Below are 364,430 nucleotides of genomic sequence, written 5' to 3'. Positions count from 1 at the left end.
ACAAGTGGATACGGCGGAGAATGAGAAGTTACGTGTGGAAGCAATGGGGCCGAAGGGGGTATCGTGAGCTGAGAAAGCGGGGTGTCTCGGTCAAACTGGCCTGGAACACCGCCAAATCAGCCCACGGCCCGTGGCGGCTGAGTCATTCGCCGGCCCTGCGGGAAGCCTTACCGGCCCGGTTGTTTCGGAGCTATGGACTGCCGGAATTGGCAGTACGGTAACGGGTTGAATCAAGTCACTGAATCGCCGTGGTACGTGATCCGTATGCCCGGTGATGTGGGAGGAGGGGCATCGTGAGGTGCCCCCCTATCCCGATTAGGCAGTTGGTTTCTTGGCACTGGTTGCGGTACTTGGAATTGAGAAAGAGATGAAAATAATATTTTTAATACTGGTCTATTTTGTTGGCGTGTATTCGCCTGTTATATATTCTGCGACTCAGGAGGATAGCGAAGTGACACCGACTCCTAGAGTGGTCACTGTGGAAGACGGAAGAAAGGTTTTAGTAAGAAGTCATCTATACGACGAGCTAATCGAAGTAGTTAACTCCATAAATGAACCCAATGCAATAAACTTTACTTTCCAAGATTACACTAAATTTGAAGATTTTATAGGTTATGTTAGCAAGTTCTTCAGAGTGAAAATTAAGTGGAAATCCGGAAATATATTTGAAATCGCTGGACGTGAGGTAGAAGTTCCACTAACAGGAACTTATTACGACTATCAAATTCTTACATCTTCAGTGTACGTTCTCCTAGATGACGTTGATGATATCTACATTAACTCAGACGGCGCATGGCTTTTAAGAATTGAAAAGGAAGACATGCTAGAAATTAAGAAACGCTATGGCTCGATATTGAATCACAAGCTAGACGATGATTCTTACTCACTTATTGACAAATTTGTTCCAGGTGAGTGTAACTTCTTTGATGGCGTACAGTATCCTTACGTTGGCTCCAATGTTACCGTGAAAGACTTCATGAAAGTTTATAATGACGACTCTGGGCCGATTTCTAAAGAGTGGCGTAAAGACCGTTTTGATTAAATGTCTAATCCAGCGCGCCTAACCATTCATTCCAGCCGACGCCTTCGGCGCGGCTGAATTCGGCGTTGAGGCTGTAGAAAAACCCCGAAATCCCCCTGTGTTTTGATAGGATCAGGCAAACGGACAAGGAGTGGTCAGATGCCCCGCTTCAAGCACTACAACTACGACCAGGACACCATGGTCGTCATCAACTACCAGGAACAGCTCCAGCCCGGCACCTTTGAACACGCGGTGCACTACCTGATCGAGCACAAGCTGGACCTGGCGGTGTTTCATCCCAAGTACCGCAACGAAGACACTGGCCGGCTGGCCTACGATCCGGCCATCCTGCTGAAGATCATCCTGTTTGCCTACTCCAAGGGCATCACCTCCAGTCGCGAAATGCAGTGGTGTTGCGAGACCAACATCATCTTCAAAGCCCTCTCCTGCGATACCGTTCCGCATTTCACGACCCTGGCCAAGTTTGTCAGCAGCCACGCCGATGAGATCGAAGCGCTGTTCGAACAAGTTCTGCTGGTGTGCCACGAAGAAGGTCTATTGGGTAACGAGCTGTTTGCCATCGACGGCTGCAAAATGTCCTCCAACGCGGCCAAGGAATGGTCCGGCACCTTTAAAGAGCTGGGCGAGAAGCGGGAGAAACTGCGACGACTGATCCGTCATCACCTCAGGGCGCATTACGAGCGGGACGAGGCAGACACCGAGGCCGAACTGGACCGCGACATCCGCCGAGCGAAGACCATTCTGTCGTTGGATGAGGCCGCTAAAAAGATTGATCGTTTCCTAAAGACGAGCCGCCCACGGATGGGCCGGGGGAAACGGAGCAAGGAAGTGAAGAGCAACGTCACCGATAACGAAAGCGCCAAGATGACCACCAGCAAAGGCACGATCCAGGGCTACAATGGGGTCGCCACGGTGGATAAGAAACACCAAATCATCATCGACGCCCAGGCCTTTGGCGAAGGCCAGGAACATCACACCCTGCAACCGGTACTGGAAACCGTCGAAGCCCGTTTCAAGAAACTGGGTATCGCTGACAACATCTACCAGTCTGGCGCTATTGTCACTGCCGACACCGGCTTCGCCAACGAGGCCAACATGCAGTACCTGCATGACCGTCAGATCAACGGCTATGTGCCAGACAACCAGTTCCGCAGCCGGGACCCGAAGTTCACAAACCAGAAAGACAAGTACGGCAAGCGGCATCAAAACCTGCCGGACAAAGGTTGGAAAGACATCATTCCGGCCAGTGAATTCCAGTTCGATCCCGTGAGCCTGATCTGCGTCTGCCCAACTGGCGAAGAGCTTACCTATCGGGGTCAAAGGGAAGCGGAGAATGGCAAGGTCCGAGTGCACTTCGAAGGTCGATTGCTGCAATGTCGCCACTGCCCCAAGAAGCACCAATGCATGCAGAACCCTGCATCCGCCAACCACCGAAATGGGTCTGGCCGACAGGTGTCGTTCACCATTGAGAACAAGCGTCTGCCGAACTACACGGACTGGATGAAGCACCGGGTCGACAGCCAACAGGGCAAAGAGATATACAGCCACCGAATGTCGGTGGTGGAGCCGGTGTTCGGCAACATCGGCACGAACAAACGGCTGAATCGCTTCAGCTTGCGAGGCAAGAAGAAGGTGCAAGGCCAATGGCAGCTATACTGCCTCGTACACAATATTGAGAAGTTGGCGAATTACGGGCGGTTAGCAGCGTGATGCCGGGATCAGACGGTTACAAATGTGTCTGCTGGATGCCAGCTATACCGGCACCGACACCGACACCGTCAAAAGGACCGAAACTCATGACTGAACATCGGAACGATGATAATCGGCTAACTGATGGCCGCTACAAAAATTTTAGGAACCAGGCGCTGGGAACGACTCGAAATCGGGTTTTTCTACAGCCTCGTTAGATTTAATGAGGTAACTTTTGGCATCTCGCTATATAAAACCTTCAGATTTAGCTCTTTTGTGGGGTCGAGCAGGCGGCTCTTGTTCAATCTGTAAGGTTGACCTATTGAGAGAATTTCCTGAATCAGGAAATGTTAATCTCGGAGAAAGAGCCCACATTATTCCGCACAGCAAAGATGGGCCAAGAGGTGACGGTACGTCTAAAGGGGGGAATACATATGACAATCTCATTCTTCTTTGTCGCCATCATCACGCAGAGGTAGACGGTGCGTGGAAAGACTATCCTAGAGATAAGCTGCTAGAAATAAAAATAAAACATGAGAAATATGTTCGAAATTCTATAGATCAGTATCAACGGGACGCCACGCTCTCAAAAGTTTTGGCTCTACTACAGTTGGAAGGTGAACCGAGATTGGTTCCGGTGTTATTGGTAGAAGGCGGAGGCTATCAATATTTCCCCCGCGTGATTCCGAGGTTCGTTCAAAAGATATTCGGAGGTTCATTTGGCCACCATAGGATTGGCCTTGACATAAAAAATATTGGTTCTAAAAAGGCAAGTCGGGTGGTTCTCAAGCTATGGCCAAAACGGGAAACAATGCCGGAAAACTTTACTTTTTCAACTGATATACCTATGACTAGAGCTCTTACGCCATGGAGCTATGAAAAAGAAATTGTGTTTGGGCCGTTTAACGTAGGTGAAGTGAAAAGCGAGCCCTGCATTTTCTATTTAAATTATAGGGAAAAAAATACTGGCGATACGCCTAGAAGTAAGATTTCAGCCATCGAGTTTGAATACTACCTGACTTGTGATGATGCCACGCCAACAACAGGTACGCTAAAGATAGTAAACCCATAAATAGAGAAAACCTAACAAGGTGGTCAACGGGACGCCAACTACGCTGCGCTCCGTCGGCGCCCATTACCACTGGCGTTATACGTAATCAGAGCAAGGATTCATGAATGGACGGCTACATACAAACCGCTCTAGGGATAATCGTGTCCCTTGTGCTCTTTGTAATTGGTTATAGGCAAACCATTGGAGCGAAGAAAGAGCGTTCAAAAAATGCCAACAGCTCAATAATGAGAACAATAATGAGGCGAATGGTCCTAGAGGATTATTCGCCAATTTACAAGGATATTGCTCGGCTGGTCGAGGGCAAAGCGAGAGAGTTTCAAGTATCGCCAAATGATCTCTTATCTGAAGAGCAAATTCTAAACAGTCTCTATACGGAAGTTTTTGATAGCGATTTGATATCTCCTTCTCAAAGGATAGAAATTGAGAGTAGGATCAATGCTGTTTTTGAAGTGATTGAAAGGGAGCCTATCAAGCCTAGTTTTTCCGAATTTCAGCAGCTGAGGCAGGAAAAGGAACGAAGAAAAGAAAGTCTCACTGCCATGGTTCTCTCAGCCTCGCTGCTGGGGGCACTTTCGTCCACAATGTACTCGTTTTATGAATCTAAGTCATTTCAGTTGGATTTTCTACTTCCCGCTCTAGGCGTATTAGTGGGGAGCATTGCAGTGCTAACTGCCTTAACGATGTATAGAAGAAGCAAGGAAGTTGAAAGTTTACCTTCAAGAGTTACATCCAGAATTCTGGCGTCTGAGTTTGAATCAGATATCGCCAAGATACTCGTTAAAAATCGCTTTAAGTTCGTAATCGAGCCTAATTTAGACGGTGTCCGCCCAGATTTTCTAGTCAGCACAAACGGTAAACAAATAGCGATAGAAGCGAAGTCGTGGCAAGGCCCAGTTCCGCTTCACCATCTAAGAAGGACCATTGATTACCTTCACCGCTTGGTTTCTAACAGCGAGGTGGATAGAGCTATTTTGGTAACAAGAAAAAAGGATGGCATTCCAACCGGAAGTATCGAAGATGAGAACGTCTCCGTCGTTTCAATAAATGAGCTAGTGAGCAAATTAAAAGAGGCGGCCTAGATGTATAACAAGCGCAGGCTGTCGGAACGCCTTTCCGCTCCTTCGTCGCTACAAGTCGTCCGCAGCTGCGGGCGTTAGCGTGCGGCCTATTGCAGATTATCAATTATAAGGGTGGACCTTGACCGATAGGAACGGCGGTAAAAAATCTCAACTTATCGGCGAGCGTGCTGAGACGAAAGTTCGGGACGTCCTGCTTGATGCTGAATTGTTCTGTTCTAAGTATGAGCATGACCGTGGCGAGGATTTGCTAGTCGAGCTTGAGGGCTACATTGAGCCATCAGATGTTGGTAGCGGCCCGAGAATTGGCTTACTTCAGATCAAAGGCCATGAGGCTGAAGCTGCGCCTACTTTTGGAGAAAGCGTTGCGAAGAGGCGGCTTGCACTGAATCACTTGCGCAGATGGGCGGCTATACCACTCCCGGTCTTTGTTGTCGCGGTTGAGCTTGTCGGAAACATTCCAGTTTTCTTTGCAAGCTCAGTTGACAAGTTAGTTGGGGAGATTGCACCAGAAGGGCTTGCCGCGCTTGAACAGCAAAAGATAACAATATTGCTTCCACGAATAGATGATTTACCCGCTTTTCTTAGGGGCGAAATCGCCGAATTCTATTCGCATCATGCCTTTCAGCTTTCAGGCATTTCTGAGGATGTAATTGCAAGAAATCATTATGAAATCATTTCCACAAAAATCCCTTATGTCTCTCCTCAGGCAAAAGTGTGGCAAAAGCACCTTCGAGTGTTATGGAAAGGTCCTTGGCGCCCGGCCCATTTTTGGGCAACGCTGAACCATATTGCAGATCAGCTTCAAGAAAAAGAGGGAGGGCGGAGAACCCCTCTGCTAGCCACCGTGCATGTATATCGGAGCTTGAAGGATGATCGAGATAACAACGCTATTGCTCATGCATCTTGGCTTGAAGACAAGCGTCCAGATGCTGAGCAGCTTAGAGAACGCATCAATTGGCCCAAGGCGGCCCACTGGGCTCGCTTCCAGTTTCATGGCAAGTCGGCACTTGAAGAACTGCCTGAGTCAATGAGCATTGAGGAAGACGACGAAGTGTTTATTGCCAAAGCGGAGAGAATTTGGGAAAAGCTCGATTCCATCTGTTTAGATATAATGAATTCATTGACGACCGACTTAAGGCTGCCTGACAAAAAGCTAAAACGACTCGAAACGTCGCTTCACAAGCTTGATGATACTGTTATTGAAAAGCTTGGTAGTCCATCGCCCCAGTTTACCGTGCTCGACAGGATGATTGATCAATACAGTTTTGTCTTATCTGGGGTTTTTACTTGGCTGAAAGGAAAAGAAGACGTACCTGAGGTGAGGCGAAAGCGGTGGTTGAGACAGGACTTGGAGATGGCGCAGGGCTACTATCGGGCCTACTATCCGTTGGCGAAATTGCTTCTGGACCGATAGGTGGAGCTGAATGGTTGCGCTAACCAGTGGCAGCACGGTGACCGGCTTTCCGCCGCGCTGTGGCTCCAAGCCGGCACGTGTGCCAAGCGTTAGCAGCACCTTGACGGTGGGTGATTGGAGAGTTTAGTAAATCCTATTTGCCTTGAATTGCATAAACGGAGAAAGCTGTGTCGCGTAAACACATTACACAAACCACGCAAGCTGATGTTGTAATTAAGAGCAAACGGAGATGTGCCCTGTGTGTCGGCTTGAATGATGATTTATCGGAAAAGCCGGGTCAGATTGCCCATCTCAACGGTGATAATTCGGATAGCCGGTTTGAGAACTTGGTTTGGCTGTGTCTAGAGCACCACGATAAATTTGATTCAAAAACTAGCCAAACCAAGAATTATACTTCTCTAGAGATAAGGTCATATCGAGATAAGTTGTATCAGCAGTACTCGAACTCAAATTATACGGTCGATGATGTTCGCCAAGTCAGAGAGTATTTAACTAAGTACGCTCCGGTTTTCGAATATGTTTTTCATGAATATGAGGAACTAGCATTTAAAATTTACGACAACATGTTTGAGGAACTCACGGCTATAAGAGATTTTTGGCATACGAACACATTGCGCTCATTTAACCCGGCCGTCCGTGAGATTCAAGACCGCATTGCCAACAGCGTCGTTGGCATATGCGCTCTTTACGAAATTGATAAGTATGATGGTGTCGGCAACTGGATTAGATTTGCGGGAGATCGTTTTCCGCAACAGATTTTGGTCGAAAAAAGGAGGGAGGCTAGGATGTATGTTGATGAAATCGCTAATTACTGGAAGCAACTCCAGCAGATTGCGGAAGGGAACGGGTGAGCTTGTTTACGCCGTCTACTGCTAACCATCGGCTGCACAGCGACCGATTTTCCGCTGCTTCGCAGCTCCAAACCGACGCGTGAGCCGGGCGTTATGCATAGCCATGAGGAGTCTCTATAGATATGCCCCATCTACATGACATGGAAGAGTTGGTAAACAGCATAGAAGATGTTCAGGCGAAGGATTACATGAAGGAAGCGATGTCATGTTACATGGCAAACGCTTATAGAGCCTGTATCGTATTGACATATATAGCGCTATTCGATGATATCGTCAAAAAGCTTGGTGAGCTCGGCAAGGTAAATAAAAAAGCAAAAAATATATATACTGAAGCACAGAAGAGAATTAACTCGCAAGACGTATATGAAAGCTACGTGATCGATCAGTTAAAGTCTAACTCACTACTGCCGGCACTAGATACGTCCTTTCTGGATACGCTTCGAGTCCTAAGGAACAAGTCAGCTCATCCGTCTGGTCATCACGCTTCCGCAGAAGAAGCGAGGTTTATTTTCTATGAGGCGATAAATAGATTTCTTTCTAAGCCTATACTAACTACTACGCAGTTAGTGGACGAAATACTAGCTCGTTTAGATGAGAAGCACTTTTTTCCATCAACCGACATAAGCAAAATCTCCATTGTTGTCAAAAAAGAGGTGGAAAACATCCATCATGAAGCTCTACCTTATTTAATTAGTAAGTTTTTGGAAAAAACTCTAAGCACAAGTTCAGATGTTTCTAGAAATGCGGGGTTTTTCTTAACTGGTCTCGCATATTTAAAAGAACCTGAAACATCGGAATATATTAAGAAATACGTGATAAACCCAAAGTGTTCGGACTCAAAGTATTCAAATATAATATTGAGAATAATATCCGCGGATGGTTCACTGGTTCTTGACTTAGATCCTGTTACCTATGACAGGTTGGCACCTGTTATCTCGGAACGGATAGGTAGTGTGGAACGATCTTTAGAGCATACAAGATTCTCACACCCATCCTCGGTTTTAAAATCGATACTGGAAGGAGCTGGCGAAGATCTGTTAATAGATAAATTTGAAGTCCAGTTAGTTGAATTTTTTAAGGGAAATATATTTAGTAGCAGCTTTTTATCCAGTATTGGTGGTTGTCCAAAGGTAATAGATTTGTATATTGAAGAGGCGCAGAATAAGGCTGGGTCTTCCGATTTTGATACAGCAAATCATTTTTCTAGAAATGTAAAGGACGTTGATATCTATTTAGCTCAATGCCTGTCCGGAGAGAAAGCATTTCTACTCATAGCAAACATATTAAAAGCAGCGGAATGGGGAGCATGGGGAGCCCAAGCGCTGCGGAACTCGAAGTTTTCTTCGATTCCCAGAATAAAAGAACTAGTAGTTGAGTATATTAACTCTAATGATGTAGAAGCTAAGGAAGTATACAAAGAAGTGACAGGCGACGCTGAAGAGTATGATGATGTAGTGACCGAGTATGTTTTAAGTTAAGTTGCATAACACATATGAGCCTTCTCGGAATCAATAGGCAATAGTCATTTTTTTGGCCGCGCCAGCGGCCAACCTAAATCCATGATCGAGAACGCCTGCTTCGTTAGTCTCGCGGAGCTGTCAGGCACTTACAGCAAACACATATAGGGGCTCTCTTACGTGGCTTTAGGCCACTGCCTGACCGGTCGTTCCATCAGTGGGTCAGGGGCACCAGACATTCATCGGTTAACCGGTCACTGGCACTATTCAAACGACGGGCTGCATGGCTCCAGTTAGTGTCAGGCTCAGGACCGGTGTAAGCGCACTGGCTCATGGTATTAAGGCACGCCCACGGACTGGCTAATCAAGTCGCTCTGGCTTCAACATCGGTGACTGAAAACCGCTTGGGTATCGGTGTACCAGTCAGCAGACTTGCAGTCTTCGGTGTCATCCTTTCTGATCCAGTTAGACGTCTTGCTCAGCCCGTGGCGTGACTAACCTTTCAGGAACCGTTGTTCATCGAACACCCTTTTGTCTTTGAGCATGAAGTACACCGCACGCCCCAGTTTGTGGGCCAAAGCCGACAGAGCTTTGGGTTTGTTCATCCGCTTTTGAAGCTTTTCAACGTAGCGCTTGGCCTTGTCGTTGTTACGAATAAACAGCACGGCGGCTTCTGAGAACGCCCACTTCAGATGGGCATTGCCGATCTTGTTGCCCTGGGTGCCGTAAACCTTGCCGGCGGATTCGGCTTTGCATTTCACCAGGCGAGCGTAGGACGCGAACTTCTGAACGGATTCGAAACGCTGGATATCGCCGACTTCGTAGAGAATGGTTAGGGCCAGAATGCGACCAACTCCAGGAATGGTCTTCAGTACGTTGAGTGATGCCGGGTCGTGTTGCTTGGCTTGCTGCTCCAGGTGCCACTCAAGCTTTTTGAGTTCGTGCTGATAGCAGTCGACGATGGCCAGGTCCAGATCGATATTGCGCTGAACGTCTGGATCGCTAAAAGCGGCGGTCAGTTGTGATCGGCCACCAGGGTTGTTGAGGTTGGCTTTGCTGGGCGGCAGATTGTACTGGCCCAGAGTGTTCACTGCGTGGGCCTTGAGCATGGCACCATGCCGGACAATGCGAGTACGGCGGCGCAACAGATCCCGGGTGGCCCGCATCTCCTTGGGATAGACGTAAGCCAGTGGAAAGTTACCACCGCGCATTAGCATCGCAATCTTGAAGGAATCGATGCGGTCGTTCTTGGTTTTGCCCCCATGAATGGCCTTCATATAAAGCGCGTGGCCCAGGATAAAGTGGATACCGTGCTCTTCACACAGATCGGATATCCAGTACCAGCAGTGCATGCATTCGACACCGACGACTAGATCATCGCGAAAGGGTTCGAGCCTGGCCAGTAGCAGTTCCGGCTGGGCTTTGATTTCCTTGTGCAGGAGGACTTCACCCTGCTGGTCGAGGATGCAGACATACAGGGTGCGGGCGTGCAGATCGATTCCACAATAATGGCGGTGGGTGCTATGGTAAAAGTTCATGAGTCTTCTCCCTTGTAGTGCTTGGTCGCCTTCCAGCTTAGCGGGCAACCGCTGGGCTGGGGAGAAGGCTCAATCAGTATCAAGTCGCAGCAGTACGCGGCCGATGGCCGCCGGACGCCCTTTCCATGGCTCCTTCGTCGCCATTCCAAGGTCGCCGCTGTGCTCAGCGTTAGCTGAGAAGTGCGTTGTTCCTTTTAGGTGGCTCGGTGCCAGTGGCCTTGGCCGCAAGCGGGTGGCAAAATCGGAAAGGTAGGTGGTTCGCCAAGGCCGTCAAAGTCCGTCGTCAGGTTGGGTAGCTCAAACGGTCAGCGGAGTTGGTAATAAGTTGGGTGTTCACCGTGCGGGGCAGTCCGCCGAAACCTGGTTCCTTGCTTACCTGCTACTCTGAATTTCAGGTTCATTCACCGCATATTTGGCGGTGGTTTTAATCACCGTGCATCAGCGGTTGCTGGTGCCAGGGGGCATCGGTGCAGGCTGTCATGTTTGGTTGCCAAAGATCGGGTTTCATTCCGGTTCGGTTGTTCGCAGCTAACAAGGCGCATCAATTCGCGGCCGGTGGCCGCCGGACGCCCTTTGCATTGCGGCTTCGCCTCCATTCCAAGGGCGCCGTTGTGCGCTGGCGTTACGAGGAAAACCAAAGGTTCAATTATGGGACTGCGACGGTTAATTAAAGTCAAAATGGGATTCAAGTCGGGCAGGTTAAGCATTGTCAGAATCGTGCAGGCCACTGATAGCGAGCTGATTCTATCCAACGGAATGTCCATCAAAATTTTGGGTGAATGGCGAAAGAACCTGAACTTTTGGACCAACGATGAAACCGGAGAAATATACTACGACAAGCAGAAGTTCTGCGGGACTGAGGCCTATACGATATTAAATCAGGGTAGGTTTACCGGGATAATCGTTCGCGTCGATCCTGACAGGGACATGTATGCCAACCATGTGCTCGGTGTTAATCCTCCAATTGGGTGGTCTGGAGGGAATTACGTTGATTACTGCCAAGAAATTATGGCCGGTGAATTTGGGGTTTGGTCGGAGATAGCCATGGCTTTGTAGGTAGGCCGCAGCACCCCGTAACAAGTTATTCCAGTTCGTTCCGGCCCTCGCGGGCCTCCACCGGACGACCTTTTCTCCGCTTCGCTACGCAAAGGCCGCCGCTGAATATTGGCGTTAGGTCTATCGGTGTCGAATCGTGAGCTGTCTATCCGACTACAATATGATGTTCATGCTTTTATCGGTAGGAGGTAGGTAAATGGCACACGTAATTAACTCGATAAACACTACGGCTAGTGGCTTGTGCCACCATTTGGATAGCGCGATTGACGATGCGCACCATCAGTATGCAACCGACCTGACATTATCAGCTGACGCATTGCTCTTCGGTCGAAACACGTTTGACTTGTTTATGCAGTTCTGGCCCGATGCCGCAAATGGAGATGATTTACCTGCGGCAACGCAGGCACTGGCAAGAGCATTTGACAAGACTCCAAAACTCGTCGCGTCAAACCGGCCGGTTGAGTTGACTTGGGACAACACACGTCACGTACAAGGACCTGGCCTGAATAAGGTTGTGCGGGAGCTCGAAGAGTTGAAAGGGGCTGTAGTCATTTTTGGGAGTCCTAGCTTCACCTCTAGCTTATTGAACGAAGGGCTTATTGATGAAATTCACGTCCTTGCTCAACCATATATTGGTGTAGAGGGACCTCGAGTTTTCAGTGGTTTGAACAAGCGAGTAAATCTAAGCCTGCTTGGTTCCAGCTCGCTAAATTCAGGTTCGGTGCTTCTGCGCTACAACGTGACCTAACCAGGCCAAGCACAGCGACAGCTTTTCCGTTGCGGCTTCGCCTCCACTACGAAGCTGCGCGTGTTGGCGGCGTTATACGTCCAATGAACCTGATTACTGAGTACGTTGACTATTCACTTTATCCAAACCGGATCTGGCTCAAGCCTGATTGGGCTTCTGTGGTTTTCGAGGATGACTGGGGAGACGGAAAGTGTCCCCGGCATCTGGAACGGGGGAAGCTGGAGGCATTGATCGGCATTGTGAGTAAGTTGGGTGAGACTCATGTTACCTATAGCGACCCCAACCGTCTGGAGTTTGACGAGAATCTGGAGTTGAGCAGGTTAGATCAGGTTCAAATTACGTCATCTGCATTTCTCGTTGCTGGGCAGCGGGGATGGGCAATTTGTGGCACAGGTGATGGGTGGTGTTCAGTCGCGGGTGATAGCAGGATCATGAAGCCTTTTATCGAAAGTTGCGGTGGTTTTTCTCAAATACAGCTTGCTTATCCAACGCCAGACACCATGCTGGGGAATCACAAGGAGTTTTTGTGCAACAATTTCAAAAACGTATAACCAAGTGTTGCAGTTCGTTCCGGGCCTGAAGGCCCTCCACCGGACAGCCTTGTCGCCGCTTCGCTCTGCCAAGGCTGCCGCTGAACAACGGCGTTATAGCGGTGGGTTGATTGCATAGGGTTTTCTTGCCTTTTCTCGGAAGGTTACCCGAATATACTGTATATATAAACAGTCTTTTTCTGGTTTTGAAACCCGGTGCAAGAAAACAAATAGAGCGGATCGCCGTTGAACGCTCTCCCTGCTACCCTCAAGAGCCAAGCCAGACGGATAAGTCGCGCTTGATCCGTCTGGCTTGGCTCTTGAGGGAAGGCGGATCAATCGGCAATCGTGGTCGCCTTTGTTCCGTGCCTTCGCATCTTCGGTGCCCCCGCTGACTACTGGCCTGATAACTTCCCAGGGATGTCTGCAGGGTGTGGAGTGGTCTGTGAGTAGGGTGGAGCATGAGAGTCTTTCAGGACGGTCCGTATAACCACCCGTTAAGTCGGACCCTGGCTGGCGCCAGTGCCGCTTAACATCCGTCGTTAGGCCAGTAGAGACATGATCGAAGTCATACCAAAACTAAGTATTAGTACCTCTGATATAAAAATACTGAGGAGAATTTCGTCTCTTGGAATTTCGGAAATCAAAGAAGCTTCGGCAGAAGGTAGAGCCATTCGACGATTCGAGATATTTGGTAGTGAGTGGGAAACAGAAAGAATGAAGCTTGTTGAGGTTTATAACTTGTATGCTTCTAATAGTGACACACCGTTCTATATTTTGGATACTGAATCAGACAAACCGAAGAAAATATCTCCGGCTGAACTGAGCAACAAAATTAAGTTCTGGAGAGAGATTGAACTCGAAACACAAATGAATAGTGATTTGGAGAATGGCTATATCAATAACCCAAGTGAATTTGAACCACACGACGAAGACTGGGCCTAACAAGTTTGTCCAGCCGACGCTGGACTTCCCCCAGTTCAGTGGACACGCATCGATAACTCCGCAGGAGGAGCAAACCGATGCCGAAAATGATCACGGGGAAGAAAACCCAGCAGTACACCACTGAGTTCAAGGTCAAAGCGGTGGAGTGGAGTCACCAGGCCCACCGCAGCGTCAAAAGCGTTGCCGAAGCGCTGGATATTCACCCCTTCATGCTGTCACGCTGGCGCAAAGAATACCGTGAAGGAAAGTTCGCCATGAAACGGGTCAAGAAAGCGCCAGTAGACGCCAAAAACAAAATACAGGAACAGGATGAGATTGCCCGCCTGAAACGCCGAGTATCGGAGCTTCAGGAGGAAAACGACATCCTAAAAAAGTTTCAACGTTTTCAGGCCGAGGAACGACGGAAGCGTTCCGGTTCGTCTGGAAACACCGACGAGAATACAGCGTAAAAGCGCTGTGTCGGCACTTGAATGTATCAAGGTCCGGTTACTATGCCTGGGCAAACCGGAAGCCTGGCATGAGAGCCACTGAGAACGCCGAACTGCTGTTTAAGATCCGCCGTGTATACGATGGCAGCAAAGGGCGCTATGGCAGTCCCAGGGTCTATCAGGCCCTGCGCCGGGAAGGCGAACAGGTTGGCGAGAATCGTGTGGCGCGCCTGATGCAGGAATGGGGCATGAAAGCGCGAGTGATGCGAGTGTATCGCCGAATGAGCAAGCGCCGTGACGAACTCAAAGCTCTTCCTAATCACCGCCTGAGCGTCGAGAAGCCCGTGGCGGTGAATCAGCAATGGAGCAGTGACGTTACCTACATCAAGCTAGGTCGAAAATACGTGTTCCTGGCGGTGGTTCTGGATCTGTTCTCGCGCAGGATTATCAGCTGGCGATTGGATGAAAGCCTGAATGCGGCACTGGCCAAAGGTGCCCTGAGAGAGGCGTTTGCAGCGAGGCGACCGGAAGCAGGTCTGTTGTTCCACACCGATCGAGGCACGGAATACCGGGCTCAGAAAACACAGGCGTTTCTGAACCAGAACAGCGTGCGCCACAGCATGAATCGACCGGGACAATGCACAGACAACGCTGAGGTCGAATCCTTCTTCAAAACCTTGAAGGGAGAATTGCTGCATGCGACCAGCTTCGTGACGATGCGGCAGTTACGGAAACATATAAAAGACTATATTGAGGGCTTTTATAACAGCCACCGGCTGCACAGTGGCCTTGGCTACCGAACTCCGATAGAGTTCGAGGGAATTAACTGATGGGGCGTGTCCATTTTATTGGGGGAAGTCCACGCTTTGGTCTTCGCTCCTTTTTGTGCATGGCCTGCGGCCATTTTTGCACAAAATTCCGCTACGACCAAAGCGCGGCTGACAAAGGCGTTAACCCTTCCACCCGCCATCTTGCAAAACTCCGTCAATGACGTATATTAATCGTCATGTTTACCATCATCGAAACCCCTACATTCGAAGCAGATGCCAGAAAGATCTGGACTGAGGAGGAACGGAATTCGTTCTTTGCCTGGCTGGCAGCCAATCCTGAAATTGGCGATCCCATTCCAGGTAGCGGTGGGTGTAGAAAGGTTCGGTGATCGGTAGCGGGTTCAGGGAAGCGTGGTGGAGTGCGAGTCATCTACTTCACCAGATTGGCAAATGGTGAGATCTGGCTGTTGGTGATCTACAAAAAGGCCGTCAAGGAGAACATACCCGCGCATATCCTGAAGTCGATTCGTGAGGTGTTGGAAAATGAGTGATGAGACTCTGAGTGCCGAGGAGCTTGGCAACAAGCTGCTCCAATCTGTTAAAGAAATGAAAGCGGGCAAAGCCGCACGAGTCAGCCGCGTGGAGCCAAATGAGGTCGCGGAGGCGCGCGGCAAGACTGGCCTTACACAGCGAGAGTTTGCCGAGGTACTCCATATTTCTCCGCGTACGTTGCAGGAATGGGAGCAGGGGCGGCGTAAACCTTCCGGCCCGGCAAAGGCGCTCATCGAGATTGCTTTCCGCCATCCGGAGGTTATTCGGGAAGACCTCGAGCTCAGGGGTTGACAAGGCCAATCACGGCGACGCCTACTGCATTGCGGCTTCGCCTTCATTTCGTAGCCGCGCATTAGCTGTGATTGCCTCACCTGAAAAGTGATACTATAGTGTCACTATTAGTCTGATTTAGGGTGAGCCCATGAAAGTTGAGCTTGTTACGAACCTCAAGCGCCAAGCCACAAAGATTCTGGCAGATCTGCACTTGTCTAAGGAGCCGATACTGATCACGGAGCATGGTCAGCCATCGGCATATCTTGTCGATGTGCAGGATTACGAGTTTATGCAGCGCCGACTTGAGCTGCTTGAGGGGCTCTCACGGGGAGAGCGTGCTGTACTTGAGGGAAGAACGTACAGCCAAAGTGAGGCCAGGGAGAAAATGAGTAAATGGCTGAAGTAATCTGGACGGAGCCTGCCCTTCAAGAACTGGATGCCATAGCTGAGTACATTGCTCTGGATAATCCTGTTGCCGCAAGTCATCTGGTCCAGGAAGTTTTCGATAAGACCGAGCGTTTGGAAGATTTTCCCCAATCCGGACGGATTCCTCCAGAACTCCCTAATTCAGTATACAGGGAGGTAGTGGTTCCACCGTGTCGCATTTTTTATCGTGAGGATGATAAGCGAGTTCTCATTCTCTATGTCATGCGAGAGGAGCGACAGCTTCGGGCGTACATGCTTGGGAACAGCTAACCAGGCGCGTGACTCGGATGCCTTTGTCTCCGCTTCGCTACGTCAAAGTCACCGGTGCGCTTCGGCGTTAAGCTTGGTTGTTGCGTGGTGCGCAACATGCTAGCATTTCCTCATGATTAAATCATTCCGTCACAAAGGACTGAAGCGGTTCTACTCGACCGGCAGCACGTCTGGCATACAGCCAGATCATGCCAAGAAACTGCGCATGCAGCTGGCAGCTCTGGATACCGCCACTTCGGTGGATGATATGGATATCCCTGGTTTTCGGCTTCACCCATTGAAGGGGCGAGACAAAGGGCGGTGGTCGATTTGGGTAAGCGGAAACTGGCGCATGACGTTCGAATTTCGGGACGGCAACGCCTACATACTTGATTATGAGGATTATCACTAATGACCATGCATAATCCGCCACATCCCGGTGAATTCATTCGGGAGGTGTACCTGGCGCCTTTCGGTATCAGTTCCCGTCAGCTTGCTTCCAGTCTGGGCGTATCACCTTCCACTTTGTCTCGGTTGCTCAAAGGAAATAGTGGTATTAGCCCGGAAATGTCATTGCGGCTATCCAAGGTTCTCGGGCGTACTCCTGAGAGCTGGTTGGCAATGCAGGACATGTACGATCTTTGGGTGGCCCGCAATACGGTCAATCTGGATGGCATTCATCCCCTGGACTTCGAAGCAGCTTAACCAGTGGCTGTTGTCGGACGCGCCTACGCTGGCGCTCCGGCACGCCGCTTCGCTCAGCGTTAGCACCTCAGGTCCGACGGCTGTCGTTCACGTCGTCCGCAAGCCAAGCCTTGATCAGTGATTGATAGGGCATGTCCCGCTTGTTGGCTTCGATTTTGATCCGATCAAGCAAGGTTTCCGGCAACCGGAGTGAGATAGTCTTGGTTGAGGGTTTCAGCTTCGGGAGCGATGCCGGCTTGGCCTGACTCCAATGCAGGCACTGCGACACCCCTTACATTTCGCCTTCGGCTCCATTCCATAGGCGCCCATGCTGCAGGCGTTATGTTTCTCTCAGGGCCGGCTCAAGTCCAAGATGATCAACAAAGGGGATAAAGTCGCGATCCAGGAACAACAGGGGTAGCTCCTTTTCTATGCAAAATGTCGCGATGATTACATCGGCAGTCTTTCTGATCGTGATGCCCTTTTTACGAAGCGCTCGATAATTGTCGGCACACTTGGCTGCCATATCTTTGCCAAACATTTCATGTTGATCCAGCGCCATCAGGCTTTGTTTGGTCTGACGATATTGTTTGTCGTTGCGGATGCCTTGCAGGATTTCCAGAAATATGAGGTCCCCGATAGCGACATATCCTTGGACTATCGAGGCATCCAACAGATCGGTATGTGGGTTAGTGACTCCGTTGAAATAGTCGATCCAGACGCTGGTATCCACCAGTATCATCCGGCGCTCCGCATTTCATTCAGGTCGCCTTCCCACTTGACCTTGCCGCGCAGTTTTCGAATTTCCTGCTGCTTGCTCAACTGGACCAGAAGTTTCAGGCCTTGCTCAACGGCTTCTTTTTTGGTTTTGTAGCCGGAGGCTTTGAGGGCTTCGGCCATCAACTCGTCGTCAATGACAATGTTCGTTCTCATGGTGCACCTATGTGTATGGTTTACAGTTTCTATACACAATCTAGCACTTCGGGGAAAACATAACAATCGGCTGCACAGCCACCCATTTTACGCCGCTTCGCGGCTCCAAACCGGCGCGCGAGCCGGGCGTTATGCAGGGCGTTCGTCTTGTCGTACGTACCTAAAGGCGTACACTTGGTGAAAATTTGAACACACAAGAGGTGCGTCATGACCGGAATCACAGCAACTGAGGCGCGCAGTAACCTATATCGGTTGATCGACGAGACTGCCGAGTCCCACCAGCCAATCGTCATTATGGGTAAGCGGAACAAGGCCGTTTTGGTATCCGAGGAAGACTGGTCAGCCATTCAGGAAACACTTTATCTCCTTTCTGTACCTGGTATGTGGGAGTCTATTCGTGAGGGAATGGATTCCCCTGTGGATGAATGTGATGAGGAGCTGGGCTGGTGACCTCGCGGGAGCGTATTCGCGCCGCTACAATATTCAGCATCGTCTGGTTTACCAAGAGCTGGAAGACGAGCGGGTGGTGAGAGTTCTCAGGCTCTGGAGCCACTACGAGTAATGCATAACCAGCCGCTGTTGCCGGGCAATTTTTCACAGCGATGCGGCTCTAAGATTGCCCCTGCCAGGATGCAATCACCAATATGTTAGCCAACTGGGAAAATAATAATGATGTTACGGCTGCGGGCGATTTTCGCTGTCATGTTTTTTTCTTGTCTGATTTCGCTGCCGGGCAAAGCTGCTGCGGCAGAGGTTGGTGCCGGGGACTGGCATGGCCTGGAGCTCGGGGTGGCCTTGAATAATTGGCGAAACAGTGGAGACAACCATGCCGGCTACCAGGTTTTGTTGGCTTTTCGGCCATCGCAGCAGCATCGCTTTCAAGCCCGTTATACCGATGTTTCCAATGATGCTTCAAATGGCTGGTCGGCTTTTAAAGACGTCATCACGCTGTGTGATCTCCGGTCCGATTGCGATTCCAGTGACAGCGAGGGCCGAACTATTCGCGAGCATGCCTTACTCTATCAATACCGTGCGTGGGGCCGGAGCAGTAGCCAGGGGGCTGCTGAGGTATGGATTGGTGGTGGCCCGGGGTGGATCAAGGAAACCCTGAGACAACAGGTTGGGGAGGCAAGGCAGGTACGCCGGGACACCGGGGTTGCCTGGTCTACTCAGTTGGTTGGACGAGGTAGCCGGTTTTATACGGCGCTTACGCTTGAGGGCAACACTGAAATCAATGGTACCCTCGTGGGCCTTGGTTTCGGATTCGGGTTTTGAACGGTAGTTTCAGTTGATATTCAAATGACACTTCGGGAGCTGTTTACAACTCTTTGGCAAAGCGCTCAACAGCGTCCACAACCTGTTTGGCGCCTTCCTTGATTTCCAGAATCACTTCACCCGCCTGATTGGCCAGTTCCAGCCCTTGCTCTGCATTCTCCCGGGTGCGGAACATCTGGTGCATGACTTCATCCGAGAGCACCTGGTTTTTCTCGACGACGCTAACAATCTCATCCGTGGCTTGACTGGTACGGGCTGCCAATTGCCGCACTTCGTCAGCAACCACGGCAAATCCGCGCCCATGTTCGCCCGCTCTGGCGGCTTCAATCGCTGCGTTTAGCGCCAACAGGTTGGTTTGCGCGGCGATACCACCAATGGTTTGCACGATCGAGTTGATTTGCAGTGATTGTTTGCTCAGGGCCTCGATACTTTCAGTCGCGGCCTGCATTTGAGCTGCTATATTCTGCATCGTTTCGACGGTCTCCTGGACCACGGTCGTGCCCTTTTGGGCGCTTATATCCGTTTGCTGTGAGACGTCGTAGGCCACGCTTGCGCCCTCCCGTACTTCGGCTTCCCGTGCGACCTGATCAGTGACCACGCTGGCAAACTTTACCACCTTGGAGAGGTTACCCTCGGCATCGTAGACCGGGTTATAGGTGGCCTCCAGCCATACCTCGTGGCCACGGCTGTCGATCCGTTTGAAGCGGTCTGCCACGTACTCTCCGTTATTAAGTTTTTTCCAGAAGGCGTCATATTCAGGGGAGTTGGCTTCCTCTGGCGTGCAGAATTTGCGGTGATGCTGGCCAACGAGTTCGTTGAGCTGATAGCCCATGGCCCGCTGAAACTGATTGTTTGCGGTGATAACCGTGCCGTCTAGGTTGAATTGAATAACCGCGGTGGAACGGATCAGTGCATCAATGAAGGCCTCGCTTTCTTTTCCACCTTCCACGGTTTCGGTGACGTCGCGGGCATAGCCTTGAACGTAAGCGAGCTTGCCATCCGCCCCGCGCACGGGAAACCAGTGTATGTTCAGCCACATCAGTGAGCCACTGGCGCTCAAGTAGCGGTAGTTGTCGCTAACCGGCGCGAATTCTGCCATTGCCTTGTTGAAGTTATGGAAGCAGGGCAGCTTTGAGACATAGGGCGGAACAAGATCCGACAGCGGTCGGCCAAGAAGCTGGTCTGACTGGTAGCCCAGAGTGTCGGCGAAGTCCTGGTTTACCGCGCAGACGCAGAAGTTGGAATCGAGCCTTATAGACAGCATGCCTCGGTCCATCTGGTGCGTTAGCTGGCGCAGCATGGCCAATTCTGCACGTTGGTCTTCGAGTTCTTTTTTGAGCTGGCTATTAAACATCGGGAAACCCCAACAAGAGAGAGTTCCTTGTTAACGGCCGGGGCGGCTGACTCTTGAGGTCAGTCTGGAAGGAAATTAAACGGCATCGGTTAGTTCTGCTCAGTGCAAGGACACTCCGTTACCAGAGAGGCTCAACGAACCCGGATTCGATCTCCATCATTTAGCCCTCGCCCCGGATGCCGCACAACGCGGTCGCCTTCATTGAGCCCCGACAGGATGACGGTGCTTAGTCCGTTACCGTGGCCTGCCTCCACTGGCTGGATATTGGCGCGGTCTCCGGTCACCTTGAAAACCGCATACCCGTTGTTGTGGCGGAACAGGGCGGAGGCTGGCACTTGCAGGGCGTCTTCGGCTTGCCAAAGAATAAACTCGGCATCCACTCGGTAGCCATCGCCCAGAAGCTGCCAGTGTTCGTGGGGGCTGAGCATATCGGCAATAACTTTTACCCGTTGTTCTTCAACACCAAGTGCTGAGACATCCTGGAAGCCAACGGGCTCCACTCGCCGGATAACCGCATTGAGGGTGGGGCCGCCCCATCCTGTCAGGCGGGTGGCCAGGCCAGGCTCCAGTTTCACGGCATCGAAACTCAGTACGTCTACCACCACTTCCAGGGTGCCCGGGTCTCCCAATTCCAGTAATGGCTCTCCGGCCTGGACAATGCCTTCGCTTTTCCTGACCAGCCCGAGCACAGCACCATGAATGGGGGAACGAACCGCTACGCGCTCTGCCGGTTTGCCTCCGTTGGCGGTGGCGCTGGACACCTGCAGCCGGGTTTGCGCAGCAGCGAGTTCATGGCTGGCGACTTCTTCATCAAACCTGGCAGAGCGCAAGATAGCCTGGGCACGGGCGGCGGTGGTTCTGGCCTGTTGCAACTGGTCGTCCGAGACAAAGCTGGACGGTTTGAGTGCCAGTAATCGCTGGTATTCCTGTTGGCTGAAGTCTGCGTCGGCCTCCGCCGCGGCGGCCTTCTGGCGGATGGACTGGAGCGCAGAGCGGGCGGCAGCGACTCGGGCTTCTGCTTCAGCGCGGCTGCGGGCATCAAGAATGCTGGCGGGCATGGGGTCGATCAGGGTGAGTAACTCCCCGGGGATAACCGTGTCTCCCACGTCCAGCTCAAGCCGGTGTACAAAGCCGGTTACCGGTGATGACACCAGATAGCGGTCTTTTACCCGGGTTTTACCTTCTTCCACTACGGTGACTTCCAGCGGCCCCCGTTGCGCAGTAGACAGATCTACCCATACCGGCTCCGGCCTCAGGATAAAGGCGAAAATGACGACAATCACTACCGCGATCAATGACCAGAAAAGCCGTTTGCCGGTGATGTGTTTACGCTCGGCCATGGGGTGTTCCCTGCAAGTTGAGTTTATTCACGGGTTTTCAGTACGGCCACCAGGTCCAGTTTACGGAGCCTGCGCCAGGTGATGAAGCCGGAGATCAGGGCAGAGGCGATCACTACGTTGGCTGCCAGTGCCAGGGTTTTACCGGTGATGATCAGTGGCACCCGGTATAATTCGGTTTGCATGGCTGTTACCACGAGCTGGCCAAGCCCAGTGCCGATGGCCCAGCCCAGTGGTATGCCCAATATCAACAATACCGCAAGCTCCCCCAATAGTATGTGGGACACTTCGTTATGGCTGTATCCCAGCACACGCAGGCTGGCCAGATCTCGCGCTCGCTCTGCCAGTGAGATTCGGGCGGTGTTGTAGATCACGCCAAACGCGATGGTGCCGCCTAGCAAGCTGATAATGAAGGTGTAGGTCAGGAAGGTTTTGGCCAGGGTTTCAAAGAAGCTGTCGAGCATGGCCTGGCGTAGATTCAGGGCCATTACTTTGGGCGTGTCGCGTAGTTCCTGGTAGACCGTTTCGGTGAGGTCTGGGTCCAGGTTCATCAGTATCTGGTTGATGGCGGGGCCTTCTCTCAACGCCCGGTTCATGGCGCCCAGGTTCATATAGGCACCCACGCCCAGAAATTCGCTGGTGACGCCGGAAACGGGCAGGTTCAGGGTAGGGCGCTGGCCTTCCAGTACACGCACGGTCACCGTGTCGCCGGGCCGCAAGCCTAATGAGTCTGCCAGGAAATCAGTCAGCAGTATGCCGGCCTGGGGGATGTTGACGTTCTGAAGCTGGTGGTCGACCACAAATTGCAGTTTGGCGTCGTCAGGGATGCCGGTCAGCGCGGTTCGCCAGCGCCGGTGGCCGTTAATCAGCTCTACCGCCGTTACCCGCCGGCCTTCGGTGTACCAGATGCCGGGAAGCCGGGCTAAGCCGTACATAGCTGACTGGCTTACCGGGTCTGTCAGGCTGACGGTGAGGTCCTGTTTCTGAACCTTGGCAAATTGGGTGTGCACCATCAGCGAGACCGAACTGAACTGAAAATTGCCCACCACCACAATCGCGGTGGCCATGGCAATCCCGGTGATCGAGAGCAGGGTTCGGCCGGGTCGCCGTGACAGGTGCCGTACGATCATGCGAGAAGGCTGGGTAAACCGGACCCAGCCCAGCAGGCGTTCCGGTGTACTGATTTGAAAGCGGGCCGGGCCTTCCGGTTGCATGGCCTGGGCCGGAGGCAGCGTGGCTGCGGCGCGGATGGAGCGCCACCCGCCAAGCCACGCGACGCCCAAACTGGTGGCGGCGAGCAGCAACACCCATATTGGGTTGATTCGGAACAGCAGCTCGGGAAAGCGGTAAAAGTCCATATAGAGTTCACCCAGCGCCCGCCCGAGCCAAAGCCCGGCTAATGTGCCAATGGCCAGTCCAATCAGGGCAATAACGAGTACCAGTTGGCTGTAATGCCAGCCAATCTGTTGATTGCTGTACCCAAAGGCCTTGAGCACCGCGATGATTTCTCGCTGAGTGCTGATCAACCGGCTGACCACCACGTTCAGCAGGAACATGGCAACGCCCAGGAAAATAGCAGGGAAGATGGTGGCCATGGCTTTGAGCTGCTCAAGCTCATCACTCAAAAAACGATGAGAGAATTGGTCTTCACGGCTGAAGGCGCCGGCACTGCCGTAGCGGTCAAGTAACCGATCCAGGCGGTCGATCACATCCTCAACCGGGTGATCAGGGGCTGTTTGCAGTACCAGGCTGTTAAAGGCCCCTCGCATGTCCATGGCGGAGGCCAGTGCCTCCTCGGGCATCCAGATGACGCCGTATCGCTCGTAGTCCGGCAACATCCCACCGGGTGGAATGACATAGATGAATTCCGGTGATTCCGCGATGCCCACGATGGTCAGCCGTTGTTGTCGGCCGTTGATAATGCCGGTTATCCGATCATCCAGTTGCAGGTTGTGGGCATCGGCAAAGCTTCCGATAATCGCCACTTCGTCGGTGCGGTTGGCATCTGGTAACCGCCCTTGTCGCAGATAGAGTTGATTGACGGCAGGTTGTCCGGTGGCAGTCACTGAAACCAGCCGTGCGGATACAGGGTCTTGAAAACCGGCCACGTCGAGTTTGGCAACGCCTTCTACCCGGGCGCTCAGGCGCGTGACACCGGGGACTTCAGAAACTTGCGTCAGTACCTGTGTAGGGGCTCGTTTGAGGTTTACGAACACGTCGGCAAACTGGTGTTCCTGGTAGTACTGGTCACGCGTTGCGGTGAGCGACGCGTAATTCACCAGCGACAACAGGCAAACCGCGATGCCGCCGGCAATCACAAAGGCAATGGCCAGCATCTGGCCGCGCATCTGCCAGATTTCGCGGCGCAGCTTGGTGTGGAGGATGCTGGTACCAAAGAGAGCCATGGCGCTACCAGCTCAGGGTTTTCGGGTCTTGCCGGTGGGCATTGTGCTGCTCACCGCTGATCAGACCATCTGATAGGGTGATCACCCGGTCTGCCATCAGGGCAATAGAGGCGTTGTGGGTGATGATCACCGTGGTGGTGCCAGTTTCCCGATTGGCTTTCTCCAGAGCCTCGAGTACCAGAACACCTGTAGCGGAATCGAGGGCGCCTGTGGGCTCATCACACAGCAACACGTTAGGCTGTTTGGCTATGGCCCGGGCAATGGCAACCCGTTGCTGTTCGCCGCCAGACAACTGGGCCGGGAAATGATCGGCCCGGTTGGCAAGCCCGACCAGTTCCAGTGCCTGGTCCGGCGCCATGGGGTTGCGGGCGATTTCGGTAACAGCGACGACGTTCTCCCGGGCGGTCAGGCTTGGGATGAGGTTGTAGAACTGGAAAACAAAGCCCACGTAATCCCGGCGGTAGCGGGTGAGTTCCTTGTCGGTGGCCCGGGCAAGATCCGTTTCCAGGTACCGGACTTCACCGCTGGTCGGTATATCCAGGCCGCCGAGAATATTCAGCAGTGTCGATTTGCCAGAGCCGGAGGCACCCAGCATGACCACCAGTTCACCGGCGTAAAGGTCGAGATCCACTCCGCGCAGGGCGTGCACCTGTACTTCACCCTGCTGGTAGGTTTTGGTTAGGCCGCGGGTGTGGAATACCGGAGCGCCTGATAGCGCGGATGCAGCCATAATACGACTCCCTTCGTAAACAACAGATCACGACCAGTATAGCCTGTTGGGAACTCCCGGATTTGATCCGGCGCATTCTCAATGCGAACACAGGTGCTAACGGCAGGGGCAATCAGGTAAAGTCGGTCAATAGCTTACTCACCGTCAATCGGAGACCAAACATGAGTGATTCAACCTATACGCCTCCAAAGGTCTGGAAATGGGACAGCAGTAACGGTGGCAGGTTTGCCAACATTAATCGTCCCGTTGCCGGGCCTACCCACGACAAAGCGTTGCCGGTGGGGGAGCATCCATTCCAGCTGTATTCCCTGGCCACGCCCAATGGCGTGAAAGCGACGGTGATGTTTGAGGAGTTGCTGGAGAAGGGTATCAAAGAGGCAGAGTACGATGCCTGGCTGATCAACATCATGGAAGGAGATCAGTTCAGCAGCGGGTTTGTTGAGGTAAACCCGAATTCCAAGATTCCGGCGTTGCTGGACCGCAGCGAGAACCCGGCCGTGCGGGTGTTTGAATCCGGATCTATTCTTTTCTATCTGGCGGAAAAGTTCGGTGCCTTTTTACCAACAGACCGGGCCCGGCGCACAGAGACGATGAACTGGCTGTTCTGGCAGATGGCCAGCGCACCGATTTTGGGTGGTGGTTTCGGGCATTTTTATGCCTATGCCCCGGAAAAATACGAGTACCCGATCAACCGTTACACCATGGAGGTGAAGCGGCAACTGGATGTGCTGGATCGCCAGTTGGCGGACAACCAGTACATCGCCGGTGATGAATACACCATTGCCGACATGGCAATCTGGCCCTGGTATGGCTCGCTGGTGAAGAACACGGTGTACGAGGCGGCGGAGTTCCTGGAGGCCCACACCTACACGAACATTTTGCGTTGGACAGATAAGCTGGCCAAGCGCCCCGCGGTGCAACGTGGCCGCATGGTAAACCGGGCCTGGGGTGAGCTGTCTTCCCAGCTGCACGAGCGGCATGATGCCAGTGACTTTGATTTGCGTACCCAGGACAAGCTGGACGGCGAAAAATAAGGGGAAACAATGGCGATTCCTGCGGCGTTAACCGAAGACCAGATTTACCACCGTTGTCCGTTGGACAAGTTGAACTTTGAGACAACGGCAACGCTGGAGGAACTGGAACTTCCTTTTGGGCAGGAACGCCTGCTGCGCGCGATGGAGTTTGGCGCCAGCATGGAGGCCAATGGCTTTAACCTGTTTGTGCTGGGCCCGTCCGGGGCCGGCAAGCATGAACTGGTCAGGCAGTTCCTCGATAAACACGCCTCAGGACAGCCGGTGCCTTCTGATTGGTGCCATGTTTTCAACTTCCAGCAATCCGACAAGCCGAACGCCATTGAGTTGCCGCCGGGTGAAGGCCGGATGTTCAAGCGCGATATGAGTGACCTGGCAGCGGAGCTGAAAACCGCCATCCCGGCTACCTTTGAAAGTGAGGAGTATCAGGCTCGCATTCAGGAGCTTCAGGAAGAGGTGACGCGTCGTCAGCAGAAGGGCCTGTTCGCCATTCAGGAAGAAGCCAACGCCAACAACATTGCCATGATCACAACTCCGGCCGGCTTTACCTTTGCGCCCATGCGTAACGGCGAAGTGATTGAGCCGGAGGAATACAAGACCTTCTCTGATGATGAGAAGGCGCTGGTGGAGGCCAAGGTTGAAGACCTGCAGAAGAAACTGCAGCAGGCTATCCAGCAAGTGCCGCGGCTGCGCAAGGAAGTGCGGGAGCGTATCCATTCTCTGAACGAAGAGATGGTTCAGCTGACCCTGGGCGGCCCCATTGGCGAATTGCGCGAGAAGTGGTCGCACCTGCCGGAGGTGGTTGCCTACCTGGATGCGGTTCGGGAAGACGTGGTAGAACACGCCGAAGCCTTCCAGGATAGTGAGAACGGCGCCCCCGCCGGGTTGCTCAATCGTTACCGGGTGAACCTGTTGGTGGATAATTCGGAAACGCAGGGCGCCCCGGTGGTGTATGAGGACCTGCCCAATCACCAGCACCTGACCGGTCAGATTGAGCATCGTGCTCACCAGGGTAACCTGTACACGGACTTCACATTGATCCGGGCCGGTTCGCTGCATCGGGCCAACGGCGGTTTTCTGATCCTGGATGCCCGCCGCATTCTGACCCAGCCCATGGCCTGGGAAAGCCTGAAGCGTATTCTGTTTTCCAATGAAATTCGTATTGAATCCCTGGAGCGCCTTTATGGCCTTGCCACTACCGTCAGTCAGCAGCCTGAACCGATCCCGCTGAAAGTGAAAGTGGTGCTGGTGGGCGACCGGACCCTGTATTACCTGTTGGCACACTACGACCCGGACTTCCTCGACCTGTTCAAGGTTGAGGCAGATTTCGAGGATGATCTGGACCGGGACGGAGAGAGCTATCAGCTCTACGCCAGAATGCTTGCCACCATGGCCAAATCTGTAAAGGCCCGGCCAATGGACAAGCCCGCCGTGGGGCGTTTGATTGAGCATGCCAGTCGCCTGGCTGGTGACCAGAAAAAACTGACCGCCCATGACCGGGTATTGAAAGACCTGCTCAGCGAGGCAAATCACTGGGCTGCCCGTGCTGACAGCAAGCACATTGGCATCGGGCATATTCAACAGGCGATTGATGAGCGGGAGTTCCGCGCCAGCCGCATTCGGGAACGTAGCCTGGAGCAGATCTACCGGGGTGTGGTGATGATTGCCACAGACGGTGAGCAGGCGGGGCAGGTGAACGGCTTGTCTGTGTTGCAGATAGGTGCCACCCGTTTTGGTCAGCCTACCCGCATCACGGCCACCGCCCGGCCCGGCAAAGGCCAGGTGGTGGATATTGAGCGTGAGGCGAAACTTGGCGGGCCCATTCACAGTAAGGCGGTGATGATCTTGTCCCGCTTTCTGGCAGGCCGCTATGCGCCCATGGGTGATTTATCCCTGTCTGCGAGCCTCGCCTTCGAGCAATCCTACGGTGGCGTGGAAGGGGATTCAGCCTCGGTAGCGGAAACCTGTGTGCTGTTGTCTGCCATTACCGGCGTGCCGCTGAAACAGTCGTTGGCGGTGACCGGCTCCATGAACCAGCACGGTGAGGTTCAGGCAGTGGGAGGGGTGAATGAGAAAATCGAGGGCTTCTTCAATGTCTGCAAGAAAAACGGTGGGGTAAATGGCCACGGCGTGTTGCTACCCGCCAGTAACGTTGAGCACCTGATGTTGAACGAAGAGGTGCGCACGGCGGTTCGGGAGGGCGTGTTTGCCATTTACCCGATGACCCACATTGACCAGGCCATTGAGCTGATGACTGGCATGGCGCCAGGCTCGCCTGACGATGAGGGCGGTTATCCGGAAGGGAGCTTCAACCGTCGCGTGGCTGATCGTTTGGCTGAGTATGCAAAGGTAGGGCAAAAGAAGGAAGACGCCCAGGATAACGACAGCGGAGGCAAGAACGGTGACCGCTGAGCAACAGCTACCGGTGGAGCCAGTGGGCCGGGTGCTGATTCTGTTGGATGGTTCAAGGTTAAGTTTGGCGGCTCTGGAAGCCGCGGCGGACATTGCCCATGCGCGCAAAGCCGAGGTGCTGGGGGTGTTCGTGGAAGAGGTGAACCTGTTGCGCAGCGCGGGCTACGGGTTCACTAGGGAAGTGGGCAGAAATTCCGGAGTCGCCCGGCCAATGGACCTTGCGGCTATTGAGGCCCGGATGCGCTCGCTGGCGGAGCAGGCGAGAAGATCGCTGGAGCGTGCCATGGCGCAACGGGGGCTTGCCCAGGCGCTCACCTTGTGTCGTGGCCGTGTGGCAGATGAAGTACTGAATCTGGCGCGGCCGGGGGATTTGCTGGTGTTAGGCCGCGTGGGCTGGTCTGGCAGTCCGGGCTCTCGCCTTGGGTCCACGGCCAGGGTTCTGGTGAGCCAGGCGCTCGGGGATGTGTTGTTGTGGGCCGATCCGCCCATGCGGTCCCGAAATCGCATTGTGGTGTTGCTGAATCACGATCAAGGGGCGAACCATCGGGCTGTCAGGGTTGGCGCTGAGCTGGCAAGGCGTAACCGGCAGCCGTTGACGATCCTGGTGCGAACCGAAACCGGCCGTGATGAGCGTATCGCCGAGGATTTGCTGGCCTATATGGAAAGTGAGGGTATTACCGCCCGGGTCAGTTTCTTGCCCATGGCCAGTGCCGGAGCTGTTGCACGGGTGATCAGGGAGGAAGGCGCCTCGCAACTGGTGCTTAGCCGGCAGTGCAGCCTGTTCCGTGAGCAGGGTGCAGATACCCTGCTGATTGAAATGAACCTGCCGGTGACGGTAACACCCTGAAGCCAGTGGAGAATCATGCGATTTTCCGGTCGCCGGCTTTGCTCAACACCTCGGTGATTTCCTCCGTTGACAGGGTTTCGTGTTTCATCACCGCCTTGGCCAAGGCGTCCAACTCCTTGCGGTGTTCCTTGAGGAAGTTGACGGTGTAGGATTCCAGGTCCATGAGTTGCGACTGGATTTCCGAATCAATCAGGTCGGCCAGCTTTTCACTGTACTCCCGGGGGGCACCCATCTCCCGTCCCAGGAATACATGCTCCTCACCGATACCCAGTCCCAGTGGGCCCACTTTCTCACTCATGCCCCACTGGCCGATCATTCGGCGCAGCAATTTTGTGGCTTCTTTAAGATCGTTCTGGGCACCGGTGCTGACTTCGCCATAGATGATTTTCTCGGCGGAGCGGCCGCCCAGCATGACTTTGATGCGATCCCGCAGGTAGCTTTCGGTGTAGTTGTATTTGTCTTCCCGAGGAGTTTGTTCGGTTACGCCCATGGCCATGCCATGGGGGATAATGGTGATCTTGGTGAGTGGGTCGGCCTTGGGCATGTAATAGGCCATGATGGCGTGTCCGCACTCGTGGTAGGCCACCACTTCCCGTTCTTCCGGCGTTAGCTGGGCATCCCGCTCCTCGCCCAGAATCAGTCGGTCCCGGGCCTGCTCAAAGCAGTGGGCGTTAACCTCGTCCAGATTTTCCCTGGCGGCGGTCAGGGCCGCTTCGTTGACCAGGTTTTTCAGGTCTGCGCCGGAGAAACCGGTGGTGCGGGCCGATAACTGCGCAAGGTCCACATCGGCGGCCAGCGGCACTTTGCGCACGTGCACTTTGAGGATGGCTTCCCGGGCCTCTTTGTGCGGGCGATCCAGGGTGATCTTGCGGTCGAACCGGCCGGGGCGGAGCAGGGCGCTGTCCAGTACGTCCGGGCGGTTGGTGGCTGCCAGCACCAAAACATTCTCGTGGGCTTCGAAGCCATCCATCTCGGTCAGGATCTGGTTCAGGGTCTGTTCCCGTTCATCGTGTCCGCCGCCCAGGCCTGCGCCCCGGGAGCGGCCAATGGCATCCAGCTCGTCGATGAAGATCAGTGCGGGTGCCTCCTTGCGGGCATTCTGGAACATGTCCCGAACCCGTGCGGCACCCACTCCGACAAACATCTCGATAAATTCCGAGGCGCTGATGCTGAAGAAGGGTACTTCCGCCTCGCCAGCAATGGCCCTCGCCAACAGGGTTTTACCGGTTCCAGGCGGCCCCACCAGCAGCACGCCTTTGGGCATGACCGCCCCGAGGCGCCGGTATTTCTCGGGCGATTTCAGGAAGTCGATGATCTCCGCAATGTCGCGCTTGGCGGATTCTATGCCTGCCACGTCATCCAGGGTGGTAGTTGAGGTTTCCTTGCGAGCCCGGCGGGCCCGGGACTTGGCATAGTCGAATGGTCCGCCACCTTGGGTCATTCGTTTTTGTGCCGCCCCCCAGAACCAGAACATCAGCGCCAGCAACAGTATCCAGGGCAGGAAGCCAAGAATCAGGTCCTGCCACCAGGGCCGGCCCGATGGCGCACCACGAATGACAACCTCTTGCCGCTCCAGCAATGACAGCAGATCCGGATCGTCAACCGGTGGCCGTAACGTCAGGAAATTCTCTGTGCTGCGCCCGGTATCGGAACTGAACCGGGCGGCACCGGCCTCGGTAAACCGGCCACGGATTTCTTCGTTGCGCAGGGTGACTTCCTGCACCTGCCCGTTCAGTACCGCTTCTTTAAACTCGGAATAGGCCAGTTCCTGCTGCTGCGGGCGACCGGTGTCCTGTAGCCACAAAAACATCAGGAAAAAGGCAGCGCTCAGCCACAGGAATGAATACTGGTTCGGTATGGCTGGTTGAGGCTTGTCGTTGTTATCGGGTTTGCCTGGTTCGTTCGGGTTGGTCATCTCGGCCTCCGGTCGCCCTCCATGATCTTGGCCACGAACACCGATTTTCCGTAGGTTTCGAAAGACCACTTCATGGTATCGGACAGCACGTTCATTACTTCATCATAGTCGCCGAAAATTTCGGTGCTCATACGCCCAGGATAGACTTCCAGGCCGGTTTGTTTCAGGCGATCAATCAGATCCCAGATCGGTTGCTTGTAATCGTCTTTAAGCGGATAACAGCTCAGCTGTACAGAAAGATACATGATTTGCCTCCCAAACAGTCTGAGGCGGGTCAATTCCCGCCCGGTTAAAAGCCCATCGCCGATGACGTGCTCCGGCGTGGATCGGCACCGCCGTAGAGGGTGCCATCTTGTCCAATCATAATACTCTGGATAGCGCCCATGGCCGTGCTGGTGGTGACCTTATGGCCTTTGGCCTCCAGCAGACGGACGGTGTCCGGGCTGATGCCCTGTTCCATGCGGATTTCATCAGGCAGCCACTGGTGGTGGATGCGGGGCGCAGCCACGGCAGTCTGGATGTTCATGTTGTGGTCAATCACATTCATCAGAACTTGCAGGGTAGTGGTGATAATGCGGGAGCCGCCCGGGCTGCCGGTTACCAGGAAGTTGCGGTTGTTTTTGCGCACCACGGTCGGAGACATGGAGCTGAGCATGCGTTTGCCCGGTTCGATCTTGTTGGCCTCGCCGCCGATCAGGCCGTAGGCATTGGGCTCACCCGGCTTGGCGCTGAAATCATCCATTTCGTTATTGAGCAGGAAACCAGCGCCCGCAACGGTAATGCCGGAACCATAGCTGAAGTTGATGGTGTAGGTGTTGGATACCGCATTGCCCCAGCGGTCCACCACGGAAAAATGAGTAGTCTCGGGGCTTTCATGGGCAGCCGGCTGGCCGGGTTTGATATCGCTGGCGGGCCGTGCTTTGTCCGGGTTGATGCCTTTTCGCAGCTTTGCCGCATAGGCCCTGCTGGTCAGCCCGCGCAGCGGAACCTCCACGAAATCGGTATCGCCCAGGTATTCAGCCCGGTCGGCATAGGCCAGTTTCATGGCCTCGGCCATGTGATGAATGGTCGCGGCGGAATTGTGGCCCATCTCGGTAATGGGGAAGCCCTCAAGGATGTTGAGGATCTGGATGATATGGGTGCCGCCGGAGGAGGGTGGCGACATGGAGTAGATGTCGTAACCACGATATTGGCCATGTACCGGTTGCCGGACGGCGGGCCGATAGGCTTTGAGGTCATCCAGGGTGATCAGGCCGTCGTGGCGTTGCATCTCATCAACAATCAACTGGGCGGTCTTCCCCTGGTAAAAACCCGCTGGGCCATGCTCTGCAATGCGTTTAAGGGTGTCAGCCAGGTCGGGTTGTCTGAATAGTTCACCTGGTTGCGGTGCCGAACCGTCCTCCTTATAAAAGGTCGCCTTGGTAGCGGGCCAGCGTTGCAGGCGTTCTCTGGCTTGTTCCAGGCCTTCGGTGAAACGATGGGGAACCACGAAGCCCTCTTGCGCAAGCTGGATGGCCGGGGCCAAGGCTTCCTTTAATGAGAGAGTGCCGTGTCGTTCCAATGCCAGGGCCAGGCCGGCGACCGTGCCGGGAACGCCAGCGGCCTGGTGACTGAACCGGCTGCGCTGGCTGATGACGTTGCCCCCGCTATCCTGAAACATGGTTTCCGTGGCGCCGGCCGGGGCGGTTTCCCGGTAGTCGATGGCCTCAGGTGCGCCGCCGTCACCAGGTGCATACAACAGAAAACCTCCCCCACCGATGTTACCGGAGCGGGGCTGGGTCACCGCCAAAGCAAAACCGGCGGCGACCGCGGCATCCATGGCGTTGCCGCCGTCTTTGAGAACCTGCAGGGCCACCTCGCTGGCCAGGGTGTGGCTGGTGGCTACCATGCCCTGAGTGGTCTGAACGGGGTGGAATCGCTCGCCCTCAAGGATGGCTTGGTTGCTGGCGTAAGCGGTGTTCAGTGCCAGTAACATTAACAATGCGGCTGTCAGGCCCCACAGGCGCCTCAGTGGAATTCTTGGCCGGGGGCTGTGGATCACTCTGTGTGTCATTGGATTCCTCGTTTCTGGCTGCCAGATAGGCTATCATAGCCGGTCATTTTTACCGGTGCGCTCAGGCACGCCACCGCAGGCGGATGTCTGTGGTTTTCCGGCGCACCCGCTTTCCCGGATTCAAGTTAAGGAAAGGCTTAATGGAGCATACCTATCGTCTTGTTATTTCCTGCCCGGACCGGGTAGGGATTGTTGCCAAGGTGAGTAATTTTCTGTCCACCTACAACGGCTGGATTACCGAGGCGAGCCACCATTCAGACACTCAGTCTGGCTGGTTCTTCATGCGCCACGAGATCAAAGCTGAGTCGATTCCCTTCGGGCTGGATCAGTTCCGGGCCGCGTTCGAACCGATTGCCCGCGAATTCAATATGCGCTGGCACATTGCCGATTCCGCCCGGCCCAAACGTGTCATCTTGATGTGCAGCAAGGAATCACACTGTCTGGCGGACCTCCTGCACCGCTGGCACAGCAAGGAACTGAACGCCGAAATGGTGGCGGTTATTTCCAACCACGATGACCTGCGCCGGATGGTGGAGTGGCACGATATTCCCTATCACCATATACCGGTTAGCAAGGAAAACAAGGCAGAGGCTTTTGCTCATATTGAAGAGCTGTTCCAGAAGTACGATGCCGACGTGGTGGTGCTGGCCCGTTACATGCAGATTCTGCCGGCTGAGCTGTGCGAAAAGTACGCTGGCAAGGTGATCAACATTCACCACAGCTTCCTGCCGTCGTTTGCCGGGGCCCGCCCATATCACCAGGCCTACAGCCGGGGTGTGAAGCTGATCGGGGCCACCTGCCACTACGTGACCCAGGACCTGGACGAAGGCCCGATCATCGAGCAAGACGTGATTCGCATCAGCCACAGCGATTCCATTGAAGATATGGTTCGCCTGGGCAAAGACGTTGAAAAGAACGTGCTGGCCCGCGGTCTTCGGTCTCATATCGAAGACCGCGTGATTACCTACGAAAACAAGACCGTAGTGTTCGATTAAGGCTGTGCCACAGTCGCCCCTCGGGGCAGTGGACTGTGGTATGCTTGGCGGCTTGTTGAAGAATAAAGACGGGGCCCGGAAACGGCCCCGGTACGACTTCCAGATAACGCAAAGGAACCTTTCTCGATGGGTGAGTTAGCCAAAGAGATCCTGCCGGTCAATATTGAAGACGAATTGAAGCAGTCCTACCTCGATTACGCCATGAGCGTTATCGTCGGCCGGGCTCTGCCAGACGTGCGTGACGGCCTCAAGCCGGTGCACCGTCGGGTGCTGTTCGCCATGTCCGAGTTGGGTAACGACTGGAACAAGGCATACAAGAAATCCGCCCGTGTGGTGGGTGACGTTATCGGTAAATATCACCCCCATGGTGATTCAGCCGTTTACGACACCATTGTTCGTATGGCTCAGCCGTTCTCCTTACGATACCCGCTGGTGGATGGTCAGGGTAACTTCGGGTCCATCGACGGCGACAACGCCGCCGCCATGCGTTACACCGAAATCCGCATGGAGAAAATTGCCCATTCGCTGCTGGCGGACCTGGACAAGGAAACCGTGGATTTCGTCGACAACTACGACGGCACCGAGCGTATTCCGGAAGTCCTGCCTACCCGTGTACCGAACCTGCTGGTCAATGGTTCTTCCGGTATTGCCGTAGGTATGGCGACCAACATTCCGCCCCACAACCTGACCGAAGTGGTCAATGGTTGTCTGGCGCTGATTGATAACCCGGACCTGTCCATCGACGAGCTGATGGAGTTCATTCCGGGCCCGGATTTCCCGACCCAGGGCATCATCAACGGCCGTGCCGGTATCGTTGAAGCCTACCGCACTGGTCGTGGCCGCATTTACATCCGCGCCCGCCACGAGATTGAGCACGACAAGAAAACCAATCGTGACGCCATCATCATCACCGAACTGCCGTACCAGCTGAACAAGGCCCGGTTGATCGAAAAGATTGCTGAACTGGTCAAGGAAAAGCGCCTGGAGGGCATCACGGAGCTGCGTGATGAATCCAACAAGGAAGGCATCCGGGTGGTGATCGAGCTTCGTCGTGGTGAAAACCCCGAAGTGATCGTGAACAATCTGTTTGCTCACACTCAGCTGCAAACCGTGTTCGGTATCAACATGGTAGCGCTGATCAACGGCGAGCCGAAGATTCTGAACCTGAAGGAAATGCTCGATGCGTTCGTTCGCCATCGCCGTGAAGTGGTGACGCGCCGAACCATCTATGAGCTGCGCAAGGCCCGCGAGCGCGGCCATATCCTGGAAGGTCTGACGGTTGCCCTCGCCAACATCGATGAAATGATCGAGCTGATCAAGGCATCACCGAGCTCTGTGGAAGCCAAAGAAAAGCTGATGTCCAAGGGCTGGGTGCCGGGTGATGTTCTGGCCATGCTGGAGCGTGCCGGTGAAGACGCCTGCCGCCCGGACGATCTGCCGGAGATCTACGGCCTGCGCGATGGCCTTTATTACCTGTCTCCGGAGCAGACCCAGGCCATTCTGGATATGCGTCTGCACCGCCTGACCGGCCTGGAAACCGAAAAACTCCAGAATGAGTACAAGGATATCCTCGAGAAGATCGCCGGCCTGCTGGAAATTCTGGCAGACCCGGACCGCCTGATGCAGGTCATCCGTGAAGAGCTGGAAGCCGTGGTAGCGGAGTTCGGTGACGAGCGCCGTACCGAGATCACCAGTTCGCAGCGCGACCTGACGATTGCTGACCTGATCGATGAAGAAGACCTGGTGGTCACCATTTCCCACAGCGGTTACGCCAAGACCCAGGCGGTTGAAGATTACCAGGCCCAGCGCCGTGGAGGCCGGGGCAAGGCAGCAACCTCGATGAAAGACGAAGACTTCATCGAAAAGCTGCTGGTGGCCAACTCCCACGACACCATTCTGTGTTTCTCCAACCGGGGCAAGGTGTACTGGTTGCGGGTGTTTGAGATTCCCCGTGGCAGCCGTGGTTCCCGTGGTCGGCCGATGGTCAATATCCTGCCGCTGGAAGAGGGTGAGCGGATTACTACTTTCCTGCCGGTGCGGGACTACCCGGAAGAGCAGTTTGTATTGATGGCCACCTCCGCCGGTGTCGTCAAAAAAACGCCGCTGCCGAACTTCTCCCGTCCGCGCAGCAGTGGTCTGATTGCTTTGAACCTGGACGAAGGCGATACCCTGATTGGCGCAGCCATTACGGATGGTTCCGCCGAAGTGATGCTGTTCTCCACCGCCGGTAAAGCCGTGCGGTTCCAGGAGGAGCAGGTACGCCCGATGAGCCGGACAGCCCGTGGTGTACGTGGTATCAAGATGCCGGAAGGCCACCATGTGGTGTCCCTGATCATCCCGCAGGAAGGCGGTGTGATTCTTACTGCCAGTGAGCATGGCTATGGCAAGCGTACCGCCATTGACGAGTTCCCGGCATACAGCCGTGGTAGCCAGGGCGTTATCGCCATGCAGTGTTCAGAGCGTAACGGCAACCTGGTGACGGCACTTCAGCTGTTTGAAGGCGACGAGATGATGCTGATCTCTGACAAGGGCACCCTGGTGCGTACCCGCACTGACGAGGTTTCGGTGCTCAGCCGGAACACCCAGGGTGTGCGCCTCATTCGCCTGTCTCAGGAAGATGAGCGCCTGGTGGGTGTGGAGCGTATCGCAGAATCTGATGACGACGACGTCGAAGTAGAAGGCGAGGAAACCGAAGAATGAGCAGGGCGTTTAATTTCTGTGCCGGTCCGGCCACCTTGCCGGAAGCCGTGCTGAAGCAGGCTCGTGACGAGATGCTGGATTGGCGTGGCACCGGTATGTCGGTTATGGAAATGAGCCATCGTAGTGACGAGTTTGTGGCCATTGCCGATGCGGCTGAGAAGGACCTTCGGGAACTTGCAGGCATTTCAGATGATTACGCCGTACTCTTCATGCAGGGTGGAGCTTCCAGTCAGTTCTCCACCATTCCGCTGAACCTGCTGGGTGACAAGTCCTCGGCCGATTACGTGAACACCGGTATCTGGTCCAAAAAGGCCATTGCTGAGGCCAAGCGCTATGGTAACGTGAATGTGGTGGCCAGCTCCGAGGATGGCGGGTTTACCACCATTCCAGATCAGTCTAGCTGGAATGCCAGTGCCGACGCCGCCTACCTGCACTACACCCCCAATGAAACCATCGGTGGCCTGGAATACGACTTCATTCCAGACAGCGGCAGTGTACCGCTGGTGGCGGATATGTCGTCCACCATGCTGTCTCGCCCGGTGGATATCAACAAGTTCGGGCTGATTTACGCTGGCGCCCAGAAGAACATCGGGCCGTCGGGCCTGGTGGTGGTCATTATCCGCAAAGACTTGCTGGGTAAGGCTCGTAAGGAAACGCCGACCATGATGAACTATCAGGTCATCGCGGATAACGGCTCCATGTACAACACCCCGGCCACCTATTCCTGGTACCTGTCTGGCCTGGTGTTCAAATGGCTGAAAGAGCAGGGTGGCGTCAAGGCCATGGGCGAAATCAACGCCCGTAAAGCCCGGAAGTTGTATGACTTCATCGACACCAATGATTTCTACGCCAACCCCATTGAGCCGCGCTTCCGTTCCTGGATGAACATACCGTTTACCCTGGCGGACGATACTCTCAATGGTGAGTTCCTGAAAGGTGCAGAAGCGCGCCGGTTGCTCAACTTGCAGGGGCACCGCTCTGTGGGTGGTATGCGCGCCAGTATCTACAACGCCATGCCGGAAGAGGGCGTGGATGCGTTGATTGACTATATGGCGGAATTTGCGAAGGAGCGGGGCTGATCATGACGGATGAGAAGACCCGCCTGGGTGAACTGCGGGACGAAATAGACAGCCTTGATCAACAGATCATGCAGTTGATCAGCGCTCGCGCCAAGTGTGCCCAGGAAGTGGCCAATGTGAAGATGGCTGCCAATCCTGGTCAGGACGTGTTCTTCTACCGTCCGGAACGGGAAGCCCAGGTGCTGCGCCGTATCAAGGAACAGAACCCCGGGCCGCTGGCGGCCGAAGAGATGGCCCGGTTGTTCCGGGAGATCATGTCTGCCTGCCTGGCATTGGAAAAGCCGATGCACATCGCGTTCCTGGGGCCCCTGGGCACCTTTACCCAGGCGGCGGCGCTCAAACACTTTGGCCATTCCGTCATCAGCGTTCCGCTGCCAGCCATTGACGCGGTGTTCCGTGAAGTGGAATCCGGTGCGGCCCAATACGGCGTGGTGCCGGTGGAAAACTCCACTGAAGGCATGGTCAACCACACGCTGGATATGTTCATTTCCTCGCCGCTGAAAATCTGTGGCGAGGTGCAGTTGCGCATTCACCATCATTTGCTGGTCTCGCCCAAGCACAAAGACCAGGACATTACCCGCATCTATTCTCATCAGCAGTCGTTTGCCCAGTGCCGGCAGTGGTTGGATACACACCGTTATGGCATTGAGCGCATCACCGTTTCCAGCAATGCGGAAGCGGCCCGCCGTGCGGCGGAAGAGCCCGGCTCCGCCGCGATTGCCGGCGATATGGCCGCCGAGCTGTACGGCCTCGAAAAGCTGTCCAGCAGCATTGAGGACCGCCCGGACAACACCACCCGCTTCCTTATTATCGGGCGCGAAGAGGTGCCGGCCAGCGGCCAGGACAAGTCATCCGTACTGGTTTCCATGCGCAACAAACCTGGCGCCCTGTATGCGGTGCTGGAGCCTTTCCATCGCCATGGCATCAGCTTGACTCGCATCGAAACCCGGCCGTCGCCCAGTGGTACCTGGGCCTATGTGTTCTACATAGATTTCGAGGGGCACGTGGAAGATGAGCAGGTAAAGAAAGTGTTGTCAGAAATCGACCAGGAAGCCGTGGAGCTGAAGCGCCTGGGCTCCTATCCCATCGGCGTGCTTTGATTCCTGAACAGACCTCAACGGGAGGAAAGTTGAATGGCAGTGGATTACCAGAGTCTTGCGGTAAAAGGTGTTCAGGCTCTGTCTCCGTATCAGCCCGGTAAGCCCATTGAGGAGCTTGCCCGGGAACTGGGGTTGAATCCCGCGGAGATCATCAAGCTGGCCAGCAACGAGAACCCTCTGGGGCCCAGCGAGAAGGCCCTGGCGGCCGCTCGTAAAGCGCTGGAAGAACTTTGCCTGTACCCTGATGGCAACGGCTTTGAGCTGAAACAGGCACTGGCCAACCGGTTCGGCGTGGGTATGGATCAGATTACCTTGGGTAACGGCTCTAATGATGTGCTCGAGGTGATTGCCCGCTGTTTTGCCGACACCGAGAGTGAAGTGGTGTTTTCCCAATATGCCTTTGCGGTTTATCCCATCGTTACCCAGGCCATTGGTGCCAAAGGGGTGCCGGTTCCCGCCAAAGAGTGGGGGCACGATCTGGATGCCATGGCGGCGGCGGTGACCGAACGCACCAAGCTGGTGTTCGTGGCCAACCCCAACAATCCTACCGGAACCGTGCATACCGCCAGAGCCATTGAGTCGTTTCTGGATAAAATCCCGGAGCGGGTGCTGGTGGTTTTGGATGAAGCCTACTGCGAGTACCTGACCGGCGAGGAATACCCGGATGGCATCAAGCTACTTGAACGTTATCCGAACCTGATCGTCTGTCGCACCTTCTCCAAAGCCTGGGGCCTGGCCGCGTTACGGGTTGGCTATGCCATAAGCTCGCCCGCCATTGCTGATATCCTGAACCGGGTGCGGCAGCCGTTTAATGTTGACTCGGTCGCCCTTGCGGCGGCCACGGCGGTTTTGCAGGATGAAGCCTATCTGAATCGTTCCCGGGAAGTGAATGCGGCTGGCCTGCGTCAGCTATCGGAAGCCTTTGAATTAATAGGCCTGCCTTATATCCCATCTGCGGGTAATTTTATTGCCGTTGAAGTGGGTGATCAGGCCCAGGGAATCTATCAGTCGCTACTGTCTCATGGTGTGATTGTTCGCCCGATTGCCGGCTATGGCATGCCGCTTCACCTGCGGGTGTCGGTGGGGCTCCCAGAGGAAAACGAGCGATTCCTGGATGCCTTGTCCCAGTCCCTGGCGGCTGCCGGGCAGGGGGGCTGAGGTGGCTGATAACCAGCCTCTTTTTCAGCGTGTTGCTGTCATTGGCCTTGGGCTGATAGGTGGTTCCCTCGCCAGCGCCATTCGCAGCCACAACCTGGCGCGGGTTGTCGTGGGCTTTGATCAAAAACCGGAAGACGCGGCACTGGGCGTGGACCTCGGTGTTATTGACCAGGCAGCGACCACCCTGGAACAGGCGGTGCGAGGCAGTGATCTGGTGGTCCTGGCCGTGCCGGTGCGGGCAACGCGGGTGGTGCTTGAACAGATAAGACCCTGGCTGGCGAGTGACGCAGTGTTGACCGATGTCGGCAGCACCAAGTCCAGTTTCGTCGCAGATGTTAAGGCCGTATTCGGCAGCCTGTCGCCAAGAGTGATCCCCGGGCATCCGATTGCCGGCTCGGAGAAAAGCGGTATCCGGGCGGCCAACCCGGACCTGTTCGCCAATCACAAAGTCATTCTGACCCCAGCCGACGATGCCGATGCGGCGGCGCTTTCAGGGCTAACAGCTCTGTGGGAGGGCACCGGTGCAACGGTCCTGACCATGTCGGTGGCGTATCACGATGAAGTGTTGGCGGCCACCAGTCATTTGCCCCATCTCATTGCTTTTTCCCTGGTGGACACCCTGGCGGGCGAAGACGAGAATATGGACATTTTCCGGTACGCCGCCGGTGGCTTCCGGGACTTCACCCGCATTGCCGCCAGTGATCCGGTAATGTGGCATGACATTTTTCTGTCAAACCGCGATGCCGTGTTGCGCGTGATTGATCATTTTACCCAAGACCTGGATCAGCTCAGGGCGGCCATTGCCAATGGCGATGGTGCAACCCTGCTGCGGGTTTTCAGTCGCGCCAAAGCGGCGCGGGAACATTTTTCGAAGATGCTTTCAGGACAGGCTTACGTGACTAACAATACCGACAAGCAGGTTATTTTTACTATGCAGCCCGGCGGTTCCGTTCGGGGTGACATTCGGGTTCCGGGTGACAAATCCATGTCGCACCGGTCGATCATGCTGGGCGCCCTGGCCGAAGGTGTTACCGAGGTGAAGGGCTTTCTGGAAGGCGAAGACAGCCTGGCCACCTTGCAGGCATTCAGGGATATGGGCGTAACCATAGAGGGCCCGGAAGACGGCTTCGTGCGCATTCATGGCGTGGGTATGCACGGGCTCCAGGCACCGCGCGGCCCTCTATACCTGGGTAACTCCGGTACGGCTATGCGCCTGTTCTCTGGCCTGCTGGCGGCACAGCCTTTTGACTCCGAGTTAACCGGCGATGCCAGCTTGTCCAAGCGCCCCATGGGCCGGGTTGCCGACCCGCTGCGTGCGATGGGTGCGGTGATTGATACCGCCGAGGGTGGTCGCCCACCGCTCAGGATCCGCGGCGGTAACCCGTTGACCGGTATCCACTATGAAATGCCGGTTGCCAGTGCCCAGGTCAAGTCCTGCCTGCTACTGGCGGGCCTGTACGCCGAAGGCGTGACGTCGGTAACTGAACCCGCACCGACCCGTGACCATACCGAACGAATGCTGGAGGGCTTCGGTTACCACGTTCACCGTGATGGAGCCACAGCCAGCGTCACCGGTGGTGGCAAGCTGACTGCCTGCGCCATTGACGTGCCGGCGGATATTTCCTCGGCGGCATTCTTCCTGGTGGCGGCGAGTATCGCACCGGATTCCGACCTGACCCTGCGCCATGTTGGCATGAACCCGACACGGGTAGGGGTGATCAATATCCTTCGCCAGATGGGTGCCAACATTGAGGTACTCGAAGAGCGGGTGATTGGCGGCGAGCCCGTGGCTGACCTGCGCGTTCGGTCCGCAGAGCTGCGCGGTATTGATATTCCGGAAGACCAGGTGCCGCTGGCGATCGACGAATTCCCGGTGCTGTTTATTGCTGCAACCTGCGCCAAGGGCCGCACCGTGTTGCGTGGGGCAGAAGAGCTTCGGGTAAAAGAAAGTGACCGGATTCAGGTCATGGCGGACGGGCTTGCGGCTCTGGGCGTTGAAACCACGGTTACTCCGGATGGTATTGTCATCGAGGGCGGCCAGACCATTGGTGGCGGCACGGTTGAAAGCCATGAAGATCACCGGATCTCCATGTCGTTCGCCGTTGCCTCTCTGCGAGCCACTGGCCCTATCCGCATCAACGATTGTGCAAATGTGGCTACGTCGTTCCCGGGCTTTGTTGACCTGGCCAAACAGACTGGCATTCAAATCAGTACAGAAGGCGAGTTTTAATGACCCAAAGCAAGGCACCGGTAATCGCCGTTGATGGTCCCGGAGGTTCCGGTAAAGGTACCATCACTCAGATGCTGGCCAGAAAGCTTGGCTGGCATCTGCTCGACAGCGGGGCGCTTTATCGGTTGACGGCATTGGCGGCTATGCGACAGGGCGTGGCATTGAATGACGAAGCCGGTCTGGTAAAGGTGGCGGCCACCCTGGATGTGGCTTTCGAGCCCACCGGCGAAGGCCACCCGGTAAAGGTGGTGCTGGCAGGTGAGGACGTAACCTCGGAAATCCGCACTGAAACCTGTGGCGACAATGCCTCAAAGGTGGCGGTGATACAGCCGGTGCGGGATGCGCTGTTGCAACGCCAGCGGGATTTTCGGCAGCTGCCCGGGCTGGTGGCAGATGGTCGGGATATGGGAACGGTGGTTTTCCCCGATGCGCCGGTAAAGATATTCCTGACCGCCAGTGCCGAGGAGCGGGCGCGGCGCCGTTATAATCAGTTGAAGCAAGCAGGGGTCGATGTTAACATTGACGCCCTTTTGGAAGAGATACGGGTGCGTGACGATCGGGATATGAACCGGTCAGCGGCCCCTCTCAAGCCTGCAGATGATGCGCAAGTCATTGATTCTACGGGTTTGAGTATAGAAGAGGTGTTAGACAGGTGTATGGCCGCAGCAGGTCAGGCCTGACTACACCTTTTTGTTGTTGGAATGCCGGAAACAGCGCTAAATTGCCAGCCGCTGGCTGATTCCGGAAATCGTTAACAGACCGTGTTGCTGGCGGCACGGAGCACACTTGCGTTGATCATATAGGGCACATAATGAGCGAGAGCTTTGCGGATCTTTTCGAAGAAAGTTTGAAAGAAATCGATATGCAACCAGGTTCCATTGTTCAGGGAACCGTTGTAGACGTCGATAACGACTGGGTCACCGTTAACGCCGGACTGAAGTCCGAAGGCGTTATCCCCGCCTCCCAGTTCCTGAACGAAAAAGGCGAGTTGGAAGTAGCTATCGGCGACGTTGTCGATGTGGCTCTCGATGCAGTTGAAGACGGTTTCGGTGAAACCCGTCTGTCCCGTGAGAAGGCCAAGCGCGCTGAAGCCTGGAAGGTACTTGAGAAGTCCTTCGAAGCGGAAGAAGTGGTCAAGGGTATTATCAATGGCAAGGTCAAGGGTGGTTTCACTGTTGATCTGGCTGGCATCCGTGCCTTCCTGCCGGGTTCCCTGGTAGACGTTCGTCCGGTTCGCGACACTGCGCACCTGGAGAACAAAGAACTCGAATTCAAGGTTATCAAGCTGGACCAGAAGCGTAACAACGTGGTTGTTTCCCGCCGCGCCGTTCTGGAAGCTGAAAACAGCGAGCAGCGCGAAGCTCTGCTGGAAACCCTGACCGAAGGTCTGGAAATCAAGGGTATCGTCAAGAACCTGACCGACTACGGCGCGTTCGTAGATCTGGGCGGTGTTGACGGCCTGCTGCACATCACCGATATGGCCTGGAAGCGCATCAAGCATCCGAGCGAAATCGTGAATGTGGGCGACGAAATCAATGTTAAGGTCCTGAAGTTTGATCGCGAGCGTAACCGCGTATCTCTGGGTCTGAAGCAGCTGGGTGAAGATCCGTGGGTAGAAATCAAGGCCCGTTACCCTGAAGGTGCCAAGGTTACTGCACGCGTCACCAACCTGACTGACTATGGCTGCTTTGCCGAGCTGGAAGAGGGTGTTGAAGGTCTGGTTCACGTATCCGAAATGGATTGGACCAACAAGAACATCCATCCGTCCAAGGTTGTTCAGGTAGGCGACGAAGTTGAAGTGATGATCCTGGATATCGACGAAGAGCGTCGTCGTATTTCCCTGGGCATCAAGCAGTGCGTTGCCAACCCGTGGGAAGACTTCTCCGGCAAGTTCAACAAGGGCGACCGTATCTCCGGTAAGATCAAGTCAATCACTGACTTCGGTATCTTCATCGGCCTGGACGGTGGCATCGACGGTCTGGTTCACCTGTCTGACATCAGCTGGAACGAGACTGGCGAAGAAGCCGTTCGCGAGTACAAGAAAGGCGACGAAGTTGAAACCGTTATCCTGTCTGTTGATCCAGAGCGCGAGCGCATCTCCCTGGGTATCAAGCAACTGGAAAGCGATCCGTTCGCCGAGTTCGTTCAGCTGAACGACAAGGGCTCCATCGTTAAGGGTACTGTTTCTGCAGTAGACGCCAAAGGCGCTACCATTGCCCTGAACGAGGAAGTTGAGGCGGTACTGAAGGCTTCTGAGATCAGCCGTGACCGCGTTGAAGACGCGCGTAACGTTCTGAAAGAAGGCGAAGAAGTTGAAGCGAAGATCATCAGCATCGATCGCAAGAACCGCGTAATCAACCTGTCTGTCAAGTCCAAAGACGTTGAAGACGACAAGCAGGCTCTGGAAAACGTACGTAGCAAAACTGCAGAATCCTCTGGTGCGACCACCATCGGTGATCTGATCAAAGAGCAGATGCAGCAGCAAAACGCCAATAAGGATTAATTTTCCGGTTGGCATCAAAAAAACGGGCTCTAAGAGCCCGTTTTTTTTGTGTTTTTTTCTGGTTTGGCTAAACTAGAGGCACTGGGACCCGGTAATTGACTGCGGAATAATAATGACAGAGGGAAACGCCTCATGACGAAGTCCGAACTGGTTGAACTGATTGCCTCAAAGCAAACGCAGCTCTCCGTCAAGGATGTGGAGTTAGCGGTTAAGACCATCATCGAGCATATGTCTCAGGCCCTTGCCGATGGTCAGCGTATTGAAATCAGGGGATTTGGCAGCTTTTCCCTGCACCACCGGGCAGCCCGAACCGGGCGTAATCCGAAAACTGGTGAAGCGGTGCAACTGCCTGCCAAGTATGTTCCGCACTTCAAGCCCGGCAAAGAATTGCGTGAGCAGGTGAATGACAGCTTGAAGAAGGGTTTTTAAACCCGGTTCCAGGCAATGCTGATGGAACACCGCACTATCGGGCCTGGCGCCCGTCTGGAGAGATATTGACATGGCAGGACTGCAGAAGATCCTAATCACCGTTCTGGTTCTGGTTCTGATACTCCTGGCGCTGGTGTTTTCTCTGAACAATCAGATGGCCGTTTCGCTCAACTTCCTGTTGTTTGAAACGCAGCCCCATGGTGTTGCCGTCTGGATTATCATGTCGTTTGTGATTGGCGCCCTTGTGGGGGTGTTGATTACCTTACTTGCTACATTCCGTACGTCGGTGTCCCGGCGGACTCTCAAGAAAAGACTCGAGCGTGCTGAGCACGCATTAGAGAAATCCAGGGCACAGAACGACCGGGCAATTTGATGGAAATAGTTCTACAGTGGCTGCTTCTGACGGTAGCGGTCGCTGCCGGCTGGGTGGTCGGCAGGTTTGGTAGCCAGGGCAAGCGCCGCTCCCGGGCCATTTCCGATGAAGATTCCGTTCGCGACCGTCTGCAATTCCTGTTTACCAACTACTCTGACCAGGCTGTGGACAACTTTGTGCAGTCCCTGGCCGTCAATAAAGATACCGTTAGCCTGCATCTGTCTATCGGGAGCCATTTCCGCAATAAGGGCGAAACCGATCGCGCCATTCTGATCCACCAAAACCTGCTGGCCCGGCCCGAGCTGCCGGCGCGCTATACGCCCCAGGTTACCCTGGAACTGGCGATGGATTATCTCAATGCCGGCCTGCACGATCGGGCGGAAGCCCTGCTGCATCAGTTGATGGGGGACCGGGAGTACGGCCGCCGCGCTGCTACGGCCTTGATCGAGCTGTATCAGCAGGAGCGGGAGTGGGAAAAGGCTGCCCAGGTGGCACAGACCCTTACCCGTAGCGACGCAGATCCTGCGATGGTCAAAACGCTGGCGTACATTACCTGCGAGTTGTCCGATGCGGCCCTGGCCAAAGACGATCGCTGGACTGCCCAGAAACTGGCCAAGGAAGCCCTCGACTACGACCGCTCCTGTGTTCGCGCAACCTTGTTGCTGATGAAACAGCAGATCCGCCAGGGCAACTTCCGCGAAGCGGGCAATCAAAGCCTGAAGGTGTTTGACCAGAACCCGGAGTTTGGTCCGGAGGCCATCGACCGCCTGATGAAGCTCGAGCGGGAACACGGTGATGTAGGCAGGCTGGTCAAAAAGCTCCGCAAACTCTATGAACAGTACCCGAGTACCAGTTTGTTGCTGGCGTTGGTGGAATCGGTGGAGCGTTCCTTTGGTCGCCCTGCCGCTATTGATCTGCTCCGGCAGGAGCTGGAAATTCGGCCATCCGTTCGCGGCCTGCTCCGGCTGGTGGAAATGGCCGGCTATGAAAAAGGCATGACCACAGACGAAGGCCGCCTTGTCAGCCGTATTGGCCACCTGATTCTCGCCAACCGGCCGGTTTACCGTTGCGTCAGTTGCGGTTTCTCAGGCCAGCAGCTTCACTGGCTTTGCCCCAGCTGTAAGCAGTGGGAAACGGTGCGTCCCATCCAGGGCGTTGAAGCCGAATAATGTTTTAACCTTTTGAACCGGAACCTGACCGTGCAAAACCTTAATGACCCGAAAATCATCGTCGCCCTGGACTTCCCCTCCCAGAACCCGGCCCTGGCGCTGGCTGATCAGCTGGACCCGGCCAAATGCCGGTTGAAAGTAGGCAAAGAGTTGTTCACCCGTTCCGGCCCGGAATTGGTCAAATCACTGCAGGGCAGGGGCTTTGACGTGTTCCTGGATCTGAAATTCCACGACATCCCGAACACTACCTCGGCGGCGGTTGCTGCGGCGGCGGACCTGGGTGTGTGGATGGTGAATGTGCATGCCTCGGGTGGTGAGAAAATGATGGTTGCCTGCCGCGAGCGCCTGGAGTCGTTCGGGGCGGATAGGCCGCTGCTGATCGCCGTCACGGTGCTCACCAGCATGTCCGATTCAGATCTGGCAGGCATCGGTATCACCGGTTCTGCAGAAGCTCACGTTTCCCGCCTGGCCACCCTGACCAAAAACTGCGGCCTGGACGGCGTCGTCTGCTCCGCCCAGGAAGCTCCCAGACTGAAAGCAGAGCAGGGCGCCGACTTCCAGCTAATCACCCCGGGAATCCGCCCGTTGACCGCCGATAAAGGTGACCAACAGCGCATCATGACCCCAACCGACGCCCTCAAAGCCGGCTCTGACTACCTTGTCATTGGTCGTCCCATCACCCAGGCGCCCGACCCTCTGGCCGCCTTGGAGGCGATTCACGCTGAGGTGGTTTCGGTCTGACTTTCGGGCTCTGTCCCAGGTCCTGGCCCTAGCCTTCCGAGGTGGCGGACCGGGCACGGATGGGTGTCCCTCCCGAAAAACGCTACGAGCACATCCATGTGCGCTTCGCTCCGGCCATCCATGGCCTCCGAGATTTTCGGGAGGGACACCCATCCGCGCCCTTCAGGCAAATGGAGGTGTAGTCAAAGTACGTTGAAGGAGCTTTCTGGATTCTTTTCAGTGGTAATAGCTTTTTTCTGTTCCCAGGTTCCCGATTCTTGATCGCCTATACTTGCGTTCGCTGAGTGTCAGGGTGGGATAGCCTTTCCAAAAATCTCGTAGGCCATGGATGGCCGGAGCGAAGCGCACATGGATGTGCTCGTAGCGTTTTTTGGAAAGGCTATCCCACCCTGACACGCCACCAAAACAAGCAGGCTAGGGCCGGAGCCAGACAGAGCCACCAAAAGTCGAAGGCGATAGACCGATAACGAGGTATAACGAAAAAGCCCGCTAATTCAAAGAACTAGCGGGCTTTCGGAATAGTGGCTCCCCGACCTGGGCTCGAACCAGGGACAAACGGATTAACAGTCCGTTGCTCTACCAACTGAGCTATCGGGGAACGTCGTCATGTGACGAGGCGCGTATATTAAGTTGGCTATACCGCCTCGTCAACCCTCTGACTAAAAATTTTTAGCCAAGCGCCTTCTGCAAACGCTCAATGGCTTTCTGCAGATTTTCCATGCTGGTCGCAAAGCTCAGGCGCATGTGGCCAGGCGTGCCGAAAGCAGAACCCGGCACCAGGGCAACGCCCGCTTCGGTCAGCAGCTTCTCGGCAAACTCAACGTCTGTGCTCACGCCGTCAGTGGCATCGATTGCGCCCTGGAAGCTCGGGAACACATAGAAAGTGCCGTCGCCGTTCAGGCACTCAACGCCAGGCAGCTTGTTCAGGGCGGCTACCAGCCAGTCGTGGCGTTCCTTGAACGCCTTGACCATCTCGCCTACGCACTCCTGCGGGCCGTCCAGGGCTGCCTGGGCGGCGGCCTGGGAGATGGAGGCCGGGTTGGAGGTGCTCTGAGACTGGATTTTCTTCATCGCGCCGATGATCTTCGCCGGGCCTGCGGCGTAGCCGATGCGCCAGCCCGTCATGGAGTAGGCCTTGGACACACCGTTCAGTACGAAGGTACGGTCATACAGCTCCGGGCAGGCGTTCAGGATGTTGCAGAACGGTTTGCCAGTCCACAGGATCGGCTCGTACATGTCGTCGGTGGCAATCATGATATTCGGGTGCTTTTTCAGCACCTCGCCAATCGCCTGCAGCTCTTCCAGGGTGTAAGCCATGCCGCTGGGGTTAGACGGGCTGTTGATCACAAACAGGCGGGTGCGCTCGGTAATAGCGTTTTCCAACTGCTCGGGTGTGATCTTGAAGCGGGTCTCGGCAGAGGTTTCGATAATCACCGGCTTGCCTTCAGCCACCAGCACCATGTCCGGGTAGGAAACCCAGTAAGGCGCAGGGATAATGGCTTCGTCGCCCGGGTTCAATGTGGCCAGGGCAAGGTTGAAAAAGCTCTGTTTGCCACCACTGCTTACCAGGATCTGGTTGGCTTCATATTCCAGGCCGTTGTCCCGTTTGAACTTCGCAATAATCGCTTTCTTCAGGGCCGGCGTACCATCAACGGCGGTGTACTTGGTCTGGCCGTTGTTAATGGCTTCAATGGCTGCCTGTTTGATGTGCTCGGGGGTGTCGAAGTCCGGCTCGCCAGCACCCAGGCCAATGATATCCTGGCCGGCCGCGCGGAGTTCTGCGGCTTTGTTGGTGACTGCGAGGGTGGGGGAAGGCTTGATCGCCTGTACTCGGCTGGAAAGTTGAAGGTCCAAACTTGAGCTCCTTAAAGCTGCGTCTTATGGGCTGCGATCGGCCGGGCAACTATGGAGCCAAAGGTGCTGGCTGTTTTTCTCCCAGCCGTCGATCGCACAGATGGTATCATGAAGCAGCCAGAACACTAAATTTCTTGTAGGGGTTGTGCCGTATTGCGGCCGGCGCCGAACCCGGAGGTTAATCGCCAGTTATGGCCAGTAAAGCATCCAGCGCTTCCCGTGAAGGTGTGTTCCGAGTTGATTCCCCATATCAGCCGGCCGGTGACCAGCCCAAGGCCATCGCCGGCTTGGTGGACGGCATTCATTCCGGGCTGGCGCACCAGACGTTGCTGGGGGTGACCGGCTCAGGCAAGACGTTCACCATTGCCAATGTGATCCAGGACGTGCAGCGGCCGACCATCATCATGGCCCACAACAAGACCCTGGCGGCGCAGCTGTACGGCGAGTTCAAGGAGTTCTTTCCGGATAACGCGGTGGAGTATTTCGTGTCTTACTACGATTACTACCAGCCGGAAGCCTATGTGCCGTCGTCTGATACCTTCATCGAGAAAGATGCCTCCATCAACGAACACATTGAACAAATGCGTTTGTCTGCCACCAAGGCGTTGCTGGAACGGCCGGATGCGATCATCGTGGCGACGGTGTCGTCCATCTACGGTTTGGGTGACCCGGAATCCTACCTGAAGATGATGCTGCACCTGGACCGGGGTGATCAGATAGACCAGCGCTCGATTCTGCGCCGACTGGCAGAGCTCCAGTACACCCGTAACGACATAGAGTTCCACCGCGCCAACTACCGGGTTCGGGGCGATGTGATTGATGTGTTCCCGGCGGAATCGGAGCGGGAAGCCATTCGTATCGAGTTGTTTGACGATGAAGTGGAGAACCTCAGCTACTTCGATCCGCTGACCGGCGAGGTACTGCGCCGTGTGCCACGGGTAACCATCTATCCGAAGTCTCACTATGTGACGCCCCGGCAGAAGGTGCTGGATGCGGTCGAGAATATCCGGGCGGAGCTGGACGTGCGTTTGCAGCAGTTGCGGGATAACCACCGGCTGGTGGAGGCCCAGCGCCTTGAGGAGCGCACCCGCTACGACATGGAAATGATGATGGAGCTGGGTTACTGCAACGGCATCGAGAACTACTCCCGCTATCTGTCCGGCCGGGCGCCCGGTGAGCCGCCACCCACCCTGTTTGACTATCTGCCGCCCAATGCCTTGCTGGTGGTGGACGAATCCCACGTAACCATTCCGCAAATCGGCGCCATGTACAAGGGCGACCGTTCCCGGAAGGAAACGCTGGTGGAGTATGGTTTTCGCCTGCCGTCGGCACTGGATAACCGACCCATGCGGTTTGAGGAGTGGGAGCGAATTGCCCCCCAGATGATCTTCGTGTCGGCCACGCCAGGTAACTATGAGGCGGAGCACGCTGGCCAGGTGGTAGAACAGGTGGTTCGGCCGACCGGCCTGCTGGACCCGGTGATCGAGGTGCGGCCAGCGTCGACCCAGGTGGACGACCTGCTCTCGGAAATCCACGCACGGGTGGCGGTGGAGGAGCGGGTGCTGGTCACTACCCTGACCAAGCGCATGGCCGAAGACCTTACCGATTTCCTTATGGAACACGACATTCGCGTTCGGTATCTGCACTCAGACATCGACACCGTAGAGCGTGTTGAGATTATCCGGGATTTACGCCGGGGCGAGTTTGATGTGCTGGTGGGCATCAACCTGTTGCGGGAAGGCCTGGATATGCCGGAAGTATCTCTGGTGGCGATTCTGGACGCAGACAAGGAAGGCTTCCTGCGCAGCGAACGCTCGTTGATCCAGACCATTGGCCGTGCCGCCCGTAACCTCAACGGTAAAGCCATTTTGTACGGGGACCGCATTACCGGTTCCATGCAGCGGGCCATTGACGAAACCGAACGCCGGCGAGCGAAGCAGACGGCCCATAACGAAGAGCACGGTATTACCCCGAAAGGCCTGAACAAGAAGATCGCCGATGTCATGGAGGGAGCCACCGGCGGTGGGCGCGGTCGCCGTAAGGCGGAACGTCCGGGCCAGAAGGCCGCGGAAGAGGCGGAAGGCTATATGGTCAAGGCAGGCAAGCGCTCTCCGGAAGAGTTGCTCAAGGAAGTGACGCGCCTGGAGGATGACATGTACAAGGCCGCCGCCGACCTGGATTTCGAAACTGCAGCGCGATTGCGGGACCAGATCTCCGAACTCAAGGAAGCGGCGATTCGTACCGGCTGATCAGGGCCGTTTCGGCCCGACGATCACGGCCGCCTGCAAGGGTTGGTTGCGGCCGTAGCTGGACATCTTGCCAAATACCCGTTTGTCGACAGGCAAATATTGTTTGTCGGCGACGGTCTCGCCCACGTCAGTATCGATCTCCGGGTCGTGCAGGTACACAAACTCTTCATCCATGGCGCACACGGTCACCCAGTGGGGTACACGACTGCGGTTGAGCTGCCAGGTACTGATCAGGATGACCGGGATGCGGCCCTCGTGCAGGGCGGCTTCCATGGCTTCCAGGGTCAGTGGGTCATGGTGCAGCTGGATGCCGGTCTGGCCAATATCGTGCAGGAAGCCTTCGTGCACCAGTTCCAATACCCGCTTTTTATCGTCGTTGCGCACGGTATCCTTAAACAGGGCGCCTTCCTGACTGATCCAGGCGCTGGCCTCAAAGCCTCGGTGCCAGGCTGACAAGGCCAGGCCATGGGGCCCGCAGCCACCGTGACCGGCGAGCATGAAAATGGTAGTGGCCTCCCGCCAGATCTTCAATTCTTCCAGGGTGTTCAACTGCTGGTCTTCGTCCAGGGCAGCCATGGCCATGATCAGGGCAGAGGGACCGCAGGTAAACTCTGTGGTTTGGGGGTAATAGGGTACCGGGAGATACTCCCGGGAAGGCTCGTAATAAAGAATACGCCGTTCGAAGCGCAGGGCATCGCCATGGTCTTCGTAATAGTCCCGGTAGGTACCGAATTGGCGATAGCCCAATCGTTTGTATAGATTGATGGCACCGGCGTTATCTTCCCGAACCTCCAGGCGCATGATGATGCGGTCTGCCTCTACGGCTTCCTTCTCCGCTTCCCGCACCAATTGCTCGCCTACGCCTCTGCCACGAACGGTTGGCGATACAGCGATTGAATAAATCCGCGCCAAACGGGTGGCGGCATTCATCAATACCAGGCAATAGCCCACCAGCTCGGAGCCTTGCTCAGCTACTATCAGGCGGTCCCTTGGCATCTCAAGAAACCGTCGAAAACTGCGTCGGGAAATACGGTCTTCGGTAAAACACCGATTTTCCAACTGCACCAGGGCAGTCAGATCGTCGGCGACTGCTTGTCGAAGCAAAACATCATGCATGGTTAACAAATCCCGGTCGCGAAAATCGCAGAAGCTGGCGAGCACTTCCACCGCAGCTATTATGGTAGAGACAGGTTGGTTTCGATAGCGCGCGATCATGCGTAAAAGCACGCATCCAGCCTGGATTGTACCAGACGTTCTGGCAGCGTATTGTTGCGCCCATTACCCGGCTTAACCTTTCAGGGAGGAATGCCCTTAATGTCCCGTTTGTTAATCGTTGTGGACCGTGCCAAAGACTGGTCACCCTATTACCCCAGCGAGGATGTACTGACGTTTGACCAGTATCTGAATTTTTCCGCCCCCGCCAACAGCCGGGTACGCGTGATTAACCTTTGCCAGAGCGCGAAATACCTGAGCCGGGGTTATTACTGTTCTTTGCTCGCAGAGGCCCGGGGCCACCATGTGGTGCCCTCGGTGATGACCTTGAACGATTTGAGCCGCAAAGGCCTGTTCTCGCTGGAACTGGAGGAGCTGGATCACAGCGTCATTCAGTGGCTGGAGCAGGAAGCCCGGGAAATTGACCCGGCCACCGATGAGCGGGACGCCACCCATGAAGTGCGCATTCGAACCTATTTTGGCCAGGCTGAGCATGTGGATCTCAAGCCGGTAGCCCGGGCCTTGTTTGAGCGTTTTCCCTGCCCGATTCTGGAAGTGGTTTTCCGCCACCGCAAGCAGTGGCAGATCGAATCCATGAAGCCGGCAGCCCCGGCGGATCTGGATGAGCGCGAGCAGGATGTGTTTGCGGCAGCGCTGGATCGTTTCAGCAGCATGATCTGGCGTAAGCCGAGAACGCGCCGGCGCTATCGTTTTGACCTGGCCATGCTGGTGAACCCGGAAGAGGAAATGCCCCCGAGTGACGAAGCTGCCCTGAAGCGGTTCGAGCGGGCAGGGCGCAAGCTGGGCATTAACGTGGAGCGGATTACCCGCCGGGATTACATGCGGTTGCCGGAATACGATGGCCTGTTCATTCGGGAAACCACCGCGATTGATCACCACACCTACCGGTTTGCCCGCAAGGCAGAGGCGGAAGGCATGGTGGTCATCGATGACCCGGTCTCGATACTACGGTGTACCAACAAGGTGTTCCTGGCGGACCTGCTGAAGAACAACAAGGTGCCAACCCCAAAAACACTGATCCTGTCCAAAGATCAGAAAGATGCGGTTGATCAGGTGGTCAGCGAACTGGGTTTTCCGGTTGTTATCAAGATTCCGGACGGGGCCTTCTCAAGGGGCGTGGCCAAAGCCAAGGATGAGAAAGAGCTGCGGGCTGGCCTTAAGGAGTTATTCAAACAATCGGCGCTGGTGTTGGCCCAGGAGTATTTCTACACCGAGTACGACTGGCGCATTGGTGTATTGGGCGGGCGGGCAATTTATGCGTGCAAATACATGATGGTGAAAGGGCACTGGCAGATCTACCAACACGGTGGCGCCGCGGTGGAAAGCGGCGGTTTTGAGACCATGCCGACCTATGAAGTGCCCCGGAATGTGATTCAGGCTGCCCTTAATTCCACCCGATTGATTGGCAACGGTCTCTATGGTGTCGACATCAAACAGGCGGGGAACCGGGTAGCCGTGATTGAAGTAAACGACAACCCCAGCATCGATTCCGGTGTGGAAGATAAGTTCCTGGGTGGCGAGCTTTATACCCTGGTGATGCAGGAGTTACTGTCCCGTATGGAAGAAAACCGGCGCCGGTAATGCCGGCGCCTGATCAGCTTGCAGACACCCAAACCCGGACTGAACCAAACCAGGGATAGGGTGACAGCACCTCCCGGACGCTTTCGGTGGTCAACGCGGGTGCGGGATGCTGTTCGTCCAGGAAGACTTCGATATGAACCCGGTTTTTGAGGTAATGCAGTCTCAGCCGGCTGTGTGGTGGCAGCTCACCGAGCTGCTGCGACAGCAGGTGACGGATATCCTCGCGGCTGGGTAAATGTGGGTCGGTCTGATGCAGTGTGTGTTCGTCGTTCTCGGCATCGATATGAAAGTTGATGTCCCGGATATTATCGATGGCGTCCCGCATGCCGGAAACCACCTTCATGCCGATCTGATGTCCCTCAGATACGCTTATCTCAGGCCGGACAACCAGGTGGACATCCAATAAAATGTCGTGCCCCATACGTCGACTGCGCAGCTCGTGAACATTGCGCACGCCGTCCGTGTCCATTGCAATGGCGCGCAATACCCGGGTATCTTCCGCAGACAGTCCGGTATCGACGAGCTCCTTAACGCTATCCCAAGTGAACTTCCAGCCGATGTGGATAATGATGCCGGAGATGATCACGGCTGCGACTGTATCCAGCCAAACGTATCCGGTCATTGCACCGGCAGTGGCAACCAGAACCACCACCGAGGAAAACGCGTCGGTGCGGCTGTGCCAGGCGTTGGCGATCAGCAGGTCAGATCGAATTTTCATGCCCACATGGCGGGTATAACGGTAGATCCACTCTTTGGAGGCGACCGATACACCCGCAGCAACCAGAACCGGCCAGCCCGGTACCGCGAGATCCTCGCCGGAGATCAGGCGCAGAATGTTCTCCCAGGCCAGGGCAGCGCCCACGGCGATCAGTATGCTCCCGAGCAGGAGTGTGCCTAGCGTCTCGATGCGCTGATGTCCATAGGGGTGGTCATCATCCGGGCCTTTACGTGACAGCCGCATCACGGCAAGCACAACCCAGTCTGAGACAACGTCGGTAAATGAGTGGATGCCATCCACCACCAGAGCGTGGGAATGAAAAAGAGTGCCGCCGATAATCTTTATCACACCAAGGACTGCATCCAGGATCATGCCAATGATGGTGACACGGGAGGCGGCATGTTTTTCCTGTTGCAAGTCCTTGTCAGTCCGTAGTTGGGCCTTTGGGGGCTGATCCATGGCTCAGGCTCCGATCATTCTGTTGGTAGCCAGTATAGCGGCAGGAATGGGAAATTTGGGGAGAATTAATCGGGAAACGCAGGTCGATTTATGCACATGATGACAAAGTCGTTACCCGCTACCACTTTGTAACTAAAGTCGTCAAATGGTTATTTTGTCTTTTTAAGTTATTGATTTTTAGTTAAAATTTAACTGGTTAAAAAATGATCAATTTGTAGGCTGGCGCAGTTATCAAGGGGTCGAGACGCTTGCCCCGGCATTTTCAACAGAGTTATCCACAGATTCCGTGGAAAAGCCTCGCCAACCGCTGAGGCATGGGCTTTTACGTTGTATTGAAGGTTCGGGAGGATGGTGTGGAAAACTTCCGGTATACTCCGGCCACCCCTCGGCAAGGAGCTCAAAGATGTACAGCATTCTACGTAATTTACTTTTCCGGCTGCCCCCGGAACAGGCCCATAATGTCGCCCTCAGTGGCCTGGACCTGGCCTACAAAACCGGTATTCTCAATGTTGTTTCGAGGCGCCCGGAGCCGTGCCCGATTAATATCATGGGGCTGGAGTTCCCCAATCCGGTAGGCCTGGCCGCGGGCCTGGACAAAAATGCTGACCACCTGGATGCCTTGGGAGCTCTGGGTTTTGGGTTCATTGAAGTGGGCACCGTCACACCCCTGGCACAGCCGGGCAACCCCAAGCCGCGGATGTTCCGCCTGCCCGAACACCAGGCCATCATCAACCGCATGGGCTTCAATAATGAAGGCCTTGGTCATCTGGTGCGCAATGTTGAGAAGCGTCGTTATCGCGGTATCCTGGGCATTAACGTGGGTAAGAACAAAGATACCCCGAACGAGCAGTCCGAACAGGACTACCGTAAGGGTATCGCCGCAGTTTACCCCCATGCCGACTACATCACGGTAAACGTGTCGTCGCCAAATACCCCGGGGCTGCGTGATCTGCAGTTCGGCGACTCGTTGAAACAGCTATTGCACGCGATCAAAGACGAACAGGCGATCTGCGAGAAAATTATTGGTCGTTATGTACCGGTGGCTGTGAAGATTGCCCCGGATATGGATGATGCAGGCATTCGCTTTGTCGCCGGGGCATTACTCGAGGCGGGCCTGGATGGTGTGATTGCCACAAACACCACTATCAGCCGGGAAGCGGTTCAAGGACACAAGCACGAGCAGGAAGCTGGCGGTTTGAGCGGTGCACCGGTGCGCGAGGCGTCTTTACGGGTTATTCAGGGGTTGTACGCCGAGTTGGGGGACAGAATCCCGATTATTGGCGTTGGCGGTATCACTGATGGCGAGAGTGCGGCCGAGAAAATCCGGGCAGGGGCGAAACTGGTGCAAATCTACACCGGCTTTATTTACAAAGGCCCAGCTTTGATTAACGAAGCAGTAGAAGCGATCAGGAAAGAACAGCATAAGTAGTGAGGCCAGAAAGAAGGTGGGCCCGCTGAGCGGGCCCTTGCGGGGAACGAACCCCGTAGCGCTTCTTCGCATGGTACGGGGCGGGAGGCCCCGTTTTGGTTGCTCTGGTTACTGCGTCAGATTGTGGTGTAGCTACAACTAAAAGAGATCAGGTTAAACGGGGTATGCCAACACTGCGGTCATGTTGCGGTTACGTTGGCAAGCTTGTGGATGCCGGAGACGCCGGTCATGCCCTCCCAGTTATCTGTGCGGCCTTCTCGCCACCCGTTCAGCCATTCCTGGCGTACCTCTGCTTGGTCTAACGGGCAGCTGTCTTTGGATTTGCCGGACACGCCAGCGAGATAACCCCGCTTGAATGCACGAGCGTACATGTCTCTCTTCTGTCTTTTCATGCCGTTCCTCACTGATGGATTAACAGAACAAGCGTGTACACATCTGCCGTGGCCATGGTAAAGAAGGCACCCGTCCGGGATAACCCACTATTGCCAGTTCCGGCCAGAGCAGTCAGGATCCTGTTAACGGAAGCACGGTTATGTTGGCTTCCAGAACGACGCGTCAACTACAAGGTAAGACGAACCTTGCGCGGATGTACACTATTTATTTCATCTATATGAAGCTTTTCTTATAGGTTTGTGAAATAACGATGACGGCCCGGATTCGGGTTTTGCTGCTATTCCGGCGGCTTACCGGCTCTATCCAGAAAACCAGGAGTTGATTTTGTCCAAGCATGTCTTTTTCGTAACCTGCCCCAAGGGTGTTGAGTATCTCCTGGCCGATGAGCTGGAAAGCTTTGGCCTGGCTCAAGTGCGCAACGCGCCGGCGGGCGTCTGGGTAGAAGGGGAGCTGGAAGCCGGATATCGCGCCTGTTTGTGGTCCCGGCTGGCCAACCGGGTCATCCTGCACATTGCCGAGATGGATGCCCGTAGTGCTGACGAACTTTATGAGGGCGTGGTGTCTCTGGACTGGCAATCGCACATTCCCGTCAACGGCAGCTTTCGAGTGACTTTCCTGGGGCAGAACGAAGAAATTCGGAACACACAGTTCGGTGCCCAGAAAGTCAAAGACGGTATCGTAGACAGCATTCGGGGCGCAGGCCTGCCGCGGCCCTCGGTCGCACCAAAAGATCCGGATGTCACCATCTCTGCCCGTTTGAACCGAGGGCGGCTGTCGGTTGGGCTGGACCTTAGCGGGCATAGCCTGCACATGCGGGGATACCGCACTGAACAGGGCCTTGCGCCGTTGAAGGAAAACCTCGCGGCCGCGTTGCTGCTGCGGGCCGGTTGGCCGGAAATTGCAGACGCCGGCGGCGACTTTGTTGATCCCATGTGTGGTTCCGGAACTCTGGTGATTGAAGCAGCATTGATGGCGCTGGACATTGCGCCGGGCCGGAAGATTGAGCGTTTTGGTTTTGAAAAATGGCCAGGCCATCAGCCGGAACTTTGGCTGGCATTGCGCCAGGAAGTCGAGCGCCGCGCACATGAAGGCAAAAACAAGCGCATACCGGCGTTTGCCGGTTTCGATCAGGACGACCGGGTGATCGACACGGCCCGCAACAACCTGCGCCGGGCTGGTCTGGACAACATCGTAAGCGTAGAGCCCCGGCCGGTATCGGCGTTTGAGCGGCAGCCGGACTGGGCGGATAAGGGCCTGGTGCTGACCAATCCTCCCTATGGTGAACGCCTGAGCGAGCGCAAAGAGCTGGCCGCGCTTTATCAAACCCTCGGTGAAACCGTCTTGCGTGAACTGCCGGGCTGGCGCCTGGCCGTGTTCACCGGTGCACCGGAATTCGGTAAATCCATTGGCCTGCGAAGCTTCAAGCAATACAAATTGTTTAATGGCAAGTTGCCAGCGCAGCTGTTGTTGTTCGAGGTGCAGCCTGAAAACGCCCGAACACCGCGAGACCCGGCTGCGCCCGGGCAGGTTATGCCACGCATCGCCAACCCCGAGCGGGCAGACATGCTACGCAATCGCCTGAAGAAGAACCTGAAAACCATCGGCCAGTGGGCGCGGAAGCAGAATGTCAGCTGCTACCGGCTTTACGATGCCGATATGCCTGAATACGCGTTGGCCATCGACCTATACGATGGCAGGGTGCACGTGCAGGAGTACCTGGCCCCGAAGTCTATCGATGAAAAAGCCGCCCGGGAACGTCTGGCCGAGGCTCTGGCGGTCATACCGGAAGTGCTGGACGTTTCCCCCGAGAATCTGGTGTGTAAACAACGCCAGCGTCAAACCGGCACCAAACAGTATGAGAAACAGGCCGCAACCGGCGAATACTTCAACGTGCACGAACACGGCTGCACCCTGAAGGTAAACCTGAAAGACTACCTCGACACCGGCCTGTTCCTGGATCACCGCCCGGTGCGCCGCTGGATTCAGCAGCACGCCCGTGGCAAACGCTTCCTGAACCTGTTCTGTTACACCGGTGCAGCCACGGTACACGCAGCCGTTGGCGGCGCCAGCCGGTCCCTGAGCCTGGATATGTCGAAAACCTACGTGAGCTGGGCCCAGGACAACCTCGCCCTGAACGGCGCCGACCCGCGCAAGCACGTGGTAGAGCAGGCGGATTGCCTGTCCTGGCTGGCGGACCGCAAAACCGCCAACCAGACCTTCGACCTGATCTTCATGGACCCGCCCACGTTCTCCAACTCAGCGAGAATGGCTGGTGTTCTCGATATCCAGCGGGATCACGGCACCATGGTTCGTCAGTGTATGGAGCGGTTATCCAGTGACGGCCTGTTGATATTCTCCAACAACTTTCGGAAGTTTAAACTGGACGAAGACCTGGCGGCAGAATTCGAAGTGAAGGAAGTGACCGCCAGTACGCTGGATAAAGACTTCCAGAGAAATCAGAAGATTCACCGCTGCTGGCATATTCAGCACCGCGTCTGATATCGGGGGAAGAGGCAGGTGGGGCCTTCTTTCCTGGAATCTCGGAGGCCATGGATGGCCGGAGCTAAGCGCACATGGGTGAGGCAAGTGTTTATGAAGCGAAGCTTCATGCGCAGCCGAACGACAGCAATCTATGATTGCTGGCTGGACCCGCTTGCGGGGGCTCGTAGCGTTTCCAGGAAAGGATATCCGGCCCTCTTAACCAGCACCGAAGAAAGCAGCACACTCAAAACTCGTAACGCAGCCCCGTAGAAAACTGGAACGTATTGGCACTACTGCCAGTGTCTTTGAACAACCGCCCACCCTCAAACACCAGAAAGGTGTTGCTCAACACCTCGAAGTCCACCCCGGCCAGCCAGCTGATGCTGAAACTGCTGTCCGGGTAATCGCCCTCGATATCCCGGAACTGCGCGTTGTAGCTTTCCTCACGGTTGGGCAGGGTTGCCTCGCCTTTTACGTGGGTAAAACCGGCCTGCGCATACACGTTGGCATAATCGGTAATCGGGTAGTGCAGGCCCATGTACCAGCTGGCGAAGTAATCGACAGCCAGGGTCAGGTCGCCACCGGATACATCGGCATCGTTGAAGCCGCCACCCAGACGGATCTCGGCGTGAATCAGGTCGTTCAGGTGACCACCGATCACCAGCGTACCGGCTTGGCCCCAGGCATCCTCCTTGGTGCGCTGGCCGATAGAGCGGTGCTCCAGAGCGGTCACCAGTAGGCCAACGTAGTGCTTGTCAGAACGAGGAGTGTCTTGTGCCTGTGCCGCCAATGGGGCGAGGCTGATAGCCATCAGGCTGGAGCTGAGGAAACGTAGTGCGACCTTATTCATTATTATCCGGCTTCCTGTCAGTAACGTTGCTGACGCCAGATTCTGCCTTGTGTAACGCTTTGTTACGCAGACGCCGGTCACACTTCCCCGTGTCAGCCGGCCCGCTTACAGGTCAGCCAGAAGGCCTTCCTCCTGCGCGAGCATCAATAGGGCGTAAACGCCATTCTCCGGGAGTTGTGGTTCCAGGCCTTCGTCAAACATCAGCTGGCGACGGCGGTCTTCAAGGGCGTCGCTGTCGATGCCGGTAATCAGTTCGGAAATTGGGGCAATCTCGAAAGGGGCGTCCTGGCTGACGGCACTGAAAATCAGGTCGATCAGGATTTCATCCGGGTCCATGCCATCCACGTAGACGGTCTGGTCTGGCAGGTCCTGATGGAGTTCTTGAACCAGTTCGAGCAGTGGCACGCCCTGTTCTTCTAGGTACAGCAGGTCAAAGTCCCCCAGGTCGCCGTCATCTGGCAGCCAGGCTTCCTCCGGGGCAATAACCACGGTTTTCATCTGGCCGTCGGCCAGCGACCAGGCCATGGCGACGGGGAACAGGGCGTCGTCAGTCTGACAGTATTCGATGTCCAGGAATCGGGGTATCGACACAGTGGGCTCCGGCGTTGATCATTGGGTGCGTATAGGGACTAACCGGCAGCCTGGTAGGAGCGGGGCCGGCTTCGTGCCATACTGTAGCCGCCATTATCATGCAATCAGGAAGATCATGGAACACACTGAATTTAATAATGACTTGATTGAATTTCTGAATGCCTCTCCAACACCGTGGCATGCAGTAAGCACCATGAAATCCCGGCTTGATGACGCCGGTTTTCAGCAGCTGGATGAGCGGGAAGAGTGGGCGCTGGAGCAGGGCCGGGGCTTTTACGCCATTCGCAATGGCTCCTCCATCATTGCCCTCCGCACCGGTAAAAATGACGTAGTGACTTCCGGCATCCGGATGGTGGGTGCCCATACCGACAGCCCCTGCCTGAAGGTAAAGCCAAACCCCGAAATCCGCCGCAAGGGCTTTTTCCAGTTGGGTGTGGAAGTGTACGGCGGCGTGTTGCTGAACCCGTGGTTTGACCGGGATCTGTCGTTGGCCGGCCGGGTTACGGTTCTGGACGAGGACGGTAAGGTCCGGGACACCCTGGTGGACTTCCGTAAGCCGGTGGCAATTATTCCCAGCCTGGCCATTCACCTGGACCGCGAAGCCAACAGCAATCGTTCAGTGAATGCCCAGACAGACCTGCCTCCGGTGGTTATGCAACTGCCGGAAACCGATACAACGTCATTTGCTGACTTGCTGCGTGAGCAGTTGATCAGTGAATCCGGCCTGAAGATTCGTAAAGTGTTGGGCTATGAACTGAGTTTCTACGATGCCCAGGGCGCGTCTTTCGTTGGTTTGCGTCAGGAGTTTCTGGCGTCGGCCCGTCTCGATAACCTGCTCAGTTGTTACATTGGCCTGCAGTCCCTGTTGAACACTTCTGGTGATGAAGCCGCGCTTCTGGTGTGCAATGACCACGAAGAAGTGGGTAGCATGTCGGCGGAAGGTGCCCAGGGGCCGTTCCTGGGAGCCGTTCTGGAGCGCTGGTGTGGCGCAGGCAAGGGCAGGGCGATTGCCCGCTCCATGATGATTTCCGCGGATAACGCCCACGGTGTGCATCCCAATTTCATGGACAAACACGATGAAAACCACGGCCCGATCCTGAACCAGGGGCCGGTCATCAAGGTGAACCACAACCAACGCTATGCTACCAACAGCCGTTCAGCAGCTTTGTATCGACACATCAGTGACGAGCTTGGCCTGCCGCACCAGACCTTTGTGGTACGCAGCGACATGGGCTGTGGCAGCACCATCGGGCCGCTGACCGCCGGTAATCTGGGTGTGACCACTCTGGATATCGGTGTGCCGCAGTTCGCCATGCATTCCATCCGTGAAATGATCGGTAGTCAGGATGGCTATACCCTGTATCAGGTTCTGAAGGAATTTATGCAGCGGGAAGAGGTTTTCTGAGGTAGAAATGAAAAAGCCGCTGATGTTGAATCAGCGGCTTTTTCGGAATAAGTGGCTCCCCGACCTGGGCTCGAACCAGGGACAAACGGATTAACAGTCCGTTGCTCTACCAACTGAGCTATCGGGGAACAGCATCAAGTGGCGGGCATATTAAGTTCTTTAATAGAGTTCGTCAACCCCCTGAAAAGAAAGGTCAAAATTTGCACAAGTGCAGTCATTCGGGCTACCGCCCACCGGTCTGGTTACGTAACGGGCACATCCAGTCTGTGTGGCCAACGCTGTTTCGAAACGTGGCCATGCCACAGCCGGAAACCGCCGTTCTGGCCACGCCGGATAACGACGAACTGCACCTGGACTGGTACCGTCAGGGCAGTGACCGCCTGGCCATTGTGTCCCATGGTCTGGAAGGCCACAGCCGGCGCCCCTATGTGCTCGGGCTGGCGCGGGCGTTAATGGCGGATGGCTGGGATGTGCTGGCCTGGAACTTCCGATCCTGCGGCGGGGTGATGAATCGCCAGCCACGGTTCTATCACAGCGGAGCCACGGAAGACCTGCATACGGTGGTGTCCCACGCGCTGGAAGGCCACTACAGCAACCTGTTCCTGTCTGGCTTCAGCATGGGCGGCAACCTCACCCTGCTATACCTCGGCGAGCAGGGCGAGCGTGTTGACAGTCGCATCAGCGGTGCCGTTGCCTATTCAGTGCCCGCAGACCTGGCTGGTAGCGCGGATATGCTGGCCCTGCCCAGTCGCAGGATCTACATGCAGCGCTTTCTGAGGGATCTGCACGGCAAAATGCAGGAAAAGGCCCGTCGGTTTCCGGACCTGATTGACGTGACCGGGTTTGAGACCATCCGCAACTTCCACCAATTTGATAACCGCTACACCGCACCCTTGCATGGCTTCCGGGATGCCCAGGACTACTGGGCCAGCTGCTCGGCGCTGTTTTGGTTGAAGGACATACGGGTACCGGCGTTGATGGTCAATGCGGCGGACGATCCCTTCCTGTCAGCCAGGTGTTTCCCGGAAGGTCGTAAGGTCCTCGGCGCCTACGTTACCGTCGAGGCGCCAAAGTGGGGCGGGCATGTGGGATTTGTCGAGCTGGCCCGTGACGGTTACTACTGGTCTGAGCGCAGGGCGCTGGGGTTCCTGTCCAGGATCAACGGCTCCAGTTGAGGCCATAGATTGTCCAGCAGTACCGGCTGGGCAGCCTCGGTGGGGTGAATGCCGTCCTCCTGCATTAGCCCATCCTCGTTGTAGATGCCCTCAAGAAAAAAGGGAACCAGAGGCGTGTCGTAGCGGTCAGACAGGTTCGGGAAGATGTCCGCAAACAGGCGGGTATAACGCTGGCCATAGTTCGGTGGAATTTGCATGCCCACCAGCACCGGAATGGCACCGACATCCCGCACTTGCTCGATCATGTCGGCGAGGTTGGATTCAATCACATTCGGTGGAAAGCCGCGCAGGCCGTCGTTCCCGCCAAGCTCGATGATCACGACGTCTGGCTGGTTTTTCTGAAGCAGTTCCGGCAGCCGCCGCAGGCCGCCATCGGTGGTTTCGCCGCTGATGCTGGCGTTCACAACATTCCAGTTCAGGCCCTGTTCATCAAGCCTGTCCCTTAGCAGTTGTACCCAGGCTGTTTCGGACGGCACACCATAGGCAGCGCTGAGGCTGTCGCCGACCACCAGCAGTGTGTTCTGGCTGGCCAGGGCGGAGAGTGACAGTAACATCAGTGCCGCGAGTGTAAATGATCTGACCAACGCCGATACCGTATGCATAGTAAATTCGTATACCCTTTACAGATTCAATAAAACACAGCACCAGACAACGGAGCCACCGTGAACCAGATGACGGACCCCAAGCTAGCCGCCACAAACCCCATGTTACGGGTGACCGACCTTACCCACCGGGTGAGCCTGGAAACTGATACGTTGACGATCTTGCAGGGGGTCAGTCTGGAAATCAATCGGGGAGAGTCCGTAGCCATTGTTGGCCGCTCCGGTTCCGGAAAAACCACCTTGCTGGGATTGCTCGCCGGGCTGGACACACCGACCGAAGGGAAAGTAGAGCTGGACGGTGCTGAAATCAGCAGCCTGACGGAAGACCAGCGAGCACAGCTCCGGGCGAGCCGGGTTGGCTTCGTGTTCCAGTCATTCCAGCTGTTGCCGGCGCTGAGCGCGCTGGAGAACGTAATGCTGCCCCTTGAACTGGCTGGAATGGAATCGCCGGAAGCGCGGGCCAAAGAGTTGCTTGAGCGGGTAGGGCTGGGCGAGCGCCTGAGCCATACCCCACGGCAGTTGTCTGGTGGTGAGCAGCAGCGGGTAGCCATCGCCCGGGCTTTCGCTTCCGACCCGGTTATCCTGTTTGCCGATGAGCCTACCGGCAACCTGGATAACCGTACCGGGCAGGCAGTGTCGGATCTGTTGATGGACCTGAACCGGGAACAAGGCACCACCTTGGTCATGGTCACCCACGATGAACACCTGGCAGCCCGATGTGGCCGGCAATTGCAGATTGAAGCCGGTGTACTGACAGAGCCGGAAGCGGCCCGGGAGTTGGCTGACTGATGGCGGCTGCAAAAAAACTGATGTCGGTGCGCCGGGACTGGCGCGAGCGTGACGTGCGGGTTGTACTGGTCGCCCTGGTGATTGCCGTGGCCACGGTGGCCACCATTGCCCTGTTCGCCAACCAGTTGCAGCGAACCCTGGTGTCTTCGGCCAGCTCTTTTCTGGCGGCGGATCGCCAGCTTGAAGCGGAAAATGGGCGGCCAGTGCCGGCTGAATGGATTGACGAAGCCCGTGAGCGAGGCCTGGAAACCGGCCAGCTGATTGAATTCTCCACCATGGTATTTGGTGAAGGTGGGTTCCAGCTCGTTTCGGTCAAGGCCGTGAGCGACGAATACCCCTTGCGTGGCGAGATCGAAATCCAGCCAGGCTCTGATGCGCCGCGCCAAACCGTAGGGGCCGGCCCCGGGCGGGGCGAAATCTGGGTTAACCCCCGGTTGCTTCGATTGTTGGAGCTGGAAATCGGTGAAACGCTCGAGGTGGGCAATCTTGAACTGGAGATCACCAGCCTGCTGATACGGGAGCCAGATGGCGGTTTCCGGCTATCTTCCCTGGCACCCCGCGTGATGATTCATGTGGACGACGTGCCCGGCACCGGCGTGATACAGGAAGGCAGCCGCGCTGAATATGTGTATCTGTTTGCCGGGCCTGACAACCTGCTTGACGACTACTATCAATGGCTGGAGCCGCGCCTGGAACCGAGCCATGAGTGGGAAAGTGTGCGCGATGGCGAGACCTTCTCCCGATCCCTGGAGCGTGCTGAACGTTTCCTGTTGCTCGGTGGCAGCCTGGCGGTTCTGCTGGCGGCTGTGGCTGTGGCGGTTGCCAGCCGTCAGTACGCCTTGTCTCAGAGAGATACCGTGGCACTTCTTAAAACCCTGGGGCTGTCGAGCCGGGGAATTGGCGGCCTTTACCTGCGCCGGTTGGCGCTGTGGGGTATCGCCGGTGTGATTGGTGGCCTGCTGGTGGCGCTGCCGCTGTTCTGGATTCTGGTTCGCCTGTTGAGTGACGTGCTGGAGCAGCCGGTCGACTTCCATCTGGCGCCTTCGGCCCTGCTGCCGGCTTTGCTCACGGCCCTGGTTTCCCTGTTTGCGTTTGCCTATCCGCCCATTCGCCGGCTGCGTAATGTGGCTGCCATGCGGGTTCTAAGGGCTCAGCCCGGGGAAAGTGGGCGAGACGCGATCCCCGATATTGCGATTGCGATTCTGGCCGTGTTCGGTCTGGTCTGGTTATACGCTGGCGAGGTTGCACTGGTATTCGCCTTGTTGGGCGGCCTGGCACTCCTGTTGGCGGTGTTGGCGCTGGTCGGGGGCCTGATGGTGGCGGTTCTGCGCCGTGTACGGGGCGGCGGCAACGCCTGGCGCCTGGCCCTGGTGGGCCTGTACCGGCATCGACAGGCCAGCATGGCGCAAATGGCGGTGTTTGCCATGACATTGATGCTGGCGGCCACGCTGATCCTGGTGCGCACTTCTTTGCTCGACGACTGGCAGGCCCAGTTACCGGATAATGCCCCCAATCACTTCCTGATTAACATCGCACCGGATGCGGTGGACGAAGTGGAAGCCTTCTGGGCAGAGCGTGACGCCCCATTGGATACGGTCTATCCCATGGTGCGCGGGCGCTTGACGGAACTGAATGATCAGCCGGTTCTGGAGGCCGTGAGCAAGGATGAACGCATTGGTGCCCTGAACCGTGAACTGAACCTGACCTGGATGGCAGAACTGCCTGAAGATAATGAGATTGTTGCCGGCGAGTGGTTTGCCCCCGGCGACACCATTGGCGTGTCGGTTGAGGCAGAGCTGGCGGAACGCATGGGGCTGGTCATGGGGGATCGCCTGACCTTCACCATTGGTTCGGAAACGGTGACAGAACCGGTCACCAGTATTCGTACTGTGCAATGGGACAGCATGAAGCCCAACTTCTACATGGCCTTCCCGCCCGGCGGTGGCCTGACGGATATGCCCGGTACCTGGATTACCAGTTTCCATCTGGATGAGGGTAACAAAGTGGCGCTCAATGAGTTTTCACGCCGGTTCCCGACCGTCTCGGTTCTGGAGATCGATCATATCATCGAGCGTATCCAGCAGATTGTGCGCCAGGTTACCCAGGCCATTGAAGCCATTCTTGCGCTGATCCTGGCGGCGGCCCTGGTGGTCATGGCAGCGGTGGTTAGTGCCACGCTTAGGGATCGTCAACGGGAGGGCGCTTTACTGCGTACTCTGGGTGGCCAGCAGTCGCTGCTTGCTCGCAGCACCATGCTCGAATTCGCCTTGCTGGGGTTCGTCGCGGGTATTATGGGGGTGTTGGCGGCAGAGGCAGCGGTTTATGCGCTTCAGGTCAGAATGTTTGAGGGTACTTTCCGTTGGCACTGGCAGGTGATGCTGCCCATTCCTTTCATCAGTGCGGCGCTGCTGGCGTTGTTCGGGCGCTGGCAATTGCGCCCGGTTCTCAGTGTTTCGCCCATGCTGCTGTTGAGACGGCTGGAATAAGCTGTCAGCGATAGTTCGCGAGAATGGCCTGTAGCTCGCCGTTCTCGCGAATCCTCTGCAGTTCCTCGTTGAAGGCCTGCACAAACTCCGTCCACTCCGGGCGCACCATAATCCGGAAACCGTACTGGCTGATGGCAGCCTCTGAGCTGCTGAAATGTTCCGCCATGCCTTCGGTTTTCAGAATCCATTGGCCGACAAGGCGGTCAGCCAGGGCCGTATCAAACCGCTCGCCGTGCAGCAGAAATCGGAACATATCTCGATCACGGGAGACGTCAAAACGTCGAATCTGTTCACTTTCGAAGTAGGAATCAAGAGCAGGGTACATGTAGCCCAGGTGAGTAACCACGGTTTTTCCGAACAGGTCGCTCGGGTGGTTGTACTCAAATTCGGCACCGTTTGCGAAGAAGAACACTTCTTCTACATGGACAACCGGGTTGGTGAACAGAAACTGCTCGGGCTTTTCCGTCCATTCGATGGCACGGGGGGTGCCGTCCAGGAAACCGTCGGCCAGCATCTGGTCGACCCGCTTTCTTGGAATTTTCATGAACTCCAGATCGTAACCGAGGCGCGGCACTATCAGCGCGACCACGTCCCACATGATGCCGGAGGGCTTTTCTCCATCCACAATCAGGTATGGGGGGTAGCCGTTGGGGGAAATGTTGAAACGGAAGGTCCCGGATTGGTCTTCGCCACTGTGTGCCGCCATGGACAGGCACAGGCTCGCCGTCAGAATGCCAAGGCTACGTCGTGAAAAAAGCGATGCTCTGGACAATAGATCTTTCATTTAAAGAAACTCAGGTTGTTGCAGGCCACTGCGGTACATAGATCAAACTTAACCGGCCAACTCCCTGCCAGAACGTTGCTAAATAGTAACGACTTCCTCCTATAAATCAATCATTGTGAATCTGACTTTAGGCTAACCCATCAAACGATGGGTCAGCCCAGCCAATTCTGAGATCAGGCCCAGGCGCGCCGCAGCACAGAAAGGGCGTCTTCCTTGGTGACCTCCCGCGGGTTGAACATGATAGAGCCGTCGTCCAGCGCCATCTCGGCGATGGCCTCCAACTGACTCTCGAGCACCTTGCCGGTTTCTTTCAGGGTACGGGGCAGCTCACAGCGCTTGTGCAGTGCGTCCCTGAGCTTGCGGATGGCGGAAATGCTCGCCTCGGCACGGCGGGCTGCAGGGGTTGCCGAGTAAACTTCCGGGCCTTCCAGATAGAGAAGCAGTTCGCCCAGGGGTTCACGGATGCTTTCAATATTGAATTCGAGTACATACGGCAGGTACAGGCTCATGCACAGGCCATGGGGCAGGTGGCAGATCGCGCCGGTTGCGTGGCCCAGGGAGTGTACAAGCCCAACCATGGAGTTGGAGAAGGCAATGCCGGCCATGGTAGAGGCCTGGGCCAGTTCAAGCCGCCCGTTCTCGTCTTTGGGGTTGTCCATCACCGACAGAAGTGACTGGCTCACCTTTTTGATGGCAGCCGTGGCGTAGGCATCGCTCAGCGGATTCTTGGCCATGCAGGTAAACGCTTCGACCGCGTGAGTCATGGCATCCATGGCGGTTGCGGCGGTGATATGGGGAGGCAGGGTCAGCGTCATCCGTGGGTCGATGATCGCCGCATTCGGCAACAGGAACGATGAGGTGAACGGCAGCTTCACGCCTTTTTTCTCATCGGTAATCACGGCAACGGATGTGACTTCAGAGCCCGTTCCGGCTGTGGTTGGTACCACGAAGAACGGCTTCAGGGGATGCTTCAGAATACCTGCGCCACTGTACTTGGCGATGTCGTCGCCACCTTCGGAGACCAGAATGTTCACGGCTTTGCCGGTATCAATGGCGGAACCGCCGCCCACGGCAATAATGGAATCACACTTTTCCTTGCGGTAAACCGTGGCGATATCGCGAACAACCGTTGTAGAAGAATCCGGGGGGACGTCGTCATAAATAGAGACGATTTCCAGTCCGCTTTCTTCGCAAGCGGCAATCACAGGGTCAAGCAGGCCTGCCGCCCGAACACCCTTATCGGTAACAATCATCGGGCGCTTGGCGGCCAGGCCGGTCAATTCAAACGGAATGTGTTCCAGGGCAGCTTTGCCGGCAATCACTTTTACCGGGCAGAAGAACTCGTAGTATTTGTTGGTCATTATGCTCTCACTGTCTCGACAAAGTTGGTGGCGACTTTCAGGTAGATGCGGGCACCGCTGATCAGTTTTTCAGGCAGATGCAGGTTGGCCGGGTATTCCTTGACCGCTCGCTGCGCGACCAGCTTCGGTAGGATGAACGACTCCAGGCGGTTGAGCACACGGGTCATACGCACGGCGTAACTGACATCTCCATCTACCAGCATGCGGTCGTTGGCAAAGGCCACCGAGGTCTTTTCCTGGAAGGACAGTACCAGGAACGCATGGGCCATATGCTTGAACTGAATGGAAAGGTCCACCGGCCGGGGAGCACTGTCGCCGTGGAAATGCAGTTTGCCATCTCCGGTGTGCTCAACGATCAGCTTGGGGCCATTGGGCATCACCTGCATCTCGAACAGAAATCCTTCGGGCAGGGCTCGAGTTTCGTTTCGGGTTTGTTCGTCTACTTCGCTGATTGCCTGCAGGGCCCGGCCCATTACCTGGAACATCAGTTCCACATAGGACCGCCTTGCGTGGGAAATCATCGGTTGAAGTCGCTTTACGAGCATGATCGCCATCCGATTGTTGTTTGTTTGACTGATTTTTAGAGTTATTGCTCTAAATGTCAATGCAATCTGTGACGGCTTTTTTGCGTCAACGTGGCAAATGCTTTAGCCATAAAAAAACCGGGAGCGTTAAGCCCCCGGTTTTTATCCCCGCCACGTGTTTGCTATTGGGACAGATCGGCTAGTTTTCTTTTGGCTTCCTCGCCCACATCGCCGCCGGCTTCGGCGGCTTTCGAGTAATGGCCAATGGCGTCATTCCGACGGTTCTGACGGCTGGCAATATCGCCAAGCCGCAGATAGGCAATGGAGGTAGGCACCACCTGATTGGCCCGCTCAAGGTGCCCACGGGCTTTGTCCAGATTATTCATGGCCAGTGAGTTCAGGCCGTTGTATAGCTGGTACTGGAACATCTCCGGGTACAGCGACACCGCCTTGTCGAAATCCGCCTGGGCTTTCTCTGTTTGCTTCTGTTCTTTGTAGATCCGCCCCCTGAGGGCGAAGAACATGGCCTCGCGCGGTTCCTGCTCGATTGCCTTGTTGATGGAATCAAGGGCGGCTTTCATATCGCCTTTGGATGCCAGTTCCATGGCTTTGTCGTGGGCGTCATAGGCGGGTTGGAGTTCTTTCAGCAGGGCAACGCGCCGTTGGTAAATGTCGCGGCCCCGGAAGCCACCGGTTCCCAGCTCTGAGGCCAGGGCCTGGTTCTCCCGAACCCGCCTGGCTGAAGGCGGGTGGGTGGCGAACATGCCGTCCAGCCAACTGGTCTGCCGGCCCTGGGATAATTCCAGAAACAGCTCTTGCAGCTCAACTGCTGCCTGAGGGTCGTAACCGGCGGCTTTCATGTAACGAATGCCGTAGTGGTCGGATTCCAGCTCATCACCCTGGCTGTACTGTGCCAGAGCCAGCTGGGCGCCCACGGCCGCGCCGCCCACAATCAGCCCGGCCCACTCGTTATCAGACAACGCAAAACCAAGGCCGGCGACGCCAGCGCTGATCAGCATGCCCTGTTGCATGCGTTGCACGCTGTGCCGCGCCGCAGCGTGGACAATCTCATGCCCCATCACAGCGGCTAACTGGGCTTCATCCTCAAACTTGACCAGCAGGCCCCGGTTGATGGCGATCTTGCCCCCAGGCAAAGCCCAGGCATTGGGCACGCTGCTATTGAGTACCACAAACTCGTACGGCAAATCGGGGCGATCGCTAACCCGAGCCAGCTTCATGCCGACCTCGCGAACATAGACTGTCAATTCCGGGTCCAGATAAAACTGCCCACCCTGGGTTTGCTGGGTTGGGGTGTAGTGCTCGGCCCCGAGCGCCAATTCCTGGCTTTCAGGGATCAAAGACAGCTGCTTTTTGCCGGTGACCGGGTTTACGGCGCAGCCCGCAATGGCAAGAAACATCACCGAGAGTAACGTCAGTCTCAGAATTTGTCCGGGGTTCACATCCGACTCCTTTGGGCGACCGGTTCCGTGGACGCGCAATTGTTGATTTGAGTGATTCATTATATAGCACAGTACGACCGGTGTTTTAGTGTCAGACCACCCGGGTTGTGGCCGGTTCATGCACCTTCGCGTATCATTGTCACGCAACCTCTCTGCCATATACGTTACAACGGATCGACAACCACGCATGGGCTATTACCTGGAACTCATTGCTTTGTTCTGGTTTCTGGTGTGCTGGGTAGGCTACACCTGGTATTCCCGAAATCGGGCAAGTACTCGCGCCTGCCTCTCAAACACGCTGGATATGTACCGTGAAGACTGGATGCGGGTAATGCTCAAGCGGGAGAACCGGATATCGGACGCTTCCGTGGTCGGTAATCTTGAGCGCAACGGCGCCTTCTTCGCATCCAGCTGCCTGCTGATTCTGGCTGGTATCATCACTGCACTCGGCTACACCCGTGAGGCCATGGAAGTGTTCGCCACCATGCCTTTCAGCGCCGTACCGACCCGGGAAATCTGGGAGCTGCGGTTGGTAGTGTTGCTGGTGGTGTTCGTGTATGCCTTCTTCAAGTTCACTTGGTCTATGCGCATGTACAACTTTGTGGCGGTGATGATAGGCAGCGCGCCCCTACCGGACGACACCAAAACCAGCCCCGCCGCCCGGGAGGCCTTTGCCCGCAGTGCCGGCAACATCTGCAACCTGGCAGGGGACGCGTTTAACCTCGGGTTGCGGTCCTACTATTACGCCCTGGCCGTGGTGGCCTGGTTTATCCATCCCCTGGTGTTTATATCGGCTTCTACCCTGGTGGTTGTCGTACTTTACCGTCGGGAATTCCAGTCTGATGCGTTGGTTGCCCTGCGTGCCGGGAAAGTGTTCGAAGAACCCGTACCCGGTAAACAGGCTGCAGAAACCACTCCGAAAAGCTGAATTGCAGGACATTCCTGAATGAATGATGAAACCCGAATCAACCGGGTAAACCGGTTTGTGAACACCCTCAACCAGGCCCGTGAACTGGGCCTGAGTGCGAAGGAAGCGGGCGAGGGCTATCTGGTCATGGAACTGCCCTACAGCGACAAGATCATTGGTAACCCGGACACCGGTGTTATCCACGGTGGTGCCATTACCACTCTTATGGACACCGCCTCCGGGTCAGTCATGATCTGTGCCCTTGAAGACTTCGAGCTTTGCCCGACCCTGGATTTGCGGGTGGACTACATGCGCCCGGCCGAACCCCACAAACCTGTCTACGCCCGGGCCGAGACCTACAAGATCACCAAGAACATCATCTTTACCCGCTGCGAGGCCTATCAGGAAGGCGGTGAAACCATCGCCAACTGTGTTGGCACGTTCATGAGAATCGGCAAAGAAGCTACCCCGAAAACCTATCGAGACCTGATCACCGGAGGCGAGGAATGACCGACCCGGAAATCCTCAAATACACCCAGCAAACCGGCGACTTCTCCCGCATGCTGGAGAGCATTCCCTACGCCACCTGGATTGGCTTGCAATGCGACCGCTTTGGAGACGACCTGATTTTCCGGTTGCCAAAGAAAGAAGAGAACCTGGGCAATCCGATTTTGCCGGCGATTCACGGTGGGGTGATTGGTGGCTTCATGGAAATGTCGGCAGCGATCTACCTGATCATGTCTCAAGATACCTTGCGGATGCCGAGAATTGTCGACTTTTCCCTGGACTACCTGCGCGCGGGCCTTAACCGGGAAACCTACGCCGAATGCCGCCTGACCCGCCAGGGCAACCGGGTTGCCAATGTGATGATCTCGGCCTGGCAAAAGTCCCGTTCCCAACCCATCGCCACGGCCCGCGCGCACTTCCTCCTCGAAGACTGAATTGGTTTTGACTGGGGTTGAAATGCCCCGGCTGACCCCCCATCTCTGGTTCAAGAAATTTCAGCATTGGTGCAGGCAAGCGGGTGGGGATGGCTTTCCGAAACACGCCTCGAGACGTCCCTGTGCGGCTCGGGCTCCGCCCCGCAGGGCTTATTGCTCCTGCGGCGCACTGCGGGTCCTGGGCTGGCCGTCCTTGGCCAGCCCGTGAAGAGCTTTCGCTCTTCACCCATGGCTCCGCACGGTTCCGGAAAGCCATCCCCACCCGCTCGCCCAGACATCGTGCTTTCACTGGCCTAACTCAAAAGTCGGGTGGGCTGGGCCGGTAGGTTCTTCCAAAACCTTGCGGAGCCATGGATGGCGGAGCAGAGCGTACATGGACGTATTCACAGCGTGTTTTGGAAGAACCTACCGGCCCAGGCCGCTCCACAAAAGTTAAAACCCGAGCAGGAGAAAAACACAGCCATGACGGTAGAAACAAACAAAGAGACCCTGGGATTCCAGACCGAAGTGAAGCAACTGCTTCACCTGATGATCCACTCCCTGTACTCGAACAAGGAAATCTTCCTTCGTGAGCTTATCTCAAACGCCTCAGACGCCGAAGACAAACTGCGCTTCGCTGCCCTGAAAGACGACAAACTCTACGAAGGCGACTCCGACCTCAAAATCCGCCTGGATTACGACAAAGACGCCGGCACCATTACCCTCGCCGACAACGGCATCGGCATGACCCGTGACGACGTTATCTCCAACCTCGGCACCATCGCCCGTTCTGGCACCGCCGAATTCCTCAAGCAACTGTCTGGTGACGAGAAGAAAGACAGCAAGCTGATCGGCCAGTTCGGCGTGGGCTTTTACTCCGCCTTTATTGTTGCCGACAAAGTTGACGTATTCACACGCCGTGCCGGCGCACCGGCAGAAGAAGGTGTGCACTGGGAATCCAAGGGCGATGGCGAGTTCACCATCGAGCCGGTGACCCGTGAGCAGCGTGGAACCGAGATTGTTCTGCACCTGAAATCCGACGCCAAGGAATTCGCCGATGGCTGGAAGCTGCGCAGCCTGGTCAAGAAGTACTCCGACCACATCTCCTTCCCAGTCGTAATGAAGGCCGAGTCAGAGGAAGAAGACAAGAAGGGCGAAGAGGAAACCGTCAACGACGCCACCGCCCTGTGGACCTTGCCCCGTAACGAGATCAAGGACGAAGAGTACAAAGAATTCTACAAGCACATCGGCCACGACTTCGAAGACCCGCTGACCTGGTCCCACAACAAAGTGGAAGGCAAGCTGGACTACACCAGCCTGCTGTATATCCCCAAGCGCGCGCCGTTTGATCTGTACAACCGGGAGGCACCCCGTGGCCTGAAGCTGTACGTTCAGCGCGTGTTCATCATGGACGATGCCGAGCAGTTCCTGCCGTTGTACCTGCGCTTCACCAAGGGTGTGATTGATTCCAACGATCTGTCCCTGAACGTGTCCCGGGAGATTCTGCAGAACGACAGTACCGTAGAAAGCATCCGCACCGCCTTGACCAAGCGGGTACTGGATATGCTGTCCAAGCTGGCCAAGAAAGACAGCGGCGAATACCAGGGCTTCTGGGACGAGTTTGGCACCGTTCTGAAAGAGGGGCCGGCAGAAGACTTCAGCAACCGCGAGAAAATTGCCGGCCTGTTGCGTTTTTCCTCCACCCATACCGGCGAGTCTACCCAGAACGTTTCCCTGGATGACTACATCGCCCGGATGAAGGAAGGCCAGAGCAAGATCTATTACATCACCGCTGACAACTTCATGGCGGCCAAGAGCAGCCCGCACCTGGAAGTGTTCCGCAAGAAAGGTATTGAGGTTCTGATCCTGTCTGACCGTATTGACGAGTGGATGATGGGTTACCTCAACGAGTACGACAGCAAGCAGTTCCAGGATGTGGCCCGTGGTGATCTGGATCTCGGTGAAGTGGAAACCGAGGAAGACAAGAAGCACCAGGAAGAAGCCGCCAAGGAGCACAAGGATCTGATCGAGCGCATCCAGAAAGCGCTGGAAGACCGCGTGCAGGAGGTTCGGGTAACCAATCGCCTGACGGATTCACCCGCCTGTCTGGTCACTGGCCAGTTCGATATGGGAGCCCAGATGAAGAAGATCATGGAAGCGGCTGGCCAGAAAGTGCCAGACAGCAAACCGATCTTTGAAATCAATGTGGACCATCCGCTGGTACAACGCCTGGAGCAGGAAGCCAAAGATGAGCGCTTTGGCGAGTTGTCTGCGGTGTTGTTCGACCAGGCCACCCTGGCCAGTGGCGAGCAACTGAAAGACCCCGGCGCCTATGTCAGCCGCCTGAACCGTCTGCTGCTGGAGCTGGCTAACTGAGCCGGCACTGACCATGCAGCAGATTATTGTGGACATCAGCATCAGCCCTGATGAGTGGATCAAACTCTATCAGGGCGTTGCCACCGATGTTCGCACCACGGCCCGGGACGGACGCTCTGTTCGTTTCCCGGCCCGTATCCTTTCCCGTTTTTTCCTCAAAGATGGCATTCAGGGCAGTTTCCGCATCCTGTTTGACGATCAGGGCAAGTTTGCCGCTATCGAGCGCCTGTAACACTCGTCTTCATCATTGCTCTTCCTGTGCTTTTAACGATAAAGAAAAACTTTCAAAATCTTATTTTTAATTAATTGTCTGTTGATTGCTCCCCCGCGATAAGGTGAAGGTGTTCTCGCAATCAAGGAGTTGCGCCATGTCAGTGTCAATCGAATTTGCACCGGTAGCATGGAAGGACTTGCTCGGGATTCTGGTGGACTACTATCAGGATTACGCAATCGCCCAGTGATCGTTCTGTCGCTTTGCCCGGGCTGCGGGAAGTCCATAGGGATTCACTATACAGGCGGTAGTAAACATTCAAGCAGCGGCCTGTGAATGATCTATATTTAGTGATGCCCTTGATCGTGAAATGTTTTTTTGCCAATGACGCAGAAACAGGAGAATACGATGTCTGAGAATAATAGTGGTGGTAAGTGCCCGGTCATGCACGGGTCCAATACGCAGGAGCAGGGCAATGTGGCGGCCTGGTGGCCGGAGAACCTGAATCTGGACATCCTGCACCAGCACGACAGCAAGACTAACCCGATGGGCGAAGACTTCGACTACCGCGAAGAAGTCAGAAAACTCGATTACGAAGCGCTCGAAAAGGACATGCACGAGCTGATGACCAACAGCCAGGATTGGTGGCCGGCAGATTGGGGTCACTATGGCGGTCTGATGATTCGTATGGCGTGGCACGCGGCAGGCACCTACCGGCTGGCCGACGGCCGTGGTGGCGGTGGCACCGGCAACCAGCGTTTTGCTCCTCTGAATTCCTGGCCCGATAACGGCAACCTCGATAAGGCCCGCCGCCTGCTGTGGCCGATCAAGAAGAAGTATGGCAACAAGGTAAGCTGGGCCGACCTGTTTATCCTTGCCGGTAACATTGCCTATGAGTCCATGGGCTTCAAAACCTTTGGCTTCTCATACGGCCGTCAGGACATTTGGCACCCTGAGAAAGACATCTACTGGGGCGCTGAAAAAGAGTGGCTGGCGCCGTCCGATAGCCGCTACGAAGACGTAGACAAGCCAAGCACGATGGAAAACCCTCTCGCCGCGGTACAGATGGGGCTGATCTACGTGAACCCGGAGGGTGTGAATGGCAAGTCTGACCCGCTCAAGACCGGTGAACAGGTGCGTGAAACCTTTGCCCGTATGGCGATGAACGATGAAGAGACGGCCGCGCTGACCGCCGGTGGCCATACCGTAGGTAAGGCCCACGGTAATGGCAACGCCGACGCGCTTGGGCCAGAGCCCGAGGGGGCAGATGTTGAAAACCAGGGCTTTGGCTGGATCAACCCAAACATGCAGGGCAAGGCGACTAACGCCATTACTTCCGGCATAGAGGGTGCCTGGACCACCAATCCGACCAAGTTCGACATGGGTTATTTTGACCTATTGTTTGGTTACGACTGGCAGCTGACCAAGAGCCCGGCTGGCGCAAACCAGTGGGAGCCGGTCGACATCAAAGAAGAGCATATGCCGGTTGACCCGACGGACATGACCACACGCGTCAAGCCGATGATGACCGACGCCGACATGGCCATGAAAATGGACCCGAAGTACCGCGCCATCTGTGAGAAGTTTATGGCAGATCCGGAGTACTTCAAAGACTGCTTCGCCCGTGCCTGGTTCAAGCTGACACACCGGGATATGGGGCCGAAGTCCCGTTACATCGGCCCGGACGTTCCCGCTGAAGACCTGATCTGGCAGGACCCGGTTCCCCAGGGTGAGACCAACTACATTGAGGAAGTGGTCAAAGAGAAAATCGCTGACGCTGGCCTGAGCCTGAACGAGCTGATCACCACCGCCTGGGACAGCGCACGCACCTTCCGTGGCTCAGACATGCGCGGCGGTGCCAACGGTGCCCGCATCCGCCTGGCCCCTCAGAAAGACTGGGAAGGCAACGAGCCGCAGCGCCTGGCCAAGGTATTGAAGGTTTATGAGAAAATCTCAGCCGACACCGGCGCGAGCATCGCTGATGTCATCGTGCTGGGGGGTAACCTGGGTATCGAGATGGCGGCCAAGGCCGCTGGCCATGACGTGCACGTGCCGTTCCTGAAAGGCCGTGGCGATGCCACCGACGCAATGACCGATGCGGCATCGTTCGAGCCGCTGGAGCCGCTGTCTGATGGCTTCCGTAACTGGCAGAAGAAAGACTACGTGGTCAAACCGGAAGAGATGCTTCTGGACCGTGCCCAGCTGATGGGCCTGACTGCGCCGGAGATGACGGTTCTGCTGGGCGGTATGCGGGTGCTGGGTACCAACTACGGTGGCACCAAGCACGGCGTGTTCACAGATCGCGTTGGCCAACTGACCAACGACTTCTTCGTGAACCTGACCGACATGGCTAACCGTTGGGAGCCGACAGGCAAGAACTCCTACAACATCGTGGATCGCAAGAGCGGCAATACCAAGTTTACGGCGACCCGTGTTGACCTGGTGTTCGGTTCCAACTCGATCCTGCGTGCCTACGCAGAGCTGTACGCCCAGGACGACAACGAAGCCAAGTTCGTGGAAGACTTCGTAGCCGCCTGGACCAAGGTAATGAACGCAGACCGCTTCGACGTGAAGAAGTAAGCTGCAGTAACCAGCCGGGCATCCTGTTTCGGGATGCCCGGCTACCTATTTGCCCCCGAATTCCTTACAATCCGCTCCGCCTGATTTTTGATCAGCCGTCATTGATCTTTTTCTCAGTATCTGGAGCTTTCATGCGAATCATCCTTGCCCCGATGGAAGGGCTGGTCGACGCACCCATCCGTGAAACCCTGACCAAAGTGGGCGGGATTGACCGGTGCGTGACGGAATTTATTCGCGTGACCCACGGCATGCTGCCGCCCCGGATTTTCTACAAGTACGCCCCGGAACTTCACAATAACGCGCTGACCGAAGTGGGCACGCCCGTCGCCGTGCAGTTGCTGGGTTCAAACGCCGAAATGATGGGCCGCCACGGAGCCAAGGCCGCTGAACTGGGAGCAGGGCAGGTGGATATCAATTTTGGCTGCCCCGCCAAAACCGTGAACAAGCACAAAGGTGGTTGCGTGCTGATGCGGGAGCCAGAGTTGATGTATGACATCACCGCGGCCGTGCGCAAAGCAGTGCCTGCCAATATTCCTGTAACCGCCAAGATGCGCCTGGGCTACGACGACCGCTCCATGGGTGTGGCCTGTGGCCAGGCACTGGAAGCCGCCGGGGCATCGGAGATCGTGATCCACGCCCGCAGTAAAGTGGATGGCTACAAACCGCCCGCCTACTGGGAAGAGATTGCCAAAGTGCGCGAAGCGGTCCAAAGCCACGTCATCGCCAACGGCGAAATCTGGACAGTGGAAGACTACTGGCGCTGCCGCAAAGTCTCTGGCTGCGATGACGTGATGATTGGCCGTGGCCTGATTGCCCGGCCAGACCTGGCGGCGCAGATCAAAGCCTCGCAGCAGGGTGACTCCATAGAACCCATGACCTGGCCGGAAGCAGTTGCCCTGGTGCGTGAATATGCGGCAGCCCTGCAAACCCGCCTGGAAGACAAATACGTGACCGGTCGCATCAAACAGTGGCTTAACTACCTGCGCCAGGGCTTTGCCGAAGCCGAGGCCCTATGGCCCCAGGCCCGCAAAATTCGGGACGTTGCCCCCATGCTGGCTTGCCTGGGCAAGCCGGATGATTTACCGACCCATAGCACCAACGCTGCCTGACTCCCCCCTTGTGCCTTCGCTCTCGACTACACTGGTACGAACCGGTGTAGTTGTCGTAAATCTTTTCGGTTCCGATAAACGAGAGGGATGGCACGATGAAAACCAAGAAACGCCATTGGCCCCTTGGCCTGGTAGTGGCGGCGGGGTTGGCTTTGACCGCTTCAGCCCAGGCCGACGACGCTGTGGTCAAAGTTACCCCACTGGGCAGCCACGATGGTGAATTCTGCAGCCGCGATCGCGCACTGATCTTTGAAGACCCGAACGGCACCCGCATTCTGTACGATGCCGGCCGCACTGTCGCCGGCCCGGACGACCCACGCCTGGGTAATATCGACGTTATCCTGGTGTCCCACATGCACGGGGACCACGTGGGCGACCAGCGAATTGACAAAACCAATCAGGGGAGCTGTGGCAATCCGGAGACCTCGGTTTCCAGCTTGCCCCAGTCCAATACCGTTGATATCGCCTTGAAAAAGAATTCAACCATCGTCACTGGCAGCGAGATGCCCGCGTTCTTCGCCGCTAAGCTGAAGGAAGGCGGCGGTGATCCCGGTAAGTCACTTCTGGTTCGTTTTGGCGGGAGTCGGGACGTTGGTGGCGTCTCCATTACCACCGTTCCGGCCGTACACAGCAACGGTGTTTCGCCGTCGTTTCTGACCGGCCCGCTGGCGGATTACCTGGCCGCTGCCGCTGTCAGTGCCAGTGTTGGGCCACCAACTGGCTATGTGCTGACATTCTCTAACGGGCTCGTCGTATATTTATCTGGCGACACGGGCATTACTGCAGAGCAGAAGCTGGTAGTGAAGGAGCACTACGGCGCGCAGCTGGTGGTTATTAACATTGGTGATACCTTTACCACCGGGCCCACGGAAGCGGCCTATGTGATCAACGACCTGATCAGCCCGGCTGCGGTGATCGCCTCGCACGCCAATGAAGCCGCTACCGAGAACGGCAAGGTGGTAGCCGGCTCACGCACGGCCCGGTTCACCGAACTGGTGTCTGCGGCCGTACATGTGCCCCTCAGTGGACGCACCATGGCATTCAATGGAGCGGCCGGTTGCATCAGCGGCTGTAACTGAAGCGCTTTAGTCAGAGCTCTCCAGCTCTGGAGAGTAACTGCCGGAACGGGCCAGGCCATTAAGCCTGGCCCGTTTTTTCAGGGCCGCCTGGGCTTTGTCGGCATTGTCCAGCATACCGGCCCAGGCTTTCTGCGCTGGCTCCTGCAGGGCACGGCCGTAGGAAAAACTGAGTTCCCAGGGGTGGTAACCCATGCTGTTCAGGGCGTTCAGGTTTTCGGTGGATTCCTCCGGGGTTTGGCCACCGGACAGGAAGAATATGCCCGGTACAGCCGCCGGCACCACCCGCCGGAACACGCTCAGGGTGGCTTCGGCAACCTGTTCCGGGCTGGCTTTGCCCGTTTCTTTGCCCGGTGTCACCATACTGGGTTTCAGCACCATGGTTTCCAGGTCCACCCGGTGGCGGTGCAGTGCCTTGAACACTTCCAGCAGCACATCTTCACTGACTTCTGCCGCGCGTTCGATGCTGTGGTTGCCATCTATCAGAACCTCGGGTTCCACAATCGGCACTATGCCCATGGACTGGCATACGGCGGCGTAACGGGCCAGCACCTCGGCATTGGATTTGATCGCCTGGAACGAGGGCAGGGTGTCGGAGATATGGAACACATCCCGCCACTTGGCAAAGCGCGCGCCCATGGATTTGTAGTGCTCCAGGCGCGTGCCAAGGCCATCCAGCCCGTAGGTGATTTCATCGCCCGGGGCGTTTACCAGCGGGCCTTTGCCCTGGTCCACCTTTATGCCAGGAACAATGCCCCGGCTGGCCAGCAGCTTGGGGATGGCAACATCGTCCAGGCTCAGTTGCTCCAGCGTTTCCTCGTACAGAATAACGCCGCTTACGTGCGCTCCAAGCTTTGGCGTGGAAAAGATGATGCTGCGGTATTCGCGCCGGGTGGCTTCCGTGGATTCAACGCCCACCGCCTTGAACCGCTTGGCAATGGTTGGGGCGCTCTCATCTGCCGCGAGAATACCTTTGCCCGGCTGGACCAGGTCGGCAATGGTGGCTAATAGCTCCTGTTTAACGCTCATGGCTCCTCCTTGGTTGCTGATTCTGCAGTGGTCGAGATGTATTCAGTGTAGTCTCAAAAAGCCCGGCTGTTATTTGATCTGGGCTAAGGCGGGAACGCATCGCAGGTTCTAGACTTAAGGTATAACAAGATCATACTGGAGCCCGCCATGAAAACCGTCGTCAGCGTCAGCCAGGGATCGTCTGAGTACGACTATGAGCTGGAAACCGAATTTCTGGGCCATACGTTTCGTGTGGTGCGAGTGGGCACCGATGGCAATCTCGATCGGGCCGAGGCTGTTCTCGATTCGATTCGCGCGCAGGCTGATGCCATCGGCCTGAGCATGATGCACGACCACTACCACTACCAGGTGGGCCGTGAGCAGCTTGAACACCCGGATACCGCCAGGCTGGAAGCCTGTGTACCAGACAAACCGATCACCACCGGGGTGGGCTTGCGGGGCATCCTCCAGGAGTGGGCGGTTCGCCATACCCAGACGGAGCTGGGCCACTTTTTCGATAACGCCCGGGTGTTGTTCCTCAATGGCCAGGCCGGATTCCGCATTGCCAGGGCCTTGTCTGAGCATACCGACAACCTGTTCTTCGCCGATCCATACCTGGACTTTGGCGTTCCCCGGCTACTCAATTCGCTGAACCAGCTCGAAGCCTATACCAAGCTCACGGCCCCGGTGATGTTCAGCCCCAACGCCGTCAGGGTTATAGAACGATTGCACCGAAGCCCCCTCTACCGCATGGGGGAGAAGCTGATCAGCGGCTCATTGCATGAGGCGGTAAAAGACTGCCATGTGATCGTCGGTGCTATGGGTGATCTTGAAGTGTTTTCCGAGAAGGAACTGGATGGCAAAACTGTGATTACCTCCAGGGTCACCACATCCGCCCTGGACTGGTTCCGCTCCCGGCGCGTGGCCATGGTGGTGGATTACAGCCCCTGGCTGGAAGGCCGCCCGGTGGGGGTCAACGTGATGGAGGCGATGATCAGTGCGGCTCTGTCTCGCACACCGGAGCAACTGGGTGCGGACGATTTCCTGGACGTGATTGAACAGTTGGGGGTAGAGCCCCGCATCCTGTACCCGAACGGCTACCGTCGGATCAACCGCTTTGCCTTTGTGATTCACCCGTTGTCTCAGCAATACCTGACCAAAACCCCGCCCCTGGATTGGGTAGCGAGCGTGTCGCCACCGGCGGTGATGAACCTTGTGGAGAAGGCCATTGCCTACACGCCTCCGTTTGTTTACTCCAAGGTTTCGGGCATCCAGTCGCCCACCGGCGATGAGGTGGAAGGCTGGCTGATCACCGTAGGTGGCACACCCAGGGAAATCATGGCCCACGACCCGGAATTCACCTACAGCCGATTGCTGGCGGCGGCGAATCTGGCGAAAAAGCTGGGCGCCCAGATCATGGGGCTGGGGGCGTTCACCAAGGTAGTGGGTGATGCGGGGATCACCGTGGCCAAGCGGGCACCGCTGCCCATCACCACTGGCAACAGCTACAGCGCCTCGGGCGCACTTTGGGCGGCCCACGATGCGGCTAAGAGGATTGGCCGTGTCAGCATTGGCAAGAGCGGGAAGATGGCCGGCAAGGCCATGGTTGTCGGCGCCACTGGCGCTATCGGCTCGGTCTGCGCCCGGTTGTTGGCCAAGGCCGTGGATGAAATCTACCTGGTGGCACCGGAGGCCGCCAAGTTGTTATCCCTTAAAGAAAGCATCGAACAGGAAACCCCGGGCGCCATCGTGCATGTGGCCGCCACCACCAACCGTGACCTGGGTGATATGGACATGGTGGTCACTGCCACCTCCGGCGCCGGTAAACGTATTCTGGACATCATGCAGGTGAAACCCGGTTGCGTGATCACAGACGTGGCCAGGCCCCTGGATATCCCGGCGGAAGACGTGGCCAAGCGGCCCGATGTGCTGGTGATTGAATCTGGAGAGATCAAACTGCCTGGCATCGTGAAAATGAAAGATATCGGCCTGCCCAAGGGCATTGCCTATGCCTGCCTGGCAGAAACCATCGTGCTGGCGCTCGAGGCAAGGTTCGAGAATTTCACCCTGGGCCGGAACATTGAATGGGAAAAGGTGCGGGAAATATACAAACTGGGCCTGAAACACGGCATGGAGCTGGCGGCTGTATCCGGCGTTAACGGGGTGTTTACCGAGGAAGATTTCGAGAGAGTGCGCACCTTGGCCGCCCACGCCACCGAACCGGCCTGAACCAGGCAAAGGCCTGAAGTGTGCGGGTAACGGAGGATTTTGGCCCACAAACACCTGCCGCCCACTCCCGGAGCAGCGTAGCCTGTTGACTACGCAATAAACAAATGGCTTCGGGAGAGTTCTGCCATGAACGCGCCAGTGTCACAGATCAAGAAAACCAGCAATGCAGCTTACCGGACCGCAACGCCCCCTGGATTTCTACCGGAAGTGCGCAGCCCGGATTTCGAGTTTCCGGAAGACCTGCCAAGGTACTGGTGGGACAACGACCCGGCAAAAACCCTTTTGCTGGCGGCGTTGTCTGCCAGCTTCCCGCCGGGAGAGAGATTCTTCATTGATACCGTTCGCCACTACCAGAACCAGATTACCGACCCTGAACTGAAAAAAGCGATTCGCGCGTTCATCGGCCAGGAAGCTCACCACTCGAAAGAGCATAAAATGATGAACGGCTTCCTCGAAGAGCGGGGGGTTAACCTCAGCCGGTTGGAGCGGGAAGTCCAGTGGTTTATGAACTGGATGCGTAAGCGCTTCACACCGGAGAGACAGCTGGCCCACACAGTGGCAGTAGAGCATTTTACCGCCCTGATGGCCGAAGAATTCCTGCTGAAATACGATGCCCTTGAAGAGATGGACCCCCGCATCGCACCGGTCTGGGCCTGGCACGCCATTGAGGAATCCGAACATAAAGCCGTGGCATTTGATGTCTATAAAAGCGTGGGCGGCAGTGAGTTCATTCGCGTAACGGAAATGATGTTTGTCAGCGTGATGTTTCCGTTGTTCAGCAGCATTCACCTGATCCAACTGATGAAAGCCGATGGCCAGCTGGGCAACCTGAAATCCTGGGCCAAAGGCCTGAACTACATGTGGGGCAAACCGGGGGTCTTCCGCAAACTGATTCCGTCCTACCTGAAGTATTACAGCCCGAACTTCCACCCCTGGGACAACGATGCCCGGGATCTGGTGGAGAAGGCCAAGAAGCGTTGGTTGCCGGCCTCACTTCAAGGCTGAACAGCACCATTTGCATTCGTTGAGGGGGCAGCCGCAATGGCTGCCCGTCTGATCATGCCGTTAGGTCCTTGCGCATGTTGTAGCGCAGGAACTGAGCCCCGCGAACCGTCACCCGCTGTTCATCCACCACCTCAAAACCGTGGCGTTCAAAGAAGGGCTTGGCCACTACGCTGGCTTCGGTTTTCAACTCTTTTGCGCCTTTGGCAATCAGTTGCTGTTCCGCCTCATGATACAGCGTGGAGGCAATGCCACGACGGGCATAGTTAGGGGCAGTAAACACCAGATCAATGGTGCCGTCGTCATCGTAGGAGATAAACCCGGCCAGGTCCTGGCCTTCTTCCGCCACCAGGGTTTCCAGTGACTCCAGCCTTTGCCGCCAGGTATCCAGGTGCGGCGTACGGGAGGCCCAGGCAAACCGCTGGGTTTCGTCATAGGCGCCGGCCGTGAGTTCATGCACGGAATCGGTAAACAGGCGAACTACCGGGCTCAAATCCTGAATACGGTACTTGCGAATAGTGATCGACGTGATTGTGCTCATGATGACTCAGTGTGTACCTGTGTGGAGCACGGGTTAATAATCCATAAACCCGCTACTCCAGTCAGCATACCGACAACCGCAGGAAAATCCAGCCCTTGCTAATAGGCCTGTTCCAAAGCTCCTGCCTTTATCTGTTCGCTCTGTCGTGCCCCAATCTTAAAACGATCAACAAGGCGTTGCAGATCCCCACCCAACTTTGCCAATTCGTTGCTCGAAGCCGAGATCTGATTAGTCGCGGTAGCCGATTGATCAGTTACCTCACGAATGGTGACCATTCCTTCGCTGATGCCCTCTGCAACAGACGTTTGTTCCTCAACAGCAGTTGCGATCTGTTGGTTCATTTCCTGGATGTTCGATACCGCATCATTAATCGTTTTGAGGGCTTCACCTGCGACCCTTGCTGCAGTTACCGTGGCTTCCGCGCTTTCGCTATTTCTCGTCATGCTGGTGACAGCGTTTTCAGCGCCGTTCTGCAGCGAATTCACAAGCGTCTCTATTTCAACCGTTGAATCTTGAGTTCGTTGTGCAAGGCTTCTAACCTCATCTGCTACAACAGCAAAGCCTCGGCCTTGCTCACCTGCACGGGCAGCCTCTATGGCAGCGTTAAGAGCAAGTAAGTTGGTCTGCTCCGCGATGCTCTTTATGACATCAAGTACAGTTCCAATGTTGGCGCTCTCTGCTCTCAATTTGTTGATGTCTCGTGCACTTTCCTCGACTTCATCCGAAAGAGCTTCGATTTTGCGGACAGTATCCCGAACTACCTCAAATCCTTCTCTGGCATGCCGATCCGCCATTCCCGCGGAATCTGCAGCTGATTCCGCGTTTCTCGCAACATCCTGGACGGTTGCTGTCATTTCCTGCATTGCCGTCGCGGCTTGATCTGTCTCATCACGTTGTTGCGCTGCACCAGCACTGGTTTGTTCGGTAACGGCTGAAAGCTCCTCAGAGGCGCTCGCAATCTGCGCAATCCCGTCTGCCAATTCTTGCACAATGCGTCGGAGATTGACGGTCATGGCTTGCATAGCCTTCATTACTTTACCGATCTCGTCGCGTCGGTGAGTTGTGAGGTCAGTGGTTAGATCACCTTCTGCAACCCGATTTGCTGCGCTTACGACCTGATCCAGGGGCTTCACGATAACCCGAGTGATAACCAACATCGAAACGATGCCCAAAATGAAGGCGACTATGGTGGCTACAATTAGCTGATTCACAACCTGTTTTTCCCTGTCAACCATCGCTTGCTGCTGTTCCACATATACGTTCATTGCGGCATCGGTTGTGCGGCGGGCGTTGAGAGTCATTTGTGCCTCACTTGAGTTCATACGTTCAGTGTTCCGTACCAACCGCTGTAACTGCTCTCGGTAGTTAACCAGCACTGTCTCGACGCTTGTGATCTGATCACTGGCCGCTCCTAGAACTTCGCCAGAGAGTGCCCCCAATTCGTCTTCCACAGCATCGATTCTCGAGATGACGGTATTCACGTAATCGTTGTTCTGCGTTAATAGGTAGTTTTTCTCATCGTTCCGAGCTTCAAGTATTTCAAACGCGAGCGCGCTTGCACGTTCGGCCGCCTGAGAAGCATTGATGAGATCTCTGTCTCCGGACAAATCGATCTGACGATTCGCAGCGCGGCGCAGTTGCGTCTCAAGGTTGCGCAGTTCCGAGACTGCCAGTCGCGCTGACTGCTCCATCTGCTGTTGAACGGTCTCCCGCTCCTGAATTTGCTCGACCGTCCCGTCTAGATCCCTTTCATAGTTTTGAATACTTGTGATCACCTCTTCTAGCTGTGATCGTCGGCTCGCTGATTGCGATGTTTCATAATTGTTACGTGCGGATTCGAGGCCTTTGTTTATCGCTAATTTAGCGTCATCGATGTACTTTTGATCGGCTCGTATCAGAAAATTTTTCTCATTGAAGCGCGCTTGAGATAGGTAGTCGTCAATTGCTGAGACGGATTCAACTTTCTCGTTTTCCTTTATTAGATATTCGAGTGAATAGATGCTCACTCCGGATAGAGCTGAAATCAACGCAAGAAGTAACCCAAATCCTACAGTTAGCTTCCACCTTATTGATAGATTGATAAAAAAATCTTTCACTTAATTTCTCTCCGCTGCAGCTAAATAAATGTAATTACGAAAATCAAGCATAGGCAAATATTCAACTTGATTGTTGAAAGAATTGTAATTTTATTTATCTTTTAAAATTTCTGAATTTGTTTAAATAAAATACTAATAATTATTATTAAAATTATGATGGTTTTTGTTCAATTAGCTTAATTCGGATAAGTAATGGATGTCGCAACGTGAGCGCTTGTCGCTCGGAGCGCTGTGGTTTGAGTTAGATCAAGTCAGGGAAACTCCGTCCTGTATTCTTTTCAGTAGAGCATCTGCTTTCAACTCGACAGGGGGCATTTATGACTACGCAAGCCGGCATTTGGATGGATTACAGAAAAGCCATCACCGTGATACTGAACAATGATCACGTAGACCTGACAATCATCGAATGTGAAGAGGAACATCCTTCAAAAACTTCGGGAGGGCATCGGCAGGTGTCACCATTCTCGCATCAAGACGTTGTAGCGGAGGATCACCGCAAACGGCGATTTGAGGGGGGAATGGAGAAGTATTTTGACCGGATTATAAGGAGGATCAAATCGAGTTCCGATGTTGTACTGGTGGGGCCCGGGCAAGCCAAGAAAGAGTTCCAGAACTACCTTCGGGAGCACCACCCTGGACTAAGGGTGCGGGAATGCAAATCGGTGCAGGCCATGAGTAACGCGGAATTCACACGATATGTCTGCAAGTTTTATAACCACGCATACAGCTAATGGCTGTAGCTATGAAAAATCGTGATCAGGAAAACATGACAAACAATTTTGAAATTTGATCTGTATCAGAAAAAGTATGCTCAATATTGGTTAATTTTTGATCGGAAGGGGTCGGGGAGGATGCCGTCATGATGGTCAGGGACATAATGCATAAAGGCGTCAAAAGCTGCGCCTCTAACAGTACGCTCGACGATATAGCGACCCAAATGTGGAATGAAGACATTGGCGCCATGCCAGTGGTGGATCAGAATCGCAAGCTCGCCGGAATGATTACCGACCGCGACATAGCCATGGCAGCAGCCTTGAAACACAAACCCTTGTGGGAAATCTCAGTGCAGGATGTGATCGCCGGGAAATCCTGCCACTACTGCCGTCCTGATGATGAGGTGCACCAAGCTCTTGAGCTTATGGGCGAATCCAGAATTCGACGCATACCGGTTGTGGATGAGGGAATGCATGTGACTGGCATGATCGGCCTGAAGGATGTGGTAGAGCACACATACGGCCAGAGCGGCCAGCGCAAGAAGTCCACCATTTCTGCAGACGATCTGCTAACAACGTATCAGAAAATTTGTAAGCCGAATCTACTGCAGGCCACAGCATGAACCAACAGGCAAGTTATTGGATCGGAGCGCTGAATACGCCCCGATCCTGCTTAAATTGCCAGCTCGGCCATTTGTGTTTGCCCGGCCAAAGTACGTTCGAGCAACTTGCGCGAATCGAGGTCGCTGCTCGTCAGCAAATTACCTATAACTCGAAAGCCACTATTTTCAGTCAGTGGTCGCCGTTTACCTCCTTTTTCATTGTGAAGAGTGGTTCGGTGAAGACTGTTCACGTAAATCGCAGGGGTGATGAAAAGGTTTTGGGTTTCTATCTGCCGAGCGAAATGTTCGGGCTCGAAGGCGTTGTGAATGGCACCTATGGCTGCACGGCAACCGCCATGGAAAGGTCCACGATCTGCCGGCTGAACTTTGAGAAACTTCAGGAACTTAGTTGCCGATTACCCTCGATGCAGCAGTGGTTATTAAAAAGCTTCTCGCGAGAACTCAATAACGTCGAAAGGATGACCCGATGGCTGAGCTACAGCACCGCAGAGGAGCGAGTAGTGGGATTCCTGCTAGACATCTCCAACAGACATCGCAAGCGGCATTTGATAGAGAATCAATTCAGGCTTGGTATGGCAAGAACGGATATTGCGAACTATCTTGGGCTTGCTTTGGAAACCGTTAGCAGGATTCTGACCCGACTCCAGAAAGAGAATGCGATTCGTATCTGTGGTCGGCACGTGGAACTGCTGGATATCGAACTTTTACGTAATCGAGTAAGTGGAGAAAACCTCCAACAGATGGCTGCCGGAACATTTGATTCCGCAAGCGGTCAACCTCACCAAAGTTTTGTGCAGATCGGATGAGCACAATGACATGCTTTAAACCACGAATAAAAGTTTCAGCTTGTACCTTGTTTGCAGGCTTCCTCCACCACAATCCCGTGCCGTCTTGCGAGGTTGGCCCGGTTGTCATCATAGCCACCACCAATCACCGTAGCCACGGGAATACCCCGGCGCTTGAGTTCCCCCAGCACAAGCCGGTCCCGCTGACGAATACCTTGCTCCGATATGTTGAGCTTGCCAAGGGGATCGCCCTCGTACACATCCACACCGGCGTCGTAGAGCACGATGTCTGGCTTGGACAGCGCCAACGCCTGTTTTAGGGTTTCGTGAACAACCGTCAGATAGTCTTCATCACCCATGCCATCGGGCAGCGCCACGTCCAGATCACTCATTTGTTTTTCAAAGGGGAAATTACGTTCGCAGTGGATGGAACAGGTGAATGCCCCTGGTGTGTTGGCGAGCAGGGCTGCGGTGCCATCCCCCTGGTGCACATCCAAATCGAAGACCAGCACCCTGTTGATGCCTTCTTGCCCAAGCAGCACGTTGGCAGCAATCGCCAGGTCATTGAGGATGCAGAACCCGGAGGCGTAATCGAAATGGGCGTGATGGGTGCCGCCAGCAAGATGGCAGGCAATGCCGTGCTGTAAGGCAAGCTGCGCGGCAAGCACTGTACCGGAGGGCGCCAGAAATGTACGCCGCACCAGGCCGGTGCTCCACGGCAGGTTCACTTGCCGTTGCTCCCGCGCCGTCAGCCGGCCTTGCGCAAAACGGGCAAGGTAATCCGGGCAATGGGTTTGGGTCAGCCAGCCCTGGCGGCAAGGGGCAGGGCGGAAGCTGTTGCTGCGTGTGAGCAGCCCCGTGGAACGCATATATTCCGCCAGAAGCCCGAACTTTTCCATGGGGAAGCGGTGCTTCTGCGGGAAAGGAAAGCTGTAATCCGGGTGATGGACAATGGGTATGGTCATTCGCTAGGGCAGTGCCGGAATAATGTGGTCTTCAATTAATTGAAACTGTTGGCGCAGGTAACGGGAACCCGGCGAAGGTGGGGTAGGGTCTGAGGTCATTACCACCGTCAGTTCCAGGGTCGGCACTACATAGAGCACCTGGCCGCCAAAACCGCGCCCGTAATACCCCATCTCACCCGCCATGGGTCGCAGGAACCAGCCGTAGCCATAGGGATCATCAGTGTAAGCGGATTCGCCGCGACCGTTCCAGGATTCATTTACCCAGTTCTCCGGGAGCAATTGTTGGTCTCCCACACGCCCGTTATTGCGATACAGCTCGCCGACTTTTACCAAATCACGAGGTGAGAGCAGCATGTTGTTACCGCCAAAATAAACCCCTTGCGGGTCTTGGTCCCACGGCGGGATATCTATGTCCAGAGGTTTCCCCAGCCACTCCCGAGCCAGGGAAAGGGTACTGCGGCCAGCACTTTCTGTTAAAGCTGCAGAGAGCAGGTGGCTGCTGCCTGAGGAATACAGCATGCGCCCGCCTGGCTCATCCACGAACGGCCGGGTGAGCACATGGCTTACCCAGTTGTTACTGGCCACCCAGGGCCCATAGTTAGCCCCAGAGGTACGCTGTAAACCTGCCTGTAAAGACAGCAGGTGCCCGAGGGTAATGCGCTCAATACCCTCGGTAGCCGATGCAGGTACCCGGTTGCCCAGAGTTTCTACCACAGGCTGATTGGTTCCCTCGAGTACATCGTTTTTGATGCCCATACCCACCAGCGCAGCCAACACCGTTTTAGACAAAGACTTGATGTTGACGGGTGTATCCAGGCCCTGGCCCCGTAAATCCAGTGCCAGAATTTCTTCACCCTTGTGGGCAACAATCAGGGTGTGCAGGCGGTCAAGTTGTGCGGCTTCTTGCTCGACCTCGGCTTGCCAATCTGTGGGCTGTGCTTGGGACAGCATAGGTACGAAAAGGAGTAAAAGTGCGAAATTCCAGCTGAAAAACCGATGCATAGAGTTCCCGATATTGATGGTCGTGTCAGAATAAACTTCTCCAACTCATAACCACCATACGCCAGGAAGCTCGAACGAGCTCACATTCACACACTGCTGATCCGACGGTGAACTCGGAGGATTCGTCATCCTCCGCCTGCTCTTGCTGTTTGGAACCTAATTCTGGCTGGCTAAAGCCAAATGTCCCAAGCCCGCCATACGAAGTTTGCGACCAGCGAAGACAAGCAATAAGCCCGGAACTGCGCCAATTACGAGAACCTTCAGCAGGATGATCACACCCTCCTGATCTAGCCCTCCTTGCACCAACAGAAACGCAGAACTCAAAACGCCAAACATCCCGCGTAGTAAAAGCAAACTGCCGACAATAATAAACAGCAACCCAACAAAGCGAAGGATGGCAGACGGTTTGGCGGTTGGCTGTTCAGTATGAGAGCGGGTGTTGGAAACCCATCTGAAGCTACCATAACCCACGACCATCATGATGAGCCCGGCGGCGAACTCCGGAAGGGTGTCTGGAAGCCCGACAAACGTTGAAACCGAGAGGATTCCGCCGATTACACATGTGGCTAAAGAAAGACCACGTAGAATTTGAGTTTTCATAGTATCTATCCCTGATGTATACGAAACCGGCAATTGCAGGTTGCTAAACGGAGCGAATGGAAAAGAGCGATAATATTGTGAACAGTACAAACCTCTACATCATTGAAAATTCCCTTTCCAACTTGTGTGGCGAACTTTACCAAAGGCATGCCACCTAATTTATCGAAGTATTCGCCTCGACCAATCTCACCGCAACATCACTGAACTGCGTGCCGTGCCCACCTTCACGGTTTGAGCCGAAGAGATTGATCCACTGGTCGGCGCTTAGCAACACTTCTCCGCTACCGGTGCTGCTCCGATTTCCTGCCGCATAACGGCCGGCAAAGTTGAAGGCGAAAGCGCCAGGGGATTCCGGCAGTGGCGTTAACTTGAAGCCAATCGTCAGTTCCGGTGAAGACGCGTACCCCCGGCCTTCATCGGCAAGACCTACCCGCAAGAGGTGAGAACGTTCCAGAAATTCCGTGCGCAGTTCCGAAGGGCTGCCATCGGGCTCTGTCGCCTGGCATTCGCAATAGCGAATCTCCAAAATCATCGAACTGCTATCTAGGAAGTGTTCGGGAGCTGGGCCGCCGGCATGTGTAAATCCGGGAACCAGTCCCAGTGCGGTAAGGCCAAGTAGAGTGAAGACGGATGACGCGATCCTTTGCATGATTGAACTCCATATGGTGATTACCCAGAAACACCCAAGTTATTCTGTTTTGAATCCCAACTCAAGGTCGCCTGGTCTCTTAGCTATACCTCACACCTTCCCGGGCGTAATGCGCGCAATGGCACGGAACTCCCTCGTCATGTGAGCTTGATCACTAAAGCCGAACTGATGGGCAACCTCTGCCAGGTTTGCCCGGCTGTGCTCGCGGATGTAGTCGATGGCTCGTTTCACCCGCAGGATGCGCTGGTACTGCTTGGGTGTCATTTCCATCCAGTGTTTGAAAAGCCGCTCCACATGCCGCTGGCTGACGCTGATTTGTTCGTTAAGCACCCCCGGTGTTGCGTTTTCGTTGAAGCTTTCCAGGGCCTGCTTCAGCGGCCTGGGGATGCTCTTTGTGAGACGGAAATGCCTGCTCAGCCATCGTTGCAGCAACTTCACGACCGGCTCGTTTTCCTGTTCGGATACTGACGCGGACCAAATCCCTTGCACAACCGCCGACAACTGTCCTGACGGGCAGGACAGCTGAAAATCGAACGCTGGTCTGGAACGGCTATCGTGGTTTATAGCTGCCTACCTCTGGCTTGAACGTTTTGGCAATCCGGTTCCAACTGTTGATGGCGTTAACCGCGATGGTCAAATCCACCAGAGCCTGCTCACCCAAAGCTTTCACTACATCCTGATATTTCTGGTTGTCTACCGGCCTGCCAAAGGTAAGATGCTCCGCCCAATCAAGCGCAGCTCGCTCTGTGGGAGAATAGAAAGGCATGTCATGCCAGGCGCTCAAGCCCAACATTCGCTCCGGGGTTTCACCCTGCGCCTTGGCATCTTTGCTATGCATGTCGATGCAGAAGGCGCACTGATTGATTTGCGACACCCTTAGCTTTACCAGCTCCCAAACAGCCGTGCTGAGGGTGTCTGACGCCCGGAACTGCTCCCTCAAATACGCTTCCTGATTCATCAGAATCTGCATGGCTTTCGGCGCAAGGCCGATGTAGTTCGCGCGTGCCGTCATGATCCATGTCCTCCAATTGTTGTGGAGTTACACGGTAATAAATGGCCCGGGATCGGTATTGAAGATTTTCGACACTAGCGATGATCTCAGGTAATGCTACCCGTTTTAATGAAGGCTTATGGCACCTCTTTTTCAGCTCCGTACACCGCATGGGGCTTCGGGAAGTTTGCCGGCCAATGTTACTTGCCAAGCTAAAGCTTCATCCCGGGATTCGAATGCCCGTTGAATACTTCCCGTTGAAATTGGCGCCCTTATTGTTGCCCTCGCAAACTCACGACTGCCAACCATAATGCGGAGAATGGTTCCGACATTGGCGTCCGTGTATGACTCAAAACTTCGGGATCCAACCGCTGTCAATTTGATGTCAACCGGCCAACCGAGAGCTGTCTGTTCACCAACTGCAGAGGTTTCCACGAACGACGAACACAAGTAAAAGTGCTGTTCAGTCTCGGCCAATCCAATGGCAGGTAGAGCCCCCAGGATAAAAACGATCAATGTCATTATGGCCATTACCTGACACCGGTATCCTGTTTGCCGCACAACCTCACAAGTCATATTCATCGTGTCGGCGATTCCACACATACGGCTTTGTCTGTGGCCAACCTTCCGGCGAATCCTCCCAGGTTTCCTGGCGACCATACGGAGTCAAATCCAGATACGTCCAGAGGCTACCCAGGTACTCGACGCCACGGGCACCCGTAAAGTAGGTGCGGTAGACATCACTCCCGTCACGAAGGAATACGCTTGCGCCGTGCCTTTCTCCGTCAGCTGTCGTTACGCCAAAATCATAGTTGAAGCTACTTTCGAAAGACGAGTACCAGGGCATCGACCAGCCCATACGCTTTTTGTACTGCGCAAGCTTCTCGTAAGGTGCGCGTGACACCATCACAAGCGACGTATCGCGGGCATGCAGATGGGCAGGGTGAGTCATGGCGTCGGCGAGCCAGGAGCATCCGTCGCAACCGGCCTTCCAGTCGGGGGCGAACATAAAATGATAAACAATGAGCTGGCGGCGCCCGCCGAACAGGTCAAGAAAAGACACACTGCCTTCTTCGCCCTGGAACAGGTAATCATTCTTTACCTTAACCATGGGCAGTCTTCGGCGTTCAGCGCTCAAGGCATCCCTTGCTCTGGTGGCCTCTTTTTCTTTAACCAGTAACTGGCGGAGGGCGGTTTCCCATTCCTCATTCGAGACAATTGGTGGCAATGCTGGTTTGGTGTCTTGCATGTGTAAGGTCCCTCTTTTTTGATGTTCAGTACTTGGCTTCACGTTCAGCAATCAGCGTTGGGTAACAGGAAATCTCTGTTTGGCGTCACACTCACTGCGACCATACGTAAAAGATAGCAATTGCTGCAAACACCAATGGAGCAAAGACTTCGAGGCCCACATAAATACGCCGTATCCTCTGTATTCTTACTAGCAGCCGTAGTACAGCCTCCGCCCTTTTGTGTTGGGAGCTATTCGTTGCTTCATCGAAGATGACAGATAGATTCTCGTCCTGCAGCCTGTTTCGTAAGTCGAACCAGCTGCCAAGGCATTCATCGAATGCCTTGTTTACGCGCTCAAACGAACTATCTGACAACACCCGATACTGATCGCCATGTCCTGCAGCTTCTCGTGCTTTCAAGATTTTCTCAGCCTTTTCCTCAAATTTGGCTACGTCCTTGGCTAACTCATCTGAAAGCTCTGCAAGGCATTTCTCGTTCGCTTCAATCGTGGCTGTTAGTTCCGGAATTTTACGGAGTTCTTTTAGATCAACAGTGAACAAATTGGTGGATGTTGGAACGACATCAGGTGTCTGGTCCAGGGTTTTCGACATGGCATCATGAAAAGGCTCATATGCGCGCCCGATGGTATTTGAGATTTCCTCCCAGAAATAATACTGAACGTTTTTCCTCAGCGACGAGATGTTTAGAACATCCCGTATCTCTGCTATTGCTCTAAAATTTTTATTACGGCTGAAATCTGCACGCTGATAGTCCACGTAAGCTTTTGTGAGGAAAATAACAGCCACTGCCGCTATGAAAACTGTGTAGACGAATAACAACCTTCGATCTACGAAAAGTAGAGTTTCGCCAAAGGTGATCTGGCCGATTCCGAAAAGGCCAATTGAAACAAAGATGAGAGACACGTAAAGCAAAATGGACTGATAACGTGTCGTTTCTGGCCTAAGGAAGGGCTCGGACACAGTAGCAGCGTATTCGGTGAGCGAGTCGAACCTCTTCAGAAAAGCGTCATCGTCTGCTGGTTCTCTGTTGCCGAACAAGATCGGTAAGTTACGCCGTATAGACTGCTCGATTGTCGCTAGGGTGGTCACATTGCTTCTCCCGTTATGTTTGTGAAGCACCTGCTATTTCGCCCACCGAGACTGCAGAGCGTTTATTACACTTGCCCCAAGACACAATCAATCTCTGTCTCCACAAGCCAGTCGGGGTTGATGAACCGACTTACTTCAACAAAGGTGCAGGCGGGCTTGATCACAGATAATAGCTCACCATGTGCTTTTGCAGCTTCTTCCCAGCGAGCTATATCCGTAAGCATAATGCGAGTTCTTATTATATCGGCGGGACTCCCACCAGCTTCCTCAATAGCCTGAATAGACAGTTCCAGGCAATACTTGGTCTGGCCATAAACGTCCCCGATACAGGTCGTTTCACCATTTTCTATTGGTGCTGTACCTGATACAGAAATCATGTTCCCAATTCTGCAGGCTCTGGAAAAACCAATGGGTTCTTCCAAGGGGGAGCCCGAACTTACCCGTTTTTTCATCAGTTCCTCACCACGCTCCGTTATTCCGAGCCAATAAACTGAACAATAGCCACCTTTCGATCGTGGTTCTTCAGCCAATCTCTGATCTCGACGGCCTTTGCGGTATCGCTTTCCCCAACCAGCCTTTTCAAGCGGTCGACTTTTTTGCTCTCCATTTTTTCATCCCGCACTTTCCGCTGCCATTGGTCGGTAAAGACCTTGGGAAGTTTGTGTGCCAGTTCGAGGGATTTGAGCAATGTCCATTCACTGCCATCCAGCCAGGCCTCATCACAGAAACCGCAAAGATCAATACGGTTCTTGTGCTCGCTGGATACCGAGTACTTGGTCATCAGCTTGCTGCACTTGGGGCAGGATAGGGCGGTTTTAGCATCGTTCTCGACGGTTACATCCGCATCAAAGCTATCGCTCTGATCGACGGGCTCATTTCTTTCCGCCCAGTCGCGGTAGTAGAGCAGTGACAGAGAGGCGCCGTCACAGCCTGGACAGCCCATAACAGGGAGGCCATCCTCAATTTTGGTGGGTTTCAGGTCAGTGGTTCTGCATTTGGGGCATTTCATGGTCATTCCTTTTTTTGATGAAAGCCAATCTGAGAGGCTACCAATGTCAATCCTGTATCACCCATGGCGGGGGACTATCACTCGATAAACAGCGCGCCATACTACCGAGTCCAGCGGAGCATATCGCAGGGCCTGGGCAATTGCGCCCCAGGCGATGGCCGTTTTCCCCGCCGACGCAAAATAACGGGCTTTGCGGCAATAGAAGCGGGCCAGGCCCCAGTGGATCTCCCGGGGTTGAAGCGCGTTCCCGTGTTCCTCAATAAAATCCCGAATAATCGACTCGTTCGCTGCAAAGCGTCGTTGTTTGTCGCTGGAAATCTGATCTGCCATCACCCGGTAATAGCCCCAATACTCGGGCACATAGAGGAACGTAAACCGGGCCGAAAAACGCAGCCAGATGTCGTAATCGTCGGCAACGCCGTAACGGCCGGAAAACCCGCCCATGGTATCGAAACATTCCCGCCGCGCCATGACCGTGTTGATGCTCACGCTGTTGTCCACCAGCATCTGCCGGGCAATCCGCCCGGAGTACCGGCGCATATTCTTGCGGGACAACTCGCGGCCCTGTTCATCGATCATGATTTCATCACTGTGAAGCACGTCCACCTCCGGGTGAGCCTCCATCAGCGCCACTTGCCGTTCCAGCTTATCGGGCACCCACAGGTCATCAGAATCGAGAAAACATATTAGCTCTCCCTGGGCGTACTGAAGCGCCAGATTCCGGGCAAGGCTCTGGCCCTGATTCTCCTGAAAATGGTACTGAATACGACGATCATCCAGGTAGCTGACCAGCTTTTCACGGGTGCTATCCCGGGAGCCATCATCGATGATGATCAGCTCCCAATGGGGATAAGACTGGGCCAACACAGACTCGACAGCCTGTGTGATGGTTAGCTCCCGGTTGAAGGTGGGGGTGATGATGCTGACTAAGGGCGCTGACACGGGCAGGATGTTCCCTTTTGGTATCCGTCTGCGGTCTTCCGCGACTCAGGCATGAATGCCCATGAAAGACAGTTAGTTAGACCGCCGCCCACTATGAGCGCCCGCTACCACGCGCATTGGCCAGCGCTTTTTCTACATTAGGCACCAGATGGCTCTCGTACCATGTTGCAAGGTTCTCGATTACCGATTCCAGGGATTGTTCTCTTTCTGGTGAGTATGGGTCGATACCCTTTATTGGTATTTGCAGCTGCTGCGAACCAACGAGTTCAGCTGCCAGCAATCCCGTTTGTTGGAGAACGCGGCTGACCGGTTGAACAAATGGGGCGGAGTCGCCTAACTGCCCTCGGCCCCGAATAACCATATACCGAACGTTTTCTGGGAAGATATGCGCGCTCTGTAAAGCGTCCCATACCGTGCCGGCGGTCTGTCCGTTGGCAGCTCGAACAGCGGTGCTTCGTTCATCATCCGTAATTTCTAGGTGATCCAAAGCTTCGCAGGCATCAAGCGCAGAATTTTAGAGCCTACGAACCAATTTCCAATCTGTTGCCATGAATTCCTTTTCCTGTTGCGGGTTCGCGGATGACTCTTTGGCATTATTCCAATGTCACGAAAATTCTATCAAGCCCGCTTACTTAGCTCCATAGATGAACCCTCAGCGGCGGCTGGGGGCAAACGGCACCGTCAACACGATTGCTTTACCTATCTCAGCAATTGCCGCATTCCGCTCTTCGAAGGAAGCCTCCGTCTGAGTCAGATACAGCGCCACAATGATAGGTTGGCGCTCAGGTGGCCAGATGACGGCCGTAATAGACCTCGACCCGAAACCTCCCGCCCCGGTTCGATCTGCGACAGTCCAGCCCTCTGGTACAGCAGCCCGAAAAAGCCCGTCCGCAACCTGGTTGCCCTTGAGCCAATCACGCAGTTGCTCTCTGGACGGTTCGGATAAGGCGTCACCCAACAGCAAGGTTTGAAGATTCCTGACCATCGCATTTGGCGTTGTGGTATCTCGGTTATCGCCTGGTAACGCTTCATTCAGTTCCGTTTCCCACCGGTCGAGACGCGTTACATCGTCTCCCAAATGCCTCGCAAACGAGGTTACTGCTTCTGGCCCGCCCAATTCTCGTAAAACCAGATTTGCGGCCGTATTATCGCTCGTTGTCAGTGTAGCTTCGCAAAGATCTGAAAGGGTCATTGCCTCACCACCAGCGTGCTTCTCTGTGATGGGAGAGTAGGTCACAAGGTCGGATTCTGAAACATTCACTTTTTTGGCGAGGTTCTCCTGTCCCGCATCGACCCGATGGAGCAGGGCGGCACAAGCCAGGGTTTTAAACGTGCTGGACATCGCAAACCGCTGATCAGCGTGATATTCCCACCTCTGGCCCGACTCCAGGTCGCAAGCAGCAAAGCCAACACGGGCCTCCAGGTCGTCAGCGACTTTCTCGACAGTCTTAATCAGGGAGTTATGTTGGTCAGCAGCGGCAACTGAGGTGAACAAGGTAAGTAAAGTAGCCGCGATAAGCGTATGAAATTTCATCAACGGTTCAACCTTCATCATAGGCTATGCGCGCCCAGTTTATTGGGTGTATAAGTCTGGATTTGGATGGGGTTCTTGATCAGGCACAGTGATCCCTGTTGCCGTCCAATATACTACCTCGCTATCTAACGGTTTATCATTCCTTATTTGGTTTTCGTTCTGGCTATAATGAAAACCATTACCGCAAAACGCTGTGAAGGAATTTCCATTGACTAGGTACATATCTGCGCTGACAACCGTATCACACCTGCCCGTATCCAAGACCTTTTTAGCTAGAGTAGCTCTCAAGGAAAAATATTCATCATACCAATCTTTATAGTATTTCCTGGCCTTAGATCCTGGCTCGTCTTTCAGTATTACACGAGATGCAATTCTTTGATTGTAATCATTTCTGGATAAGCTGGCCTCGGGTATCAACTTAGAATTGGCTACGACTTTTTTTCTGCCGAAGCCGTTTCGAAAATTTAGTTGTATGACATTGCTCGAAGATCCGTTGTCCGATATTTTATATACCACTCCAAGATTATGAAGACTGCCAGCTAAGCCTTCACCAGTATAAATGTACTTTTCATTTAGGTTTAATTTGTATTTCTCCACTAGATTATCAATTCTTCCTAGCCGAGCCATCTTATTCTCTGTGGACTCGGTTTCTTTTATAGCCATAATTATTGGCATAGCTTTGATGTTTTCTTCAGCTGATACAGCTAAACCAAAACCTTGCAGGAAGGTAAAGGTCATACCGATTATTAAACTGATCCTTGTCATGCAGTCCTCTCCGTTAAATTGGCTGACGAAACTCCGATAAGTAAAATCAACGCAGTTCCATTTTCGCCTGTCAATACGCGCCACTACTGGCGGTGAAGCCTTACTAGCAATGACTTCACGTTGACAACATTGTTACACATTAACCGAGTACTTAAGGTCACGCACCTCGTCTCCAGTCATGCCCCGAAAGCCCCAACAGTGGGGCGGTTGTTCCTTGATCGTGATCTCAACATCCACGGGTGAGATGCCAATCACGGACTCAATCTTGCTGAAGAGCTCCTTGATCAGAGCTTTCTGGGTCTCGGGCGTTCGGCCCTGCATCATATTAATCTCGATGGCCGTGTAGGCGGGCGTCCGGCCCCTGGGGTAATAAAAGTCCTCGGGTTCCATGGGGATTAAACGATGAGCCCGCTTGTCTTCCGGCATACCGAGTACGGACTGCATACATCCGTGAATAACCTCGGAGAGCTGAGCCTTGATCGGATTAAGATGTTCTTTGGTTCCATAGATGACTATCACGATGCCTCCTGCAATGTTTACGGATGTCCTTATCTCCCAAAACCAGTGGTAATGGGCGCACTACAACAATTTGTTGTGCAATGCCCAATCTTCGCATGTCATTCGATACACCCGCACCAGTCGGTTATGAAACTCTTGAAGCGCGTAGTCTCCGAACCCAACCTTCTCCGTTACCCTAACGGAGGCTGTATGCTCCGGCTCGATAATAACAATGACCGACTCACAGTGTTTTTGCTGGAAAGCATACCGGAGAACACCTTTGACAGCCTCTGTCGCATACCCATGATGCCAGAACCTGCGCGCCAGGCGATAACCCAGATTGAGTTCTTCAACCTCGCCAACCAATTCCGGCCCAACGCCACAGAAGCCGATAAATTCGCCAGATTCTTTCTCATACAGAGCCCATGGCCCGATTCCATGAGAGGCGTAACACTCAAGGCACCGATCAACGAACTTTCGGGTAGCTTCTTCGTCGCAAACTCCACGAACGGAAAACTTCATGACTTCCGGATCACTGAGCATTGTGGTGAGCACCGGAATGTCTTGATGGGAGAGCTTTGAGACCCAATTTATGCCGGAATGGGCGCAATCGAGCTTTTCATGGTATTGCCGTTACTTGCGAGCCAGATGCCGGATTCAGAAGGACATTTCTATTACGCTGATCCCTCTGGAGATGGAAATGAGCGACGGCGCAAACTAGCCGAGGAGTTCTACCAATTGGGAGTATGGTAATGATTATATTGATGCTGCGCAAAGCTCTGTATCCGGCGGCGTTACTGCTGATTACGACCGTGCAAGCGTGGATCTTTTATATCTTCAGCCGGTTCATTGTTGCTGGGGAGGGTGTCGGGGTTTACGCAGTATTTTTGTACCTGATTGTTTTGGTTGTCAGTGCATTGTTATGGGCTGCGTCATATTGCTATCAGCGGGGGAGGGCAAAGGCTGTGGTGTTTTGGGGCATCGCTTTGGCCCTGATGCCTATAATATTGGTTCAGCCAGTATGGTGGTCTGCGCCGATGATTGGGAATTAGAGGGGCTTTCAGCTGGACAACTAGGCTGATAGAGAGGGCCATTATTAGAGTGATGCCTTCCGTTCCGCTTTACTCAGTATATGAGGGTCGACGATAGGGGTTACGCCATCCTCAGCAAAGAATGGAGATGGCTTGGATTTTTTGAGCAATTTACCTTTAAGCATGAACGGCATTACGGTTACAAACGCTCGCAAGTTGAATTTTTCGGGTGTGCCAGCGGGCGGTGTTCCTTTTGCGTAGCGACCCATGATGCGACTGCGAACTGGCCCCAGCGTTTGATCGACTCCGGCAGTGTACACGCAGCGCAGAAAACCCGCCCACGGCTCTTTGGGATGGGTATTGACAATGGGCGTATTGCAGCACGAAGTGGAAAAGCGAAATATTCCGTTAGGCGACAACCGCGTGCATTTTAAGTGCTCCAATCCGCTGAGAATTTTAACGTCAGCGGGATATGCGGGAATTACCTCTGTGCCACCATTGGCGTCAAGTAGATCATCACGTTTGAGGTGATGCAGATAAGACTGGCAATCATCGCAATAACAAACCAAGCGCCCCGGTGTGTTGTTGGGGAAGGCTCTGAGTTTGGCCCGGAATTTTCCACATTTACATTGTATTTCCATGTTTCCAATTTTCCTCGGGTTGCAGGCTGTTGGCGGGTTCTGAATGTCTTTGCCTAACGAGGCTGTAGAAAAAAAACTCGCCCCTTTTTACGAGGGTGCAGCGGGGAAGTCCACGGTCCCGGTAATGCATTTTTAAAAATTGTTTAGTCTGGACTTCCTGTCTCACGAGTTGTAAAAAGATTCTTCAGATCATCCAACTCTTGCCGAAAGCTCATCCCTCCTATTGAAATAGTGAGCACTCTCGACGGCCCTGGGTAATTTTCAACACTTTCCTCACCGGTAACCATAAAGTTGGCAGCTTGCCTAATATTGTCAAACTTTTTGGAAGGGCACTTGCCCTCTAGAACCCATATAAGAAACAAAGACAAAGGCAACCCTGAGGATGACACCATTTCTCTTTGCACTTTATAGTCGTTTTTAGTTTTTTCACATTGGCCAACAATTGGTTCGCTCCGTAAAACAGCGGGAGGAAGACGCTCTCCCGTATCAGCCACATCGTAAAAACAACAATAAGCCCCGTCAGTCCCAGCAAACTTTAGTTGTGCATCTGCCTGAGCAATCGGCAGGTATGATAAATTATCTTTCAGCTTCTTGGCTTGAATTGCCACTCCCATTACTGATTCTTCTTGATCGGGAAAATTTGTGTGTAATATAACTCCAAAATCACTGCCAGTTACTTTTTCTCTGTTGTTTTTCGACAAATCGTGATAGGAAACCTCTATAGGTAGCTCATTTTTGAAAACTTCTTTTGAGTAATCAGAAATGGATTCTGAACAGAAGCGAACTGAGGAGAAAATCTTACTTAAAATATGCCCTGTAAGCCTTTCCTCGTGGGAGTTTTGAGGCAAGTCGCGCTCCCAAAACTCAAGTTCTCCAAATGCCAATGCCGATAAAACTTTTTTTAGGACAAGGTTGTTAGTAGCTTTATTTCCCCAAAAAAAATCTTCCGCTGAATTACTATCAGAACTAAACCTTAACACTATAGGCTTCGAAACTATAGAATCTATCTTTTTTATCAGATCATCATCTAAGTCGAGGCTCAACTCTCTTTCCAGTAAATCAACTACTTTATAAGTTTCGTTGGGCCTGCGATAAAGTGCCATATCATGGTTGGAAGGCACCAACTTGCCGAATGAAAGGGTATTCGTTACCAACCTATGAATTCCACGGTCAACTATTTTCGGAAAACTTGCCATATTTAACCCATGTAGTTTTAACGCCGCTCAACACGCGCGGCTTTGTGGTGGAGGCGAAGCCGCAACGAAAAAGCCGTCGCCGTACCAGGCCTGGTAAAAACCTTGAAGGAGCTGACGATTGTTCGAGACATTCGTTATCCACAACTTTTATTCAGAAATACGCCCGTAGTCGTGGCAGCATACGGCGAGTCTGGATCAACGGTTTTTGAGTCTATAGAGACAATAGTTTCCACTAATTTATTTTTTCCTTCAGATAGCGTTATTTTTTTCTTAATATTCCTGCTCTTAACGTCATAATCAAATATATATTCTTTACTTGATAATTTTTTGAATGTATTGACATCATGAGTCATTGAATGTCCAGCGAAGCTAATAGTGTACTGGCCATTTTGGAAGCAATATAACCCAACAAATCTTTCGTCTTCAGTGGCCCAAACTTTCCATTCACCTGTAAGCTCTTGCAAATCTGGACGACTTGCACACGATGAAATTAATAATACAAATCCAACTATAAATAAATTCTTAATGTTCATGCTTTAATCTAATTTTCACTTTAAAAAATTCGCGCCTTTTGAGAAGCAAAATGACGGGGCGGCGTAAAACACTATGTTAAACATTTACACCGCCATGAAAGTAATCTTTCGACGCATTTCCCATACCAAACCAGCATGCCCACAAGAGTTCAAGCAGAACTAGTGCTGCAACTACCATTGCGGTATGCAGAGTTATATCGCTCGAAAAATATCCTGTTACAAAAGCCGTAATGAGGGCATTAAGTGAGATAGTGGCAGCCCCAAAGATCCTTACCCACCCCTTTCTTAATAAAACTCCAAAGAAGCAAACGGCGAAAATTACTGGAATGCTGGAACCAGCAACAAACTCGCCGATGCCCAGAGGCAACAATTTCACTGCAGACACTACCCCCAATATTGCGAGAAGGCCGAATAGTAACATCGAAAAAATCACAACTGGTGGAGGTTTCACTATTATTGCTCCATTTAACGTTCGGAACATGGGCGCTCCTTGCAATGGAGCCGAAGGCGCAATGGAAAGGGCGTCTCTGTGTGGTTATGCCGAATAGATCCGACAAAGCTGTTTGAGTGCCTGTCCAGCAGGCGTATTGATAATAGGTTTAAATGATTCGAGGGCCTGCTCTGCACGATCAAACAGTTCTTTTGGAACAAAGATCTCACTCGGTAAACCGGTCAAACGGTAGAATTCTTTCTCGCAAGCGGCCTTAATATTGTCAATCCCGTCGTCAAGAATACCTGGTACGGTAGGATAACCTTTGGAAGCTCTCAGCCGTTCGACAACTAGGTCTTTAGTTAACGAATTTACCGCGTCAACCCTGGCTCTTGCTTTTTCTTGTGCTTGATACCGAAAGAGGTCTAAAGCCCAGGCTCGGCAGTCTTCAGCTTGAATAGCAGCCTCAAATGACTGATCGATCGTATCGAAATGCTCCGAAGATAACGCTCCAACAAATAGGTGTTTGTTTTTTGTCCATGATTCATATGGAAGAATTGGAGGTGCTGTTTCATTGATCAATGAAAAGCTGTTTGGCCCATACTGCTGAATCTTCTCGACATTCTTCGCCCTTATTTTTTCTATGGCGTTTTCAGCTGACTTGATCTCTTTGTAAATGGTTGAGGCAAGTCTCGCCTTCTCATCCTCCTGCTTTGCATCAAGCCAGAGTCGCTGAGTTGCTTGTTGAGATGCGTAAATCATCAGAGCAACGACAGCCGTTAATATTGTTGCAAGGCTGGGGGCAAGTACCTGAAAGACAGTTAAAAACTGGGAGCTTGGCTGTGCAGTATAGGCAAAATAGGAAAGCGCCGAAATAACGACTAAAAGTACTGCAGCAGTGCCTGATAAAAACCACCTCATTTCCGATTCTCCGTAGCCTAAGTTCCGGCTTTGTTATAACGAGGCTGTAGAAAAAACCGATTTCGAGCCGTTCCCAACACCTGATTCCTGTAATTTTTATCGCGGCCATCAACTGGCCGATTCCCGTGATTTCGATGTTCAGCTATTCGCTTCGGCTTTTTGGGGCTCTTGGCGCTGGCATTGCTGGTTTCCAACAGGTGCTCGTCCGGGATTTCCGATCTCAGCACTACGCCACCATCCGCCCGTAATTCGCCAACTTCTCAATGTTGTGTACGAGGCAGTATAGCTGCCACTGGCCTTGCACCTTCTTCTTGCCTCGCAAGCTGAAGCGATTCAGCCGTTTGTTCGTGCCGATGTTGCCGAACACCGGCTCCACCACCGACATTCGGTGGCTGTATATCTCTTTGCCCTGTTGGCTGTCGACCCGGTGCTTCATCCAGTCCGTGTAGTTCGGCAGGCGCTTGTTCTCCGTGGTGAACGACACTGGTCGGTCGGCGGTGACAATGTCGCCAGACTGGTAGATGTTGTCAGCGATACCCAGCCGCAACGAAAAAGGCGTCGCCGTGCCTAGCCTGGTTATATTATTTTTGATCCCAGCCAATGACCTCGCCATTCTCCAGGGTAACTCTCAGTGAATATCGGCCTTTTCCTGTTTTGTTGTACTTCCATACTTCTTTAGTTTTGGTTTTTAGCACCTTCTGGTCAATATCTACTGGCTTTCCCAGCGAATCCATGAGCTGCTCTTCGGACTGACCTTGCCAAAACATTTTCTTCATCAGCCGATCAACAAGCTCAGCATCGCCATACTTCTCCATAAGGCGCTCTCTTCTCATTTTTTCTTGGTAGTAACCCAACACGAAAAACCCAACCACCACCAATAATACCCACCAATACCATGCCATTCGTACGATCTCCCTTTAGATGTAACAGCGTATTAGACCGCAGCCTTAATTATTGCGATTATTGAACTGCTTCATTATCACGCATCGATAAAACAACCTTACGGGCCATCGATGCCAAAAAAACCTAAAAGATCATGTAACTACAAACCCAAATAACAAACAAGCCAGATCCCACTTAGTAATATCAACGCAGCCGCATTCTCACGACTAACGACGCACCACAAACATTGCCACCAACAAAAAGGCCCGGCAGCTTCCGCAACCAGGCCTTTTCGTCACTCAGTGGTCAATCACCTCAACCGCACTTGCTGTCGCCGCAAGACAGGCAGGTAGCGCACCCGTCCATCACAATCACCGCTTTGGTGTTGCACTTGCCGCACATGGTGGCGTTGGCGGGGTAGTCGCTGCCACTGTCGTCGTTGGTGGCTTTGTTTTGGCTGGCTTCAAACTCGGCGCGTTTCTCGGCGAGGATGCGCTTGGTGGTTTCACTCAGCTCGTCGCTTTCCAGCAGGCCAATGGCCTTCAGGTGCTTCTCGATCACGGCGCCGATTTCGGCAACCAGTGAGGGCATGAACACACCGCCTTTCTTGAAGTAGCCGCCGTTGGGGTCGTACACGCTGCGCAGCTCTTCCACCAGGAAGGTTACGTCGCCGCCTTTGCGGAATACCGCAGAGATTACGCGGGTGAGGGCGATAACCCACTGGAAGTGTTCCATGGATTTGGAGTTGATGAACACTTCGTACGGCTGCCGGCTTTCGTGGTCGGTGTCTTCGTTCAGCAGGATGTCATTGATGGTAATGTACATCGCATGCTCGGCCACCGGCGGTTTGATCTTGTAGGTGGTGCCCAGCAAGAAATCCGGCCGTTCGATGTTTTCGTTCATCTCTACCGGCTTGGTTTCAGCTATCACCGGTGCCTGGTGCTCGTTCGGGGTTTCGGTGTCGGCTTTCTTGACTCGGTAGCCGACAATCTTGTTGCTGATTTTCACTGTCATGTTCGTTGTCCTGTCTGTCGGTTTCCGGGATCAATATTTACCGTAAGTGCCTTCTTTAAGCGCATCAAACAGGTTGGCGGCGGTGTGGGTTTCGCCGTCGTACTCTACCTGTTCGTTGCCCTTGAGGGTCACTTTGCTGCCATCATCCAGGGTGAACTCGTACAGCGTGTTTTCGAGGTCTTTCTCTTTAACCAGTACGCCCTGGAAGGCTTCCGGGTTGAAGCGGAAGGTGGTGCACCCTTTCAGGCCCTTGTCGTAGGCGTACAGGTAAATGCCTTTGAAGTCCTGGTACGCGAAGTCTGTGGGCACGTTGGCTGTTTTGGAAATGGAGGAATCTACCCATTTCTGTGCCGCTGCCTGAATATCCACGTGCTGCGTGGGGGTTACATCATCGGAGGTGGTGAAGTAACTGGGCAGCTTTTTGTCTTCGTCTTCGGAGAAGGGCATAGCGCCGGGATTGACCAGATGGCGGTAGGCCAGCAGCTCGAAGCTGAATACGTCCACTTTCTCTTTGGTTTTACGGCCTTCACGGATGATGTTCCGGGCGTAATGGTGCGAGAAGCTTGGCTCAATGCCGTTACTGGCGTTGTTGGCCAGCGACAGGCTGATGGTGCCAGTAGGCGCGATGGATGTGTGGTGGGTAAAACGGCCACCTTTCTCGGCCAGCTTTTTCACCAGTTCCGGCTCAACGTGGCCAATCTGCTGCATGTAGCGGCTGTACTTGGCGTGCAGCAGCTTGCCTTTGAGGATGTCGCCCACTTTGTAGCCGTCTTTGGCCAGGTCCGGGCACTTGCTCATCATCTTGGGGGTGATTTCAAACTCGTCCTCCATGATGGGCGCCGGGCCTTTCTCCTCAGCCAGGGCCAGAGACTGGCGCCAGCCTTCCACGGCCATTTCCCGTACCACGTCTTCGGTGAACTGCACGGAATCGTCAGAGCCGTAGGGCATGCGCAGCATGGCGAGGGTAGAACCCAGGCCCAGGATGCCCATGCCGTGGCGGCGCTTGTAGGTGATTTCATGGCGCTGCTCGGCCAGCGGCAGGCCGTTGATTTCCACCACGTTATCCAGCATGCGGGTGAAGATGCCCACTACCTTGCGGTATTTCTCGTAGTTGAAGCTGGCTTTGTCGGTGAACGGGTAGTCCACAAACTTGGTCAGGTTCACGGAGCCCAGCAGGCAGCTGCCGTATGGGGGCAGGGGCTGTTCACCACAGGGGTTGGTGGCGCGGATGTCTTCGCAGAACCAGTTGTTGTTCATCTGGTTAACTTTGTCGATCAGGATGAAGCCTGGCTCGGCGTAGTCGTAGGTGCTGGTCATGATGGTGTCCCAGATGAACTGGGCTTTCACCGTCTTGTAGATGCGGCAGGCAACCTTGCCTTCTTCGTTTACCACGTAGCCGTCCTGAACCGGGAAATCGCGGTACAGGAACTGCTCGGCGTTGTTCAGGTCCAGGCCTTCGTCTTCCACTTCCTTCTTGGTGACGGGGAAGGAGAGGTGCCAGTCGTCGCCGTTGCGTACGGCTTCGATGAAGTCTTCGGTGATCAGCAGAGACAAATTGAACTGGCGCAGGCGGCCGTCTTCACGCTTGGCCTGGATGAATTCGATGACGTCGGGGTGGTGTACATCGAAGGTGGCCATCTGGGCACCGCGGCGGCCACCGGCAGAAGACACGGTGAAGCACATGCGGTCGAAGATATCCATGAACGACAGCGGGCCGGAAGTGGTGGCGCCGGCGCCGGCGACGTAGGCACCGCGGGGGCGCAGGGTTGAGAACTCATAACCGATACCACAACCGGCCTTGAGGGTAAGGCCCGCTTCGTGGTTTTTCTCCAGGATGTCGTTCATGGAATCCTGAATACTGCCGGATACCGTGCAGTTGATGGTGGAGGTGGCAGGCTTGTGGGCTTCCGCACCGGCGTTGGAGGTGATCCGGCCAGCCGGAATGGCACCGTTCTGCAGGGCCCAGAGAAACTCCTTCATGTACTTGTTGCGTACATTCTTGTTCTCCACTTCCGACAAGGCCTTGGCAACGCGCTCGTAGGTTGCGTTGATGTCTTTGTCGACCGCTTCGCCTGTCTTGGTCTTCAGCTGGTACTTGCTGTGCCAGATATCAAGCGACGCTTCCTGCATGGGAATCGTTGTGATCACTGCCTGTGCCTTAGCGTTCATTGCCACCCTCGGTTTCCAGTATGTCTCGTTTTGATGGTGCCGTCCCCGGCGCCATGCCCCTTTTTTAATGGTGTTGCGTTCTTACTGCCGGCCTGTTTTTTGGTCAAAAACACTAGATGTGGTATTTGCCTGGCGGAAGGTGCCGCCTGTTCAGAGCCGGTGGATTGCCTTTATCTTGCTGTCGGAGTTGCTTTTGCCGGCTTTCCCGGCGCCCGCGTGGCGGGCTGTGTGGTTGTTATTTGCCCTATATATGGGCTTCTTGTTCCTGAAGTATAACAGGATATAGTGGTCTGTGAATAAGAGAGCAACTATTGAATGAGCTTTGAGTGCAAAGAAAATCAATGGAAGAATACTTGCAACGCGCAAAATCCCTGCTGTGTGGGCGTTCAGCGCGGTTTCGGGGGAATCACTAGATGTTGTGGTTAAAAAGCGTTCAGTGAAAATTGTTGTGATGTGCAAGTTTTTGTGATGTCTGCACGTATCGAGATGCGACGTGTCGGTAGAGTATGAGGGTGGCGTCGTAACACCGCAGTGGCCCACAGGAAGTGATAACTACTATAAAAGGAAAAGAACAATGAAAGGCCTGAAACCTACCATGCTTGCGCTGTGTGTTGCGGGGGCAGCCCCTGCCGCCATGGCGTTCCAGCCGTTGGATGAAATCTCGATGGGTAACATCACCGGTCAGGCGGGTGTCACTATTGAGCTGGAAACCCGGCTGAATATTGATCGGTTTATCTACACGGATGAGGGATCGTTGGTGATTAACGATATCTCTGTGGGTGGTACCAACCGTATTGACCTGTTCCCGGAACTGGGCTTTAACCTGACCGGAGCCGCGCCCAGCGACAAGCTGGACAACGTTCGGATCAATATCGACATTGCCAATGACGGCGATGCCATTATCAACATTCTCCCGATGACCTTCGGGGCTGTGGATATGCGCATCACCACCGGGGCCTGGGACCTGACCGGCACCGATGGCAGCACCACCATTATGGATAACTTCCAGATGGACATGCTGATTGGCTCTGGCACCATCCGGGTGGATACCGCCACGGATACCCTGAGGCTGTTAACGGATTTCGCCATTGATGACATGGACTTTGATATTCCGTTCCTGGCCATGGGCATCCGGGATCTCCGGCTCACCGGAGCGGATTATGACCTGCAGGCCCCTCAGCCCTTGCGGCTGTTCGCTAATGTCGATCTGGATATTTTCAAGGGTGCCAATGCCGCTGGCACGGAGGTTCTGGCCATTGAGATGGACAGCTTCCGGGCTGACCTGAGCATTGGTGGTGTGTTGATTGGTGGCACGTCGATTGGGTCGGTCATGCTGGACGACCTGGCGATTACCAATACCTCGATGCGCATTTACGGCCACTAACGGCTTTAACTGTGTAATAGAAAAACGGGGCCTTCGTGGCCCCGTTTTCTATTGCGGAAATGGCTTAGCCCAGTAACAGGCTGTCGTCGTCCACTTCCAGCCCGCGCTGTTTCTCGAACAGGCCGAGCAGGTCTTTCACTTCCAGTCCTTCCCGGTCTTTACCGGCAATGTCGAACACCACCTGGCCCTGGTGCAGCATGACTGTGCGGCTGCCCACTTCCAGCGCTTGCTTCATGCTGTGTGTGACCATCAGGGCGGTCAGTTTCTGTTCTTCAATGATCTTTTGCGTGAGCTCCAGAACAAAGTTGGCGGTTTTCGGGTCCAGGGCAGCGGTGTGCTCGTCCAGCAACAGGATGCTGGAAGGCGTCAGGCTGGCCATCAGCAGGCTGACAGCCTGGCGCTGACCACCGGAGAGCAGGCCCATCTTGTCGCCAAGGCGGTTTTCCAGGCCCAGTTTCAGGGTGGCCAGGCTGTCCCGGAACTGCGGCAGGTATTTGCTTTTTACCGCTGTGGTAAGGCCACGGCGCTGGCCGCGCTTGATGGCCAGTGCCAGGTTTTCCTCGATGGAGAGGTTCTCACAGGTGCCGGCCAGGGGGTCCTGGAATACCCGTGCCACGCGCGAAGCCCGTTTGTGGGTGGGCAGGCGGGTAACGTCCTGGTTGTCGACAATAATCTGGCCGCTGTCCACCATCACCTCGCCCGAGAGGGCGTTCAGGAAGGTGGATTTGCCGGCCCCGTTACTGCCGATAACGGTCACAAACTCACCCTGGTTAACGGTCAGGCTCATACCCCGCAGTGCCGGGTTTTCCAGTGGCGTACCCTTGCCGAAGGTAAGCCGTAGATCGGTTGCGCTGATCATAGTGCCTCCTCAGGCTTTTTTGCGGCTGAAGCGGTTAGTGAGATTGGTGCGAACGCCGGGCAGAACAATCGCCAGGGTAACCAGTACCGCAGTAATCAGGTTCAGATCCTGGGCCTGCAGGCCAAGTACGTCTGCATTCAGTGCGAAGGCAATGGCCAGGCGGTAGATGATGGCGCCGATCACGCAGGCCAGCAGGGCACGCATAACGGTAGACGGAGTGAGTACCGCCTCGCCGCCAATGAGGGAGGCCAGGCCGATAACAATCACGCCCACACCCATGGTGACGTCGGCCGCCCCCTGGCTCTGGGCGAACAGGGCGCCGGCCAAGCCAACCAGGCCGTTAGACAGGGCTACACCGAGGATAATCATACCGCCGGTGGCAATGCCCTGTGCCCGCGCCATGCGGGCGTTGGAGCCGGTGGCTCGCATGGCCAGGCCAGTTTCCGATTTCATGAAGCGCCACAACAGCACCAGGGATACCGCCACGACGATCAGGAACAGAATCACCGGTACCTGGTGGAACTCCAGGCCGAGGGAATACCAGGGCGTCAGCACCGTTTCTTCTGACAACAACGCGATATTCGGCCGGCCCATGATGCGCAGGTTTACCGAGTACAGCGCAATCATGGTCAGGATTGAGGCTAGCAGGTTCAGGATGTTGAGTTTGACGTTCAGGATGGCTGTTACAGCACCTGCCGCCATGCCTGCCAGCGCGGCGAAGCCGGTGGCGACCCACGGGTTCCAGCCTTCCAGGATCAGAACGGCGGCTACGGCGGCACCCAGGGGGAAGCTGCCGTCCACTGTCAGGTCGGGGAAGTCGAGAACACGGAAAGAGAGGTAAATACCAAAGGCAACCAGGCCGTAGATCAGGCCGGTTTCAAGAGCACCGTAGAATGCGATTTCACTGAGCATGGGTAGTTAATCACCGTGAAAGAAAACGGGCGGGCCCTTGTGGGGTCCGCCCGTGTTGGTCAGGCGTTACTTGTCGCTTTTGACGACTTCTTTTGCGTCCTGGATGAGGTCTTCGGACAGGGTAATACCCATGCGCTCACCGGCGGCCGGGTTTACGTAAAGGTCCAGCTCTTCCATGGTTTCAACGGGCATGTCGGCGGTGCCGGCACCTTCCAGAATGCGCACAACCATGGCGCCGGTCTGGCGGCCGTGGTTGTAGTAGTTGAACCCAAGAGCGGCAACCGCGCCACGCTCGACAGTGGCGGTGTCTGCCGCGAATACCGGAATCTTGGACCGCTCGCCAACGGAAATCACCGCTTCGGCAGCACTGATCACGGTATTGTCGGTGGTCAGGTAGATGGCATCTACCTTGCCAACCAGTGACCGGGCCGCACCCAGTACTTCAGAGGTCTTGGTGGCAGCACCTTTAACCAGCTGCATGTCGCGGGCCGCCAGGCGCTCGTCGAGCAGATCGATCAGGGCGGCGGCATTCGCTTCACCGGGGTTGTAAACGGTGCCGATGCGCTTGGCATCCGGCATGATGCGCTGGAGCATGTCCAAATGCTTCTCAATAGGCAGCATGTCGCTTACGCCAGTGATATTGGCGCCCGGAGCCTCAAGGCTCTGGACCAGTTTGGCCGCTACTGGGTCTGTCACTGCGGAGAACACAACCGGAATGTTGCGGGCTGCGGCTGCTACTGTCTGGGCAGACGGGGTAGCGATGGCAACAATCACGTCCGGGCTTTCACCCACAAACTTGCGGGCAATCTGGGAGGCAATCGCTGAGTTGCCCTGGGCGCTTTCGTGCATCAGGCGTAGGTTTTCACCCACGCGGTAGCCGCGTTCGGCCAGTTCATCTTTGATGCCTTCATGAGCGGCATCCAGTGCCGGGTGCTCAACAATCTGCGTGATGGCAACTACACGGGTTTCTTCAGCCTGAACCAGGCTTGCTGCTGCCAGCAGCGAAGCGCCGATCAGGGTGCGCAAGGTCTTCTTGGCCATATGCCCATCTCCGAGTCAGTGACTGATGTCCCCGTTTGCCGGGGCGGAAAAATGAAAGTGCGCAAGTTTACCACAGGGATATAGGTTTCGGGGTAGGGATGGGCGATACTTTATCAGTTGCTATTGCGCATTTGTCTGAAATGCAGATATTTTGGTTTGGTCACGTTTTGACGTGCAGGGGTGTGTTGAAATAGGCTACGAAAGTCTAATAATACGATACCCCCCAACTATAAAGACAAACTAGGAAGGTCCATGGACACAACAAACAAACTTCCCCTCGATATGCTGTACCACTGGGAAGCCACGAAAGCTGATTCCCCTTACATGACTCAGCCAATTGGCAACGGCAAGGTGGTTGAATACACCTGGGGCCGGGCAATTGATGAAGCCCGCAGGATGGCGTCTTACCTGAAGTCCCTTAACCTGCCGGAAAAGAGCCGCATTGGCCTAATTTCTAAAAACTGCGCGCAATGGATCATGACCGACTGGGCGATCTGGTTGGCTGGCCATATTTCCGTACCCCTGTACCCGACCCTGAATGCGGATACCGTCAACTACATCCTGAACCACGCCGAATGCGAGGTTCTGTTTGTGGGCAAGCTGGACGACTGGGACAGCATGAAGCCGGGCGTTCCGGATTCCGTGCGTTGCATTTCCTACCCTCTTAGCCCGCCCAACGATTTCGAGACCTGGGACGACATCGTGGCCAAGTATCCGCCGCTGGAAGGTCAGGTGCACCGTGAGCCGGAAGAGCTGGCAACCATCGTGTACACCTCTGGCAGTACCGGCCGCCCGAAAGGCGTGATGCTCAGCTTCCAGAACATGGCCTTCGCTGCTGCAGGCGGTATCCAGACTCTGGGCGTTGGCCCTGAGGAGCGGATGCTGTCTTACCTGCCTCTGGCCCACGTATTTGAGCGCACCTTTGTAGAGCTGGGTTCCTTGTATGCCGGTTTCCATCTGTACTTTGCCGAGTCTTTGGATACCTTTGTCCAGGATTTGCAGCGGGCGCAGCCGACGCTGTTCCTGTCTGTGCCGCGCCTGTGGGTGAAGTTCCAGCACGGTGTGCTGCAGAAGGTGCCCAAGCAGAAGCTCGAGCGGTTGCTGAAGATTCCGCTGGTCAACAAGCTGATCAAGAAGAAAGTCCTCAAAGGCCTTGGCCTGGACAAGGTCAAGCTGGCTGGCTCCGGCTCCGCGCCGCTGTCCAACGATGTGCTGGACTGGTACCGCAACCTGGGCCTGGAGCTGCTGGAAGGCTACGGCATGTCTGAGAACTTTGCCTATTCGCACATGAACAAGCCGGGCCGTACCCGTACCGGTTACGTGGGCGAGGCGCTGCCGGGTGTTGAGGTGAAAATCAGCGAGCAGGGCGAAGTGTTGGTGAAGAGCCCGGCCACCATGATGGGTTACTACAAGGACGAAGAGAAAACCAAGGAAACCTTTACCGAGGATGGCTTCCTGAAGACCGGCGACAAGGGCGAGATCGATGAGATGGGCCGCCTGAAGCTGACGGGCCGCATCAAGGAGATCTTCAAGACCAGCAAGGGCAAGTACATTGCCCCTGCGCCGATTGAGAATCGTCTGATGTCCCATGACGCCATTGAAATGGTGTGTGTGTCTGGTGCCAACCAGACCCAGCCCCATGCCCTGGTGCTGCTGGGTGAGGAGATTCGCCCGAAGATGGCCGATGAAAGCTTCCGCAAGGAAATTGAAGAGAGCTTCACTCAGCTGATCAAAGACGTGAACAAAACCGTTGATCCCCACGAGCAACTGGCGTTCATTACTGTGGTCAGCGATGAGTGGTCCATCGAGAACAGCTTCCTGACCCCGACGCTGAAGCTCAAGCGTAACGTGGTTGAAGACGCCTACCAGGAGAAAGTGGATAGCTGGTACGCGAAGAAGCAGCCGGTCATCTGGCAGTAATCGCAGTAGGCACAACGCAGAAAACAGAAAGGCCCGGCAATTTGCCGGGCCTTTCTGTTTATGGGCCAGGTTCTGAGTCAGCGGAAATCAGGTCATGGTTCTGGAGTTGGAAATTGACCGGCTCATCAGAATGATCGGAATGATGCCCGCCAGCACGATGATCAGGGAGGGCAGTGCACTGTGGTACAGCTGCTCATCGGAAGCAAACTGGTACACGTAGGTGGCCAGGGTTTCGTAGTTGAATGGACGCAGTATCAGGGTGGCGGGCAGTTCCTTCATGCAGTCTACAAACACCACCAGGGCCGCTGTCACCAGGGTGCCCCTGAGCATGGGCAGGTGCACCTTCACCAGGGTTTTACCGGGTGTGTGGCCCAGTGAGCGCGAGGCCATGTCCATGCTGGGTGTGATTTTTTGCAGGGCGCTTTCCACACTGCCAGCGGAAACCGCCAAAAAGCGAACCGTGTAGGCAAACACCAGGGCAAACGCAGTGCCGCTCAGCAGCAGGCCGGTGCTGAAGCCAAAGTAATCCCGCATCAGGCCATCGAACCAGTTGTCGAAACCGGCCAAAGGAATAATGACCCCAACCGCAAGCACCGCGCCGGGCATGGCGTAACCCAGGCTGGAAAGGCGCATCAGCACCTGCATGCCCCGGGTATTGTGCAGCCGGCGGCTGTAGGCGAGGGTAACACCAATCAGCAGGGTGGTCAGCGCTGCGGTACCAGACAGGAACAGGCTGTTAAAGGTGTTGCGAATGAAGTTCGGGTTCCAGCTTTCATCAAAGTATTCCCAGGCGTAGTAGCCAAGGGTGGCGCCCGGAATGATGAACCCGAATACCAGTGGGACGGCGCATACGGCCAGGCAAATCATCTGCCGCGGAAAAGACATGGTAAAGCGGTGGATGGGGTCGCGGTTATCGCGGGCGGCAAATTGTTGCTGGCGCCGGCGAGAGTAGCGTTCCAGTGTCACCAGGATCACCACGAACATAAGCATGGTGGTGGCGATCTGGGCCGCTCCGCCCAGGTTGCCCAGGTTCATCCAGGTATCGAACAGGCCCAGGGTGAGGGTTTGTACGGCAAAGAAGTCGACGGTGCCGAAGTCGTTCAGGGTTTCCATCAGTACCAGTGACAAGCCTACCGCGATGGCGGGCCGGGCGATGGGCAATACCACCCGGAAAAACGTACTGATGGCCGAATGGCCAAGGCTGCGGCTGACCGCAAACAGCGACGGCGATTGCTCCATGAAGGCAGCGCGGCCCAATAGGTAAACGTAAGGGTACAGCACCAGGCCGATCATCAGGACCGCCCCTTCCAGGCTGCGAATTTCCGGGAACCAGTAGTCTGCGGCGCTTTGCCAGCCAAACCATTCCCGTAGGGCTTTCTGGACCGGCCCCGCGTAGTCGAGCAGGCTGGTATAAACGTAGGCAATCACGTAGGCCGGCACCGCAAAGGGCAGCAGCAGGGCCCACTCGAAGAATTTTCGCCCCGGGAACTCGCACATGGTGACCGCCCAGGCGGTGGAAAGCCCGATGATCAATGTGAGAATGCCCACGCCAATCATCAGTTTGATGGTGGTTGTGAGGTAGCGGGGCAGGGTGGTTTCCATCAGGTGTGGCCAGATGTTCTCATCAGGGAACAAGGCCAGGTAAAGCACAGAGAAGACCGGTAAAGCGACAATGGCCGTGGTGATCAGGGCACTGATCATCCATCGTTTCGAGGTGCGTTTGGCCAGAAGTGGTTGCGAAAGCCCCGGATTGGCACTGGAAACGACCTCGGTCATGCTTGTCCCGTTATGGAAGTGGTGATGAGAAGAATTGCGATTTTAGATACTGAGGGGGCTCACTGCAATGACGGGGGTCATTTCTGTCTCTTAAACAGACACTAAAAAGGGTACCAACGTGCTGTTGGTACCCTTTCTGATAGGCGCCTGATGTCGGCGCCAATTGGTTAGCCGTCGTAGTCGACGCGATCAATCAGGCGAACGGCTGAGTTGCGGTTGTTGGCGATTTCCTGCAGCGACAGGGTGTCCGGGTTCATTTCGCCCCACTCAGCAACCATGCCGGTTGGCTTGACTTCCGGGTTTGCCGGGTACTCAGAGTTGGCCTCGGCGTAGATGCGCTGTGCGCTCGGTGAGGACAGGAACTCGATCAGCTTGATGGCGTTGTCCTTGTTGGGCGCGCTCTGGGTCAGAGAAATACCACTGATGTTCACGTGAGTGCCACGATCGTTAGCGTTCGGGAACACCAGGTTGACCTGCTCGGCGGTCGGGCGCTGGTTTTCGTCCATCAGCATGTTGCCGTAGTAATAGCTGTTACCCAGGGCAAGGTCGCACACGCCTTCGGCAATAGCTCTGATCTGGTCACGATCACCGCCCTGGGGCTTGCGTGCCAGGTTGTCTTTAACGCCCTGGAGCCACTCCTGAGCCTTTTCTTCGCCATGATGGGCGATCATGGAAGACACCAGCGCTACGTTGTACGGGTGCTTGCCGCTACGGGTGCAGATACGACCTTTCCATTTTGCATCGGTCAGGTCTTCGTAGGTGCTGATCTCGCCTTCTTCAACCCGGTCTTTGGAGGTGAAGATCAGGCGGCCACGGGTGGTCAGGGCAAACCACTTGCCGTCCGGGTGACGCAGGTTTTCCGGAATGTTTTTGTTAACGGTGTCGCTGTCTACTTCCGCGACCAGGTTTTTTTCAACCAGCTCGTTGATGCGGGAGATATCGACCGTCATAACCACGTCGGCCGGGCTGTTACGGCCTTCACGTTCCAGACGTTCTGCCAGACCCTGCTTGGCGAAGACAACGTTGGTCTTGATGCCGGTTTCATCGGTAAAGGCATTCAACAGCGGCTCCAGCAGATAAGCCTGGCGGTAGGAATAGATGTTTACTTCGCCATCGGCGGTGGCAGCCATCGGTGTGGCGGTCAGGGCGATGGCAACAGCGGCTGCTAGTTTCATTCGCATAGTGTTTTCCTTCCTTTTGTCTGGCTCACCTGATAGATAAACTCACAGGCAGTTAAAAACGACAACTATTCTCATTGCTATCACGGTTTGAGTCAATAACGCCGGAGGGATATTTGTGTAAAAATGGTGTTATGCTTGATAACACTATAAAAAACAGGCCAAAAACAGGGTCCCGGGGTATGGTAGACAATGATCGCAGAGTGCACAGCCGCACCGCTTTGAGTGCGAAAGTTAAGGTGGTACACGAACAGTTTGGTGAATTCGTGTTTTCAACCCGGGATATCTCGGACGGAGGCGTATTCATCGTACTCAACGACGAGCCTTTTGCGCCGCAGTTAGGCGATAAGGTAACCGTGCAGGTGCAGGGTTTGCCGGTGCCGGCACCTACACTCGATATGGTGGTGGTGCGGCAGACCAACGACGGTTTTGGCCTGCAGTTTGACCAGAATGATGAATAGTCCGTGGAATGTCCCCGCCCAATCCCGATAATGGAAGCCTTCGAGTCTGAGTTTTGAAAGGACGGCTTTACTGATGACTTTCGCTTTTTCAGGGCGTTCCGGGTTAGTGGCGGTGTTGTGTTCATTGCTTGTGTTGAACGGCTGCGCCAGTTACTACACACACTATGCGATGTTCCCGGCCGAGACCTCCGCAGGCGAAACCCGCCAGGTGAGGGTGTCCTGGCAAAGTGCCGAATACCCCGGCTGGTGGCTGGCCAACAACAAGGCGACGCCTATCCGGCTGGAAACCCAGTGCAGCGAAAGGGTGTGGCGTATCACTGACCAGAACCACAGTGACAGCGGCGCCTGTGGCGAGGGTATCAGGGCCTGTGGTGAGCCTGGGAAAGACCGAATCGCAGCCACTGGCCAGCCGGCTACGGGCAAGGACGTATGTGTCGCGGTTGAGCAGGGAACAAACCTGCAGGGAGTCGCTGATGTCGGATCGAGTTTCGGCCTGTTGGTAAGCTGCCGGCCGGAATCGGTAGTGGTTAAGCGGGGTGATGATGAGGTAAACATGGATTATCTGCGTCCGTCGCCGGTTACTTATATCGTTCACGCCAGAAAAGTTCCCAGGGGCACGCTCAGCGCCCGCCTGCCATCGTTCAACGAAAGTGAGTGCACAGAAGACTGACGAGTGTGGCATTCAGCCTGTGATGCCGTTCACGATGCTACATTTCGTTGCGGTTTGATAACTTGCGTTACTCCTTGTTTCCTTTCTGTGGTGTTTGGATACCAAACTGTAATGGTGTCTTTTAACCAGAGTGGCAAACTGGTTGATATCCAATAATCCAGTTTTCTGAGGTGTGCGGTGGGAGTCCAGCAGAAGAAAATCGCGGTTCATGATCTGGAGGTCGGCATGTTCGTGTCTGACCTGGATCGGCCGTGGCATCAGACCCCATTCCCCATTCAGGGCTTCTATATCCGCTCCCAGAACGACATTCGGGCGCTGGTTTCCCACTGTAAGTGGGTGATGGTCGATGTGGCTGAGAGCCGGGATTCTGCCGCCCTGAGTAAAGAGACCGGAAAATCCTTCCGTAAGGCGTCCACCAGCCGTACCAACGGCCGGGAGGAGCTGCAACTGGCTCCGTTGAGTATTCGTGAGCCAGTCATCTACCAGACCGCCACCACGCTCAAGAGAGAAGTAAAGGTTTCCCGCCGCTTGCTGGCGGATGCTGAGAAAGCGCTTAAGGAGACATTCGCGACAGCCCAATCTGGCCAGATGCCGGATCTTCGGCCGGCTGCTGAGGTGGCCCGTAAAATGGTGGCAAGTGTTGCCCGCCAGCCGGATGCGTTGTTGTGGCTGAGCCGCACCCGTCAGTATGACGATTACATCTATCGCCATGCGATCAATACCGCCGTTTGGGCATTGGTCTGTGGTCGTCAGCTTGGTCTGAATGAGGGCCTGCTGAACCATCTTGGCACCGGTTGTTTGCTGTCTCAGGTGGGCAAGACCGAGCTGCCGAAAGACCTGCTGATGCGCGAGCATCAACTCGGGCCGGAAGAATACGCGGAGTATCGTAGCTACGTTACCCGGGGCGTGAAACTGCTTGAACACGCCGGCTTGTCACGTGCGGTGATGAGTGTGGTGCAGGGGCATCGGGAACGTCACAACGGTTCCGGTTTCCCGCAGGGGATCCGTGGCGACCGTATTCCGCTGCTGGCCAAGGTGGCTGGCATCGCTGAGTTTTTTGAATCGATGACGGCACCCCGTGATGATCAGCAGCCCTTGACCCCCGCTAAAGCGGTTTCCCTGCTGTACGACATGCGCAATATCGAATTCCAGGAGGACCTGGTTGAGGCCTTTATTCAGGCCATTGGTATCTACCCGACCGGTTCACTGGTGGAGCTGTCCGACGGCCAGCGGGGTGTTGTGGTTTCCCACTCGCCAGAGCGTCGTCTATGGCCCCGGGTGATGGTGATGCAAGGCCCGGATTGCCAGCCCCTGAAAACCGCCAGGATTATTGATCTGGCGAAATTCAACCAATCTCGTCCGGCCTCTGAAGCGGTGACTGTAAGGGACTGCCTGCCCCACGGAACAGAGGGATTGGACCCAGCCCTTTACGATGTTACCGGTGGCGAATTCCGGTGGTCGCTGAACAGTCTGATCAATCGATAACAACCCGCAATTGTTTGCGTACCCAGCGGTAGGTGTTGCCTGGTCTGAAGTTGATAAGCAGTTCCGATTCTCCGCCGCTGGGCCCGGCCACAAAGTAGTCTACGTCTGCGTCTTGCCAGCTCCAGGAGTGGACAACGACATCCTGCTCCCGTTTGCTGATTGCCTCCAACTGAGCTAGTTCTGGCTCCCCACCGATCTTGCGGATGGCAACCGTCTTGATTTCGGTGTCGCTGGCGGCATGGTTGGCTTTATGGTCTGCCAGGTAATAGCGGCGCCCGATATCCCGGGTGATGGCATTCAGCTCCCGGCGTAGATAGGTTCTGGCCCGTTCGTTGTCTGCATCTTCCAGGGTCCGTACGGCCTGGAGAATCCGGTTGCGCAGGTTTTCCAGGTCTTCCCGGTAGTCGGTATCCGGATCAATGTCGTCGTCGTTTTCCGGCCGTGGCGGTGCGTTGTTGATGTCGTCGTCTGTGGGTGGGGCGGAGCAAAGCTCGTCGTCCTCCGGGTAGAAGCAGATCTGCGCCAGTAGTTGATTGGCGGGTGAGTCTTCTGCGGTGAACTCCGCCTGGTTGACGTTAAAATTCAGGGCGTTGGGCAGGTCCGGGTTGTCCAGGGCGGCGTTTAACTGGTCGATGACTCTTGTGCGTATATCAATGCCTGAGCCTTCAGGTACATTCTCTGTCCAGTTCAGGGCCATCAGAAACCGCGTCATGTTCAGCAGGGTGATGTTGTTGAGCTGCTGTTGTTCGCTGATGGTGTGATCCCGAAGTTCCTCGTCATTTACGCCGGGGGTGTTGAGGGCGTCCCGGGTCTCTGGCAGAAATTCGAGAAAGGTTACGTATTCCCGTGCCGGAACGTCAGAGACAATGGGCAGATTGCCAACGTTGAACGACAGGGTTTCGCCGGGATAGTAACGGAACCGGCCCTGATCATCGGTTGTGCCGGTCTGGCTGGCGGTTTGGTAATCGAGACCACTAACCCCCAGAAAGTGCACACGCCCGGTACTGGTGTCGTCTGAGCCGGAACTGCCACCGCTGTCCAGGCAACCTGCCAGAACAAACGCAGCGGAAAAATGTAAGAGCAGGCGGGTGAGGTGAACGAATCTCATAGTGTGTCGTACAATCCCTTCGCGTTGGCCTGGCGCATCCGGTGCCGGGTGTCAGGCTTTTTGTAAGTTGTTGTAACAGCATTATAGGGAGGGCGGCAGAGGTATATCGGGAAACCTGTCGCAGTTTCTGCGTTTGCCGGTGGTCTGCCTGGTTGTGCTCACCCCCCTTGATTTTCGTCAGATCGCCACAATCACCTAGCTCTCTACCTATTTGCCGGTTTCGGCACACGTTCCTCCCAGATAACGGTTTGGTTATGACCTACGCATTGGAAATTGAAGGGCTGGTCAAAAGCTACAGCAGTGGCTTTCAGGCGCTTAAGGGGATTGATCTTCAGGTACAGGAAGGCGATTTTTTCGCACTTCTGGGCCCGAATGGTGCTGGAAAATCCACCACCCTGGGCATTGTGTCTTCGTTGGTGAACAAATCCGGTGGGCGGGTGAAGGTGTTCGGCCATGACATCGATACCGAACTGTCCGCCGCGAAGCTGAACCTTGGAGTGGTGCCACAGGAGTTCAATTTCAACCAGTTTGAAAAGGTCTTCGACATAGTCACAACTCAGGCCGGTTACTACGGCATTCCACTCAAGCAGGCCAGGATCTCGGCGGAGAAGTACCTCCGGAAACTGGGCTTGTGGGACAAGCGCGACACCCCGTCGCGGATGCTGTCTGGCGGTATGAAGCGGCGGCTGATGATTGCCCGTGCGCTGGTGCATGAACCACGCCTGCTGATTCTCGATGAGCCCACCGCCGGCGTTGATATCGAGCTGCGCCGTTCTATGTGGCAGTTCCTGGAAGAGATGAACCGCCAGGGCACCACGATCATTCTGACCACTCATTATCTTGAAGAAGCCGAGGCGCTTTGCCGCAATATTGCGATCATTGACCACGGGGAGATTATCCGGCACACCAGCAAGCGCGAGCTGCTTAAACAGCTGAGTGTGGAAACATTCGTGCTGGATCTCGAGCAGCCCGTTGATGCCGCCCCGGAGCTCGAAGGCTTTCATTGCGAACTCAACGACGACGGGGCACTGGAGGCCGAGGTGGCCAAAGGGCAGGGCCTGAACGCCCTCTTTGTTGAGCTGGAAAAGCAGGGCATCAAGGTAATCAGCATGCGCACCAAAGCCAACCGGCTGGAAGAGCTGTTCGTGCGCATGGTGGAAGATAACGCCCGTGAGACCAACCGGCAGGCGGAGGTGACGGCGTGACCTTGCATGCTTTGTGGACCGCATTCTGTACCATTGTACTTCGAGAGATTCGCCGGTTTACCCGGATATGGCCCCAGACTCTGTTGCCGCCTGCGGTCACCATGACGCTGTATTTTATTATCTTCGGCAACCTGATCGGCTCGCGCATTGGTGAAATGGGTGGGTTTGACTATATGCAGTTCATTGTGCCGGGGCTGATCATGATGGCGGTGATCACCAACTCCTACGCCAACGTGGTGTCATCGTTTTTTTCCATGAAGTTTCAGCGCAGCATTGAGGAGCTTCTGGTGTCGCCGGTTCCCAACTGGACTATCCTGGCCGGTTACGTGGCGGGCGGTATGGCCCGGGGGCTGAGTATTGGCCTGGTGGTTACCTTGCTGTCTCTTGCTTTTACCCGGTTATCGATTCACAGCCTGCCCATGGTGGTAATGACGGTATTCCTGACATCGGCGTTGTTTTCCCTGGGGGGCTTCATTAATGCCATGCTGGCCACCAAGTTTGATGATATTTCCATTGTGCCCACGTTTGTGCTGACACCACTGACATACCTTGGTGGGGTGTTCTACAGCATCGATATGTTGCCGGGGTTCTGGCAGGGCGTGTCGATGGCCAACCCTATACTCTATATGGTGAATGGTTTCCGCTTCGGCATACTGGGTGTTTCAGACGTTAATCCGTTTGTCTCCCTTGGTATGATTCTGGTTTTCATTGTCCTTTTGGCGACCATTGCACTGCGTATGCTTGCCCGGGGCAAGGGTATCCGCCACTGACAGGTTTCAGGAAAAACTATGGCTTTGCACAATGCGCCGCTGGGTAAGTCCAGCGACTATCCGGATCAGTACGATCCGTCCCTGTTGTTCCCGGTTGCCCGTGAGGAAAACCGCCGCCGTATCGGGCTGGAGGATGGCCGCTGGCCATGGTTTGGTGAGGACCTCTGGCAGGCGTGGGAGATATCCTGGTTGCGCCCGGGCGGCGTGCCAGCAGTTGCCTGGGGGGAGATCCGTTTTCCGGCGGCGTCGCCGTCGATTATCGAAAGTAAATCCCTGAAGCTCTACCTGAATTCCCTGAACCAGGCGGTGTTCTCATCGGCGGATCAGGTTGCTGAGACCATTACCGCAGACCTGTCCAGTGCCTGTGGTGCCGCCGTGACTGTGCGGCTGTTCAGTGTCGACGAATCCGCGCCTGCGGAAGGTCGGCCGCAGGGCTATGAGCTGATTGATGACGAGCCGGTAGACGATGTGGTTTACGAATACTCGGCGGATTCACTCAGCGCTGGTGAGGAAGTGGTCAGCGAGCAGCTGTGTTCCCACCTGCTGAAAAGCAATTGCCCGGTCACTGGTCAGCCTGACTGGGCCAGCGTGTTCGTTCGATATACCGGCCCGAAGATAGACCGTGCGGGTTTGCTGCGTTACGTGGTCAGTTTCCGCCAGAAGCAGGATTTCCATGAGCACTGTGTGGAAACCGTGTTTACGGATTTGATGGCCCGGTGCCAGCCAACGGAATTGATGGTTTGCGCCCGGTACACGCGGCGTGGAGGGCTGGATATCAACCCGTGGCGCAGTACCCGTGCAGAGGGTGATGCCGGACCGAGGTTGGTCCGGCAGTAGTTAGTCGGCGTCGTCTTCCTGACGCAGCCGGTCGGCTGCGTCTTCCAGGGCGGCGAGTACGTCTCTGCGTTCCCTTTCGGTGATCTTGTCGGAGTCCAGGTACATGGCAAAGCCGCTGTGTTCATGCTCCAGGAAGCTGCGGTTCGGACCCATGTCCCGGCGGAAGTCCACCACCTCGTAAATGGGCACCGGCTTGCCGAAGCCCTTCACGGTGATCTCGCCTTTGTCCCGGCACATAATGCGATCTTTGATCAGAGAGAAGGTCTCGTAGGACACCAGAATCTCGCCAGGTTCTGCGAGGCTTTCCAGCCGGCTGGCCAGGTTCACCTCCTTGCCGATAATGGTGTAGTCCATCCGGTTTTCGGCGCCAAAGTTACCCACCGTGGTGTACCCGGTGCTGATACCCATACGGATCTCAAGCGGGGTTTTGATGCCCTGGCTCCGCCATTTCTGGCGCATGATCTTCATATGCTTGCGCATATCGATAGCCATCGACACACAGGCGAAAGCATCTTCTCGCTGGCCGCGGCTGGTCGGGTCGCCAAAGAAGATCATGATGGAATCGCCAACGAATTTATCGATGGTGCCGCCGTATCGGAGAGCGACTTCTGACATTTCATTGAAGTAGTGATTGAGCAGTTCGGTCAGGGCTTCGGGTTCCATTTCTTCAGACAGTTCGGTGAAGCCCTTGATGTCGGAGAAGAACACGGCCAGTTTTTTGCGCTGGGTTTCCAGGCGAACGTCACGCTCGCCGGTAAAAATGGATTGCCAGACCTGCGGGGACAGGTATTTGGATAGCTTGTGGGAGAGTGCGATGGACTGTTCGCGCTGGTTCTGGATCTGGGTTTTTGCCAGCAGTAGCGTGCGGGCCTGCTGGTGGGAGTAGTAGGCGGTTACGCAGATATAGACGCCGGTAGAGGCCAGGGCCAGGATGCTGGTCAGCAGTGGCGATTGCAGGCTGTCGGCAACGCCAAAGGTAGCTGCAGACGCCGCAAGTGAGGCGAGCATGAGTACGGTGCCGAACAGCCACTGGCGGATACCGCCCACAATCAGGCAACTGAACATCAGCATTAACAATATGGACACCGAGGGAATGGCAATCAGGCCGATAAGTCCGATGAAGGTGCCACCAATAACGCAGTCGAGAAACAGCATCTTCTGCCGGATTCGTGGTGAGCGGCGAAGAAACGTACGCCTGGTCAGCAAATGGGCGATGTGCGGCCAAGTAAGTGCGCCGGCCACAAACCACAGCAACCATTGCTGAAACACGCCCTGGAGGATTCCGGCGACAATAATCGCGGCCGTTGCGGTGTAGGCGATGATTCGGCCGTTATAATCCGGCATGGGCGGAATGGCCACGGTGTGGTCGTGGATGTCCGCGGAAGCGAGTTTACCCGCGCTGCTGGCGACATTGCGCAAATCGGCCTGTGCGCTCATCATGTCAGAACCGAGTCTTCCCGGTGGCAGGAATACAGGGCCCTGCAGTTGCGAAAAGCTTGTTGGTCACTCATTGTATGCCGCCGAACACGTTATCGTTGTTGGTGGTTATTTTTCTATGTGTAGTTACTACTAAAGGTTAACAGTATTACGTATAACCCACAATTCGCTGAGGCATCTTTGCCCTTAGGGCAACAGATACAGCCATCTTGACTGTGAGCCAGTATGACGTCTGTAACCCGATTTTTACTCGAAAGAGCATCCGAACCACGATTAGAAGACCCGGCACCGCCGCGGAGTATAGTTGATGTGGCCCTTCAGTGTGCCGCCAGGGCACCGGACCATGCCTTACTGAGGCCATGGCGCTATCTTGTGGTGGAAGGGGATGCCCGGCAGGCCCTGGGAGACCTGTTCGCCAAGGCATGTCCTGATAGCGCCAGTGAGCAGGAAATCGAGAAAGCCCGGCGGGCGCCGCTGCGGGCACCGATGGTGATCGTAGGAATCGCAACGCCCAAATCCCACCCGAAAGTGCCGGAGGTCGAACAGCTTATGTCTGCCGCATCGGGCATGAGCTTTCTCGGCCTTGCCCTGCAGGATGCTGGTTTTGGCGTGATGTGGCGTACCGGGGGGGTGGCCTACCATCCCGATGTGCTTGAAGGGTTGGGTTTAGAGCCCGGGGAAACGGTCGTCGGCTTCCTGTATACCGGTACGGTGTCGGTTGAGAAACCTTCAGTGCCACGCCCGGCTACCGGGGATTTTGTAAAGGTCTGGCGTGGGCCCGGGCGCCAGGAAAGTTGGTGAGCTTCCCGCTGATGTTTTGATAGCGGCAATCCGTTTAACCGCCAAGGGAAATGGTTTGCCGCCTTTGCTCTGAACCCTTCTCCGTTGCCGCTCAAAATCTGATCGCATCCCTCCAGAAGCCCTGGCGCCCAAGCACTCTCGAAAACTGGCACCACCTTTGCTTTGACTCTTCCAGAACGCAAATCCGGCAAGCCGCCGTTCAAGCGGTGCCGGTGCAGAATTCCGGAGGCAGTCATGGCAATTACATTTGATAAGGCATTGGGTATTCACGAGCACGCACTTCAGGCCCGGGTGCAGCGTGCGGAAGTACTCGCCAACAACCTGGCCAATGCCGATACCCCGGGCTACAAGGCACGGGATATCGATTTCAGGGCGATGATGCAGAAAGCCCAGGAGTCGGTCAGTGGTCTGCAAATGGCGACCACTCACCAAGGCCACATGGACACCTCCAGCCCCGGCAGTGACGGCGAGTTGCTTTACCGCAATCCGCACCAGCCGTCTGTCGATGGTAATACCGTGGATGCCCAGGAAGAGCAGAGCCGCTTCATGCGCAATGCCATGGACTATCAGGCCAGCTTCCAGTTTCTGAGCAGCAAGTTTTCCGGATTGACCAAAGCCCTGAAGGGTGAGTAAGCCGCAGTCATTTACGATTTGAGGAGATTGCCATGTCACTGGGCAACATTTTTGACATCGCCGGTTCCGGCATGACCGCACAATCCCTGCGGCTGAATACCACGGCTTCCAACATTGCGAACGCCGAGACTGCCAGTTCCAGCACCGAGAATGCTTACAGGGCACGCAAACCAGTCTTCGCCGCCATTCAGCAGGCCATGCTGAACCCGGATCAACAGCAGGGCTTCGGCACCAGCCTGGACGACGGCCCCGGTGCCGGTGTACGGGTTGAGGGAATCCTGGAGAGCGATGCAGAGTTGCAGATGCGCTACGAGCCCAACCATCCCGCTGCCAATGAAGACGGTTACGTGTTCTACCCGAATGTGAATGTGGTTGAGGAAATGGCAGACATGATGTCTTCCTCCCGCAGCTTCCAGATGAATGTGGACGTCATGAACACTGCCAAGTCCATGATGCAACGAATCCTGACGCTGGGTCAGCAGTAAATAGTGAGGAGTGAGTCATGAGTGCAGTGAATTCCGCATCGGCCTCAGACGTACTGAGCCAGTATCAGATCAAGCAGGACGACAAAGCCCGTGGCGGCAGCGAACTTGGCAAAGATGCTTTCATGGAGCTGATGCTTGCCCAGTTGAAGAACCAGAACCCGCTTGACCCTCAGGACAACGGTGATTTCATCGCTCAGCTGGCGCAGTTCAGCTCTCTGGAAGAAATGCAGAACCTGTCGAGTACCGTTGAGGATGTGGCCGGACAGTTCCGTTCCAGCCAGGCGCTGCAGGCGTCTGCAATGGTTGGCAAGACCGTTCTTGCTCCTTCCAATGTGGGAATTTTGGGTAATGATGGCGAGATTACCGGAACCATCGAAGTGCCAGCATCTACCGGTGGGCTGCGCTTGTCGGTAATGAACCAGAGTGGTGAGCTGGTTCGCCAGATTGATATGGGCAGTAGCCAGGCCGGTGTGGTGTCGTTCCGTTGGGATGGCGAGGACGGCAACGGCAATCCTTTGCCGCCTGGACCGTACCAGATTGTCGCGCAGGGCTCTTATCCGTCCGGTCCTGAACAGCTCGGCACCATGGTTAGCGCCAATGTGGACAGTGTGTCCCTGGGTAAGGGCGGTTCCATTACCCTCAATCTTGCCGGTATGGGTTCCATTGCCCTGTCCGACGTCAAACAAATTAACTGATCCGGTGTCAGACCAGGAGGTATAAGTCATGGCATTTAACACAGGTTTGAGCGGCCTTCGGGCAGCTTCGGTCGATCTGGATGTCACCGGCAACAACATTGCCAACGCCAGCACGGTGGGCTTCAAAGGCAGCAAGGTACAGTTCGGTGATTTGTACGCCAGCGGCTTTCTGAGTGGCGGCACTAACCCGATCGGTGATGGTGTGCGCGTTCAGGACGTCAAGCAGTCCTTTGGCCAGGGCAACATCAGCTTTACCGATAATGGCCTGGACATGGCTATCAGTGGTGATGGTTTCTTTATCCTGAATAACAATGGCGAGATTCGCTACTCTCGGGCTGGCCAGTTTGGAATCGATAAAGACGGTTTTGTGACCAATAACCAGAACATGCGGGTTCAGGGTTTTACCGCGGATGACGACGGCAACCTGTCTGGTATTCGGGGTGATCTGCAGATTGAAACTGACAACCTGGCTCCGCGCCGTACCACCAATCTGCGATCCGATCTGAACCTGGACTCCCGGCAATCTGTGCTGGAAAGCCGGGTGGTGGACTTCCAAACGGTCTCCATGGGTGATCTGACTGTAGACGATGTGTTCCGTGTCGCCTACTCGGACGGCACCAACTCGCCGGACATCACCATTCCTGCTGGTTCCACCGCGAGAGACGCCGCGGGCATCATCAATCAGCAGCGCGGGTTGTCGGCCTCTGCCACCACGGCGGTCACCCTTGGTCAGGAATTCTCGATTACTGATCTGGAAGATGCATTAGCGGCCGGCGATACTGAATTCCGGATAGAGCTGGATGGCCAGAATGTGCCTATCTCACTCAGCGGGGTCAGTTCATTGCAGGGGCTGGTAGACGCCATCAACGCCTCTAGCGCCACAAGCCTGTCTGCCTCCCTGGTTGATGGTGGAAGCGATATCCGGATTATTGATAACCGTGGTTCTAATGTGGGTATCAGTTTCGCCAGCACCGATGCCGGGGTAAACCAGGCGCTTGAGGTATTCCAGGGCGATGTGAATATTCAGTCTGATCGCACGGTTCAGGATATTCTTCCAGCTGGCGCGAGCAGCGAGATTGCCGATGCCTTTGCCGGTGGCGACCTGCGGATTACCAATTCCTTCAATCCCCTGGATCAGAGAACCTACAACCACGCCACCTCAACCACCATCTTTGACAGTCTGGGTAATTCCCACGAATTGACCCAGTTCTTCGTCAAGAATCCTTCGCCTGGTAACGGCGTGGGTGTCAGTGAGTGGTCGGTTTATTTGCAGATTGATGGTGAGCTGGTGGCCGGTACAGACACCTCTCCGTACACGGCACGCTTCAACGAAGATGGCACGTTGCAGTCCATCAACGGTGACCCGAACGGTGAAATTGTGGTTACCGACTGGATTCCGAAAGACCCGAACGGCGAGCCGAATGGTGCCGATGGCCCACCATTGCCGGGTGAAGAGGTTGTTACGCCTATTCCCGAGCCGCCAACAACCTCTGCCTTCGTGGTGGACCTCGGGAACACCACCCAGTACGGCGCCAATTTCGGTGTCAACGACCAGCGCCAGAACGGCTACAGCACCGGCCGTTTGTCTGGCCTGGACGTGTCTGACCAGGGTGTGATCTTTGCCCGATATACCAACGGGCAATCCAAATCATTGGGGCAGGTGGCGTTGGCATCGTTCAACAACACCAATGGGCTGTCACCGGTGGGTGAGACCACCTGGGTGGAAACCTTTGAGTCTGGCCAGCCGATTATCGGCGCACCGGATACCGGTACCCTGGGTTCCATTAAGGCAAGCTCGGTGGAAGAGTCCAATGTGGACCTCTCCGCAGAGCTGGTCAACCTGATCATTGCCCAGCGCAATTACCAGGCTAACGCCAAGACCATTGAAACCTCCGATGCGGTCACCCAGACCATCATCAACCTCCGGTAACGCCCTTCCATAAACATGGCATGACTCCTGCAGGATGACTGGAAACAGTCAAAATTCCGGCAGGAGTTTGCCCATGGACAAAGCCCTTTATATTGGAATGTCTGGCGCCAAGCAGAACATGCTGGCCCAGCGTGCCCATGCCAATAACCTGGCAAACGTGAACACCACCGGTTTCAAAAAGGATTTTGCCCAGGCCCGCAGTATGCCTGTCTTTGGTGAACACCACCCCACCCGCGCCTACGCCATGACCGAGCGCCCCGGCACCGATCTCTCTGCCGGCGCCCTGATGGACACCGGTCGCAAGCTGGACGTTGCCGTAGAGGGCGATGGCTGGCTGGCAGTGCAGAACGATCTGGGTGAAGAGGTGTTTACCCGCAGCGGCAGCCTCCAGGTGGATGTAAACGGCCTGGTTCGCCTCGCCAGCGGTGAGCTGGTGCTGGGCAATGGTGGTCCCGTGGCCCTGCCGCCCTTTGACAACCTGCAGGTAGGGGCAGACGGCACCATCTCTATTGTGCCCGTGGGTGGCCCGCCGGATCAGCTGGTTGAAGTGGACCGCCTGAAACTGGTGAACCCGCCCGGCAATGCCCTCGAGAAGGGGCTGGATGGATTCATCCGCCGTAAGCCGGACCAGGCCCTCGATGGCCCGGAGCCGCCGGATGCCGCTATGCGCGTCGCCACTGGTTTTTTGGAAAGTTCGAACGTTAATGCTGTGGAAGAAATGATTGCCAATCTGCAGTTATCCCGTCAGTACGAGATGCAGGTGAAGGTCATGTCGACTGCCAACGAGAATTCCGAGGCTGCGGCACGACTGTTGCAGAACCTTTGATAACACTGAGATCAGATCATCCACTGGCCACAAGCGGCAAAGAATCGCCGCTGCAGCCGGCGGGTAAGGAGTAGAGCAATGCATCCAGCACTTTGGGTCAGCAAAACCGGGTTGAGCGCACAGGACACCAACATGTCCACCATCTCAAACAACCTGGCAAACGTGAACACCACCGGCTTCAAGCGTGACCGGGCGGTATTCCAGGATCTCCTGTACCAGATCAACCGGCAGCCGGGTGGTCTGAGCACTGAGAACACCGAGCTTCCATCTGGCCTGCAACTGGGTACCGGGGTGAGGGTGGTTGGCACTGCCAAGCAGTTCAGCCAGGGCAACCTGCAGATTACCGATCAGCCGCTGGACCTGGCCGTGAATGGCCGGGGCTTCTTCCAGATTGAGCTGCCGGATGGCCAGATTGCCTATACCCGGGATGGTCAGTTCCAGTTGAATGCCGACGGTGATGTGGTAACGCCGGATGGCTACCCGCTGGAACCCAACATCAACGTGCCGGAAGACGCGACCAACATCACGATTGGTAAGGATGGCACCGTCACTGTGGTGACCGATGACCAGGCTGCGCCAATCAACCTTGGCCAGATCACCCTGGTGGACTTCATCAACCCCCAGGGCTTGCAGGCCATCGGCAACAACCTGTTCAAGGAAACCAACGCCAGTGGCGATCCGGCAGAGGGTGAGCCTGGCCTGGCCGGTCTGGGAAATATCGAGCAGGGCACCATTGAGTCATCCAACGTCGAAGTGGTGGAAGAACTGGTCAATATGATCACCACCCAACGGGCCTATGAGATGAACTCCAAGGTGGTCTCGACCACCGATCAGATGCTCCAGTTCATTACCAATAACATCGGGTAAGTTATGAACATCATTCATCACACCTTCAAGAAAGAACGGTTCGCCACCCTGGCACTGGTGGGTGTGCTGATTGTTCTGCAGGGCTGCACCGCCATGAGTCGCCCACGGGCACTGCCAGACGACCCGGCATACGCACCGGTGCGCGCCCAGGCCATGATGCAGCGTGACCCGGACTCCGGCGCCATTTTCCAGCCGGCCCGTAACTACAACCTGTACGGCGATACCAAGGCCCTGAACATCGGTGATGTGTTGACTGTGACCCTGCAGGAATCAACCCGTGCCAGCAAGAGCGCCGAAACCAGTATCACCAAAGACCAGGAGCTGAACATTCCGGAGCCGAGCATCTTTGGTAAGGCCAACATTGGCCTGAATGCCAGGGCGAACTTTGAGCGGGACTTCAACGGTTCTGCAGAGGCGGACCAGAGCAACAGCCTGGCCGGCAGCATCACCGTTACCGTCACGGAAGTTCTGCCCAACGGTGTCCTGCGCGTTCGTGGTGAAAAGTGGCTGTCGCTGACCAACGGCGACGAGTACATACGCCTGACCGGTATGGTGCGGCCGCAGGATATCAAGCCGGATAACACCGTGGCCTCCAACCGGGTAGCGGATGCCCGCTTTGCCTATGGCGGCACCGGTGATTTCGACCAGGCTAACCAGATGGGCTGGCTGGCGCGGTTCTTCAACAGTGAGTGGTGGCCGCTATGATGCGCAGAATGATTGCCGTGTTCGCGTTGCTGGCGGTGTGTGCCTCGCCGGTGATGGCTGACCGCCTGAAGGATCTGGCCAAGGTAAAAGGTGTTCGTAACAACCAGCTGATCGGTTACGGCCTGGTGGTGGGCCTGGATGGTACCGGTGATAAAGCGCCGTTCACCAACCAGACCTTCCGCAACATGATGAATCAGTTCGGCATCACTCTGCCGGATGGCGTTAACCCGAACCTGCAAAACGTCGCCGCGGTCACCGTGAGTGCCACACTGCCTCCATTCGCCAAGTCCGGCCAGGAGCTGGATATTACGGTATCTTCCATTGGTAACGCAGACAGCCTGCGAGGCGGCACACTTCTGATGACACCGCTCAAAGGCGCTGATGGCCAAGTCTATGCCATGGCCCAGGGCAGTCTTGTGGTAGGCGGTTTCGGCGCCCAGGGGCAGGACGGTTCCCGGATTACCGTGAACGTGCCCAGTGTTGGCCGGATTCCCAACGGTGCCACCATCGAGCGGGAAGTCGAGTCTCCGTTTACCCGGGGTGACACCATCACCTTCAACCTGATGCGGGCCGACTTCACCACCGCTCGGCGGGTAGTGGAAGCCATTAACGATACGCTGGGGCCGGATATGGCCTATGCCCACGATGCGACAGCCATTTCCGTGCGGGCTCCCCGCGACCCATCCCAGCGGGTCAGCTTCCTGTCGATTCTTGAGAACATCGAAGTGGAGCCGGCTGAAGAAGCCGCCAGGGTGGTGATCAACAGCCGCACCGGCACCATAGTGGTTGGCCAGAACGTGCGGGTCAGCCCGGCGGCGGTCACCCACGGCAACCTGACGGTGACCATTCAGGAAAACCCGGAGGTGGTGCAGCCCAATCCGTTTGCCCAGGGTGACACTGCGTTGCAGCAAAACACCCAGATAGCAGTGACTGAAGACCCGGCGAGAATGTTCCAGTTTGGCCCGGCGACCACCCTTAACGAGATCGTTCAGGCCGTTAACCAGGTGGGAGCAGCACCCGGGGATGTCATGGCGGTGCTTGAAGCTCTGAAAACGGCCGGCGCTCTGCGTGCCGAGCTGATCGTGATCTAGGTGTAGCCATGCAGGACTATCGCGTAAAACAGGCCGAGATCTATACCGACTTCAGTGGGCTGAATGCCCTGAAGGCCCAGGCGAGATCGGATAAACAGGCAGCCCTTGAGCAGGTGGCGCGCCAGTTTGAAAGTCTGTTTCTGGCGGAGATGCTGAAATCCATGCGTAAGGCCGGGGAGGCCTTTGCCGAGGGTAATTACCTCAACAGCAACGAGTCAGAGTTCTACCGGGACATGTTCGACAGCCAGGTCAGTTTGAGCATGTCTGGCGGCAGTGGAACAGGTCTTGCGGAGGCGCTGGTCAGGCAGCTGAGCCGCGATGTACCCGGCATGGCCAGTAATGGCGAGCGGCTGGCGGGGCACAAGGCCACCCTGGCGGACTATGACCGCAGTGTGCCGGCGATATCCCGCAACTTGCCGGAGCAGCTGAAGGCCATCGATGAAATGACTCAGGCGGCCGAACAGAAGCAGCCCGAGCAAACCGCGACGGCGGCAGAGTTACCATTGACCTTTGAATCACCGGAGCACTTCGTGGCCGAGTTGATGCCATTTGCCGAGCGCATCGGTAAAGAAAGCGGCATCGACCCCAGGTTGATGGTGGCACAGGCGGCACTGGAAACCGGCTGGGGGCGCCACATGATCAAAGGGGATGGCGACCAGCCCAGTTTCAACCTGTTCGGTATCAAGGCCGATACCCGCTGGGGTGGTGACGCCGTGACCATTACCACCACCGAGTTTCGTGGGGGAGTACCCATGAAGGAGCGCGCCGATTTCCGGGCCTACCCGGATTACGAGGCGAGCTTCAGGGATTACGTGGATTTCCTTAACAGCAACCCCCGGTACCGGGATGTGCTGTCGTCAGCCGATCAGCCTGAAGTCTTTGCAGACAAACTTCAGGAAGCCGGCTATGCAACTGATCCGGAGTATGGTTCCAAGATTCGCCGGATTATGAACAGGGATTCTCTGATGACGCTGTCCATGAACAGCGACGTGCCGAGGGAGTAAAGCATCATGGCAGGGTTGATCGGAATCGGTTTGACCGGGGTGCTCAGTCATCAGACAGCGCTGAACACCACCGCCAATAACATCACCAATGCAAACACTCCGGGTTACAGCCGGCAGGAAGTGCAATTCGATACCCAGGAAGGGCGGCGTACGGGTGCCGGTACCATTGGCAGCGGGGTGTCCATTTCAAACATTCGCCGGCTGGCGGATGAGTACCTGACCCAGCAGTTGCGGGAAGACAGCACGCTGTTCGGGGAGCAGAACGCCCTGAACGCTGAGCTGACCCGGCTGGATAACCTGCTGGGGGGCGAAAGCACAGGGTTGAACAACGCCCTGAACAATTTCTTCGCGGCCCTGCAGAATGCAGCGGAAGACCCGGCTTCACTGCCTCAACGCCAGCTGGTGCTTAGTGAGGCCCAGCAGGTGGTGAATCGCTTCCAGGCGCTCAACCAGGAATTTATCCAGCAACGGGAATCGGTTAAAACCCAGATGCAGCAGGGCGTGAAAGACGCCAATTCCCTGCTCAAGAGCATCGCCGATCTGAACCTGGCTATTTCTGAGTCTCCGGGCCTGGCCCAGGGCAAGATGCCCCTGGAGCTGATGGACAAGCGGGATCAGAAGCTCAAGGAGTTGTCGGAACTGGTGGGCATTCGGGTTACCCAGACAGAGGGTAGCCAGGTGAATGTGTCACTGGCTAATGGCTTGTCGCTGGTAACCGGCGCCAATGCCTCCGAGTTTGCCACCCGGACCAGTGCAGAAGACCCCACCCGCCTGGAGTTCACCCTGACCACCAGTGGCCGCACCCTGCAGGTGGATGAGCAGATCAATGGCGGCAAACTCGGCGGCCTGCGCCGGTTTGACCAGGAGGCCCTGAAACCCGCGTTTGATGAGTTGGGTCGGTTGGCCGTTGCGATTTCAGCGTCCATCAACCATCAGCATGAAATCGGGATGGATCTTGAGGGTGATCTGGGCGGTAACTTCTTTACGGATGTTAACGACATCGGGCTTCAGCGCAGTAGAGTTGTGCCCAACGCTAACAATGCAGATCCCAAAAATGGCCAGCTGGCGGTTGAGATTACCGATAGCAGCCTTTTACCAGCGGGCACCTGGACATTGCAGTTCAGTGGCGACGGCCGCAACTTCGAGCTGATCGATTCCGCCACTGGCAAAACCGTCAACCAGGGCCGACTGCCAGACCCGGTACAGTCCGAGATTTCCATGCCCGGTTTTAATATCCGGGTGGAAGGCGGGCAGTTCAATGCGGGCGACAAGTACCTGATCCAGCCGAGTCGAAATGCCGCTGAGAATATTAAGCTGAACGTTCTGCGGGAAGAAGATCTGGCGTTCGCCAGCCCGATCCGGGCTAGCGCGGATGACGCCAACCTCGGGACAGCCAAGATCAATCAGGGCAACATGCTGAACGTTCGCAACCCGAACACCAATGCCCTGTTGCCGGGGTTTGAAACCCGGGGCGAGCTGGCGAACGGGCCATTGGAGATACGATTCAGCAATGATGGCACCGACGTTACCTACACCATATTTGATGGTAATGGTGACCCGTTGAATCCTGCGAACCTGGCCTATGATCCGCAGCGGATCAACACCATTTTCAGTAACGATCCGACCGCCGGCGACCTCTATCAGGGCTACCAGTTCGAAATGACCGGCGAGCCGGCAGACGGTGATGTGTTCACCATTGGCTATAACAGCAATGGCATCTCCGACAACCGAAATGCTGAGCTGCTGGCTGCCTTGGGTACCGCCAATACGTTGAACGGTGGCCGGCAAAGCTTCACCGAGGGCTATGCGGGCCTGGTCGAGGATATCGGCGTCAAAACACGCCAGAGCCAGCTTGATAAAGAGGCTGGCAAAACGTTACTGGAGCAATCCAATAACCAACGTGAATCGATCTCCGGCGTGAACCTGGATGAGGAAGCCGGCAAGCTGATTCAGTATCAGGCGGCCTATAACGCGTCGGCACAGGTTATGTCTGTAGCGCAGGATCTGTTCAACACCTTGTTGCAGAGCTTCCGGTAAGGCGAGGTAAACGAAAATGATCCGGATTTCATCTCAGCAGATTTTCTCTGGCGGCATCAGCCGGATGCAGGACGTGAACAGCAACCTGGTGAAAACCCAGGAGCAGATTTCCACTGGCAAAAAGGTCAACCGGCCGTCCGATGATCCAGTGGCTGCGGCGCGCATTCTGAAGCTCAATCAGGAGGTCAAGCGCATTGAGACCTACGAGCGCAACGCCAACCTCGCCGACAACCGCATCAAGCAGGAGGAGAGCACCCTGTCCAGCGCGGTGGATATCATCCAGCGGGTTCGGGAACTGACCGTTCAGGCGGGTAGCGGCTCGTTATCTGCCAACGATCGCCAATCCATTTCAGCAGAGCTGAAAGAGCGGCTGGGCCAGCTGGCGAACATTGCCAACACCCGGGATGCCTCCGGTGAATACATTTTCAGCGGCTTTCAGGGCAGTACCCCGGCATTCGCCAAGGACGACTTTGGCGCCTGGAAATATCAGGGTGATGAGGGCCAGCGGGTACTCGAAATAGATGACGGCGTGACAGTTCCGATCAGCGACCATGGCAAGGGTATTTTTGTGAACGTGCCAGCGGCGGTTTCTGTTACTGGTTCGGATGACGGCACGGGCACCGGTGTTGCTGCCCAGGGTTATGTGTCCGGGTTGGAGCTGATTGCACCGAAAGACCTGAAAGACGCGTTCAGCCCGGCGGTTCCCGATGACCTGACGGTGAGGGTGATTGATGTTGGTGGCGGCAATCTGAATATCGAAGTGGAGGATCCGCGTACAGGCACGATTTTGACGACACAACCCTCGCCGGCGGTGCCTGGTGAGGAGTTTGTGGTCGCTGGTCTGCGTATGACCGTTAACGATGCCGCCGATGGTGACGAATTTACACTGGGTATCAGCGACAAGCAGTCCATCTTCGGCACCATCGAGAAACTGATCGCTGGTCTGGACAGCATCGACAAGGCGACACCAAAATCCAGCGCCGAGTACGATGCGCTCATTGCGGAATCGTTGACTAACCTGGACAACGGCCAGGAGTCCATCATTCTCAAGCAAACTGAACTGGGTGGCCGGTTGAATGCCATCGAATCCACTTCGTCATTTCTGGAGGATTCGAGGCTGTACACCAAGGAAATACGTTCACAGTTGCAAGACGTGGATTATGCCGAGGCCATCAGTAACCTGAGCTTCCAGAGCTTTGTGTTACAGGCCGCCCAGCAGTCGTTTGCGCAGATCTCCAGGCTCTCTTTGTTTGATCGTCTGTAATTGGCTGAGGCGGTAGGAGATTTTTACTCCCCGCCCGGTTGCTTTCAGATTCAGGCTCAGTATAATCCTCCCACTCTCCGATGGCGGCGTGGTGAAATTGGTAGACACGACGGATTCAAAATCCGTTGGGGTAAAACCCGTGGCGGTTCGAGTCCGCCCGCCGCTACCACTTATTGGCCGCAACCTGCGGCATCGTGAATAGCCGGCCCATGAACGTCTCCGATTTTCATTTTGACCTGCCGGACGAGCTCATCGCCCGTTACCCGCTCAAGCAACGCAGTGCGTCCCGACTGCTGGCACTTGAAGGCCTTACCGGCCAGACCCAACACCTGAACTTCACCGATCTCCCGGGCCTGTTGCAGCCTGGCGATCTTCTGGTATTCAACAACACCCGTGTTATTCCGGCCCGCTTGTTTGGCCAGAAGGAATCCGGTGGCCGTGTTGAAATTCTGGTGGAGCGCCTGTTGGGTGAGTTTGAATTGCTGGCCCACGCCCGTGCCTCAAAGGCTGTTAAAGAAGGCCAGAAGGTCCTCCTGGAAGATGGCACTGCTCTGCGCATGGTGGGCCGGGAAGACGCACTTTTCCGATTTGTATACGAGGGCCTTGAGCCGGTCCTTGATGTGCTGGAACGTATCGGGCACATGCCGTTGCCGCCGTACATGGAGCGGGATGATGACCAGTCTGACCGGGAGCGATATCAAACCGTCTATGCCAAAGAAGCAGGCGCTGTGGCGGCGCCAACGGCAGGGCTGCATTTCGACGACGAGATACTTGAGGTCCTCAAGAGCAACGGCATTGAGTTTGCGTATGTAACCCTTCATGTAGGTGCGGGAACCTTCCAGCCGGTGCGGGTCGACAAAATTGAAGACCACCTGATGCACAGCGAAGTGGCCCATGTGCCCCAGGAAGCCGTGGATGCGGTTGAGCGCACCCGGGCCCGGGGTGGCCGGGTGGTTGCGGTTGGAACCACTTCCGTACGTTCGCTCGAATCCGCCAGTCGGGCAGGGCAGCTGAATACGTTCCGGGGGGAAACCGATATCTTTATCTACCCGGGCTATCGTTTCCAGACCGTTGACGCCATGATCACCAATTTCCATCTGCCGGAGTCCACACTGATCATGCTGGTCAGTGCCTTTGCCGGCTACCGTAATATCATGTCTGCCTATCAGGAAGCCGTTGAACAGCGGTACCGTTTTTTCAGTTACGGTGACGCCATGTTCCTGACCGCCCAGGAGCCAAGCCGGGGCATGCTGGCCGGGGCAAACCAGACCGAATCCCGTGGAGAATCCTTGTGAGCAATTCCTGTTTTATGTCGTTCGAGAAGCTGGGCGAAGACGGCAGGGCCCGCCGGGGCCGGCTGACCTTCCCCCGTGGAACGGTTGAAACGCCTGCGTTTATGCCGGTCGGTACTTACGGCACGGTTAAAGGGATGTTGCCAAGAGATATCGAGGCAATCGGCGCGGAAATTATCCTGGGCAACACCTTCCACTTGATGCTGCGCCCGGGCACGGAAGTGGTCAAGGCCCACGGCGACTTGCACGATTTCACCCAGTGGCAGGGGCCAATACTGACCGATTCCGGCGGCTTTCAGGTGTTCAGCCTGGGCGAGATGCGCAAGATTACCGAGCAGGGCGTGACCTTCCGCTCCCCAGTAGACGGCTCAAAGGTGGAGTTGTCGCCGGAAATTGCCATTCAGGTGCAACGTGACCTCGGTTCCGACATTGTCATGATATTTGATGAATGCACGCCGTATCCTGCTACCGAGAAACAGGCAAAAGAATCCATGGAGCTGTCCCTTCGTTGGGCGGAACGCAGCAAAAAGGCCCATGAGGGCAATCCGGCGGCGTTGTTTGGCATTGTCCAGGGTGGCATGTACGAGCCCTTGCGGGACCGATCCCTGCAGGGGCTGACCGATATCGGGTTTGATGGCTACGCCATTGGCGGTCTGTCGGTGGGCGAGCCGAAAGAAGACATGATTCGCATTCTGGACCATTTGCCATCGAAAATGCCGGAAGACAAACCTCGTTACCTGATGGGGGTTGGACGTCCGGAAGACATTGTTGAGGCAGTTCGCCGGGGGGTAGACATGTTTGACTGTGTTATGCCCACCCGTAACGCCCGGAATGGCTACCTGTTCACCTCGACCGGCATCGTCAAGATTCGTAATGCGAAGAATCGTCACGATACCGGCCCGCTGGATGAACGTTGTGACTGTTATACCTGTCAGAATTTCTCAAAGAGCTATCTGCATCATCTGGATAAGTGTGGTGAAATGCTGGGCGCGCAGCTCAATACCATCCACAATCTGCGCTTCTATCAGAACCTGATGAGTGGATTGCGTGGGGCCATTGAAGCAGGTACATTGTCCGACTTTATAAGCGAATTCTATGCCTTACGTGGCGAATCTGTGCCGCCGCTGGGTGAATCCTGAGCAATTTTTACCTCAATATCAGTCAATAAACGGAGAACCTGAATGAAATCAATCAAACTGCTCATCGTTGGTCTGCTGTCTCTGATGCCTGCACTTGCCATGGCGCAGGATGCCGGTGCCCAGGGCATGAGCGTGATGGGTCAGATCATCTTCTTCGCCGGCTTTATCCTGATTTTCTACTTCCTGATCTGGCGCCCGCAGTCCAAGCGTGCCAAGGAGCATAAAGCGCTGATGTCCGGCCTGAACAAGGGCGACGAAGTGGTGACTTCCGGTGGCGTTGCCGGCCGCATCACCAAGGTGTCTGACGACTTCATCGTGCTGGAAGTGTCTGATAACGTCGAGATCAAGATTCAGAAAGTGGCGGTGGCCGCGGCGCTGCCCAAGGGCACACTGAAAGATATCTGAGCCAGTTGTGCGCAGGGCGGCCTATGGTCGCCCGTTTTGTGTTGACTTGCTGAAACACCAAGGCCGGCGCCATAGCTGGCTCGAAGGATTCTCATGCTGAACAAGTATCCTCTCTGGAAGAACCTGATCATAGTGTTCGCACTGGTCATCGGGTTCATTTACGCGTTACCGAATTTCTTTCCCGATGATTTTGCCATACAGGTTACCGGCGCCCGGGGCAGCACCGAGGTAGACCAGCGTGTGCTGGACCGTGCCCTCGGCGCCCTTGAAAGCCGCGGGATCGAAGTCAAGGAAAGTTCTCTTGAAGACCGCAATGCCCTGATTCGCCTGAACAGTTCCGACGCGCAGTTGCGGGCTCGCCCGGCAGTGCAGGCCGCCCTTGGTAACGATTACCTGGTGGCTCTGAACATGGCTCCCTCAACTCCTGGTTGGCTGCGTAGCCTCGGTGCAGGCCCGATGAAGCTCGGCCTTGACCTGCGAGGTGGTGTTCACTTCCTGCTGGAAGTAGACATGGACACGGCTGTCAGCCAGCGTCTGGAGGCGTTTTCCGGGCAGATCAAAAGAGAACTTCGGGATGAGCGTATTCGCTATCGGGGTGGAGATGTTGAAGGCAACCGGGAGATTGTTCTTAGCTTCCGGGATTCTGAGTCTCGCAGTGCAGCCTTTGATCTGATTCGTCGGCAGTACAATGAGTTTCTGCTCAATGAAAGCACCCGGGAAGGCGAATTCCTGTTGGCACTGACCCTCTCTGAAGCTGAAGTGAGGAATATCCAGGAATATGCCCTGGAACAGAACCTGACCACCATCCGTAATCGTGTCAACGAACTCGGCGTGGCGGAGCCTCTGGTTCAGCGCCAGGGCGCAGATCGTATTATCGTTGAGCTGCCAGGTGTGCAGGATACCGCCCAGGCCAAGCGGGTTCTCGGCGCAACAGCCAATCTGGAATTCCGGATGGAAGCCCGCCAGGATACCCCGGGAGCAGAAACCGAGCAGTTCGGTTTCCGTGACAACCCCCAGCGAACAGCTCGCCTCGAGCGGGACGTGATTGCCACCGGTAATAATGTGGCTAATGCCCAGCAGGCCTTCGATGAGAATGGTCAGCCGCAGGTTAACATCACCATGGATTCGGTTGGCGGCGACCTGATGAACCGCGCTACCCGCAATAATGTGGGGCGCCGCATGGCGGTGCTGTTTATCGAGTTCCGCACCGAGACTGAAGCGCAGGAAGTAGACGGTGAGATTCGGGAAGTCGAAAAGCGGATTGTGGAAAAGGGGCTGATCAGCCTGGCAACCGTCCAGTCAGCGCTGGGTAGCAGTTTCCGCATTACTGGTCTGGATTCGATACCGGAAGCTGCAGAGCTGGCGCTGCTGTTGCGGGCAGGTGCACTGGCGGCACCCATGTACTTTGTTCAGGAGCGGACCATTGGGCCAAGCCTCGGACAGAAGAACATCGACGCTGGTGTAACCTCTGTTGCCTTTGGTTTCGCCTTGGTACTCATCTACATGTTGGTGTTCTATCGTGGCTTCGGGGTAGTGGCGAATATCACGCTGACCCTGAACCTGATGTTGCTGCTGGCCTGTATGTCCATTCTGTCTGCCACGCTTACCTTGCCAGGTATTGCCGGTATCGTTCTGACAGTGGGTATGGCGGTTGACGCCAACGTTCTAATCTTTGAGCGAATAAAGGAAGAGCTGAAATCCGGGGCGCCCCCTCAAAGTGCGATTAACGCGGGGTATGGTCGAGCCTTTGTGTCTATCTTTGATGCCAACATAACCACTCTGTTGGTCGCTGTGATCCTGTTTGCCATGGGTTCCGGCCCGGTCAAAGGGTTCGCGGTAACACTGAGCATCGGCATCCTGACCTCGATGTTCTGTGCCCTGGTGGTCAGTCGCGCCATTGTGAACGTTGTCTACGGCGGCCGCAGGGTCGAGAAATTGTCGATCGGGGGGAAGCTGGCTAATGGCTGATACACAGAAACAACCATTTGATTTCATGGGGTTGCGGAAGATTGCTTCCGTGCTTTCGATCACACTGGTGGTGATTTCCCTGGCTTTGTTGGGTGTTCGCGGCCTGAACTTTGGCATGGACTTCACCGGCGGTACCTCAGTAGAGCTGGAGTACGCCGAGGCGCCGAGCCTTGACGCTATCCGGGACCAACTGGCAGAAGCCGGCTATGAGCAGTTCGTCGTTCAGAACTTCGGCGCGGATACCACCATCCTGATCCGCATGGCGGAAGCTGAGAACGATCAGTTAGCCCGTGAGGTGGCTGGCATGCTGGCTGCCTCCGGCGCCGAGCTCGAGTTGGTGGGGTCCGAGTTCGTCGGTTCTCAGGTTGGCGATGAGCTCAAAGAAGACAGTGGTCTCGGGCTGTTGATTGCCTTGGCGGTGGTGCTGATCTACGTGGGCATGCGCTTCCAGTTCAAGTTCGGTATCGCGTCTGTGATACCGCTGGCTCACGACGTCATTATTGTGCTGGGCGTGTTTGCGCTGTTCCAGTGGACGTTTGACCTGACCGTGCTGGCAGCGTTGCTGGCGGTAATCGGTTACTCGCTGAACGATACCATCGTTGTGGCGGACCGTATCCGGGAGAACTTCCGGAAAATGCGGGTAGGTGAGCCCTGGGATATCATCAACGAGTCCATTCACCAGACCATCACCCGTACCATCAATACTTCTGGTACAACCTTGGTGGTGTTGCTGGCGTTGTATTTCTTCGGTGGTGAGGCCATCAACAACTTCGCCCTTGCGCTCATTATTGGCGTGGTTGTGGGTACCTACTCCTCCATCTATGTCTCTGCCAATATGCTGATGGTGATGGGTGTTACCCGCGAAGACCTGATGGTACCGGCGAAGGAAGGCACCGGTGAAGAAGCCGAAGAAGAGCAGCCGCCCGAGTGGCTTAACCGGATGTGATCCGGTGGGGAGGCCCGGGCCTCCCGCTTTCCGAGGCATGAAAAAACCGCCAGTCCCGTGAGGGAGTGGCGGTTTTTTTGTACCGGGAAGTCTACCTGGGCAGACGGCCGCGGAACGGGTGCAATACCTTGAGCACTTCGCGGAACAGCTTTGGATTGGCCACAACCAGCTGTTTGGCATTGCCAGCAGACGGGTTGCCGGAGAAATCGCCAGTCAGTGCGCCGGATTCCATGGCCAGGGTGACACCCAGGTCCAGGTCTGAGGCTTCCGGCCGGAAGATTACAGCGGCGTCCAGAAGGCCTGCAGAAACGCGGGCAATATCCAGAACAACGCAGCCGGAGGTGCGGAACATGGCGCTCTCACGCGCCAGCACTGCGGCCATTTCGCCCCAGATCATCGGGTCGTCGCCTTTGCGAGCCTGATCCAGCAGGTTGGTGGCAAATGCCGCCTTGCCGGGTAATTTGATTTCAGACGTGCGCACACGGCGGCTGTTGAGGGCTGCCCCATGGCCGCGGCTGGCAGAATATTCTTCACCTGTGATCGGATTGACCAGCAACAGGTTTTCTGTCCGGTTGTTCTTTTTCTGGCTCAGTGCCAGGGCAAATTCCGGAATACCACGAATGAAGTTTTCGCGGCCAAGCACGGGGAAGATGTGCCAGCTGCGCTCGCTGCCAGCGGCGTCGGCCTCGCCCATCGGTGCGATGGTGTGATCCCGATATGCCTTTTCCAGTTGCTCGGTGAAGTTGTCATAAATGGATTTCTCAACCCGTTCGAGCTGGCGGTAGCGCTCGGCCTCGTCCTTGCCGTTGGGTTCCTGTCGCTCGAAATGTGCTTTCAGGTAATCTGATCCCTGGCGGGCAACGCGCAGGGCCATTTTAATTGCTGGTTGCATCTGAGTGTTCATTATCCGGGTGTGTGAAGGCCCGGTATGATAGCAAAAACAACCCGTGCTTGTACGTTTTTTGGCTCAGCAAATGCACGGATACCATGGGTTTCGGCAACTCCGGAGAGCAGGGCGGCCCGGGTTTCTGCTATCATTCCCTTCCAATATTTAACGTCTGTTAATTCATAGGCCCGAAAACCATGCACAAGCCCGCATTGCCACAGGAAGGTTCTGACACGTTCAATGATCAGGTCAGGATCGTCCTGGTTGAAACTTCGCATTCCGGCAATATTGGTGCGGTCGCAAGGGCGATGAAAAACATGGGGCTGGGCAACTTATGGCTGGTTAACCCGGCTTCGTTCCCGGATGAAGCCTCCTACGCGCGTTCTGCCGGTGCCTCAGATGTTCTGGACAGGGCCCAGGTGGTTGCCACGCTTGACGAAGCTCTGGCGGATTGTGTTCTGGTGATGGGTACCAGTGCCCGCGGCCGGAAGGTGCCCTGGCCGGTGATTGCTCCACCCCAGGCGGCGGCGACGGCGGGTGAATATAGCCGGCAGGGTCGGGTTGCGCTGGTGTTCGGGCGTGAAAACCACGGTTTGTCCAATGATGAGCTTCAGCGTTGCCACTACCACATTCATATTCCGTCGAATCCGGACTACAGTTCATTGAATCTGGCCATGGCGGTGCAGGTGGTTTGCTACGAATTGCGCATGCATTACCTGCGCAGCCTTGAAGAAGGTGAGGCGAGTCCCAATCTTGAGGCCATGGTTGGACCGGGCGACCGTGGCTGGGATGTGCCGCCGGCAGAAGTGCAGGAGGTGGAAGGCTTCTTCGGGCATCTGGAACAGGTGTTGGTGGATGTGGATTTCCATCGTCGTAACAACCCCAGGCAACTGATGACCCGCCTGCGACGCCTGTTTCAGCGCGCACGTCTTGACCAGATGGAAATCAATATCCTTAGGGGCATTCTGACATCCGTACAAAAGGCTGCCGGAACCCTGCCGGGGAGCGACAAGCAGAAAAATACTGCGGATGAGGGGCAGGAAAAAGGCCATGTTTGAGCGTTTAAGGGAAGATGTCAAAAGCGTATTTCACCGGGATCCGGCGGCGCGGAACACCTTCGAGGTGCTTACCAATTATCCGGGCCTCCATGCATTGCTGTTTCACCGGTTTTCCCATTGGCTCTGGAATCTTGGGCTGAAGTGGCTGGCGCGGACCATCTCCACGTTGGCGCGCTGGTTCACTGGCATTGAGATTCATCCGGGCGCGACCATCGGTCGGCGGTTTTTTATCGACCACGGCATGGGCGTGGTGATCGGGGAAACCACGGTTATCGGCGATGACGTCACCCTCTATCAGGGCGTTACCCTGGGCGGAACGAGCTGGAACAAAGGCAAACGCCACCCAACCATCGGTGATGGCGTGGTTGTCGGTGCAGGCGCAAAGATTCTTGGGCCGTTCGAAGTGGGCCCTGGTGCGAAGATTGGTTCCAATTCCGTGGTGACCAAGGCCGTCCCCGCCGGCGCTACAGTGGTGGGTATTCCGGGCCGGGTGATTGTGAAGCGCCACTCCGACGATGACGTGCGGCGCAAGGAGATGGAAGAGCGCATGGGCTTTGACGCCTATGGTGTGACGGAAGAGATGCCAGACCCGGTTGCCCGGGCCATGCGTTCGCTCCTCGACCACATGCATGCGGTGGATGATCGAATTGAAACCATGTGCAAAGCACTCCGTAAGGTGAACAGTGAATATCAGAACGGAGAGCTGCCGCCGTTGCATGAAGAAGACTTTGACTGTGTGCGCGACGAGGCGGACAACGAGGGCAGGGGTTGAATACTTGACTGTTTTGGTGGGTCAATTCATACTCAGCCCTGCGAATCGAGATTCAATCCCATCACTGGGGCTGAGAATATGAAGCTGACCACCAAAGGCCGCTACGCTGTGACGGCGATGCTTGATCTGGCTCTGCACGGAAGCCAGGGGCCGGTAAGTCTTGCGGATATTTCAGCCCGGCAAGAAATTTCCCTCTCTTATCTGGAACAGTTGTTCTCGCGTTTGCGTCGCCAGCATCTGGTGGAGAGTGTGCGTGGTCCGGGCGGTGGCTACCGCCTGAGTCGGCCTGCCGACGACGTGTTTGTTGCTGAAGTGGTGGATGCGGTCAGTGAATCGCTCGACACCACCCGTTGCGGCAACAAGGGCGATTGCCAGAATGGCGAGAAGTGCCTTACCCACCATTTATGGTCTGATTTGAGTGATCAGATCCACCAGTTCCTGAGTGAAATCAGTCTGGGGGATTTGATGCGGAAGCGCGAGATCCGTCAGGTGGCGGATCGCCAGAACCGGAAGCACTCGGATGATGACTCTGACGCGATTAATACCCAACGCCTGACCGACCAGGCCACTGCCTGATAAACAGCATCCTGTGATTATGAAAAAGCCCGTATACCTGGACTACGCGGCCACGACGCCCGTTGATCCGTCTGTTGCCTCAGACATGATGAACTACCTGACCCTTGACGGAGTGTTTGGTAATCCTGCTTCTCGTTCCCATGGATACGGGTGGCAAGCGGAAGCGGCCGTTGAAAACGCTCGACGCCAGGTCGCTGACCTGATTCACGCCGACCCAAGGGAGATTGTCTGGACCTCCGGCGCTACCGAGTCCGACAACCTGGCCATCAAGGGTGCGGTTGCCGGCCACGAATCGCCTCACATTGTAACCTCGGTGATCGAGCACAAGGCGGTTGTGGATACCTGCAAATGGCTCGAGCAAAACGGTGTTGACGTTACTTGGCTGCGCCCCGAGTCTGACGGCCGGATTGACCCCCAGGCGGTGGTAGCCGCCCTGCGTGATAACACCGTGCTGGTCAGCCTGATGATGGTGAATAATGAGCTGGGGTGTGTGACCAATATTGCCGCCATCGGCGAGCAGCTTCGCCAGCGAGGCATCCTGCTGCATGTTGATGCCGCTCAGGCTGCGGGTAAAATCCCGGTGGTGGTGGGCGAGCTGAACGTTGATCTTCTGTCTTTGTCAGCGCACAAGGTCTATGGCCCGAAGGGCGTGGGAGCGCTTTATGTGCGCCGTTCTCCCGATGTGCGTATTCAGGCCCAGATGCATGGCGGTGGCCATGAGCGGGGGATGCGTTCTGGTACCCTGCCAACCCATCAGATTGTTGGCATGGGGCGGGCGTTTGAGCTGGCCGGCGCGGGGCTTGATGATGAACTGTCCCGGCTTGAATCGCTGCGCGAACGATTTCTCACAGGGCTGGAAGGGCTCGAAGGGGTGCACTTTAACGGCAGTCGGGAACATCGGGTGCCTGGTATTGTCAATCTGTCATTCGAGGGTGTGGAGGCTGAGTCTTTAATGCTCGGGCTGCGAAATCTCGCGGTATCGTCCGGTTCCGCCTGCGCCTCAGCGACTGTAGAGCCCTCGTTTGTGTTGCGGGGCATAGGCTTGAGCGATGAGTTGGCGCACCGTGCCCTTCGGTTTTCGTTTGGCCGGTTCAGCACCGAGCAGGAAATGGATTTTGCCTGTTCGCAAATTATTGATGTTGTTACCCGACTTCGTGCCGTGCGGTAGGCAGTTGCACCCGGACTGCGTATAATCGCACCTCTGAATTTTCATGAACCTGACTGGAGAAATACCATGGCAAACGAGCGCACGCTCTCTATTATCAAGCCCGACGCGGTCGCCAAGAACGTTATCGGCGAAATTTACAGCCGTTTCGAGAAAGCTGACCTGAAAATCGTCGCTGCCAAGATGATGCACCTGACCCAGGAGCAGGCAGAAGGTTTCTACGCCGAGCACAAAGAGCGCCCGTTCTTCAACGATCTGGTTGCTTTCATGACGTCTGGCCCGGTGGTTGTACAGGTGCTGGAAGGCGAAGGCGCCATCCTCAAGAACCGCGATCTGATGGGTGCTACCAACCCGAAAGAAGCGGCGGCCGGCACTATCCGTGCCGACTTTGCATCATCCATTGATGCCAATGCCGTTCACGGTTCAGACTCAGCAGCTTCCGCTGAGCGTGAAGTGGCGTATTTTTTCAATGACAACGAGATCTGCCCGCGCGGTTGATGTTGTTGGTTCAGGGGTGGTGAAAACCACCCCTGAATTGGTTATCTGATCGAGGTTATTGCATGACTGGCACTGCCGAAAAAATCAATCTCCTGGGGATGCCCAAAGCCAAGCTTGAGGCGTTCTTTGAGACCCTGGGCGAAAAGCGCTTCCGGGCGCAGCAGGTGCTGCAGTGGATCCATCAGCGAGGCGTTGATGACTTCGATCAAATGACCAATATGAGCCGCGTACTGCGTGAACGGCTCAAGGAAATCGCCGAAGTTCGTGGTCCGGAGGTGGTTTATGACGAAACCTCCAAAGATGGCACCCGAAAGTGGGTGATGCGCATGGATAACGGCAACAGTGTTGAAACCGTACTGATTCCGGACGGCGAGAGGGGCACCCTGTGCGTGTCTTCGCAGATTGGCTGCAGCCTTGACTGCACGTTCTGTTCCACCGGCAAGCGTGGCTTCAACCGCAACCTCACGGCTGCCGAGATTATCGGTCAGGTCTGGGTTGCCCGAAGAGCCTTCATGCCCTTTGATCCCACTGATCGCCCGATCACCAACGTGGTGATGATGGGCATGGGTGAGCCACTGCTCAACTTTGACAATGTCGTCGATGCCATGAACCTGATGATGGAAGATCTGGCCTATGGAATCTCCAAACGGCGGGTGACCCTGAGTACGTCTGGCGTGGTGCCTGCCCTGGACCGGTTGGGTGAGGTTACCGATGTTTCACTGGCCATCTCGCTCCACGCACCCAATGATGAGCTGCGCAACACGCTGGTTCCATTGAATAAAAAGTATCCCATAGCGGAACTTCTGGCGGCGACACGGCGGTATCTGGCTCGGTTGCCGGATAAACGTAAGGCCACCATTGAATATACGGTTATTGAAGGCGTTAATGATAAACCGGAACATGCGCGGGAGCTGGTGGCCCTGTTGAAAGGCCTGCCTTGCAAGATTAACCTGATCCCGTTCAACCCGTTCCCGGAAAGCGATTTCAAACGGCCCAGCATGAACGCAACGCGGCGATTCCAGACGGTACTCAACGAGGGCGGATACGTAACCACCATTCGTACCACCCGTGGTGATGATATAGACGCTGCCTGTGGGCAATTGGTCGGGCGGGTGGAGGACCGAACTCGCAGGAGCCAGAGATACATTGCAGTACAGCAGGTAAATCCCTGATTTAACAACGCGGAAGCGACTAAGGTAAGGTGTTTCGTGAAAGGAAAAGCACAAGGCTCGCATCTGTTTACAACGGCTGTTCTATTGTTCGGTCTTGTTCTCTCCGGTTGTGTGACCACAACCGACAGTCGCTTTTCCCGGGAAGCGGACCGCGACAAAGCGGTCAGTAACTACGTACAGCTGGCCACGGCCTATATCGGTCAGGGCAATCTTGATCGTGCTCGCCACCACCTTGAACGTGCCCTGGAACTCTCTCCGAATAGTTCTGAAGCCCTTGCTGCCATGGGTTTGGTCTATAACGCTGAGGGCGAGCCGGAACTGGCCGAGCGTAACTTCAAACGCGCCATCAGTCAGGATTCCAGTTACTCCCGGGCGCGGGTTTACTACGGTGCTTTTCTATATAGTAACGGACGGTTTTCCGAAGCCCGGGATCAGTTCAGTGTTGCTTCACGAGACACCGGTTACCGGGAACGCGGAGCGGTATTCTATAATCTGGGCATGACCGAGGAGCGGCTTGGCAACCTGGACGCCGCTGAGGGAGCCTATCGTCGAGCCGTGGAGTTGACCCGTGGTGAAGCAAGAACCTTGCTTTCCCTGTCCAGGGTGTTGGTTGAGAAAGGAGATTTTACCGAGGCCTCGCGTTATTACAGCCGTCTCCAAACCATGATTCAGCGCAATACCCGCTTGTCACACTCGGCTGAGAGCCTGTATACGGGTATTCGGATAGCGCGGCATTTTAATGATCGTGATCAGGAAGTGAGCCTGGCGATGTTGCTCCGAAATGATTACTCAGATTCTCTGGAATACCAACAATACAGGGTGTTGATTGCCAATGACCGGTGACGTGGAGCCAGATCAGGTGACGGCGGAGCCTGTCGGGAAGCAGCTTCGGCAAGGGCGGGAGCGTCTCGGATTGAGCGTCTCAGCCATTGCTGATGAACAGCATCTCCGGCCGTCTGTGATTCAGGCTATAGAAAACGGCGATTACAGCAAAATAGACAGTGAGCTTTTCCTAAAAGGGTATGTGCGTGCCTATGCCCGCCAGGTGGGGCTGGACGCAGACGCGGTTATTGCCGACCTGAATCGGGAGCTGGAGCCGGCTCGCCAGCAAAGGGAACAGGAACACCAGGCAAGCCCCCTGGTTTCCATTGAACGCAAGAAACGCCGCAAGCGTCAGGTTGCAAAAGTGCTCTTGGCGCTGTTGGTCGTCGCGTTGGTGGCCTACCTGATCGCAGGATATCTTGCGGAGCAGGGAGAGGACGGCGAGGCAGCTCCAGAGGCGGAAACCCCGGCCGAGACAGTGACGCCGGAACAGGGCCCGGCGGCCGATGGTCAGGACGTGCAGCCGGTGACCGAGCCGAATGACGAGTTCGGCGCTGCGGAACAGCCGTTACCTGAAGAAGGCTCGACGGTTCTGGAAAGTGAACGTGTACCCCCGGCAGAGCCGCTGGAGCCTGAACCCATCGGTGCGGAGCTGGATGAGCTTCCGGCTGATCGGGTGCCCGCTGTCACCCAGTCGACAGAGCCTGCCTTGCAGGAGGAGCAGCTGCTTGCTCCCGCGGCGACAACCGAGGCCAGGCTGCAGATTGCCTTTTCAGGAGATTGCTGGGTACAGGTGACAGACGCCGGCGGTAGCCGGTTGGTCAGCGGCTTGCGACGTAGCGGAGAGCAACTGGATGTGACCGGAGATGCACCGTTGACTGTGGTTATTGGTGCTGTGAGCGCCGTTGAGTCCATTCGATTCCAGGGTGAAGCCCTGAATATTGGTGATTTTCGCGTAGTGAACAACCGGTCGGAGTTCACGCTCGAACTTTGATCCGAACGCCCGAATAACTGTTGGTTCCAGCAAATGAAACACGAATCCCCGATCAAAAGACGTAAATCCCGCCAGATCATGGTGGGCAATGTGCCGGTTGGCGGCGATGCACCGATTGCGGTTCAGAGCATGACCAACACAAACACCTGTGATGTAGAGGCGACTGTTGGCCAGATTGCAGCGTTGCAGGAGGCCGGCGCCGATATCGTCCGTGTTTCAGTACCCTCCATGGAGGCCGCTGAAGCGTTCGGACAGATTCGCAAGCGTGTATCTCTGCCGCTCGTTGCCGATATTCACTTCGATTACAAAATTGCCCTGCGAGTGGCCGAGCTTGGTGTTGACTGTTTGCGCATCAACCCCGGTAACATTGGTCGGGACGATCGCGTCAACGCCGTCATCAGCGCGGCTCGGGACGGCAATATCCCGATCCGTATTGGCGTGAATGCCGGGTCTCTTGAAAAGAGCCTGCAGCGTAAATACGGTGAGCCTACCGCAGAGGCCCTGGTAGAGTCTGCCATGCGGCACATCGATATTCTGGATAAACACGATTTCCAGGATTTCAAAGTTAGCCTGAAGGCGTCAGAGGTATTTATGACCGTTGATGCCTACCGGAAGATTGCCTCCCAGATTGTACAGCCTTTGCACCTGGGTATTACCGAGGCCGGTGGCTTTCGTTCGGGCACAGTGAAATCCTCTATCGGCCTTGGCATGTTGCTGATGGACGGTATTGGCGACACCATTCGGGTATCACTGGCCGCAGACCCCGTGCAGGAAATCAAGGTTGGCTTCGATATTCTCAAGAGCCTGCGTTTGCGCAGCCGTGGTATCAACTTCATCGCTTGCCCCAGCTGTTCCAGGCAGAACTTTGATGTGATCCAGACCATGAATGATCTGGAGGCTCGCCTGGAAGACGTCAATACCTCCCTGGACGTTGCCATTATTGGCTGCATAGTGAACGGTCCTGGAGAAGCCAAGGTGGCGGACCTCGGGTTGACGGGCGGTACGCCAAAAAACCTTCTGTATCTGGACGGAAAGCCAAATCAGAAGTTGGACAATGCGACGTTGACGGACGACCTGGAGCGAATCATCCGGGAAAAAGTTGCAGAGCGGCAGCAGCAGGAAGAATCCGTGATTGCCCGGTCTGCGGACTGAGCCGTCCAATTCGACATCATTCATTAAAGTATCAGGGTTTTAACTTGGCTAAGATTCAGGCAATCCGCGGAATGAACGATATTCTGCCGGAGCAGACCCCCGTCTGGCAGTATGTAGAGTCAACGGTACGTCAGGTACTTGGGCAATACGGATACCAGGAAATCCGCATGCCGGTGGTTGAACAGACCGAACTGTTCAAGCGCTCAATTGGTGAAGTCACTGACATCGTCGAAAAAGAAATGTACACCTTTGACGACAGGAATGGCGACAGCCTGACCCTTCGCCCGGAAGGCACAGCCGGTTGCGTCAGGGCAGCCGAAGAGCATGGCCTGCTGTTCAACCAGACCCGCCGGCTTTGGTATACCGGCCCGATGTTCCGCCACGAACGCCCCCAGAAAGGCCGCTACCGCCAGTTCCACCAGATTGGCGTGGAGTGTTTTGGCATGGATGGTCCGGATATAGACGCCGAGTTGCTGATACTCACGGCGCGGCTGTGGCAGGTCCTTGGTCTTGCCGGGCATACGCGCCTTGAGATTAACTCCATTGGCACCAGTGAAGCCCGGAAAGTCTACCGCCAGGCTCTGGTTGATTATCTGGACCAGTACCGGGATCAGCTGGATGACGACAGTAAGCGCCGGTTGACCACGAATCCGTTACGGATTCTGGACAGCAAGGATGCCGGAACCCGGAAAATCCTGGATGGGGCGCCAAGCCTGGACGATTACCTGGATGACGAATCCCGGGCCCACTTTGAGCAATTGAAGGGGCTGTTGGACGCCGCCGGCGTGAAATACAGCGTAAACCCGGCCCTCGTTCGGGGTCTGGATTATTATGGCAAAACCGTTTTCGAGTGGATTACCGACAGTCTCGGTGCACAAGGCACCGTGTGTGCTGGTGGCCGTTACGATGGCCTGGTAGAGCAGTTGGGTGGCAAACCAACGAAGGCGGTGGGCTTTGCTATGGGGCTGGAGCGACTGATCCTGTTGCTCGAAACCCTGGAATTGGTGCCTGATTACGTTAACAACCATGCCGACGTATACGTAACCGCCGTGGGCGACAAGGTTATTGCCCCGGCAATGGCGATTGCGGAAGAACTTCGCAGCGCGTTGCCCGGTCGTGTGGTTGTCACTCACTGTGGCGGCGGCAGCTTCAAGAGCCAGATGAAGAAGGCGGACCGCAGCGGCGCCCGCTACGCGGTCATCCTGGGGGAGAATGAGCTGGCCAGTGGCAATGTTGGCCTGAAGCCCTTGCGCGACGATGAGCCGCAGCAGGACATTGCCCGCAGTGAACTGGCCCAGGCGCTCGCCAGCCGGCTTGCACAATGAATTTCACAAGAACAGCAACATTATTGATGAACAGGAGTTTACATGGCTGAGTTGCGCACCGAAGAGGAACAGATCCAGGCGATCAAGGACTGGTGGAAGAAGAACGGCAGTTCTCTGCTGATTGGTATCGGTGCTGCGCTGGCCATCGTATTCGGCTGGCAGGCCTGGCAGAACCACCAGGCTCAGCAGCGTGCGGAAGCGGCTAACCAGTTTGCCACTCTGCTCAATGCCTTTGCCGATGAATCCGACGAGAATGCCAGCGAAACCGTCGCATTTGTTGCCGAGACCCTTCGAAACGACTATGGCAAGAGCGCCTACGCCATCTATGGCAACCTGGTACTGGCTCGCCAACAGATGATGGTGGACGGTAACGCTGAGGCCGCCATTGACTCATTGAACTGGGCCCTGGACAAGGCAGCGGATTACCCGGCCCTGAGCCTGGTTGTGCGTAACCGACTGGCCCGGGCACAGTTTGCTGCTGAGCGGTACGATGACGCCCTGGCAACCCTGGATGGTGCGGCCAATGCCGACGCCTTTGCTGGTGTGTTCTCAGAATTGCGTGGGGACATCCTGCTCGCACAAGGTGACACCGACGGCGCCCGCGATGCCTACATCACGGCACGGGAGCAAAACCAACAGGGCCGCAGCGGTATTCTGGAACTTAAGCTCTCTGACCTTGGTGTTGGGGAGGGGGCCTGATGCGGGTAACTCGCAACAGGTTCGTTCGTTTTTCTCTGGCATCCTTGGTGGTGCTGCTCGTGGGCTGCAGCACCAAGGATACCTTTGAACAGCCGGTGCCGGTTCCTGAAATTGATGCCAGTGTTGAGTTCAAGCGTATCTGGACCATGTCAGTCGGTAAGGGGCATGATGACCAGTTTTTGCACCTGGCACCGTTGTACGCCGGCGACGTGATCTATGCAGCCTCTGCCGATGGCCTGCTGGTGGCGGTGGAGCCCGGGAATGGCAAGGCGCTCTGGCAGCGGCGGTCGAAAGACCGGATATTTGCCGGCTTCGGTGGCGACGGTAACCAGTTGTATTACATCACCCGCGATGCCGAACTGGTTGCCTTGTCACGGGAAACCAGCGAGGAGTTATGGCGGGCCTCATTACCGACCGAAGGTCTTGCTGCGCCCCAGTCCAATGGCTCTCTGGTGGTTGCGCAAACCACCGATGGCCGCGTTATCGGTTTCGATGCTGCTAATGGCGAACGCCTCTGGCAATACGACGGCCAGGTACCGGTGCTGTCCATGCGGACGGCGGCGGCTCCTTTGGTGGGCGGCGATATTGTGATTGCTTCTTTCGCCAACGGCCGTGTTATAGCGCTCACCGCGGATGCTGGCCAGCCGGTCTGGCAATACGAGGTCGGGCAACCACAGGGCCGTACAGAACTGGAGCGGCTGGTGGATATCGGTGGCCAGCCGTTGGTCCTGGAATCGGCCATTATGGTGGCCGGGTACCAGGGCAAACTGGCGCTGGTTGATATTCGCTCCGGGCAGGAAATCTGGAGCCGCCGTGCTTCAAGTTTCTACTCGCCAAGTATCGGTGGTGGCAGCATCTTCCTGGCGGCGGCGAACGGCGACATTATTGCCTATCGGGGCAGCGACCGCCGTGAACTCTGGGTTCAGGACCGATTGTCCTGGCGCCAGGTCACCCGGCCGGTGGCCAGTGGTGACTACGTGGTCACCGGGGATTACGAGGGCTACCTGCACGCACTGTCCCGGGAGGATGGCGCTTTGCAGGGCCAGCTGAAGTTCGACAGTGACGGTATCCGCGTACCGGTTCAGGTGATTGAAGATGGTAACCTGCTGGTTTACGGCAACGGTGGGCGAATGGCGGTCTATAGCCTGAAACCAAAAAAGTAACACCGTTCACATGATCAGCCCGGCATGAGTCGGGCTTTTGACCTTTTTATATAGCAGAACATTATGACCCCAGTTATTGCCCTGGTAGGACGCCCGAACGTGGGTAAGTCCACTCTTTTCAATCAGATGACCCGTTCCCGCGACGCGCTGGTGGCGGATTTTCCGGGTTTGACCCGTGACCGGAAATACGGAGAGGGTCAGTACGAGGGGCAGAAGTTCATTGTCATCGATACCGGTGGTTTGACCGGTGACGAGGTGGGGCTGGACGCAGAGATGGCCCGGCAGTCCATGCAGGCCGTTGAGGAAGCCGATATCGTCCTGTTTCTGGTCGACGGCAGGGCAGGGCTGACAGCCGGTGATGAGATGATTGCAGATCACCTGCGCCGCTCTGGCAAGCAGGCGCATCTGGTGGTGAACAAGACCGATGGCCAGGACCCGGATGTTGCCTCCGCCGATTTTTACTCCCTGGGTTTTGAGTCCACCTTCCCGATTGCGGCTGCCCATAACCGGGGGATCCGCTCGCTACTGGAAGTTCTGCTGCCTGAGCCGGTGGACGTTGAAGAGCAGGACCGGGCTGATCGGTACCCGGGTATTCGAATTGGAGTGGTCGGTCGCCCGAACGTAGGCAAATCGACTCTGGTCAACCGGATGCTGGGTGAGGAACGAGTCGTTGTCTACGATATGCCCGGCACCACACGGGACAGCGTGTATATCCCCTACGAGCGGCACGGCCACCAGTACACGCTCATTGATACCGCAGGTGTGCGGCGCCGGAAGAACGTGAAAGAAGTGGTGGAGAAGTTCTCTATCATCAAAACCCTTCAGGCCATAGACGACGCCCATGTGGTTATTCTGGTGATTGATGCCCGGGAAGGGCTCGTTGACCAGGATATGCACCTGATCGGCTTTGTTCTGGATGCGGGCCGCTCCCTGGTGATTGCCATTAACAAATGGGATGGCATGGATCCGGAAGACCGCGAAAAGGTGAAAGAGCAGGTGGGGCGCCGCCTGGACTTCCTGGACTACGCCGACAAGTATTATATCTCGGCTTTGCACGGTACCGGTGTTGGCACCATGTACGAGTCTGTGCAGGCCTGTTATGAGTCCGCAATGGCCAAATGGCCAACCAATCGCTTGACCGCCATCCTGCAGGATGCCGTGGCCCAGCATCAGCCCCCCATGGTTCATGGTCGTCGTATCAAGCTGCGCTATGCCCACCAGGGTGGTTCTAACCCGCCGGTGGTGGTGGTGCATGGCAATCAGGTGGATTCGTTGCCCGGTGCTTATAAACGGTACCTGGAAAATACCTTCCGCAAGGTGCTGAAGGTGGTGGGCTCGCCCATCCGGTTTGAGTTCCGGTCTGGTGAAAACCCCTTCGCCACCAAGGTGGACCGCCTGACGCCGCGCCAGAAAGTGAAGAAAGACAACGACATCAAGAAGGGGCGCCGTGTGCGCAAAACCCGACAGAAGAGCGTCAAGCGCTGATCTGCCGGGCCGCGCCCATTCTGTAACGGGTTGGCGTTACGCCAACCCGGCACTCTCTACCTGGCGGGCCTGAACCGCCGTCAGGGCAATTGTGAAAACAATATCCTCCACCAGCGCCCCACGCGACAGATCGTTTACGGGTTTTCTCAGGCCTTGCAACATCGGGCCAACACTGACCACATTGGCACTTCTCTGAACCGCCTTGTAGGTGGTATTGCCGGTGTTGAGATCCGGGAACACAAATACCGTTGCCTTGCCGGCCACCTTGCTGTCGGGTGCCTTGGCCTTGCCGACACTTTCGATGGCTGCGGCGTCGTACTGCAGTGGGCCGTCTATCAACAGATCAGGGCGGCGTTCCCTGGCAATGCGAGTGGCTTCCCTGACTTTATCCACATCTGCGCCGGTGCCGGATTCCCCGGTGCTGTAGCTGATCATGGCAACCACGGGCTCGATGCCGAAGGCTTCGGCGGACTGGGCGCTCTGGATGGCAATATCTGCCAATTCCTCAGCGTTCGGGTCCGGGTTGATGGCGCAGTCACCGTAAACCAGGACCTGTTGGGGTAGGAGCATGAAGAATACCGATGAAACCACTTTGGCGTGATCGTGGGTTTTGATCAGCTGCAGAGCCGGTCGAACGGTATTGGCGGTGGTGTGAATGGCCCCTGACACCAGACCGTCGGCTTCATCCATGGCAACCATCATGGTGCCCAGTACCACGTTGTCCTCGAGCATGGCTTCCGCCATGTCTTCAGTTAGCCCTTTGTGTTTTCGCAGTTCCACCATGGGCGCGATATAGCGATTACGGACTGACTGGGGGTCAAGTATCTCAAGGTCTTCGGGCAGTTCAACGCCCTGGGAGCTGGCAACCGATTGTATTTCTCGTGGATCACCGATCAGAACACAGCGGGCAAGTTTACGCTGGTGGCAAATGATGGCGGCCTGAACGGTTCTGGGTTCCGCACCTTCAGGCAGCACGATGCGTTTGTTGGCGGCCCGGGAGCGCTCAGACAACTGATATCGAAAAGCCGGAGGCGACAGGCGCCCCTGGCGCTGCACCTTCAGGTGTTCCTGCAACCAGTCGGTATCGATTCGTGTTGCGACAGACTCCATGGCCTGTTCAATCCGGTCGGGGTCATCGATGGGAATGGTGGCCGACAGGTTGGCAAGCATGTGGGCGGTTTCATAGGTATTGGTTGAAGAACTGAGCACCGGCAGCCCTGTTTCGAGTGCCCGCCGACACAGGTCAATTACCCTGTCATCGGGCATCAGGCCACCGGTGAGCATCAATCCGGCGAGCGGCACACCGTTGAGTGCTGCGACGGCTGTGGTCACGATGATGTCTTCCCGGTCGCCGGGGGTGACCAGCAAGGTGCCTGGCTTGAGGATGTCGGTCATGTTCCGGATGGTACGGGCGCACACAGAAACGCGCTGTACCCGCCGGGAGTGCATCTGGCCGCCATGGAGCACCGGTACCGCGAGCTCGCGGGCCACGTCGGAAACACGGGGTGCCAGCAAGTGCGGTTGCCAGGGGATTTCACCCAACAGGCGAAAGCGCCCGGTGTTGAATACCGAGCAGGCGGTCTGATAATCGATGTCCTCATGCTGGTGATCGGGGTGCTGGTCCAGGGCAATGCCAGTTTTTTCCGGGGCACCAACCTTGTTCAGGATAACGCCGATCACGTCAGGGTCCGACGGGGCGGTAAAAATCCGGGCGGAGAAATCCAGTTCGTCGTCCAGTTCGGAAGCCGTGCAGGTTCTCGGGGTGCTGACGAGGATAACTTCGGAATTCAGGTTTCGAGCCACTTCCACATTCAGCCGGGCAATGTAGGCCTCGCTTCGGTCTGGCACTAGTCCCTCGATAATGACAACATCGAAGTCTTTGGCGACCTTCTGGTACTCCCCGACAATGGTTTCCAGCAGCAAGTCCGCCTTGCCGTGGTTCAGTAACTGTTGGGCTTGCTTGAGGGGCAGAGGGTCGGGTGTCTGCACGTGACTGCGGGAGCGGACGAACTCTACCGAGGAGTCCTTGCCTTCGTTGTGCCGGGCCTCACCGTGATGCACCGATTGACTGAAAGGCTTGTAAAAACCGACGCTTACTCCTTCCCGTTCCAGGGCCCTCAGCAGGCCCAGGCATACGGAAGTGAGGCCCGAATCAAGGGAAGTCGGGGCAATAAACAGACTCTTAGCCATAATGGTTCCTGGTTACGTCCTTGAATGTCAGTTTAGGTTAGCGAGCCGGCTGGCTTCTCTGGCAATCACCAGTTCCTCATTGGTTGGGATGACCAGTACCGGAAAACGGGAGTCCGCGTCACCAATATGGCCTTCACTGTACTGGCCGTGATGGTTGTTCAGGTCCGGATCGAGAGCAATGCCCAGTAATTTCAGGTGTTCGATCGTCTGGGCTCTGACTCTCGCACTGTTCTCTCCAATGCCACCGGTGAACACCAGGGCATCCAGATGGCTCAGGGACACCATCATGGCCCCGAAGTACTTCGCCAGGCGGAAGCAGAATACATCGATGGCCAGTTGTGAAGGTTCGTGGCCATGGTCAGCCAGCTCGCACAGCGAGCGCATATCATTGGTCTGTCCAGACAGCCCGAGTAATCCACTGTCCTGGTTCAAAACCCTATGGGCTTCACTGGCACTGATACCGCGCCCGGCCAGGTAGTCAAACAGCCCCGGGTCGACGTCGCCACTTCGGGTGCCCATCACCAGCCCCTCCAGTGGTGTCAGCCCCATGCTGGTATCTTTGCTGATGCCGTTATCGATGGCAGTAATGCTGCAGCCGTTGCCAAGATGCGCTGAAATGATGGACGTCGTCGCCGGTGTCTTACCCAGGCGGCGCGATGCCTCATGGGCCATAAATTGATGGCTGGTGCCGTGAAACCCATAGCGCCGGATACCCCATTCCCGGTAATAGTGTTCAGGCAGGGCATACAGGAAGGCCCGCTTTGGCAGGCTCTGATGGAAAGCGGTGTCGAAAACCGCCACTTGCGGTACATCCGGAAACAGGCGCTGCATGGCGTTGATGCCGATCAGGTTGACCGGATTGTGAAGTGGCGCCAGTGAGGCACAATCCTCAATGGCCGTTATGGTCTTTTTGTCGATCAGTGCTGCCTCCCGAAAGGCCTCGCCACCATGAACCACCCGATGACCGATGGAGGCAGGCTCTCGGCTCATCAGGTTGCGATCGTAGAAAGCGTTCACCAGGGCCTGCAGGGCGTGGTCGTGGGAAGCGTTTGCGGGTAAGGCCACCGGTACGCTATCGCCGGAAATCTTTGCGATCGAGTCGGGGTTGTTCAACCGTTCAGCCAGTGCAGAGGTTTGTTTCTCGTGGTTGCTGTCGAACAGCGCGAGTTTGATAGAGGAACTGCCGCAGTTCACGACAAGTATTGTTTCGTCCATGCTTGGTGCCGTTTTGATGATTCAGAGATTGGCCCGATGATTGGTTTCCAGCCAGTGGATGAAATCCTGCTCGGGCATCGGGCGACTGTAGAAGTAGCCTTGGGAATAGTCGCAGTTTTCATTCTTGAGGAAGTGGGTTTGCCCCTCTTCTTCGACGCCCTCGGCGATGACTTTCAGTCCTAGACTGTGGGCCATGTTGATGATAGCGCGCACGAGTGAGGCGTCTCCACTTTCGTTCAACACATCCTGAATAAACGACTTGTCGATCTTGAGTGTGTCGAACGGGTACGACTTCAGATAGCTGAGGGCCGAATAGCCGGTTCCGAAGTCGTCAACTGACAGCCGGATGCCGGTCCTGTCCAGTTGCCGAAGGATGTCGGCGGTTTCAATGGTGTTATCAAGAATGAGTCTTTCGGTAATCTCCAGCTCAAGGCATTCCGGTGGCAGCCCGCTGGCGTTGAGGGAGCGCATGACTGCATCGGTAAAGCCGGGGTCCCGGAACTGACGGGGCGACACGTTGACAGCAATCGAAAGGGATTCGAGGCCGGTCATGGCTCGCCAGGCGACAGCGGCTTTGCAGGCCTCCTCGATAACCCATTCACCGATCGGGATGATCAGGCCGGTTTCTTCAGCCAGCGGAATGAAGCGGTCGGGCATGACCATGCCCATGGCCGGATTGTTCCAGCGCAGCAGCGCCTCGGCGCCGATCAATGAGCCGGAAGCGGTGTCCACTATCGGCTGGTAATACAGCTCGAATTCTCCCAGCTCCAGCGCCTTGCGCATGTGCGACTCCATCTGAAGCCGCTCATGGGACACTTCGGTCATTTCCGGCGTGAACTGGGCGTAGGAGCTCTTTCCTTTATGCTTGGCTTGATACATGGCGGCATCTGCATGCTGGAGCAATGTGCCACTGTTATCGGAATCGGTAGGGAAGATGGCGATCCCGATACTGGTTGTCACAAAGACTTCCTGGCCATTGAGCATAAAGGCGGGGGCAAAGGTTTTCAGAATCCTCTCCGCGACCTGGCATGAGGCCTCAGTTCCCGTGAGGCCCGGCAGAATAACCAGAAACTCATCCCCACCCAGGCGGGCAACGGTACTGGTGCCCCTGAGGCAGCTGGAGATACGACGGGCGGCCTCCACCAGCAGGGTATCGCCGGCGTCGTGGCCCAGGGTGTCGTTAATGTGTTTGAAATTGTCGAGGTCCAGGAACATGACCCCCACCTGGGAATTGTCTCGGCGGGCCTGGGCCAGTGCCAGCTTAAGGCGATCCAGGGCCAACATCCGGTTGGGTAGGCCGGTCAGTATGTCGTAATTGGCCTGGCGCAACAGTTGCTGTTCATAGCGCTTACGGATGCTGATGTCTTCACCGAGGATGAGGTAGCCGGTGGTGTCACCGTTATTATCGCGGATAGGGGTGACCACCAGCTGCTCCCAGTAACGCTCACCATTGCGCCGGACGCTGTTGACTTCGCCTTGCCAAACACCAACCCGTTGTACCTGCAGCCGGATGGACTGCCAAAGATGGCGGGCGTCCTGAATGTCCATACTGTTTTCGATCAGGTGCGACGGATGTTTGCCAATGATGTCGTCTATAGTATGGCCGGTAAGTTGACTGAACTTTCGGTTGGCGTACTCGATTCGCCATTGCCGATCACAGATCAGAACCGAAGAGGGGCTTTGATCAATGGCCTTGGAAAACTTCAGAATGTCGGCTGCGTCTCGCTCGCGCCGGGCGACATCCTCATTCAGCCTTTCCCGCATCTGATTGATGGCGTCCGTCACCATGCCCAGTTCGTCCTTGCCATTGGCTGTACTGTCAGGACGGTCCAGCACCAGGGGCCTGGACAGGTTTTTCAGGGATAGATCCTTGGTGTAGTCGGCCATAGCGGTGAGGTGGCGGGTCACAAGGTGCTGGAATATCCACAGTATAAGCACGGAAACAAAAAAGACGATCAGGAACTGTGTGGCCAGAATTACACCGACTTTTCGCTGGAGTTCGCCATACACCCGTTCCAGGTTGGCGGTAATCTCAAGTTCCCCAAGCAGGAATTCATTTCCATCGCGCTGAATGAGTTCGAAACGATGGACAAGGGTATCGGCCTGCCTGGGAATTTCTCCCATGACGAGTTCGGAGTCAGGCTCGATTCGAAGCCGAAGGTGGGTAATATCCGGCAGGCTCAGGATGCCTTCCATCTGGGTTTGCAGCAATTTCTGATCGAGGGCCCAGAGGCTCCGGGCCAGGCTTGAGGCGTAGCCGGATTCAATCACTTCCATCCGTTCTTCGATCAGCGACAGGTCTTTACGGTAATCAGAATAGATCTGCACGCCCGCCGCCAGAAGCGTGAAGGCAGTACTGAACAATAGGATCCATGCCAGGAGCCTGAAAGAAAGCGGAGAGGCTGTGCGAATACGCCTCAATCGGGGCATGAATTCTGGCATGTTGTGAACTTCGCTATCACATTGGATATCAGGCATAAGATGCGCAGAGTAGGTGCTTATCCTGTTATCGACTATAGCAGTAGTTTATGTCGAATGCGCTGCAAATACAGGAAATAACGGAATAATTCGGGCGGTGTTTCGCAGTTTGTGAAATGAAAGAGGTGATAGTTGCCTTTGACACAGATCAATACGGGGTTGGTCGCCCGGGCGTAACCTGAGCTTAATCAAGTTTCAGATAGAGCAGGAGTTAACGCTATGTATATGGATGCAGTGGTTATCGCGGGTATTGCAACCGTGTTGCTGATGGTTGGCTTTTTTGTGGGGGTTGGGATTTTCGTAGTGAAAGACCAGAAAGCCCATGGAGGAAAAGGTCACAAAGGACACCATCGAGGGCAGGGTGGCTAACCGGCAAGAAATCGCCTAACCGATTGAAAAAATTGGCGTCCCCTAGGGGGTTCGAACCCCTGTTGCCGCCGTGAAAGGGCGGAGTCCTAGGCCACTAGACGAAGGGGACGCAACGTTTTCAACAACTTGCCTCGTCGAGGTGGCGCGTATATTAAGTAAGGCCTTTTGCCCTGTCAACGATTTTTTTGAAAAAATTACCCCGCCACGCTGTCCGCCAATGCTGGTTCCAATTCGGCGTATTTGAACCGGAAGCCGTCATGCTGCAATTTCGCCGGAACTGCTTTCTGCCCGGTGAGTAACAGCCCTGCCATCTCACCCAGTGCCAGTTTGAGCACCGGCGCGGGGGCCGGGAATACCGTGGGCCGATGAACAACCTTGCCAAGGGTTTTGGTGAACTCCCGGTTAGTGGCCGGATTGGGGCTTACCATGTTGTAGGCTCCCTTCGCGTAGGGGTTCTCAAGCATCCAGATAAGCCCTGAAACCACATCATCCCTGTGCACCCAAGGCATGTACTGTTGCCCGTTGCCGAGGCGACCGCCAAGGCCAAGCCGGAAAGGCAGGATCATTCTCTGCAGGAAGCCGCCACCTCTGCCAGTCACAATGCCGGTGCGACACAGGCAAACCCTGGTGCCCAGTTCTTCCATAGACAGTGCTGCCTGTTCCCAGTCACGGCACAATTCATGGGTGAACTCCGGATGTGGGTGGGTCTCCTCTGTTACCAGATGATTCCCCTGATTTCCGTAGTAGCCCACAGCAGAACCAGATACCAAAACTTCAGGCGGGCTTTGCCAGCTTCTGCATACATCAACCAAAGTCCGGGTTAGGCCAATACGACTGTCCCGCAGAGCCTGTTTTCGGGACGCCGTCCAACGCTTGTCGGCGATCCCTTCGCCGGCCAGATTGATGACGGCATGGTACCCTTGATGCCCTTCAAGAAGCTTCAGGTCTGATGTCGCTTCTACCCGACCACACAGTGCCCGAACCGTATCTGCCGGTTGTCGACTGAGAACGGTCAGCCCGTACCCTTTGTTGATCAACTCGCGGCAGAGTATGGTGCCGATAAAACCGGTACCACCGGTAATCAGGATTTTTTTCTCCATGGTGATCTCCTCCTGTCGGCTGATGGTTTCAGGAACCGCTATTCTCCAGCTCCTGGAGCACAACATCCCGGATGGCATCGCCCAGCTGAGGGTTCTGGCCGATGGGCGGCGCCAGTTTGATCTGGACACCATGCTGGCTTTCCAGGTCTGCGATCATTGCCGGTACATCTTTGCGCAGGTGCCGGCCTGCTGCCAGGAACAGGGGAACCACGGTAAAGTGCTCGGTACCATCGGCTTTGCCCTGGCTCACGATGGTTTCCAGCGAGGGTTCGGCCAGCTCCATATAGGCGATGGCGGCGTTCTCAACCGACTTGAGTGTTGGTGCTGCCAGTTGTTCAAAGGTTTCACACCAGCGTTGGTCACTGCTGCCGTGGGCCAGCAGAATGATTCGGTGAGGCTGGGTCATGGTTGCTCCTGGGTGGTCAAATGGAATGCTTCGGTCGTAATCAAATAAGATCCTGTACACCCGCTGATTTAAATGTAACAGGGAGTCGGTAAATGTTCGATTGGAAAGAGCTTCTGGATTTCTGGTTTGGAAAATTGGATGAGCATGGGCTGCCGGACGCTGATCACCGAAACCGTTGGTTTCGGTCCGATCGGAAGTTTGACCAGGAAATTCGAAGGCGCTTTCTTTCGCTGGTGCTGTTCGCCTCTGAGCAGGGTTTGGAGCATTGGCGAAATGAAGCGGGAGGCGCATTGGCTGAAATACTGCTGCTCGATCAGTTTACCCGTAACATCTTCCGTGGCGGTGCCCTGGCGTTCGAAAGTGATCGGCTGGCCCGCAATTTGAGCAGGCAGGCAATCGATAGCGGGCAGGATCTTGAGTTGCCGCTCATTCAACGGGCGTTTCTTTATATGCCCATGCAGCATTCTGAGCTCAAGAAGGACCAGGATTTGTCAGTGGCATGTTATGAGCAGTTGGTTGCCAGTGCCGACGGCTTACTCGCCGAATTTTTGGGTAGCTTCCTGCAGTCGGCCGTAGATCACCGGGATATCGTGCTGCAATTCGGCCGCTTCCCCCATCGAAACAAGGCGCTGGGGCGAACATCCACGGAGGCAGAGCAGGACTATCTGGCGGGCGGTCGCCGATTTGGTCAGTAAAACGGAGCGGTTGAGGGTAATCACAAATTTTTAACAAAAATTGTTGACGGCCGAACGCTGATCAGTAGAATACGCAGCCGTTGAGAGGCAACGCCCTCTGACAGCAAGCGGGAATAGCTCAGTTGGTAGAGCACAACCTTGCCAAGGTTGGGGTCGCGAGTTCGAATCTCGTTTCCCGCTCCAGATTCAGGAAAAACCCGGCCCACAAGGCCGGGTTTTTTGTTTCCTGTTCCGCATTTCTCCCCCATGGACAAGGTTTCGTCGGTTATACTCGCTCACTTCCATCCCAAACCTGTTACTTGCAAGGGTGGTCATCATGCGCGTTCAATCCCTCTTTATATACCCGGTCAAGTCCCTGGCTGGCATCGAAGTGTCGTCATTCGAACTGGATGAATTCGGACCCGCCGGGGACCGGCGTTGGATGCTGGTGGGCGATCAGGGGCAGTTTATAACCCAGCGACAGCTACCTTTGTTGGCAAACGTTTCGACCCATATAGGGCCTCAGGGTGTTGAGATCGGTGTTCCGGGGCAGGGGGACTTTGTCCTGAGGCCCGGCAATGGCAGGATGGCGGTCAAGGTCTGGCGCGATACCGTGGACGCCTTGACCGGCCCTGAGCCGGCCGATGGGGCGATCAGTCGTTACCTTGGCCAGTCCCTTCGTTTTGTGTACATGCCCGATGAGAGTTTTCGTCGTGTAGACCCGTTGCGGGTGCCGGAAAATCGCCGGGTTGGATTTGCCGATGGGTTCCCCTTGCTGATAACCAATCAGGCTTCCCTCGACGAGCTCAATAGCCGGCTGGCCAATGCCGTGGATATGCGCCGTTTCCGGCCGAACGTTGTCATTTCAGGGGCTGAGGCCTGGTCTGAAGATGGCTGGCAAAGTATTACCGTCGGTGAAACCCGGTTTGCGGTCGCAAAACCCTGTTCCCGGTGCGTCATGACCACGGTAGACCCGGATACTGGCCTGAAAGATCCGGATACCGAGCCCCTCAGAACGCTCTCCCGTTATCGCAAAACCGGGGATGGTGTGATTTTCGGCCAGAACATCGTTCACCAGGGTAGCGGGCGCCTTTCGGTCGGCGATGCCGTAGACATTTCCCAACAGGAGTCTTGATCAAGGTGCCTTTGTTAACACTGGAAAAAATATCCCTGGCCTTCGGCATGCATCCATTGCTGGATGAGGCAACCCTGATGATTGATCCCGGGGAGCGAGTGTGCCTTCTCGGGCGTAACGGCGAGGGCAAGTCAACGCTACTGAAAATCGTCAGTGGTGACGTCACTCCGGATGCGGGTGTTGTCCGGCTTGAGGAGGGCTCGGTGCTTGCGGTATTGCCTCAGAGCCTGCCGGCAGACGATGCTCGGACGGCTTACGATGTTGTGGCCTCGGCGTTTCCGGAAACCGGCGAACTCTTGGCGGAGTTTCATCGGCTCTCCCAAAGTGCTGACGAGGCCTCCATGGACAGTTTGATGAAGGTCCAGGAGCGCCTGGAGTCATTGGATGGCTGGCGCCTTGATCAAAAGGTGAACACCATTCTGGGGCAATATGGCATAGACCCGGACCGCCGCCTCAACACCCTCTCAGGTGGGTGGCAACGCCGGGTTTTGCTGGCAAAGGCATTGGTGGCAGAGCCGGATATCCTGTTGCTGGACGAGCCAACAAACCACCTAGATGTGCCCGCTATTGCCTGGCTGGAGGAGGCCTTGACCCAGTTTCGTGGGGCGATGCTGTTTGTCAGCCATGATCGGGCGTTTATACGGCGCATGGCCACGCGGGTGGTCGAACTTGACCGTGGTCAGCTGATCAGTTTCGCTGCCAGTTATGACCGGTATCTCGAGCTGAAGGAGAAGGCGCTGGAAGATGAAGAGCGCCAGAACGCATTGTTCGATAAGCGCCTGAAACAGGAAGAGGCCTGGATTCGCCAGGGTATCAAGGCCCGCCGCACCAGGAACATGGGCCGTGTGAGGGCTTTGAAGGCCATGCGCGAGGAGCATCGACAGCGCAGGGTGCGAGGAGGCACGGCAAACTTCTCAGTGGAAGAGGCGGCGAAATCCGGCAAGCTGGTGGCAGAGTCACGACAGGCTGGCTTCTCATACCCGGGCGGTCACCAGATTGTGCGTGATATGGACCTGACGGTGATCCGGGGCGACAAGATTGGTCTGGTGGGAGAGAATGGTACCGGTAAAACCACCCTGGTCAGGTTGCTGCTGGGTGAGCTTGAGCCTACCGAGGGTAGTATCCGCCTGGGGACCAACCTGCAGGTGGCGTACTTTGATCAGCTCCGGGGCGAGCTGGACCTTTCCCGTAACGCCCTTGATAACCTGGCTGAAGGTCGCGAGTTCATTGATATCAACGGCCAGAGCAAGCATGTTCTGGGCTATCTCCAAGAATTCCTGTTTACGCCTGAGCGTGCCCGTTCTCCGGTCCGGGTGTTCTCCGGTGGCGAGCGAGCGCGCTTGTTGCTGGCCAAGCTTTTCAGTAAGCCGGCCAATATACTGGTGTTGGATGAACCTACCAATGACCTGGATGTCGAAACCCTTGAATTGCTGGAAGAGCAATTAGGGAACTTTAACGGCACAGTCATCGTCATTAGTCACGATCGGGAATTTCTCGATAACGTGGTGACGGATACCATCTTTCTGGATGGCTCCGGTTCGGTACGGGAGTACGTTGGAGGGTACACAGACTGGCGTCGACAGGGCGGCAGGTTTCCTTCGGAGACCTCCGGAAGTCGCCTCGACAAGCAGGACAAGCGTGATAAATCCGACAGTTCGGACAAAAACACGCAGCCGGTGTCAGAGACTGTGTCGCAGTCGGCAAAACCGAAGGCCGCAAAGCTGAGTTACAAGCTTAAACTGGAACTGGAACAGTTGCCGGGCAAGATTGAGGCACTGGAGCGTGAGGTGGCAGAACTTCAGGAATCCATTTCTGCCCCGGACTTTTATTCAGGCCCACCGGACGAAGTCTCAGCCACTCTTGAAAAGTTGTCGGAAACGGAAACCCGACTGGAGTCGGTCATCGAGCGGTGGATGGAGCTGGAAGAACAGGCGAGTCAATGAATATCAATTATAATTTTAAATTTCATGATGGACGAAACATCGAATTCAAGGTTACCGGTGAGCCGGCGGTGCCACCGGTCTCGGGATTCCCTTCCTGGGTCAGGCTTGAGCACTGCAAGTGCTCAAATTGCCCCCTGAAAGCGGGGGAGGTGGAATACTGCCCGGCGGCGGTTGAAATCCTGCCGGTGGTTGAGGCGTTTCAGGCCGAAGATGCCTACCAGAAAGTAAACGTGGAGGTTACCGACGAACGGCGCACGTACGCCAAACAGACAACCCTTGAGGAAGCGCTGCGTTCGTTACTTGGGCTGAAGATGGCGACCAGTGGCTGCCCGGTGCTGTCAGAACTCAAACCGATGGCGCTGCATCATCTGCCATTCGCCAACAGCGACGAATTCGTTATGCGGAGCGTCGGTTACTATCTGCTGCAGCAATTGTTTGCCCAGCGGAACCAGGAGCAGGCTGATTGGGAGCTAAAAGGGCTGGTAGAGAGGAATCAGAGGCTTCAATTGGTCAATCAGGCGCTTTGGCAACGGATTCATGCGGTGTGCAAAGGCGACAGTAACCTCAAGGCATTGCTGAATTTCTTCTCCATGGCATCGAGTGTCAGCGTGTCACTGGAGAGTCAACTCAGAAAACTGCAGGCGAGAATGAAAGGGGAGGCGTGAGCCTCCCTTTTCATGGTGCCTCAATCGGCGTTTGGGCGGGGTGGCTTAGTGAATCCGGATGGCCAGAACATCGCACTGGGTGCCGTGCAGTACGCCGTTGGCAGTTGAGCCCAGGAGCAACTGAAACCCCTTGCGGCCATGGCTGCCAACGATCACCAAATCAACGCCCTGATCCTTTACCAGACGATGGATTTCGGATTCGGGACGGCCAACCGTGACGATCTGGTGACTTTTCGGTACGCCGTATTGGTCACCGTACTTCGCCAGCTGCTCGCGGGCGGCTTTGTCCAACTGGTCCTGAAGTTCGGTGAGGTCCATCGGGATATCACCACCGTAAGCGTAACCCACCGGCTCAACAACATGGACGAGAAAAAGCTCGGCACCATAGGCGTCGCAGATCGCTTTTGCTTTGTTCAGAACCTGCGGGGCTTCTTCTGTCAGGTCAATGGCAACCAGCATCTTGTTGTAGGTCGACATTCAGTCACTCCTTTGCGAATTGGGGTAATAGTCAGTATCAACAGTTTATACGAGAAAGTGTAGCGGGATTCTGACGGGCATCAACAGGAAGGGAAACTTCGGGCGGATCGTTAGTCCGCCCGAAGACACATCAGGCGTTACTTTCGAGGATTTCGATGGTGGTGGTCAGGCTGCGAATGATCCCTTTGGAATAGCGGTCAATGACGAAGCTGACGTTGTTTTCGTTGTAGTTGATGTAGGAGCTGCGGATGAACTGCCATTTGGAGCTGACATCATCAATGGCGGCCTTGAGCTCGGCACTGGCGGAGCCGGATTGTACCCGGGCCAGCAAGCTGTCAAACATCAGGGCCTGCTGGTCCAGCGATGCTTCATCTGATGCGCCCTGGAATGTCTGGGCCACGGAGGAGTGGGTGCGTGCGGAGTACCTTGCCATCATTTGCGCCATCACCACGGCCGCGGAGCGAGCTGACTCAATACGCGCGTCAGCCTGGGTGCCGCTGTTCTCCTGGGCAACACCATAAAGCTCTGTAGCACGCTCGTTCATGCTTGACGCCTTGTTTGCGAGATCGGCCATCAGGCGGAGGTCAGGGTAGCCGCGATCCCGGACTTCGTTGATGTTCCCGCGCATGAGATCCTTGAACTGGTCAAAGTCCTGGTTGAGCCCTTCCACTTGCTGTGGCGACAGAACGCCACTGGTGCTGGCGATCACGGCGTTCATCGCATTATTGGAGGCATTGATACTGCCCACGATACGATTGAGGGCTTCCGTGTCGCCGTTGGCGCTGAATGCGTAGAACGAGTCCAGGGCAAGATAATTGTTGATGCGGAAATCGTGCAGATCTGACAGGAAGTCTGCGCCGGTGTCCTGTGCCTGGGCACCAAACGCGGTCAGGGATAGTAGTAGCAGTGCGGCAAGCAGTGACTGAATGCGCAGGCGAGCGTCTTTCATCGGATGAGTCTCCGTAATACTGTTTTATTATTGTGGACTAAAGTCGCATCTCGAAGTTAAAGTAACTCTGCCGGCTAATCAAGTAGTTTCCGGCTCTTACAGGCTGTACTCCCTTTTTTCTTCAGGTTTCATCAAGAAACAAATTGACAAACGCGTCTTTTTTTTTCATCGTGTGTTCTCACGATTCAAACGACTGTATGAATTTTTTGGATCGAATGATCGGGCAGTGACCGAAATCTCGCTGCACAGGCAGTCGGCTCGGCGTTTCGCCAACCGGTTGTCAGCAGTTCCAAACACAGACTGGAGATCAGTTGATGATTTACGAAGGTAAAGCCATCACGGTTAAAGAGATCGAAGGCGGGATCGCTCAGTTGGACTTTGACTTGCAGGGCGAGTCAGTTAACAAGTTCAACCGTCTCACCATCGAAGAGCTGGGCGCCGCAGCTGAAGCACTCAAATCCCAGAAGAACCTCAAGGGCCTGGTAGTCACCAGCTCCAAGGACAGCTTTATTGTCGGTGCGGATATCACCGAGTTCACCGAGCTGTTTGCAGGTTCCGAGGAAGACCTCGTTGCTAACAACCTGAAGGCGAACGAAGTTTTCAACGCCATCGAAGATCTGCCGTTCCCGACGGTTACCGCTATCAACGGTATCGCTCTGGGCGGTGGTTTTGAGATGTGTCTGGCCACCGACTACCGTGTTATGGCTCCCAAGGCCAAGGTTGGTCTGCCGGAAGTGAAGCTGGGTATCTTCCCGGGCTTTGGCGGTACTGTACGTCTGTCCCGTCTGGTGGGTGTGGACAACGCCGTTGAGTGGATTGCCGGTGGTACTGAAAACCGTGCCGATGCCGCTCTGAAGGTTGGTGCTGTTGATGCCGTGGTTGAAGCCGACAAGCTGGTAGCCGCTGCCGTTGCCATTATCAACCAGTGCAACGAAGGCAAGCTGGATAATCTGGCCCGTCGTGAAGAGAAGAAAGGCAAGATCAAGCTGAACGCCATGGAAAGCATGATGGCGTTCGAGATTTCCAAGGCGTTCGTGGCCGGCAAGGCTGGCAAGAACTACCCGGCGCCGGTGGAAGCCATCAAGACCATGCAGAAGCATGCCGGCATGACTCGTGACAAGGCGATCGAAGTGGAAGCCAAAGGCTTCGCCAAGATGGCCAAGACCAACGTTGCCGCGTGTCTGGTTGGTCTGTTCCTGAACGATCAGGCCCTGAAGAAGAAAGCCAGCGCCTGGGAAAAAGAAGCTTCCGACGTGAAACTGGCTGCGGTATTGGGCGCTGGTATTATGGGTGGCGGTGTAGCGTTCCAGTCTGCACTGAAAGGCACCCCGATTGTCATGAAGGACATCAATCAGGACGGCATCAAGCTGGGCCTGAATGAAGCCAAGAAGCTGCTGTCCAAGCGTGTTGCCAAGGGCAAGATGGACGCCGGCCAGATGGGCGACGTTCTGAACAACATCACGCCGACCCTGAACTACGGTGATTTCAAGAGCGTAGATCTGGTTGTTGAAGCGGTTGTTGAGAACCCGAAGGTTAAAGATGCGGTTCTGCGTGAAACTGAAGACGCGGTTCGCGAGGACACCATCCTGACGTCCAACACCTCTACCATCTCCATCAACCTTCTGGCCAAGAACCTGAAGCGTCCGGAGAACTTCTGTGGCATGCACTTCTTCAACCCGGTGCACATGATGCCGCTGGTTGAGGTTATCCGTGGCGAGAAGACCAGTGACCGCGCCATCGCGACCACTGTTGCTTACGCCAAGGCCATGGGCAAGACCCCGATCGTGGTCAACGATTGCCCGGGCTTCCTGGTTAACCGTGTTCTGTTCCCGTATTTCGGTGGATTCGCCGCGCTGCTGCGTGACGGTGCTGATTTCCAGAAGATCGACAAGGTGATGGAAAAGTTCGGCTGGCCCATGGGCCCGGCTTACTTGCTCGACGTTGTGGGTATGGACACTGCCAAGCACGCCAACGAGGTGATGGCAGAGGGCTTCCCGGATCGCATGAAGGCCGACTTCAAGTCTGGCATTGACGTGATGTTCGAGAACAACCGTTACGGTCAGAAGAACGACAAGGGCTTCTACAAGTACGAAGAAGACAAGAAGGGCAAGCCGAAGAAAGTTGTCGACGAAGAAACCTACAAGCTTATCGAGCCTGTGGTTAACGGCAGCAAGGACTTCGACGAAGAAGAAATCATCGCCCGCATGATGATTCCTCTGTGCCTGGAAACCGTTCGCTGCCTGGAAGACAACATTGTTGAAGACCCGGCCGATGCAGACATGGGCCTGATCTACGGTATCGGTTTCCCTCCGTTCCGTGGTGGTGCTCTGCGCTACATCGACGACATGGGCGTCGACAAGTTCGTCGAACTGGCAGACAAGTACGCAGATCTTGGCCCGCTGTACGCGCCGACCGAGAAGCTGCGTGAAATGGCCAAGACCGGCAAGAAGTTCTTTGGCTAACCCTAACGAGATTTCCGAACGGAGAAAGATCTATGAGCCTTAATCCGAGAGACGTTGTCGTCGTCGATTGCGTGCGGACTCCGATGGGTCGTGCCAAAAACGGCTGTTTCCGCAACGTTCGCGCCGAGACTCTGTCCGCTGCGCTGATTGAAGCACTGTTTGAGCGCAACCCGAAGCTCGACCCGAAAGAAGTAGAAGATGTGATCTGGGGCTGTGTAAACCAGACCAAGGAACAGGGCTTTAACGTGGCACGGCAGATTTCGTTGCTGACCCGTATCCCTCACGAGTCCGCTGCCCAGACCGTTAACCGTCTGTGTGGTTCCGCCATGAGCGCCATCCACACAGCTGCCCAGGCTATCCAGACTGGCAACGGTGATGTGTTCATGGTGGGTGGTGTCGAGCACATGGGCCACGTACCCATGACCGCTGGCTTTGACCACAACCCGGCTGCGTCCAAGTACACTGCCAAGGCCTCCAACATGATGGGCCTGACTGCAGAAATGCTGGCGAAAATGCACGGCATTACCCGTGAGCAGCAGGATGAGTTCGGTGCCCGTTCCCATCGCCTGGCTCACGAAGCTACCGTTGAGGGCCGCTTCAAGAACGAAATCGTTCCGGTTGAAGGTCATGACGAAAATGGCTTTGTGAAGCTGATCGAAGAAGATGAGACCATTCGTCCGGAAACCACGGCTGAGTCCCTCGGCCAGCTGCGTCCGGCGTTTGATCCGAAGAACGGCACGGTCACTGCCGGTACTTCCTCCCAGCTGACCGACGGTGCCGCTGCGATGGTGCTGATGTCAGCCGAGCGGGCAGAAGCCCTGGGCCTGAAGCCGATCGCCAAGATTCGCAGCATGGCAGTTGCCGGCTGTGATCCCGCGATCATGGGCTACGGTCCGGTTCCGGCTACCAAGAAGGCGCTGAAGCGTGCAGGCCTGAAAGTCGAAGACATCGACTTCTGGGAACTGAACGAAGCCTTCGCTGGCCAATCCCTGCCGGTTCTGAAAGATCTGAAACTGCTGGGCGTCATGGAAGAGAAGGTCAACCTGAACGGCGGCGCGATTGCCCTGGGCCATCCGCTGGGCTGCTCTGGTGCCCGTATCTCCACCACACTGCTGAATGTTATGCAGGCCAAAGGCGGTAAGCTTGGTGTTTCCACCATGTGTATCGGTCTTGGTCAGGGCATTGCCACTGTGTGGGAGCGCCTCTGATCGGTTGATCCGAATCAGTAACGCTCATCAGGAGGCCCGGCTTTTGCCGGGCCTTCCTGTTTCAGGGCCTGGTGTCTGCTGCTGATATTTGAAAAAAAGGCTGACTGAAATCAAAGAATGGGTTGTCTTGCAATTGTTGACCCTGTAAAACAGTGAGCCTATACACAATGGCAGCTCTGTGTTTTCCAGTTGCCTGATTTTTATGCGAGTTTGCGGTTTGTTCAGCTATTAACCGAATTATCGCCAAGGATACAGATCTCCGATATGGGTAAAAGTCTCGTTATTGTCGAGTCACCAGCGAAAGCGAAGACCATCAACAAGTACCTGGGCTCGGATTTTATCGTTAAGTCCAGTGTTGGCCACATTCGTGACCTGCCTGTCAGTGGTAGTGGCAGCCAGTCAGACCCGAAAGAACGGGCAAAGCAGGCCGCCGCCACCCGCAAGATGAGCCCGGAAGAAAAAGCCGAGCACAAGAAGCGTAAGTCACGGGAGCAGCTGGTTGCCCGCATGGGCGTAAACCCTGATGACGACTGGAGCGCCCGCTACGAGATACTGCCCGGCAAGGAAAAAGTTGTCAGCGAGCTCAAGCGATTGGCCAAATCCGCCGACCACATCTACCTCGCAACGGATTTGGATAGAGAAGGGGAGGCCATTGCCTGGCACCTTCAGGAGACCATTGGTGGCGAACCGGAAAAGTATCGCCGGGTGGTGTTCAATGAAATTACCAAGCGAGCCATTCAGGAAGCGTTCAAAGACCCTGGAAACCTCGATAACAACCGTGTAAATGCCCAGCAGGCGCGCCGGTTTCTGGATCGTGTCGTGGGTTATATGGTGTCTCCGCTGTTGTGGGCAAAGATTGCCCGGGGGCTGTCTGCCGGCCGGGTGCAGTCTGTTGCCGTTCGGTTGATTGTTGAGCGGGAGCGGGAAATCCGGAAATTCGTACCGGAAGAGTTCTGGCAGCTGCATGCGGATCTGACCGCAGATGGTTCCGCAGACCCAGTGCGGTTCGAGGTTACGCGTTACAATGATAAACCCTATCGCCCGGTAAACGAGGCTCAGAGCAAAGAGCACGTCGATCGCCTGAAATCCGGCGGCTTCAGGGTTTCAAAGCGGGAAGACAAGCCGACACGCTCACGCCCGTCGGCGCCGTTTATTACATCCACGCTCCAGCAGGCGGCGAGCAATCGCATGGGGTTCAGTGTCAAGAAAACCATGATGCTGGCCCAGCGCCTTTATGAAGCCGGTTTTATCACCTATATGCGTACTGACTCCACCAACCTGAGTCAGGATGCGGTAACGGGCTGCCGTGAATTTATCCAGAAGCAGTTCGGAGATCGCTATTTGCCGGACAGCCCCCGTTTGTATGGCAGCAAGGAAGGCGCTCAGGAGGCCCACGAAGCGATTCGTCCTACTGACGTATCCCGCAGGCCTACGGATATAAGCGGCCTGGAAAAAGACGCTGAGAAGCTTTATGACCTGATCTGGCGTCAGTTTATTGCTTGCCAGATGGCGGATGCCGAGTTCCTGAGTACGTCCATTGTGGTCGCCAATGGCGATTATGAGCTCCGAACCCGAGGTCGTATCGTCAAGTTTGACGGCTTCCTGAAAGCTGCGCCCCAGTCTGCCAAGAAAGATGAAGATGTGGCTCTGCCCGATATTAAGGTGGACCAGTCGCTGGATCTGAAAAAGCTGGACCCAACCCAGCACTTCACCAAGCCCTCACCAAGGTATACCGAAGCCAGCCTGGTTAAAGAGCTGGAGAAGCAGGGTATTGGCCGGCCTTCCACCTATGCTTCTATCATCTCTACCATCCAGGACCGTGGCTACGTTCGGCTTCAGAATCGCCGTTTCTATGCCGAGAAAATGGGTGAAATTGTTACCGAACGGCTGGCAGAGTCCTTCCCGAACCTGATGGATTACGATTTTACGGCTCGTCTTGAAGGTGAGCTGGACGAAATTGCAGAGGGTGATGTTCAGTGGAAGAAAGTGCTGAACGATTTCTACGCCAAGTTCCGCAATCAGCTCGAAAGCGCTGAGAAGTCTGATGGCGGCATGCGTGCCAACACCCCGACAGAGACAGACATATCCTGCCCGAGCTGCGGCCGTAATATGCAGATTCGCGTGGCCAGCACCGGTGTGTTCCTTGGCTGTTCCGGTTACTCATTGCCGCCCAAGGAGCGTTGCAAGACGACCATCAATCTGGTCTCTGGCGACGAAGTGGTCAGTGCTGATGAGGATGTGGAAGGCGAGGGCGAAACCCGCTTGCTGCGCAAGAAGCGCCGGTGCCCGAAGTGTGGTACTGCCATGGACAGCTACCTGATTGATGAGAAACGCAAGCTGCACGTTTGCGGTAATAATCCGGATTGTTCTGGCTATGAAGTCGAAGAGGGCAGTTTCCGCATCAAGGGTTATGACGGGCCGACACTCGAGTGCGATAAGTGTGGCTCGGAAATGCAGCTGAAAACCGGTCGATTTGGCAAGTATTTCGGTTGCACCAATACCGAGTGCAAGAACACTCGCAAATTACTCAAGAACGGCGAGCCGGCCCCGCCCAAAATGGACCCGGTACCCATGCCGGAGCTTCAGTGCCAGAAAGTGGATGACACTTATGTGCTCCGTGATGGTGCTTCCGGCCTGTTCCTGGCTGCCAGCAAGTTTCCAAAAAACCGGGAAACCCGCCCACCGCTGGTGATGGAAATCAAGCCACACCGGAAGGAAATCGATCCGAAATACGATTACCTGATGGACGCCCCGGAGAAGGATCCCGAGGGTAACCCGACGGTGATCCGTTATAGCCGGAAGTCCAAAGAGCAGTACGTGATGTCGGAACAGGATGGCAAAGCCACCGGTTGGTCCGCCTGGTACGAAAACGGCCGCTGGGTGCCCAGGGACAAGAAGAAGTGATTTTTTGCCACGGACGTGTGTGTCCGTGGCAAATCATTATTTCTTACGAAGCCTCTGAATCAGCGAAGACGTATCCCAGCGGTTTCCGCCCATCTCCTGCACATCTCCGTAGAACTGGTCCACCAGCGCCGTTACCGGCAGTCTGGAGCCGTTTTTGCGGGCTTCTTCCAGGCAGATAGCCAGGTCCTTGCGCATCCAGTCCACCGCAAAACCGTGCTCAAATTCGCCGTCAATCATGGTGCCGGAGCGGTTTTCCATCTGCCATGACTGCGCGGCACCCTTGGAAATCACGTCAACCACTTTGCGTACATCGAGCTCTGCCTGTTCGGCAAAGTGCAGGGCTTCTGACAGGCCCTGAACCAGACCGGCAATGGCAATCTGATTGACCATCTTCGTTTTCTGGCCGCTACCCACCGGGCCCATCAGGTTGAGTGCCCGGGCATAGCATTGGAGTATCGGTTGAACCTTCCGGAAATCTTCATCATTTCCGCCGCACATAATGGTTAAAAGCCCGTTGTCAGCCCCTTGCTGGCCGCCGGATACCGGGGCATCAATGAAACCCTGACCCTTGGCCTGCGCGGCTTCAGCCAATGTCTCGGCAATGCCGGCAGAGGCCGTAGTGTGGTCTACCAGAATAGCGGTGCTCGGCGTATTGCTGATGATCCCCTCAGGGGCCGTGTAGACCTCTTCAAGGTCTTTGTCGGCGCCAACGCAGGTCAGTACCACATCGGCATTCTTGACCGCTTCTGCAATACTGTTGCAGGCTTTTCCTGGGTACTGTTTCGCCCATTGCTGAGCCTTTGCGCCACTGCGGTTCCACACGGATACGTCATGGCCGGCTCGGGCCAGGTGACCGGCCATCGGAAAGCCCATTACGCCAAGCCCGATAAAAGCGATGGTTGCCATGGTCTGCTCCTTGTCATCGTTGGATTGGGAGAGTTTTGTATTGCCATGATACGAAAAAAGCCGCTGGGTCAGCGGCTTTTTTCATTTCCGGACAATCCGAACGGATTACTTCTTCGGGTAGTCGCGCTTTGGCGAGCCGGTATACAGCTGGCGCGGGCGGCCGATGCGGTAGTTGCCGCTGACCATCTCGTTCCAGTGTGAGAACCAGCCAATGGTGCGGGACATCGCGAAGATAACGGTAAACATGGACGTTGGAATACCGATGGCCTTCAGGATGATGCCGGAGTAGAAGTCGACGTTCGGGTAAAGCTGGCGCTTTACAAAGTACTCATCTTCCAGGGCGATCTTTTCAAGGCGCTGGGCGATCTTCAGCAGTGGGTCGTTCTCCAGACCCAGTTCGCTCAGCACTTCGTGAGCGGTTTGTGCCATAACCTTGGCGCGCGGGTCGAAGTTCTTGTACACGCGGTGGCCAAAGCCCATCAGGCGGAAAGGATCATCTTTATCCTTGGCCTTGGCGATGAACGTCTCAATGTTGGACTCGTCACCGATTTCAGCCAGCATGTCCAGAACCGCCTCGTTTGCGCCACCGTGTGCGGGCCCCCAGAGTGCTGCGATACCGGAAGCGATACAGGCATAGGGGTTAGCACCGGTAGAGCCGGCCAGGCGGACGGTGGAGGTAGAGGCATTCTGCTCGTGATCGGCGTGCAGAATGAAGATCTTGTCCATTGCGTTGGCAAGAACCGGGTTCGGCTTGTACTCTTCACACGGTGTGCCAAACATCATGTGCAGGAAATTTTCAGCGTAAGAGAGATCGTTACGCGGATACATGAATGGCTGACCAACGGAATACTTGTAGCACCAGGCCGCGATGGTTGGCATCTTGGCAATCAGGCGATGAGCTGTTACTTCACGCTGTTTGGGGTCGGTTACGTCCATCTGGTCGTGGTAGAACGCAGACAGGGCGCCAACAACGCCACACATGATAGCCATCGGATGCGCGTCACGGCGGAAGCCGTTGAAGAAGTTGCGCATCTGGTCGTGCAGCATGGTGTGGTTTTTGATGGTGTCGTGGAAGCGCTTGTTTTCGTCTTCGCTGGGCAGCTCGCCGTTCAGGAGCAGGTAGCACACTTCAAGGAAGTCAGATTGCTCGGCCAGCTGGTCAATCGGGTAACCGCGGTGCAGCAATACACCTTTGGCGCCATCAATGTAGGTGATGGCGGATTCGCAGGCTGCAGTGGATACAAAACCCGGATCGTAGGTAAAAACGCCTTCCTGGACTAGGCCGCGTACGTCGATAACGTCAGGGCCGACGGTGCCGGAATAAACCGGTAGCTCAATGGACTTATCTCCCACCGAGAGCGTGGCTTTCCTGTCGGTCATGGTGCTCTCCTGTTTGATTAGCTGTAACAGCTTTTCTGCATATGTAGATGCGCCAGAAAGCGCGTATTATCGCAAAACTGGCGGCAAAATATAGGGCGTCAGCCTTTTTTGTCAATGCACAAGTCTCGAAAAGCGGCAATTTAAATTTCCCGTGTAAATGAGGGATATCCGGAATAACGGTGCCAAACGGGTGAAATTGAATTTGTCAATAATGCTTATAGAGGGTGTGGGGCGCCTGTGGCCAAGGCTTTGGGCGTTGTTGCAAGTTTGTAATTACCGGGGTGTCTCCTTATAATCCGTAGCCCGGAATCGGGGATGAACCTCAATGTACGCTTCAGCATAGCAAGCTACCGGGTTACCATCCGCCCTCCTGAACCAATCGGTTATCGGTCTCGTATCGATCCTCCGATCCCAACATACCAACCATCCGCAGCCGGTTTTCGGCCCTGCGGAACCAAGAGAGAGTGTGAGAGCGCTGTGAATAGCAAACGACCAGTAAATCTCGATCTCGGCAAGTTCCATTTCCCGCTGCCTGCCATCACGTCGATCCTGCATCGCATCAGCGGCATCATCATTTTCGTTGGTGTTGCCTTCCTGTTGTACGGCCTGGATCTCTCCCTGTCCGGAGAAGATGGTTTCGCCCGGGTGAGCGAACTGCTGGACAGCTTCCTGGCGAAGCTGATTATCTGGGGCATCCTGTCTGCTCTGTTGTACCACCTGGTTGCGGGCATTAAACACCTGCTGATGGATATGGGTATTGCAGAAGAGCTTGAGAGCGGTCGCCTCGCCGCGAAGATCACTGTTGTGGTTTCCATTGTTCTCATCATTCTGGCAGGAGTCTGGGTATGGTAAGCAGCGTAACTAACCTCGGCCGCAGTGGCGTTTTTGATTGGCTGATCCAGCGTGTCACTGCCTACGTACTGGCTATTTACACAGTGTTTCTTCTGGGCTTCATGGTGATGACAGACATCAACTATGAAACCTGGAGCGCGCTGTTCGACCAGACCTGGTTCCGTATTTTTACCCTGTTGGCACTGCTTTCCCTGGGTGCCCATGCATGGGTTGGTCTCTGGACTGTGACGACTGATTATCTCAAATCCATGGCGCCCCGTTTCCTTGTGCAGGCGCTGTGCGGTCTGACCATGTTTGTGTACCTGATCTGGGGCATTCAGATTCTTTGGGGGCTTTAATCGATGGCTAACATCAAGACCATGTCTTACGACGCGATTGTTATCGGTGGCGGCGGTGCCGGTATGCGAGCCGCCCTGCAGTTGACCGAGACCGGCGTCAAAACTGCGTGTATTACGAAAGTATTCCCGACTCGCTCGCACACTGTATCCGCCCAGGGTGGGATTACCTGTGCGATCGCAAGTGCCGATCCCAACGATGACTGGCGCTGGCACATGTACGATACCGTCAAGGGTTCCGACTATATCGGTGACCAGGACGCCATCGAATACATGTGTTCTGTGGGCCCCCAGGCAGTATTCGAGCTGGAGCACATGGGCCTTCCGTTCTCCCGTACCGAGCAGGGCCGTATCTACCAGCGTCCGTTCGGTGGACAGTCCAAGGGTCCGGATAACCCCACCCAGGCCGCTCGTACCTGTGCTGCTGCGGACCGTACCGGTCACGCCTTGCTGCACACTCTTTATCAGGCCAACCTGAAGGGCGGTACCACCTTCCTTAATGAGTGGTATGCGGTTGATCTGGTCAAGAACAGCAAGGATGAAGTGGTTGGTGTCGTAGCCATCGAGATCGAAACCGGTGAAGTGGCGTACATCAAATCCAAGGCTACTGTCCTTGCCACTGGCGGTGCTGGTCGCATTTATGCCTCCACCACCAATGCGATGATCAATACCGGTGACGGCATTGGCATGGCGCTGCGAGCCGGCTTCCCAGTGCAGGATATGGAAATGTGGCAGTTCCACCCAACCGGTATCCACGGTGCTGGCACCCTGGTTACTGAAGGTTGTCGGGGTGAGGGCGGTTACCTGATCAATTCTGAGGGTGAGCGTTTCATGGAGCGTTATGCTCCGAACGCAAAGGATCTTGCTGGCCGTGACGTGGTCGCGCGTTCCATGGTTCTGGAAATCCTGGAAGGCCGTGGTTGTGGTCCCGAGAAGGATCACGTATTGCTGAAGCTGGATCACCTGGGCGAAGAAACCCTGAACCTGCGCCTGCCGGGCATTTGCGAACTGTCCCGTACCTTTGCGCACGTTGATCCGGTGAAAGAGCCGATCCCGGTCGTTCCGACCTGTCACTACATGATGGGTGGTGTTCCCACCAACGTGGGTGGTCAGGCACTGACTCAGGACGAAAACGGCAACGATAAACCGATTCCCGGCCTGTTTGCCTGCGGTGAGGCTGCCTGTGTATCGGTACACGGCGCCAACCGTCTGGGTGGTAACTCCCTGCTGGATCTGGTGGTCTTCGGTCGTGCGGCTGGCCTGCACATTGAAGAGCAGCTGCGCGGCGGTTTCGAGGTTGATGGTGCCAGCGAAGAAGACATCAAACGCGCCATGGCCCGTCTGGAGCGTCTGGATAGTGCTTCTGAAGGCGAAGATGTGGCTAAGGTCCGTAAGGATCTGCAGAACTGCATGCAGCTCTACTTCGGCGTGTTCCGCGATGGCGACAGCATGGAGAAGGGTATCAAGCTGTTGGAAGAAATCGGCGAGCGTGTACGCAAAACCAAGTTGGCCGATACCAGCAAGGCATTCAACACCGCGCGTATTGAAGCGCTCGAGCTGGATAACCTGTACGAAGTTGCATACGCCACCGCCAAGTCTGCGATCGAGCGTAAGGAAAGTCGCGGTGCCCACGCCCGTAACGACTTCACTGAGCGTGACGACGAGAACTGGCTCAAGCACTCCATGTACTTCCCGCTGGACAAGCGTGTTGGCAAGCGTGACGTGAACTTTGCACCGAAAACGGTTCCGACTTTCCAGCCGAAAGTCCGGACCTACTAAGGGGGTATCCTGAAAATGTTGGTAAGCCTGTATCGCTACAATCCGGAAACCGATAATGCCCCTTACATGCAGGATGTAGAGGTTGAGATTCCGGAAGGTAAAGACCTGATGGTCCTTGATGTTCTGAACCTGGTGAAGGAGAGGGATCCTTCCATGAGCTATCGCCGTTCCTGTCGGGAAGGTGTCTGTGGCTCTGATGGTATGAACATGAATGGCAAGAACGGCCTGGCTTGTATCACTCCGGTGTCGGATGTGGTCAAGAATAACAAGCTGGTTCTGCGCCCGCTGCCTGGTTTGCCGGTGATCCGGGACCTGGTGGTCGACATGAGCCTGTTCTACAAGCAATATGAAAAGGTGATGCCGTACCTGGTGAATGACACCCCGGCACCCGCCATTGAACGCCTGCAGTCTCCGGAAGATCGTGAGAAGCTGGACGGCCTGTACGAGTGTATTCTCTGTGCCTGCTGTTCCACGTCCTGCCCATCGTTCTGGTGGAATCCGGACAAGTTCATCGGCCCGGCAGGCCTGCTTCAGGCCTACCGCTTCCTCGCGGATAGTCGTGATACCGCACAGGCGGAGCGTTTGGCCAATCTGGATGACCCGTTCAGCGTCTTCCGCTGTCGGGGTATCATGAACTGTGTCAGTGTTTGTCCGAAAGGCCTGAACCCCACGAAGGCAATTGGCCACATTCGGAACCTGTTGCTGCAGCGCGCTACCTGAGCGCAAATTCTGTAGCACCAGCTATACTGGTGTTTCGGCACCAGTTTAGTACCCCGAAGGCCTCGCATTACGCGGGGCCTTCAACCAAAGGCTTATAGTCAAAGGTCTTAATGGAGTGCAAACTTAGGCCCGCTGCTTCGGTTGACTTATCCAGGATGCCGGGCAGCGTTGCCGAGTATAAAAAATCACTGGGGACGGAAAACATCCTTGCTGGGTGTGGTGGCCAAAGTCATGCCGTAATAACCCGTATTGACTGTGAATTACCCCTGGCCGACCATACCGGCTCCCCCGCACCAGCCCAAGGTGAGCTATTCAAAATGCACGAAAGCATCATGGAGCAGTTATGGCAGACTTCCCACCTGCAAGGTGGCAATCTGGCCTATGTTGAACAGCTTTTTGAAGCCTACCTGACAGACCCCAACGCCGTTCCTGAAGAGTGGCGAAGCTACTTCGACAAGCTTCCCAGTGTTGATGGCTATCATGGCCGCGACATTGTCCACTCAACCATCCGCGAACAGTTTGAGCATATCTCCCGCAATCAGCGTTTCCTGGCCAGCAGTGGCGTACCCGCCAGTGCCACCTCAGATGCCGATAAAAAGCAGATTCGTGTTCTTCAGCTGATCAATGCGTTCCGTTTCCGCGGACACCAGGAATCCAAGCTTGACCCTCTGGGTGTCTGGCAGCGTGAGTCTGTTGAAGATCTTGAGCCGTCTTTCCACGAGTTGGGCGAGTCGGATCTTGATCTGGAATTCCAGACCGGTTCACTGAACTTCGGTTCCGAAACGATGAAGCTCGGCGACATCGTGCAGGGCCTGCGCCAGACGTATTGCGAGAGCATCGGTGCTGAGTACATGCACGTGGTAGATACTCGCATCAAGCGTTGGTTTCAGCAGCGTATGGAGCCGGTGCGCTCGCGCCCTGAGTACGAAGCTCAGACCCGCAAGCATATCCTGGAGCGTCTGACAGCTGCCGAGGGCCTGGAAAAGTACCTTGGCTCCCGCTATCCGGGCGTAAAACGCTTTGGTCTGGAAGGTGGCGAAAGCCTGATTCCATGCCTGGATGAACTGATCCAGCGTGCAGGCTCATACGGCGCCAAGGAAATTGTTCTGGGGATGGCCCACCGTGGCCGCCTCAACGTGCTGGTTAATACTCTCGGCAAAAACCCGAAAGAACTGTTTGATGAATTTGAGGGCAAGAAGCTCGCGGATTCAGGCTCCGGTGACGTGAAATATCACCAGGGTTTCTCTTCCAACGTGATGACACCCGGTGGCGAAGTGCATCTGGCCATGGCGTTTAACCCGTCGCACCTGGAAATTGTATCTCCGGTAGTGGTGGGCTCTGTACGCGCCCGTCAGGATCGCCGTGGCGATACCGACGGCAGCAAGGTTGTGCCGATTGTCATGCACGGTGACGCAGCGTTTGCGGGTCAGGGTGTTGTGATGGAAACCTTCCAGATGTCCCAGACCAGGGGCTTCGGCGTGGGTGGTACCATTCACATTGTGATCAACAACCAGGTGGGTTTTACCACTAGCCGGCAGGAAGATGCGCGCTCGACTGAATACTGCACAGACGTCGCCAAAATGGTTCAGGCGCCGATTCTGCACGTAAACGCAGACGATCCTGAAGCGGTGATGTTTGTTACCCAGATGGCCATGGACTACCGCAACGAATTCAAGCGGGATGTGGTCATTGATCTGGTGTGCTACCGCCGCCGCGGTCACAACGAAGCCGATGAGCCGGCTGCTACCCAGCCGCTCATGTATGAAAAGATCCGTAAGCTCAAGACCACCCGCAATCTGTACGCAGACCATCTGGTTGAAGCTGGCGTGATTACTGAAGAAGAAGCCAAGCAGATGGAAACCGACTACCGCGATGCGCTCGATAAGGGCGATCACGTGGTCAAATCGCTGGTGAAAGAGCCCAACAAAGAGCTGTACGTGGATTGGGCTCCGTACCTTGGTCATGAGTGGACCGCCAAGTGCAAGACCAGTGTGGCTCTGAAGACCATCCAGAAACTGGGCAAGAAGATTACCGAGGTGCCTGAAGGCTTCAGCATTCAGCGTCAGGTTTCCAAGATCGTCAATGATCGCGAGAAGATGACGGCCGGCGCACTCTCACTGAACTGGGGCTACGGTGAGATGATGGCTTATGCCACCTTGCTGAATGAAGGTCACCCGATCCGCCTGACCGGTCAGGACGTGGGGCGGGGCACTTTCTCCCACCGCCACGCTGTTCTGCATAACCAGAAAGACGGGTCTACCCATATTTCCCTGCAGAACCTGAAAGACGAACAGCCCAAGTTCGATATCTATGACTCGCTGCTTTCCGAAGAAGCGGTTATGGCATTCGAATATGGCTATTCCACTACCACGCCGGACGCACTGATTGTCTGGGAAGCCCAGTTCGGTGATTTTGCCAACGGCGCCCAGGTGGTTATTGATCAGTTCCTGACCAGTGGGGAGCACAAGTGGGGCCGTTTGTGTGGTCTGACGCTGCTGCTGCCCCATGGTTATGAAGGCCAGGGACCGGAGCACAGTTCGGCGCGTCTGGAGCGCTTCCTGCAGCTGTGTGCGGAGCACAACATCCAGGTGTGCGTGCCCACTACGCCATCCCAGGTATTCCACATGCTTCGTCGGCAGGTCAAGCGCCCGCTGCGTAAGCCGCTTGTGGCTATCACCCCCAAGAGCCTGTTGCGTCATAAAGAAGCCATTTCCGGCCTCGATGATCTGACCTCCGGTACCTTCCAGACCGTTCTGCCCGAGAAGGAGCCTTCTGATCCCAAGAAGGTGTCCCGACTGATTATGTGCAGCGGCAAGGTCTATTATGACCTTCTGGAGAAGAAAAAGGCGGATGAACGAGACGACGTCGCCATTGTCCGGATTGAGCAGCTGTACCCGTTCCCCGGAGATGATCTGGACGAGCTCCTGGCCCAGCACCCCAAGCTCAAGCATGTGGTGTGGTGTCAGGAAGAGCCGATGAACCAGGGTGCCTGGTACTGCAGTCAGCATCATATGCGTAACGCGCTGCAGCGCCTGAACCCCAAGTTATACCTTCAGTATGCCGGTCGTGAGGCTTCTGCTGCTCCTGCCTGTGGACACATGTCTGTTCACATCGAAGAGCAAAAGAAACTGGTTAACGACGCGTTTGAAATCTGACGAGCTACCGAACTAAGGATCCGTAATGTCAACAGAGATTAAAGCCCCCGTTTTCCCTGAGTCGGTCGCCGAAGGCACCGTCGCGACCTGGCACAAGCAGCCCGGTGAGGCATGCTCCCGTGACGAGCTGATTGTCGATATCGAGACCGACAAGGTTGTGCTCGAAGTGGTTGCGCCTGCTGATGGTGTGATCGAAGAAATTCTCAAGGGCGAAGGCGACACCTGCGAAAGCGGTGAGGTGATCGGCAAATTCAAGGAAGGCGCTGCGGGTGAATCCAAGCCGGCAGAGAGCAAGCCTGAAGCCAAGGCTGAGGCGCCGAAAGAAGAAGCCCCGGCTGCAACTTCCGGCGACGCCATCCTGAGCCCGGCTGCCCGTAAGCTGGCCGAAGAAAATAACGTTGACCCGGCCTCCGTCAAGGGCACTGGCAAAGACGGCCGTGTGACGAAAGAAGACGTGCAGAACTTTGTGGACAGCAGCAAGTCCTCCGGTGGTGCCGCTGCCAAGCCGGCAGCCATGCCTGAGGTAAATGTTGCCCAGGGTGAGCGTCCGGAGAAGCGTGTTCCGATGACTCGCCTGCGCGCCAGTATTGCCAAGCGTCTGGTGGATGCCCAGCAGACAGCGGCCATGCTGACCACGTTCAACGAAGTGAACATGGCGCCCATCATGGAGCTGCGCAAGCAGTACCAGGACAGCTTTGTGAAGCGCCACGGCATCAAGCTGGGCTTCATGTCGTTCTTCACCAAGGCGGCCACCGAAGCCCTCAAGCGCTTCCCGGCGGTCAATGCCTCGATCGACGGCAACGACATGGTGTACCACGGTTATCAGGATATTGGTGTTGCCGTATCCACGGATCGCGGCCTGGTGGTTCCGGTACTTCGTGATTCCGACGCCATGGGCCTGGCTGATATCGAGAAGAAGATTGTCGAGTACGGTACCAAGGCGAAGGAAGGCAAGCTGGCCATCGAAGACATGACTGGCGGCACCTTCACCATCACCAACGGTGGTATCTTCGGTTCACTGATCTCCACGCCGATCCTGAATCCGCCGCAGACCGCTATTCTGGGCATGCACAAGATCCAGGAGCGCCCGATGGCGGTGAATGGCAAGGTCGAGATCCTGCCGATGATGTACCTGGCGCTGTCATACGATCATCGTATGATCGACGGTAAGGAAGCGGTGCAGTTCCTGGTTGCGATCAAGGAAATGCTGGAAGACCCGGCCCGTATCCTGCTGGACGTGTAAGCTGACACTCAACGAATTCGATAACAGGAAAGATTATGTCCGATAAGTTCGATGTTATTGTCATTGGTGCCGGCCCCGGCGGTTACGTTGCAGCTATCAAGGCGGCCCAGCTTGGCCTGAAAACGGCCTGTGTGGAGTCCTGGACAAGCAAAGACGGTAAAAGCCAGGTTCTGGGCGGCACCTGCCTGAACGTGGGCTGTATTCCGTCCAAAGCACTGCTTGAGGTGACTCACAAATTTGAGGAAGCCAGCCACGATTATGAGTCCATGGGTATCATGACCAAGGGTGTTGATATCGATGTGGCGAAGATGATGGAGCGCAAGTCCGGCATCGTGCAGCAACTGACTGGCGGTATTGCCGGCCTGTTCAAGGCTAACGGCGTGACTTCCATTCACGGTCACGGCAAGCTACTGGCTGGTCGCAAGGTGGAAGTTACCGACAAAGACGGCAAGACCAAGACCTACGAAGCCGACAACGTTATTCTGGCGACGGGTTCCAAGCCGATCGAGATTCCGCCTGCACCGTTTGACGGCGAGTATATCGTCGATTCCGAGGGCGCGCTGGAGTTCACTGAAGTACCCAAGCGCCTTGGCGTTATTGGTGCCGGTGTGATTGGTCTTGAGCTTGGCAGCGTTTGGGCCCGCCTGGGTTCAGAAGTGACTGTCCTTGAAGCTCAGGACAGCTTCCTCCCGGCGGTGGACCAGCAGGTCGCCAAGGATGCGCTCAAGCAGTTCAAGAAGCAGGGGCTGAACATCATCACCGGTGCCCGCATGACCGGTGCTGAGGTCAAGCGCAAGCTGGTGAACGTCAGCTACGAAGATTCCAAGGGCAAGCAGGAAGCGAAGTTCGACAAGCTGATCGTTGCCGTTGGCCGTCGCCCGTACACCGACGGCGCCCTGGCCGAGGATTCCGGCGTGACCATGGACGAGCGCGGCTTCATTTTTGTGGACGACAACTGCAAAACCGAAGCGCCGGGTGTCTGGGCGGTAGGTGACATCGTTCGTGGCCCGATGCTGGCACACAAAGCGTCTGAAGAGGGCGTGATGGTTGCCGAACGCATTGCCGGTCATAAGCCGCAGGTGAACTACGATTGCATCCCTAACGTGATCTACACCTTCCCGGAAGTGGCTTGGGTCGGCAAGACCGAAGAGCAACTGAAGGCCGAAGGTGAAGAATACAACGTAGGCAGCTTCCCGTTTGCCGCCAACGGCCGAGCCATGGCGGCGAATGCGGCCGCCGGTATGGTCAAGATCATCGCAGACGCGAAGACGGATCGTATCCTGGGCTTTCACGTTGTTGGTCCTCAGGCGTCTGAAATCGTTGCCCAGGGCGTCATTGCCATGGAATTCGGTTCCAGTGCAGAAGATCTGGCCCTGACCTGCTTTGCGCATCCGACTCTGTCAGAGTCAGTGCACGAGGCGGCCCTGGCTGTTGCTGGCGGTGCGATTCACGTCGCCAACCGTCGCAAGAAGAAGTAACGCAACACCGGAATCGGGGCGCCAATGTCGGCGCCCCGCTGCCATCATAAAGGCAGCTTTCTGTGTGCGTAACCGGCGGGTTCAGGCGATCCCTTGCCCGCCAGAACGAATTCGCGATTGGTATGCCAAGGGCGGTGTGCCAGCGGGTTCATTTCCGTACGTGGTTATCCTCCATCAATAGACGGGACATTAACTATGAATTTGCATGAATATCAGGGCAAGCAGCTTTTCGCTGAGTATGGCCTGCCAGTATCTCAGGGCATTGCCTGCGATACGCCTCAAGAAGCTGTCGACGCTGCCACTGAAATCGGCGGTGACGCATGGGTTGTTAAGGCTCAGGTTCACGCCGGTGGCCGCGGTAAGGCCGGCGGTGTAAAGCTGGTCAAGAACAAGGAAGACATCCGTGAGTTTGCCCAGAAGTGGTTGGGCCAGAACCTGGTAACCTACCAGACTGACGAGAATGGCCAGCCGGTAAGCAAGATTCTGGTTGAATCCCTGACTGACATCGATCAGGAACTGTATCTGGGTGCGGTCGTTGACCGTGGCACCCGCCGTATCGTTTTCATGGCCTCCACCGAGGGTGGCGTTGAAATCGAGAAGGTTGCTGAAGAGACTCCCGAGAAGATCCTGAAAGCCGAAATCGATCCTCTGGTAGGCGCTCAGCCGTACCAGGGTCGGGAACTGGCTTTCAAACTGGGTCTGGAAGGCAAGCAGATTGGTCAGTTCACCAAGATCTTCCTGGGCCTCGCCAAGCTGTTTGAAGAGCGCGATCTGGCACTGGTAGAGATCAACCCGCTGGTGATCACACCGGCCGGCGACCTGCACTGTCTGGACGCCAAGATCGGCATCGACGGCAACGCGCTTTACCGTCAGAAGAAAATCCACGAAATGCGTGATCCCTCCCAGGAAGACGCTCGCGAGGCGGAAGCGGCCAAGTGGGAGCTGAACTACGTAGCGCTGGAAGGCAACATTGGTTGTATGGTTAACGGTGCGGGCCTGGCCATGGGCACCATGGACATCATCAAGCTGTCCGGCGGCCAGCCCGCTAACTTCCTGGACGTGGGCGGCGGCGCTACCAAAGAGCGCGTTTCCGAAGCGTTCAAGATCATCCTGTCTGACGACGCTGTGCAGGCCGTTCTGGTCAACATCTTCGGTGGCATTGTGCGTTGCGACATGATTGCTGAAGGCATCATCGGTGCGGTCAAGGAAGTGGGCGTTAAAGTGCCGGTTGTGGTTCGTCTCGAAGGCAACAATGCCGAACTGGGCACCAAGGTGCTCAAGGACAGCGGTCTGAACATCATCGCCGCTACCAGTCTGGCGGACGCCGCAGAGCAAGTCGTTAAAGCCGCAGGGGGTAAATAATGAGCATCCTGATCAACAAAGACACCAAGGTTATCTGCCAGGGCTTTACCGGCGCACAGGGTACCTTCCACTCTGAGCAGGCCATTGCCTACGGTACCAAGATGGTCGGTGGTGTCAGCCCCGGTAAGGGCGGCACTGAGCATCTGGGTCTGCCGGTGTTCAACACTGTACGTGAAGCGGTAGAGAAGACAGGTGCAGAAGCGACCGTCATCTATGTTCCGGCTCCGTTCTGTAAAGACGCCATCATCGAAGCGGCCGATGCCGGCATTCAGCTGATCGTTTGTATCACTGAAGGTATCCCGACCATCGACATGCTCTACGCCAAAGAATACGTTGACCGTAAAGGCGTTCGCATGATCGGACCAAACTGCCCGGGTGTGATCACTCCGGACGAGTGCAAGATCGGCATTATGCCTGGCCATATCCACAAGAAGGGTAAGGTTGGTATCGTATCCCGTTCCGGCACCCTGACCTACGAAGCGGTCAAGCAGACCACTGACTTCGGCTACGGTCAGTCCACCTGTATCGGTATTGGCGGTGACCCGATTCCTGGCTCCAACTTCATCGACATTCTGAAGCTGCTGCAGGAAGATCCGGAAACCGAAGCCATCGTGATGATCGGCGAAATCGGTGGTACCGCCGAGGAAGAAGCGGCTGCGTTCATCAAAGAGAACGTCACCAAGCCTGTGGTTTCCTACATTGCCGGTGTCACTGCACCTCCCGGCAAGCGTATGGGCCATGCTGGCGCCATCATTTCTGGTGGTAAGGGTACCGCAGACGAGAAGTTTGCCGCCCTGGAAGATGCCGGTGTCAAAACCGTGCGCAGCCTGGCCGAAATCGGCAAGGCCCTGAAGGAAGTGACTGGCTGGTAAGCCCGCCATAACCTTCACCAAAACCCCCGGGTTCGCGAGAATTCCGGGGGTTTTGCGTTATGGCGCCGGTGTTTTATATCGCTTTGCTTAACGCAGCGAGGTGTAAAGACTATAATGCCCGGTCAGCCTGATTTTCCGAGCCACCTCCGGTGGTGAAACCAGGCGCCTAATAAACAGAAATAAGGAGTTCGTGCTTTGAGTTCTGTAGATTCCCAGCAAAGGGTTTTGTCCGGTATGCGACCGACCGGCAAGCTTCACCTCGGCCACTATCACGGTGTGCTGAAAAACTGGGTGAAACTCCAGCACGAGTATGAGTGCTTCTTCTTCGTGGCAGACTGGCATGCCCTGACCACACAATACGACGACACCTCCGGTATTCAGCAAAGCGTGTGGGACATGGTTATCGACTGGTTGGCCGCGGGTGTTAACCCGGGGTCGTCGACTATGTTCATTCAGTCTCAGGTGCCAGAACATGCGGAACTGCACCTGTTGCTCTCGATGATTACGCCGCTGGGCTGGCTGGAGCGTATTCCCACCTACAAGGATCAGCAGGAAAAGCTGCGGGAGAAAGACCTGGCAACTTACGGGTTTCTCGGCTATCCGTTGCTTCAGAGCGCGGATATCCTGATGTATCGGGCCGGCAAGGTGCCGGTGGGTGCCGATCAGGTGTCCCATGTGGAAATTACCCGGGAAATCGCCCGCCGTTTCAATCACATCTATGGTCGCGAGCCGGGCTTTGAAGAGCAGGCCGAGGCGGCCATTGTCAAAATGGGCAAGAAAAACGCCAAACTCTACCGCAACCTGAAGAAGCGCTATCAGGAAGAGGGCAACATGGAGGCCCTGGAAACCGCACGGGCGCTGTTGAAAGAACAGCAGAACATTTCCCTGGGCGACCGGGAGCGGTTGTACGGCTATATCGAAGGTGGCGGCAAGGTAATCCTGCCAGAGCCCCAGCCGTTGTTGACGCCGGAATCGAAAATGCCGGGGCTGGATGGCCAGAAGATGTCCAAGTCCTACAACAACTACATCGGCCTGCGGGAAGAGCCAGACAGCGTTTCCCAGAAAATCCGCACCATGCAGACAGACCCGCAGCGGGTGCGCCGGACCGACCCGGGTGACCCGGAGAAATGTCCGGTCTGGAGTATGCACAAAGTGTACTCAGATGCCGAGACCTGCGAATGGGTGCAACAAGGCTGTCGCAGCGCAGGCATTGGTTGCCTGGATTGCAAAAAGCCGTTGATCGATGCAGTGATTGAAGAGCAGCGGCCGCTTCACGAGCGGGCCCGGGATTATGAGAAAAACCCGGATGTGGTTCGGTCCATTCTGGAAGAAGGCCGCGAACACGCGCGGGATGCGGCTCGCGATACCCTGGAAGAAGTACGCACTGCAATGGGCCTCAGCTACCGCTGAGTTTACCCTGTCGCCAATGCCAACGGCTGGAGAGGCCATGACCGACGAGACTGACGAGTTGACACACGCCCCGGCTGAGGCCGGCGCGCAGGTGCCTCTGGCTCTGGTTTCCGGCAAGCCGTTGGTGGATATCCCCAAGGATCTCTACATTCCTCCCGATGCCCTGGCGGTGTTTCTGGAGGCTTTTGAGGGTCCCCTTGATTTGCTGTTGTATCTGATACGCCGGCAAAACATGAACATCCTTGATATTGACGTGAGTGAAATTACCCGCCAGTACATGGACTACATCGGCGCAGTTGAAGCCATGCGCTTTGAACTGGCGGCCGAATACCTGGTGATGGCGGCCACGCTGGCAGAGATAAAATCCCGAATGCTGCTTCCCCGCCATGAAACCGACGATGACGAGGAACTGGACCCCAGGGCGGAGCTGATTCGCCGGTTGCAGCAGTACGAGCGGTTCAAGAAGGCTGCCGAAGATATCGATGAAATGCCGCGTATGGAGCGTGACATTTTTGCAGCGTCAGCCGCCTTGCCGAAGCTGCCTTCGTCTCAGCCCCACCCGGAAGTGGATATGCGGGAGCTTTTGTTGGCTTTGCATGGCGTTCTGAAACGGGCAGATCTATTCACCAGTCACCATGTTGAGAAAGAGCGGCTGTCGACCCGCGAGCGAATGTCCCACATTCTCTCAGTGCTTCAGGGCGACCGGTTTGTCACGTTTGAAAGCCTGTTTACCATTGAGGAAGGGCGGCTGGGTGTGGTGGTGACGTTCCTCGCAACGCTCGAACTGGTGAAAGAGCAGCTGATTGAAATTGTACAGGCAGAGGTGCTGGGCCCGATTCACGTGCGTGCCCGGGCTGCCAGCTAGGTGAAGGCCAGATTATGAACGAAGACCATCTTGCGCGTGTTCAGGCGATTGCCGAAGCCGCCCTGCTGGCGGCTGGAAAGCCCCTGTCGCTGGAACAGCTCAGAGAATTGTTTGTGGAAGACGAGCGGCCATCCCGCCAGGTGATGGAGCACGTGCTGGTGCAGCTGGACAAAGCTTGCGAGGGACGAGGCTTCGAGCTGAAAAAGGTGGCCAGCGGTTATCGACTGCAGGTGAGGGAAGAGCTGGCACCCTGGGTTGGTCGCTTGTTCGAGGAAAAACCCCAGCGGTATTCCCGGGCACTGCTCGAAACCCTGGCCCTGATTGCCTATCGGCAGCCAATCACCCGGGGTGAAATTGAAGATATTCGCGGTGTTACGGTAAGCAGCAATATCATTCGTACCCTGCTTGAGCGAGAGTGGGTAAGGGTTGTTGGCCATCGTGACGTGCCGGGTCGCCCTGCAATGTACGCCACCACCCGACAGTTTCTGGATTATTTTAACCTGACAGGGCTGGATGAGTTGCCGCCGCTGTCTGAGGTTCGTGATCTCGAGGAAATTGGCCGGGAGATCGAACGAAACATACAGGGGGAGATTCAGTTTGAATCATCCCAAAATGGCAGCAGTGACGACCCCGGACAACCCGGAGGCAACCAGGCTGCTGAATCGGAACAGACACTTCACTGATGTCAAAAGACATCGGTTAATCGGTAAGGACGTATTACATGGCGGCATCTAGCCCCGGAAAACAAGGCCCTGGAAAACCAGGTTCCAGAACCCGAGCATCTCAGGGCGATAAGGCTCTGACGGCGGGCCCTGAACGCATTCAGAAACTGCTCGCAAGAGCGGGTGTTGGGTCTCGCCGGGAGATTGAAGGGTGGATGGAATCCGGGCGGTTACAGGTTAACGGCCAGCCGGCGGAGCCAGGCCAGAAAGCCACTACGGACGACCGTTTTGAGCTGGATGGAAAGCAGCTGGATGTGTCAGCCGCCGCCCAGGTGGTTCGCAGGGTGCTGATCTACAACAAGCCCGAGGGCGAAGTCACCACCCGGAAAGATCCGGAAGGCAGGCCAACGGTATTTGACCGCTTGCCACGCCTGAAAGACCAGCGCTGGATCGCCATCGGGCGGCTGGATATCAATACCACCGGGCTGGTGTTGTTCACAACCGACGGTGAGCTTGCCAACCGGTTGATGCACCCGTCGAGCCAGATTGACCGGGAATATGCCGTGCGGGTATTTGGTGAGGTAGACGACGCCATGCAGCAGCGTTTGCTGGAAGGTGTGTTACTGGATGACGGCATGGCCAAGTTCTCTGATCTGGCACCCGCAGGCGGCAGCGGCATTAACCAGTGGTTTCACGTTACCTTGATGGAAGGGCGAAACCGGGAAGTCAGGCGACTGTGGGAGTCTCAGGGCGTTCGGGTCAGCAGGCTTAAGCGGGTGCGCTATGGGCCAATTTTCTTGCCAAGCCGTCTTACCCTGGGCAAATGGGAAGAGCTGGATCAAAAAGGTGTGGATGCCCTGAGCAAGGCCGTCGGGCTGTCTGCGGTGGATATTCCGCAAAAGACCCCCGGTGAGCAGGCGGCTCACGATCGCAGGCGACGAAAAAGTCCCGGAAAGTCTCTGCAGCGTGCCCGCAAGGGAACCTGGCAGGTCAGCGACTCTGCGCCCGCCAAGCCAAAGCGCGATGACCGCAAAGCAAGGTCAGGCGCAAAGAAGCCGGCTCGTAACAATCGGGGCGAATAAGCCCCCCAACTGTCGCTCAGGAAATACTGGCGAAAACGCGGGTGCAGTTGCGGCCCTGTGCTTTCGCCCGATATAACGCTTCGTCTGCCCGGGCCAGCCACTGCTCCGGCGCCTCGTCTGCAAGGTGGGTTGCCACACCGCAGCTGCCGGTAACCGTCAGTGGCGTCTCACCACCATCCACCCGAATACTTTCGATCGCCAGGCGAATGCGCTCGGCAACTTCCCGTGCCTCCTGCTCACTGGTGTGAGGCAGTAATACGGCAAATTCTTCCCCGCCAAATCGATACACGGTGTCTGAATTTCGAATGGCTTGTTCCAGCTTCTCTGCGGTTCTGGTCAGGATATGATCCCCAACCACGTGCCCGTGGTTGTCATTGATCAATTTGAAGTGATCCAGGTCGCACAGGATGAGGCTCCAGGGCGCGCCATGCCGGTCGGCCAGAGCGCTTGCCCGCAGCAGAGCTTCGTCAAGGGCACGTTTGTTACCAATGCCGGTCAGGGCGTCGGTCAACGCGGCTTGCTCAATGGCGATGTACTGGCAGGCGTTGCGCAGTGGGCAGATGGCTGCCGAGAGCATCATCTCCAGGCCAGTAAGTTCTTCGTCTGTAAACTTTTGCCGGCGCTGAAACGCGAGCGTGCCATAGTAACTTCCTTCCAGCGTGAGGCGGTATTCGCAGCGATGGGGCCCGCCCATACCGGTTGAGAACACAAAATCCTGCCGGGCAATCCGATGCCGGTAATTGAGGGCATCAAACGGGATGGTTTGTGCAATCTCGTCTGCGATGATACCGAGTTGGGTTTCCAGTGACAGGGTGGTAGACAGCCGTTTGGCGAGCTTGGTGAGAACATCAGGGGACTGGTTCCAGTCATGAAACGACTGCTTCAGGGCGGCCAGCCTGGCCGGCTGCGTCTTTGACGGCTGAATCGAAGTCAGGTTTTTCACAATGGCTCGCTCTGCTTCTGGAAACGGGTGTAGTTACAGTCTCATCAGCATGAACTGTGCCATTGAAAATAAAGGTATTATAAACAATGGAATATGATGCTTTCTTTATTTTATTTTGAGGTTTTGACAGGGTAATTGTCCGAAAGCGCCATTTTTCCGGCAGGGCATTGCCGCTGGTGCAAAACCTGCAATCAAAATGTCAGACAAGGGGTGGGGCTGGCCGGAGGCTGTGATAAACTTCTGCGCTTGACCATGTCCTGTCATAACAAGAGAGCATCAGGTTTATGAGATTTCAGGCACCGGAGAGCCTTTCAGAGCAAATCGCGCAGCATATCGGCCAACGGATCATCATTCGTGATCTCAAGCCGGGGGAGCGGATTCAGGAACTGAAGGTGGCCGGTGAGCTGAATGTCAGCCGTGGCTCGGTGCGCGAAGCGCTGCTGATACTTGAGCGCCGCCACCTGGTGGAGATCTTTCCGCGCCGGGGGGCGGTGGTGTCTGACCTGACCCCGGGTTCGGTCAACGCCCTGTACGATATCTACATCGATCTGCTATGCATGCTCGGGCGCAAAGTGCTGGAGCGGTGGTCCGGTTCCGAGCTTGGTGGCGTGATGAGCCAGGTCAAGGAGCTTCAGGCGGTCATTGATGCACTCAATTCCAATGCCACTGATGCCGCGGAACAGGTCATAGACGCCGGCTTCGGCGTCATGCGTTACGCCTACCGATTGGTCGAAAACCCGTTTCTTGAAGAAACCCTTGAGAATTTCCGGCCCGCCATCAGCCGCACCTATTACGTAGCCCTTGAGCATTTCCGAAGTGAGATCGCCGAAACCGGCACTTTCTTCCGTCATCTGGCAGATGCGGCGGTTAAGGGCGATTCAGCTCTCCTGGAGCGGGTTATCCAGGATTTCGGCGAACACCAGAGAGCACAGGTTTTGAGCATTCTCACGGAGGAGAACGCCTGATATGAGGCTCAAGTCCATCAAGCTGGCTGGCTTCAAGTCGTTTGTTGATCCCACTACGGTGCCATTCCCGTCCAACATGACGGCGGTGGTGGGGCCAAACGGTTGTGGCAAGTCCAACATCATTGACGCCGTGCGCTGGGTGATGGGTGAAAGCTCCGCCAAGTATCTGCGCGGCGAGTCCATGACGGACGTCATCTTTAACGGCTCCAGTGCCCGCAAGCCAGTCGGCCAGGCGTCTATCGAACTGGTGTTCGATAACGGTGATGGCACCGCGCCTGGTGAATTCGTCAAGTTCAACGAAATTTCGGTCAAGCGCCGTGTGTCCCGTGAAGGGCAATCGGAATACTTCCTGAATGGCGCCAAATGTCGCCGCCGGGACATCACCGATCTGTTCCTGGGCACCGGCCTTGGCCCTCGTAGCTACGCAATCATCGAGCAGGGCATGATTTCCCGGTTGATTGAGGCGAAGCCTGAAGAGCTGCGCGTATACATCGAGGAAGCCGCGGGAATCTCCAAGTACAAGGAACGAAGGCGCGAGACCGAGAACCGGATCAAGCGCACCCAGGAGAACCTGGAACGGCTTACCGACCTCCGCGAGGAGCTAGGGCGCCAGTTGCAGCATCTGGAGCGGCAGGCGGCCGCGGCCGAGAAGTATAAGGCCTACAAGCAGGAAGAACGGCAGAAAAAGGCCGAGCTTACGGTGCTGCGCTGGCAGGCGCTGGATAATGACTTACAGTCCTGGCGTGGAAAGATTCGGGATACCGAGCTCGAGCTGGAAAAACTGCTGACCGAACGGGTTAATCTGGAAACCTCCCTGGAGTCGCTTCGGGAAGACCACCACGAACGCACCGAACATTTCAATCGGGCCCAGGCACGCTACTACGAAGCCGGCGCCGATATTGCCCGGATTGAACAAAGTCTGGAACACCAGCGGGAGCGTAGTCGTCAGACCGCCGCAGAGCTGGATCAGGCCATGGCCAACCAGCGTGAGCTCGGGCGCGAGCTTGAACAGGATGAACAAAAGCTGGCGGGCATTCAGGAAGAGCTCGATATGATCGAGCCGGAGCAGGAAGCCCTGGCCCTGCGTTCGGAAGAATCCGGAGAGAAGCTCCAGCTGGCCGAAGACGCCATGAGTGACTGGCAGCACCGGTGGGAGGAGTTCAGCACCCGGTCATCCGACGCTCGGCGCCAGGCGGAACTCGCCCAATCCCGAATCCGCTCCCTGGAAGACGCTATTGCCCAGCTGCACAATCGTCATGGCAAATTAACGGACGAGCAGGCGTTGCTGGAAGAGCAGCTGGACCGGGCCGAACTTGATGAGCTGCTCGAACAGCAGGAAACCCTCGAGCTACAGCGTGAAGAGGCAGCGGAGCGTATCCAGGCGCTGCAGGATGACGTATACCAGAGCCGGCAGAAGCTGCGGGAAGCCGAGCAGGGTGTTGCCGAACGCCGGCAACGGGTGCAGAGCCTGAAGGCTGCCCTGGATTCCCAGATGGCCTTGCTGGATGAACAGATGGGCGGCCATGACGACACCTTGCAGGGCTGGTTGCGGGATAACGGTTTGTCGGATGCGCCCAGGGTCGCCGCCGCATTGCGTATTGAAGATGGCTGGGAATTTGCGGTAGAGCAGGTGATTGGCCGGTTCAGCCAGGGGCTTGCATTGCCGGGCTTTGACCACCTTGTTGACGCCCTGGACAGCGCGCCAAAAGGCCTTGCGCTGGTGTCTTCGGGCACTGAACCAAGGCCTGCTGGAGGGTTGGCGGCGAAGGTGGATGGCGTGGGTGCCATCAGTCATCTGCTTGCCGGTATTGATACAGCAGACTCCACCAGTGACGCACTGGCGCGCCGGTCCCAACTTTCCGCCGGTGACAGCTTGATTACCCCTGAAGGCGTCTGGGTTGCTCGCGATTGGGTCTTGATGCCCGACTCCGAAGCCGGGCAAATCGGTGTCATTGAGCGCCAGAAGAAAGTGAGCGAGCTTGAGGCACGTCTGCAAGAGGCGGAAGAGCTGCTTGAGCAGGCGGTCGAGGCACTGGAGTTGCTCCAGGAACAGGGCGAGCGTGCTGAGTCGGCCAGGGAAGAAGCCCAGGCCCGTTTGAGTGACGCTGAGCGGGAACTCGGTGCGTTGTCCTCAAAAGTTAGTGGTCTGAAAGCCCGGGCTGAACAGATTGATGCCCGCCTTGCCCGTATCCGGGATGATATAGAAGATGTGGCCGGAAACCTGGAACAGCAGAAGGAAGATCTCGAATCCGCGAGGGAAGAATGGAACCTGGCGCTGGCTTCCACCGAGGACAGTGACGAAGAGAAAGAACGGCTGCTGGAGCAGCGTGATACCTTGCGGGAGAATCTCGACAGGCTCCGCCAGGAAGCCCGCCACGACCGGGACCATGCCCACCAGTTGCAGTTGCAACTGCAGTCATTGCAAAGCCAGCGCGATGGTTTGAAGCAGACCATCGAACGCATGCAAATGCAGAAAGAACGGCTGGAAGAGCGTCTTGATATGCTCCGGGAAAGCCGAGAGAGCGCTGAAGAGCCACTGGAAGACCTGCAACTTCAACTCGAGGGGCTTTTGGAGCGCCGGTTGGCGGAGGAGGAGAAGCTTTCGGCCGCCAGGGACGCCCTGGAAGACATTGACCGCGAGGTACGGGAGCGGGAGCAGGGCAGAAGCCGCACTGAGCATGTGGTGGGTGAGGTACGTGCGCGGCTCGAAAAGCTCAATTTGGAATCCCAGGCGCTCGAAATCCGGTCTGGTAACCACATCGAGCAGCTCAAGGAGCTGGATGTAAAGCTCCAGGAAGTGCTGGGCCAGTTGCCGGAAGATGCCGATGAGAAAATCTGGGCCGAAGAACTGGAGAAGATTGGTAACCGTATCCAGCGGTTGGGGGCTATTAATCTGGCAGCCATCGAGGAATATCAGGTACAGAGTGAGCGAAAGACCTACCTGGATGAGCAGCACAACGACCTGATGGAAGCCCTGGAAACCCTGGATACCGCCATTCGCAAAATAGACCGGGAAACCCGCCAGCGCTTCAAGGAAACCTTCGATCAGGTTAACGGTGGCCTGCAGGCGTTGTTCCCGAAGGTGTTTGGTGGCGGCAATGCCTATCTGGAGCTGACCGGCGAAGACCTTCTGGAGACCGGCGTGGCGATCATGGCGCGGCCACCGGGCAAGAAGAACAGTACCATCCACCTGCTGTCCGGTGGCGAGAAAGCCTTGACTGCGATTGCCCTGGTATTCTCTATCTTCCAGCTCAATCCGGCGCCTTTCTGTATGCTGGATGAGGTAGATGCCCCGCTGGACGATGCCAACGTTGGCCGTTACGCCAATATGGTGAAAGAGATGTCCAAACAGGTACAGTTCATCTACATTACCCACAACAAGATCGCCATGGAAATGGCGGACCAGTTGATGGGCGTCACCATGCACGAACCGGGTTGCTCCCGGCTGGTTTCGGTGGATGTCGACGAGGCGGCAGCCTTGGCGGAGGCTTGAGGGTTGGCGAAAAAGCCGTCAACCATGACAATAACGCCATCTCGGCCCGGAGTGCGTTGTATTCATTACGGGCTTTTCTTAGAGTAGCAACGTTCCGAACTGCAAACAGGACAGCAGCACTATGTCACTTAGGGAATGGTTAATTGCCATAGGTACCCTGGTTATTCTTGGAATCGTCATTGATGGTGTTCGGCGGATGCGCCGGGCCCGTAAGGAATCCATGGCGATTTCCTCCGGAATGGGCGCGGATGATCTGAAGGATTCCCCGCTCGATGATGATTACAATCCAGAACTTCCCAATGGTGGAGCCCGAACCGTATCCAGGGGAACCCTCGAAGAGCGGGGCTACCTCAAGCGAGACACGTCAGAGGATTTCGGCAGTTCGGACGATGACGACGTTATGCTGGAATCGGGGTGGGGCGCGACCGACGACAACATCGACGATGGTGTCCTGGGTGAGCCAAGAGTCGTGAATAGCCGTTCCGAGCGTTCAGTAGAACCACCGGCGGGTGAGGCTGAGGAGGTCTACGACGACGAAGTCTCCGCCCGGCCGGTATCAGAGCCCGAACTGCCGCCAGAACCGGAGCCGGCACCGGAGTCAGCACCAGAACCAGAACCGAAATCTCGTCCCGCAGCAAAAACCCGAGCGAAAGAACCTCCTGTGTTGACCACAGAGGTTGAGGAAGATACCGCTCGCCGGGAAGCGGCACCGGGCCCACGCAAAAATCAGCCGTTGGCGGGAGCCAATCGCCCGGAAGCCAGGGAAGTGCTGGTGATTAACGTATTGGCGCGTAACGGTGAGGAGTTCCAGGGAACGATACTGAAAAAGCTGTTTGAGGCCTGCGGTCTTGAACATGGCGACATGGACATCTATCACCGGCATGAAGGTGCTGACACCACCACGCCAGTGCAGTTCAGCGTTGCCAACGCGGTGGAGCCGGGAACCTTCCGGCCCCAGGATATGCCAACGTTGAACACTCCCGGAATCAGTTTCTTCATGAGCCTGCCCGGGCCATCCAATGCCATGCAGGCCTTCGAATTCATGCTCGAAACCGCTCAGTGCGTTGTGCGCAATATGGGCGGTGAACTGAAAGACGAGCGCCGCAGCGTAATGACTCCGCAGACGATCGAGCACTGCCGGCAGCGCATCCGTGAATTCGAACGTAAACAGCGTTCCCATCGGGTATAACACTTAATCAGGACATTCGATCCGATGAGCCAGGTTTCTGCCGATATCCAGCAGCGCGTGGAACAGTTGCGCGCTGCCCTGGACGATCACAATTACTACTATTACGTTCTGGATGACCCCAGGATACCCGATGCTGAATACGATCGGCTGTTCCGTGAACTCCAGACACTGGAAGCGGACTACCCGGAACTTGCCACAGATAACTCGCCTACCCGGCGGGTCGGCAGTGCCGCGGAAACCAGCTTTGAAGAAATCACCCATCGATTGCCCATGCTGTCATTGGACAATGCGTTCAGTGACGACGAGCTCCGTGATTTCGACCGCCGAGTGCGTGATCGCCTGGCAACCGAGGATCCGGTGGAATATGTCTGTGAGCCCAAGCTGGATGGCCTTGCGGTCAGCCTGCACTATGAGCAGGGTGTATTAACTCGGGCCGCCACCCGAGGCGACGGTTATACCGGTGAGGATATCACGGCCAATATACGCACCATTCCGTCAGTCCCCTTGACCTTGCGGGGCGACGACTATCCGGATCTGGTGGAAGTTCGGGGTGAAGTCTATATGCCCAAGGCGGGGTTTGAGCAATTGAACCGGCGCCTCGCTGAGCAAGGCGAAAAGCCCTTTGTAAACCCCAGAAATGCCGCTGCCGGTAGCCTGCGCCAGAAGAAATCAACAGTCACCGCCAAGCGCCCCCTGGAGCTGTGTGCCTACAGCATGGCGGTCACCGACGAAAGCCTGCTGCCTGAAACCCACTGGGAAAGCTTGCAGCGGGTTCGGGGCTGGGGGTTTCGTATTAACCCGGAAATGCGCAAAGCCAAGGGGGTTGAAGCGTGCCTCGAGGCGTACCAGGAGCTGATGGCCAAGCGCGACACGCTGCCATACGAAATAGACGGTATCGTGTTCAAGGTGAATCGCCTGGATTTGCAGCAGCAGCTGGGCTTTGTGTCCAGGGCGCCCCGGTGGGCCATTGCCCACAAATTCCCCGCCCAGGAAGAACTGACCGTTATTGAAGATGTGGAGTTCCAGGTGGGCAGGACCGGGGCTGTCACGCCCGTTGCCCGGCTCAAACCGGTGTTTGTGGGTGGCGTGACCGTTTCCAACGCAACACTCCACAACATGGACGAGATTCGCCGGCTGGATGTGCACATCGGTGATACGGTGTTCATACGCCGCGCTGGAGATGTCATTCCGCAAGTGGTGAAGGTGGTTCCGGAGAAACGCCCGAAGGGCGCAGCGGAAGTGGTCCTGCCGAGCCAATGCCCGGTCTGTGACTCGGACATCGTCCAGATAGAAGGGGAGGCTGTCGCCCGTTGTTCCGGGGGGCTGTACTGCCCCGCCCAGCGCAAGGAAGCCATTCGCCATTACGCCTCCCGCAAGGCCATGGATATCGAAGGTCTGGGTGACCGGCTGATTGAAGTGCTGGTGGATGAAGGCATGGTGAACACCGTCGCGGACCTGTACCGACTAACCAAATTCCAGTTGTCCAGCCTTGACCGTATGGGGGATAAATCAGCAGGCAACCTTGTGGCGGCCATTGACCGGGCCCGTAAGCCGGTGCTGTGGCGGTTCCTCTACGCCCTGGGTATTCGTGAGGTGGGTGAGGCGACCGCGAAGTCCCTGGCATCGCATTTCGGTACCCTTGAGGCAATTTCAGCCGCCGATGACGAGGCGCTGCAGGCGGTACCGGACGTTGGTCCCATCGTGGCCGGCCATATTCGCAGTTTCTTCGACCAGCCCCACAACCAGGAAACCCTGCAGGCTTTGAAAGACACCGGGGTAAGCTGGCAGGAAGAACAGGTTGTCCCTGCCGAGGCCAAACCCCTGGCCGGCGAAACCTGGGTGCTGACCGGCACCCTGTCACAGATGACCCGGGACCAGGCGAAGGAAAAACTGGAGAAGCTGGGAGCCAAGGTCGCGGGCAGCGTTTCGAAGAAAACCGCCTGCGTGGTGGCGGGTGAGGCTGCTGGCTCCAAGCTGACCAAGGCAGAACAGCTGGGAGTGCCTGTCCTGGATGAAGAGGGGCTTCTCGCCCTCTTAGAGGAGCATGGCGTAGCAGGCTGATGCGGGCCCGGCCGGTGAATCTGAGAACTCGCGCAGATCCGGCAGGGCGCAAATTGGCTAACATGGCGTTGATCTGTAACGGTGTGTAAACCGGGAGCGTTATGCCCCGCTGGCACCGCCATAACAACAACGTCATGAAACGGATTTTTGCATGCGCGCCGATCTGCTCCCCCGCACCTCCTCCTCTGGCCGTCTTCTTGGCCTGGCCCTGATCGCACTGATGTCTGCCGGCTGTAAAACCGAAAAAGACCCCGACCAGCCCACGCTGCTTGGCGCGCCGCCGACCACGGCCTACCTGGGGGTTGAGTATTACTACAACTGGGGAGCCTATGGCGGCGAGAGCATTCTGGATTACTCGCTGACGAACGCCCCCTCCTGGCTCGCGCTGGAAGACACCAGCAATAAAGCCCGCCAGGGCATCATCATGCGCGGCGTTCCTGGACTGTCCGGGGGCGCGAGAGGTGAGGCGGACCTGGGCAGAAACGACAACATCGACATTGTCACCACCGATGGCCGCATGGCCGGGTTCCAGCCTTTTGATATTGAAGTCAAACGGAATGTAGTGACGCTGGAGGCGCCGTCGTTCACCGAGGGTGAGAGCCCGGACATTCCTGACAGCTCCCGAACCCGTTGTGAACTGCCTGCACTGGATGTGGTCGGCGAGCATGACTATGAGATTGACCTGTACAACGAGGATGGCTCGTTTAAGGAGTCCAAGGCAGTTACTTCGCCAACCAATCGCGTGTTTGCAAAGGTTCTTTTGGACCAACCCTCCGTGACAAGGGTTTCCATCGCGTTCGAGCTGCGCTCGGAATTCGATGAGAATAAGTGTGACGACGAGGAAAGCCCACCGCACCAGCGGTGCGAATACAGCAGTGACAACCTCGGCCGTGCCATTATCGGTAACGACATTGTCGCGCAGGGCAGCAACACCGCGTTCCCGGTGGATGAACAGGGCGAGGAGCTGACCTACATCGAGTACTACGAGAACGACGCTGGCATCAAGGATCGGGGGCTGATTACCCTCGAGCCAGGTATCACCGAGTGCTACATTCCATTGGAAGTCATTGACGACACCATCCCCGAACCGTCCGAACTGGCGCAGCTTCATTTAACAGAGGTACGCACGGGCATTGCCTCCCTGGGCGCATCGGACACCGGTGTGCGAACCAACCTGACCGTTCGTGACAATGAACCGACGGTTGCCATCGAAACCCTGAAGGGCGGCCCGCGAGATACGTTGAACACCGGTACAACCGGGCAATATCGGGCCACGCTGTCCGGTGATAGGGAGGACGTCATCAAAGTCCGTTTGACGCACGCCCAAGGCTCCACGGCACGGCTGGGAACCGAGTTTGTCATTGAGCAGGAAGGCGTGGAGAACGATACCTTAAGCTTTCCCGTTGGCCAGAATGAATTGCTTTTCGAGGTCCGTGTCAGTGAGAGCTATTCAACGCCGGAGGACCTGCACGACCGATTTGCGAACCTGGCGGTAGACAGCCGGTTCCAGGCGGGCCGGGAAGGTTTTGCCAGAGGTGCCAGCGATAACCTGTTGAGGCTCAGCTTCAATCGTCTGAAAGAGTCTATTGTCTGGAATGACGGATTTGTTGCGACGGACTTTACCGTTGGTCATGGCGGTCGCTACTTTGTCGCCGGGAGCAACAACGGCCAGGTTCAGGTGCGCATTCATGATCAGACTGGCGCCCTGCTGGGCGACCCCGTAGTCGTTGCCGATCTCGCAGATGCCTCAGCCCGCCCCGATGTGTTCGTGGATGTGGCGGAGCGGCGGGTCACCGAAGACACGGTCCGGGTCACCCGATATGAAATGGCCGTGGCATTCACTACTGACGAGCCGGTTGGCTCAGGCGATGCCGGGGCCGGAGATAATGTAATTGTAGGCGTTTATCGACTAAGTGAAGGAGAGTATCAGCTGCGTTGGGATGACCTGTTCCGGATGGGCACCTCCGGGCATGACCGTGTTCGATGGATAGGGCTCAACCCTGGCAGTGGCTATGTTGCGATCGCGGGTGAAACCGACGGCGTATGGGGTGGAGAGTCGTCGGCCGGCGGTATCGACGCATTCCTGACCCGAATCGATACCATACCCGATGGCGATGCACTGGTGCCAACGGTCGCCTGGACGCGCCAGGTGGGTTCTGAGGGTGATGACCATGTGGTGGGCGGCAGTGTGGCCGCTCTCAGCCCCCTGCTGTTTGGTTTTGCGCCATCATCGATCGACGGCACGGCGGTTACCGGCCCCTTTTTCTTCGGTGGCAGTGCCTCGGGGACAGTGTCGGTTTACCAGGTTGGAGAAGAATCCGCCGAGGTTCTGCGGCACGGGTTTTATGGCGATGGTAGCGCGTGGCTGATTGGTGACGGCCCCTTTGAGTATCGAGTGGAAGTTAACGAAGATGACGCTGACGAACTTATTCGCACACGTATGAACAGCCGGGCCGGGTTTGCTCTGGGTTACAGTACCTTGGGTGCCATTGGCAGTGCATTGTCGGCCAATGATCAGAATGACACTGCCATTGTAGAGCTGAGCCAGGGCCTGCTGTTTAACGGCGATATGGTCATTGCCGGTTCCACCGATGGGGTCTTCGCTGAAGGCGCTGGAAATCCCTCCACCCGCCATGCAATCCTGGCAAGGCTGAATCGTGGTGATGACGAAGCGGCTTATCGGAGCTGGCGCATTCAGCCTGATGTTGAGGGGTTGAATGTGTTAAGGCTGAAAAACTATCGGGATGATGAAATTACTGCGTTGGTAGACCTGGGTGGTGAGCTGGCAATTAGACTGTTCGGCCCGGAGGGCGATGCACTGACCTCCGAGAACCCTTAATGGCTTTAAAGGGGGGCGAGGCCTTAGACGGTCCCCTCCTGCCGGCTGGCGCTGGCATACAGCTTCAGGTAGTCGGTACTGGTCACAATGCCTGATGGCTGGCCTTTTGCGTCAACGATCAGTGCCGCGTTCAATTGGTGTGCAAGCATAAGCCGTGCGAGTTGATGTGCGTCGGTTTCCGGAGAGGCGGTCAGGAAAGCTGGCAGTTCAACCTGAGACAGGCTCTGATTTACGGCTTGTGACGGGTTTTCGTGGAGCCAGGCGAGTAGCCAGCGCAGGTCAATCAGGCCTGCAACGTTGTGGTCGGCCAGGATGACCAGATGGTGCACATTGTTGTCTTCCATGCTGGACATGGCCTCACCCATGGAAGCCGTAGCGGGTACAGAGTACAGCGCCGGTGAGCAAATGGCGGAAACAGGCAGGTACACACGCTCCTCGCGCCGTTCGCCGGCGGCTGCGGCGCCATACTCCTGGAGTGCACGGTGGCGGCCGCTGTTAGCGGCCTGCTGAAACTCCGCGTCGGTTGCCTCGCTGTGGCCCGGTGAAATCGCGCCGGATTCCGTCAGCTCGGTGACGTCGCCAACGCGACGGCTTCGCAAGGCTTCCGGCAATCGGGTGCCGATTGGTCGCCCCGGCTCACTTACGTGAATAGACATTCCACTAACTCTCCCATGTGACTGCTGCAACATCCCAATGCAGAGCAGCTCCTCTAATGGTAACGGCTGAATGTCACAAAACTGTAGGCCGGCTTCATTACGCCTGGGTAAGTGTCAGGTTCGGTATAGCCGCCCCGTTTCGAGTCGCTTTGAGAGCGGCGCAGGCAAGCAGTGGGGCTGGCCGCTGATAACATCTGCCAGATATTCTGCCAGCAAGGGTGCCCAGACCAACCCTTTGCTGCCCAGGCCGGTCAGCAGATACAGGTCGTTAAGGTGGTTCCCTTCGGTGTCCCGCATGTGGCCGGCCACAGGCTGGTAATCGTGCGTGGTACAGCGAAAGGCCACTCGCCCTTGCAGCTGATCGGGATCTGGCACCGATTCTTTGGTTACAGACGGCAGAATCCGTTTTAGCTCGTCAAGGTTTTCCTGGTGGCCTGCGGGGGTTGGGTAGGGGGTCTCGTCCTTAAGGTCAAATGTCGCCCCGGTGACTGCACTGCCGCCTTGAACAGGGTTGAGATACTTTGTCCCGCAGATCACCGTTTGGGGTAGGTTGAAGTCTGCCTCCGGTAGTTCAGTAACCTGACCGCGGATCGCTTTCAAACGGAGCTGCCCGGCTACGGGCACCAAGGCGGGGCTTTCGTGGCCTCCGGCAATGATCACCGCGTCTGCGCGGCAGTCTTCGCCAGAGTGATTGCGGATACACCATTGATTGTTACATGGCAGAAGGTTGACGACCTGGTAACTGAATCGTGTTTCGATCAGCGGGTGCTCAGCCAGCTGCTGACAGGCCTTTGCAGGCTCAAGCCAGCCAGAACCGGGAAACCAGAGACCGCCAGTATCGACGGGAATCCCTGCCAGTTCGCTCGCCCTGATTGCATCCACGGGTTCCAGCAGATTATCCGGGTATTCATTGCGCTCGCAGAACCGCCGTTGGCGGTCAGCTTCCTGATCATCGGTCGCCAATTGCAGCAGCCCCGTTGGGTGCCAGAAGCGGTTTTGCCAGGGCCGATAGAAACGTTGGCTGAAACTGAGGGCAGTTGCGGCAAGCTCAGTCTGTGCGTTGTACTCCACACCAAGTTTTACATAGAGCGCGCCCTGGGGATTGCCAGATGCCGCAGAACCGGCGTGGGGCGCCTTGTCCAGCAGCAGCACCCGAACACCCCGTTCCGCCAGATTGCGGGCGAGCAGGGTGCCGGCAATTCCTGCACCGATAACGGCAACCGTGCCAGTTCTCGCCTCTTGATTAGTGGTATTCCCTGGCGTGTATATACCTGCAAGCATTTCCCGCTTGCGGCCAAAGCCGGGGGCTTTTGCGATCTCGAAGCCGGCCTCTGCAAGGCTGCGCCGCACACGGCCAACGGCGGTAAACGTGGCCAGGGTCGTTCCGGGCTTGCTATGGCTGGTGATCAGACCAATGGCATCGTCCAGCCACATGTCCGGGTTTAACGACGGGGCGAAGCCGTCAAGGAACCAGGCGTCGGCGGTAAAAGTGAGATCGTTCCAGGCATCCAGGACATCGCCAAAATACAGGGTCAGCCGAACCCGACCTCCGGCCAGCACAAGCCGGTGAGTGCCCTTGATCAGTGGAGGGTAATGTTCGATAAGCTCCGTTGCCAGGGGGCTTAGCTCGGGCCAGTACGACAGCGCCTTTTCGAGGTCTTGAAGGCGCAGGGGAAATCGTTCTACCGACACAAAGTGCAGAATGGCGTTGTCATCGGCGGGGCGCTGCTTTAACCATTCCGCCCAGGCGGCGAGAAAATTCAGGCCCGTGCCAAAACCGGTTTCAGCGATCACAAAGTGGCCGGTGTCTGGCACCTGCTGGAACCGCTCCGGCAACTGGTTATACCCGATAAAAACATACCGGGTTTCTGCCAGGCCGTTGTCCCTGCTGAAATATACGTCTCCAAACCGGGTGGATTCGGGTACGCCGTCGCGCCAGATAAGATCTGCCGGCTCCATGGCCGGTGGCAGGCAGGGGGAGTGCATAGGGCTCAGTCTTCAATATTAACCAGAGTCACTTTCTCGATCACGACGGCCTGAACCGGAACATCCGCCATGCCCTGGCGATGTCCGGTTTGTACGCCGGCAATCTTGTCGATCACGCCCATGCCCTCGGTGACTTTGCCAAAGACCGCGTAGCCCGCACCACGCACACCAGCATTCAGGAAATCGTTTTTGGCGACGTTAACAAAGAACTGAGAGGTTGCTGAGTTTGGGGAGCTGGTTCGGGCCATTGCCACGGTGCCCCGAAGATTAGGCAGGGTTGCTGAGGCTTCGTTAACGATGGGGTTTTTGGTCTGTTTGCGGGCCATGGTTTCGGTTAATCCGCCGCCCTGAATCATAAAGCCGGGAATCACCCGGTGAAAGATCGTACCGTCGTAGAATCCGTCTTCGACATAGGAGAGGAAATTCTCCACGGTTTTGGGGGCTACGTCAGGGCGCAACTCAAGCTCAAAGGCCCCTTCAGAGGTAACAAAGCGAACCTTCGGCAGTTCTTCGGCCTGAATAGGAGTGGCCAGCATCAGGGCAGCGATGGCGGCAAACAGGACGGACATCACAGTTAATACGGGTTTTACGGTATTTGTCATTTCAGAGGCTCTCACAGTTTCAGTTGTTATCAGGAATCCTGAGACAATCCGGATAGAACAAAATTAGCGAAGATCTTAACAGATCCTTACCTGAATAAGTGCAAATCAGAACAGCGTAGGCCAGGGGATTGGGCTACGCTTTAATCATTATCAATACCGGGCCTGGTTGTACGGTGATCACTCTGAATGCGGGAGGAGCCTAGTGAGAATCCGTAAGGGGTTTGAAGAAAAGTCCCGGCTTGGCCGGTTGTTGATCAATCGTGGCTATTTGTCGGAAGGTCAGCTGGACGAGGCGTTGTTGTTGCAGCGGGAAACCGGGCAGCGCCTGGGCGAAGTGTTGATCGCCGCTGGCTGGGTGACTGACAAGGAACTGCATCGCGTTCTCAAACACCAGGCCCGTTATCGTAATGCGGCAGCGCTGGTTACCATGGTGACGTTGCCGTTTCAGCCGTTGGTGTCGCTGGCGGCCGGCAATACCAGCGCGGCATCCATGCCTGCGCAGGCCGGTCAGTTATATGAAAAGGGGGGCTTTGCGCCTTTGTCTGACAGCGATATGGCCGGCGTAACGGCTCAAAGCAGTGTGGGCTTGCTGGAGCGTATTGAAACGGTTGCCGCAATGCCGGGAAATGCTGGCGGCGCGGTTGATGACCCGGAACTCGCCGGACTCGATTCAGTAGAGGGAATCAAGCTGGCCGCCAACATTTTTGTGCCAGTGCTCAGTTTCCTCGATTCCGACCTGACCATCTCTGGTGTTCACTACAGGGAGGGTGAGTCCCGCTATTCCATTCGAGAGGATGGCGCCTTGAGGCTGGCGTTTCCCGAACGGATTGAGGAGATCCGGATGGACAATATCCGCGTGAGTGGCAATCAGAGTCCATCCATGGGGAACGTCAGCATTCACAACATACGGTTTCATCCGGATTCCCAGATGACGATCTACACCCGTTAATGAACGGGTAAGGTGAATCTAACGAAAAACGCCCGGATAGCTCATCCGGGCGTTTTTTGTTTGCCGGGTCGGTCAGGCGCTGGCCAGAATGTTGCCGCTGGATACACTGGTTTGTTCGCCCTTGGCGCCATAAAGCTTCTGTTGGGCAGAGGCGCCACGGAAGATGTCCGTGAGCCTCGTCAGGCGTTTTTGAAGGTGTCCGACAACACGACCGTTGTTCTGGTTCAGTTCCTGGCAGGCACGAAGGCGCCCATCGGCGGTTTTCCAGAGTTGGTAAAGGTCTTCCATACCACCGGCACGGATAAACCTCGAGGGCTCGCCGGCATCCGGTCGGTACCCCATGTTCACCAGCAGGCGGATCTTTTGTTTCGCACGCTCACGGATATCCGTCAGGATGTTGTTTTTCTGAGTGGTGATTTCCTGGAGCGGAGCGATGTCGGAGGACGCCAGGAGTTGTTTTTCCTGGTTGAGAAGATCCGCCAGGGTTTCAAGCTGGCGGATGTCTTCTGAGAGAAGGGTCTTCAATTCAATGATTGCAGCCATGTTTTACTCACCCGAAAATGCTTTTATCCATCTCAAGCATTTTCTGGGCCAGTTTCTCTGCATCAATTTTGTAGGTGCCATCTTCCAGTGCTGCGCGAATCTGCGCAATGCGGTCGTCGTCCATTTCCGGGTAATCGCCCAGTTTCTGTTCCAGCTGCTTCAGGTTTTTGGCCTGATTGCTGAGACTGACGTTGTCGCCGCGGGCAGCCGTGCTTTGAGCCTTTGCCTGCTCTCCAGCCGTGGAGGGCGTACTCTGGCTGCCTGTTGCTTTGTCGGCCGTGGTTCTGGTGGTGTTGACCTGGCCGGGGCCAATTCCATTTAAGTCAACTGACATAAGGATACCTGCTTGCCTGTGGCCACCTTCAAAGGCGGCGGAATCGAGTTTATATCTGCTTATCGGCAGCGTTTAGCCGACCTTTAGAAAAAAACGGAAAAAATTTGCCGCTGGGCACGGATTTTCCGTTACATGGCAATTTCCACCCGGCCAGGAGCCGTGACCGTTGCCCGAACCGTGCGTGCTGATTGCAGATTCTCAACCATCACTTGCTCGCCGACACTGGCACTGGCCAGCGCCTTGCCTCGGGAACTGACCGAGAACACCGCGGATTTGGCAGTGATGATAACATGATCGCCCCGCTCAACGGCATTGGGAGCTTCGAGCAGATCTGGCGTCAGCACCGACCCTGCATTAACTGGTCGCCTCACCAGCATGCCGGATACCTGTTCAATATCTGTGAGAATGCCCCGGCGGCTGGCGTTGATCTGCACCTGTTTTTCCTGCAAAAGTTCACCGCTGATGCGCTCACCGCGGGCCAGAGGCCGAGCCGCCACAAGGGCAGGGCCGTGTACTTCGACACTGGCTGTGACGAACATCCGCCATGGCCGCTCCCCGGCACAGGACACCATCACCGATGGCGATGTGGTCCGTAGGGGATCGTTGGTAAACGCGGTTTCGAGTGCCTGTTCGCAAGCAGCCAGGCTAAGCCGGCTGTCGATGCCGCCGACGGTGAAGTTCACCTCGTACTGTTGCTGGCGCTGCTCGTCGGCCCAGGTTTCGATAAATTGACCGGCGGCATCGCGTATCTCGCTTGCAGTGGTGGCCGCAGCCGCGGCATTCAGGCCCAGGGTCGATAGGCAAAAGGTCGCTAAAAAGATGGTTCGCATCTGCACTGCTTTGTCCTATGCTGTCAGTTAGGCATATTTACGCGAGTTCCGTTAAGGAAAATGGCGCTGGGGCCGTTAACCCTGATTGGACACCCGGCGTCAATGTTTTGGTCCGGGTTCGCGTAAGCAAGTTGTTTAATAATAACTGAGCAAATTCTGTGCCGATCGTTGGCATGCCGGGAGTAGAAAGTTATGGCAGGGGTGTTGGACAGCGTTAACCAGCGTACGCAGCTGGTTGGTCAGAACCGGCTTGAGCTGTTGTTGTTCCGTTTGCGGGGGCGGCAGCTATACGGGATCAACGTTTTTAAGGTGAAGGAGGTCCTTCAATGCCCGAAATTGTCATCGATTCCTAACAGCCGCCAGGTGGTTCGGGGCGTGTCCCATATCCGTGGCGAGACCATCCCCATCATCGACCTGAGCATGGCCATTGGCATGGCAGGCATTCCACAGGAAGAGCTGGCAACAAGCTTTGTCATCATTACCGAGTACAACCGTAAAACTCAGGGCTTTCTGGTGACGGGTGTCGACCGGATCATGAATATGAACTGGGAAGATATCCTCCCGCCACCCAAGGGGGCTGGCAAGGATGTGTACTTGACGGCGGTCACCAAAATTGATGACAAACTTGTAGAAATCATAGATGTAGAAAAGATTCTTGCAGAAGTTTCTCCGCTCAGGGAAGATGTCACCGAAGAGCTGAAAACTCGCAGCGCCGAGCGTGTGCCCGGGCATTTGCCGGTACTGGTTGTTGATGATTCGTCTGTAGCGAGGCGCCAGATCGAGCGCTGCCTGACCGCGATCGGAATGGAAGTGGTCACCAAGAATGACGGTAAACAGGCGTTGAACTACCTCAAGGAGATTACGGGGGATGGTTCCACTGCCCGAGACCACTTATCGTTGATCATTTCCGATGTGGAAATGCCGGAGATGGACGGTTACACCCTCGTTACCAGAATCAAAGAGAATCCGGCGCTCAGCGGCATGTATGTGATGCTCCATACATCCCTGAGTGGCGTCTTTAACCGGGCGATGGTTCAGAAGGTCGGTGCCGATGATTTTATGGCGAAATTCAGCCCGGATGAGCTTGCCGAGCGCGTGATGGAAATTATTGACCAGAATTGATGCCTCGGCTCATGGACTTACCCACGATAGAGATCCAATGAAAGCGGAAATTACGCCTCAGGAATACGAAGCCTTCAAGACATTCCTGCAGGACGCTTGTGGCATTCTGTTGGGTGACAACAAGCAGTACCTGGTGAAGAGCCGTCTACGCAGGATTCTTGAGGAGAACAACCTGAATTCACTGGGTGAGCTTCTCGATCGCTTGAAGCGGGTGGGGCGCAGCGGCCTGCGTGAGCTGGTTATCGATGCCATGACCACCAACGAGACCCTCTGGTTTCGGGACAACCACCCATTCCGTATTCTTCAGGACAAGCTGTTGCCGGAGTTCGCCGAGCGCAATTCGCTCCAACCGCTTCGCATCTGGTCTGCCGCCTGCTCAACCGGGCAGGAGCCCTACTCGGTAGGCATGGTGGTGGACGAATTCCGGCGCATTCGCCCCGGCAAGCTGCGTGACGTAAAGATCACCGCGACCGATATTTCCAAAAGCGTGCTGGAAGTGGCCCGGCGGGGTGAATATGAGATGATTGCGATAGGTCGCGGGCTTTCCCCGGAGCGGCAGAAGCAGTTTTTTACGCCATCACCTAACGGCGGGTGGCAGATCAAACCGCAGATCAAGGCCATGGTGGAGTTCAAAGAACTCAACTTGCTTGAGCGGTATATGCTCGGCAAATTCGATATCATCATGTGCCGGAACGTGCTGATCTATTTTTCCGCAGACCTCAAAAAGGACATTCTTACCCGCATGCACGGGGCGCTGAATCCGGGCGGCTACCTGATTCTGGGCGCCTCTGAATCCCTGAACGGCCTGCCTGATCTGTACGAAATGGTTCAATGCCATCCCGGCATTATCTACAGGAAGAAATAATCCATGCCGTTGAATGTCTGGGTGCTGGTGGCGGCCCAGGCGCTGGCCATGTGCACCGCGCCTTTTATCGTATTTATTGGCTCTATTCAGGGACGACTGCTGGCGCCTGCGCCAGAGTTGGCAACCTTGCCGGTCGGGCTGGTGGTGGTCGGCACGGTTCTGGCCATAAAGCCGGCGACATGGTTGATGGAGCGGATAGGGCGCAAACAGGTGATGCTTTTCGGCGCACTTGCAGGCATTCTCGCCGGTTTGCTGGGTGCGTACGCTTCCTGGCAATCGCACTTTACCCTGATGTGCCTTGCTGCCGTTCTGGGCGGTTCGGGCCTGGCCGTGGTGCACCAGTATCGCTTTGCGGCGATGGAGTCGGTAGCGCCGGACATGGCCGGCTCGGCAGCTGCAAGAGTGCTGCTGGGAGGCCTGGTTGCGGCCTGGTTGGGGCCTGAAGTAGCTAGCCTGGGCAGTGGGAAATCTGAATCCTTCCCGTTCCTTTACAGTTGGGTCGGGTTGGCCGTTGTTCAGGCCCTGGCGTTTATCATTCTTGCGTTCGGGTATCGCGCCAAGGCAGAGCGGGTCCCGGAAACCGTGGTTGGCGGGGGTCGCCCGCTCAGGGAGATACTGGCAAATCCGCTGGTGTGGACGGCTATCAGCGGCGCCGCCATCGGCTATGCGGTGATGAGCTTTATCATGACTGCAACCCCCTTGAGCATGACCGAAATGGCCGGGCATGATCTGGATGATGCCAAGCGGGTTATTCAGTTACACATTATGGCCATGTATCTTCCGTCTCTTATTTCTGGTTGGCTGACCCGTGTTGTCGGCATCCCCTTGATGATGGCGGCGGGATTATTGGCCTACCTGGCGTGCATTCTGCTGGCGGCCAGCGGTATCAGCTTTCATCATTATTTGTGGGCGTTACTGCTGCTGGGCGTGGGTTGGAATTTCCTGTTCGTTGGCGGGACAACCCTGTTGCCCCAGGGTTACCAGCAGTCTGAGCGTTTCCGTGTGCAGGGCCTGAATGACATGATGGTGTTCACGGCTCAGGCGACAGCGGCCTTGAGTGCTGGCGCTGTACTGGCTTCGGTTGGCTGGGCAAGCCTGCTACTGGTGGCGGTACCATTATTGGTGCTGCACAGTGTGTTGATGTCGGTTTGGTTGCTGCGGTCACGAAGAGCCACCACAAACTAGGTTTACGCCATGGATCAGCTCAATCTCAGGCACCTCTATTATTTCTGGGTCATCAGCCGTGAGGGCTCGATTGCCAAAGCCAGCGAGGTGCTCGATCTTGCGCCGCAAACCCTGAGTGGCCAGCTTGCCACTTTCGAGGAATCGGTTGGAGGGCAGTTGTTCAGCCGGGAAAGGCGGCGTCTGGTCCTGACCGAACTGGGGCAGTTGGTTCAGTCCTACGCCAACGACATTTTTGCACTGACTGGGGAGCTGTCTGAAACCTTGCGTCTGGCCCCCGCTGATCGCCCGCTGAGATTAGCGGCCGGCGTTTCGGCGTCAATTCATAAGCTGATTGCTTTTCAGTTGTTGCAGCCGGCTCTGAAGCTGAACAGGCGAGTCAACCTGGATTGCCGGACAGGTCGCGCGGAAGATTTGCTGCTCAGTCTCAAACGCAAAGAACTCGACGTCGTGCTGACAGACCGTATGCCTCAGACCGAGGCGGTCACAGATCGCTTCGCGGTTCATCCCCTGACATCGTCTACCATCAGTTTGTTTGCCGCCCCGGAGATGGCTGGGCGGCTTCGGGACGACTTTCCGGCCTCTCTCAATCATCAGCCCTTGCTGGCTAACGCCACGGATGCGCCGTATTTTCAGAAGTTGATGAACTGGCTGACCATCAGCAATGTCAGGATGGACCTGGTGGCCAGGGTAGACGACAGCGCGTTAATCAAGGTATTCGGACGGGAAGGGTTGGGCGTATTTGCGGCGCCAACGGCGATAAAGGAGGAAGTGTGCCGCCAATATCAGGTGGAGGAGATTGCTCCTGTCAAAGCGGTAACCGATCAACTCTACGCCATCACCCGAAGCCGGAAGGTTGCCCATGAAGGTGTACGGGCAATCTGTAGCGGCTTTGATTTACCTCGATAATATCGATGATTCTTGCTCAATAAATCTTATTTTCTCGAAGTCTTCGGCGGTGCATGATGGAACTGTGTCTGGCAACCTCTGAAGGAGTATCGCCATGAAAACCATTCACAAGTTCCGTCTTGAGCCTGGAAAAGAGCCGACCACGTTGACCCTGCGAGAGGGATGCAAGGTGGTTCGGTGCGAGTATCTGGTCGCCCAGAAGGCTGTTTTTCTCTGGGTGCAGCAGCCTCTGAGTGTTACGGTCCCGATGGTGGAGCGGCAGTTCAGGGTTGCCATGTCCGGCGAGCCGGTGCCAGATGCCTATGAGTACCTGGATACCGCCCTCGATCCCTTCGGACCAGAGGCGTACCACGTATTCGAAGTGCCGGCCGGTGAAGGAATGGCTATTGGTAATGGCCACGAACGATTCGGCAGTGATGAGTTTGGCCAACCCGGTTGGCGCACCAATCTCGCCTCTTAGCCAGGTGGTGTCTGATGATGTTGTAGTCGGGATAGCGCTCTATTTCGGCCCCTCTTGAGGGGCCGTTTTTGGTTAAATCAAACCAGAGGGAGGTGACCGGTCTTCACCCAGATGACCGTTTCCTGGTCAACAAACGGGTGATGCTGGCTCAGGTGTGGGCTACGTAACCAGGTTCCCTCGGGATAACGGCCATGCTCATCGCAGAACTCTCCGCTAAGTACAAAGATTTCCTCGCCACCAAAATGCCGATGGGGTTGAAATACTTCATTGGCTGGCCATTTAACCAGTGCCACATGCTCATGCTCGAACTCATGCAGCGGCATTACCTGAAGTCCGCCAATGCCAGGCAACCATTCTGCGGTGTTGGTATCGACACGAACCGTGGCCGTATCCCGTTGATCAAACTGGTGTAGCTTCACCAATAACGTACAGCCTTGTTTACTGAAGGGTGCATGCCCGCTACCAGGCGGATTACGCAGGTAAGTGCCTGCCGGGTAGTGGCCGGTTTCGTCAGAGAATACACCATCCAAAACCAGTATCTCTTCGCCCAACGGGTGTTCATGACGGGCAAAGGCCGAGCCCGGAAGATAACGAACCACGCTGGTGGCGTGTCCCCGTTCGGCTTCCTCCCGGGCCAGGGGTTTACGTTCAACCCCGGCGGCGGGGCTGGCAACCCAGGGTTGCTCGGCGGTACGAATCACCACCCGTTGGGCGAAATCCATATTCAGCATGAACACCTCATTGTTTCGGTTATTTGATCAGCGCCTGAATATCCCGGAAACGGGGGTGCTTGCAATGTACCATCCACTCGAAGGCCACCATCTCGGTGGTGACAATCCGGGCGCCACTCTGGTGCAGGCGGTCAAGTGCGACATCCCGGTCGAAGTCGTTACGGGAGCCGGTGGCATCCGCTACCACCCATACTTTATAGCCGGCATCCAGCAAACTCAGCGCCGTTTGCAGCATACATACGTGGGTTTCACAGCCGCCGATGACAATTTGCTGGCGCCCCTCCGGTAGCTGATCAATCAAACCGTCCGGGCAGGCATCAAAGTGATGTTTGCCCACCGTGACGTCACACAGTTCCCGCACCGACTCAACATTCGGCCCCAACTTCTCGGGTAGCTGCTCCGTGCCCACCACCGGTACCTCCAGCAGACCTGCAATGGTGGCCAGCAAGGTACAACGATCAGCCACTTCAGCGCCCTGGCTTATGGCGGGCATCAGGCGTTCCTGAACATCAACAAGTAGCAACGTGGATTGTTCTGCCTTCATCAGCATGATTTTTCACTCCGGGTTAAAGGATCTGGCTACAAGAATGAGCAATTATCCCTGATCAAACAAATTTTTCAGGAATCTCGCTGGAGACAGTTGCCAAACGCCCCCAAAACCATTAAAGTTTGCGCCCTCAAATGAGCGACGACATCGCTGATTTGAAACAGTTTATTGGAGAGGTGGCCGAGTGGCTGAAGGCGCACGCCTGGAAAGTGTGTATACGTTAATAGCGTATCGAGGGTTCGAATCCCTCCCTCTCCGCCAATATGAAACCCCAGCAGGAATGCTGGGGTTTTTTTATTGGCTGTGAGGGCGGGTGAGAATCCTCGCGGGTTCGACCGTAGGCTGCGCAGCAGCCGTAGGAACGTCGGAGCATAGCGACGACGACCCCGAAGGGGAGAGGCCCGAAGGGCCGAATAATCCCTCCCTCTCCGCCAATATGAAACCCCAGCAGGAATGCTGGGGTTTTTTGTTTCTATATCCCCCCTCATCGGCTTTCCCGAGTCTCCTTAAACTGACCTCCGTCAAACCACTTTTTGTCTCTATCACTTATCCTGCTCTGTTAAACTCTATGGCATAACGTTATTCCAAAACGGAGATAAGAGATGAAGAAAGCCAAACTTGCGATCTGTGTTGCCCTGGCAGGCATGGCGTCTGCCCCCGCATTTGCCCAAAAGGTCGAGATGCCTGACCTGGACGTGCGTGTGTATGGCTTTATCAACATGGCCATCATGCATTCCGACACCGGCAATGGTTCCGAGCAGTACATCGTGGACAACGATTATGCTTCCAGCCGTGTGGGCGGTGTGATCAGCACGGATCTCCCGGATACCGGCCTGAAGGTGGGCGCTCATCTGGAGTGGGAATACCAGCATAACCCGTCGAATCTGGTGACACCGGAAAACCGCTCCATCAAGGGCGACTTTGATGAGCGCATTATCAGCCTGTTCGTTGAGGGTGCATACGGAAAGTTGACCTTAGGGCAGGGGCCTGGTGCGGCTGATGGCGCGACCGAAGCCGACCTGTCTGGCACCAAGGTCGTCACGTTCCCGGATCTCGCATTGGTAGGCGGTGCTCTACCGTTTGTGGAGAATAGTGGCGGCGCTAGCCCGACGGTTTTTCAGTCTATTCGAAGTCAGGATTTCGAGTCCCGCTACGACCGTTTGCGTTATGACAGCCCGAAGTTTGGGCCTGTAAGCCTGGCTGTCAGCCAGGGCTATAAAGGCGAGCAGGACATCACGGAACTTGCCGCTTCCTATAACGAAAGCATTGATGGCCTTGGCCGCTTGTCTGCCTCTGTTGGTTACTCCACCAAGGATGTAGGGGGCGCCGCAGGTGATCTGGAGACCATCGGAGGCTCGGTTTCCTGGTTGCACGATACCGGTATCAACCTGGGTGTGGTGTACTCGAACACCGAAAACGATGCAGGTCGTGACTCTGACTTCAGCATGTTCAAGGTTGGATACAAGACTGGAAAGCATGCCTTTACAGTGCATCGTGCCCAGGGCAAGGACTTTAATCCGGTTGTTGTAACGCCCGGAGCAAACGAAGGTGACCCTGATGTTCGTACGACCATTGCGGGCTCCGATGTAGAGGTCTTCGGTGTCGCTTACGTCTATCAGCCCATCAAGCGTCTCGAGATCTACGCCGTCTATAACAATTTCGCACTGGATGCAGATGCCGGTGACTACGATGATGTACGTGTTGCGATGGTTGGTAGCCGTTTTCACTTCTGACGTTAAAGCGTTGCTTGGGGTTTAGTTCCATTCGGCTCGCAGCGATCCTGGGCTGAACCCCTGATTTACGATTGCCTTGCCAACTTTACGGGGTGATCTTGCATAAGCCGGTCGTAGTCAGCTGGTGCATATTCCCGGAAATTGGTTTACTGTTGGTTACACAGGTTTGATATACAGTAACGTTTCAGCATTCATGAACAGGGACAAACATGGCGACCATCAATCCATCTCAGGAAGAGCTCCGCAAAGTTTTGCAGGAAACCCCCAAAGATCAGCCCGTTGTGATGCTGAATCTTTTACGGTTTCGCGACCGGGCTGCTTACCAGGATGACGCTCACGATTGTTCAGGCCGTGATGCCTACAAGCGATATATGGAAGAAGCTGCGGAATGTGTTCGCACCGTTGGTGCTGAAGTGATCTGGTCGGGCCGCTCTGTAGGTTCGCTGATTGCTCCGCCCGATGAGTCCTGGGATCAGGTCTTGCTGGTGCGCTACCCGTCGATCAATGCCTTTCTGGCCATGATTGAGAGTCCGGAATATAAAGGTGTGGTCAAGCACCGCACGGCGGCGCTGGAAGATTCCAGGCTGGTTGCCAATGTTGAAGGTACGCCCTGATCTGGTATCCCGTCTGGTTAAGGAACTAGCCAGACGGGACACTACGTAAGCCAGCCTGCTTGCTGAATGGTCATGTATGCGGCAGTACCCGCGGCTATGGAGAGAAGCGCGTTACGCCGCCACAAGTGAATGATGACCACCAACAACCCTGGAACTAAGGCGTCCAACCCTGGCGCGCTGGCGCTCCAGTTTGCCGACCTCTGAAGAAAAATCACCGCAAGCAACGCCATTACAGCTGCCGGTAGAAAGCGCCCGATATGCTTTACCAGGGGGTGCTCGGTGTGGCGCTCGAAAAACAGGAACGGCACCACACGGGTTGCAAAGGTTGCACCGGCAGACACCGCAATGAAGGCCGCCAGATAATACTGCTCAGCCATGGCTTACCTCACCGCCGTTTGTGCGCTTGTGTAGCTTCCAGTAGTGGAGCAGCAGGGTGGTTGTGACCAGGGTAATCGCTGCAATCAACTGATGGGCTGGCGGTACCAGCAACATGGCCAGGCCCGCCGCCAGTGCGCCCGCCCAGAGCGGAAAAGTGTTGCCCAAGGCCTTGTATTGCTCAATGGTCAGAACGATGAACAGCGCTACCAGTGCAAACTCAATACCGGTGCTGTCGAAAGCGACCAGCTCACCAAGCAGGGCACCAATGGCGCAGCCCGTTATCCAGTAAAGCTGGTTGAACAGCGTAATTCGGAAATCAATGGCTTGCTCGTGTTGGCGATCAGGTGTCCTCGGCCTGCTGGTAAGCAGCGAGTAGGTTTCATCGGTGAGACCGAATATCAGATAGCCCTTGCGCCAACCGGCACCGCGGAACTGCCCCAAAAGGGAAAGCCCATAAAACAGGTGCCTGGCGTTAAGCACGAACATGGCCACAGCCACTTCCAGCAGTCCGGCACTTGCGGCCAGCAGGCTAACAGCGAGTATCTGGCCAGACCCTGCATAAATAACCAGACCCATCAGGGGCGCGACCCACCAGGCATAGTCCAGCTGCGTGGTGAACAGCACGCCGAAGGCCATGCCCAATGGCAGATAACCAAACAGGATCGGCAGTGTCAGCCGGAAGGCGTTCTGGTTCATTAGCATCCAAACGTTATGAAAGCGGCGATGATAGTGAATTGGAACAGGGTTTTGAAGTGCGCAAAAAGGCGCAATCAAGTATTTGACGCGAAATCCGAAATAAAAGTGTCATAAAACAGGCATACCCTCCACGGGTACCTTCCCGTCTGGAGTTGTCATGCTGTCCACCGTTCGAGCCCGCATCCTGTTCTTTGCTGTCCTTTCTCTTATTGCCGTCACAGGCCTGGCGGTTCTTTCCTGGATGATTATTCTCAAGGCCGAGGATGCCTCCGAGAATCTCATGCGCAACAATCTTCAGGACACCTGGGTGCTGATGGATCTTGAGCAGGATCATCGCCGGCTTCAGGACCTGGCTTTCAAGATAAAGGCGCAGTTACTGTTATGGGATGAGATCGAGACGGAGTTTGACTATCTGGACACCGCTTTGCGTGACCATTGGAAGCGCGTGCAAGGGGCTGAGCGTTTGCGCAACTGGGCTGTCGATCATCAAGGCGAGTTTGATCGGGTGTTGGCTCTGATGGGCGACATGGACAAGGGTATTGAAGAGAAAAGTTACTACCGGGTAGGCCAGGTGGTCGATTTTCAGCTGTTTCCTGCGCTGGAGCCAATGCTGGAGGCCATAAACCAGCAACAGGCTGCCAGTCGGGACGATGTGGCAGCTGGCGCGGACGATTTGCTGGCGTTCCTCTCGGGGCAGAGAGTTGTTCTTCTTGGGGGCTCCCTGGCGTTCCTTGTGGTGGTCGTGGCCATGACCCTGTGGCTCAGACATTCGGTCATTTTGCGGCTGCAATACATGGAGCGGGAATTGATGGCAATGGAGGCCGAGTCTGACTTGTCACGAACGCCGGAGGTGGGCGGCCGCGACGAAGTGGCGGGCGTTGCCGGTGCGCTGGAAAGCCTCGTGCGACGATTTGAGGGTTTCATTGGCGATATCCGTCGTGCAGCGGCCGGCCTGGATGAGCGTTCTGCGGCGCTTGATGAGGGGGCTGAAGCCTTGCAGCGTGCCTCAGAGGAAACGGGACAACAAATCAGTGATGTCAGTGCGTCGATGACTTCAATTGCTGATCAGGCATCGCAGATTGAGCAAGCCACAGAGCTGTCGGCAGTCACTGTCCGGCAGGCCGTGGTTGCCAATGTGGAAGTGCAGAGCGGTTTGCGGAACAGCGAGCAGGCGGCAGAGCATACGGTTGAGGTGATAGCGCGGGTTTCCGAGTCCATTCACGCCCTCAATGACTCGACGGGCAAGATCGAACAGGTAATCGGTGTGATTGCCGATATTGCGGAACAAACCAATTTGCTGGCGCTGAACGCCGCCATAGAAGCTGCCCGGGCCGGTGAGCATGGTCGGGGATTTGCAGTGGTGGCAGACGAGGTGCGCACACTGTCCCGAAGGACGGCGGAGTCCACCAGCAACATCCGCCAGTGGGTGCAGGACCTTGTAACAGGCGTTGGTAGTGTCGATGGGCTTCTGGCGGAAATGCGAGAAGCGGGGGAGTTGAACCAGAGCAACCTCTTGGCGCTTAAAACTCACCTGGAGCGACTGAAATACCAGTTCGATGAGCTGGAGCAGCACAGCGATCATATCCGCAGTTCCATTGGCCTTCAGCACGAGGAAATCGGCAGGGTAGGCCGCCGGGCTGTCTCATTGTCTGCCAGCGCTGACACCCTGACGGAGAACGTGGACAATGCGCGTCGGGTGAGTGAGTCGCTCAGGCAGGAGTCTGTATCTATGCGGCAGCTGGCCTCCGGCTTTCGAACCCGGTATGCGGATCAATAGCATGTGTCTCCAACAACGGGGGTTCTGATCGTCGCCATAAAACCGTAACATACAGCGACTGATTGGAGGTTTTATGAGTGACGAAGCAGCGCAGCAGCCGGAAGCGGACCCCCGGGAAGAGAAATTTGTGGTGGACGCCGGGTTGCTGACCGAAGACCAGCTGCAAGGGCTGGCTGAGGAGTACTGCACGCGTTACCACGGGTTGAACGACACCGAGAATCCACTGGCAGAGCGGGAGCGGGTGCTGTCTGCCGTGCGCCGGGGCGATCTGGTGGTCTGGTTTGATCCGGTCGAGAACACGGCTGGCCTTGGCAGCCCTTCCGCCGAACTCTGAAAGCTTTTATTGGTTTGTCTGCAGGCTTTTGCCTGCGGTGCCTACCCGTAGGCTTTTCTAAACGTTACAATCAGTCTGTGTTTTTCATACCTGATGGCGAGGTGACATTTGATCAGGGTACTGGTTGTTGATGATCACGAGCTGGTGCGCTCCGGTATAACCCGCATGTTGGCTGACAATCCCGATATTGAAGCGATTGGCCAGGCCTCATCCGGTGAGGATGCGATTGAGTTTGTGCGCAAGGACCGCCCGGATATTGTCCTGATGGACATTCGGATGCCTGGCATTGGTGGCCTCGAAGCAACCCGGCGAATACTGCGTATTGATGATTCCATTCGGGTGATTGTTGTAACGGCCTGTGCCGACGACCCATACCCCGCCCGTGTCATGCAGAGTGGTGCCACCGCTTATATCACCAAGGGTGCTGATATTCAGGAGATGGTGCGAGCTATTCGCAAGGCCCACTCCGGCCAGCGGTACATCAGCCCGGAGATCGCCCAGAAAATGGCACTCAAAACGCTGGGTGGTGACCGTGAGGAAGACGGGGAGCTGTCCCGGTTCGAGCGGTTGTCTGAGCGGGAGATGCAGATCGCCATGATGGTGGTGGATTGCCAGAAAGTGCAGGACATTTCCGACAAGCTCTGCCTGAGCCCGAAAACCGTCAACAGTTACCGCTATCGTATTTTCGAGAAGCTCGAGATCTCCAGCGATGTCGAGTTGGCACTGATGGCGGTACGGCTTGGATTGCTGGATGCCGACAAGGTCTGAACCCGAAGATACCGTCGGGATGTTTGACAGCAAAGACTTCCTGAAGCAACTGACCGAGCGCCCCGGCGTTTATCGTATGTACGATGACACCGGCGGCGTGCTCTACGTGGGCAAAGCCCGCAACCTCAAGAAACGCGTCAGCAGTTATTTCCGCAAAACCGGCCTGGCCCCGAAAACCGAGGCCCTGGTGGGCAAGATTGCCTCCATCGAAGTCACTATTACCGGCAGCGAAACCGAAGCACTGTTGCTTGAACAAAACCTGATCAAATCCCTGAGGCCGCCCTACAACATCCTGCTTCGGGATGATAAGTCCTACCCCTATATCTATCTGTCGTCCCACAGTGACTACCCGTCGCTGACGTTCCGGCGGGGGCGTACCAAGAAGGGTGGTGGCACCTGGTTTGGCCCGTTTCCTAGCTCCGGGGCGGTCAAGGAAAGTCTTAATGTTCTACAGAAGGTTTTTCGTATAAGATCCTGTAGTGAAAGCTATTTCAGAAACAGGAATCGTCCCTGCCTGCAATACCAGATCAACCGCTGTACCGCACCTTGCGTGGAGTACATCAGCCCCGAGGACTACCAGCAGGATATTCGCCACGCCACCATGTTTCTGGAGGGTAAGAACCCGGCCATCATCCATGACCTGATGAATGCCATGGAAGCGGCATCGAAGAACCTGGAATTCGAGAAAGCTGCCGCTTACCGGGATCAGATCAACCATCTGCGCCATGTACAGGAGCAGCAGTCGGTCGACGGTGAGGGTGGTGATGCCGATGTTATTGCGATTGCCCAGGATGCCGGTGTGGTGTGTGTGGTGGTGATCATCGTGCGCGGTGGCCGGGTTCTGGGTACCAAGGACTATTTTCCCCGCTTTTCACTGGAGCAGTCCGAAGGTGAGTTGCTGGCGGCGTTTCTGGGCCAATACTATTTTGGCGGCGATACCCGCCGGGAGATTCCAAGAGATATTCTGGTGCCCGTGGAGGTTGAAGGTGAGGCGCTGCTGGCGGAAGCCCTGAGTGAGGCCGCCAATCGGGAAACCCGTATCCGTGGCAATGTACGTGGTGAGCGCCGCCGCTGGCTGGAACTGGCCATGACGAATGCCCGCCAGACTCTGCTGACCCACCTGGCCAGCAAGGAAACCGTGTACCGGCGATTGCTCGCCCTGAGGGACCTGCTGGAACTGGCAGAGACCCCGGCACGCATGGAGTGTTTCGACGTCAGCCACAGCCACGGGGAAAATACCGTCGCATCTTGTGTGGTTTTCGACGAGAATGGGCCGCTGAAGAGCGATTACCGGCTATACAACATTGAAGGCGTGACCGCTGGCGACGACTATGCCGCAATGCGGCAGGTACTGACACGCCGGTATCGCCGGCTGGTTAGCGGTGAGGGCAAACGCCCGAGCCTGGTGTTTATCGACGGTGGTAAAGGGCAGTTGAACATTGCCCGGGAAGTGTTTGAAGAACTTGGGATCTCTGACATTCCGCTGATTGGCGTCGCCAAAGGTGTGACCCGCCGGGCGGGAATGGAGCAGCTGATTGATGCCATGACCGGCGACGTCTTTCGGGTACCGGCAGATTCACCGGCCCTGCATCTGATTCAGCATATTCGCGATGAATCCCACCGGTTTGCCATTACTGGCCATCGCGCTCGCCGGGACAAAAAGCGTCGGCAGTCCACCCTTGAAGGTATCGAAGGGGTTGGGCCCAAGCGCCGCAGGGAACTTATCCGTTACTTTGGCGGCATACAGGAAATTCGCAAAGCCAGTGTGGATGAAATGACGAAAGTGCAAGGCATCAGCAAGTCACTGGCTGAATCCATTTACGCGGCATTGCATGATGAATAGGAAGTCCATGAATTTACCCAACGTACTGACCATGTCCCGGATCGTGATGATTCCGGTGTTTGTGGTTGTTTTCTATCTGCCCATGCAATGGAGCTACATGGCCAGTGCCGTTATCTTCGCCCTGGCGGGTATCACCGACTGGCTCGATGGCTACCTTGCCCGCAAGCTCGACCAGAGCACGCCATTTGGCGCGTTTCTGGACCCGGTAGCAGACAAACTGATGGTGGCGGTGGCGCTGGCGGTATTGATTGAAGAACACGCAGCGGTGCTGATGACTATTCCGGCGACTATCATCATCGGCCGGGAGATTGTTATCTCAGCCTTGCGGGAATGGATGGCGGAAATGGGTAGCCGGGCCAGTGTTGCGGTTTCCTATATCGGCAAGATTAAAACCACCGCCCAGATGGTGGCGATTGTTGGCCTGCTGGCGTTTCCACCGGGGCAGCTACTGGCGTATGTTTCGATCGGGCTGTTGTATCTCGCGGCTGTGCTGACGCTCTGGTCGATGTTTCTTTACCTGCGGGCGGCCTGGAGCGATTTATTTCCGGAGCCGGAAAGCCGTCAGGGATAATTCGAGCCCCGGCGGGTTCCGGTTGAATGAATCCTTAGCGAAGATGGCCGATCCCAGAATCGCCACATCTGCGTTATTGGATAGCTTTACAAAGGGATTGATCCGGTCAACGTCCATGTTCGCCACCCGCCGATGTATGGTGTTCTGAAGCCTGTGACTGACCGAAGGTTGCGGCGCACTCAAATCCAGAATCCAGGCGCGGGCGATGGTGTTGTACTGGCGTGTATGTTCCAGTTCGAGACCGCTTAGCAGGGTTTTGCCATCAGGTGAAAGCTGAAGGCCCAAATTGAAACGGTGGCTCGCAGTGAAGGCATTGTTGAAGGAATATTGAAACACCGCAGGATTATCAGGCGTTTTTATCAGGTCATGGCGCTGAAGTGTAAACTGGCCAGTTGCTGACCACTCACGGGTTTCGATGTTACGTTTCCAGATCTGAACCCCTGCCTTGGCGACCTTCGCCGTAACCGTTTTTCCCATTGCCTTGTAGCGGGTTGAGTCATCTTGCAGGTCGCGATAGCTTCCGGTCACCAAGGTTTTGCCATCGTTACTTACCGCCACCGACGGCGCGGTAATGGAGCCATCGTCGGGCCATACCTTGTCAAACCGTGTGGCCAGAACGAGTTGATCGTTGGTAACGGTATACTCAAGAACGGTGGCGGCATAGTCCATCCCGTAATTACGATATCGGGATAGCGCAACGAAAATAGTCTCTCCATTTGGTGTGATTGCAAGGTCAGAGGCGCGCATATCCTGTAAGTCGTTTGGATAAGCCAGTTCCGCGATGGGCTTATTTGGCTCTGAGGTGGCAAATATCCGAAGTCGGTCAGAATCAGCAATCACGGCGAGTTCGTCGTCGGCATCAATGGCGAAGTGCCAGGGCGGAATCGTCTGACGGAAGCCGGTTCCATCGTTTGCCTGGACATCGAGGACTTTAAACAATCGTTCCTCGCCATTTTGATCCGTTCTGGCCAGATGGTAGCAATTCATCTGAAACCCGCATTTGCGAGTGTAGAGTGCCTGGCTTGCCGGATGCACCAGCCATTCGTCTACCCGGTGGTTCGGCCCAATCGAGTAGCGCTGATGGCCTTCACTGTAGTCGTCGGACAATGGATCCAGTGTAATCATCGAGGCTACTTCGCCGCGATGGTAGTCCCAGGCAATGTTGGGAGGGGAGTAACCGAGGATCGGCAACTGCCGGTAATTGTCAAAAGCCCCTACAGAGTAATGGGGAACAATGGGCGGTGGACCTTCTGGTGGTTGGGAAGCAGGCCTTGAAAAGGCATTCGTTGGCACAGGTAATTCATGGAAATTCGAATGCACAGTGATTGCCGACGCAGGGTCACCAATCTCGCGCCAGGCATTCTGCATTCTCAGGGCTTCGAGTTCTTCCTGTCTGTCTTTGGCCTCCTGGCGTGCCTGATCGCGGGCCTCAATCTCCGCGAGCCATTCGGCCCGAAGCTTTTTTTCATTATGCAGGTGGGCAAAATAGCCAACCACCAGCAATACGAAGAAACCAACGCTCACAATCTGGGCGAGAGGCGAGGAGCCTGAGCGTGTTGTTGTCAGTCGCGGGGGGCGAGTGGTTGGCTGAGCGACCCGTGGCGGGTGCTGTGGAGCTCGTCGCCTGGTTGTTGCTGGAGGTTTCCTGGGACTTGGTCGTTTAACCTTCACTTCCACTAAAGCTTGTTGGCAGACCACACAGCCGTCACCCCAGAAGCCATGATCGGTATTGTTGGCGCAGCGTTTAAGACTGCTTACAGCGCGGTCTAGTTTGCTGACCCAATCTTTCGCAGTGGGTCGTTGGACGTTAGGGCGAAACGCATTTCTGAAGGCAGACGCGAGCGGGGCCGGGAAGTCGTTGTGAAGACTCCAGGGTGAGGGCTGAATCTTCGGGTTTGCCGGGGTGCTGTAGGCAAAAAGGTTGCTACCGATACGACTCTGGGTATCTGTGGGGATGGCTTGTTTACCCCGCGGTACCCCCTGATAGGGGTGAAGCCCTTCGTTCAAGAGTTGGAAAATAATGACCGCAAGCGCGAAGAGATCCTGGGCTTCTCCAAGCGCTTCCGGCTTCTCCTGCTGTTGCCAGGCTTCTGGTGCAATATAGCCGGTGGTGTATTGATGCCCCGGAATAAAGCTGTCCTGCCCCTGGATGGCAAAGCCGTCGCAATCCACAACGACAATATCGGCCGTCCTCCGGTTAACCAGCATGTTGGCTGGTTTGAGGTCGATAATAAAATGGCCTTGATCGTGTAGCTGGGCGACACGCTTGGTGAGATTCCCTGCAGCTCTGATTCGAAATTCGCGAGATTGGGGGAGTTTGCCCAGTTCTCGGCCTTTTCGGGTCAGCAGGAGGTCCAGGTTGGCGTACTCTGATAATGGGAGTAAGGGCATCGCGTAGCCGGCGAACTCACCCCTGTCCTCCACCTTTGCGATGGGCCAGGCAAAATGGACCATACCTTCGTCATCGGGTGGCGCCAATAACATCTGCTGAATCTTCAGCGGGCGTTCCGGATCTTTGGATGGCTCGTGATAGAGCTTCAAGGCCAGTTTTCCGCCGGGAGCAGCAAAAATTACGCCGTCAGCCCCCTGATTCAGTGGTTTGCTACGAAGACGGACTGACTTAGTGGTTCCGTTGGGATAACGAAGGGTGAGGTCAGTTCTGGTATTGCGCATTTACCCATACCAGTGTTTTGTCGTCGGCAGTAATTCGGTCGGCCTGGGGAGACTGTAGCGTACTGAGGATTGCCTGATTACGGGCTTCAATGTCTTGCAAGTTGGCCAGGTAATTGTGAACAGGCACCAGGAAATTGGGGGTAGGACGCCAAGGTAAAGTCTTGGCGGCAAAACTGGCAGTACCATCAGACATGAGGAACCAGGTTCTATATTTCCGGGGAGCGCAGAAAACTCTCAGCGAATTCCGCCACTCCGGCAGCGTAAAAAAGTAGGTCGTCTCTGCAAATTCGCCGTTCTCCGGTTCGCTGACGACGAAGTCTGACCAGTCGTCCGGATTAACGCCCATCACAACGCCGTCGCCAAGGTGAAAGACCAGGCATTGGTCTTTGGACAGGGCAATGCCGCAGAGTGTCGAATGGAAGTCAAACAGCGGACCTTTTCGTTGTAGCTGGAGGCGGGTATCTTCGATTGCGTCCTGCAAGGCGAGGAAAGCGGACGCCTGGTGCAGTCGGCCGATCTCTGCCCTCAACGCCATTGAAACGTTGAGGGCAAGGCTTGCAGCGCCTTCCGCTGATCGGGCTGCAGAACCGGCTCCATCGCAGACGCAGGCAACGATTCCGCCATCTTCCTCTACAATGTGGTAGGCATCTTCGCAGGCTTTACCCTGGTCAAGGTGGCTCCTGCCTATGGCAGAAGCTGCTCCAAACTGGAACGCCACCTTAAACCTCTATTTCGGCCCAGGTGTCTGTGGCCGGTAAGCTTACCCTTTCACCGGGGACACTGGCAGAGACTGTCGACATGCTTCGGCTCAACCACACGAAAAGCTCCCGGAACTGAAGGCCTTTCAGTTTCTTTGGCGTTTTGGTAGAAAACCTGCCGAGCGCTTCAAAGTCAGCGCCCTTGGTGCCGATCGGAAATACAATTACCCGTTTGTTCTCTTCTTCCAGTCGAGCCTGATCAGCGTAGGATTCCCAGCCATAATCGTTGGGGCAGCCGTCAGAAAGCATGATTACCCAAGGCCGTGTGCTGGAGATGCCATTGGCGTCGTATACCGCCTTCTGGTTAGCAATCTCCTCCAGAGCACGGTGCATCCCCTGGCCCAGCGGAGTAAGCCCGTTGGCGCTCAGATAGGGAGCGGAGAAGTCGGCTGCATCGGTCCATGGCTGCACCACGCGAACATCTTCTGGCCCGCCCACGGTAATCACCATGACCTGCACGCGAAGTGAGGCTACGGGATCTTTTTGCAGCTCTTCGGCAAAAGTTCTCAGGCCTTCGTTCAATTGGCGAATGGGTTCGCCAGCCATGGAAGCGGATATATCGAGGAGCAAAACGCAAGGAGTGCGTTGGTTGGTATTGTCTGCAAATTCAACGCCGGGAATGGCTGTCATAACACGCTCCATGTGTGAAAAAAATCAGCGAAAGTCGACCCATACCTTGAGTCGCGTTGGATTCTAATGGCGAACGAGAGCGATGGCAATCAGTTCTGGGCAGCTTTGTGGGACTGCTCCACGCATTCGGCCATCCAGCCGGTCAGGTCATTTCCCAGACGATTTGCGGCTTTGCTGAACCCCTGCACGATACTCTCTTGTTGGCTGTCGGCTACCGGCTCCATAATGTTCCAGTTGCGAACGCAGATACTCTCGCGCTGATTATTTTGCACCAGCTCCGTGTGTAACCGTATGATAACGTGAAGTTTACTGTTCTGATGCATAACGTGGAATGCGGTAAGTTCACTCACCAAGGTGAGTTCTGCGTTGGCGGGGCTGGTGTCGACAATCGCGTTACGAAATGCCTGACTGGTGCGGACGTGGCTTATGACGTGATCCCGAATCATTATGGGTGCAGTGTCTCTCCAGCGGGCTTCCCGAATGGCCTGAAACTCATAAGGTGTCGGTTTGATTAGAATTCGGGAACCATCGAACGGGGCCGATGCCAAGGGCGTTTCAACCCGGAGACTGGCATTGTGAGTTTGTGGTAACACGGTGGGGGCGACGTCAGTACCCAGATCCATGATTCTAGGTGGCTCCGGGAGTGGAAAAACCGTGCAGCCTGAGATTGTAAATGCAGACAACAGCAGGACACAGTTCAAGAGTTGTCTGATCATTGCTCAAACTCCTTAAGCTTGGGGCCACCCCGTAATGTTCCGAGTGGGTCTTCATCCAGTTTTCGGGTAAACGAATTCAGAGATCTCAGAGTACTGCGCATTTCACGGAGCACAGGTGTTATCTCGCCCAAGCCCTGAATCCCTGCATCCAGCACCTGTTCATTGTCTTCGGTCAGTCGGTCCAACCGGCTCAGGGTAGGCTGCAAGGTAGACAGGGCCAGGGTCATGGATTCCAGCACCGGCGCGATTTCCCGCTCCAGGGTTTGGCGCGCCCGGTCCGATGTATCAGAAACCTTGATCGCGGCTTCCTCGGCGCGGATAGCGGCGGTGTCGAACTGAGCCATCAGGGCAAGCAACTCTTCCCGATTGGCGAGCAATGATTCCGTTGCCAGGCGTGTGTTGTCCAGAATGGCCGATACGTTCTCCAGATTCTCCGACGCAAGCAAGCGGTTCATGCTGGTTAACAGTTGTTCTGCACTTGAGATCATGGCCTCACCGTTATTCAGCAGGTTGGAAAACGCCGATGGCTGTGCGTTGATGAGCGGTGGGTTATCACGGTTACCCTGAAGTACCGGGCTGTCGGTTGTGCCGCCGGTGAACTGGACACTCATGCTGCCGGTAATATTGGCAAGAACCAGCTCCGCCCGGGTGTTCTCCCGTACCGGGATGTCGCGATCCACACGCACCAGCACCCGAACATGGGCGGGATTGTCTGGTGCCAGGGACAGCTCGAGAACATCGCCAACCGGAACGCCGCTGTATAACACTGGATTGCCTTTTGACAGCCCGCCCACCGGGTGATCAAAGCCTATCTGGTAGTAAGCCCACTCGCGGTCTGCAGTCGATTTGCCCAGCCATAGTGCAAACAGCAGGGCAGCTGTTACTGCAACCAGCGTGAACAGTCCGATAATAACGTGATGGGCCTTTGGCTCCATTAAACGGGCTCCTGTCTGGTCAGCCGGTTATGTGCATCAATCGCGGCCCGCCCCCTGGGGCCATGAAAGTATTCCTGTATCCATTCGTCGTCGGTCTTGGCGACGTTTTCAAGTGTGTCTGCCACCAGCACTTTTTTACGGGACAATACGGCTACCCGGTCACAGGTTGTGTACAGCGTATCCAGATCGTGGGTAACAAGAAATACTGTCAGCCCAAGGGCGTTCCTCAGGGTCACGATCAGTTCGTCGAACGCTGCCGCGCCGATCGGGTCCAGCCCCGCTGTGGGTTCGTCCAGAAACAGCACCTCCGGGTCCAGCGCCAGGGCGCGGGCCAGGGCGGCTCGCTTCACCATACCACCGGAAAGCTCGGCCGGGTATTTCAGGGCGGCATCTGCTGGCAGCCCGGTCAGTGCCAGCTTCATCCGGGCAAGTTCCTCGGCCTCCGTTCGGGTAAGACCCGCGTGCTCGACCAGTGGCAGTGAAACGTTTTGCATCAGATTCAGCGAGGTAAACAGGGCGCCACCCTGAAAAAGCACGCCGAATCGCTGCTCATACAGAGACCGCTCTGTGCCAGAAAGTTCTGTGAGATCAACATCAAAAAGCTGAATGTGACCGTCTGAAGGTGTGTTGAGGCCCACGATGCTGCGCAGCAAAACCGATTTGCCCGTGCCGGAACCGCCAACAACCCCAAGGATCTCTCCGGGAAAGAGGTCCAGCTCCAGGTTTTCATGGACCACGTGATCACCGAAACGGTTACACAGTCCCCGCACCTGGATCACCGGTGTTGAAGGGCTGTGGCCTTTCTGTGGTTTCATCTCCGGCATGACTTACCAGCCCATTTCCATAAAAAACAACGCCGCTATGGAGTCCAACAGGATCACCATAAAGATCGACTGAACCACACTGGAGGTGGTGTGTTCGCCCACCGACTGGGCACTGCCAGCCACCTTGAAGCCTTCGAGACACCCAATGACCGCAATCAGGAAGGCAAACACTGGGGCTTTTCCGATACCTACCAGAAAGTGTTTCAGGGCAATATCCCGCTCCACGATGGCCATGAACTGACTTGGTGGAATATCCAGCACCAGTGCGCAGACGGCGGCACCGCCCACCATTCCGGAGATCATGCCAATGAAGGTGAGCACCGGCAGGCTGACCATCATGGCCAGAACTCGTGGGACTACAAGTAGTTCCACCGGATTCAAACCCAGGGTACGAATGGCGTCGAGCTCCTCATTGACCTTCATGGCGCCGATGTGGGCGGTGAAGGAGCTGGCGGTGCGTCCGGCGAGCAAAATGGCCGCCAGCAGAACACCAAACTCCCGCAGGAAAGAGAATGCCACAAGATTGACGGTATAGATCGTCGCGCCGAAGTCTTCCAGCACAGTCGCTCCCAGAAAGGCGACAACGGCGCCCACCAGGAAAGTTAGTAAGGCAACAATGGGCAGGGCATTCAGCCCGGTATCATGTACTGCCGCGACAAACGGAGTGATGCGCCAGCGGCGTGGCCGGGGAAGGATATAAAACAGGGTGGCAAGGGTTTGACCGATAAATCCCGTAAGCATCCATATCAAGCGGGCAATGGCGGTCACCTTCTCTCCGACGTCGGCCAGAAAGTCCAGCAGTGCGTTCTTCCGTGCGGGCTGCCAGGTGGCTCCTGCCATCGCTTCGGCAACGGTGATGAGAAGTTGCCGCTGTTCATCAGGGAGGTAGGCCATTTCCAGAAAACTCAGAAGTTGTTCCGGGCCTGTCAACCGGGCGATCAGCGCGGCCCCTGCCGTATCAACCCGGCTTAGCTTCTGGAACTCAATGTTGGTGATCGTGTTTCCGCTGGCCTGAACCTCGGCTATTCGCTGGTTGAGTACCGAATAATGGGAGAGGGTCCAACTGCCGGATAGGGTCAGGGTGTCACCGTTGCAGGCAAGGTTACCGGGGGTGTCGCGGTGTGCTGTCGTCGAATAGCCGGAATCAGTCGCCACAGGTGCCGTTAATCCTTGTCCGGTAGGCAGAAAAGATATTCTCAAGCTTAAAGATTCCGGAACTGGTCTGCCAGTATCTTTGGTTTTTCGTAACCTTGCCGGAGATCGCGTCGGTGACTTTTCGGTCTTTTTATGCAGCGGAAATGGAGGCTCGCGTGTCCACCATTTGTATGGGAACGGTTAAAAATTGTACGGAATGAACGGCGTCTCAAAATTCTCTGTTAGAATAAGGCATCTTTTCAAGCAGGTAGCTTATCTTCCTGAATCCTGAGGTAACGTGCATGCCCAAGCATCACAATCGACGCGTTTTTTCATTGTTTTCCGGCTTGGCGGTTTCTTTAGCCATTTCCATACCGGCCCAGGCCCAGTCATTGGATGACCAGTTGCTTGCCCGTCTCGCCAGTGTTGCACCCAAGCTGAACCCGGAAGTGCTTGAGGCAGCCTTCAAAGCCACACACTGCGCCATCGCCAACGGCGTTGCCATGCCCGAACGGCTTGCAGTGATTGATTTTTCACTCCATTCCAGCCAGGAGCGGATGTGGATTTTTGATCTGGAGCAGGGCGATTTACTGTTGCGAGATCTGGTTGCTCACGGCAGAAACTCCGGCAACGAGGAAGCCACCACCTTCTCAAATATTGAGGGCAGCTACCAGTCGAGCCTGGGGTTGTTCAAGGCCAGTGAATCCTATCGTGGCATGCACGGCTATTCCTTGCGACTGGACGGCCTTGAGCCAGGCATTAACGATCTCGCAAGGCAGCGGGCCATCGTGATTCATGGTGCAGATTATGTAAACAGCAACTGGGTGGACCAATACGGGCGCATCGGCCGCAGTCATGGCTGCCCGGCGGTAGACCAGAAAGTGGTGCAAACCGTGGTGGACAACCTCAAAGGTGGCCAGTTGGTCTTCAAATACTACCCGGACCAGGATTGGCTGCAGACCTCCAGTTTCCTGAATTGTGACAGTGCTACCCAGGTTGCCGGAAATCGCGCAGCCCGTGGTGGCAATAGCTGAGGTAGCTCAGGAATCGCCGGTCGGGAAGCGCAGGTTATGCTTCTCGACCAATTCTTTCGGCGGCGCGCTCGTTGAATAGTCACGATAGGGTGATGTTTCCATCATCCGTTTTAACCCTTCCAGTGTTCGAATTGGTGCATCGGTGGCCACAATATTGGCCACCCAGGCGGGCACCAGACCTCCCGGATCCATATGGGTAGTGAATGTTACCCGTATCCAGCCTTCCTCAAGTGGTTCCACCAGAAAGCTGTTATCCAGCATGGGGATGCGCACGTAACCGGATTGCTGCGGGGCATCATCCGGGCGGCCCGTGGATTGCACGGTGACAGCGCCACCCGGTTCGTCCTGAAGGAATACGGACTTCATCACCACATCCCGGTCTGAGGCTGGCCAAACGCCATCAAATTTCATCCACAGTAGCCGCTCACCGTCATCTGTAACGTGGTAGTTGGCTTCCTGGCAGTTGTAGATCCACTGTTGGCACAGGGAGATGTCATCAATCACCGATAGCGCAGCCACCATAGAGTGCTGGATTTCAACCACACCGCGGAACTGTTTGATTGGTGTATCCGAAACGGTCCTGACATAGGTGTTGATGTCAGACCGTTCCTTGCCTTGCTGCTTGGGCGTCCATCCTTCGCCAGATGCGTGGCTGGCCACCATGGTTGACAGGGTAAAGAGGGTAGCGATGACGGTTGCGGGAACGCGCATGGTATTGGTCTGCCTGATAATGTGATTGGGTGTCATGGATTCTGAAAGATGTGGGGGCGATAAACCATTGCGCAGATAACGGTTCTGATGGGTTGGCCGGAAATGACAAAAACCGGTGGTTTTGGCTAAAGTTTGTTCACAATTGCCGTAAAAACAAAAACTTGAAAAAAAGGTGTTGACGCCCCCGGCGGAATCCGTAGAATACGCAGCCGTTGACGAGGCAAAGCCTCTAGACGAAGAGCGGGAATAGCTCAGTTGGTAGAGCACAACCTTGCCAAGGTTGGGGTCGCGAGTTCGAATCTCGTTTCCCGCTCCAATTTCCAAGTCTCTCACGCCTCCTGAGAGCATAAGCCAGAATCCAGGCTTACCCGGCGCGGTGGCAGAGTGGTTATGCAGCGGACTGCAACTCCGTGTACGCCGGTTCGATTCCGACCCGCGCCTCCATTTTATTTTTACCTCACTAACCCACAGCAGCCTTTCCAGAGACTGTTGGCCTTTCGATCTCGTCCCCAAAAAGCAATGCGCAGAATCAGGGCGTGTGAGATTTACCCGCACACCCCGGGAATTGCCTGTGGCGATTATCTGGCTGCCTAGAAATCAACCAGCTCGAAAACGTTCTGGTATTGTCAGCTCATAAGTGATGCCTAGCCCTGGAATCCCGGGGCCTGCTGCATTGCCTCTTTGAGAACTGAAATAGAGGAACCGACCATTACCGGTAAACGCCGGGCCAGTCAGTTCACTGCCGCCACCGGGTATCTGCAACAGGATTTTTGACGGACCATTGGGGTTCATTACCATCAGTCGCATAGCGTCGCCGTCTTCGGCGACAATGACATCACCCATGGGTGATATGGTGATGTTATCAACATCATCGAACGGGGTGTCGGGGGCGATCAGTTGTTCGTTGTCGAATACAACCTCTATCAAGTCGTTATCGATGTCCAGGGCGTACACTCGGTTGTCACCTTTGCAGGCAAAATAGACCACCGCACGAAGCGGGTTGTTCGCGCCGCTCACCTGCGGTCGCTGGCCCTCCGGCAGTTCCTGAAGCCAGATCCCTTCACCGCCTTTGAAAACAGTGCCTGGGGCCCCGGCGCCAGTAGCAATCTCGATTTCCGAACGGACGTGGCTCTGAGGTCGGTCCGGGGACTGAACGGGTACCCAGCGAACCCGCCTCACCGTTCGGGCTTCGGCCAGGTCTTGCTGATATGCGCCGGCTTCGAAGCCCTCAATTTCCAGGACCTCCAGGATTCCGTTATCCATATCCAGCCCCGGCTTTCCATTGATGGATACGGCCATACCGCTGGACCTGAACCGGTACAACCGGCCGCTTCCCGCGTCTTCTGTAAGGTAGAGTGTTTTCGTTGTGAGATCGACTGCAACCGCTTCGTGGTTAAAAATGCCCAGCGCCGGGAGTGCTCTTGCGGTATCCGGTGTGCCCAAAGGATCACATTCGTAAACCCTGCCGTCGGGAACTTCTTCACAAGATAGCCAGGTTTGCCAGGGCGTGGGGCCACCAGCACAGTTTTGGCGGGTGTTTCGAAGGATGGGGTAGCTGTCTGTGATCTCGCCATCACGATTGAATCTCAGTACGCCGACGCCGCCCGCCGGAGTGATTTCGCTGTTGCTGACGTAAATCCATCCTCCGTCATCAAGATCAAATACCGCGCCGCCATCCGGAAAGATGTGCCATGGGTAATTGATCAGCCCCAGTGAAGGCAGAGGGATTGCCGTGGAGCTTGTAAGCCCGGAGACGGCAACTCGACGGATCTCAAACTCTGGGGGAATCAGAATGCCGTCAACCCCACTGTTTTCGAGAGGGCCAATGCTCATGAGAGGCCCGGGAGAAAGCGGAAGTTCCATGGCCAGGATGTCCGCGGGTGTGTCGCCCAGGTCGGGTACCGGGTTTAGATTCGGTGCAGGCGGATTGTTAAGTGGGTTGCCACCGCCGGATCCTCCCACACAAGCGCTCACTGCCACGGTTGAGCCACCCACCAGCAGTATCTGCAGAAACCGTCGTCTCTGATAATTCATGTGAATTCCTTTCATATCGTATAACCATAATTAAACCGACTAGCAGGCAGCCTAATACTCCTTTGTGGCAATTTCGTTACGATGGTGTGACGACGGAAAGCATCGATGAATCAGTTGAACTTTTTTTAGAATGCATCGCATAATACAATGCATGCCGATCTAAAAGGGTTTGGGATGGCATTCTAATAACAAGAGAGGAATTCCTGATGCGCCACTACATCCGTTGCACTAATAGCCTGCGCTTTGCTTGTGCAGCTGCCATGACGGTGAGTCTTTCAGGCTGCCTTGATAGCGGCTCCAGCGATGCACAACAGCCTGCTTCCAATCCACAGGTAACGGAAAGGCCGGCAAACAACGGTTGTGAAAATGCCGGCCAGGCGTGCGATGTTCCCGCGATTGTGCCAATTTCGTGTTCTGCAAACACACCCACCGAAGGTGGCCGCAGCTATCCGGTTGCCATTACGTCGAGCTCCGGAGAAACCATTTCCTTTCAGGTGCTGGAGCCCATCGGAGGCATTGACTGTCGGCGGGGGCATCCTCTGGTCTTGCATGGCCATGGTTTTGGCGGATCACGCTCCACGACCGGTTTCGATAACTACCGGGAGTCGGGCTTTGTCGTGATATCCATTGATCAGCGTGGCTTTGGCGAGAGTACGGGTACCGTGAGAGTTATGGACCCGGAGTTCGAAGGCCGCGATCTGATTCAGATACTGGATTGGGCAGAGGATAACCTCGAGTACCTTCTGTATCGGCGCGAGCCGTCCTTGCCACCGGAGCTGAACCCGAATCCGGTAGTCGGCGCTATAGGTGGCAGTTACGGTGGTGGATTTCAGTTATTGCTGCACGGGCAAGACCCGAAGCAGCGACTGGACGCGCTGGTTCCTGATATCACCTGGTATGACCTGCGGTCGAGCCTCAACCCCGGGAACGTGATCAAGACCGGGTGGGATCTGGTGCTTGTAGCTGGCGGTGAAGCCGGATCAACCGGTAACGGAAACGGCGGGCTGGACCCGATTATCCGTGAAATTCTCGCGCAGGGGCTCCTCTTGAACCGTTTTCCCGAATCCGGGTTGGATTTCTTCTTCTACCATAGCCCCGCTTATCGCTGTACCGGTGAACCACTGTCGGTACCCGAATCTCCGGATTTGCTGAGTTTTCAAATTGCTCCGCCAGCCTATGACGTGCCGCCAACTCCGTTCCGGCCCGTTAATGTTTTGCTTACCCAGGGAATGAAAGACACGCTGTTCAATTTCAACGAAGCCTGGCGAAATTTCGATTGTCTGCGTGCCCGGGGAGGCGATGTCAGATTGCTCACACACCAGACCGGTCATATTCTCCCCGTTGAAGCGCCAGACGAGCTGCAGCCGGCCGAGTACGTTGATCCAACCGCACGCTTGTTGGAGATTCCGGGGTTTCAGTCTGCCGGCGGGGCTTTTGCCTGCGGCGATGTCTCCATATCGGATGCCACTCTAAATTGGCTCCAGCACCATCTACAGGGCAAGCCGCTGGCGGACTATTTTGACGGGACTGATCAGAACGTCTGCCTTTCTCTGGAAGATGGGGCTGCAGTTCAGGTGCCGGTCGATTCCTTCCCGGCACCTGGCGCACCGGGCACGTTACTAAGCGGTGATGCCGTAGTGGAGCGCATGGTGAGTGCCGACATGCCTGTTCCGAACGGCGCCACCGCGGCGGCGACGCCGACCTTGCCACCTGAGGCTTTGTTGCTGGGCAAAGCCGGCGCCGATGGTGTAACAATCGGAGGTATTCCCACAGCTCTTGTAACTGTGTCCGATATACTCGGTCGAACAGAATGCGCGGCTGGCCTTAGTCAGTATGAGCCGGGCTGCGACGCGATTCTGTTTGTCGGGTTAGGTAAACGCAGTGAGGGCAGCAGCCGGTGGCAGCTGATCGATGATCAGATCCAACCGGTCAGGGGCCTGAAAAAGGCAGAGGTTGTTGAACTGGTCGGAGTCGCAGAAGCGCTGAACCCGGGCGACGAGCTGGCACTGTTGGTCTACGGATTCCACCCTCAATACCCGCTGAGTGGGTCGAGAGACCTGCTATTGCAGGCCGTTAACTTTGAGGCGACCGTTCAGGTACCCGTACTGCAAGGAACACTTGTCAACGAGGGGTAAGGGCTGGCGCCGGTGGGAGTGGGGGGCTTACCATAGCTTCCGCTCCCACCAATAATCCTCGGCTTTCAGCGCCCCCTTTACCGCCGCTACACCCAGTTGCTTGAATGGCTGCACAGGCCAGCGCACTGGTGTTCGATTTACAAACCATGCCTCGGTACGCTTGCTTTCCAGGCCGAGGGCCAGCTCAGCCAGGGTTTTCCCGCTGTATTGCGTCAGGGATACACCATGGCCAGTGCATCCGCATAGGTACAGCGTGCGATCATCTTTGTAGAATCCAAGGTTGGGAACCATGTCGAGTGTGACCGACACCGGGCCACCCCACTGATAATCGATGTCAATCTCCGCCAGTGGCGGGAACAGGGTTTTCAGGTGTTTTTCCAGTGTCCGCCATGTTGGTTTGTGGTGGTCGAGGCTCATGTTCTGGCCTGCGGTGGTCACCACGTTGGCGCCGCCAAAGGTAATGCGCCCGTCTGCCGTTGGCCTCAGGTAGTGAACCAGGTGCCGGTTGGTCTCTATACCGTAGCGTCCGGCCCAGCCGATGGCTTGCCACTGCTCTGGAGTGAGGGGCTGGGTGACGATCTGATGTGTCCAGATGGGGGTCTGATTACGACGAAACGCTCCCATCTCCGGCAGTAGATGGCTGTATGCGTTGGTAGCCAGTACCACCTTGCTGGCGCTAACGGTGCCGCCGGACGTCTGCACGCTAACCCCGCCCTGGGGATAGGTGATGGCCTGGCATTGGGTGTTTTCATAGATATGGACGCCCAGCTTCTTGCAAATGGATTTCCAGTGCCGAACATGCTTCGCCGGGTTCAGGATGCCGCATCGTTGCTCAAACAGGCCGGCTTTAGCCAGCGGGCTGTGAAGCCGTTGCGAGAGCTGGTCTTCGCCCCACCAATCAAAGGAGCTTGAGAACCCCAGTTCATGGTACAGATCCTGCTGTTTTTGCAGGCGTTCACGATGTTTGTTGGTCAGTGCAATCCGTAGAAAGCCATTGTGTTCGTAATCGCTGTCGAAGTCGTATCGGGTAACACAATCACGCACGTAGTCGACGGCATCTTCCATGTACTGGTGGGCGGCCCGGGCCTTTTCCCTGCCGTGAAGCAGGCAGGTGATCTCGGGCTCAAAGCCGAACAGGGTCATTGAAAACCCGCCGTTGCGCCCTGAGGCCCCAAAACCAACGGCACTGCCTTCCAGAACGGTAACTTCGACTGATGGGTCCAGTTCCTTCAGGTGCGCTGCACAGGACAAGCCGGTGAATCCACCGCCAATAATCACAATATCGGCCCGGTGGTCTTCAATTAGCGGCAGGTTAGGTGAGTAGGGGCCAAATTGATTAAGCCAAAACGATCGGGTCTCTGGTGAGCCAAGTTTGCTGTAGTCTATGCCCATGGCGTTTATCACGTTGTTATACTTGAAGCCTTTCGGCGCGGCAGTGCGCCAACGTGTATCAAGGTGGCGTTATAAAAACAAGACAAGAAACCGGGGTGTATTCATGAGTGTGAGCGGCAAGACCATTGTTCTGACGGGCTCGTCCAGCGGTATTGGTGAACAGGCAGCCTATCAATTGGCCCGAAAAGGGGCGCGTCTTTGCCTTGTGGCTCGTCGGGAGGATGAATTGAAAAGAGTGCAGCAGGCGATTATCGCCGAGGGCGGTAAAGCCTGGGTCTACCCGGCGGACTTGACGGATGAAGCCGGCTTGCAGTCGGTTGCAGACCGGATACTGGCCGAGCACGATAGGGTAGATGTGTTGGTCAATAATGCCGCCCGTTCCATCCGCCGCCCCATCTCTCAGGCTCTGGACCGGCTGCACGACTACCAGCGCACGATGAATATCAACTACGTTGCTGCCGTCGGCTTAACGCTGAGGCTGCTTCCAAGGATGTTGGCACAGGGCCGGGGGCAGGTGGTGAACATCTCCACCTTGTCCTCCCAGGTTCCGATTCCCTTGTTCTCCGCTTACCTGGCCAGCAAGACTGCGTTGGAGTCTTTCTCACGCTCTTTGTTGGCGGAAATGGGTGATCAGGGGATAGACGTTACCGTGGTGTACTACCCGATGGTGCGCACGCCCATGTCGTCGCAAACCAGCATTTACAAGCACATGCCGATGATGACTCCGGATAAGGCCGCGGGGTGGATCGTCAAAGCGGTGGATGAAGGGCCAGCCAGGGTTGGTAGCCTGATGGGGACTGCCGGCAGCATTGCGCTTGCGGCGTTACCTGGTCCGGTTACACGTTACACCCAGCCGTTGTTCAGACTGATGGATAAAAAGCTTGGGGAGAAGATTCGCCCATAACGGTTACTGAAGGGCCGTTTTAGTGCCCCATACTCACCAGATACGCTGCCATTGAGTCGGCCGGCATGGGCCTGGCATAAAGATATCCCTGAGCCAGATCACAGCTCAGGGTCTTGACGAGATTGTCTTGTTCAGTGGTTTCCACGCCTTCCACGACTACGCTCAAGCCGAGACTGTGCCCAACGGTGATGATGGCTTGCATGATCGCCATATCACTGCTGTTTTCCATGGCATGGTGTAGAAAGCTCCGATCAATCTTCAGGCTGCAAACGGGCAGTTTACGCAAATAGAGCAACGACGAATAACCAGTGCCGAAATCGTCAATGGAAATGTGCACCCCGGCGTTTTTCAGTCTTTCCAGTTGACCAATCTGTACTTCATCACCTTCGATCACTTCGTTTTCCGTTAGCTCTACGCCTAACTGGGAAGGACGCAGGTCATGATGGTACAACTTCTGCAGGATATCGCTGGCCAAATGTTGGTTTGTCAGTTGTTTGCCCGACAAATTGATGTCAATTCGCAGGTCTCCAAGCGCCGTGTTCTTCCAGGCCGTAAGCTGTTTGCAGGCTGCATCAATAACCCAGTCTCCAATGCGGTTAATCAGTCCTGATTTTTCTGCCACCGGTATAAAGATATCTGGGGGTACCGGCCGTGAGTTTTCATCAAAGCATCGCAGCAGGGCCTCACATGACCGCATGCGCCCGTTTTTCAGATCAATTTGGGGCTGGAAATACAGTTGCAGGGAGCCAGCAACGAGAGCGTTACGGAGGAGTGCCGTTGTTTTTTGATAACGAAGCAGGCGATCATTGATGTCGGAGGTGTAAAAACAGATGCTGTTTTTGCCGCTTTCCTTTGCCTGATACATCGCGGCATCGGCGTTTCCCATCAATTCTGGGACCGTCGTGCCATCATTGGGGTAAAGACTGACGCCGAAACTCGCGGTGACTTGATAACAAGCGCCATTCAGAATGAAGCCACGCTCGAGCATACTGCTCAAGCGGCGAAATACTTCATGAATGCTTTCGGGACCGTCAAAATCGAACATCAAGAGTACGAACTCATCGCCACCGAAGCGACTAAGCTGGTCGCAGCAACGAATTTCCCCTTTTAGGCCATTCGCAACAGCGAGCAGCAGCTCGTCTCCATAGTGATGCCCCAAGGTGTCATTGATCAGTTTGAAATTGTCCAGGTCAATAAACACGACGGCGATCTCTCCGCTTTGGCGCCGTTCTGCCTCCATCAGGCGAGCCGACAGTTCAACTTCCATCATCCGTCTGTTGGGCAGTTGAGTAAGGTCGTCAAAATTAGCCATCCACTGGAGCTTGTCGTTGGCTTTCTTCTGTTCCTGCAAGCTGACATCGATGCAAAACATTTCGCAGTCGCCAGTGTCCTGTTTGATCATGACGTGACTGGAGTAAACCGGCACGAGGTGTCCATCCTTGTGCTTTAACTCAATCTCTTCTGGTGGAATGCTGATGTTGCTCTCCAGCCAATTCTGGTGGGCGTCTATTACGCCCTCGCGCAAATGGTCCGGAATGATCAGATCTTCCAGCAGCTGGCCCTCGGCTTCCTCCCGGGTATAGCCGTAGAGGTGTCGGCTGGCATCGTTCCAATAGATTACCCGGCGTTTCCTGTCATAGCCTTGAACTGCGACCATTGGGAGGCTTTCGATCAGCTCATAGAAATCTTGCTCGCTCTGCTTAGTGGAAGCCCGCAAACGCCCGTTGTCGTCAGCGGATGAACGGTGTCCTTTCGGTCCATTACGAGCCGACATTCTATGCCTCCCATACGCGCGTCCGCAGAAATCAAAAATACCCGCCATATCTTTCAGCTGCTTAGGGCAGTATAGGTGCTATGTTTCGGATCGCCCAATGCTTGTACGGGGCACGTGGCAGAGTTAATCGACGGAGGGAGAGAGATTTCTTCGAACCGCGAGAAGCCTAGCGGTAAAGCCAGACCATGGGGGAATGCTACAGGTGATGATCGGGGAGGGAGGATGTTGTTTGCGGTGTTGCAAACTTTTCACGCCTAAAATAAAAAAAAGGCAGCCGAAGCTGCCTTTTCTATCGTATCAGGGCCGTAAAATTACAGACCTACTACGTTATCCGCCTGAGGACCTTTCTGGCCCTGAGAAACGGTAAATTCAACCTGCTGGCCTTCTGCCAGAGTTTTGAAGCCGCCGCCCTGAATGGAGCTGTAGTGAACGAAAACGTCCGGGCCGCCTTCACGAGTGATAAAGCCAAAACCTTTTGATTCGTTGAAAAACTTAACAGTACCGGTAACAGTAGACATAGTTATAAATCCTGAATTCAATCATTTTAATTGCCGCCAGGCATCATTGTGAGGCTTGGTCAGCGGAGTGCGGGAAACAAAAAACTGGCGTGATCAAAAACAGGACGAAAGCTACTTGTTACAACTTACAACAGAGATGCGTCTTATTGATGAGTGCTGTGCTAAATCTTTCCAACGAGAGTCACTGTACTCCTGCCCGGTCCGAATAGAAAGCTATTTCTTATAGGCATTTACCCAAGGGCGGCAAATTGTCCTGTTGAAACGGTCCTCCATGGCGCGTCAAGCTGCAATGCCCGGTTACTAAAATCAATAACTCTCGCGACAGCCTTGATCTACACTTCTTGTTGTAAGGGCAGTGGATAGAAGGATTGGTCGAAGGCCCTTCTAACAACTCAAATGCCGAAATGGCTTGGTCTCTTGTTTCCTTACGCGGAGCGAAACCTGTATGCCCCTGGACCCTATGGAGAAAAGGCGCCTCACTGCGCTTGAGAAGTTAGGGATTCTGGATACGCCACCAGAGGAGCGGTTTGACAGGCTGGTTCGAATCGCCCGCCAGTTTTATGGAGTCAAAACGGCCTTGTTCACCGTTCTGGATGATAAGCGCCAGTGGTTTAAATCCAAGGACGGCATTGATGCTCGTGAAACACCGCGCTCGGTGGCATTCTGCGATCACGCTATCCGCCAGGACAAAGCGTTTATTGTTGAAGATGCCACCCAGGACCCCCGCTTCAAATCGAATCCACTGGTCACCGGTGATCCACACATCCGTTTTTACGCTGGCATTCCTGTCCGGGAGCCCAGTGGTTTCAAGCTTGGTTCGTTGTGCATTATTGATGACAAGCCCCGTCAGATTCAGGAAGTGGACCTGGATGTACTTCGTACTTTGGCGAGTCTCATCGAAGACGAGCTGGAATGTGCCTATCTCACTGGAGGAGACGCGGGTGACGTCGCGGTGTCGCATCTCAGCCGGGCCATCCAGCGGGCCCAGAATGTCTTTCTGACCAATGACAACGAGCGGGCGGCATTCGAGTTGATGCTGGCCGATTTGCTGGCCCTTACGGGTAGCCAGTTCGGATTTATTGGTGAGGTGTTGTATCACAACGATGGCACGCCGTACCTCAAGGTAGGCGCCATCACCAACATCGCCTGGAGCCCTGAAACCCAGGCCCTGTTCCAGCAGGTAGAACGCAGGGGAATGCTCTTTGAGAGGCTGGATAACCTCCTGGGGGCAGGGTTGGTATCCGGCGCTGTGGTGCTTACCAACAACTATGCAAACGATGTGCGCCGCGGTGGCCTGCCACCTGGCCATCCTCCGATCTCCAGTTATATCGGGTTGCCGGTATACAGTGGCGGGAATCTGATCGGATTGGTTGGCCTGGCCAACCGGGTGGGCGGCTATAAAGAAAGCCTTGCCGACGACCTTGCTCCGCTGCTGCAGACCGTTGGCACCCTGATTGAACGGAAGCGTCTTTACCAGGAAAAACGTGAGCATCAACTCAGCCTGGAACAGGCCGCTAATTTTGATGCCCTGACCGGGCTGCCCAACCGGCGACGGTTAACGGAATTGTTTGAACAGGAGCTGTTTGAAGCCAAGCAGCGCAACGGCACCGTGGCGGTTTGTTTTATTGACCTCGATGGTTTCAAGGAGATCAATGATGAGCATGGCCACTCCGTTGGCGATGCAGTTCTCAGGTCGATCGCGGAGCGGCTGAAGAACACCGTGCGGGGCCACGATGTGATCGCCCGCCTTGGCGGTGATGAATTTGTGGCGATACTTCGGGATGTAGACGATGAGCGTGTGTATTCCCGCATTCTGGAAGCCATCCGCCAGCCCATCAGTTACCGGCACTTTGTTTTACACCTGTCTGGCAGCATGGGCGTGACAGTGTATCCGGATGACGACGCAGATACCGATTTACTGCTTCGCCACGCGGACCAGGCGATGTATGCAGCCAAGGAATCCGGCAAGAACGCCTATAAAATCTTTGACCTGCAGTCCCATTTTACCCGGAAAGAGCGAGTAAGGGTTCTGGAGCAGATTGGCCAGGCCATCAGTCGTGACGAATTGGAGCTGTATTACCAGCCCAAGATTGATTATAAGCGCCAGACCATCGAAGGCTTTGAGGCGCTCATTCGCTGGAATCATCCCGACGATGGCTTGCTGGGCCCGGGGCACTTTCTGGAACATCTTGAATACACCGAATACGCTCGCACCGTTGGCAACCTGGTGATCAACGAAGCCATCGACAAACTGTTGCTGTTCAATAGTCAGGGTTTGGCCTATTCCCTGAGCGTGAATCTCAGCCCATCCCACTTTCTGGGCAAAACCTTCCCGGCAGATCTGGCCCAGGCAGTGGAGCGTTTGCCCCGCGGGCTCCGCCACCGGCTGATTCTGGAGCTGCTTGAAACCACCGCCATGGATGATGCCAGCCTGGTAATTGACATGCTTCGGCGGTGTCGGGACTTGGGGGTGGAGGTGTCGCTGGACGATTTTGGTACCGGCTATTCCTCTCTGGACTACTTCCGTAAGCTTCCTGCCCACGAGATCAAGATTGATCGTTCTTTTGTCAATGACATGCTGGACGATCCGGAGAGTGAAATGGTGGTCACCGCAATACTGGGCCTGGCCCGCAGCTTTGGTCGTCGGGTGGTGGCTGAGGGCATTGAAAATGCTGAGACTCACGCTCGTCTGATTGAACTTGGGTGCGACCTTGGGCAGGGGTTCTATTATGCGAAGCCGATGCCTTACCAACAGGCTTATGAATGGGCCGCGAATTTCCACTGGCAAACGGTTGCGGTTACCGCAGTTGATAGCTGAACTGGAGCTATGTAAAGGTTTGGCAAAACCCTGAGCAAACTCTTTTTTTTCTCGCTGGCGTTCTCTATGGTTGCCGCTGATCAGAGCGTATGGAGAACTTCTGAATGGCACTTGCTCCCCGCAACCGCCGGCGTTGGCCAACCTGGGTTGGTGTTTTCACAGGTCTGGTGATTCTTGCAGCCGGAGGCTGGTGGTATTTCCAGAACGGCGGAAACAAACAGCCGCCACTGAATACCATCGAAGTCACCCGCGGCGACATCCAGCAGCTGGTCAGCGCTACCGGCGTGCTGGAGCCCAGCAACTACGTGGACGTTGGTGCCCAGGTATCAGGCCAGCTCGAAACCATCCATGTAAGGGTTGGGCAAACGGTTTCCCAGGGTGACTTGCTGGCGGAGATTGATCCGACCGTATACGTAGCCAAGGTCGACGCCACCCGAGCCCAGCTCAAGAATCAACGGGCGCAACTGGATGACCGAAAGGCCCAGTTGCGGCTGGCGGAAATCCAGTTCCAGCGCCAGACCAACCTGTTCCAAGAAGAAGCTACTACGCGGGAATCGCTGCAGACTGCCGAGGCGTCACTGGCATCCGCCAAAGCGCAACTGGCGATGCTGGAAGCCCAGATCGAACAAACCTCATCCACCTTGCGCGCGGAAGAAGCCAACCTCGGGTATGCACGAATCTATGCACCCATGGAGGGCACTGTCGTGTCCATTGAAGCCCGCCAGGGCCAGACCCTGAATGCAACCCAGCAAGCCCCGGTTCTGATGCGTATTGCTGATCTGGCCACCATGCGGGTGCGGGCACAGGTATCGGAAGCTGATGTGGGCAAACTCGAGCCTGGGATGCGCGTTTACTTCACCACGCTGGGTGATGCGGAACGGAAGGTGTACGGCGAGTTGCTGTACATAGAGCCGACACCGGAAGTGACCAACAATGTTGTATTGTACAACGCCCTGTTCGATGCCAATAACGATGACGGCAAACTGCTACCGAACATGACGGCCCAGGTGTTCTTTATTCAGAGCGAAGCCCTGGATGTGCTGCGGGTGCCAGTGTCCTCGGTTCAACGGGGCCGGGTGCAGGCGCTGACCCAGGCAGGCCAGGTTGAATGGCGGGACATTGTGGCCGGCGTCAGTAACCGGGTACATACGGAAGTGGTCTCCGGCGTAAAGGAAGGCGAAAAGGTCGTGCTGGTTTCCCGTGATCCGCGTTCTGGTTCCAGTAACACCAACAACTTCCGGGGTATGCTGCGATGACCGCAAGCCGGCCTCTGATCGAGTTGCGGGGTATTACCCGGTCCTTTGGTGAAGGGGAGTTGGCCGTACCGGTACTCAAGGGCATTGACCTGAAAATTTATCCGGGTGAGTTCGTTGCCATTATGGGCCCCTCCGGGTCCGGTAAATCCACCTTGATGAATATCCTCGGTTGCCTGGACCAGCCAACCTCGGGGGAATACTGGTATGACGGCCGTGACGTTTCCGCGCTCAGTCGGGATGACCTGGCGTTATTGCGCCGGGAGGCTTTCGGCTTTGTCTTCCAGAGCTACAACCTGCTGCCGGGGATGACCGCTCGGGAGAATGTTGAGATTCCGGCCATCTATGCAGGCAGGGCGCCTGTCCAGCGCCGGGAGCGGGCGGAGAAGCTGTTAACCGAACTGGGGCTGGGAGAGCGGCTTACCCATCGCCCCGGCCAGTTGTCTGGTGGTCAGCAGCAGCGCGTCTCAATTGCCCGGGCATTAATGAATGGCGGCCAGGTGATCTTCGCCGATGAGCCTACCGGCGCCCTTGATAGCAAAAGCAGCAAAGAGGTTATCCGGCTGCTGACTGAGCTGTCTGGCAAGGGGCATACCGTTATTCTGATCACCCATGATCAGGATGTGGCCGATGTTGCCCGCCGGCAAATTCATATCGCCGATGGCGAAGTGGTTCGAGATACCGGCCGGGATGACAGCGCTACAGACTCATCATCGGCAATAGAGGCCAGTCGCCATGGCGTGGTGCTGAGTGACTGGCAGGAGGCCCTGAAAAGTGCTGTGCGTTCGTTGCGCAGCAATCTGTTCAGAACCGCACTGACGTTGCTGGGCATCGTGATTGGCGTGGCGTCTGTGATTACCATGCTGGCTATCGGGGAGGGGGCCAGGAAAGACGTGGTTGATCGAATCAGTACCATGGGCAGTGACTTGTTGCTGATTCGCCCCGGCGGCCCGGATCAGCGAGGAGGCCGCTGGTCGGTGACCACGTTAACTCCCGAAGATTATCGCGCAATCAATGAAGTAGAAGGGGTTCTTGCAGCGATACCTGAACTCACCGGTTCGCAAACGCTTCGGTACTTTAACCTTGACCACCGTGCAGAAATTAACGCCACCTCATACCAGTTTCCGGTGGCCAGGCAGTGGCCGGTGATTGAAGGCACCTTCTTTTCGGAACAGGATGAGCTCAACTATGCGGCAGTAGCCGTGTTGGGCAAAACGACGGCCGACACACTGTTCCCCGGCGAAAGCCCGCTCGGCAAACATCTGATGGTGAACAATGTGCTGTTCCAGGTAATTGGCGTGATGGGGGAGAAGGGCGCATCGCCCATGGGCCAGGATCAGGATGATGTTGTGTTAGTACCTTACACAACGGGTAGTTTGCGTATTTTTGGCCAAACCCACCTGCGCAATATCACCGTGGCGGTGGCTGATCTGGACCGGATGAGCGAAATAGAGGCGATTATTCACGAAACTCTGCTGGCCAGGCATGGTGGCATTGAGGATTTCACCATCCGCAATATGGCGTCGCTGATCGACACCATCTCTGAAACCCAGAATACCCTGACCTGGCTGCTTGGCTCCATTGCGGCCATTTCGCTGCTGGTCGGCGGCATCGGGGTAATGAACATCATGCTGGTGAGCGTGACCGAACGCACGCGGGAAATCGGCATTCGCATGGCCACCGGAGCGCGGGCCTGGAACATTCTGCAACAGTTTCTTACCGAGGCCTGGCTGGTCTCGGCCATTGGTGGGCTGATCGGTGTCGCGCTGGGTATCACCGCCACCCAATTGATCGGCTCGTTTGGCACGCCGGTCCACATGACCGCGTTGCCGATGGTGTTAGCGTTCTCCTGTGCCTTTGCCACCGGGCTGATCTTCGGTTTTCTGCCAGCCCGCAAAGCCGCTCACCTGGACCCGGTCCATGCCCTGGCGTCGGAATAAGACTATGACTATGACCGCTCGAATATTGGTTTTACTGCCGGCTCTCCTGGTTGGCGGGTGCGCCACGTTCACGCCGGAGCCGGTGCCTTTGCCAGTTACTCCACCGGAGCAATGGTCCGCTCAAATCGATGAGGGGCAGGACATCGATGCCAGCTGGTGGCAGGCTTTCAATGATGACTATTTGAACCGGCTGATTGACAAGGCCCTGGCGGCCAACCCCGACTTGGCGGCCACTGCCCAGTCCGTCATTCAGGCCGATTTGCAGCTGCAGTCCGCCGGTGCTGGCCTCTTGCCCTCGGTGGGGGCAATGGCCAGTACCGGGCGGCAGGCTTCCCGGGCCTCCGGTGGTGATACCAACAGCGGGGGTTCAACCAGTGCCGGCTTATCCGTGGACTATGAGCTGGATCTTTGGGGGCGGTTGTCTGCCGTCGAAGGCGCAGCTCTGGCATCTTTCCAGGCCACCCGGTTTGACTACGACGCAGCTCGTATCACCCTGATTGCATCGGTCGCCAGCACCTGGTTTGAATGGCTGGAGTTACAGCAGAGAGTAGAGGTGGCACGGAATAACCTGGCGATTGGCGAGCGTACTCTGGCATTGGTGGAGGTCCGCTTCCGCAATGGTGCTGCCAGTCGGGCTGAGCTGGCGCGCCAACAAACTTCGGTATTGAGCCTGCGTAACGCGGTGCCGCCACTGGAATACCAGGCCCGGCAACGGCTGGCAGCATTACGGGTGCTGACTGGAGAATTACCGTTTGAGGGCGACACGCCAGATGCCGATATCTCAGAGGTAAGCATACCGGTGATTAGTCCGTTGGCGCCGGCCAGTCTGGTCACACGTCGACCCGACCTGGCCGCCCAAGAGGCAAGATTGGTGGCTGCCAGCGCCGATATTGAACAGGCCAGGGCAGCCCTGTTGCCGTCGGTTTCCCTGAGTGCAGCGGTTCGGTTATCCACCGACAGTTTTCTCAGCCTTGCTGATCCGACTCGAAGCATGAGTGGTCTGTTGGGTTTGAGTCAGTCGTTGTTTGATGGCGGCCAGAGGCGAAACGCCCTGGCGATTTCGGAATCCCGGCGGGTGGCCCTGCTCGAAGGCTATCGGGGCAGTCTGTTGACGGCATTCCAGGAAGTGGGCGATGCCCTGGACCGGGATTCTCTGTTTGAGCTTCAGGAGCAGCGCCTGCAAGAGATCCTGGTACGTGCTGAAGAAACGCTCAGACTTACGGAAGTCCGTTATCGGGAGGGCGCAGATGACCTGCTGACCCTGCTGGAGAGCCAGCGCAATGTGTTCGACGCTCGCCAGCAACTCAGCCAGATGCGCCTGAACCGACTGATAGCCGCCGTCGACCTCTACAAAGCTCTGGGCGGAGGTTGGCAGCGCGATGACGGGGTGGTGGCTACAGGGCCGGTTGAGGAATAACACCCTCTACCAGAAAGGCTTCCCGGCCAAAGTTGTGAACCTGCTTACGGCCATCAGCCAGCGTCAGACTCATGGATACTTGCTGGTCTGAGGTGGCGACGATGAGTTTGTGGTACGACTTCGGCGCCGTGTCCCGGAGTGCCCGGGGGCTGAACAGCGCCACGTTGAGTCCGTCCATTCCGCGCTCAGGTTGCCAGGGTAGCTGGTACAAGCCGGCTTGAAGAGCCCTGGCAGAGAGAAACTGAAACGCTTCCGCGCCGCATTGGCGCAGGTCGCTACCCAGCGCCTGGGATTCCCGGTAGCTGACCGGGTCGGTCAGGGTTTCTTGAAGGTCCTGCCACTCAGGGGCCTGAAGCCGCACTCCGTGGCTTGAACGAAAACGGGCGGTGAAGACCGTGTGCAGCGTGGTCAGCGGCCGTTTGAAGGGTTTTGACACGTGGCTGGTGAACACAAACCGATAGAAAGCGGTCTCTGCCAGGGCTGTCGGAATGCTCATGGCGCCGTAGAAAAGGCTGGGTTCGAAGCTACGGCCGAACCGAGAGCCGTATTTGAGTGGCGGGTATCGAAAGGGCGTCGCAAGCAGGTAGTGCAGTTTACTGGCCTGCTCGGGGATCGTCGGTTTGCTGGCATCCAGCAGTTGCTCCAGGCGCGCCTGTTCCTGCATGTTGTCAACGATTCGGGTGGTGGCGATGTCTTCCTGACTCTCAACCACCCGAAAGACCTGCCCCTGTAGGTTCGTCAGGGTGTTTTTAATACGCTCCTTGTAGTTCAAATCCTTCCCCGCATGGCATCCAGATAATGAATCACCCGGACCAGCCCTTCCGTTGACTGAATCATATCCCTGGGGGTGTCCTGAAAGTAATTATTTGGCGTATTGAGCCAGTGGGCCATGGCCTGGTTGTCGCCACCGGTCAGGGCGTAAACGCTCCGATACAGGCGAACGAACAGCAGCGCCAGTTCTCCCGCCTTGCTGTCTGGATCGATGCCATCGCGGGTCAAACCGCTGCGATTGCGGCCAACAATGGCGGCGGCTTCGGCCTGGGAAATACCAAACGCCTTGGCGGAGTTCAGCAAGGCCTTGGCCAGCAGGGCTTTGTCGCTGGTCTGAGGGGCCAGGGTAGCCGGCTCGTTCATGGCTAGGGCTCCTTTGTGTATTTTTCACCATTATATACCTAAATGGCGAAAATGCATCATTCTGTGCTCGTCAATCATTACTCGGGGTAGCCGGTGATACTCCTGATTTTCCGATACAACGGTTGTAACCTTGGGTACATGTCCAGATACACCTCGGAATAGAGGCGCTGGTAGAGTTCAGTCGCTTGCTCAGACGGGGCGAATACCTGGCCGACACGAGTCATTTCCCGCACTGCGGTGTCAAAATCCGGGTGCAGCCCCAATCCCACGGCGGCGTCTATCGCCGCGCCCAGGCCGGAGGTTTCATAGGTGTGCGGTCGCTCGGCAGGCAGTCCGAAAATATCGGCGGTCAACTGCATGGCAGCATCGCTTTGTGAGCCGCCACCGGCCACCCTGAGCCGGCGAATTTTCTGACCGCTGCGTTTCTCGATCCGCTCCTTGCCTTCGCGGAGTGCGTAGGCAAGGCCTTCCAGAATGGCGCGATACAGGTGTGCCCGAGTGTGGACGTCGCCGAACCCGATGATCGACCCCTTGGCTTCGGGGCCCGGCTGGCGCACACCCGGGCTCCAGTAGGGTTGCAGCATCAGGCCCATGGAGCCAGGCGGTACCGAATTGACCAGTTCATCGAACAGGACCTCCGGTTCAATCCCCCGTTGTTCGGCCAGCTTTTGCTCCCGCAAACCAAACTCTTTCTTGAACCAGCTGACCATCCAGAAGCCCCGGTAGATCATCACTTCCGTCGAGTAGTGACCGGGCAGGGCGGACGGATAAGGTGGCATGAACCGGGTGGGCTCAACGTACCGATGATTAGTGGTGTTGATCGTCGCGGTGGTGCCGTAGCTCATGCAGCCGATGTCCGGGCTGAGCCCGCCGGAGCCGAGTATTTCGCAGGCCTTGTCTGACGCCGCCGCAATAACTGGCAGGCCTGCTGGCAGGCCAAGGTGACTGGCTGCTTCCGGAACCAACTGGCCGATGACTTCACCCGGTCGTACCAGGTCCGGCAGCATGTCACGGGTGATTGGCATGGCCTGCCATTTGAAATCCCGGTTACCGGCCCACTGCTGTTTTTTGTAGTCAAAAGGCAGGTAGCCCACCTGGCTGCCGGTGGAGTCTTTGTACTCGCCAGTCAGGCGGTAATTCAGGTAGCCGGAGAGCAACAAAAACTTGTGGGTTTGTGCCCAGAGTTCCGGTTGGTTCTGGGCAATCCAGTTGGCCTGGGTTTTCTCCCGGAACCGCTCAATGGTGTCTTCCAGCCTCGCCAGTTTAAATAAAAGGCCCCAAGGGCCCTTTAACGGGCCGTCCACCCGGGCATGGCGTTGGTCCAGCCAGATAATGGCCGGGCGCAACGGTTGCCCGTGTTTGTCCAGGTTGATTACCGTGCCCCTCTGGGTCGTCACGGTTACGCCGGCGACCTGGTCCGGTGTCGCATCGGTACTTTGCCAGAGCGCCTGGCAGGCCAACCCGAGATTGCGCCAGAAGTAGTCAGGATGCTGCTCGGCCCAGCCCGGGTGTTCTGAGAAGTAGGGTTCGATTTCCTGCTTGCCCTTGCCGTGCAAATTGCCCTGTTGGTCAAACAGCAGCGCCCGGACGCTCTGAGTGCCATTGTCGATCGCCAGAATCAGCGGTGTGTTGGCCATACTGTTTACCTGCCCTCGGATGGCAGGGCATAAGCCTGCTGATACAGCGACAGATAGCGCTCCACTTCCCGTTGCCAGTGGTCGTTAGTCCAGCCCAGCCGGCGTTGGCATCGTTCCTGGATGTCTGGCAGCAGGGCTCTGGCGCCGGCGGGGAAGACAAGCCCCAGGCGGGTTCGGCGAAGTAAAAGGTCATCCAGGTGGTGTACCTGCTCAGATTGGCAGGCCCACTCCAGTTCAGCCCAGAGCACGTTGGAATCGGCGATTTCAGTGAAATCCGCATCGCGACACAGTTCGCCCAGGGCCGGTCCGTAGTAGCCCTTGAGACGGTGCCAGGTCAGGTGGCGAACCTGAGTGGGTCGCGGAAGGTCGGCCGGTGGAGTGAACACTGGCTGGTCATCGGCCCGGAGCCTGTGTATGCCATCCGGCCCGAGCGCGGCTTCCAGAGCCTCCCGGGCAATCTGGCGGAAGGTCGTGAGTTTGCCACCGGCGACGCTGATCAGGCCCTTGTCCCGGCGCAGGGCGTGCTCACGGTTCTCACGGGAGGGGGCTTTGCCCTGACCATCCGTCACCACGGGCCTGACACCAGCCCAGGTGGAGATCACATCCTGGGCGGTCAGGCTGGCGCCGGGGAACAGGTGTTCAGCCACCTTCAACAGGTAGCGAACCTCCCGTTCGTTAATAACCGGCTCCTGGTCCAGGCTTCCCGGATGGTCCAGGTCGGTGGTGCCCAGTACCGTTGTGCCGGCCCACGGAAAGGCAAATACCGGGCGTTTGTCCTCCGGATGGAACAAAGACACAGCGCAGGTTACCGGTAGCCGTTGCCAGGGCACGACAAGGTGGCTGCCCCTGAGCGGGCGAATACTCAGCGGTTGTTCTGAAGGGCCCTGCTGTTGCAGTTTGTCTGCCCAGGCACCGGTGGCATTGATAACCGTGTTGGCTGATACGGAAATGCCAGCTTGCAGTGGCTCTCCCTCCGGAACCAGAACAACACCATTAACCCTACCGGCCTCATCCCGGGTGATCCGGTTGGCGGATACATAGTTGAGGCAGAGGGCGCCGTCCCGGCTCGCCTCTGCGATCAGCCTTTGCACAAGCCGGGCGTCGTCGGTGAGGGCGTCGGTAAACAGGCTGGCACCCAGAAGGCCGGCCTGACTCAGACCGGGCGCCCACTGCTGGCTTTGTGAGGGGGTCAGGCGTTGCCGGCTGCTCACACCGGCAAGCCGATCGTATACCGATAACAAAGCCTGGAACAGTCGGGGGCCGGGGAACTGGCCCCGGAAATGGGGCATGACAAACCGGAGTGGGTCAACCAGCCCCGGGGCCTCCTCCATCATGCGCTGGCGCTCCCTGACGGCATCCCGGGCCAGGCCAATATGGCCACTGCCCAAGTAGCGTAATCCGCCATGAACCATCTTTGACGATCGGCTGGATGTGCCCCAGGCAAAGTCTTTCTGTTCCACCAGAAGGGTTCTCAGGCCGCTCCCGGCGGCTTCTCTGGCAGCACCTGCGCCGGTGATGCCGCCACCGACAATCACCACATCGAATCGGGCATCACCGCTTTTCAGTTCTGCGAGAATCTGCTGTCGTGTCATACCGACCTCAGTCCAGAAGGGTTTTGGGATTGAGGCGGGCGTCTGGGTCAAAGCTATCGGTCAGCGCACGGATGGCACGCATGCCCAGTTCACCTTTTTCCACCGGCAGGAAGGGGGCATGGTCCTTGCCAACCCCGTGCTGGTGGCTGATGGTTCCCCGGTTGCGGACGATCAGTTCCGAGGTGGTGTTTTTCAGGTGCTGCCATCGGGCAACGGTTTCCGGATAGGTATCGGCTACGCGGAACACATAGGTTGTGTAGATGGAACAACCCTGTCCGTAAAAATGGGACAGGTGGGTGAACACGTGGGTTCTTTCTCCGTCCTTACTGAGACCCTCCCGCAGGTTGCTCTCAATGCGATTGAGCAGGTTATCGACGTTATCCCAGTCTGTCGCCGTTTCCAGGGTGTCTACCGCATAGCCCATTTGCCAGAGCGCCTCCCGGAAGTAGGGCATGGTGAAGCGCTTTTCAGCCCACTTGGTGCCAAGTTTGGTGCCTGTATAAACACCACCATGGGCACTGCACACTTTCCTGGCTTGAGCCAGGGTAGAACGACACTGGGCTTTGCTGCCGGTAATGCCGAAGGTCATCATGCACTTACCTTCGCGTACCCCACGGAACGACAGGAATTTCTCAAGCATGCCGATCAGTTGGGGGTGGCCGGCCAAAGCCAGTTGGGTTTCGGTTTCTATGGCGTTGCTTAACCGCAACATGGACAGGGGAATCCGGTTCTGAACCAGTTTTCGGCAAGCCGTTTTTGCCTGTTCCCAGCCTGGGAAGAAAACCACGTAAAAGGCTTCCTGGTCCGCCAGGTGGCTGACACGGGCTTTAACCTCAGTGATCAGCCCCAGACGACCTTCGGAGCCCAGAATCATCTCCCGGATATCCGGCCCGGCGCTGGAAGCGGGCAGGGTGGGCAGGTCCAGCGTGCCCTGCAGGGTTTCGATTCGGCCTCCGGCAAACAACTGCTCAATTCGGCCGTAGCGAAGGGACTGTTGTCCGCTGGAGCGGGAGGCCACCCAGCCGCCAATGGTGGAGAGCTCGAAGGACTGGGGAAAGTGGCCCAGGGTATAGCCGTGAGCACGTAACTGCGCCTCGACCAGGGGGCCCGGCGTGCCGGCGCCAAACGTGGCCAGCTGACTTTCCCGGTCCAGGTCCAGAAGGCGGTTCATTTTGGCCAGGCTGACGGTCAGAACCGGTTTGCCCTGGTCGATGGGGTTGATGTGCCCCGCCACGCTGGTGCCGCCACCGTAGGGAATCAGATGCAGGTCGTGGTCGTTGGCGTAGCGCAGCAAGGCCCGAACATCCGAATTGGAGTCTGGAAATGCAACCCCGTCGGGAAAGGTCCCGATCTCACCACTGCGAAGGGCGAGCCAGTCCATCAGGCTTTGGCCCCGGGCGTGGCGCACTCGTACCTCCGCGCTGGTATCGATCAAATCATCAACCTTGGCGTCGGCAGGCAGGCGTGTGGCCGGTACCTTCAGGCAGACCTTTTCCAGGGTGGCATCCTGTAACGGATTGGCAGAACCAACTCGCTGTTCAAGAAATGCCTGGCCCTGCGTAGGCAGCTCCAGGTTGAACTGATCATCACCCCATCCATTCCAGCGTCGCATCGACCACAACTCCCGATTTCATGAAAAGTGTCGGCATTCTATAGCGTTGGCGCCAAAACCCAGTGGCAGAGTGCGACATTGGCTTTGTCATTTGGCGCCAGGTGCAACATCAATGTCGTAGAGACTCGGTCAACCGTCTGTTCAGGTCCTGCCAGTGCTCAAGCCTCTGAGCATCGCCAATCCTCGACCGCTCCCCGGTGGAACGGTTGAGCCAGAGGCCTTCACCGTTAAAGCTATAAACGGGCTCTAGATCAGTTCTTTGAGAGGCAGGTTTAATGTCGTTTATCAGGTTGTCGAGGATCAACGGATCGGCGTCCGGGGTCTTGTACCAGGCCAGAACCATGTGGGCCTGGTTCAGCTCCAGGGCTTTGACATAGACAATACGCAGCTCTTCGTCGGGAACGCCCATGGCTCGGAGTGTCAGGTACTTGGCAATGGAGAAGTCTTCGCAATCTCCACCATTTGTGGTCAGTAATTCTACGGGCGTGGCCCAGTAGTCTTCTTCACCCCAATGCTGGATGTCACTGACGAAAGGGATCCGATTGAAGAACGAATTGACCAGGCGAAGCTGTCGGTCTATCGGGGCATTACGGGCCAATTGATGCAGCCGCTGCCAGTCTTGCAGCCTTTGATGGGCTTCCTGGCCGAATTCACTCAGCACGTAGGTCATCAGCCGGTCACTGAGTTCAATGGCGCCCGCCAGGGAAAAAGCAAATACCAGGGGGATGAGGATGGAATGGCGACGTGCAGACCAGGTTGCCGTTGCCATATCAGGCCTCAATTACTGTTCTGTAGCCGTTGGCGTAACTGCTCCAGTCGCTGTCTGATCTCCTCTCTGCGTTGTTGTTCGCCCGCTGGCGTGGCCGTGCCGCTGGATGATGCACGTTGTGCAGGCTGCGGTGTTTGCCGTTGCTGTATCTCCTGGTCGAGTGCTTCTGCATTGCTGCTGGCCAGAGAAACGCCTGAGCGATCATCAAGCTCCGGAAAATAGAGGTTTTCGAGTTTGCCGGCGCGCTCGATAATGACCCGGTTAGGGAACACGGTGCGTAGCTTGGCGTTGCCCGGAAGCTCGTTGCCCACCAGGTAAGCTTCGGTCTTGCCCTTGTCATCTTCAATCAGCGCGCTGCCCGGGAACTCGCCGTCAGCAGCCAACACACCGCGCAGCGAAAGCCTGAGGTTGGTTTCTGGCAGATTTTCGGTATCCACCTCCACAGCGCCACCGGTGTCCGTGGCTGCACCGAACAGGGTCAGGTTTGCCAGCTGTACCTCTGGCACGTTCTGTCTTGTTGTGTCCGTTCCATTGCCTGCTACCTGCACCTGGGGCAGGGTGCGCTGCGACTCGTTTTGCCAGAACTGGTATGCCTGCCAAGTGGTCAGCCCTAGCATGGCCACAACCGCAGTCACCGCAAGTAACAATGGTATCCTTTGATCAAGAGCGAGCATCGGGTTTCCTGAATGAATGATCGTAGGCGTAAAAAGCTCACAGGTTATCAGACTGAAATGAATTAGTGGCAGTATAGTGTATAGAGTTGTTCAGTGGTTCCCATTCCTGTGGTAGCCTTTTTTAGTGCCTTTGTATGGCTAAAGAATTAAAGGATTTTTCCGGCGCCGGAAAGTCCCAGAAGAATAATGAATGATCTGACGGAAACAACGAGGAAGACCTTGACCACCGAAACTGAAATGCAGCCGCAGGATGCGCCGCTGGGCCGTCTTCCGTTCACCTTTGCCAAGCGCAACGGTGTCATTCTTACCCGCAATGAAGACGGTGAAGCGATTATCCTGGTGCGACCGGGTGCGTCCCACTCTGCACTTGCTGAAGCAAACCGGATCAGTGGTGGTCGGGCCCGCTTTACCACAATTGAAGCAAACCGTTTTGACCAGGCCCTGAACGCTGCTTATCAGAATGATTCAGCCGAAGCCATGCAGATGGTGGAGGGTATTGGCGATGACATGGACCTGGCGTCGCTGGCGGATTCTGTGCCGGAGACCGAAGATCTTCTGGAGCAGGAAGACGACGCCCCGATCATTCGCCTGATCAATGCCATTCTTACCGAGGCAGTGAAAACCAACGCTTCGGACGTTCATATCGAAACCTATGAAAAACACCTGGTGGTGCGCTTCCGGGTGGATGGCGTGCTACGTGAGGTGGTTCAGCCCAAAAGGGCCCTGGCGCCTTTGCTGGTTTCCCGCATCAAGGTCATGGCAAAACTGGATATCGCTGAAAAGCGGGTGCCCCAGGATGGCCGTATTGCGCTCCGGGTTGCCGGCCGGGAAGTGGATATTCGGGTGTCCACCATGCCGTCATCCAGTGGCGAGCGAGTGGTGCTGCGTTTGCTGGATAAACAGGCGGGCACCATTCGTCTGGAATCGTTGGGCATGGCGGGAAATGACCTTAAGATTCTGCGCAAACTCATCTACCGGCCTTATGGTATTTTGCTGGTAACCGGCCCGACCGGTTCCGGTAAGTCGACCACCCTGTACGCGTCATTGCAGGAGATCAACGATCGCAGCCGCAATATTCTGACCGTCGAAGACCCCATCGAATACAACCTGCCCGGTATCGGCCAGACCCAGGTCAACACCAAGGTGGATATGACCTTCGCCCGGGGGCTTCGGGCTATCCTGCGCCAGGACCCGGATGTGGTCATGATTGGTGAGATCCGGGATCTGGAAACCGCGGAGATTGCCGTTCAGGCCAGTTTGACCGGTCACCTTGTGCTTTCAACCCTGCATACCAATACTGCCGTAGGTGCCATTACCCGCTTGATGGATATGGGCATTGAGCCATTCCTGATCTCCTCAAGCCTGGTGGGCATTGTTGCCCAGCGCCTGGTTCGGGTGCTGTGTACCCATTGTCGCGAACCCTATACGCCGACCGAAGAACATTGCGAATTCCTTCAGCAGGACCCGGCCAATCCGCCCACCATCTATCGGGCCAAAGGCTGCGAACACTGTAACCAGCTGGGATACCGTGGGCGTATTGGTATCTATGAGGTGGTGGAAATTACCGAAGAAATCAGCACGCTGATTCACAAACGGGCAGGGGAGATGGACCTGGAGAAAGCAGCTCGCCTTCGTAGCCCGAGCATTCATGCGGACGGGGTCAAAAAGATCCTGGAAGGCACGACCACCGTGGAAGAAGTTCTGCGCGTTACCCACCGGAGCCAGTAATCCATGCCAGCCTACGTTTACAAAGCGCTGGACCAACGGGGAAAGCAAAAGCAGGGTGTACTGGAGGCAGACGCTGCTCGTGCTGTGCGCCAGCAGTTGCGGGAGAGAGGGTTAACCCCGCTGACCGTTGAACCGGCCGTTGACAAACAACAGGCCCGAACCAACCCGTTCAGTAATCGAGGTTCCCTGAGTGCCGCGGACCTTGCCCTGGTAACCCGCCAACTGGCCACCCTGATTCAGTCAGGCATCCCCATCGAACAGGCACTCAGCGCAGCCGCCCAGCAATCCACCAAGCCCCGCATCCGTAGCATGTTAATTGCGATTCGGGCCAAAGTGATGGAAGGCTACACGCTGGCGGACAGTTTTGGTGAGTTTCCAAGAGCATTTCCCCGGCTTTATCGCTCCACCGTTGCTGCCGGTGAACACGCCGGGCATCTGGACCTGGTACTGAACCGGCTGGCGGACTACACCGAAAACCGTCAGGAAGCCCGGCAGAAAATCCAGCTGGCCGCGATCTACCCGATCATTCTCAGTGTGGTTGCTATCGCCATCGTGGTCTTCCTGCTGACCTACGTGGTGCCGGATATCATCGAGGTGTTTGTCCGGCAAGGACAGGACTTGCCCGGGCTGACCATGGCCATGTTATCGGTGTCGGAATTTCTCGGCACTTATGGTGTCTATCTCTTTATCCTGTTGATGTTGGCACTGGTTGGTTTTCGGGTTGCCCTGAACAAACCCGGGTTCCGGATGAAATTCCACAAGCAGTTATTACATCTTCCGTTGTTCTCGGGCATGGTTCGGGGTGTGAACACGGCGCGCTATGCAAGCACCCTGAGCATCTTGACCACCAGTGGTGTGCCACTGGTGGAGGCCATGAAAATCGCCGGTGAGGTACTGTCTAACGACTACCTGCGTAAAGAGCTGAAAGATGCGGCACGTAAAGTCAGCGAGGGCGGCTCGTTGCATCGGTCGCTGGATCAGACTGGCTACTTTCCGCCAATGATGTTGCACATGATTGCCAGTGGCGAGGCCAGTGGTGAGCTGGACGGCATGTTGGAGCGCACTGCCCGGATGCAGGAAAACACCCTGCAGTCGAAGATTGCAGCCATTGTCGGCCTGTTTGAGCCGTTGATGCTGCTGGTGATGGGCGTTGTGGTGCTGATCATCGTACTGGCGATCATGCTGCCCATTTTGAACATGAGCAATCTCGTGGGCTAACGCCTGCCATGAAAACGGATTAACCCAAGACCCAGGTCAATGATGAGTGGAACAATGAGTATGAAACAGAACCCGAACCCGGCCCGTAACAAAGGCTTCACGCTGATTGAAATCATGGTGGTGATGGTCATTCTTGGCTTGTTGGTAGCGATTGTGGCGCCCAACATTATGGGCCGTAGCGACCAGGCGAAGGTGACGGTAGCCGAAACCCAGCTCAGCAATATCGCTAACGCCCTGGACCTCTATCGCCTGGATAACAGCCATTACCCGTCTACCCAGCAAGGTCTGGAAGCGTTGGTGCGCCGGCCCAGCGGATCACCGGAACCCCGTAACTGGAACGCAGACGGCTACCTGAAAAGCGTCCCGGAAGATCCCTGGGGTAACGAGTATCAGTACGTGAGCCCCGGAACGGAGGGGCCCTACGATCTTTACTCCTTCGGCTCTGACGGTCAGGAAGGTGGTGAAGGCGATGCTGCCGATATCAGCGTCTGGAAAACCGGGAACTGATCGATTGTGAAACGCAGGGCGAACCAAATCGGTTTTACGCTGATTGAAATTCTGGTTGTCCTGATTATTGTCGGGCTTCTGGCCGCGTTGGCGGTGTTCAACATGGCCGGAAGTTCCCAGAAGCGTGAGTTGGAGAATACCGTTCAGGATCTGTTCCTGCTGATGCAAACCGCATCGGAACAGGCAATCCTGAACAATCTGGAGCTTGGGCTTTTAATCGAGGACGACAACTATCGATTCGTGTCGTATCAGGATGATACCGGTGAATGGAAGATGTCCGGGGAGCGGCTGTTCCGTGCCAGGCCCTTGCCTGAATGGCTAACCCTCACTGATTACATTGAAAACGACGCGCCCCGCCTGACCTCGGCAGAAGATCGTCTGCGCCCGGACGTGGTGTTTTTCTCCAGTGGCGAAACCACACCCTTTATTCTTGAGTTCACCATCGGCAGCAACACCGACGACATGCACGTGATCGAGTCCGACGGTGTATCCCCGCTCCAGTGGCGCAAACCGGGTAGTGAGGATGAGGCATGGTAAACCGCGCCGGAGGTTTCACTCTGCTTGAAGTGCTGATTGCCTTGCTGGTGTTCGGTTTGATAGCCACTGCAGCGGCGGAGGTAGGCAGTCAATACATTTCAAGCTACGAACGGGTTCGCGATAAAACCCTGGCCGGCTGGGTGGCCGATAACCGGATCAACGAACTCCGTTTGCAAGAGGCGTTGCCGGGCATTTCCGAAAACTCCGATGATCAGGATTTCGGCCAGTACCGGTGGCGGGTCACCACGGTTGTTCAAGGTACCGCCGAGCCGAGCATGCGCCGGGTGGAAGTAACCGTTGCCCGCTACACTGACAGTGGGGGCGATCCGGTTCCTGTGCATACCCTGTCAGCATTTCTTGGGGAGAAGTGATGCGCTCCCGTTCAGGCTATTCAGGTCTTCATACCAGTTCCGGTTTTACCCTGATGGAAGTGTTGATTGCGGTGACCATCACCGCTGTTATCGGTCTCGGAGTCTGGCAGGTGATCAATGGCGTGGTGACTGCGCGGGACCGGGTGAACGACGTGTCTGGTGAGTTCGAAAACCTCCAGAAAACCATGTTATTGCTGGAGCGGGACCTGAACCAATTGGTTAACCGGCCGATTCGGGACGTCTACGGCGACTTCCGGCCTGCACTCAGCAGTCGTGAGGACGCCTTTGAACTGGTATTAACCCGCCAGGGCTGGCGAAACCCCCTCGGCCTGAGGCGTAGTGGGCTGCAACGGGTTGCCTGGGAATACACCGGGACCGAGCTTCGGCGCCGCTATTGGCCGACGGTTGACCAGGGACAGGAAGACAATAGCCAGGATCTGCTGTTACTGGACAACGTGGTGTCTCTTGAAATTCGCTTTCTGAACAGTCAACTGAACTGGCAGGATGACTGGCCGTCAGATCAGGACCTCGCCAGCCTGTCTCCCGGTGCCAGGCCGGTGCTGCCCATGCCGAGGGGCATTGAAATTACTCTGGAGCATGAACTGTTCGGAGAACTGGTCAGAACCTTTGCCCTGGCTGACTTTGACCTTGCCCAGGCACAGGCCGTGGTTAACCAGCAGCAGGAGGCAACTGGCAACTCGGATACCGATGAAGAAGAATCTCAGGAAGTTCAGGATACCCAGCAAGGGGCCGGCACATGAAGCGGCAACCAGTCAGGAGTAAGCCGTCCGGACAGCAGGGCGTAGCGCTGATCATGGTGCTGCTGGCCATGGCGCTGGTGGTGATGCTGGCCACCGGCATGAGCAGGCAACAAAGTGTTCAGGTATTCAAGGCCGGGCATTACCTGGCGCAGCAGCAGGGACACAGCATCGCTCTGGGCGCCGAGGAGTTCGCCCGCCGCATTCTGGTACGCGATTTCGAGCAGGACCGGGAAGATGGCGTGATGGTGGACAGCCCCGATGAATTCTGGGCTCAATATGCCGCCATCCTGCCACTGGACGACAACGGTGTGGCGGAAGTTCAGATAGACGACCTGGCAGGGCGCATCAATCTCAACGACCTGGTCACCCCGAACGGCCAGGTGGACCCTTTGACCCGCGACAGACTGGTGCGGCTGTTCCGGGCTCTCGGCATTACCGCTGTGTCAGTCGACGCACTAATTGACTGGATTGATGCAGATGACCAGACGATCAGTGCCTATGGCGCCGAAGATGGCCAGTACTTGATAGCGGAGCCGGCGTATCGGGCGGCCAATCAGCCGTTTGTGTCAATCACCGAATTACGCCTGATCGATGGGATGACTGAGGAGATCTATGTGGCGCTCAGGCCCCATGTCAGTACGCTGCCGGTCAGTGGTATCGGGATCAACGTGAATACCGCCACTGGTGAGGTGTTGATGTCGTTGCACGATGACATGACGGAAGCTCAGGCAGAGTCAGTTCTGGCTAAGAGAGAAGAAGAGCGGTTTGAGAATTTGCAGGATTTCCTCGCCTTGCCAGAGTTTTCCGGTATGGGCCTGAAAACCACCGGGCTGACCTTGCAAACCCGTTTTTTTGAAGTTGTTTCACGGATTACCTACGATAATCGTGTCGTTAATATGGTCAGCACGGTATTCAGGAGTCCGGAGGGTGAAGTCCGGACGGTGCACAGGGATTCCGGGCAAAAGAATCGCATCACCAAAGAGCCATATACATTCTCAGAAGGATAGCCATGTCTTACCGCCTTTTTGTTCGGCCGGTCCCGCCCTTCGCAGACCTGGACCAGAACCCGGAATCACAGCTGTTCAGCTGGCTATTACAGGATGCCAGTGGCGATACCCAGGCCAGTGGTGCGGCAGATACCCGGGATGCGATTGAGCAGACCCTGGGCCAGAATGCATTGGAAAAAGTGCTGCTGATTGGCCTTATTCCGGGTGACGAAGCCCTGTTTTGCCTGGCTGACATTCCCGCCAAGCAAAGCCGGTTCGTACACCAGGCGCTGCCATACGCGGTGGAAGAACAGATTGCCCAGGACATCGAGAGCGTGCACTTGGCGCTTGGCCGTCATACCTCGGATGGATACCATGTCGCGGCAATAGATCAATCCCAAATGGGGCAGTGGTTAGAGCTGTTTACAGGTTGGGAGCATGTGCGCCTGGATGCCATTTACCCGGATGCCTCCCTGTTGCCGACAACCGATAACGGCTGGACCGCCTGCCTCGACGGCGAGTGGGCCATGCTGGTAAGTCATCGAGGCGAGTGGCTGCGACTGCAGACCGCCAATCTAGGCATGCTGGGTGTTACCCTGGCGGCGCCAGCCACTGAAGAAGTGGTCGCGGAGATACCGGTCACTGTTTATGGAACCGAGCCCGAGCTGGAACTCTGGCAGCCGGCATTGTTGGAACTGAGCGGTGCCGATGGCCGGGTACATCTGGCGCAGAAGCCTCTGGAATTTACGGCGTTGGAGCTGCTGGCGTGGTCCCACCATCATCATATGTGTCACCCGGTCAATCTATGCCAGGGCGCCTTCTCCGTTAAAACGAACGGCAGCAGCCCGTTGAAGCCCTGGAAGCCACTGATTGCGGTTGCGTCCGTCTGGTTTGTGATTCAGCTGGGGCTTGAGATTGGTATGGGTGTGTATCACAACCAGGAGGCCGAGGAGCTGCAAAGCCAGGCCATGGCCATCTACCGTGACGCCTTTCCCGCTGACCGCCGTACCCACGCGGGCAATGTGCGCCGGGTGATTGAGGGCCAGTTGAGGGTGGCCGGCGCTGGCCGGGAAGAAGTGGATTTCATCACCCTGATGAAATACACCGGAGATCAGTACAGCCGGGTTGCGAATGCTCAGGCGGTTACCTTTAATTCCATCAACTACAGCCGGAACCGGGGAGAGCTAGTGGTAGACGTCCGGGCCGACAGTTATGAACGGATGAGTAATCTGAGAAACGGCCTGGCCAATCAGGGATTGCGTGCGCAGATTGGTTCTGTGGTTAATGAAAGCTCCGGCTCCCGTGGCCGGTTGACGGTTTCGGGAGGCTAACGCCATGTGGGCACGAATTAAAGACCAGCCGGCGGTCGGTAAGCTTATCGCGAGATACGATCAACTGCCGGTGCGGGACAGGCAGGCGCTGGTGATGCTGGGCATTGCTTTGCTGTTGGCCATTCTCTATTTTGGCATCTGGCGGCCTGTGGCTGATTTCAGCAACCAGGCGGAAGCCAGTCGTGAAAATGCCGAGCAACTTCTGGCCTGGATGCAGGCAAACCAGGCAACCATTCGTCGCCTTGGTGGCGCAGGTGCCGGTTCATCGGCGGGGGCCGGCGTTGAAAAGCCCGAGGACGGCCGGGCTCTGATGGCCCTGGTTACCCGCTCCGCAGGTGAAGCGGGGCTTTCGCTGCAGCGATTTGAGCCAAGCGGCGAGTCTGCCATCCGGGTCTGGCTTGAAGCCGCACCGTTCGCAGAGGTAGCGGCCTGGCTGGAACAGCTTGACGCCCGGCATGGGGTGATCGTAGATCAGGCTGCCATGGACAGGGGAAATGAGCCGGGGCGGGTATCCGTGCGGCTGACACTGACGATCTGAAAGGGGCATGCCCCAAGCTGACCGGTCATTCCGGAGGAGCGCGAGTAAATGCGTGATAAGCAGGAAAACAATAATAATTCTGATGCTGTCGTGGTTCGTCTTGATGAGACTGCCCGCAACGAGGCCCAGTCGATTCTTTGCCATGCGTACCGGGAAGATCCAACGTTCCAATACCTGTTTGATCATCGCCGGGCCGGTTATGACCAGCGGGTAAGAGCCACGGTGAGAGAGCTGATTGACCTGTACCTTGAGCTCAATCAGGATGCCGTTGGTGTGATGAAAGGGGATACCCTGATTGCCGTGGCCTTCATCGGCGACCCGGAACTCCGGATGAACCTCGCCGAGCAGCTTAGCTGGCGAATTCGCATGGTGCTGACGGCGGGGTTTGCCTCGACTCGCCGATACCTGGATTACCATCAGAAAATCCGCGACCTGTTGCCGCACCCGCAGGCTCATCAGTTGCCTTTGATGGGGGTCAACCCAAAATACCAGAATCAGGGGTATGGTCGGGTTTTGCTCAAAGCGGTCGAGAAGCTTTGTGAGGAAAATCCCCGGGGCAAGGGGCTGGTACTGGATACCGGTAACAGCCGATATCTGCCGTTTTACGAATCCGAGGGCTTCCGCAGCCTGGGTAAGATACGCCTGGGTGATTTTGAAGATCATGTCCTGTTCCGGGAAATTGGATCTGAAGCTAGTGACGCCCGGAACGAGGCAACGCCGCATTAACACAGTATTTGTCATCAGGAGTGAATGTGTCAGACAGCCATGATTTTGATTTGATCGTAATTGGTGCCGGTTCCGGTGGGGTCCGCCTGGCTAGAATGTCGGCACAGCGGGGCGCGAAGGTTGCCGTGGTTGAGTCCCGCTACCTGGGGGGTACCTGTGTTAACGTTGGCTGTGTTCCGAAAAAACTGTTTGTGTACGGCGCCCATGTTCATGACGAACTGGAAGATGCCGCAGGCTATGGCTGGCGAGTTCCGCTGGATCAGGTCAGCTTCGACTGGCCCACACTGGTGGCAAACAAAAACGCTGAGATTGAGCGCCTGAATGGCATCTATGGCCGCCTGCTCGAGAATGCCGGAGTTGAGATCATCAATGGCACTGCAACCATCAGTGATGCCAATACCGTCACGGTAGGCGAGCGGAGCTATCGCGCAAAACACATCACTGTTGCGACTGGAAGCTGGCCGGTAGTACCGGATGTTCCCGGTAAGGACTGCATTCTTACGTCCAATGAAATGTTCTACCTTCCGCAATTACCCCGTCATGCCGTGGTTTGGGGTGGCGGTTATATTGCGGTAGAGTTCGCCGGCATACTGGCCGGGCTTGGGGTGGAAACCACCCTGTTGTACAGGGGGAATCTGTTCCTGCGGGGCTTTGATAACGATGTGCGCCGGTTCACCGAGCAGGAAATGCGGAAAAAGGGCGTCGACTTGCGTTTCAACGCAACCATCGAATCCATTGAGACTCAGGGCGCCCACTATCAGGTTATGTTGTCTGATGGAGAACGCCTTGAAACGGGCCTTGTAATGGCAGCAACGGGCCGGAGAGCCCTGGTTGATGGTCTGGGGCTGACAGAACTGGGTATTGAACTCAACGCTTCGGGTCACATCGTTGTGGATGACCACTTCCAGACCTCGGTACCCTCAATCACAGCGCTGGGCGATGTCATCGGTACACCGCAGCTCACTCCAGTGGCACTGGCCCAGGCCATGGTGCTGTCTCGTCGGCTGTTTGGTGACGGTCAGGGCGATATGGATTACAGTGCTATTCCGACCGCTGTGTTTTGCCAGCCGAATATCGGTACCGTTGGTCTGACTGAGGAAGAGGCCAGGGAAGCCGGGTACAGGCTGCGCATTTACCGTTCAGAGTTCCGACCGATGAAATACACATTGAGCGGACGGGACGAGAGATGCCTGATGAAACTGGTGGTGGACGATGAGACCGACAAGGTGCTCGGCGCTCATATGGTGGGGCCAGACGCCGGCGAGATCATTCAGGGGCTGGCCGTTGCTATCAAGGCCGGTGCCACCAAGGCGCAGTTTGACTCAACCATGGGTATTCACCCGACCTCAGCGGAAGAATTTGTCACCATGCGTGAACCGGTAGCGTAAGCTCGCCGGTTCTTTACAATCGAATCCAGCGGCTTAGTACTTCCCTGAGCGTCTCGCGGCGTACCGGCTTGGGTATGTAATCATTCATGCCGCTGGCCCGGCAGCTGGCCTCGGTTTCTGTTGAGACATCAGCCGTCAGGGCGATGATCGGCGTACCGCATTGGCCGTTCCCCTGTTCCCATTCGCGAATCATTCGGGTTGCCTGGTAGCCGTCCATCACCGGCATCTGGCAATCCATCAGGATGACATCGTAGCCTTCGTGTTTGTTTTTTACCTTGTCGACCGCTTCCTGGCCGTTATTCGCGGTATCGGTTTCAAAACCGAGCTTGTTCAGCAGCGTGGTGGAGACCTTCTGGTTCACCTCATTGTCCTCGACCACCAGGGCCCAGGATTTTTTTCCTAACTGCTCCCTCGGGATATCCGTGAACTCCGGTTGAACCGTGGCCGGGGCATCCGCCAGCTCAAATGGCAGCTCAAAACGGAACGAGGAGCCCTCTCCGAAATCTGATTCCACCTGAATATGGCCACCCATCAGTTCCACCAACCGCTGAACCAGAGAGAGCCCCAGTCCGGCGCCGTCATGGGCACGGGTGTTACCGGAGTCAACTTGCTCGAATGTGTGGAAAATATTGTGGAGGCGGTCACTGGGAATACCCGCTCCGGAATCACTGACTGAACAGCCGAAAAGCACACAGCCGCTCTCAAGCGATAACCAACTTGCGCGAACACTGACAAACCCGTTCGCGGTATATTTAATGGAATTATCCAGCAGCCCTGCCAGAATCTGTCGGACTCGAGGTGCGTCGCCAACCACCACCGGTTTGTCTGGCCAGTCTCCCAGAAAATTGATATCCAGTGCCAGGCCTTGCTGCTCTGCTGCATGGCGATAGGAAGCCGCACAGTTGGCCAGAATGGACCTTAGATCAAACTCCTGGTGTTCCAGTTCCAGAGTGCCGCTGTCCATGCGGGCATAATCGAGAATATCGGAAATGACGGTAAGCAGGTCCTCTGTCGCCTGCCGGGCAGTGCCCAGGTAATCCCGCTGTCGCTTGGTTAACGGTTCCTCCTGGATTAACTCAACCATTCCCAGTACCCCATTGAGCGGGGTTCTGAGCTCGTGGCTCATGGTTGCAAGGAATTCAGATTTGGCATGGCTTGCCAGTTCGGCCTTTTCCCGGGCCTCTTCCGACACCGCGAGGGTCTGGTCGCGAGTGGTTCTGAGCTTCTCCAGATGGTCCGCCAGCTCGTTCAGTTGTTTCTGTATGGCGACAATCTCTTTGGAGTTTCCCTTGGTGGTCACGGGCTGGGAGTCATAGTCGCCGGTAATCAGTTGATCAACCCGGCTTGCCACCTTGCGAATGGGCTGCAGGATATTATTGAGGAAATGGTTAACCAGAACGATGGTGAACAGCAGCATGGCGACACCAACTGCGATAGAAGACCACAGAATACTCTGCTGACGATCGGCCAGCACGCGCGGTTCGACGCCCACTTCAACTGCACCAACCCGCAACGAACCAGAACTGAACCCATAGCCGGGGTTGAACCAGCCAGTGCCTGCTCCAAGGTCCAGGGGTTCCTGAAGGATTTCCGCAGAATAAATATCGAAGTTATGGTGTCGCTGTGACGAGCTGTCAAGACTATTGCTGACAAAGCCGAGTTCTTTTCCGACCACATCGGTTACGCGTATCCACTCGGCTTTGCTTCGCCGTAGTGACTGATTCAGTGTCTGCTCCAGGGCTGCAATATTGCCGGAAACCACAGCGTACTCGAGTGCCGGGGCCAGGCTGTCCGCCAGCATCTGGCTGCTTTCAGCCAGGTCGGTACGCGCGTCCTCCAGCCGGGCCGAGGTAAAAAATGCCATTAACGCAACAAACATGACAACGGCTGGCAAGGCCCCAAGCAACAGAAGTTTTCTGGACAGGGATGCATTCTGCCTGTTCATTCCAAATCCTCCTGGCTTGATAGCATCAGGTCGTCCAGATACTGCGATATCCATTCACGGCTCGGGAGCGGGATGTTGAGTGATCGGGCCACTTGCTCGTTGACCTCAACACGAAACTCGTTCGGATACGCGGGTTCAGGAAGAATCCCGGTTTCAAAGTATGCCTGGAGCAATTCGCCAGCCTTGGCAGCCATCTCAGGAAATGGGGCATAGCCGGAGGCCAGTACGCCCGCCTTGACATAAGCCTGGCTGGGACCAATGACAATCCGGTTTCGCCGATAGGCTGTCAGCAGGATGTGCTTGATATTTCTGGGGTTGTAGATGGCGTCGTCAGAGCCCGCCAACAGGAAGTCGCCATAGTTCAGGGCCCGGATCAGCGTCGGGATCAGTTGATCGTCGCTGTCCGTAACAAACACCCGGGCTTGGAGATTGTACTCCGCAAGCTGATCAATCAGGTCTTCATAGATTTCCACAGAATCGGTGGATGCCAGCAAGGCTATGCGCTTGGATTGGGGCAGAATTGCCTTGCCAGTGAGGGCCTGCCGCAATAACGGAACGTCATAGAAGACAGCAGACACCTGTCCCGGAGTGCGGTTAACGTACCCTTGGATAAACTTGCGCTCTACCAGCAACGCCAGTATCGGTGTGTTCCTGTTGATCTGACGAATACGGGTAAATGCGGCTGGGCCAATAGTGATGACGGGGCTGCCTGATGTACGAGGGCTTTGATCATCATGGATGAACACCAGTTCTGCCGTATCTCCGATCTGTTCACGTAGTAGGCGGGTAACATGTTGGTCCAAAGATGTGTTGCCTGAGCCTGCAATGTAGATAGTCGGTAGTGTTGGCTCACCGTTCTGACCGGAGACAAAAGGGGACCATGGCAGCAGAAGCATCAGCGCCGCCACCATCGCGGCTCGGCTGATCCCTTGCAGGACTCGTGGCAGTTTAGTGTCAGAAAATCTGGATGAGATCATACCTTCCCGGTTGGTGTGCTATCCCGTTAGTCAGTCCTTTCAGCATAGTGTCAGAACCGAACTCCTGCCTCCACAAAGAACTGATTGTGGTCCTCAATGTTGTTATCGGAACTCAGCTCGGCTTCCCGGTTCAGATAGTGTTGCATGGTAAAGGCCACTTCAGCGGTATACCGCGGCTGATAGAAGCGCTTGGCAACTTTCGCATCAATGCGCTCGAATTGACTACGCCCAAATTCGTCTGCCCAGTAGAAGGCGGATGAGGCCTTGAGCCCCCACGGCAGGTCCTGAATCAGTGCCAGGCTGCCGGAATGTCGCACAGAAAGCCGGGTCAGCAGACTGACCGCCTGGTCCTGTTTTCTGATATCAAGGTCACCGTCCTGGTTGATGATTGGCTGACCGGTGTACCAGGTATCCTGATCCAGGTAGCCGTAGCTGGCACGGAAGGTTGTGCCGGGGTATTCAATCATCGCTTCCACTTCAAAACCTTGCTGATCCACGGCAACGTTGTTGTCGATGCTCCAGTCCTTGAGCTGAATAACACCGCTGATCATGTCCCGCATTTCATCCTTGAAGCCCCGCACTTCCAGAGACAGCATAGCCCGCTCTAGCGGGAACTGGCCGAAGTAGCTGACTTCCCGGGAAATGATTCGTTCTTCCCTCAGGTCTTTGCCGAGCGTAAGCCACCCCAGGTCTTCGTACGCATCCGCGGTTGTTACCCTGCGGCCCTCAAGATCGGAATAAATCGCAGGGCGGACATTGCGGAGGGTGTAGCCCCAGTCCGGATTCTGCTCGAAACCATCCGGGGTTCTGACCGCCTGGGAATAGACAAAGCGGAGGGCGTGCCGGCTATTGAGGGTGAAATTCGCAGCCAACCGGGGCGAGAAGTAGTGATCGTCTGTTGTGCTTGTGCGCTCCCAGTTACCGCCTGCGTTAAGTGTCAGCCAGTTTATCGGCGTATATTCCACGTTGCCGAAGAAGCGGGACTGGTAATTGTTACCCCGGCCGTTGAAATAGGTTTCAGAGCGGAAGGTATCTTTCCGGAATCCCGCGCCAGAGACGATTCTCAGGTCGTCGCTGAGCAGAATGGTATCCTGAAACTCCAGTTCCAGGCGGGTATCCTCTGAATCCGCGTCTACCTGGGCAATGGCGGGTGCGCCACCTCCGTCCACAAAACAGAGCCGTTCTCGACTGCCATCCGGGAAATAGGTGTACTGATACAGCGGTGTGTTGTCTCTGAGGCACTGAACGGTACTATCCGGGAAACCAACAACGTACTGTTGGCGTCGGTCAAAGTTCTGGACACTGGCCATTACGTGGAAAAAATGGCGCTCGGAAGCAATAACGTTCAGTTTGGATTGCAGGTAGTAGTCCCGCACATCAATATCAGGATTCTCGAACGGGTTCAGCTCGCCGCTTTTATCCTTGTCCTGGTAATTCATGCCATCCACAACGCCGCCCCGCAGTTCAACATCCGTGCGGTCGTTGATCTTGACGCGGGAATCATAGGTAAAGGAGTTGATGTCGTGGCCATCATGGAATGGAAAGCGTTCGCCGCCGTCTACCTGGTAGTCGAAGCCATCAAACTTGCGCTTCTCATAGGTAAGTCGCCAATCGAGATCCGGATCGGCATTACCCACTGAACCAAAAGTACGCAGATGCCCCCGAGAGCCCCGAACCACCCGTGCTTCCACTCCGGCGGTATCGGCCGGGTCCCGGGTGATGATGTTGATGGTGCCCAGGAAGGCATTGATACCATAGGCGGCTGAGTTGGGCCCCCGAGCGACTTCAATGCGTTCAATCATGTCCAGTGGTACTGGCATGGTTTCCCAATCCATATCGGAAAGGGTGGCCTTGTGGGCGGTACGACCATCTACCAGCACCTGCATCCGGCGCTGTTCATAATGAACGGTGCCATGGTAAGTGGTAACCGGTTGGTGGCTACCAACGAAATTGACCACCATGCCCGGAACCAGGCGGAACACCTCGTACAGGTTCTGGATGCCAAGGTCCCGAATCATATCACCGGTGATCACCGTGGTGCTTCCGGGAACCCGGGTTTTTGGCTGGCGCAGCCGGGTGGTGGTCAGCACCTCTGGAATGTCATCGCCGAAAGCCACCAACCCATTGCTGAACTCCGGAAAACCGGTATCCGCGCCGGCATTGCCGGTCGAGAGGGCTAAAATGGCTGAGGCAAGCAGGGAATGGCCGAAGGTTCTGCGCATGCGGAGTCGGTTAGCGCGATTTTCTGACAGGTAATTCGTAATGCGCATGGGTGTCGTTCTATAATTTGCCGAGCGGACTGATTTATTGTGATTCTCCCTGAATCCTAGGGGAGAACGATTGATTTGTCTCTATAAAGATTACAGATTTTACAGATCCGGAGTGACTGTTTTATGAATTGCTGGGACATCCTTGGCATCGAGCCAACCGGAGATCGCGAACGCATTCGGCAGGCTTATGAGCGCCAGATGAAATTTGCCTCGGACAGAGAGGCCCAGGCGCTGGAGCAGGCGTTCAGGGAGGCGACCGGTGGCATGCCGGCCGCCAGCGCTGCCGCCCAACCTGAGCCAGTCGCCCAAGAAGTCCGCCGAGAGCAGACTGAGGAATCCGGGGGTGAGAGCAACGCAGAGCGGGCGCTGGACGCCCACGAAGCCCAGGTTGTCCGCGAAGTGGTGATTCAGATTAAAGCCCTGATGAACGACAACCAGCGCCAGCAGGATGCTGGTATCTGGAAGGCCATCTTGTGCGAACCGCCTGCAGACCAGTTACCGCTACGCAGGGAAATCGCCAAAAGCCTTGAGCCCCAGATCCGCCCGATGGCAGAGAACGGCAGTTTTCCCCGTCCGGTGGCTCAGTTTCTGGGTGATTGGTTTGACTGGTTCAGCGTTCGGGAAGCAAGCCATGAACCAGACCCGCGAAATTACCCGGATGAAGAGGTGTCCAGGGAGCAGGCCGGTGCGGATCAGGCAGACCAACCACCGCAGATGGTGAATTTCTGGCCTGCCGTTATTGGGTGGATCGTCGGCCTGGTTATCCTGGCAACCCTATTCGGAGGCATGGGCGGCTGACGCCCGATCGATTTTCGCTCGATACTTCTGGGCCAGGATGGCCCCGACGATGACCTGAATCTGGTTGTAGCACATGATCGGCAGCACAATCATGCCGAAGCCCGGATGGCCAGAGAACAGCACTTTGGCCATTGGCAAACCGGATGCCAGGCTTTTCTTCGAACCACAGAACACCACCGCGGCTTCGTCTTCCAGGCTGAAGCCGAGCTTTCTGACCATCATCATCGCCACCAGCATGAACAAGCCAAGCAGACCAAAGCATAGCAGGATCGTCAGTACCACGGCCTGAAGTGGAAGGTTCTGCCAAAGCCCACTCACTACCGAGTGTGAGAATGCCGAATAAACGATAATCCAGATGACACACTGGTCGTAACGGGCCATCAACGATTCATTGCGTGAAAGGAAACCACCCAGCATTGGCCTGAAGGCATGCCCCACCGCAAAGGGCAGCAACAGTTGCAGAACGATGTCTTTCAACGCCTCAGCCACTGCAAACTCCCCGGTTCCGGAAGTCGAAACCAGTAAAAGCAGCAGGAACGGAGTGAGCATCATTCCAAACACATTAGACGCTGCAGCGCTGCATATGGCGGCAGGCACATTGCCTCTGGCCATGGCGGTGTAGGCAATGGACGACGACACCGCTGACGGAAGTACGCCCAGATAGAGAAACCCCAACCCCAGATCCCTCGGCATCCATTCCGGCACCAGGTTGCTGAGACCATTAATGGGCAATACTGCCAGGGGAAAGAACACGAAGGTCAGGGCGGTAATCAGGATGTGCAGGCGCCAATGGGTGGCGCCGTCGATAATCTGTTGCCGGGATAGGGCTGCACCATGGAAAAAGAATAGCAGGGCTACGGCAATGGTACCGGTGGTAGCAAGCAGGTCCGCGGCCTGCCCGGTAACCGGCAGGAACGACGCCAGGACGATGGCGCCGAGCAATAGAAGGGTGAACGTATCGAGACGAAATTTCATGGCTGATTCTGCCGGTTAATCACGTCAAGGCTGGGGGAGAGCAGGGCGCGCGAAAGCATTTCTGCCTTGGCTGGATCCTTTCGGCGGATGGCTGCCAGCAGAAGTTCGTGGTCCTCCTGGCTGGGTTCTGGCAGGTCGTCATCGCGCTCCGTACGTTCGATTGTCTGGCTGACGGCGTGTGAAAAATAATCATAGAGCTCGATCAGAGCGGAATTGTGGGAAGCGCGCACAAGCGCATGGTGGAACCACTCATCATGGTGGATTCTTTCGTTGAGGTTGTCCCCGGCGCTGGCTCGTGCATCCAGCGCGTCGCTCATCGCTTTCAGGTCGCTGTCGGTGCGCCGAGTGGCCGCCAGCCTCGCGGCCTCCGTTTCCAGCATCAGCCGCACCTCGAGTTGTTCCGCCAACTGGCTGCGGGCAATACGCCGCAGCGTTTCTCCAGCGTCGCGATTGGCACGTACGTAGGTACCATCGCCCTGGCGGGTTTCCAGCATACCCACATGCACCAGCACCCGAACGGCTTCACGGATGGTGTTGCGGCTGATCCCCAGAGCCTCAGACAGCTCGGCTTCAACCGGAAGCCGGCTTCCGACAGGCCACTGGCCGCTTTCGATGGCTTCCCTAAGGCTTTCGATGGCTGTCTCCACCAGGGAGCCTTTTTTGATTGGCTTTAACATTTCCGATCACCCAGACAAATGATGAACCAATCATCCTATGTTTGGCGTTGAACTGCAACCGATTGGTTACAGCAGAGGACTAACGGCCTGCTTCAGGCTCCAGAAACTGATAATCAGCGGTGTCTGCAGCGCGGGTAGAGAAGCGATAGCTGAACGTGAACCCGGGCCAGTTGATGGTGTTACGGCCATGTTCATCCAGATACCAGGAGGTACATCCGGAATCCCAGACGCTGTTCTCAAGGCTGTGCTGGACCACCTGGCAATAGCGGGATTGCCGATCTTCCCGCACTTCCATGGCAGCCCCGGGGTATCTGGCCAGGGAATCAAGTGAGCTGATGACATAGCGGAACTGGGATTCCAGCATGAACAGAATCGAATTGTGGGCCAGATTGGTGTTGGGCCCATACAGCATGAACAGATTCGGAAAGCCATTCACGGTAATGCCTTTGAACGCTTTGCTGCCGTCTGCCCAGGCGTCGTTCAGGGCAACACCCTGACGACCAGTGATCTTGATGGGTGACAAAAACTCCGTCGCCTTGAAGCCGGTTCCGAAAATAATGGCGTCGACGGGGCGGTGTTCTCCAGTGGAGGTTACAACGCCGGTTTCATCGATCTCAGAAATTCCCTCAGTGATCAGATTCAGGTGCGGCTGGTTAATGGCCGGGTACCAGTCGTTGGAGATCAGAATCCGTTTACAGCCGATACGATAGTCCGGAATGATGTGCTTCAGTTTGTGGGGGTCGGTCACCCATGTCTGTGCTTCCTTCCTGGCCTGTCGGGCAAAGATATCCAGTAGCCGGTTGAACCGGGTAAAGGCAAGCCCGCGTGACTCGTTCTTCCAGTAGATCATGGCCCTGTAGAGCCTGTCCCAGGCCGGCAGTTTCCGGAACAGTGATTGCTCAAGCGCGGTAAATGGGCGGTCGGCTTTCGGCAATACCCAGGCAGCGGAGCGTTGATACAGGTCCAGCGCTGCAACTTTTGGCGTAATTTCTGGAACAAACTGGATGGCGCTGGCGCCGGTGCCGATCACCGCAACCCGCTTGCCGGTCACATCATAATCGTGGTTCCAGCGCGCAGAATGGAAGCAGGTGCCCTTAAAACGGTCAATGCCGGGAATGGCGGGTATGGCAGGGCGGTTCAACTGCCCGGTGGCCGTGATCAGCACATCAGCGCGATATTCATGGCCCGATTCTGTACCCACTACCCACTCATTCGACTGGCTGTCAAAGCTGGCCGTGGCTACGGCACGGTCGAACTCGATATGGCGCGCCAGGTCGTACTTGTGAACACAATGCTCCATGTACCCGAGTATTTCGGCCTGGAGGCCAAACTTCCGGCTCCAGTCGTGTTTGGGCTCAAAGGAGTAGGAGTAAAGGTGCGATTGCACGTCGCAGGCCGCGCCGGGGTAGGTGTTGTCTCGCCAGGTTCCGCCAACGGCGCCTTCTTTTTCCAGCAATGTGATTTGCCCATAGCCGGCTTTTTTTAGCTGAATAGCCATGCCGAGCCCGCCAAATCCGGTGCCGATTATGATGACAGAAGGTTTTTGAGGGGCGCGTGATGTCATGGCTACTTCCTGATCTTGTTGTATTTTTACTCCCTATGACTATAACGGCCCCGGCGCCGCATCAAAAGACCAGTTCAACCAGAATCATTGTCCGGAAAGGTCAATAGTCGTTCCGGAGGTTGAGCCATTAACTCCTGCAGGGCCGGAGACTCAAATTGCCGGCGAATACGAATGGCATAGAATTCTTCGAACACGCCCGGCAATGCACCGTAATCCCTGAGTTCGCCTTTGCGCAATTCGTCACGCACAACCACCGGGGGCAGGATGGCGAAATGCCCGCTGTCACGAGTTAGCAGGCGCATCATCGCCATGTCGTCCACCTCAGCCAGAATAATCGGGTGAATCTGGTGGTACTCACACAGCTGGTCAAAAGCCTGCCGGATATTGCTGTCCTGGCCCGGCACTATCAGTGGTTGGTCACGCAGCATGTCAGGAAAGCCGACCCGGGATTCGGCGGCCGCCGGCCCGATAATGCTGACAGGTTGCCTTGCAATACGCCGTGATAGCCAAGGGGTTTCGTCGTCACCGTGAACGGGTTGATTGGACAGAATAAGATCCAAACGGTGGGCCGATAGTCTTCGTAGCAGATCTTCCAGGCTTCCGCTCTGGAGCTTGAGGCCCAGATCCTGGCGGCCGAGCAGTGGCCGAAGGAAGCCTTCCTGGAAGTTCCTTGACAGAGTCGCTACCGCGCCAACCTTGAGCACCTCCCGATTGGTCTGGCGCCCGGTTCGGAAAAGGGCTTCCAGCTCCGCGCCCTGGCGAAAAATATCTTCCGCATAGGTGAAGGCCACGCGGCCGGCTTCGGATAGTTTTAGCCGTCGCCCCTCCCTGATGAACAGTTCATGGCCAAGACTGTCCTCGAGTTTCCGGATCTGACCGGACAGCGCAGACTGGGAGATATGCAACGCATCCGCTGCGCGGGTCAAATGGCCTGTGCTGGCTACTTTCCAGAAATAGTATAAATGATGATAGTTCAGGCGCATGGATATTCCCCGGATTTGCCTTTGTTCTCTTTTGGTGAACAATTTAATCTTTATAAACCATTTTATCTATGAATTCCTAATCGGCACAGTAGCTCTGTTCGCTAAAGGAGTTCGTTATGCCGACAATCACCAGCGTATTTTCCACCTCCGCCCTGGCTACCTGGCTGGCCTTGCCGATCCTGCTCCTGGCGCTGGCCGGCTTCGCCAACTGGACTCGATCGAAAACCAAGATTGACCATTGCTGGCGCTTGGCGGAGTTTTTGCTGCAAACGCTGATTGTGGTCACCGGTGTGGTGGGCTTTCTTTTGTTGCTGAAGTCGGCCGGGCTGGATACGCGGTTGCCGGAACTGGGGGCACCGCTCGGGCTGTATCCCGATGGCCTGTCGGTATGGATGGCGCTGATGGTCAGTTTTGTCTCCTGGGTGATTCTGCGATACTCCCGGGATTATCTGCGTGGCGATGCCGCCTTCCCGGTGTTCTTGCCCTGGTTCCTCACCACAGTGGCCAGTGTGCTGGTGTTGGTATTCACCAATCATCTGCTGGTTCTGGCATTCGCCTGGATTGGTGTCAGCCTGGCCTTGCACCAGTTGCTGACGCTCTACCCGGAACGGTCGGAAGCCCGGTTGGCCGCTGCACAGAAGTTCATTACCAGTCGCCTGGGTGATCTGGCGATTATTGGTGCTGTGGTGTTTATCTGGCGCCACTACGGCAGTTTTCATATCCCCGAAATCTACGCATTGGCCAGGGAAATTGGTGGGTCGTCCCCCGAGCTGACGACCGCGTCCGTACTGCTTGCCGTTGCCGCCGTGCTCAAATGCGCACAGATTCCATTTCACGGATGGCTGATCCGGGTGATGGAAGCGCCTACGCCGGTATCGGCCCTGCTTCATGCTGGAGTAATCAACCTCGGCGGGTTCCTCTGGCTGCGGCTGTTCCCGGTGTTCGAAGGGTTTACAGCGGGCCACTTCCTGTTGCTTGTCGCTGGCGGCGTTACCGCCATCGTGGCCGTGTTTGCCATGATGACTCAGAGCTCGGTAAAACACGCGCTGGTCTGGTCCACCAACGCACAGATGGGTTTTATGCTCTTTGAGATTGCGCTGGGCGCCTACACCCTGGCATTACTGCATTTGCTTGCCCACTCACTGTACAAAGCGCACTCATTGCTGGCGTCTGGCCGGACGGTAAAGGCCACGGCGGTCTACTTCTCCGGTCGACCGGGGGCATCGCAGCTGGTGCTTGCCGGCGTGGCATCAGGTTTGGCGGCAGCCATGCTGTGGATGCTTCCCGAGCTTGTGGAGGGCAAAGCGATACTGGCGGCGTTACTGGTGCTGGCAGTTGCCGCATCGGTTCTCGGAGTTCCGTCGGGTAGCACGGCCCGAGCCCGGGTATTGGTTGTCGCCATGGCGATCAGTCTGGTACCGCTATATGGTCTTCTCCACCTGGTACTGGGGCCTGCGGTTACGGGCGCAGATACTTTTATGCTCTGGCCGGCGGCCAATGTGGTGGCCTGGGTAATGCTGGGTCTTCTGGCGGGGATGTCATTACTCGTGCTTTTTCGGCCGGATGGGGCCTGGTTGCAGCGGTTGAACCTACCGCTCAGCCAGGGCCTGTATCTGGATCAACCGTTCGAACGGGTTACCCGACGGTGGGCCAGGCAATGGCTTCAGGATGGTACGGAAAAGACGAAAAAAGCCCGTTACGTTCTGTCTTCAGGAGAACCATCATGAGTGCCACTTTACGCGTGCCGGATGTTGGTCAGAACCAGGCTGTTGATCAGGTCGCTATGGCCTGTGAGCGGATTGCCCCTAGCTGGCCTCTGGATCGGTGGATAGCGGTGAATCCCTGGTGGGGCCACAGGCATCAAGGTATCGAGGAAGCCGCCATCGAACTGGTTTCCCGCAGGGGGCAGGGCATGTTGATGGCGCCGGAATTCTATCTGGAGGCCTGGCACGGCGGCCGTATCCGTGAGAGCGACCTGATAGCTGCAGCCGAGGCGCAGGGGGTAGACAGGCCGACGCAATTATTGCTTGAGCAGTTGTCCCGGGTACGGCCACGTGATGTGAAACCGGGGTTGGCGCTGTCACACATTCAGCCATCGAGTGACGGTGATGCGCTATCACAGACTACGCAGTTTCTCGGGCTGCTCTGTGGTCGGTATTTTGATCATCGGCAGGGACAATGGCTGACGAACACCAAGGGTACCGACCTGTATCGCTACTGGTTATCCATGGCCGGTCCCCGGGGCCTGGTTTCAAAAGCGCTGGCGGCACAACTTCCGGATGATTGGCAGAGTGCTGCAGATTTTCTTGCTCAAGCTTTGCCTTATACCCCAGATCAGTTAACGGCGGCGGTACATGCATTGTTGCTGCATTTGCCGGGCTGGGCGTCATGGTGCCGCGGTGAAGATTGGCGGGCGTCCCTTGACGGCCAGCCATCCCACCTCTGCCACCAGTTAGCGACGGTGTTACTGGCTTGCGAGTGGATGGCTGCGTCTGCGCTACCGGCCGCTGAGCGGGCTAAATGGCAACAAGCGGTCTCTGGTGGGCAACTGGCGAGGCACGCTCACGGTGATGATGCACTGATGTGGGTTTGGCATCGCGCCTATGAAATGGCATGGCAGCGCCAGTTCAGGGACTGCTTGCGGCGCCCGGCGGAACAACCCGAAGAATTGGCAAGCAGAATCCCTGAAGTCCAGGCGGCGTTCTGTATTGATGTCCGCTCAGAGGTGCTGAGGCGGCACCTGGAAAGCGCTTCGGCAAAGATAGACACCCTTGGTGTTGCCGGGTTCTTTGGGGTGCCCGTGATGCATCAAAAACTTGGCCCGTCAGACGATGAAGCCCGGTTGCCGGGTTTGCTGGCACCGGCTTTTCGTTATGTTGATACCCTTGGCAGTCTTTCGGCAGACCTGGAGCACAACAGGCGGCTGGATGGACGGGAACAGGTACGGGAAACGGTTCGACATGCGAAATACGGTAGCCTTTCAACCTTTACGTTGGTGGAAACCACCGGACTGGCATGGGCGTGGAAGCTGATTCGGGATGGCTTGCACAAGAACCGAAAAACCAGGGAGACGGCGCCGGAAGGCCGCCTGTTCCACCGCTATGGCGGAGATCCCTTATCGGATCCAGAGCGGGTTAACCTTGCTGAGGGGCTGCTGAGATCCATGTCGTTGACCGGCAATTTTGCACCATTGCTGGTGCTGGTCGGCCATGGCGCTCACACCGATAACAATCCGAACCAGGCTGGACTTGCCTGCGGAGCCTGCGGCGGTAAAAACGGCGACGTTAATGCCAGCATTGCCGCACAGTTGCTTAACGACCGCAGTGTGCGCGCCGGTCTGGTGGAGCGGGGGATCATTGTGCCCGACAGTACTCTGGTAGTGGCGGCAGAACACTGCACCGTGACAGACCAGGTGCGCCTGCTGGGGGAAAAGGCCATACCCGCAAGCCATGAACGGATTGCCAATGAACTATTGCAGAGCTTTGAAAGGGCCTCGGCTGCCACACGCCGTGAGCGGGCAGGAACGCTAGGCCTGAATGGTCATTCCGATGAAGCTCTCCTGAAAGAACTCATCAAGCGTACCCATAACTGGGCGGAGATCAGGCCCGAATGGGGGCTGGCAAACAATGCCGCCATGATTATTGCGCCCCGGCACCGAAGCCGCGCAATCAATCTTGCCGGCCGGTGCTTCCTTCACGAATACAGGCCGGAGCTGGACGACACAGGTTCTGTGTTGTCTGCGCTGATGTCGGCCCCGATGGTGGTGGCAAACTGGATCAATCTTCAGTATTTCGGGTCTGTGTCCCAGCCCTCACGCTATGGCGCAGGCAACAAGCTGCTGCATTCGGTGGTGGGAGGTAATATCGGGGTTGTCGAGGGCAACGGCACCGATCTTCGCATCGGATTACCCTGGCAATCCGTTCACGATGGTGAACGTTTTCGCCACGAACCGATGCGGTTGACCGTGGTGATCGACGCGCCACCAGAGCGAATTGAGCAAGTACTACAGGCCCAGGACGACGTAAGAGCCCTGGTTGAAAACCGGTGGCTCTGGCTCTGGCGGATGGATGACAGCGGCCTGCAGCAGTATTCCGACGGCCGCTGGATGGCGGTCTGAGGATTACATATTACTGGCGTTAGCCGCTGTGGTATAAGCCCAGTCGACGGATCGTGGCTGGGCACTATCGGCAACGAACAGGTGGCCGATGTCTGGCACCGCGTACCACAGTTCACCCCGGCTTGGGTTGTGGCGGGCGAATTCGTTGTGGCTCATGCCAACTTCCCAGATCTCGTCACTGTTCCAGCCCACCGGCACGAGCTCTATCCGCACTTCCGAGCCAATCAGACTGATGGCCTCGATACGCAGCGGTAAACGGGCGTGAATCGCTGGCGCCCGGGCAAGGTGGACTTCATGGGGGCGCAAGTAAAGCTGGGCTTCCTGGTCAGACTTCTGCCCGGGCAGAGACACCCAGGCATCCCCCTGAACCAGCTTATGATGTTTCACGACGCCGGAGACCACATTGACATGGCCCAGGAAGTCGAACACAAACCGGCTTTCGGGCCGTGCATACAGATCGGTAGGTTCGTTGACCTGTTCCACCTGTCCCTGGCTCATGACCACCACCTGATCGGACAGCTCCAGGGCTTCTTCCTGGTCATGGGTGACAAAGATGCTGGTGAAATGAAACTCGTCATGCAGCGCCCGTAACCAGCGACGCAGGTCTTTGCGCACTTTCGCATCCAGGGCGCCAAAGGGCTCGTCCAGCAGCAGTATACGGGGCTGAGTTGCCAGGGCCCTGGCCAGGGCCACCCGTTGCTTCTGGCCACCGGACAATTGCGCCGGATATCGGCCAGCCAGTTGCGGTAACTGGATCATCTCCAGCAGTTTGGCCACCCGCTGGCGTATCTCGGATTTTGTCGGCCGCTGTTTGCGGGGCAGGGACTCCAGGCCGAATGCAATATTCTCTGCCACGGTAAGATGACGGAACAGGGCGTAGTGCTGAAACACGAAGCCAATATTACGATCCCGAACGTGCAGGTTGCTGACGTCATCGCCGCCAAACAGGATTCGGCCAGAGTCCGAAGATTCAAGCCCGGCGATAATCCGCAGCAGCGTGGTTTTGCCCGAGCCGGACGGCCCCAGAAGCGCGGTCAGTTTACCTTCAGGAATCTCCAGCGAAACGTCTTTCAGCGCCTGGAAACGGCCGAAGGTTTTGGAAATCTGGTCGATAGTGATGCTCATATCAGACACCTCCTTTCTCGGGCGTCAGGATCGTTGGGCGGGATTGGCGCCACTCTACAAAGGCTTTAACGACTAACGTCAGGATGGCAATGGTTGCCAGCAGGGCGGCACTGGCGAAGGCGCCTACCACGTTATAATCTTGATAAAGCAGTTCAACATGAAGCGGCAAGGTATTGGTTTCACCGCGAATATTGCCTGAAACAACAGACACGGCACCGAATTCACCCACGGCGCGGGCATTGGTCAGTACTACGCCGTAGATCAGCGCCCACTTGATGTTAGGCAGGGTAATCTTCCGGAAAATACGCCAGCCAGAAGCGCCCAGAACCACGCCGGCTTCCTCTTCCTCACTGCCTTGCTGTTGCATCAGCGGGATGAGCTCGCGGGCAACGAACGGGCAGGTGACAAATACGGTGACCATGACAATGCCCGGCCAGGCAAACATCAACTGGACATCGTGGGTGGCCAGCCAGCCGCCGAGCCAACCGTTCCGGCCATAAAGCAACAGATACAGCAAGCCGGCGATTACCGGTGAAACGGCAAAGGGAATATCGATCAGGGTCACCAGCAGTTTCCGGCCTGGAAACCGGAACCTGGTAACGGCCCAGGCGAGGGCAGTACCGAAGATGAGATTGAGTGGCACCGTCAGTGCTGCAACCAGCAGGGTCAGGCCGATGGCGTGCAGGGTGAACTGGTCCAGCACGTTACCGGTAAAGGTGCTCCAGCCGGCACTCAGGGCCTGGAAGAAAATGACCACCACCGGAATCACCAGTAGAACAAGCGACACCAGAACCGCAGTACCAATGAGCAGGCGGCGCACCCAGGGTTGATCGCCGACGCGATGATGTTCAGCTGCCATCTATCGGCCCTCCAGGCGGCGCAGGTATCGGCCCTGCCAGAGGTTGATGGAAAATAGCAGTACCAGTGAAGCCAACAGAACAACCGAGGCAATGGCACTGGCCGCAGCATAGTCGTACTCCTGCAACCGGATAAATACCATCAGGCTGGTGACTTCGCTGACGTAGGGGGTATTGCCGGCAATGAATATGATGGCGCCAAATTCACCCAGGCTGCGGGTGAAGGAAAGCGCAATGCCGGTGACCAGTGCAGGCCACAACGACGGAAAGATGACCTTGCGGAACACCCGGCCGTCGGAGGCACCGAGGCTGACCGCGGCTTCCTCATCCGCCGGTGACAATTCCTCCAGCACAGGCTGGACAGTGCGCACCACAAAGGGAATGCTGGTGAAAGCCATGGCAACAACGATACCCAACGGGGTGAACGCCACTTCAATGCCCAGTTTGGCCAGCCATTGGCCGTACCAGCCGTTTTGGGCAAACAGGGTAGCCAGGGTGATGCCGGCAACCGCGGTGGGTAATGCGAACGGAAGGTCTACAAAGGCATCCAGGATACGCTTGCCAGGGAAGTCATAACGTACCAGAACCCAGGCTAATAGAAGGCCAAAGACACCGTTAAACAGCGATGCGGCCAGGGCAGTCCATAACGTCACCTTGTAGGATTCAACCACCCGGGGATCGGTGATCGTGAACCAGAACTGATCCCAGGTCATGCCGGATGTTTCCACCACCAGGCCAGATAACGGGAGCAACAAAACCAGACTGACGAAAAACAGCGAAATGCCGAGGCTCAGACCAAACCCCGGCAATACCCGTTTGCTACGACCTGAAAAGCGCCGCGCTGGGGCGGCGCTCACTTGAGCGGGAGCAGACATCTCAGCCTCTTACCGACGCCGTTGTAACTGGTCGAGTTTGCCACCGCTGCTGAAATGCTTGCTCATGGCGTTTTCCCAGCCGCCAGCAATCTCATCGATGGATTTCAACTTCAGCTCACGGAAACGGTCTGCGTTTTCCTCGATAACCTTTTGGTTATGGACCCGGTAGTTGAACCCGGCCAGCAAGCGCTGGGAATCTTCAGAATACAGATGGCTCAGGTACTCTTTTGCCAGTTTTTCAGTCCCGTTCTGGCGGGTGTAATCATCAATCCAGGTCACAGGAAACTCGGCAAGGAAACTGACCTTGGGGGTGACTACTTCATATTCGCCGTTCTCGAAACGATCGGCGATGTTCAGGACCTCGGATTCAAAGGTCAGCAGCACATCGCCAATGCCGCGTTCAACAAAGGTGGTGGTGGCGCCACGGCCGCCGCTGTCGAAGACTCTAACCTGGCCAAGCATACTGGCCATGAACTGGTCGATTTTTGCCTCATCGTCACCATAGGCATCCTGGGCATAACCAAGAGCAGCCAGATAGGTATAACGACCATTACCGGATGTTTTCGGATTAGGCATGACCAGGGCAACATCTTCGCGAACCAGGTCATCCCAGTTCTGGATGTTCTTCGGGTTGTCCTTGCGCACCAGGAACGCCATGGTGGAGTAGTAGGGGGAGCTGTTGTTTGGCAAACGCTCTGCCCAGTTTTCCGGGATCAGTTGACCGCGTTCGTGCAGGATGTCGATATCGGTAACCTGGTTAAAGGTGGCTACGTCTGCCTTGAGGCCCTGAATGATGGCTTGCGCCTGGCGGGAGGAGCCAGCGTGGGACTGACGAATGTTGACCGTTTCACCGGTTTTTTCCTGCCAGTGCTTCTGGAACTCCACGTTGTAGGCCGCGAACAGTTCCCGGGCGATATCGTAGGAGGTGTTGAGAAGCTCACTATCAGCGGCCAGTGCAGGCTGGGCGGAAAGCAGGGCGGCGCCCAGTGCAAATCCTTTAAGCAGTTGTTTCATCAGACGCTCCTCAGAACCGGAAATAGTGAATCTGAGAAGCAATCTAACAAAGTTTTTTAAGAACCAAAAATACTAAAAGAAAATAATAATAGCGCTTTTGGGTATGAGGACGCCGTGCCTGATCAGTATTTCAGCAATGCGGAGCCCCAGGTAAACCCTCCGCCGAAGGCCTCCAGCAGAACGGTTTCACCCCGTTTGATACGTCCATCCCGAACGGCCTCATCCAACGCCAGGGGAATGGACGCTGCGGAGGTGTTGCCATGGCGATTAACAGTCACCACAACCTGGTCCATGGACATATCCAGTTTTCGGGCCGTGGCGGCAATGATACGCAGGTTTGCCTGATGTGGTACCAGCCAGTCGATGTCGGATTTTCGCATCTGATTGGCCTGCAGGGTTTCATCCACAATCTGCCCAAGGGTGTTTACGGCAACCTTGAACACCTCGTTGCCTTTCATTTCCACAAACGCACCACAAGGAACGTGTAACAGGTCTTCGTAGCGCCCGTCGGCATGTAGATGCGTAGACAAAATTCCGGTTTCTTCGTTGGCTTCCAGAACAACCGCGCCGGCCCCGTCACCAAACAGAATGCAGGTGCCACGGTCTTCCCAATTAAGAATGCGGGAGAATACTTCAGCGCCAATAACCAGGGCTTTTTTACTGGCTCCGGTCTTGATGAACTTTTCGGCCGTTGCCAGGGCATAGACAAAGCCGCTGCATACCGCCTGGATATCAAAGGCCGGGCAACCCTGAATACCAAGCCTGGCCTGGAGAATACAGGCACAGCTCGGAAAAACCTTATCCGGGGTGGTGGTAGCAAAAACAATAAGGTCAATATCCGTTACCTCAATGCCGGCGGCTTCGATGGCCCGCAGTGCGGCTTGCTCTGCCAGATCCACAGTGGACTGGCCGGGCAGGGCAATGTGACGTTGTTCAATGCCGGTGCGCTCGCGAATCCATTGGTCAGAGGTGTCCACCTTCTGCTCCAGGTCGCGATTGGTAACGATGTTGTCCGGCAGGTAGGAGCCGGTTCCGGCAATGCGTGCAAAGGTCATGCGCTGTATCCAAGGTCAATTACGATAACAATAGACCCATGCTAACCCTTTGCAACCGGATTGGTTATTAGCGGATTGTCAAAGACCACCCGGGCGACACAAGGCCAGCCCGGGGTCTTGAACGGGCAACAATCAAGCATGCTTGAGCGTGTTCATATCGATCACGAAGCGATACTTCACGTCGCTCTTTTTCAGTCGCTCGTAGGCGTCATTGATGTTGCGGATGTCCAGCATTTCCACGTCACAGGTAATGTTGTGCTCCGCGCAGAAATCAAGCATCTCCTGGGTTTCCGGCATACCGCCGATCAGCGAACCGGCAACCACCCGCCGCTTGGTTACCAATAGCCCCGCCTGGAGTGCGGGCTCCACAGGCGTCAGCAGCCCTACCAGAATATGGGTGCCATCGTATTTCAGGCACTTCAGGTAAGGGTTGAGATCGTGGGCCACGGGAATGGTGTCGAGCAGGAAGTCGAAGGAATCCGCAGCGGCCTTCATCTGCGCCTTGTCTGTGGAAATGATGACGTGGTCAGCACCCTGCTTCTTCGCCTCCGCCACTTTGCTTTCTGAACGGGTGAAGATAGTGACTTCCGCCCCCATGGCCTTGGCCAGCTTCACACCCATGTGGCCCAGGCCTCCCATACCAAGAACGCCCACTTTGTGGCCCTTGCCGACTTTGAAGTGCTTAAGCGGGGAGTAAGTGGTGATACCGGCACACAGGAGCGGTGCAGCGCTGGCGGGGTCCAGGTTTTCCGGCACGCGTACCACGAAACGATCGCTTACCACGATTTTCTCAGAGTAACCGCCATGGGTGACGGTGCCATCGTGGCGATCCAGGCTGCCGTACGTCATGGTGGAGCCTTCAATACAGTATTGCTCCAGCCCGGAATCGCAGGCAGAACACGTGCGGCAGCTATCAACCATGCAGCCTACGCCCACCAGATCACCGGGCTGGTAGCGGGTGACATCCTGGCCTACGGCAGTGACACGGCCAATGATTTCGTGGCCAGGAACAACGGGATACTGAGAGCCGCCCCAGTCGTTCTCGACGGTATGCAGGTCACTGTGGCAAACGCCGCAGTAATCGATTTCAATGGCGACGTCGTCTGGTCTCAGCTCGCGCCGGTCAAAGGAGTAGGGCGCCAGGCCGGAAGTAGGGCTTGTGGCAGCGTATGCGCGGGTGTTGGCCATTAGAGACTCCTTGCTAAATGGTATTCCGGGTTACGGGTGTTGTTACGTTACCATTGATTTTCAGACCAGTGTACGAATCAATACCACCCAAGAAAAATAGAGAATTCCCGACTGGCGGGCGGCCCAGGCGTTCGCATCTAGTCAGCCGGAGTCTCGGCTTCGGCCAGGATCTCCGGCTTCTTCAGTGCTTTCTGGAACAGGTCCTTGTTCTCAGCAATCAGCAGCGCACATTGTTCAGCAAGTTCTTCCGGCATATCCGGGATTTTCTTTTCAAACCAGAGCTGGATATTCTCCGAGAGCTCCAGCATTTTATCGCGGGCATCAGCATCAGCCTTGGTGGTGAAAAGCATCGAGTCGGGATTCTTGAGTGCCATTTCGAGTCCGTCGCGGTCTGAGTAGAACAAAGATTGAACAGCCATTAAGAAGATTCCTCGCTGTTTATGGATGACTGTATAAATATACAGGTCAATAGTAGCGTATTTTGACGCCGTTATCGAGGCCGCTGGAATTGTGTTAGGTTCAGAACAGGAAATTTCAGTCAAACACACCCGAACGGACACTGGCGGCAAACTGTATGAAAGTAACCATCATCGGCGCAGGCATTATGGGGGCGACATTTGCCATCCTGGCAAAGGAACTGGCCCCGGAACTGGATGTAACCATTTTGGAGCGCCTGGACCGTGCGGGTGCGGGTAACTCCTGGGCATTCAATAATGCCGGTACCGGTCACGAAGCCAATTGCGAGCTTAACTACACACCGGTGGATGAAGAGGTTATTTCCGTTGAGAAGGCCCTCAAAATTCACGCCCAGTTCAACGTTGCCAAACAGTTCTGGGCGTACCTGGTCAACAAGGGAGCCATCAAAGAGCCGACCAGCTTCATCAACCAGACCAAGCATTGCACCATCGTTTCCGAACCCTCCATTGAGGAGTTGAAACTGCGATTCAAAGAAATGTCGGCCCATCATTTCTTCGAGCACATGCGGTACTCCGAAGACTTCGATGAAATCAAAAGCTGGATTCCCTTCACCATGGAGGGCCGCGCACGCCATGAGAAAATGGCCGCTACCGTTATCGAAACCGGCACAGACGTCAACTTTGGCGCCTTGACCGAGCTCATGGCTGACTACGCCAATCAGTTAGGTGTAAAGATTGAATATGGTGTGCATGTTAAGCGAGTGCATCGCAGCCCGGCAGGGAGCTGGCTGGTTGAAACCCAAACCCGGGGCGCGCCAGTGCAACACCGGGCGGACGTTCTGTTTGTGGGTGCCGGCGGGGGAGCCTTTCCGATTCTGAAGAAGAGCCATCTACCGTTCGCTCGCCGGTTTACCGGGTTTCCCGTCGGCGGACGATTTCTGCAAGCCAGGATCACTCCGGAACAGGCGGATCAATACCGGGCCAAAACCTATGGCAAAGCCGAGGTTGGGGCCCCGCCGATGTCGGTACCGCATCTGGATTTACGGGTGGCCGACGGCCAGCACTACCTTTTGTTCGGCCCGTTTGCCTCGTTTAAACCAGTACTGGAAAAAGGCAGGGGCTTTGTCGATTACGTCCGGGCCATGCGACTGCATGACATTCCAGGGCTACTGAATGTCGCCCTTGAGCATTTCCCGCTGGTTAAGTATCTGATATCCGAAACCTTCAAAGGCGATAGAAGCATGTTGGCGGCCCTGGATAAGTTTGCACCCGGTCTGAGCAAAAAGTTTGACTGGAAGCCGGTAGAAGCGGGGCAGCGGGTTCAGATTATCAAGGATGGCGATTTGCAGATGGGCACGGAGATTATTGTGTCTTCCGACAAAACCTATGGCACCATTCTTGGGGCATCCCCGGGCGCTTCCGTGTCACCGGAAGTGATGCTGCGGGCGCTTCAGCAGTTAATGCCCGCCATCGCTGATGGCGATGACGCCAAAACGAAACTGAAAGCCATGTTTCCAGAGGATAATCTGGACACGCTGATCAACAACCCGGAACGGTATCGGGAAGTACGGGATGCTGCCAACAATTCACTTGGCATTATCTCAAAACTGTCCGGTTAAAAGCGTGGAAGGGAACGACAAGTGAAAGCGCTCGAGCTAAAGGTTCCACCGGTTATCCTGACGCTACTCTTTGGGGCTGCCATGTGGGCAGTTTCCCGGGTACTGCCTTCCGGGTACTTCGCGTTTCCAGGGAGGTTTCTGCTGTTTGCCGTTGTTTTGGTTGCCGGTGCGGTCATCGCACTAATGGGCGTTCTCGCTTTCAGGCGTGCAGGCACGACGGTAGACCCACGCACGCCACACCAGACCAACAGCCTGGTGGTCGGTGGCGTGTATCGCCATACCAGAAACCCCATGTATGTGGGGTTCCTGATGATTCTGGCAGCCTGGTGGTTATATCTCGGCAGCGTATTCGCTGCGTTATTGCTTCCGCTCTACGTGCTGTATATGAACCGGTTCCAGATCAAGCCTGAGGAGCGTCATATGCGGGACCTGTTCGGAGACCAGTTCAATCAGTACGCAGAGAGGGTTCGGCGCTGGTTGTAAGAGCCTCCTGTTAGCCCGGAAGAGGGATATACTCATCCTCATCGCCAGGAACGGAGGGAAATCGGCCGTTTTCCCAATCACGCTTGGCCTCTTCAATTCTCTCCTTGCGACTGGAAACGAAGTTCCACTCGATAAACCGTTTACCAAGGGGCTCGCCACCAATCAGTGCGAGCCGCGTTTCTTCCAAGGCTTCAACGATGACGCCTTGCTGCTCTGACAGAACGGCCATGGAGAACTCGGGAATCTCTGTTTCGCCTGCCAGAAGTCGACCCTTCGCCACATAGAGACCGCGTTCCTGGGCGTCCGGCAAGGTAAGCTTTTGGCCAGGCTTCAGCCAGGCCTCTATATACAGGGTGTCGGCAAACACCTTCACCGGTGAGGTCTCGCCATAGGCGGTACCCATCATCACACGGACTTGCACATCACCTACCGACACGGAGGGTACGGTGCTCTCCGGGTAGTGATAAAAGGCGGGATCTGTTTCTTCTTCCGCCTCAGGCAACGCCAGCCATAGCTGCAAGCCATGGAGAGTGTGGTCAGTTGCCGTGATCTCCGGGCGTTCCCGTTCCGAATGCACAATACCGTGCCCGGCCACCATCAGATTGATATCGCCCGGGCGGATGGGTTGCAGGCTCCCGAGGGAATCGCGATGCAGTATTTCGCCTTCAAACAGGTAAGTGACGGTAGCAATGCCAATATGCGGATGAGGGCGCACATTGATGCCGTCGCCGGAAGGAAAGTGTGCAGGCCCCATATGATCAAAGAAAATCCAGGGCCCGATCATCTTTTGGCCCACCACCGGAAGAACCCGCCGCACGGAAAAGCCACCGAGGTCTCGTTCACGAGGTTGCAGGAGTTGAACCACAGCGCCGCATTCTTTGGTGATCGGGCAGTCGAATTCGGTTTGTGATGAGAGATTGCTCATTTGGGCTCCAGATCTGACGGAGAGGCAGGTTTATGTAAGAAGATTGGTTCCAGGTGTAGGCTCTGTCAATTGAAGAACCCCGCACCCAAGCGCTTTGGCTGCGAGGTTTGACCGCATTATCCCTGCTGGGCGCCGTAGCTTTGCATCAGGTTGGCATAATGGGGCAGGTGCTTGGCCAGGATGCCGCCAAAGCCTTCGATGTCATTGCGCCAGTCGCGGTGCAGTTCGCAGCCAACGCTGAACCAGTTCATCAGTTGTGCGCCGGCCTGTTCCATTCGGCTCCATGAAGCATCACGGGTGGTCTGGTTAAAGGTGCCGGAGGCGTCGGTTACCACAAACACCTCGTAGCCTTCTTCCAGGGCTGAGAGTGTGGGGAAAGCAACACACACATCGGTCACCACGCCGGCAATCAACAACTGTTTCTTGCCCGTGGCCTTCACCGCCTTCACGAAGTCTTCATTATCCCAGGCATTGATCTGACCGGGCCGCGCTAAATACGGCGCATCCGGGAACATTTCCTTCAATTCCGGCACCAGCGGGCCATTGGGTCCATTCTCGAAACTGGTGGTCAGGATGGTCGGGATATCAAAGAACTTGGCAATGTCCGCCAGCGCCAACACATTGTTCTTGAAGTCGTCTGGCGAGAAATCCCGAACCAGCGATAACAGGCCTGACTGGTGGTCTACCATCAGCAGAGCCACATCATCCTTGTTCAAACGATTGTATTTAAACGCCATATCCATTCTCCTGTTTTAGTTTTCGGCACATAAACATCGGTTGCCCCGGATACCTTGGGGTCTATGCCAATGTTGTCGTGAGGTGCCAGAATAGTCCGGGCCCTTTGGTCTGAGTAGGTTGTAAATCTATACTCACCGTTCCAAATTCAGGACGATGACCGATATGCAGGATCTCAACGACCTCTTTTACTTCGTCAAGGTGGTGGACCACGGCGGTTTCGCACCGGCGGGAAGGGCGCTTGGCGTGCCCAAATCCAAACTGAGCCGTCGTATCGCGATGCTGGAGGACCGCCTGGACACCCGGTTGATCAATCGCTCTACACGACGCTTTACCATCACAGAGCTTGGGCAGGAGTATTACCGTCACTGTGTTGCCATGTTGGTGGAGGCCGAGGCGGCTCAGGAGGTGATAGATCGATCGCGGGCGGAGCCCAGGGGGGTAATCCGGATGAGCTGCCCGCCTGGCTTGATCTATTTTCATGTTGGCCAGCTGTTAGTGCGCTTTATGGCCAAATACCCGGAGGTGAAAGTCGAGATTGACGCCACCAGCCGCCGGGTGGATGTCCTGAAAGAGGGATTGGACCTGGCGCTACGGGTCCGATTTCCTCCGTTGGAAGACAGCGGGCTTACCATGAAGGTGCTGTCAAAAAGCCCGCAATGTTTGATGGCGTCTAAGAACTTCTTCAACCATTACACCAAACCTGAGAATCCGGATGAGCTGGCAAATCTGCCGAGCCTGGATTTTGAACAATCCGACGGCAAACACATCTGGTGCCTGGATGGACCGGGTGGCGCCACGGCGCAGGTACGGCATTCGCCCAGGCTTGTCACTGACGATGTGTTTACACTCAGACAGGCGGCCCTGGAGGGCTTGGGAGTAGTGCGTATGCCGTTGATTGTAGGTGGTCGGGACCTGGTCGAAGGGCGATTGATTAATGTACTACCGGGTTGGCAGCCGAGGGGTGGAATACTTCACGCGGTATTTCCGTCCCGCAGGGGATTGTTGCCTGCCGTCAGAGCACTGTTGGACTTCCTTGGAGAATCCATGGATGAGGTGGATTTCGCACTGATGGATCAGTCATAAACGAAGGGCTCAACCAAGCCGAGCCCTTCGCCTGATCCTACACCGGCGTAACGCCCATCTGCTCGGCCAGCGCATCGTCGAGTTCATTGGCACGTTGGGCGGCGGGCCTGCTTTCCGTGCGTTTGATGTAGTCCTGAAATACCTCATTCTGCGGAATATTTTTCTGCATCGTTTCCCACCACAGGTAACTGCTGACCAGCACATCCGCCGCGGTGAAGTGATCGCCGCAGATGTAAGGGCTTTGGCCGAGTACTTTTTCCAGGGTATTGACACTGTCCTCCACGCGGCCACAGCCGACAGCCTGCACGTTGCTGTTATCGATTTTCCAGCCGTAGGCCAACGCACTGGTGGCCATCTCAAAGGGCCCTGCCATAAAGAAAAGCCAGCGGTAGTAGGGGCCGCGTTCCATCGAGTGCGGCGGTGGCGCCAGATTCTTCTCGGGGAACTGGTCCGCCAGGTAGGCGCAGATGGCCGCCACTTCGGTAACGACGGTGCTGCCGTGTTTGATCGCAGGCACCTTACCCATGGGGTTGATGGCCAGGTACTCCGGGGTTTTCATCTCCGGGCCGAATTGCATGGTCTCTACCGCGTAAGGAACGCCAATTTCTTCCAGCATCCAGCGCACTACCCGGCCACGGGACATAGGGTGAGTGTAAAAGGTAATCTCTGACATGTTTGATCTCCTTCTCAAGTCAGTATTTCAGTGATGTGAGTTACTGCAGGGCCAGATTAATTTGTATGTAGGCGAAAAACTGTCCTAAATAAACCTGACAATGCATCTTTAATACGAACACCGGAAAATGCTGCCAGCAGGAGGGCGACTATGTCTGGTCCCACAACCCGGGTGCTTACCGTGCTGGAGTTATTGCAGGCACACGGCCAGATTAGCGGTGCCGAACTGGCCGAGCGGCTTGGCGTGGACCGGCGTACAATCCGGCGCTACATCACGGTATTGGAGGATCTCGGGATCCCGATAACGACGGAGCAGGGGCGCTACGGGGGTTACCGACTGGTGGCTGGCTTCAAGCTGCCCCCCATGATGTTTACCGAAGAGGAAACCCTGGCGGTGTCACTGGGGCTGCTGGCCGTCCGCCAGCTTGGTCTTACGGATGCTGCACCCGCCATTGCCAGTGTCCAGGCGAAACTGGAACGGGTAATGCCCGCAAACCTGAAGAAACGCGTACGCGGTGTCAGTGATACCACCCGCGTGATCCTGCCAAGAGGCGAACCCAGCCTGGACGACCGTGCCCTTCAAACGTTAACGGTTGCTGCGGAAGCTATGTGCAGGGTCGGATTAACCTATCACTCCGAGGACCATGGCGGGATAGATCGAAGCGTTGATCCCTACGGCCTGGTGTTCCGGCAGGGGCGTTGGTACCTCACTGGGTTTTGCCACCTCAGGCAGGCCATGCGTTCGTTCCGGCTGGACCGCATCAGCGATGTGCAATTACTGGATACCGCCTTCCAGCGGCCACCGGATTTCGATGCTGCAGATTTCCTGACTGAGAGTTTGCGGTCCTGGGGCGGCTAGAAGTTCGCCAATCCCGCTTTTAACGCCACCACACACTCTTCGATCTGGCGCTCATTGGCGCTGGCAAACCCCATCACCAGTCCACTCCGGGATTGTTGTCCGATGAAGTGGGCGCTCAGCGGCGTACTGCCAAAACCCCGGGTTTTCAGCCACTGGCTGACGGACACATCGTCAAAATCTCCCTCCACCACCAGGTGCATGCCGGCACTTTCCGCCACAGGCTGCAGCAGGCCTCCGAGCTCTTCCGTTAATCGCTTCTGGAAAAGCTGCCATTTATCCCGGTAAAGCTGGCGCATGCGGCGCAGGTGTCGCGTGAACTGGCCGCTTTCGATGAACTCGGCGATGGTGGCCTGAGTCATCAAAGGAGACTCCCCGCCATTAATCTGTTTGGCCCAGAGCAAGGGTTCGACAACGGGCTCGGGCACCACCAGGTAGCCCACCCGTAGGGAGGGCATCAGCGTTTTGCTGAAGCTACCCACATAAAGCACCGGGGCGCTGTCGAACATCCCCTGAATGGCGGCAAAGGGTTTGTTGTAAAAGTGGAACTCGCTGTCGTAGTCGTCTTCGATAATCCAGCAGTTATTTTGCTGTGCCCACCGTACAAGCGCCATGCGCTGGGACAGGTCGAGGATGCCACCCATCGGATACTGATGAGTGGGGGTACAAAAGAAAAGTTTCGCCGGACCAAGTTCAGATAGTGCGCTTACATCCAGAACCTGGTTCCTCAAAGGGACCGGAACCAAGGGATTGTTGTGACGACTCAGTGCGTTACGAGCGCCCCTGTATCCAGGGTTCTCGCACAAGACACGATCGCCAGGTTGCAGAAACACATCGGCGATGAGGGACAGCGCCTGCTGGGCACCATTGGTAATGATTATCTGATGTTCTTCGCAGCGAACGCCCCGAGAGGCCCGTAAGTAGCTGGCGATGGCACTCCGAAGTGGCTGATATCCCTGAATGGTGTCATAACCTCTTAGGGCACGACGGCTCTCCTGATGATGAAGAATCCGGTTCCAAGCTCGAATGGGGAAGGCATCCAGATCAGGTAGACCCGGCTGAAACGGCAGGCTTGCGTCTTCCACTGCTTTGAGCCTGTTGCGAGGAACAGCGGGCAATGGGGGAAGGGAAGTAGCATTTTTTATTGGCTGTTTCAGCCCCGGTCCAGCCGGTTTTACCGCGGCCTTGATGTCTTCATGTACAAAGATACCCCTGCCAGCAGAACTTGTAAGGAATCCCTCAGCCTTGAGCTGATCATACACGGCGTTCACGGTGTTCCGGCTAATCCCAAGATCCAGAGCCATCTGTCGGCTAGAAGGGAGACGGCTCCCAGCTGGAAATCTCTGCTTCAGAATGCGCTCGGACAGTTGCTGGTAAAGCTGCTTTTGGAGCGGTGCCTCACCGGTCAGGCGAATATCATCGATCATACCAACTGGTCCTAACTAAAATCATAATCTGGCTCTTCTGATGGTATCAGAAGTGGCTTTCAATAGCGGGGTACTTTTTGGACGCACAGCCCTTCAGGAGCAGACGATGACGGCAACAAACGAACCGACGATAAACTCATCCCCATTAACTTTCTGCCCCCGCAGTCAGGTAAAGCGCGCCCCCAAGCGTGCAAGCTATGACCGCGCTCCGGCCTATGCGCTGATTGATCGCCTGAAAACGGCTCATGTGGCGTTTGTGGAACAGGGGGAGCCACGCATTGTGCCACTAACGGTTTGGCGGCTGGATGACAACCTCTACCTGCACACGCTGAACGGAGGGCGTTTGTCAAAACGCCTGAGTGCAGGGGACCTCTTATGCATATCGTTTGCGGTGACAAATGAATGGGTGATGACCAAGTCCGCCTTCCATCATAGTGCGAACTACGAATCGCTCGTACTGTTCGGGAAAGCTTCACCGGTGACGGAAGACTCCGAGTTTGATGCCGCGTTTCGGGCCGTCATCAACCAGATTGAGCCAGGGCGATGGGAACAGGTTCGCGCACCCAACCTAAAAGAGCGTAAGGCGACTGCGCTATACCGGATACCCATTGAGGAAGGCTCATTCAAGAGCCGGACCGGTGGCCCGAACGACGACCCGGAGGATTTGGCTTTGCCTGTTTGGCATGGAGTGCTTCCCGCGTGAGTTCCAGTGTCACCAGACTTATAGCGTCGGCTCAGTTACCTGTGTGCGCTTTCGAACAGACGCGTACAGTCAGCTCCATAGAATGACTGAAGGCCAGCGGTTCGAGCGGCGTCTCGATTGCCAACACTATCGATTCTCCGGAGAAAAATCATGGCCAGGGACAACAAAGCGGCGCGGCCGTCACAATCGAAACGCAAAACTGGCAAGGCGGTTAAGGGCAAAGCAGATCCAAAGAGTGTCCTCAGAACCAATGACATCATGGCAGAGCAGGGTGGCGCAACTGACCCTCTAGCTCGTGCAATGCCATTTAACCGTACCAAGGCCCTAGAATATGGCCAGGAAAATGCCCGTGTTCCCCCACTGAGTGTGACGGAAAACCTTGGCTCAGTGTCGTTGACCGCAAGCACTGCCACCGAAACTTGCGGGACAAAGAAGACCGGCGGCGCAGCCACGCCCGGAACGAACGCTGGGGCTGAGGCATTCGAACGGGCGCGGGTGGATGCAAGCGGCCAACCGCTGTCGACCAACCAGGGCGTGCCCATTGGTGACAACCAGAACAGCCTGAAGGCCGGCCTGCGAGGACCTTCGTTACTCGAAGATTTCATTCTTCGGGAAAAGATTACCCATTTTGACCATGAACGCATTCCCGAACGTATCGTTCATGCCCGAGGATCCGCCGCACACGGTTATTTCGAAGCCTACGACGCGCTTACCAACTACACCCGCGCTGCGCCTTTCGCCGAAAAGGGAAAAATTACCCCCGTGTTCGTGCGCTTTTCGACGGTGGCCGGCGAGCGCGGCTCCAAGGACACTGCCCGTGATGCAAGGGGATTTGCGGTCAAGTTCTATACGGACGAAGGCAACTGGGATCTGGTTGGCAACAACATACCGGTCTTCTTCATCCAGGATGCAATGAAGTTTCCTGATTTGGTTCACGCGGTAAAACCGGAGCCGCACCATGGCATGCCCCAGGCGGCTTCCGCCCATGACACTTTCTGGGATTTCGTTTCCCTGATGCCCGAATCTACCCACATGTTGATGTGGGTAATGTCGGACCGAGGCATCCCCCGAAGCTACCGGATGATGCAGGGCTTTGGTGTGCATACCTTCCGCCTGATCAATGACAGGAATGAGGCGGTGTTCTGCAAATTCCACTGGAAGCCCCTGCAAGGCACTCATTCGCTGGTCTGGGATGAGGCCGTGAAGATTTCGGGCGCCGATCCGGACTATCATCGCCGTGATCTATGGGAAGCCATTGAGTCCGGGGAGTTTCCGGAGTGGGAACTCGGATTGCAGATATTCACCGAAGAACAAGCCGAGCGATTCAGCTTCGATGTGCTCGATTCCACCAAGCTAGTGCCGGAAGAGCTCGTGCCGCTGACACCTGTAGGCCGCATGGTTCTCAATCGAAATCCGGACAACTTCTTTGCAGAAACGGAGCAGGTCGCATTCTGTGCGGCTCATGTGATTCCCGGCATCGACTTTTCCAATGACCCGCTGCTCGCCGGCCGAATCCACTCCTATGCGGATACCCAGATAACGAGGCTCGGAGGCCCGAACTTCCACGAAATTCCGATTAATTCAGCAATAGCCCCGGTGCAGAACAATCAGCGAGATGGCATGCATCGGCAAGCTGTGCATCGAGGGCGCGTCGCCTATGAACCGAATTCACTCGCCGGTGGCTGTCCCTTCCAGACTGGCGCCGGAGGATTCATGTCGTTTCCCGAGGCGATCAACGATGACAAGGTACGTGGAAAGCCGGAAAAGTTCGCCGAACACTATGCGCAGGCGACACTGTTCTTCGAGAGCCAAACTCCGGTTGAGAAAGCACACATCGTCTCGGCGTTTCGTTTTGAACTCAGTAAAGTAGGAATTCCTGCCATCCGAGAACGGATGGTGTCGTCTTTGGTGAACGTATCGCCTGCACTTGCCGCCAGTGTCGCTTCCGGTTTGGGCATTAGCGTGCCTCCGGCCATGCCAAAGGCCAGTGACGACGCTCAGCCGCCGGAGGTGACCGTTTCGCGAGCGCTATCATTAATGGCATTACCCGGCGAAGGCGGCATTCGCACAAGACAGATTGCGGTGCTGGTAGAGAAGGGCGCCGACGATATCTCCCTGGCTGCCTTGCACAGAGCATTCGCGGATGCCGGTGCCGTGGTCCATTTCATTGGGCCTCGGGTGGGTGTGTTTGAAGGCGCCTCTGGCATGACCATCGAAGCGAACAAATCCATGGAGAACGCGCCCGGTTTCCTATTCGATGCTCTGGTTTTACCGGATGGCAACAGCGCCGTTCACGCATTGGCCGGCAACCCGCTGACGATGGACTTTATCCGTGATCAGTTCCGGCATTGTAAATCCATTCTTGCACTGGGCGCCGCCCGGGAATTGTTGGAACAAGCGGGTATTTCGTCGTTCACGGATGACGATCCGGGGATACTTCTGGCAGAAAGCGCTGATGTCGAGGAAATCGCTACGGCATTTATCAAAGCGATCAACGTCCAAAGGCACCAATGCCGCGACAGTGACCCGCCAATGAAATAATGGCCCTGAATGAGCGGAAAGTAGGCGTTTGCCAGGGTTGAACTGGTATGGGCGCAACACAGAGCAGGACTAACCGATGGCACTACCTCTGTTATTCAGCTTGGACCGCCTGAGATTCTTTCTGAGCCGCGTCCGGGAGCGACTGTGGATCAAACCACTGGCTTTGTGTCTGCTGTCGGTTGGTGGTGTTTTCACGGCAAAACTGGCCGACGATACAGGGCTTTCCCGTGTTTTACCGCAGGTAACCCTGAAGTCTGTCGAATCGTTGCTCTCGGTAATGGCCTCCAGCATGCTTGTCATTGCAACCTTTGCCGTAGGTTCCATGGTTGCGGCCTATGCCTCGGCAAGCACTGGCGCCACGCCGCGCTCCATACCCCTGGTGATCGGAGACGACGTCACGCAAAACGCTTTGTCGGCGTTTATCGGAGCGTTCATATTCAGTATTGTTGCACTGGTCGCAACCCAGAATGATCTTTTCGGGCCGGCAGGACTGTTTTCCATTTTCACTCTGACGTTGCTGGTTTTCGCTATCGTGGTTATCACCTTTGTTCGGTGGGTGGATCGGATTGCAAGGCTGGGCAGGGTGGTAAACACTATTGCACAGGTTGAGAAAGCTGCTTTCGAAGCGCTGAACCAAAGGCGCCTTTCGCCAACACTGGGCGCATTGACGGCACCGCAACAGCAAGAGAATATGCAGGGGGCTCCCGTATGCGCCGGGTCGGTTGGTTACATCCAGTATATCGATGTTAAGGCGCTGCAAAGCCATGCAGAAACTCTTGATTGCCAAGTGCTAGTAACAACGCTTCCGGGAGCTTTCGTCAATGTGGGAATACCTCTGGCGCTTGTCGAAGGGGATGGCATATTTGAGCCAGAGACCTTTGCCAGCGCTTTTACAATCAGCGCGAACCGCGCGTTTGAGGAAGACCCCCGATTCGGTCTGCTGGCTTTGTCGGAGATCGCAGACAAAGCATTGTCTCCAGGAATCAACGATCCGGGGACAGCCATTAATGTGATTGGAGCCATGGTGCGACTTTTTACGCTCTGGCAATCCCAGCCGGAGAAGAACGAAATGACAAAAATAATCTACGACCGCGTATTGGTTCCCACCCTGAGCACCGATGATCTGTTCGACGATGCCTTCACAGCGATTGCCCGCGACGGAGCGGGCTTCGTGGAAGTTGCTATTCGACTTCAGAGAGCGTTTCGTGCGCTTACAGAAACCGGTGATCAGGCAACAGTGGCGGCTGCCCGGCGACACTCCAGGATGGCACTGAAACGATCGGAGCTCGTAATGACCCTTCAGGACGACATTGATGCAGTGCGTAGAAGTGCTGTTCTGTTATAGCTTCTTGATAGGTTTACGCTTACTGTTCATCAATAGCAGAGCAAGCTTGAAGAGTCCTTATGGTAAAGCGAACGTCCAGCGACACAGCCCCGAATATCGAGACCCTCAACGATCTCGCCGCATTGGCAGACTATTCGCTCATGGACACCCTCAACTGCGATCCCGAGGGAAAAGCGAATGGTGATGACCATGCGCCCCGGCAGGTGTTTTCGGGACACTATGTTCCGATCAGCCCCACGCCCATTGAAAACCCGGAATACGTAGCGCATGGCAAGAGTCTGTTTCGCGAACTGGGCATCGCCGACACTCTGGCGCAGTCAGAAGACTTTGTGCGGATGTTTTCCGGCGACTTAACGCAGGTTCCGGAGCCAATGCGCAACGTCGGTTGGGCGTGTGGCTACGCACTGTCTATCTACGGCACCGAGTTCTACCAGCAATGCCCGTTTCAGACTGGCAACGGTTACGGCGACGGTCGCGCCATTTCCGTGCTTGAGGCCGTCATCGGCGGCCAACGATGGGAAATGCAGCTCAAAGGGGGAGGGCGCACACCCTACTGCCGTGGCGCAGACGGCCGGGCCGTGCTTCGCTCCAGTGTCCGTGAGTTTTTGGCTCAGGAACACATGCACGCGCTGGGTGTACCCACTTCACGGTCTTTGAGTCTGTACGTTTCCAAAACCGAAAAAGTCAGGCGGCCCTGGTATTCGGAAGGCTCACGATCAATGGACCCGGACGTGCTTGTATCCGAGCCAGTCGCCATCTCCACCCGCGTTGCACCGTCGTTTATCCGGGTAGGGCAGCTCGAGCTCTTCGGGCGCCGAGCCCGTAAGAACGAACACCCTAACGCCATGGAGGAACTCGAAAAGATCGTCTTGCACCTTATCGATCGTGAGTACGATGGCCTTATCGACCAGACATTATCCACTGCCGACAAAGTCGTTTTGCTTGCCCGTGAATTTCGTAGCCGCCTGACGTCGCTTGTGGCGAACTGGATTCGTGTGGGCTACTGCCAGGGCAACTTCAACAGCGACAACTGTGCAGCCGGCGGATTCACCCTCGACTATGGACCCTTTGGATTCATCGATCTATTCAATCCGCAATATCAGCCTTGGACCGGCGGTGGGCAGCACTTCTCGTTCCTCAACCAACCAGCGGCGGCAGAACGCAATTTTCATTCATTCTGCACGGCGTTGCGGCCGTTATTAGTGGGGCATACAGATTGTTTGCAGCAGCTCGACAAAATCCAAAGCGATTTTCCGCTGGTCATGCAGGCAGAAATGGAAAAGATGTGGGCGGCCAAACTCGGGCTGGATACGTTCGACGAGGACCTGTTCCGGGAGCTCGCAACCCTCATGGTGCACACACCCGTCGATTACACCATGTTCTTCCGTGAGCTTTCCGCAGTGCCTGACGATGTCGAATCACTTCAGAAAAGCTTCTACAGAGACCTGACGCATGCAGACACCGAAGGACTGGACAAGCGCTGGTCTGCGTGGCTCACAAAGTGGACATCGCTCGCATTAACTGGCTCCCGGGATGAGCTTTCGAGACAGATGAAGTTTGTTAATCCAAAGTACAGTTTGCGGGATTGGCTGGTTGTGCCTGCTTATCAGCAAGCGGAGGACGGACATTACGAGCTGCTCCGAGAGCTACAAGAAGTGATGACGCAGCCATACGCTGAACAGTCGACGGATGTAGAGAACAAATACTACCGTTTGAAGCCGTCGGAGCTTTTTGCGGTTGGTGGATGGTCGCACTACAGCTGCTCGTCGTGATACGGAATAGCTGAAAGCCAATATACGGGCCAAACGAATCCAGTTGTTCTATGGCGAGCGTATAGCTCCCGGCTAGGTGAGCTTTATTCCGAAGCCGCTCAACTGGGGAATCCGTCTATGCTTTCGAAACCTAAACGTCAGTGGTTAATGGTCGCTTCGACGACTCTATTGGCTGTTTCAACTCCGAGTCTGGCAAACACACCCTGGGCGGCCAGTGTGGGAGCCGGTGTGATATACGCGCCGGACTACCTCGGTAGTGACGATTATGAAACCAGGGTCTGGCCGACGCTCAATGTGAGCTATGGTGATCTTTTCTATTTTAATATTCGCGATGGTCTTGGCTGGAACCTGATTCGCCACGGCAACTGGCGGCTGTCCCCCTTTATTGCATACACTCCCGGGCGCGACAATGACGGAGATCTCAGGCGCCTGGACAAAGTCGATGGCGGCGCAACCGCCGGCTTGCGTATTGCCTATACAGACAGGGCATGGTCCTACAGCGCAGGCATCCAGTCGCCCTTCACCGGCGATGTCGATGGTTATCAGTTGGCGCTTAAAACGCGATGGCGGAACCAGCTCAGCGATCAATGGATTGCTTCTCTGGGTGCGAACGTGACCTACAGTAGCGATGACTGGACAAAAGATATGTTTGGTATTTCCGATGCGGAAAGCGCCCGATCCGGCCTGGCTCCCTACAGTCCTGATGATTACATTCGTTTCGGCGTCTCAGGCAGTCTGACCTACTCATTATCTGCCCACTGGGCAGTAACCGCCATGGCTGGTGTTACACAATTGACCGGCGATGCCAAGGATAGCCCGATCGTTAGCGATATCGGGGATGCTACCCAGGCTTACACTGGTCTTTTTCTGAGGTACAGATTCTGAATATCTCTGAATCCGCTTGATAAAGCAGGAGATGCAAATTGCTGCTTGATTACCTACCTACTACTAGATACATTGAGTGTCGTACACTCAATGACCAACAGAGGTAAGCAATGAAAATTTACGATATTGAAGGCTTTCCCAACCCGCTACGGGTTCGTATCGCTTTGGCAGAAAAAGGCGCGACAAACAAGGTGGAATTCGTTCCGGTCGATGTCATGAGCGGCGAGAACCGTTCCGACGCGTTCAAGATGAAAAACCCGGATGCCACCGTGCCCGTGCTGGAGCTTGACGACGGCACCTGCATCGCCCAGTGCAACGCCATTACCGAATATATCGACGGTGTCTTCGATGGTCCGTCCCTTACGGGCACAACCCCGAAGGAGCGCGCCCTTATCGCGATGATGAATCTGCGGGCAGAAAATGGTCTGATGAACGCCGTGGGCGCTTATTTTCACCACGCCACCCCGGGGCTTGGTCCGGATCTGGAAACCTGGCAATGCGCTGAGTGGGGCAATAAACAGAAAGAAGTGGCCGGCGCAACCATGGCCTACCTTGACAGTGTTCTGGCGGACAACGAGTTTCTCGCAGGCGAGAACTTCTCGGTCGCAGACATCACCGCCTTTGCCGGCCTGGGGTTTGCGGATTTCGCGAAGGTGGAGATTCCGGAGTCGTTGACCAATCTCCATGCCTGGCGCGCAAAAGTCGCCGCCCGCCCTTCAATCGCCGGATGATCCAAAACCTTCGGGTTTCATGCAAGCGCTGTTAACATCCAGGACATAAAAGTGAGGACTATCATGGAGATTAATGCAGATTTCTCCAAACCGGTTGTTATACATTCCGACCGGCTTGAGTGGCAGCCCTCGCCCATGAAAGGGGTGGAGCGGCGAATGCTGGACCGGATCGGGGAGGAGGTTGCCCGCGCCACCACCATCGTGCGTTATGCGCCGGGGAGTCATTTCTCGGCGCATACCCATACCGGTGGAGAAGAATTCATCGTACTCGATGGCGTGTTCCAGGATGAGCACGGCGACTTCCCCGCAGGTAGCTATGTGCGCAACCCCCCAACCACGTCACACATTCCGGGCTCTGAAACGGGCTGCACCATATTTGTCAAACTGTGGCAGTTCGACCTGGCCGACCGCACTCAGTTCAGCAAGAATATGGAGGCCGAGCTGGGCGCCCCGGTCGGCGGCGTTGCCACCGCAAAGCTGCATGAGGACGATCGTGAGATCGTGACCTACAGCCGGCTCGAAGCAGGAGCGACGCTGACCTCTGAGGCGCCCGGCGGAATCGAGCTGCTGGTAATCGAAGGCTCGGTGACCGGCAATGGCGAGGTCTTGGCCAGGCATGACTGGCTACGCCTCCCTGATGGACACCGGTTGTCGCTGACGGCTGGGGACCATGGCGCAAAAATCTGGATGAAGACGGGTCACCTGCGATTTGCCGGGGCGCCAGGGATATAAGGCCGGCAATGGCGGGATTGATAAGTCAGACAGGTGAATAACCATGAATCGTGATACCAGGACAGCCCTGATGGATCTTGCCGAGCATAGCGTTCGGTCACGGGGCTTTGACGGATTCAGCTATGCGGATCTGGCCAAGGCCATTGGGATTCGAACGGCATCAATCCATTACCATTTTCCCACCAAGGCGAAGCTCTCTGAAGCCTTGATCGAGCGTTATCAGGCCAATCTGCAGCAAGCTCTGGCCGAGACCACGGCTGCCCATGCCAGCGCAGGCGAGCGCCTCAAGGCGCTCATTGCCCTGTACCGCGACGCCTTGCATGATGGACAAACCGTGTGCCTGTGCGTTGCTTTTTCGATCTGCCGTGAAAGCCTGCCAGGCACCGTCATTGCCAGAGTCGGCGCCGTTCGCGCAATGGTCCTGCAGTGGATTGCAGAAACCTTTGAGCTGGGGCGCAGGGATGGATCCGTCTCGGCCATCCACACTCCGACCGATGAAGCACAGGCAACCCTGGCGATGCTCGAAGGCGCCCACCTCGCCGCGCGCACCGAACAAGACCTGGCCGTGTTTGATGCCGCAACGCGACTGCTGCGCGCCCGCTGCAAGTAACGGTTGGACATGGACCAGGTCAAGACAATCTTCGCCGAGTAACACAAACGAGTGCAAAAAAAACTGAAACAGGCAGCATTTACACTGAATGCTGAAACACCAACCGACAAGCATGATGAGGTGCAACATGGCAACTGAGACTTTACCGCTATTCGCTAATGACAACAGTTCAGGCTATAACCCGTTGGGCAATTCCGGGCTGTTCGTCTCCAAGCTGTGCCTGGGAACCATGACCTTCGGCGGCGATAAGGACATCTGGGGCCTGATCGGCAACTTGCAGCAGGAACAGGCCGACGAGCTGATGAAGATCGCCCTGGAAGCCGGCATCAACTTTATCGACACCGCCAACATCTATGGTTTTGGTGCCAGCGAGCGCATCGTCGGCCAATCCCTGAAGAACCTGGGCGTTCGCCGGGAAGATGTGGTGCTGGCCACCAAGGTGCTCGGCCCGATGGGCGATGGCCCCAATGCCCGTGGTGCTTCCCGTGGCCACATCATGAGCGAATGCAAGGCGAGCCTGGCGCGCCTGCAAACAGATTATATCGACCTGTATCAGATCCACGGTTTTGACCCGGCCACCCCGATCGAGGAAACTCTGGAGGCGCTGAACACCCTGGTGCAACAAGGCCATGTGCGTTATGTGGGCCTGTCCAACTGGGCCGCCTGGCAGGTAATGAAAGCCATCGGCATCACCCGGGCCCGCAACCTGTGCCCGATCATCTCCCTGCAAGCCTACTACACACTGGTGGGGCGCGATCTGGAGAGGGATATCATCCCGATGCTGGAATCTGAGAAGGTCGGTCTGATGGTGTGGAGCCCGCTGGCCGGTGGGTATCTGTCCGGTAAATACGAGGGCCCGGACGTCTCTGAGGAAAACCGGCGTGCCAAATTTGACTTTCCGCCCGTCAATCGTGAGCGAGGCAGCGACGTCATCAAGGTCATGCGGGAGATTGCTGACGGCAAGCAGATCGATGGCGAGCCGGTCACGGTGGCACAAATCGCTCTGGCGTGGCTGTTGCATCAAAACGTCGTGAGCAGCATTATCGTTGGCGCCAAGCGGCCGGACCAGCTGAAAGCCAACATACGGGCCGCGCAGATCCACTTGTCTGGCGAAGAACTTAACGCGCTTGACGAGGTGAGCCGTATACCGGATGAATATCCGGGCTGGATGATGAAAATGATGGCCGGGTACCGAGACTCTAACGCATCCTGATGCCGAAACCGATCCAGTCTTCACATTGTGCTGCGCCCCGGGCGGCGCAGCCGCTAAACTCCCAGAAGGGGCCTATGCTGTCAAAACACGTCCGTGGCTCCTTCAATCTTTTATCTGTAGCCGAAACCAGAGTGCATAAAGCGCCGGAACAAACAATAGCGTGATCAGAGTACCAACCGCCACGCCCCCTATAAGGACATAAGCCAGCGGCCCCCAGAATAAGTCAAAAGTCAGAGGTACAAACGCCAGAACGGCCGCCAGTGCAGTGAGTACCACGGGACGGGCGCGTTGGACTGCCGCCTCGACAACGGCTTCCCGGGCAGCCATCCCTGTTGTGAAGTTGTCCTGCACCTGCTGGGTCAGAATCATGGTATTTCTCATCAGGATGCCGCCCAGGCCAATCAGCCCCAGCAACGCCGTAAAGCCAAAGGGTTGGTTAAACAGCAGTAAGGCCAATACAGCGCCAATCAGTCCCAGTGGCGCGGTGGCCAGAACGGTAAGGGTGCCGATAAACGAACGCATCTGAAGCATGATGAAAATCAGCATCAACGCCAACATCACCGGCTGTAAGGTCTGGATGGACGCGTTGGCTTTGGCCGATTGCTCCACCGTACCGCCGATTTCAATACGATAACCCTCCGGCAACTGTTCACGCAGACCTGTCATCGCACTCCAGATTTCATTGGTGACATCCGGTGGCTGGGCGCCTTTTACATCCGCCTGAACGGCCAGGAAGGGGTCACGGTTGTAACGCTTTATAACCGGCTCCTCATAACGAACCTGCCACTTGCCCAGTTGCTGTGCGGAAAGTTTGCGGCCGTCGCGGGTTTTGATTTCAAGATTTTCAGGCATGATCACTTCGTCGCGGGCATTGCGCGCCACCAGTTGAACGCTCCTTATGCCCCGGCGTAGCTCGGTGACGGCCAATCCGCGAAGTTGAAACTGGAGTTGCCGGGCAACCTCTGCCGGGGTCAGGCCCATCCAACCCAGATTTTCCGGGTCCAACTCAAGATAGAGTGTGGGTACACGCTCATCCCAATTTAGATGCGGCATGACGATATTCGTGTGCCCCTCCATGAGAGTCCGGATCTGGTGCCCGATCTCTCTGAGTTGATCTGGTTTCGGACCCAACACACGAAAACTGACAGGCCAGACCACCGGGGGGCCATACAACAAACGCGTTACTCGTACTCGTGCCTCCGGAAACTCACCCGCCGCGATTCTGGTTTCCAGCGCCGAGATGATGTGATCGCGGCCTTCAACGTCCTGCCCAATGGCAATCAACTTGGCAAATGCCGGGTCCGGCTGCTCGGGATTTGCCGATACGAAGAACCGGGGGGCACCGGCACCGATGTAAGCGGAAAGGCTTTTCACCTCCGGCATGTCCATCAACATCGCTTCCAGGCGTCTGACACTTTCATCGGTGGTGGCGATGGCGCTCCCCTGTGGAGCAAAGACGCTGATCAGAACTTCGGGGCGATCAGAACTGGGGAAAAATTGCTTCTGCACTTGAGTTGCCATACCGAAAGCACTGATCACCAGCAAACCGACTGTGAGAAAAACGACGGTTTTCCGGTACCGTACACACGCGGCAATGACCCCACGCAACCGCTGATAAAAGGCGCTTTGGTACAGGTCCTGGCCCGTATGCCCGGGGTTATCGGGCAAAAGCTTGACGCCCAGATAAGGCGTGAAGGTGACCGCTACCACCCAGGAAATTAACAACGAAAAAGCCAGCACCCAGAAAATGTTGCCGGTGTATTCCCCGACACCGGACTGGGCAAATCCGATGGGGACAAATCCGGCCACCGTTACCAGCGTTCCAGACAACATGGGCGCGGCTGTTACGCTCCAGGCATGACTGGCGGCCCGTACCCGGTCCCACCCGCTCTCCATCTTCACAATCATCATTTCAATGGCGATGATCGCATCGTCCACCAACAGGCCCAGTGCGATAATCAGCGCGCCCAGGGTGATGCGGTCCAGGTTAATGCCCGCTATTTTCATCAATAAAAAGGTCAGGCCGAGAGTGACGGGAATCGCGATGCCCACCACCAAACCTGCGCGCAGACCGATCGCCAGTATGCTGACCCCCATCACGACGACCAGCGCCACCAGAAACTTGACCTGAAAAAGATCAACCGCCTGAGTAATGGCTTCGGCCTGGTCGGTCAGGGTCTGTATTGACATTCCCAGGGGCAGCCTGGCCTGTTCAGTGCTGACAAACTCGCGCAGGCGCTCGCCAAACGCCAGGCCATTTTCGCCCGCCTCCATAACGACGCCCAGGAGGATCGCATCCTCACCGCTGGAACGGACGATGTAGTTCAACGGATCTTCATAGCCCAAACGCACCTCGGCCAGATCAGACACGGTGATAAGCTGGTCTCCGATACGCAGAGGTACTGAGGCGAGGCGCTCAATGTCAGACAGGTCGATGTTGCTGCGGATGTAAACCCGCGGGCCGGCCAGATCAACAAAGCCCAGAGGCTGAAGGCGATTGTTGGCCTCTATTGCCTGCAACACGTCTTCTGCCGACAAACCGAGGTTGTTGAGCCGGTCCTGATCAAACTCGAGATACACCCGCTCAGGCCGCTCCGCCAGGAGCTGTGCTTTTTGCAAGCCGGGCAACCGCTGCAGGCGATCTCGTATCGATTCTGCCTCGCGGGTCAGTTCACGCATTGGCATTCCGGGTGCCGTCAGGGCCAGCAGAGAGAAATACACATCCGCGAAATCGTCGTTAACGATGGGGCCGATCACACCCCGGGGGAGGGTAGGCCTCTCATCGGACATGCGTTTGCGGACCTGGTAAAAGAGGTCAGGCACTTTTTCACTGGGCGTATAATCCTGGAACCGGATAAGCATGGAGGCCTGTCCGGGCCGAATGGTGGTTTCAACGGTGTCGAAATACGCCACCTCCTGGATTTGCTTTTCCAGACGATCCACCACCTGATTCTGCAGCACCTCGGGGGTTGCTCCCGGCCAGACTACAGAGACCACCATCGACCGCACGGTGAACGCAGGGTCTTCCGCCCGACCAAGGGATGAGAACGCGTAGAAGCCCGCAACAACCGACATCAAAAGAAAAAAGAGGGTGACCGAACGCTCGCGCACTGCCAGCGCGGAGAAATTAGGCAGGCTCATCGCGCCAGCTCCCGCACCGCCATGCCAGGAGTGAGCAGGTGTGTCCCCAACGCGACGATGGGCGTTCCCGCATTGATATCGGCCCTGATCTGCGCATACTCCTCGCCCAAATCGATCACCTCGACCGCCAGGGGGGTCACCCTGCCGTCGGAGACCAACCAGATCTGCGGCGTTTGCCCTCTCTCGTCAAGGGCACCCAGCGGTACACGATGGCTGGCCGTGGTTTGTTTCGGCGTTAACCGGACACTTACCACCGAACCAAGCGTTAAAGACGAGGGGTAGGGCCCCTCCAGGCGGTATCGGGCACGCCAGCTCCGACTGCCGGGGTCGGCAGCACCGGCAATCTCTCTCAGATTCACCGCAAACTGTTCGCCACTGGGCAAAGGAAGATACCCGCCCTTGGGCGGGTTACTACCCTCAGGTAAAAAAACCTCTACTTCCAGTGATTGATCTTCGGCCAGAACGGCAAGGGTTTGACCGACACCCACAACCTGGCCGGGCTCAACGATGACCTCAGTGACCACACCTGTGTTGGACGCTTTTAGTTCCGCATACCCCAGAGCATTCTGAGCCTGCTGATGGCGCGCAGAAGCCGTTTCCACCTGGCTGCGCGCCTCGCGCTCGGCCAATTCAAGGCGTCGCAGGGTTTGTTCGCTGACAAACTGACGTCCTACCAGTTGCTGCTGGCGCTGGAGCTCATCGGTGGCAATGGCCAGGGCCGCTTCTGCACGCCTCAGATCCGCCGCGGCCCCCTCTGCCGTTGCCACAAGGTCACGTGTATCGAGCTTGAACAGTAAGTCGCCTTTTTCCACGCGCTGACCGGCATCGATGAAACGCTGTTGAATCCGGCCGGCGATCTGAAAGGCCTGGGGTACTTCGTGGCGGCCTCGCAGGGTTCCTGAAAATCTCTGCGCAGTTGGGGCCGCCTCCTTTAGAACAACGGTTTTTACCCAAGGGATAGGGGCGCGGGCCTCCGAGGGTGGTTCCGAAGACGGCTGACAACCAGACAGAATGAGCAGCGAGATAAACAGTGTCAGCATACAGCGCATGGCAGGTGTCCCGGTCGGTAAAATTCAGGTGTGGTTATCAGTTCTCGCGGCAGCCGGATAAAGCAAGTTGCTGGATGGCATCGCGAACGGTGTCGTTCTGCTCCATGGGCAGAAAATGGGTCGTACCTGCAACCACCCTCACGTCAGCCGAAGGCAGCAGGGTCTGCAGGCGTTTTTGCGCCGCCGGCGAGAAGGTTGACCCGTGTTCCGCAGCCAGCGCGATAACCGGGCACCGCAACTGACGAATACCTGGCCACGGGTTGTGTTCGGTATGGGCAAACGTCGTACTTTCCCACTCCGGGCTGCACGCCAGTTGAAGTTGATCTTCCTGCGGTACGAAGGCGTGTTGGACGTAGGCTTCCAGCCATGCTTCGGGCCAGGTTTTGAAACCACCGCGGCCACGATAGTTGTCCAGCGCAGCAGCGTGCGAATCAAATACCCTGCGCCGACGTGCCGCTCCGGCGGCCAGTGACAACCGATGTGACTGACGCAGCAGCTTGGCCAACCCCAACTTCAGGCCCTGCACCGGATCCATGATCACCGGTTCCGCCAGAATCAGACCCAGCACTTTGTCAGGCCGCCGGGCGGCGGCCATGATGCTGGTGGTGGCACCGATGGAATGGCCGGCAAGCCAGACCGGCTCGTCCTGGCTATCCAGCAGAGCCGTCATATCGCGATAGTAGGTTTCCCAGCCCCGGAATGTCGAAACGTTCGCCGCACCGGCGCTGGCCCCATGCCCCCGCATGTCCCAGGCCAGGACATTGACGTCCGTGGCAAGCTCGTCAAGGAGAGGGCGATACAGGCGGCCATGGAAACCCGTGGCATGTGCCCAGTGCAGCGTGGGGCGCGCTTTGGATTGCGGCCAGCGCCACAGTGCGACGTCGGCGCCATCCGTCGCCCGGAATTCGTCGCGTTCAGGTGTGTTGTGCTTAATGTCCATGACGGTCTTCTTGTTGGGCGGCCATTGTCGGGAGCAATAACTGAACCTGACCAGTGGCGATCGGTTTGTTCTCATCGCCTTGCCAGCAGGTCACCTGGACCAGGCTGGTCCGCCTGCCTTGCCGGACAATGTCGGCCCTGGCGAACGTCGATCGGGCCTTAGCGGAGCGGAGGTAATTGATGTGGCTGTCGAGAATGCGCGGGCAACGTGTCTCCGTATCCTGGCTTTGCGCAGCCACCCGCGCGGTAAGTTCGATCAGGGCTCCAAGCACACCGCCATGGAGCGCGGGTAGCATAAAGTTGCCAATCAGCGCTTCACGACACGGCAAATGAACCAATACACCGGCATCATCGCGCTGAACCTCAAGCCCGAGGTGCCGTGCGTAGGGAATGCGCTCCAGCAGGGCCTGCCAGTCGGCATATTCTTTCCCGCTTTCCGCAGGACCCGAGCATTGTTGTGCCGGATCGACGACAGTGCTCATGCACCCTCCTTTTTTAGTATGCCTGCCCGGAATTGCTGGCCCGGGGTGTTACGCATGAAGGTGGCGTTTGCCGTCGCTAGTAACTCACGATTTCCCTCGCTGAGGATGTCACAATGAATAAACGCAACCTCGTTCGTTAAATGCCGACAGGTAGCTACCGCTAACAAGGCCCGGTCGCCGCTGACAGGGCGCAAATAATCCATGCGCAAATCCAGCGTGGCAATGGGCATCAACTCCAGGACCCCCGCGAATACCGCTAAGCCTCCGGCGGAGTCTGCCAGCGAGTATAGTACGCTGGTGCAGATTTCGTTCGTATCCTCTTGGGCAAACATCCATGATTGTGGCGTCAGACGCATACAAACCTGGCCTTGGTCTACCGAGACAACCTGCATGCCAAGATCCCTGCCGTGGGGAACCTGTTCGGTGAACTGCCACGCTGTTGTCACAGCGTCACTTTGCTGAACTCTGTTTGGCCTGGTCATCAGAGCTGCCCAGCCTGGCAAGCCTTTCGTACCGGGGCGGAAGTGATGGGAACCCGCTGATTTGCATCGATCATTGCCATGTCATTGTCTTCCGAATAGTATTGTTGCTGGATTTTGGTTGGTTAACCAACTAAAAGTCAAGGCTATGAGGAGATACTTTAACGATGGCTAACAGGCAGATGACTCCTGCAAGCAAACCGGGCGATCAGGGCGATGTTTTGTCTAACGCAGCCAGGCTTTTTCGCGAGAAAGGTTTTGAAAGGACCTCGCTCAAAGAAATTGCCGAGGCCTGTAATATGCTGCCCGGAAGTCTGTATTATCGTTACAGCAGCAAGGAAGCGTTGCTTGTCGAGCTGATGCGCCGGGGAGTCGACCTGGTGACCGCAGAGGTCGAGTCGGCTTACGCAAGCTCGGATGACCCGTTTGAACGATTGCGTCTTTGTATCAACGCACATCTGCGAGCCCTGTTGGTAGATTCAGACGCGGTTTACGTGCTGTTGTTTGAATGGCGGGCACTGGGCCCGGAGGCTCGCGAGGAAATCATCGAACTGCGTGACCAGTACGAGTCTCTGTGGGCTGGTATCCTCGAAACAATGATTGTGCAGGGCGTGGTCCGGAAAAGTGTTGACGGCCGATTGCTTCGCCTGATTGGCCTTGGCGCGCTCAACTGGGTTGCAACCTGGTTCGACCCGAACGGGGCTCAGTCACTCGACGCCATTGGTGATTTGATCTGGCAGATCGCTATGGACGGTGTCATCAGTAAAGAAGGGCAAGGCATAGGTTAAACGCTGCCCGAATATGTCATGGCACTCAGAAGCGATACGCAGCCGACACAGTCCCAAAAGAAAGTGAATCTTTATTACGTTCATTCTGGCTGGTCGTCGCTCTCAGTGTGATAGCAATCTGGATTCCTGGCGAATGCCAGCCAACGCCAACGCTACCCTGACCAACAACAGGACGCTGGTCATAATCGTACCGCCCCGACCGTTCTTCCAGATAGGAATAGGCTATGAACTCCATGCCCACGCCAATAAACACGGACCAGCCCGAGCCGGAGGCATCCAGTGAGCCCGGCAGACCGATGGCAGAAGAGGCTCCTGAATAATCCGGGATGATATTGGCGGGCAAGTTGGTGCCGATTCGCCAAGACATACCCAACTCGCCACTGCTGACAAAATTCGACAGCGTGCCACCGGTTACCCAAGCCATCTCCTGATGTATCCCGCTGCCGATATTTTCGCGAAACAAGCGTTGGGCATGAAAGGCGTGTAATTCGCCAATCACATCGGTACCCAGCTGATTATCCCAGCCTTTTGGATTGGTGCTGCCGGTCAGTTTGTGGACCCATTTTTGCGTTGCTTCGGCCCCGGAGTTCGGTCCAACGACACCCAGACCGATGCCATAGCCGGTCAGCGATTCTGAACTCCGGCTCCAGAGAGTGATTGAGCCGGAGAGGTAGCCGACGTAAGGTAAATCTTTATATATTGGGTCAGATTCCTGTAAGTTCTCTGGGGTGACCATCAGTTGGCTTAAGCTGAAAGTCAAGGCATGATCGTTGCCCGTTCGACCAATAACGGGCAACCAATCCATTGCATTCCTCGCGCCTCTGGCCAGACACACGTCGCAGTTGTTGATCTCTGCCGATGCACTCAGATAGGACAAACGACCGCCATTGGTATAGCCCTTATCCGACCCGACCAGAAGGTCATTGTCCCAGGAAATGCTAAATGCCCCTGAACTGGCCCCTGCAAAACCGGGAATTAATGCAAACAAAAAGATGATCAACCTCAAGATAGCTTTGTCCCGTTAAAAGTGATAGTTCATCAATAATCCGCCGAACCAAAAATGATGTGGGTCATTCTAACTTCCGCGATTCGTGCTAGGGTAAAACCTCTGATGTGGGTCTGCAAAAATATTGCTCAGTCTGAATTCAATGCTCAAGAATGAGCGAGCCAACTGGCGTGGAGCAATCCAGGACATGAAAAAGTTCATTAAAGCAAGTATTCGAGGCGTCACCGCTGCGATTGTCATTGGGCTGGGCATTTGGGCCTGGTGGTATTTTCAACCGCAGGACTTGCCCGACGGATTCGCCTCCGGAAACGGTCGGATCGAGGCGGTTGAGATTGATATCGCCGCCAGGACTGCTGGCCGTATTCGGGAGATCCTGGTCAACGAGGGCGACTTCGTTCGCGCCGGCCAGGTCTTGGCGAAAATGGACACGGCCGTCCTGGAGGCGCAGCTCCGGGAGGCCGAGGCGCAGTTGCAACGGGCGCTCATCGGCATCGAGACCGCGCAAAGCCTGGTGACCCAGCGCGAGGCCGAGAAGCAGGCCGCCGAGGCGTTTATAGCCCAGAGGAAGGCTGAGCTCGACGCTGCGCAAAAACGGCTTGTCCGCACCCGGGAGCTCGCCTCAAAAAATGCCGCCTCCGAGGCGCAGCTCGATGACGACCGCGCCGCAGCTGCGGCGGCGAAGGCTGCGGTCGGTGCCGCGGAGGCGCAGGCGGCAGCCGCGCAAGCCGCCATAGGGCGGGCCAGGTCGGATGTCATTGCGTCGGAGGCCTCGGTGGAGGCGGTGCGCGCCACCGTCCAGCGTATTCAGGCGGATATCGACGACAGCGTGCTGAAATCGCCGCGAGAAGGGCGGGTCCAATACCGGGTCGCTCAGCCTGGCGAGGTTCTCTCTCCTGGCGGCGTGGTGCTGAACATGGTCGATCTCACTGATGTGTATATGACTTTCTTCCTGCCGACAGAACAGGCCGGGCGGATCGCACTCGGGGCCGAGGCGCGGCTTGTGCTCGACGCCGCGCCGCAATACGTGATCCCGACCGAAATCTCCTTCGTGGCGGACGTCGCGCAGTTCACACCCAAGACGGTGGAGACGCAAGAAGAGCGCCAGAAGCTGATGTTCCGTATTAAGGCCCGGATCGCCCCGGATCTGCTCAGAGAGCATCTCCTCCAGGTCAAGACCGGGCTGCCGGGCATGGCCTATGTACGGCTCGACCCGCAAGTGGATTGGCCGCCTGAACTGCGGACGAGACTGCCGCAATGAGCCGGGAGGCACATGCACAGGTCGAGGATGACGGGGGGGCTGCCGCGCCGGTTGCCCGCCTGCGGGATCTGTCCCTGCGCTACGGCAAGGTGCGTGCGCTAGATAAGGTCACCATCGATATTCCGGCGGGCTGCATGGCCGGGCTGATCGGTCCGGATGGGGTCGGCAAGTCAAGTCTGTTGGCGCTGATCTCTGGTGCCCGTGCGGTCCAGACGGGGCGGGTCGAGGTGGTCGGCGGCGATATGGCCGATGCAGGCCATCGCCGCAGAGTGGGACCGCGTATCGCCTACATGCCGCAGGGCCTGGGGCGGAACCTCTATCCGACACTCACGGTGTCCGAGAACCTCGACTTCTTCGGGCGCCTTTTTGGGCATGACGGCGGCGAACGGGCGCGCCGCATTGATGCGCTGACCGGGGCCACAGGGCTCAAGCCGTTTCTCGATCGGGCAGCGGGCAAGTTATCCGGCGGGATGAAGCAGAAGCTCGGACTCTGCTGCGCGCTGATCCACGATCCGGACCTGCTCATCCTCGACGAGCCGACCACCGGCGTCGATCCACTCTCGCGCAGGCAGTTCTGGGAGTTGATCGCCGGCATTCGTCGTTCCCGGCCCGGTATGAGCGTGCTGGTGGCCACCGCCTATATGGAGGAGGCGGCACGGTTCGACTGGCTCGCGGCGATGGACGGTGGGCGGGTGCTGGCCAGCGACACGCCTGAAGGCCTGCTCGCCAGCACGGGGGCGGATTCGCTGGAGGCAGCCTTCATCCGGCTGCTGCCGGAAGACAAACGCCGGGATTATCGGGCCGTTGAGATTCCGCCGCGGCCGGAAGACGATGGCGATACCGCGATCGAGGTCCGGGATCTGACCATGCGCTTCGGCGAGTTCACTGCGGTCGATCATGTGAGCCTGCGTGTCCCACGGGGTGAGATCTTCGGTTTTCTCGGCTCCAACGGCTGCGGCAAGACCACGACCATGAAGATGCTGACTGGCCTCCTGCCGCCGAGCGAAGGCCGGGCCTGGCTGTTCGGACACGAGGTGGACCCGCACGACCTCGCGACTCGTCGCCGCGTCGGCTACATGTCCCAGTTTTTCTCGCTCTATACCGAGCTGACGGTGCGGCAGAATCTGGAGTTGCATGCCCGGCTGTTTCACGTGCCCGTTGCCGAGGTTTCAGGGCGCGTGGACGAAATGGTTGAACGCTTCGATCTCTCGGCTGTGATCGACAGCCTGCCGGGCCGACTACCCCTCGGTCACCGGCAGCGCCTGTCGCTGGCGGTCGCCATGATCCACAAGCCCGAGATGCTGATCCTCGATGAGCCCACCTCGGGTGTCGATCCGGTGGCGCGCGACGCTTTCTGGCGCAGGCTGGTCGAGCTGTCGCGCCGTGACGGGGTGACCATCTTCATCTCCACCCACTTTATGAACGAGGCTGAGCGCTGCGACCGCATCTCGCTGATGCATGCGGGCCGGGTGCTGGTTACCGATACGCCGGCGAATATCGTACAGCAGCGGGGCGCAGAGACCCTGGAAGAGGCATTCGTCGCGCATCTGGAGGAGGCGTCGGGGGAGGGCGAAGCGGGAGAGGAGCAAACAGCGTCGCTCGATACGGTTAACGCGTCGGGAGGTCATGGCGAACCTCAGGGCTGGCGGCGCATGTTCGATCCCCGGCGCATGATCAGCCACGCCCGGCGCGAAGGGTTGGAACTGCGCCGCGATCCCATCCGGCTGACGCTGGCGCTGCTCGGCAGCGTCATTTTGATGTTCGTGATGGGCTATGGGATCAGCCTTGATGTTGAGGATCTCACCTTTGCGGTGCTGGATCGCGATCAGACCACTGTCAGCCGCGACTATACGCTCAACCTCAGCGGCTCACGGTACTTCATCGAGCGAGCGCCGATTACCGGTTATGCCGATCTTGACCGGCGAATGCGCGAAGGCGACATCAGTCTGGCGATCGAGGTCCCGCCGGGCTTCGCGCGCGACATCGCCCGGGGCCGGCAGGTCGAGATCGGCGCCTGGATCGACGGCGCCATGCCGACGCGGGGCGAGACCGTCCGCGGCTATGTGCAAGGAATTCACGCCCACTGGCTGGCGACAAAGGCGCGCGAGGCCGGCCACGGCGAGGCTTTGGCGGGGCTCGTCAATATCGAGACCCGGTTCCGATATAATCCGGACATCAAGAGCCTGGTGGCGATGGTGCCGGCGGTGATCCCGCTGCTGCTCATGCTGATCCCGGCCATGCTCGCGGCACTCAGCGTGGTGCGCGAGAAGGAACTCGGCTCGATCACCAACTTCTACGTCACGCCCACCACGCGGCTCGAGTTTCTGCTCGGCAAGCAGTTCCCTTACGTGGTCCTGTCCTTCCTGAGCTTCCTGCTGCTCACGCTGCTCGCGGTGACCGTCTTCGGCGTGCCGCTGAAGGGCAGCTTCCTGACGTTGGCGCTGGCTGCGCTGCTCTATGTTGGTGCCGCCACGGCTGTGGGGTTGCTGATCTCTACTTTTATGCGCAGCCAGATCGCGGCAATCTTCGGCACGGCGGTGCTCACCATCCTGCCAGCGGCGAACTTCTCCGGGATGATCGACCCGGTCTCGTCCCTGGAAGGGGTGGGCCGGGTGATCGGCGAGATCTACCCGACCACGCATTTCCTGACGATCGCGCGCGGCACCTTCTCGAAGGCTCTCAACTTCTCTGACCTTCATGCCGCCTTTCTCCCGCTGGCGCTGGCCGTACCGGTCCTGATCGGGCTGTCCGCCGCGCTGCTCAAGAAGCAGGAGCGATAGTCCATGCGCCTTGCCAATATTTGCCATCTCGGGGTCAAGGAGCTGCGCAGCCTTGTCCGCGACCCGATCATGCTGGTGCTGATCGTCTACGCCTTCACCGTTTCCGTCTACACGGCGGCCACGGCTATGCCGGAGACCCTCAACAAGGCGCCGATCGCGGTGGTGAACGAGGATCGCTCGCCGTTGTCATGGCGTATCGTCAGCGCCTTTTACCCGCCGTACTTTGTTCTCCCCGAGGTGATCGACCAGGCCGAGATGGACGCCCGCATGGATGCTGGCCTCGACACCTTCGCCCTTGACATCCCGCCCAACTTCCAGCGTGACCTGCTGGCAGGGCGGCAGCCCACGGTCCAGCTCAACGTCGATGCCACGCGCATGAGCCAGGCGTTTACCGGCAGCGGCTATATCCAGGCCATTGTGAGCGATGAGGTACGCACCTTTGTGCAGCGTTATCGTGAAGTTCCGGAGTTGCCGGTCGATCTGGCACTGCGGGTGCGCTTCAATCCCCAGCTCAACAAGTCATGGTTCGGCGCGATCATGCAGGTCATCAATAACGTGACCATGCTCTCCATCGTCCTCACCGGCGCGGCACTGATACGCGAGCGCGAGCACGGCACCGTCGAGCATCTGCTGGTCATGCCGGTCACGCCTTTCGAGATCATGAGCAGCAAGGTATGGGCGATGGCGCTGGTCGTCCTTGCCGCCACCGCCTTGGCGCTCACCGCGGTCGTGCAGGGTTGGCTGTCCGTGCCGATCGAAGGCTCGCTCGCGCTATTCCTTGTCGGGACAGCGCTACATCTGTTCGCGACCACCTCAATGGGTATCTTCCTCGGCACCGTCGCCCGGTCCATGCCGCAGTTCGCCTTGCTGCTGATGCTGGTGCTGCTGCCGCTGCAGATGCTCTCCGGGGGCTCGACGCCGCGCGAGAGCATGCCGGAGGCCGTCCAGTACATCATGCTCGCCGCGCCCAACACCCACTTTGTAATGCTGGCCCAGGCTATTCTCTACCGTGGCGCGGGCCTCGCCACCGTGTGGCCGCAATTTCTGGCCATCGCCATTATCGGGAGTACCCTGTTTGGCTTGGCTCTGATCCGCTTCCGGCGAACACTCAGCGCCATGGCCTGAAGGACCTGACGCATGGCAGCGTCGAGTTGGGCCGGGCAGACTCCGTTAACGCTCTGTTATTACAGGCTTTAATAACAGTTTCAGCCAGTTGAAGTCACATTGATTCAGGGTTTAACCTGAATCGCTCCGGTGGCTGGCCAAACCAGCGTTTGAAGGCGCGCCTGAAATTGGCACTGTCGTAATAGTTCATCAATGCAGCAATGGCCTCAATGGACAATTGGCTGTCACGCAGGTAGCTCGCAGCCTGCTGGGACAGAATCTCGTCGCGAATCTTTCCAAAACTGGTAGCCTCCTGTCTGAGTTTGCGCGCCAGAGTGCGTTTACTGATGAACAGAGAGGCCGCCGCTTCGTCTTCACTGAGCGTTCCGGGTGGTCGGGACAACATCATCTTCTTCAGTCGGGCCTGATAGGTCGGCTTATCATGCCGAAGTTGCGCAAGCATGGATTCACACTGCCGCAAAGCAAGGCGATAGCTTTCATGATCGGCGGAGGCATTCGGTTCCCGGCACAACGCCTTTGGCAACGTCAGTTTTAACCGGTCGCAGTCAAAGTGAATCTGCCCGGACAAAAAGTCTGGATATATCGAGTGGTATTCAGGCTTCGGATACGCGAAGCATATTTCGGCGTCATGCAAGGGGCGACCAACTATGAACTCGCCGAATTCGAAAAGTGCCTTGACCAACGCTTCCGAGATGCACCGTTGTATATCTTCGTCCAGCGGCTCTCGGAAGTCCAGAATACATTCCAGGCGTTCGTCGACTTGCTGCAAATACAATCGGATGAAGCGCGCGCGCGTAGGCAGGAATGTGTGAATGGCCTGCAGTGCAGTATGAAGGTCTGGGCTGCTGTATGCTACAAACCCCATCGCTCCGTGGGTTGCCGGGGTTAGTCGCTTGCCGAGCCGTAACCCTAAGTCAGGCTGGCCTGATAGATCCAGAGCGTTGCGCAGAACCCGTACCTGCTGCGCAACCGTAAGCAAGCTATCCTCGGTCAGAAATTGCGTAATTCCAAGTCCAGTACCCTGCAGCAGACGTGGCAGTTGTTTGGCGGTTAAATCCAGCTCACGGGCAATTAGCCGTGAATAATTCGATGGAATGTCGGCCGCAGGTTTATGTACGCAACCCGTCTTCTGAGTAGTCATCGTTGATCATCCTCATCATGAACTACCATCATTTTGTCTTTAAATGACCTCTGGATGTCAAGAAATGACCTGCCAGGAGTGTCGGCAGATAGCTAGTATGTTACTAAACAATACTGGAAGGAGAACAAGATTGGGCACGATTACTTTTATAGAACATGATCAGACTGAACATGTCGTTAAATTCAAAGCTGGTTGTTCGGTAATGCAAATTGCCGTTGACAACGCAATTCCCGGAATTGACGGGGACTGTGGGGGAGAGTGTGCCTGTGGTACATGTCACGTCATCGTCTCTGACGATTGGTTCAGAAAGACAGGTACGCCTGGTGATGACGAAGAGCAAATGCTGTCAATGACACCTGAGCGGACGGGCACTTCGCGCTTTAGCTGCCAGATTGTCGTTACTGATGAAATGGACGGCATGACCGTTCGTTTACCCGAATTTCAGATGTAGGTACAGGAGGACACATGTCCACACAGTCCGGAACGTTTGACGATCTTCAGGCCCGAATGATTAATGCCACCGCCAAGGTGGTGCCGATGCACAGACAAATCCAGGGGCTGAAACATTTAATGAGTGCCAAGAAGGCAATCTTCGGCCCGCGTCGCCCGATGACTGAATTCGTTGAAAAACCCATTCCAGACGTTTCTACGCTCTCGCTGGAAGACATCGATGTCAGCAACCCCTTTTTATATCGGCAGTGTCAGTGGCTACCCTATTTCAAGCGGTTGCGTGATGAAGCTCCGGTTCATTACCAGAAGAACAGCCCCTTCGGCCCCTTCTGGTCTGTGACTCGCTATGACGACATCCTGTTTGTGGACAAGAGTCACGACCTATTTTCTGCCGAGCCGCAGATCATTCTGGGTGACCCCCCAGAGGGGCTGTCGGTGGAAATGTTCATAGCGATGGATCCGCCAAAACACGATGTGCAGCGTAGCTCAGTGCAGGGAGTGGTGGCACCTAAGAACCTGAAGGAAATGGAGGGCCTGATCCGATCGCGTACCGGCGAAGTGCTTGACAGCCTGCCTCTGGACAGGCCCTTTAACTGGGTGCCGGTTGTATCCAAGGAACTTACCGGTCGCATGCTGGCTACCCTTCTGGATTTTCCTTACGAGGAGCGTCACAAGCTGGTTGAGTGGTCGGATCGAATGGCCGGTGCCGCATCGGCAACCGGTGGCGAGTATGCCGATGAGTCAATCATGTTTGATGACGCGGCTGACATGGCCCGGTCCTTCTCCAAGCTCTGGCGGGATAAAGAGGCGCGCCGCGCAGCAGGCGAAGAGCCCGGTTTCGATTTGATCAGCCTACTACAGAGCAACGAAGACACGAAAGATCTGATCAATCGCCCGATGGAGTTTATCGGCAACCTGACGTTGCTCATCATTGGTGGCAATGATACCACTCGCAACTCGATGAGTGGTGGCCTGGTGGCCATGAACCAATTCCCGGAAGAATTCAAAAAACTGAAGGCAAAACCGGAATTGATTCCGAACATGGTCTCGGAAATCATCCGCTGGCAAACGCCTCTGGCCTACATGCGTCGAATCGCCAAGCAAGATGTTGAGCTGGGCGGCCAGACCATCAAAAAGGGCGATCGTGTTGTGATGTGGTACGCATCGGGCAACCGAGACGAACGTAAATTCGATAACCCTGATCAGTTCATTATTGATCGCAAGGACGCGCGGAACCATATGTCGTTTGGCTATGGTGTTCACCGTTGCATGGGCAATCGTCTGGCGGAATTGCAATTGCGCATTCTCTGGGAAGAAATACTCAAACGCTTTGACAACATCGAAGTCGTCGAGGAGCCCAGGCGAGTGCAGTCCAACTTCGTGCGGGGCTATTCTGAGCTGATGGTCAAACTGACACCGAAAGATAAAAAAGAAGCCCGCTGATAATCAATCTGGTTCCAAAAAAAACGATAGACAAAAGCAGACTATGGCAAACAAACATAAAGAGACGACAGTCATCGTTGGAGGCGGGCACGCAGCAGGTGCGCTCATGACCACCTTGATGCAAAAGAACTACCAGCATGAGGTGATTTTGGTGGGCGAAGAACCGCATCCACCCTATCAGCGGCCGCCCCTGTCCAAGAACTACCTGGCAGGAGAGATTGATCAGGAGTCGCTGTACCTGAAGCCGCTCTCGGTGTACGAGAACGCTGGTCATCATTTGCGGCTAGGTGTGCGTGCTGAACAAATTGATCGGGACAAAAAGACCATTAGATTGTCGGACCAGAGCGCGTTGAAATACGATCGACTGGTCCTGGCCACGGGGTCACACGTCCGAACCCTGAACGCACCCGGAGCGGACTTAAAAGGCATTTATTATCTGCACGATATAGCTGACTCGGATGCCCTGCGTGAACAACTGCTTGCGGGGAAGCGCCTGGTCATCGTAGGTGGCGGTTACATTGGCCTTGAAGTGGCAGCCAGTGCCACCAAAAAAGGCGTTAACGTCACGGTGCTGGAAGCGGCAGGGCGTCTTATGCAGCGAGTGACAGGCCCGGAAATGTCGGAGTTCTTTTACGCGAAACACAGCAATGCCGGCGTGGATCTGCGCCTGAACACGGCGGTAACCGGTTTCGAAGCGGGCGATCAGGGCCGTGTGGCTGGCGTGACATTGGCGGACGGCGGCACTGTACCGGCCGACATCGTGCTCGTGTCAGTTGGTGTTGTGCCTGAAACCTCCCTGGCAGAGGCCGCAGGCCTCCCATGTGACGACGGTATTATTGTTGACGAGTTTACCCGTACAGAAGATCCCGCCATTCTGGCGATCGGCGACTGCACCCGCCACCGGAACCTTTTCTTTGAGAAGATGCAACGCCTTGAGTCTGTCTCCAACGCGGTTGATCAGGCCCGGACGGCGGCGGCGACCCTGATGGGCGAGGAGAAACCCTATAATAGTGCTCCATGGTTCTGGTCGAACCAGTATGACGTGCGTCTGCAGATGGTGGGTTTATCCCAGAGTCATGATCAGCGTGTGGTTCGGGGCAGTCCCGGAGAGGATAAGGGATTTGCGGTGTTCTATTTGCGGGAAAGTCATCTCATTGCTGTTGACGCGATCAATCTGCCCATAGCTTTTATGGTTGGCAAGACACTCGTTCAACAACGTAGGAAAATTAATCCTGAAATACTGAGGGATCCGGATATCGACCTGAAGTCTTTGGTGATTGGTCCACAGACATCATCTTGACAACCGGGCAGAGTGATACCCAAAACTGACGGGCGGCCAAGATCACCATCTGCGATAGAGCCGAAAGCTAAGCTGGAGTGACCGCAAGTACTGCGCATAATGTATATTATGTTAAATGCAGTGTATATTATCCATTGTCGTCCTCAAATATCTCCAAGCCCCCATCCGCTTGTCGCCCCTGAACGGGCAAAAACAAGTATTCATCTTCGTTAAAGCCCACTGGCCTTAAACACCATGAGCTCCCAAGGTTTTCAACTTGATTTAGATCCTCTCGGCGCCTAGCAACGTAACAAACCGTTACAAGATGATCATTCGTTTTTGAACTACGCTCACAATGTGTCAAAGAATAGTATTGGGCAGTCGGCAACCGTCCGCCTTATGGGCAAACCACTAATAATGAGTTGATTATCCCAGTGAAGACCGGACTAAAAAGGCCGTTAAATGAATAGAGAGATTCGTAGCTACCTCCCCACCTTTAACAGTATTTGGCAATCGCATAAATGGCCGCATATGTCGGAGGCTTCACGGGCGGTTTTTAGAATTCTGATTGTTACTATTTTTTTTGTAGGTGGCACATGGGTAGTTTACTTCACTGGTGGCACAGGCTATGCCTACCCATACATCATTCTTCTTCCAGTGCTCTTATCGACGGTATGGTTTGGACTTCCCGGGGCAATCCTCGGAGCGGTTGTGGGAGGACTTCTCATCGGCCCGCTAATGCCGCTGGATGTAGCGACAGATACCTACCAATCGACGGACAATTGGCTGGCGCGAATAGCGTTCTTTGTGCTTATCGGAATTTTTGCTGCCGGGCTTTTCCAGAGCCTTCGGTTGGCTAACCAACGGCATCTCCATGCACTCGAAGTGGATTATAAAACCGGTCTGGGGACACAGGCAGCCCTTAATCGGGACCTCAAAAGTTTACTTCGAAGGAGGACTCAGGATAATGCGCCCTCCTCCGCGATATTATTGGTCCGGATGCAGGATCTGTGGGAGATTTTGCAGGCAATGGGGGCTGATATAGCGGAGCAGGTGGTCAAAGATCTGGCCAAGCAGATGACTCAGAATATCAAGATACCTCATCAAATCTACCGGTTCAGCAAATCGGAGCTGGCCATTCTGTTCTCTGTTGAGTCTCAAGAGGAGGTTGCTCGTCAGGAAGAAGTGGGCGTCGTTTTTGACATTGCCAAGCGAGTGGGCGAAGAAGAAACGGTTGTGGAGGGCATCCCATTCCGCGTTCAGATAGTTGCCGGAAGCTACCTCATCAGAGATACCGATCAGAATCCGGAAATAGTCATTAACCGCGCGAGAACCGGCCTGTCCGTAGCGATCGAGAATAGCGTTCCCTACCGGCGTTACGACCCTATGTTCGACCAGAAAACCGCGGAGCGCGTTCAACTGATAGCGCGAGTCCGGGATGGATTGGCCAAACAACAGTTCCAGCTATTTTATCAGCCCAAAATTTGTATGCGAACGGGGCGACATGTTGGATCAGAGGCTTTGCTACGCTGGTTTGATCAGGATAATAAGATGGTTATGCCCGGGCTATTTATGCCTAAGGTTGAAAGTACTTCGTTGATAAACCCTGTCACACGATTTGTGATAGCCAGGGCCTGTGAGAACATCAAATCACATGATCTCAGGTCGGTAAGCATAAATTTCGCGATCGAAAACTTAATGGATTCGGCTTTAATAGAGGATCTGGGACGGATCGTAGCCTCCTATGGTGTCTGTCCTGAATCTCTGGAAATCGAAATTACGGAAGGCGCACTGATCCGTGACCCTGAACAAGCAAAAACAGCCGTGAGGAGCCTACGCGACCAGAAGTTCAAAGTTAGCCTGGATGACTTTGGAACAGGGTATTCATCCTTTCAGTATCTTACTCACTTGCCCCTGTCAGGATTGAAGATCGACAGAGCGTTTGTCGAGAACCTGGAAGTCAGCGCAGATGCTCGTACAATCATGGGGTCTATGATTTCAATGGCAAAGGCATTGAAACTGGAGGTTACCGTTGAGGGTATCGAAACGGAGCAGCAAGCGAAGATTGTTACCGACCTTGGAGCGGATCTGGTTCAGGGTTTTCACTACTCCCGACCTCTTTCTCTGGTCGAGTATCAAGAATGGGCTGCTATTAACCACAGACACCGCGCATAAATTAAATAGATTATTGGTTCATCTCAGCCTTTATCGGAGATACGGGATTGTTTACGCCTCCCTCAGCCAAAACTAGAAAACATAAATGAAACCAACACCAATCTCCGCCTCGTAGTTGTTGCGCGTGATCGGGCTATCTGAAACCTCACTCCCAAAAGCTTCGTAAAGAGCCTCACCGAAGATCTGCCAGTTCTTGTGCAAGTAATTACGGTAGCTAACATTGAACCCAGTTGATCTGTACCCGCTATCAACATCGGTTGCCGGAAGGCCTGAATCTATGGACTGTTGTGTGGTCACACCAAAGTCACGGTTGGCAAGCTTGCCATCGTGGAACGTAACCACCGCACCCACTTCCCAGCCAGTACCGTCGGGCTTGCAGGCCAGGCAGGTTCCTGCCCCGAAAATTCCCAGTATACCGACCTCACCTGTTAATACCCGGCCATCCAGAAAGTAACGCCAGTCTTCCGTGAACGCATGGCGCACTTCCAACAGCACTGTGACTCCGGAACGTGAATCGCCTAAACCGTCCAGTCTGCCATCGTCTGAGTCACTTTCTTCACGGCCTTCTTCGTAGCCGATGGATGATTGAAACAACCAGGTATCCTTTACCAGTGTCCTCCAGCCAATTGCTTCACCTGCCCAGAAAAACAGGTGATCGCCGGTCCGGTACTGAACTCCACCCGCTGGGTCGACCTCAAATTCAAATTCGTCGGACCCCTCGTAGGCAGTCTCATACTCAACGCCCAACCCAAGCCCAAATCCCCAACCATCGCCATTTGTAAAATCGTCAATGGAAGGAAGTGGAAGGAGCGCGGTTCTCGCCTCCGTTGCATTTACTGATCCAAAACATGATAGAGCGCCAAGAAACGTGACGATTTGAAGGGCTACTTTGTTCATTGTTTTGTCGCCTAGCAAGTAGATGGTGATAGTACGACTAACCCATCGCCATGGATTATTGATGGTACCTCACACACAGCTTACTCTAGCTCCGCCAAAATTGCGGCGAGAACATCACGAACACGCTCAGTAGCTCCAATCGTCCCAGAAGCATGGCAGCCATCAACACCCACTTTGCCGCATCTGGTAATGGTTGAAAGTTTCCAGCCGGGCCGATGGTGTCGCCAAGCCCAGGCCCCACGTTTGCGAGTGCCGTCGCCGCCCCCGTCAAACTGGTTACCAGGTCAAGCCCCAAGGCGGCAAGAATTGCTGCCACTACCGCTAACGTTGCCAGGAATATAAAGGAGAACGCTACGCTGGACGCCACGATTTCATCACTGATGATGCGCCCGTTGTAATGCCTTGCAATGACCGCTCTCGGGTGCAGCAATCTCGATACCTGCTCCCGCAGTAGCAGTATGGATAGCTGGAACCGGAAGATCTTCATGCCACCGCTTGTTGAACCGGAACAGCCACCCACAAATGTGAGAAAGAAAAACAGGACCACGACCAGAGGTCCCCACAGCGAATAATCCTGAGACGCATAGCCCGTGGTCGTTACAACCGATGTCACGTTGAACAGCGCGTGCACAAACGCATCCAATGGAAACGTTCCGTCATTCCAGATGCGGTATACAGCAATGATGGCTGCAATCAGAAACAGGAACTTCAGGAAAAAGTGAATTTGCTGATCGCGCAGTAATGGCTGAACTTGCCCGTTTAATAGTCTGACGAACAGGAAAAATGGAATACCGCCGAGCATCATGAAAATACTCGCAGCAAAGAGTATCGAAAGTTGGTCAAACTGCCCCATTGAGCTATCTGACGTGGAGTAGCCGCCGGTGGATACGGTTGTCAAGGCATGGTTCACGGCGTTGAATAGATCCATGCCCAGGGCCCAGTATGTAAGGATGCAGCCAAATGTCAGTGCCAGATAACTGGCAACCAGCCCTCTAGCAAGGCGGTTCGTGCGCGGCACGGCTTTCTCTGTCCATTCTGAGGATTCCGTAGCGAACAGCCGCATACCACCGATTCGAAGAAATGGAAGAATCGCCACGGCCATGCCGATGATGCCGATGCCCCCCATCCATTGCATGATCGATCGCCAGAGCAGAATGTCTCCCGGGAGGTGGTCTAACCCGCTCATTACCGTAGAGCCCGTGGTTGTCACGCCAGAGATGCTTTCGAAGAATGCGTCGGTAACACTCAGCTCAAGATCACTCAACAATAACGGTAGGCTCGAGAATAATGGAATAAAAATCCAGGCAGATACGGTAAGGATAAACATCTGCCGTTGTTTTAGGGCATGGCGGCGTTTTCCGCCCGCTCCAAAAAAACACAACAGGCCAACAGCGCAACAGATACTGGCGGACTTCACGAAAGCCAGCCAATCCGGTGTATCACCGAACATTAGGAGATTTACTGGCAACGTCATCAGTAAACTGAGCAAAATCAGTAGGAAACCGAGTATTTGGATAACCGGAAGGATATTTAACAGAGGCAGCATCAGGATCGCCCAGACCGTTCACGTATCATTTTTGCCAGCACACAGCCTATGACAGCTCCTGTTAACTGAGTATAAGTAGAAAAAGCAGCATAGAGTAATTCGGCTTTGGTGTGGGTATCAATATAGTCACCGGGAAGCGCTGCGATAGTTGAAATTGCAGCGAAGAAAAATCCCCACTTGGCATCGTATACCCAAGCAAAAAAACCACGGGCGCCAAGTAAGGAAAGATGGACGTCACTGGCTGAGGAGCTTGACGGTTCGCCGCTGCCAAAAACCCAAGCCAAGCCAACGCGATTATGATATGACCAAGGAGTTCCGGTTTTAACCGATAGAATTTCATTAGCTAAAAGTCCCGCCCAGCCCGGCTGTCTATTAGACGGCATAAGGAGATCACATCTTGGGTAAAATGAGGACGGCCAAAAGCAAACTTTTACGGTTTTTTTACGGCATAGCTGGAGAGATCGTGGCTGCTTCATGAGAAAATTTTGGTTGCGGCTTTCTGACACATTCTACCGATACCGGATTGACAGCCATGATTGAAAAACAACAGTTTATTGTTATTGGCCTTGGCGTTTTTGGAGCAACCATTGCGCGCGAGTTAACGCGCCTTGGACACGAAGTACTTGGTATCGATTCGGATGAACAACGTGTAGACCGACTGGCAGAAGAAATTACCCACGCGGTGATCGCCGATGTCACCGACGAAAACTCCCTTATCGAATTGAACGCCGGCAGCTACGATGCGGCTGTTGTTGCCATAGGCAGGAACGTCGAAGCCACCATGTTGGCCACATTGCAGCTCCGGGAGCTTGGGGTGAAAAAAGTCTGGGCGAAAGCGCTGACGAACCAGCATCACCGGATTCTGGAGAGACTTGGAGCCAACCGCATAATTGCACCAGAGTATGAGATGGGGGTGCGGATCTCCCAGGAACTGAACTATCCGATGGTTCACGATTACCTGGGTCTCGACGATGACTATTTTATCGTGGACTTCCATACCACAGCAGACCTCGTCGAAAAGACCATTGGAGAAGTGATTAACGGAGAGCCGGTAGAGGCGCTGGTTGTGAAGCGGATGAAAGAAGCCCATCCTCATCCGGACCATACCTGGAAGATTAAAAGCGGCGACAGGATCGTCCTCGGTGGCCAACTCGAAGACTTGAGGGATCTGGTCAACCGTTTATGAAAATCCATTTTCTGGACTTGGTCTCCCACCAGACCAAGGGAAATACCCCCGGCAAACGGGGCATAAACCCTCCCCGACTGCTGCTTGAGTCATTTCTTGTCCTCATTGCGCTTGGGGCATGTTTGCTCAAACTTCCCGTGGCAACGGTTGAGCCGGTTACCTGGATGGAGGCTGCCTTCACGGCAACCTCGGCGGTGACCGTGACCGGTCTTGTGGTTGTAGATACTGGCAGCCAGTACACCCTGTTCGGACAGCTGGTGATACTGGCTCTGATCCAGCTGGGCGGGCTGGGTTTGATGACCTTCGCAGTGCTCACGGCTCTCGCTTTGGGCTTCAAGTTACGACTGCAGCACCAACTGGTTGCTCAGGAAGCGTTCAACGAAATCTCACTTCAGACAGCTAGGCGAGCCGCTGGGTCGATAGCCGTATTTGCTTTGACGGCTGAAGCCTCCGGCGTTGTGTTACTCAGTCTATTTTTTGTACCGGAATTGGGGTGGTCAGAGGGTTTTTACCAGTCCTTGTTCTACACGGTTTCAGCGTTTAACAATGCCGGCTTCGCCTTGTCGCCAGACAGCCTCTCTGCCTATGTCGACCATCCAGGCATAAGTCTGTCGGTAACGACTCTGTTTATCATCGGGGGCCTGGGCTACATCGTAATCATGGAGCTCCTGGATAAACGCTGCTGGTCGCGGTTGTCGGTTTACGTCAAAGTCATACTGCTGGCCACCTTGCTGCTGAACCTCTTCGCCACCGGCGCCATCCTGATCCTAGAGTATGGCAATCCAGCCACTATTGGCGCACTGGACAGCTTCTGGGACAAGCTCCTGGCCGCCTGGTTTCAGGGCACGACGCCACGAACAGCGGGCTTCAACACCCTTGATATTGGCGCGTTGACCGTCGGCACAAGTGTGCTGATGCTGCTGCTGATGTTCATTGGTGGTGCCCCGAACTCCACCGCCAGTGGTATCAAAATCTCCACCTTCGTCATCATGATTGCCGCAACCCGTTCGTTTTTGCGTGGCAACCTGGATGTGAGCTTTTTCAAACGCTCCCTGAGTAGCGAAACAGTGCTCAAGGCTCTCGCCACAGCCACCATCGGGATGGCAGTGGTCTTCCTTGGCGTAATTTCACTGAGCATCCTGGTTGAGGATGAGTTTCTCGACATCGCTTTCGAGGTGGTTTCTGCGTTTGGCACCGTCGGCCTCTCGCGTGGCACTACCAGCGAACTGGGCACGGCAGGCCAGTTGGTCATCATGGCAATCATGTTGATCGGTCGTCTTGGCCCGCTTACTCTGGGTTATACCCTGACAGTGCGTCGCAAATCCCGTGTTCGCTATGCGAAAACTGAGTTTCCTGTTGGCTAACTCCAACTGTCTGATGATAACCCTCAATTTTTAACGAACTTTTTACGACCAGCCCCGGATTTGGTCATCGAATTTTTACGCCCCTCCCCCGCACCATAAAGACACACTCACTGAAGGAGCATGAGCGTGTCTACTTTCCTGTTACTTGTTTCGGTTGCAGTCGGCGGCTACCTGGTTGCCGCCCTGCTCTGGCCCGAGAGGTTCTGACCATGGCACTGATCGGCATTGGCATCATTCTGGGGCTGTTTGGCCTGTGTTTCCTGTTCATTGATCTGGAGGAACGGCTGTGAACGAGGTCATCGTTATCTATGCGGTCACGCTTTTGCTGGCGTGGCCACTGGGCAAGTACATCGCGGGCGTTTTTGGCGGCGCCAGGGGGGCGGCGGGTGCTGTCTTTCTGCCGGTTGAGAACGGCCTGTACCGACTGTTTGGTGTTAACCCGTCCCAGCCGATGAGCTGGCAGGGCTACGGGAAAGCGCTGCTGAAACTTCATCTTATGCTGGTGCTGATCGTCTTCGGCCTGCTGATGGCTCAGGGCTTTCTTTTCCTGAACCCGGACCGTATCGACGGTATGAGCTGGGACCTGGCGCTGCATACGGCGGTGTCTTTCCTGACCAACACCAATCAGCAGCATTACTCGGGGCAGGCGCAGCTGAGCTATCTGGCCCACACCTTCGGCATTGTGACGCTTCAGGTGGTCACACCGGCGGCAGGCATGGCGGCATTGGTAGCAATCGTGCGCACCCTGCTGGGCCGGTCTGACGAAAAGAAGCAGCCAACGGGCGAAGGCGCGGTGTCTGTCGGTAATTTCTACGAAGACATCACCCGGGCGATTGTTCGCGTCATGTTGCCGGTCGCCGCTGTGGTGGCATTGATCATTGCCTCACAGGGCGTACCGAACAGCTACGAGGGTGCCCGCACGGCTGTTCCTCTGGATCAGACCGCCGGCATGGAAGAGCAGAACATCCCGATTGGCCCCGTGGCACCCATGGTTGCCATCAAGCAGGTCGGTACCAACGGTGGTGGCTGGTATGGCCCCAATTCCAGCGTTCCCCTGGAAAATCCCACACCGTTGAGCAACTTCGTCCAGACGGTTTCCATTGTGCTGATTCCAGCCGCCCTGGTGTTTGCCCTTGGGTTCATGACTGGCCGTCGCCGACTGGCCATGGTGGTCATGGGCGTCATGGTGGTGATGTCGGTTTCACTCACCTCTGTCGCCATCTGGTCCGAGAATCAGCCAAACGCGGCCTTTTCAGGACTGGCGGCTGACGGCCCGAACATGGAAGGCAAAGAGGTGCGCTTTGGCGCGACCGCCACCGCACTTTGGGGCAGCTGGACCACACAGACCTCGAACGGGTCAGTCAACGGCATGCACGACAGCTTTAACCCCATTGGCGGCATGATCCCGATGATCGACATGTTCATCAACGTCACCTTTGGTGGTATCGGCGTGGGCCTGATTGGCTACCTGCTGTTCCTGCTCTTGGCGGCGTTCCTGGGCTCGCTGATGATCGGCCGGGCACCGGAAATAGCAGGTAAGGCGCTGGAAACCCGGGAAATGAAGCTGGTGTGTATCGCCCTGCTGATCCAGCCTCTGCTGATCCTCGGTTTCAGCGCCATCACCGTTGCCTTCCCATCGTTAACCGGTAACTCAAATCCGGGCTTCCACGGCATCAGTCAGGTGATTTACGAGTACACATCGGCCTTTGCCAACAACGGTTCCGGCTTTGAAGGGCTCGGTGACGACACCGTGTGGTGGAACGTGACCTGTGCGGTCAACCTGGCCCTGGGTCGATTCATTCCGATTCTCGCACCGCTGGCTATCGCTGCGTCACTGGCCGCCAAGCGCTCCGCTCCGGAGGGTCGCGGCAGCCTGAGCATCGATACGCCTACCTTCGGGCTGATGACCCTGGCGGTGATTGTGATGTTTACCCTGCTGAGCTTTATGCCGGTGCTGATTCTTGGCCCGATTGCAGAAGCCCTGGCTCTGATGTCCTGAGTGGAGAACGATGATGTCCAAGAGAACCCCTAAAATGACTGACTCACTTGATCTGGGCACAGTTGTCGGCCAGTCCATCAAGCGGCTGCACCCAAAAGATCTGGCCCGTAATCCGGTCATGATGGTGGTCGGTATCGGAACGGTAATCACGTTCCTGCTGGGCCTGAGTAATCTGGCCCAGGGTGCGTCCGCCGGCCTGGATTTCGCGATCAGCGGAATCCTGTTATTCACCGTACTTTTCGCCAACGGTGCGGAATCCGTAGCGGAAGCTCGCGGCAAGGCGCAAGCCGGCGCTCTCAGTGCGACCCGGAAAGACCTGAAAGCCCGCAAGCTCGATGGAGATCAGCACAAGGAAGTGCCGGCGACGGACTTACGCCGGGGCGATCGTGTGTTGGTCAAACCCAACGAGCTGATTCCCGCCGACGGCGAAATCGTCAAAGGCGCAGCTACCATCAATGAATCGGCGGTCACCGGTGAATCTGCGCCGGTGCTTCGTGAGGCGCGCACGGACAACAGCGGTGTCAGCGCGGGCACCAAGGTGCTATCCGATGAAATCGTGATCGAAGTCACCGTTGATCCGGGCAATTCGCTGCTGGACCGTATGATTGCCCTGGTCGAAGGTGCCAAGCGTCAGAAGACACCCAGTGAACTGGCCCTGTCGGTCTTGCTGGCCGCTATGACTCTGGTATTTCTGATTGTTGTTGTGACTCTCGTGCCCTTCGGTGGGTTCGTGGGCGCAACCCCCTCCTATTCGGTACTGGTTGCCCTTTTGGTCTGCCTGATTCCCACAACCATTGGCGGCCTGCTTCCGGCCATCGGCATTGCCGGAATGGACCGGGCCATGCGTGCAAACGTCATTGCCAAATCCGGCAAAGCCGTGGAAGTGGCCGGCTCCATCGACACACTTCTTCTCGATAAGACCGGCACCATCACGCTGGGTGATCGCAAGGCAACAGCCTTTGAGCCTGTTCGGGGCGTAGCACCGGGCACTCTGAGGGATGCCGCTCTGCTGACTTCGCTGGCTGACCCGACTCCCGAGGGCAAATCTGTGGTGGCTCTGGCCCGCGACAAGGGCTCGGACGCCGAAGCGTCTGAGGGAACCGAGTTTATCGAATTCTCTGCCAACACCCGTATGTCTGGTGTGGACCTGCCGGATGGCCGGATTCTTCGCAAAGGCGCGACCGATGCGATTCGTAAATTTGTCACGGAAAACGGCGGCAACTACCCGCAGGAAACCGACAACCTAGTCGACAGGGTTGCCAAAAATGGCGCCACTCCATTGGTGGTTGCTGAAGGCAACCGCGTACTCGGGGTGATTGCCCTGTCGGATGTCATCAAATCCGGAATCAAGGAGCGCTTTGCCAAACTCCGGGACATGGGCGTGAAAACGGTGATGATCACCGGCGACAATCCGGTAACCGCAGCGGCAATCGCAGCAGAGGCAGGTGTTGATGATTTCGTCGCCGAGGCCACTCCGGAGCAGAAACTCGACATCATCCGCAAGGAGCAGGCTGAGGGACGCATGGTGGCCATGATGGGGGATGGCACCAACGACGCCCCTGCCCTCGCCCAGGCAGATCTTGGCCTGGCCATGAACTCCGGTACCCAGGCGGCACGGGAAGCGGGCAACATGGTGGACTTGGATTCCGACCCCGGGAAGCTGCTTGCCGTCGTTGAAATTGGTAAGCAACTGCTGATCACAAGGGGCTCGCTGACCACTTTCTCGCTGGCTAACGACGTCGCTAAATACTTCGCCATCTTGCCAGCGCTGTTTGTGACCAGCCTGCCGGCCTTGGATGCCCTGAACGTACTCGATCTTGAGAACCCGATGAGTGCTGTACTTGCCGCGACCATATTCAATGCACTGATCATTCCGGCACTGATTCCCTTCGCTCTGAAAGGCGTTCAATTCAAGCCCGCGAGCGCAACCCAGCTGTTGCGCCGCAACCTTCTGGTCTTCGGACTGGGTGGCCTGTTGTTGCCATTTGCGGCCATCAAGGCACTGGATCTGATGCTTACTGTGGTTATCTGAGGAGACCGACATGATGACTGAATCAAATACTGGCGGCGCAACCCGCTCCGCTTCCTGGCTCTCAGCACTTCGCATGGCCATTGCTCTTATACTTCTTTGCGGCGGGTTGTATCCGCTGCTGATCACAACCGTCGGAAAAGTGATGTTTCACCATCAGGCATTCGGGAGCATGATTATCGTTGACGACACCATCGTTGGATCAGAATTGGTTGGACAACGGTTCATAGCCCCGGAATACTTCCATGGGCGGCCTTCTGCAGCGGAATATGATCCTTTCTCAGTCGGCGGCTCCAACTACGCGGCCAGTAATCCTGACCTGAAAGTACGCGTTGCAGGGGATTCCGGAGAGATCGCGAAAAGAGAGAGCGTAGCCCCGACGTCTATCCCTGCGGACTTGCTCGCAGCATCGGGCTCTGGCATTGATCCTCATATCTCACCGGAATCAGCGATCTTACAGGCCAAGCGCGTTGCAAATACCCGAGACATGCCCATTGAGAAGGTCAACGAACTGATTGCACAGTACACGCAAGGCCCCACACTGGGCGTTTTCGGACAGCGCCGAGTCCATGTTCTGAAACTCAATCTGGCATTAGACGGTAAGGAGTGGAACGATTGAACCAAGGCGACCCCAATCGCCCCAACCCGGACGCGCTCCTGAAAGCCCAGGAGCGTGATTCCGCCGGCGGGCTCAAGATCTTTTTGGGCGCGGCCCCGGGTGTGGGGAAAACCTATCAGATGCTCCAGGCGGCCCATGAGCTGAAACGTCAGGGTGTGGACGTGGTCGTGGGTGTGGCGGAAACCCACGGGCGAGCCGATACGCTCGCACTGTGTCAGGGCCTTGAGCAGCTCCCGGCAAAAGAAGTTGAGTACGCCGGGAAGCACTTCCGGGAGTTCGATGTCGATGCGGCTCTGGAGAGGAAGCCGGAGGTTCTGCTTCTTGACGAATTGGCCCACCGCAATATCCCTGGCTCCCGACATCCACGACGTTATCAGGACATTGAGGAACTGCTAGACCAAGGTATAACCGTGTGGACGGCCATCAATATCCAGCACCTGGAAAGCCTATCGGATGTGGTGGCCAGCATCACCGGGGTGCGGATGCGGGAAACTGTACCCGATTCAGTTCTTGAACGGGCGCGGGACATCGTGCTCGTGGACCTGACACCCTCGGAGCTGCTTGAACGCCTGAAACAGGGCAAGGTTTACGTGCCTGAACAGGCTCGGGCAGCGATGGAGGGATACTTCTCGCCTTCGAACCTATCTGCCCTACGGGAGATGGCGGTCCAGGCAATCGCCGAGCGGCTGGATTCGGATGTCCGTGAAACCATGCAATCCCGTGGCATCGAAGGTCCCTGGCACATCCGCGCCCGAATGCTGGTTGCCGTAGACGGGTCTGGCCAGGGTGAAACCCTGGTTCGGGCAGCACGGCGACTCGCCGAGCGACGGAAGGCGCCCTGGACCGTGGTCACCGTGGACAATGGGCGGGCAGGCGCCGACGAACGCCAACGCCTGGAAAAAGTGTTCGACCTGGCCACCCGCCTGGGCGCAGAGGTCAGAACGCTTCGCGGATACGACGTGGCCGGAGAAATCCTGGCCTTCGCAAGAGAGCAGAACGTCACAACCCTGATTCTCGGCCGCTCCCACAATCGCTGGTGGCACCTACGAAAATCCACCAGTCGTAAGTTGCTGAAAGAGGCCGAGGCCTTTGAAGTTACCTTTATACCAGTGCCAAGAAAACAACGGCGTCGGCTTGCTGAAGCCGCCGGCCATCCGGTTAGATGGAGTGACTATACCTGGGCCGTCGGCAGCGTGGCTGCTGCAACCGCCGTTGCAATGGGACTGCAAAATGTTCTTCCGCTGGGCAACCTGTCCCTGATATTTCTGACATCCGTATTGTGGGTGGCCGCCCGAACCGGTATTCGGCCAGCCCTGTTTACGGCAGCTCTAAGCTTTCTGACCTACAATTTTTTCTTCACAGAACCCCGTTTAACCTTCCAGATGGCCGATACGGATGAGCTGCTGACCGTGGTGTTCTTCCTGATTATCGCTGTCACGGGAGGAAACCTTGCCGGCCGATTGCGGGACCAGGTTCAGATGCTTCGCGCCTCGAACGATATCACTGATGCTCACCTGCAGTTTACCCGCAGGCTTGCTTCTGCGCCTGATATTACCTCTGTACAGACTGAGGCTGTCGAGGCTCTCTATGCCCAACTCAAGATTCCTCTGATTATCGCCCAACGAAGCCCTGAGAATGATGCAATCGAAGTGGTGGTTCAGGGCGGCCCTTCTCATTCACTCAACGATGCTGCACGATCCGCCATCGATTGGGCCATCCGAAACGCCAAGCCCAGCGGCGCGTTTTCTGACACGCTGAACAGTCTTCCGTGGCGCTTTGAACCGATTGAAGCCGACGGTGAAGTATACGGTGTCCTGGGTTTTCGAGTGGACAGTATGATGCCGGAGTATTACCGAGGCTTGGCCATCAACGTTTATGTGCATCAATTGGGTTTGGCGTGGTTTCGCACCCGCCTGGCGGCCAATCTGTCGGCATCACGGGTGGCAGAAGAAACGGAACGACTGCGCTCTGCCCTGCTCTCTTCCATCTCCCACGACCTGAGGACACCGTTATCCTCCATGATTGGCTCGGCCAGCACGCTGAAATCGATGTTCGACCGGCTCTCGGATAAGGATCGCGATAGCCTTCTGGATTCCGTGCTCGGTGAAGGCGAGCGCCTGGATCGCTACATCCGAAACCTGCTGGACATGACCAAACTGGGCCATGGCACCCTCAAGATCGAAAGGGACTGGATTGCGTTCACCGACATCCTTTCGTCAGCGCTCAGGCGCACCAGAAACCTGATGTCGAAAGTCCGTGTCGAACGGGAGGTAGAAGAGGATCTTCCGTTGCTTTTCGTGCATCCGGCGCTTATTGAGCAGGCATTGGTCAACGTGCTGGAGAACGCCGCCAAGTTCGCGCCCAATGACTCAACGCTGTCTATCCGCGCCCGCAGGAAGGAAGACGAATTAATCATAGCGATTTCGGATAAGGGACCGGGCATTCCAGAAAACCAGCGGAGCCAGGTATTTGATATGTTCTTCACAGGCGGCGAAGGAGACCGGGGCCCTCATGGTAGCGGGCTTGGCCTGGCTATCTGTCACGGCATGGTTGCGGCTCATGGTGGCCGGATTCAGGCATTGGCTGGAGAAAATGGTGTCGGTGCGACCATCGAAATAGCCTTGCCCCTGATAGAATCGCCTGAACAAGAGTCTAATCGGGAATCCAGTGAATGACTGCGCCAGCACATAGCAGGGAAAAGCCCTGCATTCTGATCATCGATGACGAACCACAAATACGTCATTTTCTGCGCATCAGCCTGAAAACGGAAGGATACGAACTGCTTGAAGCGGAGAATGGTGAGACCGGTCTAGGGTTGTGTGCGAGGCATTCACCGGATCTTGTGATTCTGGATTTGGGGCTCCCGGATATGGACGGCTCAGAGGTGCTAGCCGGTTTGCGGGAGTGGTCATCAGCCCCTGTTATCATCCTCTCGGTGCGGGATCGTGAACTGGAAAAGGTAAAAGCCCTGGATCTTGGCGCGAACGACTACGTCACGAAACCCTTTGGCATCGATGAGCTCCTTGCACGAGTTCGAACCCAGTTGCGCATCCACCAGAAAGGAAAAAGCGCAGTAGCTCCTGAAACCTCGGCCATTTTTGATAACGGTGAGCTTTATATTGATCTAGCCATGCGCAAAGTCACGGTAAGCGGTGACCCTGTCAGGCTGACACCCAAGGAGTTTGCCGTACTGAAGGTCTTGCTGCTTGCGTCTGGAAAGATCGTCACTCAGTCGCAATTGTTAAAGGATATCTGGGGCCCGACACATACCACCGATACTCACTATCTGAGAATTTTGATAGGAAGGCTCAGACAAAAACTGGGGGACGATCCAACGGAGCAGCGCTATATTCAGACTGAACCCGGCGTCGGTTACCGGTTTCTGGGAATCTCCTGAATCGTATTAGGGGAGGCGCCTCAACGCCCGTCCCGCAACACACTGTTTTGAGCATTGCAGGAGGGCAATCGCTTGGTTAGTTCTGGCTCAGAAGTTCATCTGTATACCCAGACCAATACCATCAACCGTCACGTTGCTATCATCGTAGTAGCGCATGTACTCCAGGTTTCCTGACAGATTCTGTGCAAACTTGAAATTCACACCCGCACCGTAGGAAAAGTCAGAGTCGTCATCGCTCTGGGGACCAATTTCGGCCTCGATTCTGGTGAAACCAACCACGGCATACGGAGTTACAGGGCTTTGGTTTGCCATGTTAATGGTGGCGTATCCACCAAAGAAGTTATCAAGTTTGGCTTTCTGGCCAAACACGCGGTCATCATCCACCCCAAAACCGGCGCGGGCCTCTATGCCCAGAAATTCGTTGGCCATAACGCCCACTTTACCGGACAGGGTGCCAACATCAGCGCTGGCGAAGCCGTCAAAATCCACGTCCATAAAGGTGTAGTTCAAGCCAGCGTACAAACTGCCGACGCCAGACTTATACATATCCTGTGCAGATGCCGTCCCAGCCACAGCGATGCCTGCAGACGCAACCGATGCGAGCAACAGATTCTTTTTTACGTTCATAACCGGTTCTCCTTGTTCCTTATTTGGGAGCTGAGTAACGCTCCTTTTTTACAACTTGCACCACACAGACGATGTTTGCCATAGCCAGGTTCCGAATTTACGTTGCTTTTACAGGGATTTAATTTGGTGTTAATGGCCCGTGCGTCCGCCTGTTTCCTTGCGGAAGCCCGGTACCGCGGGTATCCTGACGCCGTCTCTTTGTCAGCTGGCGCGGGCGCACCTTGAGAAACCTTTACCCTGTCATATTTATTATCAGCGTCATGTTTATACTTCTTAGTGTTTTCATGACCTTACCGGTTGTTCTTCTGGCACTTGCAGGTGAGGATGTACCAAACTCGGTAGCCTTCGCCCAGTCTGCCGGAATAGTATTCCTGCTCGGTGCGGCCGGGGTGTTGTCAATGTACCGGCAACCCAGGGATCTCAAGCCCCGCTACATGTTTGTTCTTACCGTCTCCAGCTGGTTGATCATCGCCCTGCTCTCTTCCATCCCCTTTTATCTGAGTAATCTCGATATTTCTGTGGCGGATGCATTTTTTGAGGGTACCTCCGGCATAACCACAACGGGTGCCACGGTGCTCAGTGGCCTTGATGACATGGATCGGGATTTGCTGCTTTGGCGGTCCATCCTTCAGTGGATTGGTGGTATCGGGATTATCGGTATGTTCGTTGCGGTACTTCCGTTTCTGCGTGTTGGTGGTATGCGGTTGTTCGCAACAGAATCTTCAGAATGGACAGACAAAGCGTTGCCACGAATGAAAACACTCAGTCGTGGCCTTCTGTTCGTTTATCTGATCTTCTCGGTGATTGCGGTGGTCACCTACTGGCTGTCAGGCATGAGTCTGTTTGATGCCTTCAACCATGGCCTGACCAGCATTGCCACCGGGGGGTTCTCCACCTCTGATCTGTCGATGGGCAAGTTCAGCGATCTGATCCTGATGGAAGCCACGTTGTTCATGATCATCGGCAGTTTGCCGTTTTTTCTTTTCGTGAGGGAGTTGCACGGGCAGCACGGTGTTCTGTTTAAAGACCAGCAGGTCCGACTGTTTCTGACCATCCTTTTCACGGTGCCGGCACTGCTGACGCTCTACCGCTGGTGGGTTTCGCCGATTCCGTTTGATCCCATACACAATTACGTGGCGACGTTGTTCAACGTAACGTCTGTGGTGACCACTACCGGTTACGCCTCAGAAGACTACGCCGCCTGGGGGCCGCTGGCGTTTGTGGTGTTCTTCTTTCTGATGTTTGTAGGTGGCTGTTCCGGCTCAACCTCTGGCGGCATGAAGATTTTCCGTTTCCAGCTGTCGTTGATCATTCTTCGGGAGCAACTGATGCGGCTGCTTCACCCGAGGGCGGTCTTTACCAGAAACTACAACGGGCGGGCGGTCAGCGATGAGATTATTTCATCTATGATCGCCTACACCTTCATCTTCCTGCTGTGCCTGTTGATTATTACGGTGCTGCTGGCGTCACTTCAGCTCGATTTCGTGACAGCCCTGTCTGGCGCCCTCACCTCTTTGACGAACGTCGGCCCAGGGCTGGGTGACATTATTGGTCCCTCGGGTAACTTCGCTCCCCTGCCGGATGCCGCCAAGTGGATCCTGTCGGTGGGTATGCTGATGGGCCGATTGGAAATTCTCAGTGTGGTGATCGTACTTTCACCCGGGTTCTGGCGCGGCTAACATCGATTAGCGATACCAGAGCACGTGCTGATCTTCCAACGGGATATGAAGCAGCGGGTGGTTTGGGCGAATCCGTGGGGTGTAATGATCGTCCGGCCGGTCTGGTACCGATACCGAAAACAGGTAGCTGTCTTCCGCACCGGGCAGGCTTCGTTCAAGCGTCATGGGCTGAACAATGCGCCCACCGTATTCCGAAGCTTCCGCCACCAGCTCGATCATCACCTGTTCTGGGCTTAGTCCGTCGAGGTACACATCCAGGGTAAACACCCGCGTGCCGTCTTTCTGCTCGCTGGTGAGTCTTCCAAACCGCAATCTTGGCCAATGCTGGGCAATTTGTTGCTGCCATTGAAGCAACTGTCTGGCGGTTTCAGGGTTCCTCTGATTGCCCTTGGCAATCATCGGTAGGTAGAAAGCATCAACGTATTCCCGAACCATGCGATTGGCGGAATAACTGGCGGTTAACTGGTCCATGCTGGCTCGCACCCGTTGTAACCAGCTGGCCGGCAGGCCCTCGCTGTTGAGCTGGTAGAACTCGGGAACCACTTGTTCCTCCAGCAATTCGAAAAGTTCGTTTGCGTCGGCGTCATCGTGCTGGTCGGAATGACTGAGTTCTTCAAAAGTGGCGCCAGGCCGAATGGCCCAGCCCACGTTCTCGTTCCAGGCTTCTGCCCACCAACCATCGTATTGGGACAGGTTCAGGCCACCATTTACCAGCACTTTCATGCCGCTGGTGCCACAAGCTTCCCACGGGTGCCTCGGGCAATTGAGCCACACATCAACCCCCTGAATGAGCTGGTTGGCCACAGCAAGGTCATAGTCCTCAATGAACACTACCCGGCCCTCGGCCTCGGGGCGCCTGGAAAAATCCTTCCAGCGCTTGATCAACGCCTTGCCTGCGGCATCGTGGGGGTGAGCTTTACCCGCTAAGACGATCTGAAGTGGTCGGTCGCGACAGCATAGTAACGCCAGCAGCCTTTCCGGGTCTTTGAGCAGGAGATCTGGGCGTTTATAGCTGGTAAAACGTCGGGCAAACCCGAGCGTGAGGGTTTCCGGGTCTAACAACAATCCGCACGCGGCCTCGACACTGGAGCCAACCTTGTGCTCGCAGTGTTGGCTTCGCAGGCGTTTGCGGAGATAGCTGATCAGCCGTTTGCGCTGGCTCCTGCGCATTTGCCATAGCTCGTCGTCAGTGATGGACTGCAGCGGGCAGGATTGGGTTAGCGGCCGGCGCCACCGCTCCTGGCCGCAAGCCCTGGTCCACAAAGCATCGGATTCCGGTGAGTCCCAGCTGGGAGTGTGCACGCCGTTGGTCACGAACTCGGCCGGGATGTCGTCAGCAGGCCAGCGCCCAAACCAGGGCTGGAAAATTGCCTGGGTAACCTTGCGGTGGATCTGGCTTACACCGTTAAAGCGGCCGCTCATCCCAAGCGCAACGCCGGCCATGTTCAGATCGCGGCTGCCACCGTTGGCGATTTCAATGAGGTTGTGCAGGCAGTTGTTGTTTTCGTAAAGCCAGGGTGAGAGGTAGAGTTCTGCCAATTCCGGCGCAAATCGATCAAAACCGGCGGCCACCGAGGTATGGGTGGTAAACAAATTGGTGGCACGGGTTGCCAGTCGGGCCGTTGCAAAATCCGATTGATTGGCCTTCTGCCAGCAATGGGCGCGTTCGATCAGCGCCAGTGCACTGTGCCCCTCGTTGATATGGCATACGGCAGGCTTGCGCTGCAGCAGCTCCAGCAATCGCCAACCACCAATACCCAGTACCATTTCCTGCTGAATGCGTTTTTCGGGGTCACCACTATAGAGTTCACTGGTGATGCCCCGGTCACCGGGTTCATTACGGGGGTCGTTTGCATCCAGCAGCAGTAATTCGCATCGGCCAACCTGGCCTTTCCAGGCCCTCAACCGAACATCCCGTCCCGGGAACGGAACCGTCACCCTTGCCCACTCTCCGCTTGGGTCTCTCACAGGTGCCACCGGCAGCATGGTTGGGTCGTTGTAGGGGTAAAACTCCAGTTGTTCGCCGTCAGCACTCAGGGCCTGGCGAAAATAACCCTGCTGGAACAGCAGGCCGACCGCCATCACCGGCACGCCGAGATCACTGGCGGCTTTGAGGTAATCGCCTGCCAATACGCCAAGGCCACCGCTGTACAATGGCAAAGACTCAGACACACCGTATTCCATACAGAACCAGGCAACGCCCTCACCAAGTTGGCCATCGCAGGTATCGGAATACCAGGTATCCGCCTCGTTCAATGCCTGGAGGTGACTGGTCTGGGCCTGGTATACGTTGAGAAATTCCGGGCTCTCTGCCAGCGCCAGCAGATGTTCAGAGGACACACTATTGAGCACCAGCCATGCGTTTTGTGTCGACTCCCAGACATCTTCATCCAGCAATCGCCAAAGCTGATCACTGCCATGATGCCAGCTCCAGCGCAAATCCAGCGCCAGTGGCATAAGCCCCGACAGCTGAGCTGGCAGGGCCCGCATGGTGTAAGCGGCAAGTGTCATGGCCGTGGCTCGGTGTTAGTGCGCTGTATAGCCGCCGTCGATAACCAGTTCGCTGCCAGTGATAAACTTGGACTCATCAGACGCCAGGTAAACGATGCCCCAGGCAATGTCATCGGGCTCCCCCATGTGGCCCAACGGATGCAAAGCCGCAGTCGCCTTTCTGGCTTCTTCCGGGTCCATGCCCGTGGTTTTCAGGTGATTCTCAACCATGGGCGTCCAGATGAATCCCGGGTGAATCGAATTGGCACGAATCCGGTCTGGTGCGTATATCATCGCGTCGGTCTTGGTCATCAATCTCACCGCGCCTTTCGACGCGTGGTAAGGCGGAACATCTGGAGCGCTTACCAGGCCGTAGATGGATGAAAGATTGATCAAGCTGCCGCTGCCCGCTTTTTTCATGTGCGGTATCGCGTGCTTCGTGCAGAAGAAAACACCTTTTACATTAACCGCCTGGACTTTGTCCCATTCCTCTTCTGTCAGTTCATGGGTCGGTTTGTTGGTGCCGGATATGCCGGCGTTGTTCACCAATACGTCGAGCTTGCCGAATTTTTCCGCAACGCTATCGATAGCCTCTTTTACCTGGGCCTCGTCTGCCACATCACAATGCCAATAGGCCACTTTGTAACCCTTGGCGGCCAGTTCCGTGGCGAGCGCTTTACCGGCCTGGTCAAGAACATCCAGTATGCCAACCGCTGCGCCCTCTTCCACCATACGTTGAACCGCGGCCTTGCCTATTCCAACGGCTCCGCCAGTCACTGCTGCAACCTTGCCTGCCAATCGTGCCATGTTATCCATTCCTTCTTGCGGCTATTCTGCTGGTACGGTCTGTGCCGCCCTAAACCCTGAATCCAGTGAGCAAAGATTGGCTTTGAAGCCACTGGACCAACTCTGCAATCACGTCCACCTCGTTATCCGTTCCATCAAACCCCAAACCAAGCCCGCCGGAAGAGCGGCGAATAACGTGCGCGTTCAGCACCCGGTGGCAATCCTGTCCCTGATCCGGAAGCTTGAAGGCCAGCTGAATGGGCTGGTTCAACCGGATGTCGGCGTAATCGGTCGCCACAAACAATCCTCGCCGGGAGGCGTCCTGGATTTGCCCGGTGGCTACGGGCATTCCCCTTTTGTACACCAGTATAGGTAATTCACCCTCAATGCGCTGGCTAAGCCGATGCTCCATGATATCCCCCTGCATTTACTCAACGTAAACTACCCTTCGATAAACACACCCGCTCCTTGTATTTAAAACTGGTCAAGGTTTAACCATCTTGATGCTGATCAATTAACAACCAATCGTCAGTTTTAACGTCCGTAGAGGTTGACCATAGACCGCAGGGAATCAGACCGCGCCAGTGATTGATAGTTCTCTGGCAACTGCCAGATCCAGTTATTGGAAGTTGTGCCAGGTGTGTTGAAGCGGGCACTGGAGTCCAGACTGAGAAGGTCCTGCATGGGAATCATCACAAGCCCCGAGACAGACCCCAGCGCCGCCTGGATAATCTGCCTTGGAATGCTGTCGTCGGTGAGCCGAAGGTACTGGTTTACGTGAGCCCGGGTACGTTCATCCAAGCTCTGGTACCAGCCCAGGGTGGTGTCATTGTCGTGGGTACCGGTGTACACCAGGTCACGCTCTTTATGGTTATGAAGTAAGTGAGGGTTGCTTGCGCTGCCATCAAAACCAAACTGCATGACCGTCATGCCGGGCAAGTTAAACCGCTGCCGAAGTGCCTCGACATCGGCCCCGATGATGCCCAGATTCTCCGCAACCAGCGGCAGTTCCGGGAGTTGCTCAAAACACGCTGACAGGAAGGCATCGGCGGGGCCCGCCACCCAGTGTCCGTTCACCGGGCGGGCATCTGCCGCAGGAATTTCCCAGAACGCCTGCAGGCCCCGAAAGTGATCAATCCTGAGCAGGTCGAATTTTTCCTGCTGGCTGGCCAGCCGATCTATCCACCAGCGATAACCATCGGCGGCCATAGCTTGCCAGTCATAGAGTGGATTACCCCAGTGCTGACCATCAGGAGAAAAATAGTCCGGAGGCACGCCGGCGACGACCAGGGGCTGGCCCTGAGCATCCAGCTTGAACATGTCGGGGTGGGCCCAGACATCGGCGCTGTCGTGGGCAACAAAAATGGGGATATCCCCGAACATCAGCACGCCCCGCTCCCGGGCATATCGGCGCATTGCCTGCCATTGCAGATGAAAAACAAACTGTTCGAAACAGACCTGTTCAATGGCGTTGCCGTGCCGGGCTCGGAATGCTTCAAGAGCCAGTGGTTCCCTGCGCCGCAGAGGCATTGGCCATTCATACCAGGGAATGCCGCCATGGGCATCCCGGATGGCGATGAACAAAGCAAAGTCATCCAGCCACGCCTTGTGGTCGGACAGGAACTGTCGCCAGGTATCCTGGTTGGTGGTTACGGGTTGTTGGCCGGTGGTCGCTAAAAAACGCCCTGCTGCGATTTCAAGGGCGCGGCCTCTGGTCTCCCGCGCTAGCTCATCGGTACTGAGCAAGTCCAGATAAACAAGCTCCGACAGGTCAATAAACTCAGGGTTGCCGGCGTGGGCGGATAACGACTGATAAGGGGATAAATCGGAATGGGTAGGTCCTGTTGGCAGGGTTTGCCAAACCGTTATGCCTGCGTCTGCCAGATAGTCGACAAATCGCCGGGCCTGTTGCCCAAGCTTGCCGTCATTTCCTGGCAAGGCAGTTGGATGTAGCAACACACCTGCACGACGACGGGAAAATACCGGTGCGGGAGTCAGTGCTCCACTCATTCCAGCCCCCCGGCCTCATGCCCCGGGCGCATGGCCCCGCCCCGCGCAGGCTCTCCCCCACCCTGGCTGATGGGCTGGAACAGGCGGGCAGGCGCCGGGTAGCCAATGTTGTCGTAGAGGTTGGCCAAATGCCGGCGATAAAGATGTTCGAAATCCCGAACCACCGGAGCCGGGTTGTAGTCACCAAACCACCAGAACCAATCCGACCCCTCACAAAGCCCAAGTTGGTAGCTGGCCTTTTCTTTCTGCTCGGCGGTCAGGCTGCCGTTGTCCATAACACGGTCATAGTGTTGTTTGGCCTCGCAAAGTAGGTCCCACGCTCGGTTCTTGTCCGGGTCACCAATCCAGGTTGAGAAAGTGCCGTAAATCCAGCTTCCGGCCACAAGGTGCGGCAGTTTCACGGGATCGCACACCGGCTCGCTCAGCAGGTTCCGATAGGTAGTCAGCCGCAGGGTTTTATGGTTTTTCAGTACCCGATATAGCTCATCCAGAAAGTAGTAGCCGTTCTCCGGGTAGTACTCCCAGGCGTTCTCACCATCGAGAATCACAGAAATAACCGGGCAATCCCCTGCCTTGCTGGTACTGGCAATATTCTCCATGTGATGGACCAGGTCGCCAACGGCATCTTCCGCGTGCCAATCCGCGTAATTGAAGCCAATCAGATCCGACAAACCGTCATCGCGGAAAAACACGGTTACCGGTTGTTCCCCGAACAGGAAAGGACGGTGAATAGGAGGCTCCTTTTTCAACGCCTCTTGTTCTTTCGCCAGGCGAAAGCTGTTGTGACCCACGGAATCGCCGCTCGCGGTCCACTGAAAGCCGTGTTCACCAAGCAAAGCCAGGGTATCCTGGCTCAAGCCACCTTCAGATGCCCAGCAGCCTGCGGCCTGCTCACCAAAGAACCGCTGAAATACCTGCTGCCCCATACGAATGTGCCAGTCTGCCCGGTCCTTGCCGCCGGGATAGGTCGAATGCTCGGGCATACGAATATCCGGCATGGCCTCACTGGCGGAACCGAAATCCAGTAACAGCGGTACGATAGGGTGAGCCCAGGGGCTCATGGCTAACTCTGCCTGGCCAGTTTGCGAAAGGTGGCGGTACCTGGGTCCAAGCCCTGCCATCAGCTCTTCGATGACGTCCAATAACGCTCTCCGGTCTTCCATGGTGAACTGATGGCTCTTCTCCTGCAGGGTCTGGATCACCGGGTGAGTACGGCGCACGGTTTCTCCCATCCACCCCAGGTGGTACCAAACCAGCAGGTCCACCAGTAATTGCGGTGAGATGTAACGCTGGATATCCGGGCGGGTGCGATAGAAGCGGGCCAGTTCCGACAGCCGTTTATAGGGCGCAAACCGCTTGATGATCCGGTTTTCGTTTGCTCTCAGGCATTTTTCCATCAGTTCCAGAAAACCAGGAGAGCCGGGCTCGGGCAAGGAGTCAGCCACCAGTGCTGCCAGCACCGGGTCGCTCACTGCCGTACCGCTGTGTCGCCAGCGCTCAATTTGAACCAGATAGTCTTCTATCTGTTCCAGCAGCACAGGAGCAAAATTCACCACGGCCTTGGCCTCTGGATGAGCCTCCAGGTGCGCTGCCATATCAACATAATCCTTGATGCAATGCAGATAGACCCAGGGGAACAGAAATTCGCCGGTGTGCTGGTCCTGATACACGGGCTGGTGCATATGCCAGCAAAGCACAACGGGTGTGCGATGGTCAGAGTCCATGGGGGTAATCCTGCCCGAGCATCTCGGGTGTGATCAGAACAACGCCTTTGGGCGAAACATGGAAACGGTTTTCGTCTGCTTTTTTGTCAAACCCAATGCGGGTGCCATCCGGGATTCTGCATCCACGATCAATGACAGCTTTGCGAATGTGGCAATGGCGGCCGATATCTACATCCGGAAAAATGACAGCGTCCTCAACCGTGGTGAACGAATGCACACGCACCTGTGAAAACAGCAATGAGTGGCGAATTCGGGCCCCGGACACTATGCAGCCTCCGGCCACCATGGAATCAACGGCGGTTCCCCGGCGGTCCTCATCGTCAAATATGAACTTGGCCGGCGGTAGTTGCTCCTGATAGGTCCAGATCGGCCAATGGGCATCGTACAGGTTGAGTTCGGGGCTCACGTCTATCAGCTCAAGGTTCGCTTGCCAGAGTGAATCGATAGTCCCTACGTCGCGCCAATAGGCCGGCTTTTTATTGACAGGATCCCGGAACGGAAAGGCACACACATTAAGACGCCGGATGACCGACGGGATGATATCTTTGCCGAAATCATGTGAAGAGTCGTTGTTAAGTTGATGATCTCGTAGCAATTCATCAAAAAGAATCCGGGTGCTAAATACGTAGATGCCCATGGACGCTAGGGCTTTATCGGGTTGTCCTGGCATGGCCTTCGGCAACGCAGGCTTTTCCTCAAACTCGGTAATCCGTAGTTCATCGTCCACCGACATCACACCGAAGGCGGTGGCGTCTTCAATCGGCACTTCAATACAGCCAACGGTAATGTCTGCCTCATTCTCCACATGAGCGGCCAGCATGGTGCCATAGTCCATCTTGTAGACATGGTCTCCAGCCAGTATCAGCACGTATTCCGGTTCATGGCTGCGAATAATATCCAGGTTCTGTAATACCGCGTCGGCGGTGCCCTCATACCAGGAGGTTTCAATGCGCTGTTGGGCGGGAAGCAATTCCACAAACTCATCAAGCTCACCACGCATGAATCCCCAGCCCCGCTGTATATGGCGAATCAAGGAATGAGATTTGTACTGAGTAATCACTCCGACCTGGGCGATGCCGGAGTTGATGCAATTGGATAACGGGAAATCAATAATCCTGAACTTTCCGCCGAAGGGCACGGCGGGCTTGGCGCGCCACTTGGTGAGATCATGGAGTCGGGAACCGCGCCCCCCGGCAAGAACCAGAGCGAGAGTTTGCCGTGTAAGACGGCTGACGAAGCGCTTCGCAGTATGCATGACACCTTCCCTGAAAACCTTGGTGGTCTTCCTTCCCTGTTTGAGCAGATGAAGGGAGAGTCGACATCAATTTGACACTGATACTAATATTAGAACACTAGCAGAAGATTATGACGTAATATTGTCTTGGGTCATTTTTTGTACAGGCCCAGAGGCGTTCAATAACGGTCATTGTCCTGCCATCCTGATCGGGAATCGAAGGTCTATGGAAAGCCCTGCCTTGAGCGAGTTCGATCTCCACCTGTTTGCCGAAGGTCGCCATTGGCACATTTACAATGTGCTGGGTGCCCACCCTCTCACGGCCAGCGGGAAAGAAGGCGTGCGTTTTGCCGTCTGGGCACCCAACGCCCGCTCAGTCAGTGTGATTGGAGATTTCAACGGCTGGAATTCGGCCCAGCACGTGATGCGGGCGAACGAAAGCTCGGGGGTCTGGTCACTGTTTATACCGGGTGTCCGGCCCGGGGCCATCTACAAGTTTGCGATCAGCACGGCCCGCGGTGAGATCATCAAAACTGACCCTTATGGTCAGGCTTTTGAGCATCGGCCGTCCAATGCCGCCGTGGTTACCGAGCGAGGCCGATACCCCTGGGGCGATGGTGACTGGCTGGACAAACGAAGCCGTTTTGACTGGCAGCATCGCCCAATCTGTATCTACGAAGTACACCCCGGCTCCTGGCAACACCATGGCTCTTGCCGTTGGCTGACCTATCGCGAGCTGGCCGACCAGCTCGTCCCCTACGTTCTGGAAACCGGCTTCACCCATATCGAGCTGCTACCGATTACCGAGCACCCACTGGATGAGTCCTGGGGTTACCAGACCACAGGCTATTATGCGCCCACCAGCCGCTACGGGAGCCCGGATGATCTGCGTTACCTTATCGACCAATGTCATCAGAACAACATCGGGGTGATACTGGACTGGGTGCCGGGGCATTTTCCCGATGATGATTACGCCCTCGCCCGCTTCGATGGCACCGCACTTTACGAACATGAAGACCCACGCCGTGGTAGGCACCAGGATTGGGGTACCCTGATCTACAATTATGGCCGCCATGAGGTCCGTAATTTCCTGATCGGGAGCGCGCTGTTCTGGCTCGACGCCTTTCATCTGGATGGATTAAGGGTGGATGCCGTGGCCTCCATGCTGTACCTGAACTATTCCCGCGACGAAGGTGAATGGCTGCCGAATGACTACGGTGGACATGAGAATCTTGAAGCCGTCGAGTTCCTGAAAGACCTCAACCGGGTATGCCAGAGCCGCTTTCCGGGCATCCTGATGATGGCGGAAGAATCCACCTCCTGGCCCCGGGTAACCCGGCCGCCGGAAATTGGCGGGCTGGGTTTCAACCTGAAGTGGAACATGGGCTGGATGCACGACACCCTGCGTTACTTCCAGCAAGATCCGGTGTACCGGCAGTATCACCATGAAAAACTCACGTTCGGCCTTCTTTATGCGTTCTCCGAGAATTTCCTGCTGCCGTTGTCCCATGATGAGGTGGTACACGGTAAGTCCAGCCTGATCCAGAAAATGCCGGGTGATGAATGGCAACAACGGGCCTCATTACGCCTTTTATTCAGTTACATGTACACCTATCCCGGCGCCAAGTTACTGTTTATGGGCGGTGAGTTTGGCCAGCGCCGTGAATGGAGCGAAAAGCGGGAGCTGGACTGGCACCTGCTTGAACACAACGCGCATCGGGGCATACAAACGCTGGTCAGGGATCTGAACGGTTTGTATCGCCGGGAGCCCGCCCTCCACGGCCGGAACTTCACCGGTGCGGGGTTTGAGTGGATTGATTGCCACGACTCGCCGCAATCGGTGATCAGTTATGTGCGCAAAGGTGGGCAGCAGCAGGAAGTTCTTGTTGTTATCGTCAACTTTACGCCCATCCCGCGCCAACATTATCGAATCGGGGTGCCCATTGGCGGGGCCTGGCAGGAAATCTTCAATTCCGACTCCACTTATTATGGCGGCAGCAACCTGGGCAACCCTCTCCCATTAATCGCCGATGACCAGCCGTGGATGGCACGGCCATGCTCTCTGGAGGTAACCCTGCCTCCCCTGGCGCTCATCATTCTGAGGGCCGCACCATGACCCGCATCCTGTTTGCCACAAGCGAGGTCTACCCGCTGGTGAAAACCGGAGGCCTGGCGGATGTTTCCGCAAGTCTGCCCGAGGCCTTGTGCAAGCTTGGTTATGATTGCCAGATACTGTTACCCGGTTATCCCGCTGCCCTGGAAGCGGCCCGAGGGGCAGGTTCGCGCCGTAAAACCCGTTTCCGTTATGGCCAGTATGACGTTGCCCTGTGGCAGACACGTTTACCCGGAACGGCCGTCAGTCTCTGGCTGGTGGACTGCCCGGCGCTGTTTGATCGCCCCGGCGACAGCCCCTACCAGAACGATGATGGTGAAGACTGGTGGGATAATGCTCACCGTTTTCATCTGTTTGGCCGAATCGGTGCCATGATGGCACTGGGGCAGCTTGGGTTGTCCTGGCAACCCGACATTGTGCATTGCAACGATTGGCAGGCAGGGCTGATCCCGGTGTTCCTGGAGAGCGCCCAACCCCCGCCCAAGAGCGTGTTTACCATTCATAACCTGGCTTATCAGGGGCTTTTCAGCCACGAAACCTTTCGGGCCCTGAGCCTGCCGGACTTTCTCTGGCGCATGGAGCTGCTTGAATTCCACGGCCAGCTGTCCTTTATCAAAGGCGGCCTGGTGTTCAGTGACGCCATCACCACGGTCAGCCCCGGCTACGCCGAGGAAATCCAGACACCTTGGTTTGGCTACGGACTGGATGGCCTGCTGCGCCATCGTTCCCGCCACCTGCACGGCATTCTCAATGGCATTGACACCCGCGTCTGGGACCCGGAACAGGACCGATGGTTAGACTTCCATTACGGCCCCGGCCACCTGAAAAACAAAGAACAGTGCAAGGCGCGCCTGGCACAGGAGCTCAAGCTTGAGGCCAGTGGTGCTCCTCTGTTTGGTTTTGTTGGTCGCCTGGTGGAACAAAAAGGCCTTGACTGGCTATTGGCCGTCACGGTGCCCCTGCTGGAGCGCGGCTGCCAGTTTGCCATCCTGGGGTCGGGCCAAAGCCACTACCAGGTGCGGCTGCAGGAACTGGCACGGGCATGGCCCGGGCAGCTGTCATTGACCCTGGGCTACAACGAGGGCCTGGCGCACCGCATTACCGCCGGTGCAGACCTGTTTCTCATGCCATCGCGCTTCGAGCCCTGCGGGCTGAACCAGATGTATAGCCTTCGCTATGGCACCGTGCCGGTCGTCCACGGCGTCGGTGGCCTGAACGACACCGTATTCGACCCGTCAGAAGTCACTGCCGACCAAGCCAATGGTTTCGTGTTCCGGGAACCCACACCCGATGCGCTATTCCAGGCGGTCGAGCGTGCCCTGCAAACCCTTGGCACCAGGAAGACATGGCGGCGACTGCAGGAAAACGGAATGAGCGCAGATTATTCCTGGAAACAGCGCGCCAGGGATTACGCAACGCTTTATCAGAACCTGTTGACCGGCAATGGCCGGATACACGATGACTGAGACAGTGCCAGTGGCCGCAAGGAGGTCATGATCATGCACAAGGCAACGGAGTTCCGGCTGGAAGCCCGCCCCCATATTCCGGAGGCTATTGAAGGGCTTGAGGTTCTGGCTAACGATTTGTTCTATAGCTGGGATCATGGGGTACGAAGCCTCTTCGCCCGCATCGATCTTCGATTGTGGCAAAAGGTTGAGCACAACCCGAAACTGTTCCTGCGCCGAGTGTCACAGACCCGGCTGAATGAGGCATCAGAAGATCGTGCCTTTATGGCCGAATACCGCCGGGTACTGTCCAGTTACGATGCCTACCTTGAATCCGAGCCCGGGGCCGGTGTTCTGGAGGCACTCGACCCAAAGACTAGCCTGGTGGCCTACTTTTGTGCAGAGTTTGGCTTCCATGAAAGCTTTCCCATCTATTCCGGCGGCCTTGGCATTCTGGCCGGCGATCACTGCAAGGCCGCCAGCGATCTGGGCCTGCCGTTCGTGGCCGTTGGGCTGCTGTATCAGCAGGGCTATTTCATCCAGACCATTGACGCCCTGGGTCAACAAATCGCGCGCTATCAGAGCCATTCCAGTGATGAATTGCCCATTACTCCGGTGGAACGAGACGGAAAACAGCTGACGGTGTCCGTGCCCTTCCCTGGCCGCGATGTCTACGCCAAAGTCTGGATGGCACGGGTCGGGCATATTCGCCTGTACCTGCTGGATTCCAACACGCCGGAAAACAACGCAGACGACCAGGCGCTGACACTGCAGCTTTACGGTGGCGACTTCAGCACACGCGTAAGTCAGGAGATGCTGCTCGGGATCGGTGGCGTGCGGGTGCTATCTGAACTCGGGATCAAGCCGACAACCTGGCACATCAACGAAGGCCACGCCGCGTTCCAGATTCTTGAACGGTGCCGCATGGCCATGGCGGAAGGTCTGCCATTCAGTGCGGCGTTGGAAGCCGTTGCAGGTTCAACCCTGTTCACCACCCACACACCCGTACCGGCTGGCCACGACATTTTCCCGCGGGATCTGGTCGCCCATCATCTTGGGGCCTATGTAGAGGATTCAGGGCTGGACTTTGCCGAAGTGTTTGCGCTGGGCTCAAAAAATGGCGACGACAGCTTCAACATGACCAGTCTGGGGTTGCGTGGCTCCCGCTTTCATAATGGCGTCAGCCGAATTCACGGTGGGGTGGCTTCGCACATGGAGGGAGATATCTGGCCCCAGGTGCCAGCCAGGGACAACCCGATCCAGTACATCACCAATGGCGTGCATGTACCAACCTTCCTGGCACCGGAGTGGGCGAGTCTGTTCGACATGCACGCCCCAACCTGGAAGAGCGAATTGCTGAACCCGGACTTCTGGCACTTCATCGATAATATTCCGGACTATCACTACTGGAGCGTTCACAAGGCGCTTAAACAACAGATGGCCGAATACACCGTGCGCCGGCTCAAGCGCCAGCACAAACGAAACGGCACCGGGCATTCGGTAACCGAGCGCATGGCCCGGCAGCTGGCCTCGCCTGAAAAAGACGCCCTGGTTATCGGCTTTGCCAGGCGCTTCGCCACCTACAAACGGGCCACCCTGATCTTCTCCGACCTGGCCAGGCTGGAACGACTGCTGACCAATCCAGATCACCCCGTGGTGCTGGTGTTCGCGGGCAAGGCCCATCCCCAGGACCAACCCGGCCAGCAACTGATCAAGGTCATCCATGGATTATCCATGCAGCCCTCCCTGATGGGCCACATCATCCTGCTCGAAAACTATGACCAAGCCATGGCCCGACGACTGCTCAGCGGCGTGGATGTATGGTTGAACACGCCCGAGTACCCGAAAGAGGCCAGCGGTACGTCCGGAGAAAAAGCCGCGCTTAATGGTGCCCTCAACCTCAGTGTTCTGGACGGCTGGTGGGGAGAGGGTTATGACAAAACCAACGGCTGGGCGATTACCCCAAGGGATACCGGGCTGGACCCGGAATTTCGCAATCGGGAAGAAGCCAGGGACCTGCTCGATCTGCTGGAACAGGACATCATCCCGCTCTACTACAACCGTGCGTCACAGGGCTACTCCAAGGGTTGGGTAACCCGCTCAAAAGCCTCCATGAAGACCATCACGCCGAGATTCAACGCCCAGCGCATGGTGATGGACTACGTTCGCAACTATTACCAACCCGCCACGGCGCAAGGTAAACGCCTGACTGCCGATGGCTTTAACCTGGCCACCGAGCTGGCAGAGTGGAAAGCTCGAGTCAGGGCCGCCTGGGATGGTGTTTCGATTCACGTTCGGGGTTGCGTGGACGACCAGTGTGCCTGGGATGAATCCGTGGAACTGAGCATTGGCGTTAGCCTGAATGGCCTGGCTCCCAGCGATGTTCGGGTTGAATGTCTGGTGACGCCGGAATGTGCGGGTACTCACGCACAACCCGGGCCAGATCGGTTTTTGCTGGAACCGGATGGCGAAAAAGATGGGCAGACCTTGTTCAAAACCCAGGTGCAACCGCCCTATCCTGGGCTGCAGACCCTTCGAGTGCGAATGTACCCATACCATGACGCACTCACCCATCCACTGGAGATGGGCGCCATGCTCTGGGCCTGACTTACTCCGCCGGCGACAGCACCGCCTCGCCGATGTTGTTTGCGGCGAGGGCGTTCACTACAGGGTTGGCGTACATGTCTAGCAGATACGGGCGAATGGCCGCATCGCAGGCCTCCAGCCGCCGCTCCATTTCTGCCTTGGCGGCTTCCAGGTCTGCCGGTGACCAGGTTTCCGCCGTCACAACACTCTCGCTCACACTGCCCGGTGTCTCGTGAGCTTCCGGGTGAACACCCCGCATCTGGTAAGCCACCAGGTTGGAGGCATGCAGGTGATAATTGGCATGCATTTCATGATCAATCCGCGACGCCAGGGCCTTCGGGTTATCTTCCGCATCGGCGATCGGCGCGCCGAAATGCACATGAACGTGCCCCTTGTATCCGGTCAGGCCTCTCATGATCTGATTTGTATCTTCGCCTTCTGCTTTCTGGTAATTGCCCGTTCTGGCCCTTACCTCCAGTTCCCGGGCTTTGTCGGCATCGCAGGGGTCGTATTCATAGGCGATGGAAACCGGCACGATGTGCAGCCGGTTCATGGCCTCGTCAAACTCCAGCCCGGATTTCTTTCGGCTCATGTAGAACATCTTGATGATGGCTGGGTCTGTCACATCAATGCCGTCTTTGGCGCGGCCTTCGCGCTGGGCAATCCAGATGCTGTGGTTGGTATCAATGCTGTGATTGATGAAGCCGGAGAGGGTCAGGTAGGCATCCCGCATTTCCCGGGGGCTGGTCATGTTACGGCGTACCACGAAACTCTTGTTCAGCCGCATCATCTCCGCGAATACCCGGTTTGCCAGCAGGTTGTCCCCGATGGCAATACGGGTGGTGTGAAAGCCGTTCTGGAACAGCAGATAGTTCACCACCATCGGGTCAAACACAATATCCCGATGGTTGGAGATAAACAGGTGCGCGGAGTTCTTGCTCAGGTTTTCCAGGCCACTGTGAGTCACCCTGGAGGTGGTACTTTCAACCAGGTCGCCAACGTAGCCGGACAAGCCGGCCTGCAAGTCGTCCACCCGATGGTAGTGGCCGAAATTCCGAACCAGCCAGCGCTTCACAAACATTCTCAGCAGGGCCGGCGCCCACTTGGCCGCAACCGGTGATTTGAACCGGCCAACCATGTCCAGGAAATCCGGGTCGTTAACCAGGCGTTGAATCGCGGGGGCGGTTTCTTCATCCGAATAAGGTCGGATCGCGTCAAATTCCTGCATGCATGCCCTGTTGTTTTTCGAAATGGTTAATCACAGTCTCTGAAGGGGCGCTATTGTATCCTTTCTCTTGTCGCTTTGCCTCCATCCCAAAAGGTGTATTGACCACTCCAGCGGCAGTATCTGGTATCATTTCGCCCCGAACTTCACCCGCCCAAAGGCTGACGACCACCATGTACCCGGACCAGGACTTCGAGCAACTGACCCGCGAACCGCCATCTTCTGCTAGCCGCAGCCCGGAGCAGGTACTGCATGAGGTTTTTGGGTATGAGAGTTTCCGCCTACTACAGGGAGAGATTGTTCAGGAAGTTGTAAATGGTGGCGATGCCCTGGTTCTGATGCCCACCGGCGGTGGTAAATCGCTCTGTTACCAGGTGCCCGCGCTGGTCCGCCCCGGCACGGCCATTGTTATTTCGCCCCTGATCGCGCTTATGCAGGATCAGGTGGCTGCGTTGCGGGAACTCGGTGTGAGAGCGGCATTCCTCAACTCCACCATGGATTATGAGCAGGCCCGAGCAACCGAATACGCATTGATGACCGGCGAGCTTGATCTGCTCTACTGCGCACCGGAAAGGCTGATACAGCCGCGCACCATCGACCTGCTGCACAACGCGTCGTTATCGTTATTTGCCATTGACGAAGCCCACTGTGTATCCCAGTGGGGCCATGACTTCCGTTCCGACTACCTTCAGTTAAGCATGCTCGCCCAGGAGTTCCCGGGTATCCCACGGATAGCCCTGACGGCAACGGCGGATGAGCGAACCCGTAAAGAGATTGCCGAGCGCCTATCCCTGACCACTGCCCGGCACTTTGTCAGCGGTTTTGATCGCCCAAATATTCAGTATCGTATCACTCCAAAAACAAATGCAAACAAACAGTTGTTGGATTTTATTAAAGCAGAACATGAAGGTGATTGCGGGATTGTCTATTGCCTGTCCCGCAACAAAGTAGACGCCACCGCCAGGATGCTGGCGGACAAAGGCTACACCGCCCTGCCTTACCATGCGGGGCTGGATGCCACAGCCCGGGCCCGCCATCAGGAACGGTTCCTGCGCGAGGACGGCGTTATCATCGTGGCGACCATTGCTTTCGGGATGGGCATTGATAAACCAGACGTTCGGTTTGTCGCCCACCTGGATTTACCCAAAAGCCTCGAGGCCTATTACCAGGAAACCGGCCGGGCTGGCCGGGACGGCAAGCCGTCCACCGCCTGGATGGTTTACGGCCTGCAGGATGTCATTAAGTTGAGACAGATGCTTGAGGCATCGCAGGGCAACGACCAGTTTAAACGGGTAGAACGCCAGAAGCTCGATGCCATGCTTGGCCTCTGCGAAGTTACCCGCTGCCGCCGCCAGGTACTGTTGCGATATTTTGGTGATGAACTGGAGCAGCCCTGTGGTAATTGCGATACCTGCCTCACGCCCCCTGAGACCTGGGATGGCACGGTGGCCGTGCAAAAGGCGCTGTCCTGTGTTTATCGTACCGGGCAGCGCTTTGGCGTTAACTACCTGATTGACGTGCTGCGCGGCTCTGAGAACGAACGCATTCTTCAATCTGGACACCAGGCCATTTCCACCTATGGTATTGGTACAGAGTTATCCGCAAATGAGTGGAAATCGGTGTTCCGTCAGCTGGTTGCCAACGGCTACCTCCGGGCAGATCCGGAGAGCTACGGCGCCTTACAGCTCACGGAACAGTGTCGCCCGCTGCTGAAGGGTGAACAGGCTATCGAGTTACGCAAAGACCCGGTGGCCAAAAAATCCTCATCGCCCAGATCTGCCGGCAAACGCTCGGGCCCGGCAATACGTGAGCAGATTACCGACCAGGCCGGTTGGGATGCGTTACGGGCGTGCCGGAAGGAACTGGCAGATAAACAGGGCGTACCGCCTTACGTGATTTTCCACGACACCACCCTGTTCGATATGCTGGAACGCCGCCCGGAAACCCTGGAGCAACTGGCAGAGGTCAGCGGCGTAGGGGCCGCCAAGCTGGAGAAATATGGCGAGGTCTTCCTGCAAACCCTGCGGGAAATTGCTCAGTCCTGAGGCTTGAAACCCTTCTTGCGCACCCGGTAATGGGCCAGCGAGGTGGCCACGTGGTTACCCTCTTTGTCTTTCAGCTTGCCTTCCAGGGTGAACTTCGCCCGGCCGGTGGCATCGGCGTCCGCCAGAATGGCGGCAACCGCTTCCGGCGCCAGTGAAAACTCTACCGTGACATCCGAATTGGCCGGCTGCAGGAACTCGAGAGTCATCTCCTTGAGGATCGGCGTATAGGCAGGCCCC

320 protein-coding genes, 8 tRNA genes, 1 other RNA gene and 3 pseudogenes (1 of these 332 only partly in view) are annotated in these 364,430 nt (G+C 56.1%); 196 read left to right on the top strand and 136 right to left on the bottom strand.

All coding sequences use genetic code 11. The features are described from left to right. The 8 genes and pseudogenes from C7H10_RS18520 to C7H10_RS18490 form a co-directional block, all read left to right on the top strand. Window positions 1–221 (top strand): annotated as a pseudogene (locus C7H10_RS18520) (group II intron reverse transcriptase/maturase); the annotation flags it as partial. Window positions 222–331: 110 nt separating this feature from the next. Then, entirely contained in the window at window positions 332–1,042 is a 711-nt protein-coding gene (locus C7H10_RS18515) for a hypothetical protein (RefSeq protein WP_146136832.1), read from the top strand. Window positions 1,043–1,180: 138 nt separating this feature from the next. Next, complete coding sequence (locus C7H10_RS18510) at window positions 1,181–2,752, top strand: transposase (protein WP_106695986.1); 1,572 nt, start codon at window positions 1,181–1,183, stop codon at window positions 2,750–2,752. 214 nt (window positions 2,753–2,966) lie between these two features. After that, window positions 2,967–3,803, top strand: coding sequence for an HNH endonuclease (locus C7H10_RS19140; protein WP_146136831.1), 837 nt, complete (start codon window positions 2,967–2,969; stop codon window positions 3,801–3,803). A gap of 104 nt (window positions 3,804–3,907) precedes the next feature. After that, window positions 3,908–4,882, top strand: a complete 975-nt coding sequence (locus tag C7H10_RS18505; RefSeq protein WP_106695985.1) for a hypothetical protein — start codon at window positions 3,908–3,910, stop codon at window positions 4,880–4,882. A 118-nt stretch (window positions 4,883–5,000) separates the two neighbouring features. After that, the gene (locus C7H10_RS18500; protein ID WP_106695984.1) at window positions 5,001–6,296 is read left to right on the top strand and encodes a DUF4365 domain-containing protein; all 1,296 of its coding nucleotides are present in this window, start codon (window positions 5,001–5,003) and stop codon (window positions 6,294–6,296) included. A gap of 167 nt (window positions 6,297–6,463) precedes the next feature. Further along, window positions 6,464–7,147 (top strand): hypothetical protein, encoded by a 684-nt coding sequence (locus C7H10_RS18495; RefSeq protein WP_106695983.1) that lies wholly within the window; start codon window positions 6,464–6,466, stop codon window positions 7,145–7,147. Between the two features lie 122 nt (window positions 7,148–7,269). Then, window positions 7,270–8,625, top strand: a complete 1,356-nt coding sequence (locus tag C7H10_RS18490) for a hypothetical protein (RefSeq protein WP_106695982.1) — start codon at window positions 7,270–7,272, stop codon at window positions 8,623–8,625. A gap of 473 nt (window positions 8,626–9,098) precedes the next feature. Here C7H10_RS18490 and C7H10_RS18485 read toward each other — a convergent pair whose 3' ends face one another. Continuing rightward, on the bottom strand, window positions 9,099–10,142 hold the full coding sequence (locus C7H10_RS18485; protein ID WP_106695981.1) for an IS110 family RNA-guided transposase: 1,044 nt from the start codon (window positions 10,140–10,142) through the stop codon (window positions 9,099–9,101). Window positions 10,143–10,790: 648 nt separating this feature from the next. On the opposite strand from C7H10_RS18485, the gene C7H10_RS18480 reads away from it, so the two are divergent. From C7H10_RS18480 to C7H10_RS18430, 10 genes are all read left to right on the top strand, one after another. Continuing rightward, window positions 10,791–11,198 carry a hypothetical protein gene (locus C7H10_RS18480; RefSeq protein ID WP_106695980.1) on the top strand — a complete coding sequence of 136 codons (408 nt, stop codon included), beginning with the start codon at window positions 10,791–10,793 and terminating at the stop codon, window positions 11,196–11,198. Between the two features lie 196 nt (window positions 11,199–11,394). Then, a complete protein-coding gene (locus C7H10_RS18475; RefSeq protein ID WP_106695979.1) occupies window positions 11,395–11,946 on the top strand; it encodes a dihydrofolate reductase family protein in 552 nt (183 codons plus the stop codon). A gap of 83 nt (window positions 11,947–12,029) precedes the next feature. After that, entirely contained in the window at window positions 12,030–12,497 is a 468-nt protein-coding gene (locus C7H10_RS19135) for a hypothetical protein (protein ID WP_146136830.1), read from the top strand. A 537-nt stretch (window positions 12,498–13,034) separates the two neighbouring features. After that, window positions 13,035–13,421, top strand: a complete 387-nt coding sequence (locus C7H10_RS18465; RefSeq protein ID WP_106695978.1) for a hypothetical protein — start codon at window positions 13,035–13,037, stop codon at window positions 13,419–13,421. A 77-nt stretch (window positions 13,422–13,498) separates the two neighbouring features. Further along, window positions 13,499–14,679, top strand: a protein-coding gene (locus tag C7H10_RS18460) for an IS3 family transposase (protein WP_106695977.1) whose coding sequence is annotated in 2 segments (ribosomal slippage) — window positions 13,499–13,795 and window positions 13,798–14,679 — 1,179 coding nt in all. Because the reading frame shifts where the segments join, the coding sequence is not laid out codon by codon here. 483 nt (window positions 14,680–15,162) lie between these two features. Beyond that, the gene (locus C7H10_RS18450) at window positions 15,163–15,462 is read left to right on the top strand and encodes a helix-turn-helix domain-containing protein (protein ID WP_106695976.1); all 300 of its coding nucleotides are present in this window, start codon (window positions 15,163–15,165) and stop codon (window positions 15,460–15,462) included. Window positions 15,463–15,592: 130 nt separating this feature from the next. Continuing rightward, complete coding sequence (locus C7H10_RS18445) at window positions 15,593–15,850, top strand: type II toxin-antitoxin system Phd/YefM family antitoxin (protein WP_022992576.1); 258 nt, start codon at window positions 15,593–15,595, stop codon at window positions 15,848–15,850. Then, complete coding sequence (locus C7H10_RS18440; protein ID WP_106695975.1) at window positions 15,838–16,140, top strand: type II toxin-antitoxin system RelE/ParE family toxin; 303 nt, start codon at window positions 15,838–15,840, stop codon at window positions 16,138–16,140. Before C7H10_RS18445 ends, C7H10_RS18440 begins: the two co-directional genes overlap by 13 nt. A 112-nt stretch (window positions 16,141–16,252) precedes the next feature. After that, window positions 16,253–16,531: a type II toxin-antitoxin system RelE/ParE family toxin gene (locus C7H10_RS18435; RefSeq protein ID WP_106695974.1), complete on the top strand. Its 279-nt coding sequence runs from the start codon at window positions 16,253–16,255 to the stop codon at window positions 16,529–16,531. Continuing rightward, window positions 16,531–16,824, top strand: coding sequence for a HigA family addiction module antitoxin (locus C7H10_RS18430; RefSeq protein WP_061332719.1), 294 nt, complete (start codon window positions 16,531–16,533; stop codon window positions 16,822–16,824). The genes C7H10_RS18435 and C7H10_RS18430 overlap by 1 nt, the downstream gene beginning before the upstream one ends. A gap of 67 nt (window positions 16,825–16,891) precedes the next feature. Here C7H10_RS18430 and C7H10_RS18425 read toward each other — a convergent pair whose 3' ends face one another. From C7H10_RS18425 to C7H10_RS18415, 3 genes are read right to left on the bottom strand one after another with little or no spacing between them, the layout of a single operon-like run. Continuing rightward, window positions 16,892–17,092, bottom strand: coding sequence for a BrnA antitoxin family protein (locus C7H10_RS18425; RefSeq protein ID WP_230714989.1), 201 nt, complete (start codon window positions 17,090–17,092; stop codon window positions 16,892–16,894). A gap of 51 nt (window positions 17,093–17,143) precedes the next feature. Beyond that, window positions 17,144–17,545, bottom strand: coding sequence for a type II toxin-antitoxin system VapC family toxin (vapC, locus tag C7H10_RS18420; RefSeq protein WP_106695973.1), 402 nt, complete (start codon window positions 17,543–17,545; stop codon window positions 17,144–17,146). Further along, on the bottom strand, window positions 17,542–17,736 hold the full coding sequence (locus C7H10_RS18415; RefSeq protein ID WP_061332722.1) for a type II toxin-antitoxin system VapB family antitoxin: 195 nt from the start codon (window positions 17,734–17,736) through the stop codon (window positions 17,542–17,544). Before C7H10_RS18415 ends, vapC begins: the two co-directional genes overlap by 4 nt. Before the next feature lie 207 nt (window positions 17,737–17,943). Here C7H10_RS18415 and C7H10_RS18410 point away from each other — a divergent pair, with 207 nt between their 5' ends. From C7H10_RS18410 to C7H10_RS18400, 3 genes and pseudogenes are all read left to right on the top strand, one after another. After that, window positions 17,944–18,186 (top strand): type II toxin-antitoxin system Phd/YefM family antitoxin, encoded by a 243-nt coding sequence (locus C7H10_RS18410; protein ID WP_106695972.1) that lies wholly within the window; start codon window positions 17,944–17,946, stop codon window positions 18,184–18,186. Then, window positions 18,182–18,298, top strand: a pseudogene (locus C7H10_RS18405) (Txe/YoeB family addiction module toxin); the annotation flags it as partial. The gene C7H10_RS18410 and the pseudogene C7H10_RS18405, both read left to right, overlap by 5 nt. Window positions 18,299–18,405: 107 nt before the next feature. After that, window positions 18,406–19,011 carry a hypothetical protein gene (locus tag C7H10_RS18400; protein WP_106695971.1) on the top strand — a complete coding sequence of 202 codons (606 nt, stop codon included), beginning with the start codon at window positions 18,406–18,408 and terminating at the stop codon, window positions 19,009–19,011. A 43-nt stretch (window positions 19,012–19,054) separates the two neighbouring features. Here the strand turns inward: C7H10_RS18400 and C7H10_RS18395 are convergent, their stop codons facing one another. The 4 genes from C7H10_RS18395 to C7H10_RS18380 all read right to left on the bottom strand — a co-directional run bounded on the left by C7H10_RS18395 (window position 19,055) and on the right by C7H10_RS18380 (window position 24,837). Next, the gene (locus C7H10_RS18395; protein WP_106695970.1) at window positions 19,055–20,365 is read right to left on the bottom strand and encodes a methyl-accepting chemotaxis protein; all 1,311 of its coding nucleotides are present in this window, start codon (window positions 20,363–20,365) and stop codon (window positions 19,055–19,057) included. 131 nt (window positions 20,366–20,496) lie between these two features. Continuing rightward, window positions 20,497–21,705: an efflux RND transporter periplasmic adaptor subunit gene (locus tag C7H10_RS18390; protein ID WP_106695969.1), complete on the bottom strand. Its 1,209-nt coding sequence runs from the start codon at window positions 21,703–21,705 to the stop codon at window positions 20,497–20,499. Window positions 21,706–21,728: 23 nt separating this feature from the next. After that, window positions 21,729–24,107: an ABC transporter permease gene (locus C7H10_RS18385; RefSeq protein ID WP_106695968.1), complete on the bottom strand. Its 2,379-nt coding sequence runs from the start codon at window positions 24,105–24,107 to the stop codon at window positions 21,729–21,731. A gap of 4 nt (window positions 24,108–24,111) precedes the next feature. After that, the gene (locus C7H10_RS18380; protein ID WP_061332728.1) at window positions 24,112–24,837 is read right to left on the bottom strand and encodes an ABC transporter ATP-binding protein; all 726 of its coding nucleotides are present in this window, start codon (window positions 24,835–24,837) and stop codon (window positions 24,112–24,114) included. 161 nt (window positions 24,838–24,998) lie between these two features. On the opposite strand from C7H10_RS18380, the gene yghU reads away from it, so the two are divergent. From yghU to C7H10_RS18365, 3 genes are read left to right on the top strand one after another with little or no spacing between them, the layout of a single operon-like run. Beyond that, window positions 24,999–25,871 (top strand): glutathione-dependent disulfide-bond oxidoreductase, encoded by an 873-nt coding sequence (gene yghU / locus C7H10_RS18375; RefSeq protein WP_106695967.1) that lies wholly within the window; start codon window positions 24,999–25,001, stop codon window positions 25,869–25,871. 9 nt (window positions 25,872–25,880) lie between these two features. Next, window positions 25,881–28,280 (top strand): Lon protease family protein, encoded by a 2,400-nt coding sequence (locus C7H10_RS18370; RefSeq protein ID WP_106695966.1) that lies wholly within the window; start codon window positions 25,881–25,883, stop codon window positions 28,278–28,280. Then, window positions 28,270–29,127: a universal stress protein gene (locus tag C7H10_RS18365; protein WP_061332732.1), complete on the top strand. Its 858-nt coding sequence runs from the start codon at window positions 28,270–28,272 to the stop codon at window positions 29,125–29,127. The genes C7H10_RS18370 and C7H10_RS18365 overlap by 11 nt, the downstream gene beginning before the upstream one ends. A gap of 13 nt (window positions 29,128–29,140) precedes the next feature. Here the strand turns inward: C7H10_RS18365 and ftsH are convergent, their stop codons facing one another. From ftsH to ggt, 3 genes are read right to left on the bottom strand one after another with little or no spacing between them, the layout of a single operon-like run. Further along, window positions 29,141–31,042 (bottom strand): ATP-dependent zinc metalloprotease FtsH, encoded by a 1,902-nt coding sequence (ftsH, locus tag C7H10_RS18360; RefSeq protein WP_106695965.1) that lies wholly within the window; start codon window positions 31,040–31,042, stop codon window positions 29,141–29,143. Then, a complete protein-coding gene (locus C7H10_RS18355; protein ID WP_058090531.1) occupies window positions 31,039–31,287 on the bottom strand; it encodes a YkoF family thiamine/hydroxymethylpyrimidine-binding protein in 249 nt (82 codons plus the stop codon). The genes ftsH and C7H10_RS18355 overlap by 4 nt, the downstream gene beginning before the upstream one ends. Window positions 31,288–31,331: 44 nt before the next feature. Beyond that, window positions 31,332–33,017, bottom strand: a complete 1,686-nt coding sequence (gene ggt, locus C7H10_RS18350) for a gamma-glutamyltransferase (protein ID WP_244178343.1) — start codon at window positions 33,015–33,017, stop codon at window positions 31,332–31,334. A 218-nt stretch (window positions 33,018–33,235) separates the two neighbouring features. On the opposite strand from ggt, the gene purU reads away from it, so the two are divergent. The 12 genes from purU (at window position 33,236) to pyrF (ending at window position 47,572) form a co-directional block, all read left to right on the top strand. Beyond that, window positions 33,236–34,090: a formyltetrahydrofolate deformylase gene (purU, locus tag C7H10_RS18345; protein WP_058090533.1), complete on the top strand. Its 855-nt coding sequence runs from the start codon at window positions 33,236–33,238 to the stop codon at window positions 34,088–34,090. Window positions 34,091–34,216: 126 nt separating this feature from the next. Continuing rightward, entirely contained in the window at window positions 34,217–36,790 is a 2,574-nt protein-coding gene (gene gyrA, locus C7H10_RS18340) for a DNA gyrase subunit A (protein ID WP_106695963.1), read from the top strand. After that, the gene (gene serC, locus C7H10_RS18335) at window positions 36,787–37,869 is read left to right on the top strand and encodes a 3-phosphoserine/phosphohydroxythreonine transaminase (protein ID WP_106695962.1); all 1,083 of its coding nucleotides are present in this window, start codon (window positions 36,787–36,789) and stop codon (window positions 37,867–37,869) included. Before gyrA ends, serC begins: the two co-directional genes overlap by 4 nt. Window positions 37,870–37,871: 2 nt before the next feature. Then, complete coding sequence (gene pheA, locus C7H10_RS18330) at window positions 37,872–38,969, top strand: prephenate dehydratase (RefSeq protein ID WP_106695961.1); 1,098 nt, start codon at window positions 37,872–37,874, stop codon at window positions 38,967–38,969. A gap of 33 nt (window positions 38,970–39,002) precedes the next feature. Next, on the top strand, window positions 39,003–40,127 hold the full coding sequence (gene hisC, locus C7H10_RS18325; RefSeq protein WP_061332739.1) for a histidinol-phosphate transaminase: 1,125 nt from the start codon (window positions 39,003–39,005) through the stop codon (window positions 40,125–40,127). Window position 40,128: 1 nt separating this feature from the next. Beyond that, window positions 40,129–42,357: a bifunctional prephenate dehydrogenase/3-phosphoshikimate 1-carboxyvinyltransferase gene (locus tag C7H10_RS18320; protein WP_106695960.1), complete on the top strand. Its 2,229-nt coding sequence runs from the start codon at window positions 40,129–40,131 to the stop codon at window positions 42,355–42,357. Continuing rightward, window positions 42,357–43,037 carry a (d)CMP kinase gene (gene cmk / locus C7H10_RS18315; protein ID WP_061332741.1) on the top strand — a complete coding sequence of 227 codons (681 nt, stop codon included), beginning with the start codon at window positions 42,357–42,359 and terminating at the stop codon, window positions 43,035–43,037. The genes C7H10_RS18320 and cmk overlap by 1 nt, the downstream gene beginning before the upstream one ends. Window positions 43,038–43,168: 131 nt before the next feature. Next, entirely contained in the window at window positions 43,169–44,860 is a 1,692-nt protein-coding gene (gene rpsA / locus C7H10_RS18310; protein ID WP_058090540.1) for a 30S ribosomal protein S1, read from the top strand. A 132-nt stretch (window positions 44,861–44,992) separates the two neighbouring features. Further along, a complete protein-coding gene (locus C7H10_RS18305) occupies window positions 44,993–45,289 on the top strand; it encodes an integration host factor subunit beta (RefSeq protein ID WP_058090541.1) in 297 nt (98 codons plus the stop codon). 70 nt (window positions 45,290–45,359) lie between these two features. Continuing rightward, on the top strand, window positions 45,360–45,662 hold the full coding sequence (locus C7H10_RS18300) for a LapA family protein (protein WP_061332743.1): 303 nt from the start codon (window positions 45,360–45,362) through the stop codon (window positions 45,660–45,662). Next, window positions 45,662–46,831: a lipopolysaccharide assembly protein LapB gene (gene lapB / locus C7H10_RS18295; RefSeq protein WP_072677099.1), complete on the top strand. Its 1,170-nt coding sequence runs from the start codon at window positions 45,662–45,664 to the stop codon at window positions 46,829–46,831. The genes C7H10_RS18300 and lapB overlap by 1 nt, the downstream gene beginning before the upstream one ends. A gap of 30 nt (window positions 46,832–46,861) precedes the next feature. Then, window positions 46,862–47,572 carry an orotidine-5'-phosphate decarboxylase gene (gene pyrF, locus C7H10_RS18290; RefSeq protein ID WP_106695959.1) on the top strand — a complete coding sequence of 237 codons (711 nt, stop codon included), beginning with the start codon at window positions 46,862–46,864 and terminating at the stop codon, window positions 47,570–47,572. 522 nt (window positions 47,573–48,094) lie between these two features. Here pyrF and C7H10_RS18285 read toward each other — a convergent pair. Then, window positions 48,095–48,170, bottom strand: a tRNA-Asn gene (locus C7H10_RS18285). Between the two features lie 71 nt (window positions 48,171–48,241). Beyond that, window positions 48,242–49,426, bottom strand: coding sequence for a pyridoxal phosphate-dependent aminotransferase (locus tag C7H10_RS18280; RefSeq protein WP_106695958.1), 1,185 nt, complete (start codon window positions 49,424–49,426; stop codon window positions 48,242–48,244). A 191-nt stretch (window positions 49,427–49,617) separates the two neighbouring features. On the opposite strand from C7H10_RS18280, the gene uvrB reads away from it, so the two are divergent. Beyond that, window positions 49,618–51,675: an excinuclease ABC subunit UvrB gene (uvrB, locus tag C7H10_RS18275; RefSeq protein ID WP_058090546.1), complete on the top strand. Its 2,058-nt coding sequence runs from the start codon at window positions 49,618–49,620 to the stop codon at window positions 51,673–51,675. Here the strand turns inward: uvrB and rimI are convergent, their stop codons facing one another. Then, window positions 51,676–52,791, bottom strand: a complete 1,116-nt coding sequence (gene rimI, locus C7H10_RS18270; RefSeq protein WP_106696047.1) for a ribosomal protein S18-alanine N-acetyltransferase — start codon at window positions 52,789–52,791, stop codon at window positions 51,676–51,678. Between the two features lie 198 nt (window positions 52,792–52,989). Here rimI and C7H10_RS18265 point away from each other — a divergent pair, with 198 nt between their 5' ends. After that, window positions 52,990–54,489 carry a RimK family protein gene (locus tag C7H10_RS18265; protein ID WP_106695957.1) on the top strand — a complete coding sequence of 500 codons (1,500 nt, stop codon included), beginning with the start codon at window positions 52,990–52,992 and terminating at the stop codon, window positions 54,487–54,489. A 13-nt stretch (window positions 54,490–54,502) separates the two neighbouring features. Here C7H10_RS18265 and C7H10_RS18260 read toward each other — a convergent pair whose 3' ends face one another. Then, complete coding sequence (locus tag C7H10_RS18260) at window positions 54,503–55,666, bottom strand: cation diffusion facilitator family transporter (protein ID WP_106695956.1); 1,164 nt, start codon at window positions 55,664–55,666, stop codon at window positions 54,503–54,505. Window positions 55,667–56,069: 403 nt separating this feature from the next. On the opposite strand from C7H10_RS18260, the gene C7H10_RS18255 reads away from it, so the two are divergent. Continuing rightward, window positions 56,070–57,095 carry a quinone-dependent dihydroorotate dehydrogenase gene (locus C7H10_RS18255; protein WP_106695955.1) on the top strand — a complete coding sequence of 342 codons (1,026 nt, stop codon included), beginning with the start codon at window positions 56,070–56,072 and terminating at the stop codon, window positions 57,093–57,095. A 179-nt stretch (window positions 57,096–57,274) separates the two neighbouring features. Here the strand turns inward: C7H10_RS18255 and rmf are convergent, their stop codons facing one another. Continuing rightward, window positions 57,275–57,487 (bottom strand): ribosome modulation factor, encoded by a 213-nt coding sequence (gene rmf, locus C7H10_RS18250; protein ID WP_058090550.1) that lies wholly within the window; start codon window positions 57,485–57,487, stop codon window positions 57,275–57,277. Window positions 57,488–57,812: 325 nt separating this feature from the next. Here rmf and rlmKL point away from each other — a divergent pair, with 325 nt between their 5' ends. After that, window positions 57,813–59,987 carry a bifunctional 23S rRNA (guanine(2069)-N(7))-methyltransferase RlmK/23S rRNA (guanine(2445)-N(2))-methyltransferase RlmL gene (gene rlmKL, locus C7H10_RS18245; protein ID WP_106695954.1) on the top strand — a complete coding sequence of 725 codons (2,175 nt, stop codon included), beginning with the start codon at window positions 57,813–57,815 and terminating at the stop codon, window positions 59,985–59,987. A 226-nt stretch (window positions 59,988–60,213) separates the two neighbouring features. Here rlmKL and C7H10_RS18240 read toward each other — a convergent pair whose 3' ends face one another. Beyond that, window positions 60,214–60,819, bottom strand: coding sequence for an outer membrane beta-barrel protein (locus C7H10_RS18240; protein WP_106695953.1), 606 nt, complete (start codon window positions 60,817–60,819; stop codon window positions 60,214–60,216). A gap of 105 nt (window positions 60,820–60,924) precedes the next feature. After that, complete coding sequence (locus tag C7H10_RS18235) at window positions 60,925–61,410, bottom strand: hypothetical protein (RefSeq protein ID WP_106695952.1); 486 nt, start codon at window positions 61,408–61,410, stop codon at window positions 60,925–60,927. Between the two features lie 115 nt (window positions 61,411–61,525). On the opposite strand from C7H10_RS18235, the gene C7H10_RS18230 reads away from it, so the two are divergent. Beyond that, window positions 61,526–62,815, top strand: a complete 1,290-nt coding sequence (locus C7H10_RS18230) for a M18 family aminopeptidase (RefSeq protein ID WP_106695951.1) — start codon at window positions 61,526–61,528, stop codon at window positions 62,813–62,815. A 52-nt stretch (window positions 62,816–62,867) separates the two neighbouring features. Here the strand turns inward: C7H10_RS18230 and C7H10_RS18225 are convergent. Further along, window positions 62,868–62,943, bottom strand: a tRNA-Asn gene (locus tag C7H10_RS18225). A 72-nt stretch (window positions 62,944–63,015) separates the two neighbouring features. Between C7H10_RS18225 and C7H10_RS18220 the strand changes: the two genes are divergently transcribed. Next, on the top strand, window positions 63,016–63,990 hold the full coding sequence (locus C7H10_RS18220) for a YheT family hydrolase (protein WP_167392921.1): 975 nt from the start codon (window positions 63,016–63,018) through the stop codon (window positions 63,988–63,990). On the opposite strand, the gene C7H10_RS18215 is transcribed toward C7H10_RS18220, so the two are convergent. Further along, window positions 63,933–64,592 carry an arylesterase gene (locus C7H10_RS18215; RefSeq protein WP_106695949.1) on the bottom strand — a complete coding sequence of 220 codons (660 nt, stop codon included), beginning with the start codon at window positions 64,590–64,592 and terminating at the stop codon, window positions 63,933–63,935. The genes C7H10_RS18220 and C7H10_RS18215 overlap by 58 nt on opposite strands. A 69-nt stretch (window positions 64,593–64,661) precedes the next feature. On the opposite strand from C7H10_RS18215, the gene C7H10_RS18210 reads away from it, so the two are divergent. Both C7H10_RS18210 and C7H10_RS18205 read left to right on the top strand, forming a co-directional pair. Beyond that, the gene (locus C7H10_RS18210; RefSeq protein ID WP_244178342.1) at window positions 64,662–65,381 is read left to right on the top strand and encodes an ABC transporter ATP-binding protein; all 720 of its coding nucleotides are present in this window, start codon (window positions 64,662–64,664) and stop codon (window positions 65,379–65,381) included. Beyond that, the gene (locus C7H10_RS18205; RefSeq protein WP_106695948.1) at window positions 65,381–67,867 is read left to right on the top strand and encodes an ABC transporter permease; all 2,487 of its coding nucleotides are present in this window, start codon (window positions 65,381–65,383) and stop codon (window positions 67,865–67,867) included. Before C7H10_RS18210 ends, C7H10_RS18205 begins: the two co-directional genes overlap by 1 nt. A 4-nt stretch (window positions 67,868–67,871) precedes the next feature. Here the strand turns inward: C7H10_RS18205 and C7H10_RS18200 are convergent, their stop codons facing one another. The 4 genes from C7H10_RS18200 to C7H10_RS18185 all read right to left on the bottom strand — a co-directional run bounded on the left by C7H10_RS18200 (window position 67,872) and on the right by C7H10_RS18185 (window position 71,954). Continuing rightward, window positions 67,872–68,651 (bottom strand): substrate-binding periplasmic protein, encoded by a 780-nt coding sequence (locus tag C7H10_RS18200; RefSeq protein ID WP_106695947.1) that lies wholly within the window; start codon window positions 68,649–68,651, stop codon window positions 67,872–67,874. Between the two features lie 173 nt (window positions 68,652–68,824). Beyond that, window positions 68,825–70,012, bottom strand: coding sequence for an iron-containing alcohol dehydrogenase (locus C7H10_RS18195; protein ID WP_106695946.1), 1,188 nt, complete (start codon window positions 70,010–70,012; stop codon window positions 68,825–68,827). Further along, window positions 70,012–70,557, bottom strand: coding sequence for a hypothetical protein (locus tag C7H10_RS18190; RefSeq protein ID WP_058090560.1), 546 nt, complete (start codon window positions 70,555–70,557; stop codon window positions 70,012–70,014). The genes C7H10_RS18195 and C7H10_RS18190 overlap by 1 nt, the downstream gene beginning before the upstream one ends. 161 nt (window positions 70,558–70,718) lie before the next feature. Next, a complete protein-coding gene (locus C7H10_RS18185; RefSeq protein ID WP_106696045.1) occupies window positions 70,719–71,954 on the bottom strand; it encodes a M48 family metalloprotease in 1,236 nt (411 codons plus the stop codon). 229 nt (window positions 71,955–72,183) lie between these two features. Here C7H10_RS18185 and C7H10_RS18180 point away from each other — a divergent pair, with 229 nt between their 5' ends. From C7H10_RS18180 to C7H10_RS18145, 8 genes are all read left to right on the top strand, one after another. Further along, a complete protein-coding gene (locus tag C7H10_RS18180; RefSeq protein WP_106695945.1) occupies window positions 72,184–72,924 on the top strand; it encodes a DUF599 domain-containing protein in 741 nt (246 codons plus the stop codon). An 18-nt stretch (window positions 72,925–72,942) separates the two neighbouring features. After that, the gene (locus C7H10_RS18175; RefSeq protein ID WP_106695944.1) at window positions 72,943–73,413 is read left to right on the top strand and encodes a PaaI family thioesterase; all 471 of its coding nucleotides are present in this window, start codon (window positions 72,943–72,945) and stop codon (window positions 73,411–73,413) included. After that, the gene (locus C7H10_RS18170; RefSeq protein ID WP_058090563.1) at window positions 73,410–73,844 is read left to right on the top strand and encodes a PaaI family thioesterase; all 435 of its coding nucleotides are present in this window, start codon (window positions 73,410–73,412) and stop codon (window positions 73,842–73,844) included. Before C7H10_RS18175 ends, C7H10_RS18170 begins: the two co-directional genes overlap by 4 nt. A gap of 462 nt (window positions 73,845–74,306) precedes the next feature. Then, window positions 74,307–76,199, top strand: coding sequence for a molecular chaperone HtpG (gene htpG, locus C7H10_RS18165; protein WP_106696044.1), 1,893 nt, complete (start codon window positions 74,307–74,309; stop codon window positions 76,197–76,199). A 13-nt stretch (window positions 76,200–76,212) separates the two neighbouring features. Then, complete coding sequence (locus tag C7H10_RS18160) at window positions 76,213–76,431, top strand: DUF2835 domain-containing protein (RefSeq protein WP_106695943.1); 219 nt, start codon at window positions 76,213–76,215, stop codon at window positions 76,429–76,431. Between the two features lie 387 nt (window positions 76,432–76,818). Then, window positions 76,819–78,990, top strand: coding sequence for a catalase/peroxidase HPI (katG, locus tag C7H10_RS18155; RefSeq protein ID WP_106695942.1), 2,172 nt, complete (start codon window positions 76,819–76,821; stop codon window positions 78,988–78,990). Between the two features lie 131 nt (window positions 78,991–79,121). Beyond that, a complete protein-coding gene (locus C7H10_RS18150; protein ID WP_106695941.1) occupies window positions 79,122–80,099 on the top strand; it encodes a tRNA dihydrouridine synthase in 978 nt (325 codons plus the stop codon). A 95-nt stretch (window positions 80,100–80,194) separates the two neighbouring features. Beyond that, window positions 80,195–81,178, top strand: a complete 984-nt coding sequence (locus C7H10_RS18145) for an MBL fold metallo-hydrolase (protein WP_106695940.1) — start codon at window positions 80,195–80,197, stop codon at window positions 81,176–81,178. A 6-nt stretch (window positions 81,179–81,184) separates the two neighbouring features. Here the strand turns inward: C7H10_RS18145 and C7H10_RS18140 are convergent, their stop codons facing one another. Next, window positions 81,185–82,204, bottom strand: a complete 1,020-nt coding sequence (locus C7H10_RS18140) for a class I fructose-bisphosphate aldolase (protein ID WP_106695939.1) — start codon at window positions 82,202–82,204, stop codon at window positions 81,185–81,187. A 147-nt stretch (window positions 82,205–82,351) separates the two neighbouring features. Between C7H10_RS18140 and C7H10_RS18135 the strand changes: the two genes are divergently transcribed. Both C7H10_RS18135 and C7H10_RS18130 read left to right on the top strand, forming a co-directional pair. Then, on the top strand, window positions 82,352–84,412 hold the full coding sequence (locus tag C7H10_RS18135) for a dehydrogenase (RefSeq protein WP_106695938.1): 2,061 nt from the start codon (window positions 82,352–82,354) through the stop codon (window positions 84,410–84,412). 126 nt (window positions 84,413–84,538) lie between these two features. Further along, window positions 84,539–85,417, top strand: coding sequence for a metal-dependent hydrolase (locus C7H10_RS18130; protein WP_106695937.1), 879 nt, complete (start codon window positions 84,539–84,541; stop codon window positions 85,415–85,417). 52 nt (window positions 85,418–85,469) lie between these two features. Here the strand turns inward: C7H10_RS18130 and C7H10_RS18125 are convergent, their stop codons facing one another. Together C7H10_RS18125 and C7H10_RS18120 are read right to left on the bottom strand one after the other, a co-directional pair. Next, window positions 85,470–85,955, bottom strand: coding sequence for a GNAT family N-acetyltransferase (locus C7H10_RS18125; RefSeq protein WP_058090570.1), 486 nt, complete (start codon window positions 85,953–85,955; stop codon window positions 85,470–85,472). 98 nt (window positions 85,956–86,053) lie between these two features. Continuing rightward, window positions 86,054–88,051, bottom strand: coding sequence for a methyl-accepting chemotaxis protein (locus C7H10_RS18120; RefSeq protein WP_106695936.1), 1,998 nt, complete (start codon window positions 88,049–88,051; stop codon window positions 86,054–86,056). Between the two features lie 317 nt (window positions 88,052–88,368). Here C7H10_RS18120 and C7H10_RS18115 point away from each other — a divergent pair, with 317 nt between their 5' ends. The 3 genes from C7H10_RS18115 to C7H10_RS18105 all read left to right on the top strand — a co-directional run bounded on the left by C7H10_RS18115 (window position 88,369) and on the right by C7H10_RS18105 (window position 90,193). Beyond that, entirely contained in the window at window positions 88,369–88,782 is a 414-nt protein-coding gene (locus tag C7H10_RS18115) for a hypothetical protein (RefSeq protein WP_106695935.1), read from the top strand. A gap of 128 nt (window positions 88,783–88,910) precedes the next feature. Further along, complete coding sequence (locus C7H10_RS18110) at window positions 88,911–89,387, top strand: CBS domain-containing protein (RefSeq protein ID WP_106695934.1); 477 nt, start codon at window positions 88,911–88,913, stop codon at window positions 89,385–89,387. Then, window positions 89,384–90,193: a Crp/Fnr family transcriptional regulator gene (locus C7H10_RS18105; RefSeq protein ID WP_106695933.1), complete on the top strand. Its 810-nt coding sequence runs from the start codon at window positions 89,384–89,386 to the stop codon at window positions 90,191–90,193. The genes C7H10_RS18110 and C7H10_RS18105 overlap by 4 nt, the downstream gene beginning before the upstream one ends. A gap of 35 nt (window positions 90,194–90,228) precedes the next feature. On the opposite strand, the gene C7H10_RS18100 is transcribed toward C7H10_RS18105, so the two are convergent. The 15 genes from C7H10_RS18100 to C7H10_RS18025 all read right to left on the bottom strand — a co-directional run bounded on the left by C7H10_RS18100 (window position 90,229) and on the right by C7H10_RS18025 (window position 102,060). After that, window positions 90,229–91,137, bottom strand: coding sequence for a histone deacetylase family protein (locus C7H10_RS18100; protein WP_106695932.1), 909 nt, complete (start codon window positions 91,135–91,137; stop codon window positions 90,229–90,231). Between the two features lie 3 nt (window positions 91,138–91,140). Then, window positions 91,141–92,139, bottom strand: a complete 999-nt coding sequence (locus C7H10_RS18095) for a serine hydrolase domain-containing protein (RefSeq protein ID WP_106695931.1) — start codon at window positions 92,137–92,139, stop codon at window positions 91,141–91,143. A gap of 156 nt (window positions 92,140–92,295) precedes the next feature. Further along, complete coding sequence (locus C7H10_RS18090; protein WP_106695930.1) at window positions 92,296–92,739, bottom strand: hypothetical protein; 444 nt, start codon at window positions 92,737–92,739, stop codon at window positions 92,296–92,298. 154 nt (window positions 92,740–92,893) lie between these two features. Next, the gene (locus C7H10_RS18085; RefSeq protein WP_106695929.1) at window positions 92,894–93,388 is read right to left on the bottom strand and encodes a hypothetical protein; all 495 of its coding nucleotides are present in this window, start codon (window positions 93,386–93,388) and stop codon (window positions 92,894–92,896) included. A gap of 90 nt (window positions 93,389–93,478) precedes the next feature. Continuing rightward, complete coding sequence (locus tag C7H10_RS18080) at window positions 93,479–93,826, bottom strand: helix-turn-helix domain-containing protein (protein WP_244178328.1); 348 nt, start codon at window positions 93,824–93,826, stop codon at window positions 93,479–93,481. 112 nt (window positions 93,827–93,938) lie between these two features. Beyond that, window positions 93,939–94,400 (bottom strand): carboxymuconolactone decarboxylase family protein, encoded by a 462-nt coding sequence (locus C7H10_RS18075; RefSeq protein ID WP_106695927.1) that lies wholly within the window; start codon window positions 94,398–94,400, stop codon window positions 93,939–93,941. A 544-nt stretch (window positions 94,401–94,944) separates the two neighbouring features. Further along, entirely contained in the window at window positions 94,945–95,628 is a 684-nt protein-coding gene (locus C7H10_RS18065) for a DUF899 domain-containing protein (RefSeq protein WP_106695925.1), read from the bottom strand. 91 nt (window positions 95,629–95,719) lie between these two features. Then, complete coding sequence (locus C7H10_RS18060) at window positions 95,720–96,718, bottom strand: hypothetical protein (protein WP_106695924.1); 999 nt, start codon at window positions 96,716–96,718, stop codon at window positions 95,720–95,722. A 65-nt stretch (window positions 96,719–96,783) separates the two neighbouring features. Continuing rightward, window positions 96,784–97,170 carry a RidA family protein gene (locus tag C7H10_RS18055; RefSeq protein ID WP_106695923.1) on the bottom strand — a complete coding sequence of 129 codons (387 nt, stop codon included), beginning with the start codon at window positions 97,168–97,170 and terminating at the stop codon, window positions 96,784–96,786. A gap of 20 nt (window positions 97,171–97,190) precedes the next feature. Next, window positions 97,191–97,727: a TFIIB-type zinc ribbon-containing protein gene (locus tag C7H10_RS18050; RefSeq protein WP_106695922.1), complete on the bottom strand. Its 537-nt coding sequence runs from the start codon at window positions 97,725–97,727 to the stop codon at window positions 97,191–97,193. Between the two features lie 57 nt (window positions 97,728–97,784). Further along, entirely contained in the window at window positions 97,785–98,669 is an 885-nt protein-coding gene (locus C7H10_RS18045) for a glycosyltransferase (RefSeq protein ID WP_244178327.1), read from the bottom strand. 652 nt (window positions 98,670–99,321) lie between these two features. Next, a complete protein-coding gene (bla, locus tag C7H10_RS18040; RefSeq protein ID WP_106695920.1) occupies window positions 99,322–100,203 on the bottom strand; it encodes a class A beta-lactamase in 882 nt (293 codons plus the stop codon). A gap of 39 nt (window positions 100,204–100,242) precedes the next feature. Continuing rightward, window positions 100,243–100,968 (bottom strand): hypothetical protein, encoded by a 726-nt coding sequence (locus tag C7H10_RS18035; protein ID WP_106695919.1) that lies wholly within the window; start codon window positions 100,966–100,968, stop codon window positions 100,243–100,245. Between the two features lie 132 nt (window positions 100,969–101,100). Beyond that, window positions 101,101–101,487 carry a tautomerase family protein gene (locus C7H10_RS18030; RefSeq protein ID WP_106695918.1) on the bottom strand — a complete coding sequence of 129 codons (387 nt, stop codon included), beginning with the start codon at window positions 101,485–101,487 and terminating at the stop codon, window positions 101,101–101,103. Between the two features lie 60 nt (window positions 101,488–101,547). Continuing rightward, window positions 101,548–102,060: a GNAT family N-acetyltransferase gene (locus C7H10_RS18025; protein WP_279629222.1), complete on the bottom strand. Its 513-nt coding sequence runs from the start codon at window positions 102,058–102,060 to the stop codon at window positions 101,548–101,550. 158 nt (window positions 102,061–102,218) lie between these two features. On the opposite strand from C7H10_RS18025, the gene C7H10_RS18020 reads away from it, so the two are divergent. Further along, window positions 102,219–102,518 carry a hypothetical protein gene (locus tag C7H10_RS18020; RefSeq protein ID WP_146136827.1) on the top strand — a complete coding sequence of 100 codons (300 nt, stop codon included), beginning with the start codon at window positions 102,219–102,221 and terminating at the stop codon, window positions 102,516–102,518. Window positions 102,519–102,562: 44 nt separating this feature from the next. On the opposite strand, the gene C7H10_RS19130 is transcribed toward C7H10_RS18020, so the two are convergent. The 9 genes and pseudogenes from C7H10_RS19130 to C7H10_RS17985 form a co-directional block, all read right to left on the bottom strand. After that, complete coding sequence (locus tag C7H10_RS19130; RefSeq protein ID WP_146136826.1) at window positions 102,563–103,138, bottom strand: DUF6151 family protein; 576 nt, start codon at window positions 103,136–103,138, stop codon at window positions 102,563–102,565. Window positions 103,139–103,281: 143 nt separating this feature from the next. Further along, on the bottom strand, window positions 103,282–104,334 hold the full coding sequence (locus tag C7H10_RS18015) for a hypothetical protein (protein WP_106695915.1): 1,053 nt from the start codon (window positions 104,332–104,334) through the stop codon (window positions 103,282–103,284). Between the two features lie 134 nt (window positions 104,335–104,468). Then, window positions 104,469–104,867 carry a hypothetical protein gene (locus C7H10_RS19125; RefSeq protein WP_146136825.1) on the bottom strand — a complete coding sequence of 133 codons (399 nt, stop codon included), beginning with the start codon at window positions 104,865–104,867 and terminating at the stop codon, window positions 104,469–104,471. A gap of 76 nt (window positions 104,868–104,943) precedes the next feature. Beyond that, on the bottom strand, window positions 104,944–105,348 hold the full coding sequence (locus tag C7H10_RS18010; protein ID WP_106695914.1) for a hypothetical protein: 405 nt from the start codon (window positions 105,346–105,348) through the stop codon (window positions 104,944–104,946). Between the two features lie 54 nt (window positions 105,349–105,402). After that, window positions 105,403–106,218, bottom strand: coding sequence for a hypothetical protein (locus tag C7H10_RS18005; protein WP_106695913.1), 816 nt, complete (start codon window positions 106,216–106,218; stop codon window positions 105,403–105,405). Window positions 106,219–106,444: 226 nt separating this feature from the next. After that, window positions 106,445–106,708: pseudogene (locus C7H10_RS18000) on the bottom strand (transposase); the annotation flags it as partial. A 91-nt stretch (window positions 106,709–106,799) separates the two neighbouring features. Continuing rightward, the gene (locus tag C7H10_RS17995; protein WP_106695912.1) at window positions 106,800–107,120 is read right to left on the bottom strand and encodes a DUF2845 domain-containing protein; all 321 of its coding nucleotides are present in this window, start codon (window positions 107,118–107,120) and stop codon (window positions 106,800–106,802) included. Window positions 107,121–107,415: 295 nt separating this feature from the next. Continuing rightward, entirely contained in the window at window positions 107,416–108,114 is a 699-nt protein-coding gene (locus tag C7H10_RS17990; RefSeq protein WP_106695911.1) for a TSCPD domain-containing protein, read from the bottom strand. 30 nt (window positions 108,115–108,144) lie between these two features. Next, window positions 108,145–110,283, bottom strand: coding sequence for an adenosylcobalamin-dependent ribonucleoside-diphosphate reductase (locus tag C7H10_RS17985; protein WP_106695910.1), 2,139 nt, complete (start codon window positions 110,281–110,283; stop codon window positions 108,145–108,147). Window positions 110,284–110,857: 574 nt separating this feature from the next. Here C7H10_RS17985 and C7H10_RS17980 point away from each other — a divergent pair. Next, complete coding sequence (locus C7H10_RS17980) at window positions 110,858–111,667, top strand: DUF6160 family protein (protein WP_106695909.1); 810 nt, start codon at window positions 110,858–110,860, stop codon at window positions 111,665–111,667. A 64-nt stretch (window positions 111,668–111,731) separates the two neighbouring features. On the opposite strand, the gene C7H10_RS17975 is transcribed toward C7H10_RS17980, so the two are convergent. The 3 genes from C7H10_RS17975 to C7H10_RS17965 form a co-directional block, all read right to left on the bottom strand. After that, window positions 111,732–112,526, bottom strand: a complete 795-nt coding sequence (locus tag C7H10_RS17975; RefSeq protein WP_106695908.1) for an ABC transporter ATP-binding protein — start codon at window positions 112,524–112,526, stop codon at window positions 111,732–111,734. A 9-nt stretch (window positions 112,527–112,535) separates the two neighbouring features. Then, window positions 112,536–113,438: an ABC transporter permease gene (locus C7H10_RS17970; RefSeq protein WP_106695907.1), complete on the bottom strand. Its 903-nt coding sequence runs from the start codon at window positions 113,436–113,438 to the stop codon at window positions 112,536–112,538. 66 nt (window positions 113,439–113,504) lie between these two features. Next, window positions 113,505–114,479, bottom strand: coding sequence for an ABC transporter substrate-binding protein (locus tag C7H10_RS17965; RefSeq protein WP_106695906.1), 975 nt, complete (start codon window positions 114,477–114,479; stop codon window positions 113,505–113,507). A 252-nt stretch (window positions 114,480–114,731) separates the two neighbouring features. On the opposite strand from C7H10_RS17965, the gene C7H10_RS17960 reads away from it, so the two are divergent. Next, window positions 114,732–116,399, top strand: a complete 1,668-nt coding sequence (locus tag C7H10_RS17960; RefSeq protein WP_106695905.1) for an AMP-binding protein — start codon at window positions 114,732–114,734, stop codon at window positions 116,397–116,399. A gap of 87 nt (window positions 116,400–116,486) precedes the next feature. Here C7H10_RS17960 and C7H10_RS17955 read toward each other — a convergent pair whose 3' ends face one another. After that, complete coding sequence (locus C7H10_RS17955) at window positions 116,487–118,175, bottom strand: ABC transporter permease (RefSeq protein ID WP_061332109.1); 1,689 nt, start codon at window positions 118,173–118,175, stop codon at window positions 116,487–116,489. Between the two features lie 167 nt (window positions 118,176–118,342). Continuing rightward, window positions 118,343–119,356 carry a Fe(3+) ABC transporter substrate-binding protein gene (locus tag C7H10_RS17950; RefSeq protein ID WP_106695904.1) on the bottom strand — a complete coding sequence of 338 codons (1,014 nt, stop codon included), beginning with the start codon at window positions 119,354–119,356 and terminating at the stop codon, window positions 118,343–118,345. Window positions 119,357–119,535: 179 nt separating this feature from the next. Here C7H10_RS17950 and C7H10_RS17945 point away from each other — a divergent pair, with 179 nt between their 5' ends. The 3 genes from C7H10_RS17945 to C7H10_RS17935 all read left to right on the top strand — a co-directional run bounded on the left by C7H10_RS17945 (window position 119,536) and on the right by C7H10_RS17935 (window position 121,969). Further along, on the top strand, window positions 119,536–119,814 hold the full coding sequence (locus C7H10_RS17945; protein ID WP_058091120.1) for a PilZ domain-containing protein: 279 nt from the start codon (window positions 119,536–119,538) through the stop codon (window positions 119,812–119,814). Between the two features lie 73 nt (window positions 119,815–119,887). Continuing rightward, complete coding sequence (locus C7H10_RS17940; protein ID WP_106695903.1) at window positions 119,888–120,484, top strand: hypothetical protein; 597 nt, start codon at window positions 119,888–119,890, stop codon at window positions 120,482–120,484. A gap of 177 nt (window positions 120,485–120,661) precedes the next feature. Beyond that, window positions 120,662–121,969 carry a cyclic di-GMP phosphodiesterase gene (locus C7H10_RS17935; protein WP_106695902.1) on the top strand — a complete coding sequence of 436 codons (1,308 nt, stop codon included), beginning with the start codon at window positions 120,662–120,664 and terminating at the stop codon, window positions 121,967–121,969. Here the strand turns inward: C7H10_RS17935 and C7H10_RS17930 are convergent. Continuing rightward, window positions 121,959–123,077, bottom strand: coding sequence for an organic solvent ABC transporter permease (locus tag C7H10_RS17930; RefSeq protein WP_106695901.1), 1,119 nt, complete (start codon window positions 123,075–123,077; stop codon window positions 121,959–121,961). The genes C7H10_RS17935 and C7H10_RS17930 overlap by 11 nt on opposite strands. Before the next feature lie 254 nt (window positions 123,078–123,331). Between C7H10_RS17930 and C7H10_RS17925 the strand changes: the two genes are divergently transcribed. From C7H10_RS17925 to queF, 3 genes are read left to right on the top strand one after another with little or no spacing between them, the layout of a single operon-like run. Then, window positions 123,332–124,282 carry an ABC transporter ATP-binding protein gene (locus tag C7H10_RS17925; protein ID WP_061332121.1) on the top strand — a complete coding sequence of 317 codons (951 nt, stop codon included), beginning with the start codon at window positions 123,332–123,334 and terminating at the stop codon, window positions 124,280–124,282. Further along, on the top strand, window positions 124,279–125,052 hold the full coding sequence (locus C7H10_RS17920; RefSeq protein ID WP_058091115.1) for an ABC transporter permease: 774 nt from the start codon (window positions 124,279–124,281) through the stop codon (window positions 125,050–125,052). The genes C7H10_RS17925 and C7H10_RS17920 overlap by 4 nt, the downstream gene beginning before the upstream one ends. 18 nt (window positions 125,053–125,070) lie before the next feature. Next, complete coding sequence (queF, locus tag C7H10_RS17915) at window positions 125,071–125,889, top strand: NADPH-dependent 7-cyano-7-deazaguanine reductase QueF (protein ID WP_061332125.1); 819 nt, start codon at window positions 125,071–125,073, stop codon at window positions 125,887–125,889. Here the strand turns inward: queF and C7H10_RS17910 are convergent, their stop codons facing one another. After that, entirely contained in the window at window positions 125,890–127,329 is a 1,440-nt protein-coding gene (locus tag C7H10_RS17910) for an adenylate/guanylate cyclase domain-containing protein (RefSeq protein WP_058091113.1), read from the bottom strand. It lies immediately after the preceding gene. Between the two features lie 222 nt (window positions 127,330–127,551). On the opposite strand from C7H10_RS17910, the gene C7H10_RS17905 reads away from it, so the two are divergent. From C7H10_RS17905 to secF, 18 genes are all read left to right on the top strand, one after another. Then, window positions 127,552–128,127, top strand: coding sequence for a nitroreductase family protein (locus C7H10_RS17905; protein ID WP_058091112.1), 576 nt, complete (start codon window positions 127,552–127,554; stop codon window positions 128,125–128,127). Between the two features lie 234 nt (window positions 128,128–128,361). After that, complete coding sequence (flgB, locus tag C7H10_RS17900; RefSeq protein WP_058091111.1) at window positions 128,362–128,760, top strand: flagellar basal body rod protein FlgB; 399 nt, start codon at window positions 128,362–128,364, stop codon at window positions 128,758–128,760. A 32-nt stretch (window positions 128,761–128,792) separates the two neighbouring features. After that, complete coding sequence (gene flgC, locus C7H10_RS17895; protein WP_058091110.1) at window positions 128,793–129,245, top strand: flagellar basal body rod protein FlgC; 453 nt, start codon at window positions 128,793–128,795, stop codon at window positions 129,243–129,245. Between the two features lie 17 nt (window positions 129,246–129,262). After that, entirely contained in the window at window positions 129,263–129,940 is a 678-nt protein-coding gene (locus C7H10_RS17890) for a flagellar hook assembly protein FlgD (RefSeq protein WP_058091109.1), read from the top strand. Window positions 129,941–129,968: 28 nt separating this feature from the next. Further along, window positions 129,969–131,870 carry a flagellar hook protein FlgE gene (locus C7H10_RS17885; RefSeq protein WP_106695900.1) on the top strand — a complete coding sequence of 634 codons (1,902 nt, stop codon included), beginning with the start codon at window positions 129,969–129,971 and terminating at the stop codon, window positions 131,868–131,870. A gap of 73 nt (window positions 131,871–131,943) precedes the next feature. Then, complete coding sequence (locus C7H10_RS17880) at window positions 131,944–132,696, top strand: flagellar basal body rod protein FlgF (protein ID WP_058091107.1); 753 nt, start codon at window positions 131,944–131,946, stop codon at window positions 132,694–132,696. Between the two features lie 78 nt (window positions 132,697–132,774). After that, window positions 132,775–133,563: a flagellar basal-body rod protein FlgG gene (flgG, locus tag C7H10_RS17875; RefSeq protein WP_058091106.1), complete on the top strand. Its 789-nt coding sequence runs from the start codon at window positions 132,775–132,777 to the stop codon at window positions 133,561–133,563. Window positions 133,564–133,566: 3 nt separating this feature from the next. Next, window positions 133,567–134,268, top strand: a complete 702-nt coding sequence (flgH, locus tag C7H10_RS17870) for a flagellar basal body L-ring protein FlgH (RefSeq protein WP_061332135.1) — start codon at window positions 133,567–133,569, stop codon at window positions 134,266–134,268. Beyond that, window positions 134,265–135,359 carry a flagellar basal body P-ring protein FlgI gene (locus C7H10_RS17865; RefSeq protein WP_106695899.1) on the top strand — a complete coding sequence of 365 codons (1,095 nt, stop codon included), beginning with the start codon at window positions 134,265–134,267 and terminating at the stop codon, window positions 135,357–135,359. Before flgH ends, C7H10_RS17865 begins: the two co-directional genes overlap by 4 nt. Window positions 135,360–135,367: 8 nt before the next feature. Then, window positions 135,368–136,363 carry a flagellar assembly peptidoglycan hydrolase FlgJ gene (gene flgJ, locus C7H10_RS17860; RefSeq protein WP_106695898.1) on the top strand — a complete coding sequence of 332 codons (996 nt, stop codon included), beginning with the start codon at window positions 135,368–135,370 and terminating at the stop codon, window positions 136,361–136,363. Between the two features lie 6 nt (window positions 136,364–136,369). Then, a complete protein-coding gene (gene flgK, locus C7H10_RS17855) occupies window positions 136,370–138,400 on the top strand; it encodes a flagellar hook-associated protein FlgK (RefSeq protein ID WP_061332141.1) in 2,031 nt (676 codons plus the stop codon). Between the two features lie 16 nt (window positions 138,401–138,416). Beyond that, window positions 138,417–139,664 carry a flagellar hook-associated protein FlgL gene (flgL, locus tag C7H10_RS17850; protein ID WP_106695897.1) on the top strand — a complete coding sequence of 416 codons (1,248 nt, stop codon included), beginning with the start codon at window positions 138,417–138,419 and terminating at the stop codon, window positions 139,662–139,664. Between the two features lie 82 nt (window positions 139,665–139,746). Then, window positions 139,747–139,833, top strand: a tRNA-Leu gene (locus tag C7H10_RS17845). A 40-nt stretch (window positions 139,834–139,873) separates the two neighbouring features. Further along, window positions 139,874–140,959 (top strand): tRNA preQ1(34) S-adenosylmethionine ribosyltransferase-isomerase QueA, encoded by a 1,086-nt coding sequence (queA, locus tag C7H10_RS17840; protein ID WP_106695896.1) that lies wholly within the window; start codon window positions 139,874–139,876, stop codon window positions 140,957–140,959. A 14-nt stretch (window positions 140,960–140,973) separates the two neighbouring features. Then, the gene (tgt, locus tag C7H10_RS17835; RefSeq protein WP_058091139.1) at window positions 140,974–142,095 is read left to right on the top strand and encodes a tRNA guanosine(34) transglycosylase Tgt; all 1,122 of its coding nucleotides are present in this window, start codon (window positions 140,974–140,976) and stop codon (window positions 142,093–142,095) included. A 42-nt stretch (window positions 142,096–142,137) separates the two neighbouring features. Continuing rightward, on the top strand, window positions 142,138–142,500 hold the full coding sequence (yajC, locus tag C7H10_RS17830) for a preprotein translocase subunit YajC (protein ID WP_058091100.1): 363 nt from the start codon (window positions 142,138–142,140) through the stop codon (window positions 142,498–142,500). Between the two features lie 93 nt (window positions 142,501–142,593). Next, window positions 142,594–144,468: a protein translocase subunit SecD gene (gene secD, locus C7H10_RS17825; RefSeq protein WP_106695895.1), complete on the top strand. Its 1,875-nt coding sequence runs from the start codon at window positions 142,594–142,596 to the stop codon at window positions 144,466–144,468. Further along, entirely contained in the window at window positions 144,461–145,414 is a 954-nt protein-coding gene (gene secF / locus C7H10_RS17820; RefSeq protein ID WP_058091098.1) for a protein translocase subunit SecF, read from the top strand. Before secD ends, secF begins: the two co-directional genes overlap by 8 nt. A gap of 91 nt (window positions 145,415–145,505) precedes the next feature. Here the strand turns inward: secF and C7H10_RS17815 are convergent, their stop codons facing one another. Further along, a complete protein-coding gene (locus tag C7H10_RS17815) occupies window positions 145,506–146,306 on the bottom strand; it encodes an inositol monophosphatase family protein (RefSeq protein ID WP_058091097.1) in 801 nt (266 codons plus the stop codon). Between the two features lie 191 nt (window positions 146,307–146,497). On the opposite strand from C7H10_RS17815, the gene trmJ reads away from it, so the two are divergent. From trmJ to der, 13 genes are all read left to right on the top strand, one after another. Then, a complete protein-coding gene (gene trmJ / locus C7H10_RS17810) occupies window positions 146,498–147,358 on the top strand; it encodes a tRNA (cytosine(32)/uridine(32)-2'-O)-methyltransferase TrmJ (RefSeq protein WP_106695894.1) in 861 nt (286 codons plus the stop codon). Next, a complete protein-coding gene (cysE, locus tag C7H10_RS17805) occupies window positions 147,351–148,130 on the top strand; it encodes a serine O-acetyltransferase (protein WP_058091095.1) in 780 nt (259 codons plus the stop codon). The genes trmJ and cysE overlap by 8 nt, the downstream gene beginning before the upstream one ends. 78 nt (window positions 148,131–148,208) lie before the next feature. Next, window positions 148,209–148,706, top strand: a complete 498-nt coding sequence (gene iscR / locus C7H10_RS17800) for a Fe-S cluster assembly transcriptional regulator IscR (protein ID WP_106695893.1) — start codon at window positions 148,209–148,211, stop codon at window positions 148,704–148,706. A 19-nt stretch (window positions 148,707–148,725) separates the two neighbouring features. Then, window positions 148,726–149,874 carry an IscS subfamily cysteine desulfurase gene (locus C7H10_RS17795; protein WP_106695892.1) on the top strand — a complete coding sequence of 383 codons (1,149 nt, stop codon included), beginning with the start codon at window positions 148,726–148,728 and terminating at the stop codon, window positions 149,872–149,874. A gap of 66 nt (window positions 149,875–149,940) precedes the next feature. After that, a complete protein-coding gene (gene ndk / locus C7H10_RS17790; RefSeq protein WP_058091092.1) occupies window positions 149,941–150,369 on the top strand; it encodes a nucleoside-diphosphate kinase in 429 nt (142 codons plus the stop codon). Window positions 150,370–150,431: 62 nt separating this feature from the next. Continuing rightward, window positions 150,432–151,541 carry a dual-specificity RNA methyltransferase RlmN gene (gene rlmN, locus C7H10_RS17785; protein WP_106695891.1) on the top strand — a complete coding sequence of 370 codons (1,110 nt, stop codon included), beginning with the start codon at window positions 150,432–150,434 and terminating at the stop codon, window positions 151,539–151,541. Between the two features lie 36 nt (window positions 151,542–151,577). After that, on the top strand, window positions 151,578–152,384 hold the full coding sequence (pilW, locus tag C7H10_RS17780; RefSeq protein ID WP_244178325.1) for a type IV pilus biogenesis/stability protein PilW: 807 nt from the start codon (window positions 151,578–151,580) through the stop codon (window positions 152,382–152,384). After that, entirely contained in the window at window positions 152,374–153,357 is a 984-nt protein-coding gene (locus C7H10_RS17775; RefSeq protein WP_106695890.1) for a RodZ domain-containing protein, read from the top strand. Before pilW ends, C7H10_RS17775 begins: the two co-directional genes overlap by 11 nt. A gap of 33 nt (window positions 153,358–153,390) precedes the next feature. Beyond that, complete coding sequence (ispG, locus tag C7H10_RS17770) at window positions 153,391–154,509, top strand: flavodoxin-dependent (E)-4-hydroxy-3-methylbut-2-enyl-diphosphate synthase (RefSeq protein WP_061332158.1); 1,119 nt, start codon at window positions 153,391–153,393, stop codon at window positions 154,507–154,509. A gap of 44 nt (window positions 154,510–154,553) precedes the next feature. After that, window positions 154,554–155,834 carry a histidine--tRNA ligase gene (hisS, locus tag C7H10_RS17765; protein WP_106695889.1) on the top strand — a complete coding sequence of 427 codons (1,281 nt, stop codon included), beginning with the start codon at window positions 154,554–154,556 and terminating at the stop codon, window positions 155,832–155,834. Between the two features lie 42 nt (window positions 155,835–155,876). Then, window positions 155,877–156,533: a YfgM family protein gene (locus tag C7H10_RS17760; protein WP_106695888.1), complete on the top strand. Its 657-nt coding sequence runs from the start codon at window positions 155,877–155,879 to the stop codon at window positions 156,531–156,533. Next, window positions 156,533–157,696: an outer membrane protein assembly factor BamB gene (gene bamB, locus C7H10_RS17755; RefSeq protein ID WP_061332161.1), complete on the top strand. Its 1,164-nt coding sequence runs from the start codon at window positions 156,533–156,535 to the stop codon at window positions 157,694–157,696. Before C7H10_RS17760 ends, bamB begins: the two co-directional genes overlap by 1 nt. Window positions 157,697–157,759: 63 nt before the next feature. Continuing rightward, on the top strand, window positions 157,760–159,181 hold the full coding sequence (gene der, locus C7H10_RS17750; RefSeq protein WP_106695887.1) for a ribosome biogenesis GTPase Der: 1,422 nt from the start codon (window positions 157,760–157,762) through the stop codon (window positions 159,179–159,181). Window positions 159,182–159,217: 36 nt separating this feature from the next. On the opposite strand, the gene pta is transcribed toward der, so the two are convergent. Genes pta through C7H10_RS17735 form a run of 3 tightly spaced genes read right to left on the bottom strand, consistent with a single transcriptional unit; the run spans window position 159,218 to window position 165,028 of the window. Continuing rightward, the gene (gene pta / locus C7H10_RS17745) at window positions 159,218–161,371 is read right to left on the bottom strand and encodes a phosphate acetyltransferase (RefSeq protein WP_106695886.1); all 2,154 of its coding nucleotides are present in this window, start codon (window positions 161,369–161,371) and stop codon (window positions 159,218–159,220) included. Window positions 161,372–161,398: 27 nt separating this feature from the next. Beyond that, entirely contained in the window at window positions 161,399–162,586 is a 1,188-nt protein-coding gene (locus C7H10_RS17740; RefSeq protein WP_106695885.1) for an acetate/propionate family kinase, read from the bottom strand. 21 nt (window positions 162,587–162,607) lie between these two features. Next, entirely contained in the window at window positions 162,608–165,028 is a 2,421-nt protein-coding gene (locus tag C7H10_RS17735; protein ID WP_106696042.1) for a bifunctional diguanylate cyclase/phosphodiesterase, read from the bottom strand. Window positions 165,029–165,283: 255 nt separating this feature from the next. Between C7H10_RS17735 and ccoM the strand changes: the two genes are divergently transcribed. Continuing rightward, window positions 165,284–165,433, top strand: coding sequence for a cytochrome c oxidase subunit CcoM (ccoM, locus tag C7H10_RS19495; RefSeq protein ID WP_167392920.1), 150 nt, complete (start codon window positions 165,284–165,286; stop codon window positions 165,431–165,433). Window positions 165,434–165,466: 33 nt separating this feature from the next. Here ccoM and C7H10_RS17730 read toward each other — a convergent pair. The 3 genes from C7H10_RS17730 to C7H10_RS17720 form a co-directional block, all read right to left on the bottom strand. Next, window positions 165,467–165,542: transfer RNA gene (locus C7H10_RS17730), tRNA-Glu, on the bottom strand. A gap of 85 nt (window positions 165,543–165,627) precedes the next feature. Then, window positions 165,628–166,533 (bottom strand): TIGR01777 family oxidoreductase, encoded by a 906-nt coding sequence (locus tag C7H10_RS17725; RefSeq protein ID WP_106695884.1) that lies wholly within the window; start codon window positions 166,531–166,533, stop codon window positions 165,628–165,630. A 28-nt stretch (window positions 166,534–166,561) separates the two neighbouring features. Then, window positions 166,562–166,939, bottom strand: coding sequence for a sirohydrochlorin chelatase (locus tag C7H10_RS17720; protein ID WP_061332166.1), 378 nt, complete (start codon window positions 166,937–166,939; stop codon window positions 166,562–166,564). A gap of 92 nt (window positions 166,940–167,031) precedes the next feature. Here C7H10_RS17720 and C7H10_RS17715 point away from each other — a divergent pair, with 92 nt between their 5' ends. The 5 genes from C7H10_RS17715 (at window position 167,032) to C7H10_RS17695 (ending at window position 171,356) form a co-directional block, all read left to right on the top strand. Then, the gene (locus C7H10_RS17715) at window positions 167,032–167,634 is read left to right on the top strand and encodes a DUF924 family protein (protein WP_106695883.1); all 603 of its coding nucleotides are present in this window, start codon (window positions 167,032–167,034) and stop codon (window positions 167,632–167,634) included. Between the two features lie 107 nt (window positions 167,635–167,741). After that, window positions 167,742–167,817 (top strand) — tRNA-Gly (locus C7H10_RS17710). A 133-nt stretch (window positions 167,818–167,950) separates the two neighbouring features. Next, complete coding sequence (locus C7H10_RS17705; protein WP_106695882.1) at window positions 167,951–168,748, top strand: MOSC domain-containing protein; 798 nt, start codon at window positions 167,951–167,953, stop codon at window positions 168,746–168,748. Between the two features lie 5 nt (window positions 168,749–168,753). Then, window positions 168,754–170,691, top strand: a complete 1,938-nt coding sequence (locus C7H10_RS17700; RefSeq protein WP_106696041.1) for an ATP-binding cassette domain-containing protein — start codon at window positions 168,754–168,756, stop codon at window positions 170,689–170,691. After that, window positions 170,688–171,356, top strand: a complete 669-nt coding sequence (locus tag C7H10_RS17695) for a DUF6901 family protein (RefSeq protein WP_106695881.1) — start codon at window positions 170,688–170,690, stop codon at window positions 171,354–171,356. Before C7H10_RS17700 ends, C7H10_RS17695 begins: the two co-directional genes overlap by 4 nt. A gap of 45 nt (window positions 171,357–171,401) precedes the next feature. Here the strand turns inward: C7H10_RS17695 and C7H10_RS17690 are convergent, their stop codons facing one another. Together C7H10_RS17690 and C7H10_RS17685 are read right to left on the bottom strand one after the other, a co-directional pair. Beyond that, complete coding sequence (locus C7H10_RS17690; RefSeq protein ID WP_072677182.1) at window positions 171,402–171,833, bottom strand: universal stress protein; 432 nt, start codon at window positions 171,831–171,833, stop codon at window positions 171,402–171,404. Window positions 171,834–171,963: 130 nt separating this feature from the next. Beyond that, the gene (locus C7H10_RS17685; protein ID WP_061332170.1) at window positions 171,964–172,782 is read right to left on the bottom strand and encodes a hypothetical protein; all 819 of its coding nucleotides are present in this window, start codon (window positions 172,780–172,782) and stop codon (window positions 171,964–171,966) included. Window positions 172,783–173,096: 314 nt separating this feature from the next. Here C7H10_RS17685 and fadB point away from each other — a divergent pair, with 314 nt between their 5' ends. The 3 genes from fadB to topA all read left to right on the top strand — a co-directional run bounded on the left by fadB (window position 173,097) and on the right by topA (window position 179,356). Then, entirely contained in the window at window positions 173,097–175,244 is a 2,148-nt protein-coding gene (gene fadB, locus C7H10_RS17680) for a fatty acid oxidation complex subunit alpha FadB (protein WP_061332171.1), read from the top strand. Window positions 175,245–175,276: 32 nt separating this feature from the next. Further along, window positions 175,277–176,452, top strand: coding sequence for an acetyl-CoA C-acyltransferase FadA (gene fadA / locus C7H10_RS17675; RefSeq protein WP_106695880.1), 1,176 nt, complete (start codon window positions 175,277–175,279; stop codon window positions 176,450–176,452). A gap of 264 nt (window positions 176,453–176,716) precedes the next feature. Beyond that, on the top strand, window positions 176,717–179,356 hold the full coding sequence (gene topA / locus C7H10_RS17670) for a type I DNA topoisomerase (protein ID WP_106695879.1): 2,640 nt from the start codon (window positions 176,717–176,719) through the stop codon (window positions 179,354–179,356). A 36-nt stretch (window positions 179,357–179,392) separates the two neighbouring features. Here topA and C7H10_RS17665 read toward each other — a convergent pair whose 3' ends face one another. Continuing rightward, window positions 179,393–180,262 (bottom strand): NAD(P)-dependent oxidoreductase, encoded by an 870-nt coding sequence (locus tag C7H10_RS17665; protein ID WP_106695878.1) that lies wholly within the window; start codon window positions 180,260–180,262, stop codon window positions 179,393–179,395. Between the two features lie 105 nt (window positions 180,263–180,367). Then, window positions 180,368–181,642, bottom strand: a complete 1,275-nt coding sequence (gene gltA, locus C7H10_RS17660; protein ID WP_061332175.1) for a citrate synthase — start codon at window positions 181,640–181,642, stop codon at window positions 180,368–180,370. Window positions 181,643–182,119: 477 nt separating this feature from the next. Between gltA and sdhC the strand changes: the two genes are divergently transcribed. From sdhC to rluB, 13 genes are all read left to right on the top strand, one after another. Beyond that, a complete protein-coding gene (sdhC, locus tag C7H10_RS17655) occupies window positions 182,120–182,494 on the top strand; it encodes a succinate dehydrogenase, cytochrome b556 subunit (protein ID WP_058091197.1) in 375 nt (124 codons plus the stop codon). Continuing rightward, window positions 182,488–182,832, top strand: a complete 345-nt coding sequence (gene sdhD / locus C7H10_RS17650) for a succinate dehydrogenase, hydrophobic membrane anchor protein (RefSeq protein ID WP_061332176.1) — start codon at window positions 182,488–182,490, stop codon at window positions 182,830–182,832. The genes sdhC and sdhD overlap by 7 nt, the downstream gene beginning before the upstream one ends. Before the next feature lie 3 nt (window positions 182,833–182,835). Further along, window positions 182,836–184,608 (top strand): succinate dehydrogenase flavoprotein subunit, encoded by a 1,773-nt coding sequence (gene sdhA, locus C7H10_RS17645; RefSeq protein WP_058091184.1) that lies wholly within the window; start codon window positions 182,836–182,838, stop codon window positions 184,606–184,608. A gap of 15 nt (window positions 184,609–184,623) precedes the next feature. Next, a complete protein-coding gene (locus tag C7H10_RS17640; RefSeq protein WP_058091183.1) occupies window positions 184,624–185,328 on the top strand; it encodes a succinate dehydrogenase iron-sulfur subunit in 705 nt (234 codons plus the stop codon). A 317-nt stretch (window positions 185,329–185,645) separates the two neighbouring features. After that, the gene (locus C7H10_RS17635; RefSeq protein ID WP_106695877.1) at window positions 185,646–188,483 is read left to right on the top strand and encodes a 2-oxoglutarate dehydrogenase E1 component; all 2,838 of its coding nucleotides are present in this window, start codon (window positions 185,646–185,648) and stop codon (window positions 188,481–188,483) included. Between the two features lie 25 nt (window positions 188,484–188,508). Next, window positions 188,509–189,726 (top strand): 2-oxoglutarate dehydrogenase complex dihydrolipoyllysine-residue succinyltransferase, encoded by a 1,218-nt coding sequence (gene odhB / locus C7H10_RS17630; RefSeq protein ID WP_072677188.1) that lies wholly within the window; start codon window positions 188,509–188,511, stop codon window positions 189,724–189,726. 35 nt (window positions 189,727–189,761) lie between these two features. Continuing rightward, window positions 189,762–191,204 (top strand): dihydrolipoyl dehydrogenase, encoded by a 1,443-nt coding sequence (gene lpdA / locus C7H10_RS17625; RefSeq protein WP_106695876.1) that lies wholly within the window; start codon window positions 189,762–189,764, stop codon window positions 191,202–191,204. A 195-nt stretch (window positions 191,205–191,399) separates the two neighbouring features. After that, window positions 191,400–192,566 (top strand): ADP-forming succinate--CoA ligase subunit beta, encoded by a 1,167-nt coding sequence (gene sucC / locus C7H10_RS17620; protein ID WP_061332180.1) that lies wholly within the window; start codon window positions 191,400–191,402, stop codon window positions 192,564–192,566. After that, window positions 192,566–193,438, top strand: coding sequence for a succinate--CoA ligase subunit alpha (sucD, locus tag C7H10_RS17615; RefSeq protein WP_011784666.1), 873 nt, complete (start codon window positions 192,566–192,568; stop codon window positions 193,436–193,438). Before sucC ends, sucD begins: the two co-directional genes overlap by 1 nt. Before the next feature lie 195 nt (window positions 193,439–193,633). Continuing rightward, window positions 193,634–194,848: a tryptophan--tRNA ligase gene (locus tag C7H10_RS17610; RefSeq protein WP_106695875.1), complete on the top strand. Its 1,215-nt coding sequence runs from the start codon at window positions 193,634–193,636 to the stop codon at window positions 194,846–194,848. Window positions 194,849–194,885: 37 nt separating this feature from the next. Further along, window positions 194,886–195,713, top strand: coding sequence for a segregation and condensation protein A (locus tag C7H10_RS17605; protein ID WP_106695874.1), 828 nt, complete (start codon window positions 194,886–194,888; stop codon window positions 195,711–195,713). 14 nt (window positions 195,714–195,727) lie between these two features. Further along, on the top strand, window positions 195,728–196,396 hold the full coding sequence (gene scpB / locus C7H10_RS17600; RefSeq protein ID WP_106695873.1) for an SMC-Scp complex subunit ScpB: 669 nt from the start codon (window positions 195,728–195,730) through the stop codon (window positions 196,394–196,396). Between the two features lie 38 nt (window positions 196,397–196,434). Next, entirely contained in the window at window positions 196,435–197,457 is a 1,023-nt protein-coding gene (gene rluB, locus C7H10_RS17595; protein ID WP_106695872.1) for a 23S rRNA pseudouridine(2605) synthase RluB, read from the top strand. A 16-nt stretch (window positions 197,458–197,473) separates the two neighbouring features. Here the strand turns inward: rluB and C7H10_RS17590 are convergent, their stop codons facing one another. Continuing rightward, the gene (locus C7H10_RS17590) at window positions 197,474–198,400 is read right to left on the bottom strand and encodes a GGDEF domain-containing protein (protein ID WP_106695871.1); all 927 of its coding nucleotides are present in this window, start codon (window positions 198,398–198,400) and stop codon (window positions 197,474–197,476) included. Window positions 198,401–198,684: 284 nt separating this feature from the next. Here C7H10_RS17590 and C7H10_RS17585 point away from each other — a divergent pair, with 284 nt between their 5' ends. The 5 genes from C7H10_RS17585 to C7H10_RS17565 all read left to right on the top strand — a co-directional run bounded on the left by C7H10_RS17585 (window position 198,685) and on the right by C7H10_RS17565 (window position 208,947). Continuing rightward, window positions 198,685–199,365, top strand: a complete 681-nt coding sequence (locus C7H10_RS17585; protein WP_061332186.1) for a GntR family transcriptional regulator — start codon at window positions 198,685–198,687, stop codon at window positions 199,363–199,365. Window position 199,366: 1 nt separating this feature from the next. Beyond that, window positions 199,367–202,858 (top strand): chromosome segregation protein SMC, encoded by a 3,492-nt coding sequence (gene smc, locus C7H10_RS17580; RefSeq protein ID WP_106695870.1) that lies wholly within the window; start codon window positions 199,367–199,369, stop codon window positions 202,856–202,858. 121 nt (window positions 202,859–202,979) lie between these two features. After that, entirely contained in the window at window positions 202,980–204,047 is a 1,068-nt protein-coding gene (zipA, locus tag C7H10_RS17575) for a cell division protein ZipA (RefSeq protein ID WP_061332188.1), read from the top strand. A 24-nt stretch (window positions 204,048–204,071) separates the two neighbouring features. Further along, window positions 204,072–206,108, top strand: coding sequence for an NAD-dependent DNA ligase LigA (gene ligA, locus C7H10_RS17570; protein ID WP_106695869.1), 2,037 nt, complete (start codon window positions 204,072–204,074; stop codon window positions 206,106–206,108). A gap of 151 nt (window positions 206,109–206,259) precedes the next feature. Continuing rightward, window positions 206,260–208,947, top strand: a complete 2,688-nt coding sequence (locus tag C7H10_RS17565; protein ID WP_106695868.1) for an alpha/beta hydrolase — start codon at window positions 206,260–206,262, stop codon at window positions 208,945–208,947. A gap of 23 nt (window positions 208,948–208,970) precedes the next feature. Here C7H10_RS17565 and C7H10_RS17560 read toward each other — a convergent pair whose 3' ends face one another. From C7H10_RS17560 to C7H10_RS17550, 3 genes are all read right to left on the bottom strand, one after another. Next, complete coding sequence (locus C7H10_RS17560; RefSeq protein ID WP_106695867.1) at window positions 208,971–209,603, bottom strand: CBS domain-containing protein; 633 nt, start codon at window positions 209,601–209,603, stop codon at window positions 208,971–208,973. A gap of 114 nt (window positions 209,604–209,717) precedes the next feature. Then, the gene (gene mnmC / locus C7H10_RS17555; protein WP_106695866.1) at window positions 209,718–211,589 is read right to left on the bottom strand and encodes a bifunctional tRNA (5-methylaminomethyl-2-thiouridine)(34)-methyltransferase MnmC2/FAD-dependent 5-carboxymethylaminomethyl-2-thiouridine(34) oxidoreductase MnmC1; all 1,872 of its coding nucleotides are present in this window, start codon (window positions 211,587–211,589) and stop codon (window positions 209,718–209,720) included. A 5-nt stretch (window positions 211,590–211,594) separates the two neighbouring features. Next, window positions 211,595–212,191: a peptidylprolyl isomerase gene (locus C7H10_RS17550; RefSeq protein ID WP_106695865.1), complete on the bottom strand. Its 597-nt coding sequence runs from the start codon at window positions 212,189–212,191 to the stop codon at window positions 211,595–211,597. A gap of 202 nt (window positions 212,192–212,393) precedes the next feature. Between C7H10_RS17550 and C7H10_RS17545 the strand changes: the two genes are divergently transcribed. After that, window positions 212,394–213,140 (top strand): cyclic di-GMP-binding domain-containing protein, MshE-related, encoded by a 747-nt coding sequence (locus C7H10_RS17545; RefSeq protein ID WP_106695864.1) that lies wholly within the window; start codon window positions 212,394–212,396, stop codon window positions 213,138–213,140. A 72-nt stretch (window positions 213,141–213,212) separates the two neighbouring features. On the opposite strand, the gene C7H10_RS17540 is transcribed toward C7H10_RS17545, so the two are convergent. The 3 genes from C7H10_RS17540 to flgA form a co-directional block, all read right to left on the bottom strand. Continuing rightward, window positions 213,213–213,683: a flagella synthesis protein FlgN gene (locus C7H10_RS17540; RefSeq protein WP_061332195.1), complete on the bottom strand. Its 471-nt coding sequence runs from the start codon at window positions 213,681–213,683 to the stop codon at window positions 213,213–213,215. Between the two features lie 7 nt (window positions 213,684–213,690). Next, window positions 213,691–214,017 (bottom strand): flagellar biosynthesis anti-sigma factor FlgM, encoded by a 327-nt coding sequence (gene flgM / locus C7H10_RS17535; RefSeq protein ID WP_106695863.1) that lies wholly within the window; start codon window positions 214,015–214,017, stop codon window positions 213,691–213,693. A 128-nt stretch (window positions 214,018–214,145) separates the two neighbouring features. Then, window positions 214,146–214,847 (bottom strand): flagellar basal body P-ring formation chaperone FlgA, encoded by a 702-nt coding sequence (gene flgA, locus C7H10_RS17530; protein WP_244178324.1) that lies wholly within the window; start codon window positions 214,845–214,847, stop codon window positions 214,146–214,148. 192 nt (window positions 214,848–215,039) lie between these two features. Here flgA and C7H10_RS17525 point away from each other — a divergent pair, with 192 nt between their 5' ends. From C7H10_RS17525 to C7H10_RS17505, 5 genes are all read left to right on the top strand, one after another. After that, window positions 215,040–215,969, top strand: a complete 930-nt coding sequence (locus tag C7H10_RS17525) for a chemotaxis protein CheV (RefSeq protein ID WP_058091162.1) — start codon at window positions 215,040–215,042, stop codon at window positions 215,967–215,969. Between the two features lie 37 nt (window positions 215,970–216,006). Continuing rightward, the gene (locus tag C7H10_RS17520; RefSeq protein WP_106695861.1) at window positions 216,007–216,834 is read left to right on the top strand and encodes a CheR family methyltransferase; all 828 of its coding nucleotides are present in this window, start codon (window positions 216,007–216,009) and stop codon (window positions 216,832–216,834) included. Window positions 216,835–216,837: 3 nt separating this feature from the next. Beyond that, on the top strand, window positions 216,838–218,019 hold the full coding sequence (locus tag C7H10_RS17515) for an MFS transporter (RefSeq protein WP_106695860.1): 1,182 nt from the start codon (window positions 216,838–216,840) through the stop codon (window positions 218,017–218,019). 9 nt (window positions 218,020–218,028) lie between these two features. Beyond that, entirely contained in the window at window positions 218,029–218,925 is an 897-nt protein-coding gene (locus C7H10_RS17510; RefSeq protein ID WP_106695859.1) for a LysR family transcriptional regulator, read from the top strand. Window positions 218,926–219,019: 94 nt separating this feature from the next. After that, entirely contained in the window at window positions 219,020–219,385 is a 366-nt protein-coding gene (locus tag C7H10_RS17505) for a DUF7352 domain-containing protein (RefSeq protein ID WP_061332202.1), read from the top strand. Between the two features lie 77 nt (window positions 219,386–219,462). Here C7H10_RS17505 and C7H10_RS17500 read toward each other — a convergent pair whose 3' ends face one another. Next, window positions 219,463–220,116, bottom strand: a complete 654-nt coding sequence (locus tag C7H10_RS17500; RefSeq protein WP_106695858.1) for a cupin domain-containing protein — start codon at window positions 220,114–220,116, stop codon at window positions 219,463–219,465. Window positions 220,117–220,135: 19 nt separating this feature from the next. Beyond that, window positions 220,136–220,666, bottom strand: a complete 531-nt coding sequence (locus tag C7H10_RS17495) for an isochorismatase family protein (RefSeq protein WP_106695857.1) — start codon at window positions 220,664–220,666, stop codon at window positions 220,136–220,138. Window positions 220,667–220,833: 167 nt separating this feature from the next. On the opposite strand from C7H10_RS17495, the gene C7H10_RS17490 reads away from it, so the two are divergent. The 4 genes from C7H10_RS17490 to C7H10_RS17475 all read left to right on the top strand — a co-directional run bounded on the left by C7H10_RS17490 (window position 220,834) and on the right by C7H10_RS17475 (window position 223,010). Further along, window positions 220,834–220,924: transfer RNA gene (locus tag C7H10_RS17490), tRNA-Ser, on the top strand. A gap of 32 nt (window positions 220,925–220,956) precedes the next feature. Beyond that, a non-coding RNA gene (locus tag C7H10_RS17485) (RtT sRNA) lies at window positions 220,957–221,097 on the top strand. A 168-nt stretch (window positions 221,098–221,265) separates the two neighbouring features. Next, complete coding sequence (locus C7H10_RS17480) at window positions 221,266–222,396, top strand: porin (protein ID WP_106695856.1); 1,131 nt, start codon at window positions 221,266–221,268, stop codon at window positions 222,394–222,396. A 209-nt stretch (window positions 222,397–222,605) separates the two neighbouring features. After that, window positions 222,606–223,010, top strand: coding sequence for a DUF1330 domain-containing protein (locus tag C7H10_RS17475; protein ID WP_058091156.1), 405 nt, complete (start codon window positions 222,606–222,608; stop codon window positions 223,008–223,010). 41 nt (window positions 223,011–223,051) lie between these two features. On the opposite strand, the gene C7H10_RS17470 is transcribed toward C7H10_RS17475, so the two are convergent. Together C7H10_RS17470 and C7H10_RS17465 are read right to left on the bottom strand one after the other, a co-directional pair. Next, on the bottom strand, window positions 223,052–223,387 hold the full coding sequence (locus tag C7H10_RS17470) for a branched-chain amino acid transporter permease (RefSeq protein ID WP_058091155.1): 336 nt from the start codon (window positions 223,385–223,387) through the stop codon (window positions 223,052–223,054). Beyond that, entirely contained in the window at window positions 223,380–224,084 is a 705-nt protein-coding gene (locus tag C7H10_RS17465) for an AzlC family ABC transporter permease (RefSeq protein WP_106695855.1), read from the bottom strand. Before C7H10_RS17465 ends, C7H10_RS17470 begins: the two co-directional genes overlap by 8 nt. 157 nt (window positions 224,085–224,241) lie before the next feature. Between C7H10_RS17465 and C7H10_RS17460 the strand changes: the two genes are divergently transcribed. From C7H10_RS17460 to pgsA, 5 genes are all read left to right on the top strand, one after another. Continuing rightward, on the top strand, window positions 224,242–225,861 hold the full coding sequence (locus C7H10_RS17460) for a methyl-accepting chemotaxis protein (RefSeq protein ID WP_106695854.1): 1,620 nt from the start codon (window positions 224,242–224,244) through the stop codon (window positions 225,859–225,861). A gap of 73 nt (window positions 225,862–225,934) precedes the next feature. Beyond that, complete coding sequence (locus tag C7H10_RS17455; RefSeq protein WP_106695853.1) at window positions 225,935–226,195, top strand: hypothetical protein; 261 nt, start codon at window positions 225,935–225,937, stop codon at window positions 226,193–226,195. Between the two features lie 108 nt (window positions 226,196–226,303). Beyond that, window positions 226,304–226,963, top strand: a complete 660-nt coding sequence (gene uvrY, locus C7H10_RS17450; protein ID WP_058091151.1) for a UvrY/SirA/GacA family response regulator transcription factor — start codon at window positions 226,304–226,306, stop codon at window positions 226,961–226,963. Beyond that, a complete protein-coding gene (gene uvrC, locus C7H10_RS17445; protein ID WP_106695852.1) occupies window positions 226,947–228,806 on the top strand; it encodes an excinuclease ABC subunit UvrC in 1,860 nt (619 codons plus the stop codon). Before uvrY ends, uvrC begins: the two co-directional genes overlap by 17 nt. A 7-nt stretch (window positions 228,807–228,813) precedes the next feature. Continuing rightward, entirely contained in the window at window positions 228,814–229,377 is a 564-nt protein-coding gene (pgsA, locus tag C7H10_RS17440; protein ID WP_061332209.1) for a CDP-diacylglycerol--glycerol-3-phosphate 3-phosphatidyltransferase, read from the top strand. Here pgsA and C7H10_RS17435 read toward each other — a convergent pair. From C7H10_RS17435 to C7H10_RS17405, 7 genes are all read right to left on the bottom strand, one after another. Further along, window positions 229,345–232,050: a protein kinase domain-containing protein gene (locus C7H10_RS17435; RefSeq protein ID WP_106695851.1), complete on the bottom strand. Its 2,706-nt coding sequence runs from the start codon at window positions 232,048–232,050 to the stop codon at window positions 229,345–229,347. The genes pgsA and C7H10_RS17435 overlap by 33 nt on opposite strands. Next, window positions 232,031–232,768, bottom strand: coding sequence for a PP2C family serine/threonine-protein phosphatase (locus C7H10_RS17430; protein WP_106695850.1), 738 nt, complete (start codon window positions 232,766–232,768; stop codon window positions 232,031–232,033). The genes C7H10_RS17435 and C7H10_RS17430 overlap by 20 nt, the downstream gene beginning before the upstream one ends. Before the next feature lies 1 nt (window position 232,769). Beyond that, window positions 232,770–233,438: a vWA domain-containing protein gene (locus C7H10_RS17425; protein WP_106695849.1), complete on the bottom strand. Its 669-nt coding sequence runs from the start codon at window positions 233,436–233,438 to the stop codon at window positions 232,770–232,772. A gap of 89 nt (window positions 233,439–233,527) precedes the next feature. After that, the gene (locus C7H10_RS17420) at window positions 233,528–234,061 is read right to left on the bottom strand and encodes an ABC-type transport auxiliary lipoprotein family protein (RefSeq protein ID WP_167392919.1); all 534 of its coding nucleotides are present in this window, start codon (window positions 234,059–234,061) and stop codon (window positions 233,528–233,530) included. A gap of 89 nt (window positions 234,062–234,150) precedes the next feature. Further along, window positions 234,151–235,089 (bottom strand): MlaD family protein, encoded by a 939-nt coding sequence (locus tag C7H10_RS17415; protein ID WP_106695847.1) that lies wholly within the window; start codon window positions 235,087–235,089, stop codon window positions 234,151–234,153. After that, window positions 235,089–235,904: an ABC transporter ATP-binding protein gene (locus C7H10_RS17410; protein ID WP_178338765.1), complete on the bottom strand. Its 816-nt coding sequence runs from the start codon at window positions 235,902–235,904 to the stop codon at window positions 235,089–235,091. Before C7H10_RS17410 ends, C7H10_RS17415 begins: the two co-directional genes overlap by 1 nt. 12 nt (window positions 235,905–235,916) lie before the next feature. Beyond that, window positions 235,917–237,068 (bottom strand): ABC transporter permease, encoded by a 1,152-nt coding sequence (locus tag C7H10_RS17405; protein WP_106695846.1) that lies wholly within the window; start codon window positions 237,066–237,068, stop codon window positions 235,917–235,919. Between the two features lie 281 nt (window positions 237,069–237,349). On the opposite strand from C7H10_RS17405, the gene C7H10_RS17400 reads away from it, so the two are divergent. Beyond that, the gene (locus C7H10_RS17400; protein WP_106695845.1) at window positions 237,350–238,081 is read left to right on the top strand and encodes a murein L,D-transpeptidase catalytic domain family protein; all 732 of its coding nucleotides are present in this window, start codon (window positions 237,350–237,352) and stop codon (window positions 238,079–238,081) included. Window positions 238,082–238,087: 6 nt separating this feature from the next. On the opposite strand, the gene C7H10_RS17395 is transcribed toward C7H10_RS17400, so the two are convergent. Beyond that, window positions 238,088–238,792: an START domain-containing protein gene (locus tag C7H10_RS17395; RefSeq protein WP_167392918.1), complete on the bottom strand. Its 705-nt coding sequence runs from the start codon at window positions 238,790–238,792 to the stop codon at window positions 238,088–238,090. Window positions 238,793–239,032: 240 nt separating this feature from the next. On the opposite strand from C7H10_RS17395, the gene C7H10_RS17390 reads away from it, so the two are divergent. Next, window positions 239,033–239,108 (top strand) — tRNA-Gly (locus C7H10_RS17390). Window positions 239,109–239,162: 54 nt separating this feature from the next. After that, window positions 239,163–239,236: transfer RNA gene (locus C7H10_RS17385), tRNA-Cys, on the top strand. 153 nt (window positions 239,237–239,389) lie between these two features. Here the strand turns inward: C7H10_RS17385 and C7H10_RS17380 are convergent. After that, entirely contained in the window at window positions 239,390–240,826 is a 1,437-nt protein-coding gene (locus C7H10_RS17380; RefSeq protein WP_106695843.1) for an alkaline phosphatase PhoX, read from the bottom strand. 206 nt (window positions 240,827–241,032) lie between these two features. On the opposite strand from C7H10_RS17380, the gene C7H10_RS17375 reads away from it, so the two are divergent. Then, window positions 241,033–242,961, top strand: coding sequence for an alpha/beta fold hydrolase (locus C7H10_RS17375; RefSeq protein WP_106695842.1), 1,929 nt, complete (start codon window positions 241,033–241,035; stop codon window positions 242,959–242,961). A gap of 27 nt (window positions 242,962–242,988) precedes the next feature. Here the strand turns inward: C7H10_RS17375 and C7H10_RS17370 are convergent, their stop codons facing one another. After that, complete coding sequence (locus tag C7H10_RS17370) at window positions 242,989–244,353, bottom strand: NAD(P)/FAD-dependent oxidoreductase (RefSeq protein WP_106695841.1); 1,365 nt, start codon at window positions 244,351–244,353, stop codon at window positions 242,989–242,991. Window positions 244,354–244,456: 103 nt separating this feature from the next. On the opposite strand from C7H10_RS17370, the gene C7H10_RS17365 reads away from it, so the two are divergent. Then, a complete protein-coding gene (locus C7H10_RS17365; RefSeq protein WP_106695840.1) occupies window positions 244,457–245,257 on the top strand; it encodes an SDR family NAD(P)-dependent oxidoreductase in 801 nt (266 codons plus the stop codon). A 19-nt stretch (window positions 245,258–245,276) separates the two neighbouring features. Here the strand turns inward: C7H10_RS17365 and C7H10_RS17360 are convergent, their stop codons facing one another. After that, the gene (locus C7H10_RS17360; RefSeq protein WP_106695839.1) at window positions 245,277–247,031 is read right to left on the bottom strand and encodes a putative bifunctional diguanylate cyclase/phosphodiesterase; all 1,755 of its coding nucleotides are present in this window, start codon (window positions 247,029–247,031) and stop codon (window positions 245,277–245,279) included. A 311-nt stretch (window positions 247,032–247,342) separates the two neighbouring features. After that, window positions 247,343–247,549: a cold-shock protein gene (locus tag C7H10_RS17355; RefSeq protein WP_058091071.1), complete on the bottom strand. Its 207-nt coding sequence runs from the start codon at window positions 247,547–247,549 to the stop codon at window positions 247,343–247,345. 445 nt (window positions 247,550–247,994) lie between these two features. Between C7H10_RS17355 and C7H10_RS17350 the strand changes: the two genes are divergently transcribed. The 4 genes from C7H10_RS17350 to C7H10_RS17335 all read left to right on the top strand — a co-directional run bounded on the left by C7H10_RS17350 (window position 247,995) and on the right by C7H10_RS17335 (window position 254,977). Further along, a complete protein-coding gene (locus tag C7H10_RS17350) occupies window positions 247,995–250,367 on the top strand; it encodes a sensor domain-containing phosphodiesterase (RefSeq protein WP_106695838.1) in 2,373 nt (790 codons plus the stop codon). Window positions 250,368–250,471: 104 nt separating this feature from the next. After that, the gene (locus tag C7H10_RS17345; RefSeq protein ID WP_106695837.1) at window positions 250,472–251,623 is read left to right on the top strand and encodes an efflux RND transporter periplasmic adaptor subunit; all 1,152 of its coding nucleotides are present in this window, start codon (window positions 250,472–250,474) and stop codon (window positions 251,621–251,623) included. Beyond that, window positions 251,620–253,560, top strand: coding sequence for a MacB family efflux pump subunit (locus tag C7H10_RS17340; protein WP_106695836.1), 1,941 nt, complete (start codon window positions 251,620–251,622; stop codon window positions 253,558–253,560). The genes C7H10_RS17345 and C7H10_RS17340 overlap by 4 nt, the downstream gene beginning before the upstream one ends. Next, window positions 253,541–254,977: an efflux transporter outer membrane subunit gene (locus C7H10_RS17335; protein WP_341865218.1), complete on the top strand. Its 1,437-nt coding sequence runs from the start codon at window positions 253,541–253,543 to the stop codon at window positions 254,975–254,977. Before C7H10_RS17340 ends, C7H10_RS17335 begins: the two co-directional genes overlap by 20 nt. On the opposite strand, the gene C7H10_RS17330 is transcribed toward C7H10_RS17335, so the two are convergent. The 7 genes from C7H10_RS17330 to C7H10_RS17300 all read right to left on the bottom strand — a co-directional run bounded on the left by C7H10_RS17330 (window position 254,955) and on the right by C7H10_RS17300 (window position 262,395). Next, window positions 254,955–255,749, bottom strand: a complete 795-nt coding sequence (locus C7H10_RS17330; RefSeq protein ID WP_106695835.1) for an RES family NAD+ phosphorylase — start codon at window positions 255,747–255,749, stop codon at window positions 254,955–254,957. The genes C7H10_RS17335 and C7H10_RS17330 overlap by 23 nt on opposite strands. Beyond that, on the bottom strand, window positions 255,746–256,111 hold the full coding sequence (locus C7H10_RS17325) for an MbcA/ParS/Xre antitoxin family protein (protein ID WP_061333408.1): 366 nt from the start codon (window positions 256,109–256,111) through the stop codon (window positions 255,746–255,748). Before C7H10_RS17325 ends, C7H10_RS17330 begins: the two co-directional genes overlap by 4 nt. 77 nt (window positions 256,112–256,188) lie before the next feature. Then, entirely contained in the window at window positions 256,189–257,748 is a 1,560-nt protein-coding gene (locus tag C7H10_RS17320) for an FGGY-family carbohydrate kinase (protein ID WP_106695834.1), read from the bottom strand. A 5-nt stretch (window positions 257,749–257,753) separates the two neighbouring features. Next, window positions 257,754–259,340 (bottom strand): glycerol-3-phosphate dehydrogenase/oxidase, encoded by a 1,587-nt coding sequence (locus tag C7H10_RS17315; RefSeq protein ID WP_106695833.1) that lies wholly within the window; start codon window positions 259,338–259,340, stop codon window positions 257,754–257,756. A 7-nt stretch (window positions 259,341–259,347) separates the two neighbouring features. After that, the gene (locus C7H10_RS17310; RefSeq protein ID WP_106695832.1) at window positions 259,348–260,952 is read right to left on the bottom strand and encodes an FAD-binding oxidoreductase; all 1,605 of its coding nucleotides are present in this window, start codon (window positions 260,950–260,952) and stop codon (window positions 259,348–259,350) included. A 109-nt stretch (window positions 260,953–261,061) separates the two neighbouring features. Continuing rightward, the gene (locus tag C7H10_RS17305; RefSeq protein ID WP_106695831.1) at window positions 261,062–261,721 is read right to left on the bottom strand and encodes a transglutaminase-like cysteine peptidase; all 660 of its coding nucleotides are present in this window, start codon (window positions 261,719–261,721) and stop codon (window positions 261,062–261,064) included. Window positions 261,722–261,729: 8 nt separating this feature from the next. After that, window positions 261,730–262,395: a type II secretion system protein N gene (locus tag C7H10_RS17300; RefSeq protein ID WP_106695830.1), complete on the bottom strand. Its 666-nt coding sequence runs from the start codon at window positions 262,393–262,395 to the stop codon at window positions 261,730–261,732. 237 nt (window positions 262,396–262,632) lie between these two features. Between C7H10_RS17300 and gspE the strand changes: the two genes are divergently transcribed. Genes gspE through gorA form a run of 11 tightly spaced genes read left to right on the top strand, consistent with a single transcriptional unit; the run spans window position 262,633 to window position 272,486 of the window. Next, window positions 262,633–264,123, top strand: a complete 1,491-nt coding sequence (gspE, locus tag C7H10_RS17295) for a type II secretion system ATPase GspE (RefSeq protein WP_230714764.1) — start codon at window positions 262,633–262,635, stop codon at window positions 264,121–264,123. Between the two features lie 3 nt (window positions 264,124–264,126). Next, a complete protein-coding gene (gene gspF, locus C7H10_RS17290; RefSeq protein WP_058091060.1) occupies window positions 264,127–265,341 on the top strand; it encodes a type II secretion system inner membrane protein GspF in 1,215 nt (404 codons plus the stop codon). Window positions 265,342–265,395: 54 nt separating this feature from the next. Beyond that, window positions 265,396–265,848 (top strand): type II secretion system major pseudopilin GspG, encoded by a 453-nt coding sequence (gene gspG / locus C7H10_RS17285; RefSeq protein ID WP_061333402.1) that lies wholly within the window; start codon window positions 265,396–265,398, stop codon window positions 265,846–265,848. Window positions 265,849–265,854: 6 nt separating this feature from the next. Beyond that, entirely contained in the window at window positions 265,855–266,385 is a 531-nt protein-coding gene (gene gspH / locus C7H10_RS17280; RefSeq protein ID WP_061333401.1) for a type II secretion system minor pseudopilin GspH, read from the top strand. After that, window positions 266,379–266,756: a type II secretion system minor pseudopilin GspI gene (gene gspI, locus C7H10_RS17275; RefSeq protein WP_106695829.1), complete on the top strand. Its 378-nt coding sequence runs from the start codon at window positions 266,379–266,381 to the stop codon at window positions 266,754–266,756. Before gspH ends, gspI begins: the two co-directional genes overlap by 7 nt. After that, the gene (gene gspJ / locus C7H10_RS17270; protein ID WP_106695828.1) at window positions 266,756–267,517 is read left to right on the top strand and encodes a type II secretion system minor pseudopilin GspJ; all 762 of its coding nucleotides are present in this window, start codon (window positions 266,756–266,758) and stop codon (window positions 267,515–267,517) included. Before gspI ends, gspJ begins: the two co-directional genes overlap by 1 nt. Continuing rightward, the gene (gene gspK, locus C7H10_RS17265; protein ID WP_106695827.1) at window positions 267,514–268,524 is read left to right on the top strand and encodes a type II secretion system minor pseudopilin GspK; all 1,011 of its coding nucleotides are present in this window, start codon (window positions 267,514–267,516) and stop codon (window positions 268,522–268,524) included. The genes gspJ and gspK overlap by 4 nt, the downstream gene beginning before the upstream one ends. 2 nt (window positions 268,525–268,526) lie before the next feature. After that, window positions 268,527–269,834 carry a type II secretion system protein GspL gene (gene gspL, locus C7H10_RS17260; RefSeq protein ID WP_061333399.1) on the top strand — a complete coding sequence of 436 codons (1,308 nt, stop codon included), beginning with the start codon at window positions 268,527–268,529 and terminating at the stop codon, window positions 269,832–269,834. A gap of 4 nt (window positions 269,835–269,838) precedes the next feature. Continuing rightward, entirely contained in the window at window positions 269,839–270,372 is a 534-nt protein-coding gene (gspM, locus tag C7H10_RS17255; protein WP_106695826.1) for a type II secretion system protein GspM, read from the top strand. A 48-nt stretch (window positions 270,373–270,420) separates the two neighbouring features. After that, window positions 270,421–271,098: a GNAT family N-acetyltransferase gene (locus C7H10_RS17250; RefSeq protein WP_061333398.1), complete on the top strand. Its 678-nt coding sequence runs from the start codon at window positions 270,421–270,423 to the stop codon at window positions 271,096–271,098. A 26-nt stretch (window positions 271,099–271,124) separates the two neighbouring features. After that, complete coding sequence (gene gorA, locus C7H10_RS17245) at window positions 271,125–272,486, top strand: glutathione-disulfide reductase (protein WP_106695825.1); 1,362 nt, start codon at window positions 271,125–271,127, stop codon at window positions 272,484–272,486. 13 nt (window positions 272,487–272,499) lie between these two features. Here gorA and C7H10_RS17240 read toward each other — a convergent pair whose 3' ends face one another. The 3 genes from C7H10_RS17240 to C7H10_RS17230 all read right to left on the bottom strand — a co-directional run bounded on the left by C7H10_RS17240 (window position 272,500) and on the right by C7H10_RS17230 (window position 277,678). Further along, the gene (locus C7H10_RS17240; protein WP_106695824.1) at window positions 272,500–274,431 is read right to left on the bottom strand and encodes a HAMP domain-containing hybrid sensor histidine kinase/response regulator; all 1,932 of its coding nucleotides are present in this window, start codon (window positions 274,429–274,431) and stop codon (window positions 272,500–272,502) included. After that, entirely contained in the window at window positions 274,428–275,234 is an 807-nt protein-coding gene (locus C7H10_RS17235) for an ABC transporter substrate-binding protein (RefSeq protein WP_244178323.1), read from the bottom strand. The genes C7H10_RS17240 and C7H10_RS17235 overlap by 4 nt, the downstream gene beginning before the upstream one ends. A 224-nt stretch (window positions 275,235–275,458) precedes the next feature. Next, on the bottom strand, window positions 275,459–277,678 hold the full coding sequence (locus C7H10_RS17230) for a TonB-dependent receptor plug domain-containing protein (protein ID WP_106695823.1): 2,220 nt from the start codon (window positions 277,676–277,678) through the stop codon (window positions 275,459–275,461). A gap of 123 nt (window positions 277,679–277,801) precedes the next feature. Here C7H10_RS17230 and C7H10_RS17225 point away from each other — a divergent pair, with 123 nt between their 5' ends. Next, window positions 277,802–278,476, top strand: a complete 675-nt coding sequence (locus C7H10_RS17225; protein ID WP_106695822.1) for a J domain-containing protein — start codon at window positions 277,802–277,804, stop codon at window positions 278,474–278,476. Here C7H10_RS17225 and C7H10_RS17220 read toward each other — a convergent pair. The 4 genes from C7H10_RS17220 to C7H10_RS17205 form a co-directional block, all read right to left on the bottom strand. Then, window positions 278,453–279,451: a bile acid:sodium symporter family protein gene (locus C7H10_RS17220; RefSeq protein ID WP_106695821.1), complete on the bottom strand. Its 999-nt coding sequence runs from the start codon at window positions 279,449–279,451 to the stop codon at window positions 278,453–278,455. The two genes, C7H10_RS17225 and C7H10_RS17220, sit on opposite strands and share 24 nt — an antisense overlap. Further along, window positions 279,448–280,128: a FadR/GntR family transcriptional regulator gene (locus C7H10_RS17215; protein ID WP_106695820.1), complete on the bottom strand. Its 681-nt coding sequence runs from the start codon at window positions 280,126–280,128 to the stop codon at window positions 279,448–279,450. The genes C7H10_RS17220 and C7H10_RS17215 overlap by 4 nt, the downstream gene beginning before the upstream one ends. A 79-nt stretch (window positions 280,129–280,207) precedes the next feature. Then, window positions 280,208–281,692, bottom strand: a complete 1,485-nt coding sequence (locus tag C7H10_RS17210) for a flavin-containing monooxygenase (RefSeq protein ID WP_106695819.1) — start codon at window positions 281,690–281,692, stop codon at window positions 280,208–280,210. 74 nt (window positions 281,693–281,766) lie between these two features. Further along, window positions 281,767–282,675 carry a LysR family transcriptional regulator gene (locus tag C7H10_RS17205; protein ID WP_061333390.1) on the bottom strand — a complete coding sequence of 303 codons (909 nt, stop codon included), beginning with the start codon at window positions 282,673–282,675 and terminating at the stop codon, window positions 281,767–281,769. Between the two features lie 116 nt (window positions 282,676–282,791). Here C7H10_RS17205 and C7H10_RS17200 point away from each other — a divergent pair, with 116 nt between their 5' ends. Next, window positions 282,792–284,402 carry an NADH-quinone oxidoreductase subunit L gene (locus C7H10_RS17200; protein WP_106695818.1) on the top strand — a complete coding sequence of 537 codons (1,611 nt, stop codon included), beginning with the start codon at window positions 282,792–282,794 and terminating at the stop codon, window positions 284,400–284,402. Beyond that, window positions 284,399–286,792, top strand: coding sequence for a YbcC family protein (locus tag C7H10_RS17195; RefSeq protein WP_167392917.1), 2,394 nt, complete (start codon window positions 284,399–284,401; stop codon window positions 286,790–286,792). The genes C7H10_RS17200 and C7H10_RS17195 overlap by 4 nt, the downstream gene beginning before the upstream one ends. Window positions 286,793–286,795: 3 nt before the next feature. Here C7H10_RS17195 and C7H10_RS17190 read toward each other — a convergent pair whose 3' ends face one another. The 7 genes from C7H10_RS17190 to C7H10_RS17160 all read right to left on the bottom strand — a co-directional run bounded on the left by C7H10_RS17190 (window position 286,796) and on the right by C7H10_RS17160 (window position 293,325). Continuing rightward, window positions 286,796–287,917 (bottom strand): sulfate/molybdate ABC transporter ATP-binding protein, encoded by a 1,122-nt coding sequence (locus C7H10_RS17190; protein WP_106695816.1) that lies wholly within the window; start codon window positions 287,915–287,917, stop codon window positions 286,796–286,798. 1 nt (window position 287,918) lies between these two features. Continuing rightward, window positions 287,919–288,776: a sulfate ABC transporter permease subunit CysW gene (gene cysW, locus C7H10_RS17185; protein WP_061333386.1), complete on the bottom strand. Its 858-nt coding sequence runs from the start codon at window positions 288,774–288,776 to the stop codon at window positions 287,919–287,921. Then, a complete protein-coding gene (gene cysT, locus C7H10_RS17180; protein ID WP_106695815.1) occupies window positions 288,777–289,649 on the bottom strand; it encodes a sulfate/thiosulfate ABC transporter permease CysT in 873 nt (290 codons plus the stop codon). 9 nt (window positions 289,650–289,658) lie between these two features. After that, complete coding sequence (gene cysP / locus C7H10_RS17175) at window positions 289,659–290,663, bottom strand: thiosulfate ABC transporter substrate-binding protein CysP (RefSeq protein WP_106695814.1); 1,005 nt, start codon at window positions 290,661–290,663, stop codon at window positions 289,659–289,661. A gap of 122 nt (window positions 290,664–290,785) precedes the next feature. After that, window positions 290,786–291,718 (bottom strand): beta-ketoacyl-ACP synthase III, encoded by a 933-nt coding sequence (locus C7H10_RS17170; RefSeq protein WP_106695813.1) that lies wholly within the window; start codon window positions 291,716–291,718, stop codon window positions 290,786–290,788. 132 nt (window positions 291,719–291,850) lie between these two features. After that, window positions 291,851–292,906 carry an NAD(P)-dependent alcohol dehydrogenase gene (locus C7H10_RS17165; protein WP_106695812.1) on the bottom strand — a complete coding sequence of 352 codons (1,056 nt, stop codon included), beginning with the start codon at window positions 292,904–292,906 and terminating at the stop codon, window positions 291,851–291,853. 137 nt (window positions 292,907–293,043) lie between these two features. Continuing rightward, on the bottom strand, window positions 293,044–293,325 hold the full coding sequence (locus C7H10_RS17160; RefSeq protein ID WP_106695811.1) for a YebG family protein: 282 nt from the start codon (window positions 293,323–293,325) through the stop codon (window positions 293,044–293,046). A gap of 155 nt (window positions 293,326–293,480) precedes the next feature. Here C7H10_RS17160 and C7H10_RS17155 point away from each other — a divergent pair, with 155 nt between their 5' ends. Beyond that, window positions 293,481–294,941 carry a malate:quinone oxidoreductase gene (locus tag C7H10_RS17155; RefSeq protein WP_106695810.1) on the top strand — a complete coding sequence of 487 codons (1,461 nt, stop codon included), beginning with the start codon at window positions 293,481–293,483 and terminating at the stop codon, window positions 294,939–294,941. Between the two features lie 21 nt (window positions 294,942–294,962). After that, entirely contained in the window at window positions 294,963–295,424 is a 462-nt protein-coding gene (locus tag C7H10_RS17150; protein ID WP_106695809.1) for a methyltransferase family protein, read from the top strand. 10 nt (window positions 295,425–295,434) lie between these two features. Here the strand turns inward: C7H10_RS17150 and C7H10_RS17145 are convergent, their stop codons facing one another. Continuing rightward, window positions 295,435–296,349 (bottom strand): pirin family protein, encoded by a 915-nt coding sequence (locus C7H10_RS17145; protein WP_106695808.1) that lies wholly within the window; start codon window positions 296,347–296,349, stop codon window positions 295,435–295,437. A 116-nt stretch (window positions 296,350–296,465) separates the two neighbouring features. Continuing rightward, window positions 296,466–297,086 carry an isochorismate family cysteine hydrolase YcaC gene (gene ycaC / locus C7H10_RS17140; RefSeq protein ID WP_106695807.1) on the bottom strand — a complete coding sequence of 207 codons (621 nt, stop codon included), beginning with the start codon at window positions 297,084–297,086 and terminating at the stop codon, window positions 296,466–296,468. Window positions 297,087–297,249: 163 nt separating this feature from the next. Between ycaC and C7H10_RS17135 the strand changes: the two genes are divergently transcribed. Then, window positions 297,250–298,170, top strand: coding sequence for a LysR substrate-binding domain-containing protein (locus C7H10_RS17135; protein WP_106696038.1), 921 nt, complete (start codon window positions 297,250–297,252; stop codon window positions 298,168–298,170). 37 nt (window positions 298,171–298,207) lie between these two features. On the opposite strand, the gene C7H10_RS17130 is transcribed toward C7H10_RS17135, so the two are convergent. After that, the gene (locus C7H10_RS17130; protein WP_106695806.1) at window positions 298,208–298,843 is read right to left on the bottom strand and encodes a glutathione S-transferase family protein; all 636 of its coding nucleotides are present in this window, start codon (window positions 298,841–298,843) and stop codon (window positions 298,208–298,210) included. A gap of 150 nt (window positions 298,844–298,993) precedes the next feature. On the opposite strand from C7H10_RS17130, the gene C7H10_RS17125 reads away from it, so the two are divergent. Continuing rightward, window positions 298,994–299,701: a helix-turn-helix transcriptional regulator gene (locus C7H10_RS17125; RefSeq protein ID WP_106695805.1), complete on the top strand. Its 708-nt coding sequence runs from the start codon at window positions 298,994–298,996 to the stop codon at window positions 299,699–299,701. Here the strand turns inward: C7H10_RS17125 and pdxR are convergent. Next, window positions 299,698–301,125 carry a MocR-like pyridoxine biosynthesis transcription factor PdxR gene (gene pdxR / locus C7H10_RS17120; RefSeq protein ID WP_106695804.1) on the bottom strand — a complete coding sequence of 476 codons (1,428 nt, stop codon included), beginning with the start codon at window positions 301,123–301,125 and terminating at the stop codon, window positions 299,698–299,700. The genes C7H10_RS17125 and pdxR overlap by 4 nt on opposite strands. A 106-nt stretch (window positions 301,126–301,231) precedes the next feature. Here pdxR and C7H10_RS17115 point away from each other — a divergent pair, with 106 nt between their 5' ends. The 9 genes from C7H10_RS17115 (at window position 301,232) to C7H10_RS17075 (ending at window position 311,657) form a co-directional block, all read left to right on the top strand. After that, window positions 301,232–301,828, top strand: a complete 597-nt coding sequence (locus tag C7H10_RS17115; RefSeq protein WP_106695803.1) for a pyridoxamine 5'-phosphate oxidase family protein — start codon at window positions 301,232–301,234, stop codon at window positions 301,826–301,828. A gap of 150 nt (window positions 301,829–301,978) precedes the next feature. Next, entirely contained in the window at window positions 301,979–304,369 is a 2,391-nt protein-coding gene (locus C7H10_RS17110) for a catalase (protein ID WP_208622847.1), read from the top strand. 76 nt (window positions 304,370–304,445) lie between these two features. Further along, complete coding sequence (locus C7H10_RS17105) at window positions 304,446–305,714, top strand: DUF2254 domain-containing protein (protein WP_106695802.1); 1,269 nt, start codon at window positions 304,446–304,448, stop codon at window positions 305,712–305,714. A 59-nt stretch (window positions 305,715–305,773) separates the two neighbouring features. Then, window positions 305,774–307,486 (top strand): protein adenylyltransferase SelO, encoded by a 1,713-nt coding sequence (locus tag C7H10_RS17100; RefSeq protein ID WP_106695801.1) that lies wholly within the window; start codon window positions 305,774–305,776, stop codon window positions 307,484–307,486. Between the two features lie 117 nt (window positions 307,487–307,603). After that, window positions 307,604–308,371: a MipA/OmpV family protein gene (locus tag C7H10_RS17095; protein WP_106695800.1), complete on the top strand. Its 768-nt coding sequence runs from the start codon at window positions 307,604–307,606 to the stop codon at window positions 308,369–308,371. Window positions 308,372–308,481: 110 nt separating this feature from the next. Continuing rightward, window positions 308,482–309,102, top strand: a complete 621-nt coding sequence (locus tag C7H10_RS17090; protein ID WP_106695799.1) for a glutathione S-transferase family protein — start codon at window positions 308,482–308,484, stop codon at window positions 309,100–309,102. Between the two features lie 63 nt (window positions 309,103–309,165). Continuing rightward, window positions 309,166–309,834 carry a cupin domain-containing protein gene (locus tag C7H10_RS17085; protein ID WP_106695798.1) on the top strand — a complete coding sequence of 223 codons (669 nt, stop codon included), beginning with the start codon at window positions 309,166–309,168 and terminating at the stop codon, window positions 309,832–309,834. A 43-nt stretch (window positions 309,835–309,877) separates the two neighbouring features. Continuing rightward, window positions 309,878–310,444 (top strand): TetR/AcrR family transcriptional regulator, encoded by a 567-nt coding sequence (locus C7H10_RS17080; protein WP_106695797.1) that lies wholly within the window; start codon window positions 309,878–309,880, stop codon window positions 310,442–310,444. Between the two features lie 127 nt (window positions 310,445–310,571). Beyond that, window positions 310,572–311,657, top strand: coding sequence for an aldo/keto reductase (locus C7H10_RS17075; RefSeq protein WP_106695796.1), 1,086 nt, complete (start codon window positions 310,572–310,574; stop codon window positions 311,655–311,657). 102 nt (window positions 311,658–311,759) lie between these two features. Here C7H10_RS17075 and C7H10_RS17070 read toward each other — a convergent pair whose 3' ends face one another. The 5 genes from C7H10_RS17070 to C7H10_RS17050 are packed head-to-tail and all read right to left on the bottom strand — an operon-like array spanning window position 311,760 to window position 317,750. Next, entirely contained in the window at window positions 311,760–314,798 is a 3,039-nt protein-coding gene (locus tag C7H10_RS17070) for an efflux RND transporter permease subunit (protein ID WP_106695795.1), read from the bottom strand. Next, window positions 314,795–315,847, bottom strand: a complete 1,053-nt coding sequence (locus C7H10_RS17065) for an efflux RND transporter periplasmic adaptor subunit (protein ID WP_106695794.1) — start codon at window positions 315,845–315,847, stop codon at window positions 314,795–314,797. Before C7H10_RS17065 ends, C7H10_RS17070 begins: the two co-directional genes overlap by 4 nt. A 37-nt stretch (window positions 315,848–315,884) precedes the next feature. After that, window positions 315,885–316,787 (bottom strand): alpha/beta fold hydrolase, encoded by a 903-nt coding sequence (locus tag C7H10_RS17060; RefSeq protein ID WP_106695793.1) that lies wholly within the window; start codon window positions 316,785–316,787, stop codon window positions 315,885–315,887. Next, window positions 316,777–317,268: a PaaI family thioesterase gene (locus tag C7H10_RS17055; RefSeq protein WP_106695792.1), complete on the bottom strand. Its 492-nt coding sequence runs from the start codon at window positions 317,266–317,268 to the stop codon at window positions 316,777–316,779. The genes C7H10_RS17060 and C7H10_RS17055 overlap by 11 nt, the downstream gene beginning before the upstream one ends. Continuing rightward, window positions 317,265–317,750, bottom strand: a complete 486-nt coding sequence (locus C7H10_RS17050) for a PaaI family thioesterase (RefSeq protein ID WP_106695791.1) — start codon at window positions 317,748–317,750, stop codon at window positions 317,265–317,267. Before C7H10_RS17050 ends, C7H10_RS17055 begins: the two co-directional genes overlap by 4 nt. A 164-nt stretch (window positions 317,751–317,914) precedes the next feature. Here C7H10_RS17050 and C7H10_RS17045 point away from each other — a divergent pair, with 164 nt between their 5' ends. Next, window positions 317,915–318,535, top strand: a complete 621-nt coding sequence (locus C7H10_RS17045; RefSeq protein WP_106695790.1) for a TetR/AcrR family transcriptional regulator — start codon at window positions 317,915–317,917, stop codon at window positions 318,533–318,535. Between the two features lie 25 nt (window positions 318,536–318,560). Here the strand turns inward: C7H10_RS17045 and C7H10_RS17040 are convergent, their stop codons facing one another. Further along, a complete protein-coding gene (locus C7H10_RS17040; RefSeq protein ID WP_244178321.1) occupies window positions 318,561–319,541 on the bottom strand; it encodes a lipid A deacylase LpxR family protein in 981 nt (326 codons plus the stop codon). 187 nt (window positions 319,542–319,728) lie between these two features. Between C7H10_RS17040 and C7H10_RS17035 the strand changes: the two genes are divergently transcribed. From C7H10_RS17035 to C7H10_RS17025, 3 genes are read left to right on the top strand one after another with little or no spacing between them, the layout of a single operon-like run. Next, window positions 319,729–320,799 (top strand): HlyD family secretion protein, encoded by a 1,071-nt coding sequence (locus C7H10_RS17035; RefSeq protein ID WP_106695789.1) that lies wholly within the window; start codon window positions 319,729–319,731, stop codon window positions 320,797–320,799. Further along, window positions 320,796–323,579 carry a ribosome-associated ATPase/putative transporter RbbA gene (rbbA, locus tag C7H10_RS17030; protein ID WP_106695788.1) on the top strand — a complete coding sequence of 928 codons (2,784 nt, stop codon included), beginning with the start codon at window positions 320,796–320,798 and terminating at the stop codon, window positions 323,577–323,579. The genes C7H10_RS17035 and rbbA overlap by 4 nt, the downstream gene beginning before the upstream one ends. A gap of 3 nt (window positions 323,580–323,582) precedes the next feature. After that, window positions 323,583–324,704 (top strand): ABC transporter permease, encoded by a 1,122-nt coding sequence (locus tag C7H10_RS17025; protein ID WP_106695787.1) that lies wholly within the window; start codon window positions 323,583–323,585, stop codon window positions 324,702–324,704. Between the two features lie 94 nt (window positions 324,705–324,798). Here C7H10_RS17025 and cypR read toward each other — a convergent pair whose 3' ends face one another. Then, window positions 324,799–325,845 (bottom strand): transcriptional regulator CypR, encoded by a 1,047-nt coding sequence (cypR, locus tag C7H10_RS17020; protein WP_106695786.1) that lies wholly within the window; start codon window positions 325,843–325,845, stop codon window positions 324,799–324,801. Window positions 325,846–325,975: 130 nt separating this feature from the next. Here cypR and C7H10_RS17015 point away from each other — a divergent pair, with 130 nt between their 5' ends. The 4 genes from C7H10_RS17015 (at window position 325,976) to C7H10_RS17000 (ending at window position 331,192) form a co-directional block, all read left to right on the top strand. Next, complete coding sequence (locus C7H10_RS17015) at window positions 325,976–326,296, top strand: 2Fe-2S iron-sulfur cluster-binding protein (protein WP_106695785.1); 321 nt, start codon at window positions 325,976–325,978, stop codon at window positions 326,294–326,296. Between the two features lie 14 nt (window positions 326,297–326,310). Then, window positions 326,311–327,738 carry a cytochrome P450 gene (locus tag C7H10_RS17010; RefSeq protein ID WP_106695784.1) on the top strand — a complete coding sequence of 476 codons (1,428 nt, stop codon included), beginning with the start codon at window positions 326,311–326,313 and terminating at the stop codon, window positions 327,736–327,738. A 43-nt stretch (window positions 327,739–327,781) separates the two neighbouring features. Further along, window positions 327,782–329,038 (top strand): NAD(P)/FAD-dependent oxidoreductase, encoded by a 1,257-nt coding sequence (locus C7H10_RS17005; protein ID WP_106695783.1) that lies wholly within the window; start codon window positions 327,782–327,784, stop codon window positions 329,036–329,038. A gap of 441 nt (window positions 329,039–329,479) precedes the next feature. Continuing rightward, entirely contained in the window at window positions 329,480–331,192 is a 1,713-nt protein-coding gene (locus tag C7H10_RS17000; protein WP_106695782.1) for a bifunctional diguanylate cyclase/phosphodiesterase, read from the top strand. A 72-nt stretch (window positions 331,193–331,264) separates the two neighbouring features. On the opposite strand, the gene C7H10_RS16995 is transcribed toward C7H10_RS17000, so the two are convergent. From C7H10_RS16995 to C7H10_RS16985, 3 genes are all read right to left on the bottom strand, one after another. After that, complete coding sequence (locus C7H10_RS16995; protein ID WP_106695781.1) at window positions 331,265–332,089, bottom strand: MipA/OmpV family protein; 825 nt, start codon at window positions 332,087–332,089, stop codon at window positions 331,265–331,267. A gap of 85 nt (window positions 332,090–332,174) precedes the next feature. Next, window positions 332,175–333,635 (bottom strand): TrkH family potassium uptake protein, encoded by a 1,461-nt coding sequence (locus tag C7H10_RS16990; RefSeq protein WP_244178320.1) that lies wholly within the window; start codon window positions 333,633–333,635, stop codon window positions 332,175–332,177. Next, window positions 333,635–334,018: a hypothetical protein gene (locus tag C7H10_RS16985; RefSeq protein ID WP_146136824.1), complete on the bottom strand. Its 384-nt coding sequence runs from the start codon at window positions 334,016–334,018 to the stop codon at window positions 333,635–333,637. The genes C7H10_RS16990 and C7H10_RS16985 overlap by 1 nt, the downstream gene beginning before the upstream one ends. Window positions 334,019–334,167: 149 nt before the next feature. On the opposite strand from C7H10_RS16985, the gene C7H10_RS16980 reads away from it, so the two are divergent. From C7H10_RS16980 to C7H10_RS16945, 8 genes are all read left to right on the top strand, one after another. Continuing rightward, window positions 334,168–334,821, top strand: coding sequence for a potassium channel family protein (locus tag C7H10_RS16980; RefSeq protein ID WP_106695779.1), 654 nt, complete (start codon window positions 334,168–334,170; stop codon window positions 334,819–334,821). Window positions 334,822–334,943: 122 nt separating this feature from the next. After that, window positions 334,944–336,185 carry a TrkH family potassium uptake protein gene (locus C7H10_RS16975; protein WP_244178319.1) on the top strand — a complete coding sequence of 414 codons (1,242 nt, stop codon included), beginning with the start codon at window positions 334,944–334,946 and terminating at the stop codon, window positions 336,183–336,185. 120 nt (window positions 336,186–336,305) lie between these two features. Beyond that, complete coding sequence (kdpF, locus tag C7H10_RS19490) at window positions 336,306–336,392, top strand: K(+)-transporting ATPase subunit F (RefSeq protein ID WP_106695777.1); 87 nt, start codon at window positions 336,306–336,308, stop codon at window positions 336,390–336,392. A gap of 79 nt (window positions 336,393–336,471) precedes the next feature. Beyond that, window positions 336,472–338,184 carry a potassium-transporting ATPase subunit KdpA gene (gene kdpA / locus C7H10_RS16965; protein WP_106695776.1) on the top strand — a complete coding sequence of 571 codons (1,713 nt, stop codon included), beginning with the start codon at window positions 336,472–336,474 and terminating at the stop codon, window positions 338,182–338,184. 10 nt (window positions 338,185–338,194) lie between these two features. Then, on the top strand, window positions 338,195–340,216 hold the full coding sequence (gene kdpB, locus C7H10_RS16960) for a potassium-transporting ATPase subunit KdpB (RefSeq protein WP_106695775.1): 2,022 nt from the start codon (window positions 338,195–338,197) through the stop codon (window positions 340,214–340,216). Between the two features lie 10 nt (window positions 340,217–340,226). Beyond that, complete coding sequence (gene kdpC / locus C7H10_RS16955; RefSeq protein ID WP_244178318.1) at window positions 340,227–340,832, top strand: potassium-transporting ATPase subunit KdpC; 606 nt, start codon at window positions 340,227–340,229, stop codon at window positions 340,830–340,832. After that, window positions 340,829–343,507, top strand: a complete 2,679-nt coding sequence (locus tag C7H10_RS16950; RefSeq protein WP_106695774.1) for a sensor histidine kinase — start codon at window positions 340,829–340,831, stop codon at window positions 343,505–343,507. The genes kdpC and C7H10_RS16950 overlap by 4 nt, the downstream gene beginning before the upstream one ends. Next, window positions 343,504–344,229, top strand: a complete 726-nt coding sequence (locus tag C7H10_RS16945; RefSeq protein WP_106695773.1) for a response regulator — start codon at window positions 343,504–343,506, stop codon at window positions 344,227–344,229. The genes C7H10_RS16950 and C7H10_RS16945 overlap by 4 nt, the downstream gene beginning before the upstream one ends. An 87-nt stretch (window positions 344,230–344,316) precedes the next feature. Here the strand turns inward: C7H10_RS16945 and C7H10_RS16940 are convergent, their stop codons facing one another. Continuing rightward, window positions 344,317–344,856 (bottom strand): porin family protein, encoded by a 540-nt coding sequence (locus C7H10_RS16940; protein ID WP_106695772.1) that lies wholly within the window; start codon window positions 344,854–344,856, stop codon window positions 344,317–344,319. A 260-nt stretch (window positions 344,857–345,116) separates the two neighbouring features. On the opposite strand from C7H10_RS16940, the gene C7H10_RS16935 reads away from it, so the two are divergent. Then, window positions 345,117–346,535, top strand: coding sequence for a TrkH family potassium uptake protein (locus tag C7H10_RS16935; RefSeq protein WP_106695771.1), 1,419 nt, complete (start codon window positions 345,117–345,119; stop codon window positions 346,533–346,535). Window positions 346,536–346,541: 6 nt separating this feature from the next. Here the strand turns inward: C7H10_RS16935 and glgP (C7H10_RS16930) are convergent, their stop codons facing one another. From glgP (C7H10_RS16930) to glgC, 6 genes are all read right to left on the bottom strand, one after another. Beyond that, a complete protein-coding gene (gene glgP, locus C7H10_RS16930) occupies window positions 346,542–349,046 on the bottom strand; it encodes an alpha-glucan family phosphorylase (RefSeq protein WP_106695770.1) in 2,505 nt (834 codons plus the stop codon). A 15-nt stretch (window positions 349,047–349,061) separates the two neighbouring features. Next, window positions 349,062–349,832, bottom strand: coding sequence for an SDR family NAD(P)-dependent oxidoreductase (locus C7H10_RS16925; RefSeq protein ID WP_106695769.1), 771 nt, complete (start codon window positions 349,830–349,832; stop codon window positions 349,062–349,064). A gap of 49 nt (window positions 349,833–349,881) precedes the next feature. After that, window positions 349,882–350,223, bottom strand: a complete 342-nt coding sequence (locus C7H10_RS16920) for a PilZ domain-containing protein (protein ID WP_061332924.1) — start codon at window positions 350,221–350,223, stop codon at window positions 349,882–349,884. A gap of 122 nt (window positions 350,224–350,345) precedes the next feature. Beyond that, window positions 350,346–351,821: a 4-alpha-glucanotransferase gene (gene malQ, locus C7H10_RS16915; RefSeq protein WP_106695768.1), complete on the bottom strand. Its 1,476-nt coding sequence runs from the start codon at window positions 351,819–351,821 to the stop codon at window positions 350,346–350,348. Beyond that, window positions 351,818–353,545: a glycoside hydrolase family 57 protein gene (locus C7H10_RS16910; RefSeq protein WP_106695767.1), complete on the bottom strand. Its 1,728-nt coding sequence runs from the start codon at window positions 353,543–353,545 to the stop codon at window positions 351,818–351,820. Before C7H10_RS16910 ends, malQ begins: the two co-directional genes overlap by 4 nt. Next, window positions 353,535–354,800: a glucose-1-phosphate adenylyltransferase gene (gene glgC / locus C7H10_RS16905; protein WP_106695766.1), complete on the bottom strand. Its 1,266-nt coding sequence runs from the start codon at window positions 354,798–354,800 to the stop codon at window positions 353,535–353,537. Before glgC ends, C7H10_RS16910 begins: the two co-directional genes overlap by 11 nt. Window positions 354,801–355,005: 205 nt before the next feature. Here glgC and glgB point away from each other — a divergent pair, with 205 nt between their 5' ends. From glgB to glgP (C7H10_RS16890), 3 genes are read left to right on the top strand one after another with little or no spacing between them, the layout of a single operon-like run. After that, window positions 355,006–356,895 carry a 1,4-alpha-glucan branching protein GlgB gene (glgB, locus tag C7H10_RS16900; RefSeq protein ID WP_106695765.1) on the top strand — a complete coding sequence of 630 codons (1,890 nt, stop codon included), beginning with the start codon at window positions 355,006–355,008 and terminating at the stop codon, window positions 356,893–356,895. After that, window positions 356,892–358,358 (top strand): glycogen synthase GlgA, encoded by a 1,467-nt coding sequence (glgA, locus tag C7H10_RS16895; protein WP_106695764.1) that lies wholly within the window; start codon window positions 356,892–356,894, stop codon window positions 358,356–358,358. Before glgB ends, glgA begins: the two co-directional genes overlap by 4 nt. 33 nt (window positions 358,359–358,391) lie before the next feature. Then, window positions 358,392–360,944: an alpha-glucan family phosphorylase gene (gene glgP / locus C7H10_RS16890; protein WP_106696033.1), complete on the top strand. Its 2,553-nt coding sequence runs from the start codon at window positions 358,392–358,394 to the stop codon at window positions 360,942–360,944. A gap of 1 nt (window position 360,945) precedes the next feature. Here the strand turns inward: glgP (C7H10_RS16890) and C7H10_RS16885 are convergent, their stop codons facing one another. Next, window positions 360,946–362,151, bottom strand: a complete 1,206-nt coding sequence (locus C7H10_RS16885) for a 1-acyl-sn-glycerol-3-phosphate acyltransferase (RefSeq protein ID WP_106695763.1) — start codon at window positions 362,149–362,151, stop codon at window positions 360,946–360,948. A gap of 170 nt (window positions 362,152–362,321) precedes the next feature. Between C7H10_RS16885 and recQ the strand changes: the two genes are divergently transcribed. Continuing rightward, on the top strand, window positions 362,322–364,193 hold the full coding sequence (recQ, locus tag C7H10_RS16875; RefSeq protein WP_106695762.1) for a DNA helicase RecQ: 1,872 nt from the start codon (window positions 362,322–362,324) through the stop codon (window positions 364,191–364,193). Here recQ and C7H10_RS16870 read toward each other — a convergent pair. Further along, a protein-coding gene (locus tag C7H10_RS16870) for a PaaI family thioesterase (RefSeq protein ID WP_061332915.1) crosses the window boundary here: on the bottom strand, window positions 364,184–364,430 show its final stretch. It continues 308 nt past the right edge of the window; the window shows 247 of its 555 coding nt (coding positions 309–555); its start codon lies beyond the right edge, outside the window; it ends in the stop codon at window positions 364,184–364,186. The two genes, recQ and C7H10_RS16870, sit on opposite strands and share 10 nt — an antisense overlap.

This window comes from Marinobacter shengliensis (assembly GCF_003007715.1).
In the GTDB taxonomy this organism is placed as follows: Bacteria; Pseudomonadota; Gammaproteobacteria; order Pseudomonadales; family Oleiphilaceae; genus Marinobacter; species Marinobacter shengliensis.
This window is presented reverse-complemented; position numbering and strand designations above follow the sequence as displayed.

Bases quoted from the DNA above. Each gene is read 5' to 3' on its own strand.
- C7H10_RS18510 (WP_106695986.1), top strand. From the start codon at position 1,181: ATGCCCCGCTTCAAGCACTACAACTACGACCAGGACACCATGGTCGTC.
- C7H10_RS18505 (WP_106695985.1), top strand. From the start codon at position 3,908: ATGGACGGCTACATACAAACCGCTCTAGGGATAATCGTGTCCCTTGTG.
- C7H10_RS18490 (WP_106695982.1), top strand. From the start codon at position 7,270: ATGCCCCATCTACATGACATGGAAGAGTTGGTAAACAGCATAGAAGAT.
- C7H10_RS18485 (WP_106695981.1), bottom strand. From the start codon at position 10,142: ATGAACTTTTACCATAGCACCCACCGCCATTATTGTGGAATCGATCTG.
- C7H10_RS18480 (WP_106695980.1), top strand. From the start codon at position 10,791: ATGGGACTGCGACGGTTAATTAAAGTCAAAATGGGATTCAAGTCGGGC.
- C7H10_RS18475 (WP_106695979.1), top strand. From the start codon at position 11,395: ATGGCACACGTAATTAACTCGATAAACACTACGGCTAGTGGCTTGTGC.
- C7H10_RS19135 (WP_146136830.1), top strand. From the start codon at position 12,030: ATGAACCTGATTACTGAGTACGTTGACTATTCACTTTATCCAAACCGG.
- C7H10_RS18465 (WP_106695978.1), top strand. From the start codon at position 13,035: ATGATCGAAGTCATACCAAAACTAAGTATTAGTACCTCTGATATAAAA.
- C7H10_RS18450 (WP_106695976.1), top strand. From the start codon at position 15,163: ATGAGTGATGAGACTCTGAGTGCCGAGGAGCTTGGCAACAAGCTGCTC.
- C7H10_RS18445 (WP_022992576.1), top strand. From the start codon at position 15,593: ATGAAAGTTGAGCTTGTTACGAACCTCAAGCGCCAAGCCACAAAGATT.
- C7H10_RS18440 (WP_106695975.1), top strand. From the start codon at position 15,838: ATGGCTGAAGTAATCTGGACGGAGCCTGCCCTTCAAGAACTGGATGCC.
- C7H10_RS18435 (WP_106695974.1), top strand. From the start codon at position 16,253: ATGATTAAATCATTCCGTCACAAAGGACTGAAGCGGTTCTACTCGACC.
- C7H10_RS18430 (WP_061332719.1), top strand. From the start codon at position 16,531: ATGACCATGCATAATCCGCCACATCCCGGTGAATTCATTCGGGAGGTG.
- vapC (WP_106695973.1), bottom strand. From the start codon at position 17,545: ATGATACTGGTGGATACCAGCGTCTGGATCGACTATTTCAACGGAGTC.
- C7H10_RS18415 (WP_061332722.1), bottom strand. From the start codon at position 17,736: ATGAGAACGAACATTGTCATTGACGACGAGTTGATGGCCGAAGCCCTC.
- C7H10_RS18410 (WP_106695972.1), top strand. From the start codon at position 17,944: ATGACCGGAATCACAGCAACTGAGGCGCGCAGTAACCTATATCGGTTG.
- C7H10_RS18400 (WP_106695971.1), top strand. From the start codon at position 18,406: ATGATGTTACGGCTGCGGGCGATTTTCGCTGTCATGTTTTTTTCTTGT.
- C7H10_RS18395 (WP_106695970.1), bottom strand. From the start codon at position 20,365: ATGTTTAATAGCCAGCTCAAAAAAGAACTCGAAGACCAACGTGCAGAA.
- C7H10_RS18390 (WP_106695969.1), bottom strand. From the start codon at position 21,705: ATGGCCGAGCGTAAACACATCACCGGCAAACGGCTTTTCTGGTCATTG.
- C7H10_RS18385 (WP_106695968.1), bottom strand. From the start codon at position 24,107: ATGGCTCTCTTTGGTACCAGCATCCTCCACACCAAGCTGCGCCGCGAA.
- C7H10_RS18380 (WP_061332728.1), bottom strand. From the start codon at position 24,837: ATGGCTGCATCCGCGCTATCAGGCGCTCCGGTATTCCACACCCGCGGC.
- yghU (WP_106695967.1), top strand. From the start codon at position 24,999: ATGAGTGATTCAACCTATACGCCTCCAAAGGTCTGGAAATGGGACAGC.
- C7H10_RS18370 (WP_106695966.1), top strand. From the start codon at position 25,881: ATGGCGATTCCTGCGGCGTTAACCGAAGACCAGATTTACCACCGTTGT.
- ftsH (WP_106695965.1), bottom strand. From the start codon at position 31,042: ATGACCAACCCGAACGAACCAGGCAAACCCGATAACAACGACAAGCCT.
- C7H10_RS18355 (WP_058090531.1), bottom strand. From the start codon at position 31,287: ATGTATCTTTCTGTACAGCTGAGCTGTTATCCGCTTAAAGACGATTAC.
- ggt (WP_244178343.1), bottom strand. From the start codon at position 33,017: ATGTTACTGGCACTGAACACCGCTTACGCCAGCAACCAAGCCATCCTT.
- purU (WP_058090533.1), top strand. From the start codon at position 33,236: ATGGAGCATACCTATCGTCTTGTTATTTCCTGCCCGGACCGGGTAGGG.
- gyrA (WP_106695963.1), top strand. From the start codon at position 34,217: ATGGGTGAGTTAGCCAAAGAGATCCTGCCGGTCAATATTGAAGACGAA.
- serC (WP_106695962.1), top strand. From the start codon at position 36,787: ATGAGCAGGGCGTTTAATTTCTGTGCCGGTCCGGCCACCTTGCCGGAA.
- pheA (WP_106695961.1), top strand. From the start codon at position 37,872: ATGACGGATGAGAAGACCCGCCTGGGTGAACTGCGGGACGAAATAGAC.
- hisC (WP_061332739.1), top strand. From the start codon at position 39,003: ATGGCAGTGGATTACCAGAGTCTTGCGGTAAAAGGTGTTCAGGCTCTG.
- cmk (WP_061332741.1), top strand. From the start codon at position 42,357: ATGACCCAAAGCAAGGCACCGGTAATCGCCGTTGATGGTCCCGGAGGT.
- rpsA (WP_058090540.1), top strand. From the start codon at position 43,169: ATGAGCGAGAGCTTTGCGGATCTTTTCGAAGAAAGTTTGAAAGAAATC.
- C7H10_RS18305 (WP_058090541.1), top strand. From the start codon at position 44,993: ATGACGAAGTCCGAACTGGTTGAACTGATTGCCTCAAAGCAAACGCAG.
- C7H10_RS18300 (WP_061332743.1), top strand. From the start codon at position 45,360: ATGGCAGGACTGCAGAAGATCCTAATCACCGTTCTGGTTCTGGTTCTG.
- lapB (WP_072677099.1), top strand. From the start codon at position 45,662: ATGGAAATAGTTCTACAGTGGCTGCTTCTGACGGTAGCGGTCGCTGCC.
- uvrB (WP_058090546.1), top strand. From the start codon at position 49,618: ATGGCCAGTAAAGCATCCAGCGCTTCCCGTGAAGGTGTGTTCCGAGTT.
- rimI (WP_106696047.1), bottom strand. From the start codon at position 52,791: ATGCATGATGTTTTGCTTCGACAAGCAGTCGCCGACGATCTGACTGCC.
- C7H10_RS18265 (WP_106695957.1), top strand. From the start codon at position 52,990: ATGTCCCGTTTGTTAATCGTTGTGGACCGTGCCAAAGACTGGTCACCC.
- C7H10_RS18260 (WP_106695956.1), bottom strand. From the start codon at position 55,666: ATGGATCAGCCCCCAAAGGCCCAACTACGGACTGACAAGGACTTGCAA.
- C7H10_RS18255 (WP_106695955.1), top strand. From the start codon at position 56,070: ATGTACAGCATTCTACGTAATTTACTTTTCCGGCTGCCCCCGGAACAG.
- rmf (WP_058090550.1), bottom strand. From the start codon at position 57,487: ATGAAAAGACAGAAGAGAGACATGTACGCTCGTGCATTCAAGCGGGGT.
- C7H10_RS18240 (WP_106695953.1), bottom strand. From the start codon at position 60,819: ATGAATAAGGTCGCACTACGTTTCCTCAGCTCCAGCCTGATGGCTATC.
- C7H10_RS18230 (WP_106695951.1), top strand. From the start codon at position 61,526: ATGGAACACACTGAATTTAATAATGACTTGATTGAATTTCTGAATGCC.
- C7H10_RS18215 (WP_106695949.1), bottom strand. From the start codon at position 64,592: ATGCATACGGTATCGGCGTTGGTCAGATCATTTACACTCGCGGCACTG.
- C7H10_RS18210 (WP_244178342.1), top strand. From the start codon at position 64,662: ATGACGGACCCCAAGCTAGCCGCCACAAACCCCATGTTACGGGTGACC.
- C7H10_RS18205 (WP_106695948.1), top strand. From the start codon at position 65,381: ATGGCGGCTGCAAAAAAACTGATGTCGGTGCGCCGGGACTGGCGCGAG.
- C7H10_RS18200 (WP_106695947.1), bottom strand. From the start codon at position 68,651: ATGAAAGATCTATTGTCCAGAGCATCGCTTTTTTCACGACGTAGCCTT.
- C7H10_RS18195 (WP_106695946.1), bottom strand. From the start codon at position 70,012: ATGACCAACAAATACTACGAGTTCTTCTGCCCGGTAAAAGTGATTGCC.
- C7H10_RS18190 (WP_058090560.1), bottom strand. From the start codon at position 70,557: ATGCTCGTAAAGCGACTTCAACCGATGATTTCCCACGCAAGGCGGTCC.
- C7H10_RS18185 (WP_106696045.1), bottom strand. From the start codon at position 71,954: ATGTTTCTTGCCATTGCGGGCTGCGCCGTAAACCCGGTCACCGGCAAA.
- C7H10_RS18180 (WP_106695945.1), top strand. From the start codon at position 72,184: ATGGGCTATTACCTGGAACTCATTGCTTTGTTCTGGTTTCTGGTGTGC.
- C7H10_RS18175 (WP_106695944.1), top strand. From the start codon at position 72,943: ATGAATGATGAAACCCGAATCAACCGGGTAAACCGGTTTGTGAACACC.
- C7H10_RS18170 (WP_058090563.1), top strand. From the start codon at position 73,410: ATGACCGACCCGGAAATCCTCAAATACACCCAGCAAACCGGCGACTTC.
- htpG (WP_106696044.1), top strand. From the start codon at position 74,307: ATGACGGTAGAAACAAACAAAGAGACCCTGGGATTCCAGACCGAAGTG.
- C7H10_RS18160 (WP_106695943.1), top strand. From the start codon at position 76,213: ATGCAGCAGATTATTGTGGACATCAGCATCAGCCCTGATGAGTGGATC.
- katG (WP_106695942.1), top strand. From the start codon at position 76,819: ATGTCTGAGAATAATAGTGGTGGTAAGTGCCCGGTCATGCACGGGTCC.
- C7H10_RS18150 (WP_106695941.1), top strand. From the start codon at position 79,122: ATGCGAATCATCCTTGCCCCGATGGAAGGGCTGGTCGACGCACCCATC.
- C7H10_RS18145 (WP_106695940.1), top strand. From the start codon at position 80,195: ATGAAAACCAAGAAACGCCATTGGCCCCTTGGCCTGGTAGTGGCGGCG.
- C7H10_RS18140 (WP_106695939.1), bottom strand. From the start codon at position 82,204: ATGAGCGTTAAACAGGAGCTATTAGCCACCATTGCCGACCTGGTCCAG.
- C7H10_RS18135 (WP_106695938.1), top strand. From the start codon at position 82,352: ATGAAAACCGTCGTCAGCGTCAGCCAGGGATCGTCTGAGTACGACTAT.
- C7H10_RS18130 (WP_106695937.1), top strand. From the start codon at position 84,539: ATGAACGCGCCAGTGTCACAGATCAAGAAAACCAGCAATGCAGCTTAC.
- C7H10_RS18125 (WP_058090570.1), bottom strand. From the start codon at position 85,955: ATGAGCACAATCACGTCGATCACTATTCGCAAGTACCGTATTCAGGAT.
- C7H10_RS18115 (WP_106695935.1), top strand. From the start codon at position 88,369: ATGACTACGCAAGCCGGCATTTGGATGGATTACAGAAAAGCCATCACC.
- C7H10_RS18110 (WP_106695934.1), top strand. From the start codon at position 88,911: ATGATGGTCAGGGACATAATGCATAAAGGCGTCAAAAGCTGCGCCTCT.
- C7H10_RS18105 (WP_106695933.1), top strand. From the start codon at position 89,384: ATGAACCAACAGGCAAGTTATTGGATCGGAGCGCTGAATACGCCCCGA.
- C7H10_RS18100 (WP_106695932.1), bottom strand. From the start codon at position 91,137: ATGACCATACCCATTGTCCATCACCCGGATTACAGCTTTCCTTTCCCG.
- C7H10_RS18095 (WP_106695931.1), bottom strand. From the start codon at position 92,139: ATGCATCGGTTTTTCAGCTGGAATTTCGCACTTTTACTCCTTTTCGTA.
- C7H10_RS18090 (WP_106695930.1), bottom strand. From the start codon at position 92,739: ATGAAAACTCAAATTCTACGTGGTCTTTCTTTAGCCACATGTGTAATC.
- C7H10_RS18085 (WP_106695929.1), bottom strand. From the start codon at position 93,388: ATGCAAAGGATCGCGTCATCCGTCTTCACTCTACTTGGCCTTACCGCA.
- C7H10_RS18075 (WP_106695927.1), bottom strand. From the start codon at position 94,400: ATGACGGCACGCGCGAACTACATCGGCCTTGCGCCGAAAGCCATGCAG.
- C7H10_RS18065 (WP_106695925.1), bottom strand. From the start codon at position 95,628: ATGCAAGACACCAAACCAGCATTGCCACCAATTGTCTCGAATGAGGAA.
- C7H10_RS18055 (WP_106695923.1), bottom strand. From the start codon at position 97,170: ATGAAAAAACGGGTAAGTTCGGGCTCCCCCTTGGAAGAACCCATTGGT.
- C7H10_RS18050 (WP_106695922.1), bottom strand. From the start codon at position 97,727: ATGAAATGCCCCAAATGCAGAACCACTGACCTGAAACCCACCAAAATT.
- bla (WP_106695920.1), bottom strand. From the start codon at position 100,203: ATGAAATTTCATACGCTTATCGCGGCTACTTTACTTACCTTGTTCACC.
- C7H10_RS18035 (WP_106695919.1), bottom strand. From the start codon at position 100,968: ATGACAAGGATCAGTTTAATAATCGGTATGACCTTTACCTTCCTGCAA.
- C7H10_RS18020 (WP_146136827.1), top strand. From the start codon at position 102,219: ATGATTATATTGATGCTGCGCAAAGCTCTGTATCCGGCGGCGTTACTG.
- C7H10_RS19130 (WP_146136826.1), bottom strand. From the start codon at position 103,138: ATGGAAATACAATGTAAATGTGGAAAATTCCGGGCCAAACTCAGAGCC.
- C7H10_RS18015 (WP_106695915.1), bottom strand. From the start codon at position 104,334: ATGGCAAGTTTTCCGAAAATAGTTGACCGTGGAATTCATAGGTTGGTA.
- C7H10_RS19125 (WP_146136825.1), bottom strand. From the start codon at position 104,867: ATGAACATTAAGAATTTATTTATAGTTGGATTTGTATTATTAATTTCA.
- C7H10_RS18010 (WP_106695914.1), bottom strand. From the start codon at position 105,348: ATGTTCCGAACGTTAAATGGAGCAATAATAGTGAAACCTCCACCAGTT.
- C7H10_RS18005 (WP_106695913.1), bottom strand. From the start codon at position 106,218: ATGAGGTGGTTTTTATCAGGCACTGCTGCAGTACTTTTAGTCGTTATT.
- C7H10_RS17995 (WP_106695912.1), bottom strand. From the start codon at position 107,120: ATGGCATGGTATTGGTGGGTATTATTGGTGGTGGTTGGGTTTTTCGTG.
- C7H10_RS17990 (WP_106695911.1), bottom strand. From the start codon at position 108,114: ATGACAGTGAAAATCAGCAACAAGATTGTCGGCTACCGAGTCAAGAAA.
- C7H10_RS17985 (WP_106695910.1), bottom strand. From the start codon at position 110,283: ATGAACGCTAAGGCACAGGCAGTGATCACAACGATTCCCATGCAGGAA.
- C7H10_RS17980 (WP_106695909.1), top strand. From the start codon at position 110,858: ATGAAAGGCCTGAAACCTACCATGCTTGCGCTGTGTGTTGCGGGGGCA.
- C7H10_RS17975 (WP_106695908.1), bottom strand. From the start codon at position 112,526: ATGATCAGCGCAACCGATCTACGGCTTACCTTCGGCAAGGGTACGCCA.
- C7H10_RS17970 (WP_106695907.1), bottom strand. From the start codon at position 113,438: ATGCTCAGTGAAATCGCATTCTACGGTGCTCTTGAAACCGGCCTGATC.
- C7H10_RS17965 (WP_106695906.1), bottom strand. From the start codon at position 114,479: ATGGCCAAGAAGACCTTGCGCACCCTGATCGGCGCTTCGCTGCTGGCA.
- C7H10_RS17960 (WP_106695905.1), top strand. From the start codon at position 114,732: ATGGACACAACAAACAAACTTCCCCTCGATATGCTGTACCACTGGGAA.
- C7H10_RS17955 (WP_061332109.1), bottom strand. From the start codon at position 118,175: ATGACCGAGGTCGTTTCCAGTGCCAATCCGGGGCTTTCGCAACCACTT.
- C7H10_RS17950 (WP_106695904.1), bottom strand. From the start codon at position 119,356: ATGCGAATGAAACTAGCAGCCGCTGTTGCCATCGCCCTGACCGCCACA.
- C7H10_RS17945 (WP_058091120.1), top strand. From the start codon at position 119,536: ATGGTAGACAATGATCGCAGAGTGCACAGCCGCACCGCTTTGAGTGCG.
- C7H10_RS17940 (WP_106695903.1), top strand. From the start codon at position 119,888: ATGACTTTCGCTTTTTCAGGGCGTTCCGGGTTAGTGGCGGTGTTGTGT.
- C7H10_RS17930 (WP_106695901.1), bottom strand. From the start codon at position 123,077: ATGAGATTCGTTCACCTCACCCGCCTGCTCTTACATTTTTCCGCTGCG.
- C7H10_RS17925 (WP_061332121.1), top strand. From the start codon at position 123,332: ATGACCTACGCATTGGAAATTGAAGGGCTGGTCAAAAGCTACAGCAGT.
- queF (WP_061332125.1), top strand. From the start codon at position 125,071: ATGGCTTTGCACAATGCGCCGCTGGGTAAGTCCAGCGACTATCCGGAT.
- C7H10_RS17910 (WP_058091113.1), bottom strand. From the start codon at position 127,329: ATGATGAGCGCACAGGCCGATTTGCGCAATGTCGCCAGCAGCGCGGGT.
- C7H10_RS17905 (WP_058091112.1), top strand. From the start codon at position 127,552: ATGACGTCTGTAACCCGATTTTTACTCGAAAGAGCATCCGAACCACGA.
- flgB (WP_058091111.1), top strand. From the start codon at position 128,362: ATGGCAATTACATTTGATAAGGCATTGGGTATTCACGAGCACGCACTT.
- flgC (WP_058091110.1), top strand. From the start codon at position 128,793: ATGTCACTGGGCAACATTTTTGACATCGCCGGTTCCGGCATGACCGCA.
- C7H10_RS17890 (WP_058091109.1), top strand. From the start codon at position 129,263: ATGAGTGCAGTGAATTCCGCATCGGCCTCAGACGTACTGAGCCAGTAT.
- C7H10_RS17885 (WP_106695900.1), top strand. From the start codon at position 129,969: ATGGCATTTAACACAGGTTTGAGCGGCCTTCGGGCAGCTTCGGTCGAT.
- C7H10_RS17880 (WP_058091107.1), top strand. From the start codon at position 131,944: ATGGACAAAGCCCTTTATATTGGAATGTCTGGCGCCAAGCAGAACATG.
- flgG (WP_058091106.1), top strand. From the start codon at position 132,775: ATGCATCCAGCACTTTGGGTCAGCAAAACCGGGTTGAGCGCACAGGAC.
- flgH (WP_061332135.1), top strand. From the start codon at position 133,567: ATGAACATCATTCATCACACCTTCAAGAAAGAACGGTTCGCCACCCTG.
- C7H10_RS17865 (WP_106695899.1), top strand. From the start codon at position 134,265: ATGATGCGCAGAATGATTGCCGTGTTCGCGTTGCTGGCGGTGTGTGCC.
- flgJ (WP_106695898.1), top strand. From the start codon at position 135,368: ATGCAGGACTATCGCGTAAAACAGGCCGAGATCTATACCGACTTCAGT.
- flgK (WP_061332141.1), top strand. From the start codon at position 136,370: ATGGCAGGGTTGATCGGAATCGGTTTGACCGGGGTGCTCAGTCATCAG.
- flgL (WP_106695897.1), top strand. From the start codon at position 138,417: ATGATCCGGATTTCATCTCAGCAGATTTTCTCTGGCGGCATCAGCCGG.
- queA (WP_106695896.1), top strand. From the start codon at position 139,874: ATGAACGTCTCCGATTTTCATTTTGACCTGCCGGACGAGCTCATCGCC.
- tgt (WP_058091139.1), top strand. From the start codon at position 140,974: ATGTCGTTCGAGAAGCTGGGCGAAGACGGCAGGGCCCGCCGGGGCCGG.
- yajC (WP_058091100.1), top strand. From the start codon at position 142,138: ATGAAATCAATCAAACTGCTCATCGTTGGTCTGCTGTCTCTGATGCCT.
- secD (WP_106695895.1), top strand. From the start codon at position 142,594: ATGCTGAACAAGTATCCTCTCTGGAAGAACCTGATCATAGTGTTCGCA.
- secF (WP_058091098.1), top strand. From the start codon at position 144,461: ATGGCTGATACACAGAAACAACCATTTGATTTCATGGGGTTGCGGAAG.
- C7H10_RS17815 (WP_058091097.1), bottom strand. From the start codon at position 146,306: ATGCAACCAGCAATTAAAATGGCCCTGCGCGTTGCCCGCCAGGGATCA.
- trmJ (WP_106695894.1), top strand. From the start codon at position 146,498: ATGCACAAGCCCGCATTGCCACAGGAAGGTTCTGACACGTTCAATGAT.
- cysE (WP_058091095.1), top strand. From the start codon at position 147,351: ATGTTTGAGCGTTTAAGGGAAGATGTCAAAAGCGTATTTCACCGGGAT.
- iscR (WP_106695893.1), top strand. From the start codon at position 148,209: ATGAAGCTGACCACCAAAGGCCGCTACGCTGTGACGGCGATGCTTGAT.
- C7H10_RS17795 (WP_106695892.1), top strand. From the start codon at position 148,726: ATGAAAAAGCCCGTATACCTGGACTACGCGGCCACGACGCCCGTTGAT.
- ndk (WP_058091092.1), top strand. From the start codon at position 149,941: ATGGCAAACGAGCGCACGCTCTCTATTATCAAGCCCGACGCGGTCGCC.
- rlmN (WP_106695891.1), top strand. From the start codon at position 150,432: ATGACTGGCACTGCCGAAAAAATCAATCTCCTGGGGATGCCCAAAGCC.
- C7H10_RS17775 (WP_106695890.1), top strand. From the start codon at position 152,374: ATGACCGGTGACGTGGAGCCAGATCAGGTGACGGCGGAGCCTGTCGGG.
- ispG (WP_061332158.1), top strand. From the start codon at position 153,391: ATGAAACACGAATCCCCGATCAAAAGACGTAAATCCCGCCAGATCATG.
- C7H10_RS17760 (WP_106695888.1), top strand. From the start codon at position 155,877: ATGGCTGAGTTGCGCACCGAAGAGGAACAGATCCAGGCGATCAAGGAC.
- bamB (WP_061332161.1), top strand. From the start codon at position 156,533: ATGCGGGTAACTCGCAACAGGTTCGTTCGTTTTTCTCTGGCATCCTTG.
- der (WP_106695887.1), top strand. From the start codon at position 157,760: ATGACCCCAGTTATTGCCCTGGTAGGACGCCCGAACGTGGGTAAGTCC.
- pta (WP_106695886.1), bottom strand. From the start codon at position 161,371: ATGGCTAAGAGTCTGTTTATTGCCCCGACTTCCCTTGATTCGGGCCTC.
- C7H10_RS17740 (WP_106695885.1), bottom strand. From the start codon at position 162,586: ATGGACGAAACAATACTTGTCGTGAACTGCGGCAGTTCCTCTATCAAA.
- C7H10_RS17735 (WP_106696042.1), bottom strand. From the start codon at position 165,028: ATGCCAGAATTCATGCCCCGATTGAGGCGTATTCGCACAGCCTCTCCG.
- ccoM (WP_167392920.1), top strand. From the start codon at position 165,284: ATGTATATGGATGCAGTGGTTATCGCGGGTATTGCAACCGTGTTGCTG.
- C7H10_RS17725 (WP_106695884.1), bottom strand. From the start codon at position 166,533: ATGGAGAAAAAAATCCTGATTACCGGTGGTACCGGTTTTATCGGCACC.
- C7H10_RS17720 (WP_061332166.1), bottom strand. From the start codon at position 166,939: ATGACCCAGCCTCACCGAATCATTCTGCTGGCCCACGGCAGCAGTGAC.
- C7H10_RS17715 (WP_106695883.1), top strand. From the start codon at position 167,032: ATGTTCGATTGGAAAGAGCTTCTGGATTTCTGGTTTGGAAAATTGGAT.
- C7H10_RS17705 (WP_106695882.1), top strand. From the start codon at position 167,951: ATGCGCGTTCAATCCCTCTTTATATACCCGGTCAAGTCCCTGGCTGGC.
- C7H10_RS17695 (WP_106695881.1), top strand. From the start codon at position 170,688: ATGAATATCAATTATAATTTTAAATTTCATGATGGACGAAACATCGAA.
- C7H10_RS17690 (WP_072677182.1), bottom strand. From the start codon at position 171,833: ATGTCGACCTACAACAAGATGCTGGTTGCCATTGACCTGACAGAAGAA.
- C7H10_RS17685 (WP_061332170.1), bottom strand. From the start codon at position 172,782: ATGAAAGACGCTCGCCTGCGCATTCAGTCACTGCTTGCCGCACTGCTA.
- fadB (WP_061332171.1), top strand. From the start codon at position 173,097: ATGATTTACGAAGGTAAAGCCATCACGGTTAAAGAGATCGAAGGCGGG.
- fadA (WP_106695880.1), top strand. From the start codon at position 175,277: ATGAGCCTTAATCCGAGAGACGTTGTCGTCGTCGATTGCGTGCGGACT.
- topA (WP_106695879.1), top strand. From the start codon at position 176,717: ATGGGTAAAAGTCTCGTTATTGTCGAGTCACCAGCGAAAGCGAAGACC.
- C7H10_RS17665 (WP_106695878.1), bottom strand. From the start codon at position 180,262: ATGGCAACCATCGCTTTTATCGGGCTTGGCGTAATGGGCTTTCCGATG.
- gltA (WP_061332175.1), bottom strand. From the start codon at position 181,642: ATGACCGACAGGAAAGCCACGCTCTCGGTGGGAGATAAGTCCATTGAG.
- sdhD (WP_061332176.1), top strand. From the start codon at position 182,488: ATGGTAAGCAGCGTAACTAACCTCGGCCGCAGTGGCGTTTTTGATTGG.
- sdhA (WP_058091184.1), top strand. From the start codon at position 182,836: ATGGCTAACATCAAGACCATGTCTTACGACGCGATTGTTATCGGTGGC.
- C7H10_RS17640 (WP_058091183.1), top strand. From the start codon at position 184,624: ATGTTGGTAAGCCTGTATCGCTACAATCCGGAAACCGATAATGCCCCT.
- C7H10_RS17635 (WP_106695877.1), top strand. From the start codon at position 185,646: ATGCACGAAAGCATCATGGAGCAGTTATGGCAGACTTCCCACCTGCAA.
- odhB (WP_072677188.1), top strand. From the start codon at position 188,509: ATGTCAACAGAGATTAAAGCCCCCGTTTTCCCTGAGTCGGTCGCCGAA.
- lpdA (WP_106695876.1), top strand. From the start codon at position 189,762: ATGTCCGATAAGTTCGATGTTATTGTCATTGGTGCCGGCCCCGGCGGT.
- sucC (WP_061332180.1), top strand. From the start codon at position 191,400: ATGAATTTGCATGAATATCAGGGCAAGCAGCTTTTCGCTGAGTATGGC.
- sucD (WP_011784666.1), top strand. From the start codon at position 192,566: ATGAGCATCCTGATCAACAAAGACACCAAGGTTATCTGCCAGGGCTTT.
- C7H10_RS17605 (WP_106695874.1), top strand. From the start codon at position 194,886: ATGACCGACGAGACTGACGAGTTGACACACGCCCCGGCTGAGGCCGGC.
- scpB (WP_106695873.1), top strand. From the start codon at position 195,728: ATGAACGAAGACCATCTTGCGCGTGTTCAGGCGATTGCCGAAGCCGCC.
- rluB (WP_106695872.1), top strand. From the start codon at position 196,435: ATGGCGGCATCTAGCCCCGGAAAACAAGGCCCTGGAAAACCAGGTTCC.
- C7H10_RS17585 (WP_061332186.1), top strand. From the start codon at position 198,685: ATGAGATTTCAGGCACCGGAGAGCCTTTCAGAGCAAATCGCGCAGCAT.
- smc (WP_106695870.1), top strand. From the start codon at position 199,367: ATGAGGCTCAAGTCCATCAAGCTGGCTGGCTTCAAGTCGTTTGTTGAT.
- zipA (WP_061332188.1), top strand. From the start codon at position 202,980: ATGTCACTTAGGGAATGGTTAATTGCCATAGGTACCCTGGTTATTCTT.
- ligA (WP_106695869.1), top strand. From the start codon at position 204,072: ATGAGCCAGGTTTCTGCCGATATCCAGCAGCGCGTGGAACAGTTGCGC.
- C7H10_RS17565 (WP_106695868.1), top strand. From the start codon at position 206,260: ATGCGCGCCGATCTGCTCCCCCGCACCTCCTCCTCTGGCCGTCTTCTT.
- C7H10_RS17560 (WP_106695867.1), bottom strand. From the start codon at position 209,603: ATGTCTATTCACGTAAGTGAGCCGGGGCGACCAATCGGCACCCGATTG.
- mnmC (WP_106695866.1), bottom strand. From the start codon at position 211,589: ATGCACTCCCCCTGCCTGCCACCGGCCATGGAGCCGGCAGATCTTATC.
- C7H10_RS17550 (WP_106695865.1), bottom strand. From the start codon at position 212,191: ATGACAAATACCGTAAAACCCGTATTAACTGTGATGTCCGTCCTGTTT.
- C7H10_RS17540 (WP_061332195.1), bottom strand. From the start codon at position 213,683: ATGGCTGCAATCATTGAATTGAAGACCCTTCTCTCAGAAGACATCCGC.
- flgM (WP_106695863.1), bottom strand. From the start codon at position 214,017: ATGTCAGTTGACTTAAATGGAATTGGCCCCGGCCAGGTCAACACCACC.
- flgA (WP_244178324.1), bottom strand. From the start codon at position 214,847: ATGCGAACCATCTTTTTAGCGACCTTTTGCCTATCGACCCTGGGCCTG.
- C7H10_RS17525 (WP_058091162.1), top strand. From the start codon at position 215,040: ATGGCAGGGGTGTTGGACAGCGTTAACCAGCGTACGCAGCTGGTTGGT.
- C7H10_RS17520 (WP_106695861.1), top strand. From the start codon at position 216,007: ATGAAAGCGGAAATTACGCCTCAGGAATACGAAGCCTTCAAGACATTC.
- C7H10_RS17515 (WP_106695860.1), top strand. From the start codon at position 216,838: ATGCCGTTGAATGTCTGGGTGCTGGTGGCGGCCCAGGCGCTGGCCATG.
- C7H10_RS17510 (WP_106695859.1), top strand. From the start codon at position 218,029: ATGGATCAGCTCAATCTCAGGCACCTCTATTATTTCTGGGTCATCAGC.
- C7H10_RS17505 (WP_061332202.1), top strand. From the start codon at position 219,020: ATGAAAACCATTCACAAGTTCCGTCTTGAGCCTGGAAAAGAGCCGACC.
- C7H10_RS17500 (WP_106695858.1), bottom strand. From the start codon at position 220,116: ATGCTGAATATGGATTTCGCCCAACGGGTGGTGATTCGTACCGCCGAG.
- C7H10_RS17495 (WP_106695857.1), bottom strand. From the start codon at position 220,666: ATGCTGATGAAGGCAGAACAATCCACGTTGCTACTTGTTGATGTTCAG.
- C7H10_RS17480 (WP_106695856.1), top strand. From the start codon at position 221,266: ATGAAGAAAGCCAAACTTGCGATCTGTGTTGCCCTGGCAGGCATGGCG.
- C7H10_RS17475 (WP_058091156.1), top strand. From the start codon at position 222,606: ATGGCGACCATCAATCCATCTCAGGAAGAGCTCCGCAAAGTTTTGCAG.
- C7H10_RS17470 (WP_058091155.1), bottom strand. From the start codon at position 223,387: ATGGCTGAGCAGTATTATCTGGCGGCCTTCATTGCGGTGTCTGCCGGT.
- C7H10_RS17465 (WP_106695855.1), bottom strand. From the start codon at position 224,084: ATGAACCAGAACGCCTTCCGGCTGACACTGCCGATCCTGTTTGGTTAT.
- C7H10_RS17460 (WP_106695854.1), top strand. From the start codon at position 224,242: ATGCTGTCCACCGTTCGAGCCCGCATCCTGTTCTTTGCTGTCCTTTCT.
- C7H10_RS17455 (WP_106695853.1), top strand. From the start codon at position 225,935: ATGAGTGACGAAGCAGCGCAGCAGCCGGAAGCGGACCCCCGGGAAGAG.
- uvrC (WP_106695852.1), top strand. From the start codon at position 226,947: ATGCCGACAAGGTCTGAACCCGAAGATACCGTCGGGATGTTTGACAGC.
- pgsA (WP_061332209.1), top strand. From the start codon at position 228,814: ATGAATTTACCCAACGTACTGACCATGTCCCGGATCGTGATGATTCCG.
- C7H10_RS17435 (WP_106695851.1), bottom strand. From the start codon at position 232,050: ATGCGCAATACCAGAACTGACCTCACCCTTCGTTATCCCAACGGAACC.
- C7H10_RS17425 (WP_106695849.1), bottom strand. From the start codon at position 233,438: ATGACAGCCATTCCCGGCGTTGAATTTGCAGACAATACCAACCAACGC.
- C7H10_RS17420 (WP_167392919.1), bottom strand. From the start codon at position 234,061: ATGGATCTGGGTACTGACGTCGCCCCCACCGTGTTACCACAAACTCAC.
- C7H10_RS17415 (WP_106695847.1), bottom strand. From the start codon at position 235,089: ATGGAGCCAAAGGCCCATCACGTTATTATCGGACTGTTCACGCTGGTT.
- C7H10_RS17410 (WP_178338765.1), bottom strand. From the start codon at position 235,904: ATGAAACCACAGAAAGGCCACAGCCCTTCAACACCGGTGATCCAGGTG.
- C7H10_RS17400 (WP_106695845.1), top strand. From the start codon at position 237,350: ATGCCCAAGCATCACAATCGACGCGTTTTTTCATTGTTTTCCGGCTTG.
- C7H10_RS17395 (WP_167392918.1), bottom strand. From the start codon at position 238,792: ATGCGCGTTCCCGCAACCGTCATCGCTACCCTCTTTACCCTGTCAACC.
- C7H10_RS17380 (WP_106695843.1), bottom strand. From the start codon at position 240,826: ATGAATTATCAGAGACGACGGTTTCTGCAGATACTGCTGGTGGGTGGC.
- C7H10_RS17375 (WP_106695842.1), top strand. From the start codon at position 241,033: ATGCGCCACTACATCCGTTGCACTAATAGCCTGCGCTTTGCTTGTGCA.
- C7H10_RS17370 (WP_106695841.1), bottom strand. From the start codon at position 244,353: ATGGGCATAGACTACAGCAAACTTGGCTCACCAGAGACCCGATCGTTT.
- C7H10_RS17365 (WP_106695840.1), top strand. From the start codon at position 244,457: ATGAGTGTGAGCGGCAAGACCATTGTTCTGACGGGCTCGTCCAGCGGT.
- C7H10_RS17360 (WP_106695839.1), bottom strand. From the start codon at position 247,031: ATGTCGGCTCGTAATGGACCGAAAGGACACCGTTCATCCGCTGACGAC.
- C7H10_RS17355 (WP_058091071.1), bottom strand. From the start codon at position 247,549: ATGTCTACTGTTACCGGTACTGTTAAGTTTTTCAACGAATCAAAAGGT.
- C7H10_RS17350 (WP_106695838.1), top strand. From the start codon at position 247,995: ATGCCCCTGGACCCTATGGAGAAAAGGCGCCTCACTGCGCTTGAGAAG.
- C7H10_RS17345 (WP_106695837.1), top strand. From the start codon at position 250,472: ATGGCACTTGCTCCCCGCAACCGCCGGCGTTGGCCAACCTGGGTTGGT.
- C7H10_RS17340 (WP_106695836.1), top strand. From the start codon at position 251,620: ATGACCGCAAGCCGGCCTCTGATCGAGTTGCGGGGTATTACCCGGTCC.
- C7H10_RS17335 (WP_341865218.1), top strand. From the start codon at position 253,541: ATGCCCTGGCGTCGGAATAAGACTATGACTATGACCGCTCGAATATTG.
- C7H10_RS17325 (WP_061333408.1), bottom strand. From the start codon at position 256,111: ATGAACGAGCCGGCTACCCTGGCCCCTCAGACCAGCGACAAAGCCCTG.
- C7H10_RS17320 (WP_106695834.1), bottom strand. From the start codon at position 257,748: ATGGCCAACACACCGCTGATTCTGGCGATCGACAATGGCACTCAGAGC.
- C7H10_RS17315 (WP_106695833.1), bottom strand. From the start codon at position 259,340: ATGACACGACAGCAGATTCTCGCAGAACTGAAAAGCGGTGATGCCCGA.
- C7H10_RS17310 (WP_106695832.1), bottom strand. From the start codon at position 260,952: ATGCGACGCTGGAATGGATGGGGTGATGATCAGTTCAACCTGGAGCTG.
- C7H10_RS17305 (WP_106695831.1), bottom strand. From the start codon at position 261,721: ATGGCAACGGCAACCTGGTCTGCACGTCGCCATTCCATCCTCATCCCC.
- C7H10_RS17300 (WP_106695830.1), bottom strand. From the start codon at position 262,395: ATGCTCGCTCTTGATCAAAGGATACCATTGTTACTTGCGGTGACTGCG.
- gspE (WP_230714764.1), top strand. From the start codon at position 262,633: ATGCAGCCGCAGGATGCGCCGCTGGGCCGTCTTCCGTTCACCTTTGCC.
- gspF (WP_058091060.1), top strand. From the start codon at position 264,127: ATGCCAGCCTACGTTTACAAAGCGCTGGACCAACGGGGAAAGCAAAAG.
- gspG (WP_061333402.1), top strand. From the start codon at position 265,396: ATGAGTATGAAACAGAACCCGAACCCGGCCCGTAACAAAGGCTTCACG.
- gspI (WP_106695829.1), top strand. From the start codon at position 266,379: ATGGTAAACCGCGCCGGAGGTTTCACTCTGCTTGAAGTGCTGATTGCC.
- gspJ (WP_106695828.1), top strand. From the start codon at position 266,756: ATGCGCTCCCGTTCAGGCTATTCAGGTCTTCATACCAGTTCCGGTTTT.
- gspK (WP_106695827.1), top strand. From the start codon at position 267,514: ATGAAGCGGCAACCAGTCAGGAGTAAGCCGTCCGGACAGCAGGGCGTA.
- gspL (WP_061333399.1), top strand. From the start codon at position 268,527: ATGTCTTACCGCCTTTTTGTTCGGCCGGTCCCGCCCTTCGCAGACCTG.
- gspM (WP_106695826.1), top strand. From the start codon at position 269,839: ATGTGGGCACGAATTAAAGACCAGCCGGCGGTCGGTAAGCTTATCGCG.
- C7H10_RS17250 (WP_061333398.1), top strand. From the start codon at position 270,421: ATGCGTGATAAGCAGGAAAACAATAATAATTCTGATGCTGTCGTGGTT.
- C7H10_RS17240 (WP_106695824.1), bottom strand. From the start codon at position 274,431: ATGAACAGGCAGAATGCATCCCTGTCCAGAAAACTTCTGTTGCTTGGG.
- C7H10_RS17230 (WP_106695823.1), bottom strand. From the start codon at position 277,678: ATGCGCATTACGAATTACCTGTCAGAAAATCGCGCTAACCGACTCCGC.
- C7H10_RS17225 (WP_106695822.1), top strand. From the start codon at position 277,802: ATGAATTGCTGGGACATCCTTGGCATCGAGCCAACCGGAGATCGCGAA.
- C7H10_RS17220 (WP_106695821.1), bottom strand. From the start codon at position 279,451: ATGAAATTTCGTCTCGATACGTTCACCCTTCTATTGCTCGGCGCCATC.
- C7H10_RS17215 (WP_106695820.1), bottom strand. From the start codon at position 280,128: ATGTTAAAGCCAATCAAAAAAGGCTCCCTGGTGGAGACAGCCATCGAA.
- C7H10_RS17210 (WP_106695819.1), bottom strand. From the start codon at position 281,692: ATGACATCACGCGCCCCTCAAAAACCTTCTGTCATCATAATCGGCACC.
- C7H10_RS17205 (WP_061333390.1), bottom strand. From the start codon at position 282,675: ATGCGCCTGAACTATCATCATTTATACTATTTCTGGAAAGTAGCCAGC.
- C7H10_RS17200 (WP_106695818.1), top strand. From the start codon at position 282,792: ATGCCGACAATCACCAGCGTATTTTCCACCTCCGCCCTGGCTACCTGG.
- C7H10_RS17195 (WP_167392917.1), top strand. From the start codon at position 284,399: ATGAGTGCCACTTTACGCGTGCCGGATGTTGGTCAGAACCAGGCTGTT.
- C7H10_RS17190 (WP_106695816.1), bottom strand. From the start codon at position 287,917: ATGAGCATCACTATCGACCAGATTTCCAAAACCTTCGGCCGTTTCCAG.
- cysW (WP_061333386.1), bottom strand. From the start codon at position 288,776: ATGGCAGCTGAACATCATCGCGTCGGCGATCAACCCTGGGTGCGCCGC.
- cysT (WP_106695815.1), bottom strand. From the start codon at position 289,649: ATGTCTGCTCCCGCTCAAGTGAGCGCCGCCCCAGCGCGGCGCTTTTCA.
- cysP (WP_106695814.1), bottom strand. From the start codon at position 290,663: ATGAAACAACTGCTTAAAGGATTTGCACTGGGCGCCGCCCTGCTTTCC.
- C7H10_RS17170 (WP_106695813.1), bottom strand. From the start codon at position 291,718: ATGACCTTTGCACGCATTGCCGGAACCGGCTCCTACCTGCCGGACAAC.
- C7H10_RS17165 (WP_106695812.1), bottom strand. From the start codon at position 292,906: ATGGCCAACACCCGCGCATACGCTGCCACAAGCCCTACTTCCGGCCTG.
- C7H10_RS17160 (WP_106695811.1), bottom strand. From the start codon at position 293,325: ATGGCTGTTCAATCTTTGTTCTACTCAGACCGCGACGGACTCGAAATG.
- C7H10_RS17155 (WP_106695810.1), top strand. From the start codon at position 293,481: ATGAAAGTAACCATCATCGGCGCAGGCATTATGGGGGCGACATTTGCC.
- C7H10_RS17145 (WP_106695808.1), bottom strand. From the start codon at position 296,349: ATGAGCAATCTCTCATCACAAACCGAATTCGACTGCCCGATCACCAAA.
- ycaC (WP_106695807.1), bottom strand. From the start codon at position 297,086: ATGGCGTTTAAATACAATCGTTTGAACAAGGATGATGTGGCTCTGCTG.
- C7H10_RS17135 (WP_106696038.1), top strand. From the start codon at position 297,250: ATGCAGGATCTCAACGACCTCTTTTACTTCGTCAAGGTGGTGGACCAC.
- C7H10_RS17130 (WP_106695806.1), bottom strand. From the start codon at position 298,843: ATGTCAGAGATTACCTTTTACACTCACCCTATGTCCCGTGGCCGGGTA.
- C7H10_RS17125 (WP_106695805.1), top strand. From the start codon at position 298,994: ATGTCTGGTCCCACAACCCGGGTGCTTACCGTGCTGGAGTTATTGCAG.
- pdxR (WP_106695804.1), bottom strand. From the start codon at position 301,125: ATGATCGATGATATTCGCCTGACCGGTGAGGCACCGCTCCAAAAGCAG.
- C7H10_RS17115 (WP_106695803.1), top strand. From the start codon at position 301,232: ATGACGGCAACAAACGAACCGACGATAAACTCATCCCCATTAACTTTC.
- C7H10_RS17110 (WP_208622847.1), top strand. From the start codon at position 301,979: ATGGCCAGGGACAACAAAGCGGCGCGGCCGTCACAATCGAAACGCAAA.
- C7H10_RS17105 (WP_106695802.1), top strand. From the start codon at position 304,446: ATGGCACTACCTCTGTTATTCAGCTTGGACCGCCTGAGATTCTTTCTG.
- C7H10_RS17100 (WP_106695801.1), top strand. From the start codon at position 305,774: ATGGTAAAGCGAACGTCCAGCGACACAGCCCCGAATATCGAGACCCTC.
- C7H10_RS17095 (WP_106695800.1), top strand. From the start codon at position 307,604: ATGCTTTCGAAACCTAAACGTCAGTGGTTAATGGTCGCTTCGACGACT.
- C7H10_RS17090 (WP_106695799.1), top strand. From the start codon at position 308,482: ATGAAAATTTACGATATTGAAGGCTTTCCCAACCCGCTACGGGTTCGT.
- C7H10_RS17085 (WP_106695798.1), top strand. From the start codon at position 309,166: ATGGAGATTAATGCAGATTTCTCCAAACCGGTTGTTATACATTCCGAC.
- C7H10_RS17080 (WP_106695797.1), top strand. From the start codon at position 309,878: ATGAATCGTGATACCAGGACAGCCCTGATGGATCTTGCCGAGCATAGC.
- C7H10_RS17075 (WP_106695796.1), top strand. From the start codon at position 310,572: ATGGCAACTGAGACTTTACCGCTATTCGCTAATGACAACAGTTCAGGC.
- C7H10_RS17070 (WP_106695795.1), bottom strand. From the start codon at position 314,798: ATGAGCCTGCCTAATTTCTCCGCGCTGGCAGTGCGCGAGCGTTCGGTC.
- C7H10_RS17065 (WP_106695794.1), bottom strand. From the start codon at position 315,847: ATGCGCTGTATGCTGACACTGTTTATCTCGCTGCTCATTCTGTCTGGT.
- C7H10_RS17060 (WP_106695793.1), bottom strand. From the start codon at position 316,787: ATGGACATTAAGCACAACACACCTGAACGCGACGAATTCCGGGCGACG.
- C7H10_RS17055 (WP_106695792.1), bottom strand. From the start codon at position 317,268: ATGAGCACTGTCGTCGATCCGGCACAACAATGCTCGGGTCCTGCGGAA.
- C7H10_RS17050 (WP_106695791.1), bottom strand. From the start codon at position 317,750: ATGACCAGGCCAAACAGAGTTCAGCAAAGTGACGCTGTGACAACAGCG.
- C7H10_RS17045 (WP_106695790.1), top strand. From the start codon at position 317,915: ATGGCTAACAGGCAGATGACTCCTGCAAGCAAACCGGGCGATCAGGGC.
- C7H10_RS17035 (WP_106695789.1), top strand. From the start codon at position 319,729: ATGAAAAAGTTCATTAAAGCAAGTATTCGAGGCGTCACCGCTGCGATT.
- rbbA (WP_106695788.1), top strand. From the start codon at position 320,796: ATGAGCCGGGAGGCACATGCACAGGTCGAGGATGACGGGGGGGCTGCC.
- C7H10_RS17025 (WP_106695787.1), top strand. From the start codon at position 323,583: ATGCGCCTTGCCAATATTTGCCATCTCGGGGTCAAGGAGCTGCGCAGC.
- cypR (WP_106695786.1), bottom strand. From the start codon at position 325,845: ATGACTACTCAGAAGACGGGTTGCGTACATAAACCTGCGGCCGACATT.
- C7H10_RS17010 (WP_106695784.1), top strand. From the start codon at position 326,311: ATGTCCACACAGTCCGGAACGTTTGACGATCTTCAGGCCCGAATGATT.
- C7H10_RS17005 (WP_106695783.1), top strand. From the start codon at position 327,782: ATGGCAAACAAACATAAAGAGACGACAGTCATCGTTGGAGGCGGGCAC.
- C7H10_RS17000 (WP_106695782.1), top strand. From the start codon at position 329,480: ATGAATAGAGAGATTCGTAGCTACCTCCCCACCTTTAACAGTATTTGG.
- C7H10_RS16995 (WP_106695781.1), bottom strand. From the start codon at position 332,089: ATGAACAAAGTAGCCCTTCAAATCGTCACGTTTCTTGGCGCTCTATCA.
- C7H10_RS16990 (WP_244178320.1), bottom strand. From the start codon at position 333,635: ATGCTGCCTCTGTTAAATATCCTTCCGGTTATCCAAATACTCGGTTTC.
- C7H10_RS16985 (WP_146136824.1), bottom strand. From the start codon at position 334,018: ATGCCGTCTAATAGACAGCCGGGCTGGGCGGGACTTTTAGCTAATGAA.
- C7H10_RS16980 (WP_106695779.1), top strand. From the start codon at position 334,168: ATGATTGAAAAACAACAGTTTATTGTTATTGGCCTTGGCGTTTTTGGA.
- kdpF (WP_106695777.1), top strand. From the start codon at position 336,306: ATGAGCGTGTCTACTTTCCTGTTACTTGTTTCGGTTGCAGTCGGCGGC.
- kdpB (WP_106695775.1), top strand. From the start codon at position 338,195: ATGATGTCCAAGAGAACCCCTAAAATGACTGACTCACTTGATCTGGGC.
- kdpC (WP_244178318.1), top strand. From the start codon at position 340,227: ATGATGACTGAATCAAATACTGGCGGCGCAACCCGCTCCGCTTCCTGG.
- C7H10_RS16945 (WP_106695773.1), top strand. From the start codon at position 343,504: ATGACTGCGCCAGCACATAGCAGGGAAAAGCCCTGCATTCTGATCATC.
- C7H10_RS16940 (WP_106695772.1), bottom strand. From the start codon at position 344,856: ATGAACGTAAAAAAGAATCTGTTGCTCGCATCGGTTGCGTCTGCAGGC.
- C7H10_RS16935 (WP_106695771.1), top strand. From the start codon at position 345,117: ATGTTTATACTTCTTAGTGTTTTCATGACCTTACCGGTTGTTCTTCTG.
- glgP (WP_106695770.1), bottom strand. From the start codon at position 349,046: ATGACACTTGCCGCTTACACCATGCGGGCCCTGCCAGCTCAGCTGTCG.
- C7H10_RS16925 (WP_106695769.1), bottom strand. From the start codon at position 349,832: ATGGCACGATTGGCAGGCAAGGTTGCAGCAGTGACTGGCGGAGCCGTT.
- C7H10_RS16920 (WP_061332924.1), bottom strand. From the start codon at position 350,223: ATGGAGCATCGGCTTAGCCAGCGCATTGAGGGTGAATTACCTATACTG.
- malQ (WP_106695768.1), bottom strand. From the start codon at position 351,821: ATGAGTGGAGCACTGACTCCCGCACCGGTATTTTCCCGTCGTCGTGCA.
- C7H10_RS16910 (WP_106695767.1), bottom strand. From the start codon at position 353,545: ATGGACTCTGACCATCGCACACCCGTTGTGCTTTGCTGGCATATGCAC.
- glgC (WP_106695766.1), bottom strand. From the start codon at position 354,800: ATGCATACTGCGAAGCGCTTCGTCAGCCGTCTTACACGGCAAACTCTC.
- glgB (WP_106695765.1), top strand. From the start codon at position 355,006: ATGGAAAGCCCTGCCTTGAGCGAGTTCGATCTCCACCTGTTTGCCGAA.
- glgA (WP_106695764.1), top strand. From the start codon at position 356,892: ATGACCCGCATCCTGTTTGCCACAAGCGAGGTCTACCCGCTGGTGAAA.
- glgP (WP_106696033.1), top strand. From the start codon at position 358,392: ATGCACAAGGCAACGGAGTTCCGGCTGGAAGCCCGCCCCCATATTCCG.
- C7H10_RS16885 (WP_106695763.1), bottom strand. From the start codon at position 362,151: ATGCAGGAATTTGACGCGATCCGACCTTATTCGGATGAAGAAACCGCC.
- recQ (WP_106695762.1), top strand. From the start codon at position 362,322: ATGTACCCGGACCAGGACTTCGAGCAACTGACCCGCGAACCGCCATCT.